The sequence below is a fragment of the Pseudomonas frederiksbergensis genome (assembly GCF_900105495.1).
GTDB classification, from domain to species: Bacteria; Pseudomonadota; Gammaproteobacteria; order Pseudomonadales; family Pseudomonadaceae; genus Aquipseudomonas; species Aquipseudomonas frederiksbergensis.
In genome coordinates this window covers 5,720,001-6,181,373 of sequence record NZ_FNTF01000002.1, presented here as the reverse complement: position 1 = coordinate 6,181,373, position 461,373 = coordinate 5,720,001, and the positions used below count along the sequence as shown (strand labels likewise).

Here is a 461,373-nt window from a genome sequence, read left to right as displayed (position 1 = left end):
GTCGTTCCTATGGATTGGTCAGTTCCTGATCAACATCGGGGTGAACGTCGGTCTGCTGCCAACCAAGGGTCTGACCCTGCCGTTTCTCAGTTACGGCGGTAGCTCGTTGGTGATCTGCTGTGCCTGTCTCGGCTTGTTGCTGCGCATCGAGTGGGAAAGTCGAACCCACTTGGGCAGCGAAGAGATGGAGTTCCATGAGAGTGACTTCGCCGAGGAGCCGACCCATGGGCGCTAACGTATTGATCATGGCGGGCGGCACCGGTGGCCACGTGTTCCCGGCGCTGGCGTGTGCTCGCGAATTCCAGGCCCGTGGTTACACCGTGCATTGGCTGGGGACACCGCGTGGCATCGAGAACGAACTGGTCCCGATGGCCGGCATCGAACTGCATCGGATCAATGCCAGCGGATTGCGTGGCAAGGGCAAATTGTCCCTGCTCAAGGCCCCATTCATGTTGCTCAAGTCGATCTGGCAGGCACGGGCGATCATTCGTCAGCTGCGGCCGGTGTGTGTCGTCGGCTTTGGCGGTTATGTGACCGGTCCCGGTGGCGTTGCCGCCAAACTGGCTGGTGTGCCGGTGATCGTTCACGAGCAGAACGCCGTGGCCGGTACCGCCAATCGGTTGCTGGTGCCGTTGGCCGCCCGAGTCTGTGAAGCGTTCCCCGACACCTTTACTCTGTCGGGCAGCCGTCGGACCACCGGTAACCCGGTGCGCACCGAGCTGTTCCTCGAAACACCGCGACAGGCTCTGGCCGGTCGCAAGGCGCGTTTGCTGATCCTGGGTGGAAGCCTGGGCGCAGAACCGTTGAACAAGTTGCTGCCTGAAGCCCTGTCGCAAGTCGCCCCCGACCTGCGCCCGGAAGTGTTTCATCAGGCCGGCAAAAACCACGATGAAGTGACTGCAGAGCGCTATCGCGCGGCTGGCGTCGAGGCGCAAGTGCAGCCTTTCATCAAAGACATGGCCCAAGCCTATGGCTGGGCCGACCTGGTGGTGTGCCGCGCAGGCGCGTTGACCATCAGTGAACTGGCCGCCGCCGGTCTGCCCTCGATGCTGGTGCCTTTGCCCCACGCGATCGACGATCACCAGACCCGCAACGCCGATTATTTGGCCCGTGAAGGCGCTGCCTTCCTGATGCCGCAAAGAACGACTGGCGCAGCGGATCTTGCCGCACGCCTGACAGAGGTCCTGATGCAACCACAACGACTCACCGACATGGCTACCGCGGCACGCCGCCTGGCCAAACCCGATGCAACCCGTAACGTGGTCGATACCTGCCTGGAGGTGGCCCATGGTTGAGAATCAGAAAGCCATGCCGCAACCGGAAATGCGCCGCATCCGTCGCATCCATTTCGTCGGGATCGGCGGCGTGGGCATGTGCGGCATTGCCGAAGTGTTGTTGAACCTGGGCTATGAAGTGTCCGGTTCCGACCTGAAAGCTTCACCGGTGACCGAGCGTCTCGAGTCCTTCGGCGCCCAGATCTTTATCGGCCACCGCGCCGAGAACGCCGCGAACGCGGACGTACTGGTCACCTCCAGTGCCGTGAACACCTCCAACCCGGAAGTCGCCACTGCCCTGGAACGCCGCATCCCGGTGGTGCCTCGCGCTGAAATGCTGGCTGAGCTGATGCGCTACCGCCACGGCATCGCCGTCGCCGGTACCCATGGCAAAACCACCACCACCAGCCTGATCGCTTCGGTGTTCGCCGCCGGTGGCCTGGACCCGACATTCGTGATCGGTGGCCGTCTGAATGCCGCGGGCACCAATGCCCAGCTGGGCACCAGTCGTTACCTGATCGCGGAAGCTGACGAAAGCGACGCCAGCTTCCTGCACTTGCAACCGCTGGTGGCCGTGGTCACCAATATCGACGCCGACCACATGGCGACCTACGACGGTGACTTCAACAAACTGAAAAAAACCTTCGTCGAGTTCCTCCACAACCTGCCGTTCTACGGTCTGGCGGTGGTGTGCCTGGACGATCCGGTGGTGCGTGAAATCTTGCCGTTGGTAAAACGTCCGACCGTGACTTATGGCTTCGGCGACGACTGCGATGTGCGTGCGATCAATGTGCGTCAGCAGGGCATGCAGACCTTCTTCACCGTGCTGCGTCCTGATCGCGATCCGCTGGATGTCTCGGTGAACATGCCGGGCAACCACAACGTGTTGAATGCACTGGCAACCATCTGCATCGCCACCGATGAAGGCGTCAGCGATGAAGCCATCGTCCAGGGCCTGTCCGGGTTCCAGGGTGTCGGTCGACGCTTCCAGGTCTACGGCGAACTGCCGGTAGACGGTGGCAGCGTGATGCTGGTCGACGACTACGGTCACCACCCGACCGAAGTTGCCGCGGTCATCAAAGCCGTGCGCGGTGGCTGGCCGGAACGCCGTCTGGTGATGGTCTACCAGCCGCACCGTTACAGCCGCACCCGTGACCTGTACGACGATTTCGTCAATGTATTGGCCGACGCCAACGTCCTGTTGCTGATGGAAGTCTACCCGGCCGGTGAAGAACCGATCCCGGGCGCCGACAGCCGCAAGTTGTGCAACAGCATCCGTCAGCGCGGTCAGCTCGACCCGATCTACATCGAGCGCGGTGTCGATCTCGCGCCGGTGGTCAAGCCGCTGCTGCGTGCTGGCGACATCCTGCTGTGCCAGGGCGCCGGTGACATCGGTGGTCTTGCTCCAAAACTGTTGAAAAGTCCGTTGTTCGCTGGCGCCGTTGCTGCGCCGAGTGTGGGGAAGTTGAAATGACTGCTGCTTACGCCAACCTCGTCTCCACTGTCGCGCCGAAAGATTTCGGCCGCGTCGCCGTGCTCTTCGGCGGCAAGAGTGCCGAGCGTGAGGTTTCCCTCAAGTCGGGTAACGCGGTTCTCGACGCGCTGCTAAGCGCCGGTGTGGACGCGTTCGGTCTCGACGTGGGCGATGATCTGTTGCAGCGCCTGCTGAACGAAAAAATCGATCGCGCCTTCATCATTCTCCACGGTCGTGGCGGTGAAGACGGCAGCATGCAGGGCCTGCTGGAATGCCTGGGTATTCCGTACACCGGCAGCGGCATTCTTGCTTCGGCGCTGGCCATGGACAAGCTGCGGACCAAACAGGTCTGGCACAGCCTCGGTATTCCGACGCCACGCCATGCCGTACTGAGCTGCGAGGCCGATTGTATTTCGGCGGCGACGGAACTGGGCTTCCCTTTGATCGTCAAACCGGCCCATGAAGGTTCAAGTATCGGGATGGCCAAAGTGACCTCCGCGTCGGAGTTGATCGACGCGTGGAAAGCGGCCAGTACCTACGATTCGCAAGTGTTGGTCGAGCAATGGATTCAAGGTCCGGAGTTCACCATCGCCACCCTGCGTGACCAGGTGTTGCCACCGATTGCCCTGGGCACGACGCACAGCTTCTACGACTACGACGCCAAGTACGTGGCTTGCGATACCCAGTATCGGATTCCGTGTGGCCTGGACAGCAACAAAGAAAAAGAACTGATGGACCTCACGGCGAAAGCCTGTGAGGCGCTGGGTATCGCCGGTTGGGGCAGGGCTGACGTGATGCAGGACGCCGACGGGCAGTTCTGGTTTCTGGAAGTCAATACCGCACCGGGCATGACCGATCACAGTCTGGTGCCGATGGCGGCTCGTGCTGCCGGTCTGGATTTCCAGCAACTGGTTCTGGCGATTCTGGCCGCAAGCATTGAGCCGCGAGGTTAAGACCATGCAAGGCGCACAGCTGAGACATCAGCCCTCCGCACCGACCGGCCGCAAGCCGGTACCGCGAGGTGCCAGCCGAATGGTGGCCAAAGAGCCGATGTCTGCGCGCCTGCCGAAAGCCAATTTCGGTTTTCTGAAAAGCCTGTTCTGGCCGGTGCTGCTGGTCGCACTGGGTTTCGGTACTTACGAAGGCGCGCAGCGTTTGTTGCCGTACGCCGACCGGCCGATCACCAGGATCAACGTGCAGGGCGACCTGAGTTACATCAGCCAGCAAGCAATACAGCAACGGATCGCCCCGTACGTGGCGTCGAGCTTCTTCACCATCGACCTGGCGAGCATGCGTACCGAGCTGGAAACGATGCCATGGATTGCCCACGCCGAAGTGCGTCGGGTGTGGCCGGATCAAGTGGTGATCCGCCTGGAAGAACAACTGCCGGTGGCCCGTTGGGGCGATGAATCGCTGTTGAACAACCAGGGCCAGGCGTTCACCCCGCGCGAGCTGGCGAACTACGAACATTTGCCACAGCTGTTCGGCCCACAACGGGCCCAACAGCAAGTGATGCAGCAATACCAGGTGCTGAGCCAGATGCTCAGGCCGTTGGGCTTCTCGATTGCGCGCCTGGAATTGCGCGATCGAGGTAGCTGGTTCCTGACCACCGGCGCCGGCAGCGCGGGCCCGGGAATCGAACTGTTGCTGGGACGCGGCAACCTGCTGGAAAAGATGCGCCGTTTCATTGCCATCTATGACAAGACGCTTAAAGAACAGATTACGAACATTGCGCGCATCGATCTGCGCTACGCCAACGGCCTCGCTGTTGGCTGGCGGGAACCTGTAGCGCCCACGACAGCCCAACCCGCTGTCGCGAAGAATTAAGAAGAGGCAGGACCATGGCAAACGTGCAAAGCGGCAAAATGATCGTCGGTCTCGATATCGGCACCTCCAAGGTGGTGGCGCTGGTCGGCGAGGTCTCGGACGACGGCACGCTGGAAATCGTCGGGATCGGTACCCATCCGTCCCGTGGCCTGAAGAAAGGCGTGGTGGTGAACATCGAGTCCACCGTGCAATCGATCCAGCGCGCGATCGAAGAGGCGCAGCTGATGGCTGGTTGCCGCATTCACTCGGCGTTCGTCGGCGTGGCCGGCAATCACATCCGCAGCCTGAACTCCCACGGCATCGTGGCGATTCGTGATCGCGAAGTCAGCTCCGCCGACCTCGAGCGCGTGCTCGACGCCGCCCAGGCTGTAGCGATCCCGGCAGACCAGCGCGTGCTGCACACCCTGCCGCAGGATTACGTGATCGATAACCAGGAAGGCGTTCGTGAGCCTCTGGGCATGTCGGGCGTACGTCTGGAAGCCAAGGTTCACGTGGTCACCTGCGCCGTCAACGCCGCACAGAACATTGAAAAATGCGTGCGTCGGTGCGGCCTGGAAATCGACGACATCATTCTCGAGCAGCTGGCTTCGGCCTACTCGGTCCTGACCGACGACGAGAAAGAGCTGGGCGTGTGCCTGGTGGACATCGGTGGCGGCACCACCGACATCGCGATCTTCACTGAAGGCGCGATCCGTCACACCGCAGTGATCCCGATTGCGGGCGACCAGGTGACCAACGACATCGCCATGGCGTTGCGCACTCCGACCCAGTACGCCGAAGAAATCAAGATTCGCTACGCCTGCGCCCTGGCCAAACTGGCCGGTGCCGGTGAAACCATCAAGGTCCCAAGTGTCGGCGACCGTCCACCGCGCGAGCTGTCCCGTCAGGCCCTGGCCGAAGTGGTCGAGCCGCGTTACGACGAGCTGTTCACGCTGATCCAGGCCGAACTGCGTCGCAGTGGCTACGAAGACCTGATCCCGGCCGGCATCGTGCTGACCGGTGGTACGTCGAAGATGGAAGGCGCAGTCGAACTGGCCGAAGAAATCTTCCACATGCCGGTGCGCCTGGGCGTGCCGCATGGCGTCAAGGGCCTGGACGACGTGGTCCGCAACCCGATTTATTCCACTGGCGTTGGCCTGTTGATGTACGGCCTGCAGAAGCAGTCCGACGGGATTTCCTTCTCGGGCATCAGCAGCCGCGACAGCTACAGCAATGAAGAACCGAAAGCCGCCTTGCTCGATCGCATCAAGAGCTGGGTACAAGGCAACTTCTAACGAAGCAGATTCAAGCGACAAGGTTCAAGCGGCAAGCGGTAAAAGCAGCAAAACGCAGTAGGCGAAAAAACTAGAGAAATGAAAGGAGAGGGAAAATGTTCGAACTCGTAGACAACATCCCCGCAAGCCCGGTTATTAAAGTTATCGGTGTTGGCGGAGGCGGCGGCAACGCCGTCAACCACATGGTCAAGAGCAACATTGAAGGCGTTGAATTCATCTGCGCCAACACTGATGCCCAAGCGCTGAAAAGCATCGGCGCGCGGACCATCCTGCAACTGGGCACCGGCGTGACCAAAGGTCTCGGCGCTGGCGCCAACCCTGAAGTAGGTCGTCAGGCCGCTCTCGAAGATCGCGAGCGCATTGCCGAAGTCCTGCAGGGCACCAATATGGTGTTCATCACCACTGGCATGGGCGGTGGTACCGGTACCGGTGCTGCGCCGATCATTGCTGAAGTGGCCAAGGAAATGGGGATTCTCACCGTTGCGGTGGTGACTCGTCCTTTCCCGTTCGAAGGTCGCAAGCGCATGCAGATCGCCGATGAAGGCATCCGTCTGCTGTCTGAAAGCGTCGACTCGTTGATCACCATTCCCAACGAGAAGCTGCTGACCATCCTTGGCAAGGACGCAAGCCTGCTGTCCGCATTCGCCAAGGCCGACGATGTACTGGCCGGTGCCGTTCGCGGTATCTCCGACATCATCAAGCGTCCGGGCATGATCAACGTCGACTTTGCCGACGTGCGTACCGTGATGAGCGAAATGGGCATGGCGATGATGGGCACTGGCTGCGCCAGCGGTCCGAACCGTGCACGTGAGGCCACCGAAGCGGCCATTCGCAACCCATTGCTGGAAGACGTGAACCTGCAAGGTGCACGCGGCATCCTGGTGAACATCACCGCCGGTCCTGACCTGTCCCTGGGTGAGTACTCCGACGTGGGTAGCATCATCGAAGCTTTCGCTTCCGAGCACGCGATGGTCAAGGTCGGTACCGTTATCGATCCGGACATGCGCGACGAGCTGCACGTAACAGTAGTAGCCACTGGTTTGGGCGCAAAAATCGAGAAGCCTGTGAAGGTCATCGACAACACCATGCACACGTCCGTGGCTTCGCAGCCGCAGCAACAAGCGTCTTCGCGTCAGGAAGCGCCTGCTGTGAACTACCGTGATCTGGATCGTCCGACCGTCATGCGCAACCAGGCTCAGGCCGGTGCTGCGACTGCCGCGAAGATGAATCCGCAAGATGATCTGGACTACCTGGACATCCCGGCTTTCCTGCGTCGTCAGGCCGATTGATGGAATGTATCAGGGCTATGAAGGTGATTGGTGTTCAGCAAAGGTCTGGTCTGCTATCATCGCCAGCCTTTGTTGATACCAGTTCGCAATTTGCGCTGAAGCGGCCCAAGCCATGATTAAACAACGCACACTGAAAAATATTATCCGTGCTACAGGTGTAGGCCTGCACTCCGGGGAAAAGGTATACCTGACCCTCAAGCCCGCACCTATCGACACCGGCATTGTGTTTGTTCGTGCCGATCTCGACCCTGTGGTGCAGATTCCTGCCCGCGCGGAAAACGTTGGTGAAACCACGATGTCGACCACATTGGTCAGTGGTGACACCAAAGTGGATACGGTGGAGCACTTGCTCTCGGCCATGGCTGGCCTGGGCATCGATAACGCCTACGTCGAGCTCTCCGCGTCTGAAGTTCCGATCATGGATGGTAGCGCTGGACCTTTCGTATTCCTGATTCAATCGGCCGGCCTGGAAGAACAGGACGCACCGAAGAAGTTCATCCGGATCCTGCGGGAAGTGACAGTGGAAGACGGCGACAAGCGCGCCACTTTCGTCCCTTTCGAAGGCTTCAAGGTGAGTTTCGAGATCGATTTCGATCACCCGGTTTTCCGTAACCGCACACAAAGTGCAAGCGTGGATTTTTCCAGCACTTCGTTTGTAAAAGAAGTCAGCCGCGCCCGTACCTTTGGTTTCATGAGTGATATCGAGTACCTGCGCAAGCACAACCTCGCACTCGGCGGCAGCGTTGAAAACGCTATTGTGGTCGACGCGGATGGCGTACTGAACGAAGACGGCCTTCGCTATGAAGACGAATTCGTGAAGCACAAGATCCTCGATGCAATTGGTGACCTCTACCTGCTGGGCAATAGCCTGATTGGTGAGTTCAAGGGCTTCAAGTCCGGACATGCATTGAACAACCAGCTGCTGCGCAAGTTGATTGAGCAGACAGATGCTTGGGAAGTCGTGACTTTCGAAGACGCCAGCACTGCACCGATCTCTTACATGCGTCCAGTTGCGGCCGTGTAAGTAAAAACCTCTCTAGTTTTTAAAGGCTACCTTCGGGTGGCCTTTTTTTATGCCTGGAAAGTCGATCGTTCCCACGCATTGCGATGATCGTTCCCACGCTCCGCGTGGGAATGCCTCAAGGGACGCTCCGCGTTCCAGCTCTCGAAAGGGACGCGGAGCGTCCCGGGCTGCATTCCCACGCGGAGCGTGGGAACGATCATCCTGCGACTACCCGATTACGCCCACTTTCCTTGGCCTGATACAGCGCCTTGTCCGCTGCAAACAATAGCTGTTCGAGGCTGATGTCGGTGGAGGTGGTCCAGGTGCTGATACCGATACTGACAGTAATCGGCGACTCGGCACCTGCCACCCGCGGCAACTGCTCTACGGTCGCGCGGATGTGTTCGGCAATCTGTTGTGCACCCTGGCTGTCGGTTTCCGCGAGAATCACCGAAAACTCCTCACCGCCATAACGGGCGACCAGGTCAGCGGGTCGTCTCACATTGTCGGCGATCACCTTGGCCACCGAGCGCAACGCATCATCGCCAGCCTGATGCCCATGACGATCGTTGAACGCTTTGAAATGGTCGGCATCAATCATCAGCAGCGACAAAGGCTGGCCGGAACGTTGAGCGCGGAACCACTCATGCCGCAGCACCTGATCCAGCGTTCGGCGGTTGGCCAGGCCGGTCAAGGGATCGGTAGCCGCCAGTTGCGCCAGTTCCTGTTCGGCGTGGTGGCGCAGGCGCAGTTCGCGGCTGAGCAGCCAGGTCAGCCAGAGCAAGCCGATGCACAGCGCCATCGTCGCAACGCTAACCACCACCGCCGTACGCTTCCACGAGGCAAACACTTCATCACTGGACAGTGCAACGATGACGATCAACGGCAAGTTGCCCACCTTGGAGAACGTGTACAGGCGTTTGTCCTTATAGCGGCTTGAAACACCGGTGAAGCTGCCGTTGCCTTCTTTGACGATGCGCTGGAAGTTGGGACGGCTGCTGAAGTCCTTGCCAATCAGCTCCTCGGCCAAGCGGGGCTCCTGGGCCAGAAGAATCCCGTCCGAGCTGATCAGGTTGACCGAGCTGTCACGACCGATGCTCAAGCTGTTGAACAGTTGATCGAAATAACTCAAGCGCATGGCGGCTTCGGCCACGCCAAGAAATTCGCCCTGTGAGCCGCTGATTCGGCGACTGAAGCTGATTCGCCATTCATGTTCAGGTTGTCTGGAGCGGAAAGGACGGCTGATGAGCATGCTTGGGTCGCGATTGTTCACGTGCGACTGAAAGTATTCGCGGTCAGCAAAATTGCCCTTTCTGGGGTCTACCGAGGCCGAGTCGGCGATCACGTCGCCCTTGTTGTCCAGCAACAAAATGTCGCCCTTGTACGGCGCGGCAGTGGCGCGGTCAAACAAGGCCAGGTGTCGGATGGTAGGGGAAACGTTCTTGAGGTCTTCACGCTGGGAGGCGGCGATCAAGCCGAGCAAGGACAGGTCATAGAGTTCGACATTGCGCAGCACGTCGGCGTCGATCAGTTGCACGATGTTGGTTGCTGCACGAGTGGCCGACTGTTCAGCATTGGCGCGTTCGCGAATGAGCAGGAACGCGACGATGCTCAATATCGCAATCACCAACAGCAAACTGCCGAGAACCAGGAGCCGCTCCGATCGCGTCGACCGGACCGGGTGGTGAGATGTCGCACTGCTCACACTCATGGTTCTACTTCTGCTAATGAGGCGTTATTAAAGTGTTTTGCAAGACTCAGGCAGAATCCCGGAAACCATTTGCGTTCGGTGCGCCTGTATAAATCCCGAGTAAAAAAAAGGCCAGCAAAACATGCTGGCCTTTTGCTTATTGAAGCTTAGAAGACATTGAGCGGGTAGTCGACGATCACCCGGTATTCATCGGTGTCCTGATCCAGCGCGCCATAGCCGTTGCCTCCACGGTTGGTCGCCCATTGCAGGCGCAGCGCCAGGTTTTTGGCCTTGCCGCCCTGAACCACGTAGTTGAGGTCGATGTCACGTTCCCAGTGCCTGGCGTTTTTGCCGTCAGCGCTGTACCACGAGGCATAACCGGGACTGTCCGGATCGACCTTGGTCAGGTCCAGTTCACCTCGGGAGTAAGAGATCGCCGAGGTCAGGCCGGGGAGGCCGAGCCCGACAAAGTCGTAGGCGTACTTGAGTTTCCAAGAGCGTTCGTTCGGGCCGTTGAAGTCCGAATACTGCTGGGAGTTGTCGAGGTAGACGCTGTCGCCCTGGCTGATGTAGTCGAACGGCGTGTTGCCGTTGACCCGCTGATAGGCCGCGGTAACGCTGTGATCGCCAACCCCCACGGTGAAATGCAGGCTGTAGGTGTTGTTGTCGATGTGGCCCAGCAGCGCATCGCCGGTGTCTTGCGTGTGATAGGCATGCAGGCCGGGGTTGAGGCTGACCCGATCGTTCAAGGCGTAGGTGTAATCCAGGTCGTAGTAATACTGGTTCCAAATGTCCTTGAGTTCGGAAGCATAGACGCTGCTGGTCAACCCCGGCAGGCCGCTCCAGGCCACGCCGGCCCAATTCAGGTGCTTACTTTCGTCACCGTCGGCCAGGCTGCCGTAGGACGTGCCGATTCGGGTGTGTCCACTCTGGTTGTAAGGCTTGGTGAAACTCGCCTGGCCACCTTCAATCATCCAGCCGTCAAAACGGTGGTTGGTCAGGCTGACGCCGCGAAAGGTCTGGGGCAGCATGCGGGTTTCGCCGCCGGCGATCACCGGGTTGGCGAGAAACAAGTCACCGGCCTTCAGTTCGGTATCGTAGGCACGCATTTTCAGCGTGCCACCCGCCGTCGAGAACGAGCCCGGCGCTTTGCCGTTGCCATCGCTGACCGGCAGGATGCTCGACCCATCGGTACCGCCACCGCCGTCGAGCTTGAGCCCGAGCATCGCGTGGGCGTCAACGCCGAAACCGATGGCGCCTTGGGTGTAGCCTGATTCGAAGAGACCAAGGAAACCCTGGCCCCATTCAATGTTGTCGTCCGCCTGCTGCAGGCGGTTGCGGTTCATGTAGTAGTTACGGGCGTTGAGGTTGAGGCTCGATCCTTCAACGAAACCTTCGGCGTTTGAGTCGTCTGCGGCGTGAGCAGCAGGCGTCACCGTTGCAGCGATTGCAATGAATAACAGGCTGAATCTGAGAGGGAAACGCACTAGCGGTAAAGCTCCTTGGGTCAACTTAGAGCCTCATTGTCTTGAGACTCAGGATGTTTCTTGTTAGGGGAGACGAACTAAAACTGATTAAAACCACAACGAAAAAAAGCCGCTGATAGCAGCGGCTTGAAGACAACTTTTCAAAGGAAAGAGCCGATGAAAAGTGTCGAGGGAAACAGAGCGATATTGAACAATCAGCTTTCTTTCTCAATCGGTGGTCGGGCCTGAGTGCTCGACGCTTGAGGGGTTTGCGCAGCTTCCTGAGCCTTGGCCGTCATTTCGTTGTGAGTCTGTTCGAATGCAGCCGCGCGTGCGGAGTTTTGCGCGACGAACGTCTGCGACTCTTCAGCGATGGCGAACGGAGACAGAAACAAAGAGGACAAAACGAAAGCGCTGGCAATACCCATAGTGTTGGACATCTTTAAAACCTTCTTGCTTGGCAAGTGCTGTTTGGTGCGGCAAAGATAAGGGGGTTTGGCGAGGGGAAAAAGAGCGGATTCATGAAAGGACTGTTGCGCTTAAGGCAACAGTTGACCACCGATCGTTCCCACGCTCTGCGTGGGAATGCCTCAACGGACGCTCCGCGTTCGGCTTGGAATGGGACGCGGAGCGTCCCTGGCTGCATTCCCACGCGGAGCGTGGGAACGATCATTTGGCGGGGTCAGACCGGGAGATGGATACCGAAGGTATTCATGCCGTGATCACTGCGCACAAAAACATCCCCGCCGTGCATCAGCGCAATGGCCTTGACGTCTTCGATAATCAGAACGCTCATGACCCGCCTCAGTCTGTGGTCGCCAGCGCCGGTTGAGGTGCTGATGCTGGTGGGAGAGGGTGCCGATGGAATAGCCGCTCGAGCCACAAGTATATGACCGGCGTGGTGAACAGCGTCAGCGCCTGGCTCACCAGCAAACCGCCGACCACCGCAATCCCCAGCGGCTGGCGCAGTTCGGCGCCGGTGCCATAGCCGAGCATCAGCGGCAGGGCGCCGAGCAGGGCGGCGAGGGTGGTCATGATGATCGGTCGGAACCGCGTCATACACGCTTCATGGATTGCTTCTTCGGGAGGCAAGCCACGGTTGCGTTGCGCTTCCAGCGCGAAGTCGATCATCAGGATGCCGTTCTTCTTGACGATGCCGATCAGCAGCACCAGCCCGATCAGCGCCATGATCGAAAAGTCCTGGCCGCAGATCCACAGCATGATCACCGCCCCCAGCCCCGCCGAGGGCAGCGTCGAAATGATCGTCAGCGGGTGCACGAAGCTTTCATACAGAACGCCCAGAATGATGTACACCGCGACCAGCGCCGCCAGAATCAGCCAAGGCTGACTGGCCAGCGAACTCTGGAACGCCTGGGCGGCGCCCTGGAAATTGCCACTGATGGCCACCGGCATGCCGATGTCGGTCTTGGCCTGGTCGAGCATGATCACCGCATCGCCCAACGCGACGCCGGGCGCCAGGTTGAACGACAGGTTGGCCGCCGGGAACATCCCGTCATGAGCGATAGATAACGGGCCGATGGTCGGCGCTTCGAATTTCGCCAGGGCCGACAGCGGCACCATTTCCCCGCTCAGGGGCGAGCGCAGGTAGAAATAGTTGAGGCTTTCGGCCTTGCCGCGCTGCTTGGTGTCGAGTTCCAGAATCACGTTGTACTGGTTGGTCTGGGTCTGGAACTCGTTGATCTGCCGTTGGCCGAAGGCGTCGTACAGCGCTTCATCGACATCGCTGGCGGTCAGGCCGAAACGCGCTGCGGCGCTGCGGTCAATGCTGATGTGGGTGATGCTGCCGCCCAGTTGCAGGTCGTTGGAAATGTCACGGAACGCCGGGTTGGCGCGCAGCTTTTCCGTCAGGCGCTGGGTCCAGGTGCTCAGGAGTGCCCCGTCGTTGCTCTTGAGCACGTATTGGTACTGCGCGCGACTCGGACCGGAACTGAGGTTGATGTCTTGCCCGGCGCGCAGGTACAGCACGATGCCCGGGACTTTCATCAGTTGCGGGCGAATCCGGTCGATGAATTGGCTGGCGGACACGTCTCGATCGCCGCGCTTTTTCAGCGAAATCCAGAAGCGGCCGTTAGCGATGGTCTGGTTGCTGCCCGCAACGCCGACCGAGTGTGAGAACGTCTCGACGGCGGGATCGGCGGCGACGATTTCGGCCATTGCCAAGTGTTTTTTCACCATGTCGCCGTAGGAGATGTCCGCCGCTGCTTCGGTGGTGCCGAGGACGAAACCAGTGTCCTGCACGGGGAAGAAACCCTTCGGAATGAAAATGTACCCGGCGACCGCCAAGCCGAGGGACAGGCCGAACACTCCGATCATCAACTTCTGATGGGCGAGGGCCCGGCGCAGGCCTTTTTCATACAGCGCCAGTAACCGCTCGGCGAAGCCCGATTGGCGGTGTTGCGGCGCACGCATGAATAGCGCGGCCAACGTCGGTGCCAGCGTCAGGGACACCACCACCGAAATCATGATGGTCGAAGTGGCGGTCAGGGCGAACTCCTTGAACAGTCGCCCGACCACGCCGCTCATGAACAACAGCGGAATGAACGCCGCCACCAGCGAGAAACTGATCGAGACCACGGTAAAACCGATCTCGCCGGCACCCTTGATCGCCGCCTCGCGCCTGCCGTCGCCGGCTTCCAGGTGACGGTGAATGTTTTCCACCACCACAATCGCATCGTCCACCACAAACCCGACGGACACCACGATCGCCACCAGCGTCAGGTTATTCAGGCTGAAACCCATGAGGTACATCAGGGCAAAACTGGCGATCAGCGACACACCGAGCACCGACGCCACGATCAGGGTTGCCGACAACTGCCGCAGGAACAGCGCCATCACCGCCACCACCAGCAGGATCGCGATCAGCAGGGTGATTTCCACTTCATGCAACGACGCGCGGATGGTCTGGGTGCGGTCGACCAGCACGTTGACCTGCACCGAGGCCGGCAGCATGGCCTCCAGCGCCGGCAGGGCTGCTTGAATTCGGTCGACGGTCGCGACGATGTTGGCTCCCGGTTGCCGGAAAATCACCAGGTTCACCCCCGGCTTACCATCAGCCCACGCCTGGATGTAGGCGTCTTCCGAACCGTTGACGACTTTGGCCACATCCTTGAGATGAACCGGTGCGCCGTCCTTGTAGGAAACAATCAGCTGACCGTATTCCTCGGGATGGAACAACTGGTCGTTGGTGGACAAGGTCGAAATGCTCGACTCGCCGTACAACGCCCCTTTGGCCAGATTGAGGCTGGTCTGCTGGATTGCCAGGCGAATGTCCGCCAGGGTCAGGCCGATGGCAGCGAGTTTGTCTGCTGACGCCTGCACCCGGATCGCCGGACGTTGCTGACCGGTGATGTTGATATTGCCTACACCGTCGATCTGGCTGATCTGACGGGCGAGCAGGGTTTCCACCAGGTCACTGACTTCGGTGCCGGGCATTTGCGGCGAGTGGATGCTGAGGATCAGCACCGGGCTATCGGCCGGGTTGACCTTCCTCCAGTTCGGCAGGTTCGGCATGTCCTTGGGCAGTTTGCCGGCGGCGGTGTTGATCGCGGCCTGGACTTCCTGCGCGGCGGTGTCGATGCTTTTGTCGAGGGTGAATTGCAGGGTCAGGATGGTCGAGCCCAGGGCGCTGCTCGAGGTCATCTGGGTCACGCCGGGGATGGCGCTGAATTGCACTTCAAGCGGCGTGGCCACCGACGAGGCCATGGTTTCGGGGTTGGCGCCAGGCAGTTGCGCGGCCACCTGAATGGTCGGGAATTCCGCTTCCGGCAGTGGCGCAATCGGCAGTCGTGGGAAGGCGATGACACCGAGCAGCACCAAGGCAAAGGTCAGCAGGACCGTCGCCACCGGATGATCGATGCACCACGCGGAAATCGAGCCATGACCCTTCATGGTTTCGGCTCCGATTGCACCACTTGCGGCGGGTCGGTCACTACCTGCACGGTCGAACCCGGTTTGAGCCGCGACTGCCCGTCACTGACCAGTACGTCGCCCGGATTCACGCCTTTGATGAGGTCCTGGCCGCTGCCTTGATGAATGATCTGCACCTGAACGGCTTCGACCTTGTCACCCTTGACCCGGTAGACGAAATGTTGATCGAGGCCACGTTGTACGACGGTGGGCGGCACTACCAGCGCATTTTTATCCAGTGCTGTCTGAATCTTTACCGTTACCAGCAGGCCCGGCCAGAGTTTCTGTGCGGGGTTGGCGAACTCGGCCTTGGCACGGATGGTCCCGGTGTTGGCGTTGATCTGGTTGTCGATCAGGGTCAGGCGACCTTCGCCCAGCAGGTTGCCGGTTTCCCCATCGGTGTCGGCACCGATGTAAGCCTTGACCGGCGTGTGCTGTGGATCGTTGATCAGGCCTTGCAGGGTCGGCAACATGTGTTGCGGCAGGGAAAACTCCACGGCGATCGGGTCGATCTGGGTCACCGTGAACAGGCCTTGAGCGTCGGTCATGCGCAGGAAGTTGCCTTCATCCACCGTGCGAATACCGACGCGACCTGTTACCGGGGAGCGAATCTGTGTGTAGGAAAGCTGCACTTGAGCGGCGTCGATCGAGGCCTGGTTGCCTTGGGCGGTGGCTTTGAGTTGGTTGACCAGGGCTTGTTGCTGGTCGTAGGTCTGCTTGGAAACCCCGTCGTCCACGCTCAACAGTTTGTAGCGCTTGAGGTTGACCTGAGCCACTTGCAGTTGCGCCAGGCTTTCGCCAAGTTGCGCTCGGGCCTGCTCGAGGCTGGCGCGGATCGAGCGGTCGTCGATGGTGGCGAGCAGGTCGCCTTTGTTCACCCGTTGGCCTTCCTTGACCAGGATTCTGGTGAGGATGCCGTCGATTTGCGGACGCACCACAACGCTATGCAGGGACAGCACCGAGCCGATGCCGCTGACGTAGCGTGGGACGTCTTTTTCGATGACGTTCACTACCCGGACGGGGATCGCAGAGGGTGCGGTCAGTTTGGTGGCCGCGGGTTTGTTGGCGTACCACAGGCCCAGCGCTGCCAGGACGATCAGAAGGGCTGCGAGCAAGGCGGGTTTTTTCTGAATTCGCATGCGAGTGGGGCGCCGGGGCTGTGGGTCGGTTTTTTTCAGGTTTGTATCTTCCTTTATAAACCTGTTCTCCGGTCAGGGAGGTAAATGCTAACTGACGGCGCTGTCAGTTTTGACCTCTGCGGGGCGATGCCGATCCTTCCTGATGAACACCTACACTCAGCCTTCCGAAGGGGCGGGTGGATCAAGATCAAGAGCTGCAGGCGAGCTAACGCTCGGCCTGATGAGTGGTGAGGAGCGAAAGGCGAACACCGATCCCTTGTGGGAGTGAGCCTGCTCGCGATGGCGGCCTGACAGCCGACCAATGTCGCGCAGATGGATACTGTTCAATTGGGTCCGGGCGGGGTTCCGACGAAGGCGTCAGGTCAGTCAACGCAAAACCCGACGGACTCGCTTGCTGCTTGAAGCTTGCAACTCCCGAGACAGGTATACTGCCGCCTTTCGCGGCTCGCTGATCGGGCCCGACTCTATTGCATCACCCGGAGCTTTCATGACTTCCCCGACACAACCGCCGGTTGCCGACGCTTTGAGCGACGACCAGGCAGACCTGCCAGACAGCGTCGACTCCAGCGCAGACAGCGAAACCAAAGCCGCGATCCCGGCGTTCAAGTTCCCGTTCAAGCCGGGCGACCTGGCCGCCGCGAAGAATGCCAGCCAGCCCTGGTACAAGAACGGCGCCAAGAACGGCCATACCAAGACCCCGGGCGCAGCGCCTCCTGGCACTCGTCGCTCGATGGGCAAGCGCTGACGGTCAGGCATTTTGTTGCGCGGTAATTGTTCTGTCTGTCATTGAGATAGTTCCCACAAGGATGAGCGATTCGTCCTCTGGGAAAGTCGGTGGCCTCTCGTCGAAGATTCATGCCCGTGAATTTTCGATGCAGGCCACCAAAAATGTCTCTGGTAAAAACCCTCTCTTTCCTGTCGCTGGTGGCCCTGACCACTGGCTGCATGTCGACTGTGCCCGATCCACAAATCCGTTTCGGTGTCGAAGCGCTGGTTCCGCCGTTCGAGAGCCGTAACGACAAGGGTGAGCTGGTCGGATTGAATATCGAGTTGGGCAACGCGCTGTGTGCCGAACTCAAATCCCGCTGTGTCTGGGTTGATCAGGATTACGCGACCAACCTTCATGCCCTTGAAGCCAACCGTTTCGACGTGATCATGCCGATGACCGCCACCCCTGCGCGTCGTGAGCGGGTTGATTTCACCGAAGACCTGTATCCCTTGAGTAACCGTCTGGTGGCTCGCGTGGGCTCGAATCTGCAGCCGGATGCGCGATCACTCAAGGGCAAGCGTATCGGCGTGCTTGCGGGCACAAGTCGCGAGGCTTTCGCCAAGGCTCGCTGGGCGGCGGCCGGGGTGACGGTGCGCAGTTTCAATTTCAACAACCAATTGGTCGACAGCCTGCTCGCGGGTGATATCGATGCCACCCTGCAAGACTCCGTTGAAATTACCCACGCGTTATTAAGCCTGCCCCAAGGGCAGGCTTTCGAGTTTGCCGGAGCCCCTGTCAGGGACCCGATGCTGGGCAGTGGCGTGGCCATGGCCGTGCGAAAAACCGACACTCTGCTGCGCGATAACCTGAATGCGGCGCTGGAGCGTCTTAAGCAAAATGGCCAGTATCAGGCAATTACCCAGCGTTATTTGCCGCCCGCAGTGCCAGACTCACCACGCTACTTTGCGAATGAGGAAGGTCTGGCATTTTCCGATGCGGTGCAGGTCGGCGAGACCCTTTACCTTTCCGGGCTGCTCGGCCTCGGGGCTGATGGCGAACTGGTGAAGGGCGGCATCGGCCCGCAGACGACCCAGGTCATGGAGAACTTGCGTACCGCGCTGCAACGCAACGGTTCGTCCCTGGCTCAAGTGGCCAAATGCACGGTCATCCTTGCCGACATAAGGGACTTTTCCGCCATGAATGCTGTGTATCGCAGTTTCTTTGCGGCAGATCGTTTGCCCGCACGTACGACGTTTGCCGGCAAGTTGGTCGAGAACGCGCGGGTAGAAGTGGAATGTCTGGCAGTGACGGCCAGCTAATCTTCTTGGCGACGAATCACTGCGCAACGGTATTGCGCAGTGATTCCGAGACTGGCGCCTCAGGCCACCCGCAACGAAATAAACGCATAGTTCGCTGGCGTATCTGTCGCCACTTGCGCACCCGTCGCCTGCACTTGCCCGGCGATGTCTTCGCCCGATACATGAAACAACCAGTCAGCGCCTGACCCGACCAATGGCTGCGCCGCAACCTGATCGATGCCCCTCGCGAACGCCGTCATGTCCGGCAGGTAAGCGGTAAACCCATCACCCTTCAACGCTGTAGTCCGAATCCCCAGCAACGCGCAAATCGCTTCCTTGGTCCGAATGTCATCGCGATCGGCCTGACGGGAGCGCTGGATTAATCCAGCCAGTTCCTGATCGACCAATTCACTTCCCACAATCAGTTTCGGTCCCTTTTCCCACGACTCGGGCGGACATTCTTTCGCCGCAGTGTTCAGGGGAATATGCGGATTGATTTCCATCGGGTAGATGCGGCACACCAGCGGCCGGCGTTCATAGATGCGGCAGAGGTTGTCTTCGTCAAGATTCCGGCAAGGACCGACGTTGTAAGCGGCAAAAGTGATGGCTATGTACGCCTCGGAAACGCCGCTTCGAACCTTCACTGAGCGGCGTTCGGCATGTTCACGCTGCTGCTCTGGCAAGCCCAGGCCATTGCCCAGGAAACCTTCCACCAGCACGATCACTTGACCGCCATCGGCCGCCCACATCCGCGCTTCGGGCAGGGTCAGGGGCACGTGATGGTCGTTGCAGCATTTGCCACAGCCTACGCAGGAAAACGTCGTATTCATTGAACGGCCAGTTGCATTGAAGAACATGAAAACGGCGACAGAATGTCGCCGCAAAGGCCGCTATCGAAGCAAGTTATGCGCCAGTCACTGCGCCTTGGCGGTTGGGCGGATGGAGTCCCATTCGGTGACGTAGGCGGTTTTGCTTTTCTTGTTATAGAGACACAGTTCGGTGCCTTGCTGGCCTTTCATGTGTTTTTGCGGGTATTGGCCTTGCAACAGCAGTGCGGTGTAGCCAACCCGGTCATCGAACTGCGCGGCATTGCCCACGGGTTTGGCATTTTTCAAGCCGCTGGCCTTAATGCAACTGGCGAGTACGGTTTTGTCGTAGGCGGCCCAGGCGTCGGGGCTGGATGCGTGAGCCTGAAAGGCGAGAGCGGTGAGGCAGAGGAAGGTCAGGCTTGCGGCTTTCATGGGGCGGGCATCCTTGGGGTGTTTTGGCCAAGGTTGGAGTATGCCTGATGGTTTCAGGTTGAATGTGTCGGCCCCCTCGCCACAGTCAGGCCGGAACCGGTTCCCGGCGGACCACGCGCATCCCGGCACTTTCATACAGCCGCTGCGCCCGAAGGTTGTCTTCCAGCACCTTCAAGTCGACGAAACCCTCGCGCCGTTGCTGAAAAATGTTGAAAGCATGTAGCAGCAATGCGCGTCCCAAACCTTGGCCCTGAGCCCGTGGATGGACGACCAGGTTCTTGATGTAGGCGCTGGTCCAGCACTGGCACACCCCAACGATGCCTTCGGCATCCAGAGCGAGGAAACACAGGCTCGGATCATATTCAGGATCGGTTTCAAAACGCTGTTGCCACACGTCCAGCGCCGGCACGCGACCGCCACCTTCCTGATAGCCCAATTCCATCAAACGATGAATGGCTTCAGCCAGATCGGGGCGGTATTCGCTGAGGACGATTCCCTCAGGCCAAGCGATTGCGGGCACAACTTCAGCGAGGTTACGCCGCATCAGAAAACAGAAGTCCTTGCTCAAACCTCAATGACCTTGTTCAGCGACCGCCTTGGCCGCTTCGATCAGGCACTTGGTCAGTTCTGGCGAGGAGAACTTGGTCAGCACTGCGTTCGCGCCGGCAAGACGGGCCTTTTCGCTGTTCATCGCGCTGTCCAAAGAGGTGTGCAGCAGCACATAGAGGTGCGAGAAGTCGGGGGTTTCGCGCAGGGTTCGGGTAAATGCGTAACCGTCCATCTCCGACATTTCGATGTCCGAGACGATCAGGTTGATTTGCTGGGCCGTGCCTTGCAGGTCCAGCAGGCAGTCGATGGCTTCCTTGGCACTGCGGGCGGTGTGGCATTGCAGGCCGAGATTGCGCAGGGTGTGCACAGATTGTTGCAACGCCACCTGGCTGTCGTCGACCACCAGAATCCGCGCGTTGCCGAGTACTTCGGCATCTTCCATGCTCAGTTCGGTCGGCGCCGTTTCGATCTGCGCCGGGGCGATGCCATGGATCACTTTTTCGATGTCCAGCACCTGTACCAACGTGCCGTCGACCGAGGTCACGCCAGTGATGTACGAACGCACGCCGCCAGAGCCAAACGGCGGCGGGCGGATGTCGGTGGTCAGGCAGTGGACGATCTTGCTCACGGCTTGAACGTGCAAACCCTGCTTGGAGCGGCTGACATCGGTGACGATCAGGCAGCCACCGTTCGGATCTTCCAGCGGTCGTTCGCCGATGGCACGGCTGAGGTCGATCACTGATAACGACGCGCCGCGCAAGGTGGCGATGCCTTTGACATGAGGATGCGCCTCCGGCAGCTTGGTCAGCGGCGGGCAGGGAATGATTTCGCTGACTTTCAGCAGGTTGATCGCCATCAGCTTGCCGCTGCGCAAGGTAAACAGCAGAAGCGAAAGTGAATCTGCGCGGGCTTTGTTTGAAGACATAAAAACCTTCTGTGGAAAAAGGTGATGGGCAGTCGCGAGGATCGTCAACAGCTATCGATGCCGGGTTATCGACTTGTGACGGGCAGGCTTTAGGGTTATTCCGTCGCCAGCCCGGTCAGTGCGATTCCTGTAGCAGCTGCCGAAGGCTGCGTCCGGGTGCGAAGCAGTCGTAAATCCTGTCCCCCCGGTGCATCAGATACAACACGGTGAATGGTTTGGCGAGGACTTCGTCCTCGAACGCAGCCTTCGGCAGCTGCTACACGGGATCGGGTTACTTCATACCCAGGCGTTTAGCCATCCTTCCAAGATTTGCCCGATCCAAGCCTAGCTCACGCGCTGCGCTCGCCCAATTGTTATGGTGCCGTTCCAGGCAGGCGTTGATCAGTCGACGCTGATAATCCTCGGTCGCCGCCCGCAAGTCTCCCGAGACCAAAGCCGCAGGGCTGGCAGGGACTGGCTCGGTTGCAAGCTCAACGCTGCCATTGGGCAAATCCAGATCCGCCGCGCTCAAACTCAGAATCTTCGGCCGCTCCTTGCAGTTACCCAACGCCTTCAAGGCACTGCGGCCAATCAAGTGTTCCAGCTCCCGCACATTGCCCGGCCATGTATATGCCAGCAATGCCGCCTGCGCATCGCTGGTCAGGCGCAGGCTGTTGAGGCCCATGCGCGAGCGGTTTTGCTCCAGAAAGTAGCCGCTGAGCAGCAGCACATCCCGCCCACGGTCACGCAATGCTGGCACCAGCAGCGGATAAACGCTCAGGCGGTGATAGAAGTCGGCGCGGTAGCGGCCGCTGCGCACTTCCTCGGCCAGGTCGCGGTTGGTCGCGGCGATCAGTCGTACGTCGACCAGATGCTCTTTATCCGACCCCAATCGCTGCAGCTGACCGCTTTGCAGGACGCGCAGCAATTTGGCCTGGACGGTCAGGGACAGCTCACCGACTTCATCGAGAAACAGTGTGCCGCCATTGGCCAGTTCGAACTTGCCGCGCCGATCGTTCATCGCGCCGGTAAAGGCGCCGCGGACGTGGCCGAACAATTCGCTCTCCACCAGTGTGTCCGGCAGCGCGGCGCAGTTGAGGCTGATGATCGGCTTGTCAGCCCGGGGCGATGCGGCGTGGATGGCTTGGGCGACCAGTTCCTTGCCGACTCCGGTTTCGCCGGTGATCAGCACGGTAAGGTCGCTGCCGCCCACCAGGTTGATTTCTTCCACCAACCGTTTGTGCGCCTTGCTCTGGCCAATCATCTCGCGGTTCTGCTGGCCGCTGGCCTGTCGGTAAACCTCGGCACGCTGATGTTCGTCTTCGACACGATTGGCCAGGCGTTCGATGCGCTCGGCGGCGTTGACGGTGGCGGCGGCGAGGCTGGCGAAAGCTTCCAGGGCGTCCAGTTCGATCGGTTCGAAGCGCTCCGGATCGAGGGCGTCGAGGGTCAGCAAACCCCAGGGACGCTCATCGATAAACAGCGGGCAACCCATGCAATCGTGGACTTCCAGATGTTCATCGAGGCCATCGACCAATCCGTCGTAAGGGTCGGGCAGGTCGCTGTCGGCGGCAAAACGGGTCGGGCCGTGGCTGCTGAGCAGCGCTTCGAAACGCGGGTGTTCGCTGACTTTGAAGCGTCGGCCGAGGGTGTCGGTGCTCAACCCGTCGACGGCCAGTGGCACCAGCCATTCGCCATCAAGGCGCAGCAGGGCAGCAGCGTCGCACGGTAGCAAGGCGCGCATGGCTTCGAGCAAGCGTCGATAGCGCTCGCCTTCAGGGAGTTCGCGGGACAGGTCAGCGACCAGTGGCAGCAGGGTGGTGAGCAAGGCTTTTGCAGTCATAGTGACTCCGTGTAGTCGGTATGACTATAAGTCAGGGTGTGTCGATATGACTATCAAGAATTTAACTTATTGATTTATAAGGTTTTAATTTCTGGCACGAAAACTGATAACTACAAGACAAACAGTTAGCAATCCAAGTAGTTCAGGAGTCGCCTTATGCTTAGCGTTCAAGACCGTGCAATCGTCAAATCCACTGTGCCCTTGCTGGAAAGCGGTGGCGAAGCATTGATCACGCATTTCTACCGCATGATGCTGTCCGAGTACCCGGAAGTTCGCCCGTTGTTCAACCAGGCCCATCAGGCCAGCGGTGATCAGCCGCGCGCCCTGGCCAACGGTGTCTTGATGTATGCGCGGCACATCGACCAGCTCGACCAGTTGGGCGACCTGGTGGCCAAGATCATCAACAAGCACGTGGCGCTGCAAATCCTTCCGGAACATTACCCGATTGTCGGTTCATGCCTGCTGCGAGCCATTTCTGAAGTGCTGGGTGAAGAGATTGCCACACCTGAAGTGATGGCTGCCTGGGGGGCTGCTTACGGTCAACTGGCCGACATCCTGATCGGCGCCGAAACCAGCATCTATGACCAGAAGGAACAGGCACCGGGCGGCTGGCGCGGGGCACGGGAATTCATCGTGGTGGCCAAGGTCGACGAAAGCGAGGAAATCACCTCGTTCTACTTTGAACCGGCCGACAAAGGCCCGATTCTGGCGGCAGAGCCAGGCCAGTACATCGGCATGAAACTGATCCTCGATGGCGAAGAAATTCGTCGTAACTACTCGCTGTCGGCCTTGGCCAACAAGGGCCAGTACCGGATCAGCGTCAAACGTGAAACCGGTGGCCGCGCCTCCAACCACCTGCACGATCATTTGCAGGTAGGCTCCAGCATCCAGCTGTTCCCGCCAGCGGGCGAATTCACGCTGACCGACAGCGACAAACCGCTGGTGCTGATCAGCGGCGGCGTCGGCATCACTCCGACCCTGGCAATGCTGGAAGCGGCGCTGGCGACCGAGCGGCCGGTGCATTTTATCCACTGCGCACGTAACGGTAGCGTTCACGCCTTCCGCGACTGGATCGATGGCTTGGCCGAGCGTCATCCGCAACTCAAACGCTTTTATTGCTACGACGAAGATGACGGCGTGAGCCCGGCGGCGGACAAGGTTGGGTTGTTGAGTCAGGAGCAACTGGGCGAGTGGTTGCCGCAGCAGCGCGATCTGGACGCGTACTTCCTCGGTCCTAAAGGCTTCATGGCGGCGGTCAAGCGCCACCTCAAAGCGCTGGGTGTGCCGGAGAAGCAAAGCCGTTACGAGTTCTTCGGGCCGGCGTCGGTTCTGGAGTAACCACTAAAGCGAGAAACCTGTGGCGAGGGAGCTTGCTCCCGCTGGGCCGGGAACCGGCCCCGCTCTACCTGAAAAGAAGGGACTGCTGCGCAGTCCAGCGGGAGCAAGCTCCCTCGCCACAATTAGCCCTTCAGTTCTTTCAAATGTTTGTACACCGTTGCCCGCCCCATGTTCAGCACGTTCGCCACATAGTTGGAGGCGCTTTTGCCTTTGAAGGCGCCTTCGGCGTGCAGTGCCAGCACCAGTTCGCGCTTATGGTCACGGGTCAACAGGTTCAGGCTCAGCTGACGCTCGCGCAGCCAGACGTGCAGGAACGTATTGATCCGCTCCTGCCAGTCATCGCGAAACAGCGAATCGGGCTGCGGAATCAACTTGCTTGGCGACAGGAACAGATCCAGCGCTGCCTTGGCATTCTCGAACAACGAAATATTCAGGTTTATGCACAGCACCGCCAGCGGACGACCTTCGCTGTCGCGCAGGACACTGCTCAGGCTGCGAATCTTCTGACCATCCCAATTGAGCTTTTCGTACGGCCCGATGTTTCGTTCGCTGATCTCCTCGCTGAGCATGTCCTCTAGCGACGAGTCATCACCGATTTCCCGTTTGGACAGGTTGTTGGCGATGTAATCGACCTTCTGCGTGCGCAGGTCGTGCAGCACCACCTCGGCGTGCGGAAAGAACAATGTGGCGATGGCATCGGCGATCGCGCGGAAATTGTCCAGCGGCGAACTCTTCAATGCAGAGTCGTTACCGACTGGTTCTTGTTCTTGGGCGTTCATAAAGTGGAGCTCCGGACAGCATCGGCGCCCCGTCAAAAAAGGGCGCTGGAAGTTTGCCGCAATCGTGTCAGCACGTCACCTGCGTCCGAACGTCAGCCCAGTCGAGCGGGGGCGAGCATCTGGGTGTTCAGACCGAAACGAGTCAGTTGTTCGGGCAAGGCTTCACCGCGGACCAGTGCAGCGCTGGCCTGGCCCATGGCCGGCGAGGTCTGGATGCCATAACCGCCTTGTGCTGCTACCCAGAATAACCCCGGTACCTGCGGATCGAAACCGCACAGCAAATCACCGTCACTGACGAAACTGCGCAAGCCGGCCCAGGTGCGGGTCGGACGCCGGATGGTCAGGGTGGTGGCTTCTTCGATCTGGTAGATGCCCAACGCGATGTCCAGCTCTTCGGGCTGCACATCGTGCGGTTCCACCGGGTCGGCGTTGGCGGGCGAGCCGAGGAACATTCCGGCGTCGGGCTTCATGTAGAAGGATTCGTCGAGGCTGACCAGCATTGGCCAATCGTGGATGTCCACGCCCTCGGGGCCGGCGAAGATGAACGCGGCACGGCGCTTGGGTTGCAGGCCCAGTGGACTGGCACCGGCGAGCTCAGCGATTTTGTCGGCCCAGGCGCCTGCCGCGTTGATGATGATCGGGGCGCTGAAGGTCTGACCGTTGGTTTGCACGTGCCACACACCTTCGGCGTCGCGGGTGAGACTCATGACTTCGCTGTCGGTATGAACTTCACCTTTGTTGCGTCGGATACCGCGCAGATAGCCTTGGTGCAAGGCATCGGTGTCGATGTCGCTGGCGGTCGGGTCGTAAATCGCACCATGGACTTTTTCCCGGCGCAGGATCGGCAGGCGTACGCAGGCCTCGTCGGCGCTGAGCAACTGCATCTGCGGCACCGTGGCTTTGGCGCTCAGGTATTGATTATTCAGTTCGGCCGGGTCACCGGTGAAGTCCACGGTCATCTCGCCACGCGGGGTCAGCAGCGGGTGCTCGCAGAAACCGGCCGGCGGCGCGTCGAAGAAATCACGGCTGGCCTGAGTCAGCGCTCGAACCTGCGGGGTGCCGTAGGCGGCGGTGAACAGTGCGGCGGAACGTCCGGTGGAGTGGTAAGCCGGATGGGATTCGCGTTCGAGCACAATCACCCGGGCGTGCTGCGACAACCAGAAACCGGTGGAAGCACCGGCAATCCCGCCGCCGATGATGATGAAATCTGCCTGGCTCATGAACGTCTCCTGATGGGGCGTAAATGCCGAATGTGTCGATTTGTGGTGTTAGTGCTGTAGGCGGTAGATGGCATTGGCCAGTGCGATGTCTTCCAGGCCCAGGCCAATGGAGCGGAAGAACACATGGCGGTCGTAGCCAGGGCGCTGGACTTTTTCGCTGAGCAGGTCGGGCAAGTCGCCGATGATCGCGTTTTTGTCCCAGCCATATTGTTCACCGGCAATCAGCATCTCGCCGGCCGAGCCCGGGGTGGTCAGGCGATAGTCGCAGAACACTTGCATGTCATTGAGGCTCTGCGGCGGCACCTCGTGGGCACGTGGTGCGTTGGTGCTGATGGAGGTGATCAGCGCCGGTTTGCTCAAGCTTGTCGGGTCGATCACCGGGCCTGCGGACGAGGTGCAGAGCATGATCACGTCGGCGTCTTGAACTGCTGCTTCAAGACTGTCGAGGATGCTCAGGCGCGGATCGAGGCTTTTGAGCTGCGCCAATACCTCGGGATTTTTGTCGCTCAGGCTCGGCGAGTAGAGGCTGATGCTCTGCCAGTCGCGCAGGCCTTTGACGTAGTGCACGTGCGCCTGGGCGACCTTGCCGCTGCCGATAATCGCCAGGCGCTGCGCCTTCAGCGGGGCGAGGGCGTCGACCGCCACGGCGGTGGTTGCGGCGGTGCGTGCCGTGGTCAGTTCACCGGCATCGCAGAGCAACAGCGGCTGGCCGGTCTGCATCGACATCAACAGCGTCCAGGCGGTCACCAGCGGGCCTTGTTCACGCACGATGTACGGCGAGGTCTTGACCCCGTAAACGCCGTCTTCGGCCAGCACGCCCAGGTAGTTGATGAAGTCGCCAGCGCCCTGTGGAAACTCCACCAGCTGCTGCGCCGGTTGTACGGCTTGGCCGGCGGCCAGGTCGCGGAACAGCTTGCGCAGGATCTGCGGCACGTCGACCTGCGCCAGCAGCTCACGAGCTTGAGGTTGGGTGATCACGTAAGGCGTACTGGGCATGGTCGGCTCCGGGAGCTGAAAGTAAACTAATTTGTCTATTATGGACATTTAGTTGTCTCGAGCAAGCCTGTTGAAAAAACTGGACGAAAAAAAAGCGCAGTCCGTTTCCGGCTGCGCCTCTTTTAGTGCGACCCGCGTTACGGGCGCTTGCGCTCAACCGCCCGCAGCAGATGCGTCGGTGGCGTTTCGCAGCTGATCTTGCGACCCAGCAGCGCCTCGATGGACGGTAGCTGGTAGGAGTCATCTTCACCGGCAAAACTGATGGACACGCCATCGGCGCCGGCACGACCGGTACGGCCGATGCGGTGCACGTAGTCGTCCGGGACTTCCGGCAGGGTGAAGTTGATCACGTGGCTGATACCGTCGATGTGAATGCCGCGACCGGCCACATCGGTGGCGACCAGGACGCGGATCTTGCCTTCGCGGAAACCTTCCAGGGTCTTGATGCGCTTGTGCTGCGGCACGTCGCCGGACAGTTGCGCGGCGTTGACGCCATCGCGCACCAGGCGTTCTTCGATGCGCCGCACTTCATCCTTGCGGTTGGCGAACACCATCACCCGCTCCCAACCGTTGTCGTTGACCAGGTTGTAGAGCAGTTTGTATTTGTCGGCACCGGCGACCGCGTAGATGTGCTGCTCGACGTTTTCGCTGGCCACGTTCTGCGACTCGATCTCGACGATCGACGGCTCGGTGGTCCATTGCTTGGCCAGGTTCATCACGTCTTCGGTGAAGGTCGCGGAGAACAGCAGCGTCTGACGCTCGTTCTTCGGCGGAGTCTGGCGAATGATCTGACGCACTTGTGGGATGAAACCCATATCGAGCATCCGGTCGGCTTCGTCCAGGACCATGACTTCGACCATGTCCAGGTGCACGTCGCCGCGCTGGTTGAAGTCCAGCAGACGGCCCGGTGTGGCGACGAGGATGTCGCAGTGACGGGCTTCGAGGTGCTTGAGCTGCTTGTCGAAGTCCATGCCGCCGACGAACGTCATGACGTTGAGGCCGGTGTACTTGGTCAGGTCGGCCGCGTCCTTGGCGATCTGCACCACCAGTTCCCGGGTCGGCGCGATGATCAGTGCCCGCGGCTCACCCATGTAACGCTCTTTCGGCGGTGGGGTTTGCAGCAGCTGGGTGATGATCGAAATCAGGAAGGCAGCGGTTTTGCCGGTGCCGGTCTGGGCGCGACCGATGGCATCTTTGCCGGCCAGGGTGAAGCCGAGGACTTGTGCCTGGATCGGCGTGCAATACGGGAAGCCCAGGTCCTGGATGGCATGCATCAGTTCGGGGGCGAGTTTGAAATCGTGGAAACGGGTTTTGCCTTCCTGGGGTTCGACGGCGAAGTCTTCGAGTTTCCAGGGGATGACCGGTGCTTTGGGCTTGGGTTCGCGACGCGGTCGGGCAGGTTTCGCAGCTTCGTTGCCCGGTTCTTCAGAGGCCTGGGCCTCAACGGGTTGGACGGCCGGTGTGGTGATCGGCTCGTGCTTCGGTACCGCTACGGTGGCGGTCCGGCCAGACTGACTACCGTCGGTGCGGTGGCTGGGGTGGTGAGACGGAGCGCTGGAGACTGGCGCGAGCTGCTCAGTCTCGCTTTTACCGAACATTTTCTTGAGTGCTTTGAGCACGGTCATCTCATCGATTGGTTAAGGAATATACGCCGGCCAGTGTAATGCAAGAATCGGGCGCGGCGTAGGGGGATGGATCAATGGGTTGCTTTTCACATAAACAGTTAACGCAAGCGCTCGGCGAGCCAGACACTAATGTCGCGAATTTCCTCGGGTAACACTTCATGACCCATTGGGTATTCCTGCCATGTCACGGTGACACCATGCTGCTTTAGATACTCATAAGCGGTGCGGCCCATGGAGTTTTGAACGACGTCATCGTACTGGCCGTGCAAAGACAGCACGGGAATGCGCTGCTGGCTGGCGGAAAGCTCCAGTTCATCGCTGAAGGTCGGCGCATAAGTCGAGAGGGCAAGTACGCCACCCAGCGGCCCCTGCCATTTCAGGAAAGCGGTGTGCAGCACCACCGCGCCACCCTGGGAAAAACCTGCCAGAAAGATTCGCGAGGCGTCTATTCCGCTGGCGCGCTGCTCCTCGATCAAATCAAAGACTCTTTGCGCGGACGCTTCCAGCTGCTCGCGGTTGATCGCGCGCGCCGGGCTCATGGCCAATATGTCGTACCAGCTCGGCATCTCGTAGCCACCATTGATGGTCACGGCGCGGGTCGGTGCCTGGGGGAGAACGAAGCGGGTGGTCAGCAGGGTTTCCTGTAACGCCTCTGCCACCGGCAGGAAGTCGTAGCGATCGGCGCCCAGGCCGTGCAGCCAGATAACGCAGGCGTCTGCGGGCTTGACGGGCTGAAGAATCAAGGGCTCGGTCATGGTTGCTCCAATATTGTGCAGGCGCGCTCATTGAGTGCGAGGTCTGAGTGCGTGCCTGGTTGATCAGTTAAGAAGATGTCGCAAGGCTACAAGTTTTGCTATTGACCTGTCGCGTAATCGCTTCAGCGAGCGGTCTGGTACGGGCTTTGCTATGGGGAAACGGTGCAACCCATCTCGCGCCTTGCGGTAACACTATCAGTGTACTGCTGGCGGTGGGATAGCAAAGAATCCGGTGATGGATGTTCGCCAGTGGCCGCTACGGGCTTCGCGAACGTGAAAGGGCTACAGCCCGTTCGGCCGATTGGTGAGAAGTGAGTTGTCCATGATGTGGATTTTCTCCTACTAGACTCATAGCGCAGGTCTTACGTCGGTTGACCCCAAAAAAAGCCAACACGGGTCAACAACGCCTCATAAGGGTGCGACTGGACTCAAGCTCCGACACAACAAGAGCAAAACTGGAGGTTTGAATGAAGATGTTGAAATCCACCCTGGCTATCGTGACTGCAGCCGCAGTACTCGGTGTCAGTGGGTTCGCTCAGGCGGGTGCAACCCTGGATGCAGTGCAGAAGAAAGGTTTCGTACAGTGCGGCGTAAGTGATGGTCTGCCGGGCTTCTCGGTTCCAGACTCGACTGGCAAGATCATCGGCATCGATGCCGACGTCTGCCGCGCTGTGGCCGCTGCCGTATTCGGCGACGCGACCAAGGTCAAATTCAGCCAGTTGAACGCCAAAGAGCGCTTCACCGCGCTGCAGTCCGGCGAAATCGACGTGCTGTCGCGTAACACCACCTGGACCAGCTCCCGCGATTCGGGCATGGGCCTGGTGTTTGCCGGCGTGACGTACTACGACGGCATCGGCTTCCTGGTGAACAACAAGCTGGGCGTGAAGAGCGCTAAAGAGCTCGACGGCGCCACCATCTGCATTCAAGCCGGTACCACGACCGAGCTGAACGTTTCCGATTACTTCCGCGGTAACGGTCTGAAATACACCCCGATCACCTTCGACACCTCCGATGAAAGCGCCAAGTCGCTGGAATCCGGTCGTTGCGACGTGCTGACCTCCGACAAATCCCAGCTCTACGCACAACGCAGCAAGCTGGCGACCCCGACCGACTACGTCGTTCTGCCGGAAACCATCTCCAAGGAGCCTCTGGGCCCGGTCGTGCGTAAAGGCGACGAAGAGTGGTTCAGCATCGTCAAGTGGACCCTGTTCGCGATGCTCAACGCTGAAGAAATGGGCATCACCCAGAAAAACGTTGAAGCTGAAGCCAAAGCCACCAAGAACCCGGACGTTGCTCGTCTGCTGGGCGCTGACGGTGAATACGGCAAAGACCTGAAAGTGAAGAAAGACTGGGTCGTGCAGATCGTCAAGCAAGTGGGTAACTACGGTGAAGTGTTCGAGAAAAACCTCGGCAAGAGCACTCCACTGGCCATCGACCGCGGGCTGAACGCTCTGTGGAACAACGGCGGCATTCAATACGCACCACCAGTGCGCTGATGGTTCTATCACCCGGTGGGCCAACCACCGGGTGATGTTCTGTTCCATTCTTTGCGGGGCACTTCATGCAAAATTCAATCGGCGCACCAAAGCAGAGGCTCAGCCTCAGCGATCCAAAAGTGCGTGCGTGGCTATTTCAGATCATCACCATCGTGGCGGTGGTCTCGATGGGCTGGTATCTGTTCGACAACACACAGACCAACCTTGAGCACCGGGGCATTACCTCCGGTTTCAGCTTTCTGGAGCGCAGTGCCGGTTTCGGCATCGCTCAACACCTGATCGACTACACCGAATCGGACAGCTATGCCCGGGTGTTTGTCATCGGCTTGCTCAACACGCTGCTGGTGACCTTCATCGGCGTGATCCTGGCGACGATCCTCGGGTTCATCGTTGGTGTGTCACGGCTGTCGAAGAACTGGATCATTGCCAAGCTGGCGACGGTGTATGTAGAGGTTTTTCGTAACATTCCGCCACTGCTGCAAATCCTGTTCTGGTACTTCGCGGTGTTCCTGACCATGCCGGGGCCACGCAACAGCCATAACTTCGGCGACACCTTCTTTGTCAGCAGTCGCGGCCTGAACATGCCGGCCGCGTTGGCTGCGGATGGTTTCTGGCCGTTTGTGGTCAGCATCGTCGTGGCCATTGTCGCCATCGTGCTGATGAGCCGCTGGGCGACCAAACGCTTCGAAGCGACCGGCGTACCGTTCCACAAGTTCTGGGTTGGGCTGGCACTGTTCCTGGTGATCCCTGCGCTGTGCGCATTGATCTTCGGCGCGCCAGTGCACTGGGAAATGCCGAAGCTGCAAGGCTTCAACTTCGTCGGTGGCTGGGTGCTGATCCCGGAACTGCTGGCGCTGACCCTGGCCCTGACCGTATACACCGCGGCGTTTATCGCCGAGATCGTGCGTTCGGGCATCAAGTCGGTCAGCCACGGCCAGACGGAAGCGGCGCACTCGTTGGGGTTGCGCAACGGTCCGACCCTGCGCAAGGTGATCATCCCGCAAGCCCTGCGCGTGATCATCCCACCGCTGACCAGCCAATACCTGAACCTGGCGAAGAACTCCTCGCTGGCGGCCGGTATCGGTTACCCGGAAATGGTCTCGTTGTTTGCCGGTACGGTGCTGAACCAGACCGGGCAGGCGATCGAGGTGATTGCCATCACCATGAGCGTATACCTGGCGATCAGTATCAGCATTTCCCTGCTGATGAACTGGTACAACAAGCGCATTGCGCTGATCGAGCGGTAAGGAAAAGCGCATGACGACTCATACTTTCAAACCTGACATGCCGCCCCCGAACCGCAGCATCGGTGTCGTGGCGTGGATGCGCGCCAACATGTTCTCCAGCTGGCTCAACACCCTGCTGACCCTGTTCGCGTTCTACCTGATCTACCTGGTGGTGCCGCCGATCCTGAGCTGGGCGATCCTCGATGCCAACTGGGTCGGCACCAGCCAGGCCGACTGCACCAAGGAGGGGGCCTGCTGGGTGTTCATCCAACAGCGCTTCGGCCAGTTCATGTACGGCTACTACCCGGTGGACTTGCGCTGGCGCGTTGACCTGACCGTATGGTTGGCGGTCATCGGCGTGGCACCGTTGTTCATCTCGCGTTTTCACCATAAAGCGGTGTACGGGCTGAGCTTTCTGGTGGTGTATCCGATTGTTGCCTGGTGCCTGCTGCACGGCGGCGTCTTCGGCCTGACCCAGGTGGCGACCAGCCAGTGGGGCGGCTTGATGCTGACCCTGGTGATCGCCACTGTCGGTATTGCCGGTGCATTGCCGCTGGGTATCGTCCTGGCGCTGGGCCGTCGTTCGAACATGCCGGCGATTCGTGTGGTCTGCGTGACCTTCATCGAATTCTGGCGCGGCGTGCCGTTGATCACGGTGCTGTTCATGTCCTCGGTGATGTTGCCGTTGTTCCTGCCTGAAGGCATGAACTTCGACAAACTGTTGCGGGCACTGATCGGTGTGATCCTGTTCCAGTCGGCCTACGTTGCCGAAGTGGTGCGTGGCGGTCTGCAAGCGATTCCCAAAGGTCAGTATGAAGCGGCTGCAGCGATGGGCCTCGGCTACTGGCGCAGCATGGGCCTGGTGATTCTGCCGCAAGCCCTGAAGCTGGTGATCCCCGGCATCGTCAACACCTTCATTGCGCTGTTCAAGGACACGAGCCTGGTGATCATCATCGGCCTGTTCGACTTGCTCAACAGCGTCAAACAAGCCGCCGCCGACCCGAAATGGTTGGGCATGGCCACCGAAGGCTATGTGTTCGCGGCCCTGGTGTTCTGGATTTTCTGTTTTGGTATGTCGCGCTATTCCATGCATCTGGAACGCAAGCTCGACACTGGCCACAAGCGTTAGGAGTTCTGAAATGAGCGAAGCAATCAAAAAGCCTGTGAGCCCTGAAGGCATTATTCAGATGCAGGGCGTGAACAAATGGTACGGCCAGTTCCACGTGTTGAAAGACATCAACCTGAACGTTAAACAGGGCGAGCGTATCGTCCTGTGTGGCCCGTCGGGTTCCGGCAAGTCCACCACCATTCGTTGCCTCAACCGTCTGGAAGAACACCAGCAGGGCCGCATCGTGGTCGACGGCGTGGAGCTGACCAACGACCTCAAGCAGATCGAATCGGTGCGCCGTGAAGTCGGCATGGTGTTCCAGCACTTCAACCTGTTCCCGCACCTGACCATCCTGCAGAACTGCACGCTGGCGCCGATGTGGGTACGCAAGATGCCCAAGCGCAAGGCCGAGGAAATCGCCATGCATTATCTGGAACGCGTACGCATTCCGGAGCAGGCGCATAAATTCCCGGGGCAACTGTCCGGCGGTCAGCAACAGCGTGTGGCGATTGCCCGTGCCTTGTGCATGAAGCCGAAAATCATGCTGTTCGACGAACCGACTTCGGCACTCGATCCAGAGATGGTGAAAGAGGTTCTGGACACCATGATCGGCCTGGCCGAAGACGGCATGACCATGCTCTGCGTGACCCACGAAATGGGCTTCGCCCGCACCGTGGCCAACCGCGTGATCTTCATGGACAAGGGTGAAATCGTCGAGCAGGCTGCGCCGAACGACTTCTTCGATAACCCGCAGAATGATCGGACCAAGCTGTTCTTGAGCCAGATTTTGCATTGATGCCAGCTGACTCGTAGAAACAAACCCGGCCTCGCGCCGGGTTTGTTTTTTGCGCTCAGGAAACAGTGAGGGTTTCGTGCTCTTTGTGCGCTGTATGCTTGAAACCCCTCAAATCCGCCCCTTCACCCAGTGATTTCACATCGGCGAGCAAATGCGGATAGCGGTCAAGCAGGCGCATCAGCAGCACCAATGTTTTCGGAGGAAGTATTTCGCCGCGCTCGTAACGGGAAAACGCGTTGTGTCCGCCACCGGACAGTAGTTGCACAGTTTCTTTTTGCGTCAGATGCAGTTTGCGACGGATTCGCTTCATCTCGTCGCCGATCATCTGCCTTGCTGCGATAACCAGTTCGTCGCCCGCATCTGAATGACGCTCTGAACAACTGTCGTCTAACTCGATCTCGCCACACATCTGGCATTCCCAGCCAGATAAATCATTTACGCGGCGCTCCATACCTTTGACGCTCATGGTTTCGCCGCGACCCTCGAAATGTCGCATTCCTTCCTGGGCTCCACAGCTAAAACACTGCCGGGTTTTCATTGGGATTTCTCCTTGAAGGAGATTACGGGTGGACCACCGCCGGGGCGATACGTCACCTTGATATAAATCTCCAGACCGTATGAGTTGATGTGATAAACGTCTTGCCAGACGCGATGATCGTCATAGGTGGTCATCGACTTGTACAGCATCTTTCCCTGGAGCTCGAAAATGACCTCCTGCATCTCCACGAGGTTTAAGCCAAGAACCCTGCCGCCGTTTTTAGCACTGCTGGTGAATGCTTTGCCTCCAAGTCGCCTGACATCCGCTTTGATCACCGCCAAGTCGTAATGGGGTGTGTTCTTTTCCATAAGAGGCCGCTTGCCCTGTCCCTAAAATTACCCTTAAAGGGTAATTTTGACTAATCGAAAATCCCGCTCTTTCTCCTGCCCTTTGAACGTAGGCGGTTGCCGTCCTACATGAAGCTGACTAACATGTCAGAAAATTCATCCTATGATTGGATGAAAGGGCGAATCCTATGTCAGAAATTTCTCCATTAATTAAGCGATCCCTGGTCGATCAGGCCCTGGATCAGTTGCGTTTGCGCATCAACGAAGGCGTGTGGAGGGTCGGCCAGCGATTACCCACAGAACCCGAGCTGTCCGCCGAGCTGGGGATCAGCCGCAACACCGTGCGGGAAGCCATGCGCGTACTGGCGTTTTCCGGATTGATCGAAATCCGTCAGGGCGACGGCAGCTATCTGCGGGCAGTGGTCGATCCGCTCGACACCATGAAGGCGTTGTCCCGTTGCTCCCACGAGCAAGCCCGGGAGACTCGGCACATTCTGGAAGTCGAGGCCATCGGCCTGGCCGCGTTGCGTCGTACCGACGAAGACCTGGTGGCATTGCGCGAGGCGTTGGGCGTCAGTGGCAGCCATTACCACGGCGATCTCGACACGTATATCGCTTGCGATCTGGTGTTCCACCGCCGCTTGGTTGACGCCGCACACAACCCGACCCTCAGCGAGCTGTATCGCTATTTTTCCAGTGTCATCGGTGCGCAATTGCGCGAGACCCTGAACATTTTCCCCCGACGCCAAGAAGTGTTCGACCTCCATATCGAACTGCTTGATGCCGTCGAGCAACGCGACCCGGAACGGGCCAAAGCCCTGTCGAGGCAGTTGATCAATGAACCTTGAAACCGAGAACCCCATGTCCAGCCAGCAGGTCAACCAAAGCAGCCTCCCCCAAGCCAAGCGGACGGCGGAGCTTGAAGCGCTGCTGATCGACGCCGAAGCGGATGATGAACAGGTCCAGCAAAGTCACCCGGTCCTGCGGCGGCCATGGCTGCTGTTGCTGGGCCTGATTCTGGTGGCGCTGAACCTGCGTCCGGCGCTGTCGAGCATGGCACCGATGCTCAGCGAGGTGTCGAAGACCCTTGGTTTGTCGGCCGCCCACGCCGGATTGCTGACGACGTTGCCGGTGTTGTGCCTCGGCTTGTTTGCACCGCTGGCGCCCGTGCTGGCTCGACGTTTCGGCGCTGAGCGAGTGGTGCTGGGCATTCTCTTGATGCTGGCCGGCGGGATCATCCTGCGCAGTTCTTTCGGCGAGATCGGCCTGTTTGCCGGCAGCGTGCTGGCCGGCGCGAGCATCGGCGTGATCGGCGTATTGCTGCCCGGCATCGTCAAACGTGACTTCGCGAAACACGCGGGCACCATGACCGGCGTCTACACCATGGCCTTGTGCCTGGGGGCGGCGATGGCCGCGGGCGCGACCGTGCCGTTGAGCGAGCATTTCGACAAGAGTTGGGCCTTGGGCCTCGGCTTCTGGGTGGTTCCGGCATTGGTCGCGGCGATTTTCTGGTTGCCACAAGTCGGGCAGAAACACGGCGCGCACAACGTCGCGTATCGGGTTCGCGGTCTGTTGCGTGATCCTCTGGCCTGGCAAGTGACGTTCTACATGGGCCTGCAATCCTCTTTGGCCTACATCGTGTTCGGCTGGTTGCCGTCGATCCTGATCGGTCGCGGCCTGACGCCGACGCAGGCGGGTCTGGTGCTGTCAGGCTCGGTCATCGTTCAGTTGGCGAGTTCACTGGCGGCGCCATGGCTGGCGACGCGTGGCAAGGATCAGCGTCTGGCGATCGTCATCGTCATGCTGCTGACCCTTGGCGGCTTGTTCGGTTGTCTTTACGCACCGATCGAAGGCTTGTGGGGCTGGGCGATCCTGCTGGGTCTGGGGCAGGGCGGTGCGTTCAGTCTGGCGTTGACCCTGATCGTGCTGCGTTCGCGGGACTCCCATGTCGCGGCGAACCTGTCGAGCATGGCCCAGGGCTTCGGCTACACCCTGGCGTCCATGGGCCCGTTCGCGGTCGGCATCGTGCATGACTGGACCGGCGGCTGGAGTGCTGTGGGATGGATCTTCGGCGTCATCGGCCTCGGCGCGATCATCGCCGGCCTCGGTGCCGGGCGTTCGTTGTACGTTCAGGTTCAAAGCGAGAAAGTCTGACGTTCTGCGCACTGTCGGTATTCGGCCCGCGAATGCCGATAGTGTTCCGCGCATTTGTTGACTATCGTTGCAGGCTATCTTTCGAAGCTACTTTGCAATTCCAGAGAGCCTGTCCATGAGTGATACCCACAACGCCTTGATCGCCCGGTTCTACCAAGCCTTCCAGCGGCTGGATGCCGAGGCCATGAGCGCCTGTTACACCGACGACGTGGTGTTCAGTGATCCGGCGTTCGGCGAATTGCACGGCCGCGATGCAGGCGACATGTGGCGGATGCTCACCACTCGGGCCAAGGATTTTTCCCTGACGTTCGATAACGTGCGCAGCGATGAGCGCACGGGCGGTGCCCATTGGGTGGCGACGTACCTGTTCAGCCAGACCGGCAACACCGTGGTCAACGACATCCAGGCGCGTTTCGTGTTTCGCGACGGCAAGATTTGCGAGCATCACGACAGCTTCGATCTGTGGGCCTGGTCCCGACAGGCGCTGGGTTTCAAAGGGCTATTGTTGGGCTGGACGCCAGTGGTGAGAAACGCCGTGCGCGCTCAAGCCTTGAAGGGGCTGAAGGCATTCCAGGCCAGTCGCTGATAAGATCGCGGCTTGTTTCCTACAAGCCTTGATCGTCACGTGGACACCGCCAGCGAATCTTCCGTCAATGCCGCCGAACCCTCACTGCCTGTCAGCAAACCCTGGTTCGTCTACCTCGTTCGCGCGGCCAATGGTTCGCTCTACTGCGGGATCAGCGACGATCCCGTGCGCCGCTTCGCCACTCACCAGAGTGGCAAGGGCGCGCGCTTCTTCCTGTCTAGCCCGGCCGTCGCACTGGTCTACACCGAAGCCTGCCGCGACAAAAGCGAAGCGCTGCGTCAGGAGCGACTGATCAAAAAGCTCAAGAAAAGCGCCAAGGAATGTTTGGTCGCGAGTGCTGCTGCGGGCTTATCAATCTGACTGATAAGCGCCCATCAGGCGGATGGGTAGGCCGCGTGCGGATTGCGCGCTAAGCTGCGGTTTCCTTATCCGAGCGACGGAACCGAGCATGTCCGAGTTGATTCTGCATCATTACCCGACGTCCCCTTTCGCCGAAAAGGCTCGCTTGTTGCTGGGCTTCAAGGGACTGTCCTGGCGTTCGGTGAACATCTCGCCAGTGATGCCGAAACCCGATCTGACGGCGCTGACCGGCGGCTACCGCAAGACGCCGGTGTTGCAGATTGGCGCTGATGTTTATTGCGACACGGCGCTAATGGCACGTTGTCTGGAGCAGGAAAAAGCCTTGCCGGCGTTCTTTCCGGAAGGTCAGGAAATGATCACCGCGACCTTCGCCGCGTGGGCCGATTCGGTGGTGTTCCAGCATGCGGTCAGCCTGGTGTTCCAGCCGGCGTCGGTGGCGGTGCGCTTCGGTAAATTGTCACCTGAAGCGATCAAGGCCTTCCTGGCCGATCGCGCCGGCCTGTTCAGCGGTGGCAGCGCCACACGGTTGTCGGCTGAACAGGCCCGGCATCAGTGGCCGACCATCATGGCGCGTCTGGAGCAACAGCTTCAGCGCGAACAGGGCGACTTCCTGTTCGGCGAGCCGTCGATTGCCGACTTCGCCCTGGCCCATCCGTTGTGGTTCCTTAAGGCCACGCCCGTCACGTCACCGTTGGTCGATGCTTATCCAGCGGTTTCGGCATGGCTGGGGCGCGTGTTGGGCTTCGGTCATGGCGCGTTCAGCGAGATGACTTCTGAGGAGGCGCTTCAAGTTGCACGCAATGCCACGCCGGCTGCATTGCCGGATGAGCAGTTCGATGAGCCGAACGGGTTCGAGGTAGGCCAGCAAGTGGTGATCGCTGCGACCGATTACGGCGTTGATCCGGTGGCGGGAGAGTTGCTGTTTGCGGGTAGCGAAGAATTGATTCTGCGTCGCGAAGACGAGCGGGCGGGTGTGGTGCATGTGCACTTTCCGCGGTTCGGGTTTCGTATCGAAGCGCAATAACCTGGCATCACGATGATTGTGCTGGCTCTAACCTGTGGCGAGGGAGCTTGCTCCCGCTGGACTGCGTAGCAGGCCTAACTGTTTTGTGAGCGCTGCGCACTCAAGCGGGAGCAAGCTCCCTCGCCACAGAGATTGAGTGAGCCAATAGGTTACTTCAGGGCGGCGAGAATGGCGTCCGGGTCATACCCGCGAAGCAACGTCCCGTTCACCGCGATGATCGGAATTCCGCCGCCACCCAGCGCTTCGTAGGCTTTGCGCGCCTCGGCATCCTTCTCGATATCGAACTCCTTGTAGGGGATTCCCTTCTGATCGAGAAAGCGCCGGGTCAGTTTGCAGTAACCGCACCATTCGGTGGCATAGAGCACGACGTTGGCCTTGGCCTGAGTCTGCTCGGACACCCCTTGCGCCGGATGCAACACCCGCTCGATCTTGCCCCAGTTCTGGTAGACCACGACCACCAGCAGGATCAGCAGGAATTTCTTCAGTACGCTGCCGAGCATCAGTTACGTCGCTTGAGCTGATCGGTGAGCTGGGTCGGCAGACCTTTGATGATCAGCGTGCCGGCTTCTTCGTCGTATTCGATCTTCGAGCCCAGCAGGTGCGCTTCGAAACTGATGGACAGGCCTTCGGCGCGACCGGTGAAGCGGCGGAACTGGTTGAGGGTACGTTTATCGGCCGGAATCTCCGGCGACAAACCGTAGTCCTTGTTGCGGATGTGATCGTAAAAGGCTTTCGGGCGCTCTTCGTCGATCAGCTCCGAGAGTTCTTCCAGGCCCATGGGTTCGCCCAGTTTTGCCTGACTGCTGGCGTAATCCACCAGGGTCTTGGTCTTCTCGCGAGCGGATTCTTCTGGCAGGTCTTCGCTTTCGACGAAGTCACTGAAAGCCTTGAGCAGGGTGCGGGTTTCGCCGGGACCGTCGACGCCTTCCTGACAGCCAATGAAGTCGCGGAAATACTCCGAAACCTTTTTGCCGTTCTTGCCTTTGATGAACGAAATGTACTGCTTGGACTGCTTGTTGTTCTGCCACTCGGAGACGTTGATCCGCGCCGCCAGGTGCAGTTGGCCCAGGTCCAGGTGCCGGGACGGGGTCACGTCCAGCTGATCGGTCACTGCAACGCCTTCACTGTGGTGTAGCAGGGCGATCGCCAGGTAGTCGGTCATGCCTTGCTGATAATGCGCAAACAGCACGTGGCCGCCCACTGAGAGGTTCGATTCCTCCATCAGCTTTTGCAGATGTTCCACCGCCACCCGGCTGAACGCTGTGAAATCCTTGCCGCCATCGAGGTATTCCTTCAGCCAGCCGCTGAACGGATGCGCCCCGGACTCGGCGTGGAAGAAACCCCAGGCCTTGCCTTGTTTGGCGTTGTAGCTCTCGTTGAGGTCGGCAAGCATGTACTCGATGGCGCTCGACTCGGCCAGTTCGGAATCGCGAGCGTGGAGAACTGCGGGCGTGCCGTCGGGTTTTTTGTCGATCAGGTGGACGATGCAATGGCGGATCGGCATGGGCTTCTCGGCTGATGGAAGAGAGGAGGGCGTGCTCCCCCAAAAAGTGCCAAGTGTACCGCAACCACTGGTTTTGGCGCGGCACGAAGGGCAATTCGCAGGTGTCCGATGGCCCTTATGCAGTTTTTTGCCGATTTAGAGCAATAAAGCTGACCAAATGGGTAGCTAGAGGCGGATATTTCCCCGTCTCTGTGCTAGTTTTGCCCGGTCTTACGCGAAGTCACTGCGTTAAGCGTGCATTCAGCATTTGTCAGGTCGAACCAAACCCTGATTTCGGTATCTATAACCCCGACTCGTCGCGGTTGTGGCCGAGGGTGCCAGATCCAGAAGATCGGGCTCGATGGCTGACACTGCACTCTGCAATCCATATGAATTTGATAGGGAAGGAACACTACATGGCTCTTACTAAAGACCAACTGATCGCCGACATCGCTGAAGCTATCGACGCGCCAAAAACCACCGCGCGTAACGCTCTGGACCAACTGGGCCAAATCGTTGCCGATCAGCTGGAAAACGGCGGCGAAATCACTCTGCCAGGTATCGGCAAACTGAAAGTGACTGAGCGTCCTGCCCGTACCGGCCGTAACCCTTCGACTGGCGCTGCCATCGAAATCGCTGCCAAGAAAGTTATCAAGCTGGTTGTGGCCAAAGGCCTGACCGACGCTGTTAACAAGTAAGACTTGTTATAAAAAAACCGTGCTTCGGAGCAATCCGGGCACGGTTTTTTTGTGCCATAAATTCTTCAAACACCGCCGATCCTTGTGGGAGCGGGCTTGCCCGCGATGGCGGCGAGTCAGTCGCCTTCTTTGACGCCTGGCACACTGCTTTCGCGGGCAAGCCCGCTCCCACAGGGATTTCAGCACTCAGTAATTTGGCTTGTCAGCAATTACTCAGCTTTTACGCGCCCAACGTTCGCGCCAGACCTGCTGCTCGCTTTTAGTCTGGAACGTCCAGGCGACGAAGCGGCTTTGCTTCTGCCCTTGCGACATTTCCACGACCTGGCTTTCCAGCACGCCAGCCTTTTTCAGCGCCGTCTGGATCGCAGGCAGGTTTGAGGCTTTCGAGACCAGGGTGCTGAACCAAAGCACTTTGTGTTGAAAATGCGCGCTCTCGGCGATCAGTTGCGTCACAAAACGTGCTTCGCCACCTTCACACCACAATTCCGCCGACTGACCGCCAAAGTTCAGCACCGGCAGTTTGCGTTTTGGATCGGCACGGCCCAGGGCGCGCCATTTACGCTCGCTGCCCTTGGTCGCTTCGTCCATCGAGGCATGGAACGGCGGGTTGCACATGGTCAGGTCAAAACGTTCGCCGGGTTCAAGCAGGCCCAGCAGAATGTGCTTGGGGTTGCTTTGCTGACGCAACTGGATGGCCTTGTTCAGCCCGTTGGACTGGACGATGGCTTTGGCGGCGGCCACGGCTGTCGGGTCGATTTCCGAGCCGAGGAAGTGCCAGCGATAGTCGCTGTAGCCGATCAACGGATAGACGCAGTTGGCGCCCATGCCGATATCGAGCACCTTGACCGGCGCGCCGCGCGGGATCTCACCGTCGTTGACGCTGGCCAGCAGGTCGGCCAGGAAGTGCACGTAATCGGCACGGCCCGGAACCGGCGGGCAGAGGTAGTCGGCCGGGATGTCCCAGTGGGCGACACCGTAGAACGACTTGAGCAACGCCCGGTTGAACACCCGCACTGCGTCCGGGCTGGCAAAGTCGATGCTTTCCTTGCCGTACGGGTTGATGATCACGAACTTCGCCAGTTCCGGCGTGGTTTTGATCAGCGCCGGGAAGTCGTAACGACCCTGATGGCGATTGCGCGGATGCAGGCTGGCCTTTTCACGCGGTTCCACGGTTTTGGCCGGGGTGGCGGAATCAGGCTTTTTGCGCGCAGGGCGGGGTGTGCGGGGGGCGTTCATGGGTGTGGTCGATTCGGGTATGGCTGAAAGTGGCGGGTATTGTCCCACATCTAAACTGCGCCCGGCCAAAGTAGTGCGGTTGGTGCACCAGGGAGCACTTTTTATGCCGAAAAGATCTTGAGGAACTGTTATTTATGACAGTGGGCGAGAGATATTTTTTTCGATTTACTCAATGGTGAGCGCTGCCTAAAGCAGGCCACTTATTTCGGGAGTGATCGTAATGGATGATTTGTTTGCCGCAACATTTCCAAGCACCAATAATTTCGGATTTATTAACTGCTCAAGCAAGCGCAGCCCCGTGCAAGGGATTATTGCTAAGGTTCCGTCGATAAAGGGTGTTGAGCCAGGCGATGTGCTGACGTTGTTTTCCCAGGGATACACCAGTTTCGATGATAAAACCCCTATTCCAGGAACAGCGACTCAATTTGAGCGAGTGATAGGCCCTGCGGATGTGGGGCAGCCTGTTGATTTCATCATCGGGCCGTACGCCACCGCGATCAAACCTATTCGTTCGGGGTCGTTGGGTGTTTGTTATTCGGTAACGCGTGGGGGGAATACTGTTAGTTCGCCGAAGTCATGGGTGAAAATCAGTGTCGAGTTACCCGGTGGTGGCACTTGCCCTGAGTAAAAAGGCACAAAAAAGGGAGGCCGTTTCGGGCCTCCCTTTTTCATTGCGATTTGCCGTTACAAACTGGCAATCCGCGCATGCTGCTCGGCCAACTTGCCCAAAGCCTGTTCGGCTTCAGCCAGTTTGGCGCGTTCCTTCTCGATGACTTCGGCCGGGGCCTTGTCGACGAAACCGGCGTTGGACAGCTTGCCGCCCACGCGCTGAACTTCGCCCTGCAATCGCAGGATTTCCTTGTCCAGTCGTGCCAGTTCGGCGTCTTTGTCGATCAGGCCGGCCATCGGCACCAGCACTTCCATCTCGCCGACCAGTGCGGTGGCGGACAGCGGTGCTTCTTCGCCAGCTGCCAACACGGTGATCGATTCGAGGCGAGCCAGCTTCTTCAGCAGGGCTTCGTTCTCGGTGAGGCGACGCTGATCTTCGGCGCTGACGTTTTTCAGGAACAGGTTCAACGGCTTGCCTGGACCGATGTTCATTTCGCCGCGGATGTTGCGCGTGCCGAGCATCAGTTCCTTGAGCCATTCGATGTCGTTTTCGGCGCCCTGATCGATGCGTGCTTCATTGGCCACAGGCCACGGTTGCAGCATGATCGTCTTGCCTTCGATACCGGCCAGCGGCGCGATGCGCTGCCAGATTTCTTCGGTGATGAACGGCATGAACGGGTGCGCCAGACGCAGCGCGACTTCCAGCACTCGAACCAGTGTGCGGCGGGTGCCACGCTGGCGTTCGACCGGTGCGTTTTCGTCCCACAGCACAGGCTTGGAGAGTTCCAGGTACCAGTCGCAATACTGGTTCCAGATGAACTCGTACAAGGCTTGTGCAGCCAGGTCGAAGCGGAACTGATCGAGTTGGCGGGTCACTTCGGCTTCGGTGCGTTGCAGCTGCGAAATGATCCAGCGATCCGCCAGCGACAGCTCATAAGCTTCGCCGTTCTGCCCGCAGTCTTCGCCCTTGTCCAGCACGTAGCGCGCGGCGTTCCAGATCTTGTTGCAGAAGTTGCGATAGCCCTCGACGCGGCCCATGTCGAACTTGATGTCGCGACCGGTCGATGCCAGCGAACAGAACGTGAAGCGCAGGGCGTCGGTGCCATAGCTGGCGATGCCGTCGGCGAACTCGTCGCGGGTCTGCTTCTCGATCTTCTTCGCCAGTTTTGGCTGCATCATGCCGGAGGTGCGTTTCTGCACCAGGTCTTCGAGCTCGATGCCGTCGATGATGTCCAGCGGGTCCAGGACGTTGCCCTTGGACTTGGACATTTTCTGTCCCTGGCCATCACGCACCAGACCGTGCACATAAACAGTCTTGAACGGAACCTGCGGCGTGCCGTCTTCGTTCTTCACCAAGTGCATGGTGAGCATGATCATCCGGGCAACCCAGAAGAAAATGATGTCAAAACCGGTGACCAGCACGTCGGTGGAGTGGAATTTCTTCAGGAATTCGGTCTGCTCAGGCCAGCCGAGCGTCGAGAACGTCCACAGGCCCGAACTGAACCAGGTGTCGAGAACGTCATTGTCCTGTTGCAGCGCAACGTCCGGGCCAAGGTTGTGCTTGGCGCGGACTTCGGCTTCGTCGCGACCGACATAGACTTTGCCCGACTCGTCGTACCAGGCCGGAATCCGGTGGCCCCACCACAGCTGACGGCTGATGCACCAGTCCTGGATGTCGCGCATCCACGAGAAGTACATGTTTTCGTATTGTTTCGGCACGAACTGAATGCGGCCGTCTTCAACCGCAGCGATGGCCGGCTCGGCCAATGGCTTGGTCGACACGTACCACTGGTCGGTCAGCCACGGCTCGATGATGGTGCCGGAGCGGTCGCCTTTCGGTACTTTCAACGCGTGATCGTTGACACTGACCAAGAGGCCGGCGGCATCAAACGCTGCAACGATCTGCTTGCGCGCTTCGAAGCGATCCAGTCCGGCGTATTCGGCCGGGATCTTGCCGTCGATGCTTTCGTTCAGCGTGCCGTCGAGGTTGAACACCTGACAGGCCGGCAATACAGCGGCGTTCTTGTCGAAGATGTTCAGCAGCGGCAGGTTGTGGCGCTTGCCGACTTCGTAGTCGTTGAAATCGTGCGCCGGGGTGATTTTCACGCAGCCGGTGCCGAACTCAGGGTCGCAGTAATCGTCGGCGATGATCGGGATGCGACGGCCGACCAGCGGCAGCTCGACAAATTTGCCGATCAAGGCTTTGTAGCGTTCGTCGTTCGGGTTAACCGCGACGGCGGCGTCGCCGAGCATGGTTTCCGGGCGAGTGGTCGCGACGATCAGGTAATCGTTGCCTTCAGCGGTCTTCACGCCGTCGGCGAGCGGGTATTTCAGGTTCCACAGGAAACCTTTCTCGTCGTGGTTTTCCACTTCGAGGTCGGAAATCGCCGTGTGCAACTTGGTGTCCCAGTTGACCAGGCGCTTGCCGCGGTAGATCAGACCGTCTTCGTGCAGGCGCACAAAGGCTTCTTTCACGGCTTCCGAGAGGCCGTCGTCCATGGTGAAGCGCTCGCGGCCCCAGTCCACGGAAGAGCCGAGACGGCGGATCTGACGGCTGATGTTGCCGCCGGACTGATCCTTCCACTCCCAGACTTTCTCGAGGAATTTCTCACGGCCCAGATCATGACGACTCTGGCCCTGGGCTTCGAGTTGGCGCTCCACCAGCATTTGCGTGGCGATACCGGCATGGTCGGTACCCGGCTGCCACAGGGTATTACGACCCTGCATGCGGCGGAAACGGATCAGGGCGTCCATGATCGCGTTGTTGAAGCCGTGACCCATGTGCAGGCTGCCGGTGACGTTCGGCGGCGGGATCATGATGGTGTAGGACTCGCCCGCGCCTTGCGGGGCGAAGTAATTCTCTGACTCCCAGGTGTTGTACCAGGAAGTTTCAATGGCGTGCGGCTGGTAGGTCTTATCCATGCGCGGCGGGACCCTATTGGCATTTATTCAGGAAAAGCCGGCAAGTATAGCGGGGCATGGGGCGGAGGGCGAGCCGGGGTAGACCGGGCGCAGATCAAACTGTGGAATGAACCTGTGGCGAGGGAGCTTGCTCCCGCTGGGGCGCGAAGCGGCCCCGACATCAGCAAGTTAGGTATGCCAGGTACACGGCTTTGCGGCTGCTGCGCAACCGAGCGGGAGCAAGCTCCCTCGCCACAGAAACCCGCCGGGCTTGGGGTTATTCGTATTGGCTCAACAACCGTTCCATCCGCGCGCTGAGGCGGCGTTTGATTTCGGTTTCGATGTGCGGGGCGAAGTCGTCGATCACGTCTTGCATGATCAATTGCGCGGCGGCGCGCAGTTCGTCTTCCAGGTGCAGCAGCTCGTCGGCGCTCTTGCTGGCGGCGGGTGCCGGTTGGGCGGCAGGGGCTGCTGGGGCGGGTGGCGCGGGTTCGAGTATGGGCGGGTTGGCGCCAACGGTATCGAACAGCATCGGAATCTGCTCCTGGTCACCGTCCTCGACCGTTTCGGTGAGCAAGGGCGGTTGCAGGTTGTCGTCGCCGAGCAATTGACGGATCGACTCAAGGTCGTCCAGCAGGTGCGCGGACTTTTGCAGCGGTTTTGGAGTGTCCATCGGAATGCTCAGAGTCGCTGTAAACGGTGATCTTGCAAAGGATAGCCCTGTTCGCGGTAGAAACGGAAACTCTCCCGCGCAGCCGTACGAATCGTCGGATCTTCCACCACCACTTCCGCCACTCGGGCGAACTTGTTGGCGAATGCCGGGACTTTCAGGGCGAGATTGACCAACAGGTCCTGATGCGGACCGCAGTCATCGCCAAAGCCCAGCACAATCAAGCTGTCCGGCTCATTTTCAGCGGGGCCGTGGGGCACGAAGCTTTCGCCCTTGAAGGTCCACAAACGCGCATCAAGATCGTCACGCTGGGCGGCATCGCTGCAATGCAGGTAGATGCGGTGGCCCATGCGCCAGGCTTTTTCGGTGAGTTTGCAGGCAAAATCCAGCCGCGCCGAAGGATCGGCGCTAGGCAGGATATAGAAGTCGACTTTGGTCATTGCGGTTCCTGAGCTTCAAGTGGCATCACCCGAGAGTGATGCCATCGGAAGTCATCGGTTTCAGGCTTTGGCGCGGTCCAGCAGGTATTGGGTCAGCAATGGAACCGGACGGCCAGTGGCGCCCTTGTCCTTGCCGCCGCTGGTCCAGGCCGTGCCGGCGATGTCCAGGTGTGCCCAGTTGAGGTTCTTGGTGAAGCGCGACAGGAAGCAGGCCGCGGTGATGGTGCCGGCTTTCGGACCGCCGATGTTGGCGATGTCGGCGAACGGGCTGTCCAGCTGTTCCTGGTACTCATCGAACAACGGCAGTTGCCAGGCGCGATCGTCAGCCGATTGGCCAGCGCTCAGCAGTTGGCCGATCAGTTCGTCGTTGTTGCCCAGCAGGCCCGACGTGTGGGAACCCAGCGCAACGACGCAAGCGCCGGTCAGGGTCGCGATGTCGATCACCGCTTGCGGCTTGAAGCGCTCGGAGTAGGTCAGGGCGTCGCACAGCACCAGACGGCCTTCGGCGTCGGTGTTGAGGATTTCCACGGTCTGGCCGCTCATGGTGGTGACGATGTCGCCTGGACGCGAAGCGTTGCCGCTCGGCATGTTCTCGGCGCAAGCCAGGATGCACACCAGGTTGATCGGCAGTTTCAGCTCGAGCACCGCACGCAGCGTACCGAATACGCTGGCAGCGCCGCCCATGTCGTACTTCATTTCATCCATGCCGGCGCCCGGTTTCAGGCTGATGCCGCCAGTGTCAAAAGTGATGCCTTTGCCGACCAGTGCATACGGCTTCTCGGATTTCTTGCCGCCGTTGTATTGCATGACGATCAGGCGTGGTGGCTGGGCGCTGCCCTGGCCGACGGCGTAGAACGAACCCATGCCCAGGTCCTTGATCTTCTTCTCATCAAGGACTTCGACTTTCAGGCTCTTGAATTCTTTGCCCAGGTTCTTCGCTTGCTCACCGAGGAACGTCGGGTGGCAGATGTTTGGCGGCAGGTTGCCCAGGTTACGGGTGAACGCCATGCCGTTGGCGATGGCGGTGGCGTGGGCCACGGCGCGCTCGACTTCAGCTTGTGCAGCCTTGATGGTCACCAGGGTGATCTTTTTCAGGCTGCGAGGCTCGGCTTTCTGGCTCTTGAACTGATCGAACGTGTATTCGCCGTCCACCAGGGTTTCGGCCAGCAGGCGGGTCTTGCCGTAGCTGTCACGGCCTTTGACCACGACTTCGTCCAGGGCCAGCACGGCGTCGCTGCCGCCCAGGCCTTTAAGGGTGTTGAGGATGCCGGCGATGATTTTGCGGAACGGGCGGTCGCCCAGCTCTTCGTCTTTGCCCACGCCTACCAGCAGCACGCGTTCAGCCTTGAGGTTCGGCAGGCTGTGCAACAACAGGCTTTGACCGACTTTGCCCGCCAGGTCGCCGCGCTTGAGCACAGCACTGATGGCGCCGCCGCTCAGTTCGTCGAGTTGTTTGGCAACAGCGCCGAGCTTGCGGCCTTCGCCGACGGCGACTACCAGAGTGGCGGTTTTCAACGTTTCTGGGCTAACGCTTTTTACAACCAGTTCCATGTCCGGGTCCCTGAATTAATGGTCAACACGCAAGAGCTCGACAGCATGCATTCGAGCTTGCTTATAAATAGAAAGACGCAGGTCACGGCCCGCGACAAAGGCCGCAGTTTGAACCTCGTGCCCCGAGCCTGACAACCCTCGGTCGTACGATCTTCAGCGCTTTACCCGCCTGCTTGAGCATGCGCAGTGACAGGCGCACCCAATCACAGGATAATGCGCCAACTTTTTCGGCGGCTCTGCCCTGCGGGCCGTCTGATACGTTTGCTTGTTTGGCCGCCTTAGCCTGACAACCCTGGAGTGTCTGGTTTGATTGTCTTCCGTTACCTGTCCCGCGAAGTCCTGTTGACCTTGAGCGCCGTCAGCGCTGTGCTGCTGGTCATCATCATGAGCGGTCGCTTCATCAAGTACCTCGCCCAGGCGGCCTCTGGCCTCCTGGATCCGGGCTCGCTATTTCTGATCATGGGCTTTCGCCTGCCGGGTTTCCTGCAGTTGATTTTGCCTTTGGGCCTGTTTCTCGGAATCCTGCTGGCCTACGGTCGCCTGTACCTTGAAAGCGAAATGACGGTGCTGTCTGCCACCGGCATGAGCCAGCAGCGTCTGTTTGCCATGACCCTTTTCCCAGCCACCCTGGTCGCACTGGTGGTGGCATGGCTGAGCCTGAGCCTGGCGCCACAAGGTGCCAATCAATTCCAGTTGCTGCTGAACAAGCAGGATGCCCTGACTGAGTTCGACACCCTCGAGCCGGGTCGCTTCCAGGCGCTGCGTGACGGGACGCGGGTGACCTACACCGAAACGCTGTCGGATGATCGCATCAACCTCGGCGGCGTGTTCATTTCGCAGAAAAACGTCAATTCGGAGAAGAAGGATCGCGGGATTTCCGTGCTGGTGGCCGAGAGTGGCCGTCAGGAAATTCGCCCCGACGGTAACCGTTACCTGATTCTCGACAACGGTTATCGCTATGACGGCAATCCGGGGCAGGCCGACTACCGGGCGATCAAGTACGAGGAGTACGGCGTACTGCTGCCCAAACCGGACGTCAGCGACGAAGTGACCGACCGTGATGCAATGACCACCGGTTCCCTGATCGGCAGTGATGACATTCGCTCCCGCACCGAGCTTCAGTGGCGTCTATCCCTGCCATTGCTGGTCTTCATCGTGACCCTCATGGCGGTGCCGCTGTCGCGGGTCAATCCGCGTCAGGGCCGTTTCCTCAAGCTGTTGCCGGCGATTCTTCTATATATGGCTTACCTGTCCATCCTGATTGCCGCTCGCGGCGCCCTTGAAAAGGGCAAGATCCCGCCAGCTCTGGGGTTGTGGTGGGTGCATGCAATCTTCCTGGCCATCGGCCTGGGCTTGCTCTATTGGGAACCCCTGCAGTTGAAGCGGGCGAGTCGCCGCAGCGCGCTGGAGGTGGCTCGTGGATAAGCTCGATCGCTACATTGGCAGCAGCGTGTTCGTGGCAATTCTGGCGGTGCTGGGGATCATTCTCGGTCTGGCGACACTGTTCGCGTTTATCGATGAGATGGGGGATGTCAGCGATACCTACACCTTGGTCGATGTGTTGAGCTATGTCCTGCTGACCGCGCCGCGTCGTCTTTACGACATGTTGCCGATGGCTGCACTGATCGGTTGCCTGATCGGCCTCGGCAGCCTGGCCAGTCACAGCGAACTGACCATCATGCGCGCTGCGGGCGTGTCGATCGGTCGCATCGTCTGGGCGGTCATGAAGCCCATGCTGGTCCTGATGGTGGTGGGTGTACTGATCGGCGAATACGTAGCGCCGGCCACCGAAGTCACCGCTCAGGCCAATCGCTCCCTGGCTCAGGGCGGCGGCGATGCGCAGAGCGCCAAGCACGGTTTGTGGCATCGCCAGGGAGATGAGTTCATTCACGTCAACTCTGTGCAACCCAACGGCCTGCTGTACGGCGTCACCCGTTATCGTTTCGACGATGAGCGGCATATGGTCTCTTCCAGCTTCGCCAAGCGGGCGGAGTTCGATCAGGATCATTGGCAGTTGAGCGACGTCACCACCACGCTGTTCCATGAAAAGAGCACTGAAGTGGTTACTACCCCGGTCGAGCGCTGGAATGTCGCCTTGAGTCCGCAGCTGCTGAGCACCGTGGTCATGTCGCCTGACACGCTGTCGATCAGTGGTCTGTGGGGGTACATCCACTACCTGGCGGACCAGGGCTTGAGCAATGGTCGTTACTGGCTGGCATTTTGGGTCAAGGTGTTGCAACCGCTGGTCACCGCCGCGCTGGTGCTGATGGCGATTTCCTTCATCTTCGGTCCGTTGCGCTCGGTGACCCTCGGTCAGCGAGTGTTCACTGGCGTGCTGGTGGGCTTCACCTTCCGCATCGTTCAGGATTTGCTCGGTCCTTCGAGCCTGGTCTTCGGTTTCTCGCCACTGTTTGCGGTGCTTGTTCCGGCAGGTGTTTGTGCCTTGGCCGGGCTCTGGTTGTTGCGCCGGGCCGGTTGATCAAGGGTTTCCCTTGTCCTTGATGGTCACTCGAAACGCCCCTGTCACAAGACCGGGGCGTTTTTGTATCCGCCGTCTGACCTGCGAACGTGACGCTTGCGCCGTGGATCAGGTACAATTCCCGGCTATTTTTCGGCGGGCTATGCCTGCAGCCTTTTTGAGTGTTGATCCGTGAGTGATTTGAGTCATATCCGCAATTTCTCCATCATCGCCCACATTGACCATGGCAAGTCGACGCTGGCCGATCGCTTCATCCAGATGTGTGGCGGCCTTGCCGAGCGCGAAATGGAAGCCCAGGTTCTGGACTCCATGGACCTGGAACGTGAACGCGGGATCACCATCAAGGCCCACAGCGTCACCCTGTATTACACCGCTCGCGATGGCATCAAGTACCAGTTGAACTTCATTGACACCCCGGGCCACGTCGACTTCACCTATGAAGTCAGCCGGTCGCTGGCGGCCTGTGAAGGTGCGTTGCTGGTGGTCGATGCCGGTCAGGGCGTTGAAGCGCAATCGGTAGCCAACTGCTACACCGCGATCGAGCAAGGCCTGGAAGTGATGCCGGTCCTGAACAAGATCGACCTGCCTCAGGCCGATCCGGACCGCGTGAAAGAAGAAATCGAAAAAATCATCGGCATCGATGCCACCGACGCAGTCGAGTGCAGTGCCAAGACCGGTCTGGGCGTCGACGAAGTACTGGAGCGTCTGGTCAAGACCATTCCTGCGCCGACCGGCAACTACGAAGATCCGCTGCAAGCGTTGATCATCGACTCCTGGTTCGACAACTACCTGGGCGTTGTTTCCCTGGTTCGCGTGCGCCACGGTCGTGTGAAGAAGGGCGACAAGATCCTGGTCAAGTCCACCGGCAAGATCCACCTCGTGGACAGCGTCGGTGTCTTCAACCCGAAACACACCGCCACCGTTGACCTGAAGGCCGGCGAAGTAGGCTTCATCATCGCCGGCATCAAGGACATTCACGGGGCACCGGTCGGTGACACCCTGACCTTGAGCTCCACGCCGGACGTCGACGTGCTGCCAGGCTTCAAACGCATTCAGCCGCAGGTGTACGCCGGTCTGTTTCCGGTCAGCTCCGACGACTTCGAAGACTTCCGTGAAGCGCTGCAAAAGCTCACGCTCAACGACTCGTCCCTGCAATACACCCCGGAAAGCTCCGACGCACTGGGCTTCGGCTTCCGTTGCGGGTTCCTCGGCATGCTGCACATGGAAATCATCCAGGAGCGCCTGGAGCGCGAGTACGACCTGGACCTGATCACCACGGCGCCGACGGTAATTTTCGAGCTGCTGCTGAAAACCGGAGAAACGATTTACGTCGACAACCCGTCGAAGCTGCCTGACCTGTCCTCGATCGAAGACATGCGCGAGCCGATCGTGCGGGCCAATATTCTTGTGCCGCAAGAGCACCTGGGCAACGTCATTACCCTGTGCATCGAGAAGCGTGGCGTCCAGCACGACATGCTGTTCCTCGGTACCCAGGTTCAAGTGACCTACGATTTGCCGATGAACGAAGTGGTCCTGGACTTCTTCGACCGTCTGAAATCCACCAGCCGTGGCTATGCTTCGCTGGATTACCATTTCGATCGTTATCAATCGGCTAATCTGGTGAAACTGGATGTGCTGATCAACGGTGACAAGGTCGACGCCCTGGCGCTGATCGTGCACAAGGATAACGCGCACTACAAAGGTCGCCAGCTGACCGAGAAGATGAAAGAACTGATTCCACGCCAGATGTTCGACGTCGCGATCCAAGCTGCCATTGGCGGGCAGATCATTGCGCGGACCTCCGTCAAGGCACTCAGAAAGAACGTATTGGCCAAATGCTACGGCGGTGACGTTAGCCGTAAGAAAAAACTGCTGGAAAAGCAAAAGGCCGGTAAGAAACGCATGAAGCAAGTCGGTAACGTGGAAATTCCACAAGAAGCCTTCCTTGCAGTGCTCAGGTTGGATAGTTAGGTCCTATGTCACTAAATTTCCCGCTGTTGCTGGTCATCGCCGTGTTCGTCTGCGGCCTGTTGGCGTTGCTCGATCTGCTGTTCCTGGCGCCACGGCGCCGGGCTGCCATTAACTCTTACCAGGGTAGCGTCAGCCAGGCTGACATGGTGGTGGTCGAGAAACTGAACAAAGAGCCGCTGCTGGTCGAATACGGCAAGTCGTTCTTCCCGGTGTTGTTCATCGTGCTGGTGCTGCGTTCGTTCCTGGTGGAACCGTTCCAGATTCCTTCCGGCTCGATGAAACCGACCCTGGACGTCGGCGACTTCATTCTGGTGAACAAGTTTTCTTACGGGATCCGCTTGCCGGTGATCGACAAGAAAGTCATCGAAGTCGGTGATCCACAGCGTGGCGATGTGATGGTGTTCCGCTACCCGAGCGATCCGAACGTCAACTACATTAAACGTGTGGTGGGCCTGCCGGGTGACCAGATTCGTTACACCGCCGACAAGCGTCTGTTCGTCAACGGTGAGTCGGTTGCCGAACAACTGGTCGGCTCCGAGCCGGGCACGTTGGGCAGCGCCGAGCTCTACAAGGAAAAACTCGGCGTCGCCGAGCACCAGATCCGCAAGGAAATGAGCCGCTATCGTGCATCGCCGGACCGTACATGGACCGTGCCTGCCGGGCACTACTTCATGATGGGCGACAACCGCGACAACTCGAACGACAGTCGCTACTGGGATGACCCGAGCATTCCCAAGGATCTGCTGGGCATGGTTCCCGACAAGAATATCGTCGGCAAGGCCTTCGCAGTCTGGATGAGCTGGCCAGAACCTAAACTCAGTCACCTGCCGAATTTCTCGCGGGTTGGCCTGATCAAGTAATCACACACGGCGCTGTTGAACACAGCGCCGAATGCATTTCTGGAACCGGCACAATCGGCGCCAGAAGCATGAAAACAATGATATTCAGGACGTAATTTTTGAACACAGCGTTAATTGTCCCAAGCCTGCGCAGACTCTCGGCGATGGCGGTGGAATCCAGCCACGAACTCAGCGTGGGTAAACCGTGAGCGTCTCCTTAAGCCGTCTCGAGCGTCAGCTCGGTTACACCTTCAAGGATCAGGAACTGATGGTCCTGGCCCTGACTCACCGCAGCTTTGCCGGGCGTAACAACGAACGCCTGGAATTCCTCGGTGATGCCATCCTTAACTTTGTCGCTGGCGAGGCGCTGTTCGATCGCTTCCCGCTGGCCCGCGAAGGTCAGTTGTCGCGCTTGCGCGCACGCCTGGTGAAAGGCGAGACCCTGGCCGTACTGGCTCGCGGTTTCGATCTGGGCGAATACCTGCGCCTGGGTTCCGGTGAATTGAAAAGCGGCGGTTTCCGTCGCGAGTCGATTCTGGCCGATGCCCTTGAAGCGCTGATCGGTGCGATCTACCTGGATGCCGGCATGGACATGGCGCGCGAACGCGTGCTGGCCTGGCTGGCCGGGGAGTTCGAAGGCCTGACGCTGGTCGACACCAACAAAGATCCAAAAACCCGCCTGCAAGAGTTCCTGCAGTCGCGCGGTTGCGAACTGCCACGTTACGAAGTGGTGGATATCCAGGGTGAGCCGCATTGCCGGACGTTCTTCGTCGAATGTGAAATCACCTTACTGAATGAAAAAAGCCGAGGTCAGGGTGTGAGCCGTCGTATTGCCGAACAGGTAGCGGCCGCTGCAGCACTGATTGCCCTGGGCGTGGAGAATGGCCATGACTGATTCAACTGCAACTCGCTGTGGCTATGTCGCCATCGTTGGCCGTCCCAACGTGGGCAAGTCCACGCTGCTGAACCACATCCTCGGTCAGAAGCTGGCGATCACCTCGCGCAAGCCTCAGACCACTCGCCACAACATGCTCGGCATCAAGACCGAAGGCGCCGTGCAGGCGATCTACGTCGACACCCCCGGCATGCACAAAGGTGGCGAGAAAGCCCTGAACCGCTACATGAACAAGACCGCTTCGGCGGCGTTGAAAGACGTCGACGTGGTGATCTTCGTGGTTGATCGCACCAAGTGGACCGACGAAGACCAGATGGTCCTCGAGCGCGTCCAATACGTGACCGGCCCGCTGATCGTGGCGCTGAACAAGACTGACCGCATTGAAGACAAAGCCGAGCTGATGCCGCACCTGACCTGGTTGCAGGAACAGTTGCCGAACGCGCAGATCATGCCGATCTCGGCCCAGCACGGGCATAACCTCGAAACGCTGGAGCGCGTGATTGCCGGTTACCTACCGGAAAACGATCACTTCTTCCCGGAAGACCAGATCACCGACCGCAGCAGCCGCTTCCTCGCCGCTGAACTGGTACGCGAGAAAATCATGCGCCAGATGGGCGCCGAACTGCCGTACCAGATCACCGTCGAAATCGAAGAGTTCAAGCAGCAGGGCAAAACCCTGCACATCCATGCCTTGATCCTCGTCGAGCGCGACGGCCAGAAGAAAATCATCATTGGCGACAAGGGCGAGCGGATCAAGCGCATCGGCACCGAGGCACGCAAGGACATGGAGTTGCTGTTCGACTCCAAGATCATGCTCAACCTCTGGGTCAAGGTGAAAGGTGGCTGGTCCGACGATGAGCGCGCCTTGCGTTCGCTGGGTTACGGCGACCTGTAACACCGGTTCCTGAGACACCGAAGTACCCTGTGGGAGCGAGCCTGCTCGCGATAGCGGTCTGCCAGTCAACATCAATGTTGAATGTCAGGTCCTCATCGCGAGCAGGCTCGCTCCCACATTGGTTTTGGGTGGTTTATAAATCTGTGCTGACTCATTGAGAACCCTGACTTCCATGTCTCAAACCCCCATCGGCCAACCCGCCTACGTCCTCCACTCCCGCGCTTACCGCGAGAACAGCGCGTTGGTGGATTTCCTCACGCCGCAAGGTCGGCTGCGGGCGGTGTTGCGCAGTGCCCGAGGCAAGGCCGGGACGTTGGCGCGGCCGTTCGTGCCGCTGGAAGTCGAGTTCCGTGGCCGTGGTGAACTGAAGAACGTCGGTCGCATGGAAAGCGCTGGCGTCTCCACTTGGCTCAACGGTGAAGCGCTGTTCAGCGGTCTCTACCTCAATGAGCTGTTGATTCGGCTGCTGCCGTCCGAAGACCCGCATCCCGCTGTCTTCGATCACTACGCCGCGACCCTGCTTGCGCTGGCCGAAGGTCGTCCGCTGGAACCGTTATTGCGTTCCTTCGAATGGCGGCTGCTGGATGACTTGGGTTACGGCTTCGCCTTGACCACCGACGTCCATGGCGAGCCCATCGCGCCGGACGGTCTTTACCGTCTGCAAGTGGATGCGGGGCTTGAACGGGTCTACCTGCTGCAACCCGGTCTGTTCAATGGTACCGAACTGCTGGCGATGGCCGATGCAGATTGGTCTGCCCCCGGCGCGCTATCGGCAGCCAAGCGATTGATGCGCCAGGCACTGGCCGTTCATCTGGGCGGTCGTCCCTTGGTGAGTCGCGAGTTGTTTCGCAAGCCCTGATCACCCCGTATGCTGTGCACCGAACTTTCCCTTCTTCAGGAGCGCTTCCGTGACCACCAGCAATCGCATTCTTCTTGGCGTGAACATCGACCACGTTGCCACTCTGCGTCAGGCCCGGGGCACGCGCTATCCAGATCCGGTCAAGGCTGCGCTGGACGCGGAAGAGGCGGGCGCTGACGGCATCACCGTGCACCTGCGCGAGGATCGTCGACACATTCAAGAGCGCGACGTGTTGCTGCTCAAGGATGTGCTGCAAACCCGCATGAACTTCGAAATGGGCGTCACCGAAGAGATGATGGCGTTCGCCGAGCGCATTCGTCCGGCGCACATTTGCCTGGTGCCGGAAACCCGTCAGGAGCTGACGACCGAAGGTGGTCTGGACGTGGCGGGGCAGGAGGCGCGGATCAAGGCGGCGGTGGATCGCCTGTCAAAGATCGGCTGTGAAGTGTCGCTGTTCATTGATGCTGACGAGCAGCAGATCGCAGCGTCCCGTCGGGTGGGTGCGCCGGCTATCGAGCTGCATACCGGTCGTTACGCCGATGCCGAGACGCCGACCGAGGTGGCTGAAGAGCTCAAGCGTGTGGCGGATGGCGTGGCGTTTGGCCTGGCCCAAGGTTTGATCGTCAACGCGGGTCACGGTCTGCACTACCACAACGTTGAAGCTGTAGCGGCGATCAAGGGCATCAACGAGCTGAACATCGGCCACGCGCTGGTGGCTCATGCGTTGTTCGTCGGGTTCAAGTCGGCGGTGTCTGAAATGAAAGCACTGATCCTGGCCGCCGCAAAAGCCTAAAGCCAAAAGCCAAACACAAAACACTGTGGGAGCAGGCTCACTCCCACATTTTGATTGGGGTCAGGCTTTAAAGCTGTGGGGTTTCCTGAGTCGGCTTGGTCTTGTCGACCCCCGGCACATGCAGGTTGCCCTCGGCGACCTGATTGCCTTCCAGCTGCGGCTGCGTCACCCACGTCAGGATGTCGTAGTAGCGGCGGATGTTCGCCACGAAGTGAACGGGTTCGCCGCCACGGGCATAGCCGTAACGGGTTTTGCTGTACCACTTCTTCTCGGACAAACGCGGCAAGATCTTTTTCACGTCCAGCCACTTGTCCGGATTCAGACCTTCCTTGGCCGCCAGTTTGCGCGCGTCATCCAGATGACCGCTGCCAACGTTGTAGGCCGCCAGTGCAAACCAGGTGCGATCCGGCTCCTGGATCGACTCGTCCAGCTGTTCCTTCATGTAGGCCAGGTACTTGGCGCCACCCATGATGCTTTGTTTGGGGTCCAGGCGATTGGACACACCCATGGCCTGCGCAGTGTTCTGGGTCAGCATCATCAGGCCGCGCACGCCGGTCTTCGACGTGACGGCCGCTTGCCACAGCGATTCCTGATAGCCGACCGCGGCCAGCAAGCGCCAATCGACTTTCTCTTTCTTGGCGTACGTCTTGAAGTGCTGTTCGTATTTGGGCAGGCGTTGCTGCAAGTGTTGGGCGAAGGTGGTGGCGCCCATGTAACCCAGCACATCGACGTGCCCGTAATAGCGGTCTTTCAGCCGTTGCAGGGTGCCGTTTTTCTTCACCTTGTCGAGGTAGTCGTTGATCTCGTTGAGCAGGCTGTTGTCGTCACCAGCGGCCACCGCCCAGCTCTGGTTGCTGGCGTCACCGAGGTCGAAGGCTACCCGCACCTTAGGGAAGTAGACCTGGTTCATCGCGACTTCGTTTGAGTCCACCAGGGTCAGGTCAATCTGATCTTCATCGACCATGCGCAGTAAGTCGACGACTTCAACAGCGTCGGACTCTTCGTATTCGATGCCGGGATATTTCTTTTTCAGCTCCGCCAATTGCTCGGCGTGGGTGCTGCCCTTGAGCACCATGATCTTCTTGCCCACCAGGTCCTTCGCGTCGGTCGGCCGCGATTGGCCGTTGCGATAGATGACCTGTGGGGTAACTTCGAGATAGGAGTGGGAAAACCGCACCTGCTTTTTACGTGCTTCGCTGCTGACCAGGCCGGCAGCAGCGATCACCGGACCGTTGGGCTTGCCTACCTGATTGAACAGGTCGTCGAGGTTGTCGGCGGTTTCGATTTTGAGTTCCACCCCCAGATCGTCGGCGAAGCGCTTCACCAGCTCGTATTCGAAGCCGGTTTCACCGTTGCGATCCTGAAAGTAGGTGGCGGGGCTGTTTCGGGTAACCACCCGCAGCACGCCATCCTCCTTTACGCGCTCCAGCGTGTTGGGTTTATCAACACAGCCACTGAGCACCAGGAAGAGTCCGGTTGCGATCAGCCATTTGGCGAACCGCGGACGCAAAGCCGTTGGGGAAAACATCTGCGCAGTATACGCAAAGGACCACGAGCGCCATATCTCGACAGCGATGGGCTTGTCTGCTAGGCAACTGAAAACCGCTCATGAGCCCGCAGGAATGGGCCCGGACAGCATTTTGTGACAGAAAAAATAACGCTCGGCATGTGCCTGTTTTATGTCCGAACCCCCGGCCCGACGCCCGGGTGCAGCCGCCCGTACCGTTTCGGGTGATGTCGCGGCCTGTTTAGGCTAGAATGCACGGCCTCAAAGCACACCCCTTCCCGAGGCTGTCCCGAAGATGTTGATCCTGCGCGGCGCTCCTGCCCTTTCTGCCTTTCGCCACAGCAAACTCCTTGAGCAACTGAGCCAGAAAGTTCCGGCTGTCAGTGGCTTGTATGCTGAATTCGCTCACTTCGCCGAAGTCACCGGCGTCCTGACCGGCGACGAACAGCAGGTGCTCGCGCGCCTTCTGAAGTACGGCCCAAGTGTTCCGGTACAAGAGCCGACCGGTCGTCTGTTCCTGGTGTTGCCGCGGTTCGGCACCATCTCGCCATGGTCCAGTAAAGCCAGCGACATCGCTCGCAACTGCGGCCTGACGAAAATCCAGCGCCTGGAGCGCGGCATCGCGTTCTACGTCGCCGGCCAGTTCAGCGACGCTGAAGCGCAGCTTATTGCCGATGGTCTGCACGACCGCATGACCCAGATCGTCCTCGGCAACCTTGAACAAGCCGCCGGCCTGTTCAGCCACGCCGAACCGAAACCGCTGACTGCCATCGACGTACTGGGTGGCGGCCGCGCCGCGCTGGAAAAAGCCAACACCGAGCTGGGCCTGGCCTTGGCCGAAGACGAGATCGACTACCTGGTCAACGCTTTCGTCGGCTTGAAGCGCAACCCCCACGACATCGAACTGATGATGTTCGCCCAGGCGAACTCCGAGCACTGCCGTCACAAGATCTTCAACGCCAGTTGGGACATCGACGGCCAGAGCCAGGAAAAAAGCCTGTTCGGCATGATCAAGAACACCTACGTGATGCACAGCGAAGGCGTTCTGTCGGCTTATAAGGACAACGCTTCGGTGATTGTCGGCAACGTCGCCGGCCGTTTCTTCCCGGACCCTGAAACCCGCCAGTACGGCGCGGTGCAGGAACCGGTGCACATCCTGATGAAAGTCGAGACTCACAACCACCCGACCGCGATTGCCCCGTTCCCGGGCGCATCCACCGGTTCCGGTGGCGAAATTCGCGACGAAGGCGCTACCGGTCGCGGCGCCAAGCCAAAGGCTGGCCTGACCGGTTTCACCGTGTCCAACCTGCAAATCCCGGGCTTCGAACAGCCGTGGGAAGTGCCGTATGGCAAGCCTGAACGCATCGTGACCGCGCTGGACATCATGATCGAAGGCCCACTGGGTGGTGCCGCGTTCAACAACGAATTCGGTCGTCCTGCCCTGACCGGTTACTTCCGTACCTTCGAACAGTCGATCACCACCCCGCGTGGCGACGAAGTTCGCGGTTACCACAAGCCGATCATGCTGGCCGGCGGTATGGGTAACATCCGTGCCGAACACGTGCAGAAAGGCGAGATCACCGTTGGCTCCAAGCTGATCGTCCTCGGCGGCCCGGCGATGCTGATTGGCCTGGGCGGCGGCGCGGCTTCCTCCATGGCCACCGGCACCAGCTCGGCAGACCTGGACTTCGCATCCGTACAGCGCGAAAACCCGGAAATGGAACGTCGCTGCCAGGAAGTCATCGACCGTTGCTGGCAGTTGGGTGAACACAACCCGATCAGCTTCATCCACGACGTCGGCGCGGGCGGTCTGTCCAACGCCTTCCCGGAACTGGTCAACGATGGCAACCGTGGCGGTCGCTTCGAACTGCGCAACATTCCAAACGACGAGCCGGGCATGGCCCCGCACGAAATCTGGAGCAACGAATCCCAGGAACGCTACGTTCTGGCGGTCGGCCCGGCTGACTTCGAACGCTTCCAGGCGATCTGCGAACGTGAGCGTTGCCCGTTTGCCGTCGTCGGCGAAGCCACTGCCGAACCGCAACTGACGGTCACTGACAGCCACTTCGGCAACAGCCCGGTGGACATGCCGCTGGAAGTGCTGCTGGGCAAAGCCCCGCGCATGCACCGTTCGGCTGTTCGCGAAAACGAACTGGGCGATGATTTCGATCCTTCGACCCTGGAGATCGCAGACTGCGTCGAACGCGTTCTGCATCACCCGGCCGTGGCGAGCAAAAGCTTCCTGATCACCATCGGCGACCGCACCATCACCGGCCTCGTGGCCCGTGATCAGATGGTCGGCCCGTGGCAGGTTCCGGTGGCCGACGTTGCCGTCACCGCTACCAGCTTCGACGTGTACACCGGTGAAGCCATGGCCATGGGCGAGCGTACTCCGCTGGCACTGCTGGACGCTCCGGCGTCGGGCCGCATGGCCATCGGCGAAACCCTGACCAACATCGCGGCTTCGCGCATCAACAAGATCTCCGACATCAAACTGTCGGCCAACTGGATGTCCGCTGCCGGTCACCCGGGCGAAGATGCGCGTCTGTACGACACCGTGAAAGCAGTCGGCATGGAGCTGTGCCCGGACCTGGGCATTACCATTCCGGTAGGCAAGGACTCCATGTCCATGGCCACGCGCTGGAACGACGAAGGTGTCGACAAGACCGTGACCTCGCCGATGTCCCTGATCGTGACCGGTTTTGCGCCTGTGGCTGACATCCGTCAGACCCTGACGCCGGAACTGCGCATGGACAAGGGCACCACCGACCTGATCCTGATCGATCTGGGCCGTGGCCAGAACCGCATGGGCGCCTCGATCCTGGCCCAGGTTCACGGCAAGCTCGGTTCGCAAGCGCCGGACGTCGACGACGCCGAAGACCTCAAAGCCTTCTTCGCCGTGATCCAGGGCCTCAACGCCGACGGTCATTTGCTGGCTTACCACGACCGTTCCGACGGTGGTCTGCTGACCAGCGTCGTGGAAATGGCCTTCGCCGGTCATTGCGGCCTGAGCCTGAACCTCGATGGTCTGGCCGAGACTTCCGCCGACATCGCCGCGATCCTGTTCAACGAAGAACTGGGCGCCGTGATCCAGGTTCGCCAGGACGCTACTCCGGACATCCTCGCGCAGTTCAGCGCTGCCGGTCTGGGTGAGTGCGTGTCGGTGATCGGTCAGCCGATGAACAACGGCGAGATCAGCATCACCTTCAACGGCGAAACCGTGTTCGAAGGTCAGCGTCGTCTGCTACAACGTCAGTGGGCGGAGACTAGCTACCAGATCCAGCGCCTGCGTGATAACGCCGATTGCGCCGAACAAGAGTTCGACGTGCTGCTGGAAGAAGACAACCCGGGCCTGAGCGTCAAGCTGAGCTACGACGTCAACCAGGACGTCGCCGCGCCTTACATCAAGAAAGGCATCCGCCCACAGGTTGCCGTGCTGCGTGAGCAGGGCGTCAATGGTCAGGTGGAAATGGCGGCCGCGTTCGACCGCGCCGGCTTCAACGCGATCGACGTGCACATGAGCGACATTCTGGCCGGCCGTGTCGACCTGAACGAGTTCAAAGGCCTGGTGGCTTGCGGCGGTTTCTCCTACGGCGACGTATTGGGCGCCGGCGAAGGCTGGGCCAAGTCCGCACTGTTCAACAGCCGCGCTCGCGATGCGTTCCAGGGTTTCTTCGAACGTACCGACAGCTTCACCCTCGGCGTGTGCAACGGTTGCCAGATGATGTCCAACCTGCACGAGCTGATCCCGGGCAGCGAGTTCTGGCCGCACTTCGTGCGTAACCGTTCCGAGCAGTTCGAAGCCCGTGTGGCGATGGTTCAGGTCCAGGAATCGAACTCGATCTTCCTGCAAGGCATGGCCGGTTCGCGTATGCCGATCGCTATTGCTCACGGTGAAGGTCATGCCGAGTTCGCCAGCGAAGAAGCGTTGCTGGAAGCCGATCTGTCCGGTTGCGTGGCGATGCGTTTCGTCGACAACCACGGCAAGGTCACCGAAAACTACCCGGCCAACCCGAACGGCTCGCCGCGCGGGATCACCGGTTTGACCAGCCGCGACGGTCGCGTGACGATCATGATGCCGCACCCGGAACGTGTGTTCCGTGCCGTGCAGAACTCGTGGCGTTCGGAAGACTGGAACGAAGACGCACCTTGGATGCGTATGTTCCGTAATGCTCGTGTGTGGGTTAACTAAGCGTCGTGTATAAGCTCAGCTTTTTTGTTCCGGCCAGTCATGTGGAGCAGGTCAAGAGTGCCGTATTCGCCGCCGGTGGCGGACGGATCGGCGCGTACGACCATTGCGCCTGGCAAGTGCTCGGCCTCGGTCAGTTTCGCCCACTGGATGGCAGTCAGCCGTTCATTGGGAAGGCGGGGCAGGTCGAGCAGGTTGAGGAATGGAAGGTTGAGCTTGTGGTCAGCGACGAGTTGATCCGGGCGGTGGTGGAGGCTCTGAAGCAGAGTCATCCCTACGAGACGCCAGCTTATGAGGTGTGGCGGTTGGAGGATTTTTGATCCGCCTGCCGCTGAAATGAGAAACCCGTTGAAGTGATTTCAGCGGGTTTTTTTTGTCTGCGATTTGGGGGCGAGGCGGCCTGGAAGCCGGCCTGGCTGTTGTTGACTGAGTGCATATCCATTTCTGCGGTAACGGCGACTTAGGGTTTCGCCCTTACGGCGAGTCCCTTTTGGCAAACGCCCCAAAAGGAACCAAAAGGTCTCGCCCCGAGCGTCCGGCCCCTCGCTTAGGCTCGGCGTTCCTTCGTTCCGGTATTCATCTGGGGGCATCGCCTCCGGTCGGCTTCGCTTCGACCTCCTCTCGATGTGTTCGACTGCGTCGAACGGCGCTGCGCGCCTGCCCCCCAGATGAACACCTCCACTCAGCCTCCCGAAGGGGCGGGTGGATCAAGATCAAGAGCTGCAGGCGAGCTAACGCTCGGCCTGTTGAGTGGTGAGGAGCGAAAGGCGAACACCGATCCCTTGTGGGAGTGAGCGTGCTCGCGATGGCGGCCTGACAGTCGACTAATCTCTTCCTGCCAAACATCCAATCCCTGTGGGAGCTGGCTGCCTGCGATGACTGACTATCAGGTACCCACAATTTAAACCTTGGCACTCACCTCACTGCGATTCACCAATACCTCCAGTGCATCATTCAAACTCGATGCCTTGTCGCCAATCAGCAGATGCCAAATCCCTCCCTCCAACTGACTGACGCCCTGGCAACCCAACGCCTTCAGACCACATTCCGACAGTGCTTTGCCGTCCGCCAGTTGCAATCGAATCCGGGTCATGGCGATGCAGTCCATCTGCAACACGTTCTCGCCGCCGCCCAACGCATTCAGCCATTGCTGTGCTTCTGTACTTGCCACCGCAGCAGGTTTCGGCGCATCGATCACCGCAGCGGGGGAGGAAATGATCGCGCGCCCCAACGCAGGCATCGCCAAGCGAATCTCATCGGCAATGCTGTCTGCCATCGGCCCGACCACGACCTGCAAACTCCCACCCTTGCCCGGACGCACCACCGCCATCGCCCCCAGCGCTTTCAATTGCGCATCGTTCGCCTTGTTGCGATCCACCATGTCCAGCCGCAACCGAGTAGTACATGCACCCACGGTGATCAAATTCTGCGCACCGCCCAGTGCCTTGATGTAAGCGCCGGCCCGTTCGTTGTCGGCGATGACGACTTTGTCGCCATTGAGAACATCTTCACGCCCCGGCGTCTTCAAGTTGAACCGACGAATGCAGAAATCAAACACCCCGTAGTAGATCACCGCATACGCCAGGCCGACCGGTACCATCCGCCAGCCGTTGGTAGATTTTCCCCAGCCGAGAATCATGTCGATCAAACCACCGGAAAACGTAAACCCGAGGTGAATGTTCAGCAGGTTGGTGATGGCCATCGACAGCCCGGTCAGCAACGCATGCACTAGAAAAAGCAGCGGCGCGAGGAACATGAAGGCGAATTCGATCGGCTCAGTCACACCGGTCAAAAACGACGTCAGCGCCATCGACAGAAAGATCCCGCCCATGACCTTGCGGCGCTCCGGCAAAGCATTGCGGTACATCGCAAGGCACGCGGCCGGCAGACCGAAGATCATCACCGGGAACATACCGGTCATGAACTGGCCGCCCTTCGGGTCGCCGGCGAAGTAGCGCGACAAGTCACCAGTGACGATGGCGCCCGTGGTCGGATCAGTGAAGTTGCCGAAGACGAACCACGCCATGTTGTTGAGGATGTGGTGCAGACCGGTGACGATCAGCAGACGGTTGAATACGCCAAAGACGAACGCGCCGAAGCTGCCGCTCTCCATCATCAAGGTGCCGAAGCTGTTGATGCCGTGTTGGATGGGCGGCCAGATCAAGCCGAAAATGACGCCCAGGCCGACGGCGGCGAACCCGGTGACAATCGGCACGAAGCGCCGGCCGCCAAAGAACGCCAGGTACTCCGGCAGTTTGATGTCCTTGAAACGGTTGTACAGCGCGCCCGCCATCAAGCCGCTGACGATCCCGGCGAGCATGCCCATGTTGATGCTCGCGTCGAGCACCTTGAGGGTGGAGATCATCACCAGATAACCAATGACGCCGGCCAGGCCTGCAGTGCCGTTGTTGTCCTTGGCGAAACCGACGGCGATGCCGATGGCGAAGATCATTGCCAGGTTGGCGAAGATGACCTGGCCGGCGTCGTGGATGATCGCGATGTTCAGCAGGTCGGTGTCGCCCAGGCGCAGCAACAGGCCGGCGATCGGCAGGATCGCGATCGGCAGCATCAGCGCGCGGCCGAGGCGTTGCAGGCCTTCGATGAAGTATTGATACATGGCGAATCTCCCTGGGTTCTTGTTGTTTTGTTGTTGAGAGCTCAGCTCAGAGGCCATTGCTGGTGACAGGCGTGACGCACCGCAGTGGCGCTGCTCAACTTGAGCAAACCCTGGCTGATGCGTCGGCATTCGCTCGCGTCCAGGTGGCGGACGCGATCCTTGATTTCACCGATCTGCACCGGGCTGACCGACAACTCGCTGACGCCCAGGCCAATCAGTACCGGGGTGGCCAGCGGATCGGAGGCGAGCGCGCCGCAGACACCGACCCAACGGTTATGCAGCGCAGCACCGGCACAGGTCTGGGCGATCAGCCGCAGCAATGCCGGGTGCATGGCGTCGACCCGCGAAGCGAGGCCGGCGTGGTCGCGGTCCATGGCCAGGGTGTATTGCGACAAGTCGTTGGTGCCGATCGACAGGAAGTCCGCATGCTCTGCAAGTTGCTCGGCCAGCAGCGCGGCGGCGGGGACTTCGATCATCACGCCCAGCTCCGGGCGTTCAAGCACACCGAGTTCAGTGCACAACGCATCGAGACGCTGGCGGATGTGCAGCAACTCATCGACTTCGGTCACCATCGGCAGCAGGATCCGGCAGCGCGACAGCGGGCTGACGTGCAGCAAGGCGCGCAATTGCTGATCGAGGATTTCCGGACGGACCTGAGCCAGGCGAATGCCGCGCAGGCCAAGCACCGGGTTGGCCTCCGCCGGCAGTGGCAAATAGTCGAGTTGTTTGTCGCCGCCGACGTCGATGGTGCGGATGATCACCGACTTGTCGCCCATGGCGTCGAGCACGGCTTGATAGGCGGCGCGCTGTTCCTCTTCGTCCGGTGCGGTGTTGCGATCCACAAACAGAAACTCGGTACGCAGCAAGCCGACGCCGTCGGCGCCATTGGCCAAGGCATCAGCCGCTTCGGCGCTGGAGGCCACATTGGCGGCGACTTCAATCTGCAAGCCGTCGAGCGTCAGTGCCGGGCTGTGAGCCTTGGCCTGTTGCTCGGCGCGGCGCTGTTGATGATCGAGTTGCGCCTGATGCACCTGGGCCAAACGTTCGGCATTCGGCATCAGTTCGAGACGACCGTTATTGGCATCCAGCACAACCGCCTGGCCTTGCTGCTGATCCAGCAGCGTAGAACCCAGCGCGACCAGGCACGGCAAGCCTTTGCCGCGCGCGAGAATCGCCACGTGGGAGGTCGCGCCGCCTTCGGCCATGCACAACCCGGCAACACCTTGCTGGCTCAATTGCAGCAGATCGGACGGCGTCAGTTCATGGGCGGCGACGATGGCGCCGGCCGGCACGTCGTAGTGCCAGCTTTCGCCGAGCAGGGCGCGCAGCACGCGTTGTTTGAGGTCGCGCAGATCATTGGCGCGTTCGGCCAACAACGGGCTGCCAAGTTGCTGGAGCACTTCGCACTGGACGTCGATCGATCGGCTCCAGGCGTGGGTTGCGGCCATGCCTTGGTCGATGGAGGTGTTGGCTGCGTTCAGCAGCGCCGGGTCTTCGAGCAGGGCCAGGTGTGCGGCGAAGATCGCTTCTTCGTCGGTGTTTTTATGTTTCCTGGCTTGGGTCAGCGTGTGCTCGATTTCACTGCGCACAACCGTCAGCGCGGAGTCGAGAACGAGCCGCTGTTGCTCGGGATCATGGTTGCCGGCATCCACCGGCAGGCTGATGGCGTTCAAGCGGAACAACGGCCCGCCCAGCAGGCCGGGAGCGGCGCAAACACCGTGCAGCACGCCCGCTTCGGCCGCTCGAGTACGTCGGGCCATCGGTGTCGGCGCGGCGGCGTGGTTGTCTTCGGCCAGCGCTGTGGATAAGGCGATCAGCAATGCTTGCAACGCGGCTTCGGCGTCCGGGCCCTGGCAGCTGACCTGAACCTCGTCCTGCTCGCCGACGGCCAAACCCATCATCCCGATCAAGCTGTCGCAGGTCGCCGATTTGCCAGCGAAGTGCAGCTGCGATTGGCTCTTGAAACCTTGCGCCGTCTGGCGAATCAGCGCTGCCGGACGGGCATGCAAACCGCCGCGATGGGCGATGCGAATGTGGCCATGAATCGCTTCCCCGCAGAGCTCCGCTTCGGTCTGCGCGCCCGACGCGTGCCGACGAATGATGTGCAGCAATGGCTCGCCCACTTTCACTGACTTCAGCGTGATCGGTCGCGCCTGAAAGTCCTGGCTGTTGGTCAGGATCATCAGGCTGACCAGGCTTTTGCACTGCTGCGCGACCTTGTCCAGGTCGTAGCGCAACAGCGGCTGGCCGTTGCTGACCCGCGCACCTTCCTTGACCAGCATCGAGAAGCCTTCGCCCTGCAACGCGACCGTGTCGAGGCCCAGGTGTAGCAGCAATTCGGCGCCGTTGTCGGCACGCAAGGTAACGGCGTGGCCGGTGCGCGCGACGTGTACCACGACACCGGCGCACGGGGCGTGGAGGGTGTCGTTCAGCGGATCGATGGCGATCCCATCGCCCATGGCGCCGCTGGCGAACACCGGGTCCGGGACTTTGGCGAGCGTGAGCACCGGGCCGCTGAGCGGGGCGCTGAGGGTCAGCTCTTTATTATTGTTGTGCATGGCTCGGTCTCATCAGTAAAAACTACGGTTCGGATCAACTTGCCCTTTCGGATCAACTCGCCCTGTAGCAGCTGTCGAGTGAAACGAGGCTGCGTTTTTTTTGATCCTGCGTTGAAAAGATCGCAGCCTCGTTTCACTCGACAGCTGCTACAGGGTTTCCCGCTCAATGGGTGCGGGTCACTTTGCTCAAGTGCCGTGGCTGGTCCGGGTCCATGCCTCGGGCGACGGCCAGACCGGCGGCCATGACGTAGAAACTCTGGATGGCCAGAATCGGGTCGAGGGCCGGGTGTTCGGCGCGGGTCAGGGTGAGGTCGCGTTCGGCAATGTCATCGGGTGCGGCCAGCAATACGCGGGCACCGCGCTGACGCATGTCGGTGGCGAGGCTCAGCAAACCGGCTTGCTCGGCGCCGCGCGGGGCGAAGATCAGCAGTGGATAATGTTCGTCGATCAACGCCATCGGGCCGTGGCGGACCTCGGCGCTGCTGAAGGCTTCGGCCTGGATCGCCGAGGTTTCCTTGAATTTCAACGCGGCTTCCTGGGCGATGGCGAAACCGGCGCCACGGCCAATCACCATCAGGCGCTGGCAATCACGCAAGGCATCGATGGCCAGGCTCCAGTCCTGTTTCGCCGCTTCGCGCAAACCTTCCGGCAGGGCGAGGCCGGCCTCCAGCAATTCCACGTCCTCTTTCCAGTGGCCGATCAGACGGGCGCTGGCGCTGAGAGTGGCGATAAAACTCTTGGTTGCCGCAACGCTACTTTCGGTGCCGGCACACAGCGGCAGGCTGAACTCACACGCGGCCTCCAGCGGCGAACTCTCGGCATTGACCATCGAGATGCTCAGGGCGCCGCGCTTGCGCAGCAGGCGCATGCTGTTCACCAGATCGGGACTTTGCCCGGACTGCGAAAAGGCGAACGCCACTTGGCCGCTGACCTTCAATGGCGCTTGCAGCATGGTCACCACCGACATCGGCAACGACGCCACCGGGAAGCCCAATTGCTGCATGGTCAGGTAGGCGAAGTAACTGGCGGCATGATCGGAGCTGCCACGAGCGACGGTCATCACCACTTGCGGCGGCTGACGGCGCAGGCGCCCGGCGATCTCGATCATCTGCGGGTCGAGCTCTTGCAATTGGGCTTGCACGGCCTCGAACGAGGACAGCGCCTCTTCAAGCATTTTTGAAGTCAATGTCTTCTCCTTCGACCATGACGGCGGTCAGTGTGAGTGAGCGATCGAGCCGCACGCAGTCGGCCCAGGCGCCGGGTTGCAGGCGCCCGCGTTCGTTGAGGCCGAGGTAGTCGGCGGGGAATTGCGAAAGACGTTGCGAGGCCTCGGCAATGGGCAAACCGATCTTCACCAGATTGCGCAGGGCCTGATCCATGGTCAGCGTGCTGCCGGCCAAAGTGCCGTCGGGCAAGCGCACACCTCCCAGGCATTTGGTCACGGTGTGGCTGCCGAGCTTGTATTCACCGTCGGGCATGCCGGCGGCGGCGGTGGAATCGGTGACGCAATACAGGCACGGGATCGAACGCAAGGCCACACGGATGGCGCCGGGGTGTACGTGCAGCAAATCCGGAATCAGTTCGGCGTATTTGGCGTGAGCCAGTGCCGCGCCGACGATGCCCGGCTCGCGGTGATGCAGCGGGCTCATGGCGTTGTAGAGGTGGGTGAAACTGCTGGCGCCGGCTTCAAGCGCGGCAACGCCTTCCTCGTAACTGCCCAGGGTATGGCCGATTTGCATGCGCACGCCGCGAGCGCTGAGGTCACGGATCAAGGCGTCGTGGCCGGCGATTTCCGGGGCGATGGTGATCACTCGGATTGGCGCCAGTGCCAGGTATTCTTCGACTTCGGCCATCAACGCGGTGTGGGCGAAATTCGGTTGCGCGCCAAGTTTGCCGGGGTTGATGTACGGGCCTTCGAGGTGCACGCCGAGGACTCGGGCGCTGCCTTTCGGACGCCGCTCGCAGTACTCGCCAACGGCTTTGAGCACGCTGGAAATTTCTGCAGGCGGCGCGGTCATGGTGGTCGCCAGCAGCGAGGTCGTGCCGAAACGCACGTGGGTTTTGGTGATGGTCTCGAAGGCTGGCGCACCTTCCATGATGTCTTTGCCGCCGCCGCCATGAACGTGCAGGTCGATGAAACCCGGAAGCAGGTAAGGCAGGTCGTTGTCGGCCGGATCGCACGGTTGGCCTTCGATCGAGACGACCTTGCCGTGTTCGTGAATCAGCCGGCCGCGAACCCAGCCGTGGGCGGTGAGGATATTGTCTTCGGACATGATCGGTTCTCGTTGCTCGATTGGCGGCAATCTTTTAGCGGCGAAGCTCTGCGACAAAGTCGTAGTAGTCGTTGCGGCAATAGGTGTCGGTGACTTCGATCGGCGTGTTGTCTTCCAGGTAGCCGACCCGGGTCATCAGCAACATGGCGGTGCCGGGGGCGATGCCCACGAGGGTGGCGAATTCGTCCGAGGCGTTGATCGCCTGAATGTGCTGCAGGGCACGGACGATCGGCTTGCCGATGCCGTCGAGGTATTCGTACAGGGAGTCGCCCACCGCTTGCGGCTTGGGAATGATCGAGGCGGGCAGGGTGCTCATCTCGATCGCCATCACCGTGTCGTCGGCTTTGCGCAGACGCTTTAGCCGCGCAACCTTGTCGTTCGGCGAGAGGCCCAGGCGGATCAGTTCTTCGTGGGTCGGCGGAGTGATTTCCCGTTCCAGCCATTGCGAGCCGGGGACGAAGCCTTTCAGCCGCAGCATCTCGCTGAAACCCGAGAGGCGCGACAGCGGTTGTTCCAGGCGTGGGGTGATGAAGGTGCCGGAACCCTGGTTGCGGCGAATCAGGCCTTGTTCGAACAGAACTTCCAGTGCCTTGCGGGCGGTGACGCGGGAGATGCCCAGCATTTCGCTGAGGTTGCGCTCCGACGGCATGGCCTGTTCGGCTTTCCACTGGCCGGCATGGATCGCCGCTTCCAGATTGCGCGCCAGTTGCAGGTACAACGGCGTGGGCTGGGTGTCGTCAGGGCGTAGGGCCTGGAGGTCATTCATGTAGGTTTGGTCCGATGCGGATATAGGATTGTTGTCGCCCGGTGGTGAGGCGAAACCTAATACCACTTAAATACCATGTCAATGAGACCACTTTGCGGTTGGCGCTGGAAAGCCTGCCCGGATTGATGGGCAATAGGGTTGATGGTTTGAAGTGGTATTAGCGGTGGGAGTTTTGAGCGCAAAGATCGCAGCTTGCGGCAGCTCTTACACGGTGAATTGGTATCTACCCGGTAGGCGCTGCCGCAGGCTGCGATCTTTTGAATTTATTTTTTGATGAGCGACCAAAGGTAGCCCAATTGATCGTTCCCACGCAGAGCGTGGGAACGATCATAGAAGGGGGATTACGGGCGGATTTCGATCATCGTGCCGTCCGGCACCAAACCCCAAACCTCGCGCATGTCCATGTTGCGCATGGCAATGCAGCCGTCGGTCCAGTCCAGCGTGTGGAACAGGTCCTCGGGGTTTTCTTCCGTGTCCGGGGTGCCATGGATCATGATCATGCCGCCGGGGTCCACGCCTTCACGCCGGGAACGCGCGGAATCGCTGATGTTCGGGTAGGAGATGTGCATCGCCAGGTTGAATTTATCGCTGACCTTGCGCCAGTCCAGCCAATAGAAACCTTCAGGCGTGCGTTTGTCGCCTTCCATCAGCTTCGGCCCCTTGGGGCGTTTGCCCAGGGAAATGCGATAGGTCTTGATTGGCTTGCCGTCATTGATCAATTGCAATTGATGGGCGGACTTGAGCACCAGGACTTTTTCGATGACTTTGCCGTCCAGCGTTTCCGCAACGGAAGCCTGGGAAACAGCGACGAACGCCAAGCAAAACAGGGCAAGCAACCAGCGCATTGAAACGATATCCCTAAAAGGTGTCGCGACTATATAAGTTATAGGTGATTTTAGAGCCAGGAGCTTATGTGTTGGCAGGCTGAGCGAGCGGCGGGATTGACTCGGACCGCACGGGGTAGACCTCGGTCCGCCGGTCAGCGAAGAAGCATTCTAAGGTACGGCCCACTGTGCGGAAAGCCAACTCGGACCACGGGATGTCGGCTTCGTCGAAAAGCTGCACTTCCAGGCTTTCGGGGCCGGCGGCAAAGTCCAGGTCCACCAGTTCGGCACGGAAGAACACATGCACCTGGCTGATGTGCGGCACGTCGATCAACGTATAGAGGGTCAGGTTGCGCACCCGCGCACAGGCTTCTTCGGCCGTCTCGCGAATGGCCGCCTGCTCGATGGTTTCACCGTTTTCCATGAAGCCGGCGGGCAGGGTCCAGTAACCGAGCCGAGGCTCGATGGCGCGTCGGCACAGCAAGACCTTGGAACCCCAGGTCGCGACGCAACCGGCGACGATATTGGGATTCTGGTAGTGAATCGCCTGACAGCTGTCACAGACAAAACGCAGGCGCGAATCGCCCTCTGGAATACGCTGGGTCACCGGGTTGCCGCACTGACTGCAAAATTTCATGCTTGGGTTCCTGAATGCTGCGCCTATCTTGGCGTGCGGCGGTGTCTGTCGGCAAGTTGTCGTTTAGCGACATGCAGTGTTTATGGGGTTGGGCGGCCGGTTCGATTGGTGCATGATGCGAGATAGAGAACAAATCGAGAAGACTCATGCTGGACGAGCTACTTCACCGAGTTAGCAATCACACCCCAAGCACACTGGAAACCGATAAACGTTTCCCTGAAGCCGCCGTGCTGGTGCCCATCACCCGCAGCGACGAGCCGGAACTGGTTCTGACCCTGCGCGCCAGCGGGCTCTCGACCCATGGCGGCGAAGTTGCCTTTCCCGGCGGGCGACGCGACCCTGAAGACCCGGACCTTGTTTTCACCGCCCTGCGCGAAGCTGAAGAAGAAATCGGCCTGCCGCCGGGGCTGGTCGAAGTGATCGGCCCGCTGAGCCCGTTGATCTCCCTGCACGGCATCAAGGTCACACCCTATGTCGGTGTGATTCCGGACTTTGTCGAGTACCGGGCCAACGATGCCGAGATTGCCGCCGTTTTCAGCGTACCGCTGGAGTTCTTCCGCAAGGACCCACGCGAGCACACCCATCGAATCGATTACCAGGGCCGCAGTTGGTACGTGCCGAGCTATCGTTATGGCGAGTACAAAATCTGGGGCCTCACGGCGATTATGATCGTCGAGTTGATCAACCTGCTCTATGACGCCAAAATCAGCCTGCACCAGCCACCCAAGACATTTATCAATACCTGACGCCATCGCCCGTATGGCGTGAAGCCGATTTTTGCAAGTGAGCCAGCCTGGCCTTGAGGACAACAAGATGAAATATCGCCTGGGCGACGCCCGTGTCGAAACCCATCCGCAGAGCTGGGTCGCACCCAATGCCGTGCTGGTGGGCAAGGTCAAGCTGGAAGAGGGCGCCAACGTCTGGTTCAACGCGGTGCTGCGTGGCGACAACGAACTGATCCTGATCGGCAAGAACAGCAACGTCCAGGATGGCACGGTGATGCACACCGACATGGGTTATCCCCTGACCATCGGCACCGGCGTGACCATCGGCCATAACGCCATGCTTCATGGCTGCACGGTGGGCGATTACAGCTTGATCGGGATTAACGCGGTGATCCTCAACGGCGCGAAAATCGGCAAGAACTGCATCATCGGCGCCAACTCATTGATCGGTGAGGGCAAGGAGATTCCTGACGGTTCGCTGGTCATGGGTTCCCCCGGCAAAGTGGTGCGCGAGCTGACCGAACCGCAGAAAAAAATGCTGGAAGCCAGCGCTGCTCACTATGTGCATAACTCACAACGTTATGCCCGCGATCTGGTTGAGCAGGAACAATGAGCACGCCCGAACGCCCGGTTCGATCGCCTTGCGTGAATATCTGCGCGCTGGACGAGGACGATATTTGCACCGGGTGTCAGCGCACCGTGGAAGAGATCACCCGCTGGAGTCGGATGGACAACGAAGAGCGGCGCACGGTGTTGGGGTTGTGTCATGAGCGGGCCAAATCCAGCGGGATTCTCTGGATGATCGGCAAAACTCCTAACTTGTAGCAGCTGGCGGAGCCTGCGTTCGGCTCGGTCCGCGTTCGGGCGAAGCGGTCGCAAAATCAGGCACCTCGGTCTTCCAGGCAGCGTGCACAGGATTTACGACTGCTTCGCAGCCGAACGCAGCCGAACGCAGCCTCGCAGGCTCGACAGCTGCTACAGGATTCGCGTTTGGGTTTGGTGCAAAGTACCCTGTCCGCCAAATTGACAGGTATCCCGCCGTCCCATGCTCTTCCTGATCACCTACATCAGCAGCGTCGTGCTGACCAACTACGCCTTTTCCACCGCCCCGCAGCTGGACATCATCTGGTCGGCCTGGGGTGGTTTGATCTTCGTTTTGCGCGACATGGTGCAAACCCGTTTCGGCCATGGCGCGATCGCGGCGATGTTGGCGGCGCTGGTGTTGTCCTACGTGACATCCGATCCCTCCATCGCGCTGGCCAGCGCCACGGCGTTCGCCGTCTCGGAGTGCATCGACTGGCTGGTGTTCAGCATCACCAAGCGTCCCTTGCACGACCGCCTGTGGATAAGTTCGGCGCTGAGCATTCCCCTCGATACCTTCATTTTCTTCGGCATGATCGATGCTTTTACTCCAGGCGTGATCCTCACGGCCATGGGCTCGAAGTTCGCGGGTGTGACCGTGGTGTGGATCGTGATGGCCTGGCGCTTGCGCAAGCAGGCAGTCGTCAGCTGAAGCCAAACCCGCCGGTTCATGTAAAATGCCGCGCTTTCTCCCCATGGGAAGCGCGCCAGGCGTCGCGTCCCTCGATGATCCGCTCCTTTGAGGACCTGAGATGACCCGTATCGGAACTCCATTGTCGCCAACCGCGACCCGCGTACTGCTGTGTGGCTGTGGTGAGTTGGGCAAGGAAGTGGTGATCGAGCTGCAACGCCTGGGCGTTGAAGTGATTGCCGTGGATCGCTACGCCAACGCGCCGGCCATGCAGGTCGCGCATCGCAGCCATGTGATCAACATGCTCGACGGCGCCGCCCTGCGTGCGGTGATCGAAGCCGAAAAGCCGCATTTCATCGTGCCGGAAATCGAAGCCATTGCCACCGCGACCCTCGTGGAGCTGGAAGCCGAAGGCTTCACGGTGATTCCGACTGCTCGCGCCGCGCAATTGACCATGAACCGCGAAGGCATCCGTCGTCTGGCCGCTGAAGAACTGGACCTGCCGACCTCGCCGTACCACTTTGCCGACACCTTCGAGGATTACAGCAAGGCTGTCGAAGACCTCGGTTTCCCCTGTGTGGTCAAACCGGTGATGAGCTCGTCAGGTAAAGGCCAGAGCCTGCTGCGCAGTGCCGATGACGTGAAAACCGCTTGGGATTACGCGCAAGAAGGCGGTCGTGCCGGTAAAGGCCGCGTGATCGTCGAAGGCTTTATCGACTTTGACTACGAAATCACCCTGTTGACCGTGCGCCACGTTGGCGGCACGACGTTTTGCGCGCCAGTCGGCCACCGTCAGGAGAAGGGCGACTATCAGGAATCCTGGCAGCCACAAGCCATGAGCCCGATTGCCCTGGCCGAATCCGAGCGCGTTGCCAAAGCCGTCACTGAAGCCTTGGGTGGCCGTGGTCTGTTTGGTGTCGAGCTGTTCATCAAAGGCGATCAAGTCTGGTTCAGCGAAGTCTCGCCGCGTCCACATGACACCGGTCTGGTGACGTTGATTTCCCAGGACCTGTCGCAATTCGCACTGCACGCACGGGCGATTCTGGGCCTGCCGATTCCATTGATCCGTCAGTTCGGGCCATCGGCTTCGGCGGTGATTCTGGTGGAAGGGCAGTCGACTCAGACGGCTTTCGCCAATCTCGGTGCTGCGTTGAGCGAGCCGGATACGGCGTTGCGTCTGTTTGGCAAGCCTGAGGTCAATGGTCAGCGCCGGATGGGTGTGGCGTTGGCGCGGGATGAGTCGATCGAGGCTGCACGGGCTAAAGCGACCCGCGCGTCCCAAGCTGTTGTTGTAGAGTTGTAACCGAGTCGCGCCCATCGCGAGCAGGCTCACTCCCACAGGGGGGGCGCGTTCTTTTGACAGAACGCGGTCCCCCTGTGGGAGTGAGCCTGCTCGCGATGCTCTGGCTTTTTAAGCCACCCGATTCAGATCGTTATCGCGCGTTTCCTTCAGGCACAGCACAGCAATCAAGCTGAGCACCGCCGCCCCCGACACATACCCGCCGACATAACTCAAACCACCCATCGCCACCAACTTCTGTGCGAAGAACGGTGCCGCCGACGCTCCGACAATGCCGCCCAGGTTGTAGGCCGCCGATGCACCGGTATAACGCACGTGGGTTGGAAACAGCTCCGGCAGCAACGCGCCCATCGGCGCAAACGTCACGCCCATCAGAAACAGTTCGATGCACAGGAACAGCGCCACGCCCCAGGTCGAACCTTGGGTCAACAGGGGCTCCATCAGGAAGCCGGACAGAATCGCCAGCACACCGCCGATGATCAGCACCGGTTTGCGCCCGTATCGATCACTGGCCAAGGCCGACAGCGGCGTGGCGGCGGCCATGAACAGCACGGCGAAGCACAGCAGCGCGAGGAAGGTCTCGCGGGTGTAGCCGAGCGTCGACACGCCATAGCTCAGCGAAAACACCGTCGAGATATAGAACAGCGCGTAGCACACCACCATCGATCCGGCACCCAGCAGCATCGGTGCCCAATATTGGCTGAACAGCTCGACCAATGGGATTTTCACCCGTTCCTGGCGCGCCATTGCGTTGGCAAACACTGGGGTTTCGTGAAGCTTGAGGCGCACGTACAGGCCAACCATCACCAGCGCGGCACTGAGCAGGAACGGAATCCGCCAGCCCCACGAGCGGAACTGCTCGTCGTCCAGGGTCATGGCCAGCGTCAGAAACAGGCCGTTGGCCGCGAGGAAACCAATCGAGGGGCCGAGTTGCGGGAACATGCCAAACCAGGCGCGTTTGCCCTTTGGTGCATTCTCCGTCGCCAGCAACGCCGCGCCGCCCCATTCGCCGCCGAGCCCCAGGCCTTGGCCGAAGCGCAGCACGCAAAGCAGGATCGGCGCCCAGGCGCCGATGCTGTCGTAACCCGGTAGCACGCCGATCAGCGTGGTGCATACGCCCATCAGCAGCAGCGAGGCAACCAGTGTCGATTTGCGCCCGATACGGTCGCCGAAGTGACCGAAAAGCGCCGATCCCAGCGGTCGAGCCAGGAAGGCGATGCCGAAGGTGAGGAACGCCGACAGCATCTGGGCTGTGCCGGAGGTCTGCGGAAAAAACACCGGACCGATCACCAGCGCAGCGGCAGTGGCATAGACGTAGAAGTCGTAGAACTCGATGGCGGTGCCGATGAAACTCGCGGTCGCCACGCGGGTGGCGGAGTTCGTCGGTTGTGCAGGCGCGGTGTCGTTATAAGTCGTGCTGGTCGTCATGCGGTTATCCCTGACAGTCATGTGCCCCAGTGGAGCGAATTATTATGGTCGAACACCCAGGGATGTGGGTTTGATGCGGGGTGCGGGTAGCACGGGGGTATGGCGGGGCTTGGGTAAGCTGGGGGGATTATAGGAAGGAGGCTAACGATCGAACAAGGGGCCAGGGTTGCCGATGGCTTCTGTGGCGAGGGAGCTTGCTCCCGCTCGGGCGCGCAGCGGCCGCAAAAAGGCTGGATGGGTGCTGTCAGGATAAATGCAGCGTCTGTGATTGGCCTGCTTCGCAGGCCGGCGGGAGCAAGCTCCCTCGCCACAGGTTGGGGGCAGGGTTCAAATAACTGCTGGAACTGAGCTGGTATGCCAGATCAAAACCCGCGTGACCCGATTGTCTTCCGTCTCCAGAATCTCCAGCCGATAACGCCCGATCTTCAGGCATACCGCACTGTCCGGAATCGTCTCCAGGGCCTCGGTCACCAACCCGTTGAGGGTTTTCGGGCCGTCGCTCGGCAAGTGCCAGCCCAGGCTCTTGTTCAGTTCGCGAATCGACGCTGCACCTTCGATCACCAGGCGGCCATCGGCCTGTGGGTGGATATGCGGGTTATCCAGGCTGTGCTGGCTTTCGAACTCGCCGACGATTTCTTCGAGAATGTCTTCCAGGGTCACGATGCCAAGCACTTCACCGTACTCGTCGACCACCATGCCCAGGCGTCGCTGTTGTTTGTGGAAATTCAGCAGCTGCAATTGCAACGGTGTGCTTTCCGGCACGAAGTAGGGGTCGTGACACGCTGCCAGCAGTGCTTCACGGGTCAGGCTGGCGTCGGGCAGCAGATGACGTATCTGCCGGGTATTGAGTACCGCCTCGACCTGATTGATGTCGCTGTGGAAAACCGGCAGGCGCGTGCGTTTATTGGCGCGAAGCTGCTCGATGATCTCCTCGAGGGAGTCATCCAGATTGACCCCGTCGACGTCACTGCGTGGCACCAGAATGTCGTTGACCGTGATGTTGTCCAGCGCATGGATGCCTGACAGCGGATGCGGGCGGCAGGCGGCGTGTTCGTGATCGTCGTGCCGATCATTCGGGGTCTCGTCTTCGCTCTGCTGCACCACTTTGACTTTGCGGGCGAACGGTCGCATCAGCAGCTGGCTGATGCCATTGAGCAGCCAGGCGGCGGGATAGATGATTTTCAGTGGCGCGCCAAGCAAGGTGTTGCCCAGGGCCAGGACGGCGTCCGGATAACGGGCGGCGAGGGTGCGCGGCAGGTAGTCGGCGAACACCAGAAGCACAGTGCCAGCCCCCAGGCAGGCGACCCATGGACCGTTTTCCGCCCAAGTGAAAATCGCCAGCAAGGTGCTGATGACTACCACCAGTGCGCGGCACAAGGTGTTGCAGAGGATCAGGCTATTGAGCGAAAAGCTCAGCTTTGCCACCGGTTTGTCGCTCGAACGCGAAGCGGTTCGCTGGGCGAGCAAGTGCTGTTGCGCCGCTTCGATGGCGGTAAACAGCCCCGACCATAAAATCAGCAGGGCCATTACCGCGAGCATCGGCCCTATGGGCAAGTCGTCCATTAATGCCGCCCGTCAGATATGCAGGATGTATTCACGGACCAGTTTACTGCCGAAATAGGCCAGCATCAGCAGGCAGAAACCGGCGAGGGTCCAGCGAATGGCCTTGTGTCCGCGCCAGCCGAGGCGATTGCGCCCCCATAGCAACACGCTGAAAACGATCCAGGCCAGGCAGGCCAGCAAGGTTTTGTGCACCAGGTGCTGGGCGAAAAGATTGTCCACGAACAGCCAGCCGGAAATCAGCGACAGCGACAGCAGGGTCCAGCCGGCCCAGAGGAAACCGAACAGCAGGCTTTCCATGGTTTGCAGCGGCGGGAAGTTCTTGATCAGGCCGGACGGGTGTTTGTGCTTGAGCTGATGGTCTTGAACCAGTAGCAGCAACGCCTGGAACACCGCAATGGTGAACATGCCGTAGGCGAGGATCGACAGCAGGATATGGGCGAGGATGCCCGGCTCTTCGTCGATGATCTGCACGGTGCCGGCGGGGGCGAGCTGTGCGAGCAGTACGGTGGCGGCGCCGAGCGGGAACAGCAATATAAGCAGGTTTTCCACCGGGATCCGTGAGCAGGCCAACAGCGTCAGGGCAATCACCGCGGCGGCAATCAGGCTGGCGGCGCTGAAAAAATCCAGGCCCAGGCCAATCGGTGTCAGCAGGTGGGTGAACAGGCTGGCGCTATGAGCCAGCACGGCGAGCACGCCGAGCGTGACCAGCAGGCGTTTGTTCGCCTTGGCACCGGTGGCCAGGCGAGTGCCCTGATAGAGGGTCGCAGCGGCGTATAAGCAGGCGGCGGCGAGGGTAACTAGCAAACTGGGTGACAAGGGGAGCATAAATCCTGTTAGGCAAGCCCGAAAGGCGCTGAGTTTGGCATAGAACCCCTACAGCACGAAAGACCATGCAAGCTGACGACGAGGTGTCCGCCAGACGCAGTCTTCGCTATAATCCGCGACCTGCCCACGCCGCAGGCTCGCCGAGCACATGTTTATTCCGGTCTGGGCCGCCATTATCCCGGTCTACACAGGGCCTGAAAGGATCGCGCAATGTTTGAAAACTTAACCGACCGTCTCTCGCAGACGCTGCGCCATGTCACCGGCAAGGCCAAGCTGACCGAAGACAACATCAAAGACACCCTGCGCGAAGTGCGCATGGCGTTGCTCGAAGCTGACGTCGCCCTGCCGGTCGTCAAGGACTTCGTCAATTCGGTCAAGGAACGCGCCGTCGGCACCGAGGTGTCGCGCAGCCTGACGCCGGGCCAGGCCTTCGTGAAGATCGTCCAGGCCGAACTCGAAAGCCTGATGGGCGCGGCCAACGAAGACTTGAACCTGAGCGCCGTTCCTCCGGCCGTCGTGCTGATGGCCGGTTTGCAGGGCGCGGGTAAAACCACCACCGCCGGCAAACTCGCGCGCTTCCTCAAAGAGCGCAAGAAGAAGTCGGTCATGGTCGTGTCGGCGGACGTTTACCGTCCGGCGGCGATCAAGCAGCTGGAAATGCTCGCGGGTGAAGTCGGCGTAACCTTCTTCCCGTCCGACCTGAGCCAGAAGCCGGTCGACATCGCGCAAGCGGCTATTAAAGAAGCAAAACTGAAATTCATCGACGTGGTCATCGTCGATACCGCCGGTCGCCTGCACATCGATGAAGAGATGATGGGCGAGATCAAGGCGTTGCATGCCGCGATCAACCCGGTCGAAACGCTGTTCGTGGTCGACGCCATGACCGGCCAGGACGCCGCCAACACGGCCAAGGCCTTTGGCGACGCGCTGCCGCTGACCGGTGTGATCCTGACCAAGGTCGACGGTGATGCCCGTGGCGGTGCTGCACTGTCGGTGCGCGCAATCACCGGCAAGCCGATCAAGTTCATCGGTATGGGCGAGAAGAGCGACGCGCTCGAGCCGTTCCACCCGGAGCGTATCGCTTCGCGCATCCTCGGGATGGGCGATGTGCTCAGCCTGATCGAGCAGGCCGAACAGACCCTCGACAAGGACAAGGCCGACAAACTGGCCAAGAAGCTGAAGAAGGGCAAGGGCTTCGACCTCGAAGACTTCCGCGATCAGCTGCAACAGATGAAAAACATGGGCGGCCTCGGCGGCCTCATGGACAAACTGCCAAACATGGGCGGTATGAACCTGGCGCAGATGGGTAACGCCCAGGGTGCGGCAGAGAAACAATTCAAGCAGATGGAAGCCATCATCAATTCCATGACCCCGGCCGAGCGCCGCGACCCTGAGATGATCAGCGGTTCGCGCAAACGCCGGATCGCCATGGGTTCCGGCACTCAGGTGCAGGACATCGGTCGCTTGATCAAGCAGCACAAGCAGATGCAGAAGATGATGAAGAAGTTCTCCGCAAAAGGCGGAATGGCCAAAATGATGCGCGGCATGGGCGGTATGTTGCCCGGCGGCGGCATGCCAAGAATGTAAATAATTTACGCAAGGGCTTGCCCTTGCACCTCCCACACGGAAGTGGGATCTCCAGCAAACCCGCACTTGGCGGGAGCTGACTGGCCGTTTTCAACGACGGCTCTATAGCAAATCTTGATGGCGGCCGAAAGACCGCCGGAAAAAGACATTTGCAAAAGTCCGGATATTCCTTAGAATATGCGGCCTTTCGGGCACCTATGCCCGCTGTGCCTTTAGATTTGCAGCACCGACTACAGGAACGATGTTCACATGCTAACAATCCGTCTTGCCCTTGGCGGCTCCAAAAAGCGCCCGTTTTACCACTTGACCGTAACCGACAGCCGCAACCCGCGCGACGGTTCGCACAAGGAACAGGTTGGTTTCTTCAACCCTGTTGCTCGTGGTCAAGAAGTCCGTCTGTCCGTGAACCAAGAGCGCGTAGCCTACTGGCTGAGCGTTGGTGCACAGCCTTCCGAGCGTGTTGCTCAGTTGCTGAAAGACGCGGCTAAGGCTGCGGCCTGAGCAATATGAACGCGACGCCAGCTGTTGCTGATGATTTGATCGTTATCGGCAAAATTTACTCGGTTCATGGCGTTCGCGGCGAAGTGAAGGTGTATTCCTTTACTGATCCGACTGAAAACCTGTTGCAGTACAAAACCTGGACGCTCAAGCGCGAAGGCAATGTGAAACAGGTCGAGCTGGTCAGCGGACGCGGGAACGACAAGTTCCTGGTCGCAAAGCTCAAGGGTCTCGATGATCGTGAAGAAGCGCGTCTTCTGGCCGGTTATGAGATCTGCGTGCCGCGCAACCTGTTCCCTGAATTGACCGACGGCGAGTACTACTGGTACCAGCTGGAAGGTCTGAAGGTCATTGATCAACTCGGGCAATTGCTCGGGAAAATCGATCATCTTCTGGAAACCGGCGCCAATGATGTAATGGTGGTCAAGCCTTGCGCTGGCAGCCTGGATGATCGCGAACGCCTGTTGCCCTATACGGAGCAATGCGTGTTGGCTGTCGACCTTGCCGCAGGCGAGATGAAGGTGGAATGGGATGCGGACTTCTAAGCGTGGCTAACTTGCGCGTAGAAGTGATCAGTTTGTTTCCCGAGATGTTTTCCGCCATCAGCGAGTACGGCATCACCAGTCGTGCGGTGAAACAGGGGCTCTTGCAGCTCACCTGTTGGAATCCGCGAGACTACACGACGGATCGACATCACACTGTGGACGATCGCCCATTTGGCGGTGGTCCGGGCATGGTGATGAAGATCAAGCCCCTGGAAGATGCGTTGGTTCAGGCCAAGGCAGCAGCCGGGGAGGCGGCGAAGGTGATTTACCTGTCCCCCCAAGGCCGTCAACTGACTCAGTCGGCGGTACGCGAGTTGGCGAATCTGGATGCATTGATCCTGATTGCCGGCCGCTATGAAGGCATTGACGAGCGTTTTATTGATGCTCATGTCGATGAAGAGTGGTCGATTGGCGACTATGTACTGTCTGGCGGCGAGCTGCCGGCGATGGTCCTGATCGATGCGGTTACACGACTGCTGCCTGGAGCTTTAGGGCATGCGGACTCCGCCGAGGAAGATTCCTTTACGGATGGTTTGCTGGATTGCCCGCACTACACCCGACCGGAGGTGTATGCGGATCAGCGTGTTCCCGACGTATTGCTAAGTGGCAATCACGCGCATATCCGGCGTTGGCGTTTACAGCAGTCCCTTGGTAGGACCTTTGAACGACGCGCCGATCTTCTGGAAAGCCGCTCGCTTTCTGGAGAAGAGAAGAAGCTGCTCGAGGAATACATCCGCGAGCGGGACGATAGTTAACAACGTATCGATGGTAGATCCGACGATTTACCTTAGGAGCACAGCATGACTAACAAAATCATCCTTGCACTCGAAGCAGAGCAGATGACCAAAGAGATCCCTACCTTTGCCCCGGGCGACACCATTGTCGTTCAGGTGAAAGTGAAGGAAGGCGACCGTTCGCGTCTGCAAGCGTTCGAAGGTGTTGTTATCGCCAAGCGTAACCGCGGCGTAAACAGTGCTTTCACCGTTCGTAAAATCTCCAACGGTGTTGGCGTAGAGCGTACTTTCCAGACCTACAGCCCGCAAATCGACAGCATGGCCGTTAAACGTCGCGGTGACGTACGTAAAGCCAAGCTGTACTACCTGCGTGACCTGTCCGGTAAAGCAGCTCGCATCAAGGAAAAACTGGCTTAAGTCCAGCTTCCGATGCAGAAAAAAGCAGCCTACGGGCTGCTTTTTTGTTGCCTGCGATTTATCTTCCCTGACCGTACTGTCGGTCTTGCCTGAGCCTTTATGCCCGCCATCGATCATCCTTTGATAGACCAGTTTCTCGACGCGCTGTGGCTGGAGAAAGGTCTTTCCGATAACACCCGCGATGCCTATCGCAGCGACCTTGCTCTGTTCAACGGCTGGCTGCAGGAAAAAAACCTGGAGCTGATCAACGCCGGACGCGAGTTGATCCTCGATCACCTGGCCTGGCGTCTGGAGCAAAATTACAAGCCCCGTTCCACCGCGAGGTTTCTCTCGGGTGTGCGCGGCTTTTATCGTTATCTGCTGCGGGAAAAGTTGATCGCGGTCGACCCCACGTTGCGGGTCGATATGCCTCAACTCGGTAGGCCATTGCCCAAATCCCTGTCGGAAGCAGACGTAGAAGCGCTGTTGAAGGCTCCGGATTTGAGCGAAGCCATCGGCCAACGCGACCGCGCCATGCTCGAAGTGCTTTATGCCTGCGGCTTGCGCGTGACGGAACTGATCAGCCTGACGCTGGAGCAGGTCAACCTGCGCCAAGGCGTGCTGCGAGTGATGGGCAAGGGCAGCAAGGAGCGGCTGGTGCCGATGGGCGAAGAGGCGATTGTCTGGGTCGAGCGTTACCTGCGCGATGGCCGCCAGGAGCTGCTTGGCGGGCGTCCCAGCGATGTCATGTTCCCCAGCCAGCGCGGCGAGCAGATGACGCGGCAAACCTTCTGGCATCGCATCAAGCACCAGGCCAAGGTTGCCGGGATCGGCAAGTCGCTGTCGCCGCATACCCTGCGTCATGCCTTTGCCACCCACTTGCTCAACCACGGCGCCGACCTGCGGGTGGTGCAAATGCTGCTCGGCCACAGCGATCTGTCGACCACGCAGATCTACACCCACGTCGCCCGCGCCCGCTTGCAGGACCTGCACGCCAAACACCACCCGCGCGGATGAACACAACCCTTGTAGCAGCTGGCGGAGCCTGCGTTCGGCTGCGCAGCAGTCGTGAAATCAAACACCGCAGTGTTTCAGTTAAACCGCGAGCTTCAGGGTTTACGACTGCTTCGCAGCCGAACGCAGGCTTCGCCAGCTGCTACATAAAGGCGTCGTGCACCGTGAGCGAGATGTCCTGCATCAGGCGCATTCGGCCACAGGGGCCTTATGTGGTAGGCTTTGCCGGTTTGCACGATGGGCGTTTATGACCCGGTGTTTCGGCACGGGCGTTCTGATCGTCCCATTTGTCCGCCTTCAGGAGTTCTCATGCGTCTGACCCAGATTTTCGCCGCCGCAGCCATTGCGTTGGTCAGCACCTTTGCCGTCGCCGATGACGCGGCCGACAAAGCCATTCGTAAAAGCCTGGAAAACCTCCAGCTCGAAGTGCCGGTAGAAAGCATCTCCGCCAGCCCGCTGCCGGGCCTGTACGAAGTCAAGCTCAAGGGCAGCCGCGTACTCTATGCCAGCGCCGATGGCCAGTACGTCGTTCAGGGTTATATGTTCCAGCTCAAGGACGGCAAACCGGTCAACCTGACCGAGAAGACCGAACGCCTGGGCGTGTCCAAACTGGTCAACGCCATTCCAGTCGCGGAAACCGTGGTCTACCCCGCGATCGGCGAAACCAAATCGCACATCACCGTGTTCACCGACACCACCTGCCCGTACTGCCACAAGTTGCACGCTGAAGTGCCTGAGCTGAACAAGCGCGGCATCGAAGTGCGTTATGTTGCGTTCCCACGCCAGGGCCTGGGCTCGCCGGGTGATGAGCAGCTGCAAGCGGTCTGGTGCTCCAAAGACAAGAAAGCGGCGATGGACAAGATGGTCGACGGCAAGGAAATCAAGGCCGCCAAGTGCGATAACCCGGTTTCCAAGCAGTTCGCCCTCGGCCAGTCGATTGGCGTGAACGGTACACCGGCCATCGTTTTGGCCGACGGCCAGGTCATTCCGGGCTACCAGCCAGCGCCACAAGTCGCCAAACTGGCGCTGGACGCGAAATAAATTCGCATCGTCACGGTCAGCCATTGACGATCATGGTTCGACGGCAGCGTTCGCCGAGCCATTAATAGAGAGCCGCGAGTATGCGGTTGTTTTCACGGCCGGCCTTGAGTCGGCCGTTTTATGGGGAGTTCACAGTGAAACCGGTCAAAGTAGGCATCTGTGGGTTAGGGACCGTCGGTGGCGGTACCTTCAACGTACTTCAGCGTAACGCCGAGGAAATTTCTCGTCGTGCCGGGCGTGGAATCGAAGTGGCACAAATTGCCATGCGCACGCCAAAGCCTCAGTTCCAGACGACCGGTATTGCGATTACCAACGATGTCTTCGAAGTGGCCACGAACCCTGAGATCGACATCGTCATAGAGCTGATGGGCGGCTACACCGTTGCCCGCGAGCTGGTACTCAAAGCGATCGAGAACGGAAAACATGTGGTGACCGCGAACAAGGCGTTGATCGCCGTTCACGGTAATGAAATTTTCGCCAAGGCCCGCGAGAAGGGCGTGATTGTGGCGTTCGAAGCCGCCGTGGCCGGTGGCATCCCGGTGATCAAAGCGATCCGTGAAGGCCTGTCGGCCAACCGCATCAACTGGGTCGCCGGCATCATCAACGGCACCGGTAACTTCATCCTCACTGAAATGCGTGAGAAGGGCCGCACCTTCGAAGACGTACTCGCCGAGGCACAGGCCCTGGGTTACGCCGAGGCCGATCCGACCTTCGACGTTGAAGGCATCGACGCGGCCCACAAGCTGACGATCCTGGCGTCCATTGCGTTCGGTATTCCGCTGCAATTCGACAAGGCCTACACCGAAGGCATCACCAAGCTGACCACCGCTGACGTGAACTACGCCGAAGCGCTGGGCTATCGCATCAAGCACCTGGGCGTGGCGCGCAGCACCGCGGCCGGCATCGAACTGCGTGTGCATCCGACGCTGATCCCGGCCGACCGCCTGATCGCCAATGTCAACGGCGTGATGAACGCAGTGATGGTCAACGGTGATGCTGCCGGTTCGACCCTGTTCTACGGCGCTGGCGCTGGCATGGAACCGACCGCTTCGTCGGTGATCGCCGACCTGGTGGACGTGGTTCGCGCCATGACGTCCGACCCGGAAAACCGCGTACCGCACCTGGCGTTCCAGCCGGATTCGCTGTCGGCCCACCCGATCCTGCCGATCGAGGCCTGCGAAAGCTCCTATTACCTGCGCATCCAGGCCAAGGATCATCCGGGCGTGTTGGCGCAGGTGGCGAGCATCCTGTCGGAACGCGGCATCAACATCGAATCGATCATGCAGAAGGAAGTCGAAGAACACGACGGCCTGGTGCCGATGATCCTGCTGACTCACCGCGTGCTGGAACAGCACATGAACGACGCGATCGCCGCCCTGGAAGCCTTGGCGGGCGTAGTCGGTCCGGTCGTACGGATCCGCGTCGAGCACCTGAACTAAGCCGTTATCGTTCACCGGGCTCGCCTGCGGGCCCGGGTTTGCGAACACTGTCTATTGGAGCCAGTCATGCGTTATATCAGTACCCGCGGCCAGGCACCGGCCCTGAATTTCGAAGACGTCCTGCTGGCCGGTCTGGCCACGGACGGTGGTCTGTACGTCCCGGAAAACCTGCCACGTTTCACCCAGGAAGAAATCGCTTCGTGGGCCGGCCTGCCGTATCACGAGCTGGCTTTCCGGGTGATGCGCCCGTTCGTCACCGGCAGCATCCCGGATGCCGATTTCAAAAAGATCCTCGAAGAAACCTACGGCGTGTTTTCCCACAACGCCGTGGCACCATTGCGTCAGCTGAACGGTAACGAATGGGTGCTGGAGCTGTTCCACGGCCCGACCCTCGCGTTCAAAGACTTCGCCTTGCAGCTGCTGGGTCGTCTGCTCGACTACGTGCTGGAAAAACGGGGTGAGCGCGTAGTGATTGTCGGCGCCACCTCCGGCGACACCGGTTCGGCCGCCATCGAAGGCTGCAAGCATTGCGAAAACGTCGACATCTTCATCCTGCACCCGCACAACCGTGTGTCCGAAGTGCAGCGTCGCCAGATGACCACCATCTTCGGCGAGAACATCCATAACATCGCCATCGAAGGCAACTTCGATGACTGCCAGGAAATGGTCAAGGCCAGCTTCGCCGACCAGAGTTTCCTCAAAGGCACGCGTCTGGTGGCCGTGAACTCGATCAACTGGGCGCGAATCATGGCCCAGATCGTTTACTACTTCCATGCAGCCCTGCAGTTGGGCGGCCCGGCACGTTCGGTATCGTTCTCGGTGCCGACCGGCAACTTCGGCGACATTTTCGCCGGTTACCTGGCGCGCAACATGGGCCTGCCGATCAACCAGTTGATCGTCGCTACCAATCGCAACGACATCCTGCACCGCTTCATGAGCGGCAATCAGTACGTCAAGGACACCCTGCACGCCACGCTGTCGCCGTCGATGGACATCATGGTGTCGTCCAACTTCGAACGTCTGCTGTTCGACCTGCACGGTCGCAATGGCGCAGCGATCGCCGGGTTGATGGACACCTTCAAGCAAGGTGGCGGTTTCAGTGTCGAACAGGAACGCTGGACCGAGGCTCGCAAACTGTTCGATTCGCTGGCCGTGGACGACGCTCAAACTTGCGAAACCATTGCCGAGGTTTTCGAGCAAACCGGTGAACTGCTGGATCCGCACACTGCCATCGGCGTGAAGGCAGCGCGCGAGTGCCGTCGCAACCTGGATATCCCGATGGTGATCCTCGGTACGGCGCATCCGGTCAAATTCCCCGACGCAGTGGAAAAAGCAGGTGTAGGAAAAGCACTCGAACTACCTGCACATCTTTCTGATTTGTTTGAGCGAGATGAGCGCTGCACCGTGCTGCCAAATGACTTGAAAGCCGTGCAGGCCTTTGTCAGCAAGCATGGCAACCGCGGCAAGCCTCTGTAACCAATTAAATCTGTCACATTTTGAAGCCCGTCTCCTGACGGGCTTTCTCATTTCTGCATGTCACACTTGCTGGGTTTTCGCCCTATGAAGGACGGGCGAGTTGATCACGAAGGAAGTGGCAATGCTGTTTTTCAGAGGGTTAAAACCAGCCGCGTGCTGGATGTTTTTTTTACTTGGCACCCTGGGCTTTGCTCAATCGGGGAGCGCGTCGCAATTGGCGGCAACTGATACTAAAGGATTGGTTGCTGGCCCAAGGATCGAGCTGGATGCTCAGGAGTTGAAATGGATTGCCGAGCATTCAAATGTCGTCGTCGCCTCGGTGCAATATCCGTTGTACCTGTTCAAGGATAAGCACGGCCAATGGAATGGCTTGAACAATGATCTGCTCAACCGCATCAGCGCGATGACGGGGTTGCGGTTTGTTCACGAAGAATCGTTTTCCACCGATCAGTTGCTCGGGCGCCTGGAAAGTGGTGCGGCGGACATGAGTACGACGCTGGCGATGAATGACGAACGCAAGATGTTTCTGGATTTCAGTCATGCGTTCGGTGGTGCTGGCTGGGTGTTCGTCGGGCGGGCCGGAGCGCCAGAGGTGCAATCCCTGAAGCAGCTGTCGGGAAGGGTTCTGGTGTTGCCGACCCGGCATGCGCTGGAGGCTACGATTCGCCGCGACTATTCGGACATCGAGCTGCGCTCGGTCAAAACCTACGCGGAGGCCCGGGCGCTGGTCGAGAGCGGCGAGGCCTATGCCACCATCGAAAACGAAACCGGAGCCCACCTCTATCCGTCCGGGCAACTCAAGGTCGGGTATACGGTGGAGGGCAAATGGGAGGCGGACCACCTGGCCGTTCGCAAAGGTCAACCTCAGCTGTCGAGCATCCTCAACAAGGCGCTTGAGGCGCTTGATCCTGCCGAACTGCGCGCCATGCGCCTGAAATGGCTCAATGGGATTGTCCCCGTCAAGGTGCCCGGCACCTGGCATCGACTCGCCGAGTGGGGCTGCTGGGGAATGTTTATTGTCAGTCTGTTCGGCTTGTTGTCCCTGCTCTGGAACCGACGGCTCACGATATTGATCCAGCAGCGCCTGGATGCCGAAAAAAGTCTGAGCGATCAACTCGCCTTCCAGCACGCGTTGATGGACGCCATGCCCGATCCGATGTTTGTTCGTGATCTGGAAGGGCGATTGATCATGTGCAACAAAAGTTATGAGGAGGGCTTGTCGACTCGTTTCGACCAGGTTCAGGGACGACAGTTGATTGAACTGGACGTCTTGCCCAAAGAGACCGCTGAACTGCTGCACGCAGAGTTCATGGCCCAGCTCGGTACGCGCAAGACGCGCTTCAGTGAGCGTCAATTGAAGTTCAACAACGGCGTCAGGCATATCTATCAGTGGACGGTGCCTTTTTACGGTGCCGACGGACAATTGCGAGGCCTGCTGGGTGGATGGACCGATATCGGCAAGCGAAAGCAGCAGGCATGACGCGGCTGTTTTTTATCTGTCATCTTGGCCGTGCATGCTCTATTGACCCGCAGCGCAGGGTTCACCAGCAGTCGGTATCCAGAACTTTCTTCTCGAGCCCGTGGTCATCTACTGTAGGAACGCCTCTGGCACTTTGTTTTCGGACTATTGAGTGGTGATCGAGATGGAAAGTATCAGTCTATTGCTCGGTGAAGCTCTGAGCCCGTATCAGGTAACGTTGACCCCGTCGGGAACCCATGGCGAATGCCTGGTGACACTGAAAAATGCGACCGGCGCGATCGTGGTCGAACGGGCGTTCAATCAGGCCCAGCTGACCAGCAAGCGTCTGCTGACGGATGTCGTCGACGGATTGCATCGCGACGTGCTGATCGCCGAAGGCAGGCTGGAGCCCTGTGTCATCGCGGCGTTGCGCAATGCTGCCCAGGACAAGATCCTGGCCAACCGAAATTGAATTGTTTTTTGTGGGAACCTTCCTTCGCTCAGGTCAGTCAGACCTTGTAACAGCAGGATCGAGCATTGTGCTCCGGTGCTTGTAGCTTGCTGCCACTGGTCTTTATGTAGGCCACGTTTAACCCCGAGTCGTCTCCCCACTTCTCGGGGTTTCTTTTTGTCTGCGATTTGTCATTGCTCGGCCTGCTGCAGGAAAAATACCCGGCTGGCTTCCAGGTAGTCGCTGCGGCTTTCGGGGTCCAGCCAGGCGGCATATGCCTCGCTCAAGTGATCGTGGGGCAGGGTGCGCAACAGCTGGTTGATTTCGATGATCGCCTGCCGGCCCTGAGGGGTGTCAGTACAGCCGATGTAACCGGACAGGTATTTGCCCGTGCCGCGAATCGGGTAGAACTGCAATTCATCTTCCGCGATCCCTTGCTGCTGGGCCTGGTAGCGGATCTCCGAGCGGTATCCCAATAGCATCCGCAAGCGCCCCAGGCGTTGCATTTGCAACAGGCTGCCCAACGCATCGTTTCCGTAATGGAGAGTCAGTGAATTGGCTGGCGCTTGTTTGAGCAGTGCGTCGAGATATTCGCCGTAATTGCGCTCGGCAATAATGCCCAGTTTCTCTCGGCCACTGGCCAACAGGGCCGCCAGGTCCACTTCGCCGTCCTTGATAAAGGGCGTCAGCACCTCCCGATCGATGCGCCGCACTGCCAGGCCGTTACTCATGGCGCGAAAGACCGGAATGGAAAACGCGATCCAGCCAGCGCGCTCCTTGCTCCAGTTCAGCGCCGCATCGCACGTGAGGGAGGGCTCGTGGAGCATTTGCAAGCCGCGAGCGCGATTGACTCGCATCAGGGTGTGTTCGTATTGCGGCATGCGGGCGATCAGCATGGGTAATAGCTGATCGATGACTCCCTGGCCCTTTTTCGAACCCTCGAAAATCATCAGCGGTGGAAGGTCGCGCAGTAACCAGACCAGGGTTTCTTTCGGTTGCGCCAACGTTGGCTGAGCCTGGCCAGCGAGCAGCAAGAAAAACGCAAACGCGCACAATGCTCGCCCGCCGCGCAACAGGCAGTGGTTGATGGGGCGCGCCAGCAGGCAGCCCAGCTTAGATGGCCCCGTCTTCACGCAGCTTTGCGATCTGTTCCTTGTCATAACCAAGATCGTTGAGTACCTGCGCATTGTGTTCGCCCAACTGCGGCCCGACCCATTCCGATGTTCCGGGTGTCTCTGAGAGTTTCGGCACGATTCCCGGCATCTTGAAATCTTTGCCGTCCGGCAACTTGGCCTTGAGGAACATTTCCCTGGCCAGGTACTGCGGATCACTGAACATGTCCTCGGCACTGAAGATCCGGCTGGCCGGTACGTCGGCCTGATTCAACTGCTCGATGAGGGTGTCCAGCGGCAGCGAGTTGGCCCAGCGATCAATCACCCCATAAATCTCGTCGCGACGGTTATCGCGTCCGTCGTTGCTGGCCAGCGCAGGGTCGTTGGCCAGATCCTCGCGTCCAATGACCAGCATGAAACGCTTGAAAATCGCGTCGCCATTGGCGCCGATCTGCACATGTTTGCCGTCGGCACTGGTGTGGATCGACGAGGGCGTGATGCCCGGCATGATGTTGCCGGTGCGTTCGCGGATGAAACCGAACACGTCGAATTCCGGGACCATGCTTTCCATCATGGCGAATATCGCTTCATACAGCGCCACATCCACCACTTGGCCAAGGCCACCGTTGACCTCGCGATGACGCAGGGCCATCAATGCGCCGATCACACCCCAGAGCGCGGCAATAGAGTCGCCGATGGAAATCCCGGTGCGCACCGGTGGTCGGTCTTCGAACCCGGTGATGTAGCGCAAGCCGCCCATGGATTCACCGACGGCGCCAAAGCCTGGCTGATCCTTCATCGGCCCGGTCTGACCGAAACCCGAGAGACGCACCATCACCAGTTTCGGGTTCAGTGCGTGCAAGACTTCCCAGCCCAGGCCGAGCTTTTCCAGCACGCCAGGGCGAAAGTTCTCGATCAGGATGTCCGCTTCGCTGAGCAGTTTTTTCAGAATCGCCAGCCCGTCGGGGTGTTTGAGGTTCAGGGTCAGGGATTTCTTGTTGCGCGCCTGGACGAACCACCACAGCGAGGTGCCTTCATACAGTTTTCGCCATTTGCGCAACGGATCGCCGCCATCGGGGGACTCGATTTTGATCACCTCGGCACCGAACTCGCCGCAAATGCGCGAGGCAAACGGCCCGGCGATCAACGTACCCAATTCAATGACTTTCAGCCCTGAGAGCGGTTTTCCGGTGAGCGGCATGCTGGATCCTGTAGGACAAAGGTTGAGCGAAGACAGGGTTTTAACATAGCCGAACGTCAGACGACCAAGGTTGATCGCCTTCAATTCGTGGATTGCCTACCGCATCGGTTAGACTTGCCGCCTTTCCCCGTATCAAGAAGCCCGTTCATGGCCCAGCCGTCCACGACCTACAAGTTTGAACTGAACCTTACCGACCTCGACCGCAGCGTGTACGAGAGCGTGAAGCAGACCATCGCCCGTCACCCTTCGGAGACCGAAGAGCGTATGACCGTGCGGCTGCTGGCCTACGCCTTTTGGTACAACGAGCAGTTGTCGTTCGGTCGCGGTCTGTCAGACGTGGACGAACCTGCCCTGTGGGAAAAGAGCCTGGACGACCGCGTCCTGCACTGGATCGAAGTCGGCCAGCCAGACGCCGATCGCCTGACCTGGTGCTCGCGTCGCACCGAGCGCACCAGCCTGCTGGCCTACGGCAGCCTGCGCGTCTGGGAGACCAAAGTGATCCCGGCGATCAAAAACCTGAAAAACGTGCACATCGCTGCAGTTCCGCAGGAAGTGCTGGAAACCCTGGCCAAAGACATGCCCCGGGTTATCAAGTGGGACGTGATGATCAGCGAAGGAACGATTTTCGTCACCGACGACCGTGGTCAGCACGAAGTCCAGTTGCAGTGGCTGAGCGGCGAACGCGGCTGATTATTCGCTGCTGGTCCGCGTTATCCGGTTTTGTCCTACGTCTCCAAGAGAAGCACCTGTCACCCCATGCGCATCGAACCTCGCCTGTTGCCCGATACCCTGCCATTCCTCGGTGATCTGCCGCCACTGCTGACCCGTCTGTACGCGGCGCGGGGCGTGCTGTCCGAGGCTGAACTGGACAAGAGCCTGGCGCGGCTGATTCCGTTCCAGCAACTCAAAGGCATCGATGCCGCGGTGGATTTGCTGGTGACGGCGCTCGAGCAGCGTCAGCGGATTCTGATCGTCGGTGACTTCGACGCCGATGGCGCGACGGCCAGCACCGTGGGCATGTTGGGCTTGCGCCTGCTGGGCGCGGCGCACGTCGACTATTTGGTGCCGAACCGGTTTGAGTATGGCTACGGCCTGACGCCGGAAATCGTCGAAGTGGCGCTGACCCGTACACCCCAGTTGCTGATCACTGTGGACAACGGGATCTCCAGCGTTGAAGGCGTGGCGGCGGCGAAAAAGGCCGGGCTCCAAGTGCTGGTCACCGACCACCACTTGCCCGGTGACGCGTTGCCGCTGGCCGATGCCATCGTCAATCCGAATCAGCCGGGTTGCGGGTTTGCGAGCAAGGCGCTGGCCGGCGTCGGAGTGATCTTCTATGTACTGATGGCCCTGCGCGCGCGTTTGCGTAGCCTCGGCTGGTACGAGAGCAAGCCGCAGCCGAACATCGGCGAGTTGCTGGACCTTGTGGCTCTTGGCAGCGTCGCCGACGTGGTACCGCTGGATGCCAACAACCGGATTCTGGTGCACCAAGGCCTGGAGCGGATTCGCGCCGGGCGTGCGCGGCCGGGGATCAAGGCGATCCTCGAGGTCGCCAAACGTGATCACACGCGCATCACCTCTACCGACCTGGGTTTCATTGTTGGTCCGCGTCTGAACGCGGCGGGGCGGCTGGATGACATGAGCCTGGGCATCGAATGCCTGCTCACCGAAGACGCTGGTCTGGCACGTGAAATGGCCGCACAACTCGACGGCATGAACCAGGACCGCAAATCCATTGAGCAGGGCATGCAGCGTGAAGCGCTGGCTCAACTCAAGGATTTGCCGGTCGAGTCGATGCCGTTCGGCCTGTGCCTGTTCGATCCCGAGTGGCACCAAGGTGTCATCGGAATCCTTGCATCGCGTATGAAAGATCGCTATTTCCGTCCGACCATTGCCTTTGCCGATGCCGGCGATGGTTTGCTCAAGGGCTCGGGACGTTCGGTTCAGGGTTTTCATATTCGCGACGCATTGAGCGTGGTGGCGGCGCAGCATCCGAATTTGATCAGCAAATATGGTGGCCATGCGATGGCCGCCGGCCTGACGCTGCCGGAAGCGAATTTTCCGTTGTTCGCCGAAGCCTTTGACGCGGAAGTGCGTAGGCAATTGCGCGAAGAAGACCTGACCGGGCGATTGTTGTCGGACGGCACGCTGGCGGTCGAGGAATTCCACCTGGAACTGGCCCGCGCCCTGCGCCATGCCGGACCTTGGGGGCAGCACTTCCCGGAGCCGTTGTTCCACGGCGTGTTCCAGCTGGTCGAGCAGCGAGTGGTCGGCGAGCGGCACCTCAAAGTGGTACTGAAGAGTGAATGCGGTTCGGTAAAACTGGATGGCATTGCCTTCGGAATCGACCGCGACATCTGGCCGAATCCGACCATCAAGTGGGTGGAATTGGCCTACAAACTCGACCTCAACGAGTTTCGTGGCAACGAAACGGTGCAGTTGATGATTGCCCACATCGAACCGCGTTAAGCCCTTCGCGGGCAGGCTCACTCCCACAGGATTTGCGCAAACCCTGTGGGAGTGAGCCTGCTCGCGATAGCGATCTTTCTGACACCGAATCCCTCGGAACCCTCCCTCATCCCCCGATGTCGACTAGTCTCTAAGCACTGCTTGATTCTCCTTGTGACGTCTTGTCGAATTTTTTGCCCGCGGGGGCGGGTGCTGCACCTTTTTCCTGTCACTCGTCGACTTTCAAACAGAACCCTGGAGCCTGCCCACTGATTCGAGAGGTGCCCCATGAGTCTGCTGCTTGAACCCTATACCCTTCGTCAATTGACCCTGCTCAACCGCATTGCGGTATCGCCGATGTGCCAGTACTCCAGCGTCGATGGACTGGCCAATGACTGGCACCTCGTCCACCTCGGCAGCCGTGCTGTCGGCGGCGCCGGCCTGGTGTTTACCGAAGCCACGGCGGTCACGGCCGACGGGCGCATCACCGCCGAGGACCTCGGCCTGTGGAACGATGAACAGATCGAACCGTTGCAACGCATCACGCGCTTCATTGCGGCGCAAGGCGCTGTGGCCGGCATTCAGTTGGCTCACGCCGGGCGCAAGGCCAGCACCCATCGGCCGTGGATCGGAAAACATGGCAGCGTCAAACCCGAAGACGGTGGCTGGATGCCGGTGGGGCCGTCGCCGATAGCTTTTGACCCGCAGCACACCCATCCCAAGCAGCTCGATGAAAGCGAGATTGCCGAGGTCATTCAGGCCTTTGTCGCTTCGGCCAAGCGAGCGCTGACCGCCGGTTTCAAAGTGGTGGAAATACACGCTGCCCACGGCTACCTGTTGCATCAGTTTCTTTCGCCCCTGAGCAATCAGCGGCGCGATCAATATGGTGGCTCGTTCGAGAATCGCATCCGGCTGGTGCTGCAAGTCACCGAAGCGGTGCGTGCGGTATGGCCTGAAGAGCTACCGCTGTTCGTGCGGGTGTCGGCCACCGATTGGGTGGAAGACGGCTGGAACCCGGATGAAACCGTAGAGCTGGCGCGACGCCTCCACGCGTTGGGCGTAGATCTGATTGACGTCTCGTCGGGCGGTACGGCGGTCAACGCCGAGATTCCTACAGGTCCCGGTTATCAGACCCGCTTCGCTGAACGTGTACGCAAAGAGTCAGGCATTGCCACCGGCACGGTAGGAATGATTACCGAGCCGGCGCAGGCCGAGCACATTCTGCGCACCTGTCAGGCTGACATCATCTTTCTGGCCCGCGAGCTGCTGCGTGATCCGTACTGGCCGCTGCATGCCGATGATGACCTGGGTGGACGCAAGGCCATCTGGCCGGCGCAGTATCATCGGGCTACCCATCGTGAGCAGCCGATTCATGAGTCGGATTTGCGCGACTGATTGAGGCGGTAAAACCAAAAAGCCCCGGTCGTTGTGATCGGGGCTTTTGCGTTTCTGTGCAGGAGTGTTTGTTGCCTGTTCGGCCGTCTTCGCGGGCAAGCCCGCTCCCACAGGGGTGTAGTGGAGTTCACTCATTTTGTGCGACACCGCCGATCCTTGTGGGAGCGGGCTTGCCCGCGAAGAGGCCCGCCCAGACAACCAATTACCCTCAGGTGTACTTACGCTTCTCAGGCGCCGGCGGGAAATACTGGTACAACCAGGTTTCACTCAACGTCCGGTCATTGGTGCGAATGAACAGCCGCAGCTCCACCGGCTCCACGCTGTCATTGGTCGGGTACCAGTCAAAGGTAATCCGGTAGCCCTTGATGTCATCGAGCACCAGCACGTTGAAATCCTTGACCTGCCCGTTCGAGCACGTGACCACCGGCTCGATCCCCGTGCCTTCAGGCAAGCGATCCAGGCCGCCTCCGGTGAAGTCCACGGCAAACCGTCGAGCCCAGACTTCCGGGTAATGCTCGCCAGGTGCCCAGCCTTCGATGAAACCGCCCATGCCCGAACGAGTGGCGTTGACCCGCGCCAACGGTGTGCTGACCGGTGGCAGTGCGCTCCAGTACAGCTTGTAGCCATAGTTCAGTGAGTCGCCGGCCGCGACCGGTTTCTTCGGGGTCCAGAACGCGACGATGTTATCCAGGGTTTCGCCCGTCGTAGGAATTTCCAACAGATCGATAGAGCCTTCGCCCCACGCGGTCGTAGGTTCTACCCACAGGCTCGGACGCTTGCTGTACCAGTCGACGGTGTCTTGATAGCTGTCGAACTCATGATCGGTCTGCACCAGACCGAAACCTTTCGGGTCGGTGTCGGCGAAAGCGTTGAATTGCAGGGTGGCCGGGTTGTTCAGCGGGCGGCAGATCCACTCGCCGTTGCCGCGCCACATGGCCAGGCGATCAGAGTCGTGGATTTGCGGGTGAATCGTGTCGCACATGCGCCGTTCATGGGTGCCGCAGCTGAACATGCTGGTCATCGGCGCGATGCCCAGTTGTTCGATGGCAGTGCGGGCATTGATGTGGGCATCGATGGCCATGACAACCTGGCTGGCCTGGCAGTCGATGTCGAAACGGTAGGCACCGGTGGCGCTCGGCGAATCCAGCAGGGCATAGACCACGAAGCGGGTGCTGTTTTTGTCCGGGGTCTCGAACCAGAACTTGGTGAAGTCCGGGAACTCTTCACGCTTCTTGGCATAGGTATCGATCGCCAGCCCGCGTGCCGACAGACCGTACTGGCCTGAGGCATCGACCGCGCGGAAATAGCTGGCGCCGAGGAAGGACAGTACGTCGTGCCGGTCCAGCTCCGGTGCCTTGAACAGCTTGAATCCGGAAAACCCCAGGTCGCCCGTGAGCTGTTTGGTGTCGACCGTGGTTTTTTCATAATTGAACAGGGAAGGGCGGAAATGCACTTCCCGCGCCTGACGCGTCTTGGGGTCGACGCTGTACATGCGCACCGGCTGCTTGAACCCCATGCCCACATGGAAGAACTGCACATCCAGCTGACCCTTGAGGTCATGCCAGAGCGAGTGGTTGCCGTCGTAGCGGATCGCGTTGAAGTTCTGCGGCGTCATGGTCGCCAGGGTCGGCGGCAACACCTGCTTGGTGTCCTGATAGCGATTGCCGGCGAGCTGCTTGGCCTGGATCTTCAGCGCTTCGAAATCGAATGCCTGAGCCTCGCCATCTGCCGCGCCGGTACCGGCCCAGGCCCGCGAAGCCAGCAGGCCGGTGGCTGATAAACCGGTGTAGGCGGCGATGGCCATGGATGCTTTGAGCAAATTCCTGCGGTGCATAAGTTCAACCTGTCGTGAACAATCCCGCGCCGTTCCTGGCACGTGCTGGATCAAAAATAAAGGTTCGGACATGCCTTCGGCCAAACGCAACGGACATTAAACAGATAACAAATAGCTTAAACCGTTCGGTTGTGTAGAAAAAATGATTGGTAGCACTTTGGCTTCGCGGCAATGAAACAAGAAATGTCGGTTAAGTTTTCTGACAGTGCTTTCTGATTTATAGGGCATTTCTGCTTTTTTCGACTAATTACTCTAAAAATCGCTTTTCACCGCCGTGATAGTTCCTATTCTGTGTTCATGACCGACCCTGCCCTTCAGGCCGGCGACTACAAAAAGGAGAGGGCGATGCGGTTTTTGAAGTTTTCTCGGGCTTATAGAAGGACATCGTCCATGACGAAAGTACAAGGCATCACTCAGTTGCTGGGAATCCTACCTTGCCTGAGCACTGCGCGCCGAAGGCGTCGGGTCAGCTCGGACGAGATGAAGTTGTTGGAGCGCTATCGGGAGCTGTCGGAAAGCGACCAGATTGCGATGCGGTATCTGGTGGAGGCGATGAGGAGTGTTTCGCGGTTTTAAGGGGGTACGACATTCAGCCGCGGCGATAGTGTTGCGGCTGAATGTCGCCGATTACCAATTTTGCGATCGCTCTGCCCGCTGGTGCAGAACACGCAGTACCTGTATCTGGCCATGCATCAATCGATAGGGAGCGATAAATGGATAACGGCCAAATACCAGCTCACGTACATCCGGTACTACTGAAGGCCTTCCTGACCCTGGAAACTGCTCCAGTTGATGGAAGGATTGCAGAAAAATCGCTATGACCTCCAGTGCGGCATCAGCACCAAGGATGCCTTGGTAATACTCATGAATAGAATCGAGGTCACTTTCAGCTTTTTCAGTCAGTACTACGCTCGGCACGTTTTGCCCACTTAGCCTTTACGGCATCCAGATCGGTGAGATTTCCTGCGTCGGCGTCTTTTATGCCGTCGCTTATGGCTTGCAGATGCCATGACTCGGCTTCTACATATCGAACCAATGCACGCTTGAGATGGTACTGACGGTCTCGATCGGTGGCCGCTGCCAGATTATCCAGCTGTTGGGCCAGCGATTCTTCAACTCGAAAGGACAAAACGGGTGAGGCCATGGTGGCTCTCCTAGAGGTGTATACGCTGTAAACGACGTAAACACCCTAGGTCTTACCGGCTTGTTCGTCAACCGATTGCCTTGCATTGGTTTGAAGAAACCTTAGCGGGCGAAAGAAGAATGGGAGGAGGGGATGTATTTCGAAATGCTCTGAGTGCCCCGCTGCCATTGGTGGCACAGGTTTCGGTTTTCCGGGACGAAGTGGTGCACCAGAAGCCATCGCGGGCAAGCCTTGCTCCTACAGGTTTTGTGGTCGTGCACCAGTCTTGCGAACGACATCAATCCTGTAGGAGCAAAGCCTGCTCACGATGCTTTTAGTGCTTGAACATCACATGCCGAACGACGGTGTAGTCCTCCAGCCCGTACATGGACATGTCCTTGCCATAACCGGACAGTTTCTGACCGCCGTGGGGCATTTCGCTGACCAGCATGAAGTGCGTATTCACCCAGGTGCAGCCGTACTGCAAACGCGCAGACAGGCGATGCGCACGACCGACGTCCGAGGTCCAGACCGACGACGCCAGGCCGTAGTTCGAATCGTTGGCCCAGCCCAGCACCTGCGCTTCATCGGCGAATTTGGTCACCGACACCACCGGCCCGAACACTTCACGACGGACGATTTCGTCGTCCTGTTGCGCGTCGGCCAACACGGTGGGTTCGAAGAAGAAACCATTGCCTTCCACAGCCTTGCCGCCGGTGATCAATCGGATATGCGGCTGCGCCACTGCACGCTCGACGAACCCGGCCACGCGGTCGCGATGTTGCGCGGTGATCAACGGGCCCAACTCGGTCGACGGATCATCCTGCACACCGTACTTGATGCTGCTGACCGCTTCGCCGAGCTTCTCGACGAACGTGTCGTAGATGCCTTCCTGCGCGTAGATGCGGCAGGCGGCGGTGCAGTCCTGGCCGGCGTTGTAGAAACCGAAGGTGCGAATGCCTTCCACGGCGGCGTCGATGTCGGCGTCGTCGAAGATGATCACCGGGGCCTTGCCGCCCAGTTCCATGTGCATGCGTTTGACGCTGTCGGCGGTGCTGGAAATGATGTTGGAACCGGTGGCGATCGAACCGGTCAACGAGACCATGCGCACTTTCGGGTGTGTGACCAGGGGATTGCCAACCGTAGGACCACGACCGAACACCAGGTTAAGCACGCCGGCCGGGAAAATATCCGACGCCAGTTCCGCCAGGCGCAACGCGGTCAACGGGGTTTGTTCCGACGGCTTGAGCACCACGGTATTACCCGCGGCGAGGGCCGGGGCGATTTTCCAGGCGACCATCATCAGCGGGTAGTTCCATGGTGCGATGGACGCGATCACACCGACCGGGTCGCGACGGATCATCGAGGTGTGACCGGGGAGGTATTCACCGCCCGCCGAACCGCTCATGCAACGGCTGGCGCCAGCGAAGAAACGGAACACGTCGGCAATCGCCGGGATTTCGTCGTTCAATGCGGCGCTGTAGGGTTTGCCGCAGTTGTCCGATTCCAGTTTGGCCAGCTCTTCGCCATGGGCTTCGATAGCGTCGGCAAGTTTGAGCAGCAGCAGCGAACGTTCTTTCGGCGTGGTTTGCGACCAGCCTTCGAAGGCACTGTCGGCGGCACGCACGGCGGCATCGACCTGCGCTTCGCTGGCTTCGTGGATTTCCACCAACACACGACCGATAGCCGGGTTGAACACCGGTTGGGCGGGGCCTTCGCCGTCGATCAGTTGGCCATTGATCAAGAGTTTGGTTTGCATGGCGTTGTCCTCTTCGCAACTGTTGTTTTTTCTCTGTAGGAGCCCGATCAAATTGTGGGAGTAAGCCTGCTCGCGATAGCGGTGTATCAGCTGACATCAATGTTGAATGTGATGTCCTCATCGCGAGCAGGCTCACTCCTACAGAGATTCGATTCCTTCAGTGGTCATTCGGTTATTTCCCGCCACTGCCCGCAACGCTTTCGCCGCCACGGGTCAGGTAATAGGCGCCGAGGATCGGCAGCATGGTCACCATCATCACCAGCATCGCGACGACGTTGGTCACCGGCACGTCCCGTGGGCGGCTGAGTTGGTTGAGCAGCCACAGCGGCAGGGTGCGTTCATGGCCGGCGGTGAAGGTGGTAACGATGATTTCGTCGAACGACAGGGCAAACGCCAACATGCCGCCGGCCAGCAACGCCGAGCCGAGGTTCGGCAGGACGATGTAGCGGAAGGTCTGCCAGCCGTCGGCACCGAGGTCCATCGAAGCCTCGATCAAACTGTGAGACGTGCGACGCAAGCGGGCGATGACGTTGTTGTAGACGATCACCACACAGAAGGTCGCGTGGCCGACAATGATGGTGAACATTCCCGGCTCGATCCCCAGCGTCTTGAAGGTCGCCAGCAAGGCGATGCCGGTGATGATCCCCGGCAAGGCAATCGGCAGGATCAGCATCAGCGAAATGCCTTGCTTGCCGAAGAAATCCCGCCGGTACAAGGCCGCCGACGCTAGCGTGCCGAGGATCAGCGCAATCAACGTCGCGACGGAAGCGATTTGCAGTGACAGCTTGATCGCTTCCAGTACATCCGGCCGGGAGAACGCCACGCCGATCCACTTCAACGTGAAGCCTTTAGGCGGAAAACTGAACGCCGCGTCTTCGGTGTTGAAGGCGTACAGGAAGATGATCAGGATCGGAAAGTGCAGAAACAGCAACCCGCCCCAGGCGGCGATGCGCAGGCCAAGCGAGGCTTTCTCCCCGTGGGTTTGCGGCACTGGTTTTTTTGCATCAGAGCGCATCGAAGGCCCCCAGTCGTTTCACGATAGTCAGGTAAATGGCGATCAAAACAATCGGCACCAGCGTGAAGGCCGCGGCCATCGGCATGTTGCCGATCGCGCCTTGCTGGGCGTACACCATGCTGCCGACGAAGTAGCCCGGCGGGCCCACCAGTTGCGGCACGATGAAGTCGCCCAGGGTCAGCGAAAAAGTGAAGATCGAACCGGCCGCGATGCCCGGGATCGACAACGGCAGAATCACTTGCATGAACGTCTGGCGTGGCTTGGCGCCGAGGTCGGCCGAGGCTTGCAGCAACGAGGGCGGCAGACGTTCCAGCGAGGCCTGGATCGGCAGGATCATGAACGGCAGCCAGATGTAGACGAACACCATGAACCGGCCCAGGTGCGAGGTCGACAAGGTGCTGCCGCCGACGCCCGGAATGCCCAAAACGAATTGCAACACCGGCTCAAGCCCCAGGTGTTGAACGAACCATTGCGCCACGCCACCCTTGGCCAGCAGCAAGGTCCAGGCATACGCCTTGACGATGTAACTGGCCCACATCGGCATCATCACCGCGATGTAGAAAAACGCCTTGGTTTTGCCGGTGGTGTAGCGCGCCATGTAGTAGGCGATCGGGAACGCGACGATGGCGCTGGCGATCGACACGACGACGGCCATGCTCAAGGTGCGCAGGATGATGTCGAAGTTCGACGGTTGGAACAGCGCAGCGAAGTTCGCCAGGGTCAGGTCGGGCGTGACCGCCATGGTGAAGTCATCGAAGGTGTAGAAGCCTTGCCACAGCAGAACCAGCAGCGATCCGAGGTAGATCGCGCCGAACCACAGCAGCGGCGGCACCAGCAGCAGCGACAGGTAAAAATTAGGCCGGCGATACAGCAGGTTGGAAAACCTGCGCAACGGCGAGCCGCCGGCCGGGGTTTGAGGGAGAGTCACGCTGTTCATCTCACACCCCGCCGACAGCGTTGTCGTGCAGCGGGATCATCGCTTCCCGTGCCCAGCGTGCGCTGATGCGTTGTCCGGTCTGATGCTGCGCGCTGACGTCGAGCCACTGGACGTTGGCCTGGCTGATGTTCAGGGTCTGGCCGTTTTCCAGTTTCACTTCATAGCGCGTGGCGCTGCCCTGGTACTGAATGTCGTGGAGCAAGCCGCTGACTTCGATTTCATGACTGGCCAACGGTCCTTCGGCGAAACGCACGTGTTCCGGGCGAATCGAAAACGGCTGTGGATTGCCACTCAATTGTTTCGCCAGGTCGCCGCGGATCACGTTGGAGGTGCCGACGAATTCGGCGACAAAGGTTGTGGCCGGTTTCATATAGAGGTTGCGCGGGGTATCGACCTGCTCGATGCGCCCCTTGTTGAACACCGCCACGCGATCCGACATGGACAGCGCTTCGGTCTGGTCGTGGGTGACGAAGATGAAGGTGATGCCGAGCTGGCGTTGCAGCTTCTTCAATTCACTCTGCATTTGCTCGCGCAGTTTTAAATCGAGCGCGCCCAACGGTTCATCGAGCAGCAGCACGCGCGGACGATTGACCAGGGCGCGGGCCAGGGCCACACGCTGGCGCTGACCGCCGGACAGTTGCACCGGTTTACGCGCGCCGTAGCCGCCGAGGGCGACCATGTCGAGGGCTTCTTCGGCGCGTTTCTGGCGTTCGGTTTTGCCGACGCCTTTGACCTTCAAACCGTAGGCGACGTTGTCGAGTACGTTCATGTGCGGGAACAGTGCGTAATCCTGGAACACGGTGTTCACGTCACGCTGATACGGCGGCAGCCCGGCGGCCTCGAAGCCGTGAATCCGGATAGAACCTGCACTCGGTTGTTCGAAACCGGCGATCAGGCGCAGACAGGTGGTTTTGCCCGAGCCGGAAGGGCCCAGCATGGAAAAGAACTCGCCGTCCTGAATGTCGATGGAAACCCGGTCAACGGCCTTCACGTCGCCGAACTGACGGGAAACGTTGGTGAACTGGACTGCAAGCGTCATGGTGCGGTGCTCCAAAAAATCGAGGGCTGGTGATGATCGTTCCCACGCTCTGCGTGGGAATGCAGCCCGTGACGCTCTGCGTCACTTTTGCGCGAATGGACGCGGAGCGTCCGGTGATGCATTCCCACGCAGAGCGTGGGAACGATCGGTACGGGGTGTGTCAGCGACCACCCATGATCGAGATGTAGTCCTGGGTCCAGCGGCTGTATGGCACGAATTTGCCGCCCTCAGCCTGTGGGGTTTTCCAGAAGGCGATCTTCTCGAACTGGTCGAAGCCGTTGGTTTTACAGCCCTCGGCGCCGAGCAATTCGCTTTCTTTGCAGCCCGCAGGAACCGCCGGCAACGAACCGAACCAGGCCGCCAGGTCACCCTGGACTTTCGGTTGCAGCGACCAGTCCATCCACTTGTAGGCGCAGTTCGGGTGCTTGGCTTCGGCGTGCAACATGGTGGTGTCGGCCCAACCCGTTGCACCTTCTTTTGGAATGACCGAGGCCACCGGCTGCTTGTCCGCCACCAGGCCGTTGACCATGTAGCCCCAAGTGCTGGACGCCGCCACGCCTTCGTTCTTGACGTCACTCATCTGGACCGTTGCGTCGTGCCAGTAGCGGTGGACCAAGGGCTGTTGCTTGCGAAGCAGGTCCAGCGCCGCTTTGTATTGCGCTTCATTGAGCTGGTACGGGTCCTTGATGCCCAGCTCCGGCTGTTTCGATTTGAGGTAAAGCGCCGCATCGGCGATATAGATCGGGCCGTCGTAGGCCTGGACCCGGCCCTTGTTGGACTTGCCGTCCGGCAGGGTTTGCTCTTCGAACACCACACTCCAGCTGTCCGGCGCCGTTTTGAAGATATTGGTGTTGTACATCAGCACGTTCGGCCCCCATTGGTACGGGGTGCCGTAGGTTTGCTGGTTAACGACATACCACGGGCCATCCTTGAGCCGAGGGTCAATGGTCTTCCAGTTCGGGATCAACGCCGTATTGATCGGCTGCACACGCTTGCCGGCGATCAACCGCAGGGAGGCGTCGCCGGATGCCGTCACCAGGTCGTAACCACCCTTGGACATCAGGCTGACCATCTCATCGGAGGTTGCAGCAGTCTTGACGTTGATCTTGCAACCGGTTTCCTTTTCGAAACCGGTGACCCAGTCGTAGGCCTTGTCGCTTTCGCCACGTTCGATGTAGCCAGGCCAGGCCACAATATCCAGCTGACCTTCGCCGGCACCGACGGCTTTCAGCGGTTCGGCGGCCTGGATACTGGCACTGGCCAGCAGCGCGGTGGTAATAGCACTGAGCAGTGCGGTCTTGTGCACGAACATGGGGTTTCCCTCTTCTTTAATTATGGTCGGGGCAGTTTTGAACGTGGTGAAGCAGGCCGTTAGCGGCTTGTTATAAGCGTAGTCAGAGATGCTGGCCGTGGCGGGCCATGATGTGCCGCACCACGCTGTAGTCCTGGAGCGAATCGCTGGATAAGTCTTTGCCGTAGCCCGAACGCTTCAGGCCGCCGTGGGGCATTTCGCTGACCAACATGAAATGGCTGTTGATCCAGGTGCAGCCGTACTGCAAGCGCGCCGCGACCTGCATCGCCTTGTCGAGGTTCTGGGTCCAGACCGAGGAGGCGAGGCCGTATTCCGAGTCGTTGGCCCAGTCCACGGCTTGTTCGAGCTGATCGAAGCGGGTCACGGTGACCACTGGCCCGAACACTTCGCGCTGGACGATCTCATCAGTCTGTTTGCAACCGGCCAGCAAGGTTGGCTGGTAATAGAAGCCGGCACCGGAATGCACCGCCGCGCCGGTCACTCGTTCGATGTGCGGCTGACCGAGGGCGCGCTCGACGAAACTGGCCACGCGGTCACGCTGGCGGGTGCTGATCAGCGGGCCGATCTCGTTGTCGGCGTCGCGCTTGCCGGCGAAGCGCAAACTGCTGACCGCCGCCCCGAGTTCGGCCACCAAGCGATCATGAATCCCGGCCTGTGCATAAATCCGGCAGGCCGCGGTGCAGTCCTGGCCGGCGTTGTAATAGCCATAAGTGCGCACGCCTTCGACCACGGCTTGTATGTCCGCATCGTTGCAAACGATCACCGGGGCCTTGCCACCGAGTTCGAGGTGAGTGCGTTTCAGGGTTTTCGCCGCGGCCTGGAGGATTTTTTGCCCGGTGACGATATCGCCGGTCAGCGACACCATGCGCACTTTAGGGTGACTGACCAAGTGGCTGCCGACGCCTTCACCGCCGCCGCAAATGATGTTGATCACACCGCGCGGCAGAATCTCGGCCAGCGCGGGCGCCAGGGCCAGAATCGACAGCGGCGTGTGTTCGGAGGGCTTGAACACCAGCGTATTGCCGGCGGCCAGGGCCGGGGCGATTTTCCACGCGGCCATCATGATCGGGTAGTTCCACGGCGCAATCGACGCCACCACACCAATCGGATCGCGGCGAACCATGCTGGTGTAGCCCGGCAGGTATTCGCCGCTGAGCTGGCCAGTCTGGCAACGCACGGCGCCAGCGAAGAAGCGGAACACATCGACCGTGGCGCTCAAGTCATCTTGACGCGCCAGGTGCAACGGCTTGCCACAGTTCAGGGATTCGAGGCGGGCGAGGAGGTCGGCTTGTTTTTCGATGGCGTTGGCGATGTCCAGCAACAGGTTCGAGCGTTGTTGCGGCGTGGTTCGCGACCATCCGGCGAAGGCACGGTGGGCAGCGAGAATGGCGGCTTCGACTTGCTCGGTGCTCGCTTCGGCGATGTGCGTCAGCACTTCCCCGGTGGCCGGGTTGAGGATCGGTTCGACAAAGCCCTGGCCCGCGACCAATTCGCCATCGATCAACAACGCGGTGAACAACGGGGTCTGCGCGCCAGCCATTTTTCGGGTTCTCTTTTCTTGTGTGGCCATGCTGCTCCCTGTGACCGGGGCGCGACCGTCTTCTAGATGTACCAAGACTAGGCGCCGCACCTGAGGTCGACAAATTCTAAATACTGAAGGTGGCGTTCGATTAAATAGATGGCTTGCGCCCGCCGGGAGGTTGCTCGCGGGCGACGGTCAGGAACGGGTCCACCAGCGCCGGGCGCGCGGTGCCGCGACGCCAGGCCAGACCGACGTCGAGGGTCTGGCTCAAGTCGGCAATCGGCCGCGCTTCGATGATGTCGCCCTCCAGTGACCATGGGCGATAAGTCATGTCGGGCTGGATCGACACGCCCAATCCGGCTGCCACCAGGCTTCGCACCGCTTCCGTCGATGCCGTTCGCAAGGTGATGCGCGGTTGCAGGGAGGCCGCGGCCCACATGCGCTGGGCGTTGCGATCCATTTCATCGACGTTCAGCTGAATCAACGGCTCACGGGCCACATCGGCGAGGTTGATGCTGTCGTGTTCCAGCAGCGGATGCTGGGCCGGCAACCACAGCCGATGGGGCGAGTGAGTCAGCACTTCGGTCTGCAAGGCGTGGCGGTCTTCGAGGTTGGAGAGGATCAGCACGCCGACATCGATCTCACCGCTGACCAGCAAATGCTCGATGTAAGGGCGCTCGTCCTCCATCACCCGGATCTCGACATTGGGATAGGCGCGCTGGAAACGAGTGAGTAGATCCGCGAGGTAATAACCGGCCACCAGGCTGGTCACGCCGATGATCAACTGCCCGGCGACCTGATCGGTGCTCTGTTGCAGGCTGCGTTTGGCGTTGTCGACCGTTGCCAGAATCAGGTGCGCCTGGCGTAGGAATTGGTGACCCTGGTGGGTCAGCGTCATGCCCTTGGCGTGGCGGTTGAACAGGCCGACGCCGATTTCCTGCTCCAGTTGCTGGATCGCCAGGGTCAGTGTCGATTGGGAAATGAACGCGGTTTGCGCGGCGGCGGAGATCGAGCCGGTCTCGGCCACGGCGATGAAGTGGCGGATCTGACGCAAGGTCATCATGTGGAATTATCCGGTGGGCGGTTTTTATAGATTTGCTTGAGTGTATATCCATTTTTCTGAAGGGCCCGTGATCAGCGCAAAGGCGCTACGCAACATCTCGAAGCACTCTCGCTCCCGAATGCCGGGCACTTTCGATCTAGGCTGGTGGCCTTATTGATCCGGTTAACCCCTTTTTTGGAGGCGGAAAATGAACACGCGTGGATTGCTCGATCAGCTACTCAAGTCCGGTCAGGACATGTTGCAGAACAAGGCCGGCGGCTCACAGAACAAATCCTCCGGCGGTGGTTTGGGCGGATTGCTCGGCGGCAGCAGCGGTTCGGGCGGCCTCGGCGGCTTGCTCTCGGGCGCAGGCGGCGGTGCGTTGGCAGCCGGAGCCATGGGCCTGTTGCTCGGCAGCAAGAAGGCACGCAACGTCGGCGGCAAAGTCGCCATCTACGGCGGCCTCGCGGCGCTCGGCGTCATTGCCTACAAAGCCTACGGTAATTGGCAGGCCCAGCAGGGCACCGTGTCAAAGACTGAACCGCAGACCCTCGACCGCCTGCCTCCAGCGCAAGTCGAATTGCACAGCCAGGCGATCCTCAAGGCGCTGGTTGCAGCGGCCAAAGCCGATGGCCACGTTGATGAGCGCGAGCGTGCATTGATCGAAGGCGAATTCAGCAAGCTTGATAACGATCAGGAACTGCAGCAGTGGCTGCATGCCGAACTCAGCAAGCCGCTCGACCCGACAGAAGTCGCCCGCGCCGCCAGCACGCCGGAAATGGCTGCCGAGATGTACATCGCCAGTGTGATGTTGGTGGATGAGGAGAGCTTCATGGAGAAATCCTACCTCGATGAGCTTGCACGTCAGCTGAAGCTTGAGCCGGGGTTGAAGGCAGAGCTGGAGAAGCAGGTTCGCCAGGCTTCTATCTAAGCCCTCATATAGGTTTACAGCTGTTTACCCCAACGCCCGATGCCCCGCATCGGGCGTTTTGTATTTAAGGACCGCTCGGTCGAGTGTGGGAGCGAGCCTGCTCGCGATGGCATTTTCAGCGGCACCACAGATTCTTTTGTCATCCACGACCCGTTTCTTGCGATTCAACCCAGACAACAGTCTTATAAATGAAACACAGCCCTCAGCTATACTCCGCAACATTTGAACCGCACCCGAGGACTGACTGTGAAGAACTGGACGTTGCGCCAACGCATCTTGGCGAGCTTTGCGGTGATTATCACCATCATGTTGCTGATGGTCGTGGTGTCGTATTCCCGTTTGCTGTCGATTGAGTCCAGCGAGAACGTTGTGCGCTCGGACAGTGTTCCCGGGATTCACTACAGCTCCCTGATTCGCGGTGCCTGGGTCGATGATTACGTGCTGACCCAGCAACTGATCGGGCTGGGTGGCGGTCGAGACATGACCCAGGCTGACAAGGATATGTACCAGCGTATTGAGGAACGGCTGGAACGCGCGATGGCCAGCTACCAGGGCACCATTTTCGAGAAAGATGATCAGGCAAGGTTCGACGAGTTTGAAAAGCTGCACGACCAATATGACGAGCAGCTCGAAGCGGTACTCGATGTCTACCAGAAAAAGGACTTCGAACAGGCCCGTCGCCTACTCGCCGAACAGTTGACCCCAGCCTGGACTGCCGGCCGCAAACAGCTGGATGAACTCATTGAATTCAACAGGCTGGCGGCTGAAGCGGCCACTGACTCGATCATTTCATCGGTCGCGGTGGCGAAGCTGATCATGGGCATTTCGTTGCTGGTCGCAGTCCTGTGTGCCGGGTTGTGTGGTCTTTTGTTGATGCGCGCGATCATGGCGCCGATGAATCGCATTGTGCAGATCCTCGAAATAATGCGTACCGGCGATCTCAGCGGTCGCCTCAACCTGGCGCGCAAGGACGAATTCGGCGCTGTGGAAACCGGCTTCAACGACATGATGGCCGAGCTGACGTCCCTGGTGTCCCAGGCCCAGCGTTCCTCGGTACAGGTCACCACCTCGGTGACCGAGATCGCCGCCACCTCCAAGCAACAGCAAGCGACCGCCACCGAAACCGCCGCCACCACCACCGAAATCGGCGCGACGTCCCGTGAGATTGCGGCCACTTCGCGGGATCTGGTGCGCACGATGATCGAAGTCTCCACCGCCGCCGATCAGGCCTCGGTGCTCGCCGGTTCCGGGCAGCAAGGCCTGGCGCGGATGGAAGAGACCATGCACTCGGTGATGGGCGCGGCCGATCTGGTCAACGCCAAACTGGCGATCCTCAATGAGAAGGCCGGCAACATCAATCAGGTGGTGGTGACCATCGTCAAGGTCGCCGACCAGACCAATCTGCTGTCGCTCAACGCGGCGATCGAGGCCGAAAAGGCCGGTGAATATGGCCGCGGTTTTGCCGTGGTCGCCACCGAAGTGCGGCGTCTGGCAGACCAGACCGCCGTCGCCACGTACGACATCGAGCAGATGGTGCGCGAGATCCAGTCGGCGGTGTCGGCCGGGGTGATGGGCATGGACAAGTTCTCTGAAGAAGTGCGGCGCGGCATGTCCGAAGTGCAGCAAATCGGCGAGCAGTTGTCGCAGATCATTCATCAGGTTCAGGCATTGGCGCCGCGGGTGTTGATGGTCAACGAAGGCATGCAGGCCCAGGCCACGGGCGCCGAACAGATCAACCACGCGCTGGTGCAGTTGGGCGATGCCAGCAGCCAAACCGTCGAGTCCTTGCGTCAGGCCAGTTTCGCCATCGATGAGCTGAGCCAGGTGGCCGTAGGGCTGCGCAGCGGCGTTTCGCGATTCAAAGTCTGATGAGCGAGCCCTCGGCCAAACGCACCGCCGTGAAGCCGGCGCTGCAATCATTGTTTCTGGTGTTCCGCATCGGCAGCGAGCGTTATGCCCTGCAGGCGATCGAGGTGGCGGAAGTGCTGCCGCGTCTGCCGTTGAAACCGATTCCCCGCGCGCCGGAATGGGTGGCCGGGGTGTTCGCCTACCGCGGCGCGGTGGTGCCGGTGATCGACCTCAGTGCGCTGACGTTCGGCCAACCGGCCCAGGCCCGCACCAGCACCCGCCTGGTGCTGGTCAACTACTGCCCGGATGAGTTCGCTGAGGCGCAATTGCTCGGGCTGATTCTGGAGCAGGCCACCGATACCTTGCGCTGCAACCCGGCGGATTTTCAGCCCTATGGCCTGGACAATCGTCAGGCGCCGTACCTCGGGCCAGTGCGTGAAGATGACCAGGGTTTGCTGCAATGGGTGCGGGTCGCCGACTTGCTTGACGATCAGGTTCGCGCGCTGCTGTTTCCAGCGCAGCCGTTGGACCTGGCGCTGCTTGAGGAGCGGCCATGAGCAACGATCAACGGTTTTTCGATTTTCTCAAAGAGCGCATCGGTCTCGATGTGACCTCGGTGGGCCCGGCGATCATCGAGCGTGCGGTGCGCCAGCGCAGCACGGCATCCAAAGCGCTGACGGCCGATGAGTACTGGCACACCTTGCAGGGTTCGCAGGACGAGCAGCAGGCGCTGATCGAAGCGGTGATTGTCCCCGAGACCTGGTTTTTCCGTTACCCGGAATCCTTCGCCACGTTGGCGAAACTGGCCAGCAAACGCCTGAGCGACATCAACAACATGCGCGCGCTGCGGGTTCTCAGCCTGCCGTGTTCCACCGGTGAAGAACCGTATTCCATCGCCATGGCGTTGCTCGATGCCGGGTTACAGCCGCACCAGTTCAAGGTCGAAGGCATGGACGTCAGCCCGTTGTCGGTGGAAAAAGCCCGGCGCGCGCTGTATGGCAAGAATTCGTTTCGGGGCCAGGACATCGCCTTTCGTGACCGGCATTTCACCGCCGAAGGCGAGGAGGGCTATCGCCTCAGCGGGCGAGTGCTCGAACAGGTGCGTTTGCAGGTCGGCAATCTGCTGGATCCGACGTTGCTGGCCAACGAACCGCCGTATGACTTTGTGTTTTGCCGCAACCTGCTGATCTATTTCGATCAGCCGACCCAGCAGCAAGTGTTCGAAGTGCTCAAGCGTCTGACTCATGTGGATGGCGTGCTGTTTATCGGCCCGGCCGAGGGCAGCTTGCTCGGCCGTTTCGGCATGCGTTCGATCGGCATCCCGCAGTCCTTTGCGTTCAGTCGTCAAAGCGCACCGGAGCCTTTGCCCATTGCGACGTTCGTGCCGACGCCACTGCCCGTGCGCCAACCGGTGCCCAGCGTGGCACCACCGCCCATTCGCAACCGCCCCTTCGCAACGTTGGTGCCGCTACCTGCCGTGACGAAAGTCGCCAACCCGGACACCGCCACACTGCTGGCAAACATCGCCGCGCTGGCCAACGAAGGCAAAAGTGCCGAGGCCCGCGCCGCGTGCGATAGCTATTTGCGCAGTCATGAACCCGTGGCCCAGGTCTTCTACTGGCTGGGCTTGCTCAGCGATGTCGCCGGCAGAGTCCTTGAAGCCCAGGGGTTTTATCGCAAGGCGTTGTACCTCGACCCGCAACATCCCGACGCGTTGATGCACCTCGCGGCATTACTGCAGTCCTTGGGCGACACCGCGGGAGCCAGACGATTGCAGGACCGCGCCGCCCGCAGCGAGCGCGCCGCTGACAGTGAGCGTAAACGATGAACGCCGCCGACACCTTTAGCCTCACCCATGAAGATGCCCAGGCCATCGACGACTGCTGGAACCGCATCGGTATCCACGGCGACAAGTCCTGCCCGCTTCTGAGCGATCACATTCACTGCCGCAATTGCGCGGTGTATTCGGCCGCGGCGACGCGCTTACTCGACCGCTACGCGTTGCAGCAGGAAGACCGTGGGCAAGCCTCCAGCACGCTCGAGAGCGAGGTGAAAACCCGTTCACTGCTGATGTTCCGCCTGGGTGAAGAATGGCTGGCCCTGGCCACTCGCAGTCTGGTGGAAGTGGCGCCGCTGCAAGCGATTCATTCCCTGCCGCACCAACGCTCCCGGGCTTTGCTCGGCGTGGCGAATGTGCGCGGCGCGTTGGTGGCGTGCCTGTCGCTGGTGGAATTGCTCGGGCTCGATGGCGCCAGCAGCACGGCGTCCGGTGCGCGGGTCATGCCGCGCATGCTGATCATCGCCGCACACGGCGGGCCGGTGGTGGTGCCGGTGGATGAAGTGGACGGGATTCACGCCATCGACGAGCGCGTCCTCGAGGCGGCGTCCCGCTCTGGTACGCAGGCCAGCGCCAAATACACCCGTGGCGTGTTGCAATTCAAAAGTCGCAGCCTGCGTTGGCTGGATGAAGAACAGCTGTTGTCCGCCGTGACCCGGAGCCTTACATGACCCCCGAGCAAATGCGCGACGCCTCTTTGCTGGAACTGTTCAGTATGGAAGCCGAGGCCCAGACGCTGGTGCTGAGCGCAGGTCTTCTGGCGCTGGAGCGCGACCCGACCCAGGCCGATCATCTCGAATCGTGCATGCGCGCGGCGCACTCGCTCAAGGGGGCGGCGCGGATTGTCGGCGTCGATGCCGGGGTCAGCGTCGCGCATGTGATGGAGGATTGCCTGGTCAGTGCCCAGGAAGGGCGCCTGTACCTGCGGCCCGAGCACATCGATGCCTTGTTGCAAGGCACCGATTTGCTGATGCGCATTGCGACGCCGGACAACAACCCTGAACCGGCGGAAATCGAGGCCTATGGGGTGTTGATGGCGCTGTTGCTGGATCCGATGGCGGCGCCCGCTCCGGTCACTGCGCCAGTCGCGCCGGTGATGGCGGAACTTCAGCTCGAAGCACCTGCGCCCAAGGCCGAAGCGCCAATTCCGGTCGCCGAACCGCAACCCGCAGAACCGCCACGCAAGGCCAAGCGCACTACCGAAAATGGCGAGCGGGTGCTGCGAGTCACGGCCGAACGCCTGAACAGCCTGCTTGATCTGTCGAGCAAATCATTGGTGGAAACCCTGCGGCTCAAACCGCACCTGGCCACCATGCAACGCCTCAAGCGCATGCAGAACAATGGCCTGCGAGCCCTGGAAAATCTCAACGTCCACCTCAAGGAACATGCCTTGAGCCTGGAAGCACAGGAAGCCCTCGAAGTCGCTCGTCGGCTATTGGCTGAGTCTCAGCAATTGCTGGCGGAAAAGAACGCCGAACTGGATGAGTTCGCCTGGCAGGCCAGTCAACGGGCGCAAGTGTTGTACGACACCGCGTTGGCTTGCCGCATGCGGCCGTTTGCCGATGTGTTGACCGGGCAGGAGCGCATGGTCCGCGACCTCGGTCGCAGCCTCGGCAAGCATGTGCGGCTGGAGATCGAGGGCGAGAAAACCCAGGTCGACCGTGACGTCTTGGAAAAGCTGGAAGCGCCGCTGACGCACCTGCTGCGCAATGCCGTGGATCACGGCATCGAATCCCCGGAACAACGGCTATTGGCGGGCAAACCCGCTGAAGGCCTGATCCGTTTGCGCGCTTCCCATCAGGCCGGTTTGCTGGTGCTGGAGTTGAGCGATGACGGCAATGGCGTCGACCTGGAAAAGGTCCGCCGCAGCATCATCGAACGCCAATTGTCCCCGGCCGAAACCGCCGCGCAATTGAGTGAGGAAGAGCTGCTGACCTTCCTGTTCTTGCCGGGTTTCAGCCTGCGCGACACGGTCACCGAAGTCTCCGGGCGCGGCGTCGGGCTGGATGCGGTCCAGCACATGGTCCGCCAGGTGCGCGGCGCGGTCGTGCTGGAGCAGGTGGCGGGCGAGGGCAGTCGTTTTCACCTCGAAGTGCCGCTGACCCTGTCGGTGGTGCGCAGCCTGGTGGTGGAAGTCGGTGATGAGGCGTATGCCTTCCCGCTGGCCCATATCGAACGGATGTGCGATCTGGAGCCGGCGGACATTGTCCAGGTCGAAGGTCGTCAGCATTTCTGGCACGAAGGCCGGCATGTCGGGCTGGTCGCCGCCAGTCAGCTGTTGCAGCGCCCAGCGGGCCAGAACAGTCAGCAAACCCTAAAAGTGGTGGTGATTCGCGAACGCGAGGCGATTTACGGCGTGGCGGTCGAGCGGTTTATCGGCGAACGAACGTTGGTCGTGTTGCCGCTGGACGAGCGTCTGGGCAAGGTGCAGGACATTTCCGCCGGGGCCTTGCTCGACGATGGTTCCGTGGTGCTGATCGTCGATGTCGAAGACATGCTGCGTTCGGTGGACAAACTGCTCAATACCGGGCGTCTTGAGCGCATCGCCCGACAGGGCAACCAGGCGGTTGAAGCGGCTCGAAAACGGATTCTGGTGGTCGACGATTCGCTGACGGTGCGTGAGCTGCAACGCAAGTTGCTACTCAATCGCGGCTACGACGTGGCGGTGGCGGTGGACGGAATGGATGGCTGGAACGCATTGCGATCGGAGGATTTCGATCTGCTGATCACCGATATCGATATGCCGCGCATGGATGGCATCGAGCTGGTGTCTTTGCTGCGTCGGGACAATCGCCTGCAATCCCTGCCGGTGATGGTGGTGTCTTACAAGGATCGTGAAGAGGACCGTCGCCGTGGACTGGACGCTGGAGCCGACTATTATCTAGCCAAGGCCAGTTTTCATGACGACGCCCTGCTTGACGCGGTGGTTGAGCTCATTGGAGGAGCGCGTGCATGAAAATAGCGATCGTCAACGACATGCCCATGGCGGTGGAGGCTCTACGCCGCGCCTTGGCTTTCGATCCGGCGCACGAAGTGGTCTGGGTCGCCAGCAATGGGGCCGAGGCGGTGCAGCGGTGCGCTGAAAATACGCCGGATCTGATTCTGATGGACCTGATCATGCCCGTGATGGACGGCGTGGAGGCGACCCGGCGGATCATGGCCGAGACGCCGTGCGCGATTGTCATCGTTACGGTCGACCGCGAGCAGAACGTGCATCGGGTGTTCGAGGCCATGGGCCACGGAGCGCTGGATGTGGTCGATACGCCGGCCATCGGTGCCGGCAATGCCCAGGAGGCAGCAGCCCCGTTACTGCGCAAGATCATGAACATCGGTTGGCTGATCGGTGACCGGGGCAATCGCGAGCGAGCCGCCCCGAGCCCGCACCGCAGTTCAGGTTCGCGCCAGCGCCTGGTCGCCATTGGCTCATCGGCAGGTGGGCCGGCGGCGCTGGAAGTCTTGCTCAAGGGGCTGCCGCAAAATTTTTCGGCGGCCATCGTGCTGGTGCAGCATGTCGACCAGGTGTTCGCCGCCGGCATGGCCGAATGGCTCAGCAGCGCCAGCGGCCTGGATGTGCGCCTGGCCCAGGAAGGTGAGCCTCCGCAGGCCGGCTCGGTGTTGCTGGCGGGCACCAACCACCATATTCGCTTGTTGAAAAACGGCACGCTGGCCTACACCGCCGAACCGGTCAACGAGATCTACCGGCCCTCGATCGATGTGTTTTTCGAGAGTGTGGCCAGTTACTGGAACGGCGATGCCGTGGGTGTTTTGCTCACCGGCATGGGACGCGATGGCGCACAGGGGCTTAAACTCATGCGCCAACAGGGCTACCTGACCATCGCTCAGGATCAGAACAGCAGTGCGGTGTACGGAATGCCGAAGGCGGCAGCGGCCATCGATGCCGCGATGGAAATCCGTCCACTGGACAAGATAGCGCCACGATTGCTGGAGATATTCCCCAAATGAAGAACTTTCACAGCAATCCTGGACCAAGTAGTACTCAGGTGACTGCCTATGAATGACTTACAGCTCGACGGCTTCAAAACCGACGAAAACGCCGCCATGGTGTTGTTGGTGGACGATCAGGCAATGATCGGCGAGGCGGTGCGCCGCGGGTTGTCGAACGAAGAAAACATCGACTTCCACTTCTGCTCCGACCCGCACCAGGCCATCGCCCAGGCGATCCGAATAAAACCGACGGTGATTCTCCAGGATCTGGTGATGCCCGGTCTTGACGGCTTGAGCCTGGTGCGCGAATACCGCAACCATCCGGCGACCAAGGACATCCCGATCATTGTCCTGTCGACCAAGGAAGACCCGCTGATCAAGAGCGCGGCGTTTGCGGCCGGGGCCAATGATTACCTGGTCAAGTTGCCGGACAACATCGAACTGGTGGCGCGCATCCGCTATCACTCGCGCTCCTACATGACGTTGCTGCAGCGTGACGCCGCGTATCGCGCGCTGCGGGTCAGCCAGCAGCAGTTGCTGGACACCAACCTGGTGCTGCAACGCTTGATGAACTCGGATGGCCTGACCGGGCTGTCGAACCGTCGGCATTTCGACGAATACCTGGAGCTTGAGTGGCGCCGTTCGCTGCGCGACCAGAGTCAACTGTCCCTGCTGATGATCGATGTGGATTACTTCAAGTCCTACAACGACAGTTTCGGTCACCTTGAAGGCGATGAAGCCTTGCGCAAAGTGGCCACGGCGATCCGTGATGCCAGCGCCCGACCTTCGGACCTGCCGGCCCGTTACGGCGGCGAAGAATTCGCCCTGGTGCTGCCCAATACGTCGCAGGGCGGTGCCCGGATGGTGGCGGAAAAACTGCGCCAGACCGTAGCGTCGCTAAAAATTCCGCATATTTCCCCGATTGAAGGATCGAGCCTGACCATCAGCATCGGCCTGTCGACCATGACCCCGCAACCGGGGGGCGATTGCCGTCAACTGATCTCGGCGGCGGACAAGGGGCTGTATCTGGCGAAGAACAATGGGCGCAATCAGGTTGGGATCGAATAACCCACAAACCACCTCACGCCGTAGCACCGTAGCTGCTGTCGAGCCCCGCGAGGCTGCGTTCGGTGCGGGCCGCGTTCGGACGCAGCCGTCGTAAAACCAGGCAACGCGATCTTCCAGACAAACCGCGTGCGCAGGACTGGCGAGGACTTCGTCCTCGAACGCGGCCTCGCGGGGCTCGACCGCTGCTACAAGTGTTCGCCGTTTAGCCAAAACCATTCGCCCCTAAAGCCGCCAGGCGGGCTGCCGTGACAGCCTGATTACGTTATACTCGCCGGCTTTCAAAAGTTCGCCAACGAGTGCTGCCCGCCATGGAAATCAACCCGATCCTTAACAGTATCAAGGACCTGTCCGAGCGCTCCGAAACTATTCGGGGGTATCTTTGACTACGATCAAAAGCATGAGCGTCTGACTGAAGTCAATCGCGAGCTTGAAGATCCGTCTGTCTGGAACAACCCGACGTACGCTCAGGAGCTGGGCCGCGAGCGGTCGCTGCTGGCTCAGATCGTCGAAACCCTCGACGAAATGCACACAGGCCTGGCCGATGCCAAAGACCTGCTGCTGATGTCCGCCGAAGAAGAAGACCAGGCCGCCGTCGATGACGTCGCTGCCGAAGTCGAGCGTTTGCGCGAATCCCTGGAAAAACTCGAATTCCGTCGCATGTTCAGCGGTGAGATGGACGCCAACAACGCTTACCTGGACATCCAGGCCGGCTCTGGCGGTACCGAGGCTCAGGACTGGGCCAACATCCTGCTGCGCATGTACCTGCGCTGGGCCGACAAACGCGGTTTCGACGCGACCATCATGGAACTGTCGGCCGGTGAAGTCGCCGGTATCAAAGGCGCTACCGTGCACATCAAGGGCGAATACGCCTTTGGCTGGTTGCGTACCGAAATCGGCGTGCACCGCCTGGTGCGCAAGAGCCCGTACGATTCCGGCAACCGTCGCCACACCTCGTTCTCGGCCGTGTTCGTGTCGCCGGAAATCGATGACAACATCGAAATCGACATCAACCCGTCGGACCTGCGCATCGATACCTATCGCTCCTCCGGTGCCGGTGGTCAGCACGTAAACACCACCGACTCGGCCGTGCGTATTACGCACGTACCGTCCAACACCGTGGTCAGCTGCCAGAACGAACGCTCCCAGCACGCCAACAAAGACACCGCGATGAAAATGTTGCGGGCGCGCTTGTACGAGCAGGAAGTACAGAAACGCAATGCCGCCTCCCAGGCCCTGGAAGACACCAAGTCGGACATCGGCTGGGGTCACCAGATCCGCTCGTATGTACTCGATGCGTCGCGAATCAAGGATTTGCGCACTAACATCGAACGCAGCGACTGCGACAAGGTGCTCGACGGCGATATCGACGAATACCTGGTGGCCAGCCTGAAACAAGGCTTGTAAACCGCCAGTCAAGACCTTAAGTCCCCTGCCACCCGCGGGGGCAACGAACCTGTGATGGAATTTTTAAAGACATGAGCGACCTAGAACTCGACCCGCAAGCCCTGCAACAGGAAGAAAACTCCCTGATCGCCCTGCGCAAGGAAAAGCTGGCTGCCGAGCGCGCCAAGGGCAATGCCTTCCCGAACGACTTCCGCCGCGACAACTACTGCGAAGACTTGCAGAAACAGTACGCGGACAAGACCAAGGAAGAGCTGGCAGAGGCTGCGATCCCGGTCAAGGTTGCCGGTCGCATCATGCTCAACCGTGGCTCGTTCATGGTGATCCAGGACATGACCGGTCGCATTCAGGTCTACGTCAACCGTAAAACCCTGTCCGAAGAAACCCTGGCCTCGGTGAAAACCTGGGACATGGGCGACATCATCGCAGCTGTTGGCACCCTGGCGCGTTCCGGCAAGGGCGACCTGTACGTCGAAATGACTGAAGTGCGCCTGCTGACCAAATCCCTGCGCCCGCTGCCGGACAAGCACCACGGCCTGACCGACACCGAGCAGCGCTATCGCCAGCGTTACGTTGACCTGATCGTCAACGAAGAAGTGCGCCAGACCTTCCGCGTACGTTCGCAGGTGATTGCGCACATCCGCAGTTTCCTGATGCAGCGCGACTTCCTGGAAGTGGAAACGCCGATGCTGCAAACCATTCCGGGTGGCGCGGCAGCCAAGCCGTTCGAGACTCACCACAACGCGCTGGACCTGGAAATGTTCCTGCGTATCGCGCCTGAGCTGTACCTCAAGCGTCTGGTGGTCGGTGGTTTTGAAAAGGTCTTCGAGATCAACCGCAACTTCCGTAACGAAGGCGTTTCCACTCGTCACAACCCTGAATTCACCATGTTGGAGTTCTACCAGGCTTACGCCGACTACGAAGACAACATGGACCTGACCGAAGAACTGTTCCGCGAACTGGCGCAGCTGGTTCTGGGCAGCACCGACGTGCCGTACGGCGACAAGGTGTTCCACTTCGGCGAACCGTTCGTGCGTCTGTCGGTGTTCGACTCGATCCTCAAGTACAACCCTGAGCTGACTGCTGACGACCTGACTGATATCGAGAAGGCCCGCGCCATCGCCAAGAAGGCCGGCGCCAAGGTGCTGGGCTTCGAAGGTCTGGGCAAATTGCAGGTGATGATTTTCGAAGAGCTGGTCGAGCACAAGCTGGAGCAGCCGCACTTCATCACTCAGTACCCGTTCGAAGTGTCGCCGCTGGCCCGTCGTAACGACGACAACCCGAACGTCACCGACCGTTTCGAACTGTTCATCGGTGGCCGTGAAATCGCCAACGCCTACTCCGAGTTGAACGACGCGGAAGACCAGGCCGAGCGCTTCATGGCGCAGGTGGCTGACAAGGACGCTGGCGACGACGAGGCCATGCACTACGACGCCGACTTCGTTCGCGCGCTGGAGTACGGCATGCCGCCAACGGCCGGTGAAGGTATCGGCATCGACCGTCTGGTGATGCTGCTGACCAACTCCCCGTCGATCCGCGACGTGATCCTGTTCCCGCACATGCGGCCACAAGCGTAAGTGTTTCGATAAAAAAGCCGCCTAAAACAGGCGGCTTTTTATTGCCTGTCTGGTACAAACGTATCAATTGGTTACTTTTCAAGTAAGAGAGGAATACCTGTCGTGAACCGTGCAATTGCTCAAGAGGGTGCAGCGGACGTCGCCACTGCGGTCGCTGAAAGTGTTCAGTACCAGGGTCGCAAGGCCAGCCGACAGGGCAGTGAACAGCGTCGACAGGACATTCTCGATGCGGCGATGCGCATTGTCGTGCGCGATGGCGTACGGGCCGTGCGTCACCGCGCGGTGGCCGCCGAGGCCGGTGTGCCGCTGTCGGCCACCACTTACTATTTCAAGGACATCGATGACCTGCTCACCGATACCTTTGCCCAATACGTGGAACGCAGCGCGGCGTTCATGGCCAAGTTGTGGACCAGCAACGAAGGCCTGCTGCGCGAGATGGTTGCTTATGGCGATGGCAGCCCCGAGTCGCGTTCGCAGCTGGCCGACGATATCGCGCGACTGACCGCCGATTATGTGCAGCGTCAGTTGCACACCCGTCGCGAACACTTGATGGCCGAACAGGCGTTCCGTCAGGAAGCCCTGTTGAACCCGCGTCTGGCGGAGTTGGTGCGCTCGCATCAGCAAATTCTTCTGCAAGGCACCTGCCATTTTTTCGAGGTGTTGGGTTCCCGCGAACCACAACAGGATGCCAAAGTGTTGACGGCGATTATCGGACGGATGGAATATCAGGGCCTGCTCAACGACGCCGAGCCTGTCGCCGAAGCCGAAATGCTCGGCATCCTGACCCGCTACATGCATTTGGTATTGGCGTCGGTGTAACCCCAGTGGGCGCCACACCTCCTGTGGGAGTGAGCCTGCTCGCGATAGCGGTTTAACATTCAACATTGATGTTGGCTGACACACCGCTATCGCGAGCAGGCTCGCTCCCACAGGGGGAGGTGGTGTTCACTTGAGGTCCGCGTGTATTCAAAGGGAGTGTTGAATGAAAGCCTGGCGTGTCGTTGTGATCGCCTTGTCGTTCCTGCTGCTCAGCGGCTGTCTGGTGACCTTCAAGGAGCCGCTGCCCTCGAGCGAGCCCGCGCCTGAAGGGTTGCTCGGCAAATGGACCAGCACCAACGCCTGGGGCGAGCCGATGAATCTGGAACTGACACGCCTGGGCGACAATCACTATCAGGCCGTCAGCTACTTCAAGACCAAACCCAAGGAGCGCGAAGCCTATCCCTTCACGGTGACCCGCCATGGCAGTCGCTGGTACTTGTCGGCCAAAGTACCGGCGCAGTTCGGTGGGCATTTCACTATCGCCGGTTTTGAACTCACCGATAAGCATGAGCTGGTGGTCTATAACCTCGACCTCGAGCAGATCAACCAGGCCCTGAGGCAAAAAATCCTCAACGGCGAAGGCTTCCAGACCGACGACGGCGACGGCGTATTGATCAACAACACGCTGGACCAGGTCTTCGCCTACCTCGACGACCCGGCCAATTCCGATGTGTTCGTCGAGGCCGTGCGCTATCAGCGCCTGGCCAAAGCCAAATAAACCCAGCACGTAAACGGTTTTTCTACAGGAGTTTCGGGTGGACGATTACCAGCAGTCGATACGCATTTTGTCCGATCGCATTGTGCTGGCGCAGACGCCGATTCGCGTCCTGGATGCGGTGAAGTGGGACGACAACATCCGCAAGGGTTTCCTCAAGGCCAAGGGCAAGGAAATGCCGGCGGTGGACCGCGATTACTACCTGAACCGGCCGCTGGCATTCGACTCCAGCAAGGTGAAGCTGGAATTCCAGAACATCGAACGCGACATCACCCGACAGCTTGGTCAGTTCAACCCGGTCGGCCAGATCATGCGCCGCATGTGCAAGGAATACCGCATGGTGGTGCGCATGCTCGAAGCGCGCGGCACCGAGGATTTCGGGCTGATTTCACAGGAGCTTTACGGTGCCGCTTCCGACGCGTTCCACGCCGGTGATCCGACCCTTTCCGACCTGGGCCTGATGCTCTCGGATTACCTGAACAATATCGATGGCCGTGGCGACCTGAAGGACGAACCGAAACTCCTCACCGCCAAGGAAGCTGTCCACCTGCTGCAAACCCGCTTGAACAAGGTGTTCGGCGAGGCCGAGGAAACCATTCGCGTATTCGAGTCCGACGGAATCGTCGCCGATGCGGCGGCTGGCGCCGACTACATCAAGATCCGCGCCGACGCGATGTTCAACGACCGTGACGTGCGCGCCCTGGAAGTCCACGAAGGGCTGGTGCATGTGGGAACCACGCTCAATGGTCTGAACCAGCCGATCTGCACCTTCCTCTCCAAAGGTCCGCCGTCGTCGACGGTGACTCAGGAAGGCCTGGCGATCCTGATGGAAATCATCACCTTCGCCTCGTACCCGAGTCGCCTGCGCAAACTGACCAACCGCACCCGCGCCATTCACATGGTGGAAGAGGGCGCGGACTTCCTGCAGATCTTCGAGTTCTTCCGTGAGCAAGGCTTTGAGATGGCTGAAAGCTACGGCAATGCCAGTCGGGTGTTCCGTGGCTCGGTGCCGACAGGTCTGCCATTTACCAAAGACTTGTCCTACCTCAAGGGCTTCATCATGGTTTACAACTACATTCAGTTGGCCGTGCGTAAAGGCAAGCTTGAGCAGATACCGCTGCTGTTTTGCGGCAAGACCACGCTGGAAGACATGCGGACCTTGCGCCAGTTGGTGGATGAAGGGCTGGTGGTGCCACCCAAATATTTGCCGGATCAGTTCCGTGACCTGAACGCGTTGTCGGCGTGGATGTGCTTCTCCAACTTCCTCAATCACCTGAGCCTAGACCGGATCGAAGCGGATTACTCCAACATTTTGTGAACAATGAGATCCCTGTGGGAGCCGAGCTTGCTCGCGATAGCGGTCTAACATTCAACACTTCTGTTGTCTGACACGCCGCCATCGCGAGCAAGCTCGGCTCCCACAGGTACTGTGTTCAGTCTCCAATTTTTGCGAGGTTTCATCGGATGAGAATCCTCGGTTTCTTCTGCCTTCTCCTGACCTTGAGCGGCTGCAGTTCGCTGTTGTTCTACCCTGAGCCCGGCCAGCTGTTTACCCCGGAAAAAGCCAAACTCGAATACCGCGACGTCACCCTGACCACCGCCGATGGCCTCAAGCTGCACGGCTGGTGGTTGCCGGCCAAACAAGGTGTCGAGGTCAAAGGCACGGTGCTGCATTTGCACGGTAACGGTGGCAACCTGCCCATGCACCTTGGGGGCAGTTGGTGGTTGCCGGCGGAAGGTTATCAAGTGCTGCTGGTGGACTATCGCGGTTACGGGCTGTCTGAAGGCGAACCGAGTTTGCCGGCGATCTATCAGGACATCGACGCCGCGTTCAAATGGCTCGACCATGCGCCGGAGGTCAAAGACAAGCCGCTGATCCTTCTGGGCCAGAGCCTGGGTGGTTCGATGGCCGTTCACTATCTCGTTCAACACCCCGAGCGACAGAAGCAACTCAAGGCCTTCGTGCTTGACGGCGTGCCCGCCAGTTATCGCAGTGTCGGTCGCTTTGCGTTGAGCAATTCATGGGTTTTCTGGACGTTCCAGGTCCCGCTGTCCTGGCTGGTGCCGGACGGCGACAGCGCGATCAACTCCATGGCGCAGCTCAATGGCGTGCCGAAACTGATCTACCACAGCATCGACGATCCGATCGTGCCCCTTTCCAACGGCATCCGTCTGTATCAAGCTGCGCCGCCGCCGCGAGTGCTGCAACTGACCCGTGGCGGTCATGTGCAGACGTTCGCCGACCCGGTCTGGCGCAAAGTCATGCTGCGTTATCTCGACGACCCGCAGCATTTCAACGGTCTGCGCCGCCTGGGCGAAGTGCCGAATTACCCGGCGCCGAACAATTCTGAAGATGAACCACCAGAGAGTCCGCAATGAGTGAAGAACGTAATGCCATCCCGCTGATCATCACCGGTATCTGCAGCATCCTCGGCACCGTCGGAGCCCTGTGGTTCTACGGCTACTTGCACTTCGCCAAACCCGAAGATGCACTGCTGCTCAGCGATTTCACCATGCTCAAGACGGTGCCGGGCGAAGACTACAAAGTCTCCCTGGAACCGGCCGCGCAAGTCGCGCAGTGCATCGACGGCGTGCTGGTGATGTTCGACACCGAACAGAAAGGCCTGAGCGGTGTGTTGATCAACAACAAGAAAAAAGCGGTGCGCTGCATGGGCGAGGAAACCCCGCAGAAGCTGCAACCGTAACGCTCCTTTTGATCTTAAAAACAAAAGCCCCGCCTGATCAGATCAGGCGGGGCTTTTGTGTTTCAGCAGGCGAAGCTTAGTTCGAGCTGACCGCCGAACGCGGGATCACTGGCTGGTTGTCGTTGGAAATGGTCACTTCCACCCGACGGTTCATCGCACGGCCCGAGACGCTGCTGTTCTCGGCCACCGGGTATTCCTTGCCGTAACCCTGCGCCACGATACGCGCCGGATCAACGCCCATTTTCACCAGCGCCATGCGCACGGAACCGGCACGACGCTCGGACAGCGACTGGTTGTGGTTGGCGGCGCCCGTGCTGTCGGTGTAGCCCTCAACGATCACTTTGCGATCAGGGTTTTCCGAAAGGAACTGCGCCAGTTTGTTGATATTCACCAGACCGCTGGACTTCAGGTCAGCCCTGTCAGTGGCAAACAACACATCACCGAACGTTACCAAGGTGCCGCGATCGGTCTGCTTGGCGTTCAGGCTGTCCTGCAATTGCTTGATTTGCGCATCGCGGGCATCTAGACGAGCCTGGGCACGTTGCGCGGAAGCATTTTTCAGATTGGCTTCGGCGGTGCGCAGGGCGATGGTCTGCTTCGCCACTTCCACACGTTGATTGGTCAGGTAAGCCAGTTGATCGACCTTGGCCTGGTCTTGTTTGTCCTGGTAAGCCTTGTCGGCCTTGTCCAGGTAATCGCTGGCTTCTTTGGTTTCCAGTGCCGCCACTTTGCTGGCTTGCGGGTTGGTCTGCAGGCCGGTGTAGTTGCTGCGGGCCTGTTCCAGGTTCGCGTTCGGCGGCGTGGAGCAGGCGGCCAGTGCAACACTTGCAGCCAGCAGGGCAGGGATCATCAATTGTGTACGCATGGTGGTTTCGTCCTTTTAATCGAGTAAGAAGTGCGTCGTGCCGGCCGTTTATTGAACGGTGCGCTGGCTTTCCTGACGCAGTTCTTGAACACCTTTCTGAGAGTCCTTCACAGCCTGTTCAGCTTTGATCGCCTGGGCTTTGCGCTCAGCCACGCGAGCGTCCCACTCGGCCTGTTCGGCCAGGACTTTGGCTTCGTCATACTTTTTGTCGTGCATGGCGATTTCGGCTTGTTTGAGCTTGTCCTGTGCGGACTTCATTTCCACTGCCGCGAATTCTGTACCGCCGGCACTGACGGCGCTGTTGACTGCCGATTCCGTCACGGCGAATTGCTCGCTTGGCGGGTTACCGGCACAACCGGCCAGAACGAGGCTGCTGCCGATGGCCAGTGCTGCCAGTTTCAGGCTGCGCAGAGGGGGGAACGAGGATTTGGCAATTCGGGTTTTCATAGTCTTCAACTCCATTGGAATAACTCCTGAGAAACTTAAAAATCCATCCTGGGTATGGAGCCGCAACCTTCAATTTCCGGGGGTGTTTTGAAACGGCCGTCCCAGGCGTGGTTAATGGGTGTGACCCGAGGGGTTTTTCGAAAGTTCAGAGAATATGGCTCATTGCCCAAAAAAATTGACCGGGTGGACAAGGCTCTAAACCGGGAGTTCTTGCCGCAAGTAGCCGTATTCCGGGCCCTGTAGGGGTCAGGAATACGCATTTTGGAGGGGGAAAGAAGTGCGGTAATCAGTGTTTTTGTTTGTCGTCGACGTCCGATAAATCATGCAAATGACGACGGGACAATGCGAGAAAGCGCGGAGTCGGGCCAATGTCTTCGTACAGCGGGTCACCTTCTTCGTCGGTGGCCACGACGGTTGAGCCCTTCACGTACGGGAAGCTTTTTTCGAGTTCTTCCAGGGCGGCGCCGATCAGTTCGCCGAGCAGTTCTTCGGGCTGCCGTTTGGGATACATCTCGATAATGGCCGCCAACCGAGCGGCGGCCTCCACATCCAGATGAATCGAGTATCCGGTGTCGGTCAGGCGACCTTTGGCGTTTTCTTCCCAATGTTGGGCAAGCTCGCGGATTTTCATAGTGACCTCAATGCGCACCTGCTCGTGGCAGGCAGTGTCAGTGTCCGGCCATTGCCGGTGGCAGCCGTTGTACGGCTTATTCTTCAGACTAGCTTTAACGCTCAGGGTTTAAAGTCCCTTCGTCGTCTTATGGCGTTGGGAGGCATGGGGGGCATGGGGTTCATTGGGGAATTGGGTGTATATCCGTTTTTGGGGTGATGGCTGATTACGGTTTCGCTTTTACAGCGAGTCACTTGGAAGAGCCCCAAGTAACCAAGGGCTCTTGCCCCTGTCGTTCGGTGCCTCGCTAAGGCTCGCCATGCCCTCGCTCCGGTCCTGCTCCGTGGGCCCGCCGCCATCGGCCATCCATGGCCGGGGGCGGCTAACCCGGCATCCATGCCGGGTTGCCCACTGCGCAGAACCTCCACTCGGCCTCCCGAGGGGGCGTGCACCGCAAAAGCAAAGCAAGGCGGCCTACCGGCCGGCCTGTTTCCTCAACGCTTGCACGTATTGATCGTTCCCATGCTCCGCGTGGGAATGCCGCCGGGGACGCTCCGCGTTCCGCTGTCGACGCAAGGCTCGAGTCTTGCGCAGGGGTGACGCGGAGCGTCACGGGATGCATTCCCACGCAGAGCGTGGGAACGATCAGTTGGGTGTCGGGAGCTGTTGATCTGGCTCTGGCTCTGGCTCTGGCTCTGGCTCTGGCTTTTGATCTTGATCTGCCTGCCCCTTTCCCAGAGGCCGAACGCAGGCGTTGCGCAGGGGGCACCGCGGCAAGGATGCCGCGGTAGCCGCCCCCGGCCATGGATGGCCGATGGCGGCGGGCCCCCGGAGCAATGCCGGAGTGAGGGCATGCCGAGCCTAGGCGAGGCACCGAATGGCGGGGCAGGAGCCCTTGGTTACTTGGGGCTTTTCCAAGTGACTCGCTGTAAAAGCGAAACCGCCAGCAGCCGTTACCGCAGAAACGGATATGCCCCCAGCAATCCCAATCCCCACCCACAACCCCAAACTTTCTCAGGCGAACAGCATTCCCATTCTCGTCCGCTTGTAAGAACCGCTTTACAGCGGCACTCTCTAACCCAAGAGCATGGACCTCAAGTCACCCGGATTTTCGCTGGAGAACTGCTGATGACCGATATTGATGCACGCTTGCGCGAGGATGTTCACCTGTTGGGTGAGCTGTTGGGCAACACCATTCGTGAACAGTACGGGGACGGTTTTCTCGACAAGATCGAGCAGATCCGCAAAGGCGCCAAGGCCGACCGTCGCGGTTCGATGGACGCTGAACTGAGCGCCAGCCTCAACCAATTGAGCGAAGCAGAGTTGCTGCCGGTGGCGCGGGCGTTCAACCAGTTTCTCAACCTGGCCAATATCGCCGAGCAATATCAGCTGATTCACCGTCGCGAAGAGTCACAACCTGCGCCGTTCGAAGCGCGGGTACTGCCAGAACTGCTCGCCCGCCTGAGTGCTGAAGGTCATGGCGCCGACTCCCTGGCCCGGCAACTGGGACGGCTGGAGATCGAGTTGGTCCTCACCGCGCACCCGACCGAAGTCGCGCGCCGCACGCTGATCCAGAAGTACGACGCGATTGCCGCGCAACTGGCCGCCCAGGACCATCGCGACCTGACCACTGCCGAACGCGAGCAGATCCATACGAAGTTGCAGCGCCTGATCGCCGAAGCCTGGCACACCGAAGAAATCCGCCGCACTCGCCCAACCCCAGTGGATGAAGCCAAGTGGGGCTTCGCGGTGATCGAGCATTCGCTGTGGCAGGCGATCCCCAATTATTTGCGCAAGGCCGATAAAGCCCTGCATGACGCCACGGGCCTGCACCTCCCACTGGAGGCAGCGCCGATTCGCTTTGCCTCGTGGATGGGCGGCGACCGCGATGGCAACCCCAACGTGACCGCCGCCGTGACCCGTGAAGTCTTGCTGCTGGCGCGCTGGATGGCCGCCGACTTGTACCTGCGCGATGTCGATCATCTGGCGGCCGAGTTGTCGATGCAGCAGGCCAGCGACGACTTGAAGGCCAAGGCCGGGGACAGCGCCGAACCTTACCGTGCGGTGCTTAAACAGCTGCGTGAACGCCTGCGCGCGACGCGTAACTGGGCTCACGCCTCCTTGACTAAGACCACGCCGGCACCTGCCGATGTGTTGCAAAACAACCGCGAGCTGCTTGATCCGCTGGAGTTGTGCTACCACTCGCTGCATGAGTGCGGCATGAGCGTGATCGCTGATGGGCCGTTGCTCGATTGCCTGCGCCGGGCGGTGACGTTCGGGTTGTTCCTGGTGCGGCTCGATGTGCGTCAGGACTCGACGCGACATACCGCGGCGATGACCGAGATCACCGACTACTTGGGCCTGGGACGCTACGAGGACTGGAGCGAGGAAGAGCGCATCGCTTTCTTGATGCGCGAGCTGAATAACCGCCGACCGTTACTGCCGGCGTACTTCAAGCCATCGGCCGACACCGCCGAAGTGTTGGCGACCTGCCGGGAAATCGCTGCTGCACCGAGTGCTTCGCTCGGTTCGTATGTGATTTCCATGGCCGGCGCCGCTTCCGACGTGCTGGCCGTGCAACTGCTGCTCAAAGAGTCTGGCGTATTGCGGCCGATGCGCGTGGTGCCGTTGTTCGAGACCCTTGCCGACCTCGACAACGCCGGCCCGGTGATCGAACAGCTGTTGCTGCTGCCCGGTTATCGCTCGCGCCTGCAAGGGCCGCAGGAAGTGATGATTGGCTACTCGGACTCGGCCAAGGACGCCGGCACGACGGCGGCGGCCTGGGCGCAGTATCGGGCGCAGGAGCGCTTGGTCGACATCTGCCGCGAGCAGCAAGTGGAACTGCTGTTGTTCCACGGTCGCGGTGGCACCGTGGGGCGCGGCGGCGGTCCGGCACACGCGGCGATTCTGTCGCAGCCGCCGGGTTCGGTGGCGGGGCGTTTCCGCACCACCGAGCAGGGGGAAATGATTCGTTTCAAATTTGGCCTGCCGGACATCGCCGAGCAGAACCTCAATCTGTACCTGGCAGCGGTACTGGAAGCGACCTTGCTGCCGCCACCACCACCGGAGCCTGCCTGGCGCAATCTGATGGACGAATTGGCCGCTGACGGTGTCAGCGCTTATCGTGCCGTGGTGCGGGAAAATCCGCAGTTCGTCGAGTATTTCCGCCAGTCCACTCCAGAGCAGGAACTGGGACGCTTGCCGCTGGGCAGTCGCCCGGCCAAGCGCCGCGCCGGCGGGATTGAAAGCCTGCGGGCGATCCCGTGGATCTTCGGCTGGACCCAGACGCGCCTGATGTTACCGGCCTGGCTCGGCTGGGAAGCAGCGCTGAGCAAGGCGCTGGAGCGTGGCGAAGGCGAGCTGCTGGGGCAGATGCGCGAGCAGTGGCCGTTCTTCCGTACGCGCATCGATATGCTGGAAATGGTGTTGGCCAAGGCCGATGCCGATATCGCCCGGTCTTACGATGAGCGTTTGGTCGAGCCGGATCTGCTCCCTTTGGGTGCGCATTTACGCGACCTATTGTCGCAGGCCTGCTCGGTGGTCCTGGGGCTGACCGGTCAGTCGCAGCTACTGGCACATAGCCCAGCCACACTTGAATTCATCCGCTTGCGCAACACTTACCTCGACCCGCTTCATCTATTGCAGGCTGAGTTGTTGGCGCGTTCGCGACAACAGGAAGTGGCGCAGGGCAGCCCTGTAGAACAGGCGCTGCTGGTGTCTGTGGCGGGGATTGCCGCCGGTTTGCGTAATACCGGCTAAGGTTTTTGTCGTCGGCAAGGCACTCGGCGCGAGCGTCGGGTTGCCGGTGGGCGAGGGGTTGAAAAGTGCTGCCAGGCGACAGTTAGTGATGGGGTTGCGACTAGGGTTACCCCGACGAAAGGCCACATCAGACGCGGGTTTCTCCGACTTTCGGCGGCTTGTGTGGTCCGGGCCTGCTGTGTATCTTGATCAGCCTTTGGCCGTTTGGGCGGTCACGACCCTTTTTTTGAGATTGGCCCCACGAGGCGAATCTGACGTTATCCATATAAAAAATTGAGGAGCACATCGATGCGCGTCATTCTGCTGGGAGCTCCCGGGGCCGGTAAAGGTACTCAGGCTAAGTTCATCACCGAAAAATTCGGCATTCCGCAAATCTCCACCGGCGACATGCTGCGTGCCGCGGTCAAGGCCGGCACCGAGCTGGGCCTGATCGCCAAGAGCGTCATGGACAGCGGTGGTCTGGTTTCCGATGACCTGATCATCAACCTGGTCAAGGAACGCATCAGCCAGGCCGATTGCGCCAACGGTTTCCTGTTCGACGGTTTCCCGCGCACCATTCCTCAGGCTGAAGCCCTGGTGAAAGCCGGCGTCGAGCTGGATCACGTGTTGGAAATCGACGTTAAAGACGAAGACATCGTTCAGCGTATCGCTGGCCGTCGTGTTCACGAGGCCAGCGGCCGCGTGTACCACATCGTCTACAACCCGCCAAAAATTGCCGGTAAAGACGACATCACCGGCGACGAGCTGGTGCAGCGCAAAGACGACACTGAAGAAACCGTGCGTCATCGCCTGTCGGTCTACCACGCCCAGACCGAGCCTCTGGTGAAGTTTTACCAGGAGCTGTCCGTCGCTCAAGGCAAACCGAAGTACAGCCACGTCGAAGGTGTTGGCTCGGTTGAAGCGATCACCGGCAAAGTGCTTGAAGCACTGAGCTAAAAAAACGCTTCATCTTCTACGGCCCGCTTGCGGGCCGTAGTTGTTTATACTGGCGCACTTTTTCTGACCTCTCTTACGGAAACATCGATGAGCACCTTGCTGGCCCTGGACACCGCGACTGAAGCTTGCTCCGTTGCCTTGCTGCATGACGGCAAAGTCACGAGCCATTACGAGGTGATCCCGCGCCTGCATGCGCAGAAGCTGCTGCCGATGATTCAGCAGTTGCTGGCGGATGCCGGGACCACCCTGCAAGCGGTCGATGCCATCGCTTTCGGCCGTGGTCCGGGGGCGTTCACCGGCGTGCGGATCGCCATCGGCGTGGTGCAGGGGCTGGCGTTTGCGCTGGATCGCCCGGTATTGCCGGTGTCGAACCTGGCCGTGTTGGCGCAGCGGGCCTATCGCGAACATGGCGTGAGCCAGGTCGCGGCCGCCATCGATGCGCGCATGGACGAAGTGTATTGGGGTTGCTATCGCGAAACGGCGGGGGAGATGCGCCTGGTCGGCAATGAGGCAGTGCTGTCGCCGGAAGTGGCCGCGTTGCCGGCTGACGCCAGCGGTGAGTGGTTTGGCGCCGGCACTGGCTGGGGTTATGCCGAGCGAATCGCCGTCAGCCTGACCGGGCAGGATGCGGGCATGTTGCCTCACGCTGAGGACCTGCTGACCCTGGCACGTTTTGCCTGGGCGCGGGGTGAGGCGATCGTGGCTGATGAGGCTCAGCCGGTGTACTTGCGCGATAAAGTCGCGACGCCCAAAGCACGATAATCCGCATTGCTTTTGTGGCGAGGGAGCTTGCTCCCGCTGGGCTGCGAAGCGGCCCCAATCGTAGGCAAGTACACCCCCGCCGTCTGATTTTACGACTGCTTCGCAGCCGAGCGGGAGCAAGCTCCCTCGCCACAATGTGTACCAACGCAGCCAATCGTCGTTTTATATCCCCCAGCTTTTAAACCTTTTCCATTTTCTGTGTTCTAGTTATCACTCGGCGGTTTGCGAAGCGGGCTATGCGCCACTAAACTGCCATCATTGATACCGGACATGTACTCATGCGTATAGACGGCGTTCCCTCTCAGTCCTACCCCATCAAGCGCAAGCCTCGCAAAGGCCCCGTGGCGGATGACGACTACGTCGATATCGACGGCGAGCTGGAAATTCCATCCGAAGAGCAAATGGCCGCCCGCGCCGCCAAGGCCTCTGCGCAACGCTTGAGTAATCTCCCCGCCCGTCAACAAGACATGCTTTATCACCGTGCCATGAGCAGCAGTGTCGCCAAGGCCCTGGCCAGCTACCTGAGCACCGCCGGTTTTGTCGATTGGGATTCGGATGTGCTGGGCCTCGACCTGTACATCTGATGCGGTTGCCTTACTACCTGGGCTGTCCGTCCTGGAGTGAAAACGCCTGGCGCGACTACTTGTATCCGCAAGACGCAAAACCCACCGAATTTCTGAATCTCTATTCCCAGGTTTTCAACGCCGTGGAAGGCAACACGACCTTCTACGCGAGCCCGGCTGCGACCACCGTGCAGCGTTGGGCCGAGACCATGCCCGAACACTTTCGCTTCACTGCCAAGTTCCCCGGTGACATCAGCCACAGCGGTGACCTGCGCGAACAATTGGCCGCTGCCGAAACCTTCCTGCAATTGCTCAGCCCCCTCGGCGAACGGGTTTCACCGCTGTGGCTGCAACTGTCGAAAAGCTTCACGCCGCAGCGACTGTCGGAACTTGCCGGTTTTATTGATGCGGTGGACCGGCCTCTGGCGGTTGAAGTGCGGCATGACGAGTTCTTCGCCAAGGGCGATGCCGAGAGAATGCTCAATCGCCTGCTATTGGATCGCGGTGTCGAGCGTATCTGCCTCGATCCCCGCGCGCTGTTCAGTTGCACATCGACCGACCCCTCGGTTCTTCACGCCCAATCGAAAAAGCCCCGGGTGCCACCCCGTCCGGCCGCCTTCACGCAATGTCCGCAGGTGCGTTTTATCGGCCATCCGCAGCTCGAGGCCAACGATCCGTTCCTGATGCCGTGGGTCGAGAAAATCGCCGTGTGGATCGAAGAGGGGCGTACGCCCTATATCTTCCTGCACACCGCCGACAATTTGCTGGCCGCCAAACTGGCGCAACGTTTTCACGCAAAACTGATGCTGCGTTTACCTGGCCTGCCGCCGCTGCCTGAGCTATACAGAGAGCCCGCTGCCGAGCAACTTGGCCTGCTCTGAAGCGGATTCCTTGTCTTTTTCAGGAGCCTGCCAATGGATGCGCAAACCCTTCGAGCCCAAGCGTTCAAAGCACTGCACGAACGCGCGGGGCTTTTGTCATTCCCAACCCGTGGGATGCCGGCTCGGCGAAGATGCTCGCCAGCCTTGGTTTCGAAGCGCTGGCGACTACCAGCGCCGGATACGCTTTTTCCAACGCCCGCCCCGATGGCGGGCTGACGCTGGACGACACCCTGGCAAACGTTCGGGCGATTGTGGCGGCAACTGATCTGCCCGTCGCCGTCGACCTGGAAAACGGCTTCGCTGACGATCCCGCCGAATGCGCACAGAGCATTTTGCGTGCGGCAGAGGCCGGGGCGGTCGGCGGCTCTATCGAAGATGCCACCGGCCGTGAAGAAGCGCCGATCTACTGTTTTGAGCACGCCGTCGCGCGCATTGAGGCTGCCGTGGCCGCCGCTCGCAGCTTGCCGTTCCCGTTCATGCTCACAGCCCGAGCGGAAAACTTTTTGCACGGCAATCCTGATCTCGCCGATACCATTCGCCGCTTGCAGGCATTTGCCGAGGCGGGCGCCGACGTGCTTTATGCGCCGGGGCTGCGCAGCGCTGAAGAGGTGTTGGCGGTGGTCCGTGCCGTGGCGCCGAAACCGGTCAATGTGTTGATGTCTGGCGGACTGAAATTGACGGTCGAGCAGTTGAGCGAAATGGGCGTCAAACGCATCAGCGTCGGTTCGGCACTGGCCTTGGCCGCCTACGGCGAGTTTTTCCGCGCGGCCGAAGAGATCAAGACGTCGGGCACCTTCGGCTTCACGTCGCGTTCCATGCCGTACGCCCAGGCCAATAAATTGTTCAAAGGCTGACGATGCGGTTTCGGTGGTGGCTGCTGTTGATGCTGTTGATCATCGGCATGGCGGCCGTGAGCGTCTGGCGTGGCTGGGTCTCAGTGCCGGCGCAGTGGAATCCCTGGGCACCGCTGGACGTGAAGGCCGCGCCCAATTTTCTGACCCGCTACAAACTGATGCGCCTGCGCAATGATCAGCAGTTGTGCGATCAAGCCCTGAGCAGCTCCGGATTACGCGTAACCCATCAGGCCGACAGCCCCGATGCGACGTGCCCGTTGCTCAACACCTTGCGTGTGCAGGGCGGCGAGGTGGCGCTGAGCAGCAGTTTCCTCGCCAGTTGCCGCCTGGCGGTGTCGTTCGCCCTGTTCGAACACCACGCCCTGCAACCCGCCGCACAAGCGGTCTACGGCCAAGCGGTCACGCGAGTCGACCATCTCGGCAGCTTTGCCTGTCGCAACGTCTACAGCCGCGAGAACGGCAGGCGCAGCCAGCATGCCAGTGCCGATGCGCTGGATATCGCCGGTTTTCGCTTGGCCGATGGCCGCACCATCAACGTGCTCAAGGATTGGTCGAAGGATAATCAGGACGCGCGGTTTTTACGTCAGGTCCGCGATGGCGCCTGCGACATGTTCAGTGTGGTCTTGAGTCCGGATTACAACGCCGCCCACCGCAATCACTTTCATGTGGATGTCGGGCCGTGGTGGGTGTGTCGCTGAGGGCTTGTTATTGAAAGTCAGGCGGCGATGCGCAGGTTTTGCAGGACGATCGGGCGAGCCCAGCCGTTATCGAAGTCGAATTGTTTCTGTTGTTCCATCAGCTCTTCGGGCGAGAACGGCGGGAAGGGCTTGTCCAGCAGATCGAGTTCGAATTCGGCGATTGGCAGGTGCAGCGCACGCGGTTGTGGCGCCGGACCTGCTTGCGGCACAGGCTGACCTGCGGTGAGCACGATCGGGCGAACCCAGCGGCTTTCGAAGTCCTGTTGTTTCTGCTGAGCGACGATTTCTTGCGGCGGGAACGGTGGGAAAGGTTTGTCGGCCAGCTCCATTTCGAACTCGGCAATCGGCAGGAACAGTGGCTCGGGCGGGCGGACCTCGGTTTCTTTCACATCGCATTCGCGTTGGGAAATGATGTGCGCCAGCAGTTCGCTGCCAACGGTGGGTTCGACCGGGCTGTCGAGATCGACCGGTGGAAAGTTGAGAGAAGCCGGTACGACATCGCCCGACTGATCGGCCAGGGCCTGGGCAAAGAAATCCTGCCACAGGTGACTGACGCCGCTCAGTGCTTGGGAGTTTCGCAGGCCAAAATCGCCGTGGGGCGAGATGTAGCCTATCGATGTGCGTTGAATGTCTGACATTTCTCTCGGTCGACGCTCAGCTCTGGCAAAATGCTCGATAGTTTTGTTATCGGCCGTTTTTGCCGATCATTAATTTTTTGAGCGTGTTTTCTCATGATTGAGCAACCTGCGGCCTGCCGCATCCATGTCGAGGCCCTGGCCGCGACTTTTCAGCCACAGGCCGAACAATGGGCCGAGCGCCTGGGTTTGCCGATGCAGGTGGATGACGGTGAGTTCGCCTTGCAGGTCGGCGACCAGGGGTTGCAGCTGCAGCAACTGGGCCCGGACGCGCCGGGGCCGGTGCGGGTGGACTTTGTCGAGGGCGGTGCGGCCCATCGCCGCTTGTACGGCGGCGGCAGCGGTCAGATGATCGCCAAGGCTGTCGGGGTTGCCCAAGGCGTGCGTCCGCGCGTGCTGGATGCCACGGCGGGGCTGGGCAAAGATGCGTTCGTGCTGGCGAGCCTGGGCTGCGAGATGAGCCTGATCGAGCGTCAGCCGCTGATTGGCGCGTTGCTTGAAGATGGCCTGGCGCGCGGCGCGGAAGACTTTGAGGTAGCGCCGATCGTGGCGCGGATGCGCTTGCTCAAGGGCAATTCGATCGAGGTGATGCGCAATTGGGAAGGCGAGCCGCCACAGGTGATCTACCTCGACCCGATGTTTCCCCATCGTGAGAAAACCGCCTTGGTGAAGAAGGAAATGCGCCTGTTCCGGCCGCTGGTAGGTGATGATCCGGATGCGCCTGCGCTGCTCGAAGCGGCGTTGGCGTTGGCCAGCCATCGGGTGGTGGTCAAGCGCCCGCGCAAGGCGCCCTGCATCGAAGGGCCGAAGCCGAGTCATGCGCTGGACGGTAAATCCAGCCGGTATGACATTTATCCGAAGAAAGCGCTCAAGCCCTGACTCAACACTGATCGTTCCCACGCTCTGCGTGGGAATGCCTCAACGGACGCTCCGCGTTCGGCTTTGGATGGGACGCAGAGCGTCCCGGCTGCATTCCCACGCAGAGCGTGGGAACGATCATTGCTCAGGCCGATACGCCCGCATAAACAATTCCACCACTTCCTGCACATGGCTCTCGGCCGCATCCCCGATCAACGGTTCGCCACAACCATAAAGCAGCCTGAAATTCCCTGCCCCCTTGAGCAGGCAGAAGAAATGCTCGGCCGCATTGCGCGGTTTGTCGATGCTCAGCGCGCCGCTGTGATCAACCTTGCTCAGCAACCGCTCCATGCCTTGCAGCATGCGCTCAGGTCCGGCCTCGAAGAAGATCAGCGATAGTTTCGGGTCCTGGCTGCCCAGCGTCATCATCAGCCGATGCAGGTTGACCGATTCGTCGCTGTTGATCAGCTGATGAAAGCCGCGCGCGATGTTCAACAGCACCGTTTCTACGGCAACGCCGTCCGGCAATTCGAAAAACAGCGTCGGCAATTGCTCTTCGCACTTGGCCATCACGGCGGCGGAGAACAGCGTCTCCTTGTCGTTGAAATGGCTGTAGACCGTTAGCTTCGACACACCGGCCTCGGCCGCGACGGCGTCCATGCTGGTATTCGCATAACCCTTGCTCAGAAACAGAATTTTCGCCGCATCGAGGATTGCCTGGCGCTTGGCCAGATCCTTGGGACGGCCCGGACCGTTGGGTACTGAGAGATTGTTCGACATTCTTCGCTTTTAATACTGGACTGGTGAGTTTGCTATTAATAACATACCGCCCAGTATAATTATTCCAAGCACCATTAGCGAAAGGTCCTTCACCATGTTCCGCTATGCCTTGCCCCTCGCGTTGCCAGTCAGCCTGGCGTTTTTATTGTCTGCGTGTGGTCACGAAGAGGCGCCTCAAGTCACCGTTCGTCCGGCCATGGTCGTGCAGCCAGAGCCGTCATCCCAGGCGATGGAGAGTTTCCCCGGTGAAGTCCGAGCACGGTATGAGCCGGAGCTGGCGTTTCGCATTGGCGGTAAGGTCAGTCGACGACTGGTCGAAGAGGGGCAGCGGGTCAAGGCCGACCAGCCTCTGGCGGAACTCGATCCTCAGGACGTGCGCCTGCAACTGGAAGCCACTCGCGCCCAGGTCGCCGCTGCCGAGGCCAACCTGAGCCTGGTGCGCGCCGAACGTGACCGCTACAAGACCCTGATGGAACGTCAGATGGTCAGCCGTTCGCAGTACGACAATGCCGAAAACCTTTACCGATCCGGTGAAGCACGCCTCAAGCAAATCAAAGCCGAATTCAACGTCTCGACCAACCAGGCCAGTTACGCGGTGCTGCGTGCGCCGCAGGATGGTGTGGTGGCGAAACGCTCGGTTGAAGTCGGGCAAGTCGTGGCGGCGGGGCAAACCGTATTTACCCTCGCCACCGATGGCGAGCGCGAAGTGTTGATCAGCTTGCCGGAGCAAAGCTTTGGCCGCTTCAAGGTCGGTCAGCCAGTGTCGGTGGAACTCTGGACCCAACCCGACCAACGTTTCGCCGGGCGCATCCGTGAGCTGTCGCCCGCTGCCGACCCAAAATCGCGCACCTTTGCCGCCCGCATCGCCTTCACTGCCGGCAAGGTGCCTGCCGAACTCGGCCAGAGTGCCCGGGTGTTCGTTCAGACCTCCGATGTGGTGCCGCTGTCGGTGCCGCTTTCCGCGCTGACTGCGGAAAACGGCGCGACCTACGTCTGGGTCGTCAATGCCAACAACACCCTGAAGAAAACCCCGGTACGGGTCGGTGCCTTCGGCGAGAAAACCGTCCCGGTACTCGAAGGACTGAGCGCCAGCGACTGGGTGGTGGCCGCTGGCGTCCATGTGCTGCTGGAAGGGCAGCAGGTGCGTCCGGTGGATCGCTCCAACCGCGTGGTCAATCTGGCGGACAAGGAGTAATCCCCGATGGGTTTCAATCTTTCCGAATGGGCGCTGCGCAATCGCCAGATCGTACTGTTCCTGATGCTCTTGCTGGCCATTGTCGGCGCACTGTCCTACACCAAGCTCGGCCAAAGTGAAGACCCGCCGTTCACCTTCAAGGCCATGGTGATTCGGACCATCTGGCCAGGGGCCACGGCGCAGGAAGTGTCGCGCCAGGTCACCGAGCGCATTGAAAAGAAACTGATGGAAACCGGCGAGTACGAACGCATCGTTTCGTTCTCCCGTCCGGGCGAATCCCAAGTGACGTTCGTTGCCCGTGATTCCATGCACTCGGTGGAAATCCCGGAGCTCTGGTACCAGGCTCGCAAGAAGATCAACGACATTCGTCATACTCTGCCACCGGGCATCCAGGGGCCGTTCTTCAATGATGAGTTCGGCACGACGTTTGGCAATATCTACGCCCTGACCGGCGAAGGTTTTGATTACGCGGTGCTCAAGGACTACGCCGATCGCGTGCAGATTCAGCTGCAACGGGTCAAGGATGTGGGCAAGGTCGATCTGCTCGGGTTGCAGGACGAGAAAGTCTGGATCGAACTCTCCAACGTCAAACTCGCCACCCTTGGCCTGCCTTTGTCGGCGGTGCAGCAGGCCCTTGAAGAGCAGAATGCGGTGTCCACCGCCGGGTTCTTCGAGACCTCCAGCGAGCGATTGCAGCTACGTGTCTCGGGGAATTTTCAGACGGTCGAAGAGATCAAGAACTTCCCGATCCGCGTCGGTGATCGTACGTTCCGTATCGCCGATGTGGCCGATGTGCGTCGCGGTTTCAACGATCCGCCAGCGCCGAGCATGCGCTTCATGGCGGAAAACGCCATTGGCCTGGCCGTTGCCATGAAGGACGGTGGCGACATTCTGGTGCTGGGCAAGGCACTGGAAATCGAGTTCGACCGAATCCAGAAAAACCTTCCTGCCGGTATGCAGCTGCGCAAGGTCTCCGACCAGCCCGCCGCCGTGAAAAGCAGTGTCGGCGAATTTGTTCAGGTGCTGGTGGAAGCGCTGGCAATCGTCCTGCTGGTGAGTTTCTTCTCCCTCGGCGTGCGCACCGGCATGGTGGTTGCGCTGGCGATTCCTTTGGTATTGGCGATGACGTTCGCCTGCATGTATTACCTGGGAATCGGCCTGCACAAGATTTCCCTCGGGGCGTTGGTACTGGCGCTGGGTTTGTTGGTGGACGACGCGATCATCGCCGTGGAAATGATGGCGATCAAAATGGAGCAGGGCTTCGACCGCATCAAGGCAGCCAGCTACGCCTGGACCAGCACCGCATTCCCGATGCTCACCGGTACGCTGATCACCGCTGCCGGCTTCCTGCCGATTGCCACTGCGCAATCGGGCACGGGTGAATACACCCGTTCGATCTTCCAGGTGGTGACCATCGCGTTGCTGGCCTCGTGGGTGGCCGCGGTTGTGTTTGTGCCTTATCTGGGGGAAAAACTCCTGCCGGATCTGGCGAAGATTCATGCCGCCAAACATGGCACCGGCAATGGCCAGCCCGACCCTTATGGCACGCCGTTCTATCAGCGCGTCAGGCGCCTGGTGGAGTGGTGCGTACGGCGGCGCAAGACGGTCATTGTCCTGACGGCGGTGTTGTTTATCGGTTCTGTCATCCTGTTTCGCTTCGTGCCGCAACAGTTCTTCCCTGCGTCGGGTCGTCTGGAATTGATGGTCGATCTGAAGCTGGCGGAAGGCGCTTCGTTGAGCAACACCCGCGATGAGGTCAAACGACTCGAAGCCCTGCTCAAGGATCACGCCGGTATCGACAACTATGTCGCGTACGTCGGTACCGGTTCGCCACGTTTTTACCTGCCCCTGGATCAACAACTTCCTGCCGCGAGCTTTGCGCAGTTTGTTGTCCTGGCCAAAACCATCGAAGAGCGCGAAGTCCTGCGCACCTGGCTGATCGAAGCCCTCAAGGAACAATTCCCGGCCCTGCGCGCGCGGGTGACACGTCTGGAGAACGGGCCTCCGGTTGGCTATCCGGTGCAGTTCCGGGTCACCGGTGAGCACATCGAGGAAGTTCGCGCGCTGGCCCGTAAAGTCGCGGCCAAGGTTCGCGAGAACCCGCACGTGGTCAACGTCCATCTGGATTGGGAAGAGCCAAGCAAAGTCGTTTATCTGAACGTCGATCAGGACCGCGCCCGGGCGCTTGGCGTGAGCACTGCGAACCTGTCGAGGTTCCTGCAAAGCTCTCTGACCGGTTCCAGCGTCAGCCAGTACCGTGAAGACAACGAGTTGATCGAGATTCTGTTGCGCGGCACGTTGCACGAACGCACCGAACTGTCGCTGCTGCCAAGCCTGGCGGTGCCGACCGACAATGGTCGCAGTGTTGCACTGTCGCAAGTCGCGACCCTGGAATACGGTTTCGAAGAAGGCATCATCTGGCACCGCAACCGCTTGCCGAACGTGACGGTCCGCGCTGACATCTACGGCAAGGAACAACCGGCGACGCTGGTGAAGCAGATCATGCCGACCCTCGATCCGATTCGCGCCGAACTGCCGGACGGGTATTTGCTGGATGTCGGCGGTACGGTGGAAGACTCGGCTCGCGGGCAGAATTCGGTGAAGGCCGGTGTGCCGCTTTTCATCGTGGTGGTGCTGACGTTACTGATGCTGCAACTGCGCAGTTTCTCACGCACGGTGATGGTGTTTCTGACGGCGCCGTTGGGGTTGATCGGTGTGACCATGTTCCTGATGGTGTTCCGTCAGCCGTTCGGTTTCGTTGCCATGCTCGGCACCATCGCGCTGTCCGGGATGATCATGCGTAACTCGGTGATTCTGGTTGACCAGATCGAGCAGGATATCGCTTCCGGGCTCAAGCCCTGGCAGGCGATTATTGAAGCCACGGTGCGGCGTTTCCGGCCGATTGTGTTGACTGCTCTCGCGGCGGTGCTGGCGATGATTCCGCTGTCGCGCAGCGTGTTCTTCGGTCCGATGGCGGTGGCGATCATGGGCGGGTTGATTGTCGCGACGGCGCTGACGTTGCTGTTTCTGCCAGCGCTGTATGCGGCGTGGTTCCGAATCAAAAAGGACCCTGCCTGACCTCTGTAGGAGCAAAGCTTGCTCGCGATGCAGGCGCCTCGGTTCAAATGGCCGACCGAGGTGCAGCCATCGCGAGCAAGCTTTGCTCCTACAGTTGTTTCAGAATCTTCCGATATTGAGTCAAAGGGATCGGAATGCTGTACTCAAAACTCGGTTTTACGAGTGTTTGAGACAACAATAATGAAAAAGCCGCCCATTTTTAGGGGAAGGACCGACCCGGTATTCGACCTGTTGGGGAAGTCGCCCCACAAGGAACGCCTCTCGGATTACCTCGGCTTGCTCAAGCCGATGGACGACCAGGGGCGTTATCTGCCGTTCGATGAATTGCGCTACCGCTGGGCGCCGGGGCTGGATTCGAATCTGTGCTGGGCGTTGGTGAAGAAAGCACGGACTGCGCAGTACTCAAGTCTTTTGCCTTTGGGCGAGCCGCTTCAATGGGGCAACTTCGTGCTCACTCCGCTCGCGCAGAAAGCTATTTCCGCTGTCGATCGAAAAGCCACGACGGCCGCGCTGGAGTACATGACCAGTCAGATCGGTGAGCATGCGCATTTCAGCTACCTGTTGAATGACTTGATCGAAGACGAAGCCATCAGCAGCAGTCAGCTCGAAGGCGCAGCGACCACCACGCGGGTGGCCAAGGACATGCTCAAGCGCAATCGCCTGCCGCGCACACCGGATGAGCGAATGGTGATCGGCAACTACAAGATGATGAATTTCGCCTGGGAAAAGCGTTATGACGCCCTGAGTGCCGAACTGATTTCAGCCATGCACCGGGTGGGTGTCGAGGGCATTGATGACACGCAATATTCGCCGGGGGCGTTCAGGGGCAACGATGATGTGGTGGTGCAGGACGGTGAGGGAAACACCGTGCATACACCGCCGCCCGCCGTAGGGCTGGCGTCACGATTGCGGGTGCTGTCGACGTGGATCAATCAGCCCCACAACGATCCCGATCAAGAGGATTACCTTCATCCACTGATCAAAGGCATCGCACTGCATTTTGCTCTGGGTTATGAGCATCCTTTTCGTGATGGCAACGGCCGGGTGGCGCGGGCGCTGTTTTATTGGTTCATGTTCAAGAATGACTTCTCTGCCTTTCGCTACATTGCGATCAGCATTTTGCTGCGTAGTGCGCCGGTGAAATACGGACGGTCGTATCTGAATACTGAGGCTGATGACCTCGATCTGACTTATTTCATCGACTTCCAGTGTTCGGTCATCCTGCGGGCTGTCAGCGGTTTTACCGATGCTTATCGGAAAAGGCTGGCGTATGCCGAAAGCTTTGATCGTTGGTTGTTGGAATCCGGTTTGTTAGACCGATTGACCGAGAAGCAACGAGCCGTATTCCAGGTGGCCAAGAGTGGAATGGCCAAGGAGTTTACGGCGGTCAATTTGAAGGAGAACCTGGGCTGTTCCTACAACACCGCGTCGGCCACATTGAATGGCCTGGTCGAGCTGGAGGTGTTTGAGAAAAGGAAGATGGGACGCGAGTGGGTGTTCTTTCTGCGGGTTCAAAACACAACCCCGTTCTGATCATTCCCACGCAGAGCGTGTGAATGATCAGCGGGAGAGAGTACTAGAGGGTGCCAAACACCTTCTTCGCCAAACTGGTCGCTGCCGCCGCAGGATTCTGGCGAATGGTTTCTTCCTGTTTACCAATCATTTCGAACAAACCGTTCAACGCCTGCTCGGTCACGTAGCTTTCGATGTTGGCGTTCTTCGCATCCACCACACCCAGCGTCGCGGCTTGCCCGGCGAACGAGTTGTACTGCTTGGCCAGGCCCACCTGGTCGGTGGCTTGCTTGACGATCGGCAGGAACTTGACGCGGATCTGTTCGCGGCTGGTTTTGCTCAGGTACTGCGTGGCCGAGTCCTTGCCGCCGCTGAGAATGCCCTTGGCGTCCTCCACGCTCATCTTCTTCACCGCGTCCACCAGGATCGGCTGGGCTTGCGTCACCGCGGTTTCAGCCGCTTTGTTCATGCTGGTTTCCAGCTGATCGACCTGGGCGCCCATGCCGAACTGTTTCATCTTGCTGGCGACTTTGCCCAGTTTGCCCGGCAATTCGATTTTCACGTCCGGGTTGTTGCTGAAGCCGCCCGGCGTGCCGAGTTGTTTCACGGCCAGTTGCGCACCTTGGGTCAGGGCATCCTTGAGGCCGCCGGTGGCGTCTTGTTGGGACAGGTCGTTGAGCGACAGTGCCAGGGCGCTGGCGGAGATCATCAAGCCTGCGCACAGGCCGGCGAAGCGAAGGGTAGGACGGAACATGGCAGCTTCCTTGTTCAAAATAGAAAGTTAGCGGGCGGCGTCGACGCGGATTTTCAGTGGCTGCGGATCGCTGCCATCCAGCTGAACGGCGTGATGTTCGGTGGTGATGAACATCAGTTCGCCATTCACTTCGATCCGTGCGCTGACCGAATAACGATGGCCCGGTTTGACCTGCGTTGGATCGTAACTCAGATGAAACGGCAGCGGCACCTGGCCTTTGACCGGGCCTTTGTGTTCGTCGAGGACCACGGCGGGCGCGTCGGCCAGGGAAACGTCCTGCAAGCTGACGCTTAAGGTCGCACTCGGCGGCAGGGCGATGCGTTGCAGGTAGAACACTTCGCCATTGAGGCTGGTTTTCGCAGCAGGTTGTATTGATTGGCAGGCAGCGAGTAGAGCCGTAAGCCCTAGAAGCGAGCGTTTTTTCATGAGTTGAATCCCTGTCGTTGGCGCCCGAAGTAGACGAGCGCCAACAGCAATTTAACGGATTTTCCCGGTGATTTCTCCCCATGAATCTTTTGATAAACGCTTTTTTCAGGTTCTACTAAAGGGTTTCAATACAACGGATCCTGGATAGACCGTAATTGAATTGTGGTACTCATTTTCAGTGGCTGCCAGCGTATAGCGCTTGCCGGGTACGACAGTGTCCGGATCGTATTCCAGATAAAACGCCTCCGCCATTTTTTCGCTGATATGTATTTGCGTCAGTTGTGCAGCCGTATCGTCGTGTTCGTGGGCGACAACAGTCACTGCGTGTTCAGGTTGTACTGCCCGAGGTTCCTGTGCCTGGAGATAGAGGCGGCCGATGGGGCTAAGGTGAAGGGTTTGTCGGTGCGGCGCACGGTGGACGATCACGAAGTAGTCCAGGTCAATCAGCAGTGGAGCGCCGTTGTGGGTCATGTTGACGGTGACAAGGTATTTAACGCTGACATCGGAATAGTTGTGTGCAAAGTAAAAGTTCCAGCGCCCACTGCGCAGTACGGGTTCACGAGATTGCGCCACTTTGATGGGGGTGGAAGAGTTTGCGGTATGAACGCTTATATAAGTTTCGCCTTCGCCCCCCCGCTGGGCGGCAGATAGTCTTCAGGCAAACTAAAGGTGAGGGTTACATGTGGGGTGGTGTTTTCTAATGGGTTCATCGCGATATCCGTATCGGGATTAGTTGTAGAGGGTCTTTATTAATTCATAACTGGGTGATTATAAAAACATCCTTGTTCTTATAATCATTGTCAGAAAGTTACAGCTAATCTCAACTAAACTTGATCCGCCGCATCTTCACTGCGATGCAACGCAACTTGACGAATCGACAAGCGAATCTCCGCTGGCAGCACTCGCTTGGCCGCACCTTCGGCCAGTTCGCCGAGCAGTTCGTGATAGCTCAGCTTGCCGGCTTCGTCGCGCTTGAGCACGTCGAGGTCGAGCAGAGTCTGGATGAAGTGGCGGAACAGGCTCTTGTCGAAAAACTCCGGGGCGTTGAGGCCATGGAGGATCGACAGGCGCTGGGCCATGACCGTGCACAAGTCTTCCAGCTCTTCGGCGCTGATGCTGTTCTGACCGCTGTTGAGCAGCAGCGAGACCGTCATGTAGAAGCGTTGCAGGGTCTGGGCGATGCTTTTCGACAGCAGGGTCAGCAGCACGAAATGCCGCGAGCTCGGCGCCGGCCGCAGGTAGACGTCGTTCTCGAAGCGAAGCAGACCTTGCTCGACGAAGGCTTCGAGCCATTGATCGATCACCGCATCCAGTTCGTCCAGCGACCAGCGAATGAACAGCTCCGATTGCAGGTACGGATACAGCGCGCGGGTGTAGCGCAGGATCTGTTCGCGGCTCATGCGCGAGGCACTCTGGAAGAAGCTCGCCAGCAGCGCCGGCAAGGCGAAGATGTGCAAAACATTGTTGCGGTAGTAGGTCATCAGGACGGCGTTTTGTTCGTCCAGATACAAAATCTTGCCCAGGGCATCGCTCTGCTCGGACAGCAAATCCATGTCCTTCACATGCTCGATCAACGCGCGGCCGTTACCTTCGGGCAACGTGGTGTGCGGCGAATACGGGACCTTGCGCAGCAGTGCCAGGTACAGATCGAGGACGCGCGCCATCGCACGATCATCCAGCGCGAGACGGCTGGTGGACAGTAGCGCCAGGGCCACCAGGTTGACCGGGTTGATTGCCGCCGCCTCGTTCAGGTGTTGCGCGACTTTCTCGCCGAGGCGGTTGGTGGTTTCGTTGAGCCAGGCCGGTTTGAATTGCGGACCGAGTTCCTGTTGACGCCAGTCCGGCTGCTCGCTGTCGAGGAATTCCGCCAGTTTGATCGGCTCGCCGAAGTTCACCGCGACCTGGCCGAAGCGCTGCTTGAGCGCGCCGATGACTTTGAAGATGTCGAAAATCGATTCTTTCTTCTTGGTCGCGCCACGCAGTTCGCCAAGGTAGGTCCGGCCTTCCAGCACACGCTCGTAACCGATGTAGACCGGGATGAAAACGATCGGCATCCGTGACGAACGCAGGAAGCTGCGCAGGGTGATCGCCAGCATGCCGGTTTTCGGTTGCAGCATGCGCCCGGTGCGCGAACGGCCACCCTCGACGAAGTACTCCACCGGGAAGCCTTTGGTAAACAGGGTGTGCAGGTATTCGTTGAACACTGAGGTGTAGAGCGGGTTGCCCTTGAAGGTGCGGCGCATGAAGAACGCACCGCCACGGCGCAGCAGGCTGCCGATCACTGGCATGTTGAGGTTGATCCCGGCGGCAATGTGCGGCGGGGTCAGGCCATTGCGGAACAGCAGATAGGACAGCAGCAGGTAGTCGATGTGACTGCGATGGCACGGCACATAGATCACTTCGTGACCCTGGGCGACCTTCTGCACGCCTTCGATGTGGTTGACCTTGATCCCGTCGTAGATCTTGTTCCAGAACCAGCTCAGCACCACTTCCAGAAAGCGGATCGCGGTGTAGGTGTAGTCGGAGGCGATCTCGTTGCCGTAGCGCAGGGCCTGGGCCTTGGCTTTCTCCGGGGAGATGTTTTCACGCTCGGCTTCGTCGAGGATCGCTTGCTTGACCAAGGGCTGATTGAGCAGGCCTTTGACCAGGTTGCGGCGGTGGGAAATGTCCGGGCCGATCACCGCGGCTTTCAGGTTGCGGAAGTGCACCCGCAGAATTCGCTGGGCCATGCGCACGGTGCGCTCGTGGCCCTTGTTGTGGTCGATCAGCTCGCGCAAATGGATCGGCGCGGAGAACTGAACGCGGGTCTTGCGCCCCAGCACAATGATGCTCAGCAACCGACGCAGGCGTCCGGTGACCGCCCAGCTGTCGGCGAAGAGCAGCTTCCACGGGCTCGATTCGCTGTCCGGCGACTGGCCCCAGAACACGCTGACCGGAATGATCTGCGCATCTTCGGCGGCGTTCTGGCTGAGGGCGCTGACCAGGCGGGTGAGGGTCGGCGGCGCGCCGCGTTTGTCCTGGCGGCCGATCCAGTCTGGCTCCGGCGTCAGGTAAAAGAACGCGGCGGGTTCTTCCAGCGTACCTACTGAAACCGGCAACACCGGGCGCGGCAGGCCGGCCTTGCTGCATTCGGTGTCGACCACGGCGAGGTCGGTCAGTGAAGGATTTTGCAGGACGTAGAACACCGGGCGGCTGCGGTCGAGGTTGAGGGTGAACGACGACTGATTGATCGTCTCCGAGCGAACCCAGAGGTAGAGCAGTCGGCGCAGGGTGCCAAACACAAGACGGCGGAACGGGGAACGGGTCATACGGCTTCTGCGTGAGTGAACAAAACCAAGCAATCGCTTGGGCGGCCGATAGTGTGCCGTATTCGCCGAAAATCGGCAAAAAAGCAGCTAAGTAAAGTTGAGTTGAGAGTTTTCACGACTGTCATATACTCGGCCGTTCAAAATAAAAACAAGGGGGTACTGACATGGCTACGCGCGAAACCGGCAATGTGAAGTGGTTCAACGATGCCAAGGGCTACGGCTTCATTCAGCGCGAGGACGGGGTGGACGTGTTCGTGCATTACCGCGCAATCCGCGGCGAGGGGCATCGCTCGTTGGCCGAAGGTCAGCAGGTGGAATATGGCGTGGTGACCGGCGAGAAGGGCTTGCAGGCTGAAGACGTTGTAGGCTTGTAAACACAACCCTTCAAAATCACACAACACCCTGTGGGAGCGTGGCTTGCCCGCGATGACGGCGGCACATCCAACAATGATGTGACTGACAAACCGCAATCGCGGGCAAGCCCGCTCCCACAGGTCCGTTGTACGGATTTAAGCGGTTTTCCAGGTGATTTCTTCTTCACCGTCCGCGCTGATGCGCATCCAGCGATCCGCTGTCTCTTCACCTTCTTCCTCGACCCAGCTACCCGGTGCGCAACGCACTTCGACGTTCAGCGCGGCAAACGCGGCGCGGGCGCAGGCGATGTCGTCTTCCCACGGGGTCTGGTCGCTGTCCAGGAACAGGCTGTTCCATTTGCCCACGGCTTTCGGCAACCAGGTGACCGACACGTTGCCGGCCTTGCACTTGTAGGTCTGGCCTTTCTGGACCCAGTCGGTGCATGGGCCCAAAGCAGTGCCGAGCCAGGCCGCGACGGCCTTGTAGTCGACGTCGGCGTCTTTCAGGTAAATCTCGATATCGGGTTGGCGCATGGATGTCCTCACTGCGGGTCTGAAAAATCCATTCGCGGATTTAGCCGGCCTAGGGCAAATGCCGAAGACCAAAAAATTAAAAATTATTGAAGTACGAAGTAATCGTAGCGCATCGAAACAGTGACCTCGAACGGCTCGACCTGTTCGATGACCGCCGCCCGGCGTTCAGCACTGGCGCGCCAGCCGTGGGGCGTCATGGCCAACAGGTTTGCACGGTCCTGACCCTTTTCCAGCGTCAGTTTGAACTCCAGGGTTTCACTGTGTTGCAGCGTCATGCCTTCAGGCACCAAAGCCAGATGCTTGTCGTCGGTGTATTCACGCACTTCGTCGTACAGACGTTCGCGCAATTCCATCAGATGGCCGCTGGTCGGCCCGACTTTCATCAAGCCGCCGCCGGGGCTGAGCAGGCGCTTGGCTTCCTCCCAGTCCAGAGGGCTGAACACGCTGGCGAGAAACTGGCAGCTGCCGGAGGCCAACGGTATCCGCGCCATGCTGGCGATCAACCAGGTCAGCTGCGGGTTGCGTTTGCAGGCGCGTTTGACCGCTTCCCGGGAGATGTCCAGCGCGTAGCCGTCGGCGTTCGGCAAAGCCTCGGCGATTTGCGCGGTGTAGTAACCCTCGCCACAACCGATGTCCAGCCAGCGCTGCGGTGCGTATTGCGCTGCCAGTTCAGCCAGACGCTTGGCCACCGGCGCGTAATGGCCGGCGTTCAAAAAATCGCGTCGGGCTTCGACCATCGCCAGGTTATCCCCAGGGTCGCGGCTGTTCTTGTGCTGCACCGGCAACAGGTTCAGGTAACCCTGGCGCGCACGGTCGAAACGATGCCCGGCGGGGCAGGCCACGCCGTTGTCCACCGCGTTCAGCGGTTCACTGCAGATCGGGCAGGCGAGCATCAGGCGAGCAACTTGATCAGGGTCTGGTAGTAGATTTCGGTCAGCACATCGAGGTCGGCAGCCAGCACGCGCTCGTTGACCTGATGGATCGTCGCGTTGACCGGGCCCAGTTCAACCACCTGCGTACCCATGGTCGCGATGAAGCGCCCGTCGGAGGTGCCGCCACTGGTGGAAGCTTTGGTTTCGCGCCCGGTGATGTCCTTGATGCTCGACGCGACGGCATCCAGCAATGCCCCCGGTTCGGTGAGGAACGGCAGGCCGGACAGCGCCCAGTCGATGTGCCAGTCCAGGCCATGCTTGTCGAGGATGTCGGCGACGCGTTTTTGCAGGCCTTCAACCGTGGATTCGGTGGAGAAGCGGAAGTTGAACACCGCCACCAGGTCGCCCGGGATCACGTTGGTCGCGCCAGTGCCGGAATTCACGTTGGAGATCTGGAAGCTGGTCGGCGGGAAGAAATCGTTGCCGTGGTCCCAGTGCTCGGCGGCCAGTTCGGCCAACGCCGGGGCCGCGAGGTGGATCGGGTTCTTCGCCAGATGCGGATACGCCACGTGGCCCTGCACGCCGCGCACGGTCAATTTGGCGCCGAGGGAGCCGCGACGGCCGTTCTTGACCACGTCACCCACCAGGGTGGTGCTCGACGGTTCGCCGACGATGCACCAGTCCAGACGCTCCTTGCGGGCGGCAAGGCGTTCGATCACCGCTTTGGTGCCGTGGTGCGCCGGGCCTTCTTCGTCGCTGGTGATCAGGAAAGCGACCTTGCCTTTGTGATCCGGGTAGTCGGTGACGAAGCGCTCGGCCGCCACGGTCATGGAAGCGAGGCTGCCTTTCATGTCCGCCGCGCCGCGACCGCAGAGCATGCCGTGTTCGTCGATCACCGCGTTGAACGGATCGATCTGCCAGGCGGTCACCGGGCCGGTCGGTACCACGTCGGTGTGACCGGCGAAGCACAGTACCGGACCGTCGTGTTTACCGTGGGTCGCCCAGAAGTTATCCACATCTTCGATGCGCATGGGTTCCAGCATAAAACCGGCATCGCCCAGGCGCTGCATCATCTGCTTCTGGCAATCGGCATCGATCGGCGTCACGGAGGGACGGCGGATCAGGTCGATGGCGAGTTGAAGGGTCGGCGAAAGGTCGGCGTGGGCCGTCATGGAAAACTCCGGAAGCTTGAAATTGGGCATGGGCTATGTGGGAGCGAGCAAGCCCGCTCCCACAGGTTTTGAGTACGGTCAGAAAGACCGTATATCACGCCAAGCCCTGCAAAATGGCGGTTATCTTAAAGCAAAACGGCGGCCATTGGCCGCCGTTTAGTGCATCTGGAACGATTTAGACCGCCGGTGCCGTCTCGCCCTCGACCGCCGGTTTCGGCAGCGAAGACAAGAACGCCATGATCAGCGCCGCCAGGTACGGCAGCGACTGCACCAGCAACATGGTCACCCAGAAGCGCATGTCGTTGCTCGGCAGGCCGTTCACCACGAAAATCCCCAGCGCCGCGCTCCACAGCAGCAGCATGATGAACATTTCTTCGCGAGCCTCCGAAATCGCCACCCAGAAGCCGTGGTTATCGGCGTTTTTCGGGGTGCGGAAGAACGGAATGCTGCTGGTGAAGAAGCCGTACAGCACCGCTTTGGCGATGGTGTGCGACAACGCCAGCCCTGCCAGCGCCGCGCAGAACGCATCCTTCAGGTTCACGCCAACGGCGCGACGGTAAAGGAAGATGATCTTGCCCACCTTGAACACGAACAGCGCCAATGGCGGGATCGCGAAAATCAGCAACGGTGGATCGACCCGCTGCGGCACGATGATCATCGCCGCCGACCACAACAGGGCGCCGACGGTGAAGAAGATGTTCATGCCATCCGCGACCCACGGCAACCAGCCCGCGAGGAAGTGGTAACGCTGGCCACGGGTCAGCTCGGTGTCCTTGCCGCGCAGCAGGCTGGCGGTGTGACGCTTGATGATCTGAATCGCACCGTAAGCCCAGCGGAAACGCTGTTTCTTGAAGTCGATAAAGGTATCGGGCATCAGGCCTTTGCCGTAGCTGGTGTGGTAATACGCCGCTGACAAGCCTTTTTCGAACACGCGCAGACCCAACTCGGCGTCTTCACAGATGCACCAGTCGGCCCAGCCCAGTTCCTCGAGCACCGAGCGTCGGGTCATGGTCATGGTGCCGTGCTGAATGATCGCGTCACGGTCGTTACGGGTGACCATGCCGATGTGGAAGAAGCCTTTGTATTCCGCGTAGCAGAGCTTCTTGAAGGTGCTTTCGTTCTGGTCGCGGTAATCCTGTGGCGACTGCACCACAGCAATTTTCGGGTCGGCGAAGTGCGGCACCATGTGCTTGAGCCAGTTCGGGTCGACGCAGTAGTCCGAGTCGATCACCGCAATGACTTCGGCATCCTTGGCAGTGTGCGGAATCAGGTAATTCAGCGCGCCACCCTTGAAGCCGGCCAATGGCGCGACGTGGAAGAACTTGAAGCGCGGGCCGAGGGTTTCGCAATAGTCGCGCACCGGTTCCCAGACCGCCGGGTCCTTGGTGTTGTTGTCGATGATCAGGACTTCGAAGTCCGGATAGTCGAGGTTGGCCAGGGCGTTGAGGGTCTGTTTGACCATCTCCGGCGGCTCGTTGTAGCAAGGTACGTGAATCGATACTTTCGGTCGGTAGTCCGAATCGCCGACCACCGGCAGGAATTCGCGCCGGCGTTTGTGGGTCCAGACCGCTTCGGCCAGTTCATGGGCCTCGGTCAGCAGCACGATAAACACCCCGAGTGCGCCGAGGGCAAGCAAGAAGCCCACCGTCAGGCTGAACCAAGTGCTGTATTGCTGGCTGTAGTCGTAACCGATCCACACCAGCACCGAACCACAGAGGAACGCGATGAAGGTCAGGAAGGTGCGGCCACGCTGACGCAAGGCCGAGCCGTCGATCATCAGCAGGGTCAGGGACAGCAATGCCAACACTACCGAACCGATGGCCAGCACGCGCCATTGCGGGATCGCAACGACCGGGCCTTCAAAGTTGAATTTCTGCTGGCGTGCGGCGTTGAACACGCCCCAGTAAGCGCCCACGGAGCCTTCGTCACTGGCCTTCCACGGTTGGTCAAAGGCTTCGATCACGAAGTAGTTGAAACCCTGGCGATTGAGCTTGTTGACCAAGGTCCGCAGATAAATCGCCTGGTCTGCCGGCGACGCGTCGGCGCCACCGCGCATACGGCCGTTGCTCGGCCAGCCGACTTCCGACAGCAGCAGCGGTTTTTTCGGGAACATCTTTTTCAGGTCGCGGGCGCGGTCGAGGACGAACTGTCCGGACTGCTCCATCGGCACATGTTCCCAGTACGGCAGGACGTGGGCGGCGATCAGGTCGACGTGCTTGGCCAGGCTCGGGTTATCTTTCCAGATGTGCCATTGCTCGGAGGTCGTCACCGGTACTTTCACGGCCGCGCGGACGCGATCAAGGATCACGCTCAGTTCGGCGGCGGTAATTTCCTTACGAAAAATCGCCTCGTTACCGACCACTACACGAACCACGCTACGGGAGGTCTTGGCCAGGTCGATGGCGCGCAGGATTTCACGCTCGTTGCGTTCAAGGTCCGGGCTGATCCAGATACCCAGCGTCACGCGCAAACCGAACTCTTCGGCGAGCCTGGGAATATCACCCAGGCTGCCATCGACCGAGTAAGTACGGATGTTGTCCGTCAGCTTGCTCATGATCTCCAGATCGCGACGCATTTCATCGTCGGTCGGGTATTGCTCTTTTTGCGGGTACTGCCCTTGCTGGAACGGCGAGTACGAAAAGCCGGAGATCTGTTCAGGCCAGTTGGGGGCGGTGACCGGGCGATTGATCAGCGCCCAGAAGCCGGTAAACAAGGCGGCGATGGCGAGCACCACGACCAGGTTGAGTCCAAATTTACGCGATGACATAGCTATTTCAGGTTCCAGGAGCTGCTGAACGAAGGAACGGTCGGCGGCCGATTGCCAAGAGGCTGGGGGCGCGCATCCTACACCGGGCGTTCACTGACCGTACAGCGGACAGGGAAAGTCCGGACGTTGGGCAATCCAAGTCGACTTAAGTTCTTTGACCTGGGCGCTGCAGCTCAATTCCAATAAATTTGTCGTCAATTGAAGCCCTCAAGACTGCCGTCCATAGCCCAAAGGTGCTCTTGCCCGCTGACGGCCCTATAATGCGCGCCGGTTTTTGGGGTAATGGTCATGAGTACAGAAGATCCGCGGTTTGCAGGCATCGCCCGTTTGTATGGCATCGAAGGCCTGGAGCGTTTGCGCGCGGCCCATGTGGCGATCGTCGGCGTCGGTGGCGTCGGTTCCTGGGCGGCGGAAGCTATTGCCCGGTGTGGCGTGGGCGAGATTTCGCTGTTTGACCTGGACGACGTTTGCGTCAGCAACGCCAACCGTCAGTTGCATGCGCTGGACAGCACCGTCGGCAAACCCAAGGTTGACGTGATGGCCGAGCGCCTGCGCGGGATCAACCCGGACTGCACCGTGCATGCGGTGGCGGACTTCGTCACCCGGGAAACCATGGCCGAGTACATCACGCCGAACATCGACTGCGTGATCGATTGCATCGACAGCGTGAATGCCAAGGCGGCGCTGATCGCCTGGTGCAAGCGCCGCAAGATCCAGATCATCACCACTGGTGGTGCGGGCGGGCAGATTGATCCGACATTGATTCAGGTGTGCGATTTGAACCGGACCTTCAATGATCCGTTGGCTTCGAAAGTGCGCTCGACCTTGCGCCGGGACTACAACTTCTCACGCACCGTGACCCGCCATTACAGCGTGCCCTGCGTGTTTTCCACTGAACAACTGCGCTACCCGAAACCGGATGGCAGCATTTGCTTGCAGAAGAGTTTTGTCGGTGACGGTGTGAAGCTCGACTGCGCCGGCGGGTTCGGTGCGGTGATGATGGTGACGGCGACGTTTGGCATGGTCGCGGCGACCAAGGCTGTGGATAAGATTGTTGCCGGGGTACGTCGCCCCGCCGATCGCATCAAACCGGCCTAACCTGATCGTTCCCACGCTCTGCGTGGGAATGCAGCCCGGGGCGCTCCGCGTCCCTTTCAGGAGCTGGAACGCGGAGCGTCCCTTGAGGCATTCCCACGCAGAGCGTGGGAACGATCGGTCAGGCGGCCAGTTCACGCATCCGCTGTAGCACGGCATTCAGGCCATTACTGCGCGACGGCGACAGCTGTCTGCTCAGCCCCAACTGATTGAACCAATCCGGCAGATCCACCTGCTGCAACTCAACCGCTGACAACCCGTTAACCCGGGCCAGCAGCAACGCCACCAACCCACGAATCAACCGCGCATCGCTGCTCGCGGCAAATTGCCAGTGACCGTCATCCAGCGCGCCCATCAGCCACACCTGACTTTCACAGCCATGCACGCGGTTGGCCTCGACTTTATCCACATCGCTCAAGGCGGGCAGACGGTCGCCCCACTGCATCAACAGCCGCGCCCGTTGTTCCCAACCGGCAGCATTCTGAAAAACCTCCAGCGCCGCAACCGCATCGGCAGGCAAGCTCATCGCAACAACTCCAGCGCCTGATCCAGCGCTTCAAAGAACCGTTCCAGATCTTCGGAATCGTTGTACAACGCCAACGACACCCGAATCGCCCCGGCCAATTCAAAGCTTTTCAGCAACGGCATGGCGCAGTGATGACCGGCGCGCACCGCGATCCCCTGTTCGGTCAACAAATGCGCAAGATCAGAGTTATGCACACCCTCGACGACAAAACTGGCCAGCGCCAGTTGCGGCTTGCCCAGCAACCGAATGCCGTTGCGCGCTTCAAGGCCTTTGAGCAAATAGTCATGCAGCGCTGCTTCATGGGCGCAAACCGCGTCCTGATCAAGCCCCGCAAGATAATCCAGCGTCGCCCCCAAACCAATCACCCCGGCAATCGGCGGCGTACCTGCCTCAAAACCCAGTGGCGCCGGGCGGAACCGTGCGCTGTGGTAATCGGCATCCAGCACCATTTCACCGCCGAACTGCCAATGGCGCAGCTGCTCAAGCGATTCATTGCGACCGAACAGCACGCCCAGTCCATCGGGGCCGTAGAGCTTGTGGCTGGAAAACACATAGAAGTCGCAACCCAACGCCTGCACGTCATGCCGGCCATGCACCACGCCTTGGGCGCCATCGACCACGGTCAGCGCGTTATGCGCCTTGGCCATCGTCAAGAGGGCGGGCAACGGCTGCCAGGCGCCGAGCACGTTCGACAACTGACTGACCGCCAGCAAGCGGGTTCGCGGACCGATCAACTGCGCGGCGGCTTCAAGGTCGATCAAACCGTCGGCGTCCAGAGGCAGGATCACCAGCTTCAGGTCGCGACGCTGGGCCAGTTGCTGCCATGGCAACAGGTTGGCGTGATGCTCCAGGGCGGTGATGACAACTTCATCGCCTGGATTGAAAAGATGTTCCAGGCCATAAGCCAGGAGGTTCAGCGCCGACGTTGCGCCGTGGGTAAAGATGATCTGCCCGCAATCGCCGGCATTGAGCCAATGGGCGACTTTGCTGCGGCTGGCCTCGAACGCCTGGGTGGCGTGGGCGCCGGGCAGGTGTTGCGCCCGATGCACATTAGCCGCGCCGTTGGCGTAGTAATGCGCCAGGGCATCCAGCAGGGCTTGAGGTTTTTGCGTGGTGGCGGCGTTGTCCAGATAGGTCTGGTCTTGCCGTTGCAATGCGGCGATTGCCGGAAAATCGGCGCGCCAGGGAGAGGCAATCATCATGCTATCGAGCCCTGTTAAACATGGGCGGGTGTACGCCTGAACCTTGTAGGAGCAAAGCTTGCTCGCGATGCTTTTGGCGGCCTCAAGGGCCCCATCGCGAACAAGCCTCGCTCCTACAGGTCAGGTGATCGTTTGACGCTCTGCTTAGTTGTGAGCGTGCAGCGCTTCGTTCAGTTCGATGGCCGATTTGTGGGTTTTGCATTCCACGGCACCGGTCTCCGAATTGCGACGGAACAGCAGGTCAGGCTGACCGGCCAGTTCTCGGGCCTTCACGACCTTGACCAGTTTGTTGTTTTCGTCCAGCAGCGCCACTTTGGTACCAGCGGTCACGTACAGGCCCGACTCAACGGTGTTGCGATCGCCCAACGGAATGCCGATACCGGCGTTCGCGCCGATCAGGCAGCCTTCGCCAACCTTGATCACGATGTTGCCGCCGCCCGACAGGGTGCCCATGGTCGAGCAACCGCCGCCCAGGTCCGAACCCTTGCCGACGAATACGCCAGCGGAAACGCGGCCTTCGATCATGCCCGGGCCTTCGGTGCCGGCGTTGAAGTTGACGAAACCTTCGTGCATCACGGTGGTGCCTTCGCCGACGTAGGCGCCCAGACGAATACGTGCCGCGTCAGCGATACGCACGCCGGCCGGAACCACGTAGTCGGTCATTTTCGGGAACTTGTCCACCGAGAACACTTCCAGCAGCTCGCCACGCAGACGGGCTTCCAGTTGATGCTCGGCCAGTTCGGCCAGGTCGATTGCGCCCTGGCTGGTCCATGCCACGTTCGGCAGCAACGGGAACACACCCGCCAGGTTCAGGCCGTGCGGCTTGACCAGGCGATGGGACAGCAGGTGCAGCTTGAGGTAGGCCTCAGGGGTGGAGGTCAACTGAGCGTCTTCGGCCAGAATGGTCGCGACCAGCGGCTTGTGGCTCTCGGCCAGACGGGTCAGCAAGGCAGCCTGGGCAGCGTCGACGCTTTTCAGGGCCTCAGCCAGTTGCGAGGCCTGGGCGGTGCTGAAAGCGATGGCCTGATTGCCGTCGGTGTAGCCCAGGATTGGCGCAATGGCAGCGACCAAATCGGCCGACGGGTTGAGCAGTGGCTGCGCGTAAAACACTTCCAGCCATGCGCCTTGACGGTTTTGAGTGCCGACACCAAAGGCCAGGCTGAACAGGGTAGTGGACATGTTGATACCTCTAACAAAATGGAACGGGCTGCCTTACTTGAGTGCTGCCGCGTAGATATCTGGCTTGAAGCCAATCAGGGTTCGGTCACCGAGATCAAGCACCGGGCGCTTGATCATCGAGGGTTGTGCGAGCATCAGTTCGATGGCTTTCGGCTGGTCGAGATCGGCTTTGCGTTCGTCGTCGAGCTTGCGAAAGGTCGTGCCTGCACGGTTCAACACCACTTGCCAGCCGTGCTCGTCGCACCATTGGGTCAGGTGTTCACGGTCGATTCCGACCGCTTTGTAATCATGAAAGTCATAGCTGACAGCGTGTTCATCGAGCCAGGTGCGCGCCTTTTTCATGGTGTCGCAGGCTTTGATGCCGAAAAGGTGCAACGTTTTGCTTGAAACGGTCAAGGAATTGCCCCCTTTGCAGGTGCTGAAAATAAAAGGTGACGGATTATGCCATGACCGGACGGTTTCGCGTCGGCGATGGTCGGGTTTGTCTGTAGGTCATGGCGATCAGCTATTGCGTGCGACATGGGTGTAACGGTACGCACGCAGTCTAGACGGCGAATATGGCACTTCAGTGCTATCGATTGGCTTGGAGAATGCGCTCAGGACATTGCCGGAGTGACGGTGCAGCATTTGGAAGGGACAAGCGCAGACGTCATCACCCGCTGGTGATGACGTCTGCGAGAGGTGTCTCGGAAGAACCGGATTTAGATGAGGACAATCTTGGGGTGAGGCTCACTCGACTTGATGGACCGCTTGACTGTTAACGTTTGGGATAAAGCAACTTCATGAGTTTTTTATCTTTTTTACTGATCTTTCGGTTGATAGGTAACTCCCAATCGCCCTCTGTCAGTGTGTTAGCGACTGGGTGGTGCATGATCGACTTTCTGTCGTAAGGCGTATAAATCGCTTCGATTGTATTGAAGGGTTGAAAGAGGTTTCTATCGACTTGCTCTTTGGTCAGTGGATTCATTTCCCGATTCTGGTAGAACTCATACACCTTCGGTTTATCCCAGGGAATGTTGGCCTCCGGGTGTTGGTGTTCATGCATCGCGCCTAAAGCATGCCCAAACTCATGAGTCACGATTACTTCAAAATCTTCATGTTCAGGTTCGACCCCCAGGTTCATGGTGGGCCAGTCTGGATGGATCAATAACGCGTCAGTGCCCAGCATTGAGCTGTTGTCGTTGTTTTTGGTTGCGATCCGGATATCACCGTCGAGCCCTTCAACGAAATCGAAGCTCAGATTGATATGGGGCAGCCATTGGCGTGCTGCTTTGATGATCTTCTGTTTGTGTTCATCATCGGGGCCGTCGATAAACGCGATCTTGAGCGTGCGTCCGTTTGCCCACAGCTTTGAGTAATTGATTAGAGAGCGCTTGCGACGAGTACCGCCGCCGGTACCGGCATTCTCTGGGTTCTCGTTGATGGCGGCTTCATAGGCTTGTTGATCGTCGGGCCATTGGATAAGGGTGCAGTCTTCAATACTGTTCATTGGCTACTTCTTCCTTGAAGTGAGTGGGGTGAATACGCGCTAATGCGCTGCTTGAGAGTAAGGGGGCTCTGCAGTTCGGTGAGTTTTAATTTCGGGGGAAGTGTTACCGGTTATAAATGTGTGCCCGCACTGCGTTGCACAGTGCGGGCGGGAGATTACTTGTTACGGGTAATGAACGCGCGAATTCGTTCTGCGGCTTCTATGCATTCGGCCAACGGCGCGACTAACGCCATGCGTACACGACCAGCGCCCGGATTTGCACCGTCGACGTCACGGGACAGATAAGACCCTGGCACGACGGTCACATGCTCTTCGACAAACAGGTCGCGGCAAAACGCTTCGTCATCACCGTCAACACTTGGCCACAAGTAAAAGCCGCCGTCCGGGCGCTGCACATCCATGACCGGGCTGAGAATTTCCAGCACCGCGTCATACTTTTCGCGATACAACGCACGGTTGGCGCGCACGTGCACTTCGTCATTCCATGCGGCAACGCTGGCCAGTTGGGTCTGAACCGGCATCGCGCAACCGTGGTAGGTGCGGTACAGCAGGAAGCCTTTGAGAATGTCGGCATCACCGGCCACAAAACCCGAGCGCAGGCCTGGAAGGTTGGAACGCTTGGACAGGCTGTGGAACACCACGCAACGCTTGAAGTCCTGGCGGCCCAGTTCCACGCAAGCGCTGAGCAATCCGGCCGGCGGGGTTTGTTCATCGAAGTAAAGTTCGCTGTAGCACTCGTCGGCGGCGATCACGAAGTCGTATTCGTCGGCCAGGGCGATCAGCTTTTTCAGGGTTGCAACCGGGATCAATGCGCCGGTCGGGTTGCCCGGTGAGCACAGGAACAGGATCTGGCAGCGTTTCCAGATGTCCGGTGAAACCGCATCGAAATCCGGATTGAAGCCGTTTTCGTCCAGGCACGGCAGGTAATGCGGCTTGGCCCCGGCCAGGAACGCGGCGCCCTCGTAGATTTGATAGAACGGGTTCGGGCTGACCACCAGCGCATCGTCGCCACGGTTGACCACGGTCTGGGTGAACGCGAACAACGCTTCACGAGTGCCATTGACCGGCAGCACATTGCGCGCCGGGTCGAGCCAGCCGAGCGGAACGCTGAAACGACGTTCGCACCACGCGGCGATGGCTTCGCGCAGGGCCGGAATGCCGAGGGTGGTCGGGTACACGGCCATCTTGTCCAGATTGCTTGCCAGGGCTTCGGCGACAAAGCTTGGCGAGCTGTGTTTCGGCTCACCAATGGACAGCGCAATGGCACGCTTGTCCGGGTTTGGCGTGACGCTGCCGAGCAGGGCGCGGAGCTTCTCGAACGGGTAAGGCTGCAACTGGTTCAAAGCGTTGTTCATGGGGGCCTCGTTCAATGTGGGAGGGCTAGTCTGGTGTTGGGGGCTTGTGTGGTGAGGGGGCTTGCCCCCGTTCGGCTGCGCAGCAGTCGTAAAACCTTTGTATGCGGTGTGTCTGATACATCGCGATGCAGGTTTTGGGGCCGCTTCGCAGCCCAACGGGGGCGAGCCCCCTCGCCACAACAAGCCCCTCTCCACTGGAAGTCCATTCCCACAGGGGGAAATTTTGTTAATTCAGATACTGAGACGCGACAGTTTGATTTCTGATTCCTGATTGACAGTCAGCTGTTCCACGATCGCGTCTTGCAAGCGGCTGCACAGCAATGGATCGGACAACGGCTGGTTGTTCGCATCGGTGATGAAGAACACGTCTTCCACGCGCTCGCCCAAGGTGGCGATCTTGGCGTTCTGCAGCGACAAATCGAACTCCAGAAAGATCGTGCCGATGCGTGCGAGCAGGCCCGGGCGATCGGGCGCGCTGAGCTCCAGCACGGTCACCGGACGCTGGGCGTCGTTGTGGATCGTCACCTGTGGCGCAAACGCGAAATGCTTGAGCTGGCGCGGTACCCGACGCTGAATGATGGTCGGGTAGTCGTCCGGGTTGCGCAGGGCTTCGGTCAGGCCGTCGCGAATCTGTTTGACCCGCGCCGGGTTATCACCGATCGAGTCGCCGTCGGTGTCGAGCACGATGTAGGTGTCGAGGGTGAACTGGCTGCTGGAGGTGATGACCCGGGCGTCGTGAATGTTCAGGTTGAGCTGGTCCATCGCGGCCACGGTCACGGCGAAGAAGTCGTGCTGATCCGGCGCATAGATGAAGATCTGCGTGCCGCCTTCGAACTCGCGCTGGGTGGTTTCCTTGATCAGCACCAGCGGACCGCCGTCGGCTGGCTGCTGGAGGATCGCGTCGCTGTGCCAGGCCACGTCGCCAGCGGTGTGACGCAGGAAGTAGTCATCGCCCAATTGCGCCCACAGTTGCTCGACGTCGTCCGGATCGGTGCCGCCGCGTACCAGAATGTCCAGCGCTGCGCTTTGGGTCTGGCGAATCTGCTCTTCGCGGTCCACCGGGTTTTCCAGGCCGCGACGCAAGGCGCGCTTGGTCTCGGTGTAGAGCTGGCGCAACAGGCTGGCGCGCCAGGAATTCCACAGCGTCGGATTGGTGGCGTTGATGTCGGCGACCGTCAGCACGTACAGATAATCGAGGTGGGTTTCGTCGCCGACGATCTGCGCAAAATCGTGGATGACCTGCGGGTCGGACAGGTCCTTGCGCTGGGCGGTGGTCGACATCAGCAAATGGTTCTGCACCAGCCAGACGATCAGGCGGCTGTCCCACACGGGCAATTGGTGGCGCTGGCAAAAGGCTTCGGCATCCACGGCGCCGATTTCCGAGTGATCACCATGCCGGCCCTTGCCGATGTCGTGGTACAGGCCGGCCAGGTAGATCAGCTCGGGTTTGGGCAATTTGCCCATGAGCTTGCTGGCCAGCGGGAATTTTTCCGACACCTGGGTGTACTGCAACTTACGCAGATGTTTGATCAGGTTCAGGGTGTGAGCATCGACCGTATAGATGTGAAACAGGTCGTGCTGCATCTGCCCGACGATAAAACCGAATTCCGGCAAGTAGCGCCCGAGGATGCCGTAACGGTTCATCCGGCGCAGGTTGCGATGGATGCCGATCTTGCACTTGAACAGCTCGATGAACAGGCTGGTATTGCGGATGTCGTTGCGGAAATCATCGTCGATCAGGTGACGGTTTTCTCGCAGCAAACGAATGGTGTCGGCGCGCACGCCTTTGATTTCCGGCTGCTGGGCCATCAGTACGAAGATTTCCAGCATGGCGAACGGTGTACGACGGAACACGTTGTCGTTGCGCGCCTCGATGTATCCGTCGTGCAGCTGGAATCGCGAGTTGATCGGCTGCGGCGGCGCTTCATCTTCCGGCGCGAGGATGACTTCCTCGAAGTGCTGGATGATCAGGTCGCTGAGCTGGGCAATGCTCATGACCACCCGGTAATACTGCTGCATGAAGTTTTCGATGGCTTGCTTGGCGTCATCACCTTTGAATCCCAGCAGCCCGGCAATGGTGCGCTGGTGATCAAACAGCAAGCGGTCTTCGGAACGGCCGGCGAGCATGTGCAGGGCGTAACGAACCTTCCACAGGAATTCCTGGGAGGAGGCCAGCAGCGCGTTTTCGCTCTCGACCAGGAACCCTTCGCCGGCCAGGGCCCGCAGGTTCAGGGTGCCGTATTCACGACGGGCCACCCACAGAATCGTCTGAATATCCCGTAGGCCGCCGGGCGAGCCTTTGACGTTGGGTTCCAGGTTGTATTCGGTGTCGTTGTACTTGTGGTGACGGGCCTTTTGCTCGGCGCGTTTGGCCAGGAAGAATTCCTTGCTCGGCCACATGTGCGCGGTGCTGGTCACGTCCAGCATGCGTTGGCGCAAGCGCTCGGGGCCGCAGATGGTGCGGCTTTCCATCAGGTTGGTGACGACCGTCAGGTCGGCGCGGGCCTCTTGGACGCATTCGTCAACGGAGCGAACGCTCTGGCCCACTTCAAGGCCGATGTCCCACAACAGCGTCAGAAAACGCTCGATGGAATCTCGGAAAACTTCGTGATCTGCGCTGTCCAGCAGGATCAGCAGATCGATGTCGGAATAAGGGTGCAACTCCCCGCGACCGTAGCCGCCGACCGCGACCAGCGCGATGTCGGCGTCTTCGCTCCAATCGAACTGCTCCCAGGCCTTTTGCAGGATGTTATCGACGAACCAGGCGCGATCCTCGATCAACCGGCGAATGTCGCGGCCGCTGCGAAAACGCTCGTCGAGCACCTCGCGGGCCTGGCGAATCGCTTTCTTGAAGGCTGCGATCGGGCTTGCCTTCAGGGCCAGTTCAGCCTGGAACTGGCCACGGTCGAAGAGTTCTGGATCCACCTGCGGCATCGATTGGCTTTCCTGTCTATAAGGCTGTGGAACTGCGCGCCCGGATCAGGCCGAAACGCGCGGGATGGTGTCGTCGGCGCGCAGGGTGAAGATCTCATAACCGGTTTCGGTTACCAGCAGGGTGTGTTCCCACTGTGCCGACAGCTTGCGGTCCTTGGTGATCGCGGTCCAGCCGTCGCCCAAAACCTTGGTGTCGGCCTTGCCCTGGTTGATCATCGGCTCGATGGTGAACGTCATGCCCGCTTTCAGCTCCATGCCGGTGCCCGCGCGGCCGTAGTGCAGGATCTGCGGCTCTTCGTGGAATACCTTGCCGATGCCGTGACCGCAGAATTCGCGAACCACGGAAAAACCGTTCTTTTCCGCGTGCTTCTGGATCACTTCACCGATGTCGCCCAGGCGGCAGCCGGGTTTGACGATTTCGATGGCCTTGTACATGCATTCCTGGGTCACTTGCGACAGGCGTTCGGCCCAGACCGGTACGGTACCGACATGGAACATGCGGCTGGTGTCGCCGTGGTAGCCGTCCTTGATGACGGTGACGTCGATGTTCAGCGTGTCGCCATCCTTCAGCGGCTTCTCGTTCGGGATGCCGTGGCAGACCACATGGTTGATCGAGGTGCAGATCGACTTCGGGAAGCCTTTGTAGTTGAGCGGGGCAGGGATGGCTTTCTGCTCATTGACGATATAGTCGTGGCAGATGCGGTCCAGTTCTTCAGTTGTAACGCCCGGCTTGACATGTTCGGCAATCATTTCCAGCACATCGGCGGCCAGTTTGCCGGCGATGCGCATTTTTGCGATGTCCTCTGGGGTTTTGAGGGTGACGGTCATACAGGCTCTCTCTGCGCTCGATGGCGCCTTCTAAAACGAAATGGGCGTTGCGCGATCGATCTTCGCGGCCCTGAAAAACGCGATTCTAACAGACGAGCAGCGCAAATCTGAGCCTCTGTGCATCGCTTCTCCTTATAGAATGGCGCATTCTTTGAGGATTCCAAGGGCCAGAACCAAAGCACGCGCCGGGATTTAACAATCCGGGTTCCGTTTTTTTCTGCCTTGTGATATAAAATGCGCCGCTTTCCGGGGATCCCCTGAAAAGCCTAAATCCACACACGTGTCGACACGATGACCTGGGTGCCTTCAGCTGATGCTGCTGGTTGGTCATTGGGATACGTGGAGGCCAAACCCGACTTATTAAGGAACTATCATGTCCCAAGTCAACATGCGCGATATGCTGAAGGCCGGTGTGCACTTCGGTCACCAGACCCGTTACTGGAACCCGAAAATGGGTAAGTACATTTTCGGCGCGCGTAACAAGATCCACATCATCAACCTTGAAAAAACCCTGCCAATGTTCAACGAAGCTCTGACTTTCGTAGAACGCCTGGCCCAGGGCAAAAACAAGATTCTGTTCGTCGGCACCAAGCGTTCCGCTGGCAAGATCGTTGCTGAAGAAGCAGCACGTTGCGGTTCGCCGTACGTCGATCACCGCTGGTTGGGCGGCATGCTGACCAACTTCAAAACCATCCGTGCTTCCATCAAGCGTCTGCGTGACCTTGAAGTGCAAGCCGAAGACGGTACTTTCGCCAAGCTGACCAAGAAAGAAGCGCTGATGCGCACTCGCGATCTTGAGAAGCTCGATCGTTCCCTGGGTGGTATCAAGGACATGGGCGGTCTGCCAGACGCACTGTTCGTTATCGACGTTGATCACGAGCGCATCGCGATCACCGAAGCCAACAAGCTGGGCATCCCGGTTATCGGCGTAGTCGATACCAACAGCAGCCCGGAAGGCGTTGACTACATCATCCCAGGCAACGATGACGCAATCCGCGCTATCCAGCTGTACATGGGTTCGATGGCTGACGCTGTAATCCGCGGTCGCAACCACGTTGCTGGCGGCACCGAGCAGTTCGTTGAAGAAGCTCCGGTAGCAGCAGCTGAGTAATTGACGCCCAGGCGTTGACTCAGTAAGCAAAAAGGGGGCTTGGCCCCCTTTTTGCCACCTCGAAAACCGTTTGTCGGCAGCGCAGTTACAGCCTTTGTAAGCTGCAGCAGTCAGCAAGGGTGGTTCGGGAAGAATTGATCGCCCGTTCGATCGGGTGGAATGGTTGAAAACCTATCCAAGAGGAATTTTGAAATGGCAGAGATTACTGCAGCGTTGGTCAAAGAACTGCGCGAGCGTACTGGCGAAGGCATGATGGACTGCAAAAAGGCCTTGACCAAGGCTGGCGGCGACATCGAAAAAGCCATTGATGACATGCGTGCTTCGGGCGCCATCAAGGCTGCCAAGAAAGCTGGCAACGTTGCCGCTGAAGGCGCGATCGCTCTGAAAGAAGACGGTAAAACCGCCGTTCTGCTGGAAGTGAACTCGCAGACCGACTTCCTGGCCCTGCAGGACGACTTCAAGGCATTTGTTGCCAGCAGCGTTGAAAAAGCGTTCGCTGACAAACTGACTGACGTCGCTCCGCTGATCGAAGCTCAAGAAGCTGATCGCCTGGTTCTGGTCGGCAAGGTTGGCGAAAACGTCAACATCCGTCGCCTGGCTCGCGTTGAAGGTGATGTTGTTGGTGGTTACCTGCACGGCAACAAGATCGGTGTTGCGGTTGTTCTTAAAGGCGGCACCGTTGAGCTGGCCAAAGACATCGCTATGCACGTAGCGGCCACCAACCCTGAATTCCTGCTGCCATCGGAAGTTTCCGCTGAAGCGGTCGAGCGCGAGAAAGGCGTGTTCCTGACCCTCAACGCTGACAAGATCGCTGGCAAGCCAGAAAACATCGTTGAAAACATGGTCAAAGGCCGTATCAGCAAGTTCCTGGCTGAAGCGAGCCTGGTTGAGCAGGCGTTCGTCAAGAACCCTGAAATCAAGGTTGGCGAACTGGCCAAGAAAGCCGGTGCTGAAATCGTTTCTTTCACCTACTTCAAAGTAGGCGAAGGCATCGAGAAGCCGGTCGACAACTTCGCTGAAGAAGTTGCTGCCCAGCTGGCTGCCGCCAAGCAATAAGACGGTTTTTTAACTGTCGCCCTGAAGAGGCTGCCCGCTCACGCGCGCAGCCTCTTTTCAGATGGGGCACCAATTTTTAATTGGTTTCCCTTTGGAACTGGCTTACAAAGCCATGTTCCGATGGCGCTGAAGCAGCGCCAAGTTAGAGTGAACGCCAGCTGTAAACAGCTCGCAAAGAATTTTTAAAATACGCCGCAGGAGAGATTCGCAATGGCTCAGCAGGGCAGTGGTTATCAGGCTCGCTATAAACGCATTCTACTCAAGCTTAGCGGCGAGGCCCTGATGGGCTCGGAAGAGTTCGGGATCGATCCGAAAGTTCTGGATCGCATGGCGCTGGAAGTCGGCCAACTGGTCGGCATCGGCGTTCAGGTCGGTCTGGTGATCGGCGGCGGTAACCTGTTCCGCGGTGCAGCGCTGAGCGCGGCCGGCATGGATCGGGTCACCGGTGACCACATGGGCATGCTGGCCACTGTGATGAACGCCCTGGCCATGCGCGATGCGCTGGAACGTGCCAATATCTCGGCCATCGTGATGTCGGCCATTTCCATGGTTGGCGTAACCGATCACTATGATCGCCGCAAAGCCATGCGCCACTTGAACGCCAAGGAAGTCGTGATTTTCGCGGCCGGTACCGGCAATCCGTTCTTCACCACGGATTCGGCAGCGTGCTTGCGTGCGATCGAAATCGATGCCGATGTCGTGCTCAAGGCGACCAAGGTCGATGGCGTCTATACCGCTGACCCATTCAAAGACCCGCATGCCGAGAAGTTCGATCATCTGACTTACGATGAAGTGCTGGATCGCAAGCTGGGGGTGATGGATCTGACCGCCATTTGCCTGTGCCGCGACCACAAGATGCCGTTGCGCGTATTTAACATGAACAAGCCCGGCGCCCTGCTGAATATCGTGCATGGCGGCGCTGAAGGGACCCTGATCGAGGAAGGCCAACAATGATCAATGAAATCAAGAAAGACGCTCAAGAGCGCATGAAAAAATCCGTCGAGTCGCTGATGCACAACTTCGGCCGTATTCGTACTGGCCAGGCGCACCCAAGCATTCTGGAAGGCGTGATGGTGCCGTATTACGGCTCCGACACCCCGATCAAGCAGGTCGCGAACATCACCGTCAAAGATGCGCGTACCCTGCAAGTCGTTGCCTTTGAGCGCAATATGCTAGGTGCCGTCGACAAAGCCATCGGCAGCGCGGGTCTGAACCTCAACCCAACCAACCTGGGTGAATTGCTGCTGATCTCCATGCCGGCCCTGACCGAAGAAACCCGCAAGGGCTTCACCAAGCAGGCTCGCGATGTCGCTGAAGATGCTCGTGTTGCGGTGCGCAACATCCGTCGTGATGCGAACAGCCAGCTCAAGGATCTGGTCAAGGAAAAGGAAATCAGCGAAGACGAAGAGCGTCGCGCCACTGGCGAGATCGATGATCTGACCAAAAAATACGTGGCTGAAATCGACGCGAATCTGGCGCAGAAAGAAAAAGACCTGATGGCCGTATAAGGGTCACGTTTTAATGGATAAGACAAAGCAGACTGCGCCGTCCGCGGTGCCGCGCCATGTCGCGATCATCATGGATGGTAATAATCGCTGGGCGAAAAAACGCTTTATGCCGGGTGTCGCCGGTCATAAAGCGGGCGTGGATGCGGTTCGTGCGGTAATCGAGGTGTGCGCCGAGGCCGGGGTCGAAGTATTGACCCTGTTCGCCTTCTCCAGCGAGAACTGGCAGCGCCCGGCCGACGAGGTCAGCGCCTTGATGGATCTGTTCTTCAAGGCATTGCGTCGCGAGGCCAAGCGCCTGAACGAGAACAACATCAGTTTGCGCATCATTGGCGATCGTTCGCGCTTTCACCCAGAGCTTCAGGCAGCCATGCGTGAAGCCGAGGCAATGACGGCGGGCGCCAATCGCTTCGTCCTGCAGATCGCTGCCAACTATGGTGGGCAGTGGGATATCGCGCAGGCCGCACAACGTCTGGCTCGGGAAGTTCAGGCCGGGCACCTGCGTCCGGAAGACATTACCCCGGAACTGTTGCAAACCTGTCTGGCTACCGGCGATTTACCGTTGCCGGACTTGTGCATCCGTACCGGTGGCGAGCACCGCATCAGTAACTTCCTGCTGTGGCAACTGGCATACGCCGAGTTGTACTTCTCCGACCTGTTCTGGCCGGACTTCAAACACGATGCCATGCGTACCGCGCTGGCCGATTTTGCTTCTCGGCAGCGCCGCTTCGGTAAAACGAGCGAGCAGGTCGAGGCTGGAGCCCGGGTTTAATGCTTAAACAACGAATCATCACCGCGCTGATCCTGCTGCCGATTGCCTTGGGTGGGTTTTTCCTGCTCGAAGGCACCGGTTTTGCGCTGTTCATCGGGCTGGTCGTGACCCTCGGTGCATGGGAGTGGGCTCGCCTGGCGGGTTTCACTGAACAGCCGGCCCGCGTTGCCTATGCGGCTGTGGTCGCGTTGATGCTGTTTGTCATGCATGTCGTGCCTGGGCTCGCGCCTTGGGTATTAGGTGCTTCGGTGCTGTGGTGGGGCGTTGCAACCTATCTGGTGCTGACGTATCCGCGCTCCAGCGAACTTTGGTCCAGTGCTGCCTGCAAACTGATGATCGGTCTGCTGATCCTGCTGCCGGCCTGGCAAGGCCTGGTCCAGATCAAGCAGGAGCCTTTGGGCAACTGGTTGATCATGGCGGTGATGGTGCTGGTCTGGGGTGCTGATATCGGTGCCTATTTCTCTGGCCGGGCTTTTGGCAAGCGCAAGCTGGCGCCACAGGTCAGTCCCGGCAAAAGCTGGGAGGGCGTCTACGGCGGCCTCGCGGTGAGTCTGGTCATTACTGTCATTGTCGGACTGGTTCGGGACTGGACGGTGGCGCAGCTGTTCAAAGGTCTGATCGGTGCAGCCATCATCGTGTTTATCTCTGTAGTAGGTGACCTCACCGAAAGCATGTTCAAGCGTCAGTCCGGGATCAAGGACAGCAGTAATCTGCTTCCCGGGCACGGCGGCGTGCTGGACCGTATCGACAGCCTGACGGCAGCGATTCCAGTGTTCGCCGTGCTGCTGTGGATGGCGGCACCGTGAGCCGCCCGCAGCAGATTACCGTCCTGGGGGCGACCGGTTCGATTGGTCTGAGCACGCTTGACGTCATCGCTCGTCATCCCGAGCGTTATCAGGTTTTCGCCTTGAGCGGCTTCACCCGGCTGAACGAGCTGTTGGCGCTGTGCGTTCGTCATGCGCCGCGGTTCGCCGTGGTGCCTGAGGCGGGTGCTGCCCGAGGCTTGCAGGACGAATTGCGTGCCGCAGGTCTGTCGACTCGCGTGCTGGTGGGTGAAGAGGGCCTGTGTCAGGTTGCTTCCGACCCTGAGGTCGATGCGGTCATGGCGGCCATCGTTGGCGCTGCGGGCTTGCGACCGACTCTGGCGGCGGTCGAAGCCGGCAAGAAAATCCTCCTGGCCAACAAAGAAGCGCTTGTGATGTCCGGTGCGCTGTTCATGCAGGCGGTGCGCAAGAGTGGTTCGGTGTTGCTGCCGATCGATAGCGAGCACAACGCGATTTTCCAGTGCATGCCTCAGGATTTCGCTCGTGGGCTGGGTGCCGTCGGGGTGCGTCGGATTTTACTCACGGCCTCTGGCGGTCCGTTCCGACAGACACCTATGGCTGAACTGGTGCATGTTTCCCCTGAGCAGGCGTGTGCTCATCCGAACTGGTCCATGGGGCGCAAGATTTCGGTGGATTCGGCCAGCATGATGAACAAGGGGCTGGAGTTGATCGAAGCCTGCTGGCTGTTTGATGCCAAGCCGTCCCAGGTCGAAGTGGTGATTCATCCTCAGAGCGTGATTCATTCGCTGGTCGATTACATCGACGGTTCGGTATTGGCCCAGTTAGGTAACCCTGACATGCGCACGCCGATTGCCAACGCGCTGGCCTGGCCGGAGCGAATCGATTCGGGTGTTGCGCCGCTGGACCTGTTTGCAATTGCGCGGCTGGACTTCCAGGCGCCTGACGAAGAGCGATTCCCGTGTCTGCGCCTCGCACGTCAGGCGGCCGAAGCCGGCAACAGCGCGCCGGCCATGCTGAACGCGGCGAATGAAGTGGCGGTCGCGGCCTTTCTCGACGGGCGGGTTCGCTACCCGGAAATCGCGAGTATCATCGAAGAGGTGTTGAACATCGAGCCCGTGGTTGCGGTTGGCGATCTCGAGGCAGTGTTCACGGCCGACGCGAAAGCGCGAGTACTGGCCGAACAATGGTTGAGTCGTCACGGGCGGTAAATGCTGCAATACGTTGACCCATGCGGCACTGGACAGGATTGCGGAGAAAGTAGATGAGCGCGCTCTATATGATTGTCGGCACCCTGGTGGCTTTGGGTGTGCTGGTCACCTTCCACGAATTCGGCCACTTCTGGGTCGCACGTCGCTGTGGGGTCAAAGTGCTGCGTTTCTCCGTGGGCTTCGGTATGCCGTTGCTGCGCTGGCACGACAAGAAAGGCACTGAGTTCGTTGTCGCCGCGATCCCGCTGGGCGGTTACGTGAAAATGCTCGACGAGCGCGAAGGTGAAGTGCCCGCCGATCAGCTTGATCAATCTTTCAATCGCAAATCCGTCCGCCAGCGTATCGCTATTGTGTCGGCGGGGCCGATTGCCAACTTTTTACTGGCGATGTTTTTTTTCTGGGTGCTGGCCATGCTCGGCAGCGAGCAAGTGCGCCCGATCATTGGGGCAGTCGAATCCGGCAGTATCGCCGCCAGGGCTGGTTTGAGCGCGGGTCAGGAAATCATTGCCATCGATGGCGAGCCAACTTCCGGCTGGGCTGCGGTGAACCTGCAGTTGGTCCGTCGTCTTGGGGAGAGCGGTTCCCTGCAATTGCTGGTCCGTGACCAGGGTTCCACGGTGGATTCGCCCCGTGAGCTGATGCTGGATAAATGGCTCAAGGGTGCCGATGAGCCTGATCCGATTCGTTCGCTGGGATTGCGCCCTTGGCGTCCGGCACTGCCGCCGGTCCTGGCCGAACTTGACCCGAAAGGCCCGGCGCAGGCTGCTGGCCTAAAGACCGGTGACCGACTGTTGGCCCTGGACGGCAAGCCACTAGATGACTGGCAACAGGTGGTGGACATAGTCCGTATGCACCCTGATACCAAAATCATGCTGCGCGTCGAGCGCGATGGTGCTCAAATCGACGCCCCAGTGACGCTGGCCGCTCGCGGCGAGAAGAAGGCACCCAGTGGTTATCTAGGGGCTGGGGTGAAGGCTGTTGATTGGCCGCCAGAGATGATTCGCGAAGTTAGTTATGGTCCTGTGGCCGCGATTGGGGAGGGTGCTCGACGCACCTGGACCATGAGCGTACTGACCCTCGATTCGCTCAAGAAAATGTTGTTCGGTGAGCTCTCGGTAAAAAACTTGAGTGGACCGATAACCATTGCTAAAGTGGCGGGCGCTTCTGCCCAGTCGGGTGTCGCTGATTTCCTGAATTTCCTTGCTTATCTGAGTATTAGCTTGGGAGTTCTGAATTTGTTGCCCATTCCTGTACTGGATGGGGGGCATTTGTTGTTTTATCTGATCGAGTGGGCGCGTGGTCGCCCCTTGTCGGATCGGGTGCAGGGTTGGGGATACAGATCGGTATCAGTTTGGTGATCGGGGTGATGTTGCTTGCTCTTGTCAATGATCTGGGCCGACTGTAACGCTTCGCTGAATTGCGAATCTGCCGCATTTTGCGGCAGTTTGTTTATTGCCAGTTGGAATAAGAAAGGACTTCATGAAACGTCTGCTGCTAACTGCGGTTCTCACCGTATTGATGATCGCCGAAGTTCACGCCGAGTCCTTCACTATCTCTGATATTCGCGTCAATGGCCTCCAGCGGGTCTCCGCGGGTAGCGTCTTTGGTGCTTTGCCGTTGAACGTCGGTGAACAGGCGGATGATCGTCGCCTGGTGGAATCCACTCGTGCGTTGTTCAAAACCGGTTTCTTTCAAGATATCCAGCTGGGCCGCGATGGCAACGTCCTGGTCATTACTGTAGTCGAGCGCCCGTCGGTCGCCAGTATCGAGATCGAGGGTAACAAGGCGATCTCCACTGAAGACCTGATGAAAGGGCTCAAGCAATCCGGTCTGGCCGAAGGCGAGATCTTCCAGCGCGCCACCCTCGAAGGTGTGCGTAACGAGCTGCAGCGTCAATACGTCGCTCAAGGCCGCTACTCGGCCACCGTTGACACCGAAGTGGTGCCGCAGCCGCGTAACCGCGTTGCGTTGAAGGTCAATATCAACGAAGGCACCGTTGCTGCCATCCAGCACATCAACGTGGTGGGTAACACCGTCTTCCCTGAAGAAGACCTGATCGACCTGTTTGAACTCAAGACCACCAACTGGCTGTCGTTCTTCAAGAACGATGACAAGTACGCTCGTGAAAAACTTTCCGGTGACCTGGAGCGTCTGCGTTCCTACTACCTGGACCGTGGCTATATCAACATGGATATCGCTTCGACCCAGGTGTCCATCACCCCGGACAAGAAGCACGTCTATATCACCGTCAACGTCAATGAAGGCGAGAAGTACACCGTCCGTGACGTCAAGCTGAGCGGCGACCTGAAAGTTCCTGAAGACCAGGTCAAGTCCCTGCTGCTGGTGCAGAAAGGCCAGGTGTTCTCGCGCAAGTTGATGACCACCACATCCGAACTGATTACCCGCCGCCTGGGTAATGAGGGTTACACCTTCGCCAACGTCAATGGCGTGCCTCAGCCGCACGATGAAGACAACACTGTCGACATCACATTTGCCGTCGATCCGGGCAAGCGTGCTTACGTGAACCGCATCAACTTCCGTGGCAACACCAAGTCCGAGGACGAAGTGCTGCGCCGCGAAATGCGTCAGATGGAAGGCGGCTGGGCTTCGACCTACCTGATCGACCAATCCAAGACCCGTCTTGAACGTCTGGGCTTCTTCAAGGAAGTCAACGTCGAAACACCGGCCGTGCCGGGCGTCGACGACCAGGTAGACGTGAACTACAGCGTTGAAGAACAGGCCTCCGGTTCGATTACCGCCAGCGTCGGTTTTGCCCAGAGCGCCGGTTTGATCCTCGGCGGTTCGATCACCCAGAACAACTTCCTGGGTACGGGTAACAAGGTCAGCGTCGGCTTGACCCGCAGTGAATACCAGAGCCGTTATAACTTCGGTTATGTCGACCCGTACTGGACTGCTGATGGCGTCAGCCTGGGTTACAACGCGTTCTATCGCACCACTGACTACGACGACCTCGACGTCGATGTTGCCAGCTATGCCGTAGACAGCCTGGGTGCTGGCGTGAGCGTCGGTTACCCGATCAGCGAGACTTCGCGTCTGACCTTCGGCCTGACTGCGCAACAAGACAAGATCAAGACCGGTCAATACACCGTTGACGAGATCTTCGACTTCGTTAACAAGGAAGGCGACAACTACCTGAACTTCAAGGCTTCGGCCGGTTGGTCCGAGTCCACCCTGAACAAAGGCGTACTGGCGACCCGTGGTCGTTCCCAGAGCCTGACTCTGGAAACCACCACCCCTGGCAGCGACTTGTCGTTCTTCAAGCTCGATTACCGTGGCCAGTTGTTCCAGCCATTGTCCGAAAACTACACCATGCGCCTGCACACCGAGCTGGGCTATGGCGATGGTTATGGTTCTACCGATGGCTTGCCGTTCTATGAAAACTACTATGCTGGTGGTTTCAACTCGGTTCGTGGCTTCAAGGACAGCACTCTGGGGCCTCGCAGTACACCAAGTACCGGTAAAAACCCGGGTACGTCGTTTGACCCGGATCAGGATCCGCTGCCGTTCGGTGGTAATGTCCTGATCCAGGGCGGTGTTGAGGTTCTGTTCCCGCTGCCGTTCGTCAAGGATCAGCGTTCCCTGCGTACTTCGGTATTCTGGGACGTGGGTAACGTGTTCGATTCGACGTGCAAAGAGACCAGGAACGCTGACGGTTCGAAGTCCAATACGCAGTGCAACGACATCAGCCTGAGCAACATGGCCAGCTCCGTCGGTATCGGCGTGACCTGGGTTACCGCGCTGGGTCCTTTGAGCTTCGCGTTGGCCATGCCGGTCAAGAAACCGGATGACGCTGAGACTCAAGTGTTCCAATTCTCCCTCGGCCAGACGTTCTAAGCGTCTGACCCAAGATAACGACAATGGATTTTGTAGGAGTGCATCGTGCGTAAGTTGACTCAATTGGTTCTCCTGGCGACCGTACTGGTCGCAGGTCCGGCTTTTGCCGACATGAAAATCGCCGTTCTGAACTATCAGATGGCTCTGCTGGAATCCGATGCGGCCAAGAAGTATGCCGTTGATGCCGAGAAGAAGTTCGGCCCACAGCTGACCAAGCTCAAGACACTGGAAAGCAGCGCCAAGGGTATCCAGGACCGTCTGATGGCTGGCGGCGACAAGATGCAGCAAGGTGAGCGTGAACGCCTGGAACTCGAGTTCAAGCAAAAGGCCCGTGACTTCCAGTTCCAGTCCAAGGAACTGAACGAAGCCAAAGCCGTTGCCGACCGTGAAATGCTGAAACAGCTCAAGCCGAAACTGGACAGCGCTGTGGAAGAAGTCATCAAGAAAGGTGCTTTTGACCTGGTCTTCGAGCGTGGCGCAGTGATTGATGTCAAGCCTCAGTACGACATCACTCGCCAGGTTATCGAGCGCATGAATCAGCTGAAGTAACCATGACAGCGACTATAAAGCTCGGCCAATTGGCCGAGTTCCTCGGCGCCACACTGCGTGGCGACCCGGAGAAAGAAATTTCTGGGCTAGCCACTTTGCAAGAGGCTGGCCCAGCTCAGTTGAGCTTTCTCGCAAACCCCCAATACCGTAAATACCTGGCTGACAGCCGGGCCGCAGCCCTGTTGCTGAAGGCCGCTGACGCTGAAGGTTTTGCAGGTAATGCGCTGGTCGTGCCTGATCCGTACCTGGCCTACGCGCGGATTTCCCATCTGTTCGATCCCAAGCCAAAGGCCGCTGCCGGTGTTCATCCGACAGCTGTTGTAGCGCCGGATGCAGTGGTCGATCCAGCAGCGAGCATTGGCGCGTTCGTGGTGATCGAAAGCTGCGCACGTATTGCAGCGGGTGTGACCGTTGGCGCGCACTGCTTCATCGGTGCCCGCTGCGAGATTGGCGAGGGCGGTTGGTTGGCCCCGCGAGTCACGCTGTATCACGACGTACGCATCGGTAAGCGGGTAGTGATTCAATCCGGTGCCGTACTGGGTGGCGAAGGTTTCGGTTTTGCCAACGAGAAAGGTGTCTGGCAGAAGATCGCCCAGATCGGTGGTGTGCTGGTCGGTGACGACGTTGAGATTGGCGTGAATACCGCTATTGATCGCGGTGCGCTGGCCGATACCGTTCTGGGTAACGGGGTGAAACTCGACAACCAGATTCAGATCGCCCACAACGTCCAGGTCGGTGATCACACCGCCATGGCTGCGTGCGTGGGGATCTCCGGCAGCACCAAAATCGGCAAGCATTGCATGCTCGCCGGTGGCGTAGGGCTGGTGGGGCATATTGAAATTTGCGACAACGTTTTTATCACCGGGATGACCATGGTGACCCACTCGATTACCGAAAAGGGTTCCTATTCTTCCGGTACGGCCATGCAACCGGCGGCCGAATGGCGCAAAAGCGCGGCCCGTATCCGTCAGCTCGATGACATCGCGCGGCGTCTGCGACAGCTGGAAAAGCGTGTAGGGGACGTGACCCCTGACGGTAATGCTTCATCTGATGGCTGATACCATTTCCATATCAAGTGTGCACAGCCGCTAGACTGCCTCCTTGATTTGCTAGAGGGGTGCGCGTCAGTCGCGCCTCCCAATCTTTACATAGGCTTCCCCCCGAAATGATGGACATCAACGAGATTCGCGAATACCTGCCTCACCGTTACCCGTTCCTGCTGGTGGACCGGGTCGTGGATCTGGATGTGGAAGGCAAGCGCATTCGCGCCTACAAGAATGTCAGCATCAACGAACCTTTCTTCAATGGTCACTTCCCTGCGCATCCAATCATGCCGGGCGTATTGATCATCGAAGCGATGGCTCAGGCTGCTGGCATCCTTGGCTTCAAAATGCTCGATGTGAAGCCTGCCGACGGTACGCTCTACTACTTCGTCGGCTCCGACAAGCTGCGCTTTCGCCAGCCCGTCACCCCAGGCGATCAGTTGATCCTCGAAGCCCGCTTCATCAGCTGCAAGCGCCAGATCTGGAAGTTCGAGTGCCAGGCTTCGGTCGATGGCAAGCCAGTCTGCTCTGCTGAAATCATCTGTGCGGAACGCAAACTATGAGTTTGATTGACCCTCGCGCAATCATCGATCCGGCGGCTATCCTGGCCGACGGCGTCGAGGTCGGCCCTTGGTCGATCATCGGTGCAGGTGTGGAAATCGGCGAGGGGACAGTGATCGGGCCGCATGTGATTCTCAAAGGCCCGACCCGAATCGGAAAGCACAACCGCATCTACCAGTTTTCTTCGGTAGGCGAGGACACGCCCGATCTGAAATACAAGGGTGAAGAAACTCGCTTAGTCATTGGTGACCACAACGTCATCCGTGAAGGCGTGACGATTCACCGTGGGACCATCCAGGATCGTGCTGAAACGACCTTGGGCGATCACAATCTGATCATGGCCTATGCCCACATCGGCCACGACAGCGTCATCGGCAACCACTGCATCCTGGTCAACAACACCGCGTTGGCGGGCCATGTGCACGTTGAAGACTGGGCGATCCTGTCCGGTTTTACCCTGGTTCACCAGTATTGCCATATCGGCGCCCACAGTTTTTCCGGTATGGGCACCGCAATTGGCAAGGATGTCCCGGCGTACGTCACGGTGTTCGGCAACCCGGCCGAAGCCCGCAGCATGAACTTCGAAGGCATGCGTCGTCGCGGTTTCAGCGAAGATGCGATCCACGCTCTGCGTCGTGCCTACAAAGTGGTTTATCGCCAGGGCCTGACGGTTGAACAGGCACTCGCCGAGCTGGCCGAACCTTCGGATCAGTTCCCGGAAGTCGCGGTGTTTCGTGATTCCATCCAGTCTTCGACCCGCGGCATCACTCGTTAATCATGGCTAATCTGCGTATAGCGCTGGTGGCGGGTGAGGCTTCCGGCGACATTCTCGGCGCGGGTCTCATGCGCGCACTCAAGGCACAGCACCCGGCAGTCGAGTTCATCGGTGTCGGCGGTCCGCTGATGCAGGCCGAAGGCCTGACTTCGTATTTCCCGATGGAGCGTCTTTCGGTCATGGGCCTGGTGGAAGTGCTGGGCCGGTTGCGCGAGTTGCTGGCACGCCGCAAAAAGCTGGTTGCCGACCTGATCGCCGAGAAGCCGGACGTGTTCATCGGTATCGATGCCCCGGACTTCAACCTCAATATCGAACTCAAGCTGCGTCAGGCCGGCATCAAGACCGTACATTACGTGAGTCCGTCGGTTTGGGCCTGGCGGCAGAAACGGGTGCTGAAGATTCGCGAAGGTTGCGATCTGATGCTGACGCTGTTCCCGTTCGAAGCGAAATTCTATGAAGAGAAGGGCGTGCCGGTGCGGTTTGTCGGGCATTCACTGGCTGACGCTATCCCGCTGGAGGCCGATCGTTCCGCCGCTCGGGCCGAACTTGGCTTGCCGGAAGGGCCGCTGGTCGCCCTGATGCCGGGCAGCCGTGGCGGTGAGGTTGGGCGCCTTGGTGCGCTGTTCCTCGATACCGCCCAGCGCTTGCGGGCCCTGCGTCCGGGCGTACGCTTCGTCATGCCATGCGCGAGCCCGCAGCGCCGGGCCCAGCTTGAAGAGCTGCTGGCCGGTCGCGATCTGCCGCTGACCTTGCTCGACGGTAAATCCCACCTGGCCCTGGCTGCTTGCGACGCCGTGTTGATTGCTTCGGGCACCGCTACGCTGGAAGCATTGTTATACAAGCGGCCGATGGTGGTCGCTTATCGCTTGGCACCGCTGACGTTCTGGATTCTCAAGCGGATGGTGAAGAGTCCCTACATCTCGTTGCCGAATTTGCTGGCCCAGCGCCTGCTGGTGCCGGAGTTGTTGCAGGACGATGCGACGGTAGAGGCTTTGGCCCAAACCCTGTCGCCACTGATTGAAGGTGGCCAGGAACAGACCCGAGGCTTTGACGAAATCCACCGAACCCTGCGCTTGGACGCCTCCAATCAGGCAGCAGACGCGGTACTGAACCTGATTGGCAGAGCATAATGAGCAAAGCAAGCAAGCAGATGGGCCTGGATTTTATGCTAGTCGATGAGCTTGAAGATCTGGTGGCGGGTGTCGATGAAGTCGGTCGCGGCCCGCTGTGTGGTGCGGTGGTGACGGCGGCAGTGATCCTCGATCCGAGCCGCCCCATCCTGGGCCTCAACGACTCGAAGAAGCTCACCGAGGCTCGCCGTGAAGCGCTTTACGACGAAATCTGCGAAAAGGCCTTGAGTTGGTATATCGCCCGCGCTGAAGTAGAAGAAATCGACGACCTGAACATACTTCACGCCACCATGCTGGCCATGCAGCGTGCCGTCGAAGGGCTGCACATTCAGCCGAAACTGGCGATGATTGACGGCAACCGTTGCCCGAAACTGTCCATGCGTGCCGAATCGGTGGTGCAGGGCGACGGCAAGGTACCGGCCATCGCTGCAGCGTCGATTCTGGCCAAGGTCAGCCGCGACCGCGAGATGGCAGCGTTCGAATTGATTTACCCGGGTTACGGTATCGGTGGCCACAAAGGCTACCCGACGCCCGTTCACCTGGAGGCGCTGGCCCGCCTGGGGCCGACGCCGATTCACCGCCGCTCGTTCGCCCCGGTACGCCTGGCTTACGAGGCGCGGGAAAACCTGATCGAGAGTTAGTCGCAAGGCTGATGTTTTTGCCAAGGCCCGGTACAATCCGGGCCTTGTTGTCTTCACGTTTCTAGTTTCTAGACAGGATCACTATGCCGGCTTCATTCGTTCATCTACGCCTGCACACTGAGTACTCCCTGGTCGACGGTCTGGTGCGGATCAAACCGCTGGTCAAGACCCTGGTCGGCATGAACATGCCTGCCGTAGCGGTCACCGACCAGAACAACATGTGTTCCCTGGTCAAATTCTATAAAGCCGCCATGGGCGCCGGGATCAAGCCGATCTGTGGCGCCGACCTGTGGCTGTCGAACAAGGATCCGGATAACGCCCTGAGCCGGATCAGCCTGCTGGCGATGAACGCCGTGGGTTATCGCAACCTCACCGAACTGATTTCCCGCGGCTTCATCGACGGCCAGCGCAATGGCTCGGTCATCATCGAGCGCGAGTGGGTGGCCGAAGCCAGCGAAGGCTTGATCATGCTGTCGGCGGCAAAAGAAGGCGAGATCGGTCTGGCGATGCTCAGCGGCAACCCGGCCGAAGCGGAAAACCTGGCGCGCGAATGGATGGCCGTGTTCCCGGATCGTTTCTATCTGGAAATCCAGCGCACCAACCGCCCCAACGACGAAGAACAGTTACACGGCGCCGTGGCCCTGGCTGAAAAAATCGGTGCGCCGCTGGTCGCGACCAACGACGTGCGCTTCATCAAGCAGGAAGACTTCGCCGCCCACGAAACCCGCGTTTGCATCGGTGAGGGCCGCGCCCTCGACGATCCGCGGCGTTCGAAGAATTACAGCGATCAGCAATACCTCAAAAGCGCCGAGGAAATGGCCGAGCTGTTCAGCGACATTCCCGAAGCGCTGGAAAACACCGTCGAGATTGCCAAGCGCTGCAACATCGAAGTGAAGCTGGGCACTCACTTCCTGCCCAACTTCCCGATCCCCGATGGCATGACCATCGACGAGTATTTCCGCAAGGTTTCCTTCGATGGCCTGGAGGATCGCCTCAGCGTTCTGCTGCCCAAGGACACTACCGAAGATTACGAAGCCAAGCGTCAGGTCTACGTCGACCGGTTGAACTTCGAGCTGGATATCATCATCCAGATGGGGTTCCCGGGTTACTTCCTGATCGTTATGGACTTTATCCAGTGGGCAAAGAGCAACGGCGTGCCGGTAGGTCCGGGCCGTGGATCGGGTGCCGGGTCGCTGGTGGCCTACGTGCAGAAGATCACCGACCTTGACCCGCTGGAATATGACCTGCTGTTCGAACGTTTCCTTAACCCGGAACGGGTATCGATGCCCGACTTCGACGTCGACTTCTGCATGGACGGTCGTGACCGTGTAATCGACTATGTGGCCGAGAAGTACGGCCGCAACGCGGTAAGCCAGATCATCACCTTCGGTTCCATGGCGGCGAAAGCGGTGGTCCGTGACGTGGCGCGGGTGCAGGGCAAGTCTTACGGCCTGGCGGATCGTCTGTCGAAGATGATTCCGTTCGAAGTCGGCATGACCCTGGAAAAAGCCTACGAACAGGAAGAAATCCTCCGTGACTTCATCAAGGTCGATGAAGAAGCCGCCGAAATCTGGGAAATGGCCCGCAAACTGGAAGGCGTTGTGCGTAACGTCGGCAAGCACGCCGGTGGTGTGGTTATTGCTCCGACCAAGCTGACTGACTTCTCGCCGATTTATTGCGATGAAGCCGGTGACGGCCTGGTGACCCAGTTCGACAAGGATGACGTTGAGGCTGCTGGCCTGGTGAAGTTCGACTTCCTCGGTCTGCGGACCCTGACGGTCATCGACTGGGCGCTGAAAACCATCAACCGCGATCGCGCCAAGGTTGATGAGCCGCCGCTGGATATCGCGTTCATCCCGCTGGATGACAAGCCGACCTACCAGTTGCTGCAAAAAGCCGAAACCACCGCGGTGTTCCAGCTCGAGTCGCGCGGCATGAAAGAGCTGATCAAAAAGCTCAAGCCCGACTGCCTGGAAGACTTGATCGCACTGGTGGCCCTGTTCCGTCCGGGCCCGTTGCAATCGGGCATGGTGGACGACTTTATCAACCGTAAGCACGGTCGCGCCGAACTCGCGTACCCGCACTCGGACTACCAGTACGAAGGCCTCAAACCGGTTCTGGCACCGACTTACGGCATCATCCTGTATCAGGAACAGGTGATGCAGATTGCCCAGGTCATGGCCGGTTACACCCTCGGCGGCGCGGACATGCTGCGTCGAGCCATGGGTAAGAAAAAACCCGAAGAAATGGCCAAGCAGCGCGGCGGTTTCATTGACGGTTGCAAGACCAACAATATCGACGCCGACCTGGCCGGCAACATTTTCGACCTGGTAGAAAAGTTCGCCGGTTACGGCTTCAACAAATCCCACTCCGCCGCTTATGGCCTGGTGTCCTACCAGACCGCCTGGCTGAAAACGCACTACCCGGCGCCGTTCATGGCCGCGGTACTGTCAGCGGATATGCACAACACCGACAAGGTCGTGACCTTGATCGAAGAAATTCGCACCATGAAGCTGCGTCTCGACGCGCCGGATGTGAATACTTCGGAGTTCAAGTTCACGGTGAATGACGAAGGCCGGATTATCTACGGCCTCGGCGCGATCAAAGGGGTGGGCGAAGGTCCGGTGGAAGCCATCACCGAGGCGCGTCAGGACGGTCCGTTCAAGGATCTGTTCGATTTCTGCGCCCGCGTCGATCTCAAGCGTATCAACAAGCGCACCTTGGATGGTTTGATCCGCAGCGGTGCGCTGGATCGCCTGGGCCCTTACTTCCATGACGAGCAGAAAGCCTATCAGGCCAATATCGACCGCAACCGGGCGGTTTTGCTGAATGCCATGGAAGGGGCGATCAAGGCGGCCGAACAAACCGCTCGTACTCATGACAGCGGTCATGTCGACCTGTTTGGCGGTCTGTTCGTAGAAGAAGACGCCGATGTCTACGCCAATCACCGCAAAGCCAAGGAGCTGACCCTCAAGGAGCGCCTGAAAGGGGAGAAAGACACCCTCGGCCTGTACCTGACCGGTCACCCGATCGATGAATACGAAGGTGAGATCCGCCGTTTCGCCCGTCAGCGCATCATCGACCTGAAACCGGCCCGTGATACCCAGACCGTCGCGGGCATGATCATCGCCCTGCGAGTCATGAAGAACAAAAAGGGCGACAAGATGGGTTTCATCACCCTCGACGACCGTTCGGGCCGGATCGAAGCGTCGCTGTTCGCCGAAGCATTCCATTCGGCGCAGTCGCTGTTGCAGACCGACGCGATGGTGGTGGTCGAAGGCGAAGTCAGCAACGATGATTTCTCCGGTGGGCTGCGGCTGCGCGTCAAGCGGGTGATGAGCATGGAAGATGCGCGCACCAATTTGGCCGAAAGCCTGCGCTTGAAGCTGCAGACCCAGGATTTGAAAGGCGATCAGCTACGCTGGCTCGGTGAGTTGTTCAAGCGTCACCGTGGCGCGTGCCCGATCACCATGGAATACACCAGTCCCGATGCGAAGGCCTTGCTGCAGTTCGGCGAGACCTGGCGGATCGACCCGGCGGATGCCTTGATTCAAGCCCTGCGTGACCAGTTCGGGCGAGACAACGTCTTCCTCCAATACCGTTGACGGTCAGGTGCAATAGACGCGCCTGATCTCGACCTGAATTTTTAATCTCGACCTGAACGCGCCTCTCCCTTAAGGTAGGGCGCGAATAGACAACCGGCCGGCCCAAGCTCTCTTGGATGTCGACCCAAGACGGACGCCTATGAACCCGAATTTTCTAGATTTCGAACAGCCGATCGCCGACCTGCAAGCCAAGATCGAAGAGTTGCGCTTGGTCGGTAATGACAATTCGCTGAATATCGGCGATGAGATCTCCCGCCTGCAGGACAAAAGCAGCACGCTGACCGAAGACATCTTCGGCAAGCTGACCAGCTGGCAGATCGCGCGTCTGGCGCGTCACCCGAAACGTCCATACACCCTGGACTACATCGAACATATCTTCACCGAGTTCGACGAACTGCACGGCGACCGTCACTTCTCCGACGACGCTGCGATCGTGGGCGGCATTGCCCGTCTGGACGACCAGCCGGTGATGATCATCGGTCACCAGAAAGGCCGTGAAGTTCGCGAGAAAGTTCGCCGCAACTTCGGCATGCCGCGTCCGGAAGGCTACCGCAAGGCGTGCCGCCTGATGGAAATGGCCGAACGCTTCAAGATGCCAATCCTGACCTTCATCGACACCCCAGGCGCTTACCCAGGTATCGACGCTGAAGAGCGCAACCAGAGCGAAGCGATTGCCTGGAACCTGCGCGTCATGGCTCGCCTGAAAACCCCAATCATCGCCACCGTGATCGGTGAGGGTGGTTCTGGCGGTGCTCTGGCGATCGGTGTTTGCGATCAACTGAACATGCTGCAGTACTCGACCTACGCGGTGATTTCGCCGGAAGGTTGCGCCTCGATTCTGTGGAAGACCGCCGAGAAAGCGCCGGACGCAGCCGAGGCCATGGGCATCACCGCCGAGCGCCTGAAAGGCCTGGGTATTGTGGATAAAGTGATCAGCGAGCCTTTGGGCGGCGCGCACCGTAATCCGGCGGCTGCGGCTGCATCGATCCGTGCAGAACTGAGTTCGCAACTGGCGATGCTGAAGAAGTTCGATAACGAAGCGCTGTTGGCTCGCCGTTACGAGCGCCTGATGAGCTACGGTCTCTGATCTGACCTCGCTATACCCATGTGGGAGCGAGCCTGCTCGCGATGGCGGCTTAACATTCAACTAATCTGTTGGTTGTTATGCCCCTATCGCGAGCAGGCTCGCTCCCACATTTGTTTTGTGTAAAGGGAACGCTATGAGTCGGCCAATGATTGATTTGCCTGCCAAGCTGTTGCTGAATCTGAAACCGTGGCGCAATGCTACAACCTGGCGCATCGCGTTCTCCGGTGGTCTCGACTCCACCGTCCTGCTGCACCTTCTTGTACACCTCGCGAAAACCGACTCCTTGCCGGCGCTAAGTGCCATCCATGTTCATCACGGCCTTCAAGCGGCGGCTGATGCGTGGCCGGATCATTGTCAGTCGGTCTGTGATGCGCTGGGGGTGCCGCTGCAGGTTGTTCGTGTGCAGGTTCAACCCGGCGCCAGTATCGAGCGTGCAGCCCGGGATGCGCGATATGCCGCGTTCATCGAGGCGACTCAAGCCAATGAGGTGTTGATGACCGCCCAGCACCGTGACGATCAGGCGGAAACCTTGTTGTTTCGACTGTTGCGTGGGGCAGGGGTGAGGGGGTTGTCGGGGATGCCAAGTGAGCGTCCATTGGGGCGGGGGCATCTGTTGCGACCGTTGCTCAATGTCACTCGCGCCGAGCTAGAAGCCTACGCGACTGAACATCAGTTGAGCTGGATCGAGGATCCGTCGAACCAGGACCACCAGTTCTCACGCAATTATCTGCGTCATCAAGTGTTCCCCGTACTGACCGCGCGCTGGCCGCAAGCGGTGGCGACCATGGCGCGCAGCGCTGCGCATCTGAGCGAAGCGCAGGGATTGCTCGACGAATTGGCGCAAATCGATCTGGCCCACGCCAGCACCGCCAGTGATTTCGATTGGTTGGGTTTGCCGTCGCTGGAGTTGGCACTGCTGGAGAAACTGTCTGATGCACGTCAGCGCAATGCGCTGAGTCATTGGCTCAAACCGCTGACGACCTTGCCGGACAGTGACCATTGGTCGGGTTGGGAGAATGTGCGCGATGCGACCGGCGATGCGCGTCCGCTCTGGCGGCTGGCGGCGGGTGAGTTGCATCGCGCGGGTGGGCGTCTCTGGTGGCTGTCAGGTGGCTGGCTGCGCACTCCGCCATCCCCGGTGTCTTGGGCTGAGCCCTCGGTATCACTGGTGTTGCCGGATAACGGCGTGCTCACACTCACCGGTCAAATCCCCGATGGCCTGCTGCATATCCGCTATCGTGAGGGAGGTGAGGTGATGAATTTACCCGGTCGCGGCCATCGCGATCTGAAGCGATTGCTCAATGAAAGCGGCGTGCCGGGATTTGTCCGTGGCAGATTGCCGCTGCTCTATCGAGGCGAGCAATTGCTGGCGGTGGCCAACCTGCGGGGCTTGGATGGCAATGCAAAGGACCGTTGGAATTTGCATTGGCAGCCACCGCACGAAGATCTAGGTTTGAGCTGAAAGGGGCTTTCCGGTAGACTACGCTCCCTTCTTGATACAACTTCTGTGGATTCGCCTGAATTGCAGGAGTTGCCGATTACCAAGCAGTCTTTGCTGGGCGATTCCAAAAAATGTGTAGCGAGCAACCTACCGGTGTTTCATCTTCCGGTCTGTCCCAACGCGGCGGTTTTTTTGAAAGGTGCACTGTGATTAATGCAGGTGATCGGGGGCTTCGGCCTTCCTTCGCTTTCCCCGGCGGCTCGGACCGCTTTAACGCAGACTTCTAGGGTTTTTCATGACGCGCTACATATTCGTCACGGGCGGTGTTGTTTCTTCATTGGGGAAAGGCATCGCATCGGCTTCATTGGCGGCCATCCTGGAGGCGCGGGGACTTAAGGTCACCATGCTGAAGCTGGACCCGTACATCAACGTTGACCCGGGCACCATGAGCCCGTTCCAGCACGGTGAAGTGTTCGTCACCCACGACGGCGCCGAGACCGACCTGGACCTGGGCCACTACGAGCGGTTCATCCGCACGACCATGACCCAGAACAACAACTTCACCACCGGCCGTGTCTACGAACACGTCCTGCGCAAAGAGCGCCGTGGTGATTACCTGGGCGCCACCATTCAGGTGATCCCGCACATCACCGACGAAATCAAGCGCCGGATCATCAAGGGCGCCGGCGATGCCGACGTGGCCATGGTCGAGATCGGTGGCACCGTGGGTGACATCGAATCGCAACCGTTCCTCGAAGCGATCCGTCAATTGCGTTTCGAAGTCGGCGCCAAGCGCGCGATGCTGATGCACCTGACACTGGTGCCGTACATCGCCACTGCCGGTGAAACCAAAACCAAGCCTACCCAGCACTCGGTCAAGGAACTGCGTTCCATCGGCCTGCAGCCTGACGTGCTGGTTTGCCGTTCCGATCACCCGATCGACATCTCCTCGCGTCGCAAGATCGCTCAGTTCACCAACGTTGAAGAGCGTGCGGTGATTGCGCTGGAAGACGCCGACACCATCTACAAGATCCCGGGCATCCTGCACTCCCAGGGCCTGGATGATTTCGTTGTCGAGCGTTTCGGCCTGCAATGTGGCGGCGCCGATCTGTCCGAGTGGGAAGCCGTGGTCGATGCCAAGCTCAACCCTGAGCATGAAGTCACCATCGCGATGGTCGGCAAGTACATGGAACTGCTGGACGCCTACAAGTCGCTGATCGAAGCGATGAGTCACGCCGGCATCAGCAACCGCACCAAGGTCAACCTGCGCTACATCGACTCCGAAGACATCGAAAACCAGGGCACTGCGCTGCTGGAAGGTGTCGACGCGATTCTGGTACCGGGTGGCTTTGGTCTGCGTGGCGTGGAAGGCAAGATCACTGCCGTTCAATTCGCTCGCGAAAACAAGGTTCCGTACCTGGGTATCTGCCTGGGCATGCAAGTGGCCGTGATCGAGTTCGCTCGTAACGTGCTGGGCTGGAAAGACGCCAACTCCACCGAGTTCGATCGCGCCAGCGGCCATCCGGTCGTGGGGCTGATCACCGAGTGGGAAGATGCCACCGGCGCCGTCGAAACCCGTACCGAAACGTCCGATCTGGGCGGCACCATGCGCCTCGGCGCTCAGGATTGCCTGCTGGAGCAGGGTTCCCTGGTGCACGATTGCTACGCCAAGGACGTGATCGTCGAGCGTCACCGTCACCGCTACGAAGTGAACAACAACCTGCTGCCGCAAATCATGGAGGCTGGCCTGAAAGTCACTGGCCGTTCCGGTGATGGCGCGCTGGTTGAAGTGGTTGAAGCTCCGGATCATCCATGGTTCGTCGCTTGCCAGTTCCACCCTGAGTTCACCTCGACACCACGCGACGGTCACCCGTTGTTCAGCGGTTTCGTTAAAGCAGCTTTGGTTCAACACCAGAAGAAGGCGTAAATCCGATGGCCCAGAAGATCATCCGCGTAGGCGATATCGAGATTGCCAACGACAAGCCAATGGTGCTTTTCGGTGGCATGAACGTGCTGGAAAGCCGCGACATGGCGATGCAGGTCTGTGAAGAATACGTAAAGGTCACCGAGAAACTCGGTATCCCTTACGTGTTCAAGGCCAGCTTCGACAAGGCCAACCGTTCCTCCGTGACCTCTTACCGTGGCCCTGGCCTGGAAGAGGGCATGCGGATTTTCCAGGACATCAAGCAAGCGTTCGGCGTGCCGATCATCACCGACGTCCACGAGCCTGATCAGGCCGCGGTCGTCGCTGAAGTCTGCGATATCATCCAGCTGCCAGCCTTCTTGTCGCGCCAGACCGACCTGGTGGTCGCGATGGCCAAGACCGGTGCGGTGATCAACATCAAGAAAGCCCAGTTCCTTGCGCCTCAGGAAATGAAACACATCCTGAACAAGTGCGTGGAAGCCGGTAACGATCAGTTGATCCTCTGCGAGCGCGGTTCGAGCTTCGGCTACAACAACCTGGTCGTCGACATGCTTGGCTTCGGCATCATGAAGCAGTTCGAATACCCGGTGTTCTTCGATGTGACCCACGCGCTGCAAATGCCTGGTGGTCGTTCCGATTCCGCCGGCGGTCGTCGCGCTCAGGTCCTCGATCTGGCCAAGGCTGGCATGAGCCAGTCGCTGGCCGGTCTGTTCCTCGAAGCGCATCCGGACCCGGACAACGCCAAATGCGATGGCCCTTGCGCCTTGCGTCTGGACAAACTGGAGCCATTCCTGGCCCAGCTCAAAGCTTTGGACGAACTGGTGAAGAGTTTTCCGACGGTAGAAACCGCGTAATCCTCATTTCTCCGGTAAAGTACCGCACGAATTAATGCTCAGGCCCTCGGGTCTGGGCCTTCTCGTCCGCAAGTCTGCCCGCTGCACATTGCTTGCCGGCGATACAAGATTTCCTTCAGCTGCGTCGTTTTCGTCAACTTTGGAGTGTTTACAACAATGGCAAAAATCGTCGACATCAAAGGTCGTGAAGTTCTCGACTCCCGTGGCAACCCCACTGTGGAAGCAGACGTGCTTCTCGATAACGGCATCATCGGCAGTGCTTGCGCGCCGTCCGGTGCTTCCACTGGCTCGCGTGAAGCACTCGAGCTGCGTGATGGCGACAAGAGCCGTTACCTGGGCAAAGGCGTTCTGAAAGCCGTCGCCAACATCAACGGTCCGATCCGTGACCTGTTGCTGGGTACAGACCCAAGCGACCAGAAAGCGCTGGATCACGCGATGATCAAGCTCGACGGTACTGAAAACAAAGGCTCCCTGGGCGCCAACGCGATCCTCGCCGTTTCCCTGGCCGCCGCCAAGGCAGCCGCACAGGACCAGGACCTGCCGCTGTACGCTCACATCGCCAACCTGAACGGCACCCCGGGTGTTTACTCGATGCCGGTTCCGATGATGAACATCATCAACGGTGGCGAGCACGCCGATAACAACGTCGACATCCAGGAGTTCATGGTTCAGCCAGTAGGCGCCAAGTCTTTCTCGGAAGGTCTGCGCATGGGCACCGAGATTTTCCATCACCTCAAAGCTGTTCTGAAGGCCCGTGGCCTGAGCACTGCTGTGGGTGACGAAGGTGGTTTCGCACCGAACCTGGCTTCCAACGAAGACGCTTTGAAAGTGATCTCCGAAGCCGTGGCGAATGCCGGTTACAAGCTGGGCACCGACGTGACCCTGGCGCTGGACTGCGCTGCCAGCGAGTTTTACGAAGACGGTAAATACAACCTGTCCGGCGAAGGCCAGGTGTTCACCGCCGAAGGTTTCGCTGACTACCTGAAAGGCCTGACCGAGCGTTATCCGATCATCTCGATCGAAGACGGTCTGGACGAGTCCGACTGGGCTGGCTGGAAAATCCTCACCGACAAGATCGGCGAGAAAACCCAGTTGGTGGGCGACGACCTGTTCGTGACCAACACCAAGATCCTGAAAGAAGGCATCGATAAAAAGATCGCCAACTCGATCCTGATCAAGTTCAACCAGATCGGCACCCTGACCGAAACCCTGGAAGCCATCCAGATGGCCAAGGCCGCTGGTTACACTGCCGTGATCTCGCACCGCTCCGGCGAAACCGAAGATTCGACCATTGCCGACCTGGCTGTGGGCACCGCGGCTGGCCAGATCAAGACCGGTTCCCTGTGCCGTTCGGACCGTGTTTCCAAGTACAACCAACTGCTGCGTATCGAAGAGCAGTTGAATGGCAAAGCCAAGTACAACGGTCGCAGCGAATTCCGCGGTTAATCGTTAATTGGTAAAAAAGACACCGGATTGTGTCGGAAAAATCGCAGCAGCGATGGATTTGCCACTAATCTGATGCCTTATAAGCACAAGCCTGGATCTTCCAGGCTTCGTGCTATCAGAAGCTTCAAAGTTTTGGCATGGCTGTCTTTTTTCACTGGATACCTGATATTCGATGCGCAGTCCCAATTGGTTGTTCCTCGTCTTGCTCCTGCTGCTGGCTGGCCTGCAATACCGCCTGTGGGTGGGTAATGGCAGTCTGGCGCAAGTGGCCGAACTGACTCAGCAGATCGCAGATCAACACGCTGAGAATGAGGGGCTGCTTGAGCGCAATCGGGTGATGGACGCTGAAGTCAGTGAATTGAAAAAGGGCATGGAGACCGTTGAAGAGCGGGCTCGTCATGAGTTGGGCATGGTCAAGGACGGTGAAACCCTTTACCAGCTGGCTCAATGAACCTTTCGTTACCGGCCTTCTGGGCTGTAATTCCTGCCGCGGGCGTCGGTGCCCGTATGGCCGCGGACCGTCCCAAGCAATATTTGCAATTGGACGGGCGCACTATTCTCGAACACAGCCTCGGCTGTTTCCTTGATCATCCTTCCCTGAAAGGGTTGGTGGTCAGTCTTGCTGTTGATGATCCTTATTGGCCGAACCTGGCATGCGCTGGCGATCCACGAATTCAGCGGGTTGAAGGTGGTTCCGAACGTTCCGGGTCGGTACTCAATGCGTTGCTGCATTTGCATGCGCAAGGCGCTGACGATGACGATTGGGTGCTGGTTCACGATGCGGCGCGGCCGAATCTGAGTCGTGATGATCTGGACAAATTGCTGGGTGAGCTCGCTGATGATCCGGTTGGCGGACTGCTGGCGGTTCCGGCACGCGATACCCTCAAACGGGTCGACAAGCACGGTCGTGTGGTCGAAACCGTGGACCGCAGTGTGATCTGGCAAGCCTATACGCCGCAGATGTTTCGCCTGGGTGCATTGCATCGGGCTTTGGCGGACAGCCTGGTGGCCGATGCCGTGATTACTGACGAAGCTTCGGCGATGGAGTGGGCGGGGCTGGCGCCGCGACTGATTGAAGGCCGGTCCGACAATCTCAAGGTCACGCGCCCTGAAGATCTCGAATGGTTGCGCCAGCGTTGGGCTAACCGCCGCTGAATGACTTGTTGACTGTTCTGCCGCCATCGCGAGCAGGCTCGCTTGTATGGTAGGACTTGAAGGGAGGAGGAGGGACAAGGCTCGATTCTGACTGTTGACGCAGTACAGACCGTGGGAGATTTCGCCCCTCCTCCTTTCACCCAAGCGCCGATAAAGAATGCATCTGGCTAGACCGACGATAGGAACAAGCCTGCGCCTCTGGGTGAGCCCTTCAAGTGCTTAAAACCATATCCCGGAGGAAATCCAATGGCAATGCCGGTTTCTGTCACAAAGCCGATCGTAGGTGTGGATGTCGCCAAGAATGAACTGGTGATTTATCAGTCTGATGGGGATTTGCTTGAAGAGATTCCCAACACCAAAACATCCATCAAACAGTGGCTGAAGGCGTTGTCGGGGACGGTGGCTATTGCCATTGAGGCGACCAACATTTACCACCTGGACTTCGCTGATCTGGCCTATGAGGCCGGTTGCACGATTTACATGGTGGGAGGCTATGAGCTCAAACATTATCGCGAAGGCGTGAAGATCCGCGCCAAAACCGACGCACTGGATGCCAAGCTACTGGCTCGTTACCTGAAGAACGAAGCCGAGGAGTTGCGTCCTTGGACCCCGCCCTCACCGCTGTACCGCCAGCTCCTGAGCCTTTTCCGCCGCCGCGCAGCCTTGGTCCAGGCCAGGGTCGGCCTGGTGCAGAGCTGGTCGAATGAGCCGCTGCTTAAGGCGGCTTTTGCCGAGCAAGTGAAGTCCATGCAGCAGCTTGAGACGCTGATCGAAAAGACGATCAACGATCAGCTCAAAGAAGCCGGTTTGCTCGGTCAATTGAAGCGCTGCCTGAAAGTTGAGGGTATTGGATTTTTGACTGGGGCCCGCTTGATAACTGCATTTCAGCGAGGAGATTTTAGAAACGCGGATGCCTTTATCGCCTTCCTGGGCATGGATTTACGGGTGGCGAAATCAGGACAGAAGGACGCTCGCCGCAGTTTGACCAAGCGCGGCGACCCCGAGGCCCGCCGACTTCTGCACAATGCAGCGATGTCGGCTAGCCGTACGAAAGCCTGGAAAGGGTATTACGAAGAACAAAGAACGCGGGGTTTCAGCACCACTCAGGCGCTGGTGATGCTGGCTCGCAAGCTTGCTCGGGTGGTATTCGCCTTGCTGAAAGGGCAAAGCGAATATCAGCCAAAAGCCAGTTGAGGGCTTTCCCTCAACCATAGAATCTCCCACAGTGTTTTGCGTTGACCGGCTTTTCGGTGTTTGCCAGCGACCCCTGTGGGAGATTCTATGTTGCAGGCAACCTAGGACTTAACTCCGATACTCCGGCCGCTCAGCCAACCCTTCCTTCAAGTAATCCACCAACTTGCGCACCTTTGGCGACAGATGCCGCTGCTGCGGATAAAGCGCCCACACGGCAGTGTTCGGCGGTTGGTGGGCTTCCAGCAGCGAAATCAACTCGCCGCTTTTAAGGTGCTCCAGCACGTAGTAGTCCGGCAACTGACACAAACCCACTCCCTGTAACGCCGCATCCAGCACCGCTTGCCCACTGTTGCAGCGCCAGTTTCCCTGCACTCGCTGGGAAAATTCCCGCCCGTTCTGTTCCAGTTGCCAGATGTCCGAGCTACCGATGAGGCAGTTGTGGCGGCTCAGTTCCGACAAACTGTGCGGCCGGCCGTAGCGTTCCAGATAGGACGGCGATGCACACAGGTACATGCGTCGTGGCGCCAGGCGTGTCGCTACCAGCCGCGAGTCCTGCAGGCGACCGAGACGGATCGCCAGGTCCAGCCCTTCGTGCACGAGGTCGAGTTGACGATTGCTCAGTTCGATGTCGATGCGCAGTTGCGGATAGAGCCCCATGAAACGGGTTACCAGCGGCACGATAAATCGTTCGCCGTACGCTACGGCGCAAGTCATGCGCAGCATGCCTTTGGGTTCGCTGGTCAGGTCGCCCACCGCACGCAGTGCTTCTTCGCGACCATCCTGCAGGCGCTGGCAATGTTGCAGGAAGGTTTGCCCGGCTTCGGTCAGCGTGACCCGGCGGGTGCTGCGATACAGCAGTCGCGTCTGAAGGCGCTCTTCGAGACGTACTATTTGTCGACTGATGTGGGAGGACGAAACCCCGAGGCGTTCTGCGGCAGCCGTGAACTGACTGCACTCGGCCACGGCGACAAACTCGTCGATACCTTCCCAGCGGTTTTCGGACATCAAGGATTATCCCTGTATGGCAATAATGTTTTGCTTTTGCCTGGATTATTCATCGTAAGGCGCTGTATTACACTCCTTGTCTTGTTTTAATTCACTGGAGAATCCACATGATCAAGTCGCGCGCTGCCGTTGCCTTCGAGGCCAAGAAACCCCTCGAGATCGTTGAAGTCGATGTCGCCATGCCCAAGGCCGGTGAAGTCCTGCTGCGTGTGGTTGCCTCCGGTGTCTGCCATACCGACGCCTACACACTGTCGGGCGCTGACCCGGAAGGTATCTTCCCGTCGATCCTCGGTCACGAAGGTGGCGCGGTGGTCGAGGCGATCGGTGAAGGCGTTACCTCCGTGGCCGTCGGTGATCACGTGATCCCGCTGTACACCCCGGAATGCCGCCAGTGCAAATTCTGTCTGTCGGGTAAAACCAACCTGTGCCAGGCGATTCGCGCGACTCAGGGTAAAGGCCTGATGCCGGATGGCACTTCGCGCTTTTCCTACAAAGGCCAACCCATTTTTCACTACATGGGGACCTCGACGTTCTCCGAGTACACCGTGCTGCCGGAAATTTCCGTCGCCAAAATTCAAAAAGAAGCGCCACTGGAGAAAGTCTGCCTGCTGGGCTGCGGTGTCACCACCGGCATCGGTGCCGTTCTTAATACCGCCAAGGTAAAACCAGGTGATACCGTCGCTATTTTCGGTCTCGGCGGCATCGGTCTGTCGGCAGTCATCGGTGCTGTCAAAGCCAAGGCTGCGCGGATCATCGCCATCGACATCAACCCGGCCAAGTTCGAGATCGCCAAGCAGTTGGGTGCAACCGATTGTGTGAACCCGAAAGATTTCGATCGTCCGATCCAGGAAGTCATCGTCGACATGACCGACGGCGGCGTCGACTTTTCCTTCGAATGCATCGGCAATGTCCAATTGATGCGTGCTGCACTCGAGTGCTGCCACAAGGGGTGGGGCGAGTCGGTAATCATCGGCGTCGCCGGTGCTGGCCAGGAAATCTCCACCCGTCCATTCCAGCTGGTGACCGGTCGCGTCTGGCGCGGTTCGGCGTTCGGCGGCGTGCGTGGCCGTACCGAGTTGCCAAGCTATGTCGAGATGGCTGAAACCGGCGAAATCCCGCTGGATACGTTCATCACCCACACCATGGGCCTGGAAGATATCAACAAGGCGTTCGACCTGATGCATGAAGGCAAGAGCATCCGTTCCGTCATTCATTTCTGAGGTCGGTCATGAGCCTGGAAAATATCTCCTGCCAGAAAAGCTTCGGCGGCTGGCACAAACGCTATCGGCATCGCTCCGATGTGCTCGGCTGCGACATGGTGTTTGCCGTGTACCTGCCGCCGCAAGCGGAGCAGGGCGGCAAGTTGCCTGTGCTGTACTGGTTGTCCGGCCTGACCTGCACCGACGAAAACTTCATGCAAAAGGCTGGCGCCATGCGCATGGCCGCCGAGCTGGGACTGATCATCGTTGCCCCGGACACCAGCCCTCGCGGTCCTGATGTGCCGGGTGATCCGGATGGCGCCTGGGACTTCGGTCTCGGTGCCGGGTTTTATCTGAATGCCACGCAGGAACCCTGGTCGCGGCACTATCGGATGCATGACTATGTCGTGCAGGAATTGCCCGCATTGGTCGAAGCCCATTTCCCGGCGTCGGACAAGCGCGGCATCAGCGGTCATTCCATGGGCGGCCACGGCGCACTGGTCTGCGCATTGCGTAATCCGGGACGCTATCAGTCGGTGTCGGCGTTCTCGCCGATCAACAATCCGATGGACTGTCCTTGGGGGCAGAAAGCCTTTTCCCGCTACTTGGGTGAAGACCGTTCGAAATGGCGCGAATGGGATGCCTGCGTCCTGATTGCCGAAGCGAACGAGAAGTTGCCGCTGTTGGTCGATCAAGGTGATCGCGACGATTTCCTCGCCACCCAGCTTAAGCCTGAAGCCTTGCAACAGGCCGCCAAACTGGCCGGTCATCCGCTGACGTTGCGCCTGCAACCCGGCTACGACCACAGCTATTTCTTCATCGCCAGCTTCATTGATGACCACTTGCAGCATCACGCACGCGCCCTAGGCGCCTAATGCAGGTAGAATCACGCCCTGACAAAAATCGGGGCGTTTTTTTATGCGTATTGGCCACGGCTATGATGTGCACCGTTTCGCTGAAGGCGATTTCATTACACTGGGCGGCGTGCGCATTGCACACGGCTTCGGGCTGCTCGCTCATTCCGACGGTGACGTCCTGCTGCACGCCTTGAGCGATGCCTTGCTCGGCGCCGCTGCGCTGGGTGATATCGGCAAACATTTCCCGGACACCGACCCGACATACAAAGGCGCCGACAGCCGAGTGCTGTTGCGCCACGTCATCGCACTGATCCACGCCAAGGGCTGGAAAGTCGGCAACGTCGATAACACCATCGTCGCCCAGGCGCCGAAAATGGCCCCGCATATCGAATCGATGCGCGCGCTGATTGCCGCGGATCTTCAAGTTGAGTTGGATCAAGTGAACGTGAAAGCTACCACCACCGAAAAGCTCGGCTTTGTCGGTCGCGAAGAAGGCATTGCCGTGCACTCCATTGCCTTGTTGCTGCGCGCATGAACGAACTGCAATTGCTCGGCCCGCGGGCCTATGGCGAAGCCCTCGGCACTGCAGTGCTGAAAGCCACGGCGGAAGATTTCCAGGTCGATGAAGTCCTCAACATTCCCCTCAGTGGCGACGGCGAGCACTTGTGGATCTGGGTGGAAAAACGCGGTCTGAATACCGAAGAAGCGGCACGACGGATCGCCAAGGCGGCGGGCGTGCCATTGCGCACCGTCAGTTACGCGGGCCTCAAGGATCGTCAGGCGCTGACTCGCCAATGGTTCAGCGTGCAACTACCGGGCAAGGCTGATCCTGATCTGTCGGCGGCAGAAAACGATACGCTGAAGATCCTCAAGACCGGCCGGCACAAACGCAAGCTGCAACGCGGTGCTCACTCGGCCAATGGTTTCACGTTGCGACTGACGCAATTCGCTGGCGACAAAGCGGCGATCGACGAGCGTCTGCAACTGATCGCCAAGCAAGGTATTCCCAATTATTTCGGCGCCCAGCGTTTTGGGTTTGACGGCGGTAACGTGGTCGATGCCCGTGCCTGGGCGGCGCGTAAAGCGTTGCCGGAGCAGCGCAACGTGCGTTCGCGTCTGCTCTCTACGGCGCGCAGCTTTCTGTTTAATCAGGTGTTGGCGGCGCGTGTCGCCGATGGCACCTGGCAGCGTGCCCTGGTTGGCGATCTGCTGGCCTTCACCGACAGTCGCAGCTTCTTTCCGGCCGGTGAAGCCGAGTGCAGCGACCCGCGCCTGGCGATTCTCGATCTGCACCCGACCGGTCCGCAGTGGGGCGAAGGTGACTCGCCGGCCACTGGCGCTGTCCATGAACTGGAGCAGGCAATCGCCACGCGCGAAGCGGACTTGCGTGATTGGTTGATTAACGCCGGTATGAGCCACGAACGTCGCATCCTGCGACTGCCCATTGGTGGGTTGACGTGGCATTATCCCGAGCCTGACATTCTGCAACTGGAATTCGTCCTTCCGGCCGGATGCTTTGCCACCGTATTGGTGCGCGAGCTTGTTGATCTGGTGCCGGTGGGGCAGACGGACAGCCCATGCGTATTCTGATTTCTAACGACGATGGGGTAACCGCACCCGGTCTCGCCGCGCTTTATGCTGCGCTGGCGGATTACACCGAATGCGTGGTTATCGCCCCGGACCAAGACAAAAGCGGCGCCAGCAGCTCGCTGACGCTCGACCGTCCGTTACACCCGCAAACCCTGGCCAACGGCTTTATCAGCCTCAATGGCACACCGACCGATTGCGTGCACCTGGGCCTTAATGGCTTGCTGGAGTGCGAGGCGGACATGGTGGTTTCAGGTATCAACCTGGGCGCCAACCTGGGTGATGACGTGTTGTATTCCGGCACCGTGGCGGCAGCCCTTGAGGGACGTTTCCTGGCGCGCCCTTCGTTTGCCTTTTCGTTGGTCTCACGGCAAGTGGAGAACCTTCCCACAGCCGCGTACTTCGCGCGCAAACTGGTAGAGGCTCACGCGGACCTTGAACTGCCACCGCGTACGGTACTGAACGTGAACATTCCGAATTTGCCGCTGGACCATATTCGCGGTGTTCAACTGACCCGCCTCGGTCATCGCGCACGTGCTGCGGCGCCGATCAAAGTGGTCGATCCGCGCGGCAAATCCGGTTACTGGATTGCGGCGGCGGGGGATGCCGAAGATGGCGGCCCGGGCACCGATTTTCATGCGGTGATGCAAGGCTATGTTTCAATCACCCCACTGCAACTGGATCGCACCTTTAATGATGCCTTCAGAAGTCTCGATGGCTGGCTGGAGGGGCTGAACTAATGGCTCGTGAACAAGACGATATTCTGCGTCGTGGTATCGGGATGACCTCGCAACGGACTCGTGAGCGCCTCATTCAACGCCTGTATGAAGAAGGAATTTCCAACGCCAAGGTGCTGGAAGTCATTCGCCGTACACCGCGTCACCTGTTTGTCGACGAGGCGCTGGCTCATCGTGCCTACGAAGACACGGCACTGCCGATCGGCAATAACCAGACCATCTCGCAGCCTTATATGGTGGCTCGCATGAGCGAGCTGCTGCTGGAGGCAGGTCCTCTCGACAAGGTGATGGAAATCGGCACCGGCTCGGGCTATCAGACGGCGGTACTGTCGCAACTGGTCGAACGGGTATTTTCAGTCGAGCGCATCAAGGTTCTGCAGGACCGGGCCAAGGAACGCCTGGTGGAACTGAACCTGCGCAACGTAGTGTTCCGCTGGGGCGATGGTTGGGAAGGCTGGCCGGCGCTGGCGCCTTACAACGGCATTATCGTGACGGCGGTGGCGACCGATGTACCTCAGGCGCTGCTCGATCAGTTGGCACCGGGAGGGCGGCTGGTGATTCCGGTCGGCTCGGGCGAGGTTCAACAATTGATGCTGATCATCCGGGAAGAGCAGGGCTTTTCCCGGCGTGTGCTGGGGGCTGTTCGCTTCGTCCCGTTGCTCAATGGGCCACTGGCCTGAGCATTTGTTTCAGGGCGCTGAATTCTCTTCGATTGCTTGTGTCTTACACCGGCATCGATCAGTTAAACGGATTTCATCGTCAGGCAGCAAACGTGTGCGCGAAGCCATTTCGCTTCATTAAAGGTAAAGCCTGCACGGCTCGTTATACTTGCGACATTTCATGCCGGAACACGGCAATCCACATTTTCAGCCACCACAAAGGGAGCGGCGGGTGAGTCTCACAGTCATTGCGCAGCGAATGGGTAAAACGAGCTTTCAGCGCCTGGTGACTGGCCTTGTCTTGAGCACCTTGCTGGTAGGTTGCTCCAGCAACAAGTCGAGTGATGTTCGCGTCGTCGATCGCAACAAAGCCGTCGCCCAGCGTCCGGCAGTGACCACGGGTCAATACGTCGTCCGGCCTAAAGACACCTTGTTCTCCATTGCCTTTCGCTACGGTTGGGACTACAAAGCCCTCGCGGCACGCAACAACATTCCTACGCCTTACACGATCCATCCGGGTCAGACGATTCGCTTTGACGGTCGCACCGGTTCAACGCCGACGCCGATGGCCAGCACCGCCGATTCAACGCCTTCTTCGTCGCTGAAAACCACGGTAATCCGGCGCCAGGCGAATGGCGCAACCACCAGTACAGCGGTGGTTACACCGTCCGTCGGCAGCAAGCCGACCCCTGCTCCGATGCCTCCTGCCGGTCCGGCCCCGACCGGCTGGGGGTGGCCATCTAATGGCATTCTTATTGGAAAATTCTCTTCAAACGGGAGTTTGAATAAAGGAATTGATATCGCCGGGGATTTGGGACAGCCTGTTTTAGCTGCGTCTGATGGGACGGTGGTATACGCCGGGAGTGGCTTAAGGGGCTACGGCGAATTAGTCATCATCAAACACAGCGACACCTACGTCAGTGCCTACGGACATAACCGCAGGCTGTTGGTTCGGGAGGGGCAGCAGGTCAAGGTCGGACAGACAATTGCCGAAATGGGGTCAACGGGTACAGACCGGGTGAAGCTGCATTTTGAGATTCGCCGACAAGGTAAACCAGTAGATCCGCTGCAATTCCTGCCACGTCGTTGATCGCTTTCCAGCCTGTTCCGTCGCGTAGAGGGAACAGGTTCCAGCGTTGCCAGGGATAAAGGCGCCGCTTGAGCCTGAGGTCGAACTCACCAAAGGACTATAACAATGGCTCTCAGTAAAGAAGTGCCGGAGTTTGACATCGACGATGAGGTTCTCCTGATGGAGACCGGCATCGGTACGGATTCGATGTCGAATGATGAAGGGGCTGCTCCACCTTCCGTTCGTGCCAAATCCAAACACTCCGCCTCGTTAAAGCAACACAAGTACATTGACTACACGCGTGCGCTCGATGCCACGCAGCTGTACCTCAATGAGATTGGTTTTTCCCCCCTGCTATCCCCCGAAGAAGAAGTTCATTTTGCGCGCTTGTCGCAAAGTGGAGATCCGGCCGGGCGCAAACGCATGATTGAAAGTAACCTGCGGCTGGTGGTGAAAATCGCCCGGCGTTACGTCAATCGGGGTCTGTCGCTGCTTGACCTGATCGAAGAGGGCAACCTCGGTCTTATCCGGGCGGTAGAGAAGTTCGACCCCGAACGCGGCTTCCGCTTTTCGACCTACGCGACCTGGTGGATTCGTCAGACCATCGAGCGCGCGATCATGAACCAGACCCGGACCATCCGGTTGCCGATTCATGTGGTCAAAGAGCTCAACGTGTACCTGCGGGCTGCACGGGAGCTGACGCAAAAACTCGATCACGAACCCTCACCCGAAGAAATTGCCAACCTGCTGGAAAAACCGGTGGGCGAGGTCAAGCGCATGCTCGGCCTGAACGAACGGGTTTCTTCGGTCGACGTCTCACTGGGTCCGGATTCGGATAAAACCCTGCTGGACACCCTTACCGATGACCGTCCAACCGATCCATGTGAACTGTTGCAGGATGACGACCTGTCCCAGAGCATTGATCAATGGCTCTCGGAGTTGACCGACAAGCAACGCGAAGTGGTGATACGCCGCTTCGGCCTGCGCGGTCACGAGAGCAGCACGCTTGAAGATGTAGGCCTGGAAATTGGCCTGACCCGGGAGCGGGTCAGACAGATTCAGGTTGAAGGCCTGAAGCGTCTTCGGGAGATTCTCGAGAAGAACGGCCTGTCGAGCGAGTCGCTGTTTCAATAAGTAATTTTCTGGCTGGCATTAAAAAGCCCCGACTGTTCGGGGTTTTTTATTGCCTGGAAGACAGGCTGGGAGTTCCGTCCGTAGTTCCTCTGGTTTGTAGTCTCCCGCTGTAAGAGTTTGCTTACTCTTTCGTAAGTGTTCGCTAATTTCAATGCGTAGCAGTCGTACATATTCCTACAAGAGCGAAGATTAACTTATTGATTTGTATGCTTATTTTTTTATGTGAATAGCGTGTGACAGAAAACTTCAGCTATTGGAGGCGATTGCTCTTGGTAGGGAATTCTCTAGTATCTGAACTGTGTCGACGGACAGACACACCCTTCAAGGATGAGGGGAAGGACATCGCAGGAAGCGATTCATCAGGACGATGAAAAGGAACACAGGGAATAGGGAAAAAATGTGGGCGGGTCAAACCGCCCCTTTTTTTGCCTGCAGAAAAGCAAAAAGGCCCACAAGGGGCCTTTTCGGGAACGCGGGGGCAATCAGCGTTCGAGATCTTTGATCTTGCCTTTGACACCATCCCACTCTTCGGCATCGGGCAAAGATTCTTTCTTCTCGGTGATGTTGGGCCAGATTTCCGCCAGCTCAACGTTCAGCTGAATGAATTGCTGCATGTCTTCCGGGACTTCATCTTCGGAGAAGATGGCCACGGCAGGGCATTCTGGTTCGCACAGTGCGCAGTCGATGCACTCATCCGGGTGAATCACCAGGAAATTCGGGCCTTCGTAAAAGCAGTCCACCGGACACACTTCTACGCAGTCGGTGTACTTGCACTTGATGCAGTTGTCGGTGACGACGAAGGTCATTTCTAATTTTCTCCTCAGGCGGCGGCAGCGGAGCCCCTTCACGTTGGGGTCGCCAGGTTTGGGAGCGATAGTCTGCTGGTCAGGCTATAAGCCAGCAGCATCCCAAACCGCGCGAGATTCTAACAGCTTGCAGGCAAGTGCGTTAGATCCGTGTCTTTAGTGTATAGAGCATTTCGAGCGCACGACGCGGCGTCATGTCGTCCAGATCAAGTTTGGCCAGATCATCCAGCACCGGATGCGGCAGGCTGGCGAACATGTCGCTCTGTTGCGGCGTGGCTGGTTTGCCTTTGGCGGTCTTGGGAGCTTCATGAGGCAGTGCGGTCGCTTCCAGCCGGCCCAAGTGTTCGCGAGCGCGCACGATCACTTCGCTCGGCACACCGGCCAACTGCGCTACCGCAAGGCCGTAGCTTTGGCTGGCAGGCCCTGGCAGCACGTGGTGCAGGAACACGATGCGTTCGTTGTGCTCGGTGGCGTTAAGGTGGACGTTAGCCACCAATGGCTGGGCTTCCGGCAACACGGTCAGCTCGAAGTAGTGGGTGGCAAACAGCGTATAAGCCCGCAGATGCGCCAGGCGTTCGGCCGCCGCCCACGCCAGGGACAGACCGTCGAAGGTGCTGGTGCCGCGACCGACTTCGTCCATCAGCACCAGGCTGCGCTCGGTGGCGTTGTGCAGAATGTTCGCGGTTTCGCTCATTTCAACCATGAAGGTCGAACGTCCGCCGGCCAGGTCATCACTGGAACCGATCCGGGTAAAGATCCTATCCACCAGAGACAACTCGCAACTGGCCGCCGGCACGAAGCTGCCGATGTGTGCCAGCAGCACGATCAGTGCGGTCTGGCGCATGTAGGTGGATTTACCGCCCATGTTCGGACCGGTAATCACCAACATGCGGGTGTTGTCATCGAGGCTCAGGTCGTTGGCCACGAACGGCGTGGTCAGCACTTGCTCGACCACCGGGTGACGACCCTGGCTGATGCGCATGCACGGCTCGCTGACGAAGCGCGGACAGTTCAGATCGAGGTTCAGCGCGCGCTCGGCAAGGTTGCTCAGCACGTCCAGTTCGGCCAGTGCCGCCGCGGTGTCCTGCAACGGCGGCAACTGGGCGATCAAATCTTCGAGCAGTGCTTCATAGAGCATCTTCTCGCGCGCCAGGGCGCGGCTCTTCGCCGACAGGGCCTTGTCCTCGAATGCCTTCAGTTCCGGCGTAATGAAGCGCTCGGCACCTTTCAACGTCTGGCGACGGATATAGTCTGCCGGCGCCGATTCAGCCTGCTTGCTTGGTAACTCGATGAAGTAGCCATGAATGCGGTTGTAACCGACTTTCAGGTGCGACAGACCGGTACGGGCCTTCTCGCGGGCTTCGAGGTCGATCAGGAATTGCCCGGCGTTTTCGCTGAGCGATTGCAAATCGTCCAGTTCGGCGTCGTATCCGGTTTTTAACACGCCGCCGTCACGGATAACGGCCGGTGGGTTGTCGATGATGGCTTTTGCCAGCAGCGCCGCCAGTTCCGGGTAGATGCTGGTGGTCTTCGCCAGTTGAATGATGTGCGGAGCTTCCAGCTCCGTCATCGCCACTTGCAACTCAGGCAATGCACCAAGCGCATCGCGCAGGCGAGCCAGGTCGCGAGGACGGGCATTACGCAGGCCGATCCGCGCCAGGATCCGCTCGATGTCGCCGATTTCCTTGAGCTGCGGTTGCAGTTTCTCGAAACGGTAACCGTCGAGCAGGCAGGTGATCGAGGTCTGGCGCGCCAGCAATACGGTCAAATCCCGCAGCGGGCGGTTCAGCCAGCGGGTCAGCAGACGGCTGCCCATGGCGGTCTGGCAGCGATCGACCACCGATTGCAACGTGTTGTCGCGACCGCCGGCCAGGTTGGTGTCCAGTTCCAGGTTGCGACGGCTCGCGCCGTCCAGCACCACGGTGTCGTCCAGGCGTTCATGGCGCAGGCTGCGCAAATGGGGCAGGGCGGTGCGCTGGGTTTCCTTGGCGTAGCTGAGCAGGCAACCGGCGGCGCCGATGGCCAGGGTCAGGTTCTCGCAGCCGAAACCTTTCAGGTCCTGGGTGGAAAACTGCTGGCAAAGACTTTTCAGTGCCGAGTCACGCTCGAAATCCCACGGCGCGCGGCGACGAACCCCACGACGTTTCTCCGCCGGCAGGTCTTTCGGCCAATCGTCCGGGATCATCAGTTCTACCGGATTGACCCGCTCCAGTTCCGCCAGCAGGTTTTCCCAGCCCTTGATCTCCAGCACGGTGAAGTTGCCGCTGGTGATATCCAGCACCGCCAGGCCGAACAGACGCTCGTCACCCAGCACCGCTGCGATCAGGTTGTCCCGACGCTCATCCAGCAGCGCTTCATCGCTGACCGTACCCGGCGTGATGATCCGCACCACCTGACGATCCACCGGTCCCTTGCTGGTCGCCGGGTCGCCGACCTGCTCACAGATCACCACCGACTCGCCGAGCTTGACCAGTTTCGCCAGGTAACCTTCCGCGGCGTGGTAAGGAATCCCACACATCGGAATCGCCTGGCCCGCCGACTGCCCACGGGCGGTCAAGGTGATGTCCAGCAACTTGGCGGCCTTCTTCGCGTCTTCATAGAAGATCTCGTAGAAGTCGCCCATGCGGTAGAACATCAACTGGTCAGGGTGCTGGTTTTTCAGGCGCCAGTACTGCTGCATCATTGGCGTGTGGGAGGACAGATCAGAAAGGGCTTTATTCATCGGATAATCAGGCAAATTCGTTGAAAGGTGTAGGGCAAAGGAGGGGCATCGGCCCGGCTTTTCCGCGATGGGCGCAAGGTTAACATGGGCGGTCCACCCGACGCAGGCATGAAAGCCCCGCGATACATTTCTTCGGTGTATGCACCGCATATGCGCAATTTATGCAATTTGGCATTTGTCTTCCGCGAAAAGAACAAGCACTATGCGTTTTATGCAAAAACGCAATGTTTCTACCGTCTTAAGAGCGCTGCTCGATCAGGCCGGGATCTCCCCCACGGAGCTTCACCGTCGTACCGGCGTGCCTCAATCCACTCTCTCGCGGATCCTCAGCGGGAAGATCGTCGATCCCTCGGACAAACACATCTCGAAGATCGCCGAGTACTTCGGCGTGAGCACCGACCAGTTGCGGGGGCGAGCGGATGTCGTGCCGGCAGCCAGCGCCGGGCGCGATCAATTGCATTCGGAACTCAAGGACATAAGTCTGTGGGACGACGATACGCCCGTCGATGATGACGAGGTCTCGGTCCCCTTTCTTCGCGAGGTTGAATTGGCTGCAGGATCAGGAAGATTCGTCATCGAAGAAAGCGAGCGCTCTAGCCTGCGTTTCGGCAAGCGGAGTCTGCGCCACAACGGCGTGCAGTTCGACCAGGCCAAATGCGTGACCGTGCGCGGCAACAGTATGTTGCCGGTGCTGCGCGACGGCGCCACGGTAGGCGTCAACGCCGGCAAGTGCGGGATTGGTGACATCGTCGACGGTGACCTCTACGCCATCAACCACAACGGCCAGTTGCGAGTGAAACAGCTTTATCGCCTGCCGACAGGGATACGCCTGCGCAGCTTCAATCGCGATGAGCATCCAGACGAGGACTACACCTTCCAGGAAATCCAGGAAGAGCAGATTGTCATCCTCGGTCACGTCTTCTGGTGGGGCATGTACGCCCGTTAGCCTCACCGCTGTCAGATAAAACCCACCACTGAGTGGGTTTTTTTTCGCCTGCAAAAAACCACCAGCGCCTTTGTCTGCAGGGCGTTAATGCGTTTGTGCATTTCTATCGCACAAATAAATGCGTTGGCGCATTGACTGTGTATGCATCAATGCATATTCTTTGTCTCAAGCCGCTCAACAAAGCAGCTCGAAACGAAGATCTCTAGTTCCACCACCAAGGCAGCGATGAACCGGCCTCAACGGTTCAGAGGGTTGGCAACTGACCCGGGTGTGCAGCGTAAAGCACCGCAAGCAGTTATCCGGCGGGCAGGGACCGCGGTCGGAAAAATAATATGAATGGGCCCGTACCGCGCCAGTAGCGCCGAAAGGTCGACGCGAAGGATCGCATTCTGAAAAGTCCGGTTAGCGCCGGGCATTTTTGGAATGCCCACCTGATGTAGGCAGATATTGAAATTAATAGGGATATGAACATGAAAAAATACGCACGCGTTGTTGAAGGCAAAGTCGACAACATCTTCGAAACAATTAACCCCATTACCGATGAGTTTCCATCCGATCAGCTCTGGGTGGAGGTCACTGGGTTGTCCACTAACCAGGTCGACTATTCCTACAACGCAGTGAACACCGACGGAGTATGGAGCTTCAACTCGGGTTTCCCTTGGCCACAATCGCCGCTGGGTGAGCAGCTGCGCAATGAGAAAGCCCAGCGACTCGACAAGATTACGGCCAGCGTTGAATCCACGGCGTTGCAATTCAAAGTAGATCTTGGGCACGCCACTGCCGCTGAAGAAGCTTACCTGCTTGCCTACAAGCAGTTTTGCGTCGCCTTCCAACAAGTCAATAAACAGCCGGATTTTCCGCTGACCATCGTATGGCCTGAGTTGGCATAAGAGCGCCACGGTTTGTTCAACCGCCGCTGTAGGCGAAGGACCGCATTACTGAAAAGCCCGGCCAGCACCGGGCTTTTTGGAATGCCTATCTACCGTCAGGCATCTCAAGAGACACCGTTTGAAAGACGCACACACACACACACACACACACACACACATCACTCATCAATCACCCCCCCCCAGGAGGCGTGACATGACAAACGAGCAACAAGCGTTGCTGGAGATGCCGATCTGGCTCGTCATCGTCCTCGCCCTGGTGGGTGGGGTGTCCGGCGAAATGTGGCGCGCCGACAAGGAGGGCGCCCGCGGCTGGTCATTGCTGCGGCGTCTGGCCTTGCGATCCGGGGCCTGCATGGTCTGCGGGGTCTCGGCCATCATGCTGCTGTATGCCGCCGGCGTGTCGATCTGGACGGCTTGCGCATTCGGTTGCCTGACGGCGATGGCTGGGGCAGACGTTGCCATTGGCCTTTATGAGCGCTGGGCGGCCAAGCGGATTGGCGTTTGCGAAGTGCCGCCGCGAGATACCCGCCAGGATCGCTGAACACAAAGCCCAATGGACTGGCGAGCAGCGGTGCCGACCGGCATCCGACCCGCAAGGATGCGGGTTTCCCAAGGCCAAGTACCTTTCACTCAAACCCGCACTTAAGCGGGTTTTTATTACCCGATGAAACCCCCATGAAGATCACTCCGCTGATCGACCCTCTGCATGATCATTGCCCAAGTCTTGTACATCGAGTCGCCGACGGCATTTTGGAGGCTATATGACTGTTACGCAGCAACAACTACAAATCGTTATGCCCAACGCCTGCTCCCAAGCGGGCGTTTTCATTTCCGCACTCAACACAGCCATGACCCGCCACAACATCAACACCCCGAAACGCATCGCTGCGTTTCTTGCGCAAGTCGGCCACGAGTCGGGGCAGTTGCAGCACGTGCGTGAGTTGGGCAGCGTTCAATATATGAAAAAGTACGACACAGGCGCACTGTCTGTACGCCTGGGTAATACGCCAGAGGCCGACGGCGACGGGCAAAAATACCGTGGCCGAGGCCTGATTCAGATCACGGGTCGCGACAATTACCGTCAGTGCAGTCTCGGACTCTTCGGTGATGATCGTTTGCTGTTTTTACCAGCACTTCTGGAAAAACCCCGGTGGGCCGCTGAATCGGCTGCCTGGTTCTGGGAGCGCAATGGCTTCAACGAACTGGCCGACCGTGACCAGTTCAACAGCATCACCCGTCGCATCAACGGCGGCCTGAACGGTTTACAGGACCGCTTGCAACTCTGGGCGCGGGCGAGGGCGGTGTTATGTCAGCCGTCGGTTTGATGCCGATGTCTTACCGCATCATTGGCGTTGTTGTGTTTCTGGCTGTGTTGTCTGGTGGCTCGGCGGCGCTGAGGTGGCGCTTTCAGGGTTGGCGTTATGGCCGGCAACTGGCGGAACAGGCAGCGTGCAACGAATTATCGCCATCACCGATGCCCGGAACCGCGGACTGATTGCCTTACAAGCCTGTCAGGCTTATATCAGAGCCCTCGCTCGCTAACATTTTGATCGATCCTGCGCCTTGCAAGCGTTATCCGCTCGTGTACGGTAGTTCTCATTCCGCTTGCTCAGGAGATGACCGTGAAAGAAATCACCCAACTGGCCGCTGAACTTGGCCGGCGCTTGCGGGTTCTCAATGCCCATGTCACCGCTGCAGAGTCCTGCACCGGCGGCGGGATCAGCGAGGCGATCACCCGCATTCCCGGGAGTTCGGCGTGGTTCGAGGCCGGGTATGTCACTTATTCCAACCGTCAGAAAACCTTGCAACTGAATGTACCCGAGGTGTTGTTCGAGACAGCGGGGGCGGTCAGTCGTGAGGTGGTCGAGGCCATGGTCCGGGGCGCGCAGGAGAAAAGCCAGGCGCGATTTGCCGTAGCGGTGAGTGGTGTGGCGGGACCGGATGGTGGTTCGCCGAGGAAACCGGTGGGTACCGTGTGGCTGGCCTGGGGCGTTGGAGAACAGGTGTTCAGCGAGGTGCAGTACTTTCGAGGCAGCCGTGACGAGGTCCGCCGACAAACGGTGAAGGCCGCGCTAGAGGGGCTGCTGCGCCATGTCGCTGGAGAAATCTCAAATCAGGGGTAGGCGATCCTGAAACGCTGTGGAATAATACTGGCTACTTATACAGGTGTTGGCCGTCAGGCCTTATTGATTACGTGAGGACTTTAATGGACGACAACAAGAAGAAAGCCTTGGCTGCGGCCCTGGGTCAGATCGAACGTCAATTCGGCAAGGGTGCCGTAATGCGTATGGGCGATCAGGACCGTCAGGCGATCCCGGCTATTTCCACTGGCTCTCTGGGTCTGGACATCGCGCTCGGCATTGGCGGTCTGCCAAAAGGCCGTATCGTTGAAATCTACGGTCCTGAATCCTCCGGTAAAACCACGCTGACCCTGTCGGTCATCGCCCAGGCTCAAAAAGCTGGCGCGACCTGTGCGTTTGTCGATGCTGAACACGCCCTCGATCCTGAATACGCCGGCAAATTGGGCGTCAATGTCGACGACCTGCTGGTTTCGCAGCCGGACACCGGCGAGCAAGCCCTGGAAATCACCGACATGCTGGTGCGTTCCAACGCGGTTGACGTGATCATCGTCGACTCCGTGGCGGCCCTGGTTCCAAAGGCTGAAATCGAAGGCGAAATGGGCGACATGCACGTGGGCCTGCAAGCCCGTCTGATGTCCCAGGCGCTGCGTAAAATCACCGGTAACATCAAGAATGCCAACTGCTTGGTTATCTTCATCAACCAGATCCGTATGAAAATCGGTGTGATGTTCGGCAGCCCGGAAACCACCACCGGTGGTAACGCGCTGAAGTTCTACGCTTCGGTTCGTCTGGACATCCGCCGTACTGGCGCGGTGAAAGAAGGTGACGAGGTTGTCGGTAGCGAAACCCGCGTCAAGGTTGTGAAGAACAAGGTGGCTTCGCCATTCCGTCAGGCCGAGTTCCAGATTCTTTACGGCAAGGGCATCTACCTTAACGGTGAGATGATCGACTTGGGCGTGCTGCACGGTTTCGTCGAGAAGTCCGGCGCCTGGTATGCCTATGAAGGCACCAAGATCGGTCAGGGCAAGGCTAACTCGGCCAAGTTCCTGGCAGACAATCCGGAAATCGCCGCCAAGCTCGAGAAGCAACTGCGCGACAAGTTGCTGACTCCAGCGCCGGACGTTAAAGCATCGCCAGTCAAAGAGACTGCTGATGACCTGGCTGACGCTGATATCTGATTGATCCGATGACCGCCGTACTCGATACACTCGTCGCGGTGCGGCGAACCGCAATGGACCTGCTCGCTCGACGCGAGCACGGTCGAGTCGAGTTGACGCGTAAACTGCGTCAACGCGGCGCCCTCCCTGAAATGATCGACACGGCACTCGACCGCTTGACGGAAGAAGGCTTGCTGTCCGAATCACGTTATCTAGAAAGCTTTGTTTCCTACCGTGCCCGTTCCGGTTATGGCCCTTTGCGTATTCGTGAAGAGTTGAGCCAGCGCGGCCTGCAGCGTACCGACATCGAACTTGCTTTGCGCGAGAGTGGTATCAACTGGCAGGAACAACTGGAAGACACCTGGCGGCGAAAGTTTTCCGGGCATTTGCCGATAGACGCCGGGGAACGTGCCAAACAGGGCAGGTTCCTGAGTTATCGGGGATATTCCATGGAAATGATCAGCCGCTTGTTCAGTGGCCGAGGGATGGACGATTGACTGAAACGGCTCGCTATTTCGATAGCGGGCCGTTTTTTTTGCTTACGTAACCTTGGACGGTTCCCGCGAGCGCTGTTGCGCCTGGGGTTGGGATTGTGCCCAGTTTTCCGGCAGGTTGATGTAGTCCACCAGTTCCCGCAGGCGTCCATGATCACGGGCGTTGAAGGTGAAAGCGAGTCGTGCCAGGTGGCTGAACTGCGCTTCGTCGTGTTCCTCTCCGCTGTAGGCATGTTGATGGAAGTGATCGCTCAGACAGAGGTCGGCAAAGGCCTCTTGCATGTGTTCGAGCGCCTGGTCGTTGAGCTTGTGATTCATGCGGATCACGAATTGATGCTTGAGCCAGCGACTGGAGTGAAAGTTACTGTAGAACTGGTTGATCTGCTCAACAGCGTCTTCCGCGCTGTAGACCAGACTGACAAGTTTCATATCGGTCGGCAGGATGTAGCGATTTTCCTCCAGTTGATGGTGGATGAAGTCCAGCGCACCTTGCCAGAACTTGCCGCCGGGCGCGTCCAGCAATATCACGGGCACCAGCGGACTTTTGCCTGTCTGGATCAGTGTCAGCACTTCCAGCGCTTCATCCAGGGTGCCGAAACCGCCAGGGCACAGGACCAGCGCATCGGCTTCCTTGACGAAAAACAACTTGCGGGTAAAGAAGAAGTGGAAGGGCAGCAGGTTGGTGGTGCCATTGACGGTGGGATTGGCATGTTGCTCGAAGGGCAGGGTGATATTGAATCCCAGGCTGTGTTCCAGGCCAGCACCTTCGTGGGCCGCCGCCATGATGCCGCCACCGGCACCGGTAATGACCATCAGGTCCGAGCGCGCCAGCTCGGCGCCAAGTTCCCGGGCCAGACCGTATAAGGGATGTTCTATAGGTGTTCGGGCCGAGCCAAAGACAGTGACCTTTCGGCGCCCCCTGAATTGCTCCAGAACACGGAAAGCGTGTTCCAGTTCACGCAGGGCTTGAAGGGTGATCTTGGCATTCCAGCGGTTGTGATCTTCCTGGGCCATGCGTAGCACGGTCAGGATCATGTCGCGGTAAATCGGGATGTTGGGGCTGTTGGGTGAAACCAGGTTGAGTTGCTCTTCGACCTTTCTGATGAGGTCGTGGCCGCTTTCTTCAAAATGACGGCTCAGTAGGTCATTCGGTTGGTAAGGCATCAACTTCTCCTTCCATACAGGCTCTGTTTTTCCCTTGGATGAAGGAAACATTGGCACAACAAGTCACATATTGGGCAGCCCCTTTCCTGCCCTGAAAAGTAAACGTGAACACTATGAATTTAGACCCTCATAGTGTTTTTCGCTGACTGATCATTGCGCCGCAAAGTCTTTCCTGGCAACCGCTTATTGGGGATTTGCAAGGTGCTTTCACCGCTCGTCCGAACACAAGGCGAGTGTCCGACAGTCTGATTTACTGAATTACAGGCACCACACGACAACTTTGCGTCAAAGGCAGGACGCTCGTTACAAGCTGTTGAAGGATTTTTATCGCTCAAGCAAGGGCGAGAAGCATGGAGGCGGGAAGGTATGACCAGAGTTATTCTGGAGATCGATACGCAACTGTATCGATTACTGAAATCATCGGCCGAGACCAATCATTTGAGTCTTGAAGAGGAGTGTTGCCGACGTCTAGAGGGCGCCGACCGACGCTCGCGTTACTTGCAAGCGCTGTTGGCAGAACTGCGCGCCGAGGATGAACAGCGGCGCGCCAATTCCCAATGATTACTTCTTCTTGGTCGGAGCCGCTTTCGGGCAGTCCGATTCCTGATAGCTGGCGGAGCCGACTGAGCGGTTGGTCTTCACTTCAGTGAAGTCGTAACGCATGACCGCACCCTTGGCCATCAGTTTGCGGAACGATGGGTTGTTGCATACAGAGGCGCCAAGCTGGAAATACACAGCTTTCGGGTCGGCACGCATCTTGTTGGCGTGGCTGCTTTGTACGCTCAGATGATTGATCAGCGTGTTGCCTTCGACGGTGTAGCCCTGATCAAGAATGTCTTCGTTGATCGCCCGTGGAGTACCAACACTGCTTTGTGTGGCGACGTTTCGCAGCTCTCTGTTGAGATTCTGCTCACTCAAGGAAGCAGCCTGAGCGCTGAAGGACGACGCCAGCAAAATGGCAGCGGTGGGAACGATAAGGCGCAGCATGAAACTCTCCTGGTTCAGTGACTGGTGGTTCGACCCGTCACATGACTGTGCGTTCAGTGGCGGCGAATTATAGGGGACGAGGCCTGGACGGTACAGGCTTGCGCCGGCTGCTCTGATAAACTGCCGCCACTTTCTGCCCTGCCGAGTGTTTTTCGTGTCGATTTTCTTCCCCTGCCGGCGTTGCCTTCGATGATCCCAGCAACCCCACGCTTTGCTGCAAACGCAGTAGCCCGCTTGCGCGATGAGCGAGAGGAAGAGGGCATCAAGCCGATTCAGGCCCGAGGCTGGAGGGCGCCGCGTTGCCGAGCCTGCCGCGTGATCGAGAGCCACTGCCTGTGCGCCTGGCGCCCACAGGTCGAGGCCCGTTCTGGCGTGTGCCTGATTATGACGGGCAAGGAAGTGTTCAAACCGAGCAACACCGGTTGGCTGATCGCCGATGTGGTGCGCGATAACCATGCGTTCATCTGGTCGCGTACAGAAGTTGACGAGCAACTGCTGGCGCTGCTGGCCGATCCGCAATGGCAGCCTTATCTGGTGTTTCCGGGAGAGTACGTCGAACCCGAACGTGTCACAAACAGCGTCGATGCCGATAGTTCGAAGCGTCCGCTGTTCATTCTGCTGGATGCCACCTGGACAGAAGCCCGGAAGATTTTCCGCAAAAGCCCCTACTTTGACCGGCTGCCGATCCTGAGCCTGTTGCCCGAGAAGTTATCGCGGTACCGGTTGCGCCGATCGACCCGTAGCGAGCATTTATGCACAGCCGAAGTGGCGGCGTTGTGTCTCGATCTGGCGGGTGATACCGCGGCGGCGTCGGCACTGGACGCTTATTTCGATGTGTTCAGCCAGCATTACCTTGATGCCAAGCATCAGCTTGAAATGAATGTTTCAACACCGGCACACGCCGAACTGATGCCTTTTGTGTAAAACGGCGCCCTGTCCCGCGCCGATTGTCGCCCATACTGCAAAGAACTGTACTGGCCAAGCACCTTGACCACCCCGACTTCGCTGGGCATGCTTGGCGCCGATTAGGGCGCGGCCAAAGTTTGATACGCCGTATTCTTTACGTGGGATAACCATGTGATTGGCGTTGAACGTGCCCTGTTGGTACAGCTCCGTGGCTGTACCTCGAGTTGTTTGAAAAACAGGATCATTTGAAAAATGGCCACATACGAAATCCTGATTGCCGATGACCACCCTCTTTTCCGTAGCGCCCTGCATCAAGCGTTGACCCTGGGCCTGGGCCCGCAAGTCCGTCTGGTGGAAGTGGCAAGCATTGCCGAACTGGAAACCCGTCTGGACGAGAAGTCCGACTGGGATCTAGTGCTGCTGGACCTGAACATGCCGGGGGCCTACGGTTTTTCAGGGCTGGTGTTGTTGCGCGGTCAGTATCCGCAGATTCCGGTGGTCATGGTGTCGGCTCAGGAAGAAGCCTCGATCATGGTCAAGTCCCGTGAGTTTGGCGCCAGCGGCTTCATCCCCAAGTCCAGTGATCTGAGTGTCATCCAGAAAGCCGTGCGCGCGGTGCTCGATGGTGATGTGTTCTGGCCGCCCCAGGCGTTCGAGGCGGTCAGCGTTTCCGCCGAAGCCAAGGCCGCCAGCGAAGGCCTTGCGAGCCTGACGCCGCAGCAGTTTCGTGTGCTGACCATGGTCTGTGAAGGCTTGTTGAACAAGCAGATTGCCTACGAGCTGAGCGTTTCCGAAGCGACGATCAAGGCCCACGTGACGGCGATTTTTCGCAAGCTGAATGTGCGGACCCGGACCCAGGCGGCGTTGCTTCTGCAACAACTTGAGTCAATTTCGAGCTAAGCAGGCGCGGCGCGTTCACGCTTTTTTGACTTGGCTTACTCTAGCTTTCCCACTTCCTTTTTGGTCAGTTGCCTAATTTATGTCACCTTTCAAAGGCCAAACCGGCCTGAAACGCATCCTCAACGCCTCCGGTTATTCGCTGGACGGTCTGCGTGCAGCCTTCACTGGCGAAGCGGCCTTTCGGCAACTGGTATTGCTTAACGTCATATTGATCCCGCTGTCGTTCTTCCTGAACGTCAGTCGCGTCGAGCAGGCGTTGCTGATTGCAGTCTGTCTGTTGGCGTTGATTGTCGAATTGCTCAATTCGGCCGTGGAAGCGGCCATCGACCGCATTTCCCTTGAGTTGCACCCGTTGTCCAAGAACGCCAAGGACATGGGCAGCGCTGCTCAGTTAGTGGCGTTAACCATGATCGGGCTGGTGTGGGCGGTCATCCTGCTTTAAGCGATGGTAGGCAGGACGATCTCGTCGCTGCGCTGAACCCCGGCGGTGAAAGCGCGGCACAGGTCGAGGAATTCACGCATCGCCGACGTCTGATATTTCTGTTTGTGCCAGATGAAATAGAACTGCCGCGCCAGATCCAGATCCGGCGTCTCCACCGCCACGAGACTGCCGCGACGGAATGCGTCGCGCAGTGCCAGGCGAGAAATGCAGCCAATCCCCAACCCGGACTCCACCGCACGCTTGATCGCTTCGGTGTGTTCCAGTTCCAGCCGGATATTCAGCGAGCTGCGATGGTGACGCATGGCCTGGTCAAAGGTCAGTCGCGTGCCGGAGCCCTGTTCCCGCAGAATCCAGGCCTCGTGGGTCAGCTCTTCCATGGTCGCCGTGCCGCGCTTGGCCAGTGGGTGCTGGGGCGCGCAGAACACCACCAGTTCATCCTCGACCCAGCTCTGCACTTCGATGTCTGGATGACTGCAGTCACCTTCGATTAGACCCAGATCAATTTCATAGTGGGCGACCTGCTGCACAATGTTGGCAGTGTTCTGCACGTGCAGCTTCACCTGGCTTTCCGGATGGCGCTGCATGAAGCTGCCAATCAGCAAGGTGGCCAGGTAATTGCCGATGGTCAGGGTCGCGCCGACCGCCAGAGAGCCGAATCCGGACTTGCCATTGAGCAAGTCTTCGATTTCCTTGGACTGGTCGAGCAGCGCCACCGCTTGCGGCAGCAGCTGTTTGCCGAGGGCATTGAGACTCAGCCGTTTGCCGGCGCGGTCGAACAGCTGGCAGCTGGACTGGCGCTCTAGCTCGGTGATCGAGGTGCTCGCCGCCGATTGCGAGAGGTTGAGCAGACCCGCAGCACGGGATACGCTTTCCTGCTGGGCGACGGCGACGAATACTTGAAGTTGACGGAGAGTAAATCGCATATCGATATAACCGATAACCCTTATCTTAATAATCCAGTTAACAGATATTGTGGCTGCCATTAGAATGCGATGCAATTGCGCACAGCAGCTCATTTTTTTGCAGAGCCGGCGCAGAGCTCGCGCAGACCAATCTCCAGGAGTCCCACGTACATGAGCAACATGAACCACGAGCGTGTCCTCAGTGTTCATCACTGGAACGACACTCTGTTCAGCTTCAAGTGCACCCGCGATCCGGGCCTGCGCTTCGAGAACGGTCAGTTCGTGATGATCGGCCTGCAACAGCCCAACGGCCGGCCGCTCATGCGCGCTTACTCGATTGCCAGCCCGAACTGGGAAGAGCATCTCGAGTTCTTCAGCATCAAGGTGCCTGACGGCCCGCTGACTTCCCAGCTGCAGCATCTGAAGGAAGGCGACGAGATCATCATCAGCAAGAAGCCTACCGGCACGCTGGTGCTGGACGACTTGAAGCCTGGCAAACATTTGTACCTGCTGAGCACCGGTACCGGTCTGGCGCCTTTCATGAGCGTCATCCAGGACCCGGAAACCTACGAGCGTTTCGAAAAAGTGATCCTGTGTCACGGCGTACGTTACGTCAACGAAGTCGCTTACCGCGAATTCATCACCGAGCACTTGCCGCAGAACGAGTTCTTCGGCGAGGCCCTGCGTGACAAGTTGATCTACTACCCGACCGTGACCCGCGAGCCGTTCGAGAACGAAGGTCGCCTGACCGACCTGATGCGCAGCGGCAAGCTGTTCAGCGACATCGGTTTGCCACCGATCAACCCGCAGGACGACCGCGCCATGCTGTGCGGCAGCCCGAGCATGCTCGACGAGACCAGCGAAGTGTTGAACAGCTTCGGTCTGAAAGTGTCGCCGCGGATGCGCGAGCCGGGTGATTACCTGATCGAGCGAGCGTTCGTCGAGAAGTAAGCAGCGCTGCAATCCATGTGGGAGCGAGCTTGCTCGCGATAGCGGACCGTCAGTCAACGTCATCGTTGAATGTTTCGCCGCCATCGCGAGCAGGCTCGCTCCCACATTGGTTTGGTGGCGACCATAAAAAGCCCGCGTTGCCTGTAATGGCAGCGCGGGCTTTTTCGTTTTTGGCGTTCAGACGTTCGCGGGAATGACTTCCAGAACGCGGATCAGGTCAGGCGTCGGGTAATGCCAGCGCACATCCACATCCCAGAACTGCGCACCGTATTCCCGTTCGGGTGTAGGAATCTGGTACGCCGGACGTGGGTCTTGTGCCAGGCATTGCTCGATCAACTCCACCAGCGGTTCTTCAAGGCGCTGAGCATGGCCGTGAGCCTGTTGCAGTGCTGAATCCGTCCACTGCACGGGAATCAACTGCGGCGCGGCGCTGGCGATGCGGTTGGAGGCCGTGTCGATGATGTCGGCGTAAGGCACGTAGGGCTTGATGTCGAGAATTGGCGTGCCGTCCAGCAGGTCAATGCCGGATATCCACAGGCGATTGGCTTCAACCTTGTCCAGCTTCACCACGGATTGGCCGATGCCATTGGGCCGATGCGTCGCGCGGGTGGCGAACACACCCATGGATTTGTTACCGCCGAGACGAGGAGGGCGGACTTTCAGTCGTGGCTTTTCTTCCAGGGCCTGGTGAAACAGGAACAGCAGCCACACGTGGCTGACCTGTTCCAGACCTTGCACCGCATCGCCCTGATCGAACGGCGCCACCAGTTCCAGCACGCCGCGAGCGGCCGGAGCCAGTTGTGGCTGGCGCGGGATGGCGAACTTCTCCTTGAAACAGGAGCGCACAAAGCCGATGGGGGAAACGCTGTAGGTCATGGTCTGGGGTCGAGGCGGGGTGAGGGTGGGCATGATAACCCACACAATGATCGTTCCCACGCTGCGTGGGAATTGCCTCAACAGACGCTCCGCGTTCGCTTTGGAAGGAACGCGGAGCGTCCCGGGCTGCATTCCCCCGCGGAGCGTGGGAACGATCATCAATCACCGCGATTGAGCCTGTTCCACCAACCACCCCATCAAGTCGCGCAATTTCGGCGAGGGTCCGGGTTTTTCGGGGAAAACCAGGTAATACGCGAGCCCGGTCTTTACCTTCAATTCAAATGGCATGACCAGCCTCCCGGCACTCAAATCATCGCCGATCAACGACCAATCCCCGATCGCCACGCCGGTCCCTTGGGACGCCATCGACATCGCCAGGTCCAGCGTTTCGAAATGCTGACCCTTGCCGACATTGCTCAAGCGAATATCCGCCGTGGCCAGCCAGGCTTTCCAGTCCCGTTCATCCCGGGTCGGGTGCAGCAACATGTGCTGCTCCAGATCCTGCGGCGTCATCAGCGGCACTGGACCTTCCAGCAGAGGTTTGGAGCAGACCGGTGTCAGTTGCTCATCGAACAAATGAAAAGAGGCCAGCGCGCTGTCCGGCGGTGCGCCGTACATCACCGCGGCATCGAACTGCTCGCGATGAAAATCCACGCCGTGCTTGACCGTGGTGGTCAATTCCACTGGCACATCCGGGCGTTCCCGTTGCCACTGCAACAGCCGTGGCAACAACCAGCGCATGACACACGTCGGGGCCTTGAGTTGCAGGGTTTCGCGCTTCTCGCCGATCTGCTCCACGGCCTCGTCGATCAGGCCGAAAACCTGCTGCACCCGTGGCAGCCATTCCCGTCCTTCGGCGGTCAGGCTCAAGCCCCGCGCCTGGCGAATGAACAGCTCATAACCGAGGTGATCTTCCAGCCCGGCGATCTGCCGGCTCACCGCGCCTTGGGTGATGTGCAGCTGTTCGGCGGCCCGGGTGAAGTTGCAGCACTGCGCGGTGATCAGAAAAGTGTGCAGCGCCGGCAGGGGAGGCAGTCGTTTCATTGGGATCCAAGGTATGACGTGAGGACATGGCTAGTATGACTTTTTATCCATTGTTGCGGCTACGTGTCGCCCGTTCCAATGAGGCCATCCCTGGACTTGCCGACCCATCATAAACACTGCGCAGGTCCGGCGTCTCAAACGAACAAGAAGGGCAAAGACATGGCGACGTGCGGCGAAGTATTGGTCAAGTTACTCGAAGATTACGGGGTCGAGCAGGTGTTCGGCATTCCCGGGGTTCACACCGTGGAGCTGTATCGCGGGCTGGCCCGTTCGAGCATCAACCACGTCACTCCGCGGCACGAACAGGGCGCCGGTTTCATGGCCGACGGTTACGCTCGCACCAGCGGCAAACCGGGCGTGTGCTTCATCATCACCGGCCCAGGCATGACCAACATCACCACCGCCATGGGCCAGGCCTATGCCGACTCGATCCCGATGCTGGTGATCTCCAGCGTGCAATCGCGCAGCCAGTTGGGCGGCGGTCGCGGCAAGCTGCACGAGCTGCCGAACCAGAGCTCATTGGTCGGCGGCGTGGCGGCGTTCTCCCACACCTTGATGTCGGCGGCTGAATTGCCGGGTGTCCTGGCGCGCGCTTTTGCGCTGTTCCAGGCCGGCCGTCCGCGCCCGGTGCATATCGAAATTCCGTTGGACGTGCTGGTCGAAGAGGCCGATGACCTGCTCAACAGCGTACCGGTGAACATCGACCGCGCCGGTGCCTCGCCGAGCGCCATCAGCCGCATGACCGCGCTGCTGGCCGGTGCCAAGCGCCCACTGATTCTCGCCGGTGGCGGCGCCATCGATGCCGCCGCCGAGTTGACTGAACTGGCCGAACGGCTGGACGCCCCGGTGGCCCTGACCATCAACGCCAAAGGCATGCTCGAATCCAATCACCCGTTGCTGATCGGCTCGACCCAAAGCCTGGTCGCGACACGTGCTTTGGTGGCTGAAGCTGACGTGGTACTGGCAATCGGCACCGAACTGGCCGAAACCGATTACGACATCACCTTCGCCGGCGGTTTCGAAATTCCTGGCGTGCTGCTGCGTGTGGACATCGACCCCGACCAGACCGTACGCAACTACCCGCCGAAAGTTGCGTTGGTAGCCGACTCGCGCAACGCCGCCCAAGCCTTGCTGAGCGAACTGTCCCACCACTCGCTGGCCGAGCGCCGCAACGATTGGGGCCAGGTGCGAGCTGCGCGTTTGCGCGATGAATTGGCCGCATCCTGGGATGCCCCGACGTTGGCCCAGACCCGTTTCCTGGAAACCGTCTTGCACGAACTGCCAAACGCAGTCTTCGTCGGCGATTCGACCCAACCGGTGTATACCGGCAACCTGACCTTCAACCCGGAACGCCCGCGTCGCTGGTTCAATTCGTCCACCGGTTACGGCACCCTCGGTTACGCCTTGCCGGCCGCGATTGGCGCCTGGCTCGGCGGCAATGTTGAAAACGGCGCACGTCCTCCAGTGGTGTGCCTGATCGGCGACGGCGGCCTGCAATTTACCCTGCCGGAACTTGCCAGCGCCGTTGAAGCTCGCACCCCGGTGATCGTCCTGCTGTGGAATAACCAGGGCTACGAAGAGATCAAGAAATACATGGTCAACCGCGCCATCGAGCCGGTCGGCGTGGACATCTACACCCCGGACTTCATCGGCGTGGCCAAGGCGCTGGGTTGTGCAGCCGAAGCCGTCTGCGGTGTCGAGCAACTGCGCAGCGCACTGCGCGCCGCCACCGATCGCCAGGGTCCGACCCTGATTGAAATCGATCAGACCCAGTGGATGAAGGTGGTGTCGAAATGAGTTTTCCAATCACTTTGGATGGCCTGTACATCAACGGCCAATGGTCCGCCGGCAACGAGCATTTGCGCGTGATCAACCCGGCGACCGAAGCGCTGTTGACCACCGTGAATGGCGGCGATGAACGCGCAGTCGAGCAAGCCGTTACTGCTGCGACCAACGCCTTCAAGCAATGGTCGACAACCACTGGCGCCGAGCGCGGGGCGATCCTGCGCAGAATCGCCGCGGGTGTGCAGGCCGGTCGTGAGCAATTGATGAAATTGCAGTCGAGCAACAACGGCAAACCACTGTTTGAAGCGGCCATCGACGTCGATGACGTGATCGCCACCTTCGAGTACTACGCAGGTTTAGCCGAAGGGCTCGATGCCAAACAAGACAGTAACGTCGAGCTGCCAACCGACGACTTCAGCGCTCGTGTGCGCCGCGAGCCGTGCGGTGTGGTCGGCCTGATCGTGCCGTGGAATTTCCCCATGGTCACCACCGCCTGGAAACTCGCCCCGGCCCTGGCCGCCGGTTGCTGCGTGGTACTCAAGCCGTCCGAAGTGACGCCGCTGCCGGAGCTGGAACTGGCGACGATCATCGCCGAGGCCGGTCTGCCAAACGGTGTGTTCAATCTGGTTTGCGGCACCGGCCTGGCCGTCGGCGCGCCGCTGTCGGCGGATCCGCGCATCGCCAAGATTTCCTTCACTGGTAGTAACGCGGTGGGCGTGCAGGTGATGCAGCGGGCGGCAGAAACCGTGAAGGGCGTGAGCCTTGAACTGGGCGGCAAATCCTCGCTGCTGGTGCTCAAGGACGCGGACATCGAGCTGGCCGTGGAAGTGGCCTGTGGTGGTGGTTTCTTCAACGCCGGGCAGATGTGTTCGGCCACCAGTCGCGTGCTGGTGGCCGATGAACTGGCGGACGAATTCCTCATCCGTTTGAAGGCCCGCGCCGAAGCCATTCGCGTGGCCGACCCGTTCGACCCGAACGTGGAAATGGGCGCACTGGTCAACCAGGCGCAATACCAGCGCGTGCTCGGTCACATCGATCGCGGTTTGAGTGCCGGCGCCAAACTGGTGTGCGGCGGCAATCGTCCGGCAGACCTGCCTCGCGGTTATTTTTTACAGCCGACGATTTTCACCGATGTGCCCTCAGGCAGTGCGCTGTGGTGCGAAGAGATCTTCGGGCCGGTGATCTGCGTGCGCAGTTTTGCCAGCGAAGCCGAGGCGATTGCCCTGGCCAACGACAGCCAGTTCGGCCTGGTGGCCAGTGTGGTCACGCGCGATGCCGAAGCGGCCGATCGGGTCGCCAACGCTTTGCAGGCGGGGCTTGTGTGGATCAACGCCCCGCAAGTGATCTTCCCGCAGACCGCCTGGGGTGGCTACAAACAGAGCAGCATCGGTCGCGAATTGGGGCCGTGGGGCTTGCAGGCTTTCCAGGAAATCAAACACGTGATTCGGGCTGTCTGACGGCACGAAAAAGGTGAGCGCATGCCTCGTGATGAGGCATGCACTGGCGTCATGGCTTCGATGAGTTTTTATCGATAGTCAGGTGTTTTACACGACCTCAGGATGAACTCGCTGGCTCAGCCAAACCCCCGAAAATACGGGGGCTAATGCTGAATCGGTCGCGCGGATGCAACAGTTTCGACCTGCCTTATACCTACAAAAACAAAGGGAGTCCGTAATGGGCGAACATGATCTGAACAGACGTCAATTCATCAAGACCGTAGGCGTAGCCTCGGTGGCAGCGGCCGCCATGAGCATGCCGTTCATCAAGGCCAATGCCAGCGACACACGCTTCCAGGGCAAAACCCTGCGCTTGCTGACTTGGTCCGATGACACCGGTTTGGCAGCCCTGCGCAATATCGCCGCGACCTTCGAAGCCAAGTACGGCTGCAAAGTCATCGCCGACCGCACCGGCAGCACCTCGGAAATGGTCGCCAAACTCAAGGCCGGCGGTGATCGTCCGCAGTACGACATCATCACCCTGGCAGGCGTCGGCGCCGAAGGTCTGGCCGCCGCCAACCTGCTGGAAAAACCCGACCTCAACCGCATTCCCAACCTGATCGACGTACCGGAGAAATACCGCACCGGCGCCAACGGTCACGGCATCGGTTACCTGCTGTGGTGCAACAGCCTCGTCTACAGCACCCGCACCATCAAGGAAGCGCCGGACAGCTACGCAGCCCTGTGGGACGCGGAGCTGTCGCCGAACATCTTCCTGCCGCCGCCGAACTGGACCGAAGCGATGGACCTGATCATCATCGCCGCCAAACTGGCCGGTGGTGACGAACACAACATCGAGCCGGGCTTCAAGAAGCTCGCCGAGCTGAAAGATCGCGTAGTGACCCTGGGTGAAAACCCGAACCAGATCGCCGAACTGTTCCGCACCGGTTCGCTGGACATGGGTGGCCTGTACGCGCCGGCGTTTTTCCCGAAACAAATCCGCGATCCGGCTTACGGCCTGGGTGCCACCTTCGGCATGAAGGAAGGTTTCTACACCGACCTGATGCTCTCGGTCATGCCGAAAAGCCGTCCGGGCGATATCGACCTGGCCTATGCCTTTATCAACCACTCCCTGGACCCACTGGTGCAGGGCAAGATGGCTGAGGACATCTACAACGGTCCGGTCAACGCCAAGGCGATCATCTCCGCCGAAGCGCGCAAGAGCCCGTACATCCTCACGCCGGAGCAGATTGCCGAGAAAGCGATCATGCACGACAACGCCTTCCTGGCCTCCGTGCATGACCAATGGATTCGTCGTTACACGGAAATCTTTTCTTCCTGATCGAGTGACGACCACAGGATCTTCAGCCACTGAAGATCCCCTGTGGGAGCGAGCCTTTGTGGCGAGGGGGCTTGCCCCCGTTGGGACGCGAAGCGCCCCTAAATCCTGTCATCGCGGTGCATCAGGTGCACCGCGATGACAGGATAACGACTGCTTCGCAGCCGAACGGGGGCAAGCCCCCTCGCCACAAAGGCTCGCACCCACAAGGGGCCAATGTGATTTCGAGACCTGTGCTTGCTCAGCTGCTTTCCATTGACGAGACCCTTGCTATGGAACACCAACCTCTGACTCATCCTGTTGCCGCCGCTGCAGTGCGCGCCAATCGGGGTGTTTCGCCGACGACGCGTGCCTGGTTTTTCCTTTCGCCGTCGATGCTGTTTCTGGGCGTATTGATCGCCGCCAGCCTGCTGGTACTGCGCATGAGTGTGGGCACCAAAGGCGCGGAATGGACCGGGTTCAGCCTGGCCAGTTACGCCCAATTGCTGGAACCGTATTACCTCAAATCCTTGCTGCTGACCCTGCGTCTGGCGCTGATCAGCGCAGTGATCGCCGTGGTGCTGGCGATCCCGGTGGCCTACACCATGTCGCGGCTGACCTCGCCCTTCGTGCGGCGGATCTTCCTCGCCGCGGTGCTGCTGCCATTGCTGGTCAACCTGTTGCTGCAAAGCTACGGCTGGCTGGTGATTCTCGGTCCCGGCGGGATGCTCAATCAGGCGCTGATGGGCCTGGGCCTGATCAAGCGCCCGATCATGCTGCTCTACAACCAGAACGGCGTGTTGATGGGCCTGGTGCAAACCGCGTTCCCGTTGGCTGTGCTGCCGATTGCCAGCGCCATGCGCGGCGTCGCCCGGACCTATGAAGAAGCCGCCGCCACCCTGGGCGCCAGTCGTTTTCAGGTGTTCCGCCAAGTGGTACTGCCGATGAGCATGCCGGGGATCATCACGGGTGCGACATTGGTATTTGCCTACAACGCCAGCAGCTTCGTGGTGCCCTTGCTGCTCGGTGGTCGACGCGTGCCGATGCTGGCCGTGATGGTCCATGACCAGATCGCCCCGCTGATGAACTGGCCCGCCGCCTCCGCTGCCGGTGTGGTGCTGATTGTCACCACGCTCGCGATCATGACTTTGTCCGAATACATCACTGGCCGTCGTCGGCGCATGCTGGAGGCTTCCCAATGAGCACCCTGATCAAAAAGCGTTATGGGCTGTTGCCCGGCGAGACCGGCAAGTTCGCCGGCATTCTCTCGGGCTTCATCCTGCTGCTGGCGGTGCTGCCGATCCTGACCATGATCGTCATGTCGTTCAGCGGTGCATCGAACCTCGATTTCCCGCCGAGCAGCTACAGCCTGCAATGGTACGAGGCCGCCTGGAACACCTTCGTGTCGCCGGATTCCAGCGATGTGCTGAGCCTGGGCAAAGCCATGACCACCAGCCTGATGGTGGCGTGCCTGACCATGATCTTCGCGACGATTATTGCGGTGCCGGCAGCCTATGCCCTGACCCGTTGTGAGTTCCGTGGCAAGGCGGTGGCGCTGCAATTGATGTCGCTGCCACTGGTGTTCCCGATGGTGGTGTTGGGGCTGGCGTTATTGCTGGTGTTCGACAGCTTGCCGTTCCACATCACGACCTCGCGGTTGGTGATTGCCCACGTGATCCTGGCGCTGCCGTTCGTGGTGAAAAACTGCACCGCCGCGATGCTCTCCATTGGCAGCGAAGTCGAAGAAGCCGCGCAGATGCTGGGCGCTTCACCGACCCGGGCGATTATCGATGTGGTGGTGCCGTTGATGAAGTCGGGGATTCTGGCGGGGATGCTGCTGGCGTTCATCGTCTCGTTCAACGAATTCACCGTGACCTATTTCCTCTACACCATCGACGTCATGACCGTGCCGATCTGGATGTACAGCCGCACCGTGTCTTCGCTCGACCCAACCGTATTCTCGTTTGCCGTGCTGATCGTGCTGATCGACTTCGTGCTCATCTGGGCGCTGGAAAAGTTGGTTGGCGAAGGCGGCGTTTCGTTCTGATTTCTTGAGGTGATTCAAATGACTGGTCTGATTCTGGAAAACGTCGAGAAACATTACGGCTCGGCCTGCGCGGTAAAGGATGTAAACCTGCATTTGCCCGAGGGCAAGCTGGTGTGTTTTCTCGGCCCGTCGGGCTGCGGCAAAACCACCTTGCTGCGGATGATCGCAGGGCTTGAAACCCTGAGCGGCGGAGAGATTCGCCTGGACGGTGAAGACATCGGCCACACCCCGGCGCATCAACGTAATTTCGGCATGGTGTTTCAATCCCTGGCGCTGTTCCCGCACATGACAGTGGGGGAGAACATCGCCTATCCGCTGAAACTGCGTGGCGTCAGCAAGGCTGATCAGCAGGCGCGGGTGGCGGAGTTGCTGCAACTGATTCAGTTGCAGGAAATGATCGACCGTCCGGTGTCGAAACTCTCTGGCGGTCAACGCCAGCGCGTGGCGATTGCCCGGGCGATTGCCAGCCGCCCGAAAATCCTCCTGCTCGACGAGCCACTGTCGGCGCTGGACGCCAAGCTGCGTGAATCGATGCAGGTGGAAATCCGTCAGCTGCAACAACGCTTGAACATCACCACCATCATGGTGACCCACGACCAGCGTGAAGCCATGACCATGGCCGATATCGTCGTGGTATTGGGGGAACATCGGGTGCAGCAAGTGGGCTCGCCGATTGAGATCTACCGGCATCCGGCCAATGAATTCGTCGCGGATTTTATTGGTTCAGGAAACATTTTCCCGGCCACGGCGCTGGGCAACGGCAAGGTCAGCTTGCCCGGTGGCGATGCGCTGCAAGTGCCGATCTGCAGCAGCATTGTGGTCGGTGAGAAAGTGAAGATGCTGATTCGCCCTGAGGACCTGCAACTGTCGCATCCGCAGGCGACGGCGGGTAATCGGCTGCTCGGCAAGGTGACGTTCGTGCGTGATATTGGCGCGACGATTGAAACGACCGTGGAGTGTTCCGGGGTGTCGTTTACGGCGTTGAGTACGCCGTGTCAGGGGTTTGGGTTGAGCATTGGCAATCCGGTGTCGGTGACCTTGCCGGCTGAGGCGTGCCGAGTGTTGAGCGCCTGACTTTAGAGGTGGATTGACTGTACTGGCCTCTTCGCGAGCAAGCCCGCTCCCACAGTTGACCGCGTTCTCATGAACAACTCGGTCTAATGTGGGAGCGGGCTTGCTCGCGAAGGCGTAAGTCGCAGCACCACAAAAACTGAATCAAACCGACAACCGCAACCGCGCCAAATCCCGGAGCGGCGGAGCCCCGAACAATCGGCTGTACTCCCGGCTGAATTGCGAAGGGCTTTCATACCCCACCCGATACCCCGCCGCCGAAGCCTCCAAGCCTTCGGCCAGCATCAACCGCCGCGCTTCTTGCAGGCGCAATTGCTTCTGATACTGCAGCGGACTCATCGCCGTCATCGCCTTGAACCGGTGATGCAAGGTCGACACGCTCAGGTTCACTTCCTTCGCCAGATCATCGATGCGCAACGGCTGTTCATAGTTGCCGTTGAGCCATTTGATCGCCTGGCTGATGCGATGGCTCTGGCTGTTGGCGATAGCGATTTCGTACAGCCGATGGCCCTGTTGACTGCGCAACAACCGATAAAGAATTTCCCGGCGAATCAACGGCGCGAGCATGGCGATGTCTTTCGGCGCATCCAGCAAACGAGCCAGACGCAGCACGGCGTCGAGCATCGCAGTGTCGATCCGTTCGACATACAAGCCGCGCCCAGTCGGTCGGGTGGGCACACCGAGAGGACCGGCATCGGCAATCAGCGCGGAGATTTCCGCCGGGTCGATATCCAGCCGCACCGCGAGGATCGGTTCTTCAGACGTGACGTTCACCACGCGTCCGCTCAATGGCATCGAGACGGAGACCACCAGGTAGTTCAGCGGATCGTAATTGAAGTATTCATCGGCCAGCCTGACCTCTTTACGGCCCTGCGCCATGATGCACAACGCGGGTTGCGCCAGTACCGGGGCAAACTCATGGGACTGGCTATGGCGAGACATGAAGAGCGAGCCGACGGCAGTCGCATAAGTGCCATCGTCCGTCGTGTTGCGGCGAATGATAGCGGCCAGTTCTGCGCGCTGTTTCTCCATGTCGGTGTCCAGCGGGGCTTGAAAATGATCGAGCGACGACATGCAAGGCATCCTCGGTGGGGCGTTGGTAATGAGGTGAGCTTAAGTTTGTGCAAGACGAAGCGGTAGACACATCCTGCCTCAACCTTGCCTGATTCTGCACGGAGTGAATTGACGTCACCTCTATGACAGGGCAACCCCAGGAAAACTTGCTTGAAAGCCGTGTTTCAGCCCTGTGACAGGATTTACACGTTGTTACAGGTGCGGGGGTGCAGCTTCGCAGGATTGTGCAACAAGCCGGCAGGAATCGACTAACCGCGCTTCCACCGGCGCGCTTAACCTTGGATCCTGTCGCAGCCCGTCCCACGGCTGCCACTCGAGTACCTGGGAGGGTTGAACATGTCTACGCAGATCCCCGTCAGTCATATGGCCTTTGTCCGCGCCCGCGCCGGGCGTTCGGCGGAACTCGGTGCACGCCTGAGTGCCTTGATCGAGCCGTCCCGCAGCGCGCCGGGTTGCCTGAGTTTTGCCCTGCAACAATCGCAGTGCGATCCGGAATTGTGGCTGGTGTCCGGTTTCTGGATGAACCAGCAGGCCATGACCGCTTATTTCAGCACCCCGGCCATGCAGGTTTTTGCCGGGTTGGTGCAAGACCTGGTGGTCAACAGCCTGGATTTTCATACCTTCAAGGATGTGTCGGCCGCCCAGGCGCTGGGGCAGTCCCAGTCATGGGTACACAAAATGGCGGGTTGAGGGTTTAATGGCTCAATTCTCCATTCAGCAGGATCCGCGAAATGGCACGCAAAGCCTTTGAAACCTTCGAAGCCGTATCGGCCGTAGTACCCCGTGAAGGCGGTTATAACGCCGCGATTGCCACCAAGGCCATCGGTGGTTCGGGTGCACCGCGCTTTCACAAGCTGCTCGAAGAGCAGACCTTCAAAACTGCCCGCGAGGCCGATGAAGCCGCCGCGCTGCAATTGACCCACCTCAAAGATGTCAGCGAAGACGGCGACCTGATCTGGTAACTACTTGACCGCCCCCGGGCGATACATCTTGAACAATGCCTCAGGCCCCAGCTGGAAATAATCCGCTGGCCCGCCGCCGCGCAGAATCGGTTCTGCCGCGGCGGTGTCGTACACCCCATCCTTCAACAGCCACTTGGCGATATGCACGGCGACCACTTCGCCGAGAATCAGCCAGCTCGGCACCACGTTGCCATCGGCCCGCTGCAACTGAATGATCTGCGTGACCTTGCATTCGAAGGACACCGGGCTTTCGGCGACGCGCGGCACCTGGATGATTTTCGACGCTGCCGGGGTCAGTCCGGACAGCTCGAACTCGTTGACCTCAGGCCCGACCATGGCGCAGCTCTGGTTCATCTGCTCGGCCAGCGGACGGGTCGCCAGGTTCCAGGCGAACTCACCGGTGCGCTCGATGTTGTTCAGGCTGTCTTTGCGCCCGACACTGGAAAAACCAATGATCGGCGGAATGTAGTTGAAGGCGTTGAAGAAACTGTAAGGCGCCAGGTTCAAGCGGCCATCGGTATCCTGGGAGGAAATCCAGCCAATGGGGCGCGGGCCGACGATGGCATTGAACGGGTCATGCGGCAGGCCGTGGCCGTTGGCGGGTTCGTAGAAGTGGATGTCGTCGGGCATGGGCGTGGGTTCCAGAAGCTGTATTCGTGGGCGCTCATAGTGCTGGGACGAACAGATAATTTCCAGCGATGAGATCCGAATAATGTGGGAGTGAGCCTGCTCCGGGCGGCGTTCCGACGATAGCGGCGTCACAGACAACAAATTGGTTGCCTGACACACCGCAATCGTCGGAACGCCGCCCGGAGCAGGCTCACTCCCACAGGGTTAGGGTTGAGGCAAATAAAAAGGGGCAGACCCGTTAAGGTCTGCCCCTGTTTTTTATTGCGCGGGCGGGATCAGTCCGTCTCGATCCGCGAGTGTTTGCGGGTGTCTTTCATGGTGATGTACACCAGCAACGACACCGCGATGCACGCCGTGACATACCAGTAGTAACCGGTTTCCATGCCAATGCTCTTGAACCACAGTGCGATGTATTCAGCGGTGCCGCCGAAGATCGACACGGTCAGCGCGTACGGCAGGCCGACGCCCAGCGCGCGGATTTCGGTCGGGAACAGTTCAGCTTTGACCACCGCGTTGATCGAGGTGTAGCCGCTGACGATGATCAGCGCCGCCATGATCAGGAAGAACGCGCCCCACCAGGTTTGCACGGTGTGCAGGGTGGTCAGGATCGGCACGGTGAACAGCGTCCCGAGGATACCGAAGGCAATCAGGATTGGCCGGCGACCGACTTTATCCGAGAGTCCGCCAACGAGTGGTTGCAGGCACATGAACAGGAACAGCGTGGCAGCCGAAATAGTGGTGGAGTCGGAGATGCTCATGCCGACGGTGTTCACCAGGTATTTCTGCATGTACGTGGTGTAGGTGTAGAACGCCAGGGTGCCGCCCATGGTCAGGCCGACCACGGTCATCAGTTCCTTCGGATGGCGCATCAAGGTGCGCATCGCGCTTTCCTTGGCCTTCTCTTTCTTGGTGAACGACTCGGTTTCTTCCATGCCACGACGCAGGTACAGCGCGACCACGGCACACAGCGCGCCGATGGCGAACGGGATGCGCCAGCCCCAGGCGTACAGTTCTTCAGTGGTCAGGGTCTGTTGCAGCACGATCAGCACTGCCAACGCGATGAGCTGGCCGGAGATCAGGGTCACGTACTGGAAGCTGGAGTAGAAGCCGCGACGATCCTTGGTGGCCATCTCGCTGAGGTACGTTGCCGAGGTGCCGTACTCGCCACCGACCGACAGGCCTTGCAGCAGGCGAGCGAAAATCAGCAGGATCGGTGCGCCAATGCCAATGGTTTCATACCCAGGGCTCAGGGCGATCAGCAGCGAGCCGAAACACATCAGATACACCGAAGCCATCAGTGCTTTCTTGCGACCGGCCTTGTCGGCGTAGAGGCCCATCAACCAGCCACCGATCGGGCGCATCAGGAAGCCCACGGCGAAGATCGCGGCGGTGTTCAGCAGTTGCGCGGTGGTGTCGCCTTTGGGGAAAAAAGCCTTGGCAAAGTACAGGGAGAAGGCGGCGTAGACATACCAGTCGTACCACTCGACCATGTTGCCGACAGAGCCGCTGAAGATCGATTTGATGCGACTGGCAGTGGTTCTTTCTTTGGCCGGCAGGGCAGCCGAACCAAGGGGCAGGGTGTTGGAGTTATCCATTGAAGGATCCTCGTTTAATTGTTTTTGTGGAGCGCGTTGAAACGCAGCCTGCTGGGGCTATAGCAGGAGATGTGCCAAGGGGAGGAGGGCCGGTTTAGAGGGGGTTTGCAGCTTGAGTGAGCGGAAATCCGCTTATGGAGCGTTGGGTGACAAGCGGATTTACGCCGAATCTGATCGTTCCCACGCTCTGCGTGGGAATGCCTCAACGGACGCTCCGCGTTCGGCTCTAGATGGGACGCGGAGCGTCCCGGGCTGCATTCCCACGCGGAGCGTGGGAACGATCAGTCGTGCAGGAACATCTCCCGGGTCAGGCCATGGCGCTGCATCTTTTCATTGAACGTCCGGCGCGGCAGTTGCAGTTCTTCAAGCACCGCTTTCACATCCCCCTTGTGCCGGGTCAACGCCGCGCGCAAGCAATGTGCTTCAAACGCTTCCTGCTGCGCCGCCAGTGACTGGCCGGGGTCGATCCCCGCCGGTTCCGGCTCGCCCAGGCCCAACACTTGTCGCTCAGCGACGTTCGCCAATTCGCGCACATTGCCCGGCCAGTCGTGGCTCAGCAGGTGGCTCAACTGCGGGCCGCTCAGCGGTGGAAACGTGCGTCCCAACCGTTCGGCGGCATTTTGCGCGAACGACTCGAACAACAACGGAATGTCTTCACGCCGCTCGCGCAACGGTGGCAGCCGCAACTCGGCCACGTTCAACCGATAGGCCAGGTCCTCACGAAAACGTCCGGCCCGGGCTTCGTCGAGCAAGTCGGGTTTGGTTGCGGCGATGATCCGCAAATCCACGCGGATGCTCTGGTTCGAGCCCAACCGCTCCAGCTTCTGCTCCTGCAACACCCGCAGCAATTTCACCTGCTGGGCCAGCGGCATGCTTTCGATTTCATCGAGAAACAGCGTGCCGCCATCGGCGTATTCGAGCTTGCCGATGCGTTTGCCCGAGGCACCGGTGAACGCGCCGCTCTCGTGACCGAACAGCTCGGCCTCGAACAACTGCTCGGGAATTGCTGCGCAATTCAGCGCCACAAACGGTTTGTCGGCACGCGGACCGAAGTCGTGCAGGCACCGGGCAACCAATTCCTTGCCGCTGCCGGTTTCACCGCGAATCAACACATTGACCGGCAGCGACGCCAGGTCCAGCACTTGCCGACGCAGCGTCTGCAAACCACGGGACACGCCCAGCAACGTCGCATCGAGTTTGGCGCGGTTGTCCGCCTGCTCGTGCAGGGCGCGGTTTTCCAGCACCAGCCGCCGCTTGTCCAGTGCGCGGCGCAGACTGCCGAGCAGCGTTTCGGGGCTGAAGGGTTTTTCCAGGAAGTCGTAGGCGCCATCGCGCATCGCTTCGACCGCCATCGGCACATCGCCGTGACCGGTCAGCAAAATCACCGGCAAGTCGGCATCGCGGCGCTGAACTTCGGCCAGCAGTTCCAGGCCGGTCATGCCAGGCATGCGCACATCGCTGAGGATCACACCGGGGAAATGCTTGGGCAGCTGCGCCAGGCACTCATCGGCGCGGCTGAACAACTGCACCTCGAACCCCGACAGGCTCAGCCATTGTTCGACGGCACTGCGAATGCTGCTTTCGTCGTCGACCACCATCACGGAATTCAGCATGAGCCAGGGGCCTCCAGGTCGATGGGCAAGGTCACGGTGAACACCGCGCCGTTGGCATGATTGTCGGCGCTCAGGCGTCCGCCCGATTCGTGAACGATGGCAAAGGATACGGCCAGCCCGAGGCCCAGGCCATCACCCACCGGTTTGGTGGTGAAGAACGGATCGAACACGTTGGCCAAGTGCTCTTCGGCAATGCCACCACCATTGTCAGAAACTGTCAGGCGCCAGAGTTGTTCGTCGGCTTCGAGACGGATTTCCAGGCGTTTGCAGGGTTTGTCCTGCATGGCGTCCAGGGCGTTGCGCAGCAAATTGATCAGCACTTGTTCCAGGCGAATCGCATCGCCACGCACCCAGGCCGGGCGCGTCAGATGCAGCACGGTGCTGATGTGCTCGTCACGCAGGCGCGCATCCAGCAACTGCAAGGATTGATCGACCACCGCCGCCAAATCCAGGCGCTCACGCAGGCCGCTGGGGCTTTTGCGGGCGAAGGTTTTCAGGTGGCCGGTGAGGGCGGCCATGCGCGTCAGCATGTCATCCACCGGTTTGAGCGCCTTGTAAGCGTCGTCGACCCGACCGTGATCGAGCAGCAGCCTCAGCGTGGCAAGCTGCATGCGCTGGGCAGTCAGCGGCTGGTTGATTTCATGAGCCAGCGCGGCAGACATCTGGCCGAGAGCGGCGAGTTTGGCCGACTGCACCAGACCGTCTTGGGCGGTGCGCAGGTCGCGGGTGCGTTCTTCCACCAATTGTTCCAGCTCTTCACGACTGCGCTGGCGCAGTTTGGCCAGACGCCAGCGCTGATTGAGAAACAGCAACAGAAACACCACGGCCAACCACAACCCGGCGGCGGCGAGCCCGGCGTTGCGCCTGTCTTCGAACGCGATTTGCGGGCGACGCAGCAGGTGCAAGGTCCAGCCTTCGGTGCTCAGCGGCAGCGATTCCCACAGGTAATTCGCCGTCCCGCCAGGCCCCACGACCTGCGTCAGGTCACTGTTGTCATCGAAGCGCCGCACCGATTGATATTCGAGCGGTGTCAGCGGTTGTTTGTCGTATTGACGGGTGGCCTTGAGTTCGGCGTGATCGCTGTCATTCAGCGGTTTCAACAGGCGATAGCGCCAGCCCGGCTGGTTGGCGATAAAAACAATCCCGCGTGCATCGCTGACCAGCAGCGTGTCGCTGCCCTGACGCCACTCGCGCTCCAGTTCCGGAAATTCGAGTTTCACCACCATTGCACCGAGGAACTGGCCGTCGTCACCGGTGACCGCGCTGGATAGGAAGTAACCGGGAATCCCGCTGGTCACGCCCACCGCGTAAAAGCGCCCGGTGCCCTGGGTGCGTGTTTGGCTGAAATAGGGGCGAAAGCCATAGTTGTGACCGACGTAACTGCTGGGCAAACGCCAATTACTCGCGGCCACCGCCAGACCGGTGCGGTCCAGCAATTCCAGGGTCGAGGATTGCGCCGCGCCGTTGATCTTTTCCAGTTTGCGGTTCAGTGCGTCCTGCTGTTCAGCGGACACCGAACCCTTGAGCGCGGCGCGTAACTCCGGGTCCAGCGCGAGCACGGCCGGCAGGGCGCGGTAGCGGTCGATCAGGGTGTGCAGGGAATTGGCGTAGAGCGCCAATTGCTGATTGGCGCGGGCGGCGTCTTCGACCAGCGCCTGGCGTTCGGTGTGGCGGATGGCAAAACCGGCGGCGAGAATCGCGCCAGCGGCTATGACCAGGGTGTAGAGCACCAAACGCAAGAAACGTGAAGTCGGCTGCATGCTGTAGAAAACAGATAGGAGAACGGGCGGGCACCATAACATGGGCCCGTGGATCGTTCTGCCCCGAGATGCAGTCGCCTACACGGCGGTAAATTTACTGGATCTGGAGCGCAGCATGGTTTGGGTATCCTTCAGCACACCTATTACGTCTCTCGTCTCTTGCCAGAGGCTCTGAACCGAGTCCCCTGCCGATTCTCCAAAAAGGCTGAAGGTGTTCATGGCGCTAACGTCCATCGAATTGAAAAACGCTTCAATACCGGCCATTCGGGTGTCCAGCGCGTCAATCAGGTCGGTCAGATTAGTGTCTGCCTTGGCGGTTTTTTCTGCCGACAGCTCGTTTCCGGCGCCGTTGACCTCATGAATAATCTCAACCCCGCCAAGCACCATGCCCAGTCCTGCACTGGCCTCGCTGGCAACCTGCGGGGCGAATATTTTCAGGGCCACGCTGGCGCCAACACTGGCACCTTCTTTGCCGGCCTTGAGCCGGCCTTTTGTATTGCTCTTGATCATTTGTTCATATTTTTTCTCGATATAGGGGGTGAACGCCATCGTCTTGTATTCGGCTTTATTGATGATTTTCTCCGGGGAGAGCTTGCTGCCCTTGAGATTTACAGAAGCACTGGCACCTGTTCGTTCGGCGATGTAGTCCACCGCAAAACTGACGCCCTTTTTCACCGCAAATCCAAGGGCTACGGCTGCCACATTACCGACACCGGGTGCGACAGACGCCAGGGGTTGTAAGGCAGCCCCGATCGCGATCCCTGCGCCATAACTCAAAATTTGCCCACCAAGGTGGACGCCTGTTCTGCGAGTGGTGGAGACTGCGTGCTCCGAAGGTGAGCGATGGTTGAGGATCTGCTGCTGAGCATCCAGTCCACGTCGTTTCGACAGGCCCAATACTTTCAGGTGCGTTTCAATATTTTTTTGCAGCGCCTGTCTTGCCCGGACAGGCGCACTGGCTTGGCGCATGCTGGCGTACTCGATGTTTTCCCGCGCTTGAAATCTTCTCGTTGCCTCGCTAAAAGAATTGCTTCTGGTTTCGCCATTGACGTCGACGTACAACATCGGGTTGTTCCCCACAAACCCATACAAGTTCAGCCCATCCACATCCCCCGCCGGGTCAGCACTCACCCAACGCTGCAACCACGGCGCGTAATAGCGCGCACCGTAGTAATACAGCCCGCTGTCATCCATTTCCTTGCCCGAATAGCGGATGGTTTTGTAGTCGACGTCCACCTCACTTCCCCGCGCGAACCAGGCCGTGGCGCCGAACGGGTAATAACCTTCCTCGCTGATCACCTGTGCATTTTGATCGAGCTCCAGCGTGGAGGAACCCAGATGGTCATCGACGCTGTAGCGCACTTGATCGGCGGCGATGTTCGCGGGTTGGCCGCTGACCCAGTGCAGGCAACGCACGCTGCCGTGCCCACCGGGCAGGGTGATCACGTGCAGTTCTTCGCCGTTGTCACGGGTGCGGATTTCCAGGCCCGGCAGGTAGATCACTTCCTGGAAGTGAGTCAGCGAAGGTGTGTGGGTTTCATGGCGTTTGAACACGCGCACGCCCTGGCTGTAGCGGTAGAACTCCTGGTCATTGGTGCCGTTGTCGCGTTTGACCAGCGTCACCGATGCCAGTTGGTCCAGGGTGTTCCACGTCAAGGTCTTGCCCGGCTGCAAGTGCTGGAGGTTGCCATGAACATCGAACAACGCGGGGAAAACCGGGACAGGATCTCCCTCTTTCCAGCGCACACCACGGTTGCTGCCAGGGTCGATGAACATCGCGCGGGTGTGTGAGGTCCCCGCCCGCACGTGACGCAGTTCGATCAGGTTGTTACCGGCGTCGTACTCGTAGTGTTGGGTGTAATTGAGCCGATTGTTCGGATCCCCGGGCAGGGGCCGACCCGGAGCATCCGACGGCGGCGCATCGTCGTAACCGCTGGCGCGGGTCAGGCGGTACAGCGAGTCATAGGTGAAGTCGCGGTGGCCGTCGACCAGCTGGTTGGCGAAATGGATCGGCTGGAAGGTGTGGTCTTCGAGGCGGGTGATGTTGCCGACACGATCATAGAAATATTCCAGATCCTGCAGCGCCTGCTCGGCTTTTTTTTGTGCCCGTTGTGTCGCCAGGCGCCCATCGGCCGGGTCGTAGGTCCAGGTGCTGAGCACCTCGTTGCCGGCGCGTTGTTCGATGATCTGGCCGGCGGCGTTGTACTGCGCGTCTTGCAGAACCGGCTGCCAGTTCGGGCTGTCTTTGATCCGCAGTTCAACCTGCTTGAGCTGCCCGGCGATGTCGTAGCGCGACTGTTGCTGGTGCTCACCGGCATCGGTCTGGCTCAGCACTGTTCCGATTGGGCTATACATTCGGCTGCTGCGGTAGGGGGGGCCCTCGACCAGGGTTCGGGTTTCGCGCAAGGGTTGTCCGAGCAGGCTGTAGCTGTCGAAACTCAAGGTGCCGGAGCGGTCGAGTTGCCCGGTCAATTGGCCGCGCAGGTTAAATGCGGGATCGGCGGAGTCATCGGCATAGGAGAAGGTTTCGACGTTCGGCGTATCAATTTCCTCGACGGCAATCGGCCGCAACTGACGGTCGTAGGTGGTGCGCCAATGACTGCCGCGTTGGTCCCAGCGCTGCAATGCTTCCCCGGCCAGCCCCGGCAGGCTTAAACGCCAGCCTGCATCGACGGAGTCGACTTTGAGCGATTCACCGGACAGGCTATAGATGGTGGCGAGGTTGGGTTTGGAAGCGGTGCCGAACAGGCGCGGATCCCATTGCTCTATCAGTCGCCCGGTGGCGTTGTAATGCTGGCGGTTGATCAGGGTTGCGAGTGGCCCGTTGACGACCTTGCACAGGTAAGCCACTTGCCTGATCGGTAAGCCTCGACTGTCATAGGCAATCAGCTTCGGCGCGCAACGCGAGGTCGATATACTCATTGCTGAATCTCAGGCGGCATTTTTTTTCATCAAGTACTGAGACATCCGATCAGTTAGGTCGAGTACCCGTATGATTCTGCCGCTGGTGACGAGCTCCGCTTCACGCAATACCTTGAGCGTCCCCGCGGCTTCACCCTCGTGTCCGCTATTTTCAAGTTCTGTCAGGGCCACATTGGCTAGGTCTTCTTGCTCGTCAAGGTGGCTGAGCAGGGCAGTGAGTTCATCACGGATTACATCCAGGTCTCTTTGGCCGAAACTGTCATTTAAGGCTTCTGTCACCTGGATACCTAGTCGCAAAAAGCCGAGTGCCTTTTCCAGATGCGAAGCGTATTTGAACCCTTTGTCGGCTAACCCGACGCCCGCCACGATCGCCGTCTCTTTGATTCCTTCTGCGGTCCTCGGGTCGTACTTGCTGACTAATTCTTGCACTTCTTCCAACGCACTGAAGGGCGTGATGTTGGCTGTCTTGTTCAGGCTTTCCAGGCTGAAGTCACCGGATCCGGGCAGCAATGGATACCCGAAACGGGTATTTTTGGCAGCTTCGTCCAGAGCGTTGCTCGTGATATCCGCAGCTGCGGCACCCGCAACAACGGCGGCGACGGCTGCAACCGGTCCGAGGGGGGCCGTCGCCGTTGCAGCCAGCATACCGGCCGTCGTGGCCGTTACGGCCTGTGCGGAAAGACTGACTGCTGTAAAGCCGAGTTTTAATCCAGATCTTTTATAGATATCTCGTGTTCGGGTCATGTTGTAGAGCTGATAAATCGCCCTGTCCGCCCTCTGACTGACCACTGACAAGAGACTGACATATTCATTGAGGGACGCTCTTAGTTCGGCGGGAGAGCGTTCGGCACCATTCTCATCGAAGTAATTCAGGGGATTGTTCCCCACAAACCCAAACAAATTCAGCCCATCCACATCCCCCGCCGGATCGGCACTCACCCAACGCTGCAACCACGGCGCGTAGTAACGCGCACCGTAGTAATACAACCCGCTGTCATCCATTTCCTTGCCCGAATAGCGGATGGTTTTGTAGTCGACGTCCAGCTCGCTGCCCCGCGCATACCAGGCCGTGGCGCCGAACGGGTAATAACCTTCCTGGCTGATCACCTGTGCCTGTTGATCGAGTTCCAGCGTGGAGGAGCCCAAGTGGTCATCGAGGCTGTAGCGCACTTGATCGTTGGCGACGTTGGCCGGTTGGCCGCTGACCCAGTGCAGGCAACGGACGCTGCCGTGCCCGCCGGGCAAGATGATCACGTGCAGTTCTTCGCCGTTGTCGCGGGTGCGGATTTCCAGGCCCGGGAGGTAGATCACTTCCTGGAAATGAGTCAGCGAGGAGGTGTGGGTTTCGTGGCGTTTGTACACGCGCACGCCCTGGCTGTAGCGGTAGTACTCCTGGTCATTGGGGCCGTTGTCGCGGTTGACCAGCGTCACCGCTTCCAGCTGATCCAGGCTGTTCCACGTCAAGGTCTTGCCCGGCTGCAAGGCCTGGAGGTTGCCATGAACGTCGAACAACGCGGGGAAAACCGGGGCAGGATCTCCCTCTTTCCAGCGCACACCACGGTTGCTGCCAGGGTCGATGAACATTGCGCGGGTGTGTGAGGCTCCCGCCCGCACGTGCCGCAGTTCGATCAGGTTGTTACCGGCGTCGTACTCGTAGTGTTGCGTGTAGTTGAGCCGATTGTTCGGATCCCCGGGCAGGGGCCGGCCCGGAATGTCCGACGGCGGCGCATCGTCGCAACCGCTGGCGCGGGTCAGGCGGTATAGCGAGTCATAGGTGAAGTCACGGTGGCCGTCGACCAGCTGGTTGGCGAAATAGATCGGCTGGAAGGTGTGGTCTTCGAGACGGGTGATGTTGCCGACGCGATCGTAGAAATATTCCAGGTCCTGCAGCGCCGGCTCGGCGTTTTTTTGTGCCTGTTGCGTAGCCAGGCGCCCATCGGCCGGGTCGTAGGTCCAGGTGCTGAGCACGTCGTTGCCAGCGCGTTGTTCGATGATCTGGCCGGCGGCGTTGTACTGCGCGTCTTTGAGCACCAGCTGCCAGTTCGGGCTGCCTTTGATCCGCAGTTCAACCTGCTTGAGTTGTCCGGCGATGTCGTAGCGCGACTGTTGCTGGTGCTCACCGGCATCGGTCTGGCTCAACACTGTTCCGATTGGGCTATACATTCGGCTGCTGCGGTAGGGGGGGCCCTCAACCAGGGTTCGGGTTTCGCGCAAGGGTTGTCCGAGCAGGCTGTAGCTGTCGAAACTCAAGGTGCCGGAGCGGTCGAGTTGCCCGGTCAGTTGGCCGCGCCGGTTAAACGCGGGATCGGCGGAGTCATCGGCATAGGAGAAGGTTTCGACGTTCGGCGTATCAATTTCCTCGACGACTATCGGACGCAACTGACGGTCGTAGGTGGTGCGCCAATGACTGCCGCGTTGGTCCCAGCGCTGGAGCTCTTCCCCCGACAGCCCAGGCAGGCTCAAACGCCAACCGGCGTCGACGGAATCGACTTTCAACGGCTCACCGGACAGGCGATAAACCGTGGCCATGTTGGGGACGACACCGAACAGTCGCGGATCCCATTGCTCGAGCAGTCGCCCGGCAACGTCGTAGCGCTGGCGGCCGATCAGAGTTTCCACGGGGTCGGCAGCGACCTTGCGCAAGTACGCGACCTGGCGAATCGACAAGCCCCGACTATCGATGACCGTCAGGTTCGGGGTGCGCCAATGAACCGAGGTCGTCATGGCTTGCCTGCTTTCAGCTCACCTTCAGGCGGTACAACGTAGGTGTCGTTGAAATCCAGGCTGGTGGTGTACCAGGGATGGATGATCTCGAGCGCGACATCTCCTTTGGCGTTGATGACTTTGTACAGACGACCCAGCACGTCGTAAAAGTTCTGATCGTGATGGCCGAACTCCCGGAAGGAATGGTCATTGATATAGCAATGTCTATCGGCGAAATAAGGGCGAAATACCCGAACGGCCGACCCCTTGTTGTTGTATTCCACACGTTCGCTGACGCGCCAGCGCGGATCGGCGTGCGCGACCTTGGGTTTGCCGTCTTCAATCACCAGCTCACCGTTGACCACCACAAACGCCAGCCCCGGTTCGACCAACTGTTTGGTCTGCAGTGTCCGGCCGAAACCGTCCACAAAGACTTTGACGATCTGGATTTGTTGCAGCTCATCATCCCAATAGCGGTCGGCGGTGAGGACGACGCTGTGCACCGGTTCGCGGGGCACCGTGCGGATCAGGTCGAGCAGCGCTTGTTCAGGCGCGGTCAGGGACTTGAGCCGGGACAGGCGACGGCGGGCGCTGGCACAAATGTGCAGGCTGGGTAGCACGTAACCCTGGGCGATCCAGGCGGCCAGCCAGTCAGGTGTCTGGCTGACGGACGGGGGGAGTTCGCCCATCCAGCTGAACAGGTCCTTGCGCAATACGCTGGCTGCTTTTTGCAGGGCGCCTTTGGGATCTTCGATGGCCGGGTCTGGACGATGGTCAATGGGACGTTCGTGTTCGTCGAGGGGGCGAAAACCAACTTTTTCGCCGCCTTCAGTGCCAAAAAAACTGATGGCAAGGGGTTGCCCGGACGGCTCATAAAGGGCTTCCTCGACATTGTCATTGGCATCGAAGCGGCGCATGAGTTGCAGCGCGTGGTAGTCATATTCGAAACGGGCTTCGCACAAGTCCGGCTGGGTGATGCTTTTCGGCAGCAGACAGTAGGCGTCGTATTGGGCTTTCGTGATGCCGTAGCTGGGGGTTTCGTTGTACGCCATCACTTTGTAAAAACTATCGAGCTCGCCGTACTTGGCAAAACCGTACCGGGACGACCATAGGTTTCTCTCCTTGTTCTCTTCCTCGTCTGCCTCTGGGTCTATCCCCAGCACCAGAGGCATGGCCGAATAACCGATTTTTTCCAGTTCGTCCCGAATATCCAGCAACGGCACCGTGTCGTAGGCTTGCAGTGCGGTCTTGTCCAGTTGGGCAATTTCCAGCGGTGCCCGCAGTGCCTCGAAATCAGCCTCGCCGTCGGCAAGCAGTGTTCGGTTGTCGGTCTTGAAGTAGCGATAGACCGACTGCGTGGTCAGTAGCCGCTGAGCCACCCATTCGGGCGAGGCGTACAGTTCGAGAAGCCCTTCATAAGAAATGTCTGCGGGGGCGAGTCCCCCGGCGGCTGGCTTCTTGGGCAGTACCAACGCATTGCCCCGTTGCAGATAGGGCAGACCCAGTCGCCAGCCTTGCCAGCCTTGCCAGTCCTCCAACTTCTGCAAATGAATGAACTCGGCGCGGGTTTCATTCAGGTAATAGGACTGTTGCGCCGGGTCATGGGCATCAAGCCACCATTTCTGTTCATCGACATCGTCAAAGGGCGGTTCATCCTGCTCGGTCCTGCGCCGTGCATAGCTAACCGTGATGGCATGCACAGGCAGCCCGAACTCGTCGTGGCTCAAGGTGATTTCATGTCGGCACAGCGGGTCATTCACGAAGCGTTCGTACTGGTAACTGATCGTTTCCAGTTGCAAGGGCAGCATGACCGGGTGCGCGTCATGGTCTGCCTTTTTGCGCTGTTCGCGAACCTTGTAACGGCTTTCCTCCACCGCGAACGGCACCGCCGTGGCCAGGTCATCGTCGGCGGCGTAGGTCTCCACGCGCAACACCGAACCGGCGAGGGCGTTGGCGATTTCGTGGGCGGTGGCTTCGTCGGGCGGCGGGATCGGCTCATCGAAAGCGTCGTTGTGGTGGTACTGGCAGAACAGCGTGGGTTTCAAATCACAGGCTTCGGAGTCACGGTTGAAATAGCCATCGCGTGGCAGGTCGATTTGCCGTCCGGTGTGGAACCAGGTGCAGACCAGCGCCGGGGCGGTAAAACCGGTGTCATCTGCCCGTGTGGCCGTTTCGCTGTCGGTCTGGCGCAGCAGGCCAAAGCCACGAAACTCGCGGTTCCGGCCATCGTAGTAACCCTGCAAATACTGGAAAAACTGGTTCAGGCAGTTGCCGGTGATTTCATCGAGCTGGCTTTGTTGCTTGACCACGGGCACCGGGAACGGCAAGTAGGAAATCGGCAGACGTTTGAGCTTGAGTATCCGATTTTTTTCATCCAGCCATTCCTGCGCCGAACTGCGATACACCACCTGGGTGCTGCAGCCCATGTTGTTGTTGCTGGCGACCAGCATGTACGGTTTGGCGCTGACGAAATCGTAGCGCCAGTGCCGTGGTTTCATGTGCGGCACGGTCAAGATCAGGCTCGCGCACCCCAGGCCTTGCAGGTCGGCAAGAGTGACCTGGCACAGGTTGTCGTAGCGGATTCCTTCGGGCCACGGCACCGTTACGGGGATTTGCTCCAGACCATTGCCGCCATGATTGAAATAGATCTCGAAACAGTCGGACTGCAGATAAATCAGTGCCGGTGCACCAGAGCCGTCCAGATCGGCAATCCGCACCCGCGCCGCGTCGAATGTCGCGTAGTCGAAGGGCAGGGCACTCATGACGAAGCCTTTGCCGAACCGACCGTGACCAAGGTTCGGCCAGCATTTGATTTCGTCGTGGCGGATGCGGCACAGCTCGGTCATGTCGCTGCCCAGTAAATTGCCGAGCAACACCAGTTCGCTGCGAGCGTTGCTGAACAGCGGCAGGCGGTCGGTGTCCGGTGTGTGCTCGACGTCCTGGCCCGGCGCGAAACCTTCCTCACGCCGATTGGCGTACAGGCGCACGCTGCGCGGGCCGATCAGCGCCATCGAGCTGAGCCCGTCGCCCATCAAATCGCCAGACTGTGTAAGCGTTTGGAAAAACTCCACCGGGAATGCTGTAAAGGGAATGAACCCTGACCAGCTGCGATCGGGGTTGAGGGTGTGGAAGCCGCTCATGCCGGGGGACGCGAGGATCCAGTCCAGCCGGCCGTCGCCGGTCAGGTCGGTCAACGCCTGATAGGTCGGTTGATTGCGATCGGCTACGGGAATTCGCGACAGTTCTGTCCAGGGACCGTAGTGGATGTCATCGGCCCCTGTCAGCGCGCGCAAGGGTTCGCGGTAATACCAGCTCTGGTCGTAACGGCAGAGAAACCCCGGCACACCTTCACCGAACAGATCAACGCATTGATGAAGCGCGCCGTCCTCGATGCCGGGCATGTTTTCGAACGGGAACGGACTCGACTGCTTGTTGAGTTCGAACTCTGAATAGTCGAAAACCACTGGCGGCATGTTTTCCACGGCGCCGCTGGCGTCGTATGACTGATAGTGCGCTTTTTTCAGTTGGTTATATGTCCGGTGAGTCGTAGGGTATTCCAGCAACAATCGCCGAACCAGCACAGGTTTCGGACCTAAGTGCTCGGGGAAATGGTGAAACATCAAGACCTGATGGCACAGGCGGCGGGTCCCTAGTTCAAATCCGTAGGTGTAGCTGTGGAAGGGATCGCTGCGCAATTGCCACTCACCATGACCATTGCCGGGAGCATCGAACGGCGGGCCGTAGATCGGCTTCTTTTCCAGGTCGAGGGTGCGTTCGCCGTAGTCGAACAGCAGGTGGAAATGCCAATCCAGGCTCGCCGGGTTTTCCACTGTCCAGGCATACAGGTCTTGGCTGGCCTTGGCATTGCCGTAATACACCCGGTGCAGGTAACGCTGGGCACGATAGTCGTGTTTGTCCTCCGGGGTGTTAGCCTGATCCTCGGGCTTATAGTCGAAACAGATGTGTTCGCCATGAGGGTTCATGCTTTCTAGCAGCAACCACACACCGATACGCAGCGCCGCGACAGGGTTGGTTGTGTCTATAGGTTCGGCGCGCCGCGAAGCGTCGGTCTTACCGTAGACATGCAGGCTGCCATCGGCCCCGTGCACCAGCCAGAAGGGCGGCTTTTCCTCCGGTTGCCACAGCTCGATCAGCTCGAACGAACTCTCGACCCGCGGCCAGTAGCGCACAACGTCGTGCTTGCCAATGGAGAGGCCGCGATATTCGGTTACTTCTCTGGACGTTGGCTTGCCCTCGGCATCCAGCTCGGGCATCAACTCCTCGCCGCCAGGGCCGACCATGATGTCGGTGGCGAGGTAATCGGGCACACCCTTGCTGGTCTGGCGAGTGATGGCACTGGTCCCCAAACGCCAGCCAATGCCGAACGGACCGTTACCGCCCTGGCTGTCATAGCCCAGCGCCATGGCGGGGTCGAAACCGCGCCCTGCTGAAAGGGGCAGCGGCAATTCGAATGAAGCACTGCCCGTTACGCCGACCGATCCCCAGCTTTTGCCGATCGTGGCAATGGAAGCGCTCTTGGCGATCGAGGGTTCAGTGATGCTCAGGGACGCTTGCTCTTCCATGGGGCTGATCCTGTATCGGCTTTGCGCTCTTCCATAGCAACGGAGTCGCGTGATGGAGCGACGCTAACAAAATCAGGGGAAGGTGTGACCTGTCACATCTGACAGGTGGGGCGGGGTTTTCTAGACCGAATATGTTGAAAAACGCTGTGCGTTATAGCGAATGGTAAAAATGGGGCGCAAAAAAAACGGCCGGGACATCTGAAAGACGACCCGGCCGTATGGGCAAGCTCAAGCGTTTACTGCACTTCTACCGCCAGGCTTTCACTGATCTTTTTCTGCCAGATGGCAGGACCGGTGATGTGTACCGACTCGCCCTTGCTGTCGACCGCAACAGTCACAGGCATGTCCTTGACGTCGAACTCGTAGATCGCTTCCATGCCCAGTTCGGCGAAAGCCACCACGCGGGATTTCTTGATGGCTTGCGCCACCAGGTAAGCCGCGCCGCCGACTGCCATCAGGTAAACGGCTTTGTGGTCCTTGATCGCTTCGATCGCAGTGGGGCCGCGCTCGGATTTGCCGATCATGCCCAACAGGCCGGTTTGCTCGAGGATCTGACGGGTGAACTTGTCCATCCGCGTCGCGGTGGTCGGGCCGGCAGGGCCAACCACTTCTTCGCGCACCGGATCAACCGGGCCGACGTAGTAGATGAAGCGACCCTTGAGGTCCACCGGCAGGGTTTCACCCTTGTTCAGCATCTCGACCATGCGCTTGTGCGCCGCGTCGCGACCGGTGAGCATCTTGCCGTTGAGCAGGACGGTTTCGCCCGGCTTCCAGCTCTGCACGTCTTCCGGGGTCAGGGTGTCGAGGTTGACGCGACGGGCCGATGGGCCGGCTTCCCAGACGATTTCCGGGTAGGCGTCCAGCGGTGGCGCTTCCAGGGAGGCCGGGCCGGAACCGTCGAGCACGAAGTGCGCGTGACGGGTGGCGGCGCAGTTCGGGATCATGCACACCGGCAACGAAGCGGCGTGGGTCGGGTAATCCATGATCTTCACGTCGAGCACGGTGGTCAGGCCACCCAAGCCCTGGGCGCCGATGCCCAGTTGGTTGACCTTCTCGAACAGTTCCAGGCGCATCTCTTCGATACGGTTGGACGGGCCGCGCTTTTTCAGCTCGTGAATGTCGATGGATTCCATCAACACTTCCTTGGCCATCACCGCGGCTTTCTCGGCGGTGCCGCCGATGCCAATGCCGAGCATGCCCGGTGGGCACCAGCCGGCGCCCATTTCCGGAACGGTTTTCAGCACCCAGTCAACGATCGAGTCGGACGGGTTGAGCATGGCCATTTTCGACTTGTTCTCGGAACCGCCGCCCTTGGCTGCCACGTCCACTTCCACGGTGTTACCCGGAACGATGGAGTAGTGGATAACGGCCGGGGTGTTGTCCTTGGTGTTTTTACGAGCGCCCGCCGGGTCGGCGAGGATCGAGGCACGCAAGACGTTTTCCGGCAGGTTGTAAGCCCGGCGCACGCCTTCGTTGATCATGTCGTCCAGGCCCATGGTGGCGCCATCCCAGCGTACGTCCATGCCCACGCGAACGAAGACGGTAACGATGCCGGTGTCCTGGCAGATCGGGCGGTGGCCGGTGGCGCACATCCGCGAGTTGATCAGGATTTGCGCCATGGAGTCACGGGCCGCTGGCGATTCTTCGCGCAGGTAGGCTTCGTGCATCGCCTGGATGAAGTCAACGGGGTGGTAGTAGGAAATGAATTGCAGGGCGTCGGCAACGCTCTGAATCAGGTCGTCTTGCTTGATCACGGTCATGAGTCGCGCTCCTCTAAAAGACGGGAACATTCAATAAGGTGCTTGCAGCTTGGGTGCATCGGTCGGTTGCAAGCACCTTTCAAGGCACGCCGGGGCTGCTGGCGCGACGCTAAAAAGGCGCGGCAGTATAACGCGCCTCGGTTCCGGGCACACCCGCCGACAGTCAATCGTTGGTCGCATAAAGCGGTTAAGGCGATGGTTGTAGTTATTGTGGCGAGGGGGCTTGCCCCCGTTGGACTGCGCAGCAGTCCCCCAAAGTCCACATCAATGTGTCAGTCGAACCGCATGCATAGACTTTGCGACTGCTTCGCAGCCGAACGGGGGCAAGCCCCCTCGCCACAGCAGGGGCGCCTTTACTACAGGTATGGGTCAGATATTCAGCTATATGTGTATTTTAGGGTCATGCCTTTGACGCCAGTTTTTCGCCCTGAAAATTGAATGGTCATTTATCAGGCACGCAACTAAAGTGGCATTCGGTCTGTAGAGTAGGACACTCAGCAGCCTCCCTTCGCACGGTGAGTCAACGATTGACCCATAACGCCATCCAGCGCTTGTTGCTCAAACGCTTCGCCCTCGCAGCCGGCACTTACGCCCTGGCTTTGGTGCTGTTGTGGCTGGCGTTTTTCACCGGCCATTACGAGCAATCCCTGGCCAACGTGGCCATCGGCAGTGCGCTGGTCGTCATCAGCCAGGCCGCGTTGTTCGTGGTGTTTTACAGCGGCTGCAACCTGCGTTTTTCCGACCCCAGCCTGACCGAAGCGCAAGTGTTGCTGGGGCTGGGTTGGCAAACCTGGCTGATCGCCCATCTGGACGAGGCACGCGGCGCGTTCCTGGTGTTCTACGTGCTGATTCTGCTGTTCGGCTTGTTCCATCTTTCACGCTTTGCCTTCTTGCGGTGCGCGCTGTTGGTGTTCGTCAGTTTCAGTGCGATCACGCTATGGGAGGGTTACCACTTTCAGTTACCTGACCCGGCACTGGCCGCGTTGCAGGTGTGCGTGCTGCTCATCGTGCTGGTCTGGCTGGAGCTTTATGCCCGTCACGTCCAGGCCTCCCGTCAACGCATGCGTCAGCGCCGATTTGCCTTGCAGGCGCATCAGGACACCCTGCGCGGGATGATGCGCCAGCTCGAAGACCTGGTGGCCACCGACGAGCTGACCGGGCTGTTCAATCGCCGGCATTTCCTGCGCCTGGCCTCCCGTGAGCTGAAGGCCATGGACGCCGATGTCATGCATGGCCTGGCACTGATCGACCTCGACCATTTCAAGCGGATCAACGATGTGCACGGCCATGCCGCCGGTGATCAGGTGCTGCAAGCCTTTGCCGCCGTGGCCACCGCCTGCTTGCGCGATGGCGATGTCCTGGCCCGTTACGGTGGCGAAGAATTCGTCGTGCTGTTGTCCGATTGCAACGCCGAGCGCCTGACCTCCTGTTGCGAGCGGCTGCGCATTGCGTTCACCGATGTGCAATTGATCGGACTCGACGTCGCCCATCTCAGCTTGTCGGCGGGCATGACGTTGCTCGAACTGGGCGACGATCTCGATGAAGCCTTGCAGCGTGCCGATCAGGCGCTTTATCGCGCCAAGCGTGACGGCCGCAATCGTTGCGCGGCCGCGTGGGAGAACGTCGATGCCTGAGTTACGGGTCGGCGAACGCCAATGGTCGGTGGCGGCGGGCAGCAACCTGCTTGATGCGTTGAATCAGAACGGCGTGTCGGTGCCCTACAGTTGTCGCGCCGGCAGTTGCCATGCGTGTCTGGTGCAATGTGTCCAAGGGCTGCCGAGCGACAGCCGCCCCGACGCCCTCAGCGCAGACCAGCGACAGCAAGGCTGGCGCCTGGCGTGTCAGTGCCAGGTGGTCGAAGACTTGCAAGTCCACACGTTCGATCCGCTACAGGACGGCCGCCCGGCCGAGGTGGCGGCTGTCGATTGGCTAAGCGCCAGCGTGTTGCGTTTGCGCCTGGTCCCCGAGCGTCCGTTGCGCTACAGCGCCGGGCAGCATCTGGTGTTGTGGGCAGGCAATGTGGCGCGCCCGTATTCATTGGCCAGCCTGCCGGAAGAAGACCGTTTTCTGGAGTTCCACCTCGATTGTCGCCAGTCGGGGGAATTCAGCGATGCGGCCCGTCAGCTGAAAATCGGCGATGCGCTCCGCCTCGGCGAACTGCGCGGCGGAGCGCTGCATTACGACCCGGACTGGAACGCCCGACCACTTTGGCTGCTGGCCGCCGGCACGGGGTTGGGCCCGTTGTTCGGCATCTTGCGAGAAGCGTTACGGCAAGATCACCAAGGTGCCATTCGCGTCATTCACCTGGCCCATGATGCCGAGGCGCATTACCTGGCCAAACCCCTGCAAGCCATGGCCGCCAGCCGCGCGAACCTGAGCATTGAGCTGTGGACAGCGGCCGAGTTGCCCGAGGCTTTGGCGCAACTGCGGCTTGTTTCACGGCAAACCCTGGCCTTACTCTGCGGGGCCCCTGACAGCGTCGACGCCTTTGCCCGGCGCTTGTACCTGGCGGGATTGCCGCGTAATCAACTGCTGGCGGACGTTTTTGTTCTGCGCGGTTGAGCGCTGATTTTTCAGACGCGAGACCGACCATGAGCGATGCCATCCAGTTTGAACGCGAGCGCGGCCTGCTGACCCTGCGCTTCAACCGCCCAGACAAGAAAAACGCCCTGACCCGCGCCATGTACAGCCACTTGGCCGAAGCGCTGAAACTGGCGGATACCGACCCTGAAATCAATGCCGTGCTGATCACCGGGACTGCCGAGTGCTTTACCGCCGGCAACGACATCGCCGACTTCATCCAGCAACCGCCGGGCAACCTCGACAGCCCGGTGTTTCAATTCATGCTCAACCTGCTCGAATGCCGCAAACCGGTGATTGCCGCCGTGGCCGGTGCAGCCGTGGGCATTGGCACGACGATGTTGCTGCATTGCGATCTGGTGTATGTCAGCCGCGATGCGCGCCTGCGCATGCCGTTCGTGAATCTGGGGCTATGCCCGGAGTTTGGTTCCAGCCTGATCCTGCCGCGGTTGCTCGGGCAGGCCAAAGCGGCGCAATTGTTACTGTTGGGTGAGAGCTTCAGCGGTGAACAAGCCGCACAGTGGGGGATAGCGACCGAAGCCTTGGACAGTGGCGAAGCGGCGTTGGCCAAGGCGCGGGAGATGGCGTTGCGTTTCGAGTCGCTGCCGCCAGAAGCGGTGCGCATCAGCAAGCAATTGATGAAAGCCGCGGACCGCGAACAACTGCGCAAGGCCATAGAAGAAGAGAGCGCACAGTTCACCCAACGGCTGCGCTCGGCGGAAGCGATTGCGGCGTTGACCGGGTTCATCAAACGGCATTGATTCTGCGGTGACTGGGCGGGCCTCATCGCGAGCAGGCTCACTCCCACATTGATCTGTGGCGTACACAAAATCCGAGGCCAGTTCAACCAAACCCCTGTGGGAGCGAGCCTGCTCGCGATGAGGCCAGGTCAGGCAAATACACATCCCGGATCAGAAACCAAAAAGCCCCGCCATTCACAGGCCGGGGCTTTATGCGTATGTGCGCCCAAAAACTGAAAAAACACGGGCCGTCTACTGTCAAGTCTGACAGTAGACGGCCCCCACCTTCACTGTTCAGATGCTTTGACCCGGAACAGTCTTTAAAACACCCGGTGATCATTCATTGTTTGAAGGAGAACACAATGTCAGCACAAGACCTGCTCTCTGGCACGCTCGATCCTGCCTTTGGAGTAAACGGCAAGGTCCACCTTGACTTCGACGCAGCGATAAGCGCCACCATCAAGGGACTGACTGTGGCGGCCGATGGAAAAATCTATTTCACCGGGAGTTACATCGCTAACGAACATGCCGGGTACATGCTCGGACGCCTCAATGCCGATGGATCGCCTGACCCGACATTCGGCACCCAGGGTCTTGTCATTGATTCGTTCGCAGGTGAACCCGACTCCGCTGGCAGTACCATTACCCTTCTTGAAAACGGGAGCATTCTTCTTCAAGCCTCAACCCGTGTAGATCTGTACCTCGCGTACGTCCCGGCGTTGGCCCGCTACAACCACAACGGCAGCCTTGATCCAGATTTTGGCACTGGGGGTAAAGTGATCATCGACACCCCGCTTGCCACTGCCATTGACCCACCGGATCAAACGGCAATGACCCCGACACGCCAGGCATCAGACATTGCCCAGGTACTTCCCGACGGTAAAATCCTGGTATGCACCTATCGTCCCCGGGTAGGAGCGATTTTCAGACTCCAGAGCAACGGTTCACTCGATCTGAGTTTCAATGGTGTTGGCTACATTACCTTGAGCCACCCTGACGCACCTGATCAGCCGGTATTGATTGACAACGTATTGCTTCAAGCAGACGGCCAGTACCTGGCCTGTGGCAGTTTTAACCAATCAAAAAATGCTTTTGTCGCTCGTTACAACACGGACGGCAGCCTGGATCGCACCTTTGGTAAAGACGGCTTCGTTCTCGTTGCCTCTCCTTCTGACGACAAACGCCTGCGCTTCACACAGATGTCGATGCAACCTAATCAACGAATTCTCGCTATTGGCGAAGTTCTCTCCACTCCCTATGAAGGCGTGATGGTGAGTCTTGAGCCAGATGGAAGTCCAAACATCCAGTTCAATGGCGCGCGCCCGGTTTACACGCAACTGGACGATAAACCGACCAGCTGGGTAGGTGCTGCGATGCAAACCGACGGGAAGATCGTCGTGGCGGGAGCCATACAGGGTTCTGACGCCATTCACTTCGACGGCGTTGTCGCTCGTTTCCAGAGCAATGGCACCCTGGATCCTGTGTTCAACGGATCGGGTTGGGCCCGTACCGGTTTCGACAAAGGTGATGGTGTCACTGCGATGACGCTGCAGACCGACAATAAGACGCTGCTCGCGGCTGACGATCAATCGCAAAAATCAGCCATCCTGCGTTACCTGGCGTAGCCCTTCACCCAGGCCCGAAAGGGCTCGGGCACGATTGTCATCATCCTCAGTCGGGAGAGCAGGACCATGTCCAACGTACACAACCAGTCACCTTCAGCTTCTGGCGATCTAGATCCCGGCTTCGGCGATGGCGGCCGAATTTACCTGAGTGTTGAGGGCTATGGCGAAACGGTAAAAATACAACCCGACAATAAAATCGTCGTTGGATTTCGCACTGGCCCCGGCTTCGGGCTGGCTCGTCTCCAGCCAGATGGCTCGCCAGACATGACCTTTGGTATCGATGGATACGTCATTGGAGAGTTCGGCCAGGATAACGAGATCACCCCGGTGACTGATCTGCACCTGCTGCGCGATGGTCGAATTCTACTCGTCGCAGAGAAGACGACATCAATGCGCACGTACCCGGCACTGGCCATGTTCCATCGCGATGGCAGTGCAGATACGACCTTTGGCCAGAACGGACAACAAATCGTCCAGCTCAAACCTGGCGGACAAGACGAGCTGCAAACAGGATTCTGCCGCCATTCAACGGTGTTGGCCGGCGATAAAATACTCCTGACACTCACCCCTCAAAGGATAGTGAACGACCGATACGAAGGGCTGCTGATTCGACTTGAACCCAATGGTTCTCTGGACACCACATTTAATAGCGGAGGCTATGTCCCTGTCCCTTACAAAGACACTGGGCTGACGACGCTTGAAGGTGTTGCCGTGCAAGCCGATGGCCGTTACCTGGTCGCCGGTACGACGCGAATACGTACACACACGTTCAGTTTTATGACACGGGTTCATGAAAACGGGGGCATCGACGCGACATTCGGAGAGCTAGGTTATGCCACGGTCGAGATTCCAGGGGTAAACACTTATCTGGGACCGATAGCCCTCACCCAGGACGGCAAAACGGTCGGCGCAGGACATCTGGGCGGGGCGTGGTATACCGGCCGTGGGCTTCTATCGGTTATCGACACCGAAGGCCAACCGGATGCGCAGTTCAACAATGGAATGCCTGCCCTGCTGTCCATCCCGCAAATGGATGTGATCTGGCGCGATGTCATTGTCCAGAACCAACACCTCACACTGGTCGGCGGCGGCCAAACATCGGAAGGCATAACCCGGTATGCCATCGCCCGCTACCTGCCCTCCGGACAATTGGATAGTCGTTTTGGACAAGAGGGCGTTATCCGAGGGGAACCCAGGGTATCTATCGCTGCGGCAACGGTGCGACAGCACGACACGAATATCATCACCGTCGGTACCACTGAAGGTAACGGTGAACGTGTGACGGTCAGTTGTTATTCAGGATGAGCCGGTCAGCCCATTGATGAACGCCGCGGACCGCGAACAACTGCGCAAGGCTATAGAAGAAGAGAGCGCACAGTTCACTCAACGGCTGCGCTCGGCGGAAGCGATTGCGGCGTTGTCAGCGTTCATCAGTAAACACTAGCCGATCGTTCCCACGCTCCGCGTGGGAATGCCTCAACGGACGCTCCGCGTTCGGCTTTGGGACGCAGAGCGTCCCGGGCTGCATTCCCACGCGGAGCGTGGGAACGATCATAGGGAAACCAAAAAGCCCCGCCATTCACAGGGCGGGGCTTTTGTTTTTCAGCAACCGATCACTCAGACCATCTTGTCGCCAACGTGCAGGATTTTCATCCCGTTGGTGCCGCCGATGGTGTGGTAGCTGTCGCCCTTGGTCAGGATGACCCAGTCGCCTTTCTCGACGACACCGCGTTTGAGCAACTCGTCGATCGCGGCCTGGCTGACTTGCTCAGGCGGCAGCGATGCCGGGTCGAACGGCACGGTGTAGACGCCACGGAACATAGCAGCCCGAGCCTGGGTTTCGCGGTGCGGGGAGAACGCGTAGATCGGGATCGAGGAACGGATGCGCGACATGATCAACGGCGTGTAGCCACTTTCGGTCAGGGCGATGATCGCCTTCACGCCAGGGAAGTGGTTGGCGGTGTACATGGCCGCCAGCGCGATGCTCTGGTCGCAGCTTTCGAAGACCTTGCCGATGCGGTGGCTGGAGGTCTTGCTGGTCGGGTGCTTTTCAGCGCCGATACAGATGCGCGCCATGGCTTGCACCGCTTCCAGCGGGTACAGGCCGGCAGCACTTTCCGCCGAGAGCATCACGGCGTCGGTGTAGTCGAGTACGGCGTTGGCTACGTCGGACACTTCAGCGCGGGTCGGCATCGGGTTCTGGATCATCGACTCCATCATCTGGGTCGCCACGATCACAGCCTTGTTGTGGCGGCGTGCGTGCAGAATGATTTTCTTCTGAATGCCCACCAGCTCGGCGTCGCCGATTTCCACACCCAGGTCACCACGGGCAACCATCACGGCGTCGGAGGCGTTGATCAGGGCGTCGAGGGTTTCGTCGTCAGCCACGGCTTCGGCGCGTTCGATCTTCGCCACCAGCCAGGCAGTACCGCCGGCTTCGTCGCGCAGTTGACGGGCGTATTCCATGTCGGCGGCGTCACGTGGGAAGGACACGGCGAGGTAGTCGACCTGCATTTCCGCGGCGAGCTTGATATCGGCCTTGTCTTTTTCAGTCAGGGCCGGAGCGGTCAGGCCGCCACCGCGACGGTTGATGCCTTTATGGTCGGACAGCGGGCCGCCGATCAATACGGTGCAATTGAGTTCGGTGGCATTGGCGGTATCAACGCGCATCACCACGCGACCGTCGTCGAGCAGCAGCTCGTCGCCCACGCCGCAGTCTTTAACCAGGTCCGGGTAGTCGATACCGACGACGGTCTGGGTGCCTTCGGTCAGAGGATGGCTGGTGGAGAAGGTGAATTGATCACCGATCTTCAGCTCGATCTTCTTGTTGGCGAATTTGGCGATACGGATTTTCGGGCCTTGCAGGTCACCCAGCAGGGCGACGAAGCGGCCGTGCTTGGCTGCGAGGTCACGCACCAGCTTCGCGCGAGCCTTGTGCTCGTCGGGGGTGCCGTGGGAGAAGTTCAGGCGGGCGACGTCCAGGCCAGCCAGAATCAGCTGTTCGAGAACTTCCGGCGAGTTACTGGCCGGGCCAAGGGTAGCGACGATTTTGGTGCGACGGACGGACATGCATAGACTCCTGAGTTCAAGCGCTGGGTGAGGCTACTATGGTCCGATGTTGTAGTCATTGTTCGTTTGCACTACTTATTCGTTTGTTTCTTGAAACGAACAATCCCGAAAGTTTTCAGCCACACCGATTCAATAGACCTACCATTTGTCGGCACTGTTAGTTCTAACAGGTAGGCGGGCGCTTGAGCGCGGGGTTGAATGCGCTGGAGCTTCGTCAACAGGTGACGAGTCAGGGAGATGACAACATGACTACAAACTCTCAGCAACCGGCGGAGCCGGTAATCGTTGAACCGGGAACGGCCGCTACAGTGGAAAACCCAGTCAGATTAAAGGGAACCGGTGTTCCAGATGCCATCGTTGAGGTTAGAACGGAAGACAAGCTTTTGTTATTGAAAGTCCGCGTATGGTCGGACGGTACTTGGTCAGGTAATGCTTCTGAAAACCTGCCTGAGGGTCGGAATACTATTTCGGCAGTCCAGACCAATAATTATGGGCCTTCGCCTGCGTCGCGGAGTCGATCCTTCGTAGTCGAATGACCGGAACGTCTTCGTTCATTTGCAAGCCCACTGAGCCTTGGCGGCTCAGTGGGTTTTTTTTTCGCTCGGTCAGGACGTTGAGTGCCACCTTGCGCGAATACTCCGAAGCGGGTGATTCGTTACCGCTTGTCTTATGCTGCTACACGCTCATTCCCGCACCCGATCATTGAAGATTTTCGCCAACGGGTCGATACAGAGCTCAAGACAGGAGAACCCCCATGCGATTCGTGCTCATTGCCGCCCTTGCCATCAGTGCCCTCAGCGTCACGGGCTGCACCCGTTGGTCGATGAACCATCATTTGAATAACGCTTACAGCGCCTACGACCGCGGCAATTGCGAGCAGGTAATGCTCGAACTGTCCAAAGTCGAACGCGCCAGCCGAGCGCGGCCTTACGTGTGGCCGGAAGCATCGATGATGCGCGGCTTGTGCCTGGAACGGCAGAAACTGTTTGTCGATGCGGCGCAAACCTACCAGTTCATCATCGCCGCGTACCCGCAAAGCGAATACGCCTACCGCGCCCGCGCCCGCCTGGAAACCTTGCAGTCGCTGGGCCACTATCCGCTGCGCAGTGCGGCTGCGGTCGTGCGCCCGACGCAGTTCTGATGGTCCTGATCGTTCAAAGGCTGGCTCACCGGCGGTGGTGAGCTATAGTCGAATAGATCGATTCAGAGCCTTGCCTCTGATCGACGCAACACCTGTGATCGGCAGGAGTAAGCGGCAGCGGCGTTATGGACTGTCGCACCGGGATCGGGGAGAGCGCGCCCATGCTTCTATATAAGAGAAGCAGGCCCGTTCCGAAGCATTAGTGCGGCTCTGCTTAAGAGCCTTGCTGGGCCATTTGCGCATGTTTACTGACCGCCGGATCGAGCGGCATCAACTGCCGTATTTTCTAAGAGTGTTCAACAGCGTCACCGACAAACCCATCGGCTTTCTGGGCAACGTCTCCGAAGACGGGCTGATGCTGATCAGCCAGCTGCCGATGATGATCGGCGCCGATTTCGATTTGCGCCTGAAAATCCCCGACAGCGATGGCTGCATGCAGGTCATCGATCTTCAGGGGTGTTGTTTGTGGTGCCATGAAGACACGACCCCTCACCACTATGACGCCGGGTTCAGCCTGCAACGGGCACCGCCGGAGTATGGGCAACTGGTCAGCGCCTTGAAGCAATATTTCAGTTTTCAGCCGCTGCCTGCTTCTGCGTGATGCCCTGCGGTGCCTGTACTGGCGCCTTCGCGGGCAAGCCCGCTCCCACAGTGATCGCGTCGAACAAAATGTTGGCGTACACCACCGAACCTGTGGGGGCGGGCTTGCCCGCGAAGGCGTTAGCGCAGGCGCCTGATATTTAAGCTCAGGTCACCTTGATCGCCGCCTCGTTCGCCAGCGACCGCTCCACCAGCATCAACCCCAACTCACTCAACTGATAAATCGCCATCGCCAGATGCCGCGGCTTGTCCTCCAGGCTTTCGGCCAGGTCGAGCAGCAGAATGCTGACCGAGGAAAAGGTTTCGTAAGTCTGGATGGTCAGGGCTTCGGGGTTTGCATCGGGGACGACGGTGAACATTTCCATGGCACGGTCCTGGGATGAAGGGAGGCGGTTGATGTGGGGTTTGAGGTAATGGTCCAGCGCCTTGTTGGCGGCGGCGTTGAGCTTTTTTGAATGGAGGGTGGAATAGGGGGAAACCGGGTCGGCTTCGGGGGATTGGGTGTTGCCTTGAACATAGTCGATCTCCGTAAGGGAGCCACCACCGTCTCGCGACTAAACGAATTAGGGTGGCGGCTGGACGCAGGTTAGTCGACCGGCGGAGATACGAAATCCGGCGCGCCCGAGGGCGCCCTGCGTACAGCCACCATCAAGTGCGGGGATAGGGAATTCCCGACTGGATGACGCTTATGCACATCGTATCGAACCGCCGGGCGACTAAACCCGATCGCTGATTGGCAGCGACGCGGATCAAGTTACGGGGCAAGACCAAGGCGCACAAGCCGGCGGATTCTGGCGGATCTGTAGGCAAATGCGCAAGGCGCTGTAGCCGTGAACTGAAGGGTTGAAAACATTAGGAAAAGTGACGAGGTAGAGGGTTGCCGTTCGTCGGCACTGTCAGATTTGACAGGTGTATGGCATGCGAAAACAGCCTAAAACAATTTTCGAGAGCCCACCCCAAACGGTAATACGATCATGACCGACGAACTCAATGACCTGGCCCAAGAAGGTGATCAACTTCCTGTATTTAATAAGCCCCCGAGCCCGAAAATACTAAGTCCCGTCAGCATGAGTATTGTAAATGGAAACATACAAGGGACGGTCTTTGTTGATGTCAAGTATGATGGTTATAGGGTTGCGATAGCGCTCTATGTTTCGGATACGCTGATCCAAACAAGATATATACACAATGCGTATTGGGGAAATAACACGTTCTTTATAGAAACAGCTTTTCCAGGGCCCGCTTACCTCAAGGCTTGGGGTACTGCTAATGGAGTTGATTCAGACCCGGAAGAAGTCGAATTTTATGTAAGTTCTAGGCCGGTGATTAATACCCCGGAAGAACGCGAAATTGTATCTGCCAGGCGTCCTGTAATTGAGGGGGTGGGAGGTGGGAGTTGTTCCCTCAGGGTGATGAGAAGTGGAACGAATGAAGCGCTGAGTGATTATTTTTACAACTTTTTAAATACGTGGTCGATCAAGCTCAATAAGGACTTGTCTGATAATGCCGAGTATTCGATTACCATTGAGCAATCCAAGCCAGGGTATACCACGCGTTTTAGTTCAGATCGTACCTTCATCACCAGGCTGGTACCCGAACCACCGGTTATCACCTCTCCCGCCCCCCGATCGTTACAGGAAACGACATTTGTAATGGGGGGGCGTAATGGAATGGTGGGCGCTACTGTCCACGTGTTGCTTGAAGGTCCCTTGCCCCTTAAGGAAGTCGGTAAAAGCACTGAGTTGACAAGCGAAACCTGGACTGCCTCCGTCACGGTGAAGCCGGGGCCGGTCTCGCTCGTAGCCAAGCAAGTTAAAGGTACAAAGGAATCGGTTTTAAGCACCGCTGTCGGCTTCTATATTCGCCCACCCAAATTGATGAATATCCAAGTTGAAAACCTGGCGACGCCCGGAAGTGTGAAGTTTTCAGGAGCTGGTTATGATGGCGCCACCGTCGAGATCACCATTAAAGAACCTGAAGAAACGGCACCACCGCCCGTTGTACAGGTGAGAAACGGCCAATGGGAAACCACGGCGACGAACTGGACCTTTGGTACGTACAAGCTGACCGCGGTTCAGAAGGTGCCCGACAATGCCAATGGCTGGATACCTTCCCTGTCGCTCGATTTCGACGTTGTCAGGAAAGTACCGACGCCCACTGATGTGAAGTACACCGTGGATAACCGCACGCCGATGTTCAGCGGTAATGGCGTGAATGGGGCAACGATTGTCATCACGGACGCTACAGGCAGTTCTGTGAGCGTTCCGGATGCTTCCGTCGCCGCCGGAACCTGGTCAACCCGTGCCACGACACCTTGGGAGCCGGTGAACTCGCGAGCCATCAACGTGGTGCAGAAAATCGGAACGGAGACCTCTGATCCCGTTCAGATCAGGGTCACCATCGAAAATCTTGCGCCACCGACCGAGGTGGACTATAGCGTCTCGGACTACACGCCAACCTTTACCGGCAAAGGCATTGTCGGGGCGACGATTCACGTTCTGGACGCGGGCGGTAATGATGTCGTTCCCCCCCTTCTGCTGACCACCTCGAACTGGACAATCCGTGCGTCGAGTCTGTGGGGGCCGATCAAGTCGCTAAAAGTCACCGTTGTGCATAAACAGGGTGGGCTGTCTTCTACGCCTGTTGAACTGAATGTGACCAACCCGTTGCTGGCACCTGACATCTCCCGTGTCACCGTCGATGAGTTACAGGCAGAAGTAGCCGGCACGTGCTGGGCCGGGGCGGTGCTCACCCTAAAGTTCAGCGACAGCGCCGATTTGCATCAGCCTGTTGTCAGCAACGGCACCTGGGTCTTTGAACGCCCGACTCCGTTCACTCCGGGTGGAGATTACACGGTCACTGCATGGCAGGATTATGCCGAGCTGGAGCCGTCCCCCGTTGCCTCGAAAACCTTTACGATCAAATTGCCAACACCGCGGATTACCGATCCGGGTGATAAGGCAGAGGTGTGGCGCGACTTCACCGTAACGGGTGACAAGGGTTACAAGGGCGCGACAATGAAACTGCGCAACGCTCAATTCGGCAATGATCTGGGCCAGCCCAAGGTATTGACCGAGAACGGTGAATGGTCAATCGATCTCACTGGGCTGGACTTTCGTGGTTACACCATTGACGCGCAGCAATCGCTTGGTCAGCGGGAGTCCGAGCGCAGCGAACTCCGTGCATTCGAGGTGGTGCTGGTGCCCCCGATCATTGAAGTGCCGGTGGAAAACGGCAGCATGCCGCGAACCTCGACCCTGTCGGGATGGGGCGCGCCGGGGGGGAAGGTAGGGGTTTGGTTGAAGGATACTGCCGAGCCTTTGCTTGAAAATATTGAAGTGGATGATGACGGCTGCTGGAAAGCCGAGGTGACCTTGCCGGTCGGAGCCAAAACCATCTGGGCCAGGCAAACCTTTGGGGGGCGAACATCCAAGGACAGCCAGCCTCTGAATTACAACGTGGTGCCAGCGGCCCCGGTTATCGAAACCCCTGTTACGGGCGAGCGCATCGGTCGGCGGGTGGCGGTGTCAGGCTTCGGTGTTGCGGGGGACAGCGTGGCGGTGAGGCTCGGCGATGTCGCTCAGACGGTACTGGGGCGAAGCCCGGTGCTGGAGGATCGCACCTGGTCGGTAACGGTGGAATTCGATCAGCCCGACGGGCGCTACCCACTGTTGGCTGTAGCGTCGAGCGAGGGGTTCGACTCGGCAGATTCAGTCATACGCCAGGTGGTGTTGGGTACTTATCGGCCCTCTGTCGATGTGCCTGCGCAAGGACAGTGGGTCAGTCACCCGGTCGAGTTCAAAGGCCAGGGCAGGCCGGGCGTCGGGCAAGTGGTGAGCTGGTTCAATCCGGATCACGTATGGGCACCCGATCTTCCCGTCACGGGTGGAGGCTGGCAGGGGGACGCTCAGCAATCGCTGCCCCGGGGTGGCCAATGGTGCCGGTTCAGGCAAAGCCTCAGTGACAGTGCCGATGGCGCGACGGTTTCCGACTGGGTCGAAAGTAAACGCTTTGAAAGCGAGCCGCCGACAGCGGAGTCCTGACACTCGATTTCCGATGAGTGGTCACAAAGACTGTCATTTATGACAGTAGACGATGACCGCCTTCGGAGGCCAAATCTCTTCAGTCGAACGCACGGCCTGCGAATTTCGTCGGGCCGTTCAGGACGCTTATCCACTCAAGGAACCTGACCATGTCTGACCCTCGCCCTGCTTCACAACTGCTGAGCCAAGTATTCAGTGAAGAAAAACTCACAGAGTACCTCGACCTCGCGACCTACCTGGAAGAAGGCGGGTCTATCTTTCCTTTGGTGGAGAAGGGCGTTCAAGGGCTGGTGAGGGAATACAAGGTTAGCCCCGATGATGCGCGCCTGTTTTTGCGTCGGGCCAACAGCATGGCTGTCTACCTGCGGCGCCAGTTCATCGAGCACAGCCTGCACGGTAAAAATACCGAAAGCGCCGCACCGCGCAGCGGTTTGTTGTCGATGGTCGAGGGGCCCAGTTTCGAGCGTTTGTTCGATCCCCGTTTCGACAGTCTGTGCCCCCCGGATGCTATCGAGTCTCTTGCTTCGTCTGCGGCGTATTTGGTTGAAATGGTGAGGTGGGTCATAGACCGCATCGAGCATTTTTCAACCGGTCCGGTTCCTCTGCGACTGCGTGAGCGCCGCAAAGACCTGATGAATCTGTCCGTCGACTTCAATGCGATACATCGACCAGTGTCTGCGGTCGACATCATCGTACCGGTGCTTGAAACATTCATCAGGGAACACAAGGATCCAGATCAAGCGGATCCAACGGATCTTGAGTTGGCGATGATCAATGCGCGATATCCCAACGGGCTTCCGTACTACCAGCACTGGGTTACCCTGGATGCGGTCGCCCGTCACCATGGCCTGTCGGTGGGCAATTTTGCGCATATGGTGGATCTCTCCTTTCCCTACTTTTTGCAAGATCAGGCGTGGGACGAGGATGCGGGTCGAGCCCTGGCCCACGCGTCGCGGCTGGGACCTTATCAACGACAATTGCTGACCGAGGATCCGCCGGCATATGCAAACCGGGAAGAATTTTACGCACTGAATTTCGGTACCGATAACTCTTCGAAGTATCAGAACCTCAATCAAGTTCGATTCTTCGGCGAGCGAACCAAACTCGATACCCCAGGGCTCGAGGCGCTGCTGTCGGTTCGCAGCTTTGCCCCTCTGCGCTCGCCCAATGTGACGGAGACGGACACAAAGCCTGCGGGGCCAGAAAGCTGGCGCTCCGGTTCGGTTTATCTCAATGCCCACACCCCCCTGCCGTCAGCATTACGGGTGAAGAAGTGGAGGAAGTGTTTCTGCATCGGTTGTCAGCCCTCCCCGACAGTGCCGATGATTTTGAGCGATATGACCGAATGAACCGCAAGTTGCGCCTGGATCGGTGGCTGGAACTGCCCAGCGATCAGGTGGATGCGCTGTTAGCGGCAGCCATAAGGGCTGAAGTGCGCGGTGGTGCGCAGGCCAATGCGTGGGAAATCACGGAAAGAGTCGTGCACGCATTGGGCCTGTTTCAATCATTGCGTGAGCGCTATGGGTGCACGGCGCAAGACTTCGCAGTGTTTATCGATGAGTTGTCGATTTACGGTCGTGGTGAAGCGCGCTCGCAGTTCGATCAGGTTTTCAATGAGGAGGGCGAATATTCTCAAGCCTTGCAGCTCGATGGCGGCAAGTTTCCGGTGATTCCGGCACAGGGCGTGTCCGATTTGACGGTCGCCCGGATATGCAATGCTTTTACGATCGATTTGCAGACTTACAGTGTTCTGGCCCAGGCGATTGCCGAAGCACAGGATGTCGAGGACAACATGTTGCAGCGTAACGCGGCGACCTTGTCCAGTTTTTACCGTCTTGTGAAGCTGTCGGGCCTGTTGGGTATGTCGCCGGTCGATGGCATCAAGATGCTGACATTGTTGGGTGGAACATCTTGGGTCAATGGCCTGGCGGGTGCTCCCCGGATCAGTCTGACCCCACATAATACGGCCATAGTCAATACGCCGGATGTGTTGAACCTCATCTATGCGATGCACTCCTGCGCGGGGTGGTGTGCCGACCGCGGCATTGGGGTGCCCTGGATGCTGCAGCAGGTTTCACCGCCGAAGACGTTGGTCGTCTCTGAAAAGGAGCTCGAGTTATTCAAGCAGGTACGCAATCTGTTGCCTGGTGCACTGTTCACCGACGCGGCGTTGCTGATGGCCGGTGTGCCAGCGCTGCCGGGTGCCAACTGGCTGGACCTGTTGACGGTGCTGGTCGATCCCGACGGCTTGATCAAGGCCCCAGCGGGAACGGAGGCCGACTATCAGGACTTTGCACGCGAAAAGTTTGATCAAGCGGTGAGGGATGGCTTGGGTGAAAGCAATGCAAGCGTGCGTGCTGTTATCGTCGAAAAAATGCTCACCGTGCTCTTGCAGGTCAGAGAGGCTCAGGCATCGGTGGTCAAGGAGTGCCTGGTGGTACATACGGGCCTTAATGCCGAGCAGGCATTATTGGTTCTGGCCTGGGCCAATGCGACGGTGTATCGGTTGTTGCGTCAGGTGCTCGAGCATACGGGACTGGGGCTCGACGAGTCTGTAAGGGGGCGCAACGAACAACCTGACCCATTGCTCGCGCTGTTGGCCGACGTACGCCGCCGTAGCGCGGTGGTCCTGGAACTGGGGCTTGGCGCCGAGCTGTTGCGGGACTATCTCGATTATGGCCACAAGGCCTGGATGGACCTGGACGACAAGCACGCGTTTACGGTGAAGACGCTTTATTACTTGACGACACTTACCCGGGCGTTTGGGATGAGTGCGCAACCCCCGCAGAAGTTGCTCGATTATTTGCGCGAGGTCAACGCACTGCCTTCCTCGCTAGGCACGGATGCAACGCATTTGGCCCAACAAGCGGCATCGATCCGGCTGGCCGAGTTTTTCAACTGGAGCGTTCAGGAGGTGCGCGAGTGCCTCGGCCGCGTGTCTCCAGAACTCAGAATCCTCAAAAACCTGACCGAGTTGGATCTGTTCATGCGCGTTCGGGTTCTGGCGACGCACACCGGTATGGATGCCCTGACGATCTTCCTGATCGGCACGTTGCCGGAGGTTGTCGATAGGCAGAGGTACGAGGTTGCCGCAGAGCGTGCTTTGCTGAGTCTGTCCGAATCCCCTGAGCCTGCGCTTGCCTTTTCCGAGGATCTGAAACAGATCGTCACCTCGACCTGTACTGTCGACAACAGCACGGTCGTTGCCGGCAACCCACAAGGAAAAATCACCTTCACCGTGACCCTCAAGGACAGCGGCGGACAACCGTTGAGTGGTGTGAACGTTTATTGGAGCGCCACCTTGGGCAGCATTGCTACCGAGGAAACAGATGTCTATGGGGTGGTGCAAGCAGAGTTCATACCCGGCAAGGTCATGGGTACGGATACCCCGCAGTTCTGGCTGGATCTGTTCGAGCCGGAGTACGCGCCTACCATCAACGTCATCGCAGACCACGCTACCTTGAGATTTCCGCCACCGCTCATGGCGCAAGTGCCGTTGCGGACCGTGGCGTTTGGTGAAGAAATCGAACTCTACGCCACGCTGAAGGATAGATACGGAAATCTTGGGAAAAACAGCCTCGTACAGTGGTTTTTCAACTCATCGCAGTCCGGTATCGAGCAACCTGGGCTGGTCATTCGCCCGAGCCAGGCTTTCACGAACCAGGAAGGCCAGGCGCGCGTGTTCGTCTCCAGCCCTACCGGTGGAGAGTTCGAGATCAGCATCCTGGCACAAGGAAGTGAGACGACCGCCTATTTTGAGCCAATCACCTTCGCCGCCGAAGAGCCTGAACGATGAACTGCCTCGATGGCTGGTCGTGTGTTCCCGGTTCAAACCCTCTGGAGGAAAGATCATGGCACTGAACAATATGGCTGGATTGCTCGAAAAACGACGTAATGCGTTGGTCGAGTACTGCATCGGGCAAGTCGGCAAAAAAGGTGAGGCCCCGTACTACTTCTTGCGAACCCCGGCAGACCTGTTCGAATTGCTGCGCATGGACCCGCTGGACAGCTACCCGGTTCAGAGTTCCTGGGTCGCCGAAGCGACGAGCTGTGCCCAGCAGTTCATTCATGCCGCGTACCGCAAGCTCGAACCGGGCTATGAGACGATTGAATTCGACAAGCGGGATCTGGCCACCTGGGAGCTTTACAGCAATTACCCGGATTGGGCAGCGCTACAGCTGATAGCACTTTATCCGGAAAACTTCATTAACCCTTTTGTGCGGCAGCGCAAGACCAGCCTGTTCAAAACCCTTGAAAACAACCTGAACCAGACCCAGTTGAACAGCGACTCCGTTCAGCGCGCTTTGGGGGAGTACCTGCAAACGTTCGAGCAGACCTGCAACCTGGATGTGATCAGCAGCTACATGGATGGAGCTTCGCCCACGCGTGCCGATTATTACTTTGTCGGTCGCGAGCGTTCGTCTGCCCCACGGTACTTCTGGCGCAAGGCCGAGGTGGAACTCTCGACAGCCGATATCGCCATCAATCCGGCGGCATGGGGGGAGTGGCAGCTGGCGGATGTTCCCGTGGGGGCGAAGGTGCTGGACATGCGTCCGGTGTTCTGGAACGGGCGCTTGTGCCTGGTGTGGGCCGAGTGGCGCGACAAGGTGGCGGGGCAGGAACCTGACAAGTTTTTGCCGCATCAACTGGACATCAACGTGGCTTTCATGGCGCAGAATGGCCAATGGTTGGCGCCGTTGAGCCTGCACAGTTCCAACCCTCTCGATGACTTCTCTGCAGGCGCTCGGCTGATTGCCACCGTTTGGGCTGATTATCAAAACCCCAAAGGCAAGCTTGGCGTCTTGTTGACTAATGGCACTACCCTCAACGAGTACGTAGTGCGTGATGTGCTGTTACGACCATTGACCGGCGATGATGGCCGCTGGCTGAATTACGCGGCACAGCATCGCTTTATCGCTGCCGAGACGGTTCAGCATCCGCTGATGAATCAGCCGAGCGTTGTGCCCACTGTCGTGACAGCGGGCACCTTGACGCCTTACCTGGATCTGCAGGCCCTGGCGTTTCGCCAAGGTGACAAAGATGTTCTTTTCGTCCGGGGCATTTGCAGGCCTACAGGGCTGCCCGGCGGCAACGTCGAGCTGGATCTGACGTTAGAAGGTCGTGACGGTTCAGATCCGGCGCCAATTAAAAAACCCTTCCCGATAGCTGGCGGTTGGAGCACTGATTGGCAGACCTTCAGTCGCGATAAAGGTACATGGCCGCAGCCGTCCACTTTTTTCTTTGGCGGGGCAGCAGGCACTTCCCCAGGACGCATGAAGTTTGAGTTGACGATCATCAACGTGACGGACTTCATTGCACCAAAGTTGCACAAGAACAGCCGCGATGCGGCACAGTTTCTAGATCTGAGAGCGTCAAACCTGACGCTAAAATTCACCCGTCTGAACTCACTGTTCGGCCCGGAACTGGTGCAGCGTTCGAACATTTCCGTCGATGCCGTACTGGATTGGGACACACAGTTTCTGCAAGAACCACCTCCGGCTTCAGCGTCTTTCAACGAGCCGAACGGTGCGTTCAACGGCGCCAACGGATTGTTTTTCTGGGAGCTGTTTTTCCATTTGCCTCATCTGATCGCGACGCGTCTACGGGCAGAGGATCGTTACCTGGAGGCGCAAAAATGGCTGCATTACCTGTTTGATCCGCAGGCGCCAGCGGATCCGGAAACCCCCCTACGGCCGAATCCAAAACCCGCGTATTGGCGCTGCCGTCCATTGAACGCCGAAGGCAATGTGGGCTTTGAAACCCGAGCCCCGACCGATCCGGACGCCATTGGCTATTCCGCGCCTTATCACTTCAAGGTTCTGGTGTTCACGGAGTACGTCAAGAATCTGGTGGCCTGGGGGGACTGGTACTACCGACAACTCACCCGCGATAGCCTGGTGGCGGCAAAGCTGTGCTATGTCCAGGCTGAATTCCTGATGGGCCAACCGCCGTTGGTGCGAACGGCGAACCGTTGGCAAGCAGACACGCTGAGCAATCTGTTAAACAACAGTACTTCACGACCGGCGCTCGAGCGGTTCGAAAAAACCTTCGAGTACAGCCTGGCGGATTTTCCCGTCGCCACCGAGGCGCCGCTCGAACTCGGGCTACTGGCAAACGAACCGTTCACCTGTCCGATCAATGAGCAGTTGCTTGCACTGTATGACTTGCCGAATCAACGTTTGCATAACCTGCGCCACAATCTGACCCTGGATGGCAAACCGCTGGATATACCGCTCTTCAGCCCACCCACGGATCCGAATCAACTGTTGCGGGATCTCGCGTCTGGAGGCGTGGGCGGACCAAGACCGATGGGTGGGCGCCTGGTGGTCGGTGCATTCCGTTGGCGCGTGACGTTCGAGGTCGCGTTGCGTGCAGTGCAGGTCCTGCAGGAGTACGGCAATCAGGTGTTGCGCCTGCTTGAACAACGGGATCGCGCCGAACAGGAAGAAATGCAGCAAACCCATTTGGTAGAGCTTGGAAACTATGCCAAGACCGTACAGGAGCAAGCCATCGCCCAGATGCGAGCGAACGTAACAGCGCTGGAGCAAAGCCGGGCAGTCGCGCAGGAACGGGCTGATAACTATGCACAACGCTATGACGAGAATGTGTCGGCGGTTGAATACGAGGTCATGGAAAATCTGTATCTGTCAAAACAATTGTCGTTGGCCGCCGCAAGCATCAAACCCGCCGGCGCGGTGCTTGCCTCTTTGCCTAATGTTTTCGGTTTGGCGAATGGCGGGCATCGCCTCGATAAAATTGCTGATGCGGTTGTCTTCGGATTGGGCGTCGGCTCGTCGGTGGTGCAAATGGACGCAGACAAACAGGCCGCCACCGAAGGCTACCGTCGTCGCCGCGAGGATTGGCAGTTGCAACGCGATCAGGCGTCGGCGGAAGTCCGCGCAATTGATGCGCAAATCGTCGCCCAGAACTACGCCGTACAGGCTGCGCAAACCAGCCTGGAGCAAACCCTGAAGGCCAATAGTCAATCGTTGACGGTTTACAACTTCCTCAAGAAGCGTGCGACCAATGCTGAACTGTTCGGCTGGTTGCTCGGCCAGTTCAAGGCGTTGCACTACCAGGCGTACGATGCGGTTGTCAGCTTGTGCCTCAGCGCCCAGGCGTCGCTGAGCGCCGAAACAGGCGATTACGATTCTCAGATTTCATTGCCCCAAGTCTGGCTGGACAACCGCCACGGTCTGACCGCAGGCGACCACCTGCGCTCTTATTTGCTGCGCATGGAATGTGAGTATTCGAAACGGTATGAGCGGCGGCTGGAACTGGTCAAAACCGTTTCGCTTCGGCAATTGTTCGAGGACACGATCGAGCCGCAGCCGGGGGTACCACCTGGCAGGAGGCGTTGGATCGGTTGACGAGTAAAGGAACATTGGAGTTCAGGCTCACGCAATTGCTTTTTGATCGTGACTATCCAGGGCATTTCTGCCGGCAAATCAGCTCGGTCGAGGTCGATTTGCCGGTGCTGATCGGGCCTTACCAGGACGTGCGGGCCACCTTGTTGCAGATCAGCAGCATGACGGCAACCAAGGCATCGACAGCGTCGGTGAGGTATTTGCACAAGCCGGATGGCGCTGTGGCTCCATCCGACGTGCAAATCAATCTGCGCAGCGGTCAGCAAATAGCGTTGTCGATGGGCATTGCAGACAACGGCTTGTCGGCGATGAAACCCGATGAAGGTTTGCTCAACCCCTTCGAAAACACCGGGGTGGTCTCTCAGTGGAGGGTGCACTTCCCTTGGCCGAAAAAAGAACCGCAGTCCTCCCTGCTCGCTTCTTTGACAGACGTCATTGTGCGCGTCCGCTACACGGCCAAAGCCGGGGAGCCGACCTTCATTCGAACCGTGGAAGACTTGGTGACCAGAGCCGAGACGATTGCCAATACACCCAATACCAAAGGAGCTGGCAGCCATGAATGAACCGATTGTCCTGGCCAATGAGAACCTTGTGCTCAATGGTGATTTCGAGAAATACCTCAACCACTGGGAAGGGGGACCGGTCGGCTGGTGTACTACGGTGGGCGTAACCTATGAGGGTGTCCCGATTCGGTTACTGGAGGCCGGTAATCAGGGTTCAGTCAGCCAGGCGCTGAAGATTCCCCAAGACCCTGGCGCTCAAGCTCGGTATGTCATCAGTTTTCTGTGCGAGATGCTGCATACCGAAGCGGGCAGGCTGGTCATCGGTATCGAGGGGGGGGCAGATGAACTGGAGATCCTGTTGCGGCCGGGTAAACTCCGGGATCTGGAGGAGGATCAGGCGCGTCTGAAGAGTGGGCAGTCGCAGGAGTTCAATCCGATCGAGTACGAAGTCGACCTGGATCTGCCGTTCCACAGTCAAGACACCATCACCGTCAGCGTGTTCAGCCCGGCCAACGAGATTGGGGACGACTGGTCGCGGGTGTGTATTACCCGGATCAAGCTTCAATTGCATCTGGAGCCGGCGGTGATGCAACGGCTGACGCTTGATGAGGAGCAGGTGTCACCGTCGCAGACTTTGCACTTATGCCTGGGGGCATCTGAGAGCTTTGCTCACGGGCTGAAATTCGACCTCGCGCCGGGCAACGCCTGGCTGGGTACCAAAGCCGCGTTGACCAGCGACGATAACCCGATAGGTGCAATTGTCGCGAAGCCTGCCTGGGGCGTGGATCACCCGCTTGAGGATCAATGGCAACTTGATTGCCCGTGGATCGGGGATGAGGGGCCCTACTTCTTCTCGATGAAGCTGCATAACCAGTACACCGCCGAGCCTTACCCGGTAAACGTATCCCTCGGGCATCATCGGTTGGTGTTCAGAGAGGCGATCGAGGCGGCCTATTATCCGGTGCTTGAATACGGTCAGAGTGTTCGTCTGGGGGTCAAGGTGGCGTCTTATTACACCGCGCAGTCTCTCAGCGGGCGGACGGTGAACTGGACGCTTGCGGGACAAGGGGTGAGAGCGGCCGTCGTTACCAATGATGAAGGCTGGGCGTACTTTGACTATCAGCCGACGGAGCAAGGCGAATTCGACATAGAGGCATCGGTTGAGAGTCTGTATTACGTCGCGGGTGTCGTGACTCAAACATTTGCGGTCCGAGTGTTGGAGACGGACCCGTGGAAGGACGTAATGGCGGTCGCCGATGGGGTTGAGACGCGCTGGGAGGAAAAAACCGGTTACCCCAATCGGAGGTCGGATTATCCCGTCCACGTAAGACTGACTTCGGGCAGTCCATTGTTGGAGACGCAGTTGTCGTTGCATTGGAGCGGTGACTCCCATGTGCAACTGGGGGTTGCCGTCAGTCCGGCGCTAGAGCACCCGGTGCCGGTTACTGGCACTGATTCGGTATGGACCTTGACGAGCGAAGACCGACTGGACGGCCGGTTCGATCTGTCGCTGGCCTGCTCGAAACTGCTGCTGCCTTCGCCGAAAAAACGCATGTCGCTGGCGCGCAATCTGGTCAAGGTCGGTGAGGTGCGTGAAGCCAACAAGTCTCCAGTGGTGGATGAACAGGAAAGTGTGTTGTTGCGGGTGCAGGTGGTGCATGTCATTGCCAGCCGTGATGGTGGTGCGGTGGTCAATGCATTGGTCGACTGGAAGACTCCCCTTGGAACTGTTCCTACTGTTACCGGGGCTGGTGGCTGGGCCAGTTTGCTGTATACGCCCAATAGCGCCGGGGATCTGATTGTCACGGCCAGCATCAAGGCCCACGCGGAGGCCGTTGCGGTTGAGCCGCATGTTTTCGAGGTGAAGGCTATTGAGACCAGTCCCTGGAAAAGAGAGGTCAGGATCTTCCTGGACGGGATGGAAGTCGATCGGGCTACGCTCGGCGTGCTCTGCCGACGTGGTCAAACACATACCTTGAAGGTTGTGCCTGTCACCGGCAGTGGGTGGATTGGTAAAAGCATCAGTTTGCACTGGCGCGGTGCGGCACCGAATATCGGGCTGGTGCCCAGTGATTTAGGGACGCCCAAGCTTCTAAAGGCAACAGGTGCGGAATGGAAACTCGTCTCACAGGCGAATAACAGCATCAGCAGTCTGTTTGAGCTGGAGCTACGCCTGGACGGCATTACAACCGTTCGAGAACTGTCTGGGCGATTGGTATCGGTAGATCTGGCAGAAGAATTAAGCCTGATGCTCGATCAGATACCGGCAGCGCTGGACGGGGAAATGCTCCATCCCTGTCTGGAAGCCTGCCACCGCTTTAGCGTATTGCCCAATGCGCTGAGCCCGCTGGTGGGGTTGATGTCAACGTTGACATGGACGGGAGAAAAACTGGGGGCAACCGTCGAACCTGATTTGAACCTTCCTCAGGTCATCAGCGACGGAGGCGCGATCTGGAAGCTGGATTTTACTGAAAGTGTGCAACCGGGCGAGTTTGCCCTGACGTTGGCATTGCCTCAGCTGGACTTTGCCGCTACTGCAAAGCCGATGGCGCTGGCGCATAACAAAGTCAGGATTGGAGCGTGGCGCGAATCGCCGGTGAATCCGGTCGTGGGGCAGGATCCTGCGTGGATGTGGGTTCAGGTGTTCTCCCATTTCACCGGTCACGCCGTGGATGAGGTGCCGGTGACCTGGTCTGCATCGGACATTCCGAGCGTGGTGAAAACCGATGCTTATGGCTGGTCCGGCTTTGCCTTTGCACCCGCTGATGCTCATTCTGAACATGAGGTGGAGGCGTTGGTGGAGAGTCCTTACGACGGTTATTCAGAGAAACGCACCATGACGGCCACCGCGCTGGCGAGCGATCCGTGGGAAGGGGTGATGGTCAGTTTTGACAAGCAACCGTTCCAGCCATGGGGCCAAAAAACCTACTTTCCGCGCCGTAAGGGAGAGCACACGGTCGATCTGATGGCACCAAGCAAGAGCCCACTGTTTGATCATGAATTGACGCTCGGAATGACCGGAACCGGACCTTCCGAACTGGGTATCAGCTTTTTGTCGGACGGGCTTGGGGTGCCACGAACGTTCTACGAAGGAGTGGGGTTGCAATACTTATTCAAGGTGGGCGATCTGAAGGACGGCAGTTTTGCGTTGCGCCTGTCATCGCAGCGGCTGGCAAGCTTGTCTCCGGCAAACGCGATGTCCTTGGGCGAAGGCTCTCAGGTGCTGAAAATTACCGCGAGCAACAGTGTTAAACAGACACTGGACTGGGGGCAGGAACTTGTCGAAAAGGTAAGTGTGGTATCGACCATCAGTGGCAAGCCAATGGTAGGGGTGACGGTGACCTGGCGCAGTCCCGACCTCGGGATTGCGACCTCTGTGACAGACTTTTACGGTGTGGCGAAAGTGCGCTTTGTTCCAATCATGCCCGGTGTGGCTGAGCTGACCGCGACGGTGGGGAGTGAGCTGAATTCGGATTCCGTTTCCTTGAGCTTTACGCTGAACGAACCTCGCAAAGTAAAAGAACTAATTAGCGTAGGGCCTCCGGGTTATCCAGAACAAGAGTTCTCTGCGCTAGCCACCATCGTTTCCGCCAGGACAGGCGAGCCATTGCCGGATGTATGGGTGAAGTGGGATTTTCCGGGTGTATCGATAGCCCCGAGCAAGACAAACTCGAATGGTATCGCCGGTGCAACGTTCAAACTTCCCTTCGTAAAACAAGGCTTGCTGGAGGCTGTTGTAGAGGGCGGAATCGGTGGTTGGGATGCGAAGTTATTGGTCGTTACATTGGATAGTCTTCAGGTGCGGCGACTGGTGTCAAACGGTGGTGACGTTGTGACGGTTGGGGGAACGGTGTACGCATATGCCATTATCGTTTCTTCAGCAACTGACAAACCTGTTGATGGCGTAGAGGTATTTTGGTTTAAAGGTGGTATTGAGCAAGGCTTACCGACGAAAACCAACACAGACGGTTTGACTTATAAAAATCTTTCCGCCGACGTCGTTGGCGACATGAGAATCGAGGCGCAGGTCCGCGACCTGCATGGCACGCCAATTGACACCAAGTTATTGATAGTCTCGGTTATTCCCCGTTAACGTTTAAATATGTAAGAAGACACTACAGCATCCCGGCTCTTTTCCAGCTCAAATACCGCGTCACCAACTCAGCCCCCAACTCCCCGGGCCGAGCGTCCAGCATCTGAACCCCATGAGCACTCAACCGCTCATGGAGTTCCGCCCGTTCATTCAAATAATCCACCGTCCCGCAGTAGGCCAGCGCCTCCTGCAAGGTCTGCACCGGTGTGTGTCGCAGCGTGTCGAGCAAGTCTTCGCGCAGGCTCGCCACCAACACTCGATGCTGCTTGCCCAGACGTTTGACGGCGTTGAGCAGTTCTTCATCATCTTCATCCCGCAAGTTAGTCACCAGCACCACCAGCGCCCGGCGTTTTTGTCGGGCCAGCAGTTGGTTGGCGGCGGCCTGATAATCGGCTGGGCGCTGGATGCTGTTGAGGTCATAGACAGCGTTGAGCAAGACCTTGAGTTGCTCGGTGCCTTTGACCGGCGCGAGGTAATGCGGTCGGTCACTGGCGAAGGTGCTCAGGCCTACCGCATCGCCTTGGCGCAGGGCGACGTAGCTGAGCAGCAGGCAGGCATTGAGCGCATGGTCGAAGTGCGACAGTTCATCATCCTGGCTGCGCATGCGGCGGCCGCAATCGAGCATGAAGATGATCTGCTGGTCGCGTTCGTCCTGATACTCGCGGGCAATTGGAGTGCGCTGGCGGGCGGTGGCTTTCCAGTCGATCTGGCGCAGGCTGTCGCCCTCGCGAAATTCACGCAGTTGATGAAATTCCAGGCCCAGACCGCGACGCTGGCGTTGGCGTACGCCGAGTTGGCTGAGCCAGTTGTCCACCGCCAATAATTGGCCGCCGTAGAGGCGGGCGAAGTCGGGGTAGACGCGGGCGTTATCGGTCACGTTGAGCAGGCGTTTGTCAGACCACAGGCCCAATGGGCTCGGCAGGTTGATTTCGCAGTGTTCGAAGGTGAAATGACCGCGTTTTAGCGGGCGTAGCCGATAGCCGATCTGGCTGTGCTGGCTGGGTTGCAGTTCGACCGACAGGGGCAGGTTTTCGAAGCTCAGGCCGTGCGGCACATGGTCGAAAATCTGTATGTTCAGTGGTTGGGCAAAATCATGCTCGACCTCCAGTCGCACTTCACCCCATCGACCGAGTGCAAGGCTGCCGGGCATTTGTCGGTGGAGTCGGAGCGAGGGCAGTCGTTTGAGACGGACGGCGTCGAGTATCGCCAGGGCCAGCAGTGCCAATAACAATCCCCAGTGGATCGACAACAGGCTTGATGGAACCTCGATGTCCAATGCCCGCAATGTGCCCAGCACGATGCCGATGGCCAGCAACACTGTGAGCCAGATCAGCAGCAGGCGCGAGGGTTTCACAGGCGTGGCGCCGGCACTTGATCGAGCAGTTGCTTGAGCACTTGATCGACCTCCAGCCCTTCGATGTCCAGCTCCGGGGCAATGCGCACCCGGTGGCGCAGTACCGACAGCGCGCAGCCCTTGATGTCATCGGGAATCACAAATTCGCCGCCACGCAACAAGGCGCGGGCGCGGGCGCAACGTACCAGCGCGATGGACGCCCGAGGCCCGGCGCCGAGGGTCAACCCCGGCCACGTGCGCGTGGTGCGGGCCAGGCGCACGGCGTAATCGAGCACCTGATCGTCCAGCGGCAAGTCGCTGGCGATGCGCTGCAAAGCCAGCACATCCTTGGCTTGCAGGACGGTGCGCAACGGCTGCACATCGAGCATGTCGGCACGGGTCGAGCGGCTGACCTGGCGCACCATGTTCAGTTCCTGATCGGCGTCGGGGTAGTCCATGCGCACCTTGAGCATGAAGCGATCGAGCTCGGCTTCCGGCAACGGGTAAGTGCCTTCCTGTTCGATGGGGTTTTGCGTGGCGAGCACCATGAACGGTTGCGCAATCGGCAGGGCGCGGCCTTCGAGGGTGACTTGGCGTTCCTGCATGGCTTCGAGCAGTGCGGCCTGGGTTTTCGCCGGGGCGCGATTGATCTCGTCGGCCAGCAACAGGTTGGTGAACAACGGCCCTTTGCGCAGTTTGAATTGCTCGGTTTGCATGTCGTACACCGCATGCCCGGTGACATCGCTGGGCATCAGGTCCGGGGTGAACTGGATACGTGCGAACTCGCCGCCGAAGCAGCGGGCGAGGGCGCGTACCAGCAACGTCTTGCCCAACCCCGGCACCCCTTCGAGCAGCACATGGCCGCCAGCGATCAGGGCGGTGAGCACATCGTCGATCACGCTGTTCTGGCCGATCACGGCTTTTTGCAGTTCAGTTCTTACCGCCTGGGCCAACTGGCTGGCGCGCTGGCGTTGCTGCGCAGCGTGGTTCAGTGTGCCGGGCTCGATCTCACTCATAAGGCATTCCTCAAGGTTTGCAGGTGGGCGACCTGACGGCTGAATTCAGCGCTGGACAGCCGCTGTTTCGGTCGCGGGCTCATGGCCTGGCTGATAGCGCGTGTGGGTTGGCCGGTCAGGCGTGCGAGCACCAGCCATTGTTCGGCAACGCCGAGTTGTTCGAAACCGGGATGACGGCGCCGCACACGACGCAAGATGTCGTGCTGCAAGGCGTGCAACAGGTGCTGCTGACCGTTGCGGCGCAACATGAAATCGGCGCTGGCGCGTAGGTGTTCCTGAAGTTGACGGCGGGCTCTCGGGGCTGGTTCCAGCAGCGGACCCTGGCGCACGCCGACGTGCCAGAAGCCAAGGCCGATAAGGGCAAAAAGGGCGACCAATGCTTGAGGGAAATAGCGCAGGAGCAAGGTCGGCAGACTGTCGTGATCGGTGTTGAACAGCAGGGTCACGTTCGTGTCCGCGGTCAGGTACCAGAGCAGCCAGGCGTTGTCGTACTGGTCGATGGCCGGGGTTTTCCACAGGTCGGCGTCGGTGACCACGATGATCGAACCAAGCCCGTGATTGAGCTGCATCATGTGCGTGGCCTTGCCGCTGTTGGCCCAGGCTTGCGCGAGGTTTTTCGGGTCTTCGAGATGGAATGCGGTATCGAAACCGGCGTAGGCCGGCGCGTTTTCGTCTTCCAGATACAACTTGGTCAGCTTGGGATAAGGATCGTCATCGATAGTGTGCGGCGGGTCCTTGAGGTCTTTGCTCAGCGACTGGTGCAGTTGCACCCGGTCGAGCAACAGGTCGTTGCTTTGGCCGGTTTTTTCATCCCACAGGGACTGGGCAACAAACAAAAGACGCCCGCCGGCCCGGGTCCAGTTCAGCAGCTGATCGACCTGGCGCGGTGTCATGTTGTCGCGCTCCCCGAGCAATAACAGGCTGTGCTGATGTGGCTCCAGGGTGGGCAGGATATCGAGGCCGTTGGCGTGGTTCACCGTCAGGCCCTGTTTGCGCAGGAAATATTCGGCAGCGAGATAGGGATTGGCCTGGGCTTCGGGCGAGGGGCCGTGATCGATGTCTGCCTGATAGGGCGTCGCCTTGACGTACAGATAAACACTCAGCGCGCCCAATAGCACGGCGATGAACACGCCGACCGCCAGCCAGTGTCGCCGGTTCAATGCAACGCTCCCGGGCCGAACAACGCCCGCCAGCCGTCACAGAGTTCCTGTTGCAAATGTGCGGGAGGCAGGCGATGCCCGTAGGCCATGTTCTGCCAGTGCCCGGTCAGGCTTTTACTGAAGGCCAGCAAGGCAGGTTGGTGCAGGTGTTCGATGCGCTGAAGAACTTCGCCTTCGGTGTCGGCGGGTTTGAGCAACAGGTCGAAGTCGTGCAGCAAATGGCTGAGCAGACCGCGATAGAGCAATCCGAGAGCCTCGCGAGGTTGGGTTTGCCAGAGACGTTCGGCGCTGGCGGCGATGTCGGCGGGCAGGGTTTCGCGGTTGAGGTCCAGGCCGAAAGCCTGTTGCGGTAACGGCCGCGTGACCTTGCTGTTCAAGGCCGGTCGACGCCTGACGAAAGCTTGCATCCAGTCACGGTAATGCCAGATCAATAAACCGATGGCACCGATCACGACCGCCCACAACACCACTTCGATCAGCGTGGCCGTTGCGCCGAAGCGTTGGTTGTCCAGAAGCTTGAGCAGCGCCTCCAGCCATTCGGTTGTTGGGTCATCGTCCGCCGTATCGGCGGCGGGTTGGTCCTCGCCAAACCGATAGCGCGTGACGGACTCCTTGTTCTTGAACGGAGGCTGATCGAGGATCGCCTTGATGCTGTTGCGGGATGCCTGACTGGTCAGTGGCTGGTCCAGCAGGCGTGGGCTGTCGGGTGAAATGACTGGCTCGGCGGCCCACACGGTTTGTGCTGTCGGCATCAACAGGAATGCTGCCAGCAGCAGGGGGACGGCGGCGCTGCTCAAGCGTTGGCGCATGCGGCGGAACACCAGCTCGATATCCCAGGCCTCCAGCACCGTGCGCCGGTTCAGATAAAGGCTGAAGCCGCAGGCGACATACACCGGTTCCCAGACAATCAGCACCAGTGCGTAAAAGGCGTTGGTCAGGTGTTCCAGCCATCGCCAGTCCTGTGTGGCGGCGGTGATCAAGGTCTGCCAGCTCCAGTCGAGTTCGACCTGTTGCGGCAAGAACATGTAGAACAGCACCATCAGACCGATCCACAGCGCGGTTTCCAGGTGTACGCCGATGATGGTCAGCCAACGCGCGGCACCGGCGTCGCGCTGCAACAGCACCTGCAAACGTTGTTGGCGTGGCTCACCACTGAGCCCTTCAAGTTGCACCACCGGCATCAGGAAACTGCGACTCAGGCTCAGGCGCCGCCAGGTCAGGCTCACCAGCAGCTGCGGTTGCAGCAGCCGCGGAAATTGGCGCAACGTCTGTTTCAGGGTGGGCGTTTCGCCAAACATGGCTTTGGACAGGATGTACAGCGGCAGGCGGTCGAACGCCGGTTTCAGCCACCAGAAAATAAACACGGCGAGGGAGGGCGAATCCCATAGCACCCAACTGAGCAGGGCGAAAACCGGCAAGGTCACGAGGGCCCAACTGGTCATCAGCAGACGCCGGTGTCGTTGGCTCAGCAGGACGCCCAGGTCCATGGCTTCCCAGGTGGTGCGCGGGCGGATGACAGCTGTGGCGTCACTCAGGCGCATGGCGGGTCCGTCCGGCAAACAGCAGGTAAGTCGCCACCAACAACCAGAGCGCTGCACCGACCAGGTATTTGGTCATGGGCGCGACCCCGATCGTGGACGACCAGTAAGCCTCGATAAACGCCGCAATCAGCAGAAACAGCATGACCCCGCAAATCAGCAGCACGCTTTTGCGGGCCGCCAATCGCAGGGCTTCGGAGCGAGGCAGGCGCCCCGGTGCGATCAACGCCCAACCCAGTTGCAGGCCGGCGGCACCGGCCAGGGCGATGGCACTCAGTTCGAAGGCGCCGTGGCCAACCACGAATGGCCAGAACGTTTGCCCGTAGCCGATGTGCGTCAGGTGCCCGGCCACCGCACCAATCATCAAACCGTTGAAGAACAGGAAAAACGCGCTGCCCAGGCCAAACAGCAAGCCGCTGGCGAAGGTCTGAAAGGCGATGCCGATGTTGTGCATGATGTAGTAACCGAACATCACCCAGTCTTCACTGGCCGCCCGTTCTGCCGAACGCCCCAGGTGACCGGCCTCGGGGTCGTACATGCCTTGCATCTCACTGACCTGCTCGGCCGGGATCAGGTTGTAGACCAGGTCGGGGAACAGATACACCAGCAACGCGAAGCCAATCAGGCTGCCAAAAAACATCAGGCTGGCGGCGAGCACGAAACGCCACTGTTCGCGCACCAATCGCGGGAAGTCAGCCAGGAGGAAGCCCAGCACGTTGGCACCCAGTCGACTGCGGTGGCGATAAAGCTGTTGATGCCCGCGCAACACTTGTTGCTGTAATGAATCGATCAGGAAGCTGCTGTAACCCCGTTCCTGGGCCAGCGCCAGATGCTGGCAGAGACGACGATAATCACTGGGGAAATTGGCGACTTGCTGTGCTTGCTTGCCTTGCTCCAGCTGTTCAAGCACGAGGGTAAATTGCGCCCATTCGGCCTTGTGGCGACTTTCAAAAAGGCTTTGCTTCATGTGGGGCCCAACAAGCCGCGGGCGATGCCATTGAGTTCGTCCACGGCCCCTGGTGCCGACACCTGCAACGGTTGCGCGAGTATCGCCGCCAGTTCTTTGACCCGTGCTTCAGAGAGTTCACCCTGGCGCTCGGCAAAACCGAGGATGGCGCGCTGTTCGGTCAGCGTCAGCGCAAAGGCCGGGCGCCGGGGCTGGACGGCGGGCAGTTGTGGTCGGGCGAGCGGTTGTTCGCGGTAGATCACCAGCGTGCCGGCGGCCAGATCGCCGAGGCGTTTGAAGGTGGGATGTTGCAGGCAACTGACGGCCCCGAGGAAATAGCCGAACGGCAGCATGTCGACAAATCGCAGCAGGTTGCGCAGCAGCGAAGCAGACCAGCCGATCGGCGTGCCATCGTCCTGCACCACCCGCAGGCCCATCCATTGCTTGCCTGGCGAACGACCCTGGTTGAGCACTTCGAACAGCACCATGTACCACCAGCTCACCACGAACAACAGAATCGAGCCGAGTCCTGCACCGAGTTTCCCGAGGAACGCCAGGACAATAAACAGCAGGCCGACGATCAACCCGCGCAGCCCGAGATCGATGGCGAACGCCAGCGCACGAACCATCAACCCGGCCGGGCGCAGTGGCAGGTCGATGCCTTCCGGCGTTTCGACTTGATACCGCGTATCCAGTGGCGGGGACAGCGTCGCGTTCCTTGGCAGTGCTGTGGTCTCGAGCATGGGCAACCTTGATGTGGCCTGTTCGGGATTCGATGTCCGTCCGATGCTAGCAGCCTCTCGAGGGAAAACGACATAACTATGTATTGCACGGCACGTGGCCAGAGGTGATTGAATGACAAGATTACTGGCCGGGGCGGGATGTGAACGCCTAGACTTCGCCGATCTTCAGTTCAGGAATAGCCCGTGACCTCTATCTTCTGGTACGACTATGAAACCACTGGCATCAACCCCCGTTGCGACCGCCCGCTCCAGATGGCGGGGATTCGCACTGACTTCGATCTCAATGAAATAGACGAGCCGGTCAACCTTTACTGCCAGCCCAGTGAAGACATCCTGCCCCATCCGGCGGCCTGTGCGATCACCGGTATCACCCCCGGCCGACTGGCCGAGCAAGGCTTGAGCGAAGCCGATTTCATGACCCGGGTGCATGCCCAACTCGCGGCGCCCGGCACGTGCGGGGCGGGGTACAACACGCTGCGTTTCGATGACGAGATGACCCGTTACAGTCTTTACCGAAATTTTTTCGACCCTTACGCGCGCGAATGGCAGGGCGGTAATAGTCGCTGGGACCTGATCGATGTGGTGCGTGCAGCCTATGCCTTGCGCCCTGACGGCATCGTTTGGCCGACGGACGACGAGGGGCGGATAACGCTCAAGCTCGAACGCCTGACTGCTGCCAATGGCATTGATCACGGAAATGCTCACGAAGCGCTGTCGGACGTTCGCGCCACTATCGCCCTGGCGCGTCTGATCCGGGAAAAACAGCCAAAGTTATATGACTGGTTATTTCAGTTGCGCGGTAAACAAAAGGTGATGGATCAGATTCGTCTGTTGCAGCCGATGGTGCACATCTCCGGACGCTTTTCGGCGGCGCGTAATTATGTCGGTGTGGTGTTGCCTTTGGCCTGGCACCCGCGCAACAAGAACGCCTTGATTGTCTGTGATCTGCACCTGGATCCTCAGGGCTTGCTCGATCTGGATGCCGACACTTTGCGTCAACGGCTGTATACCCGCCGCGATGACTTGGCCGAGGGCGAGTTGCCGGTGCCGCTCAAACTTATCCACATCAATAAATGTCCGGTGGTGGCGCCGTTGGCGGTACTTCGCTCTGAAGATCAGCAACGTTTGGAGCTGGATATGTCGCTCTACCAAGAGCGCGCGCTGCGGCTAAGTGACGCACAAACAATTTGGCGAGATAAAGTGCAGGCGATTTATGCCAGCGAAGCGTTCACCCCGAGCCAAGACCCGGAGCAACAGTTGTACGATGGTTTTATCGGTGATCGGGATCGGCGTCTTTGTGAGCAAGTCAGGTCTGCCGACCCTGCTCAATTAGCGCAACAACAATGGCCCTTCGATGATGAGCGATTGCCCGAATTATTGTTTCGATATCGCGCACGCAACTTCCCCGATACGTTGAATTTCGAAGAGCAAGAACGCTGGCGAATATTCTGTCAGCAACGTTTGTCAGCACCCGAGTGGGGGGCGCCAAATACGTTGGAAACTTTTGCAGAAGCCGCAGCCCAATGGAGTAATACGGCTACATCGTTTCAGCGAGAGGTGCTGAATGAATGGCAGAATTATGTCGAAGGATTACGCAAACGTTTGAATCTTTGAAATCGAAAATGTTCGGAGCTGAATACCGGGCATAAAAAAACGCCAGCAGATGCTGGCGTTCTTTTTTGTCGCGGGTAAGTCCGCGACAAGCGCTACGGCTTAGCCCAGCAGGGTAGCCCAGCCTTCAACCACGTCACCGCCCCACTTGGCTTTCCACTCTTTCAGAGTCTTGTGGTTGCCACCTTTGGTTTCGATGACTTCGCCGTTGTGCGGGTTTTTGTATTGTTTAACTTTGCGAGCACGCTTGGTGCCAGTAGTTTTTACTGCGCCGCCACGTGGTGCTTTGGTTTTGGACTCAGGATCCAACAGCGCAATGATGTCACGCAGAGACTTGGAGTATTCGCCCATCAGGGTGCGCAGTTTGCCTTCGAATTCCAGCTCGGTTTGCAGTTTGTCGTCTTGGGACAGATTCTTCAAACGGGCTTGCAGCTCTTTGATAGCTTCTTCGGTGGCGCGATATTCGTTGATCAAGGACATGAGGACTACCTTATGTAGGGCGCTGGATGGCAGGTGACAGTGCGGCAATAATAGTCAGGGTGTTTCACCAAGTAAACATTTAACCGGGGTTTTATTTAAATTAGTTACGATGAATAGGCATAAATTGCCGGTGCAGTTAAAAGTGTGATGCAGTCATCACGAATATTCACAATTGTGCACTTGAAGAATGGCAACAGGGACACCATCGCGCGGGTTGCAGGTGCTGCGAGAACCTCTGCCGCTTGCCTTTGTGTCGGGCCACGCGTCATCAATACTGCAGTTTTGTTGCGCAATCGCTAGAATGGCCGCCTTTGCGAAGTTCTGGAGTTTTACCCTCATGCGCACTTTTCGGCTGGTGATTGCTTGCCCGGACCGCGTCGGTATCGTTGCTAAAGTCAGTAACTTTCTGGCGTCACATAACGGCTGGATCACTGAAGCGAGCCATCACTCGGATAATCTCAGTGGCTGGTTCTTCATGCGTCACGAAATTCGTGCCGATTCGCTGCCCTTCGGTATCGATGCCTTTCGCGAGGCGTTTGCACCGATTGCCGAAGAGTTCTCGATGAACTGGCGCATCACGGATACCGAGCAGAAAAAGCGCGTGGTTCTGATGGCCAGTCGCGAGTCTCACTGCCTCGCCGACTTGTTGCACCGCTGGCACAGTGATGAACTGGATTGCGAAATTTCCTGCGTGATTTCCAACCATGACGACTTGCGCAGCATGGTCGAGTGGCACGGGATTCCGTATTACCACGTACCGGTCAATCCGCAGGATAAAGAGCCGGCCTTCGCCGAAGTCTCGCGCCTGGTCAAACAGCACGATGCTGAAGTGGTCGTACTTGCCCGCTACATGCAAATCCTGCCGCCCGAGTTGTGCAGCGAATATGCCCACAAGGTCATCAACATTCACCACAGCTTCCTGCCATCGTTCGTCGGCGCCAAGCCGTATCACCAGGCATCGATGCGTGGTGTGAAGTTGATTGGCGCGACTTGCCACTACGTGACCGAAGAGCTGGATGCCGGTCCGATCATCGAACAGGACGTCGTTCGCGTCAGCCACAGTGACAGCATCGACGATATGGTGCGTTTCGGTCGGGACGTCGAAAAGATGGTACTGGCCCGTGGCCTGCGCTATCACCTGGAAGACCGGGTGCTGGTGCACGGCAACAAAACCGTGGTGTTCTGATAACTTGCTGCTGATCGTTCCCACGCAGAGCATGGGAACGATCTACAGAACGAGAACTGACCATGGCCGATCCACTGGACAAAGCCACATCCAAGGCTCCCGCCACATTGGGCGAGGGGTGTTTGAGCCGTTACGACCCGGATGACATGAACCCTGAAGACGGCACGGAGTTTCCCGGTGCCGCCGAGTTGTGGGAACAGTTGCAGAACGACCCCGACGACAACACTAAGCCTGCTTGAACTTCATCAACTTCTTCAGCAACGGCCGCCCGAGCATCAGCAAAAACACCGGGCCGCCCACCAGCAAATAGAAGTAATAAGTCACCGCCCGCCAGATCAGGATCGCCGCCGCCGCGGTGGATTTTCCTACCATTGGCGCCAGCAGCGCCGCCGACGTCAGTTCCGCCGCCCCGGCACCGCCCGGCAACAGGCTGAACTGCCCCGCGCTCAGCGAAAGCATCTGGATCAGAAAGCTCCAGGCCCACTGCAAATCCGCCCCAAGCCCACGTAACGCCAGATACAGCACGCTATAGCGCAAGCCCCAATGCAGGCATGTCAGGGCAAACACCGTGATTAATGTCTGAAAAGGCAGCTTCAAGGTGTCCGTGAACGCCGCGAGGAAATGCAGGAGTTTTCGCGCCCAGCGCACACGGGTGGTGGTTTTGACATTCAGGCGAGCGAGCAATCGGCCGCTCAAACGAATCAGCACGCGATGGTAGCGGGCGACCACCACGCAACTGAACAACCCGCCGAACATCGAAATGGCGCTGACGGTCAGCAGCCATTCCATGCGTTGGCTGAGGTGCTGGAACAACGCGTAAATCAGGATCCCGCTCAGCGCGCAGAGAAAAAACAGCAAATCGCTCAGTTGATCCATGGCAAACACAGCGCTGCCCCTGGCCGGACGCACGCCATTGCGCGCGAGCAGCGCCATGATGGTCAGCGGCCCGCCGCTGCCGCCCGGTGTGGCGCAGTAAGCGAACTCGGCGGCCATCACTACCCCGAGGCTTTTCAGCGGGCTCACCTTGTCGCGCTGATCGCCTAGCAACAGGCGCAAGCGCATCGTGTTCAGCACCCAACACAGCAGGATCATGCCGAACATGATCAGTAACCAGGTCAGCGGAAAGCTTCGCAGCCGATACCAGGTTTCGTTACCGCCCAGCAGCGATGGAATCAGCACCGCAGCGAGCAGTGCGACGAGCAGCAGAATCCCGCGACTCATGCGGCGCGCCCCATACGCTCGCTTTGCAGTGCCAGCCAGCGTGACTTGGTCAACGGCACACGCCCCTCGTCGAGCAAGCGCTTGAGGGTTTGCAGCCAGTACGTGCGCGAGAACTCATGACGCATATCCACCGGGTGCAGGCCAAGACGAATCACCGGTGCTTGTTGCCAGCGTTGTTCGCGTTGATCGCTGACGAACTTCGACAGCCCTCGGCGCCAGGCGCTGCGGGCGCTCCAGACCAGCCCCGGCGCGTCGAACGCGGTGAAATCCGGCAGGCGATAGAGATGCTGCGAGTCGCTGGTGTAACTCAGGGGTAACTGGCGCAAAGCCTGGCGCGTCCCTTCGCTCATCAACCAGGCCGGGGCGACGAAGCCTTCCAGCGGCCAGTGATAACGGTGGAACACTTCGATACCGGCGTGCAGGCGGGCGAGGGCGGTTTCTTGAGACAGGCTGTAAAACTCGCCTTCGTGGGTATAGATCCGGCGCATGAACCAGTCTCTTGGTGTAATGGGAGTAGGCGCGTCATCGCAATGAAAGTAACCGTGCAAGGCCAGTTCGTCACCTCGGGTGAGACGGCGGGTGAGCACACGTCGAAATCCTGGGTGCTCCTGCAGATCGTTGTGCTTGTGGAAATTGGGCACCACCAGCCAGGTCATCGGCACTTCGCCCAAGGCGTCGACGGCCTCGACAAAGGGTTGATAGTCGCCCCAGGTTTGCGGTGCGACATCATGCAGTATGAGTAACAGGCTGGGCGGGTTCATGGGATCAACCATTGGCCGTCAGCGGCCAGTGGCTACCGAGCACGGCGTGATAGTGGCCGAGCAAGCTGGTGACCACCGTGTCCCAAGAGTAATGCCGTTCGACATGGCTGCGGGCCTGTTTGCCCAAAACCACGCTGCCCGAACTGAACAGCTCGCGGACCGTGTTGGCCATCGCCAATGGATTGTTCGGCGGGCAGAGCAGGCCGCATTGATCGGTGATGATTTCCTGAAAGGCCCCGGCCGCCACGGCCACCACCGGAATGCCACTGGCCATGGCTTCTAGAACCACCAGGCCGAATGTTTCCTGATCGCCGGCATGCAACAGCGCATCGGCACTGGCCATCAACCGCGCCACTTGTGCGGCTGGGCAGAACTTGTCGACCACAGTGACGTTGTCGGGCACTGCGGCCGGCATCGACGAACCCACCAACAGCAGGTGATAGCGTCGGCCCAGGCGTTTCATGCAGTCGAGCAGCACCGGCAGGTTTTTTTCCTTGGAGCCGCGCCCGGCGAAAATCAGTAAATGAGTGTTCTCATCAATGCCCAGTTTGGCCCGTAGGCCCGGGTCTCGTGCAGCGGGATTGAAGGTTTGCAGGTCGACGCCCAACGGTTGCACGAAAACGTTCTTCACCCCTAGCCCGACCAGTTTGTCGGCCATGACCTGACTGGGTGCCAAAACCCGATCGAAATTGCCATAGAGCTTGCTGACATAGGCTTCAACGTTGGTGGTGACCCAATTGCCCATGCGATTGCTGACCAGCATCGGCAGGTCCGAATGGTAAAAGCCGATCACCGGGACATCCAGTTGCCGCCGGGCGTCAAGGGCCGCCCAGGCGGTGAGGTAGGGGTCGCCGACCTCGATCAGGTCGGGCTGTAAATCCTGCAGAACATTGCGCCATGGCGCGAGACGGAGGGGGAAACGATAACCTTTGCCGAAGGGCAGTGCAGGGGCCGGAACCGTATAAATGCCATCCTGTTCGCTCAAGTGAGCCCCAGGAATCAACAGACTGTGGCGAATGCCTGGCTTGATGCTCAGGCGACGGTGTTTTGCATCCAGATAAGTGCGCACGCCACCGCTGGCAGGGGCGTAGAACATGGTTATGTCAGCGATATGCACGATGAACATCCCTCCGGTCCGTTGTTCTCCCTTGGTTGACCTTTATGAAGGATAGATGTTCGGTTGGGGTTTTGTGGCGGGACGTCAGTGAGGGTTTTGCGGTGTGTTACAGACCGCTATCGCGAGCAGGCTCACTCCCACAGGGTCTGGCGCTGTACCTGTGGGAGCGAGCCTGCTCGCGAGGGGGCCCTGATCAGACACTAAATACGGAAACTGCCTACCAATTGTTTAAGCCGCGCCGCCTGCTGCTCAAGATCCGCGCACGCCCGCAACGTCGACTGCAGGTTTTCTACCCCTTCCTGATTCAGTGTGTTGATCTCGGTAATGTCCACATTGATCGACTCCACCACGGCAGTCTGCTCTTCGGTCGCCGTCGCCACCGACTGGTTCATCCCGTCAATTTCGCCGATACGCAAGGTCACGCTGTTCAACCGTTCGCCGGCCAGGTTGGCGATTTCGACGCTGTCCTGGCTGTGACGCTGGCTGTCGCTCATGGTGCTGACGGATTCGCGGGCGCCGACTTGCAGCTCCTCGATCATGGTCTGCACCTGTTGCGCCGATTCCTGAGTGCGGTGCGCGAGGTTGCGCACTTCATCGGCCACCACGGCAAAACCACGTCCGGCTTCACCGGCGCGCGCCGCTTCGATGGCCGCGTTCAGCGCCAGCAGGTTGGTTTGCTGGGAGATGCTGGTGATTACTTCGAGAATCTGCCCGATGTTCACGGTTTTGCTGTTCAGCGATTCGATGTTGGTGCTCGAGGCGCTGAGCATGCTGGACAGCTGATTCATCGCGACAATGCTGCGATCCACCACTTGCTGGCCATCTTCAGCCAGGCTGCGGGCATCGCTGGCCTGACTCGATGCTTGTGCTGCGTTGCGGGCGATTTCCTGAGCGGCGGCACCGAGCTGGTTGATCGCCGCGGCCACGCTGCTGGTGCGCGAAGCCTGTTGGTCGGAGTTGAACATCGACGAGTTCGAGGCGGCCACTACACGCAGCGCCACTTCGTTGACTTGCCCGGTGGCCGACGACACTTCGCGGATCGAACCGTGAATGCGTTCCACGAAGCGGTTGAACGCGGTGCCGAGGACACCGAATTCGTCGTTGTTCACGATGGTCAGGCGTTTGGTCAGGTCGCCTTCGCCGTCGGCAATGTCCGCCATGGCGCGGGTCATCACGTGCAGCGGCTGAATCAGGATGCGGATCAGCATGCCCAGCAGAGCGATGATGATGGCCACGGCAATGACCGTCGCAACGACCGCCGAGGCGCGAAACTCGCTGAGCATCGAGAAGGCTTTGTCCTTGTCCACCGACAGACCGATGTACCAGTTGACTGAGGACAGCCCTTTGATCGGGGTAAAAGTCACGATCCGAGTCTTGCCGTCGACGTCGACTTCACTGAAGTCGCTGCTGATGCGCGGGGTGTTTCTCGGGTACGCCTCGCTCAGGGACTTCATCACCAGCGCTTTGTCCGGGTGGACCAGGATTTTTCCGTCGGCGCTGACCAGAAAGGCATAGCCCATGCCGTCGAAGTCCAGTGCGTTGAGGCTGTCGGTGATCACCTGCAAACTCAAGTCCCCCCCCACCACGCCGATGTTTTGTCCGTCCTTGAGTACGCTGTCAACGATGGAGATCACCAGCTGGCCAGAGGCGAGGTCGATGTAGGGCTCGGTCAGGGCAGAACCGCTGGTGCTTTGCGCGCTCTTGTACCAAGGGCGAGCACGAGGGTCATAACCGTCGGGCATCTTGCTGTCCGGGCGGATGATGAAAGTGCCATCTTTATTGCCCAGGTAGGCGCCCATAAAGGTCGACGACACGGCCTTCTGTTCCAGCAGGTTGGAGACATTGGCTGTATCTGCGTTCAAGGCAACGGTTTACGACAGGTTTTCGATCAGCAGACTGCGACCGGCCAGCCAGGTTTGAATGTTTTTTGCAGTGACGCTGCCCATTTCCTGCAAGTAGTTGTCCAGATCGCGGCGTATCGCATTGCGCTGCAAATAGTCGTTGTACAGCGTGAACGAGGCGAAGGCGGCAATGACGATGAGGGCGGCGGCCAGCAGGATTTTATGGCTGAAGCGCAGATTTTTGTTCATGGCTCGGGGTGTCCGCTAAGGTCTTATTGTTCGGGGCGCGTTGCTGCTAATGCGCGCAAAATGAGTGCGCAATGGAGCGAGTCGGTAATTCCTGCTCTCCGTAGGGGAATCTCGGACCTTGCTTTCAATTGGGTCTCTCGCTTATTTCTATCGGCCGCGAAGGATCAAAGATTAACCATGGGTGACAAAATGCCTGACTCATTACAACTCGTTATCGGTGCCGACCTTGCCGGGGAGCCGATTGCCCAGGCCATGCGTCTGGCGAACCGTCATGGCTTGATCGCGGGCGCTACCGGGACGGGCAAAACGGTCACCTTGCAACGGATGGCCGAAGCATTCAGCGATGCCGGCGTGGCGGTGTTCGCCGCCGATATCAAGGGCGACCTGTGTGGCCTGGGCGCCGCCGGCAACCCTCAAGGCAAAATCGCCGAGCGGATCGCCGGGATGCCCTGGCTGAACCACACGCCACAAGCGTATCCGGTGACCCTGTGGGACATTCACGGTCAGTCCGGTCATCCATTGCGCACAACCTTGAGCGAAATGGGGCCGTTATTGATTGGCAGCCTGCTGGAGCTGACCGACAGTCAACAGTCGGCGCTGTACGCCGCGTTCAAGGTGGCGGACCGTGAAGGGCTGTTGTTGCTGGACCTCAAGGACCTGAAAGCGCTGCTCAATCACCTGCGTGACAACCCGGAATTACTGGGTGACGACGCCGCGCTGATGACCACCGGTTCCAGCCAGGCGCTGTTGCGGCGCCTGGCGACCCTGGAACAGCAGGGCGCCGAAGCGCTGTTCGGTGAGCCGGGGCTGCAACTCGAAGACATCCTGCAGCCGACCGCCGAGGGGCGCGGGCGCATTCACCTGCTCGATGCCAGCCGTCTGGTGCATGATGCGCCGAAGGTCTACGCGACATTCCTGTTATGGCTGCTGGCCGAATTGTTCGAGCAATTGCCAGAACGCGGCGATTCGGACAAACCGCTGCTGGCACTGTTTTTCGACGAGGCGCATTTGTTGTTCGCCGGTACGCCAAAGGCCTTGCAGGATCGTCTTGAGCAGGTGGTGCGGCTGATACGCTCGAAAGGCGTGGGCGTGTATTTCGTCACGCAATCGCCGGGCGACTTGCCGGATGAGGTGCTGGCCCAGCTCGGTCTGCGCGTTCAGCATGGCCTGCGCGCGTTCACCGCCAAGGAACAGAAATCCCTGCGAGCGGTGGCCGAAGGTTTCCGGCCGAACCCGGCGTTCGATGCCTTGTCGGTGCTGACCGAGCTTGGGATTGGCGAGGCGCTGGTCGGCACGTTGCAGGACAAGGGCACGCCGGAGATGGTTCAGCGGGTGTTGGTGGCACCGCCGCAATCGCGGATCGGGCCGCTGAGCGAGACTGAACGCACGGTGCTGATCGCCGGTTCGCCGTTTAAGGGGCGGTATGACAAACCCATCGATCGTGAATCGGCTTATGAAGTGTTGATGGGGCGCAAAGGGTTGGCGCCAGAACCTGACGCTGTTCCGGGCAAACCGGCAGCCGAAGAGCCAAGCTTCACCGACAGAGCCGGGGAATTCCTCGGCACCGCGGCGGGGCAGGCACTGAAATCAGCGATGCGCCAGGCGGCCAATCAATTGGGCCGACAGTTGGTGCGCGGTCTGATGGGCTCGTTGCTCGGCGGCAGCAAACGCCGCTGATTCATTGATCGTTCCCACGCTCTGCGTGGGAATGCAGCCAGGGACGCTCCGCGTCCCAAAGCGTGACGCAGAGCGTCACAAGAGGCATTCCCACGCAGAGCGTGGGAACGATCGGTAAGAAGGAGTCAGGTCTTGGGTTTGGCGTGCGCCGCCAGCCGTTCCAGCGCCGCCCGCAGATTCGGATCGCTGATCCCGTCGGCCGTGGCCTGAATGGTCGCGCCTGCATCGGTCGACAAACTGATGGTATGGCCAGCCGCCCCTTGCTGAACGGTTGGCGGCTGAACCTTGAACAGAATCCGCGTCAAACTGGCGAATTCGTCGAACATCTGTAATTGCCGTTGCAGGCGCTTTTGCTGATAACGCAGGCGAGTCGCCCAATGCCCGTCGGTCACGATCAGCAGCAAACTGCCCTCGCGCCACGACGCCACATGGCAATGCTCGCGGGCGGCGGGCTGCAATTGGCTTTCCAGCAGACGTTGTAAATGACCCAGGCGTTGAGCGTGGCCGAAGATGGCTTTCAGCGGTTTGGCTTCGCGAAGCAGGACGGCGGGTGCTCTGGCCGTAAGAGGGCGAAATGCCATGATCAGACACCTGAAGTAACAGAGCCGCCATGGTAGCAGAAAGCATCGGATGCACCCGAGCCATTGCTTTGCGAGCGCTTTACCCATTAAATCAACAAGTAACTTCTGTCGTGAATGGCTTGAAGTTGAGCAAAAAGCCCTTATTTTAAGTGAGCCCCGTCACAACGCTGTGCCGGCATCGTGGAACAACGCCACTTTCCTCACCACCGTTTCCGGGTAGAATGCTCGTTCGCATGCGGCCATGAGGGCTGCTCGGGCGACTCACGGGGCCGCCCTCCATCCCTTTAGTGTGGAAGATCCTGCCGATATGTTTGCGCCTTTGTTAAAGAAACTTTTTGGAAGCAAGAACGAGCGTGAAGTCAAACGCATGCTCAAGACGGTGCAACTCGTCAATGCCTTCGAAGAGCAAATGGTGGCCCTTTCGGACGATCAATTGCGTGCCAAGACAGATGAGTTCAAGGCCCGCATCGCCAAAGGGGAAACCCTCGACAAGCTGCTGCCAGAAGCCTTTGCGGTCGCCCGCGAAGCCGGTAAGCGCGTCATGGGTATGCGTCACTTCGATGTCCAGCTGATCGGCGGCATGACCTTGCATGAAGGCCAGATCGCGGAAATGCGCACTGGTGAAGGCAAGACCCTGGTGGCAACACTGGGCGTTTACCTCAACGCGCTGTCCGGCAAGGGCGTGCACGTTGTGACGGTGAACGACTACCTGGCCCGTCGTGACGCCAACTGGATGCGTCCGCTCTACGAATTCCTCGGCATGACGGTCGGCGTGGTCACACCATTCCAGCCGCCGGAAGAAAAGCGCGCTGCTTACGCCGCCGACATCACCTACGGCACCAACAACGAATTCGGTTTCGACTACCTGCGCGACAACATGGCGTTCAGCATGGAAGAAAAATTCCAGCGCGAACTCAATTTTGCCGTGATCGACGAAGTCGACTCCATCCTCATCGACGAAGCCCGTACCCCGCTGATCATTTCCGGTCAGGCCGAGGACAGCTCCAAGCTGTACATCGAGATCAACAAACTGATCCCGCAGCTTGAGTTGCACGTCGAGGAAGTTGAAGGCGAAGTCACCAAGGCCGGCCACTACACCGTCGACGAGAAGACCCGTCAGGTCGAGCTCAACGAAGCCGGTCACCAGTTCATCGAAGACATGCTGACCCGCGTTGGCTTGCTGGCTGAAGGCGAGAGCCTGTACTCGGCGCACAACCTCGGTCTGCTGACTCACGTCTATGCCGGTCTGCGTGCGCACAAACTGTTCAATCGCAACGTCGAATACATCGTGCAGGACGGTCAGGTCGTACTCGTCGACGAACACACCGGTCGTACCATGCCGGGTCGTCGTCTGTCCGAAGGCCTGCACCAGGCCATCGAAGCGAAGGAAGGGCTGAACATTCAGGCCGAAAGCCAGACGCTGGCTTCGACCACGTTCCAGAACTACTTCCGTCTGTACAACAAGCTGTCCGGCATGACCGGTACCGCTGACACCGAAGCGTTCGAATTCCACCAGATCTACGGTCTGTCGGTGATGGTTATCCCGCCGAACAAACCGCTGGCGCGTAAAGACTACAACGACCTGGTGTTCCTGACCGCCGAAGAGAAATACGCGGCGATCATCAACGACATCAAGGAATGCATGACCCAGGGCCGTCCGGTGCTGGTGGGTACTGCAACCATCGAAACTTCCGAGCACATGTCTGCGTTGCTGCAGAAGGAAGGCATCGAACACAAGGTTCTGAACGCCAAGTTCCACGAAAAAGAAGCCGAGATCATTGCCCAGGCCGGTCGCCCAGGCGCACTGACCATCGCCACCAACATGGCCGGTCGTGGTACCGACATCCTGTTGGGCGGTAACTGGGAAGTGGAAGTGGCAAGCCTGGAAAACCCGACCCCTGAGCAGATTGCCCAGATCAAGGCCGACTGGCAGAAACGTCACCAGCAAGTGCTCGAGTCGGGCGGTTTGCAGGTGATTGCTTCCGAACGTCACGAATCGCGCCGTATCGACAACCAGCTGCGTGGTCGTGCCGGTCGTCAGGGGGACGCCGGTTCCAGCCGTTTCTACCTGTCGCTGGAAGACAGCCTGATGCGCATCTTCGCCTCTGATCGGGTGAAGAACTTCATGAAGGCCCTGGGCATGCAGCCTGGCGAGGCGATCGAGCACCGCATGGTGACCAACGCCATCGAGAAGGCTCAGCGCAAGGTTGAAGGCCGCAACTTCGACATTCGCAAGCAACTGCTCGAGTTCGACGACGTCAACAACGAACAACGTAAAGTGATCTATCACATGCGTAACAGTTTGTTGGCCGCCGACAACATCGGTGAAACCATCGCCGACTTCCGTCAGGACGTGCTCAACGCCACTATCAGCGCACACATTCCACCACAATCGCTGCCTGAGCAGTGGGACGTGGCCGGTCTGGAAGCGGCGTTGCAGAGCGACTTCGGCGTGGCGCTGCCGATCCAGAAATGGCTCGACGAAGACGATCACCTGTACGAAGAAACCCTGCGCGAGAAGCTCATGACCGAGCTGATCGCCGCGTACAACGAGAAAGAAGACCAGGCCGGTGCCGAGGCACTGCGCACCTTCGAGAAGCAAATCGTTCTGCGCGTACTGGACGACCTGTGGAAAGACCACCTGTCGACTATGGATCACCTGCGTCACGGCATCCACTTGCGTGGTTATGCACAGAAGAACCCGAAGCAAGAGTACAAGCGCGAGTCCTTCACGCTGTTCTCCGAGCTGCTGGATTCGATCAAGCGCGACTCGATCCGTGTGCTGTCTCACGTTCAGGTTCGCCGCGAAGATCCGATCGAAGAAGAACAACGCCTGCGCCAGGAAGCCGAAGCGCTGGCTGCGCGCATGCAGTTCCAGCACGACGAAGCACCGGGGCTTGAGCAACCGGAGCTGCTGGGTGAAGAGGTCGATGTCGCCCTTGCCACCGCGCCGGTACGCAATGAACAGAAGCTGGGCCGTAACGAACTTTGCTACTGCGGCTCGGGCAAGAAGTTCAAGCATTGCCACGGGCAGATCCAGTAAAACCCGTTTCATACGCTGAAATACCCGCGCCGCGACCGGCTTATGCCGTCGCGGCGTTTTGCCATTTAAACCACCGTTCTTCCTGAAAGCGGTGCTGACATCATTTATTAAGGAGCGCATTCATGGCTGTTGGTCTTGGTCCGTTGCCAACGTTGCACCCGGTTGCCGGTTTTGAACTCGGTATCGCCTCGGCTGGCATCAAGCGCCCGGGGCGCAAGGATGTTGTGGTGATGCGCTGTGCCGAAGGCTCCACGGTCGCTGGCGTGTTCACCCTGAACGCCTTTTGCGCCGCTCCCGTGATCCTCGCCAAGCAGCGTGTGCAAGGTCCGGTGCGTTACCTGTTGACCAATACCGGCAATGCCAACGCCGGCACTGGCGAACCAGGCCTTGCCGCTGCCGAGCGCACCTGCGCCAAACTGGCTGAGCTGACCGGCGTCGACGCCAGCCTGGTGCTGCCGTACTCCACCGGTGTGATCGGCGAGCCGTTGCCGGTCGAGAAAATCGAAGGGGCCCTGCAAGCCGCCCTCGACGACCTGTCGGTCAATAACTGGGAAGCTGCCGCCACCGGCATCATGACCACCGACACCTTGCCAAAAGGTGCGAGCCGCCAGTTCCAGCATGACGGCGTGACCATCACCGTCACCGGTATCAGCAAAGGCGCGGGCATGATCCGCCCGAACATGGCGACCATGCTCGGTTACATCGCCACCGACGCCAAAGTCTCCCGCGACGTGCTGCAAAACCTGCTGCTGGACGGTGCCAACAAGTCGTTCAACCGCATCACCATCGACGGTGACACGTCGACCAACGACTGCTGCATGCTGATCGCCACCGGTCAGGCAGCACTGCCGGAAATCACTGAGGCCAGCGGTGATCTGTTCGCCAAGCTGAAACAGGCTGTATTTGAAGTGTGCATGGACGTGGCCCAGGCCATCGTTCGCGACGGCGAAGGCGCGACCAAGTTTGTCACCGTTGAAGTCAACGGAGGCGGCAATCATCAGGAATGCCTGGACGTCGGTTACACCGTGGCTCACTCGCCGCTGATCAAGACCGCACTGTTTGCCTCCGATCCGAACTGGGGCCGCATTCTGGCCGCCGTGGGTCGTGCCGGCGTACCGAACCTGGATGTGAGCAAGATCGACGTGTTCCTCGGTGAAGTGTGTATCGCCAGCCGTGGCGCTCGCGCATCGACCTACACCGAAGCCCAGGGCGCGGCCGTGATGCAGCAGGAAGAAATCACCATCCGTATCGAGCTGGGTCGCGGTGATTGCAGCGAAACCATCTGGACCACCGACCTGTCCCACGAATACGTGAAAATCAACGCCGAGTACCGCACCTAACCAACCGTTAGACCGAGTCGCTGCATTCGCGAGCAGGCTCGCTCCCACAGGGGATCTTCAGTGGACACAGGTTTTGTGCACAGCAGGATCAAATGTGGGAGCGAGCCTGCTCGCGAAAGCGGTCTGTCAGTCACTGCATAGACTGGCTTGTTCCCTCCACCAAAAGGTCCCGAACATGAGCTTGCACCTGATCATCGGCGACAAACTGCATTCCTCCTGGTCCCTGCGCGGCGCATTGGCCCTCGACCTGGCCGGCGCCCCCTACACCGAAGAACTGATCAAGCTGAACCAGCCGGATACGCGTGAGCGTCTGCTCAAGCACTCGCCGACTGCAAAAGTCCCATTGCTGAAAACCGAACACGGCACCATCGCCGACTCCCTGGCGATTGCCGAGTATCTGGCAGAGCAGTTCCCCGACGCCGGCCTCTGGCCCAAAGACACCGCCGCCCGCGCCCAGGCGCGATCGGCCTGCGCGCAGATGCACAGCGGTTTCTTCGCCATGCGCGGCAACATGCCATTCGACTTGAGTCACGACGCTGCGCTGTCGCCGGTACCGGCTGACGTCCAGGCTGACATCGAGCGCATGTTGGCGTTGTGGGCCGAGTGCCGGGCAGCCGCCACCGAAACCGGTCCGTTCCTGTTTGGCGGCGCGACCCTGGCGGATGCCTTCTTCGCACCGATCGCCGTACGCCTGCGCACCTATCAGGTGAGGCTGCCCGCAGCGGACGCGGCCTACGTCGAAACCATCTGCCAATGGCCAGCCTTCAAGGCTTGGCAGAAGGCAGGTCTGGAGGAGGTCGGGCAGTGAAGCGAGTACACGTAGCCGCCGCTGTCATTCGCGATGGCAGTGGCAAGATCCTCATTGCCCGCCGTGCCGACACCCAGCATCAGGGTGGTTTGTGGGAATTTCCCGGTGGCAAGGTCGAGGCCGACGAATCCGTTGAAACCGCCCTGGCTCGCGAGCTGCACGAAGAGTTGGGCATTGTGGTCAACGTGGCTCGCCCGCTGATCAAGGTGCGGCACGATTACCCGGACAAGCAAGTGTTACTGGACGTTTGGGAAGTGTCGGCCTTTACCGGCGAACCGCACGGCGCCGAAGGCCAACCGTTGGAATGGGTCGCGCCTCGGGATCTGCTGAGCTACGAGTTCCCGGCCGCCAACCAGCCGATTGTCGCGGCTGCACGGTTACCCGCGCAGTATTTGATTACCCCGGACGACCTGGAAACCCCAGCCTTGCTGCGCGGAATTCAAAAAGCCATTGCCGGCGGCATCAAGCTGATCCAGTTGCGGGCACCCAACGGCTACGATCCGAAGTACCGTGATCTGGCGGTGGACGCGGCGGGGCTGTGTGCGGGCAAGGCGCAGTTGATGATCAAGGGGCCGTTCGAGTGGCTGGGAGATTTCCCGTCGGCCGGTTGGCACATCACCTCCGCGCAGCTGCGCAAATACGCGGCGGCTGGCCGCCCGCTACCGGCGTCGCGCTGGCTGGCGGCGTCCTGCCATAACGCTGAAGAACTGGCGTTGGCCGAGGAGATGGGGGTAGATTTCGTGACCCTGTCACCGGTGCAACCGACCCTGACTCATCCGGGAGCTCAGCCGCTGGGTTGGGAACAGGCTCGCGCGTTGATCGAAGGTTTCAGCAAACCGGTGTTCTTGCTCGGAGGTGTTGGCCCGGCGGATCTTCAGAAAGCCTGGGAAGCGGGCGCACAAGGTGCGGCGGGGATCCGGGCGTTTTGGCCTGAGGCGTAGCACCCGATCGTTCCCACGCTCTGCGTGGGAATGCATCCCCGGACGCTCTGCGTCCGCTCTTGGGACGCGGAGCGTCCCTTGCTGCATTCCCACGCAGAGCGTGGGAACGATCAGTTAGAGGGTTTCGCCGCAGGCTGCCACAAAATCTCGGCAATCCCCTGCCGCTTGGCAATCAACCGTGCCACCACAAACAACAAGTCCGACAATCGATTGATATACGCCAACCCAACCCCGGCCAACGGTTCGACTGCATTCAAATGCTGACACCGCCGCTCGGCACTGCGCGCCAGACATCTGCACACATGAGCCTGGGCAATCAGCGCCGAGCCACCTGGCAAAATGAAATTCTCCAGCGGTCCCAGCTCTTCATTCCACACATCGATCGCGGCTTCCAGCCGTTCGACTTCTGCCGTGTTCAGTGCTTGATACACCGGCATCGCCAACTCACCGCCCAAGTCGAACAACCGATGCTGGCAAGGCGCCAAAACCTCGATGACTTCGTTCAAGCCCGGATACTCGCCACTTTCCGCCGCCAACCCGGCCAATAGCACACCCACCTGACTGTTCAGCGTATCGACCTCGCCAATGGCTTCGATCCGCGGATGGTCCTTTGGCACCCGGCGGCCATCGCCGAGCCCGGTTTCGCCTTTGTCGCCAGTGCGGGTGTAAATCTTCGACAAACGAAAACCCATGGTTACCTCGACAGCTGATTGAGTTCTTGAGAGACCACCGGCGTGCCCGACAACGGCAGGCGCAAGGTGAAACAGGTGCCTTGGCCCGGCGTCGATTGCACTTCCATCTGGCCTTTGTGGTTGTTGGTGATGATGAAATACGAGACCGACAGGCCAAGGCCTGTGCCCTGACCGATTTCCTTGGTGGTGAAGAACGGTTCGAAAGTGCGTTTGCGCACGCTCTCGCTCATGCCGATGCCGTTGTCCTCCACCTGGATTTCCGCCCAGGGTGGATTCAGTTTGGTACGCAGAATGATCCGTCCCGGCTCGCGGTCGTCTTCACGCTGGTGAATCGCCTGAGCGGCGTTTTTCAACAGGTTGAGCAGTACTTGCTCCAATTCGTTGGCGGTCCCGGGTACCGGGCCCAACGCTGGATCGAACTGACGAATGATCGCCTGGCCCTTGAAGTCGAAACCGATCGCCAGGTCGAAGTCGTTGCTGGCGATTTCCACTGCCTGATCGATCAACGCCGGCAGGTCGCAGGGGGCCATTTGCCGGGTACTGCGACGGCTGAAACTGAGCATGTGCGTGACAATTTTTGCCGCCCGGGCGCCCGCCTGTTGAATGCCGTCGAGCAACTGCGGCACTTCCCGCGCTTGCAGGTATTTGTTGACCGTTTCCAGCGTGACCCCGATTTGCTCGGCTTGCTCGAGATTCTTCGGCAGCTCAGGCGAAAGGCGTCGGCGAATGTTTTGCACGTTGTGCAGGATCGCGCCTAACGGGTTGTTGATCTCATGAGCCATGCCCGCGGCGAGGCCGCCGACCGAGAGCATTTTTTCCGACTGCACCATCATTTCTTCCAGCGACAGACGTTGAGTGATGTCGTCGATCCGGATCACCACACCGCGCCCGGCGCCACCCATCAGCGGGTAGAACGTCAGGGCGTAATGCCTGGGTTCTTCGTCCTTGAACCAGGTGACACGTTCGATCTTGGCCACCGTATGCTGCTCGACGGTTTGCTTGAGTTGCGGCAGAAACGGCTTGAGTGGTTCGAAGGCCAGGAAGATCGGCTGGTTCAAGGCCTCGTCGAGGCGCGTGCCGGAGAGGGCGCTGGCCTCCTGATTCCACTGCGTCACATAGAGCTGTTCATCAAGGGCGATCAGCGCCGAGGGCATGGAGTCGATGATGCTGTTGAGGTAGTTCTGGAAACCGGTGAGCTTCTTCTCGATCTTGCTGCGCACCTGAACTTCGAGTTCCAGCTTGCGATTGGTATGACGGGTTTCTTCGGCCAGGCCCTGAGCCTGATCATAGGCCGCCTGGGAATCGTCCCGGGCGCGCTTGAGTTGCTGCTCCCGGGCTTCGATCCGCGAGAGCATGGTGTTGAACGCTTCGGCGAGGCTGCCGATTTCATCATGGTTGCCGCGGGAGGCGCGCAGGGCGTAGTTCTCTTCCCGGGTTACTTGCCGGGACAACTCTTCGAGTTGGTGAATCGGCTGGGTGATCAGGCGCTTGATTTGTCGGGCAATCACCAGCCACAACAGCACACTGAAGATCAGAATCCCGAGACTCGCGGTCAGGGTCCCGGTGTAGAACGCCATCGGCAGTTCGCTGCTGGCGACCAGTAACAGGTGGCCAGGCGCGGTGCCAGGGCGGGGCAGGGTGATGATTTGATTGCTGCGAAACTCCGTGGCTTGCCAGGCTTCAATGTGCCGAAAACGCGTTGGCAGGTTCAGCTTCTCGCCATGCTGCAACTGCGCCAGGCGCTCGCCCTTGCCGTCGTAAAGAGCCGCCGCACGCAGCGGTGAATAGCTGTTGAGTTCATTGAGCAGGCGTTCGGCGCTTTGCGGTGACTGCAAGGCTTCGGACACCAGGCTGGGGTTGGACACCAGGCGGCCGATGGTCTGCAAGGCCTGAGGTGCCATGCTTTCCTGGGAGATGTAGTACGCAGCGCTGATAAAGGTCAGGTTGGCGACCAGCAGGACGGTGGTCAACAGCACCAGCAGGGCGGCCAGCAATTTCTGGCCGACCGGAAGGTTTTCAAGGCGCTGGCGCAATGGCATCTGGTTCATCGCTGAAAAGGAACAAGTGGCCAGCGTAGCCGCTGCTCAGTCGCTGGGCAATCCAAGGCTGTGCAGATGGGTGATCAATCTTTGTTCAAGTTGATTGAGGTGCGGCAGGTTCAACTGATGTCTCGCGGCGACTTTGCAGGCATGACCCAATAGATAGCTGATCTCGGTGCGGCGCTGGTTCGCGACGTCCTGGTACATCGAAGAGTAATTGGCGGCGGTCGCTTGAATCACCCGCTCGACTTCCTGTTGAAGGTCTTCGGCGGCGGCTGGCTGGCCGCACCGCTCAAGCAACTCGGTCAATTCGACGCAAAGGGTGGCGACTTCGCAGTGGTGTTCCTGCAAACCGCCATTACGGCAATCGTGCAGCACGGTCAGCGGATTGATCGCACAGTTGAGCGCCAGTTTTCGCCACAGCCGGGTCAGAATATCGGTGCTCCATTCGTGGGGAATGCCGGCGATGCTCAGGTCATCCAGCCAGATCGGCGCCACGGGATGCCCTGCATCCCCTAGCCAGGTGTAACCGTGGCCGGCGAAGATCACGCGCCAGTCGCCATCGCGAAAGGCACCCTCGGTGCTCGACGCGTAAATGCAGCGGGCTTGCGGTACCTGCGTGGCGACAGCGTCCTGGCTGCCAAGACCATTCTGCAACAGGATCAGCTCGGCGTCGGGGGCCAGGCGGGGTGCCAGTTGGGCCACGGCTGCCTCGGCATCGTAGGCTTTACAGGCCACCAGCAAGCGGTGGATCGGTTCAGGGTGGTCGGGTGTCTCGGCGGGCACCGGATAGCACTTCGCTTCACCATGTTCGACCAGCGTCAGCCCACCCGCCGCCTGATACGCCGCTAAGCGGGCAGCGTCCCGCAGGATCAGCTTGACCGGCACGTCGGCCCGCGCCAGTCGAGTCGCCCATAAGGTGCCAAGGCTGCCGGCGCCAAGAACATGCCAGGTGGTGGACATCAGCTTTTTGCTCTGTTTATCGCGCGCATGGGTGGCTCGCAGTGAATGATGGGAAAGACCCGTTATAATCAGCGCGGATTTTAACCGCAAGCCAGGCGTGCTCCATCGTGATCGAGCATGCCCTTTTATTGGAGAGATTACATGCCGTCGTTCGACGTGGTATCCGAACTGGACAAACACGAAGTCACCAACGCGGTCGAGAACGCCGTCAAGGAACTCGATCGTCGTTATGACCTGAAAGGCAAAGGCACCTTCGAGTTCAAGGAAAAGGACCTGACCGTCAACCTGACCGCTGAAGCCGATTTCCAGCTCGAAGCGATGATTGAGATCCTCAAGCTGGCCCTGGTCAAGCGCAAAATCGACGTGCAGTGCCTTGAAGTCAAGGATGCCTATGCGTCGGGCAAGCTGATGAAGCAGGAAGCAGTCCTCAAGGAAGGCATCGACAAAGAGCTGGCGAAGAAAATCGTCGCTCATGTCAAAGACGCCAAACTCAAGGTTCAGGCTGCCATTCAAGGCGAGCAAGTGCGCATTACCGGCAAGAAACGTGACGATTTGCAGGAAGCCATCGCGGCCCTGCGCGCCAAGACGTTCGATATGCCGCTGCAGTTCAACAACTTCCGCGACTGACCTTTCAGGCGGAAACCCTGTGGGAGCGAGCTTGCTCGCGAAGAAGGGCGTATCAGTCGACATCACTGTTGAATGACACCCCGCTTTCGCGAGCAGGCTCGCTCCCACCGGGATTGTGCTTAACCCAGGAGAATATAGATGGATTTGAATACTGAAGTGGACAACCTGGTCAAGGCGTCTCAAGCCTGGATTCCAATGATCATGGAATACGGCAGCCGCGTGCTGCTGGCGGTGCTTACCTTGGCCATCGGTTGGTGGCTGATCAACAAGGTCACGCAAAAGCTCGGTGGCCTGTTGGCGCTGCGTAACGCCGACCTCGCCCTGCAAGGCTTCATCAGCAGCCTGGCGAACATTATTCTCAAGGTTCTGCTGATCGTCAGCGTCGCCTCGATGATCGGCGTGGAAACCACTTCGTTCGTCGCCGCCATCGGTGCGGCCGGTCTGGCCATCGGTTTGGCCTTGCAGGGCAGCCTGGCGAACTTCGCCGGTGGTGTGCTGATTCTGTTGTTCCGCCCGTTCCGCATTGGTGATTGGATCGAAGCCCAAGGTGTTGCCGGCACTGTCGACAGCATCCAGATCTTCCACACTGTGTTGCGTACCGGCGATAACAAAACCATCATCATGCCGAACGGCAACCTGTCGAACGGCATCATCACCAATACCAACCGTCAACCGACCCGTAAAATTGTGTTTGATGTGGGCGTTGATTACCAAGCGGACTTGCAGCAAGCCCGTCAGGTCTTGCTGGACCTGGCCAACGATGAGCGTGTTTTGGCTGACCCGGAACCTCAGGCAGTGATTTCTACCCTGGGCGACAGTTCGATTACTGTTTCCCTGCGAGTGTGGGTGAAGACTGCGGATTATTGGGATGTGCTGTTCATGTTCAACGAACACTCCCGTGATCGTTTGAAAGCAGCTGGTATCGATATCCCGTTTCCACAGCGGGTGATTCGGGTGGTTCAGGAATCAGCGGTGCAGTGATTGATCCTTCGAACAATGCCTGACTGTTGGGTCAGGCATGTTCTGGAAAAAGTCGATCATTTAAATGCTGAGTTGTAGCCAATAAAAAAGGCCCATCCGAAGATGGGCCTTTTGTTTGTTACCGCAAATTAACTGCTTGCGATTACAAGATCGACAGCGGGTAGTCAACGATCAGACGGAACTCTTTGATATCGCCTTCACCTTGGTCGCTGTTAGCGAAGTGCCATGCCTGACGGATACGGAAGGACAGGTCTTTCGCTGGGCCGTTCTGTACAACGTACTTGGCTTCGAAGTTGGTTTCGTTGTGCTTGCCGTCTGCACCGTACATACCAGCGTAAGCGCTGTTTGTTGGAGTGTTGGTGCCGTCGATGTCCCAACCTTTTACGTAACGGGTCATGAAGCTCAGACCAGGAACGCCGTATTCAGCCATTTTCAGGTCGTAACGGATTTGTGCCGATTTCTCGTTAGGACCGTTGAAGTCGGAGTACTGGATGGAGTTGGCGAGGAAAATCGAGTCGCCACCACGGTTGTTTTTGCCCACCCCGATGTAGTCGAACGGAGTATCACCGTTGACCTTCTGGAAGCCCAGGGTGATGGTGTGCGCCTTCAGGAACGAGTAAGCCGCGGCCAGCGAGTAGGTGGTGTTGCTGATATCGCCTACTTTAGCGTCACCGGTGTCTTGGGTGTTGTAGATGTTACCGTCGAAGTTGATCGACTGACTGTCAGTCAGCGGAAGGGTGTAGTTCAAATTCGCGTAGTACTGGTTCCAGATGTCTTCGAGCTTGGCACCATAAAGCGAGGCGCTCAGGTTGTCAGTGAAACCATACTTGCCGCCGAAATAGTCGATCTTGTTGGCTTCTTCACCATCGCTGAAGTTCGCATAGGTTGCGTACAGGCCGCCATCGCTGGCGTTCTTGTCCTGGCTGGAAGCCGAGTAGAAGTGACCAGCTTCGAGGTCGAGGTCTTTGATTTCGCTGCTTTGCAGTTGGATACCGCTGGCAGTTTGAGGAAGGATGCGGGAGCCACCAACAGCGAACACTGGAGCAGTGCTTGGCTGCATCTCACCGACTTTCAGCTCGGTTTTGGATACGCGGAATTTAACGGCGCCGCCGGCTTTGCCCTGGCTGTCGTTGACTTCGCGATAACCGCTGGCATTTCGGGTGTCGCTACGGCTCATGTTGCCGGTGCCGCCGGTGCCATCGCCACCGTCCAGCTTGATTGCCAGGTAACCGAACGCATCGACGCCGACGCCGATCAGGCCCTGAGTGTAACCGGAGCTGTAGTTGCCCCAAAGACCTTGGGTCCAGTCTTTCTGGTCGTTGGCGCCATCTTTGTTATCACGGTTGAAGTAGTAGTTGCGAACCAGCAAGTTCAACGAGCTGTCTTCAACAAAACCTTTGGCTTCAGCCTGGTCACTTACAAAAGGTGCGGCCGTAGCCATTTGAGTACTGGCTGCTGCTGCAACTGCCAGTGCGATCATGCTCCACTTCATCACGCGCATCGTGATTTGCTCCTTTGGTTTTAGAAGAGTACTGCCGTCCCACCTGATTTATTATCTGGGCGGCTCTTTCTTTTTGTGTCGGCGCAAACTTATATCACGCCGACCATGTTGGCGATACTTGCGCATCTAACCTTTCAGCTTCTTTACGACCCTGTCGCAAACAGCTTGGTAGATGTCGCAAATTTACAGCCCCGACGCAAGCGGACTGACAACTTTTAGCGTTGTTTTCCAGGACCTGAGCATCGGTAAAAAGAGTCCCTGGGTGAAACGCTTGAATCTCCATCGGGCAACCCTGCCGCTGTTTTTATTTGCCTTAAGGCGTCCACTTCCAGCGGACGCTTTAAAGGCGATGTGGGTGTGAATGCAACAAACGTGCACAAATCAGAATCCTGACGGTTTTTTTTCTGAAAGCCTGCCTGTCGCTGTAAAAACCTCATAAAACCGGGGTGTTCATCCATATTTTGTTTGGGCTTGACGCCATGGTTTGCGTCGTGTTGCACCCTTGTGGCCGACTGCATGACAACCCAAAACGTTACCGGTTCACCCCACCAGTGAGTAAATGGCGGATGCCTGACCGACTCAGCGTAGACGCGCTGTGCGGTTTTGGTGCAAAAAATTTTAATCACTGTACCGAATTCATACAGTGCGGTCGTTTGGCAACATTGAACGGGTCGTTGTTTATCAGTCAGTTCGGCGTTTTTTGTGTGGTTGCTGGTTCTGTAATGGTGCGTCCTGATCGAAAACGATTCATGTCGGGGCGCGTGGCTGGTCGTTTGTGCTTTCTCGGGTTGGCTTCGGCCATGGTTCGTCGTGAAGCCGGCGGCGTTCGCAGGTATGCTGCCGTCCTGTCGCTTGGTGCGCCGTCTCTCGGAATGGACGCTAAGCTGAAATTGATGACCAGGCGGGAGTGCGCGCAGTGTTCGTTCTAGATCCACGGCTTCAACAAGACACGTTACCGATCGGGGATTTCCCACTCTGCCGGTTGCTGCTGTCCAATGATTCGAACTACCCCTGGTTCATTCTGGTGCCGCGACGCGAGGATATCAGTGAGATATTTCAGTTGGATGTCGCAGATCAACAGCAGCTGTGGCAGGAAACGACCGCACTGGCGGAAATGCTCAAGGACTCGTTCGACGCGGACAAATTGAATGTCGCGGCCCTGGGTAACGTCGTCAGTCAGTTGCACATGCATGTGATAGTGCGCAAGCGTGAAGACGCCGCCTGGCCGGCACCGGTCTGGGGTAAACACCCGGCCAAACCTTATGGTTCGGAGCAGATCGCGTTGATACGCGAACGGTTGCGCCTGGTATTGACCGATGATTTTACGTTTCTGGAGGGTTGAATCATGAGCCTGGAAGAACGCGTTACCGATCTGGAGAGCCAACTGGCGTTTCAGGATGACACCATCCAGGCACTGAGCGATGTGCTGGCGACGCAGCAGCGTGCAGTGGAGCGCTTGCAGCTGCAAATGGCCGCATTGCTCAAGCGGCAAGAAGAAATGGCCGGTCAGTTCGAGACGTTCGAAGAAGAGGCGCCACCACCGCATTACTAGACGGCACGCAATAAAAAACCGCGAACAGCCTGGCTGTTCGCGGTTTTTTTTTAGCCTTGGATCAGCGACGCGGCAGTGCGGCGATCACATCTTCGGCTTGCAGGCCCTTGTCGCGGTTCATGACGGAGAACTCCACACGCTGGCCTTCGACCAGGACGCGGTGACCTTCGCCACGAATGGCCCGGAAATGCACGAAAATATCATCGCCGGAATCACGGGAAATAAAGCCGAAGCCTTTGGATGTGTTGAACCACTTTACGGTACCGGTATCGCGGTTGCTCATGTCATAGCTTGGCGAGGCGGCGGCCGGTGAAGATTTGTAGAAGCTGATGGCCAGGTGCAGAAGAACGGCAATCAGGGCAGCGACCAGGCTGAACAGAACGGCAGGTTGACCGGCAATGACAGGCATTGGCGCGAGCAGCGTCAGGGTTTGCAGGACGACGGCCAGAACCAGCAGGGCGCTGACCAGGTTTTGCAATTGATGACGCGGGCCTTTGTTCCAGTAAGGGATAACAGGAGCGAGGGTGAGGTTGAGCAGGCCGAAAAAGGCCAGGTACAGCGCATCAGGTTGTTGCAGGTAAGGTACGGCTTCGGATCGCAGGCTAGGGATGAAGGACAGCAGCAAGGCTGCTGCGCCCATTAGCAGGTGGACAATTTTCAACATTTTGAGTAACTCACGTTAAGACGGATCACAAGGAAGAGCTGATTGAGCACGGTTCGCTTCAGAACAATAGGAGGCGTTGGACACGTACCCGGTATCAGCCTATGCGCAGCCCCCGGAAAATAGGCGGTAGCGACACACTACCTATTTAACAGCAAAGCCTGCGGCTACTCAAATCAGGCAGTCCAGCGGTGCTCTGAGAGTCGATTTGTCGCAGGTGACCGTCGCGCATGCCCGTCCATAAGAAAACTATGTAGGTGCTGCGGTCTGCTGTCTCTTTAAATCCCTTATGCGCTAGTCAAATGGCGTCTGACTATGTAGGAAAACGTCCGGCCTAGGACGGTCTCCATGATCGCCCTTCAATTGTTGGCTTCTCCTACGTTGATGGTCATAAAGTCATCTGGATATACCTATGCGCCTGCGCTTCTATAGGGCAACAGATATTGCTCTTAAAGAAGGCAAGGATGGCTAAGGAGTGTCAACGAAATGGATGACGAAGACAGGAGAAGCGAGGGGCAGGTCGGTCCGGTCAAGGAGATAAGGATCGATCCATTTGTCAGCGAATTTGATATGGGCCTGGCCCAGCCTTTATCCCGATCAGTGCGGTTGAATGGTTTCGCCACCTGCTTGCGACTTGAACAGGTGTACTGGGATATTTTGAATGATATGGCCAAGGTCAACTGCTGTTCCGTCAGTGCGCTGTTGTCCCATGTGGACCGCGAGGTGCATTTGCGTCACGGCGGGGTCAAGAATTTCACCGGGCTGGTGCGGGTTGTGTGCGTCGTGCACAGCCTGAAGGAAGGTGGCTGCATCGCCATGCCTTGACCACAGGGGTGAATGAATAGAGTGTCGGTCTGTGCAGTCTTACGGCTGCACAGGCTGCATTTAATGGATATAATCCCGCTCTTTGCCGCAAAACCCAGCGTGTGCGGTAGCAATCTGATCGCCGAGACAACCCCCATGCCGATGTACGACTATCAATGTGCTTCCTGTGGTCATCAGTTGGAAGCCATTCAAAAGATCAGCGCAGCACCGCTGGTCGACTGCCCTGCCTGCCAGGCGCCAGAGCTTAAGAAGATGCTGTCCATGCCGGGCTTCCGCCTTAGCGGCACCGGCTGGTACGAAACCGATTTCAAGACCGGTTCCAAGAAGAATCTGGCCGGCGGCGACAAAGCTGACTAGGGTCTTGAGCCTGAGTTGAACGACACGAGCGAGCTCTTGCATCATCTGGCGCCTTTCACCAGGGCCGGATATGAGCAAGGCCTCCAACCGAATTTCGAATTACGAGAAGCGAAACCACTACCATGATGCGCAGCCATTATTGCGGCCAACTGAACGAAAGCCTGGAAGGCCAGGAAATTACCCTTTGCGGATGGGTTCACCGTCGCCGTGACCACGGTGGGGTGATTTTCCTCGATATCCGTGATCGGGACGGTCTGGCCCAGGTGGTGTTCGACCCGGACCGCGCTGAAACTTTCGCCGCCGCCGATCGCGTGCGCAGCGAGTACGTGGTCAAGGTCACCGGCAAGGTTCGCCTGCGTCCGGCCGGTGCCGGCAACGCCAACATGGCGTCGGGCATGATCGAAGTGCTGGGCTACGAGCTGGAAGTATTGAACGAAGCGGAAACCCCGCCGTTCCCGCTCAACGAGTTCTCCGACGTCGGCGAAGAAACCCGCCTGCGTTATCGCTTCATCGACCTGCGTCGTCCGGAAATGCTCGAGAAGCTGCGCCTGCGTTCGCGCATGACCACCAGCATCCGTCGTTACCTGGACGAGAACGGCTTCCTCGATGTCGAGACGCCGATCCTGACCCGCGCTACCCCGGAAGGTGCTCGCGATTACCTGGTGCCGAGCCGTACTCACGCCGGTTCCTTCTTCGCCTTGCCGCAATCGCCGCAGCTGTTCAAGCAACTGCTGATGGTGGCTGGCTTCGATCGCTACTACCAGATCGCCAAATGCTTCCGCGACGAAGACCTGCGTGCCGACCGTCAGCCTGAGTTCACTCAGATCGACATCGAAACCAGCTTCCTCGATGAAAAAGACATCATTGGCATTACCGAAGGCATGATCCGCAACCTGTTCAAGGAAGTGCTGGATGTGGAATTCGGCGACTTCCCGCACATGACCTGGGAAGAGGCCATGCGTCGTTACGGCTCCGACAAGCCGGACCTGCGTAACCCGCTGGAACTGGTTGACGTTGCCGATCAGCTGAAAGAAGTCGACTTCAAAGTCTTCAGCGGCCCGGCCAACGACCCGAAATGCCGCGTTGCCGCCTTGCGCGTTCCTGGCGCAGCGAGCATGCCGCGCAAGCAGATCGACGACTACACCAAGTTCGTCGGCATCTACGGTGCCAAGGGCCTGGCGTACATCAAGGTCAACGAGCGCGCCAAAGGCGTTGAAGGCCTGCAATCGCCGATCGTCAAGAACATCCCTGAAGCCAACCTCAATGTGATCCTTGATCGCGTTGGCGCGGTTGACGGCGACATCGTGTTCTTCGGTGCCGACAAGGCCAAGATCGTCAGCGAAGCCCTGGGCGCGCTGCGGATCAAGGTCGGTAACGACCTGAACCTGCTGACTTGTCAGTGGGCGCCAATGTGGGTAGTCGACTTCCCGATGTTCGAAGAGAACGACGACGGCAGCTTCGCGGCCTTGCATCACCCGTTCACCGCGCCGAAGTGCACCCCGGAAGAACTGGAAGCCAACCCGGCGACCGCTCTGTCCCGTGCCTACGACATGGTCCTGAACGGCACCGAGCTGGGTGGCGGTTCGATCCGTATCCACCGCAAGGAAATGCAACAGTCGGTGTTCCGCCTGCTGGGTATCAGTGAAGCGGAACAGGAAGAAAAATTCGGCTTCCTGCTCGACGCCCTGAAATACGGCGCACCGCCGCACGGTGGCCTGGCCTTCGGTCTGGACCGTCTGGTGATGCTGATGACCGGCGCCCAGTCGATCCGTGAAGTGATCGCCTTCCCGAAAACCCAGAGCGCTGCTTGCGTCATGACTCAGGCTCCGGGTGTGGTAGATGCCAAGGCATTGCGCGAACTGCACATTCGTCTGCGCGAAACGCCTAAGGCTGAGTAAGGCTGACCAGAAGGGCGCATCTACGGATGCGCCCTTTCTTTATAGAATGGTCGAGATTTTTATTTGCTGGCTGGCGCATCATGGCGCGGCGGGCAATGTTTCAAAGAGAATTCGGAGCGAGATATGGCGGGTCATTCCAAGTGGGCGAACATCAAGCACCGCAAAGAACGTCAGGATGCCAAGAAGGGCAAGATTTTCACCAAGTGGATTCGTGAACTGACCGTTGCGGCCCGTCAGGGCGGTGGCGATCCGGGTTCCAACCCGCGTTTGCGTCTGGCGCTGGACAAGGCCCTCGGCGCGAACATGAGCCGGGACATCATCGACCGTGCGGTCGCCCGCGGTGCCGGTGCTGCCGACACCGACGACATGGTCGAGCTGACCTACGAAGGCTACGGCCCGGGTGGCGTGGCGGTGATGGTCGAGTGCATGACCGACAACCGCAACCGCACCGCCGCCGCTGTTCGTCATGCGTTCAGCAAATGCGGCGGCAACCTCGGTACGGACGGTTCGGTGGCCTATCTGTTCGAGCGCAAGGGGCAGATTTCCTTCGCTCCTGGCGTTGATGAAGATGCGCTGATGGAAGCGGCGATGGACGCCGATGCCGATGACGTGGTGACCCACGAAGACGGCTCCATCGACGTGTTCACCTCGTTCGCCGGTTTCTATTCCGTGCGCAACGCTTTGGAGGCCGCAGGCTTCAAGGGTGATGATGCGGAAATCGTGATGCTGCCGACCACCAGTGCCGAACTCGACCTGGAAGGCGCCGAGAAGGTTCTCAAGCTGATCGACATGCTTGAAGACCTGGATGACGTGCAGAACGTCTACTCCAATGCGGACATTCCAGAGTCGGTAGCCGCGCAGCTCGGTTGATGCATTGATAAAGATCGCAGCCTTCACCTGACCCCTGTAGGAGCTGGCGAAGCCTGCGATCTTTTGACTTTAAGATCGAAAATCAAAAGATCGCAGCCTTTGGCAGCTCCTACACAGTTATCCTCAAGCCACCGCGATCTCTTTCTGCAGGCGTTATGACTTTAATTCTTGGTATCGACCCCGGTTCGCGCATCACCGGTTATGGCGTGGTACGCGATACCGGGCGTGGATGCGTTTACGTGGCGTCGGGCTGCATTCGCACAGGGTCCGGCGAGCTGCATGAACGCCTGCAAATCGTCTATCGCGGCGTGCGCGAAATCATCCAGACCTACGGGCCGGTGACCATGGGCATCGAAAAGGTCTTCATGGCGCGCAATGCCGATTCTGCGCTGAAACTTGGCCAGGCCCGCGGCGCGGCCATCGTTGCCGGGGCGGAAGAAAGCCTGGAAATCGCTGAGTACACGGCGACCCAAGTCAAACAGGCTGTGACCGGGACTGGCGCGGCGAATAAAGAGCAGGTGCAAATGATGGTCATGCACATGCTGAAACTGACCAGCAAGCCGCAAATCGATGCCTCGGACGCCCTGGCCATTGCTATTTGCCATGCTCACACCCGCTCCAGCCTGTTGCCCCATGGCCTGGGTACGGCACGCAGTCGTGGCGGACGCCTGCGTCTCTGATAGCATCAGCAATCATTTTTTATGGAGCGAGGGTTTTGCGCCTGTGTCGTCGGCGCAAAACCCTCGTTCTGTCAGTCGCCAGCACTGATCTGGCCAACGCTCAAGGATCTGAAACGTGATTGGACGCTTGCGCGGCACACTGGCTGAGAAACAGCCGCCGCACCTGATTCTGGATGTAAACGGTCTGGGGTATGAGCTGGAAGTGCCCATGACCACGCTTTATCGCTTGCCGTCGGTCGGTGAACCGCTGACCTTGCACACCCATTTGGTCGTACGCGAAGACGCGCAATTACTCTATGGCTTCTTCGGCAAGCGTGAGCGAGACTTTTTTCGCGAGTTGATCCGTCTCAATGGTGTGGGGCCGAAATTGGCCCTGGCCCTGATGTCGAGCCTGGAAGTCGATGAACTGGTCCGCTGCGTACAATCCCAGGACACCTCGGCGCTGACCAAGGTGCCGGGCGTGGGCAAGAAGACTGCAGAGCGTTTGCTGGTGGAACTCAAGGATCGCTTCAAGGCCTGGGAAACCGTGCCGGCCATGTTTGCCCTGGTGCCAAACCAGCCGGGTGGGCCTGATACGACGCCGGTCGCCACCGCCGAAAATGACGCGGTCAGCGCGCTGATCTCCCTGGGCTACAAGCCGCAGGAAGCCAGCAAGGCGATTTCTGCGATCAAGGAGAAAGGTTTGAGCAGTGAAGACATGATTCGTCGTGCCCTGAAGGGAATGATCTAAGTGATTGAAGCTGATCGTCTGATTGCCGCCACACCGGGGCCTCGTGATCGCGAGGAAGTCCAGGACCGGGCGATTCGTCCTGTCAGCCTGGCCGAATACATTGGCCAGCCGACCGTTCGCGAGCAAATGGAGTTGTTCATCCAGGCCGCCCGTGGGCGCAATGAATCCCTGGACCACACGCTGATTTTCGGCCCGCCGGGCCTGGGTAAGACGACCCTGGCCAACATCATCGCCCAGGAAATGGGCGTGTCGATCAAGAGCACCTCGGGCCCCGTGCTTGAACGTCCGGGTGACCTGGCGGCGCTGTTGACCAATCTCGAGCCACACGACGTTCTGTTCATCGACGAAATCCATCGGCTTTCACCAATCGTCGAAGAAGTGCTGTACCCGGCCATGGAAGATTTCCAGCTCGACATCATGATCGGCGAAGGGCCGGCCGCGCGTTCGATCAAGCTTGATCTGCCGCCGTTCACCCTGGTCGGTGCGACGACGCGGGCGGGGATGCTGACCAATCCGCTGCGCGACCGTTTCGGTATCGTCCAGCGCCTGGAGTTCTATAACACCGCCGACCTGGCAACGATTGTCAGTCGTTCGGCGAATATCCTCGGCTTGCCACTGGACCCGGAAGGCGCCTTCGAAATCGCCCGTCGTGCCCGTGGTACGCCACGGATCGCCAACCGCTTGCTGCGCCGGGTTCGCGATTTCGCCGAAGTTCGCGCCAAGGGCCACATCACCAAGCCGATTGCCGACCTGGCTTTGAACCTGCTGGATGTCGACGAGCGAGGCTTCGATCACCAGGATCGACGTCTGTTGTTGACCATGATCGAGAAGTTCGACGGTGGGCCGGTCGGGGTCGATAGCCTTGCCGCCGCCATCAGTGAAGAGCGCCACACCATTGAAGACGTGCTGGAGCCGTACCTGATCCAGCAGGGCTACATCATGCGTACGCCACGGGGGCGGGTGGTGACCCGGCATGCGTATCTGCACTTCGGTTTAAACATCCCGTCACGATTGGGCGAGATGCCCGTGGTAGACGAGTTCCTCGATGCCGTGGACGATTAATAACCTTTGCGCGCTGATATATTCGGGGTTTGTGTGGTCCCAGGACCGTACTTTCGCCAGAAAGCCGTGAATCAATGAAAAACAGTTGCCTGGCCGGATTGGCAACCTGAGGAGTAAGCACTAGAGTATGCGCGCGCAAAACGGGCTTGAGCCTTTCGCACTTCGTTGTCGCGTTTATTACGAGGACACCGATGCGGGCGGCATCGTGTATTACGTCAATTACCTCAAGTTTATGGAACGGGCTCGAACCGAGCGGCTCCGGGAGCTGGGCTTTGCCCAATCCCAGCTTGCAGGTGAGGACCTGTTGTTCGTCGTGCATTCCAGCGAAGCGCGTTACCACGCGCCGGCGCGACTGGACGACGAGTTGCTGGTAAGCGCTGAAGTAATCGAATTGAACCGTGTCAGCCTGCGCTTCAAACAGCAGGTCAGGCGGGCTACGGATAATGCGCTGCTCTGCGAAGGGCAGTTTCTGGTGGCCTGTGTGCGCACTAACAGTTTAAAACCCCGGGCCATTCCCGAAGCTCTACGTGCGGCCTTTGCCGACGTGAGCGGCGCGGGTACACACTCAAAGCAGGAGATAAAGCGTGGAAGCTAACGTCGTCGACCATTCCTCCATGTGGAGCCTGGTCAGCAATGCCAGTATCGTGGTGCAACTGGTAATGCTGATCCTGGTAGCCGCATCGGTGACCTCATGGATCATGATCTTTCAGCGCAGCAATCTGCTGCGCGCCGGTCGACGTGCCCTGGAGAGCTTTGAAGAGCGCTTCTGGTCCGGTATCGACCTGTCCAAACTCTACCGTCAGGCTGGCAGTAACCCTGATCCGGATTCAGGCGTAGAGCAGATCTTCCGTGCCGGTTTCAAGGAATTCTCCCGTCTGCGCCAGCAGCCAGGCGTTGACCCGGAAGCGGTCATGGAAGGCGTGGCCCGTGCCATGCGCGTCGCCATTTCCCGCGAAGAAGAAAAGCTCGAGCAGAGCCTGCCGTTCCTCGCGACCGTCGGTTCCGTCAGCCCGTATATCGGTCTGTTCGGTACCGTCTGGGGGATCATGAACTCCTTCCGTGGCCTGGCCACTGCCCAGCAAGCGACCCTGGCCACTGTGGCCCCGGGTATTGCCGAAGCACTGATTGCTACCGCGATTGGCTTGTTCGCCGCCATCCCGGCCGTTATCGCTTACAACCGTTTTGCTGCGCGCAGTGAAACCCTGCTGGGCCGTTACTACACCTTCGCCGATGAATTCCAGGCGATCCTGCACCGCAAAGTGCACACCAGCGAAGAATAAGCAGGTAATTTCCAATGGCTTTAATCGCTCGAGCTCGCAAAAAGCGCAAGCCGGTTGCCGAGATGAACGTGGTGCCTTACATCGACGTGATGTTGGTGCTGCTGGTCATCTTCATGGTGACCGCGCCGATGCTCAATCAGGGCGTGAAAGTTGATCTGCCCAAGGTTTCCAGCGAAGCCTTGCCGCAGGACAACAACACCCAGGTCCTGACCATTTCGATCAAGGCTGACAAGACCTACTACTGGAACCTTGGCAGCGAAGTCGACACTGAAAAGCAACAGGACAAGGCCATGACCTTGCCGCAGATGACTGACGCCGTGACCAAGATCATTCGCGCCGGCACTGAAGGTGGCAAGCGTACCCAGGTGTTCATCCGCGGCGACAAGACCGTCGACTACGGTTCTGTCATGGGCGCCATGGGCGGATTGCAGAAAGCCGGGGTCGGTAATGTTGGCTTGATTACCGAGGCACCCTGATGCAGCAAATGCGAGAGCCGTCCGCCTCGGAAAGCTATTTCTGGCCTAGCGTCTGGGCGCTTGTCTTGCACGTGCTGGTTTTTGGCATGCTGTTCGTCAGCTTCGCCTTCACGCCCGAACTGCCGCCGGCCAAGCCGATTGTCCAGGCGACCCTGTACCAACTGAAATCGAAAAGTCAGGCGACCACCCAGACCAATCAGAAGATTGCGGGTGAGGCGAAGAAATCCGCCGCACGCCAGACCGAAGTCGAACAGATGGAACAGAAAAAGATCGAGCAGGAAGCGATCAAGGCCGCGGAACAAAAGAAGGAAGACGCGGCTCAAAAAGCCGAAGAATCCAAAAAGGCCGACGAGACGAAGAAAGCGGAAGAGGCAAAAAAGGCTGATGAAGCCAAGAAAGCCGATGAAGCCAAGAAGACCGCCGAAGCTAAAAAGGCCGAAGAGAAACAATTGGCTGATATAGCCAAGAAGAAGTCTGAAGAAGAAGCCAAGAAAGCAGCTGAAGAAGAGGCCAAGAAAGCGGCCGCTGAAGAAGCGAAGAAAAAGATCGTCGAAGACGCGAAGAAGAAAGCCGCCGAAGACGCCAAGAAGAAATCTGAAGCTGAAGAGGCGAAGAAGAAAGTCGCCGAAGACGCGAAGAAGAAAGCTGCTGCCGATGCTGCGAAGAAAAAATCGCAGGAAGCAGCACGTAAATCCGCCGAAGACAAAAAGGCTCAGGCCTTGGCAGATCTGCTTTCTGACACGCCGCAGCGTCAGCAGGCCTTGGCGGATGAGCAGGGTGACGAAGTCGCCGGTAGTTTCGATGATCTGATTCGTGCTCGTGCAGCGGAAGGCTGGGCTCGTCCACCTTCGGCCCGCAAAGGCATGACAGTCGTGTTGCAAATCGGCATGTTGCCGGACGGTACGTTGACTTCGGTGAGCGTGGCCAAGTCCAGTGGCGATGGTCCGTTTGACGCTTCCGCTGTAGCGGCGGTCAAGAACATTGGACGTTTGACAGAAATGCAGGGAATGAAGCCGAGTGATTTCGCTCCGTATCGTTCATTCAAGATGACATTCACACCTGAGGATCTAGCCTTGTGAGAAACCTTCTTCGAGGAATGCTTGTCGTTATCTGCTGCCTGGCAGGGATAGCGGCAGCTGATGAAAAAAACATTCTGGTCACCAGCGGCAGTGATCGGGCCACCCCGATCGCAGTCGTTCCGTTTGGCAACCAGGGCGGCAGCGTTCTGCCGGACGACATGGCCGAAATCATCGGTAACGACCTGCGCAACTCGGGTTATTACTCGCCGATTCCAAAACAGAACATGATCAGCCAGCCAAGCCAGGCCAGCGAAATCATCTTCCGTGACTTCAAGGCGCTGGGCGCCCAGTACGTCATGGTCGGCAGCATTGCTCCTGCGGGCGGTCGCCTGCAGGTTCAATACGCACTGTTCAACGTCGCCACCGAGCAGCAAGTGCTGACCGGCAGCGTGTCGGGCAGCGTCGATCAACTGCGCGACATGTCGCACTACATTGCGGACCAGTCGTTCGAAAAACTCACCGGTATCAAAGGTGCGTTCTCAACTCGTCTGCTGTACGTGACGGCTGAGCGTTTCTCTGAAAAGAACACTCGCTACACGCTGCAACGTTCTGACTATGACGGTGCCCGTGCCGTGACCCTGCTGCAATCGCGCGAGCCGATCCTGTCGCCGCGTTTCGCACCGGACGGCAAGCGCATCGCTTATGTGTCGTTCGAGCAGAAGCGTCCGCGTATCTTCATGCAGAACATCGACACCGGTCGCCGTGAGCAGATCACCAACTTCGAAGGCCTGAACGGCGCGCCAGCATGGTCGCCGGATGGCAATCGCCTGGCATTCGTCTTGTCGAAAGATGGCAACCCGGACATCTATGTGATGAACCTGGGTTCGCGTCAGATCACCCGTGTCACCAACGGTCCTGGCATCAACACCGAACCGTTCTGGGGCAAGGATGGTTCGACCATCTACTTCACCTCGGACCGTGGCGGCAAGCCGCAGATCTATAAAACCAGTGCAGGTGGTGGCGGTGCGGAACGTGTGACCTTTATCGGTAACTACAACGCCAACCCTAAGCTTTCGGCTGATGAAAAGACCCTGGTGATGATCCATCGTCAGGAAGGTTTCACTAATTTCAAGGTGGCGGCCCAGGATTTGCAGCGCGGAAGCGTAAAAATCCTTACTGATAGCACTCTGGACGAGTCGCCTACTGTTGCGCCCAACGGCACCATGGTAATCTACGCCACCCGCCAGCAGGGCCGGGGAGTCTTGATGCTCGTGTCCATTAATGGACGCGTAAGGCTCCCGCTTCCTACCGCACAAGGCGAAGTCAGAGAACCTTCCTGGTCCCCTTACCTGAACTGACGCGGCGCTACACGTTGTACTTAACACATTGGGGTTCATTAGGAGTTTCACGATGGAAATGCTGAAGTTTGGTAAATTTGCTGCGCTGGCTCTGGCCATGGCTGTAGCTGTAGGTTGCTCGTCCAAAGGCGGCGACAATGCCGGTGAAGGCGCTGTAGATCCAAACGCTGGTTACGGCGCAAACACTGGTGCAGTTGACGGCTCCCTGAGCGAAGAAGCTGCTCTGCGCGCAATCACCACTTTCTACTTCGAATACGACAGTTCGGACCTGAAGCCAGAAGCCATGCGCGCTCTGGACGTTCACGCCAAGGACCTGAAAGCAAACGGCGCTCGCGTTGTTCTGGAAGGCAACACCGACGAACGTGGTACTCGTGAGTACAACATGGCACTGGGCGAGCGTCGTGCGAAAGCCGTTCAGCGTTACCTGGTACTGCAAGGTGTTTCCCCAGCTCAGCTGGAACTGGTTTCCTACGGCGAAGAGCGTCCAGTTGCTACCGGCAACGACGAGCAGTCCTGGGCTCAAAACCGTCGCGTCGAACTGCGTAAGTAATTCGTCATGCGAACGTGCCGTCGTGCTGTAACTGTTTTGGCTCTCAGCCTCGCACCGCTTGCGGTGTGGGCTGCGGTTCCTGTGGTCGATAATGACTCCGGCTATACCAATAGCGGGACTAATAATCCGCCTGCAGGTTACGGTACGAACGGCGCCTATGCCGGGGGAGGGGTTTCGGCCCCTGTCTCGGCACAGGGCGAGCTGTTCAACCAACTGCAATCGATGCAGGAGCAGATCTCGCGCCAACAAGGCATCATCGAAGTTCTGCAAAATGATGTAGCGCGCATGAAGCAAGAGAGCCTGGAGCGATATCAGGACCTTGATCGGCGCATAGGAACCGGCGTTGCACCAGCCGCGACTCCTGATAATTCTTCCACCGGTGGCAGTTTGAATGCCCCCGGTGCAGCAGCGGGAGCGGCAGCCGCTGCCACTTCCACACAAGCGCCTGCCGCGGGTGGCGAGCCGGCTGATCCGGCGAAGGAAAAACTGTATTACGATGCAGCCTTCGACCTGATCAAAGCCAAGGACTTCGACAAGGCCAGTCAGGCTTTTGCCGCATTCCTGCGCAAGTACCCGAACAGTCAGTACGCGGGTAATGCCCAGTACTGGTTGGGGGAAGTGAACCTGGCCAAAGGCGATCTGCAAGGTGCAGGTCAGGCTTTTGCCAAGGTTTCCCAGCTGTACCCCAAGCATCCAAAAGTGCCTGATTCGCTGTACAAGCTGGCTGATGTAGAGCGCCGTCTTGGTCATCCCGACAAGGTCAAAGGTATTTTGCAACAGGTTGTGTCCCAATATCCGGGCACTTCCGCCGCTCAGTTGGCCCAGCGTGATCTGCAAAAAATGTAAGGGCGGCTTTACCCGTCTTGAAGAAACCCGCGCTTGTCGCGGGTTTTTTCGTTAGAATTCACGCCCTTTTTATGAAACACGCTTTTTGGGATCTGCGCGATGGCGGGGTTCCTTGAAGTGCCTGACGGAGGCGGACAGCCTGTTTAGCTGTCATGCCCGTGGCGACTATGCAAGACACATTGAGAATCACCGAAGTTTTCTACTCGTTGCAGGGTGAAACGCGGACTGCCGGGCTGCCCACTGTTTTTGTGCGCTTGACCGGTTGCCCATTGCGTTGCCAATACTGTGACAGCGCTTATGCATTCACTGGCGGCACCCTTCGCACGCTCGACGACATCCTCGAGCAAGTGGCCGGTTTTCGTCCGCGTTACGTCTGTGTCACCGGCGGCGAGCCGCTGGCACAGCCCAATGCCATCCCATTGCTCAAGCAGTTGTGTGACGCCGGTTACGAGGTCTCGCTGGAAACCAGCGGTGCCCTGGATATCTCGGCGGTCGATCCACGGGTCAGTCGCGTCGTCGACCTGAAAACCCCGGGTTCGAAAGAAGCCCACCGCAACCGCTACGAGAACATCGAACTGCTCACGCGCAACGATCAGGTGAAGTTTGTCATCTGCTCGCGGGAAGACTATGACTGGGCTGTGTCCAAGCTGATCCAGTACGGTCTGGATCAGCGTGCCGGCGAAGTCCTGTTCTCGCCGAGTCACCATGACCTCAATGCTAGGGACCTGGCTGACTGGGTGGTGGCGGACAACCTGCCTGTGCGTCTGCAATTGCAGTTGCATAAATATCTTTGGAATGACGAGCCGGGGCGCTGAAATGACTGAACAACTGAACACTGCTGAAAAACGTGCGGTCATCCTGCTGTCCGGCGGTCTGGACTCCGCGACCGTGGTGGCCATGGCTCGCGCTGAAGGCTACAGCTGCTACACCATGAGCTTCGACTACGGTCAGCGCTCTCACGCAGAATTGCACGCCGCCGAACGTGTCGCTCGCGACCTGGGTGTGGTCGAGCACAAGGTGATCGGCCTGAACCTGAACGGGATCGGCGGTTCAGCATTGACCGACACCAGCATCGATGTGCCGGAAGAAGCGGGCGAAGGTATTCCGGTGACTTACGTGCCGGCGCGCAACACCGTTTTCTTGTCCCTGGCGTTGGGATGGGCTGAAGTGCTCGGCGCCCGCGACATCTTTATTGGTGTGAACGCTGTGGATTACTCCGGTTACCCGGATTGCCGTCCTGAGTTCATTGAATCCTTCGAGCGCATGGCCAATCTGGCGACCAAGGCCGGCGTCGAGGGGAATGGTTTTCGTATCCAGGCGCCACTGCAGAACCTCAGCAAGGCGCAGATCGTCCGGGCGGGCGTGAAGCTCGGTGTTGATTACGGCCTGACTGTTTCCTGCTATCAGGCCGACGATAACGGTCGTGCATGCGGCAAGTGCGACAGCTGCCGCCTGCGTGCAGAAGGCTTTGCGGCAGCCGGAATCAGTGACCCAACACCTTATTTTTGATTTATTTCAAATTAGGTGTTGAATAGTCCTTAAAAATCAGTATTATACGCGCCACCACACAGCGGGTCGTTAGCTCAGTTGGTAGAGCAGTTGGCTTTTAACCAATTGGTCGTAGGTTCGAATCCCACACGACCCACCATTTTTGTAGCAGTTTTAAAAGTCTGGAAGGCCCACGCAAGTGAGGATTTCCGGATTTTTTTTTGCCTGCGATTTAAGGTTGCCCGGGTTCTGGGCTGAGCCGCGTGACGCAGGTCAGAATCATCTTTTGCATCTACGGGATATTCTGTAGCCTTGCGCAGCTTCAACGTTGTCCGTGCCTGATGATACTCACTTTCCCGGCGGTACCCTGAAGGGGCCGGAGCCGGGTGTATACTCGACTTTCGCGCGAACGCGCCTGCAGGTCTTGCGAACATGACGCAGATTTCCGAACGCCTTCTGGTTCAAGCCCACCTCGACGCCAAGCAGCCCAAGCCGCTGACTGCCGAGGAGGAGGCCTATTACCGTGCTGCCATCGCTGCCGAGCTCAAGGCTCAGGACGCGGTGCTGGTTGCTCACTTCTATTGCGATCCGGTCATTCAGGCCCTGGCCGAAGAAACCGGCGGCTGTGTCTCCGACTCATTGGAGATGGCCCGCTTCGGCAATGCTCACCCGGCCAAGACCGTGGTGGTCGCCGGTGTGAAGTTCATGGGCGAGACTGCCAAAATCCTCAACCCGGAAAAGCGCATCCTTATGCCAACCCTGGAAGCGACCTGCTCGCTGGACCTGGGTTGCCCGGTGGACGAGTTCTCGGCGTTCTGCGATCAGCACCCGGAACGTACGGTGGTGGTGTATGCCAACACGTCGGCGGCGGTCAAAGCCCGGGCGGATTGGGTGGTGACTTCAAGCTGCGCGCTGGAGATCGTCGAAAGCCTGATGGATAACGGCGAAACCATCATCTGGGGCCCGGACAAGCATTTGGGCACCTACATCCAGCGCCAGACTGGCGCGGACATGCTGCTGTGGGACGGTGCCTGCATCGTTCACGAAGAGTTCAAGTCCAAGCAGCTCGAAGATATGAAGGCGCTGTACCCGGACGCAGCGATTCTGGTGCACCCGGAGTCGCCGACGTCGGTGATCGAGCTGGCGGATGCCGTCGGCTCCACCAGTCAGTTGATTGCAGCAGCGCAGAGCCTGCCAAACAAGACCTTTATCGTTGCCACTGATCGCGGCATCTTCTACAAGATGCAGCAGCTGTGCCCGGACAAGGTCTTCATCGAAGCGCCAACGGCCGGTAACGGCGCAGCGTGCCGTAGTTGCGCACATTGCCCGTGGATGGCGATGAATACCCTTGAGCGCACGCTCAAGAGCTTGAAGGAAGGGACAAACGAGATATTTGTCGATCCAGCGTTGATTCCGCAAGCGATTCGGCCGTTGAAGCGGATGCTCGACTTCACACAGGCCGCGCGGATGAAATTGGCCGGCAACGCCTGAGATCTGTCAGTTAAGCCGCAAAAACTGTGGGAGCGAGCCTGCTCGCGATAGCGTTCTGTCAGTCACAACCATGTTGACTGATACGCCTCTATCGCGAGCAGGCTCGCTCCCACATTGGTTTTTGTATGGCTGAACTACTTGGCTTTCTTTGGAATCCGCACGAGCTGGGTGTCGGAGTAGATGTCATGCCAGCTGCGTTTCTGTTTGTCGAACAGCGACCAGAAGAACCCCAGCCCGACGCACAGCAAGGACGCGATCGACACCACAAAGCGCAGCAATGCCTGCCACAGGCTGATGGATGAGCCGTCGGCGTTTTGTACGCGGATGCACCAGACCTGCATGCCCAGGGTCTGGCCGGACCAGGTCCAGAACTTGGCGAAGAAGCCGAACAGCACAAACAGCAGCACCGTCGACAGCAATGGATCGCCGTCCAGCGCGCCGGCTTCGGTCAAGGTGCGCATTTTGTCTTCGCCGATGATCGCCATCTGAATCATCTTGTAAATGCCGCTGGTGACGATCAGCAGGGCGGTACACAACAAGAAGTCATAGAACATCGCTGCCAGGCGACGACCCAAGGGGGCGGCAGGAAAGTCGCCCTGAGGTTTGAGAAGATGTTTCGACATGGCAGCCTCTGGACGGAAAAAAGAAGCCATTTTACGTATTTACGCGCACAAAAAAGCCCCTGATGTCAGCATCAGGGGCTTTTTCGTTACAGAAGATCAGGCTTCTGCTTGTACTTCGTCAGCCTGCATGCCTTTCTGGCCTTGCACAGCAACGAAAGTCACTTTCTGGCCTTCTTTCAGGCTCTTGAAGCCGTTGCCCTGAATAGCGCGGAAATGCACGAACAGATCCGGACCGCTTTCTGGAGTGATAAAACCAAACCCTTTCTCGTCGTTAAACCACTTGACGGTACCGCTCTGACGTTGGGACATTTCTTATTTCCTTTGACGCAAAAATTAATGACAGCCTCTTTCTTGTGAAAGAGTACTGGGGCTGGTTGCAGGAGAGTAAGAAGACGTCGAACGGGATGTAGCTAACTTGTAGGCTACTGCCCAGGTCACGATTCCAAGCGACCCATGCAAACACAGTGAACAAACTCTACGCCAACTACGGGAGAAAAAACAAGCCCTGTGGAGGGCCCGGAATTGCTCGCGTTGATGCCGTTCAGCGGCAACTAGCGTTAGCTTATGTGATAGAGGTGTTCAATTGTTTTCGATCGTTATAAGCCAAGTTCGTTATCGAAGGTGTGCACTGTTTTATGGCGGTTGCGTTACACATTAGTGCACTATTAACGCAACCGCGTTACTTATAGAAACAGTCAATCAGCCGCGGTAGTAGCGTTGTGGAACAAATGGCATTTTGCTTACAAGCAAAGGCACCTTTTTCCCACGAACAATCGCCCATACCGGCGTATCGAGAGCAGTGTAAGCACTGTCGACGTAACCCATCGCCAAAGGGCCGCCCAAGGTCGGACCGAAGCCGCCACTGCAAACCGCGCCAATGATGTCGCCTGCTTCATTGACGATCTCCGCTCCTTCGCGCACCGGCGTGCGTTCCTGGGGCAACAGGCCAACGCGTTTGCGGCTGACACCGGCTTGTTGCTGTGCGAACACGGTTTCTGCGCCAGGGAAGCCGCCGGCACGTGCGCCATCAGCGCGACGAGGCTTGGAGATCGCCCACAGCAGGCTTGCTTCGATCGGGGTGGTCTCGGTGTTCATGTCGTGGCCGTAGAGGCACAGGCCGGCTTCCAGGCGCAGGGAGTCGCGAGCGCCGAGGCCGATGGCCGCCACTTCCGGTTCGGCCAGCAGGGCGCGAGCCAGGGCTTCGGCGTTGGCAGCCGGCACGGAGATTTCGTAACCGTCTTCACCGGTGTAGCCCGAACGGCTGACAAAGCAGTCCACGCCCAGCAGTTTCACGCGGGTGAACTGCATGAAGGTCATCTTCGTCACTTCAGGCGCCAGGCGTGCGAGCACGGTGACGGCAGCCGGACCTTGCAGCGCCAGCAGGGCGCGTTCTTCGAACAGCGGCTCGATGGTGCACTGATCGCCGATGTGCTTGCGCAGGTGCGCCAGGTCTTGATCCTTGCAGGCGGCGTTGACCACCAGGAACAGTTCGTCGTTACCCAGGTTGGCGACCATCAGGTCGTCGAGGATGCCGCCAGTCTCGTTGGTGAACATCGCGTAACGCTGCATGCCCACCGGCAGGTCGATGATGTCCACCGGCACCAGGCTTTCCAGCGCCTTGGCGGCATTCGCGCCGGTCAGGCGGATCTGGCCCATGTGCGAGACATCGAACAGCCCGGCCTGATCACGGGTGTGCTGGTGTTCTTTCATCACGCCGAGCGGGTATTGCACCGGCATGTCGTAGCCGGCAAACGGCACCATGCGGGCGCCGAGTTCGATGTGCAGTGCGTGCAGCGGGGTTTTCGACAGTTGTTCGGTGGACATATCCAGCTCCTGAAAAAGTGTGCAGATGCGCGTGAGCATCAGCACTCGATAATGTTGACCGCCAAACCGCCACGGGCGGTTTCCTTGTATTTGCTTTTCATGTCGGCGCCGGTCTGGCGCATGGTGCGGATGACCTTGTCGAGGGAGACGAAGTGCTGACCGTCGCCGCGCAGGGCCATGCGCACCGCATTGATGGCTTTCACCGAGCCCATGGCGTTGCGCTCGATGCAAGGCACTTGCACCAATCCGCCAATCGGGTCGCAGGTCAGGCCGAGGTTGTGTTCCATGCCGATTTCCGCGGCGTTTTCCACTTGTTGCACGGTGCCGCCGAGGACTTCACACAGGGCGCCAGCGGCCATGGAACAGGCCACGCCGACTTCGCCCTGGCAGCCGACTTCGGCGCCGGAGATCGAGGCGTTTTCTTTATAGAGAATGCCGATCGCGGCCGCGGTCAGCAGAAAACGCACGACGCCGTCTTCGTTGGCTCCGGGGATGAAGCGCATGTAGTAGTGCAAAACAGCCGGGACGATCCCAGCCGCGCCGTTAGTCGGCGCCGTCACCACGCGTCCGCCGTTGGCGTTTTCTTCGTTGACCGCCAGTGCGTAGAGGTTGACCCAGTCCAGCACCGACAGCGGATCGCGCAGGGACGATTCCGGGTTCTTGCACAGTTGCCGATGCAGGGCTGCCGCTCGACGTTTGACCTTCAAGCCACCCGGCAGGATGCCTTCGTTGCGGCAACCGGCGTCGACGCAATCCTGCATCACTTGCCAGATTTTCAGCAGGCCGGCGCGGGTTTCCGCTTCCGGGCGCCAGGCGCTTTCGTTGGTCAGCATCACCTGGCTGATCGACAGACCATAGGTGGTGCAGTGACCGAGCAGGTCCTTGGCGCTTTTAAACGGGAAGGTCAGTGGCGTGGCGTCTTCGACGATACGGTCGGCGCCCGCGGCGTCTTCATCGACCACAAAACCGCCGCCGACCGAGTAGTACTCGCGGCTACGGATTTGTATCCCCGCGGCATCGAAAGCGCGAAAAATCATGCCGTTGGGGTGATAGGCCAACGGTTTGCGGATCATCGCCAGGTGTTCTTTCTCATTGAACGCAATGCTGTGTTCGCCGAGCAGGTTCAAACGACCATTGCCGCGAATCTCTTGCAGACGGGCGGCGACGGTTTCGGTGTTCACGGTGTCCGGGTGTTCGCCTTCCAGGCCCAGCAACACAGCCTTGTCGCTGCCGTGGCCTTTGCCGGTGGCGCCGAGTGATCCGTAGAGCTCGACTTTGACGCAAGTAGTCGCGGCCAGCAGCCCTTCACGGCGCAAACCTTCGGCGAAGCGCGCAGCAGCACGCATCGGGCCGACGGTGTGAGAGCTGGAGGGGCCGATGCCAATCTTGAACAGGTCGAACACGCTTAAAGACATGAGTTGTTCTCCGGTTTCTTGTTATAGGAATTGGCTAAAATCTTTTGGCTGGATTCGGTCCTGTGGGAGCTGGCTTGCCTGCGATAGCGGTGTGTCAGGCAAGCGGGATGCTGACTGATCCACCGCTATCGCAGGCAAGCCAGCTCCCACAGGGTTTTGTGGTGTTCTTGAATGTGGGGGGGCGAGTAGACCCGCCCCCTTATCCGTTTAAGCGTAGCTTTCGATCGACGGGCAGGCGCAGATCAGGTTGCGGTCGCCGAACACGTTGTCGACGCGACCGACCGGTGGCCAGTACTTGCCTTCGATCAGCGACGCAACCGGATACACCGCTTGCTCACGGCTGTACGGATGCGTCCACTCGCCGACGATTTCCGCCGCGGTGTGCGGGGCGTTTTTCAGTGGGTTGTCGTCCTTGTCCAGGGTGCCGTTTTCCACTGCGCGGATTTCTTCGCGGATGCGGATCATGGCGTCGCAGAAGCGGTCCAGTTCTTCCTTGGATTCGCTTTCGGTCGGCTCGATCATCAGCGTGCCGGCGACCGGGAACGACATGGTCGGGGCGTGGAAACCGAAGTCGATCAGGCGCTTGGCGACGTCATCGACGCTGATGCCGCTGCTGTCTTTCAGCGGACGCAGGTCGAGGATGCATTCGTGCGCCACCAGGCCGTTGCTGCCGGTGTAGAGCACCGGGTAGTGCTCTTCGAGGCGACGGGAAATGTAGTTGGCATTGAGGATCGCCAGTTGCGATGCACGCTTGAGCCCGGCACCGCCCATCATCCGAATGTACATCCAGGTGATCGGCAAAATGCTCGCGCTGCCGAACGGTGCGGCGCAGACCGCGCCTTCCTTGCGCTCCATCTGCGCATGCCCCGGCAGGAACGGCGTCAGGTGCGACTTGACGCCAATCGGACCAACGCCCGGGCCGCCACCGCCGTGCGGAATACAGAAGGTTTTGTGCAGGTTCAGGTGCGACACGTCGCCGCCGAACTTGCCCGGCGCGCAGAGGCCGACCATCGCGTTCATGTTGGCGCCGTCGATGTACACCTGGCCGCCGTGGTCGTGAATGATGCCGCAGATTTCGCGGATGCCTTCTTCGAACACGCCGTGGGTCGACGGGTAGGTGATCATCAGCGCGGCGAGGTGTTCGCGGTGCTCGATGGCCTTGGCGCGCAGGTCTTCGATGTCGACGTTGCCGCGGGCATCGCAGGCAGTGACGACCACGCGCATGCCGGCCATGTTGGCGGTGGCCGGGTTGGTGCCGTGTGCCGAGGACGGGATCAGGCAGATGTCGCGGCGGTCTTCGCCACGGCTCTGGTGATAGGCGCGGATCGCCAACAGGCCGGCGTATTCACCCTGGGAACCGGCGTTCGGTTGCAGCGAAATCGCGTCGTAACCGGTGGCGGCGCAGAGCATCGCTTCCAGTTCGTCGGTCAGTTGCTGGTAACCGGCGCTTTGCGCGGCCGGGGCGAACGGGTGCAGGGCGCCGAATTCGGCCCAGGTCACCGGGATCATTTCGCTGGCGGCGTTGAGTTTCATGGTGCAAGAACCCAGCGGGATCATGGTGCGATCCAGTGCCAGGTCCTTGTCGGCGAGCTTGCGCAGGTAGCGCATCAGCTCGGTTTCCGAGTGGTAGCGGTTGAATACCGGGTGGCTGAGGATTGGCGACTGGCGAACCAGTGTGGCCGGGAGAGTGCTGACCACCGAGGCGGCGAGGGCGGCGAAGTCTGGCAGCGCCTTACCGTCGGCGAACAGGGCCCATAGGGTTTCCACGTCAGCTTGCGACGTGGTTTCGTCGAGGGACAGGCCCAGACGCTCGGCATCGACCACGCGCAGGTTGATCTGCTGGGCACGCGCCTTTTCATGCAACGTGGCGGTGTGCGCGCCGGTGTTGAGGGTCAGGGTGTCGAAGAAGCTTTCCTGCTCGACCTTCAGGCCCAATGCGCTCAAGCCTTTAGCCAGAATCGCGGTCAGGTGATGTACGCGGTTGGCAATCTGCGTCAGGCCTTTCGGGCCGTGGTACACGGCATACATGCTGGCGATGTTGGCCAACAGCACCTGCGCGGTGCAGATGTTCGACGTGGCCTTCTCGCGGCGGATGTGTTGCTCGCGAGTCTGCATCGCCAGGCGCAGGGCCGGCTTGCCGAAACGGTCCACGGACACACCGACCAGACGACCCGGCATGTCGCGCTTGAACGCATCCTTGGTGGAGAAATACGCCGCGTGCGGGCCACCGAAGCCCAGTGGCACGCCGAAGCGTTGCGCACTGCCTATGGACACGTCGGCGCCGAATTCGCCCGGCGGGGTCAATACGGTCAGCGCCAGCAGGTCGGCGGCCACGGCCACCAAGGCGTTGGCGGCGTGGAAGCGTTCGGTCAATTCGCGGTAATCGAACACGTCACCGTTGCTCGCCGGGTATTGCAACAGGGCACCGAAGAACGGCGTCACGTCAGTCAGTTCAAGTTCATCACCGACCACTACGTCGATGCCCAGCGGCTCGGCGCGGGTGCGCAGCACGTCGAGGGTTTGCGGGTGGCAATGCACGGAGGCGAAGAAGGCGTGGCTGCCCTTGTTCTTGCTCAGGCGTTTGCAGAAGGTCATCGCTTCGGCGGCGGCGGTGGCTTCATCCAGCAGCGAGGCGTTGGCGATCGGCAGGCCTGTGAGGTCGCTGATCAGGGTCTGGAAGTTCAGCAGCGCTTCGAGACGACCCTGGGAAATTTCCGGTTGGTACGGGGTGTAGGCGGTGTACCAGGCCGGGTTTTCCAGCAGGTTGCGCAGGATTGGCGACGGCGTGTGGGTGCCGTAGTAGCCCTGGCCGATGAAAGTCTTGAACAGCTGGTTTTTGCCGGCGATGGACTTGATCAAGGCCAGGGCGTCGGCTTCGCTCAGGCCGTCTTCGAGGCCAAGGACGCTGGTGCCCTTGATGCTGTCCGGGATGACGCTGGCGCTCAGGGCTTCCAGGGAGTCGAAGCCGAGGCTGTTGAGCATGGCTTGCTCGTCGCCGGCGCGCGGGCCGATGTGACGGGCGATGAATTCGTTGGCGGTGGTCAGGCTTACTTGAGTCATGTCAGCGCTCCTCAGGCTTCGGCGTTGGCTTTGATCAGACGGTCGTAAGCATCTTGATCCAGCAGTTTGGCGACAGCCGATGCATCGGTAGGCTGGAAGCGGAAGAACCAGCCTTCGCCCAGCGGATCTTCGTTGACCAGTTCAGGACTGCTGTCCAGCGCCGGGTTCACTTCCAGCACTTCACCGTCCAGCGGCATGTACACGCCGCTGGCGGCTTTTACCGATTCCACGGTGGCGGCTTCAGCGCCTTTGTCGTAGGACTGCAGCTCCGGCAGTTGTACGAAAACCACGTCGCCCAGGGCGTTCTGTGCGAAAGCGGTGATGCCGACTGTGACGGTGCCGTCAGCTTCGGTACGCAGCCATTCGTGATCTTCAGTAAAACGCAACTCGCTCATGGAAACTCCTAAGGGGGCCAGACTCGTCTGGTGGACGCGATTGAATACTCGGCAATGCCGTACTTTATGGATGGTTACTAAGCAAAATCGCGGCCAATGTTTTTTTATTGTTATAAATCAATAGGTTATGTGTTTGTTCGAGATGCAGCGATTGGCTGGCTGTAGCGAAATCGCTACAGCTCGGGGCGAAGAAAAAAGCCTAAGTGGATCAAAGCCTTGCACGGCGGTGATCGGGAGAGGGTGTAGCGATATCGTTCCGCTGTAGCGCTTTCAGTACAGATGTAGGTCGCTTTTGGGTTGAGTAAATGATCGTTCCCACGCTCCGCGTGGGAATGCAGCCCGTGACGCTCCGCGTCACTGGACGCGGAGCGTCCCTAGAGGCATTCCCACGCGGAGCGTGGGAACGATCAATTGGTTCTGTGGTGTTTGGGGGATTTCAGGGCTTGTTGGGAATGCCGTACTTGCGCAATCGATGGGCGATGGCGGTGTGGGAGGTTTGCAAGCGACTGGCCAGTTGGCGGGTCGAGGGGTAGCTGACGTAGAGTTTTTCCAGCAGGGTCTTCTCGAACTCTTCCATCGCCTGTTCGAGGCTGTCGACGTCGCTGTCGCTCTGACGCGCCACGGAGGTGCCGGCGATATCGAGGTCGCCAATGTCGACCAGGCTGCTTTCGCAAATCGCAGCAGCGCGGAAGATCACGTTCTGCAATTGCCGCACGTTGCCCGGCCAGCGATTGCCCAGCAGTGCCGGATAGGTGCCGGGCGCCAGGCGACAGACCGGGCGCTGGATCTGCGCGCAGGCCTGCTGCATGAAGTAGCGGGCCAGCAGCAGGATGTCCTGGCCGCGTTCGCGCAGGGGCGGGACTTCGACGTTCAGGACATTGAGGCGATAGAACAGGTCTTCACGGAACGAACCTTCACTGACCATTTTTTCCAGGTTGCGGTGCGTGGCGCTGAGGATCCGCACATTGACCTTGACCTCACGATCCCCGCCCACCCGGCGGAAGCTGCCGTCGTTCAAGAAGCGCAGCAACTTGGCCTGCAAGTACGGCGACATCTCGCCGATCTCATCGAGAAACACCGTGCCCTGGTTGGCCAGTTCCATCAGCCCCGGTTTGCCGCCCCTTTGTGCGCCCGTGAAGGCGCCGGGGGCGTAGCCGAACAGTTCGCTTTCGGCGAGGTTCTCCGGCAAAGCCGCGCAGTTCAGCGCCAAAAATGGTGAACCGTACCGAGCACTGATGGCGTGGCAGGCACGGGCCACCAGTTCTTTGCCGGTGCCGGTTTCGCCCTGGATCAGCAACGGCGCATCGAGCGCCGCAACGCGCTGGGCGCGGGCCTTGAGGGTGCGAATGGCCGGAGATTCTCCGAGCAGTGCATCGAACCCTTCGGCGTGGTCGTGGTGCAGCGCCGAGAGGCGTTCGCCGATACGGTTGGGTTGATAGAGGGTCAGCAGGGCACCGGCGTCGGTAATCGGTGTGGCGTCCAGCAGTAACGTCTGGCCGTTGACGGTGACTTCCCGCAGCGGCAGGCGGAAACCGTTTTCCAGCAGGGCTTCGAGCAGTGCCGGGTCGGCGAACAGCTCGGCGATGCTTTCGCCGTCAGGCTCGCGACCGTACAACGCAATCAGCGCCGGGTTGGCCAGCAGCACCTTGCCGGCACTGTCCAGCGCCAGGACCGGGTCGGTCATGGCCGCGAGCAGCGCATCAAGTTGCAGGTGCCGACGCTGACCGGGAAGAATGTCGACCACCGTCACCGCTTGCACGCCGCGCACGCTGAACAACGCATCGCGCAGTTCTTCGAGAACTTCCGGGCTCAGGGTCGGGGCGTCGATGTAGACGTTGGGCGGGACCATTTCCACCGCATCCAGATTGAGATTGCGCCCACCCAGCAGGGCCAGGACTTCCTGGGTAATGCCGACGCGGTCGATGAAGCTGACGTGGATACGCATGGGGCGTTTTTGGGTTCTGGAGTGCGGAGGGTGGCAAGTATGCCTTGGGGCGGGCCAATGGTGAAATCCTGCGCGGGAGTTCTAACTGATCGTTCCCACGCAGGAGCGTGAGAACGATCAGTCGGTTACCACTGCGCGCGATGGGAGCCCAACTCCGAAGCCGCCAGTGTCCACTGCAACGGCGTCCCCGTAATCTTCAGCGGTACATGAAGTCGATGCGCCGGGCCCCAAGGCGTCTGCTCAATCACCAGCCCTTGATCGTTGTCATCCTCCGCCCGCAGCGGCTCATCTGTTCCCGCGCCGTTTTCAATCAGCAACTTCGCGGTACGCGCCAACGATAAGCGCGCCGAGCCACTGCGCCCCAATAATCGAATCGCAGCGGCCGCCATCAAATAGCCGGTGGCGTGATCGAGCGCTTGCAAGGGCAATGGCGTCGGCTTGTCTGCGCGTTTCCACTGCATGCCGGCGTCGGCGATTCCGCTGCTCATTTGTACCAGGCTGTCGAAGCCACGACGGTTCTGCCACGGGCCGCTCCAGCCGTAGGCATTGAGGCTGACGTCGATCAGGCCGGGCGTCAGTTTCTGGCGTTCGGCGGCGCCGTAACCCAGGCGTTCCAGTGCGTCGGCGCGGTAGCCGTGGAGCAGAATGTCGGCGTTTTTGAGCAGGCTTTCGAACACCGCGCGATCAGTCTTGTCGTGCAGGTCCAGACGCGCGCAGCGTTTGCCCAGGGTGACTTCCGGCACCACGCCCGGTTCGTTCCAGGTCGGTGGGTCGATGCGCAAAACGTCGGCGCCGAGGCCTGCCAGGAAACGGCTGGCAACCGGTCCGGCGAGCACTCGGGTCAAATCCAGCACCTTGATCCCGGCCAGCGGTTGCGCCACCGAGCCTTGCCATGGTTTCGCGTTCTGGCGGCTGTTGTCAGCCAACTGAATCAGCGGCTCGGCGTTCACCGCCTGACCTTGGGGATGCGCTTGCCATTGCGCCCAGCTACGCATCTCGGCGGCGCAGCCACCGGCATCGACTACGGCCTGCTCCAGATCGCTTTTGGCCCATTGAGCAACCTTGCTCGCCATCGCTGTACGGTCGGCACAGGCACCGAGCACTTTTTCGGCTGCGGCGCGGTGATGAGGCGCGTTGGTGTGCAGGCGGATCCAGCCGTCTTTGGCTGCGTAGTCACCGGCGACGGGGTCCCAGAGTGGCGGGACGCTCCAGCCTATCGGGCGGATCGAGGTGGCGAACCAGAAAGAGGCGAGGCGGCGGTCGACCTCAAGGGTGGGTAGGCGGCCGGTTTGTTGCTGCAGCCATTCGCTGACAGCCTGGCCGGCAGCGGCAATGCTGGCGCACGCCAGGTCGGTGACGGCAAACGCCGAGGGCAGGGCGCCGCTCGAGGTGAACTTGACCTGGGTGTGAGGCAAGCCGAGTGCGGCTTGAATGGACGTGAGTAAACCAGTCATCGAAGGCCCTCCGGGAGAGGGCTTCATGATAGATCGTTCCCACGCTCTGCGTGGGAATGCCTCAATGGACGCTCTGCGTCCGCTTGGGACGCGGAGCGTCCCGGGCTGCATTCCCACGCGGAGCGTGGGAACGATCATTAGGGGGTTACACCCGAAACTGATCCATCAATTTCATCTGGTGCGAGGTCAGCGAGTTGAGGTGGCTGCTGATCTGCGCCGATTCGGTGGCCTGGCCGGTCAGGGTTTCGGTGACGGTGCGGATTGCCGACACGTTGCGGTTGACCTCTTCGGCCACCGCGCTTTGTTGTTCGGCGGCGCTGGCGATTTGCAGGTTCATGTCGCTGATGACCGTCACTGCGTCGCTGATTTTGCTCAAGGCCTGCACCGCTTGCTGGATCTGCCCGGCGTTGCTGTGGGCCTGGGTCTGGCTCGAATGCATCGTGGCCACCACGCCGCGAGTGCCGGTCTGGATGCGCTCGATCACGATGCGGATTTCTTCCACCGAATCCTGGGTGCGTTTGGCCAGGTTGCGCACTTCATCGGCGACCACCGCAAACCCGCGACCGCTTTCGCCGGCACGCGCCGCTTCAATCGCCGCGTTGAGCGCCAGCAGGTTGGTTTGTTCGGCGATGCTGCGGATCACTTCCAGCACCGAGCCGATCTGCTCGCTGTTGACCGCCAATGCTTCGACTTCGGTCACGGCCTTGCTGACTTCGTCGGCCAATTGATTGATGTCGCGGGTGCTGCGTTCGATGATCTGCATGCCGTCGCGGGCCGACTGGTCGGCACCCTTGGCCGCGTTAGCCGCGTTCGAGGCACTGTTGGCGACGTCGTGGGCGGTGGCGCTCATTTCGTTGGACGCGGTGGCGACCTGGTCGATTTCGCGGAACTGCACTTGCATGCCTTCGCTGGTCTGACGGGCGATTTCCGAAGACTGGTCGGCGGTGCCGCGCGCATCGGTGATGCTTTGTTTGATCTGCGCGATGGTCGGTTGCAGCTTGTCGAGGAAGCGGTTGAACCAGCTCACCAGTTCGCCGAGTTCGTCCTTCTTGCCGTAGTGCAGACGCTGCGTCAGGTCGCCGTCGCCGCTGGCAATCGCCTTGAGCATTTCGGCCACGCTGTTGATCGGCCGGGTCACGCCGGACGCCGTGAGCCAGATCAGCAACAGTCCGACCAGGCCGGCAATCACTGCCACCAAAACGGCTTTGATCGTGCCGCTTTGCTGGGCGTCATCGAGAACGGTTTGTAACTTGACCGAGTCGGCCAGCAGCACCTGTTTTGGCAGGTCGATCACCACGCCCCAGGCTTTGGAATCGGCAATCGGACTGACCGGGTACACCGCGCGGATCAGGTCGCCCTGTTCGAGAATCTTCGGTGTGCCGGCGCTGAGCAGTTGCAGGACGTCCTTGCCGTCTGCGCCCAGAGTGTCGCCGATGCTTTTGCCGACCTTGCTCGCGTCCACGCTGTAACCGGCGAGTACGCCGCTGCCGGAGACGATCAGCATGTGTCCGGCGCTGTTGAACAGATCGCGTTGGGAGTCGACAGCCGCCGCTTGCAGCGCGTCGAGGGCGATGTCTACACCGACCACGCCGATGGACTTGCCATCCACCAGCAGCGGTACGGAAATGGTGGTCATCAGCATTTCCTTGCCGGCGACAGTGTCGGCATACGGGTCGAGCAGGCAGGTGCGCTTGCTGTCGCGAGGGCAGGTGTACCAGCTGTTATAGGGCGTGCCGCTGAGGCTCAAGGTGGTTTTGGTCATGTCGTCTTCGACCATGATCGTGTTGATCCCGACACCGCCGGCACGGCTCCAGTAGCTGGCAAAACGACCGGCTTCGTTGGACTGGCGAGCGGCATCGTTGGCGAACTCGCTGTCCTTGCCGTCGAGGCCATTGGGTTCGAATGCCAGCCAGATGCCGAGCACTTTGCTGTTGCGTTCGAAGGCGGTTTTCAGGCTCTGATTCAACTCTTCACGCAGGGCACCGGCGTCAAGGGAGCGCGTGCTCGCCATGTTGCGCAGGTCCTTGATCTGATCGGCCAGGGCGGTCACCACCAGCAGGCTTTCACCGAAGGTCTTCTGCACCCGCACCGCTTGCTCGGCGGCCTTGGCCTGGAGCAGGTTCTGCACGCTGGCGGTGAGCATCTTGCTGCTGGAGGCGCTGACCAGTTCATCATTTTGATCGGTCTGGTAGATGTTCATGCCGACGATCAGGACGACCACGCCCAGCAGGCACAGACCGGACAGCAAGACGATTTTCAGGCGGATGGACAGAGAGTCGAACATAGGACGAGCTCGCGAATGGATGAGGTGTTGGCTGTGAGTCGGGGTCGACCCAATTCGCCAAGTCCATTCAGCGCCATTTAATGCTCATCGGCGTGGGCAGAGGTTGCATGAACGCTAAGCCGACGAACGGTAGCAGGTGAACGTTTGCGCAGGAAAAAGCCCTGAAAAGCGCAGGAATTCAGGAAATTGTCGGCAATGATTCCGGCCGCGACCAGATCCACAGATTGCCCAGGCTCATGCCGGCAATCGCCAGAAAGATCGGCCAGCCAGGTTCGAGCATCACCAGCATCAACCCGGCGCACAGCAGCATGCTCACGGTGGCACTGACCTTGGCGCGGCGGGCGATGATTTTGCCGTTGCGCCAGTTGCGCAGGATGGAACCGAACAGCCGATGGTTTTCCAGCCAGGCACTCAGGCGCGGCGAGCTTTTGGTCGCGGCCCAGGCGGCCAGCAGGATGAACTCGGTGGTCGGCAGGCCGGGTATGACAATGGCGATCAGGCCGATGGCCAGGCTGATGTAGGCGAGCAGGCCAAAGAGGATTCGGGCGAGTTTTGAGGAGGAAAGGTGAGGCATTGGACTCAAGTTGCGCGACTAAAGCTTGATCGGGATCGTGCAGGCACACTCGGTCCCTTGTAGGAGTGAGCCTGCTCGCGATAGCGGTGGGTCAGGCGGCAATGATGTCGACTGACACTCCGTCATCGCGAGCAGACTCACTCCTACAGGGGGGATGTGTTTCTTCAGGCGAGTTCTGGGGTGTAGGCCTGCTCGAGCAACACCGTGAAGCGGTTGAACGCGTCGATTGCGCCTTTATCCAGCTCGGCTTCCTCTTGTGCGCTGAGTTCCAGCCCGTCGAGGGTTTTAACGAAACTCTTCCAGCCTTCAGCACGACCACCGGCCGGTTCACCGAGATGGCGGGCGCCAAAGGTTTCGCTCAAGCCAAGACCCACCGCACGCTTGATCAGGAACGCCGCACCAAGCTTCGAACCTTCCGACACGAACAGCCAACCCAGCGCCTCGGCTTTGGCTGGATTCTTCACCGCCCCGGCGACGGGGGCCGGCACTTCGGTTTCCAGATCCGTCAGGTCAGCCTTGGCCGCTTCAGCACGGCAGCGAGCAGGCAGGTCCGGGACGATGGCGGTCAATTCGGCATTGTTGTACAGCGACACCAGTTCCGACTGAAACAAATACTGAGCCACCACGAAACGGGCGAAGTTGGCCTGGGTTTCAAACGGTGCGTGGGCTTTGACCAAGGCATCGAGCCTGGTGTGAGGCTCGTGGGTGATCTGGTTCAAACGTTGCGAACGCTGAGCAGGGCGTTGAGCAGTGTCCTGAGTGGTCATGAGAAGTCCTTGAGAAAAGAGGCGCTTGGTAACGAGACGAACAACAAGGTGCGTGACAGTAAAAAAACTCACTGCGCCACTTCTGTGAAAGCGGCGAAGTGAGGTGGCAGGGTCAGATATCCCAGACCAGATTGACCGCGAAGTTGCGACCCGGTTGGGTCAGGCGATCGAGGTTGGCCGGGCTCAGCACTGCCGCTTCGCCGACGCTGTCGTAACCGCGCACGTCATCCCACAGCCAGTACTTTTTGTCGGTCAGGTTGTAGACGCCAGCGCTGACGGTGACATCGTCGGTGACCTTGTAGAAACCGGTCAGATCGAGCACGCCGAAGCCCGGCGACTTGAACTGGCTGCTCACACCGTCCGGCGATTTGAAGTTGCTGTCGTCGACGCGATCCTTTTTCTTCACCAGTGTCCAGCTGAGCAAACCACCATAGTTGTCCTGGTCGTAACCGAGACCGAACACACCGGTCAGCGGGTTGACGCTGTTGATCGGCTCGCCGGTGTCGTTGTTGCGGCCGTAGGCGTAGGCCACCGAGCCCTGGGTGTAGAGACCTTGCGGTGCGCCGAGCGCGTCGAGGTTCAGGCGGCCCTTGATCTCTGCGCCCTTGATGGTCGCGTGTTTGATGTTGTTGCTCTGGAAGGTCAGCTCGCTGTAACCGGGCGTGACAGCGTCTTCGTTAATGAAGTCGCGGTACTTGTTGTAGAACACCGCGACATCGAACGAGCCGGACTCGAAGTTGCCGCGCAGACCGGTTTCGTAGCTTTTGCTTTTTTCCGGTTCCAGGTCCGGGTTCGGCGCCACGCTATAGCCGGTGGTGGTGTTCTCGAAGCGCCCGTACAACGCCTTGGCGGTTGGCGTGCGGAAACCTTCAGCGTACTGGCCATACCAGGTGTACTGATCGGTCAGGGCGTAAGTCAGGCCGAACTTGGGTGAAACCTTGTTCCAGGTTTTGTTCTCATCGCTGACGGTTCCGCGACCGTCGGCGGCCACGGTATTGAGGAATTCCTGGGTGATGTGCGGCTTGAGCTGGGTGTAGTCGTAGCGCAGGCCTAGCAGGAAGGTCCACTTGTTCCAGCTGATCTCGTCCTGGGCGAACAGGCTGTAGGTATTGATGGTCGGGTCGGGGAAGTCGCTGGATTTCTTCAGCACATCGGCCGCGCTGGTCGCGCCGACGGCCGTACAGCCGCGACCGACCGCCAGGCACTTGCCGTCGCCGCTGCGCGAGCCGGTGACTTTCTGTTGCTTGATCGTGGTGCCGTAAGTCAGCAAGTGCCCGGTGTCAGCGATGTTGAAGGCTTTATCCAGTTGGGCATCGAAGACCCACTGTTTCTCTTCGTAAAGCGTGTTGCGGGTGCGCAGCACTCGACGGGTGATCGGGTAATAGAATTCTTCGGTGCTTTGATCGGTTTTGGCGATCTGGTGGTTCAGGCTCCACTTGACGTTGTCTGCCAGCAGGCTGTCGAGTGCGAAGCTGTGTTCCAGGCCGAAGCGCTCACGGGTAATGGTGTCGTTGCCGGTGCGCCACTGGTACATGCCGCCGGGCAGCATGCTGTTCGGGATCGTCGGCTGGCCGTTGAAGTACGGGCCGCCATAAGCGCTTTTCTGATCGGAGTCGCGATCGTCCTTGTACTTCTCGTAGGTCAGTCCAAGGCGTGAATCTTCGTTGTAGTTCCAGCCGATCTTGGCCAATACGTTGGTGGCTCGTACGTCTTCCGGGTTGGCCGCGGTACGGTCCAGACCGGTGCCGTTGTTGCTGCCAAAGGAATCGGTTTCGTGACCGTCGCGCTGGCTGTAGTGCAGCAAGCCATCGAACTGATCGGCGCGGCCGGCGACGGTGGCGGACTTCAGCCAGCTCTCGTCGGCGGAGCTGTACCCGGTCTTCAGGCGAGCACCGACGTCCTGGCCGGGCTTGATGATGTCGTCCGCGTCGAGGGTGAAATAGCTGACGGCGCCGCCGATGGCGTTGCTGCCGTAGAGCACCGAGGCCGGGCCGCGCAGAATTTCGACGCGCTTGATGATTTCCGGGTCGACATAGTTACGCTGGGTTTTGGCATACGGGCCGTTGAAGAAGCCGTTTGGAATCTCGACGCCGTCGATCTGGGTCAGGATCCGGTCGCCGTCGATGCCGCGAATGTTGTAGCCGCTGATTCCGCCGCGGGTCCCGGCACCGCCCACCGAGACGCCCGGTTCGTAGCGCACCAGATCCTTGATGGTATTGACGTTGTTGCGGTCCAGCTCTTCACGGGTGTGAACGGTGACGGTGCTCGGCACGCTGGCGATGCTTTGTTCCTGGCGCGTGGCGCTGATGGTCACCTGGTCCAGGTTGAGCGCGCTACCGTTGCTGCGCTTCTCCAGCACGATGTTATTGGTGCCCAGTTTGCGATAGCTCAGGTTGGTCCCCACCAACAGGCGATCGAGGGCTTTCTCTGGTGGTAGCGAACCCCGTACGCCCGGCGAGGCCACGCCCTCAGCCAGTTCTGCCGGCAAGCCGACCTGCCAACCGGTCACGGCGGTAAAGGCATTGAGTGCCGAGACCAGCGACTGCTGAGGGATGGCGAACGCGTAATCGCCCATGTTGCGGGTCGGTTGCTCTGCCGCGGTGGCGGCGTAGAGCTGCGCGCTGCCGGCCATCAGGATGGCGGCAGTCAGCAGCGACAGCACGCGAGAAGGTGACGAAGGTTGGCGGGTGAGGCGAGAGGACATCGATAGCGCTCCGTGTCGCACGAATCTTTATAGGTGCTGATCGGCATCTGAAGATGCGAATCAATTGCATTGGCTATAACGAGACGTACGGAAGTTGGCTATCGAGTAAAAATAATTCTCATTTAGTTCAAAATCACCAGCGCCGGAAATTCCTGGAGCCGCGCCGAGGTGATCTGGGCCAGCGAACGGACCACGTCCAACGGCTGGTCGAGGCGGTAATTGCCGGTGACGGCGATGTCGGCCAACTGCTCGTTGTTGTTGATGATCCAGCCGGGATAGTAACGACGCAGCTCCGCCAGCACCTGGCTCAGCGGGCAGTTTTCGAACACCAGTCGGCCCTGGACCCATGCCAGGTCGGTCGCGGCATCGAGTCTGGCGGGGCGATCGAAACCGTTGGGACCGATGCGGATGCTTTGTCCGGCGGACAATCGAATTCGCGCGTCGTCGCGGGTCGCTCGCAAGTCGACATCCCCACGCTGCACCCGAACCTGTGCCACGCCGTCCAGATAGCGCACCGCAAACGCGGTGTCCCGTACGCTGGCCTTGACCGGCCCGGCGTCGATTTCCAGCGGCTGGCCGCGGTCGGCCGCGACCTCGAAAAACGCCTCGCCCTGATACAAACGGGCAACGCGCTGTTGATCGTTGATGGTGCTGGAGAAGGCTGAGTTGGTATTGAGCAGGACCTTCGAGCCATCCTCCAGTTGCAGCCGCTGGCGTTCACCGACCACGGTCAGGTGATCGGCCTGCAGGCGAATCGGCAGATTGCTGAAGCTGAACAAACCGAGGATCAGCACGGCGGCGGTGGCCAAGGGTTTCCAGTGCGGTCGCAGGCGCGACAGGGCGGTCACTTTCGGCGGCCGGGCGGCCAGGCTTTGCGCGCATTGCCCGACCTGCGGGCCTTCCCAGATCGCCTGAGCCTTGGCGAACGCCTCGGCATTCAACGGATCGGCGGCCAGCCAATCGTGGAACTGTCGGGTTTGTTCCTCGCTCGGACTGTCCAGCACGATCAGCCAGTCCAGGGCCTGGTCCATCGCGCTTGCGGGGGCCCGCGCCGGAGGGGCGGGGGGAGGCACTGGAAGCGTGTCCGTCACGGTGTTTCCTCGGCAGTGTCTTGGCACCGCTGTTTTTTTAATGAAGCTTGAAAGTGGGGCAAGGGTAGCAAAGCCCGATAACCAGTGCAGGTCATCCTCACACATAGAGAATCAACCTACAGATTCAGTCGCCGTTTAACCGCTCGGCCACGCCGATGCAGATCGCCATGATCAATTTCAGCTCCTTTTGCACCGTGCTCAACGACACGCCGAGCTTCTCGGCGATTTCCAGATAGCTGTGCCCGTGCAGACGGCTGAGGATGAAAATCTGCTGCTGACGGGCGCTGAGTTCATTGAGGCTCACGTTCAAGCGCTCAAGCAATTGTTCGGCATGGGCGGCGTCCTCGGCACTGCTGGCGGGGGCGGCGACGCTTTCCACAACGTCCAGCGGCACGTCTTCGAGCATCGTGCGGGACTGAATACGCCGCGCACGCAAATGGTCCAGCGCCAGGTTGCGGGCGGTCTGGAAAACGAAGGGTTCAAGGTGATCGATGGCCCGCTCGCTGAGCGCCCGGGTCACTCGCAGGTAGGTCTCCTGCAGGAGGTCTTCGGCGGTGCTGTGATTGTTGACCATCCGCTCCAATGTGCGCAGCAGAGAGACTCGCTGAGCGATGAAGACGTGATTGAAGCGAGATTGACTCACGGGAGGACCTGATCCATTTCGAGCGAATGATAATGCTTATCATCTGTATCAGTGGTCAAGCACTGGTTTCCAAGCCGTCATTCGTTCAGAGCGCAAAAGCTGATAGTGAGCTGCCCGCTTTGTGGAAAATTGCGCAGCTCCCAGCCATTGCTTGGCTGCAAATGTCAGATATTTCAGAGACTGGCGTAGGCACGATCCCAAACGTTTCCTGGCCCCTCAGACAGTTCTGGATGACTGCTATACCCCTGTTGATACTTCGTTTTTTTAGCGTGGTTTTTGACAGGGACATCAAGTGACGGCACTCCAGGAATGGGAAACGCCAATTCTCGACAACGCTCCTTCGTTGTGTTTCGCGAGCCGGCATTTTGCCCGCGCACTGGCAATCATTGCATTGGCGCTTGCCGCTGGCGGTTGTGTTTTTGCGCCGGCAGAAAGCTTCACGTTGCAGGCAGACGTGCCGGCGGATTTCAGGGTCAAGGTCGACGCCTATTACGAGCCGGCCACCGGAGAAACCTGTGAAGCCCCGCCGCGCCAGCGCGGTGAAGTGGCGCCGAATCGCAAGTTTTTCACCAGCGAATACCAAAGCATTGCGCGCACGGCGGAGTTTCAGGTTCCGCTGACGACTCGCCCAGGTGGTTGCCCGTTGGTGTTGAGTAGCTTGAGATTGAATCTCGACGCGAAGTGGGGAGCGCGTTGGTCTGACATAGGGGGCGACTTTGCCAGCCTGTCCTTTTACGACGAACTTGCAGATGACCGTCCAGATTTTCCAGCCACTGGCGTTCAGGCGTTTCAAGGGCAATGCCAGTGGTTGTTTCGCACGGTGGGACCCGAGCGGGCGATCATAAAAATCCTGCACTGCCGGGCCGTCGATGCGAACGGACAGATGATGAAACGCATGGCGGGCGGGGTGTTGCAGCGTGATCAGTTGCCGGGCCGGACCGTGAGGATGGTGTTCGGGATGGCGGCTGAGGAACGGCCTTTTGGACGAGATGCCTGGATCCGTTTTCCGCAGGGTTGGAAACGTTGCCTGGGCGAAAGTCTTGAGGATCAAGACGCTTTTTGCCGCGGTAACACCACTGATTTCAAGTCTTTCAAAATGTCCGATGGTCGCGAATGTACCGTCTACCCCAACTGTACTGAATAAGGAAAATCAGGCATGGCACTTCAGGAGCGTGACAACCTTTGCTTCAGCAACAAGTTACTGGCCTGCCCGTTGCGTGGGCATTGGACGAGTTTTCGATTAGTGGACGAGCAGGGTGATGGCAAATCTTATGGCGGTCTGCATTACACCGTGATGGACAGCGTCGGTCAGGAATACACAGGGCGTTTGGATGGTGAAGGGTTTGCCAAAGTGCAGAACCATTACCGTGGGCCTGTCGTACTCAGGATGGATAAGCAATACAACGGACTCGAAAAACCATATCAACGCTTGATAAACCGCGAGTACTACCCTCTCCCCATCACCGAGCTCCAGTTCCGCGCCGAACAAACCCGCTTCTTCCACGAAGACGGATTTCGTCGCGAATATAACCCGGCGATTAAGGAGGCCGATATCTTCGTCCAGGTCGAGGTGCGGGACCTGGTCCGCGATGGGGCGCATTTGCCACCGGAGGTCGGGCGCTCCTACGAACCGCAAAGCGTATTGCTGCGGGGCATGGGCGAGTTGGGTTTCGGCCCCGAGCATTCATTTGGAATTGTCCTGAGCCCCAACAAACACAACGTGCTGGAAGTGCGGCCCATGCGCGCCTTGCGGCCCATGCTCTCCACCGACGACAAATTCTGTGCCTTGAACCTCTATCAACTGGCGTTGATGGCGACCTTGAGTTACACCGATTTCGCTCAATACCCGCGCGAAAAGCCGCTGGACAAGGTGCACTTTATGCTGGACCCGAGCATTGGCAATTGGTTTGGCGAGGCGTTGGCCGGTTACCAGGAGAATTGGCGAGTCGATAGGACCCAGTCGCAAAGGTTTTACCCGCTGTACGAGGATGTGCCGTATTCAAAGCGGCTGGAGATTCTGCCATTCGATCCGACGCTCTATGAGCAAAACCATCCGGACAAAGGTAAAGACCAGGAACACCCCGAGAACCAGCATTTTTTTGATGATCAGGTGAATGGCGGCGATACCCAGGCGTTTATCTGTCATCACGACGAAGTCGTGCTGATTTCGGTGCGTGGAACGGCCAGTCTGAAAGACGCGTTGCGTGATGTGGACGCGCTGCAAGTTCCGTTCGAAGAAGGTGTCGGGAGCGTCCATCAAGGCTTTTACAACGCGTTTCGAGCGATGAAAGCGTTCGTCTTGCGTTATCTGGATAAATTTCACTCGGGGCAAAAAATCATTATCTGCGGCCACAGCCTGGGCGGCGCCATCGCCTTGTTGTTGGCAGAAGCGCTCCGTCGACGTGCAGGCGTTAAATACAACATCCTCCTCTACACCTACGGCGCCCCACGTGCCGGCGACTCAACCTTCGTCGAAGGCGCCACCGACCTCGTCCATCACCGCATGGTCAACAATAACGATCCGGTGCCCGGCGTACCGGCGCCGTGGATGGACGCCAACTGGAAGGTCTGGGTCCCGGGCCTGGCGACGATCGTCCTTTCCGGACCTTATGGCATGTTGGTGTTCGGTGCCGGTCTGGTGCGCATCGGCGGTGATCCCTATCAGCATCACGGGCAACAGCAGCACTTCATGCCCGTGCGCTTTGATGAACGCGAGTGGTCGGCGATTTTGTGGGATCCGGATTGTGAATCCATCGAAGGCGCCGCCTGTACCGTCATGCTGGAAAAGATCCGGCGGGGTGATATGCCCGCCCGCGATGGCCTGCTCGCGCAACTGATCAACTACACCGACCATATGATGATCGCCAGCTACATCCCTTGCGCCTGGGCGACTTTGCGGCGCTGGCAGCAAACCCTGGAGAACGCCTCGTCCGTGGTCACCGAACGCGAGTTCCGCGTCGTCGAAGATGCCTTGGCAACACTCAATGAAAAACTTTACGAGTATGCCCGCAAGGTGCGCCATAACGAGGGGCCGCGTGGTGCGACGAAGAATGAAAGTGCTGCGATGAGTGCCCTCCACAGGGAGCAGGATCGCTTGCTGAGAACCCGCGAACGCCTGCAAACCGTGCGCTATCGCCGCCTGACCCTGGTGGATGTGTACGGCAGTGCCGCCCAGTTGCCAGAGTTCACCGGTAGCGTGGAGCGTTGGGCAAAACACGCTGAAAACCGCAGCTCGGTGCAGTACGCAATGATTCCAAGGCAACCGGACGATGGATTTCGGCTGGCTCGCGAGCCGCTGGATATCGATTCGATCTGCTGAGCGTGGCCAACCTGCATTTAAAGGACTATCCGATGCATGACTCAATCTCCAAACCGCGCTTCTACTTTGATATCAGCGGCATGCAGCATCACTTTCAGGTCTTGGCCTTCAAGGCCAGTGAATCGATCAGCCAGCCCTATGAGGTGACGCTGGAGCTGGTCAGTGAGCGGTCAAACCTCGACCTCGAGACGCCACTGCACAAGCCTGCATTCCTTGGCTTTGGTCCTCCCGGCGAGGGCTTGCACGGGCTGATTCATAATTTTGCGCAGCGCGAGACCGGTAAACGACTGACGCGCTATGAACTGACGTTAGTGCCTCAACTGGCGTATCTCGCGCTGTGCAGCGACCAGCGAATTTTTCAGCAACGCAGCGTCGAACAGATCATTACCGAAGTCCTAAACAAGCACGGCATGCTCGGCGATGCGTTCACGTTTCAGTTGGGTCCAAGCGTCTATCTGCCCCGTGAATACTGTGTTCAGTTCAATGAATCCGACCTGGGTTTTATCCAGCGGCTCTGTGAAGAGTCGGGCATTCACTACCATTTTCAGCACAGCCCACACGGGCACCTATTAGTGTTTGGGGATGATCAGACCTGCTTTCGGCGGTTGGCCCCGTCCATTTTTCGACAAAAAAATGGTCAGGTCGCCGATCACCCGGTGATCGATACGTTCGGCGTGCGTTTCGCCACGCGTCCCAGCCAAGTGGCGATTCGTGACTATGACTTCGAAAAGCCGAACCGGCTTCTCGAACAGAAGAGCGAAAGCCCGGTCGTTCCGCCGCTGGAGGATTACCGGGCGCCGGGGCGTTTCAAAACCGGTGATGAGGGCAAGCGACTGGCTGCGCGCCAATTGGAGCAACATCGCAGCGATTACCGCCTGGCGGAAGGCGCCAGCGACCTCGGCAACTTGCACAGCGGCCATTACCTCGACATGACGGATCATCATCGTGCGCAATGGAATGACCTCTGGCTCCTGACCGAGGTGACGCATGAAGGCCTGCAATTGCAAGTGCTGGAAGAGGCAATGCCCAGCCAGATCCATACCGCGGATTTTCAAGGCTATCGCAACACCTTCGCCGCGACACCTTGGGATTCACCGTATCGACCGCCGAAAAAACACCCCAAGCCGACCATTTCCGGCAGTCAGACCGCCAAAGTCACCGGGCCGGCAGGAGAGGAGATTCACTGTGATGAATACGGTCGGGTCAAAGTTTGTTTTTACTGGGACCGTACCGACCCGCAAACCGACAAAAGCAGTTGCTGGTTAAGAGTCTCGACGGCTTTGGCTGGCGACGGCTACGGCGTGGTCAGTATTCCCCGTGTCGGCATGGAAGTGTTGGTCACCTTTATGGATGGCGACCCAGATCGGCCAGTAATTTCCGGTTGTTTGCCTCACCGTACCAACCCGGTGCCCTATCCACTGCCGCAGAACAAGACCCGAAGCGTCTTTCGTAGCCGCAGTTCGAGCAAGAGCACGGGGTTCAATGAATTGCATGTCGAAGATCGCGCGGGGCAAGAGTTGATCTACCTTCGGGCGCAACGTGATATGGAGCAAAAAATTGAAAACGACAGTCGGCTGGAAGTCGGTCGCGAGCGCCGGGAAACCATCAAGGGCACCAGCACCAGTGTGTTCGAGACCGAGGAACATCGCACGACGACAGGCGACCGTAAAACCCGACTGATGGCCAATGATCATCTGCACGTCGGACAAAGCAGCCATACCTATGTAGGCGAGGTGCTGGTTGCAGAGGCGGGTCAGGAAATTCATTTCAAGGCCGGTGTGAAGCTGGTGCTCGACGCAGGCCATAACATGACCTTGTGTGCTGGCGATCAGCATCTTGTGATCGATTCAAGTGGCATTTTCAGCAGTTGTGCAATCGAGGTGGGGGGCAGCCCCGCACGGGGGACGCTGGTGGCGCCGCTGGTACCGGGGGCAACGCAGGCTTTGACGACCCCGATCGAGCGAGCCCCGGTCATCGCCTTTGTCCAAAGGGTGCTGATGACATTGGCTGGCGAGCAATCGGCAGACTTCTGCCCGATCTGCGAGGCCTGTCGAGAGGGCGTTTGTTCAACCGAAGGAATCAGCGCATGAACAACCTGCCTGTTCAGTGGATGGCCGAGCAATCACAACGTGGCCGTCATCTGTGTTTGATTCTTGACTCCACGGCGGTGCCGGGGATCCATCAAGCTTTGTTGCACCAGCTGACACATGAACACTATCGCAGCGTCTACAGGGAAACCGCCGTTGCCGCGCTGTCCGTGGGCGGCCCGTTTATTTTTTCCATCGATAGTCTGAATCCGTCATCGCTCAATGAGTTGCTCGAAGGTCAGACGCGGGATTGGGGATGGCTGGCGAGCATCGAAAATCACTCGATCGCCATACTGGTGAAACATTGGCGCGAACGCCTGTTGATCGGGAAACGACCGCAGCAGGCGTTGTACCGTTTTCACGATAATCGGGTGTTGGCGCGAGCGTTGGCCCATCTTCCCGAGTCGGCGTATCCCGAATACCTGGGGCCGGTCATCAGTGCCTGTTTCTGGCAGGGCGAGCAATGGGCGACCGTAGACAATCCGGCGTCGGGCGAATACCCGGTCCCCGACGCTGCGCAATGGCTGGCGACCCCGGCACCGGTCAACCAGGAACGGGCGATTCTGTTGGTTAATGTGGGTCAGTACCTGTTGGCCGAGCACAGTGAGGACCTTGCCCGATTGCCGGAAGCGCTGTCGCCGAGAGCCTGGCTGATAGCACAACTCGACCTGGCACAGCGGTGGGGATGGCAGACGCCGGAGCAGCTGCATTTTTTGGTTGTCGAGCGCCTGAGGGAGACACACACGCCCGGCATCAAAAACTGGGAGCCGAGGCCTGAAGAGCACGCGCAGGCTCATTTTGAACGCCTGCGCGGCGAGCGATTCCCCGAGGTTAAAACCTGGCGATAGACCGCCGGCCTGTCTTAGCTCCGTCCCGACAGGTAGGTCGCGTAATCCGGGATGCGGTGTGGGTGAGCCTGCTCCATCAAGGGACTGCTGAGCAGGTAGTCGGCGCTGCATTCATTACACGCCACCGGAATGTTCCACACCGCCGCGACTCGCAGCAATGCCTTGATATCCGGGTCGTGCGGTTGTGGTTCGAACGGGTCCCAGAAGAACACCAGCATGTCGACCCGCTGCTCGGCGATTCGCGCACCGAGTTGCTGGTCGCCGCCCAATGGGCCGCTGATCATGCTCTCCACAGGCAAATCCAGGCGTTGTTGCAACAACAACCCGGTGGTGCCGGTGGCGACCAGTTCATGCTGTGCGAGCCGGTCTTTCTGTCGCTCGGCCCAGTCCAGCAAAAACACCTTGCAGTGGTCATGGGCGACCAAGGCAATACGCTTGCGCGCTGCCATGGTCTTTTGCGTAAAGCTGATACCGATCATCGGTGCTGCTCCTGCTCGTAGCTTCGCTTACTCGGCGTTGCACAGCGCCAGGCAGTTATCGAGCATGCGGTTGGAGAAGCCCCATTCGTTGTCATACCAGGCCAGCACCTTGAGCAGCTTGCCGCTGGACTTGGTGTGGTTGGCGTCAAAGATCGACGACAGCGGGTTGTGGTTGAAGTCGCTGGAGACCAGCGGCAGGGTGTTGTAACCGAGAATCTTCGAGTGCTGGCTGGCTTCTTTCAGCAGCGCGTTCACTTCATCGGCCGACGCTTCGCGCTTGAGTTGCACGGTCAGGTCCACCAGTGACACGTTGATTACCGGCACGCGTACCGACATGCCGGTCAGTTTGCCCGCCAGTTCCGGCAGCACCAGACCGACGGCTTCAGCCGCGCCGGTTTTGCTCGGGATCATGTTCTGGGTGGCCGAACGCGCACGATACGGGTCGACATGATAGACGTCGGTCAGGTGCTGATCGTTGGTGTAGGCGTGAATAGTGGTCATCAGGCCGCTTTCGATACCCAGCTCGCGGTGCAACACTTGGGCCACCGGGGCCAGGCAGTTGGTGGTGCACGAAGCATTGGAAATGATCTGGTGCGATTGGCGCAGAATGTCGTGGTTAACGCCATACACCACCGTGGCGTCGGCACCTTTGGCCGGGGCGGAGATGATCACTTTGCGTGCACCGGCCGTAATATGCGCGGCGGCTTTGGCGCGATCGGTGAACAAACCGGTGCATTCGAATACAACGTCGATCTGCTCGGCAGCCCACGGCAGCTCGGCCGGGTTGCGAATGGCGCTGACAGAGATACGGTCACCGTTGACGGTCAGGCTTTCCCGATCATGCTGGACATCGGCATCGAACGTGCCGTGAACAGTGTCGTACTTGAGCAGATGAGCGTTCATCTCGCTGTCGCCCAGGTCATTGATGGCAACAATCTGCAGATCCTGGCGATACCCTTGGGTATACAGTGCGCGCAGGACGTTACGGCCAATTCGGCCAAAACCATTGATTGCGATTCGAAGAGTCATTTAACAGGGCCGCCGTCGTTTTGTTGTTGGAATTACAAGATTATTCGCATAAAAATAGAAAACAAGCCTTTTTAATGGCAATATTTTGTTCAATCTACAACGAGTGACCTGAATCAACTGGTCCGACCGATCAAGAAAACCGCCTGTCATCCCATCGACAACGGCTCTTGCTCAGCATAGACAATCAGGTCGCCACATCCGTTAGCCTGGAGTTCTAAACATGCATCCCCGCGTCCTTGAGGTCACCGAACGGCTTATCGCCCGTAGCCGCGCCACGCGTGAGGCTTACCTTGCACTGATTCGTGGTGCTGCCAGCGACGGTCCCATGCGCGGCAAGCTGCAATGCGCCAACTTCGCCCATGGCGTGGCCGGTTGCGGCACCGACGACAAGAACAGTCTGCGGATGATGAACTCCGCGAACATTGCGATTGTTTCGTCCTACAACGACATGCTCTCGGCGCACCAGCCGTACGAAGTCTTTCCTGAACAGATCAAAAAGGCCCTGCGCGAAATCGGCTCCGTCGGCCAGTTCGCCGGCGGCACCCCTGCGATGTGCGATGGCGTGACCCAAGGCGAGCCGGGCATGGAACTGAGCCTGCCGAGCCGTGAAGTGATTGCGCTGTCGACCGCCGTGGCGCTGTCCCACAACATGTTCGACGGCGCGCTGATGCTCGGCATCTGCGACAAGATCGTCCCGGGTTTGATGATGGGCGCGCTGCGTTTCGGTCATCTGCCAACGATTTTCGTGCCGGGCGGGCCGATGGTCTCGGGCATTTCCAACAAGCAGAAAGCCGATGTGCGCCAGCGTTATGCCGAAGGCAAGGCCAGCCGCGAGGAGCTGCTGGAATCGGAGATGAAGTCCTACCACAGCCCCGGTACCTGCACCTTTTACGGCACCGCCAACACCAATCAATTGCTGATGGAAGTCATGGGCCTGCACTTGCCGGGCGCCTCTTTCGTCAACCCGAACACCCCGTTGCGCGATGCCCTGACCCGTGAAGCGGCGCATCAAGTCACGCGCCTGACCAAGCAGAACGGCGACTTCATGCCGATCGGCGAAATCGTCGACGAACGTTCACTGGTCAACTCCATCGTGGCCCTGCACGCCACTGGCGGCTCGACCAACCACACGCTGCACATGCCGGCGATCGCCATGGCGGCGGGCATTCAACTGACCTGGCAGGACATGGCCGACCTCTCCGAGGTGGTGCCGACCCTGAGCCACGTCTACCCGAACGGCAAAGCCGACATCAACCACTTCCAGGCGGCGGGCGGCATGTCGTTCCTGATCCGCGAACTGCTGGAAGCCGGCCTGCTCCACGAAAATGTCAACACCGTGCTCGGCCACGGCCTGAGCCGCTACACCGTGGAACCGTTCCTCGATAACGGCGAACTGGTCTGGCGCGAAGGCCCGATCGAAAGCCTCGACGAAACCATCCTGCGTCCGGTCGCTCGCGCGTTCTCGCCAGAGGGCGGCTTGCGGGTGATGGAAGGCAACCTCGGCCGCGGTGTCATGAAAGTGTCCGCCGTCGCGTTGGAAAACCAGGTCGTCGAAGCACCGGCCATGGTGTTCCAGGATCAGCAGGATCTGGCCGATGCGTTCAAGGCTGGTTTGCTGGAGAAGGATTTCGTCGCGGTAATGCGCTTCCAGGGCCCACGCTCCAACGGCATGCCGGAGCTGCACAAGATGACGCCGTTCCTCGGCGTGCTGCAGGATCGCGGCTTCAAAGTGGCGCTGGTCACCGACGGACGCATGTCCGGTGCGTCGGGGAAAATCCCGGCGGCGATTCACGTCAGTCCCGAAGCATATGTGGGCGGCGCTTTGGCGCGGGTGCAGGAGGGCGATATCATTCGCGTCGATGGCGTCAAAGGCACTCTGGAGCTTAAGGTGGACGCCGAAGAATTCGCAGCGCGCGAACCTGCCAAAGGCCTATTGGGCAACAACATCGGCAGCGGTCGCGAACTGTTTGGTTTCATGCGCATGGCCTTCAGCTCCGCAGAGCAGGGCGCCAGCGCCTTTACTTCTGCCCTGGAGACGCTTAATTGAAACTGGCTTTGGTCGGTGACATCGGTGGCACCAACGCACGTTTCGCGTTGTGGAAAAACCAGCAGCTGGAATCGGTCCAGGTGCTGGCAACGGCCGACCATGCCAGCCCGGAAGAGGCGATTGCCCTCTACCTGAGCGGGCTTGGCCTGGCGCCGGGTTCGATCGGTTCGGTGTGCCTGTCGGTCGCCGGCCCGGTGAGCGGTGATGAATTCAAGTTCACCAACAATCACTGGCGACTTAGCCGCAAGGGGTTTTGCAAGGCCTTGCAGGTGGATCAACTGTTGCTGGTCAACGACTTCTCGGCGATGGCGCTGGGCATGACCCGTTTGCAGCCCGGCGAATTTCGCGTGGTCTGTGAAGGCACGCCGGAACCGCTGCGGCCGGCGGTGGTGATCGGTCCGGGGACCGGCCTCGGTGTTGGCACGTTGCTGGATCTGGGTGAAGGACGGTTTGCCGCGTTGCCGGGGGAGGGAGGTCACGTCGATTTGCCGCTGAGCAGCCCGCGGGAAACACAGTTGTGGCAGCACATCTTCAATGAGATCGGCCATGTCAGCGCTGAAACGGCCTTGAGCGGCAGCGGTTTGCCGCGGGTTTACCGGGCGATTTGTGCGGTGGACGGACATGAACCGGTGCTCGATACCCCGGAGTCGATCACGGCGGCCGGCCTGGCCGGTGACCCGATTGCCCTGGAAGTGCTTGAGCAGTTCTGCTGCTGGCTGGGCCGTGTGGCCGGCAACAACGTGCTGACCACAGGCGCGCGCGGCGGTGTGTACATCGTCGGCGGGGTGATTCCACGGTTCGCCGATTTCTTCATCGAAAGCGGCTTTGCCCGGTGCTTTGCCGACAAGGGCTGCATGAGCGATTACTTCAAAGGCATCCCGGTGTGGCTGGTGACGGCGCCGTATTCCGGCCTTGTTGGCGCGGGTGTGGCGCTGGAGCAAGCACAGTAATGATCGTTCCCACGCTCCTGCGTGGGAATGCAGCCCGTGACGCTCCGCGTCACTGGACGCGGAGCGTCCCTTGAGGCATTCCCACGCAGAGCGTGGGAACGATCGAATTTACGCACGATCAGGCATAATCCGCCCAATTCAAACAACAAGGACGCCGCCCCGTGAGCTCAGTCAACAAGTCGATTTTGTTGGTCGATGACGATCAAGAGATACGCGAGTTGCTGGACACCTACCTGACCCGCGCCGGTTTCCAGGTTCGTACCACGCCCGACGGCGCAGGCTTTCGTCAGGCGATGAACGAGGCGCCGAGCGATCTGGTGATCCTCGATGTGATGCTGCCGGACGAAGACGGCTTCAGCCTCTGCCGCTGGATCCGCCAGCACCCGCGTCAGGCGCAGGTGCCGATCATCATGCTTACCGCCAGCTCCGACGAAGCCGACCGCGTCATCGGTCTGGAACTGGGCGCCGACGATTACCTCGGCAAACCCTTCAGCCCGCGTGAATTGCAGGCGCGCATCAAAGCCCTGTTGCGTCGTGCGCAGTTCGGGCAGGAGCGTTCCGGTGGTGAAGTGCTGGCCTTCGATGACTGGCGGCTGGACATGGTCAGCCATCGCCTGTTCCACATCGACGGCGAAGAAGTGATTCTCTCCGGTGCGGATTTCGCGCTGCTGAAACTGTTCCTCGATCACCCTCAGGAAATCCTCGACCGCGACACCATCGGCAACGCCACCCGTGGTCGTGACTTGATGCCGCTCGACCGCATCGTCGATATGGCCGTCAGCCGTTTGCGCCAGCGTCTGCGCGACACCGAAAAACCGCCGCGGCTGATCCGTACCGTGCGCGGCAGCGGCTACCAACTGGCCGCCAATGTGGTTGCCAGCAATGGCCACTGAATTTTTCCGCAAACTCGCCGCACGGATTCCCGTGCCGCGTTCGTTGCTCGGGCGGATGTTGCTGCTGACGCTGTTGGCAGTGTTGTTCGCCCAGACGTTGTCGAGCGTGATCTGGGTCTCGCAATTGCGCGCCACCCAACTTGAAGGCCTGGTCACCAGCGCCCGTAGCCTCGCTCATTCGATGACCGCCAGCGTCAGTTACTTCCGCTCGCTGCCGGTAGCGTTTCGGCCATTGGTACTCGACCAGTTGCGCAGCATGGGCGGCACCCGTTTTGTGGTGACGCTCAACGACAAACCCTTGGGCATGGAAGTGCTGCCGATCACCCCGCGCAAGGAAGCCGTGCTCAAAGCGGTGGATGAAGTGCTGCGCCAGTCCCTGGGCCAGGACACGGATATCTCGGTGACGTTCGTCAGTCCTGAAGACCTGCGGATCTTCAACGGCGGCCTGAAACTCGATGAATTGCCGCGCTCCTGGGCGCACTACGCGCTGACCCTGGAACCGGTGAACCCGCCAGTATTGGTCACGCAAATCCAGATGGCGCCGGGCGAGTGGCTGTACATCGCCTCGCTGTTGCCCGAGCCCTACACCAGTCTTGAAGAGCAAGGCCTGCCGGCGCAGCAAGTCTGGTTCATCGTACTCACGAGCGGCTTCTTGCTGTTGTTTATTGGCCTGCTGGTGCACTGGCAGAGCCGGCCGCTCAAGCGTTTGGCGCGGGCTGCACGGGACATGTCCCTCGGCGCCGAAGTCGAGCCAGTGGCGGAGGGTGGCGGCAGTGAAGTGGTCGAAGTCGGCCGCGCCTTCAATGCGATGCGCGAACGCATCAGCCGTTACCTGACCGAGCGCAGTCAGTTGTTCAGCGCGATTTCCCATGACTTGCGCACGCCGATTACCCGCTTGCGGTTACGCGTTGAACTGCTCGAAGACGAAACGCTGCAAGCCAAGTTCGGCCGTGATCTGGATGAGCTGGAGCTGCTGGTCAAAGGCGCGCTGCAATGCGTGAAAGACACCGACATCCACGAAAACATCGAGCCGGTGGACCTCAACCATGTCCTTGATTGTCTGGTGGAGCCGTACCTGGCGCCCAACGGCAATGGTCGCGTTACTCAGCAAGGGCGTGCGCTGGCGGCGTATCCGGGGAAGCCGCTGGCGCTCAAGCGTTGCATCGGCAACCTGATCGACAATGCCTTGAAGTATGGGCAGAAAGCGCATTTGCACATTGATGACGACCAGAGTGCGTTCATCCTGCATGTGGACGATGAAGGGCCTGGCGTGCCGGAACAGCGGATGGAGCAGGTGTTCGAGCCGCACTTTCGTCTGGCCGGACAGCAGCAGGGGTATGGGTTAGGGTTGGGGATTGCGCGAAATATTGCGCATAGCCATGGCGGTGAGGTCAGCCTGCAGAATTTGCGCGAAGGCGGGTTGCGGGTGACGTTGCAGTTACCGCGTAGTGTTGATTAGCCTGTGGCGAGGGGGCTTGCCCCCGGCCGGGGCGAAGCAGTCGCAAATCTGCCAATACATTTCTTCCAGGTAAACCGTGGTGACTGTTTGGGACCGCTTCGCGGTCCAACGGGGGCAAGCCCCCTCGCCACAAGTAATCGCTCACCCCAATATCTCGGTCAATGTCACAACCCGGTGACATAACTCGCCCCCTTCGTTACAAGCCCGCCACCGCCCGTTGTTTAGACTGCTCCCAGTCATAACAACAAAAAAAGGCAGCCCCATGGACATCTTCCAACCCGCTTTCAGCAGTTGGCTGAACGCCCCCGCGCATCAGCAATGGCTCGCCGCCGAAGGCCTGCGGCTGCTGGCGTTTGCCAAGGCTTCGAAGCTTGCCGAAGGTTTCGGCAATCTTGATGAAAAGGGCTGCCTTGCGGCCAACGCCCACGCCGAAACCATGAACACCGCGCGTATGACCCACAGCTTCGCCATGGCCCACATCCAGGGCTTGCCGGGTTTCGCCGAGCTGGTGGATCACGGTGTCAACGCCCTCTGCGGCCCATTGCGTGACGCCGAACACGGCGGCTGGTTCGCTGCTCCCGAGCATCGCGACGACAACACCGATAAAGCCGCTTACCTGCACGCCTTCGTCGCGCTGGCCGCCAGTTCTGCGGTGGTCGCTCAGCGTCCCGGCGCGCAGGCTTTGCTCGACGATGCGATCGACATCATCGACACGCATTTCTGGAGTGAGGAGGAGGGCGCGATGCGCGAATCCTTCAACCGCGACTGGAGTGAAGAGGAAAGCTATCGCGGCGCCAACAGCAACATGCACGCCACCGAAGCCTTTCTCGCGCTGGCCGATGTCACCGACGATAACCGCTGGCTGGTCCGCGCCCAGCGCATCGTCGAGCGGGTGATCCACGGTCACGCCGCTGCCAACGATTACCTGGTGGTCGAGCATTTCGACCGCGACTGGCAACCCTTGCGCGAATACAACCACGACAACCCGGCCGATGGTTTTCGCCCCTACGGCACCACGCCAGGCCACGGTTTCGAATGGGCGCGGTTGATGCTGCATCTCGAAGCGGCGCGGGTTAAGGCCGGGATGCTCACGCCAGGCTGGCTCGCCGGCGACGCGCAAAAACTCTTCGACCACAACTGCCGTCACGGCTGGGATGTCGACGGGGCGCCCGGGATTGTCTACACCCTCGACTGGGATAATCGCGCCGTGGTTCGCCATCGCCTGCACTGGACCCATTGCGAAGCCAGCGCTGCCGCCAGCGCGCTGCTTAAACGCACAGGCGATGCGCAATACGAACGCTGGTACCGACTTTTCTGGGAATTCTGCGACAGCCATTTCATCGACCGCGAAAGCGGCAGCTGGTACCACGAACTCGATCCGCAGAACCGCCCGAGCGCCGATATCTGGGCGGGTAAACCTGATCTTTATCACGCCTGGCAAGCCGTGTTGATCCCGCGATTGCCTCTGGCGCCAAGCATGGCGACTGCCCTGGCACAGTTATCCCAGAGCGCTCCTGTGTAACCATGTGGTGACATTCGAACGTCCCTTCGTTACCTGCGAAGGGGCATCCCCTGTTTAGAATCCTATGCAGCGCAAGCACCAGACTTGCATGCATAACAACAAGAAAGGTACTACTAGATGAATGCGATTTCTCGCCTCGCTACTGTCATTTCTCTCGCCTCACTGCTTCCCCTGTCTGCATTCCCGCTGAGTGCGCTTGCCGCCGATTCCAAAGGTTCGGTGGAAGTCGTTCACTGGTGGACCTCTGGTGGTGAAAAGGCCGCGGTCGATGTCCTGAAGGCTCAAGTCGAAAAAGACGGCTTTACCTGGAAGGACGGCGCAGTCGCCGGTGGCGGCGGTTCCACTGCCATGACCGTACTCAAAAGCCGCGCCGTCGCGGGTAACCCGCCGGGCGTTGCCCAGATCAAAGGTCCGGACATCCAGGAGTGGGGCAGCACTGGCCTGCTCAGCACCGACACCCTCAAAGACGTTGCCAAGTCCGAAGGCTGGGATGGCCTGCTGTCGAAGAAAGTCTCCGACACCGTCAAGTACGAAGGTGACTACGTCGCTGTGCCGGTGAACATTCACCGCGTCAACTGGCTGTGGATCAACCCGGAAGTCTTCAAGAAAGCCGGGATCGAAAAAGCCCCGACCACCCTCGAAGAATTCTATGCCGCTGGCGACAAGCTCAAAGCCGCCGGCTTCATCGCGCTTGCCCACGGTGGCCAGCCTTGGCAGGACAGCACCGTGTTTGAAGACGTGGTGCTCTCGGTCATGGGCGCCGACGGTTACAAGAAAGCCCTGGTAGACCTGGATCAGAAAACCCTCTCGGGCGCCGAGATGACCAAGTCGTTCACCGAGCTGAAAAAACTCACCGGCTACATGGACCCGAACCGCGCCGGTCGTGACTGGAACATCGCTGCTGCCGACGTCATCAACGGCAAGGCCGGCATGCAGATGATGGGCGACTGGGCGAAGAGCGAATGGACCGCTGCCAATAAAGTAGCCGGCAAGGACTATCAGTGCGTGCCATTCCCGGGCACCGAAAAAGCCTTCACCTACAACATCGACTCGATGGCTGTGTTCAAGCTCAAGGCCGATCGCAAAGGCGACATCGCCGCTCAACAAGACCTGGCCAAGGTCGCGCTGGGTAAAGACTTCCAGAAAGTCTTCAGCATCAACAAAGGCTCGATCCCGGTGCGCACCGACATGCTTAACGACATGAGCGCGCTGGGCTTCGATTCTTGCGCTCAAGCGTCCGCCAAGGATTTCCTGGCTGACGAGAAGACGGGCGGCCTGCAACCGAGCATGGCGCACAACATGGCCACGTCCCTGGCTGTGCAGGGCGCGATCTTCGATGTGGTCACCAACTTCATGAACGACAAGAACGCTGACCCGGCCAAGGCCAGCGCGCAACTGGCATCGGCTGTCAAAGCTGCCCAGTAATCCCTGACGCCGCGTGACCCCTGTGTGGGAGCGGGCTTGCTCGCGAATGCGGTCTGACATTCAACACGAATGTCGACTGATACACCGCCTTCGCGAGCAAGCCCGCTCCCACAAGGGATCGCCGTGCCGATTTCATTCCTCTTCACCTGGATTATCCCGATGAGCTCTGTGGCGGTTTTCAGCAAAGCCTCACCGTTCGACGCATTGCAGCGCTGGCTTCCCAAGCTGGTTTTGGCGCCAAGCATGCTGATCGTCCTGGTTGGTTTTTACGGTTACATCATCTGGACATTCGTTCTGTCCTTCACCAATTCGAGCTTCATGCCGAGCTACAAATGGGTCGGCCTGCAGCAATACATCCGCCTGATGGACAACGATCGCTGGTGGGTCGCGAGCAAGAACCTCGCGGTGTTCGGCGGCATGTTCATCGGCATCAGCCTGGTGCTGGGGGTGTTCCTCGCGGTGCTGCTGGATCAGCGCATTCGCAAGGAAGGCTTCATCCGCACCGTTTACCTGTACCCGATGGCGCTCTCGATGATCGTCACCGGTACCGCGTGGAAATGGCTGCTCAACCCAGGCCTGGGCCTGGACAAGATGCTGCGTGACTGGGGCTGGGAAGGCTTTCGTCTCGACTGGCTGGTGGATCAGGATCGCGTGGTGTATTGCCTGGTGATCGCCGCCGTTTGGCAAGCCTCCGGGTTTGTGATGGCGATGTTCCTGGCCGGCCTGCGGGGTGTCGATCAATCGATCATCCGAGCTGCGCAAGTCGACGGAGCGAGCCTGCCGACCATCTACCTGAAGATCGTATTGCCGAGCCTGCGCCCGGTGTTCTTCAGCGCCTTCATGATCCTCGCGCACATCGCGATCAAGAGCTTCGACCTGGTGGCGGCAATGACCGCGGGTGGCCCGGGCTACTCGTCCGACCTGCCCGCGATGTTCATGTATTCCTTCACCTTCAGCCGTGGCCAGATGGGCATTGGTTCGGCGAGCGCCATGATGATGCTCGGCGCGATCCTGGCGATTCTGGTGCCGTACCTGTACTCCGAATTGCGAGGCAAACGCCATGAGTAATCAACTCGGAAAACCGGCGATCAGCTTCAGCCGCATCGCGATCTACGCAACTCTGTTGCTGGCCGCGGCGATCTATCTGGTCCCGCTGGTGGTGATGCTGCTGACCAGTTTCAAATCCCCGGAAGACATCCGCACCGGCAACCTGCTGAGCTGGCCGCAAGTGATTGACGGCATCGGCTGGATCAAGGCCTGGGACAGTGTCGGCAGCTACTTCTGGAACTCGGTGAAAATCACTGTGCCGGCGGTTCTGATCTCCACGTTCATCGGTGCCATGAACGGTTATGTGCTGTCGATGTGGCGCTTCCGCGGTTCGCAACTGTTTTTCGGCCTGTTGTTGTTCGGCTGCTTCCTGCCGTTCCAGACCGTGCTGCTGCCAGCCTCGTTCACCCTCGGCAAGATCGGCCTGGCCAACACCACCACCGGCCTGGTGCTGGTGCATGTGGTTTACGGCCTGGCGTTCACCACGCTGTTCTTCCGCAACTACTACGTGAGCATTCCGGATGCGCTGGTCAAGGCGGCGCGGCTGGATGGCGCGGGCTTCTTCACGATTTTCTGGAAGATCCTGCTGCCGATGTCGATCCCGATCGTGATGGTCTGCCTGATCTGGCAGTTCACCCAGATCTGGAATGACTTCCTGTTCGGCGTGGTCTTCGCCAGTGGCGATGCACAGCCGATTACCGTGGCCCTGAACAACCTGGTCAACACCAGCACTGGGGCCAAGGAATACAACGTTGATATGGCTGCCGCGATGATCGCTGGGCTGCCGACACTGCTGGTCTACATATTCGCTGGCAAGTATTTCCTGCGTGGGCTGACGTCCGGCGCGGTCAAGGGGTAGAACATGGCAACTCTCGAATTACGCAACGTCAACAAGACCTACGGTGCCGGTTTGCCGGACACCCTGAAAAACATCGAACTGAAGATCAATGACGGTGAGTTCCTGATCCTCGTCGGTCCATCGGGCTGTGGTAAGTCCACGCTGATGAACTGCATCGCCGGTCTGGAAAACATCAGCGGCGGCGCGATCCTGGTGGACGACGCCGACATCAGCGGCATGAGCCCCAAAGATCGTGACATCGCCATGGTGTTCCAGTCCTACGCGCTGTACCCGACGATGAGCGTGCGCGACAACATCGCGTTCGGCCTGAAGATTCGCAAAATGCCCGCCGCCGAAATCGACGAAGAAGTCGCTCGTGTGGCCAAGCTGTTGCAGATCGAACATTTGCTCGCCCGCAAACCCGGCCAGCTCTCTGGTGGTCAGCAACAGCGCGTGGCAATGGGCCGGGCGCTGGCGCGGCGGCCGAAGATTTACCTGTTCGACGAACCGCTGTCCAACCTCGACGCCAAGCTGCGCGTCGAGATGCGCACCGAAATGAAACTGATGCACCAGCGCCTGAAAACCACCACGGTCTACGTGACCCACGACCAGATCGAAGCCATGACCCTGGGCGACAAAGTGGCGGTGATGAAGGACGGGATCATCCAGCAGTTCGGCACGCCCAAAGACATCTACAACAACCCGGCCAACCTGTTCGTGGCGAGCTTCATCGGTTCGCCGCCGATGAACTTCATCCCCCTGCGCTTGCAGCGCAAGGAAGGTCGTCTGGTGGCGCTGCTCGACAGCGGTCAGGCGCGCTGCGAATTGCCGCTGGGCATGCAGGACGCCGGTCTCGAAGACCGCGAAGTGATCCTCGGCATGCGCCCGGAGCAGATCGTTTTGGCCGGCAGTGAGCCCAATGGTTTGCCGACCATTCGTGCCGAAGTCCAGGTCACCGAGCCAACCGGTCCCGACACCCTGGTGTTCGTCAATCTCAACGACACCAAAGTCTGCTGCCGTCTGGCGCCGGACGTTGCACCGGCCGTGGGCGAGACCCTGACCCTGCAATTCGATCCATCGAAAGTGCTGTTGTTCGATGCCAAGACCGGTGAACGCCTGGGGGTGGCCGGCCTGCCAAAAACCGAAGCTCACAGCGCCAACGTCGCCCAGTTCAAAGGCAGATAAAGATCAAAAAATGTGGGAGTGAGCCTGCTCGCGATGACGGACTGACATTCAGCATCGATGTCGACTGATACACCGCTATCGCGAGCAGGCTCGCTCCCACAGGGGGGAAATCCATGGCGGGTGGTCTGTAGTCCGTCGTAACCGATGTCACCGCGTTAGATAAAAACAGTTAATAACAATAAAACGAGGATGTAGGGATGAAGAAGAACAACAACGCTCAGCTTATCTGCCAGTTGTCAGCCGTTGCGGCAATGATGTTGGCCGGCAGCGTACATGCGGCTGACGCGTTCAGCGCCGATTCCGAATGGATGACCGGTGATTGGGGTGGCGAGCGGACCAGGCTGATCGAGCAGGGTATCGACATCAAGATGGACTACGTCGGTGAAGTGGGCGCCAACCTCCACGGCGGCTACAACGACGACAAGACGGCGCGTTACGCCGACCAGTTTGGTCTGGGCGTGGCGCTGGACCTGCAAAAACTGTGGGGCTGGGATAACACCCAGGCCAAGATCCAGCTCACCAACCGTAACGGTGAGAACATTTCCAATGACCGCGTCGGCGACCCGCGTGCCGGCACCTTGAGTTCGTCCCAGGAAGTCTACGGCCGCGGCCATATGGTCCGCCTGACCCAACTGTGGATCAAACACCAGTTCCTCGACGGCAAACTGGACGTCAAGGCCGGTTACTTCGGCGAAGGCGAAGACTTCAACACCTTCCCGTGCGAGTTCCAGAACCTGGCGTTCTGCGGTTCCCAGGCGGGTAACTGGGCAACCAACATCTGGTACAACTGGCCGGTCATGCAGGCTGCAGTCCGCGTGAAGTACAACATTTCGCCTGAGTTCTATGCGCAGATCGGCGCGTACAACCAGAACCCGTCGCAACTGGAGCATGGTAACGGCTTCAAGCTGAGCGGCAGTGGTACCAAGGGCACCGTCTTGCCGGTCGAACTGGTCTGGTTGCCGAACCCTGGCAACCTGCCGGGCGAATACCGTGTCGGTTACTACAAAAGCACGGCCAACGCCGATGACGTCCGCAAGGATGCCGACGGCAATGATGCAGCCACCAGCGGTAACGCCTATCGCAGCCACGATAGCAAACACGGCTACTGGTTCGTGGCGCAGCAACAACTCACCAGCCACAACGGTGACGCGTCCCGCGGTCTGAACATCGCAGCCAACGCCACTTTCCACGACAAGGACACCAACTTCGTCGACAACTATCAGTCGCTGATGTTTGTGTACAAAGGCCCGTTCGATGCACGTCCGAAAGATGACATGGGTATCGGTTTCGCCCGTATCCATGTCAACGATGACGTGAAGAAAAACGCCGAGCTGGTCAACGCCGCCAATGGCGTCACCGACTACCAAGATCCGCTGTTCTCGCCGCTGCGTAGCACCGAGTACAACTACGAGATCAACTACGGCTTCCACGTTACCAACTGGCTGACCGTGCGTCCTAACCTGCAATACATCACTCACCCGGGTGGTGTTGATGAAGTCGACAACGCGCTGGTCGCCGGCCTGAAAATTCAGTCGGTGTTCTAACGCTGTTGCGATAAGCTCCTCTCTATGTGCGCATTTTTGCGGACAGCCATGGCTGTCCGCTTTTTTTTGGGGCTGATCCGCCAGGCGGCTGGCGAAAGCATCGTGGCGAGGGAGCTTGCTCCCGCTCGGCTGCGAAGCAGTCGTAAACGCGGCGAATGCGGTTTGCCTGAAGCACCGCAGTGAATGGTTTTAGGGCAGCTTCGCAGCCCAGCGGGAGCAAGCTCCCTCGCCACAGAGACATTCACTGGCTACAAAAGCGCTGTTGTTTTCAGAGATGGTGAGTACACCCATGATTTTCAGGACCGTGGCACATGCATGAGCATCCGCTACAACGCTTCTTCAAATCCTTGCGCGAATGTCCGGTGTTTGCGTGGGAGCGCTATCAGAAGCGCGACGTGCTGGTGATCGACCATCCGCTGTGTCAGGCGGTGTTCAGTCGCCAGGGTGCGCAGTTGCTGCACTTCCAGCCAAAGGGCCAGAAACCCTGGCTCTGGTGCGCGGCGAAGTGGCCGCAGGTCGGTGCGATTCGTGGTGGCGTTCCGGTGTGCTGGCCGTGGTATGGCCGTCATCCGAGCGAAAACGCCTGGCCTTCCCATGGCTGGGCACGGCTGATCGACTGGAAGCTGCTGGACAGCAGCACTGATGACGACGGCGTGCGCTTGCACTGGCAACTTCAGTTGTGCGACTGGCAAGTAGACCTGCACGCGCATTTGGGCGAACGCATGGATTTGCGCCTGAGCACCGAGCATCAGGACAGCCTGCCGTGCCAATTGAGTCAGGCGTTGCATGCGTATTGGCGTATTGGCGATGTCGGCGAGGTAGCGCTGTCTGGCCTGGACGGGGCCCAGGGTTACGACCAGTTGAATCGGCAGATTTGTCATCAGGAAGGCGAATTGCGGGTAGAGGGTGGCTGTCAGCGGGTGTTCCAGCATGACGGTGAATTACAGCTCAAGGACCACGCCTGGCAGCGCGAGTTGTGCATCGATACGGGAGACAGGGCGGACACGGTGGTCTGGCATCCGGGCTCGCGACCGTTGCTGGGCGTGAGCTGGAATGAGATTTCCGAGTTTGTGTGCGTTGAAGCGGCGAGTGGCGGGACCGATAGCTTGAGCCTGGCACCGGGGGAGAGGGCGCATTTGAGTTTGCAGGCGCGGGTTGGGGCGTGATGATCGTTCCCACGCTCTGCGTGGGAATGCAGCCCGTGACGCTCCGCGTCACTGGACGCGGAGCGTCCCTAGAGGCATTCCCACGCAGAGCGTGGGAACGATCAGTGAGCTAGTTGAATTCATCCCCAATCGGATACCGACTGGCATTCAGGCTTTCCTTGATCTTGCGCAAATGCGGCTGGAAATCCACGCCTCGGCGCAAGGTCATGCCGGTGGCGAGCACATCCAGCACGGTCAGCTGAATGATCCGCGACGTCATCGGCATATAGATGTCGGTGTCTTCCGGCAGCGGAATGTTCAGGCTCAACGTGCTGGCCTTGGCCAGTGGCGAACCCTCGGCCGTCAGGCCCAATACCGAAGCACCGTTTTCCCGGGCAATACGCGCCACTTCCACCAGTTCGCGGGTGCGGCCGGTGTAGGAAATGATCACGAACAACTCGCCGGTGTGCGCCACCGACGCAATCATGCGCTGCATCAGCACGTCTGCGTGGGCGGTGACCGCCAGGTTGAAGCGGAAGAACTTGTGCTGCGCATCCAGCGCCACCGGGGCCGAGGCGCCGAGGCCGAAGAAGTGGATCTGCCGGGCCTGGATCAACAGGTCGACGGCGCGGCTGATCAGGTTCGGGTCAAGCGCCTGCAACGCACTGTCCAGCGAGGCGATGGCGCTGCCGAAAATCTTTTTGGTATAGGCCTCGGGATTGTCGTCGGCCTCCACCGCACGGCTGACATACGCGGCACCACTGGCCAGGCTCTGGGCCAATTGCAGCTTGAGTTCCGGGTAGCCGCTGACGCCAAACGAACGGCAGAAACGGTTGACCGTCGGCTCGCTGACCTTTGAGGCCTGGGCGAGGGCGGCGATGCTGAACCGGGTGGCCTGCTCTGGGTTGAGCAGGATGACTTCGGCGACTTTGCGTTCTGCCTTGTTCAGGTCTTCAAGGCGATTCTGGATCTGTTCCAGTAAATTTCGCACGCGGTCCATATATGTTCCTTAGCTCCGCAAACATGAGAGCAATGCAAATAAGGGCCCCGGCTATGCAAATTGGGACTTTGATCGGGCCCGTAACGGTGGCTTATCCTACTGATGGCTCCGACCGACCACCACTCGGAATCTGTATTTTGCGAAAATGTTGTGGTTATTACTACATTTTCCCTTGAGTGATGCCTTGAAAAAAGGTATTTGTAGCTTAACTTGATAAAAGAACAAACATCATGCCTTCGATTACGGTTGAACCGTGCACCTTTGCCTTGTTCGGCGCCCTCGGCGATCTGGCCTTGCGCAAGCTGTTTCCTGCCCTTTATCAGCTCGATGGCGCAGGCCTCTTGCACGAGGACACGCGAATTATCGCGCTGGCCCGTGAGCCGGGCAGCGAGCAGCAGCATTTGGCGTTCATCGCCTCCGAACTGCGCCGCTACGTCGGCGCCAAAGAGCTCGACGAGGCCGTGGTCGAACGCTTCCTGGCCCGCCTGAGTTACTTGCACGTCGACTTCCTCAAGGCTGACGATTATGTCGCCCTGGCCGAGATGGCTGGCAGCGCCCAGCGGGTGATTGCCTACTTCGCCACACCGGCCGCCGTTTATGGCGCGATCTGCGAGAACCTGTCGAAGGTCGGCCTGACCGAAAACACCCGCGTGGTGCTGGAAAAACCCATCGGTTCGGACCTGGAATCCTCGCGCAAGGTCAACGACGCCGTGGCGCAGTTCTTCCCGGAGAACCGCACCTACCGCATCGACCACTACCTGGGCAAAGAAACCGTCCAGAACCTGATCGCCCTGCGTTTCGCCAACAGTCTGTTCGAAACCCAGTGGAACCAGAATTACATCTCCCACGTGGAAATCACCGTGGCGGAGAAGGTCGGGATCGAAGGTCGCTGGGGTTACTTCGACAAGGCCGGCCAGCTGCGGGACATGATCCAGAATCACCTGCTGCAACTGCTCTGCCTGATCGCCATGGACCCGCCGGCCGACCTGTCCGCCGACAGCATCCGCGACGAGAAAGTCAAAGTGCTCAAGGCGCTGGCGCCGATCAGCCCGGAAGGCCTGACCACTCAGGTCGTGCGCGGTCAGTACATCGCCGGTCACAGCGAAGGCAAATCGGTTCCCGGTTACCTGGAAGAGCCGAACTCCAATACCCAGAGCGACACCGAAACCTTCGTTGCGCTGCGTGCCGATATCCGCAACTGGCGTTGGGCCGGCGTGCCGTTTTACCTGCGTACCGGCAAGCGCATGCCGCAGAAGCTGTCGCAGATCGTCATCCACTTCAAGGAACCGTCGCACTACATTTTTGCCCCCGAGCAGCGCCTGCAAATCAGCAACAAGCTGATTATCCGCCTGCAACCGGACGAAGGCATTTCCTTGCGCGTGATGACCAAAGAACAAGGCCTGGACAAGGGCATGCAGCTGCGCAGCGGTCCGTTGCAGCTGAATTTTTCCGACACTTATCGTAGCGCACGGATTCCCGATGCCTACGAGCGGTTGTTGCTGGAAGTGATGCGCGGCAATCAGAACCTGTTTGTCCGTAAAGATGAAATCGAAGCCGCGTGGAAGTGGTGCGACCAGTTGATCGCCGGGTGGAAAAAATCCGGTGATGCGCCCAAGCCGTACGCGGCCGGGTCCTGGGGACCGATGAGCTCCATTGCTCTGATCACGCGGGATGGGAGGTCGTGGTATGGCGATATCTGAATTGAAACTGCCTCAGGGCGTCAGCGCGCATAAGTTCAAAAGCCCGGTGTTGCTGGCCGAAGGCCTGGCGCTGAATGTGGCCAAGCAACTGAGTGACGCGATTGACGCGCGCGGCACCGCGACCCTGGTGGTTTCCGGTGGACGCAGTCCGGTGGCGTTTTTCCAGCACTTGGCCAAGCAGACGCTGGACTGGTCCAAGGTTGTCGTCACCCTGGCCGACGAGCGCTGGGTACCGGTTGAACACGCCGACAGCAATGCCGGTCTGCTCAAGCGTTATCTGTTGCAAGGCCCGGCGGCCAAGGCTCAGTTCCTGAGTCTGTACAGCGCCACGGCCAACCTTGAACAGGCGGCCGAGCAGGCGGATCGTTTGCTCGCGGAATTGCCGCCGATCGACGTGCTGATACTCGGCATGGGCGACGACGGTCACACCGCCTCGCTGTTCCCGAACAGCCCGAACCTGGCCGACGCCTTGAAAGCCGACGGCACACGTCGTTGCTACCCGATGCTGGCGCCGACCGTGCCGCATCAGCGCTTGACCATGAGCCGTGCGCTGCTGGCGTCGGCCAAGCACACCGTTCTATCGATTTCCGGTCAGTCCAAGCTGACCACCCTGAGTGCCGCATTGGCCGGTGACGATGTCGCCGCCATGCCGATTCGCGCGTTTCTGCAACCTACGTTAGAGATTTACTGGTGCCCATGAGCCAAGGAACAGCCGCTATGACAACCCCATCCCCGACCGTTTCCATGGCGGACAAAGTTGCCCTGATCGACAGTCTTTGCGCCAAGGCGCGGATCCTGCCGGTGATTACCATCGCTCGCGAGCAAGACATCCTGCCGCTGGCCGACGCCCTCGCGGCCGGTGGCCTGACAGCCCTGGAAGTGACCTTGCGCTCACAGTTCGGCCTCAAGGCTATCCAGATTCTGCGTGAGCAGCGTCCGGAACTGGTGACCGGTGCCGGCACTGTGCTCGATCGCAACATGCTGGCGGCTGCCGAAGCGGCCGGTTCGCAGTTCATCGTCACGCCGGGCATCACCCGTGACCTGCTCGAAGCCAGCGTCAACAGCCCGATTCCGCTGTTGCCGGGCATCAGCAACGCCTCCGGCATCATGGAAGGCTACGGCCTGGGTTATCGCCGCTTCAAGTTGTTCCCGGCGGAAGTCAGCGGCGGCGTCGCGGCTATCAAGGCCCTCGGCGGCCCGTTTGGCGAAGTGAAATTCTGCCCGACTGGCGGCGTCAGCCCGGCCAACATCAAGAGCTACATGGCGTTGAAAAACGTGATGTGCGTGGGCGGTAGCTGGATGCTTGATCCGGAGTGGATCAAGAACGGCGACTGGGCCCGCATTCAGGAATGCACCGCCGAGGCACTGGCGCTGCTGGACTGATCGGCTTTTACCAAACACTTCGTTGTGTGTTCTACGGCTTTACGGTGCGCTTGGTCGGTGCACCGTTTTTTTTTGCCCAATGAAAACCCTCTTGGCTGTCGACTCGCTCTTTGTAGCAGCTGTCGAGCCCCTTCGGCAGCTGCTACAGATCGACATCATGCGATACATAGTTACCGCACCTCGCTGCTCGGCCAGCGTTAACCTGCGTTCTTCTTATGGAAGAGAGAACGTCATGGAAGACAACACTCCGATTTCACCCGCACCCGCGGTTTACCTGCTTTCACCCGAACAGATCGCCGGTCCTTATTTCCGCAATGCGAAACTGATCAGACGAAACATCAGCGAAGGGATGGATGGCATTCCCTTGGTGCTGAGGCTGACGATCGTCGATGCCATGACCGGTCAACCGGTGACTGACGCGCTGGTGGATATCTGGCATTGCAACGCACGCGGGGCGTATTCGGGCTGGAGCAAGGTCAATCCAGACACGGAAATCGACGTCGACGACATAGGCTCGATCCCGCGAACCGACGACGACACTTACCTGCGAGGCGGGCAATTTACCGACAAGAACGGCATCGTGCGGTTTACCACGATCTATCCGGGGTTCTACGCCGGCCGAGCGCTGCACATCCACGTCGTGGTACGCATTATGGAAGGCAACAACTACCTGGAAGAGCGGCATGTTGCCTGGGTCGGTCAGCTCTACTTTCCCGAAGTCGCCTCGCGCTCGGTACTCAACGCCAAGGAGTACCGTGGTCGAGCCGTTTCGCCGCTGACCAACGATCAAGACTTTTTCTATGAAAACATGGGCGGCGAAGCGTCGACCTTGAACGTTCACACCCTGAGTCGAGACTCGAATATAGACGGCTACTTCGGGCACACGACCATCGGCATCGACACCTTCGCGGTGTCGACGCAGATCAAGCCCGAGGACTTCGACAAACACACCGTGTGACGTCAGCGCAGTTCGGTCAGCGCCCGGGCCAGCAAATCCATGTCTGCAGCCGTGGTGGTAAGCCCCGGGGTTATGCGAATGCACGGACCGCTCGCGGCACCACTGCGCGCCACGGTAAACAGGTTGTAGTCCTTGAGCAGCCGCTCGACCATTACCTGTTGATCGGCATGCCGGGTAAAGCGCATTGAAGTGATGCCGCAATACAGTCGCGGGTCGTCCGGGGTCATGACTTCGATCCCCGGCAACTCGCGCACAGCGCTCACCCATCGGTTGCGCAGGTAATTGAGCCGAGCGCCTTTGGCGGCGGAACCGCCCATGGCCTGATGCTCCTCGAACACCAGCGGCAGGGTCAGCAGCGCCGGGATGTTGGGCGTGCTGTACGGCGTGCGGGCGCGAATGTCGGTGACCGGGAAATGCATCTCGCCCATGTCCGGGTCGATGTCGGCCAGGCGTTCCGGGGCGATGTAAATGAAGCCCAGGGTCAGCGGCGCACCGATCCATTTGTGTAGGTTGAAACCGGCGAACGCGATGCCGAGATCGTCAAGATTGAACTGGAGCTGGCCGAGCGCATGGGCACCGTCAAGGATCACGTCGATGCCGTGTTCTTTGGCGGCGGCGGCAATGGCCTGCACCGGCATCACCAGCCCGGTACGGTGAGTGACGTGAGTCAGGGCCATCAGTTTGAGTCGCGGATAACGCATGAAAGCTTCGCGGTAAGTGGCCAGCAAACTGTCGAAACTGGCGGGGTGCGAGTGTTCGATTTCGATCACTTCGACACCGCGATGACGAGCCAGCCAGCGCATGGCCCCTTTGACCGTGTCGTATTCCAGATCGCCTATCAGCACCTGATCGCCCGGGCTCAGACGGTTGTAGTTGCGGATCAGCGATTGCAGACCGTCCGAAGCGTTGCGGGTGAGGGCGACGGTGTCGGCGGGTACGCCCACCAGATCGGCGAGCTGTGCTCGGATCTCAAGGCTTTCGCCCTGTTCGAAGCGTTGTCGCACATACACCGAGTTGCTGCGATTGATCAGTTCGATGTTGCGCTGGTATTCCTCGACCACCGTGCGCGACATGCGCCCGAAGTACCCGTTTTCGAGGTTGACCGGGCCGGGTTCAACCGCGTATCGGTCGGCAAAGGTTCGCCAGAAGGCTTCATCACGGGCGCGGCGAGTGTTATCGGGCATGGGCTACTCAATCAGGGGCCAGGTCTGGGTGTCGGGTCAATGGCGAGGGGCGGGTTTGCCATGTTTGGCGCGCAGCGGCTCGAGCAACTCCGACAGACCGTTATGATCGATTTCTTGCATCAAGGCCAGCAAACCGCCGAGTTCACCATGGGGGAAACCTTCGCGAGCGAACCAGTTCAGGTATTGGCCCGGGAGGTCGGCAATGATCCGGCCCTTGTATTTGCCGAAGGGCATTTCACGGGTAATCAACAGTTCGAGTTTTTCAGGATTCATCAAAAAGTCGTCTTGATTAAAACAGTCTGGAAAATACAGGCATTCTGCATGCAGGCCAAATGACAGATCATGCAAAAAAAGCGGATAACGATCTGGCATAAAAAGATAAGTGTTTGAAATATAAGTAATAAGTGATCAATTCAAAGCTGGCATGCAGGGTGCAACAGCTATTGCATCTCTCATCAACCCGCGAGGAACTGAAAATGACCGACATGAATAAAGAAGCCATATCTGTACTCAACGACCTGATTGAAACCTGCAAAGACGGTCAGGAAGGGTTCAAGACTTGCGCTGAAGACATCAAACACCCAGAGCTGAAAACCCTGTTCATGCAGCGTTCCGCCGACTGCGCCACTGCGGCTTCCGAACTGCAAGCCCAGGTACGTTCGCTAGGCGGCGATCCGGAAACGTCCACCAGCGTCAGTGGTGATATGCACCGTCGCTGGGTCGACGTGAAAGCGATGTTCACCGGCAAGGATGAAGAAGCCGTGCTGAACGAAGCCGAACGGGGTGAAGACCATGCACTGAAGGCTTACAAAGAAGCCATCGAAAAAATCAACAAATACAACCTGGTGGGCATTCGTGACCTGGTTGAACGTCAGTACCACGGCGTGCAACGCAATCACGATCAGGTAAAAGCCTTGCGTAACCAGGCGCGCGCACGCTCGTAAGCGATCGTTGCCTGTCAAAAACGCCAGCCAGTCTGGCGTTTTTTTTGTGTCCGGGAATTAGCACTGGACGCGTGTTAGTTAGCTAGCTAATAATTTGTTTATCAAGTGACTGAACCCGATCCCGACTATCGTTAAATCGCCTTTTTCCAAGAGTTCTTTACGTGCCTATCACCTTGCAGGCTCTGTTCGCGCCTGACCGCCGCGCCTTACAGTTCGCGATCAAAACCTTGATTGGCGGCGGCCTGGCGCTGTGGCTGGCATTACGCTGGGGTCTGGAGCAACCGGCCTGGGCATTGATGACAGCATTCATCGTCGCCCAGCCCTTGTCCGGGATGGTGGTGCAGAAGGGCCTGGCGCGGTTGTTGGGGACCCTGGTCGGGACGATCATGTCCGTGGTGTTCATGGGGTTGTTTGCCCAGACGCCTTGGCTGTTTTTGTTGGCCTTGGCGTTATGGCTGGGGCTGTGTACGGCCAGTTCGACCTTGCTGCGCAGCGCCTGGTCCTATTCGTTCGTGCTGGCCGGTTACACGGTGGCGATCATCGCGCTGCCGGCCATTACTCATCCGCTGACGGTGTTCGATCAAGCCGTGGCTCGCTGTACGGAAATCTGCCTGGGCATTCTTTGCGCCACCGCCGCCAGTGCGCTGCTCTGGCCGATGCGGGTCGAACGGCAACTGGCGGATCAGGCGCGGGCAGCGTGGCAAAGCGGTATGAACGCCGCGCGTGCAACCCTGGCCGGTGATGGTCAGGCGCGTAAAGGCCTGCTGGAAATCCTCGGCAGGATCGTCGCCGTCGACGCCCAGCGCGAGCATGCATGGTTTGAAGGAAGCCTGGGTCGCCAACGAGCGCGGGCGATCAGCGGCTTGAGCCAAAAACTGTTGATGCTGCTGCGTATCGCCCGTTCGGTGCGCCGTCAGTGGAAGCAATTGGAGCCTCAAGAGGCCGAGCAACTGTTGCCCTGGATGACCGAGGTTCAAGAGGCGCTCGACAGCGCGGATACCGCGACCCTGCAAGCGCTGCGTCCGAGGTTGCTCGACGCTTCCCACGACCCGCACATCAGTTCTGCGCAGAGTTACTGCCTGGCTCGTTTCACCTTGTTGCTCGATACCGCGATGGCGGCCAGCGCTGCGTTGAACGCCGTCGAGGAGGGCAAGGAAGCGGTCGATCCACCGAGAACCCTGGCACCGCACCGCGATCTGTCATTGGCGTTGATGTTCGGTGCCCGAAGTGCCTTGGCGTTTCTGGTGGTCTCGTGCTTCTGGTTGGCGACCGCCTGGCCCGCGGCCTCCGGCGCGCTGCTGTTGACGTGCGTGGTGTGTAGCCTGTTCGCCAGCCGCGAGAATGGCGCACAGATCGGCATGAGTTTTATGCGCGGGATCTTCCTGGCGATTCCGGCCGCGTTTATCGTCGGGCAGATTCTGTTGCCGCAATGGAGTGGTTTTGCCTTGCTGTGCATGGGCATGGGCGTGCCGTTGTTCCTCGGCGCGCTGGGCATGGCCAAACCGCAGATCGGTGCGACGGCCACCTCATTTTGTTTGCACTTCATCGTGCTGGTCTCACCGCTCAATGCGATGAACTACGATGTCGCGACGTTCTTCAACAGCGCTCAATCCATCGTGGTCGGCGTGGGTGCCGCCGTGCTGGCATTCCATCTGTTGATCCTGCGCGATCCGACATGGCATGGCCGGCGTTTGCTGGCGGCGACTCTTGCCGATCTGGTGCGCCTGACCCGGCGCAATCTGCGCGGTGCCGAAAGCTGGTTTGGCGGGCGCATGGCCGACCGTTTGCTGCAATTGGCGCGGCACTATCCCGAGCTGCCGGAACCGGCGCGCAGTCGCTGGGACGATGGCTTGCTCGGCCTGGACATCGGCGACGAATTGCTGCATTTGCGTTTGAGCCTGGCGGTGGCGCAGGCACCGGTCAGCGCGCCTCAGCGGCGTTATCTCGAACAGCTGGAAAAAATCCTCGAGCAAGGCCCGGCCGGCAGTCGCGCCGAAGCGTTGGCGCAACCGAGCGAAGAATTCTTGAAGACCTTGTACGCGTTGCCCCCCAGCGATGCGGTGAAACTGGCCCAAGGCGCGGTGCTGCAGTTGCAAAGCAGCTGGCGCGCCTGGTGCCGTCAACAGGAGCAAAGCCATGGGCTTGCGTGAGTGGTCGGTGGGTGGCGTGCTGCTCAGTCCGTTTCTGATTTATGTGCTGCTGGCGCTGCTCGTCACCGGAGCCTTGCGCATGCTCTTGCGCCTGACGCCGGTGGGCCGCTGGATCTGGCACGAAGCATTATTTGATTGCGCCTTGTACGTCTGTGTATTGACCTTGATCACTGTCGTCCTCGGACCTTTATAAGGAGTTGAAAATGCGCACACCGATACGTGTCGCGGTGACCTTGTGCCTGGTGGCGGCGGCGATTTTTGCCGGCTTCCATTTGTGGCAGTACTACATGCTCACGCCTTGGACCCGGGATGCGCGGATCCGCGCCGACGTGGTGGTGATCGCGCCGGATGTCTCGGGTTGGGTGCGTGAGCTCAAGGCTTTTGATAACCAGCAGGTCAAGGCCGGCGATTTGTTGCTGAGCATCGACCGCGATCGTTTCGAAGCGGCGCTGGAGAAAGCCCAGGCGGTGGTGCAGACCCGCCAGCAGCAACTCAATCTGCGCGAACACGAAGCCAGCCGCCGAGCGGCCCTCGGTCCGCAGGCGATCAGTGCAGAGCTGCGCGAGAACGCGCAAATCAATGCCGGCATTGCCCGTGGCGAACTGCGTGAAGCCCAGGCCGAAGCCAAGGTTGCGCAACTCAACCTCACGCGCAGTCAGGTCCATGCGCCCCGCAATGGCCACATCACCAACCTGCGCCTGGCTGAAGGTAACTACGTGAATGCCGGGCAATCGGTGATGGCGTTGATCGACGATTCGACGTTCTATGTGCAAGCGTATTTCGAGGAAACCAAACTGCCGCGGATTCGTGTGGGCGATCCGGTGAAGATCTGGTTGATGAGCGCGGGGGAGGGGTTGCAAGGGCATGTGGAAAGCATCAGTCGCGGGATTACCGATCGCAACACCACACCGGACGGGCAGTTGCTGGCCGAGGTCGAACCGACGTTTAACTGGGTCAGGCTGGCGCAGCGGATTCCGGTGCGGATCAAGATTGATAAGTTACCGGAAGGGATGAATCTGAGTTCGGGGATGACGGCGAGCGTGCAGGTGCAGGAGGGTAACCGCTGATCGTTCCCGCGCTCTGCGTGGGAATGCCTCAACGGACGCTCTGCGTTCGGCTGTTGATGGGACGCGGAGCGTCCCGGGCTGCATTCCCACGCGGAGCGTGGGAACGATCAACGATCAGGTCCCCCAATCAGCCAATGCTGATCGCCGGCAAGACAGGCAACGTCACGGTCTGCTGCTTGCGCGGCGCCAGAATCTCCGCCTCGCCATCCACTACCAACTCATCGCGCTGGTTAAACACGCGAGTGGCAATCCGCACACGAAACTTGGGCAACTTCTCGAGGATCTCCAGGCGCACGGTCAGCGTGTCGCCAATCTTCACCGGCTTCTGAAAGCTCATTTGCTGACCGATATAAATAGTCCCCGGCCCAGGCAACTCGCAGGCAACGGCAGCGCTGATCAGCGCGCCGCTGAACATCCCGTGAGCGATGCGCTCCTTGAACATGGTGCCAGCGGCGAATTCAGCGTCCAGGTGCACCGGGTTGTGATCGCCGGACATCGCGGCGAACAACTGAATGTCGCGCTCTTCGACCGTCTTGCTGTAGCTGGCGGTCTGGCCGACTTCAAGGGCCTCGTAAGGGGTGTTGGTAACCTGGGTCATCTGTTTCGATTCCTGTCACGAATAAATAAATTCAAAAAAAACTATTCCGATCTGGGTGGCCGGCGGTGGCTCAGCGCCTGGGCGATCCAGTTCAACACGTCATTGATCACTTCATCGCGATTGCTCTCGTTGAACAGTTCATGCCGTGCCTGCGGGTAAATAGTCAGTTGCAGGCTCTGGCTGCCGGCAGCGCGCAGCGCATGGGCCAGATCCTTCAGACGCTTGCCATCGCTGACCGGATCACATTCACCGCCGATGACCAGCAACGGCAGGCCCGGATCAATCTGAGCGAGATTGGACGCTTTGCTGATTTGCTGCAACCCACCGAGCAAATCGATCCACAGCTGATTGGTGCAGCGAAAGCCGCAGAGTGGGTCATTGGCGTACAGGTCGACCTCTGCCGGGTCGCGGCTGAGCCAGTCGAACCGCGTGCGCACCGGTTTGAATTTTTTGTTGAACGAACCGAACGACAACCATTCGATCAGCGCACTGCGACCCTTCGGGCCCTGACGCAAACGTTCCAACCGCGCAATCTGCCGCGCCGCGCGATAGAGCGCCACCGGTTGGAAGTTCGACCCGCTGAGAACGGCGCCGTGCAGGCTGGCGCTGTGGTGCAGCAGATAGGCCTGGGCGATGTAGCTGCCCATGCTGTGACCGAGCAGCACAATCGGCACCCCAGGGTGTTGTTGGCCGATGTGCTGGTTGAGGCTCGCCAGGTCGCCGACCACCTTGCACCAACCGTCATCGTCGGCGAAATGGCCGAGCGTCCCGTTTTCGGCAGTTTTGCCATGTCCACGCAAGTCCGGCGCATACACGCCGTATCCCTGCTCACAGAACTTTTCTGCCAGACGCGCATAGCGGCCGCTGTGTTCCGCCATGCCGTGGGCCAGCAGGATCACGGCTTTTAAAGGTGCGGCGGGCAGCCACTGGTTGACGAAGAGGCGGCTGCGGTCACTCGCGGTCAGCCAGAAAGTGTCGTGGATCATGGCGATTCCTTTGCTCAGGGTCGAAACAGTGTATAGCGCATCCCGTCGCTGGCGTCTGATCAGGCCACGCCACGGCAGCAAGATTCACACGATCAATGTCGACCGTGCGCATATTTGCCTGATTCGCCATAGCTGCTAGTGTCCGTGGAGTCCCGCTTTTTCGCTCCTTGTTTTTAAGAAGGGCAGAAAAGCGGCCCCGGATAGGTTCAGGTAAAGAGGACAAGAACAATGCAACCTGATTTCTGGAATGACAAACGCCCGGCCGGCGTGCCCCTGGACATCGATCAAGGGGCCTACAAGTCGGTGATCGAGGTGTTCGAGCGTTCCTGCAAGAAATTTGCTGACCGCCCGGCATTCAGCAACATGGGCGTAACCCTGACCTACGCCGAACTGGAACGCTACAGCGCAGCGTTCGCCGGTTACCTGCAAGCCCACACCGACCTGGTGCCGGGGGATCGCATTGCGGTGCAGATGCCCAATGTCCTGCATTACCCGATTGCCGTGTTCGGAGCCCTGCGAGCCGGGCTGATCGTGGTCAATACCAACCCGCTGTACACCGCGCGGGAGATGCGTCATCAGTTCAAGGACTCCGGTGCCCGGGCGCTGGTTTACCTGAACATGTTCGGGCAGAAAGTCCAGGAAGTGCTGCCCGACACCGACATCCAGTACCTGATCGAAGCGAAGATGGGCGACCTGATGCCCACCGCCAAGGGCTGGCTGGTCAATACACTGGTGAGCAAGGTCAAGAAGATGGTGCCGGCGTACTCCTTGCCGCAGGCCACTTCCTTCAAGAGCGCGCTGCACCTGGGCCGGGGCTTGGGTATCAAGCCACTGAAGATCGGGCTCGACGACATCGCCGTGCTGCAATACACCGGCGGCACTACCGGCCTGGCCAAGGGCGCGATGCTGACCCACGGCAACCTGGTGGCCAACATGCAGCAAGTGCGGGCGTGCCTGGAGCAGTTCGGCAATGACGGCCAGCCGTTGTTGCGCGAAGGGCAAGAGGTGATGGTCGCGCCGCTGCCGCTGTACCACATCTATGCCTTCACCGCGAATTGCATGTGCATGATGGTTTCGGGCAACCACAACGTGCTGATCACCAATCCGCGCGACATCAAGGGCTTCATCAAGGAGCTGAAGAACTGGCGATTCTCGGCTTTGCTGGGGCTCAACACCCTGTTCGTCGCGCTGATGGATCACCCGGATTTCAAGACCCTGGATTTCTCCAGCCTCAAACTCACCAACTCCGGCGGCACCGCATTGGTCAAGGCCACGGCCGAGCGCTGGGAACAGCTCACCGGTTGCCGCATCACCGAAGGTTACGGCCTGACCGAAACCTCGCCGGTGGCTTGCACCAACCCGTACGGCGACAAGTCGCGCCTCGGCACGGTCGGCCTGCCAGTGCCGGGCACCACGCTGAAAGTCATCAACGATGAAGGCGTCGAGCAGGCGCTGGGCGAGCGCGGCGAACTGTGCATCAAGGGCCCGCAGATCATGAAGGGCTACTGGCAGAAACCCGAAGCCACCGCCGAAGTGCTGGATGCCGAGGGCTGGTTCAAGTCCGGCGACATCGCGGTAATCGACCCGGACGGTTTTGTGCGCATCGTCGATCGCAAGAAAGACATGATCATCGTCTCGGGTTTCAACGTGTACCCGAATGAGATCGAAGACGTGGTGATGGCTCACCCGAAAGTCGCCAACTGTGCGGTGATCGGGGTGCCGGACGAGCGCTCGGGGGAGGCGGTGAAACTGTTTGTGGTAGCCCGTGAAACGGGGGTCAGCCTTGAAGAGCTGAAGGCTTACTGCAAGGAAAACTTCACGGCGTACAAAGTGCCCAAGCACATCGTCTTGCGTGAGTCGTTACCGATGACGCCGGTGGGCAAGATCTTGCGGCGGGAGTTGCGTGATATCGCCTGAGTGGTGAATGGCCGCGCTTTGCGCGGATCGCGGGCAAGCCACGCTCCCACAAGGTTCTCGGTGATCCTGTGGGAGCGGGCTTGCCCGCGATGCTTTTAGAGGGCGAAAAGCCCGGTTTACAAGGCTTTCAAGGCTGTATAGGATTTTTGCTCTAAAATGACCGCCTGCTATTCTTGAGTCATTAAAGTGACTGTAGAGGCGGTTTTTGGCTCTAGTCGGCCCTTGGCAAAGCTGCTACTCTCGGCGCGCTTTTGTGACTTCTCGGCCTATATAAAAGCCAGATTCACCAATAAAAAACACACACCAATAATAATCGCATCAAATGCGGTGATGAATTCGCGTTGCTGAGGAGTGGGCTTCCATGATCGAAGACTTTTGGAAGGATAAGTACCCTGCCGGGATTGCTGCCGAGATCAATCCAGACGAGTATCCGAATATTCAGGCGGTGTTGAAGCAGTCCTGCCAACGCTTTGCCAACAAACCGGCGTTCAGCAACCTGGGCAAGACAATCACCTACGGTGAACTGTACGAATTGTCCGGTGCCTTTGCCGCTTACCTGCAACAGCATACCGACTTGCAGCCGGGCGATCGAATCGCCGTGCAGCTGCCCAACGTGTTGCAGTACCCGGTCGCCGTCTTCGGTGCCATCCGCGCCGGGCTGATCGTGGTCAACACCAACCCGCTGTACACCGCGCGGGAAATGGAACACCAATTCAACGACTCCGGTGCCAAAGCCCTGGTCTGCCTGGCCAACATGGCGCACCTGGCCCAGCTCGTCGTGCCGAAAACCGGCGTCAAGCACGTGATCGTCACCGAAGTGGCCGACCTGCTGCCGCCGCTCAAGCGCCTGCTGGTCAACAGTGTCATCAAATACGTGAAGAAGATGGTCCCGGCGTATCACTTGCCCAAGGCCATCAAGTTCAACGACGTATTGAGCAAGGGCCACGGCCAGCCAGTCGCCGAAGCCAACCCGGCCAGCAGCGACGTTGCCGTGCTGCAATACACCGGCGGCACCACTGGCGTGGCCAAGGGCGCGATGCTGACCCATCGCAACCTGGTGGCGAACATGCTGCAGTGCAAGGCGCTGATGGGTTCCAACCTCCATGAAGGTTGCGAGATCCTGATCACGCCGCTGCCGCTGTACCACATCTATGCCTTCACCTTTCATTGCATGGCGATGATGCTGATCGGCAACCACAACATCCTGATCAGCAACCCGCGCGATTTGACGGCGATGGTCAAGGAACTGTCGAAGTGGAAGTTCAGCGGTTTCGTCGGGCTCAATACGCTGTTTGTCGCGTTGTGCAACAACGAAGCCTTCCGCAAGCTGGATTTCTCTGCACTGAAAGTCACCCTGTCCGGTGGCATGGCCTTGCAACTGGCCGCCGCCGAGCGCTGGAAAGCGGTCACCGGTTGCGCCATCTGCGAAGGTTACGGCATGACCGAAACCAGCCCGGTGGCCACCGTCAACCCAATCCAGAACATCCAGATCGGCACCATCGGCATTCCGGTGCCCTCGACCCTGTGCAAAGTCATCGACGATGCCGGCGTTGAACAGCCGTTAGGCGAAATCGGCGAGTTGTGTGTGAAAGGTCCGCAAGTGATGAAGGGTTACTGGCAGCGTCAGGACGCCACCGATGAAATCCTCGACAGCGAAGGCTGGTTGAAGACCGGTGATATCGCGCTGATCCAGCCTGACGGTTACATGCGCATCGTCGATCGCAAGAAAGACATGATTCTGGTCTCCGGTTTCAACGTGTACCCGAACGAACTGGAAGACGTGCTGGCGACCCTGCCGGGGGTGCTGCAATGCGCAGCCATCGGCGTGCCGGACGAGAAGTCGGGCGAGGCGATCAAGATCTTCATCGTCGCCAAACCGGGTGTGACGCTGACCAAGGAACAGGTGATGGAGCACATGCGCGCCAACGTCACCGGCTACAAAGTGCCGAAAGCCGTGGAATTCCGCGATGCGCTGCCGACCACCAACGTCGGCAAGATCCTGCGCCGCGAGTTGCGCGACGAAGAGCTGAAGAAGCTCGGCGTCAAGAAGGTCAGCGCGTAACCAACAAAAGCCCCGCAGATGCGGGGCTTTTTGTTGGCTCTCTTGTGGCGAGGGAGATGTGTGAAGTTACAGGCGGAACGGCGCGAAATTGACGTTGGTACCCGCAGGGCGCATGTCCTGGAGGTACGAGTCCTTGTCGGCGCTCAGTTCCAGGCTCAGGGCCGCTTTGCGTTTACCTTCGTTGCGCACCACCAGGCCTTCGAGCTTCTCGCGCAGGAATACCGTCGGCACTTTCAGGTGCAGCAGTTCGTCGGTTTCCGGGGTGTGCATCAGCAGGTGAACCCACTCGTACTGACCAACGGCGAGGCGCGCGACCGGAATATCGAACCACCAGATGTTGCGGTTGCGGTTCAATTCGGTGAAATGGCAGTTGTTGACGCCAAGCACAGCACCGCCAAGTTCCTGGTTTCTGCGGGCAATGGCCTGCTTTTTATCGAGTTTCATAACATTCCTACGGGATTGGATCTTCAGCGCCATGGCCTGAATACGTTGCGCATTCTCGGGGGTTGGCCGGCAAACATAAAGCCCAACCTGCATTGAACGATGAAATGTCGCCGTGAAAATAAATGAAACTCCGCGCAAACGCTTCCGGTCAATCCTTGTGTAACGACTTTTCCGTTGAATTGTTCAGAGGAGAAACACCATGAGCAGCACTGGCGATAAAGTAAAAGGCATGGCCAACGAAGCCGCCGGCAACGTCAAGCAAGGCGTCGGCAAGGCCACCGGTAACGAAAAAATGCGCTCTGAAGGCGTCGCTCAGGAAAGGAAAGGCGAAGCCCAGCAAGCGGTCGGCAAAGCCAAGGATGCTCTTAAAAAAGGCATCGACAAGGCCTGATCAGGCCTTTGATGAGCAACAGAAACGGCCATCCGCGGATGGCCGTTTTTGTGTCGGCCTGAACTTGCACAAGGAAATTGTTTCAAACTCGCCAAGTACGCTACTTTGATGTAGAAAACGGCCCCTGAGTCGCCACGACTTCAACCAAATTTGCGGCGAAAGGAGACGCTAATGTTTTTCCCACACATGAAAGGCCAGCGCCTGCACCGTGTCATGGTGCGCACGATCACCGAATTCGTCGACGACGAGATGTCCACCTATGCCTCGGCATTGGCCTATCAGATGCTGTTCTCGCTGTTCCCCTTCATTCTGTTCCTGATCGCCTTGATCGGTTTCCTGCACCTGCCTGATTTTTTCTCCTGGCTGCGCCTGCAATCGGAACTGGTCCTGCCGCCCCAGGCGCTGGAGCAAGTGAACCCGGTCATCGACCAGCTCCAGCAATCCAAGGGTGGCTTGCTGTCGGTCGGTATCGTGATCGCCCTGTGGACTGCGTCCGCCGGTGTGCGGCTGATGATGAGCGCGATGAACGCCGCCTACGACGTGGTCGAAGGGCGGCCGGCGTGGAAGCGTTTCCCGCTGTCGATCATCTACACCATCGGCATCGCCGGCATGCTCTTGATCGCTGCTGCGCTGATGGTGCTCGGGCCGCAGGTGATGGGCTGGATCGCCGCGCAAGTCGGCCTCGAAGATTTCATCGTGACCCTCTGGACCATCGTGCGCTGGCCGGTGGTCGTGATTCTGATGATGATGGCGGTGGCGCTGATCTACTACGTCATGCCCGACGTCAAACAGGAGTTTCGCTTTATCACCCCGGGCTCGGTGCTGGCGGTGGTGGTGTGGATCCTTGCATCGGTAGGCTTCGGTCTGTACGTCAAAACATTCGCCGACTACAACGCCATGTATGGCAGTATCGGCGCGATCATCGTGCTGTTGCTGTACTTCTATATTTCCGCCGCGGTGCTGTTGCTCGGCGCGGAGATGAATGCCGTGATCGAACACATGTCGACCGAGGGCAAGGATGATGGCGAAAAATTCCCCGGCGAGCACAGCCACGAACCCAAACAACATGTGTCGGGACTGGGTCGGGACCACTCGATCAAGCCGACCAATGACGAAGTCATCAAATGATCCGTGAAATCCTCAAAATGGGCGATGAACGCCTGCTGCGCATTGCCCCGCCGGTGCCTGCCGAAATGTTCGACAGCCCGCAGCTGTGGCAATTGATCGACGACATGTTCCAGACCATGGAAAGCGTCGGGGGCGTTGGCCTGGCTGCGCCGCAGATCGGCGTCGACCTGCAACTGGTGGTCTTCGGTTTCGAGCACAGCGACCGCTACCCGGACGCCGAAGCGGTGCCGCAGACAATCCTGATCAACCCGCTGATCACGCCGTTGAGCCCGACGCTGGAAGAGGGTTTTGAAGGTTGCCTGTCGGTGCCCGGCCTGCGCGGCGCGGTAGATCGCTATCAGCACATTCGATACGAAGGTTTCGACCCCAAAGGGCAGCCAATTGTGCGCATCGCTTCAGGTTTCCACGCGCGGGTGGTGCAGCATGAATGCGATCACCTGATCGGCCGGTTATACCCCTCGCGAATTACCGACTTCAGCAAGTTCGGGTTTACCGAAGTGATGTTCCCGGATCTCGATCCGAACGCAGACGATTGATTCGAAAATACCTCAAGTCGAACTCTCCAACGGATTCAGGCCCATGGCGATCATCGGTTTGCTGCGTGCGTAACGGCTCAAGCGTTCGACCATGGAGTAGGGCAGCGGCGGATCGAAGGTAAAGCCGCGACGTTCATAAAACCCGCGCAAGTCCGGATGACAAAACAGCCACACAGGGCCTTCAAGCTCCTTGAGCGCCTCGGCGATCAACGCCGCAGCGATGCCCTGTTCACGACAAGCCGGATCGACGAACAAACCCGTCAGCCAGTGCCCGTCCGCCACCGGTCGCAAACACAGTGCGCCGATGATCTCCTCGCGCCTGGCCACCCAGAGTCGAGCGTCGCGGACGGCTTTCATCGACGATTGGTGAGCGCGATAAAACTTGTTCATCAAGGGCCACAAAGGCTCGGCGAGCAAGGTGTACTGGGTGTTGGGCATGGTCTTCGACTGTCGGTGCGCAAAGCGGGCGATTATAAAAGAACGTGCGCGCAGCGATAGGTGTATACCTGATCTCACATCCCGTATGAGTGGAGTAAGTATCATGGCCAAAGGCATGGATTCAAAAAAAGCGGCAAAGAAGAAACCGGCAAAAACCGCCGACGAAAAACGCGCGGACAAGAAGGCCAAGAAGGTGGATGTGTTCGGTCATTGATCCCGCATTGATTGATCGCTTGATCGTTCCCACGCAGAGCGTGGGAACGATCGTCATACGATCCTTGAAATAATCTGCAAGAAAACCCTGCGTCATTGCACAGAAGGGGACTGGTCCCCGATCTGAGCAACGCCATGCCCCATTACTTCGATAACGCCCACCGTGAAGAAATCGAAACCCTGCGCCAACGCCTGACCGCTCGCACCGAGTGGCCGACCTGGATGCTGCTGATCGGCGTGTACGTCGGCTGGTTCAGCATTGTGCTCGCCAGTGGCTGGTTGGGCCTGTGGTGGAGCACCGTGCTGTTGGTTCCGTTGGTGGTGCTCTGGTTGTCGGTGCAGCACGAATTACTTCACGGTCACCCCACCCGCTGGACATCCCTGAACAAGATCCTCGGCTACGCGCCGTTCGCCGTCTGGTATCCCTACACCTTGTATCGCGACAGCCATTTGCTGCATCACTGCGACGAAGACCTGACCCTTCCGGGTCGCGATCCCGAAAGCCGTTACCTGAGCGCCGAGCAATGGCAGGACAGTTCACTGTTTGAACAGCGTCTGCACTGGCTGAACAAAACCGTGCTCGGACGCTTCGCCCTCGGTGCACCGCTGGCCTTGCTGGCGCTGGCCAGGGAAGAACTGCAACGTCTAAAAGCAGGTGAGCGACAGGCCTGGCTGATGTGGTTGAGCCACGGCACGTTGACCCTGCTGATATTGCTGTTTATCGCCCGTTACAGCGTGCTGCCGGTGTGGCATTACCTGTTGCTGATCAGCGTGCCGGCGCTATCGATTGCGATGATTCGCTCCTACTATGAACACCGTCCCCACGCCGAGCCCGAGCAAAGGACGGTCATCAATGAAGCTGCCTGGCCGTGGCGCTGGCTGTTCCTCAACCTCAATCTGCATTTGGTGCATCACGACTTGCCGGGCCTGTCCTGGTACGACTTGCCCCGCGCCTACCGCGCGCGTCGGGAGCAATGGCTGGCGCGCAGCGGCGGGTTTCTGGTGCAGGGTTATGGGCAGTTGTGGCGGGAGAATGGGGTGAAAGCGATCGATAGCCCGCGACATCCATTCCACTGAGGCATGACCACCACATAACCCTGTGGGAGCGGGCTTGCCCGCGAATGCAATCGGCCTGACAACAATGATGTTGGATGTGCCGGCCCCTTCGCGAGCAAGCCCGCTCTCACAGGGAATTTCGTTGCCGGGAAATTTTTGATGACACAACACATCGCTGAGTTACTGATGTACGTCGCCCCCGAACCCATCCGCGAGGCCAACGAGCGCTGGCTAACGCGAATGCTCGAGCGACTGGGTGCCACCCGCCGCAACGCCGAGGGCCTTTCGCTGATGGACCTCTGGCTGTCCCCGCACCTTCTGCTGACCCAAACCTGCGGCTATCCGCTAATGACCGCGTTGCGCGGTCGTGTCCGGGTCATCGGTCGTCCTCGCTATGAGCTGCCGGACGCTAACGGCGGTAACCATTGCAGCCTGTTGCTGAGTCGCGCCGATGATCCACGGCGCAGCCTGCCGGCCTTTCGCGACAGTCGTGGGGTGATCAACGGCGAAGACTCCAACAGCGGCATGAACCTGCTGCGTCATCGACTGGCGCCGCTGCATCAAGAAGGGCAGTTCTTCGCCAGTGTCGGTACCAGCGGCAGCCACCGCGAAAGCCTGCGCGGGTTGCGTGAAGGGACAGCGGACCTGGCGGCCATCGACAGCGTCACCTTCGCCTATCTGGCGCGGCACGCCGAAGACGAAGTGGCCGGCCTGCGAGTCATTGCGCGAAGTGCGTTCAGTCCGACCTTGCCGTATATCACCGCCGCGACGGTCACTGATGAGCAGGCCGAGGCGCTGCTGCAGGTGATGAACACGACGTTGCAGGCATTGCCCGAAGTCCGGGAAATTCTCGGTCTGCAAGAGGTGTTGCCGGCCAGCGAAAGCGACTACCAGATTGTGCTCGACTATCAGCAAGAGGCTGAGGCACTGGGGTATGGGCGATTGCGCTAGGCGGGAAGAAAGAAATCGGTGTGCATCTGTAGCAGCTGTCGAGTGAAACGAGGCTGCGTTTTTTTGATGTTTAATTCCAAAATTGAATATAAAAATGCATTTTAAATATTATTAATGAATAAGGCTCCTTGCTAGGATCGCGTCACCGGATCACCGGACATTCAGCGACCCCTAACCCTTGGAGCCTCTATGTCCGGCACCGACCTTTCCCATCGTAACGACGTGGGCGGATTGTTCCGCGCGCATTACCCCTGGCTATGCGCACGGTTGCGCCGGCATCTGGGCGCCAGTTCCAGCGTCGAAGACATTGCTGCCGAAACCTTTCTACAGTTGCTCGAATCACCGGGGCTTGCCCCGATCCGCGAGCCTCGTGCCTTGCTCACCACCATTGCCCAGCGGTTGATCTATCAGCTCTGGCGCCGCCGTGAGCTGGAACGCCAACACCTCGATCAGTTGCAACACCTCGATCAGCAGCAAGCGATTTCACCCGAAGTTCGGGTGCAACTGACCCAGGCCTTGCATGGCCTCGACCGTACGCTGGAGCGCTTGCCGGGCAAGGTTCGCGCAACGTTTCTGTTGTCGCGAATCGACGGTCTGACCTACCCGCAAATCGCCGCCGAACTGGGCATTTCCCAGCGCTCGGTCAGCGTTTACATGACTCGCACTCAAGCCCTGTGTGCCCGGCACCGCGCCAACCAATCCTTGAATTCCCTGACCCGGAGGTCCGCATGAGATCGATAAAAACCCTGCTCGGCAGTTCGCTGCTGGCCCTGAGCCTTGTGGCAACCCACGTTCCCGCCGCGGAGAAAACCGCGCCGATCCATTTCGGTGACATCACCTGGGAAAGCGGCAGCCTGATCACCGAAATCCTGCGATTGATTGTCGAGAAAGGTTACGGCTACCCGACCGATACCCTTCCGGGCAGCACTGTCAGCCTCGAAGCGGCGTTGGCCAGGAACGATATTCAAGTGATCGGCGAAGAGTGGGCCGGGCGCAGTCCGGCGTGGGTCAAAGCCGCCTCGGAAGGCAAAGTGTTTGGCCTGGGCGACACGGTCAAAGGCGCCACCGAAGGCTGGTGGGTGCCGGAATACGTGATCAAGGGCGACCCCGAACGCGGCATCAAACCCCTGGCCCCGGAGCTGAAATCCGTGGCCGACCTGGCGCGCTACAAGGACGTGTTCCGCGACCCGGAAGACCCTGGCCGAGGCCGCTTCCTCAACAGCCCGACGGGCTGGACCTCGGAGATCGTCAACAGTCAAAAACTCAAGGCCTATGACCTGACTGACAGCTTCGTCAACTTCCGCACGGGTTCTGGCGCCGCATTGGATGCCGAGGTGGCTTCGTCGATCCGCCGTGGCAAACCGGTGCTGTTCTACTACTGGTCGCCGACGCCGCTGTTGGGGCGTTTCAAACTGGTGAAACTTGACGAGCCGGCTTTCGACGCCGAAGCCTGGAAGACCCTGGCCGATGCTAAAAACCCGAATCCCAAAGGCACGCGGTCGATGCCGGCGAACCTGGCGATTGGTGTGTCCGCGCCGTTCAAGGCGCAGTACCCGGACCTGGTGGCGTTCTTCGAAAAGGTCGACCTGCCGATCGATCTGCTGAACCAGACGCTCGGCCAGATGAGCGAAAAGCGCCTGCAACCGCGTCAGGTGGCCGAAGCGTTTTTGCGTGATCAGCCGCAGATCTGGAAGGGCTGGGTGCCAGGGGAGGTGGCGACCAAGGTGAGTGCGAGTTTGTAGTTTTTTCTGATGCTTCAGCGGTGTTTGTCAGATAGCTTTCGCGAGCGGGCTTGCTCGCGAAGGGTCTGCCGCCTTACTCCGACTCAGCGGCCAATGCAGCCTTCACGCCAGGCCGCTATCGCACAAACGCCGGCCACTGCTTCAAATCAATCCCAAGCACCGACGTCCATCGCAACACCGTAACAAATACGCATCGGCAACACGCAGCCTCGCGGAGGATGCCGGACTGCAGCTGCGCGACGTTCGGGTCGAGGTCCGTGAATGGAGCAGTGCGTTCACCCTGGTGCGGGAAAACATCGGCGTGACGCTGGTGCCGGAGATGACACTGCCGAGCCAACTTCAGGGGCTGCGCGTGGTGCCGGTCAAACCGCGTATCGATCGCGAATTCGCCTTGGTGGCCGCTACGAACAAACCACCCTCGGCGGCGGTGCAGGCGTTGATTGGCATGCTCGCTAAGAAATGACATATGCCGATGCTGAACCGTTTTTGTCCTCGATACTGGCCGACTAGTGGCCTTGATTACCTTCCTTGCCTGTCTATGCTGACTCGTAACTAACTATGTCGACCGCCAGTGAAGGTCGTCATACACGTTAAAAGTGTGCGCAACCCAAGGCGCCGACTCTGAACAACACGGAGCTGTCCGGTCAATGGAATGTCTTATCAGAACGTTAGGGCTGGTCCGATTCCGGGCTATCAAGAGAAGGATGTCTTGATAAGAGTGTTGCTGCATGGACTCTCCGATTAAACATCATTGATCACCTGACCCAGTCCTTCCTGTGGAGGGATGCGTGTGCCTGTTCCTTGGAACGTAGTGCTGGAGCTGTTGAAAGACCAACGAACTTTCATCAAACAAAAGACCGCGCTGAAGGTGATACGACTATGTTTAACCGACATCACAAGACCGACCTGCAGGAAATCGAACGATTCAGTTGCGCGCTGGCCGAGGCTAACGCGAAGTTGGCGGCGGTCAGTCGTTCGATGGCAATGATTGAGTTCACCCCCGAAGGCATCGTGCTCGATGCCAACGATAACTTTTGCAGTGTCATGGGTTACAGCGCCGAAGAAGTGCGCGGCAAGCATCACCGGATCTTTTGCGAAGAAGCGTTTTATCGCAGCGAAGCCTACGCCAAGTTGTGGCGTGACCTGGCCCGTGGCGAACCGGTGAGCGGGACCTTTCTACGCTTGGACAGGAACGGCAAGGAGATCTGGCTTGAAGCCAGCTATATGCCAGTGTTCGGCGCTGATCGTCAGGTTCGCAGTGTGATCAAAGTCGCCACTGACATCTCGGCCAGGATCTACAAGGAGCACGAAAACGAGAGCATGCTCGCGGCGATCGGTCGCTCCATGGCGGTGATCGAATTCACTCCGGATGGCAAGGTCATCACCGCTAACGACAACTTCTTGAAGACGATGCATTACTCGCTCAACGAAGTGGTTGGCCAGCATCACAGCCTGTTTTGTCATCGTGCCGAAGCCGAATCCCAGGCCTATAAAGCGTTTTGGGCCTCGCTCAATCGCGGCGAATATCACTCGCACCGTTTCGAGCGCAAAGACAAGCACGGTCATACGGTTTTCCTGGAGGCTTCCTACAACCCGCTGTTCGACACCAAGGGGCGGTTGTACAAAGTGGTCAAGTTCGCCAGAGACATCACCGATCAGGTGACCACCCTGCAAACCGCCGCGGAGTCGGCCCACAGCACCTCGGTTCAAAACGATGCTTGTGCGCAGAAGGGGTCGCAGGTGGTGCAGCAAACGGTGCAGACCATCCAGGACATTTCCAAAGACTTGAACGAAGCGGCGCTGAGCATTGATGCCGTCAGTAAACAGTCCGACATCATCGGCACCATCGTCCAGACCATTCGCGGCATTGCCGATCAGACCAACCTGCTGGCGCTCAACGCCGCGATCGAAGCGGCCCGGGCCGGGGAGCACGGGCGCGGGTTTGCGGTCGTGGCCGATGAAGTTCGCAGCCTGGCGGCACGAACGAGCCAGGCAACGGTGGAGATCGTTGAAGTGGTGCGCAAGAACCACGATTTGTCATTGAGCGCGGTGTCGAGCATGCAGTCCAGTTTGAGCCGAACCGGGCTTGGGGTGGAACTGGCGAACGAGGCGGGAGCGGTGATTATGGAGATTCAGCAAGGGTCGCGGCATGTGGTGGATGCGATCAGTCAGTTCAATTCGACGTTGCAAATAAGTTAGCGGTGGTCTGAACGAATTGCCCCTTAATACTTTAAAGGGGCAATTTTTATCACTCGAAACGTTCATGTGTCGCGAGGGGCGCCTGACCTATTCGGTGAGTGAGAAACTGCCTTCTATCTCCGCACTTTTCTGTGGGTCATGACTGCTTACAGCGATGAATTGATACGTGCCCCTCACGAATTTTTTTTCAAGGTCCACTTCGATCAACGTGATATTTCCCGACTGTTCTTGCCCGATCCAGGAACTATCAGGGTCTCGAGGGTTGTAAAAACCTCCGACTCTTCTACCGTTGTCGAACGCATATGAGCCAGGTTTGATTTCGCCATCATATATACCTAGCTGGACTCCCCAGCCTACAGGGAAGTCATCTCGGGCGAACCCGCCAACTATGAGTTCATATTCTTTAACGCTGAAAACGATTTGCTTGGCTGGAAGGCTCAGCGGTTCGCCGCCATTTTCCCTGATTGTTGCACTGAACAGCCCGACGGCTTTTTTATTACTCATGGGTCATCTCCTTTGCCACATTACAAACAGAGCCGCGGTGATCTATCGACGCGGAGGAGACACATGATTTTCCACCCGGCTAATGCTGTCTACTGACAGAAGTGACAGTCAGGTTCTTTGTGGAAGAAGAATTGGACCAACGGTCATACTGTTGAAAACTGCAGCCGAGAAAACGCGGGGCCGCTCAAGGCAGGCCATTGCAGCCATGCTTAAGAAATCCCGGACGTTGTGCCAACCGTTGGAAATACTCGTCGATGGCCGGGTAGTCGGGGCGCTCCATCGGTGTCATCAGCCAGCGGTTGACCGACAGCCCGATGACGATGTCCGCCAGCGTGAAGTACGGCCCGGCGACATACGCTTTGGTGGCCGCGAGCTGATGCTCGAGGATGCCCATCTTCTGATTCCAGCCGCGTATGCCAGCGGCAATGTGATGCGGGTCCTGGAACTCTGGATCTTTGCGTACCAATGCCGTGAACGCGTAGCTCCAGGCGGCATTGAGTTCGGTGGCTTGCCAATCCATCCACTGCTCCACCCGAGCGCGCGCCGCCGGTTCGTGGGGCAGAAGATCGGTGTTGTGGTGTTTGCCGGCCAGATAGCGGCAAATGGTGTTGGACTCCCACAGCACGCCGGCCTCATCAATGATCACCGGCACCAGTGCGTTGGGATTGAGCCTGAGAAACTCCGGCGTGTGGGTCGACGCATATCCGCCGCCCCAGTCTTCACGTTCGTAGGCAACACCCAGTTCCTCACAGGTCCACAGGACTTTCCTGACGTTGATGGACGAGGCTTTACCCAGAATCTTCAGTGCATGTTCCATTGAGCTACTCCATTAGCGATTCGACGCTTCAGGAATCTAACAGACATTCAGCGTTTTCAAACCGGATCCGGCAACGCCGAAGTTGGCAAAGTTGGAACACTATCAAGATTAGTTGAAAACCCACGGCATGGGCGATGCGCCGTTCTGACGCTCTGCGTGGGAGCGATCAAAGCGTCAGGTACTTTCGCGCACCTTCAACTCAAACCCCATGTCCTGCACCGGTTTGGCCACCGTGTTGCCAGCCATCAACGTCAACATCTGCTCCGCCGCACGGCGACCGATGGCTTCTCGCGGGGTGCTGATACTGCTCAGGCGCGGGACCATATGGGCCGAGGCCGGCAGGTCGTTGAAACCGAGGATCGCCACTTGTTCGGGGATCTTGATTCCGCAGCGCATGGCTTCGAGCAGTGCGCCCTGGGCCAGGTCGTCGTTACCGAAGAAGATCGCGTCGACATCGGGATGACTGGCGAGCAGTTGCAGGAACAGTTCGCCCCCCAAGCCGACGGAGGAAGAGCGCGGGGTCAGGACTTCCAGGTCCGGGTCATACAAACCGGCTTTTTGCAGGGCTTTGCGGAAACCTTCGCCGCGCAGCAACGTGCGTTGATCCAGTTGCGCGCCGATGTAGGCCAGACGCTTGCGACCGCGTGATAGCAAATGCTCGGCCGCGGTCTCGCCGGCAGCAAGTTGCGAAAACCCCACGCAATTGAGGCCGGCGGCGCTGTCCAGTTCCATCATGTACACGCACGGAATGTTGCTCGCCTCGATCATCCTGCGCGAACTTTCGGTGCGGTCGAAACCGGTCAGCAGCAAACCGCGAGGCTGATACGCCATGTAGTTGCGCAGCAGGTTTTCTTCTTCATCACGTGAGTAATGGAAGTTGCCGATCAGCACTTCGAAGCCCTTTGGTCGCAAAACCTGATGAATGGCTTCCAGCGTGTCGATGAACAGCAGGTTGGATAACGAAGGCACCAAAACCACGACGGAATGGCTCTGGGCCGAGGCTAGCGCGCGGGCGGCAGGGTTGACCACGTAGTTGAGGTCGAGGGCGGCTTTCTGTACTTTTTCCACCAGTTCGGTGGCCACCGTACTGACTCCGCGCAGGGCGCGAGAGGCGGTAATCGGGCTGACACCGGCCAGGCGTGCGACTTCGTTCAAAGTGGGGCGGCCAGTGGTGCGCGTATTTTTATCGTTTTTAGGGGAGATCATCGGACGGCTTGCCAAACAAAATTCGAGGCACTAAGGTAGCGCTGTCTCGACGCAGCTGCAAATGCGTGAGCGGGGTTTGCCTGATCCCCGTTTTTTGGCGTTGGGAACGAACATGCTGCAACCCACAAAAATGACAAGAAGGCGTCGGCAACTTCTACTTTTTCTGGTGTCATAACTGGCAAAGGTAGCGCTGTCTGCGCGCTGAGGTGTTACATGAATCATCCCATCACCGCCCTGGTCATCATGGGCGTTGCCGGTTGCGGCAAGACTTGCGTCAGCGAGGCCTTGTGCCAACTCAGCGGCGCGACCGCCATTGAAGGCGACACTTTCCACCCTGCCGCCAATATCGAAAAGATGAGCGCGGGTATCCCCCTGAACGACGAAGACCGTGCCGGCTGGCTCGACAGCCTGTGCGATGAACTGCGCCGCATCGATGCCCAAGGCGAACGCCCGGTGCTGACCTGCTCGGCTCTCAAACACAGTTACCGCGAACGTCTGCGCAGCGCCTTGCCGGGCCTGGGCTTCGTGTTTCTTGAACTGACCCCTGAAGTCGCCGCCGATCGTGTCTCCCATCGGCCGGGCCATTTCATGCCATCGACATTGATCGACAGCCAGTTCGCCACCCTTGAATCGCCTGTTGGCGAGCCACTGACCCTGGCTCTGGACGCGTCGAAGCACAGCGTCGAGCAATTGGCGAAGCAAGCTCATGACTGGTGGCAGGCTCATGGCCTGAAACACGCCGTATGAGTTTTGCCAGAAAAGATAGCGCTGTCCTGATGGCCTGCGAATTCCCCGTTTTAATAACAACAACAACCAGGAGACACCCCTAATGTTTGGCATGTCCCACGAGACGTTCCTGCTGCTCGATGCAGTGGTCACGGTGATCGGGCTTATCGTCCTGATCACCAAGTTCAAGTTTCACCCATTCATTGCCCTGATCATCGCCGCAGCCTTTCTCGGGCTGACCTCCGGCATGCCGATCGGCACCATCATCAAGGCGTTCCAGGACGGCTTCGGCGGGGTGCTCGGTTTCGTCGGGATCATCCTCGCGCTGGGCACCATGCTCGGCAAAATGATGGCCGAGTCGGGCGGGGCGGATCAGATTGCCCAGACCCTGATTCGCGCGTTCGGCAAGGACAAGGTGCAGTGGGCGATGATGTTCGCCGCGTTCCTGGTCGGCATTCCGCTGTTTTTCGAAATCGGCTTCGTGCTGCTGATCCCGCTGGTGTTCATCGTGGCCCGGCGTACCGGCGTGTCGATCATCAAGATCGGTATCCCGCTGCTGGCCGGTCTGTCTGCGGTGCACGGCCTGGTTCCGCCGCACCCGGGGCCGTTGCTGGCCATCGGCGTGTTCGGTGCCGACATCGGTAAAACCATTCTCTACGGCCTGATCGTTGCGCTGCCGACGGCCATCATCGCCGGCCCGATCTACGGCACGTTCATTGCCAAGTACATCCCGGGTCATCCTAACCAGGAACTGGTCGATCAACTGGCGCGTGATGACGAGTCTGCCGATCTCCCGAGCTTCGCCATCACCTTGATCACCGTGCTGTCGCCGGTGTTCCTGATGCTGCTCAAGACCTTTGCCGATGTGGTGCTGCCGGACGGCAACTTCTTCCGCACGTTCATGGACCTGATCGGTCATCCGATCTCGGCACTGCTGCTGGCGTTGCTGCTGTCGCTGTACACCTTCGGTTACAAGCAGGGCATTGGCTCTAACCAGATGCTCAAATGGCTGGATGCCAGCCTTGCACCCACCGCCGCAATCATCCTGATCATCGGTGCCGGTGGTGGCTTCAAGCAGATGCTGGTGACCAGCGGCGTGGGTAATGTCATCGGCAACATGGCGGTGGAAGCGCAGATCTCGCCGATCCTGCTGGCGTGGCTGGTGGCGGCAGTGATCCGTATTGCGACCGGTTCGGCAACCGTGGCGACCATTACCGGTGCGGGCATCGTGGTGCCGGTGGTGGGGATGATTCCAGGTGTGAACCGTGAACTGCTGGTACTGGCGACCGGTGCCGGTTCGTTGATCCTGTCTCACGTCAACGACGCGGGTTTCTGGCTGGTGAAGCAATACTTCAACATGACCGTGGCGGAAACCTTCAAGACCTGGACCGCGATGGAAACCATCCTGTCCGTGGTGGGCCTGGGCTTCATCCTGCTGTTGTCGCTGTTCGTTTAAACACACTGCACTGATCGTTCCCACGCTCCGCGTGGGAATGCCGCCATGGACGCTCTGCGTCCACTGTGACGCGGAGCGTCACGGGATGCATTCCCACGCAGAGCGTGGGAACGATCAAGCACAAAAAAACCGCATCGCTGCGGTTTTTTTATGTCTGCTTGATAAATCAGGCGTTGGTTTTCTGAATCAACCCATCCGCCCGGAACATCCCGCGAATGCCGCGTATGGCCTGACGAATCCGGTCCTGGTTTTCGATCAGCGCGAAGCGCACATGATCATCCCCGTACTCACCAAACCCTACGCCCGGCGAGACGCAAACCTTGGCCTCGGCCAGCAGTTTTTTGGCGAACTCCAGCGAGCCCAAATGCGCATACGCTTCGGGAATCTTCGCCCAGACATACATCGACGCTTTCGGATTCTCGACCATCCAGCCCAGTTCATGCAGGCCTTTGACCAGCACGTTGCGACGCTGCCGATACTGCTCGGCGATGTCTTTGACGCACTGCTGATCACCTTCCAGCGCCGCAATCGCCGCGACTTGCAGCGGGGTGAACGTGCCGTAGTCGTGATAACTCTTGATCCGCGCCAGGGCGTTGACCAGTTCGGCGTTGCCGACCATGAAACCGATGCGCCAGCCCGCCATGTTGTAGCTCTTGGACAGGGTGAAAAACTCCACCGCGATGTCCTTGGCGCCAGGCACCTGCATGATCGACGGGGCTTTCCAGCCGTCGTAGACGATGTCGGCGTAAGCCAGGTCGTGCACCACCAAAACGTCGTACTGCTTGGCGAGGGCGATCACCCGCTCGAAGAAATCCAGTTCCACGCATTGAGCAGTGGGGTTGGACGGGAAGCCGAGGATCATCATTTTCGGTTTCGGAATCGAGCCGCGAATCGCGCTTTCCAGTTCGGCGAAGAAGTCCACGCCCGGAATCAACGGCACCGAACGCACCTGGGCGCCAGCAATCACCGCGCCGTAGATGTGAATCGGGTAACTCGGGTTCGGCACCAGGACGGTGTCGCCCTGGTCGAGGGTGGCCAGCATCAAATGCGCCAGGCCTTCCTTGGAACCGATGGTGACGATGGCCTCGCTTTCCGGGTCGATATCGACCTCGTAGCGATCCTTGTACCAATTGGAAATCGCCCGGCGCAGACGCGGAATGCCCTTGGACGTCGAATAACCGTGGGTGTCTTCGCGCTGGGCGACGGTCACCAGTTTTTCGACGATGTGCGGCGGAGTCGGGCCATCAGGGTTGCCCATGCTGAAGTCGATGATGTCTTCGCCACGACGACGGGCGGCCATCTTCAGCTCGGCAGTGATGTTGAATACGTAAGGGGGGAGTCGATCTATGCGCGCAAAGCGGCGCGGCGAACCTGGGTTAGCCATTGTTGCCTCGGATAACGTGAGCGCCCGGAACCGTCCGAGCGACGCTGGTCACTGCGGTGACCTGTGGCGGAATGTAAGGGCTGATGTGGCAAACTGTCCAGCGACTATGTAAACAAATTTGTCCGAAGGAAATCGGTTGATGGAATTTACCAGTGGCTTCTTGCTGAGCCTTTCGCTGTGCCTGGACATCGGCGTGGCCAACATTGCGATGATCACCTTGGCGATGCAGCGTGGCTATTTTCAAGGCTTTGCGCTGGGTTTGGGGACCTGTGTCGGCGACCTGATCTACGCCGTGCTGGCCTTGGCCGGGATGACCGTTTTGCTGCAATACGAAAGCGTGCGCTGGGTGCTGTGGATCGGCGGTTCGGCGCTGTTGTTGTACTTCGCGGCGAAGATGATCTATTCGGCGATTCATCATGAGGCGGTACTGGCGCAGGCCGAAGACGTGGGTCAGAACTCCCACCGGCGCGAGTTTTTCCGCGGGATTTTCCTCGCCATGTCGTCTCCCAGCGCCATTCTCTGGTTTGCGGCGGTGGGCGGCACTTTGATCGCTCGTTCCGGCGGCGGTGGCGTAATCAGCTCGGCGCTGTTTCTCGGCGGGTTTCTCTGCGCCGGATTGCTCTGGTGCGTGGCTTTGTGCTTCGCAGCGAGTCACGGCGGCAAGTTGCTCGGGGACAAATTGCTGCGTTACTCCTATATGGCATCGGCGGCGATCTTCTGCTATTTCGCGGTCTACGTGATCCTATCGGGGTATAACGAGTTCGTCGGCGCAGGTGCCGTCGAGCCGTTGCACGCACTGTAATTGGGCGAATCGGGTTTGGCTTCTATACTCCCAGCCGAACCCACTTTTTAGTTCCAGGAGTTGAGCCATGGATGAGCAAACAGGCGTCGAAACGGCCAAGCCACGCTTCGAGCACGGTCACTTCCTGCTCATTGCAGGGCTTGGCGGACGATTTACCCAGGAAACCTCCAAGAAAATCCCCGATCTCTGGGAGAAATTCATCCCCGAGATTGGCAAAATTCCCGGTCAAAAAAACGAAGTGACCTACGGCATCTGCTGCAATCCGGATGGCAAGGGCGGCTTCGAATACATTGCCGGCGTTGAAATCAGCAAGCTCGACGACTTGCCCGAGAAATACCGTTGGGTCGAGGTCCAGCCTCAGCACTATGCCGTGTTCGAGCACAAAGGCCCTCTCGATCAGTTGCCCCAGACCTTCCAGTACATCTGGAAAACCTGGCTGCCGCAGTCCGGTTATCAGGCGGCCGACGCGCCGGAATTCGAACGCTACAGCGAAGACTTCAACCCGAAACTCAACACTGGCGTGCTTGAAATCTGGCTGCCGCTCAAGCCTTGATGACCGCGGGAGGCGGACGAGTTCGTCCACCTCCCTCTGGTTACTTGCCTTGCTTCATCCGTCGCGCCCGCAACAGGTCAATCGTCAACGTGATAAAGCCAAACGAGCTGATGCCCAACAACATAAGAAGTCCGATCTGAACGCTGCTCATGGTGTGTTCCCCTTATTGATGGCCAGAGACAGGACACATCAATAATCCGCACCGACAAGCAATGACAGCGCCTATACGCAGGCTTTACGGCGCCTGCGGTGATCGATATGAACACCTTATTAATTTATGATCCCAGCCTTCCTCTCGCTGATTTCGAGCTGCCATGAACACCGTCATCCGCCACGTCACACCTGCTGATCTGGACCGCTGCTACGCCATCGAAACTGTTGCCTACGAAGGCGACGAAGCCGCCACCCGCGAAAAAATCGCCACGCGCATTGCCACCTGGCCCGAAGGATTCATCGTGGCCGAAGTCGACGGCGTCGTAGCCGGTTTCATCAATTCCGGTGCGGCGTTTCAGGTGGAAATGTCGGACGAGGCGTTCAAGGAACTGATCGGCCACGACCCGGCCGGCCCGCACGTGGTCATCATGTCGGTGGTGGTGCACCCGGATTTTCAGGGGCAGGGGCTGGCGAAACGGTTGATGGGCGAATTCATCGAGCGGATGCGCGCGCGGGGTAAGACCGACATCCATCTGATGTGCAAGGAGCGGCACATTCCGCTGTATGCCGGGTTCGGGTTTGCCTACATCAAGCCTTCAGCGTCTGACCATGGCGGGATGGCGTGGCATGAGATGGTGTTGGAGTTATTACATGATTAAGTTCTGCAAGGAACGTAAACGTCGAAACGAGGCCATGGCGCTGATCAAGCTTCTTTCTTTTTCCACACGCGACAAGGAGCAACGAAAGTTGATTTCTGGCGAGACGCTTCTGGGTAGACTGGCGCTGCAGCGCCGGTTGAACCAAGACGATAATGGTGTCTGAGCTGTGCTCTATGTCCCGCGGAGTATGTTGTGTACCGCGCTCACCGCTCTATCGAGTACAGCCGCCTCACTAAGGTCGGTCGTATCGATCCTCACCCAATTAGCCAAACCACATCGCTCATAACTGGATCGAACTCTATTCTGATAATCAATGAAACTTTTAAGGCGATTTTCATTGCCACCATCGTAGGCCCCGCTCTCGCTAAGACGAAAAGATCCTTTTCTCTGCGCCGCAAGAACCGGATCGACATCCAGGAAAATGACGGCATCAGGTTTTCTAATTGTTGAGAATATTGCTAACGCCTCTTCAGCCAAACCTGCGTCTTTGAGTAAAAAGCGTGCTAAGTATTTATAGTACCAACCATCTGCGATGCAGCTAAACCCGGAGTCCATTAATGGCCTGATGGCAGCATAATCTGTCGCTTGAAACCATGCTGCAATTAAACTTATCCAATGCCTATCGCCTAATTGATCCAAGGGGGCGTCATCTGGGTAATCCCAAAGGATTTCACGTATGCGGGACATATGAAATTCTGTATACCCCAATGATACCGGTGGACGATTTTTATCTACATATTTTAGTTTGGAATGGGATTCATAAATCTTGTCATATGTTGCCCTTGCAACAGTAGATTTCCCCGCTCCGTCAGTGCCTTCAAACGCGATAAATAAAGCTTGTTTAGCTAAATAACTCATGCGAATCCCCCTAAGTAAGCTTCAGTGTCCAACGAGTTTCTGCCGCTACCCTCAATTAATGGTTGAAACCCCTCTCTGCGATATATGTCCGACATTTTTTTTCCAAGTGACTTCAGGAAGTCCATTGAGGGGCGCCTCCTGTTAGAGTATTGTGAACCTGCGTCAGGGTGAAACACTGCAACAGCAGGCACTACTCCCATGTCGCCAAAGTATTCAATGCCCTCAATAATTGACTCTAATGGTTCCATTCCAGCAACAAACCCTGCATATACATTGCCACGACCTAAAACTTCCACAGCTGCCTCGAAAGCGGCAAGAAATCTTTCGCGAGTATAATCGCGAGCTTTGCCCGGGCAAACTTCCGAAAATAATCTAGGATTAAATACCTCCAGGCTCATTGACATATTATTGCCAATTTTTTTGAATCGATCAAAAAGACGAAAGTCCTTGGGAGGCATCGAAATTAAGTGGTAGTCCAAACGGCTTTGCAGGTTTTTATTCTTTACCTGTTCAAGTAAGTCCATATGTATTGAGTATCCTTTGTCGTAGTTTGGGATCGTGCCTCCATTCAATAATACCCTCTTATATCGGTCGCTCTCATTGTTAATAGCCATGCCTATTGCTTCGCCAGCCATGCTGCCTTTTATTCGCATCTTATGATCAGATAAGCTGTCTCTTGCTGATCCCAGAGAGCAAAATTTGCATTCATGACCATCGTTAAAATAATAACAGTGTCCGGGGGAGAAGATTCCGAGTGTAGAATTACCATAGACGGTTATATGCTGCTCAAATAGCTCGCCGTTACTCAGGTGCTTTCCATAAGATATAGGTCGCCTAGGGAATGTAATTTTTATGGTTTTTTTTCCATGTTTGAGAACTGGTGTTTCTTGCTCTAAGGCTATACGGTAATCTGAGTTTGGGTTGTGATTGGCAGCGGAAATAATCTGCCCTTCGAGAATTATTTCTTGTGGAGTGCGAATGCTTGAGCTAAGAATTATACTGTCACCTGTTCCGTAAGCTCGCCTTTTTTCAATATGATCCATTTGAGCTTGGTAATATTCTAAGAAGTCTCTAGTAAAGCTAACTCCGTTGCATAACAATTCAAGTTTCAGATTTACAGTGTTTGTTAACATGATATATCTCCAGTGAATTGGCCGGGCACTACAAGATAAGTCGTATCAGTTCTTCGGAAGACAAGGCAATTAACGTTCCATTGTCTAAAAGGGAAGCGGCCGATGGAGGCAGGGAGAATCTAGGATGTCCTGTCTTATCAAATAATGATCCACCCGCTTCCCTTAGAATCAATTCTGCTGCGGCAATATCGCAGCTACGTTCATGTCCCGGTGTATCTATATCAATAAAGGCATCAAGAGCCCCGGCAGCGATAAGGCAAATTTCCAATGATGAGCAAGAGTAGACGCGGATTTTATATGCGGACCATATGATATTTTCGATTATGGCTTTTTCTCTTTTATCTTTAGGGCGATGAAAAGAGATGTGCATGTCTTCTATTCTCTGAACTTTACGAGTCTGAAGTCGTTTCACAATAACGGGCGACTGAAGGTAAGCTCCCTCACTCAATGCGGCGGTATAGACTAAGTCTCTTGAAATATCATAGATCCAGCCAAACACATAGGCGCCTTCGTGGTAAAGTGCCACGCTAGATGTATAAGCAGGAAACCCTAAAGCTGCGTTGTGTGTGCCATCTAGAGGGTCTATAAGTAGATAGAACTCACCTTGATCACCAAATGTGACTGTTGAAACATTCTCTTCGGAATAGATCGTGATTCGCATGCTGATATTAGAAAGGCAGTTATACAATATGTCCTGACAATCTAAGTCATATTGAGTCTGGGAGTTATTCCAGTATTTGTTTCCCGTGTCGAAGTTTGGTAGGCCGGCCAGGGTTCCTGCCCAATAACGGCGTAATTGTTTTCTGGCCTCGTAGAGGCATTTTTCTAGTTCAGGAATGTGTTCCCGTTTAAATAATGGTCTCATATTATTGTTCCATTATTAATTGTATGTGCCATTGGTCTCGATCTAATCGAGGGGCGTAAGACCTGACTTCAAATAGCTTTCCAGCATAAACAGCATAATCTGCGCTCATGAAGGCACTAAGTGATTTTGGGAATAGTGCTACTGTTTTAACATCGATATCATATCCGAACCTTTTCCTGATCATATTTGCTGCTTGTCTAAGACTTCCTCCGGTATAGGCTTTATCTATAATTAACCAAGGCTCGTTCGACGGTAGGGGGGAAGGGAAAACATCTTGGAAAGCAAAATCTCTGCCCAGTAGACTAGAGTCGTTTTGTCGATGAACTTCTGAAAAGAAAATATTTTGATCTCCGGTTGTCGCTAAATAACCTAGTGCAATTGGCAAACCTGCTGACAATAAAAATAACTTGTTTTTTGATATTTTTTCTATCTGTCGCCAAACTGAATGGTCCTCGTAAATGTATCTCGTGTTTAAGGCGGAACTACTGTCCCAATGTTCGTGAGAAATATATTTACTATAAAAGGCGCAGAACCTGTTGTGGAATGCCATGGTCTCGTTGTTTGTATTTATAAGTAACCTATTCTTGGTTATGCCTCGAGCTGGAGCTTTCATGGCAATGGGATGTACGTCGCGACGACAATGCGCAAATGCTTCGCTAATAAGCGAATTCTTTAATTTAATAAGGTGCGATTTTGACGGGCCAGAAATAGCTATTTCTGGTGATAGTCCATCTCCTTTAATTCTACGCACCTCATCGAACTCAACTCTACTTGTACTTGAATTCAAGTAGTCCCATATTCGTACAATGTCATCACCGGACATGCCGTTATAAATTGGCTCAAGGTTGCTCAGATCACAAACCATTTCTTCAGGGTGTCGAAGATCGAAATAAGCCTTTTGAAGATGGCATCCATTGAGTATGGCGTTGCGGTAGGCGTAATAGTCGCTTGTTTGTATGCCACTCAACGTTCGCCAACCATGATGCTCGCTAATAATGGTTATAAAACTAGTAAGCTGGAGTGGCGAATGTTGTGGGTAAGGTGCGTGATTCATAGTTAAATCCTCACGATAGTGCGTAAGATTAAAAGTCAGTCGTAAGTATTGAATTTTATGCTCTGTCGTATGGAAGTTGACGCTCTACTAATTGGTGGTTGAGTTGTCTTAAAAGGCTGCCTAAACGCCAAAGTAAAAACGACATCAGAAAAAACGAACAGAGTACCAGAGCTACGAATATTGAGTGAACGCTATAGTTGTAAAAGGATAGAAGTCCGACGGAAAGTATCAGTCCGAGAATGTTGAGTAACGATATTGTGAATAATGTGGGAATCCAGAAATCGCCCATGCTTCTTAATGTCATTCGGGTCACAACATAAATATATTCAAATACTAAAAAAGGGATCGAGATCAGAAGATTGCCCTCAATTAATTTTCTTGTTGGTACGTCGGACGTATAAATTATAGATATATATTCATTAAAGAAAAAACAAACCAATAAAAACGGAGTCAATATGAGGGCTCCGAGCTTTATGCCTTGTATATAGGTTGTACTCAATGAGTAAAATTTCTTTAGTTTAAAATGTCTTGCGGCCACTATTCCTGTAGCATTTCCCACTCCGATTGAAATCATGTATACGAAACTTAAAAAATGGAGAGATGCCTGGTACGCTGATAGGCTAGCATCGCCCAAACTCTTTGAAATAAAAGAGAGCATAAGAAATAACAGGCTTTCACCACCAAAGCAAAGTGCCATGGGAAGGCCGTTAATAAAGTAATTAACATATGTTTTCGTCGGGATACTTTGTGAGTGCCGAAATTTTAAGATGTGCTGGTGGATTTTTCGATCAAAAAAACAGAATGCAAGCACAACAAAAAACACCGTAGGCCAACATATGTGGATATGAAATGAATAGCGTTTGTGTTTGTGTTCGTTGCAATCAAAATTGCGCAAGCTGAGGCAAGCGTGGCGTTGAATAGCCATGTATATATTAACTCGTATTTGGCTATTTTTATGGCGTTAAAAAAATTGAAGATGGTTATCTGCAAGTATAAGGCGGGAATAGAGAGTGAGAGTATCAATAGTAATTTCAATCCTTCTAAATTATTGTTATCCGTAAGCGATTTTGATTCGCTAACACTATATGCAAATATTGCGGAAACAATAATTGCTCCATAAAAAAATGCAAACCTGAAGGAGATAACTAAATCAAGTTCAACGCTTTTCGTATTTAGGTCAGTGGATCCAGCTATCTTCATCAACGATGTTGAAAAAAAGCCAATGCCAACGACTGTTAGAAAGGAAGTTAACGCCCATGCGAATGATGCATGGCTGAGAGAGCTAATTATAAAGTGCCCGATAAATGAAAAATAAAATAATGATACGGTCATCTCGCCAAATCTGGAGAGTATTAGGGGAATGGCTAGTCGGGTAACTTCCATGCGTGATCTCGTGTTTATATAAATATAATTATGAGCAGGAAGGTATTTGTATTCGTCACGCTAACAAGGACTTGATGTGCTATGTTCTGTTCTCAATCCCACTCTTTGAGTAGGCTGATTAGAGAGGGAGTTCCTTCCGCAGCAAAGTATTTTTTTCTGAAGTGATACTCGCACATGGATATTCTATGTTTCGTTTGTTTTCGTTTGTTGAATTCGTTGTCCAAAGCGGAAAGAGATTTTAGCGTAGATGGATAGAGATCTGATTTTTTTAACAATTTCTCAATTGCCAAAAATACCAGGTCTATATATTTCAGTGCTTCTTGAATGTATAAGCGACATTCAGCTTCTGTGGTCGCCCCCTTTCTGGCCAACGCAAAGAAACTATTTTTTATATCATCAAACCCACTGACTCGGAACATGTTTGAGTAAACCCACTTATAGTGTTTGTTTGTTGTGCCTGTTAAATAAGTGAAGCTCATGGTCGTCTTTAGCATCATGTCCCGTGCGATCTCACAACCCATCCAGAGGTTTCCCGATTGCCAGCAACCTTGAATATCCTGAAATGCATAAAATACGGGCAGCTTCTCACGGTGAGCTACATAAATATGCTTCTCCAAAGGAATCCTGGATTTCAATTGACTGAATCTTTCTTCGTTTTCTAACGCATGCCCAATTAATGATCTATGAATGACATTGTTCTCTGTGTTCGATAGTACTGGGTCATAGAGAAAACGTTGATCATCGGTGATTTCATCAAATGCTTTTTCAATTTTCGCAAAAATTTCTTCCAGTTCGGAAAATGTTATATAGTCTGCATCAATGTGGATGCTGGTGTTGCCGTAAAAATTTGTTGTATTATGAACCTCCTCATCTTCAGTGATGTAGTGGTAGTTTATATCTGTAACCAATGCATGTTCACAGTTTTCGATGTTGTTAGCTTTAGGTCGTTGTTCGCAAAGAATGATACAGTCGATGTCGGAATGAATGGTTCCAATCCCTTCGATTAGAGATCCTGAAACAATAAGAATGCTTGTGCTTTCTAAAAAAGCTCTTTCGCGTAGGTAGTTTTTCGGAATTAAGATTTTTCCATCTAGTATGGAAATTTCATTGTCCGAGATTTTTGACTGCGAGGTTTTTACGAGGGCGGTCATTTCATGTTGCTCCCAGGGTAATAGCGATAATATAAACTGAGGCACTTAAATCTGAACGACAACCTGAAGAAAGATGGGTAAGTATTTTACCTGGAGTTCCCCAGTGCAAAAGTAATAGCGTTCATGTGCTAAAACCCTAGTGTCGACATAGGCTGTTCGTCAATATTTATATATAAAATCAGAAACGCCTTACAAACATTGAAGTCCAAGTGTTTAATCTTTGAGTGAAGTTTCTTTTTTCTTTGAGAGAAGACTCCTACAGGTCACCGCCTGGGACTCTGTAGGAGTAAAGCGGAGGATTGTGTCAGTAAAGGCTATCCCGCACCCGAGCCGGCGCTTCGCGGTCATACGTCTCGGCATCGAACTGCCCATCGTTCAACCGCTTGTGAAACGCGCCCGCCGTCGGCAGGGCAGAGCGTTCGAGGTGTTTCTCAGGGTTCCATAAGTCCGAACGAACGATGGCCTTGGAGCAGTGGAAGTACGCCGCTTCCACCGTCACCAGCATCACCGTGCGCGCCGGTTTGCCATTGACCGCAAAGCTCTCCAGCAACCCCGGTTCGGCGCTGATCTGTGCCGTGCCGTTAACCCGCAACGTTTCGCCAATCCCGGGAATGATGAACAGTAGCGACACCCGCGAATCGAGCACAACGTTACGCAGCGTGTCGATGCGGTTGTTGCCCGGCCGATCCGGGATCGCCAGGGTGCGTTCATCAATGATCCGCACGAAACCCGGCGTGTCGCCCCGCGGTGAACCGTCCATCCCGTCAGGCCCCACCGAGCTGACGATCACCAGTGGCGAGGCGCGGACCATCGCCTGATAGTCCTCGTTCAGAAAGGCGATCTGCTTGCGTACGGCGCGGTCGTGGGGCTGGCCGTAGAGGGCTTCCAGTTCTTCAATGCTGTTGAGCATAACCACCTCAGAAAACCAGCCCCATGCGCCGTTCGTAACCGATCCGGCCCTTATAGGCTTCGCCGCTGTCGACCCAGCCGAATTTTGCATAAAGCGCGATGGCCGATGCGTTATCCGCATCCACCGACAACTCCAGCCCCTTTATTTCCGGAAAAGCCTGACGCGCCACGTCGGGCAAGGCTTGCAGACAGGCCTTGCCATAGCCTTTGCCCTGAGCCCGATGATCGACTTGCAGTGCGTGCAGGGTGGCGCTGTGTTCATTGGCCCACGCCGGCAATACGGGCGGGCGCTTGAGCAGCAGGAAGGCGACGGGAACATCCTCGACCAGTAGCGCAAATCCCTTCACGCCGGGGCCGGGTTTGGACAGCAAAGTGTGCAACGCACCGTGAATGTCGCCGGAGAACCTGATTTGTTCTTTGTGAACTTCAATGGCTTCGACCTGCTGGCGCTGGAGCGCATTCAGGCTGTCGTAAGGCACGAGTCGGGCTGTCACTGGAGTGTCCTTTTTCCAAGAAAATGTGTTTCGGATTCTAACGAGTTTGCGTCCATGGATTATTTTTATTTGGACTGTCGATTTGGTTTTTCGCCAGACGACTAAGGGTGTCTTCACAACAAAAACCACGGAGAACCACCATGAACGCTACCCACGAAATCCAGACCCTGATCGACACCTATCGCCAGGCGGTCATCGCCAAGGATGTCGAGAAACTCATGCCGCTGTATGCCGAGGACATCGTTTCCTATGACGCGGTCAAGGCCCTGCAGTTTCGGGGCAAGGCCGCCTACCGCGCGCATTGGCAGGAATGCATGGAAATGTGCCAGGGCGCGCATAAGTTCGACTTCGACCATATGAACATCGTGGCGGACGAGCACATCGCCTTCGCCCATTGGCTGGCCCATTGCGGCGGCACCAACGAGAAGGGCGAAACCCAGGCCTGCTGGATGCGCGTGACCGCCTGCTATCGCCGCGACGACGGGCAATGGCGCATCGTTCACGAACACTGGTCGGCCCCGTTCGACATGATGAGCGGCACCGCGCTGTTCAACCTGGAACCCTGAGCGTCAGGCCGATTCGTCGGGAATATCGCGAAAGCGTCACTCAGCAGCCATAGTTGATCCGTTCGATTCAGGAGAGCCCCATGAAGTATTTATGCCTGGTCTACAGCAACGAGCACGAGTTGCACTCGCTGCCCGAGAGCCCGAATGACGCGGAATGCATGGCTTACGCCGAGGCGATCCAGGGCAGCGGCCGAATGGTCGCCGCCGAGGCGCTGGAATCGGTACAGACCGCGACCACGGTGCGGATGCGCAACGGGAAGATGTCGATCACCGACGGCCCGTTCGCCGAAACCAAGGAGCAATTGGCCGGCTTCTACCTGATCGATGCCAAGGATCTCAATGAAGCCATCCAGGTCGCCGGCAACATCCCGGCGGCCCGGGTCGGCTGTGTTGAGGTGCGTCCCGTTCGTCAGTTGAACCCCGGCGCCTGATGTCGGCCGAGTCGGTACGAGCTCGGGTCGAGCAGGTTTACCGCGAAGATTCACGGCGGATTCTGGCGACCCTGATTCGTTTGCTCGGCGATTTCGATCTTGCCGAAGAAGCCTTGCACGAAGCGTTTTTCGTCGCGGTCGAGCGCTGGCAGCGTGACGGTGTGCCGGACAATCCGCGGACCTGGCTGGTGTCCACGGGGCGTTTCAAGGCCATTGATGTGTTGCGACGGCGTGCACGCTTCGTCGCTTCGCAACCGATGCTGATCGCTCAACTGGAGGCGCTGGAGCAGGCCGACTGGAGTGACGAAGACGTGGAAGACGATCGCCTGCGCCTGATTTTCACCTGTTGTCACCCGGCGCTCGCGGCGGACGCCCAGGTGCCGTTGACGCTGCGCGAAGTCTGCGACCTGACCACGGAGGAAATCGCCCGAGCCTTCCTGTCGGCACCAGCGACCATCGCCCAGCGCATCGTGCGGGCCAAGGCGAAAATCCGTGACGCAAAAATTCCTTATCAAGTGCCGGCCCTGGCGGAATTGCCCGAGCGCCTGGACAGCGTGCTGCGGGTGATTTATCTGGTGTTCAACGAAGGTTATTCCGCATCCATGGGCGCGGAACTGACCCGTGAGGATTTGACCCGTGAGGCGATTCGGCTCGGTCGTTTGTTGATGGAACTGCTGCCGGAACCTGAAGTGATGGGACTGCTGGCGCTGATGCTGTTGCACGAGTCCCGACGCACGGCCAGGACGTCGGCGAGCGGCGAGTTGATCGTGCTGGATGAGCAGGACCGTTCGTTGTGGGACGCCGAGATGATCGCTGAAGGTTGCGCCCTGGTGGAGCGTGCACTGACAACCCGGCGCTTCGGGCCTTATTGCCTGCAAGCGGCAATTGCGGCATCGCATGCTGAAGCGCCCACGGCGGCGGAAACGGACTGGCTGGAGATTGTGGGTCTGTATGACGTGCTGTTGCGGGCAGCGCCTTCGCCGGTGATCGAATTGAACCGTGCGGCGGCGATCTCCAAACGGGATGGGCCGTTGGCGGGACTGACGTTGATCGAGGGGATCCTGGCGCGGGGTGATTTGCTGGATTACCACTTGGCGCACGCGGCGCGGGCGGAGTTTTGTCGGCAGTTGGGAAGGGTAGAGGAGGCGCGGGCGGCTTATCAGCGGGCGTTGGAGTTGACGCAGCAAGTGCCGGAACGACGGTTTATCGAGGCCCGGTTGCGGGAGCTGAAGTGATGTGATCTTGCGGGCCTCTTCGCGAGCACCGCTATTCCAGCATCTTGCCGAGTAACCAACTCCCCGCCGGCCCCGGCGGATGCAGCCGCGACCACAGCGCATCGACGAACACCGGTTTCGGCCAGCCGCGCACGTCCAGTTCCTGCAACGTGCCTTGCCCAAACCGCTCCACCAGCCACCGCGGCAACGGCGCCCAGCCGAATCCACCCTGGGCCATTTCCAGCAGCATCAGATAACTCGGCGCCGACCAGACGCGCCCCTTCGCACGGCTTTCATACGGATTGACGATCGTCGCCAGACGCAGCTCCCGGTGTTGTTGCAACACGCCCTGATCGATGTGGCTCAGCGCCGCCAATGGATGTTCGCGGGATACGAACAGGGCAATCTCGGTTCGTTCTTCCATGGTCGAACTGACCAGGTCCGGCGGGTAACTGTCTTGTTTTTCGGCGAAGGCCACCTGCGCCCGACCCCGTTGCACCAAGGCCACCAGGTCATCGCACTCAGCGATCAGGCATTCAAGTTCCAGGTCGGGATAACGCAGCTCGAAGGCGCTGAGCGCCGCTTCGAATCGGTCGGATTGATACGTGTCGGAAATCGCCACGGTCAGCTTCGGCTCGACCCCTTGGGACAGTTGGCTGGCGGTCATTTCCAGCCGGCTGCTGGCGGCCAGAATGTCCTCGGCCCGTTGCAGCATCACGTGCCCGGCCGGGGTCAGGCTCGGTTTGCGGCTGCTGCGGTCGAACAGCGTCAGGTTCAAGTCGATTTCAAGGCTGGCCACGGCGGCGCTGATGGTCGACTGACTGCGGCCCAATTTGCGCGCCGCAGCGGAAAACGAGCCTTGAGTCGCGGCCTGAACGAAGGCCTGCAACACTTCTTGAGAAGCCATGAACTATCGCCTTGATCGATGGTTAATGGTTATGAAGTATCGGTGTGAAGAAAGATCATGGCAACCACAGTCACTCAGAGGAGTCTGGCCATGAGCGCCAACAAATCCATTACTGAACGTATTTTCCAGGCCATTGGTTTCGAATTGTTGGCCATCCTGATCTGCACCCCGCTGCTGGCGTGGATCATGGACAAACCGCTGCTCGACATGGGCGTCGTGACCATGGCAATCGCGGCACTTGCCCTGGCCTGGAACGTGATCTTCAACGGATTGTTCGACCGCGCGCTCAAACACTACAACCTGGTGCGCAACGCCTGGGTACGTGTAGTCCATGCGCTGTTGTTCGAAGGCGGTCTGGTTGCGGTGGGGGTGCCGTTGATTGCCTGGTGGTTGAAGGTCAGCCTGTGGCAAGCGTTCCTGCTGGATATCGGTGTGCTGCTGTTTTTCCTGCCATACACCTACGTTTATCACTGGGTGTACGACGTGGTACGCGAGCGAGTGCTGATGCGCCAGTCTTATGTGCTGCATGAATAACCTGTGGGAGCGAGCCTGCTCGCGATGGCGTCAGCACATTCGACATTGATGTCGACGTGTGCACCGCTATCGCGAGCAGGCTCACTCCCACATGGGAACTGCGGTGAATCAGAAGAGTTGGGTGAACAGCCAATACAAACTGCCCGACAACAGAATCGCCGCCGGCAAGGTTAGCACCCAGGCCATCAGCAGGTTGCGGATGGTCTTCATCTGCAATCCGCCGCCATTGGCGACCATGGTTCCGGCCACCCCCGAAGACAGTACGTGAGTCGTCGATACCGGCAGGCCGAACATGTCCGCCGCGCCGATGGTCAGCATCGCGACGGTTTCCGCCGAGGCGCCTTGAGCATACGTCAGGTGGGTTTTGCCGATCTTCTCGCCAACCGTCACCACGATACGTTTCCAGCCGACCATGGTGCCCAGCCCCAGAGCGATGGCCACCGCGATTTTTACCCACAGCGGAATGAACCGCGTGGCGTTGTCGATCTGCTGCTTGAACAGTTGCAGCTTGCCATTGGTATCGGCGTCGAAGTTGCCGACCTTGTTCTTGTCCATCAGGCGAATGGTTTCGCTGGTCAGGTACATGTCGTTACGCACGTTGCCCATGGCCTCGGCCGGGACCTTTGCGAGCGAGCCGTAGCCCTTCACTTCACTCCCGATAGTGCCGGTCAACGCGGCCAGGGCGGGGATCAGTTGCGGTGAGGCTTCCTTGCTGCGCATGTATTCGGACAGCACCGCGCGCGGGTCGGTCGGCGCTGGCAACGGCGCATTTTTGACCAGCGCTTGCTGGGTGACTTCGGCCACGGCGGCAAACTGCAGCGCCTGGTCGGCCGGCATGGTGCGGTTCAGCGCGTAAGCCATCGGCAGCGTGCCCACCAGAATCAGCATGATCAGGCCCATGCCTTTCTGGCCGTCGTTGGAGCCGTGGGCGAAGGACACGCCGGTGCACGTCAGGATCAACATGCCGCGAATCCACCACGGTGGCGGAGTGTCGCCCTTGGGTGCTTTGTACAGCGCACGATTCTTGACGAAAGCCCGCAAGGCCAACAGCAACAGCGCCGCAAACATGAAGCCGATCAGCGGCGACAGCAACAGTGCGTAACCGACTTTGGTTGCCTGCGCCCAGTCCACGCCGCTAGTGCCGTCGCGGCCGTGCATCAGGGCATTGGCCACGCCGACCCCGATGATCGAGCCAATGAGGGTGTGCGACGAAGACGCCGGCAACCCCAGCCACCAGGTGCCGAGGTTCCACAGGATCGCGGCGATCAACAGGGCGAAGATCATCGAGAAACCAGCGGAAGAACCGACTTGCAGAATCAGCTCCACCGGCAGCAGGGCGATGATGCCGAACGCCACCGCGCCGCTGGACAGCAGCACCCCGAGGAAGTTGAAGAATCCGGACCAGGCCACCGCGAAATTTGGCGGCAAGGAGTTGGTGTAAATCACCGTGGCCACGGCGTTGGCAGTGTCGTGGAAACCGTTGACGAATTCAAAGCCGAGGGCAATCAGCAGCGCCACGCCCAACAGCAGAAACGGCGTCCAGGTGGTCACCACGGTGCCGAGCTCGTTCATGTCGTGCATCAGGCTGTAGGCGGTAAACAACAACCCGCTGCCCAGCACCGCGAAGAAAATCACGAGGGTCAGCAGGCTGGGCTTTTTATCGAGTTGTGGTTTGGCGCTACTGGCGGGCGCCTGGGTGGCGGTGAAGGAAGGAGTCGCCATGACGGACAATCCTGAGGAGAGAAGGAATGTCGCCCATGATCGTTGCTGAATGTTACAGAGAGGCTGAGTTAAGTCAGTGTTTGGGTTTATTGCCGATCCGTTGATCAGAATGCAGTACCTGTGGCGAGGGAGCTTGCCCCCGTTGGGTCGCGAAGCGGCCCCCAGCATTCTTTCAGTTACATCGTTTTTGCAGGTTTACGACTGCTGCGCAGCCGAACGGGGCGGTGCGGCGTTCCGACAAGTCCCCTCGCCACAGTGAATCGAAGGCGCTCCGATATTAATAATCCTGGCGCTTACGGAATGCCCAACGCCCGGCGATCACGGTAAACGTCGCGACCAATGCCACCAGAATCCAGAACCCTTCCGGGTCGCCGGAAAGCGGCACCCCGCCGACGTTCATGCCAAAGAACCCGGCGATGATGTTGATCGGCAACGCCAGCACCGTCACCACGGTCAGGGTGAACAGCGTGCGGTTGCTCTGTTCGTTGAGGTTGGCGGCGATTTCCTCCTGCAACAGCTTGATCCGTTCGCCCAGCGCCGTGAGGTCGTTAATGATCAGCGCGAACTCCTCGGTGGACTTGCGCAGCTCCTTGACGTCTTCCTTTTGCAACCACTGCGGCGGGCGATTGAGCAGGCGCAGCAACGAGCCCGGCTCCAGCGCCAACAAGCGTTGCAAGCGCACCAGCACCCGTCGGTTGGCACCCAGCTCAGCGCGGTTGGTCGACAGCCGCGAAGACAGCAACTCATCTTCGATCTGATCGACACTGAGGCTGGTCTTGCGCACGATCTGGGTCAGCACTTCCCCCTGATCGCGCAGCAGATGCACCAGCAATTCCAGTGGCGAGCGAAAGCACTCACCGGCCTTCACCGACGAGCGCAGCTTGTCTACCGAGTGCAGCGGTTGCAGTCGTGCGCTGACGATCAGCCGACTGCGGGCGCAGACCCACAACGTCGAAACATCGGACGACACCATGCTGCTGAGGTTGAACACCACGTCGTTGACCACCGCCAGCAACGCCGAATCCACATGCTCGATACGCGTCGAACGCGAACCTTCGTGCAGTGCTTCGAAAAATTCATCGGGCAATTGCAGATGGCTTTTCATCCAGCGCTCGCATGCGGCGTGGGCCAGGTTCAGGTGCAGCCAGAGAAATTCGTCGTTGTCGCCGGGTTGTTGCAGGCACTGCAACGCCTTGGCCGAATCGAGCTCGCGGCCGCGCTCGCCGGGGCGAAAACTGAAACCGTACAGCAGACCGAACAGGTCGGTGTCGCGATGACGTTGGTCGATGCTGTGGTTCATGGGGTCTCGATGTGAGGAGGCGCCTGTTGCGGGTTTCACAGGTTCACTTGAACCGCATCATTGCAAGGAGTTTTGACCGTTTTGTGACAAGGCGGTGGAGGCGAAATGATGGCGCTACCGACGGTCGGAATTGGTTAAAGAACCGCTCTGGCCCGCCGATCTTGCCTACGTTAACTCGCACGGCTTTGACCGCTGGCCAAGGTCGCAGACAGGGATGTCCGGACTTCTTTCACGCCTCGCCCGGCGTGCCTCATTCCTGTCATGAGTACCTTCCGATGTTTTTGCAAAAGTCCTTGAGAGCGCAAATTCTCGCCCTGCTGAGCGGCAGCTTGTTCGCGATGCTGTTGATCGCGTTGGCCTGCTTTCACTTTCTGTCCAGCGGTGTTCAGAACTACGCGAATCTGATCGAAGGCCCGCTGCACACCTCGCAATTGATCGATGAAGCCAACCTGCAATTCAAGGTGCAGGTACAAGAGTGGAAAAACGTTCTGCTACGCGGCAAGCAGCCTGCGGATCTGGACAAATACTGGAAGCAATTCGAAGACCGTCAGCGCGATGTGCAGGGCATCCTCGGTGAACTGGCCGGGCAGAAGGGTATCGAGCCGTCACTCAAGACGCGCATCGAACGCCTGCGGGACGAACATCGTCTGTTGGGCGCGGCTTATCGGAAGGGCCGTGACGCCTACGTGGCGGCAGGCGCCGACCCAACGGCTGGTGATACGGCGGTCAAAGGTGTCGACCGCGCAACCAGCGATCAGATGAGTGAGTTGGTCAGTGAGTTACGCAAGCAAGGGGCCGAGCAATCGAAGCTGATCAGCGCCGACGCCGACCGCACCGTGTTGCTGGGGATCATAGTGATGCTCGCTTCGGGGCTGTTGATCGGGTTGTTGAGCCTGTGGCTGGTCAACCGCAACCTGGTCGAACCGATTCGCAAACTGATCGAGTACGTGGCGCAACTCAGCCAGGGGCGTTTCGCCGAACGCGTGGCCAGCACCCGTCAGGACGAACTGGGAAAACTGGCGATAGCCGCCAATACCCTGCGCGATTTTCTTGCCGAAACCTTCAACCGTTTGCAGCGCAGCGCCTCGGATCTGGACAGCGCCAGCGGTGAACTGAATTCCATCGCAACCCTGATGGCCAGCGGCACTAATGAGCAGTTCAACCGCACCGATCAGGTGGCCACGGCGATGAACGAAATGTCCGCTACCGCGCAAGAAGTCGCACGTCACGCCGCCGATGCGGCACGCGCCGCCGATGATGCCGACCAGTCCGCCCAGCAAGGCGAAAAAGTCATGCAGGGCACCATTCACACCATCACCCAAATGCGCGGCGAAATCGCCAATACCGCCACGGTCATCCGTCGTCTGGAAACCGACAGTGGGCGCATCGGCAAGGTACTGGAGGTGATTCGCGGCATCGCCGAGCAGACCAATCTGCTGGCGCTCAACGCCGCCATCGAAGCAGCCCGTGCCGGTGAAGCCGGGCGCGGTTTTGCGGTGGTGGCGGATGAAGTCCGCAGCCTGGCCCAGCGCACGGCGGCGTCGATCATCGAGATCAACCAGATCATTCAAACGGTGCAAACCGGCGCGGTGGACGCCGCTCTGGCGATTGAAAGCGGTCAGTCGCGTAGCGAGGAAAGTGTCGAGCAAGTGACTCAGGCCGGCGTCATGCTGGAGCGCATCACCCTTGCCGTGGAAGCCATCCGCGACATGAACCGCCAGATCGCCACTGCCGCGGAAGAGCAGACATCGGTGGCCGAAGACATCTCGCGCAACCTCACCGAAATCACCAGTATCGCCAGTACCAATCTGGACAACGTGCAGCGCACCGAAGCGGCCAGCCACAACCTTCACGGGTTGTCGGGGCAGTTGAATGAAGTGACAGCGCGTTTAAGCGCGTAACGGGAATGACCTGGCAGATCACACCGGCAAGCTGAAAGTAAACGTCGTGCCCTGTTGCTCGGTCGAGACCACGTCCAGTTTTCCGCCATGGGACCGAGCAATCTGACTGGCAATGTACAACCCCAACCCGAGGCCGGTCTGCGGTGCTCCGCTGGCCGGGCGCGCGTAGGGCCGGAACAGATAGGGCAGCGCATCCTCGGCAATCACGCCCTGGTTTTTCACGCTCAGCACGAACTGTCCTTCGTTGATCTGCGCGCTGATTTCGATCGGACTATCGTCCTCTCCGTGAGCAACTGCGTTCGCCACCAGATTGGAGAGTAATTGCGCGACCCGCTCGCGATCACAATGAATGCTGCGCAGGTCGCCGATAGACGAGGTTATGGTGCGGTCGGGATGGACGTTCTGAACCTCTGAAATCACATGCCGCAAGGCATCCTCAAGATCCGGGCACGGCTCGATGTTCACTGGAATGCCACGGCCCAAAGCGCCGCGAGCGAAATCCAGAACGTCATCCACCAGTTTGGTCGCACGAAGGGCGCTGGTGAGGATGTGCCGGGCCCGTTGCTGATTCGCCGGATCGGGTAGTTTGCGCAGGAGCATTTCGGCACCGGCGCTGATGGCGAACAAAGGGTTGCGCAGATCATGCCCGAGCACGGCAATAAACTGTTCGCGCAGTTCGGCGGTTTCCCGTTCCTGGTTCAGCGCTGCTTCGGTCTTTTGCAGGTTTTCTTCGGCCTCGATTTGCAGCGCCAGCATCCGGGCGAAGGATTCCATGGTGCTCTGGATCGTGCTGGATTTGAGCGGCGCAGGGTTGGGGTCAAGGGCGCAGATGGTGCCGAAAAAGCGTCCGTCGGTGCGGAAAACCGGCACGGCGATGTAGCTTTCGAACTGATAGAGACGAGGGGTGTGGTGATCGCGGTAAAGCGGGTCTTCGCTGGCCTTGTCGATGACCACCGAATGATGCGCCTGACGAATTTCGTGGCACAGGGTCGTGGCAAGATCCAGCTCCCCGCCAACCTGTAGACCGAAATTCAGCTGGTCGAGCACCGCACACGCGGTCCATGAATCTTCGGTGACCCGGGCCACGGCGACGAAGCGCAGGCCCGTCAGTTCACGGATCACTTGAAGAATCGCCGGCACCGCACTGATCCGGCCGATCGTGGCGATGTCTGCTGCCGCTGCTTGCCCCATTTCGACCCATCTCTGCAATGAACAGTTTGGTGTGATTCTAGCGGGCTGCCGCTGCGTTGGCGCGACTTGATTACCTGAATTTGAGATGCAAAAAAGCCGCACGATCCGAAGATCGTGCGGCTTGTTATTTGCGCATCAGTTGTCTTGCTTGTTGCTCAGTACTTTGCCAGTGGTGGCATCGAAGTCCACGTCAAATTCTTTGCCGTCGGCAGTGCGCAGTTCGACTTCGTACTCGTAGCCATTGAAGTGGTTATCCAGATCGGTGTCGGTGATGGTCGCGCCAGGATGCAGTTTCAGAGCCTCCTCGTTCATTGATTCCAATGACTTGATCTTGCCGCTTTTGACCAGCTCGGGGATCTGGTCGACGCGGACATCGGCCTGGGCCAGGCCAGCGGTGAGGGTCAGGGCAGCGGCAGTGAACAGGGCAGTCAGGGTTTTCATGAGGTTCTTTCCTTAGGTGATCTGTTTAAGTGGGATCAGGTTAACCGGCGCAACTTAATCCACCCTTAATTCTCCGAACGCGACTGGGTATGGATCGTTCCCACGTTCATCAGTAACCGTTGTTCTGCAGCAACTGCGCCACGCTGGCCGCCGCCGGACGTTTGTAGAACTTGAGCAACTCGCTGGCGCGGTTGGTGAAGATACCGTCGACGCCGGCGTCCATGACTTTCTGGTAATCCACGGCATCGTCGACGGTGTAAACGTGCACCAACAAGCCCTGATCGTGGGTGTACTGGTTCATCCAGGGTTGCACCAGGTCCGAGTAACTCTGATCGCCACCCTTGGTCAGCGCCGCAGATGGGCCGGTGCCGATCGCGCCCTGGGCTTTGGCGTACTCGACCCATTGCTGGAATTCGGCTTTGTCTTTCGGTTGCTGTTTGGCGTAGTAAGTGGCTTTGTCCTTGTCGCCGGACTCGGCAAACGTCACCTTGGATTTTGGCTCGATGCTGCCTTCGCCGACCCACAGCAGGAGGATTTTCGGCACTGTCGGCATTTCTTTCTGGAGCAGTTCGAGACTGCTCTTCTCGAAGGTTTGCAGCACGACTTTACCTTTGCCCTGGCCAACCGCCAGATCGCTCTTCGCCAGTTTCGAACCCGCCGGGCTCAACCAGCCGCGATCCTGGAGTTTTTCCTTGAGGTCGCGCTCGATCCCGGGAAACTGCTTCGGCTCTTTGGTTTCGATGTACAGACCGGGCTTGTGCAGCGGATTGCCTTGGGCAATGTCGATGATTTCATCGAGGGTCAGAATTTTCAGACCGACATACGCAGGACGCGCGCGATCCGGGTAGGCAGCGTTGAACCAGCTGCCGGCATCGAGGGTTTTCAGCTCGGCGATAGTGAAGTCGTTGGCAGGGCGGTCCTTGCGCTCAGGGAATTTACTGGCGACATCGGTGGTGCGTTGCAGGTTGTCGTCGTGCAGGGCGAACAGCACGCCGTCCTTGCTGCGTTGCACGTCCAGTTCCAGGTAGTCGGCACCCAGATCGCGGGCCAGTTTGTAGGCGGCGGCGGTGGATTCCGGGGCATCGAAGGACGCGCCACGGTGAGCGATCACGGCCGGATGCGGGATGCCCATGCGGGCGGCCAATGCGGTGGGGCTTGGCTCGCTGGCGGCCTGTGCCTGGCCGAGGCCCAGCATCAGACTCAGCAACAGGGCGCTCTTGGTGAAGGTAGCAGGCATGGTCGAGGTCCTTTCGCAGGTTTTCAAAGACGTCTCTTTTAACAACTGAGCGCCGCTTGCGCTATCGCCAGACCGACATAAACCTGTTTAAAGCAGATTTTTTCAGCGCTTTTGTGCGCTTCTTTGCAGTACTCTTGGCCGCGGCAGTTACCCCGGCAGAGGGAACGCCCATTCGCTTGCCCTGCGTGTAAACCATCGATCACCGGTCCTTTGCGACCTTCTGTGAGGTTTATCATGCGCATCACTTCCGAGCTCATCTGCCAGGCCGCCGACCAACTCAAAGGCTTCGTCGGCCTCAATCGCAAGACCGGCCAGTACATCGTTCGTTTCAGCGAAGACTCCTTCGGCATGGACGTGGCTGACGACGGCATTATTCCCACCAGCGAATTCGTCTGGGCCCCAGGTTCCGCGCAGGCCATGACGCTCAAGCGTGAGCTGATTCAGTTGTTGCTGGATCAGAACATCGATGACCGGATCAACATCACCGAGCCGTTGCGGGTGTACATGAATCGGCGGGAAGTGCCGGAGATTTCGGCGGTTCGCAGTCTCGTGCAGAGCTGTTGCGGTGGCTGTGGTGGCTCTGCTACATAAAATCTCCCACATGGGTCTTGTGATCGACACATAACCCATGTGGGAGTGAGCCTGCTCGCGATGACGGCCTTAAGAACACCACAACCATTCACTGGTTGAACGCATACGCCCGCTCAACCTTGCACACCCGCGTATGACAAGACGAATACCAGGTCGACCGCCCGCGCTCGCGAATCTCACGGTGCTCGGGATGATGTTTCCACGCCAGAATCGCCGCTTCGCTGGCCCAGTAGGACACCGTAATCCCGAGCCCGTCTTCACCCCGAGCCGATTCCACCCCCAGGAAACCGGGTTGCTCACGGGCCAGTTCGACCATGCGCGTGGCGGCCTGCTCGTAACCGTGATCACCGTCGGTGCGCAGGGAGGTAAAAATCACCGCGTAGTAAGGCGCTGGCGCAGTGTTGGCGATCATGACTTCTGCCCCTTGCAGGCGGCGATCAACGCACGGACCAGCGGCGGCAGCTTGCCCTTGAGCGCTGCGCGTTCAGGCTGGAACAGTGTTGCGACGAAGAACGGATGCCCTTTGAGTTCCACCGCCCGCAAGTCACCTGAAGCATCGTGGCCAACAGCGCACAACTGTTGGCTCAACAACTCACGTTCGAACGCTGGATTGACGCCGTAGCGACAGCGATAGCCTTCGACAATCTCAGCGTTTTCGTACGCATCGGCGATCAACGAACCTTCAACCAGATGAATGCTGTCGACGGCTTCCACCAGCGAACAGCTCAGAGGCGTGAGCAACGCTCGTTCCGCATCCGGCGATGTTTCACCGTGTTCGGCATCGTCCCAGCCCAGAACATTTCGGGCGTATTCGAGTACGGCGTGTTGAAAGCCGCCGCAGGTCCCCAGGAACGGCCGTTGCTGTTCACGGGCAAAACGAATCGCTCGCAACGCACCGTCCCTGTCGCGGTAAGGGCTGGCGGGCACGCACCAGAAACCGTCGAAATCAGCCGATGGCGCATCGGCGCTGATACGGTCGGTGGCCAACCACTGGAACTGCACGTCGATGTTCGCCTGTTCAGCGGCCATGCCGAGGGCGATGGGGATCGCCTGGTGAGCGGTGACTTGCGAGTCGTAATCGCCGATCAGGGCGATGCGAATTGGGCGGGTTTCCATGAGTGCGCTCCACGCTTGTTGATTCCTGGCAGCCACTATAGATTGGCGTGCACGCACTCAATATTGGCGTTATCCCAATTGATCAATGCACCGATGCACTATCGGCTGGATTACCCCGACCTGTCCCTGATCCTCGCGTTGGTGCGCGGCGGCTCTCTGGCCCGGGCGTCGACGCTGTTGAAGGTCGACGTCTCGACCGTGTTTCGCGGCGTGCGCCGACTGGAAGCTGCGCTGGGCCAGCAACTGTTCGAAAAAAGCCGCGCCGGCTACTTGCCCACCACCTTGGCGCAAACCCTGGCCGAGCAGGCTGAGCGGGCCGAACAGGCGTTGGAGGCGGCGCGCATTGGCGTGGAGCAGGGCGGTGAAGTCATCAGCGGCACGGTGCGCCTGACCTGCACCGATTCGGTCTTGCAAGGCTTGTTGCTGCCGGCGTTGGCGAAGTTCATGCCTGGTTACCCGGCGCTGACCATCGAGTTGAGTACTTCCAACGACTTCGCCAACCTCAGTCGCCGGGATGCCGATATCGCCTTGCGCTTGACTCGCATACCGCCCGAGCACTTGGTGGGCCGGCGATTGGCCCAGGTGTCCTATCGAGTCTGCGCCAGTGAGGCGTATCTGAAATCCGTCGATTCCGAAGACTTGGCGTCGCTGACCTGGATTGCCCCGGACGACTTCCTCCCCGATCACCCCACCGTTGTGTGGCGCCGTCAGCAGTTGCCGGGCGTCATACCGGGTTATCGCTGCAACAGCATGTTGTCGGTGACTGAGCTGGTGCGGGCCGGGCTCGGTGTCGCGGCATTGCCGGACTTCCTCATCGGTGACGGACTGCAGCCGTTGAGCGAGCCACTTCACGGGTACGACACGGCGCTCTGGTTGCTGACCCGCCCGGACTGCCGTGCCTTGCGCTCAGTGGTGACGTTATTCGATGAGTTGGGGCGAGCGCTTCGATTGCCTTGACCGAGCGCTAAACCTTCGGCTGATCCTTGCGCACGAAGTGCTGATGCATTTCCGAGGTCAGGCTTTCGATGCGTTCGGTGAGGGCCTTGGTCATTTCGGTGAGCCGAGTGTTTTGCTCGAGTAACTCCAGCAGTTGCGCGGTGTTCTGCGCCGCTTGTGCCTGGCGCTCACTGTTGGCGACGGCCAGTGCTTCGCGGTGCAGCGCATCGGCTTCAGATTGGGCTTTGTCGCGTGCTGCCTGGCGGGTCTGGGCCAGCAGGATCAGCGGCGCGGCATAAGCCGCTTGAAGGCTGAAGGCGAGGTTGAGCAGGATGAACGGGTAGAGATCGAAGTGGGCCACGCCGAACAGGTTGAGGCAAATCCATACCACAACGATCAGCGTCTGCGCCCCGAGAAAGGTCGGCGTGCCAAAGAACCGCGCGAAGGCCTCGGCGCGCAGTGCAAACTTGTCATTGCCAAAGGTAGGCGCCAGGTGGGCGTGGGGGCGATGAAAGCGCAGGTGGTCAACTGGGGCGGGGGCGGGTTTGGTGCCGGAAGTCGTGGTGGTCATGGTGCTCTCTGCATGGCGCTGGGACTGAGGCCCACTATAGCCCCAGCGCCAGTTTCATTCTGAAACACATTGCGGTGTTTTATTCAGAGCGACCAGTGATTGGAAAATCGACAGACATTGTCATTTATTGCAGCTCGGTTCAGAGCTGATAGCAGGCCAGAAACATGTCCAGCGCCGACTCCACAACAGTGGTCTGCATTTCCGCAGACAAGCCGGGCAGCCCCATGGAAATCTGTGGCCAGAACGCAAAGGATTTGAGCATCCCCTGAATCTGTTGTGCGGCGAATTCGGGGGCGACCGGTTTCAAACGGCCATCGGCCTGGGCAGCGCGGATCCACATGGTCAGGCCTTCTTCGCGCTCACCCATTCGGGCGACCATATTCTGCGCGCGCTCGGGGGAATGGATGGTGGCGGCGATGGCCACTCGCGCCAGGTCGAGAAAATTGTCATCGCCCAGCATCTGCATTTTTGCCATCAGCATCTGGCGCATCTGCTCGCGCAGCGGCACGTCAGGGCGGTAGGGCGTTTCCTGTTCTGCCGTCACCCGCGCCCACAATTGATTGAGGATTTCGGCGAACAATTCTTCCTTGCTGGGGAAATGGTTGTACACCGTGCGCTTCGACACGCCGGCGGTGGCGGCGATCTTGTCCATGCTGGTGATGTCGAAACCGTTGGCACGGAATTCGGCAATCGCCGCCTGAATGATGGCTTCGCGTTTTCGGTCAGTGAGACGCTGTGGAGCTGTCATAAGTACGCTTCGGCAGAAAGAGGTAAGAATTACACTTGGCAGTTTACTTGCGATCGGCTTTGATGCAACCTTGGAACTACACTGTGCAGTGTAATGTTTTGTTAACCCTGTGCAGCGAACAATAGATCTCCGGCTGATGCGTGCGTGCCTTGGCCATTTATCGTCCCCAAGCGGAAAACCACGAAGCAGGTGGTTTTCCTGGAGTCATTCAATCATGGCCACTTCAACTTCCCCCTCGGATAACGCTTCTACGCCGGAAGCTTCCCGTCAGGCAGAAGGGTTCTTTCGAAACCATGCGCTGGTAAAACGCGAAGGCTTTCGCAAAACCCTGCGCATCATGTGGAACATGATCTTCCACAAACCGCGTAACACCCGCCCGACAGCACCTGTCCCGGTGCAAACCCTGACTCAGGCAGCGTTGATCGCCGCCCCCAACCACAGCGTTTACCGCCTCGGTCATTCCACCGTACTGCTGAAACTGCGGGACAAGTTCTGGATCACCGACCCGGTCTTCGCCGACCGCGCCTCACCCGTGCAATGGGCCGGCCCCAAGCGCTTTCACCAACCGCCGATCAGCCTCGAAGAACTGCCACCGATTGAATCAGTGATCCTGTCCCACGATCACTACGACCACCTCGACTATCAAGCGGTGCTCAAACTGGCGGACAAGGCCAAGTACTTTCTCACACCACTGGGCGTCGGAGACACCTTGATCAAATGGGGCATCGACGCCAGCAAAATCCGGCAACTGGACTGGTGGCAGGGCACTGAGGTCGACGGTATTCAGTTCATCGCCACACCTTCGCAGCACTTTTCCGGTCGCGGTCTGTTCGATGGCAACAGCACGCTGTGGGCCTCGTGGGTAATGATCGATGGTGACACGCGAATCTTCTTCAGCGGCGACAGCGGTTATTTTGACGGCTTCAAACGCATCGGCGAACAGTACGGCCCGTTCGACCTGACACTCATGGAAACCGGAGCCTACAACGTTGAGTGGCCGCATGTGCACATGCAGCCAGAGCAAACCTTGCAAGCGCACATCGACCTTAAAGGTCGCTGGTTATTGCCGATCCACAACGGCACGTTCGATTTGTCGATGCACGCCTGGTACGAACCTTTCGACCGCATTCTGGCGTTGGCCTGGGAGCGGAATGTGTCGATTACTACGCCGCAGATGGGGCAGGCGTTTAATCTGATGTATCCGCAGCGGGGTTGCGCTTGGTGGTCGGAGATGGAAAACGTTGGCGATCAGGTGGAGCCTCAGAACGCATAGCGTGTGAAACCGGGCTGAGCGTCTTAAGCGAAAACCACCTCAATACGGCCCTCTTTTCGTGATCGGGGGGCTGACTTGATCACGATCTGCACGTCACGTCCGAGCAATGAAAGGCATTCCATCATCTTTGCTTCACTGATACCTCGAAACTTTCCGCGCAACATCTCGGAAAGCTTGGGTTGAGACAGGCCCAAGATTTCAGACGCTTGAACTTGGGTCAAATGGCGAGCCTTGATGATCTCGCCAATTTTGGCCGCCAATTGCGATTTGACTCGCATTTCATTGGCGTTGGGCGTCCCGAGGTCTTCATAGACGTTCCCGCTGCTCTCTTCGATTTCAATCATTTCCTGATCCTTTTGCGTGATCCTGCGCCGCTTGAAGTCTCTTTCTGATCAAATCGACGTCGCACTGCGTGGTTGTGATACCCGTAGTCGACTTCTTCTGAAAGCAGTGCAGAACATAAATGGCATTACCAAAACGAACGGTATAAACGGCGCGATAGGTGTTCGTATTGAAGTCATCCACCATCTCAAGCACACCTGCACCTCCAAAACCCTTTAGAGGCTTCGCGTCGGGATGTTTTGCACCGCTTTGTGCCAGATCTAGTGCATGACCAAAAACATCTTGTACATCTGCGGGCATTTGCTTGAGGTCTTTCTTGCTGCTGCTAACCCACAGGAGTGACTTCCTTGTACTCATGCGAAAATATACCTATTTGGGAATAATCGTCAATCGATGATTTCTCACTCAACCATCGCATAATCCGCCCGCCCCACCGGATCAGGCGTCGACCCTTTCACATTCATCCCTCTACCCGGCGCAAACCCCGGGAAGAACACCAACCCCTCCGATTCAAACCGATAAGCCAACGCCAGCCGCGTAACATCCAGCACATCGCGTTCATCCTCAAATCGCTGAATCGCGTCCACCGAAACCCCGGATTGCCGAGACAGTTCCTCCACACTCCACCCCAGCATTGCTCGGGCCTGAGCGCTATGCGCGGGGGTGAACTGGAAAAGGGCGATACGTTCCAGGGTGATTTTCATCGCAAGAGAGGCCATGGTGTTCTCCGGGCTCAAGAGTGCTGATTCAAAATGTACTGTGTTTTTGTACAGTTGTTTTGAGCGCGAAGCAAACTCATTTTTTGATCGGTTCTATCTCGTCCCGTCCAGCCAGTTCGTTGGCGCCTGTCCCAGCACGCGGCGGAACATCGTGGAAAACGCGGCCGGGCTGTCATAGCCAGAATCCAGGGCAATGCGCGTCACCGGTTCTCCCACCACCAGCCGCGCCAGCGCCAGTACCACGCAGGCTCGCTGGCGCCATTGGCTGAAGCTCAGGCCCGTCTGTTGGCGGAACAGGCGATTGAAAGTTCGCAGGCTGATATGCAAATGATCGGCCCATTGCTGTGGCGACTGATGAGCGTCGGGCTGCTGCACAAAGCCCTGGCACAACGCGAGCAGCCGCGCATCGACGGGCAGGGGAATGTGCAACGGCAGGTGAGTGCTGCGCGCCAGTTCATGCAGCAGCAAGCCGATCAGCGTACCGTCGCGCCCGCGCTCGTCATACGCCAGCGGGATCTCCACCGCCTCCATCAGCAAATGCCGCATCAACGGCGAAACGCTGATCACCTGACAACGATCCCCCAGATCCACCGCCCCCGGCTCGATGTACACACTGCGCGTGCTCACCCCCAGCATCAGCACTTCATGCGCCACTCCCGGCGGAATCCACACCGCCCGCTGCGGCGGCACCACCCAACTGCCGTCGTGCGTGCTCACCTGCATTACCCCCGTGGCGCCGTACAACAATTGCGCCCGCCGATGTGTATGACGAGGCAACAAATGGCCGTGGGAATAATCAGTACCGATGGCCACCACCGGCCGTGGCGTGTGGTCCAGCAGATCAATCGAAACATTGCGCATCGAGCAGTCCCAGTGGTTGGCGTAAACGCGAGCATTATTGGCTGACTTGCTGAAGCAGGCCAAGGCGCATCGCTCTATCGTCGACCGCTCTCAACCAACGGACGACCTCCATGTTCTATCTTCTGCTGGCACTCTTCGGCTGCATGACCGGCGTCACCGCAGTGCTGTTCGGCTTCGGCGGCGGTTTCGTCGTCGTGCCATTGCTGTACCGCATGCTCATGGCCAGCCACGGCACAGACGACCCCGTCAGCCAATCGGCGATGCACATTGCCGTGGCAACCTCGACCTGCGTGATGATCGTCAACGCAGCGATCGCCACCGGAAAACACTGCCGCGCCGGTAATCTCATTCGTCATTACCTGTGGCCGTTGGGCGGGTTTATCGGCGTGGGCGCGGTAGTGGGCGCCGTCGCGGCGATGTGGGCCAGTGGCGAGGTGATCCGCTATGCCTTCATCGCGTACCTGGGCGTGACCATCGCGGATTGCCTGTTGCGACGCGGCTTTCTTACAGCGCCAGACACCGCCATCCCACGGCGATTGGGAAGGGCAGAAGTGTCTGGCGGCGGTGTAGGAATCGGCACCATCGCCACGTTTCTCGGCGTAGGCGGCAGCGTCATGACCGTGCCGTTGTTGCGGCGTTGTGGGTTGAGCATGTCCCAGGCGACGTCCATGGCCAATCCGCTAAGTTTGCCCGTGGCGCTGGCCGGGACGCTGACTTACATGGCCATGGCTGGGTTTACCGAGTTTGATCTTGGGCCGTGGTTTGTTGGCTATGTGGATGTGATGGCGTTTGCGGTGTTGACGGTGGGGTCGCTGGTGGGGATTCGGTTGGCCACGCCGTGGATTGGGCGGATACCGGATCGAATGCATGCGCGGGTGTATGTTGGTTTACTGGTTTTGGTGATGCTGGGTATGTGGGTCAAGTGATCGGGATAAGGATATCGTCCGGACTTTCGACCCCTCCAGTCGTTCTAGTGCACTCATGGCTTTGCGATTGATGGTCAAGCACGACTTGCTGACCGATGCGGAGCTGTCGGTTCTCAGCGAAGCGGCAAGGGAGGAGATTGCTGACGTTATTCGCCAGCCCGATAAGCTTGAATGGGTTGAAGAGAACGTACGGTAGGACTGAAGATAGTTATCAACCAGCCCTTTATAAGAGAAAGATGGATGTGGATCTTCAATTGCACCGAAGCGGCAAGTAACTTCTTCAGCCGCGTGCACAAGGGTAAAAAAATCAGCCCGGTGGACAAACCGCCATCGTCCGTCATTGAAGATGATGTGCCTGATGAGTCAGCGGAACAGTGGCTGGTTCACGCCGTCACTGTTCAACGCAAGCATGTGTTGTACGTCATTCACGTAAAAACTCGTTATTGCATGATTTTTGCGGACGCGAAAAAAGCGGACATCGTAGGTTTCGTTCAACGTTTTTCCGAGCGTTGGATAAACGGCGTGATTCAGCATGCGGGGCAACACGACATACTTCATTGGTTCAACGATGAACTGATAGCGGAGCGATTCCAAGAGAGTTGTCGCGAGTACGTGTTTTACAAGCGCGGACATCGCGGTGCGCAGAAACACATCAATGACATCGCCTGGGTGTTTGAGGGATGTGCCGCCGAACAAGGTTCTTTACCCCCCGACGAGTTCTCGGCAGGCCGCTTCGATGCCGACATGAACAACTACCTGAGAGGTGGTAAAGAGCATAAGGATTACTTCTTCCCGGATGAGGAAATGATCGTTCACTGGTTAAGCCGTTACGGCGGCCTTGATGAGCTTGGCATACAAGCAGCCCGTGAGCGGCACAAGGAAGCGAAACGGGAGATTCGGGAGGCCGTAAGGCAGCTTAATCTCGAAGCGCAATGAGCCGTCGCAATGACGCCGTGCCCCGATCCTTTAACCTTTGAGCCCCGGCGCCTCACGAATAATAAAGTGATCCAGGTTCTCAATATTCGCACTGAACACCCCGAACGTCTGCTCGGGGTTTTTCTTGCTCGGTACCTGCTTCAACTCCGGTGTCACACCATAAAAGAAGCAATACAACTCTTTCCCGCTCTCACTGGCGTGCTTGATCTCTTCCAGAAACGCTTTGCGTTTGCGGTAGTTGTCGATCAGCTTTTTGCTCAGGTAAACGTTGACTGAATAAGGCTTCTTCTTCGCCTCGTCGGCTTGCTTGAACCAGACCTTCTGTTCGAAATCGATGCGAAAACTCTGCGTGTAATCCTTGATCTCCTTGATCTTGCCCCAGTAAATCAGCCCCTTGTTGTCCTGCAGATACTCGATCTTCTTGAAGAACGACCCATAAGGCGCCGTGTGCTCGCCAATCTTCAGCGGCATGCGCTTGAGCAACTCCTTGTCCTCGAAGTTCGACACAAAACACTCCACCGGGTGGGCGAAGACACTGGTCTTGTCCGGTGCTGATTGGCGACTCGGGTGTTCGACGTCACTGGCCGCTGAAGGCGGTTTCGGATCGTCCCGCATCACATCAGCCGCCACCGCCAGGTTCGACGGCTTACGCACATACTCACGCCGCGTCAGCAACAACTCCGACGGGAAATGCTCCTCGCGACTGTCATCCGTTTCCGCACCGTCCACACCTGACGCCGACGCCTTGAGACTGACATAAGGACAATCCGCCACATGCCGGGTGCTGGGCGTGTTCTTGAAGTGCGGGGTGCGAACGTAATTCACGTTTTTGGCGTTGAACGTCGTCAACACATTCGCCGCATCGAAGGTCAAACGGCAGGCATCGTTGGGGCACTGGAAGTGCTCTTTGGCGGAGTCGAAATCCATGGTCTCGTCGAAATTCAAATCGCGCACGTCATAGATCGACAGCTTGTCGTCGAGGCTGAGGCAGTAGGCGAGGTCGAATTTCATGGCGGGCTCGGGTCCTTGAGTGGGGAAGGGTATTAATAGCGGGAGGTGGGGCGGGTTGCACTGAATGTTTTTCAGATAAAGTTGGCGCTGCTGAGCATCGGTCTAAACTCTGAGCCTCAATTGTGCTCCGTAGCGAGGCTAACGTGCCATGCAGTCCACCATCAAACTGCTCGATCAGCCCACCCAATATATGTTCTTCACTGGCAAGGGCGGGGTTGGCAAAACGTCGGTTTCCACTGCGGTATCAATCGCCTTGGCTGATGCAGGCAAGAAGGTGCTGCTGGTTAGCACAGACGCGGCCTCTAACCTTGATGAGATGCTCGGTGTCGAGCTGAGCAATCAGCCTGTAGCGGTGCCGAACGTGCCTGGAATGTTCGTGCTCAACATCGACCCCGGGACCGCTGCCATCGACTACCGGGCCCGGGTGGTCGAGCAAATGGGCGCCCAGACCAGCGATCAAGATATTGCTCTGGTGCGAGAGCAACTCTCGGGAGCATGCACGACCGAAATCGCAACGTTCGATGAGTTCTCCCACCTCCTGTCACAGGGGGGCGCGGCCTATGATCATGTCGTGTTCGATACCGCGCCCACGGGGCACACGCTCAGGCTGTTGAGCCTGCCCAAAGCGTGGAGCGGATTTTTGGAAGGCAATGATCGTGGTGCGTCATGCCTGGGGCCGCACTCGGGGTTGAAAATGCAGGAGCAGCTTTTCAATCAGGCGTTGGCGGCGCTGAACAATCCAGCCCTGACCACCGTTGTGCTAGTGGCTCGCCCTGACAAAGGCGCACTGGGCGAGGCTGCGCGTTCCTCCGACGAGCTCCGTGAGTTGGGTCTGGAAAACCAGCGTTTAGTGGTGAACGCTGTGTTCAAACGCAGCGACTTGAATGACCCGATCGCAGCCGCCATCGAAGCGATCGGCCAGCAGGCGCTCGACGAGATGCCCACGTCGCTGCGCCAGCTTTCAGCCGACTACATTTCGCTCAAGGCTGTAGATTCCGTTGGCTTGCCCGCGCTCCGCAGTCTGCTTTCCCCGGAACTTGCCAGGCCAACAACGGCTGCAACACAAGCGCGCTCACCCCTGGAACATCACACCCTCTCGGAACTGGTTGCCGAGCTTGCAAATGACGAGCGCGGGTTGATCATGGTCATGGGCAAAGGGGGAGTAGGCAAAACCACCATTGCCGCCGCCATCGCCCTGGGCCTGGTACAGCACGGCAAGTCCGTGCACCTGAGCACCACGGACCCTGCGGCGCATCTGGCGGTGACCCTCAACGCCGATGTGCAAGGGCTCGACGTTGGCCGCATCGACCCCAAGGTCGAGACCCAAAAATACGTGGACAAGATCGTCGCCTCCCGCGCGCCGACCCTGACGGACGATGAAATAGCCTTGCTCATCGAGGATCTACGATCCCCCTGCACCGAAGAGGTCGCGGTCTTCCACGCGTTCTCCCGCGTGGTTGCTCAAGCCAGAACGTCGTTCGTGGTGCTGGACACCGCCCCCACGGGTCACTCACTGCTACTGATGGATGCCACAGGCGCCTATCACCGCCAGATGGTTCGGGAATTCAAAGGCGACTCGGACCACATCGTCACGCCTTTGATGCGCCTGCAAGATGCGCACTACACCAAAATCATCCTGGTGACGCTGCCCGAAGCCACACCGGTGTCTCAGGCGGCAGCACTGCAGGATGACTTGCGCAGGGCCAAAATCGAACCGTTTGCCTGGGTGGTCAATAAGTCTCTATTGGCCACAGACACCGATGACCCGCTGCTGCGAGCGCGCCTGGACAGTGAGCGCAAGCAGATGGCGCGGGTTGCAGGCCAAACCAGCCACGATGTCATCGTGGTGCCCTGGACGGCGGAGCCACCTGTTGGGGTCGCAGCGCTGAAGCGCCTGTTGGATTGACGCGCCAGCGTCGGCTCACCCCCTTCCAACATCGGAGAAAGACCGTGCTAAAAGCCGCCATCGCCTCAATCGTTCTCTCGGCGCTTGCTGCAAACCTTCACGCTCAGACCATGGATCATTCGAACGACGCGCAACGGCAAGCCGAGGTTGCAGGTCGCAGCAAGGATGTCATGCCGTTCAGCCTCGCAGCGACGACCCATGTCTTCACCAAGACCGCTGAAGGCGGCATTCAGCAAGTGGTCGTCAAAAAGCCTGCGGATGCTGCCCAAGTGCAGTGGGTTCGCCAGCACCTTCAAGACATCCGCGAGCGGTTTCTCAAGGGCGACTTCTCAGGTCCGGCGCACATCCATGGCCAAGACATGCCTGGCCTGGCAGACCTGAAAGCCGCCAAGCCTGGGCAAATGGCGATCACCTACAAAGACATCGAAGATGGCGCCGAATTGGCCTTCAAGACCTCGGATCCAGCCTTGATAGCGGCGCTTCACCAGTGGTTTGATGCCCAGCTTTCCGACCATGGCAAGGACGCGATGGAAGGAGACGCACATCATAGCGAGATGATGAACAAGTGAACGAGGGGCCATGGGCGGCGATCGGCTTAGGCTGGGTAAAAACGTTGTAGAGCAGGTTTGACAGTCAGAACCAGAACAAAAATCGCTCGCCGTCTTCGTGCGCATGTGCCGATGAAGTTCTACAGGCCCAATCACTCAAACTTCAACCGTTCCACCTTCTGAAACAGTGAGGCAGTGAACTCATCCCGGTCACCGGAATGGTGACAACGTCGATGACAGTTCGGACACAGCGCCACGGCATTGCTTGGCCGATCCGAACCGTCCTGTGCCAAATGCTTAACGTGATGGACCTCAAGAAACGGCCTGCCATCCTTTTCAAACGGAGCAGGCTCGCCACAGCCTTCGCATCTACCGTTAGCCTGTTGGCGAACCCAAGCTCTTACCTCAGGATCGCGAACATAAGATTTTCCGCTGGACTGAGTCTGTTCTGGTCTCTCAATCCCTTTCGGCACGTCTTTAATCGGTTGTTTTTCAAGTTTGGCAGATCGCCTTTCCAGCGTTGCCTCGTCCGCCGTCGGGGCAAAATCCTCAGGTGTCAAAGTACTTGGAGCGTTGAGCGCTTCTCGAATGCTTCGCGCTACATTGGCGCCGACATTCTTGGCGGGTTTGTAGCCCGCAATGCGAGCTCGACCCAACTCCTCCAGCACGGTAGAGATGTTCTGCATCCGAAACTCAACCGACCCTTTGGTCCGTCCGGCTAAGGCTCCCTCACGCAGGATGCGGTTCTCCTCAGTCTTAACGACTTTCTGACCACTCTGCTCGCGGGACAACATGCTGAGATAGGCATCAACCGCAGCCTGAATCTCCACGTCACTCCAATCGCTGTTGCTCTTTTCCGTGTCCATAAAATCGCCGAGGGCTGAATACCCTCGGACGATACTGAGTGGCCATTACGACTGTCTACGAAAATTCCTACGTAAAAGACCGACGAATCGCTCAATTGATCCTACAAAGACGCCGCCACTAACTACCGAATGCTTCGAAGACTGAAAATCAAGCACATAAGCAGTATGTAGGACGTATCCGAAAACTCCGTAAGCCTTTTTTGCTTTTCCTGTGGCAGGACCTACAACAGCACGAAATAAAGGACTATCCATGCCATTACTCAAATAAAGGACTTTTTCATGAAACTGGAACGAAGTCAGTATTTTGGTCGTCATGGAATTTCTTTCGTTATCGTGCACTTTACGGTTGAGCCGAGTGATCGAGGCCGACTTAGAGAGCTTTATCTATACGAGACGAAAACTGCACATTTTGAAGTTAATAATTTAGTAGTCGACCTCTACGAACGAATGCTCGCAAAGGACCGGCTTTGCGCCATGATGGTCGGGATATCCAGCCCGTTGACTCGGGCACACGCGGATACGCTCAATGAACAGCGGATGAGCATTGCCAATATGACCGCTGGTGTCTTCGGTGCTGCTGTGGCTCGAGTTCTGCCTTACGGTTTTATTTCTGGTCCTGTGTTAGGTAAAGCAGGTCATATGTTTGCGCTTGAGCAGTTGCCGACTTATCACGCGGGTGATGTGATTGTCAGTGTCGATGCAAGAGCCCAAGGCGGCATAGGCCCCCAGCATTCGACTTCATCGATGATTATCAAGGCAAAAGGTTGAGGCAAGCGATGAGTGAATATTTGGGCTACGGGCTATTGTTGGGTATTGCTCTCATTCTGGGGTTTTTCGTTAGACCGTACCGGTACAGGAAATGGTTGGGTATCAGCGCATTTGTCTTGGGTGGGGTGGCTGCTTTTATAGTGGTGCCAAAGATCGATGGGTTTGATCTTGACGCTTTGCCGATCATGCTTCTTTCTTTCGGTGCAGGTCTTTTTTTTGATAGGCATCGATACAGTAATGATGATTAGAACTGCATTTCTAATGGATAAAAAAAGACCGCCTTTCGGCGGTCTTTTCACGAGTGCTCGGTTCAGCCGGAATCAATCCCAGCTCAACGCCCCACCAGTCTGATACTCAATAACCCGAGTCTCAAAGAAGTTCTTCTCTTTCTTCAAGTCCATAATCTCGCTCATCCAAGGGAACGGGTTAGTCGTCCCTGGGTACTCTTCCTTCAACCCAATCTGCGACAGACGACGGTTAGCGATGAACTTCAGGTAGTCCTCCATCATCGCTGCGTTCATGCCCAACACCCCACGAGGCATGGTATCCCGTGCGTATTCGATTTCCAGCTGAGTGCCCTGCAGAATCATCTGCGAAGCTTCTTCCTTCATTTCAGCGTCCCACAAGTGTGGGTTTTCGATTTTGATCTGGTTGATCACGTCGATGCCGAAGTTCAGGTGCATGGATTCGTCGCGCAGGATGTATTGGAACTGCTCGGCGACGCCGGTCATTTTGTTGCGGCGGCCCATGGAGAGGATCTGGGTGAAGCCGCAGTAGAAGAAGATGCCTTCCAGAACGCAGTAGTAGGCGATCAGGTTGCGCAGCAACTCTTTGTCGGTTTCGACGGTGCCGGTTTCGAACTTCGGATCGGAGATCGAACGGGTGTATTTGAGGCCCCAGGTGGCTTTTTTCGCGACCGATGGGATCTCGTGGTACATGTTGAAGATCTCGCCTTCATCCATGGCCAACGATTCGATGCAGTACTGGTAGGCGTGGGTGTGGATCGCCTCTTCGAAGGCCTGGCGCAGGATGTACTGGCGGCATTCCGGGTTGGTGATCAGGCGGTACACGGCCAGCACCAGGTTGTTGGCAACCAGGGAGTCGGCGGTGGAGAAGAAGCCGAGGTTGCGCATGACGATGCGGCGCTCGTCGTCGGTCAGGCCTTCCGGGTCTTTCCAGAGGGCGATGTCGGCGGTCATGTTGACTTCTTGCGGCATCCAGTGGTTTGCGCAACCGTCCAGGTACTTCTGCCAGGCCCAGTCGTACTTGAAGGGTACGAGTTGGTTAAGGTCGGCGCGGCAGTTGATCATGCGCTTTTCGTCGACGGCCACACGGGCGGAGGCGCCTTCGAGTTCGGCGAGGCCTTCGGCGATGTCGAGGTTGTCCAGGGCAGCTTTTGCACGGGCGATTGCGGCGGAGTCGGACGCGGTTACAGCGCGGGCTTCTTGAGCCGCGACGCCACCGGCGGTGTCGAGGCGGTCCATGTTGGCTTCAGTTGCGTGGCCAGCGTTGGCGCCTTTTACAACGGTTTCGCCGCTGTCTTCTTTGTCGAATTCGTCCCAGCTCAGCATGACGTGTCGTCTCCTGCGTGAGGGCCAGATGCCCGTGTGAAAACTGATTGGTTGGTTTTTCACACGGCCGTACTGGCCGCGTTGGATAGCGTTTTTTGCAGCGGTACACGCAGGCAAATAAACATAAATTTGTACGGGGTTCCGAGAGCCTCTGACGGGCGCAGAAATCGGTGAAGACTTCGGCGTGGGCTTCAGACTGGCTGTTATCCCTGTAAGGGAATATTGCAGGCCCGTTTAAGGCGGCATTATAGGGAAATTTTCGCGGTCGTGGTGGGGCGAATCCGCGCATGCAGCGGTCGAGAAGGCGGGTTTTTCGGTCGGAGCGAGGGTTTATAGGGCTTTGGCTGGATGTCGGGCGTGAAGATTTTTTTTCATAAATTTTGGCCAACTATTTTTTTGTTCAAAAAACAGCCAGAAAACTGCGTTTTTCACTACATGTTGTGTTTTGAGTCAATTTTCGATGCTCCCAGACACAACTAAGCCCGACCGAAGCCGGGCTGTGAGTTCGCATTCAGGATCAGCTGAGGCGGGCAGCACCCACGTGGTCGGAACCATCCGCTGCGACCTTGGCTGCACCAGTGTGGTCGAAGCCGTCAGCAGCGACTTTGGCGGCGCCAGTGTGATCAAAACCGTCAGAAGCGAGTTTGCCTGCACCGACGTGATCGGCACCATCGGCAGCGAAAGACGCCGAGCCGGTATGGTCGTAACCATCAGAAGCGACAGCCGCTTCGGTAGTGAAAAATGCCGAGCCGGTACGGTCGTAGCCGCCAGCGGCGAAGGTGTTAGCGGCCAGGACAGAGAGGGTCAGGGCGAGGATCAATTTGGTTTTCATGGTAGTGGCTCCAGGTTCGTTGGCGTTTTGTGCCTTGGGTGTGTGGAATTCATACTACGCCAGCTAATTTGATTAAAAAGCGCAAATAAGCGCTTAAACCAATCGTATAATTCGATACATAAGGTTCGGCGCTTCATCTGCCTTAATAGCGGGCGGGTGGGTCGAACCTTGGGATGGTGAGAGCGGGTGATTAGCCGTTAGAGCAGCCGTTACCCATGACGCTGTAGCGAAGAATGTGGCGTTGGCCTTTGGAGTCGTCGTATTCCATTTTCGCCGGAACAACTTCGCAGACGTTCGGGATTTCGCTCATGGAGATAACTTTGGCGATGTCCAGGTGAGTGGAGTAAGTGTATTCCTCAACGGCGGGTTGCTGCTGTGCGACATCAGTCGGGGCCTCGTCTGCCATGGCGGTTGCGCACAGGCTGCTGAGGGCCAGAACTAATAAAGCTTTCATTTCAGATTTACCTTTTAGAGGTCGAATGGGGTCACGCAACCTTTTTGGGGTTGCGTGTAGAACTTAAGTACTGGTTTTGGATTAACTGCCTTCGTGGGGGCTGCAACTTGGTTAATCACGTTGCCTGGTTGGCGAGGCTGATTTTAGGCGTGGGGTTTACATTCATATAGCCGTGCTTTTGATAAACACTATTGGCGGATCCTGTAACAATCCTTGAAAAGCGACCTTTGGTTGGCTGATGAAGCCAATGTCATAAATGCCCAAAGCCCCTGAAATCACCGCTCTTGAGCGCATCGGTGAGGTATAGCCACATTTTGTAGGGGCTTGTTACTACCATCGTCGAATGGTTCTATAGGCCCGGCCCGGCTACAACTGGGGTCATACAAAAACAACTATTCCACCGAGGTAACAAAGATGAGTGCGGCTTCTCTGTATCCCGTTCGTCCCGAGGTTCTGGCCAACACGCTGACTGACGAGGCGACCTACAAGGCCATGTACCAGCAGTCCGTCGTTAACCCGGACGGCTTCTGGCGCGAGCAAGCCAAGCGCCTCGACTGGATCAAGCCTTTCACCACGGTGAAACAGACTTCCTTCGACGATCACCATGTCGACATCAAATGGTTCGCCGACGGCACCCTGAACGTTTCCTACAACTGCCTCGACCGTCATCTGGCCGAACGCGGCGATCAAGTGGCGATTATTTGGGAAGGGGATGACCCTGCCGAAAGCCGCAACATCACCTATCGCGAGCTGCACGAACAAGTCTGCAAGTTCGCCAACGCCTTGCGCGGCCAGGATGTGCACCGCGGCGACGTGGTGACTATCTATATGCCGATGATCCCCGAAGCCGTGGTCGCCATGCTGGCGTGTGCCCGGATCGGCGCGATTCACTCGGTGGTGTTCGGTGGTTTCTCGCCGGAAGCCCTGGCGGGTCGGATCATCGACTGCAAATCCAAAGTGGTGATCACCGCCGACGAAGGCATTCGTGCCGGTAAGAAGATTTCGCTCAAGACCAACGTCGACGATGCGCTGACCAACCCGGAAACCAGCAGCATCCAGAAAGTCATCGTGTGCAAGCGCACCGGTGGCGACATCAAGTGGAACCAGCATCGCGACATCTGGTACGAAGACCTGATGAAGGTGGCGGGCAGTGTCTGCGCGCCGAAAGAGATGGGCGCTGAAGAAGCGCTGTTCATCCTTTATACCTCCGGCTCGACCGGCAAGCCGAAGGGCGTGCAGCACACCACCGCCGGCTACCTGTTGTACGCGGCGATGACTCACGAACGCGTGTTCGACTACCGTCCGGGCGAAGTCTACTGGTGCACCGCCGACGTCGGTTGGGTCACCGGCCACAGTTACATCGTCTACGGCCCGCTGGCCAATGGCGCGACCACGCTGCTGTTCGAAGGTGTGCCGAACTACCCGGACATCACCCGGGTGGCGAAAATCGTCGACAAGCATAAGGTCAACATCCTCTACACGGCACCAACGGCGATCCGCGCGATGATGGCGTCGGGCAAGGCCGCCGTTGAAGGTGCCGATGGCAGCAGCTTGCGTCTGTTGGGTTCGGTCGGTGAGCCGATCAACCCGGAAGCGTGGGATTGGTACTACAAGAACGTCGGCCAGTCCCGTTGCCCGATCGTCGATACCTGGTGGCAGACCGAAACCGGCGGCAACATGATGAGTCCGTTGCCGGGTGCGCATGCGCTCAAGCCGGGTTCGGCGGCACGTCCATTCTTCGGTGTAGTGCCGGCGTTGGTGGACAACCTGGGCAACATCCTCGAAGGCGTGGCCGAGGGCAACCTGGTGATTCTGGATTCGTGGCCAGGCCAGGCGCGCACGCTGTATGGCGACCATGACCGCTTCGTCGACACCTACTTCAAGACGTTCAGCGGCATGTACTTCACCGGTGACGGTGCGCGTCGTGATGAAGACGGTTACTACTGGATTACCGGTCGCGTGGATGACGTGCTCAACGTGTCCGGCCACCGCATGGGCACCGCCGAGATCGAGAGCGCGATGGTCGCCCACCCGAAAGTCGCCGAAGCGGCCGTGGTCGGTGTGCCGCACGACATCAAGGGGCAGGGCATCTATGTCTATGTCACGTTGATCGGTGGCGAAGAGCCAAGCGAGCAACTGCGCCTGGAGCTGAAAAACTGGGTGCGCAAGGAGATCGGTCCGATTGCCTCGCCGGATGTCATCCAGTGGGCGCCGGGGCTGCCGAAAACCCGTTCGGGCAAGATCATGCGCCGCATTCTGCGCAAGATTGCCACGGCCGAATACGATGGGTTGGGGGATATTTCCACCCTGGCCGATCCGGGTGTGGTGCAGCACTTGATTGATACGCACAAGACCATGAACGTCGCTTAACCCGCCGTTCCTGAGTCACCAAAGCCCCGCCCGGCATTGCGCCTGGCGGGGCTTTTTATTGTCTGGGGTTTCGATCGTTCCCACGCTCCGCGTGGGAATGCTGCCATGGACGCTCCGCGTCCGCCGTTGAGCTGTGACGCAGAGCGTCACGGGATGCATTCCCACGCGGAGCGTGGGAACGATCGACGGAGGAGCCAATAATTATCGATTTCGCTTGTAGGGTGTTTCCCACTGTTACCCGTCACCGTTCAAGTAACTGAATGTGTAACCGTGCGTCCAATAACGAGGCATTGGGAAACGCAAAGCCCCGTTTCAAGGCCTCTGAACCTGCCATAAAAAATAAGACACAACGCTGCGCTTGCCGGATTAGAAGGGTTTGCCAATAATAGGCCCGCAATTTGCAGCATAGATCGGTTCACTGTCTTTTGCTCTTGCATGAATTTGCAAGGCTGTCAACGCGCCCAAGCGGCTTTCTCGGTGCTTCTGTAATTAGTTGTCGCATTGAAGAAATATCGGCTTCGGGCCTGTCGTTAGAATGCCGATCACTCGCTCGTTGTTGCTCGCGTTGAAAAAAGCGCGCAATTGCTCCGACGCAGCACCGCTTTGCGGTTCCACTCATTCGCATATTGGGCTATCGCTCACTCTGCCGTTTTAGCCCTTTACCGATGGAGTCCCAAGATGAAGAAACTCGTGCTGCTTGGCGCCCTGGCACTGTCCGTGCTGTCCCTGCCGACTTTCGCCGATGACAAGCCCGTAAAAATCGGTATCGAAGCAGCTTACCCTCCGTTCGCCTCCAAGGCGCCGGACGGCAGCATCGTTGGTTTCGACTACGACATCGGCAATGCGCTGTGCGAAGAGATGAAGGTCAAGTGCGTATGGGTCGAGCAAGAGTTCGACGGCCTGATCCCGGCACTCAAAGTGCGCAAGATCGACGCGATCCTGTCGTCCATGTCGATCACTGAAGACCGCAAGAAGTCCGTGGACTTCACCAACAAGTACTACAACACTCCGGCTCGCCTGGTCATGAAGGCCGGCACTCCAGTCAGCGACAGCCTGGCTGAGCTCAAGGGCAAGAACATCGGCGTGCAACGTGGTTCGATCCACGAGCGTTTCGCCCGTGAAGTCCTGGCTCCGCTGGGTGCGGAGATCAAGCCTTACGGCTCGCAGAACGAAATTTACCTCGACGTGGCTGCTGGCCGCCTCGACGGTACCGTGGCAGACGCTACGCTGCTGGATGACGGTTTCCTGAAAACCGACGCTGGCAAAGGTTTCGCCTTCGTTGGCCCGGCGTTCACCGACGTCAAATACTTCGGCGACGGCGTCGGTATTGCTGTTCGCAAGGGTGACGCGCTGAAAGACAAGATCAACACCGCGATCACTGCCATTCGTGAGAACGGCAAGTACAAGCAAATCCAGGACAAGTACTTCGCCTTCGATATCTACGGCAAGTAATACGCCCCGGCGACAAGACCGAAATGGCGCAAGCAACAGGATCTCTGAGGTTTGCGCCATTTTTTCATCCCCCTTTTCGAGGACCTGAATCATGTTGAAAGGCTACGGGGCTGTCATCCTCGATGGTGCATGGCTGACGCTTCAGCTCGCCTTGTCGTCCATGGTCCTGGCCATTGTTCTGGGTCTGATCGGCGTTGCGCTGCGTCTGTCCCCGATTCGCTGGCTGGCCTGGCTGGGCGACCTGTATTCCACGGTGATCCGCGGGATTCCCGACCTGGTGTTGATCCTGCTGATTTTCTACGGCGGTCAGGACCTGCTCAACCGCGTCGCGCCGATGCTCGGCTTTGACGACTACATCGACCTGAACCCGTTGGCCGCCGGTATCGGCACCCTGGGCTTCATCTTCGGTGCGTACCTGTCGGAAACCTTCCGCGGTGCCTTCATGGCAATCCCCAAAGGTCAGGCAGAAGCGGGCATGGCGTACGGCATGAGCAGTTTTCAGGTGTTCTTCCGGGTGTTGGTGCCACAGATGATTCGCTTGGCGATTCCGGGTTTCACCAACAACTGGCTGGTACTGACCAAGGCCACCGCGCTGATTTCGGTGGTGGGGCTGCAAGACATGATGTTCAAGGCCAAGCAGGCGGCAGATGCCACCCGCGAGCCTTTCACCTTCTTCCTCGCAGTAGCGGCAATGTACCTGGTGATCACCAGCGTCTCGTTGCTCGCATTGCGTCACCTTGAGAAGCGCTACTCGGTAGGCGTAAGGGCGGCTGATCTATGATCTTCGACTACAACGTCATTTGGGAGGCCCTGCCGCTGTACTTCGGCGGCCTGCTGACCACTCTCAAATTGCTCGCGCTGTCGCTGTTTTTCGGTTTGCTGTGCGCGTTGCCGCTGGGCTTGATGCGCGTGTCGAAAAACGCGGCCGTCAACATGAGCGCCTGGCTCTACACCTACGTGATCCGCGGCACGCCGATGCTGGTGCAGCTGTTTTTGATCTACTACGGTCTGGCGCAGTTCGAAGCGGTTCGTGAAAGCTTCCTTTGGCCATGGCTGTCCAGCGCGACGTTCTGTGCGTGCCTGGCCTTCGCGATCAACACCAGCGCCTACACAGCTGAAATCATCGCCGGCAGCCTGCGCGCTACGCCGAACGGTGAGATCGAAGCGGCCAAGGCGATGGGCATGTCGCGCTACAAAATGTACAAGCGCATCCTGCTGCCGTCGGCCCTGCGCCGGGCGCTGCCGCAGTACAGCAACGAAGTGATCATGATGTTGCAGACCACCAGTCTGGCGTCCATCGTGACCCTGATCGACATCACCGGTGCCGCGCGCACGGTCAACGCTCAGTACTACTTGCCGTTCGAAGCCTACATCACCGCCGGCGTGTTCTACCTGTGCCTGACGTTCATTCTGGTGCGGATGTTCAAACTGGCCGAGCGCCGCTGGCTGGGCTATCTGGCCCCGCGGAAGCACTGATATGGAACGCATCGATCATTCATTGCCGTGGAGCCACTTGGGCAGCGAACGCCAGATTTCGGTGTTCCGCTTCGGCAGTGGCGAGCGCAAGGCCTACATCCAGGCCAGCCTGCACGCCGATGAACTGCCGGGCATGCGCACGGCCTGGGAGCTGAAAAAGCGCCTGACCGAACTCGAAGCCCAAGGCTTGCTCAACGGTGTGATCGAACTGGTGCCGGTGGCCAACCCATTGGGCCTCGGCCAACTGCTTCAGGGCAATCATCAAGGGCGTTTCGAGGCGGGCAGCGGCAAGAACTTCAACCGGGATTTCGTCGAGCTGAGCGCGCCAGTGGCCGCCGAGCTGGACGGGCACCTGGGTGATGATCCGCACGCCAATATTCAGCTGATCCGTCAGGCCATGAGCGATGTGCTCGCCGCATTGCCGCCCGCCGCCAGTCAGTTGCAAGGCATGCAGCGCATTTTGCTCAGCCATGCCTGCACCGCTGACGTGGTGCTGGACCTGCATTGCGATGCCGAAGCGGCGCTGCACATGTACGCCTTGCCGCAACACTGGCCGCAATGGCGTTCGTTGGCCGCGCACCTGGACGTGAAGGTGGGCCTGCTGGCGGAAGATTCTGGCGGCAGTTCGTTTGACGAAGCCTGCTCGCTGCCGTGGTTGCGTTTGTCGCGTCTGTTTCCGGATGCACAGATTCCCCTGGCTTGCCTGGCGACTACCATTGAACTGGGTGGTCAGGCCGATACCGGTCGCGCTGAAGCCAGCGCATACGCCGAAGGCATTCTGGCATTCCTTGCCGAGCAAGGCTTGATCAGCGGCGAATGGCCAAAACCTGCGCAAGACGCTTGCGAAGGCATGCCGTTCGAAGGCACTGAATTGCTGTTCGCGCCGCATCCTGGCGTGATCAGTTACTTGCGTAAACCCGGTGAGTGGATTGACGCCGGCGATGAGATTTTCGAAGTGATCGATCCGTTATCGGATCGGGTCAGCACGGTGTGTGCTGGTACGTCCGGGGTGCTGTTTGCCATTGAACGGCTGCGTTATGCCCAACCCGGTTTCTGGCTGGCCAAGGTGGCGGGGCGCGAAGCGCTGCGTCACGGGCGCTTGCTCAACGACTGACTGACTGTTTTTGTGAGAACCGACCGCATGTACAAGCTTGAAGTCCAAGACCTGCATAAACGCTATGGCAGTCACGAAGTGCTCAAGGGCGTGTCCCTGAAAGCGGCGGCTGGCGATGTGATCAGCATCATCGGCTCCAGTGGCTCCGGCAAAAGTACTTTCCTGCGCTGCATCAACCTGCTCGAGCAACCGCATGCCGGCAAGATTCTGCTCAACAATGAAGAGCTGAAACTGGTCGCCAACAAGGAAGGCGCGCTGAAGGCGGCCGACCCGAAACAGCTGCAACGCATGCGTTCGCGCCTGTCGATGGTGTTCCAGCATTTCAATCTGTGGTCGCACATGACCGCGATGGAAAACATCATGGAAGCGCCGGTCCATGTGCTTGGCATGTCCAAGACCGAAGCCCGCGAGAAGGCCGAGCACTACCTGAACAAGGTCGGTGTGGCCCATCGCAAAGACGCTTACCCGGGCCACATGTCCGGCGGCGAGCAGCAGCGTGTGGCGATTGCCCGTGCGCTGGCGATGGAGCCTGAGGTGATGCTGTTCGACGAACCGACTTCGGCTCTCGACCCTGAGTTGGTCGGTGATGTGCTGAAAGTCATGCAGGCCCTGGCGCAGGAAGGCCGGACTATGGTGGTGGTGACGCACGAAATGGGCTTCGCCCGTGAAGTGTCGAACCAGCTGGTATTCCTGCACAAAGGTGTCGTCGAAGAAAGCGGCAACCCGCGTGAGGTGCTGGTCAATCCACAGTCCGAACGCCTGCAACAATTTTTATCCGGCAGCTTGAAATAATCAGGACTGCCGTTGTGCACCGCGATAGTGCATGCTTCGCGATTTAGAGGCCGGCCCCGATCCCTGTGGGAGCTGGCCTGCCAGCGATAGCGGTGGGTCAGTTTGCATCTGGCACAGACTCACCGCCATCGCTGGCAGGCCAGCTCCCACAATTTGATCTCCATCGGTTTCAAGATTTGTGTTCATTTACAGGCTAGCCTTGGCCCATGCCTTCATTCTGTTCTTTGTTTCGGATTGCCCGCCATGACTGCCCATCGAATTGGTTTCCTGATTTGGCCCAGCACTAAAGCACTGACGCTTGCGCTGGCTGAGGAGGCCTTGCGTGTTGCCCAGCGTGTGCATCCTGACGTTGTCTACGAACTGTCGTTTTTGCAGGCCGAACCGCCGACCGAAGGCGCCTGGCAATTGCCCGGTGAACCGTGGGCCGGCAAGCTCGAAAACTTCCAGAAACTGTTCCTGCTCGCCGACGAGCCGCCGACCTCGCTCGCGCCGGCGCTCAGCAGTGGGCTGAAACAACTGGTGCGCGCCGGGTGTGTAATCGGCGGGTTGTCTGCCGGTGTTTACCCATTGGCGCAACTGGGTTTGCTCGACGGTTATCGCGCCGCCGTGCATTGGCGTTGGCAAGACGATTTCACCGAACGTTTCCCGAAAGTCATTGCTACCAGCCATCTGTTCGACTGGGATCGCGATCGCCTGACCGCGTGCGGCGGCATGTCGGTACTCGATTTGCTGTTGGCTGTACTGGCCCGCGACCACGGCGCCGAACTGGCCGGTGCGGTATCCGAAGAGTTGGTGGTCGAACGCATCCGCGAGGGTGGCGAACGCCAGCGCATTCCGCTGCAGAACCGCCTCGGTTCCAGCCATCCGAAGCTCACGCAAGCCGTGCTGCTGATGGAAGCCAACATCGAAGAGCCGTTGACCACCGACGAAATCGCCCAGCATGTGTGCGTGTCCCGTCGGCAGCTCGAGCGAATCTTCAAGCAATACCTCAATCGTGTGCCGAGCCAGTACTACCTGGAACTGCGCCTGAACAAGGCCCGGCAGATGTTGATGCAAACCAGCAAATCGATCATCCAGATCGGCCTGTCGTGTGGCTTCTCCTCGGGGCCGCACTTCTCCAGCGCCTACCGCAATTTCTTCGGTGCCACACCGCGGGAAGATCGCAACCAGCGGCGCAGCAGCAGCCCGTTCGAATTGTCGTCGGTGCCCTCGGAGCGTGGGTGACCGGGCAACACGTCACCTGCCGAGGCTGGTTTACTCCTCTGTTTCCGAGCCTTCAGACGTCGAGACCTCCATTTCTCCTCGATTGATCACTTCTTCCACACCAAAGTCTATGCCCGTCCGTTCGAAGTAACCGATCAGCCGTACCAGGCTCTCTTCGGAGAATCGATTACCTCGAAAACTGATGTTTTCAGCGACTTCCGCCGGCAGTTCCATCACGTCGCTGGGGACTTCGGTAATGGCGTTGCCACTGAGGTCGGCCCAGTCCAGTTCTGCCATTTGCAGCAGGCCGGGCGGTATTTCGGTGATGCCGGTGTCATTCAGCAGTACGGTAGCGAGCTCCGTCATCTGGCTCAGGTCTGGCGTTTGCCCCAGGGGGTTGTGGGCCAGATCGAGATAATCGAGCTGTTCCATACCCGCCAGCGCACTGGCTGATTCCGCTGACAGTCTGACGCGGCACTCCGGAAGTGACAGCGACCGCAGTTGACCCATCTTGAACACCGCATCGGGAATGTTGCCCAGATTACAGTCGCGCAGTCGCAGGCTTTTGAGGTGGGTGAACGACTCCAGAAAATGCCCGATGCGGGTCACTCCGTCGACGCTGCGCAACTCCAGCGATGTCACATGACTGAAGTCGGCGTTCAGGGTCGGCAGCTCGCCGTTAATGTCGGACTCGAAAAAGAGTTCATAGGTGGGCTCCAACGCCTCATTGAAATCATCCACTTCGCTTTCATGCCGCCAGCACTGCTCCAGCGTCTGTTTGAACTGGTCGCGGTTCATATGTTCGACAAGCTGTTGTTGAGCGGTGAACGGTTCACCCGTCAACGGGTGTTGGGCCGGAAGGTCGGAAGTCCATGCCGCCAGGTCGTTGCTCAGTTGAGCCAACTCCGCTTCAAGGTGTGTCAGCTCGATCCGACCGTCAGCCAGAGTGCCGGCCAATTCATAGACAAACTCGCTCGCCTGTTCGACCTCCAGGTTCGGGTACAGCGCCCTGACTCGGTTGATGTCCGCCTCTGGGGCATAGATGCCCAAATCGTATGAGCTGCTGAAGTAGTGATGCTTGATCAGTTGTCGGGCGTTATCCGAAAGCGGATTGTGCGTCAGGTGTATTGCGCGCTTGGTGTACACCGGGCTTTCGAACAATTGCGCAGGCAGCTCACTGATCTTGTTGTGTAGCAGCTTGGCGGTATCAAGTTTGGGGTGGCGAACTACGCTGTCGGGAATGCCGGTCAGGCCGGTACGGCTCAGGTCCAGGTAAACAAGCTCAGGCATGGATTCGACACTGGGCACCATAGTGAACGGGTTCTGGTACAGGTCCAGCTTGACCAGTTTGTTCAATGAAGACAGTTTCGCCCAATTGTCTGCATCGAACCTGATTGCGCAGTCGCTTAACACCAATGCATCCAGGTTAGCCATCTGAGGAATGGCCTCTGGGAGGGTGGTCAGGGAAAAGCGTTTTAAATCGAGTCGGCGCAAATTGGTGAAACGCTGAAGAAACTCGGGGACACCCTGCACAGCACGACTGCCTTCAAGGGTTAGCGACGACACGTGGGAGAAATCGGCCGTCAGCGTGGGTAGATCACCAAGAATCGGCTCGGCAAATCTGAGCGCATAACGCGGCGTGTCATTCGGGCCATCGAGGTCCCGTTCTGATTGTCGACGCCAGCTGCGCTGGATTTCCTGAGCCAGCAGTCTGCGATTGTGTCGAGCGGCCTGTCGTTCCAGTTCGCTCAGCGGAGCTCGGGTTTGCGGGTGGACAGTGGGCGAGTCAGTTATCCAGGTGTTCAATTCCTGATGCAGTCGCGAGAGCTCGCGGGCCAGACGTGAGATCTCTATGCGAGCGCCATCTGGATGCGTTTGCAACTGCTGAACGACAGACCGGAGTTCCTCCTCGGTAAGGCTGGGGTAAACCTCGCGAACACGCTCGTTGAGCGATGACGTCGGGGAGGGCATGCGCCGGTATCCATCGGAGCCGCCAGGCAAGCGCATGGTCGTCGGATCATAGAACGGTTTTCGATTGGGATTTTTCGCGAACAGCTTGCGAAGTGCCGGTTGGTTTGATGCGTGTTCGGCGATGCGCAGTTTGAGTGCCAGGGCATTTGTGATCGATGGGCTCAACGCATTGCGCTGCGCCTGTGACAACGCCTGAAAAAGACCCTGATAAAAATCACCGGGCACCGATTCGCTGTCTTGATAAACCTGATAGGTGCCGTCTTCGGCGCGCACCAGCGTTTTCAGGATCGGCGCATCGGCCAGGCCAATGCTGTCGCGCACAAGTCCGTAATAGGTGTAATCCCTCACTTCAATCCGCAGTTCGGCGGGAAAACCGGGCAGTGAATTCAGGCTTTGCAAGGCCAGTCGGTGGGTGTCGGTGTTGTCCAGAACGTCGGAATAAAGGCCTTCGCAGGCTCGGGTTGCGCGTACGGCCTCCATGGCTTTCAGAGCTGCCTCCTTCAGCCGCGGGGGCGTGCGACCGTTGTGCAGTAGGCGTAACTCGGTCCCGGTTGCATTGCTCACCAACTCTTGCGCGACATCGGTCGGCAAACCCTTCACATCGTCGAGCAATCGCTGAACGTGCCGATCATCGGTTTTTTCCTGTGCGCGGTAGCGGGTCTCGAACAGCGATTGGTGGTGCTTTCGGGCGAGTTCGGCCGTTTGTTTTCTGAAGGCTTGCGTTTGGTTTTGCGGTGCAGGCATTGGCGTGTCGACGGGCCACGAGTCGTAGCTGCTCAGCAGTTGATGTTGCAGGGTTACATCGGCCTTGCGATAGCGCTCGGGTTGGTCGCTGCTGATCTGTTCGATAAAGGTTTCGATGTCCCGATTGATCCTGAAGCGCTTGATCGTGTCTGTCAGCAGCGAAGGCGGACGATAATGTTCGACATGCATTTCGCGCATGACGTCGTCGTGGTAACCGCTGACCCTCAGGATCCGTTCGCGCTCGGCATTGGTGAACGACTCGACGTTATGGCCGAGGCGGCGCATGACCTTTTCCCGGTCCCAATTCAGCGGTTGCTCCAGTTCTGTATGCCAGGCGCCGTGGTTGTTATGCCGCAGAGGTGGCTGATAAGCATCAGTTCGGTTCGGATGCTCAATCTGAAACGTGCCTGACACGCGGTCGGGCTTCACGGCATACAGTTTTCCCTCCAGTGGCAGCAGCGTCTTGCCTTCGTTTTGATAGAGGCCGAGATGATCGGGTTTTACGCCTTCCGGCAAAACGAGTGCTTGTTCGTAAGGCTTGAGATCCGGCTTCCAGTAACGGGTTTTTCCGTCGGGTGTTGTGACGGGTTTGAGTGGGTCGACAAGGGCAATGGCTTCACGAGAGAGCAGAGGGCTGAGGGTCCGGGTAGCGATGGCGCCGCCCACTGCAAATGTCCCCACCTGAACCACCGTTTCGACGAACGTCACCAGATGCCCGAGCGCTTCTTTTTTCAGCCCTTCAGCCAGGTCGACTATGCCTTCGAAGGTTTCGTCGAGTAACTGGTAGGCCATGTAGCCGAGCATCAATTCGCCGAGAAACGGGACGAAAGGCAAGGCAACGAACGTCGCGATTTCAAGGATCGTCGAGGCGACTTTGCTCAAGGTATTCCACAAGGCCCAGCGCGCGTCACTGTCTACAGAGGCGGTGGAGACGGCGATTGTGCTTGCATCGTTGAGGATCTTGTTGAGCTGTCGCTGATAGAGATGGTTCCACAGATCCGCTCTGAACGGGATCGCCGAAAATCGCAAATCAGACTTGTCGATGGGCGTTTCGCGCCAGCTCGGCAGTGGGTCGCCATATCGGTGTTGATGCCAGGTCACGCTCTGGAGGCGACGGTTAAGGTCCGCGAAAAAGTGTCCTCTTTCCTTGTGGTCGACGAAGCGACTGAAAAACGTTTGATAAGCGGGCGAGTGCAGTTTGCGGGTCAGTTCGGCCATGAACGCCAATGTGTCTGGATATTCCTTGAGAGGATGCTCTGGATCATCGGGAATGTAGGCGATGATCCGTGTTGCCGAGCGTGCGCGCTCCAGGCTCGCCGCGAAAATGACAATACCGGTCAGCGAGGAGGACATCATTGTCAGGTCGTGACCATACAGCGGCTGCCCACCCAGTCGAGCACCCGAACGCCCTTCCAGAATGCGCTGGATCGAGAGATAGGCATCCGCTGGGATGTCCTTTCGGATTTGCGCTATCTGCAGCGCAGTTTTGAGTGCTGTTTTGTGCGAGCCGATCACCTTTGATTTCATTACCGCGCCCGCTACAGGGTTGGACAGCCCCAGATTGTCCTTGAGGTAAGCGGTGTACCGGGCGCCGATATCCAGTTCCCGGCATAACCGGGTAAAGGCCGGGATAGTGAGCTTTTGCTTGATCGCCGGCAGCGTATCGAACTGCCCTGTGGGCGAAGGTTGGGTGATAAACGTCGAGGCCGGTTCGTAAGCCCCTGCCGCAGTTTCCGATTCCTGAAAGTTATGCAGGACGGCGTCGAGCATCGACACAGTCCAGGTGCGCGCCGCGCCAGTCTTGATTCCGAGAAGCGGCACGGTTTGAGGGATGTACAGGCGCAGGAAGGTGGTTTTGACGTCCAGATCCAAGTCAAACCGGGTTTTCAGGGCGTCGCTCAGCAGCGGTTCGGCAAAGGCTTGTGCGCTTTGCAGGTTCGACAGCATTGAGTCCAGACGATTTCGATGGGTCCAGTGTTCATGGCTGAGCTTTTTCAGCGACTGGTGCTGCAACGGTGTTGCGGTGCCAATCCAGTCCTGGCTCATAGACGTGGCGTTCTTGAGGGCGCTGTGTGTACTGGACGATGCTTCTAATACCCAGGCTGGCAGGTTGTTGAACAGGTGATGGTAGTGATCGTCCGGTTGCGTAGCGGATTCGCTGTTTCCCGTAGTGGAAAGACGATCGTTCTCGTATCGGCTCATGCGCTATTCCCTTAGCGTTTTGAATGAGCCGCCAGCAAAACAGACGATGATCGGTTCCGTGCGGTACATATTTACCGCACCGCTCGACAACCCTGCCTATAACCTGTGCCGGCAGTTTAAACTGCGCCTTTGCGACGCTATATGTCGCATTGCCGTAAACCCGGCTGAAACCGGGGTTTGCGCTATAAGAAGTTGTCGCTTGGCGGCAAGGCCGGGCTGAAAACTGTCCTTACAATCCCCCTCATCGCTCGCCAGTTTCAGGCGAGTGTTCCTCATCAGGAGACTCCGATGTCCGTTGAGCACGCTGCGGTACAACGCGCCGATTTCGACCAGGTAATGGTTCCCAACTACGCGCCTGCCGCATTCATCCCTGTGCGTGGTGCCGGTTCCCGCGTCTGGGACCAGTCTGGCCGCGAGCTGATCGACTTCGCCGGCGGGATTGCCGTTAACGTATTGGGCCATGCGCACCCGGTGCTGGTCGGTGCCTTGACCGAGCAGGCGAACAAGCTGTGGCACGTGTCCAACGTGTTCACCAATGAGCCGGCCTTGCGTCTGGCCCATAAGCTGATCAACGCCACATTTGCCGAGCGCGCGTTCTTCTGCAACTCCGGCGCCGAAGCCAACGAGGCCGCTTTCAAGCTGGCCCGTCGCGTCGGTTTCGATCGTTTCGGTAGCGAGAAGTACGAAATCATCGCTGCGCTCAACAGCTTCCACGGTCGTACCCTGTTCACCGTGAATGTCGGCGGTCAGTCGAAGTATTCCGACGGTTTCGGTCCGAAGATCACCGGTATCACCCACGTGCCGTACAACGATCTGGCCGCGCTTAAAGCTGCCATTTCCGACAAGACTTGTGCCGTGGTGCTCGAACCGATTCAAGGCGAGAGCGGCGTCATTCCAGCCGAACTCAAGTACCTGCAAGGTGCCCGTGATCTGTGCGACGCGCACAAAGCGCTGCTGGTATTCGATGAAGTGCAAACCGGTATGGGCCGCACGGGCAAGCTGTTCGCCTATCAGCAATACGGCGTGATTCCGGACATCCTGACCACCGCCAAGAGTCTGGGTGGCGGTTTCCCGATCGCGGCAATGCTGACCACCGAAGACCTGGCCAAACACCTGGTCGTCGGCACCCACGGCACCACCTACGGCGGCAACCCGCTGGCGTGCGCTGTCGCGGAAGCCGTGATCGACGTGGTTAACACTCCTGAAGTGCTGGCCGGCGTCAACGCCAAGCACGACAAGTTCAAGGCGCGCCTGGAACAGATCGGCGAGAAGTACGGCCTGTTCACCCAGGTCCGTGGCATGGGCCTATTGATCGGTTGCGTGCTGAACGATGCCTGGAAAGGCAAGGCCAAGGACATCTTCAACGCCGCTGAGAAAGAAGGCCTGATGATTCTGCAGGCCGGCCCGGACGTGGTTCGTTTCGCGCCAAGCCTGGTGGTTGAAGACGCTGATATCGATGACGGTCTGGACCGTTTCGAACGCGCCGCGGCGAAACTGACGCAAGCCTGATAGACCCTTTGACGCCTGACATTTTCAGGCGTCGATCCAGATTTTTGTTTCGGGCTGGATCAAATGTGTGGGAGCTAGCCTGCTAGCGATGAGGGCCTGATAGCCAACATCATTGTTGCCTGACAGGACGATATCGCTAGCAGGCTAGCTCCCACAGTTGACTCTGAGTTGTTTCAGGGATGGCCCGGGTTTTTTTCTTCTGTAAGTTCTGAGATTAAGGAGTGACACCATGCTGGTGATGCGCCCCGCGCAAATGGCTGATCTGGGCGAGGTACAGCGTCTGGCTGCGGACAGCCCGATTGGTGTCACTTCCTTGCCGGATGACGTTGAACGCCTGAGCGACAAGATCGCGGCAAGCGAAGCCTCGTTTGCCGCCGAAGTGAGTTTCAACGGTGAAGAGAGCTATTTCTTCGTCCTCGAAGACACCGCCACTGGCAAACTGGTGGGTTGCTCGGCCATCGTTGCGTCGGCCGGTTATTCCGAGCCGTTCTACAGCTTCCGTAATGAAACCTTTGTGCACGCCTCTCGCGAGCTGAAGATTCATAACAAGATCCACGTCCTCTCCCAGTGCCACGACCTGACCGGCAACAGCTTGCTGACCAGTTTCTACGTACTGCCGGAACTGGTGGGTTCGGCCTGGTCGGAACTCAACTCCCGGGGGCGCTTGCTGTTCGTTGCCAGCCATCCGGAGCGTTTTGCCGATTCCGTGGTGACCGAGATCGTCGGTTACAGCGATGAAAACGGCGATTCGCCGTTCTGGGATGCCATCGGTCGCAACTTCTTCGACCTCAACTACGCCGAAGCAGAGCGTCTGTGCGGTCTGAAGAGCCGGACGTTCCTGGCCGAATTGATGCCGCATTACCCGATCTACGTGCCGCTGCTGCCGGACTCTGCTCAAGAGGCGATGGGCCAGGTGCACCCACGGGCGCAGATCACCTTCGACATCCTGATGCGTGAAGGCTTCGAGACCGATCACTACATCGACATTTTCGACGGCGGGCCGACCTTGCACGCCCGTGTCTCGGGGATCCGTTCGATCGCCCAGAGCCGGGTAGTCCCGGTGAAAATCGGCGAACCGGTCAAAGGTGTCGGTCGTCAGTACCTGGTGGCCAACGCCCAGTTGCAGGATTATCGCGCCGTTTTGCTTGAGCTCGATTACGCGCCGGGCAAGCCCGTGACCCTGGACCTTGAAGCGGCCGAAGCCTTGGGCGTCGGTGAAGGTGCCAGCGTGCGCCTGGTGGCGGTTTAACGCCTGCTTTGAAGAATGCTTAGTAAAAGCAGCGAGTTTCACGGGTGGCGCAAGCGGCCCGTTTGAGGAGATAGCATGATCGTTCGTCCCGTACGCAGCAGCGATTTACCCGCTCTGATCGACCTGGCCCGCAGCACCGGCACCGGCTTGACCACCTTGCCGGCCAACGAAGAGCGTCTGGCCCATCGGGTCGGTTGGGCCGAGAAGACCTTTCGCGGCGAAGCCGGGCGGGGCGATGCGGATTACCTGTTCGTGCTCGAAGATGATGACGGGCGAGTGGTGGGTATTTCCGCCATCGCTGGCGCCGTCGGCCTGCGTGAGCCTTGGTACAACTTCCGGGTCGGCCTGACCGTCAGCGCTTCGCAAGAGCTGAACATCTACCGCGAAATCCCGACACTGTTCCTGGCCAACGACCTGACCGGTAACTCCGAGCTGTGCTCGCTGTTCCTGCACGCCGACTACCGCACGGGCCTCAACGGCCGCATGCTGGCCAAGGCGCGGATGTTGTTCATCGCCGAGTTCCCGCAATTGTTCGGCAACAAGATCATCGCCGAGATGCGCGGCATGTCCGACGAAGCGGGGCGTTCGCCGTTCTGGGAAAGCCTGGGTCGGCACTTCTTCAAGATGGAATTCAGCCAGGCTGACTACCTGACTGGCGTGGGCAACAAGGCGTTCATCGCCGAACTGATGCCGAAATTCCCCCTGTACACCTGCTTCCTCTCGGAAGATGCGCGCAACGTGATCGGGCAGGTCCATCCAGACACCGAGCCGGCGTTGGCCATGCTCAAAAGCGAAGGTTTCAGCTATCAAGGCTACGTCGACATCTTCGACGCCGGTCCTGCGGTGGAGTGCGAAACCGGCAAGATCCGCGCAGTTCGCGACAGCCAGGCGCTGGTGCTGGCCATCGGCACGCCGGGTGATGACGCCACGCCGTTCCTGATTCACAACCGCAAGCGCGAAGACTGCCGGATCACTGCTGCTCCTGCACGTTTCGCCGCCGGTACGCTGGTGGTCGATCCCCTGACCGCCAAACGTCTTCAACTCAACGCCGGCGATCAAGTGCGCGCCGTTCCGTTGTCCGCTGCCAGGGAGTCGAAATAATGAATTCGCTATACATCGCAGGTGAATGGCTGGCCGGCCAGGGTGAAGCCTTTCAGTCGCTGAACCCGGTAACCCAACAGGTGCTGTGGGCCGGCGAAGGCGCCACCACTGCTCAGGTTGAATCGGCCGTGCAAGCCGCGCGCCAGGCATTCCCGAGCTGGGCCCGACGTACCCTGGACGAACGCATCAGCGTGCTGGAGGCCTTTGCCGCCGCGCTGAAGAACAATGCTGACGAACTGGCTCGCACCATCGGTGAGGAAACCGGCAAACCGTTGTGGGAAGCGGCGACCGAAGTCACCAGCATGGTCAACAAGATTGCGATCTCGGTGCAGAGCTACCGCGAACGTACCGGCGAGAAGAGCGGCCCGCTGGGCGACGCCACCGCCGTGTTGCGCCACAAACCACACGGCGTGGTCGCGGTGTTCGGGCCTTACAACTTCCCAGGTCACCTGCCGAACGGTCACATCGTGCCTGCGCTGCTGGCCGGTAACAGCGTGCTGTTCAAACCCAGCGAGCTGACGCCGAAAGTCGCTGAGCTGACGGTCAAGTGCTGGATCGAAGCCGGTCTGCCGGCAGGCGTGTTGAACCTGCTGCAAGGCGCCCGTGAAACCGGTATCGCCCTGGCGGCGAACCCGGGCATCGACGGCTTGTTCTTCACCGGTTCGAGCCGCACGGGCAATCATCTGCACCAGCAGTTTGCCGGTCGCCCGGACAAGATCCTCGCGCTGGAAATGGGCGGTAACAACCCGCTGATCGTTGATCAGGTCGCAGACCTCGATGCCGCCGTTTACACCATCATTCAGTCGGCATTCATCTCCGCCGGTCAGCGTTGCACCTGTGCCCGTCGTTTGCTGGTGCCGCAAGGCGCTTGGGGCGATACGTTGCTGGCGCGTCTGGTGGCGGTCAGCTCGACGATTGAAGTCGGTGCGTTCGATCAGCAACCGGCGCCGTTCATGGGCTCGGTGATTTCCCTCGGCGCTGCGAAAGCGTTGATGGATGCGCAAGAACATCTTCTGGCCAACGGCGCCGTACCGCTGTTGGAAATGACTCAGCCCCAGGCCCAGGCAGCCTTGCTGACCCCGGGCATTCTGGACGTAACGGCGGTTGCCGATCGCCCGGACGAAGAGCTGTTCGGTCCGCTGCTGCAAGTGATCCGCTACGCTGATTTTGAAGCGGCGATCGTTGAAGCCAACGACACCGACTATGGCCTGGCGGCCGGTCTGCTATCGGACTCCGAAGCGCGTTATCAGCAGTTCTGGCTGGAAAGCCGTGCGGGCATCGTCAACTGGAACAAACAGCTGACCGGTGCTGCGAGCAGCGCGCCATTCGGCGGTGTCGGCGCCTCGGGCAACCACCGCGCCAGCGCCTACTACGCGGCAGATTACTGCGCGTACCCGGTCGCCTCGCTGGAAACCCCGAGCCTGGTAATGCCTGCGACCCTTACGCCTGGCGTGAAAATGGCGTGATGCGCCATCGCCAGCAAGCTGGCTCCCACAGTGATTGGGTCACACACAAAATGTGTGAACCCCACCGAACCTGTGGGAGCCAGCCTGCTGGCGATGGCCGCGCCGCGGTCTTACTGAATAGTTACTGAAGCCATAACAACAGATTCTCGTGGAGCCTCGCTGATGAAATCCTATGAAGTCAATTTTGACGGTCTAGTGGGGCCGACCCATAACTACGGCGGTTTGTCCTACGGCAACGTCGCGTCCCAGAGCAACAGCCAGCAGTCTTCGAACCCGAAGGAAGCCGCGCTGCAAGGCCTGGCGAAGATGAAATCGCTGATGGAAATGGGCTTTCAACAGGGCGTGCTGGCACCACAGGAGCGCCCGGATGTAGCAGCCCTGCGTCGTCTGGGTTTCAGCGGCACCGACGCTCAGGTGATCGAACAGGCGGCTAAAGATGCGATGCCGTTGCTGGTGGCCAGTTGCTCGGCGTCGAGCATGTGGGTGGCCAACGCCGCCACTGTCAGCCCGAGCGCCGACACCGCGGATGGCCGTGTGCATTTCACCGCGGCCAACCTGAACTGCAAATATCACCGCAGCATCGAACACCCGACCACCAGTCGCGTGCTGGCGGCGATGTTCGCTGACCAGAAACACTTCGCGCACCACGCTGCATTGCCAGCCGTGGCGCAGTTCGGGGACGAAGGGGCAGCCAACCACACCCGTTTCTGCCGTGAATACGGCGAGGCGGGCGTCGAGTTCTTCGTGTTCGGTCGTAGCGCGTTCGACACTCGTTACCCGGCACCGCAAAAATACCCGGCCCGCCAGACCCTCGAAGCCTCCCAGGCGGTTGCCCGCTTGCACGGCTTGAGCGATGACGGCGTGGTCTACGCTCAGCAGAACCCTTCGGTGATCGATCAGGGCGTATTCCACAACGATGTGATCGCGGTGGGTAATGGCGAGGTGCTGTTCTATCACGAGGACGCGTTCCTCGACACCGAGCAGATGCTGGCCGAATTGCAGAGCAAACTCGCCAAAGTCGGTGGGAAATTTCAATCGGTCTGCGTACCGCGCTCCGCGGTAACCGTGGAAGACGCCGTTCGTTCCTACCTGTTCAATAGCCAACTGCTGTCGCGTCCTGATGGCTCGATGCTGTTGATCGTGCCGGAAGAGTGCCGTGGCAACGAGCGTGTCTGGCAGTACCTGCAAGGTTTGACCAGCTCCGGTGGCCTGATCCGCGAAGTGAAAGTGTTCGATTTGAAGCAAAGCATGCAGAACGGCGGCGGCCCGGCTTGCCTGCGACTGCGCGTCGCGCTCAACGAAACCGAACTGGCGGCCGTCAACCCAGGGGTTATCATGACGGCACCGTTGTACGGCACGCTGACCGAGTGGGTCGACAAGCACTACCGCGACCGCATGACCGAAAACGATCTCGCGGACCCGCAGTTGCTGCTTGAGTGCCGGACGGCACTGGATGAACTGACGCAAATCCTTAAACTGGGCGCGGTTTATCCATTCCAGATCAATTGAACGTTGAGAGCGTAAAAAAACATGAGCGATACCCTGCAGCTGATCCTTGAAGACACCGACGGCACGCAACTGGAAACCTCCTGCACCCGCGTCGCGGTCATGTGGCAAGGCAAAGAGCTGTGGATTCAGCAAGACGGCCGCGGCCAACTGCTGATCGGCGTGGATGTGGAAGAAGGTGACGCCGAATACGCAAACCTGCTGCTACGCCCATTGGCGACTAATCTGGTAAGTCTGCAACTGGAAATGGAGCCGGCTGAAGTCGGTGACGAAGACCACGTGCACGGCCCGGATTGCCAGCACGACCACTAAGGAAACCGCTCTATGCTCGCCCTCGGCAAATTACTTGAACTGACCCTCGCCGGCCGCGAACCGGCGGAGAAGACTCAACTGACTGTCGAAGGCGTGCGTATGCGCTGGTTGAGCGAAGGTGCGCTGGAAGTCCGGCCACCTGAAGCCCGCGACAACGGCCTGGACCTGCTGCTGTCGGCCGGCATCCATGGCAATGAAACAGCGCCGATCGAGTTGCTCGATCGCCTGTTGCACGATATTGCCCGCGGCGATCTCAAGCCCCGCGCACGTATTCTGTTCCTGTTCGGCAACCCGGAAGCGATTCGCAAAGGCGAGCGTTTCGTCGAGCAGGACGTCAATCGGCTGTTCAACGGCCGTCACGAACAAAGCAGCGGCTCCGAAGCCCTGCGCGCGTGTGAACTGGAGCGGCTGGCGGCGAGTTTCTTCAGTCTGCCGGATCGCAACCGTTTGCACTACGACCTGCACACGGCCATTCGTGGCTCGAAAATCGAACAGTTCGCGCTGTACCCCTGGAAAGAAGGTCGTCAGCATTCGCGCCTGGAACTGGCGCGTCTGCGGGCTGCCGGCATGGAAGCGGTGCTGCTGCAAAACAAGCCATCCATCGTTTTCAGCTCCTACACTTACGACAAACTCGGTGCCGAGGCTTTTACCCTTGAACTGGGCAAGGCGCGGCCATTCGGGCAGAACGACGGGGTCAACGTCGACCTGCTGGAAACCCGCCTCAAACAGATTATCGAAGGCAACGAGCCGGCCCAGACCGAAGAGGCGCTGGACGGTTTGCAGCTGTTTAGCGTGGCGCGAGAAATCATCAAGCACAGCGATAGCTTCCGCTTGAACCTGCCAGCGGACATCGAGAACTTTTCAGAGTTGGAAGTGGGTTACCTGCTGGCCGAAGACATCGCCCAGACCCGGTGGGTCATTGAGGAGGAGGGGGCCCGCATCATCTTCCCTAACCCTAGGGTCAAGAACGGCCTGCGCGCCGGCATCTTGGTTGTGCCAACCACCGACGAAAACCTCGCCTGACCGCGATATCAGGCTCGACATAAAACCCATGTGGGAGTGAGCCTGCTCGCGATAGCGGTGTATCAGTCAACAAGGGCGTTGACTGATACACCGCTATCGCGAGCAGGCTCACTCCCACAGGTTTATCGGTGTTTACACTGCTACCGCACGCGGCTCGCTACGACGCAACGCGCGCATCTTGTGCAGCGTATCCGCGCATGTCTTGGCCGCTTCCTGGCCTTTGTGCACGAAATGCTCGAAGAAAAACTTCTGATGTTCTTCGCCGGCATGGAAGTGGTGCGGGGTCAAAACTACGGAGAACACCGGCACTTCGGTTTCCAGCTGAACTTGCATCAAGCCGCTGATCACCGACTGGGCGACGAATTCGTGGCGATAGATGCCGCCGTCAACGACCAGACCCGCGGCGACGATGCCGGCATAACGACCGGACTTGGCCAGCAGCTTGGCGTGCAGCGGAATTTCAAAGGCGCCGCCGACTTCGAAGAAATCGATCTCCGATTCCTGATAACCCTGAGCAATCATTTCGGCCACAAAGCCCTTACGGCTCTGATCGACGATTTCTTTGTGCCAGCAGGCCTGGATGAACGCAACGCGCTCGCCCTGATGGTTTTTGCTTTTGCTATCGATTGCGGTGGGTTGCATGTTCTGACTCCTGTTTATGTAAAAAACAGGGCATATGAATCGAATGGGATTTAATGGCACGCAGGCACAACTGCCTGCGGACGGCGCTTTGGTATAGAGCCTAGGCGGCGCCAATCCCGTTCTCTCTTCATCCGGACTATGACCGTCGGCCCCGGGATCACACCGGGTCTGCTGACCTTGCCGCCATCACAGCCATTGCCGTGCCTGTCGCCAAGCGCTCGCGGGCTATGCGCATTGCGCGCAATTACCGCCGGTGGGGAGTTGCACCCCGCCCTGAGAACGTTTTGCCGCCAGATTGTTTGGCGGCGAAGCGTTTTTAACACATATTTCTCACCTGTGCATTGCTGCTATCTGATGATTGCTATCGACTTTTCCGTCGGTTCAGGAAGCCTTTTCCTACCCAAGGGTTGATTATTCGTCGGCATGGCCGCAGTAATTCCTACTTGAAAGGGATTTTCCCTGCTTACCGAGGCCAGATTCATGAGTGTTATCGATCTTCGCAGCGACACCGTCACCCAACCGTCCGCCGGGATGCTCGACGCGATGGCCAGCGCGGCCACCGGTGACGACGTTTACGGTGAAGATCCGACGGTCAATCGACTGGAAGCCGAGCTTGCGAGCCAGTTGGGTTTTGCTGCGGCGCTGTTCGTTCCGACCGGCACCATGAGCAATCTGCTGGGCTTGATGGCCCACTGCGAACGCGGTGACGAGTACATCGTCGGTCAGCAGGCACACACCTATAAATACGAAGGTGGCGGCGCGGCCGTACTCGGTTCGATTCAGCCGCAACCGCTGGAAGTGCAGGCCGACGGCTCGCTGGACCTGGCCCAGGTAGCGGCCGCGATCAAACCGGACGACTTCCACTTCGCCCGCACCCGTTTGCTGGCGCTGGAAAACACCATGCAGGGCAAGGTTTTGCCGTTGGAGTTTCTGGCGCGGGCTCGAAGCTTTACTCACGAGCATGGGTTGCAACTGCACCTGGACGGCGCGCGGCTGTACAACGCGGCGGTCAAATTGGATGTCGATGCCCGGGAAATTACCCAGCACTTCGATTCGGTCTCGGTCTGCCTGTCCAAAGGCCTGGGCGCGCCGGTCGGTTCGGTGCTGTGCGGCTCGGTCGAATTGATCGCCAAGGCGCGACGCCTGCGCAAGATGGTCGGCGGCGGCATGCGTCAGGCCGGGATACTGGCGGCGGCAGGTTTGTACGCGCTGGATAACAATGTTCAGCGTCTGGCTGATGACCACGCCAATGCGCAGTTGCTGGCTGAAGGCTTACGAGCGGCGGGTTACGAGGTCGAGCCGGTGCAGACCAACATGGTTTACGTGCAGATGGGCAACAAGGCCGAGGCCATCAAGGCGTTTGCCGCCGAACGCGGGATCAGGCTGAGCGCTGCCGGACGTTTGCGCATGGTCACGCACATGGACGTCAGTAGCGCTCAAATCGAGCAGGTCGTCGCGACATTCGTCGAGTTTTCGCGCAACTGATAGCGTTAGCGGTCCAATTGACCATTTCTATCGTATAAACACGCTGTACCCCGCGCGCAGGGCCGATATAATGCGGCCCTTTGCCGTCGCTTCGTCTGTTGACGTTTCGCACAGGCCTTTGGCCGCAGCCTCCGTGGAAGAACCTAATGAAAAGCGCAGAAATCCGTGAAGCCTTCCTTCGCTTCTTCGAAGAGCAAGGCCACACCCGTGTAGCCTCCAGCTCTTTGATTCCGGGCAACGACCCAACCCTGCTGTTCACTAACGCGGGGATGAACCAGTTCAAGGACTGCTTCCTGGGCCAGGAAAAGCGCGCGTACACCCGCGCGGTCAGCAGCCAGAAATGCGTGCGCGCCGGCGGCAAGCACAACGACCTGGAAAACGTCGGTTATACCGCCCGTCACCACACCTTCTTCGAAATGCTGGGTAACTTCAGCTTCGGTGATTACTTCAAGCGCGACGCGATCACCTACGCCTGGAACTTCCTGACCTCCGAAAAATGGCTGAACCTGCCCAAAGAAAAGCTCTGGGTCACCGTCTATGCCAGCGATGACGAGGCCTACGACATCTGGACCAAGGAAATCGGCGTTCCGGCCGAGCGCATGGTTCGTATCGGCGACAACAAAGGCGCGCCTTACGCGTCCGACAACTTCTGGACCATGGGCGATACCGGCCCGTGCGGTCCTTGCACCGAGATTTTCTACGATCACGGCGCCGACATTTGGGGTGGCCCACCGGGCTCGCCGGAAGAAGATGGCGACCGTTACATCGAAATCTGGAACAACGTGTTCATGCAGTTCAACCGCACCGCCGATGGCGTGTTGCACCCGCTGCCAGCGCCGTCGGTCGACACCGGCATGGGCCTGGAGCGGATCAGTGCCGTGCTGCAGCACGTTCACTCGAACTATGAAATCGACCTGTTCCAGAGCTTGCTGATCGCATCGGCCAAGGCCATCGGTTGCACCAACGACAATCAGGCGTCCCTGAAAGTCGTCGCCGACCACATTCGCTCGTGCGGTTTCCTGATTGCCGATGGTGTGCTGCCGTCCAACGAAGGCCGCGGCTACGTGCTGCGCCGGATCATTCGTCGCGCCTGCCGTCACGGCAACAAACTGGGCGCCAAGGGCAGCTTCTTCTATCAGATCGTTGCGGCCCTGGTCGCCGAGATGGGCGAAGCGTTCCCAGAGCTGAAATCCCAACAGGCGCATATCGAGCGCGTCCTGAAAGCCGAAGAAGAGCAATTCGCCAAGACCCTGGAGCAGGGCCTGAAAATCCTCGAGCAGGATCTGGCTGATCTCAAAGGTGACGTGGTACCGGGCGACGTAGTGTTCAAACTCTACGACACCTACGGTTTCCCGATGGACCTGACCGGCGACATCGCTCGCGAACGCAACCTGACCATCGACGAAGAAGGCTTCGAGCGCGAAATGGAAGCCCAGCGCGTCCGTGCCCGTTCCGCCAGCTCCTTTGGCATGGACTACAACAGCCTGGTCAAGGTTGATGTGGCCACCGAGTTCACCGGTTACACCGCTCACAGCGGTTCTGCCAAAATCGTTGCTCTCTATAAAGACGGGCAATCGGTTGACGTGCTGAGCGAAGGCGAAGAGGGCGTGGTCGTTCTCAATCAGACCCCGTTCTATGCCGAATCTGGTGGTCAGATTGGTGATTGCGGCTTCCTCCAGGCTGGCGCTGCGCGTTTCGACGTGCGCGACACCACCAAGACCGGCGGTGCGTTCCTGCACCACGGTGTGCTGGATTCGGGCAGCCTGATCGTTGGCGCTCCGGTGGAAACTCATGTCGATGCCGACGTGCGTCACGCAACTTCGCTGAACCACTCCGCCACTCACTTGCTGCACGCCGCATTGCGTCAGGTGCTGGGCGATCACGTTCAGCAGAAAGGCTCGTTGGTCGACAGTCAGCGCCTGCGCTTTGACTTCAGCCACTTCGAAGCCATCAAGCCTGAGCAGTTGAAGGCGCTGGAAGACATCGTCAACGCCGAGATTCGCAAGAACTCCGAAGTTGAAACCGAAGAAACCGATATCGAAACCGCCAAGCAGAAGGGCGCCATGGCGCTGTTCGGCGAAAAATACGGCGACAGCGTGCGCGTACTGAGCATGGGCGGTGATTTCTCCGTCGAGCTGTGTGGCGGTATCCACGCCAACCGGACTGGCGACATCGGCCTGTTGAAGATTATCAGCGAAGGCGGTGTGGCCTCCGGCGTACGTCGTATCGAAGCAGTCACTGGCGCCGCGGCGCTGGCATACTTGAACGCTGCTGAAGAACAACTCAAGGAAGCGGCCAACCTGGTCAAGGGTAGCCGCGACAACCTGATCGACAAGCTGTCGGCTGTGCTGGAGCGCAACCGTCTGCTGGAGAAGCAACTCGAGCAGTTGCAGGCCAAGGCTGCCAGCGCGGCGGGCGACGATCTGTCGGCCTCTGCCCTGGATGTCAAAGGCGTGAAAGTGCTGGCCGTGCGTCTGGACGGTCAGGACGGCAAGGCGCTGCTGGCGCTGGTCGATCAACTGAAAAACAAACTCGGCCGCGCAGTGATCCTGCTCGGCAGTGTCCATGAGGAAAAGGTCGTTCTGGTTGCAGGCGTAACCAAAGACCTGACTGGCCAACTCAAAGCCGGTGATTTGATGAAGCAAGCCGCTGCGGCAGTGGGCGGGAAGGGCGGTGGTCGTCCAGACATGGCGCAAGGTGGTGGTACTGACGCTGGCGCACTGGATGCGGCATTGGCCCTGACTGTTCCATTTGTAGAGCAGGGTTTATAAGGCAGTATGTCCGGCCCGCAGTCTAGTGGCGGGCCGAAACGCTGTTTGAGTGATTATTTGGGCGCCCTTCATGGGCAGAGGCGGCTTTGAAATGGCTTTGATCGTACAGAAATTTGGAGGCACCTCGGTCGGCACTGTCGAGAGAATCGAGCAGGTCGCCGACAAGGTTAAGAAATTCCGCGAAGCCGGCGATGACCTGGTGATTGTGCTGTCTGCAATGAGCGGCGAAACCAACCGTCTGATCGATCTGGCCAAGCAAATCAGTGGCGATGGCCAGCCGGTTCCTCGTGAGCTGGATGTGATCGTCTCCACCGGTGAGCAGGTGACGATTGCACTGTTGGCCATGGCGCTGATCAAGCGCGGCGTGCCAGCGGTGTCCTACACCGGCAACCAGGTACGGATTCTGACGGACAGTGCGCACAACAAAGCGCGTATCTTGCAGATTGATGACCAGAAGATTCGTGGCGACCTGAAGGCTGGTCGTGTGGTCGTTGTCGCCGGTTTCCAGGGCGTCGACGAGCACGGCAACATCACCACTCTTGGTCGTGGCGGTTCCGACACCACCGGCGTGGCGCTGGCAGCAGCCCTGAAGGCTGATGAATGCCAGATCTACACCGATGTCGACGGCGTCTACACCACCGACCCGCGTGTGGTGTCCGTGGCTCAGCGCCTGGACAAGATTACCTTCGAAGAGATGCTGGAAATGGCCAGCCTCGGTTCCAAGGTGTTGCAGATCCGCGCGGTGGAATTCGCCGGCAAGTACAACGTTCCGCTGCGCGTACTGCACAGCTTCAAGGAGGGTCCGGGCACCCTCATTACTATTGATGAAGAGGAAACCATGGAACAGCCGATCATTTCCGGCATCGCTTTCAACCGCGATGAAGCCAAGCTGACCATCCGTGGCGTGCCAGACACCCCGGGCGTTGCATTCAAGATTCTCGGCCCGATCAGCGCCGCGAACATCGAAGTCGACATGATCGTGCAGAACGTTGCGCACGATAACACCACCGATTTCACCTTCACCGTGCATCGCAATGACTTCCAGGCGGCCCAAACCGTGCTGGAAAACACTGCTCGCGAGATCGGTGCCCGTGAAGTCGTCGGCGACATCAAGATTGCCAAGGTGTCGATCGTCGGTGTTGGCATGCGCTCCCACGCAGGCGTGGCCAGCCGCATGTTTGAATCCCTGGCCAAGGAAAGCATCAACATCCAGATGATCTCTACTTCGGAGATCAAAGTCTCCGTAGTGATCGAAGAGAAGTACCTGGAACTGGCTGTGCGCGCGCTGCACACGGCTTTCGAACTGGACGCACCGGCCCGACAGGGCGAGTGATGCGTTAACCGAAGGGCGCGGTCTGACCGCGCCCTTTGTTTTTTTGAATGGCGCGACCCGAGGCTGTTCTTTTGCTCGCGCTGGTCAATACTCAGGCATGTAGGGCTGCGATCGCTCCGGTTGTAGGTCGAGTGCCTTTTTTTTGCAGACTGTTGTCCCTGAAATGAAATGCGTGAGGAGAAAGGTATGCTGATTCTGACTCGTCGGTGCGCAGAAAGCCTGATTATTGGTGATGGCGAAATCACCGTGACCGTGCTCGGCGTCAAAGGAAATCAAGTGCGTATCGGTGTCAACGCCCCGAAAGAGGTTGCGGTCCACCGTGAGGAAATTTACCTGCGTATAAAGAAAGAGAAGGACGAAGAACCAAGCCATTAATTTTTATCGTTTTTTATGTTTGCAAACGGGGAAGAAGCTGGTTAATATACGCCCCGTGTTGCGGAGAGCTGGCCGAGTGGCCGAAGGCGCTCCCCTGCTAAGGGAGTACACCTCAAAAGGGTGTCGGGGGTTCGAATCCCCCGTTCTCCGCCATTATTTGCGTAGTACGTTGTAATCTGGCTTCTTCGGTAAGTGTTTGAAATTACTAGAAAAAGTGTTTGACATAGAGATTAGACGGCCTATAATGCGCGGCAACAAATGCACTCGTAGCTCAGCTGGATAGAGTACTCGGCTACGAACCGAGCGGTCACAGGTTCGAATCCTGTCGAGTGCACCATTTAAGAGTCATCTGCAGTAATGTGAATGACTTGGCTTCAACCAGTTGTGATCTGGTATAAAAACACAAATGCACTCGTAGCTCAGCTGGATAGAGTACTCGGCTACGAACCGAGCGGTCACAGGTTCGAATCCTGTCGAGTGCACCAAACACCAAAAAGCCCGCGTTTAACGCGGGCTTTTTGCCGTCTGGGATTTGGCTTTTCCTTTGGTGCATCCTCTCTCATCGAACTCGATGTGGGCGCTACGACCTCGCTGGGTGTCGTAACGGTAGCTCGTGGCTGAATTGCGAATACTGATCTTGTCTGGCTTGCCGAGGGCGCTCTCGACATCCTGCTGGCTCATGCCGGCGACAATCCGCTGATTGATGATCGCTTCGCGGCGTTCCTTGGCACTGATAAGGTTTCCACATTTGTCCTCGATCTTGCCGACGACGGTCGGATCTCTCCTTTTGATTTTCATACCTGATGTTTCGCGACTTCCGGCTTCCGGCATGAGAGCGGTTGTGCTGCCCGGTGTGAAGGGGCGCACGTCCTGAAGCGAAAGGCTGTCTCCGGACGTACAGCTCAGCGTGGTGAAGGTGATGCGCCCATCAGCAGCCTCGCAGCGGTGAACGGTCGTCGCAAGCGCCCAAGGTGAAGGGCAGAGCAGGGTGATCAATAAGAAGTAATGTGCATTCGATGGCATTAAACGTCCTCCATGACGGTCCAATCCCCAGAGTAGTCGTTACATTTTTCAGCTGTGGTGTGTTTTCTTTTCGGGATGAGTCGTCGCAGTTTCATGGATCAGGGCGGTGCTCAGGATTGTCTTGCAAGCGCTTGTTTCAGCCGCGATTTTTTAACGTTTAAAACCGTCGGGCGGTGTATCATTGCGCCCGTCAGCCCCGCCGGGGCTTGTGGAATACCTCCATGGACTTACCCAGTAGTTACTCAGTAACCCGTTTTTCCAATCATGAATTGACTGATTGATCCTTCCGGCGTGCCCCGCTGCTGGGAGTGGAGTTCGCCTATGTCTGAAGTTGAAGTAAAGAAAACGCAGGAAAGCTTGCAGGACCGCCTCGCTCAAGTTGTTGAGCTGCTGCAGCGTCAGCGGGTAGTCGAAGACCTGACTCACCGCCAGGAAGGTCCGCATCACGACCGGGTCGAGAACCTGGTTCACCGGCAAAACCTCGTCGAGTTGCAGCGCAAGCTCGATGATCTGCACTCCGCCGACGTCGCCTACATCCTTGAAGCCTTGCCGCTGGACGATCGTCTGACGCTCTGGCAATTGGTCAAGGCCGATCGCGACGGCGACATTCTGCTTGAAGTATCCGATTCGGTTCGTGAAACGCTGATCGCCGACATGGACGATCACGAGCTCCTGGCTGCGGCCAAGGACATGGACGCCGACGAACTTGCTGACCTGGCCTCCGAGCTGCCGCGAGACGTCGTCCACGAACTGATGGAAACCCTCGATGGTCAGCAGCGTGAGCGCGTCCGCTCTGCGTTGTCTTACGACGAGGAGCAGGTCGGTGCATTGATGGACTTCGAGATGGTGACGATCCGTGAGGATGTCAGCCTCGAAGTAGTTTTGCGTTACCTGCGGCGCCTCAAGGAGTTGCCTGGTCACACCGACAAACTGTTTGTGGTCGATTACGACGGCGTGCTCAAGGGCGTATTGCCGATCAAGCGCTTGCTGGTCAACGACCCGGAAAAGCAGGTCTCTGAAGTCATGGCCAGTGACCCGGTGAGTTTTCACCCGGACGAAGACGCCTATGACGCTGCTCAGGCGTTCGAGCGTTACGACTTGATCTCGGCGCCTGTAGTCGACAAGAACGGCAAGCTGATCGGCCGTCTGACCATCGATGAAATGGTCGACCTGATTCGTGAAGAGAGCGAAAACGAAGTTCTCAACATGGCGGGTCTGCGCGAAGAGGAAGATATTTTTGCGTCAGTCTGGAAATCCCTGCGTAACCGTTGGGCCTGGCTGGCAGTTAACCTGATCACCGCATTCATCGCATCCCGGGTGATCGGCCTTTTCGAAGGCTCCATCGAGAAGTTGGTGGCGTTGGCGGCACTGATGCCGATCGTGGCGGGTATCGGTGGCAACTCGGGTAACCAGACGATCACCATGATCGTTCGGGCGATGGCGCTGGATCAGGTCAGCACCGGTAATACTTCGCGTCTGATGCGCAAGGAATTGGCGGTAGGTCTGATCAATGGCCTGGTCTGGGGTGGTGTGATCGGTGTCGTCGCCTATCTGCTGTATGGCAGTTGGTCACTGGGGGTGGTGATGACAGCTGCCATGACGCTTAACCTGTTGCTTGCGGCGTTGATGGGAGTTTTGATTCCCATGACCCTGGCGCGGCTTGGGCGCGATCCTGCGATGGGTGCCAGTGTGATGATCACTGCCATGACGGACAGTGGCGGGTTCTTCATCTTTCTCGGGTTGGCGACGATCTTCCTGCTCTGATTTATCGAACATAAAAAACCTGCCAATCAATCGGCGGGTTTTTTTACGCTCGAATTTCAGGCAAAAAAAAGCCAGCGATTAAGCTGGCTTGAACTTTCGGGTGAGATCAGGAAGCGTCTGCGGCCATTTCGGCATCATGCGCAATCAGCGAAACAAGGGCGTTCTGCTGACGGTGGGAGAGTTGACGGAAGCGTTGCAGCAGTTCGCGTTCGTGCAGTGACAGCTCCGGGCTGTCCAGGCGCATGCTCAATTCTTCGCCCAGCGCGCCTTCCTGAATAAGGCTCTGTTCGAGGCGCGCGATGATTTCGGAGTTCATGCTGCGATGATGATTGCGAGCCACCTCGGCAATGCGTTCACGCATTCCGTCTGGCAGACGTACGACGAACTTGTCAGCCGTACGGCTGGAATAAATTGCCTGTTTCAATGGGCGCATATATTTAACCGGTTAGTTCAGGGGAGCGGTTCTCGGGATTGGCCGCAGGATGTCTCTTAGGACAAGCGCTCTGGCCAAATGTTCAACCTGAATTGATAGAGGCTCGCATCATGCCTCAAAGTAGCCAGTTCGTTGGCGTCAATTCTGTGACAAATATTGAACTGGATAAAGGCTTTATGCCAGCACCAATCATCAGAAATGCGGACTGGTTTGAAATGATTGCCGTGGTCCGTATTACTGACCGCCTCCTCTTGCCCGACAGGTGATGTTCTGAGATGCCTGAAGGTGCATGCTGTGCAGATTCGATCAGTGTTCCTTACTTGTACAGGATAGTGGCAATTGGCCGATTTACTAGGGGAAGACATGCAGTGGGAGGTGATTTCAAGATGGATGGCAGGCTGATTTACTTGATGGGACCGTCTGGGTCCGGCAAGGACAGCCTTATCGAAGCCGCTCGAAAGCCGTTGCAGATGCTCAGTTGTGAAGTGGTCCGTCGGGTCATCACGCGGTCGGCCGAATCAGTTGGCGAGGATGCAATTGGCGTTTCCCGGGAAGAGTTCGAGAAACGCCGGGTCGAGGGCGAATTCGCATTGTGCTGGAGCGCCAATGGCCTGGAGTACGGTGTTCCGATTGAAATAGATCAATGGCTCAATGGTGGTCGGAATGTCTTGGTCAACGGTTCGCGCGGCCATTTGATTGAGGCGCTGCATCGGTATCCAACGCTATTGCCGATTCTTTTGACGGTCAAGGATGAAGTCTTGCGAGAGCGTCTGCTGCGCCGTGGTCGCGAAAGTTTTGCTGAAATTGAAGCGAGGCTGCATCGCAATGGGTTATTTGCGGCAGAGGATTCAATCGGTTACACGCAGATCCATCGACTCGACAATTCAGGTAAGTTGTCCACTACTGTTGTTAATCTGCTGGACCTGTTGAGGGTCAACGCAGTACCGGATCGAACTTGATTTTGCGCCCGGCAATCAGCGCCAGTACAAACAGGGCGCCGAACACGCCGCAGGCGATCAGAGGCAGGGTGACGACTGTATCCTGGACCACTGACAGATGAAGAATGCCGCTCAGTAAGGCGAGGATGAAAAAACCTGCGGCTGATTTGGACATGCGATGCTCCCGATGGGGTGATTCAAAATACCAAACGTTCTGAAGATTTAGCCGGTAGCAGAATGTCTTCCTGGCGCACGTCTTGGCTAATAAAGCTGCGCTGATCGCTCATTGCCGCCAATTGAGGTGTTCTTTGCACCTGAAGGTAATGAGGTATGCGTTGAGCAACCGGCTCGCCACCGCTTTCGGGGGCAAAATGAAAGCCCAGCAGAATCGCCAGAGCGATTGCGTTCGAGAGTAAAAGGGTGCTGTTCATGAGGCGGGCCTCCATTGTTCTTCTAGGAACGGTTAAAGCAGCCCGCATGCCAACAGTCTAATGGTAATTAAATTCTTTAAAA

Annotated in this window: 409 protein-coding genes, 4 tRNA genes, 11 pseudogenes and 1 riboswitch (1 of these 425 cut by a window edge); of the genes and pseudogenes, 257 read left to right on the top strand and 167 right to left on the bottom strand. The window is 58.9% G+C overall.

Annotation, left to right across the window (positions count from 1 at the left end):
* The 8 genes from ftsW to lpxC all read left to right on the top strand — a co-directional run.
* Window positions 1–235, top strand: the end of a protein-coding gene (gene ftsW / locus BLW70_RS29025; protein WP_074880076.1) for a putative lipid II flippase FtsW. The gene continues 983 nt to the left of window position 1, outside the view; only the last 235 of its 1,218 coding nucleotides appear in the window; its start codon lies off the left edge, out of view; it ends in the stop codon at window positions 233–235.
* Complete coding sequence (murG, locus tag BLW70_RS29020; RefSeq protein ID WP_074880071.1) at window positions 225–1,295, top strand: undecaprenyldiphospho-muramoylpentapeptide beta-N-acetylglucosaminyltransferase; 1,071 nt, start codon at window positions 225–227, stop codon at window positions 1,293–1,295. Before ftsW ends, murG begins: the two co-directional genes overlap by 11 nt.
* Window positions 1,288–2,748, top strand: a complete 1,461-nt coding sequence (gene murC, locus BLW70_RS29015; RefSeq protein ID WP_074880068.1) for a UDP-N-acetylmuramate--L-alanine ligase — start codon at window positions 1,288–1,290, stop codon at window positions 2,746–2,748. Before murG ends, murC begins: the two co-directional genes overlap by 8 nt.
* The gene (locus tag BLW70_RS29010) at window positions 2,745–3,701 is read left to right on the top strand and encodes a D-alanine--D-alanine ligase (RefSeq protein WP_074880065.1); all 957 of its coding nucleotides are present in this window, start codon (window positions 2,745–2,747) and stop codon (window positions 3,699–3,701) included. Before murC ends, BLW70_RS29010 begins: the two co-directional genes overlap by 4 nt.
* Window positions 3,702–3,705: 4 nt before the next feature.
* The gene (locus BLW70_RS29005) at window positions 3,706–4,575 is read left to right on the top strand and encodes a cell division protein FtsQ/DivIB (protein ID WP_074880062.1); all 870 of its coding nucleotides are present in this window, start codon (window positions 3,706–3,708) and stop codon (window positions 4,573–4,575) included.
* Window positions 4,576–4,589: 14 nt separating this feature from the next.
* Window positions 4,590–5,849, top strand: a complete 1,260-nt coding sequence (gene ftsA, locus BLW70_RS29000) for a cell division protein FtsA (protein WP_008147519.1) — start codon at window positions 4,590–4,592, stop codon at window positions 5,847–5,849.
* Between the two features lie 95 nt (window positions 5,850–5,944).
* On the top strand, window positions 5,945–7,138 hold the full coding sequence (gene ftsZ, locus BLW70_RS28995; protein WP_074880059.1) for a cell division protein FtsZ: 1,194 nt from the start codon (window positions 5,945–5,947) through the stop codon (window positions 7,136–7,138).
* Between the two features lie 112 nt (window positions 7,139–7,250).
* Window positions 7,251–8,162, top strand: a complete 912-nt coding sequence (lpxC, locus tag BLW70_RS28990) for a UDP-3-O-acyl-N-acetylglucosamine deacetylase (RefSeq protein ID WP_008147525.1) — start codon at window positions 7,251–7,253, stop codon at window positions 8,160–8,162.
* Window positions 8,163–8,358: 196 nt separating this feature from the next.
* On the opposite strand, the gene BLW70_RS28985 is transcribed toward lpxC, so the two are convergent.
* The 5 genes from BLW70_RS28985 to BLW70_RS28965 form a co-directional block, all read right to left on the bottom strand.
* Entirely contained in the window at window positions 8,359–9,852 is a 1,494-nt protein-coding gene (locus BLW70_RS28985; protein ID WP_074880057.1) for a sensor domain-containing diguanylate cyclase, read from the bottom strand.
* Window positions 9,853–9,998: 146 nt separating this feature from the next.
* Window positions 9,999–11,318, bottom strand: coding sequence for an OprD family porin (locus BLW70_RS28980; protein WP_074880054.1), 1,320 nt, complete (start codon window positions 11,316–11,318; stop codon window positions 9,999–10,001).
* Window positions 11,319–11,512: 194 nt separating this feature from the next.
* On the bottom strand, window positions 11,513–11,737 hold the full coding sequence (locus BLW70_RS28975; RefSeq protein ID WP_074880051.1) for a hypothetical protein: 225 nt from the start codon (window positions 11,735–11,737) through the stop codon (window positions 11,513–11,515).
* A gap of 364 nt (window positions 11,738–12,101) precedes the next feature.
* Window positions 12,102–15,206: a multidrug efflux RND transporter permease subunit gene (locus BLW70_RS28970; RefSeq protein ID WP_074880048.1), complete on the bottom strand. Its 3,105-nt coding sequence runs from the start codon at window positions 15,204–15,206 to the stop codon at window positions 12,102–12,104.
* Entirely contained in the window at window positions 15,203–16,363 is a 1,161-nt protein-coding gene (locus BLW70_RS28965) for an efflux RND transporter periplasmic adaptor subunit (protein ID WP_074880045.1), read from the bottom strand. Before BLW70_RS28965 ends, BLW70_RS28970 begins: the two co-directional genes overlap by 4 nt.
* Before the next feature lie 487 nt (window positions 16,364–16,850).
* On the opposite strand from BLW70_RS28965, the gene BLW70_RS28960 reads away from it, so the two are divergent.
* Both BLW70_RS28960 and BLW70_RS28955 read left to right on the top strand, forming a co-directional pair.
* Complete coding sequence (locus tag BLW70_RS28960) at window positions 16,851–17,108, top strand: hypothetical protein (protein ID WP_007943495.1); 258 nt, start codon at window positions 16,851–16,853, stop codon at window positions 17,106–17,108.
* A 143-nt stretch (window positions 17,109–17,251) separates the two neighbouring features.
* Complete coding sequence (locus tag BLW70_RS28955; protein ID WP_074880042.1) at window positions 17,252–18,391, top strand: transporter substrate-binding domain-containing protein; 1,140 nt, start codon at window positions 17,252–17,254, stop codon at window positions 18,389–18,391.
* 59 nt (window positions 18,392–18,450) lie between these two features.
* Here BLW70_RS28955 and BLW70_RS28950 read toward each other — a convergent pair whose 3' ends face one another.
* The 5 genes from BLW70_RS28950 to norR form a co-directional block, all read right to left on the bottom strand.
* Complete coding sequence (locus tag BLW70_RS28950) at window positions 18,451–19,200, bottom strand: YkgJ family cysteine cluster protein (RefSeq protein WP_074880038.1); 750 nt, start codon at window positions 19,198–19,200, stop codon at window positions 18,451–18,453.
* Window positions 19,201–19,284: 84 nt separating this feature from the next.
* Window positions 19,285–19,611: a hypothetical protein gene (locus BLW70_RS28945; RefSeq protein ID WP_074880035.1), complete on the bottom strand. Its 327-nt coding sequence runs from the start codon at window positions 19,609–19,611 to the stop codon at window positions 19,285–19,287.
* 85 nt (window positions 19,612–19,696) lie between these two features.
* Entirely contained in the window at window positions 19,697–20,155 is a 459-nt protein-coding gene (locus BLW70_RS28940; protein WP_074880031.1) for a GNAT family N-acetyltransferase, read from the bottom strand.
* Window positions 20,156–20,182: 27 nt separating this feature from the next.
* Window positions 20,183–21,085 carry a chemotaxis protein CheV gene (locus BLW70_RS28935; protein WP_074880028.1) on the bottom strand — a complete coding sequence of 301 codons (903 nt, stop codon included), beginning with the start codon at window positions 21,083–21,085 and terminating at the stop codon, window positions 20,183–20,185.
* Window positions 21,086–21,356: 271 nt separating this feature from the next.
* Entirely contained in the window at window positions 21,357–22,907 is a 1,551-nt protein-coding gene (gene norR, locus BLW70_RS28930) for a nitric oxide reductase transcriptional regulator NorR (RefSeq protein WP_074880025.1), read from the bottom strand.
* 156 nt (window positions 22,908–23,063) lie between these two features.
* Between norR and hmpA the strand changes: the two genes are divergently transcribed.
* The gene (gene hmpA / locus BLW70_RS28925) at window positions 23,064–24,245 is read left to right on the top strand and encodes an NO-inducible flavohemoprotein (RefSeq protein WP_074880022.1); all 1,182 of its coding nucleotides are present in this window, start codon (window positions 23,064–23,066) and stop codon (window positions 24,243–24,245) included.
* A gap of 122 nt (window positions 24,246–24,367) precedes the next feature.
* Here hmpA and BLW70_RS28920 read toward each other — a convergent pair whose 3' ends face one another.
* From BLW70_RS28920 to BLW70_RS28900, 5 genes are all read right to left on the bottom strand, one after another.
* Window positions 24,368–25,024 carry a helix-turn-helix transcriptional regulator gene (locus BLW70_RS28920; protein WP_074880019.1) on the bottom strand — a complete coding sequence of 219 codons (657 nt, stop codon included), beginning with the start codon at window positions 25,022–25,024 and terminating at the stop codon, window positions 24,368–24,370.
* A 92-nt stretch (window positions 25,025–25,116) separates the two neighbouring features.
* On the bottom strand, window positions 25,117–26,244 hold the full coding sequence (locus BLW70_RS28915; RefSeq protein ID WP_074880016.1) for an NAD(P)/FAD-dependent oxidoreductase: 1,128 nt from the start codon (window positions 26,242–26,244) through the stop codon (window positions 25,117–25,119).
* A 48-nt stretch (window positions 26,245–26,292) separates the two neighbouring features.
* Window positions 26,293–27,240 carry an ornithine cyclodeaminase family protein gene (locus tag BLW70_RS28910; RefSeq protein ID WP_074880013.1) on the bottom strand — a complete coding sequence of 316 codons (948 nt, stop codon included), beginning with the start codon at window positions 27,238–27,240 and terminating at the stop codon, window positions 26,293–26,295.
* A 137-nt stretch (window positions 27,241–27,377) separates the two neighbouring features.
* The gene (rhlB, locus tag BLW70_RS28905; protein WP_074880011.1) at window positions 27,378–28,865 is read right to left on the bottom strand and encodes an ATP-dependent RNA helicase RhlB; all 1,488 of its coding nucleotides are present in this window, start codon (window positions 28,863–28,865) and stop codon (window positions 27,378–27,380) included.
* 98 nt (window positions 28,866–28,963) lie between these two features.
* Window positions 28,964–29,620: an alpha/beta hydrolase gene (locus BLW70_RS28900; protein ID WP_074880008.1), complete on the bottom strand. Its 657-nt coding sequence runs from the start codon at window positions 29,618–29,620 to the stop codon at window positions 28,964–28,966.
* 467 nt (window positions 29,621–30,087) lie between these two features.
* On the opposite strand from BLW70_RS28900, the gene BLW70_RS28895 reads away from it, so the two are divergent.
* The 4 genes from BLW70_RS28895 (at window position 30,088) to BLW70_RS28880 (ending at window position 34,246) form a co-directional block, all read left to right on the top strand.
* Window positions 30,088–31,116: an amino acid ABC transporter substrate-binding protein gene (locus BLW70_RS28895; protein WP_074880005.1), complete on the top strand. Its 1,029-nt coding sequence runs from the start codon at window positions 30,088–30,090 to the stop codon at window positions 31,114–31,116.
* A gap of 65 nt (window positions 31,117–31,181) precedes the next feature.
* Window positions 31,182–32,363: an amino acid ABC transporter permease gene (locus tag BLW70_RS28890; protein WP_074880001.1), complete on the top strand. Its 1,182-nt coding sequence runs from the start codon at window positions 31,182–31,184 to the stop codon at window positions 32,361–32,363.
* 10 nt (window positions 32,364–32,373) lie between these two features.
* Window positions 32,374–33,471 (top strand): amino acid ABC transporter permease, encoded by a 1,098-nt coding sequence (locus BLW70_RS28885; RefSeq protein WP_074879998.1) that lies wholly within the window; start codon window positions 32,374–32,376, stop codon window positions 33,469–33,471.
* A 10-nt stretch (window positions 33,472–33,481) separates the two neighbouring features.
* The gene (locus tag BLW70_RS28880) at window positions 33,482–34,246 is read left to right on the top strand and encodes an amino acid ABC transporter ATP-binding protein (RefSeq protein WP_074879996.1); all 765 of its coding nucleotides are present in this window, start codon (window positions 33,482–33,484) and stop codon (window positions 34,244–34,246) included.
* Between the two features lie 55 nt (window positions 34,247–34,301).
* On the opposite strand, the gene BLW70_RS28875 is transcribed toward BLW70_RS28880, so the two are convergent.
* Together BLW70_RS28875 and BLW70_RS28870 are read right to left on the bottom strand one after the other, a co-directional pair.
* Window positions 34,302–34,784 carry a type II toxin-antitoxin system MqsA family antitoxin gene (locus tag BLW70_RS28875; RefSeq protein ID WP_074879993.1) on the bottom strand — a complete coding sequence of 161 codons (483 nt, stop codon included), beginning with the start codon at window positions 34,782–34,784 and terminating at the stop codon, window positions 34,302–34,304.
* On the bottom strand, window positions 34,781–35,092 hold the full coding sequence (locus tag BLW70_RS28870) for a type II toxin-antitoxin system MqsR family toxin (protein ID WP_074879991.1): 312 nt from the start codon (window positions 35,090–35,092) through the stop codon (window positions 34,781–34,783). The genes BLW70_RS28875 and BLW70_RS28870 overlap by 4 nt, the downstream gene beginning before the upstream one ends.
* Window positions 35,093–35,259: 167 nt before the next feature.
* Between BLW70_RS28870 and BLW70_RS28865 the strand changes: the two genes are divergently transcribed.
* The 5 genes from BLW70_RS28865 (at window position 35,260) to BLW70_RS28845 (ending at window position 39,195) form a co-directional block, all read left to right on the top strand.
* Entirely contained in the window at window positions 35,260–35,919 is a 660-nt protein-coding gene (locus BLW70_RS28865) for a FadR/GntR family transcriptional regulator (protein WP_074879989.1), read from the top strand.
* Window positions 35,909–37,225: a CynX/NimT family MFS transporter gene (locus BLW70_RS28860; protein WP_074879986.1), complete on the top strand. Its 1,317-nt coding sequence runs from the start codon at window positions 35,909–35,911 to the stop codon at window positions 37,223–37,225. Before BLW70_RS28865 ends, BLW70_RS28860 begins: the two co-directional genes overlap by 11 nt.
* 115 nt (window positions 37,226–37,340) lie before the next feature.
* Window positions 37,341–37,811: a nuclear transport factor 2 family protein gene (locus tag BLW70_RS28855; protein ID WP_074879983.1), complete on the top strand. Its 471-nt coding sequence runs from the start codon at window positions 37,341–37,343 to the stop codon at window positions 37,809–37,811.
* 39 nt (window positions 37,812–37,850) lie between these two features.
* Window positions 37,851–38,171: a GIY-YIG nuclease family protein gene (locus BLW70_RS28850; protein ID WP_074879979.1), complete on the top strand. Its 321-nt coding sequence runs from the start codon at window positions 37,851–37,853 to the stop codon at window positions 38,169–38,171.
* Window positions 38,172–38,259: 88 nt separating this feature from the next.
* Window positions 38,260–39,195 carry a glutathione S-transferase family protein gene (locus tag BLW70_RS28845; protein WP_074879976.1) on the top strand — a complete coding sequence of 312 codons (936 nt, stop codon included), beginning with the start codon at window positions 38,260–38,262 and terminating at the stop codon, window positions 39,193–39,195.
* Window positions 39,196–39,344: 149 nt separating this feature from the next.
* Here BLW70_RS28845 and BLW70_RS28840 read toward each other — a convergent pair whose 3' ends face one another.
* Window positions 39,345–39,695: a glutaredoxin family protein gene (locus BLW70_RS28840; RefSeq protein ID WP_074879974.1), complete on the bottom strand. Its 351-nt coding sequence runs from the start codon at window positions 39,693–39,695 to the stop codon at window positions 39,345–39,347.
* The gene (yejK, locus tag BLW70_RS28835) at window positions 39,695–40,699 is read right to left on the bottom strand and encodes a nucleoid-associated protein YejK (RefSeq protein WP_008147593.1); all 1,005 of its coding nucleotides are present in this window, start codon (window positions 40,697–40,699) and stop codon (window positions 39,695–39,697) included. Before yejK ends, BLW70_RS28840 begins: the two co-directional genes overlap by 1 nt.
* 395 nt (window positions 40,700–41,094) lie before the next feature.
* Here yejK and BLW70_RS28830 point away from each other — a divergent pair, with 395 nt between their 5' ends.
* Window positions 41,095–41,376: an HU family DNA-binding protein gene (locus BLW70_RS28830; RefSeq protein ID WP_007905514.1), complete on the top strand. Its 282-nt coding sequence runs from the start codon at window positions 41,095–41,097 to the stop codon at window positions 41,374–41,376.
* 213 nt (window positions 41,377–41,589) lie between these two features.
* Here BLW70_RS28830 and rlmF read toward each other — a convergent pair whose 3' ends face one another.
* Window positions 41,590–42,612 (bottom strand): 23S rRNA (adenine(1618)-N(6))-methyltransferase RlmF, encoded by a 1,023-nt coding sequence (gene rlmF / locus BLW70_RS28825; RefSeq protein WP_074879971.1) that lies wholly within the window; start codon window positions 42,610–42,612, stop codon window positions 41,590–41,592.
* A gap of 220 nt (window positions 42,613–42,832) precedes the next feature.
* On the opposite strand from rlmF, the gene BLW70_RS30615 reads away from it, so the two are divergent.
* Window positions 42,833–43,240 carry a hypothetical protein gene (locus BLW70_RS30615; protein WP_139273430.1) on the top strand — a complete coding sequence of 136 codons (408 nt, stop codon included), beginning with the start codon at window positions 42,833–42,835 and terminating at the stop codon, window positions 43,238–43,240.
* Window positions 43,241–43,296: 56 nt separating this feature from the next.
* On the opposite strand, the gene BLW70_RS28815 is transcribed toward BLW70_RS30615, so the two are convergent.
* The 4 genes from BLW70_RS28815 to BLW70_RS28800 all read right to left on the bottom strand — a co-directional run bounded on the left by BLW70_RS28815 (window position 43,297) and on the right by BLW70_RS28800 (window position 48,783).
* Complete coding sequence (locus BLW70_RS28815; protein ID WP_074879966.1) at window positions 43,297–46,143, bottom strand: valine--tRNA ligase; 2,847 nt, start codon at window positions 46,141–46,143, stop codon at window positions 43,297–43,299.
* 256 nt (window positions 46,144–46,399) lie between these two features.
* A complete protein-coding gene (locus BLW70_RS28810; RefSeq protein ID WP_074879964.1) occupies window positions 46,400–46,795 on the bottom strand; it encodes a DNA polymerase III subunit chi in 396 nt (131 codons plus the stop codon).
* Window positions 46,796–46,803: 8 nt separating this feature from the next.
* Window positions 46,804–47,232: a DNA polymerase III subunit chi gene (locus BLW70_RS28805; protein WP_074879961.1), complete on the bottom strand. Its 429-nt coding sequence runs from the start codon at window positions 47,230–47,232 to the stop codon at window positions 46,804–46,806.
* 60 nt (window positions 47,233–47,292) lie between these two features.
* Window positions 47,293–48,783: a leucyl aminopeptidase gene (locus tag BLW70_RS28800; protein WP_074879959.1), complete on the bottom strand. Its 1,491-nt coding sequence runs from the start codon at window positions 48,781–48,783 to the stop codon at window positions 47,293–47,295.
* Window positions 48,784–49,089: 306 nt separating this feature from the next.
* Between BLW70_RS28800 and lptF the strand changes: the two genes are divergently transcribed.
* From lptF to pdxJ, 8 genes are all read left to right on the top strand, one after another.
* Window positions 49,090–50,208: an LPS export ABC transporter permease LptF gene (gene lptF / locus BLW70_RS28795; RefSeq protein ID WP_074879956.1), complete on the top strand. Its 1,119-nt coding sequence runs from the start codon at window positions 49,090–49,092 to the stop codon at window positions 50,206–50,208.
* Window positions 50,201–51,262: an LPS export ABC transporter permease LptG gene (gene lptG, locus BLW70_RS28790; protein WP_074879952.1), complete on the top strand. Its 1,062-nt coding sequence runs from the start codon at window positions 50,201–50,203 to the stop codon at window positions 51,260–51,262. Before lptF ends, lptG begins: the two co-directional genes overlap by 8 nt.
* Before the next feature lie 171 nt (window positions 51,263–51,433).
* Window positions 51,434–53,233, top strand: coding sequence for a translation elongation factor 4 (lepA, locus tag BLW70_RS28785; protein WP_008151572.1), 1,800 nt, complete (start codon window positions 51,434–51,436; stop codon window positions 53,231–53,233).
* 5 nt (window positions 53,234–53,238) lie between these two features.
* Window positions 53,239–54,093, top strand: coding sequence for a signal peptidase I (gene lepB / locus BLW70_RS28780; protein ID WP_074879949.1), 855 nt, complete (start codon window positions 53,239–53,241; stop codon window positions 54,091–54,093).
* Between the two features lie 184 nt (window positions 54,094–54,277).
* The gene (gene rnc / locus BLW70_RS28775) at window positions 54,278–54,967 is read left to right on the top strand and encodes a ribonuclease III (protein ID WP_033053426.1); all 690 of its coding nucleotides are present in this window, start codon (window positions 54,278–54,280) and stop codon (window positions 54,965–54,967) included.
* Entirely contained in the window at window positions 54,960–55,862 is a 903-nt protein-coding gene (gene era / locus BLW70_RS28770) for a GTPase Era (protein WP_008151577.1), read from the top strand. The genes rnc and era overlap by 8 nt, the downstream gene beginning before the upstream one ends.
* A gap of 172 nt (window positions 55,863–56,034) precedes the next feature.
* Entirely contained in the window at window positions 56,035–56,721 is a 687-nt protein-coding gene (recO, locus tag BLW70_RS28765; RefSeq protein WP_074879946.1) for a DNA repair protein RecO, read from the top strand.
* Window positions 56,722–56,770: 49 nt separating this feature from the next.
* Window positions 56,771–57,514: a pyridoxine 5'-phosphate synthase gene (pdxJ, locus tag BLW70_RS28760; RefSeq protein WP_074879942.1), complete on the top strand. Its 744-nt coding sequence runs from the start codon at window positions 56,771–56,773 to the stop codon at window positions 57,512–57,514.
* A 67-nt stretch (window positions 57,515–57,581) separates the two neighbouring features.
* On the opposite strand, the gene mltF is transcribed toward pdxJ, so the two are convergent.
* Window positions 57,582–59,042: a membrane-bound lytic murein transglycosylase MltF gene (mltF, locus tag BLW70_RS28755; RefSeq protein ID WP_074879938.1), complete on the bottom strand. Its 1,461-nt coding sequence runs from the start codon at window positions 59,040–59,042 to the stop codon at window positions 57,582–57,584.
* A 274-nt stretch (window positions 59,043–59,316) separates the two neighbouring features.
* Here mltF and purL point away from each other — a divergent pair, with 274 nt between their 5' ends.
* A complete protein-coding gene (gene purL, locus BLW70_RS28750) occupies window positions 59,317–63,213 on the top strand; it encodes a phosphoribosylformylglycinamidine synthase (RefSeq protein ID WP_074879935.1) in 3,897 nt (1,298 codons plus the stop codon).
* 5 nt (window positions 63,214–63,218) lie between these two features.
* Window positions 63,219–63,530, top strand: a complete 312-nt coding sequence (gene cutA / locus BLW70_RS28745) for a divalent cation tolerance protein CutA (RefSeq protein WP_074879932.1) — start codon at window positions 63,219–63,221, stop codon at window positions 63,528–63,530.
* Between the two features lie 581 nt (window positions 63,531–64,111).
* On the opposite strand, the gene nagE is transcribed toward cutA, so the two are convergent.
* The 7 genes from nagE to BLW70_RS28705 form a co-directional block, all read right to left on the bottom strand.
* Window positions 64,112–65,827, bottom strand: a complete 1,716-nt coding sequence (gene nagE, locus BLW70_RS28735; RefSeq protein ID WP_074879929.1) for an N-acetylglucosamine-specific PTS transporter subunit IIBC — start codon at window positions 65,825–65,827, stop codon at window positions 64,112–64,114.
* 41 nt (window positions 65,828–65,868) lie between these two features.
* A complete protein-coding gene (gene ptsP / locus BLW70_RS28730) occupies window positions 65,869–68,385 on the bottom strand; it encodes a phosphoenolpyruvate--protein phosphotransferase (RefSeq protein WP_074879927.1) in 2,517 nt (838 codons plus the stop codon).
* 163 nt (window positions 68,386–68,548) lie between these two features.
* Window positions 68,549–69,571 (bottom strand): SIS domain-containing protein, encoded by a 1,023-nt coding sequence (locus BLW70_RS28725; RefSeq protein WP_102616554.1) that lies wholly within the window; start codon window positions 69,569–69,571, stop codon window positions 68,549–68,551.
* Window positions 69,552–70,658, bottom strand: a complete 1,107-nt coding sequence (gene nagA / locus BLW70_RS28720; RefSeq protein ID WP_074879921.1) for an N-acetylglucosamine-6-phosphate deacetylase — start codon at window positions 70,656–70,658, stop codon at window positions 69,552–69,554. The genes BLW70_RS28725 and nagA overlap by 20 nt, the downstream gene beginning before the upstream one ends.
* Before the next feature lie 34 nt (window positions 70,659–70,692).
* Window positions 70,693–71,424 carry a GntR family transcriptional regulator gene (locus BLW70_RS28715; RefSeq protein ID WP_074879918.1) on the bottom strand — a complete coding sequence of 244 codons (732 nt, stop codon included), beginning with the start codon at window positions 71,422–71,424 and terminating at the stop codon, window positions 70,693–70,695.
* 341 nt (window positions 71,425–71,765) lie between these two features.
* The gene (locus BLW70_RS28710) at window positions 71,766–72,269 is read right to left on the bottom strand and encodes a L,D-transpeptidase family protein (RefSeq protein WP_074879915.1); all 504 of its coding nucleotides are present in this window, start codon (window positions 72,267–72,269) and stop codon (window positions 71,766–71,768) included.
* A 64-nt stretch (window positions 72,270–72,333) separates the two neighbouring features.
* Window positions 72,334–72,885: an NUDIX hydrolase gene (locus tag BLW70_RS28705; RefSeq protein ID WP_074879912.1), complete on the bottom strand. Its 552-nt coding sequence runs from the start codon at window positions 72,883–72,885 to the stop codon at window positions 72,334–72,336.
* Between the two features lie 146 nt (window positions 72,886–73,031).
* Here BLW70_RS28705 and BLW70_RS28700 point away from each other — a divergent pair, with 146 nt between their 5' ends.
* From BLW70_RS28700 to purT, 5 genes are all read left to right on the top strand, one after another.
* A complete protein-coding gene (locus tag BLW70_RS28700; RefSeq protein ID WP_074879909.1) occupies window positions 73,032–73,631 on the top strand; it encodes a CoA pyrophosphatase in 600 nt (199 codons plus the stop codon).
* Between the two features lie 67 nt (window positions 73,632–73,698).
* On the top strand, window positions 73,699–74,223 hold the full coding sequence (locus BLW70_RS28695) for a gamma carbonic anhydrase family protein (RefSeq protein ID WP_007936184.1): 525 nt from the start codon (window positions 73,699–73,701) through the stop codon (window positions 74,221–74,223).
* Window positions 74,220–74,435 carry a DUF1289 domain-containing protein gene (locus tag BLW70_RS28690; protein ID WP_074879906.1) on the top strand — a complete coding sequence of 72 codons (216 nt, stop codon included), beginning with the start codon at window positions 74,220–74,222 and terminating at the stop codon, window positions 74,433–74,435. The genes BLW70_RS28695 and BLW70_RS28690 overlap by 4 nt, the downstream gene beginning before the upstream one ends.
* A gap of 220 nt (window positions 74,436–74,655) precedes the next feature.
* Window positions 74,656–75,123 (top strand): 7-cyano-7-deazaguanine/7-aminomethyl-7-deazaguanine transporter, encoded by a 468-nt coding sequence (locus BLW70_RS28685; RefSeq protein WP_074879903.1) that lies wholly within the window; start codon window positions 74,656–74,658, stop codon window positions 75,121–75,123.
* A 100-nt stretch (window positions 75,124–75,223) separates the two neighbouring features.
* Complete coding sequence (gene purT, locus BLW70_RS28680; protein ID WP_074879900.1) at window positions 75,224–76,405, top strand: formate-dependent phosphoribosylglycinamide formyltransferase; 1,182 nt, start codon at window positions 75,224–75,226, stop codon at window positions 76,403–76,405.
* Between the two features lie 108 nt (window positions 76,406–76,513).
* Here the strand turns inward: purT and BLW70_RS28675 are convergent, their stop codons facing one another.
* The 3 genes from BLW70_RS28675 to BLW70_RS28665 all read right to left on the bottom strand — a co-directional run bounded on the left by BLW70_RS28675 (window position 76,514) and on the right by BLW70_RS28665 (window position 80,218).
* Window positions 76,514–77,830, bottom strand: coding sequence for an MFS transporter (locus BLW70_RS28675; RefSeq protein ID WP_074879896.1), 1,317 nt, complete (start codon window positions 77,828–77,830; stop codon window positions 76,514–76,516).
* A 327-nt stretch (window positions 77,831–78,157) separates the two neighbouring features.
* A complete protein-coding gene (locus BLW70_RS28670) occupies window positions 78,158–79,393 on the bottom strand; it encodes a transporter associated domain-containing protein (protein ID WP_074879893.1) in 1,236 nt (411 codons plus the stop codon).
* 12 nt (window positions 79,394–79,405) lie between these two features.
* Complete coding sequence (locus BLW70_RS28665; RefSeq protein ID WP_074879890.1) at window positions 79,406–80,218, bottom strand: cytochrome C assembly family protein; 813 nt, start codon at window positions 80,216–80,218, stop codon at window positions 79,406–79,408.
* A 210-nt stretch (window positions 80,219–80,428) separates the two neighbouring features.
* Here BLW70_RS28665 and ffh point away from each other — a divergent pair, with 210 nt between their 5' ends.
* The 11 genes from ffh to BLW70_RS28610 all read left to right on the top strand — a co-directional run bounded on the left by ffh (window position 80,429) and on the right by BLW70_RS28610 (window position 90,879).
* On the top strand, window positions 80,429–81,805 hold the full coding sequence (ffh, locus tag BLW70_RS28660; RefSeq protein ID WP_074879887.1) for a signal recognition particle protein: 1,377 nt from the start codon (window positions 80,429–80,431) through the stop codon (window positions 81,803–81,805).
* A gap of 249 nt (window positions 81,806–82,054) precedes the next feature.
* Complete coding sequence (gene rpsP, locus BLW70_RS28655; protein ID WP_007944872.1) at window positions 82,055–82,306, top strand: 30S ribosomal protein S16; 252 nt, start codon at window positions 82,055–82,057, stop codon at window positions 82,304–82,306.
* Window positions 82,307–82,311: 5 nt separating this feature from the next.
* Window positions 82,312–82,848 (top strand): ribosome maturation factor RimM, encoded by a 537-nt coding sequence (gene rimM / locus BLW70_RS28650; RefSeq protein ID WP_008014731.1) that lies wholly within the window; start codon window positions 82,312–82,314, stop codon window positions 82,846–82,848.
* Window positions 82,830–83,603, top strand: a complete 774-nt coding sequence (trmD, locus tag BLW70_RS28645; RefSeq protein WP_173860472.1) for a tRNA (guanosine(37)-N1)-methyltransferase TrmD — start codon at window positions 82,830–82,832, stop codon at window positions 83,601–83,603. The genes rimM and trmD overlap by 19 nt, the downstream gene beginning before the upstream one ends.
* 45 nt (window positions 83,604–83,648) lie before the next feature.
* Entirely contained in the window at window positions 83,649–83,999 is a 351-nt protein-coding gene (gene rplS / locus BLW70_RS28640) for a 50S ribosomal protein L19 (RefSeq protein ID WP_003175895.1), read from the top strand.
* Between the two features lie 99 nt (window positions 84,000–84,098).
* On the top strand, window positions 84,099–84,995 hold the full coding sequence (xerD, locus tag BLW70_RS28635; RefSeq protein WP_074879884.1) for a site-specific tyrosine recombinase XerD: 897 nt from the start codon (window positions 84,099–84,101) through the stop codon (window positions 84,993–84,995).
* A 306-nt stretch (window positions 84,996–85,301) separates the two neighbouring features.
* A complete protein-coding gene (gene dsbC / locus BLW70_RS28630) occupies window positions 85,302–86,033 on the top strand; it encodes a bifunctional protein-disulfide isomerase/oxidoreductase DsbC (RefSeq protein ID WP_074879881.1) in 732 nt (243 codons plus the stop codon).
* A gap of 134 nt (window positions 86,034–86,167) precedes the next feature.
* Entirely contained in the window at window positions 86,168–87,472 is a 1,305-nt protein-coding gene (locus BLW70_RS28625) for a homoserine dehydrogenase (RefSeq protein ID WP_074880855.1), read from the top strand.
* Window positions 87,473–87,538: 66 nt separating this feature from the next.
* On the top strand, window positions 87,539–88,948 hold the full coding sequence (gene thrC, locus BLW70_RS28620) for a threonine synthase (protein WP_074879878.1): 1,410 nt from the start codon (window positions 87,539–87,541) through the stop codon (window positions 88,946–88,948).
* Window positions 88,949–89,069: 121 nt separating this feature from the next.
* Window positions 89,070–90,428, top strand: coding sequence for a transporter substrate-binding domain-containing protein (locus BLW70_RS28615; protein ID WP_074879875.1), 1,359 nt, complete (start codon window positions 89,070–89,072; stop codon window positions 90,426–90,428).
* Between the two features lie 163 nt (window positions 90,429–90,591).
* Window positions 90,592–90,879 (top strand): DUF3509 domain-containing protein, encoded by a 288-nt coding sequence (locus BLW70_RS28610; RefSeq protein ID WP_033056390.1) that lies wholly within the window; start codon window positions 90,592–90,594, stop codon window positions 90,877–90,879.
* A gap of 170 nt (window positions 90,880–91,049) precedes the next feature.
* Here the strand turns inward: BLW70_RS28610 and BLW70_RS28605 are convergent, their stop codons facing one another.
* Both BLW70_RS28605 and BLW70_RS28600 read right to left on the bottom strand, forming a co-directional pair.
* Window positions 91,050–92,018 carry a TIGR02285 family protein gene (locus BLW70_RS28605; RefSeq protein WP_074879872.1) on the bottom strand — a complete coding sequence of 323 codons (969 nt, stop codon included), beginning with the start codon at window positions 92,016–92,018 and terminating at the stop codon, window positions 91,050–91,052.
* Window positions 91,972–93,171, bottom strand: coding sequence for a CaiB/BaiF CoA transferase family protein (locus tag BLW70_RS28600; protein WP_074879869.1), 1,200 nt, complete (start codon window positions 93,169–93,171; stop codon window positions 91,972–91,974). Before BLW70_RS28600 ends, BLW70_RS28605 begins: the two co-directional genes overlap by 47 nt.
* Before the next feature lie 147 nt (window positions 93,172–93,318).
* Here BLW70_RS28600 and BLW70_RS28595 point away from each other — a divergent pair, with 147 nt between their 5' ends.
* From BLW70_RS28595 to BLW70_RS28585, 3 genes are all read left to right on the top strand, one after another.
* Complete coding sequence (locus BLW70_RS28595) at window positions 93,319–93,861, top strand: YaeQ family protein (RefSeq protein WP_007897614.1); 543 nt, start codon at window positions 93,319–93,321, stop codon at window positions 93,859–93,861.
* Between the two features lie 66 nt (window positions 93,862–93,927).
* The gene (gene recJ / locus BLW70_RS28590) at window positions 93,928–95,637 is read left to right on the top strand and encodes a single-stranded-DNA-specific exonuclease RecJ (protein ID WP_074879866.1); all 1,710 of its coding nucleotides are present in this window, start codon (window positions 93,928–93,930) and stop codon (window positions 95,635–95,637) included.
* A 267-nt stretch (window positions 95,638–95,904) separates the two neighbouring features.
* On the top strand, window positions 95,905–97,011 hold the full coding sequence (locus BLW70_RS28585; RefSeq protein ID WP_074879864.1) for an NADH:flavin oxidoreductase/NADH oxidase: 1,107 nt from the start codon (window positions 95,905–95,907) through the stop codon (window positions 97,009–97,011).
* A 208-nt stretch (window positions 97,012–97,219) separates the two neighbouring features.
* On the opposite strand, the gene BLW70_RS28580 is transcribed toward BLW70_RS28585, so the two are convergent.
* Window positions 97,220–98,845 (bottom strand): glucan biosynthesis protein D, encoded by a 1,626-nt coding sequence (locus BLW70_RS28580; RefSeq protein WP_074879861.1) that lies wholly within the window; start codon window positions 98,843–98,845, stop codon window positions 97,220–97,222.
* Window positions 98,846–99,235: 390 nt separating this feature from the next.
* On the opposite strand from BLW70_RS28580, the gene BLW70_RS28575 reads away from it, so the two are divergent.
* Window positions 99,236–99,421 carry a hypothetical protein gene (locus tag BLW70_RS28575; protein ID WP_074880851.1) on the top strand — a complete coding sequence of 62 codons (186 nt, stop codon included), beginning with the start codon at window positions 99,236–99,238 and terminating at the stop codon, window positions 99,419–99,421.
* Between the two features lie 51 nt (window positions 99,422–99,472).
* On the opposite strand, the gene BLW70_RS28570 is transcribed toward BLW70_RS28575, so the two are convergent.
* From BLW70_RS28570 to BLW70_RS28530, 9 genes are all read right to left on the bottom strand, one after another.
* Entirely contained in the window at window positions 99,473–99,763 is a 291-nt protein-coding gene (locus BLW70_RS28570; RefSeq protein ID WP_074879858.1) for a type II toxin-antitoxin system RelE/ParE family toxin, read from the bottom strand.
* A complete protein-coding gene (locus BLW70_RS28565) occupies window positions 99,741–99,989 on the bottom strand; it encodes a CopG family ribbon-helix-helix protein (RefSeq protein ID WP_074879854.1) in 249 nt (82 codons plus the stop codon). Before BLW70_RS28565 ends, BLW70_RS28570 begins: the two co-directional genes overlap by 23 nt.
* A 313-nt stretch (window positions 99,990–100,302) precedes the next feature.
* Window positions 100,303–101,727 (bottom strand): gamma-aminobutyraldehyde dehydrogenase, encoded by a 1,425-nt coding sequence (locus BLW70_RS28560; RefSeq protein ID WP_074879848.1) that lies wholly within the window; start codon window positions 101,725–101,727, stop codon window positions 100,303–100,305.
* A gap of 172 nt (window positions 101,728–101,899) precedes the next feature.
* Window positions 101,900–102,742, bottom strand: coding sequence for an ABC transporter permease (locus BLW70_RS28555; protein WP_074879845.1), 843 nt, complete (start codon window positions 102,740–102,742; stop codon window positions 101,900–101,902).
* A complete protein-coding gene (locus BLW70_RS28550) occupies window positions 102,732–103,679 on the bottom strand; it encodes an ABC transporter permease (protein WP_074879842.1) in 948 nt (315 codons plus the stop codon). Before BLW70_RS28550 ends, BLW70_RS28555 begins: the two co-directional genes overlap by 11 nt.
* Window position 103,680: 1 nt before the next feature.
* Window positions 103,681–104,718 (bottom strand): ABC transporter ATP-binding protein, encoded by a 1,038-nt coding sequence (locus tag BLW70_RS28545; RefSeq protein WP_074879840.1) that lies wholly within the window; start codon window positions 104,716–104,718, stop codon window positions 103,681–103,683.
* 160 nt (window positions 104,719–104,878) lie between these two features.
* Window positions 104,879–106,030, bottom strand: a complete 1,152-nt coding sequence (ydcS, locus tag BLW70_RS28540) for a putative ABC transporter substrate-binding protein YdcS (protein WP_074879836.1) — start codon at window positions 106,028–106,030, stop codon at window positions 104,879–104,881.
* An 82-nt stretch (window positions 106,031–106,112) separates the two neighbouring features.
* Window positions 106,113–107,600, bottom strand: a complete 1,488-nt coding sequence (locus BLW70_RS28535) for a gamma-aminobutyraldehyde dehydrogenase (protein WP_074879833.1) — start codon at window positions 107,598–107,600, stop codon at window positions 106,113–106,115.
* Window positions 107,601–107,700: 100 nt separating this feature from the next.
* Complete coding sequence (locus BLW70_RS28530; protein WP_074879830.1) at window positions 107,701–108,615, bottom strand: LysR family transcriptional regulator; 915 nt, start codon at window positions 108,613–108,615, stop codon at window positions 107,701–107,703.
* A gap of 187 nt (window positions 108,616–108,802) precedes the next feature.
* Here BLW70_RS28530 and BLW70_RS28525 point away from each other — a divergent pair, with 187 nt between their 5' ends.
* The 16 genes and pseudogenes from BLW70_RS28525 (at window position 108,803) to BLW70_RS28455 (ending at window position 125,440) form a co-directional block, all read left to right on the top strand.
* Complete coding sequence (locus BLW70_RS28525; RefSeq protein ID WP_074879828.1) at window positions 108,803–109,525, top strand: tellurite resistance TerB family protein; 723 nt, start codon at window positions 108,803–108,805, stop codon at window positions 109,523–109,525.
* Between the two features lie 306 nt (window positions 109,526–109,831).
* Window positions 109,832–110,251: pseudogene (locus BLW70_RS31630) on the top strand (MCP four helix bundle domain-containing protein); the annotation flags it as partial.
* Window positions 110,252–110,320: 69 nt separating this feature from the next.
* Window positions 110,321–111,394 (top strand): annotated as a pseudogene (locus BLW70_RS28520) (methyl-accepting chemotaxis protein); the annotation flags it as partial.
* Window positions 111,394–111,930: a chemotaxis protein CheW gene (locus BLW70_RS28515; RefSeq protein ID WP_074879823.1), complete on the top strand. Its 537-nt coding sequence runs from the start codon at window positions 111,394–111,396 to the stop codon at window positions 111,928–111,930. The pseudogene BLW70_RS28520 and the gene BLW70_RS28515, both read left to right, overlap by 1 nt.
* Window positions 111,927–113,201 (top strand): CheR family methyltransferase, encoded by a 1,275-nt coding sequence (locus BLW70_RS28510; protein WP_074879820.1) that lies wholly within the window; start codon window positions 111,927–111,929, stop codon window positions 113,199–113,201. The genes BLW70_RS28515 and BLW70_RS28510 overlap by 4 nt, the downstream gene beginning before the upstream one ends.
* Entirely contained in the window at window positions 113,198–113,881 is a 684-nt protein-coding gene (locus tag BLW70_RS28505; RefSeq protein WP_074879817.1) for a chemotaxis protein CheW, read from the top strand. Before BLW70_RS28510 ends, BLW70_RS28505 begins: the two co-directional genes overlap by 4 nt.
* Entirely contained in the window at window positions 113,878–116,166 is a 2,289-nt protein-coding gene (locus BLW70_RS28500; RefSeq protein WP_074879814.1) for a hybrid sensor histidine kinase/response regulator, read from the top strand. The genes BLW70_RS28505 and BLW70_RS28500 overlap by 4 nt, the downstream gene beginning before the upstream one ends.
* Window positions 116,163–117,173 (top strand): chemotaxis response regulator protein-glutamate methylesterase, encoded by a 1,011-nt coding sequence (gene cheB / locus BLW70_RS28495; RefSeq protein WP_074879811.1) that lies wholly within the window; start codon window positions 116,163–116,165, stop codon window positions 117,171–117,173. The genes BLW70_RS28500 and cheB overlap by 4 nt, the downstream gene beginning before the upstream one ends.
* Before the next feature lie 48 nt (window positions 117,174–117,221).
* On the top strand, window positions 117,222–118,223 hold the full coding sequence (locus tag BLW70_RS28490) for a response regulator (protein ID WP_074879808.1): 1,002 nt from the start codon (window positions 117,222–117,224) through the stop codon (window positions 118,221–118,223).
* 308 nt (window positions 118,224–118,531) lie between these two features.
* Window positions 118,532–119,627, top strand: a protein-coding gene (prfB, locus tag BLW70_RS28485) for a peptide chain release factor 2 (protein ID WP_102615600.1) whose coding sequence is annotated in 2 segments (ribosomal slippage) — window positions 118,532–118,603 and window positions 118,605–119,627 — 1,095 coding nt in all. Because the reading frame shifts where the segments join, the coding sequence is not laid out codon by codon here.
* A 71-nt stretch (window positions 119,628–119,698) separates the two neighbouring features.
* Entirely contained in the window at window positions 119,699–121,201 is a 1,503-nt protein-coding gene (gene lysS, locus BLW70_RS28480) for a lysine--tRNA ligase (protein ID WP_074879805.1), read from the top strand.
* A 102-nt stretch (window positions 121,202–121,303) separates the two neighbouring features.
* Entirely contained in the window at window positions 121,304–122,020 is a 717-nt protein-coding gene (locus tag BLW70_RS28475; protein WP_074879802.1) for a TetR/AcrR family transcriptional regulator, read from the top strand.
* Between the two features lie 163 nt (window positions 122,021–122,183).
* Window positions 122,184–122,738 carry a hypothetical protein gene (locus tag BLW70_RS28470; protein ID WP_074879799.1) on the top strand — a complete coding sequence of 185 codons (555 nt, stop codon included), beginning with the start codon at window positions 122,184–122,186 and terminating at the stop codon, window positions 122,736–122,738.
* A gap of 37 nt (window positions 122,739–122,775) precedes the next feature.
* Window positions 122,776–124,053 carry a flavohemoglobin expression-modulating QEGLA motif protein gene (locus BLW70_RS28465; RefSeq protein WP_074879795.1) on the top strand — a complete coding sequence of 426 codons (1,278 nt, stop codon included), beginning with the start codon at window positions 122,776–122,778 and terminating at the stop codon, window positions 124,051–124,053.
* A 146-nt stretch (window positions 124,054–124,199) separates the two neighbouring features.
* Complete coding sequence (locus tag BLW70_RS28460; RefSeq protein ID WP_074879792.1) at window positions 124,200–125,114, top strand: alpha/beta hydrolase; 915 nt, start codon at window positions 124,200–124,202, stop codon at window positions 125,112–125,114.
* Complete coding sequence (locus BLW70_RS28455; protein WP_074879789.1) at window positions 125,111–125,440, top strand: PA3694 family proteiin; 330 nt, start codon at window positions 125,111–125,113, stop codon at window positions 125,438–125,440. Before BLW70_RS28460 ends, BLW70_RS28455 begins: the two co-directional genes overlap by 4 nt.
* A 76-nt stretch (window positions 125,441–125,516) precedes the next feature.
* On the opposite strand, the gene BLW70_RS28450 is transcribed toward BLW70_RS28455, so the two are convergent.
* From BLW70_RS28450 to BLW70_RS28440, 3 genes are all read right to left on the bottom strand, one after another.
* Complete coding sequence (locus BLW70_RS28450; RefSeq protein ID WP_074879786.1) at window positions 125,517–126,305, bottom strand: lipotoxin F family OmpA-related lipoprotein LptF; 789 nt, start codon at window positions 126,303–126,305, stop codon at window positions 125,517–125,519.
* A 48-nt stretch (window positions 126,306–126,353) separates the two neighbouring features.
* Window positions 126,354–126,767, bottom strand: a complete 414-nt coding sequence (locus tag BLW70_RS28445; RefSeq protein ID WP_074879783.1) for a DUF4398 domain-containing protein — start codon at window positions 126,765–126,767, stop codon at window positions 126,354–126,356.
* A gap of 271 nt (window positions 126,768–127,038) precedes the next feature.
* Window positions 127,039–127,383 carry a pilin assembly protein gene (locus tag BLW70_RS28440; protein ID WP_074879781.1) on the bottom strand — a complete coding sequence of 115 codons (345 nt, stop codon included), beginning with the start codon at window positions 127,381–127,383 and terminating at the stop codon, window positions 127,039–127,041.
* A gap of 1,107 nt (window positions 127,384–128,490) precedes the next feature.
* Here BLW70_RS28440 and ppc point away from each other — a divergent pair.
* The 7 genes and pseudogenes from ppc to BLW70_RS28400 all read left to right on the top strand — a co-directional run bounded on the left by ppc (window position 128,491) and on the right by BLW70_RS28400 (window position 135,815).
* A complete protein-coding gene (ppc, locus tag BLW70_RS28430) occupies window positions 128,491–131,121 on the top strand; it encodes a phosphoenolpyruvate carboxylase (RefSeq protein ID WP_074879778.1) in 2,631 nt (876 codons plus the stop codon).
* A gap of 288 nt (window positions 131,122–131,409) precedes the next feature.
* On the top strand, window positions 131,410–132,057 hold the full coding sequence (gene adk / locus BLW70_RS28425) for an adenylate kinase (RefSeq protein ID WP_074879776.1): 648 nt from the start codon (window positions 131,410–131,412) through the stop codon (window positions 132,055–132,057).
* Window positions 132,058–132,144: 87 nt separating this feature from the next.
* A complete protein-coding gene (gene tsaB / locus BLW70_RS28420; protein WP_074879772.1) occupies window positions 132,145–132,819 on the top strand; it encodes a tRNA (adenosine(37)-N6)-threonylcarbamoyltransferase complex dimerization subunit type 1 TsaB in 675 nt (224 codons plus the stop codon).
* A gap of 278 nt (window positions 132,820–133,097) precedes the next feature.
* A complete protein-coding gene (locus tag BLW70_RS28415) occupies window positions 133,098–133,403 on the top strand; it encodes a hypothetical protein (RefSeq protein WP_008156859.1) in 306 nt (101 codons plus the stop codon).
* A complete protein-coding gene (locus tag BLW70_RS28410; RefSeq protein ID WP_074879769.1) occupies window positions 133,403–134,263 on the top strand; it encodes a DUF72 domain-containing protein in 861 nt (286 codons plus the stop codon). The genes BLW70_RS28415 and BLW70_RS28410 overlap by 1 nt, the downstream gene beginning before the upstream one ends.
* Before the next feature lie 33 nt (window positions 134,264–134,296).
* A pseudogene (locus BLW70_RS28405) lies at window positions 134,297–135,117 on the top strand (isocitrate lyase/PEP mutase family protein).
* 2 nt (window positions 135,118–135,119) lie between these two features.
* Window positions 135,120–135,815 carry an extensin-like domain-containing protein gene (locus tag BLW70_RS28400; protein ID WP_074879767.1) on the top strand — a complete coding sequence of 232 codons (696 nt, stop codon included), beginning with the start codon at window positions 135,120–135,122 and terminating at the stop codon, window positions 135,813–135,815.
* A gap of 17 nt (window positions 135,816–135,832) precedes the next feature.
* Here the strand turns inward: BLW70_RS28400 and BLW70_RS28395 are convergent, their stop codons facing one another.
* Window positions 135,833–136,453 carry an energy transducer TonB gene (locus BLW70_RS28395; protein WP_074879764.1) on the bottom strand — a complete coding sequence of 207 codons (621 nt, stop codon included), beginning with the start codon at window positions 136,451–136,453 and terminating at the stop codon, window positions 135,833–135,835.
* A gap of 93 nt (window positions 136,454–136,546) precedes the next feature.
* On the opposite strand from BLW70_RS28395, the gene BLW70_RS28390 reads away from it, so the two are divergent.
* Window positions 136,547–137,329 carry a class I SAM-dependent methyltransferase gene (locus BLW70_RS28390; RefSeq protein ID WP_008146717.1) on the top strand — a complete coding sequence of 261 codons (783 nt, stop codon included), beginning with the start codon at window positions 136,547–136,549 and terminating at the stop codon, window positions 137,327–137,329.
* 117 nt (window positions 137,330–137,446) lie between these two features.
* Here BLW70_RS28390 and BLW70_RS28385 read toward each other — a convergent pair whose 3' ends face one another.
* The gene (locus BLW70_RS28385; RefSeq protein ID WP_074879761.1) at window positions 137,447–138,088 is read right to left on the bottom strand and encodes a TetR/AcrR family transcriptional regulator; all 642 of its coding nucleotides are present in this window, start codon (window positions 138,086–138,088) and stop codon (window positions 137,447–137,449) included.
* Window positions 138,089–138,182: 94 nt separating this feature from the next.
* Here BLW70_RS28385 and BLW70_RS28380 point away from each other — a divergent pair, with 94 nt between their 5' ends.
* The 3 genes from BLW70_RS28380 (at window position 138,183) to BLW70_RS28370 (ending at window position 143,894) form a co-directional block, all read left to right on the top strand.
* Complete coding sequence (locus BLW70_RS28380) at window positions 138,183–139,283, top strand: efflux RND transporter periplasmic adaptor subunit (protein ID WP_074879759.1); 1,101 nt, start codon at window positions 138,183–138,185, stop codon at window positions 139,281–139,283.
* 6 nt (window positions 139,284–139,289) lie between these two features.
* Complete coding sequence (locus tag BLW70_RS28375) at window positions 139,290–142,361, top strand: efflux RND transporter permease subunit (protein WP_074879757.1); 3,072 nt, start codon at window positions 139,290–139,292, stop codon at window positions 142,359–142,361.
* Between the two features lie 180 nt (window positions 142,362–142,541).
* Window positions 142,542–143,894: a Fic family protein gene (locus BLW70_RS28370; protein WP_074879754.1), complete on the top strand. Its 1,353-nt coding sequence runs from the start codon at window positions 142,542–142,544 to the stop codon at window positions 143,892–143,894.
* A gap of 43 nt (window positions 143,895–143,937) precedes the next feature.
* On the opposite strand, the gene BLW70_RS28365 is transcribed toward BLW70_RS28370, so the two are convergent.
* The 4 genes from BLW70_RS28365 to plsB all read right to left on the bottom strand — a co-directional run bounded on the left by BLW70_RS28365 (window position 143,938) and on the right by plsB (window position 148,361).
* Window positions 143,938–144,627 carry a DUF4197 domain-containing protein gene (locus BLW70_RS28365; protein ID WP_074879751.1) on the bottom strand — a complete coding sequence of 230 codons (690 nt, stop codon included), beginning with the start codon at window positions 144,625–144,627 and terminating at the stop codon, window positions 143,938–143,940.
* Between the two features lie 27 nt (window positions 144,628–144,654).
* A complete protein-coding gene (locus BLW70_RS28360) occupies window positions 144,655–145,053 on the bottom strand; it encodes a YbaY family lipoprotein (RefSeq protein WP_074879748.1) in 399 nt (132 codons plus the stop codon).
* Window positions 145,054–145,158: 105 nt separating this feature from the next.
* Entirely contained in the window at window positions 145,159–145,524 is a 366-nt protein-coding gene (locus tag BLW70_RS30590; protein WP_139273427.1) for a hypothetical protein, read from the bottom strand.
* Between the two features lie 353 nt (window positions 145,525–145,877).
* Window positions 145,878–148,361, bottom strand: coding sequence for a glycerol-3-phosphate 1-O-acyltransferase PlsB (gene plsB / locus BLW70_RS28350; RefSeq protein WP_074879742.1), 2,484 nt, complete (start codon window positions 148,359–148,361; stop codon window positions 145,878–145,880).
* A gap of 164 nt (window positions 148,362–148,525) precedes the next feature.
* Here plsB and BLW70_RS28345 point away from each other — a divergent pair, with 164 nt between their 5' ends.
* Window positions 148,526–148,735: a cold-shock protein gene (locus BLW70_RS28345; protein ID WP_008146705.1), complete on the top strand. Its 210-nt coding sequence runs from the start codon at window positions 148,526–148,528 to the stop codon at window positions 148,733–148,735.
* Window positions 148,736–148,870: 135 nt separating this feature from the next.
* Here BLW70_RS28345 and BLW70_RS28340 read toward each other — a convergent pair whose 3' ends face one another.
* The 4 genes from BLW70_RS28340 to BLW70_RS28325 all read right to left on the bottom strand — a co-directional run bounded on the left by BLW70_RS28340 (window position 148,871) and on the right by BLW70_RS28325 (window position 154,059).
* Window positions 148,871–149,248, bottom strand: a complete 378-nt coding sequence (locus tag BLW70_RS28340) for a hypothetical protein (RefSeq protein ID WP_074879738.1) — start codon at window positions 149,246–149,248, stop codon at window positions 148,871–148,873.
* An 83-nt stretch (window positions 149,249–149,331) separates the two neighbouring features.
* Window positions 149,332–150,141: a putative RNA methyltransferase gene (locus tag BLW70_RS28335; RefSeq protein ID WP_074879735.1), complete on the bottom strand. Its 810-nt coding sequence runs from the start codon at window positions 150,139–150,141 to the stop codon at window positions 149,332–149,334.
* Window positions 150,141–151,292, bottom strand: coding sequence for a succinyl-diaminopimelate desuccinylase (gene dapE / locus BLW70_RS28330; protein ID WP_074879732.1), 1,152 nt, complete (start codon window positions 151,290–151,292; stop codon window positions 150,141–150,143). Before dapE ends, BLW70_RS28335 begins: the two co-directional genes overlap by 1 nt.
* Window positions 151,293–151,467: 175 nt before the next feature.
* A complete protein-coding gene (locus BLW70_RS28325) occupies window positions 151,468–154,059 on the bottom strand; it encodes a glycosyltransferase (protein WP_074879729.1) in 2,592 nt (863 codons plus the stop codon).
* A 288-nt stretch (window positions 154,060–154,347) separates the two neighbouring features.
* On the opposite strand from BLW70_RS28325, the gene tcdA reads away from it, so the two are divergent.
* Entirely contained in the window at window positions 154,348–155,157 is an 810-nt protein-coding gene (gene tcdA, locus BLW70_RS28320) for a tRNA cyclic N6-threonylcarbamoyladenosine(37) synthase TcdA (protein ID WP_162493962.1), read from the top strand.
* Between the two features lie 118 nt (window positions 155,158–155,275).
* On the opposite strand, the gene BLW70_RS28315 is transcribed toward tcdA, so the two are convergent.
* The 8 genes from BLW70_RS28315 to map all read right to left on the bottom strand — a co-directional run bounded on the left by BLW70_RS28315 (window position 155,276) and on the right by map (window position 164,667).
* On the bottom strand, window positions 155,276–155,680 hold the full coding sequence (locus tag BLW70_RS28315; RefSeq protein ID WP_074879723.1) for a SufE family protein: 405 nt from the start codon (window positions 155,678–155,680) through the stop codon (window positions 155,276–155,278).
* Window positions 155,677–156,882: an aminotransferase class V-fold PLP-dependent enzyme gene (locus BLW70_RS28310; protein ID WP_074879720.1), complete on the bottom strand. Its 1,206-nt coding sequence runs from the start codon at window positions 156,880–156,882 to the stop codon at window positions 155,677–155,679. The genes BLW70_RS28315 and BLW70_RS28310 overlap by 4 nt, the downstream gene beginning before the upstream one ends.
* Window positions 156,883–157,026: 144 nt before the next feature.
* The gene (dapD, locus tag BLW70_RS28305) at window positions 157,027–158,061 is read right to left on the bottom strand and encodes a 2,3,4,5-tetrahydropyridine-2,6-dicarboxylate N-succinyltransferase (RefSeq protein ID WP_074879716.1); all 1,035 of its coding nucleotides are present in this window, start codon (window positions 158,059–158,061) and stop codon (window positions 157,027–157,029) included.
* Between the two features lie 33 nt (window positions 158,062–158,094).
* Window positions 158,095–158,457 (bottom strand): ArsC family reductase, encoded by a 363-nt coding sequence (locus BLW70_RS28300; protein WP_059407789.1) that lies wholly within the window; start codon window positions 158,455–158,457, stop codon window positions 158,095–158,097.
* A gap of 361 nt (window positions 158,458–158,818) precedes the next feature.
* Window positions 158,819–159,550, bottom strand: coding sequence for a M12 family metallopeptidase (locus tag BLW70_RS28295; RefSeq protein WP_074879710.1), 732 nt, complete (start codon window positions 159,548–159,550; stop codon window positions 158,819–158,821).
* A 155-nt stretch (window positions 159,551–159,705) separates the two neighbouring features.
* Window positions 159,706–160,905 (bottom strand): succinyldiaminopimelate transaminase, encoded by a 1,200-nt coding sequence (gene dapC / locus BLW70_RS28290; RefSeq protein WP_074879707.1) that lies wholly within the window; start codon window positions 160,903–160,905, stop codon window positions 159,706–159,708.
* 231 nt (window positions 160,906–161,136) lie between these two features.
* Window positions 161,137–163,839 (bottom strand): [protein-PII] uridylyltransferase, encoded by a 2,703-nt coding sequence (locus BLW70_RS28285; RefSeq protein ID WP_074879704.1) that lies wholly within the window; start codon window positions 163,837–163,839, stop codon window positions 161,137–161,139.
* Between the two features lie 45 nt (window positions 163,840–163,884).
* Window positions 163,885–164,667 (bottom strand): type I methionyl aminopeptidase, encoded by a 783-nt coding sequence (gene map / locus BLW70_RS28280; RefSeq protein WP_074879701.1) that lies wholly within the window; start codon window positions 164,665–164,667, stop codon window positions 163,885–163,887.
* 373 nt (window positions 164,668–165,040) lie between these two features.
* Between map and rpsB the strand changes: the two genes are divergently transcribed.
* The 24 genes and pseudogenes from rpsB (at window position 165,041) to BLW70_RS28160 (ending at window position 192,364) form a co-directional block, all read left to right on the top strand.
* A complete protein-coding gene (gene rpsB, locus BLW70_RS28275) occupies window positions 165,041–165,778 on the top strand; it encodes a 30S ribosomal protein S2 (RefSeq protein WP_003219330.1) in 738 nt (245 codons plus the stop codon).
* Between the two features lie 192 nt (window positions 165,779–165,970).
* Window positions 165,971–166,834 (top strand): translation elongation factor Ts, encoded by an 864-nt coding sequence (gene tsf / locus BLW70_RS28270; RefSeq protein WP_010462832.1) that lies wholly within the window; start codon window positions 165,971–165,973, stop codon window positions 166,832–166,834.
* 210 nt (window positions 166,835–167,044) lie between these two features.
* Window positions 167,045–167,788 carry a UMP kinase gene (gene pyrH / locus BLW70_RS28265; protein WP_003172271.1) on the top strand — a complete coding sequence of 248 codons (744 nt, stop codon included), beginning with the start codon at window positions 167,045–167,047 and terminating at the stop codon, window positions 167,786–167,788.
* A complete protein-coding gene (gene frr / locus BLW70_RS28260) occupies window positions 167,785–168,342 on the top strand; it encodes a ribosome recycling factor (protein ID WP_074879698.1) in 558 nt (185 codons plus the stop codon). The genes pyrH and frr overlap by 4 nt, the downstream gene beginning before the upstream one ends.
* 13 nt (window positions 168,343–168,355) lie before the next feature.
* The gene (uppS, locus tag BLW70_RS28255) at window positions 168,356–169,111 is read left to right on the top strand and encodes a polyprenyl diphosphate synthase (RefSeq protein WP_074879695.1); all 756 of its coding nucleotides are present in this window, start codon (window positions 168,356–168,358) and stop codon (window positions 169,109–169,111) included.
* A complete protein-coding gene (locus BLW70_RS28250; RefSeq protein WP_074879693.1) occupies window positions 169,111–169,917 on the top strand; it encodes a phosphatidate cytidylyltransferase in 807 nt (268 codons plus the stop codon). Before uppS ends, BLW70_RS28250 begins: the two co-directional genes overlap by 1 nt.
* Window positions 169,914–171,104: a 1-deoxy-D-xylulose-5-phosphate reductoisomerase gene (gene ispC, locus BLW70_RS28245; protein ID WP_074879690.1), complete on the top strand. Its 1,191-nt coding sequence runs from the start codon at window positions 169,914–169,916 to the stop codon at window positions 171,102–171,104. Before BLW70_RS28250 ends, ispC begins: the two co-directional genes overlap by 4 nt.
* Window positions 171,105–171,157: 53 nt before the next feature.
* Window positions 171,158–172,509, top strand: a pseudogene (gene rseP / locus BLW70_RS28240) (sigma E protease regulator RseP).
* 74 nt (window positions 172,510–172,583) lie between these two features.
* Complete coding sequence (gene bamA / locus BLW70_RS28235; protein WP_074879687.1) at window positions 172,584–174,959, top strand: outer membrane protein assembly factor BamA; 2,376 nt, start codon at window positions 172,584–172,586, stop codon at window positions 174,957–174,959.
* Window positions 174,960–175,004: 45 nt separating this feature from the next.
* The gene (locus BLW70_RS28230) at window positions 175,005–175,508 is read left to right on the top strand and encodes an OmpH/Skp family outer membrane protein (RefSeq protein WP_008028980.1); all 504 of its coding nucleotides are present in this window, start codon (window positions 175,005–175,007) and stop codon (window positions 175,506–175,508) included.
* Window positions 175,509–175,510: 2 nt separating this feature from the next.
* Complete coding sequence (gene lpxD / locus BLW70_RS28225; RefSeq protein WP_074879684.1) at window positions 175,511–176,566, top strand: UDP-3-O-(3-hydroxymyristoyl)glucosamine N-acyltransferase; 1,056 nt, start codon at window positions 175,511–175,513, stop codon at window positions 176,564–176,566.
* A gap of 107 nt (window positions 176,567–176,673) precedes the next feature.
* Window positions 176,674–177,114: a 3-hydroxyacyl-ACP dehydratase FabZ gene (fabZ, locus tag BLW70_RS28220; RefSeq protein ID WP_008154051.1), complete on the top strand. Its 441-nt coding sequence runs from the start codon at window positions 176,674–176,676 to the stop codon at window positions 177,112–177,114.
* Window positions 177,111–177,887, top strand: a complete 777-nt coding sequence (lpxA, locus tag BLW70_RS28215) for an acyl-ACP--UDP-N-acetylglucosamine O-acyltransferase (protein ID WP_074879681.1) — start codon at window positions 177,111–177,113, stop codon at window positions 177,885–177,887. Before fabZ ends, lpxA begins: the two co-directional genes overlap by 4 nt.
* A 2-nt stretch (window positions 177,888–177,889) precedes the next feature.
* Window positions 177,890–179,017 carry a lipid-A-disaccharide synthase gene (gene lpxB, locus BLW70_RS28210; RefSeq protein WP_074879677.1) on the top strand — a complete coding sequence of 376 codons (1,128 nt, stop codon included), beginning with the start codon at window positions 177,890–177,892 and terminating at the stop codon, window positions 179,015–179,017.
* Window positions 179,017–179,658 (top strand): ribonuclease HII, encoded by a 642-nt coding sequence (rnhB, locus tag BLW70_RS28205; RefSeq protein WP_074879676.1) that lies wholly within the window; start codon window positions 179,017–179,019, stop codon window positions 179,656–179,658. Before lpxB ends, rnhB begins: the two co-directional genes overlap by 1 nt.
* A gap of 83 nt (window positions 179,659–179,741) precedes the next feature.
* Window positions 179,742–183,263 (top strand): DNA polymerase III subunit alpha, encoded by a 3,522-nt coding sequence (dnaE, locus tag BLW70_RS28200; RefSeq protein WP_074879673.1) that lies wholly within the window; start codon window positions 179,742–179,744, stop codon window positions 183,261–183,263.
* A gap of 139 nt (window positions 183,264–183,402) precedes the next feature.
* A complete protein-coding gene (locus BLW70_RS28195; protein ID WP_008154040.1) occupies window positions 183,403–184,350 on the top strand; it encodes an acetyl-CoA carboxylase carboxyltransferase subunit alpha in 948 nt (315 codons plus the stop codon).
* Window positions 184,351–184,483: 133 nt separating this feature from the next.
* Window positions 184,484–185,812: a tRNA lysidine(34) synthetase TilS gene (tilS, locus tag BLW70_RS28190; RefSeq protein WP_074879670.1), complete on the top strand. Its 1,329-nt coding sequence runs from the start codon at window positions 184,484–184,486 to the stop codon at window positions 185,810–185,812.
* Window positions 185,813–186,086: 274 nt separating this feature from the next.
* Window positions 186,087–187,718 carry a CTP synthase gene (locus BLW70_RS28185; RefSeq protein WP_074879667.1) on the top strand — a complete coding sequence of 544 codons (1,632 nt, stop codon included), beginning with the start codon at window positions 186,087–186,089 and terminating at the stop codon, window positions 187,716–187,718.
* Window positions 187,719–187,723: 5 nt separating this feature from the next.
* Window positions 187,724–188,569, top strand: a complete 846-nt coding sequence (gene kdsA / locus BLW70_RS28180; protein WP_056720954.1) for a 3-deoxy-8-phosphooctulonate synthase — start codon at window positions 187,724–187,726, stop codon at window positions 188,567–188,569.
* Window positions 188,570–188,725: 156 nt separating this feature from the next.
* Window positions 188,726–190,015, top strand: a complete 1,290-nt coding sequence (eno, locus tag BLW70_RS28175) for a phosphopyruvate hydratase (protein ID WP_010462792.1) — start codon at window positions 188,726–188,728, stop codon at window positions 190,013–190,015.
* A 172-nt stretch (window positions 190,016–190,187) separates the two neighbouring features.
* Window positions 190,188–190,466 carry a cell division protein FtsB gene (gene ftsB / locus BLW70_RS28170; RefSeq protein WP_008028992.1) on the top strand — a complete coding sequence of 93 codons (279 nt, stop codon included), beginning with the start codon at window positions 190,188–190,190 and terminating at the stop codon, window positions 190,464–190,466.
* Window positions 190,463–191,170, top strand: a complete 708-nt coding sequence (gene ispD, locus BLW70_RS28165; protein WP_074879664.1) for a 2-C-methyl-D-erythritol 4-phosphate cytidylyltransferase — start codon at window positions 190,463–190,465, stop codon at window positions 191,168–191,170. Before ftsB ends, ispD begins: the two co-directional genes overlap by 4 nt.
* Window positions 191,171–191,416: 246 nt before the next feature.
* Complete coding sequence (locus tag BLW70_RS28160) at window positions 191,417–192,364, top strand: IS110 family RNA-guided transposase (protein WP_074871984.1); 948 nt, start codon at window positions 191,417–191,419, stop codon at window positions 192,362–192,364.
* A gap of 108 nt (window positions 192,365–192,472) precedes the next feature.
* Here BLW70_RS28160 and BLW70_RS28155 read toward each other — a convergent pair whose 3' ends face one another.
* Window positions 192,473–193,369 (bottom strand): LysR family transcriptional regulator, encoded by an 897-nt coding sequence (locus BLW70_RS28155; RefSeq protein ID WP_074879661.1) that lies wholly within the window; start codon window positions 193,367–193,369, stop codon window positions 192,473–192,475.
* A gap of 107 nt (window positions 193,370–193,476) precedes the next feature.
* On the opposite strand from BLW70_RS28155, the gene BLW70_RS28150 reads away from it, so the two are divergent.
* The 8 genes from BLW70_RS28150 to rpoS all read left to right on the top strand — a co-directional run bounded on the left by BLW70_RS28150 (window position 193,477) and on the right by rpoS (window position 200,611).
* Window positions 193,477–194,589, top strand: coding sequence for an S-(hydroxymethyl)glutathione dehydrogenase/class III alcohol dehydrogenase (locus tag BLW70_RS28150; protein WP_008154027.1), 1,113 nt, complete (start codon window positions 193,477–193,479; stop codon window positions 194,587–194,589).
* Between the two features lie 8 nt (window positions 194,590–194,597).
* Window positions 194,598–195,443, top strand: coding sequence for an S-formylglutathione hydrolase (gene fghA / locus BLW70_RS28145; protein WP_074879658.1), 846 nt, complete (start codon window positions 194,598–194,600; stop codon window positions 195,441–195,443).
* Between the two features lie 43 nt (window positions 195,444–195,486).
* Window positions 195,487–195,960 carry a 2-C-methyl-D-erythritol 2,4-cyclodiphosphate synthase gene (gene ispF, locus BLW70_RS28140; protein WP_074879655.1) on the top strand — a complete coding sequence of 158 codons (474 nt, stop codon included), beginning with the start codon at window positions 195,487–195,489 and terminating at the stop codon, window positions 195,958–195,960.
* Window positions 195,957–197,015 carry a tRNA pseudouridine(13) synthase TruD gene (truD, locus tag BLW70_RS28135; protein WP_074879652.1) on the top strand — a complete coding sequence of 353 codons (1,059 nt, stop codon included), beginning with the start codon at window positions 195,957–195,959 and terminating at the stop codon, window positions 197,013–197,015. The genes ispF and truD overlap by 4 nt, the downstream gene beginning before the upstream one ends.
* On the top strand, window positions 197,003–197,752 hold the full coding sequence (surE, locus tag BLW70_RS28130) for a 5'/3'-nucleotidase SurE (RefSeq protein ID WP_074879649.1): 750 nt from the start codon (window positions 197,003–197,005) through the stop codon (window positions 197,750–197,752). Before truD ends, surE begins: the two co-directional genes overlap by 13 nt.
* Before the next feature lie 41 nt (window positions 197,753–197,793).
* On the top strand, window positions 197,794–198,429 hold the full coding sequence (locus BLW70_RS28125) for a protein-L-isoaspartate(D-aspartate) O-methyltransferase (protein ID WP_173860469.1): 636 nt from the start codon (window positions 197,794–197,796) through the stop codon (window positions 198,427–198,429).
* Window positions 198,430–198,640: 211 nt separating this feature from the next.
* The gene (locus BLW70_RS28120) at window positions 198,641–199,498 is read left to right on the top strand and encodes a peptidoglycan DD-metalloendopeptidase family protein (RefSeq protein ID WP_074879645.1); all 858 of its coding nucleotides are present in this window, start codon (window positions 198,641–198,643) and stop codon (window positions 199,496–199,498) included.
* A 105-nt stretch (window positions 199,499–199,603) separates the two neighbouring features.
* On the top strand, window positions 199,604–200,611 hold the full coding sequence (rpoS, locus tag BLW70_RS28115) for an RNA polymerase sigma factor RpoS (RefSeq protein ID WP_008154012.1): 1,008 nt from the start codon (window positions 199,604–199,606) through the stop codon (window positions 200,609–200,611).
* 482 nt (window positions 200,612–201,093) lie between these two features.
* On the opposite strand, the gene fdxA is transcribed toward rpoS, so the two are convergent.
* Both fdxA and mutS read right to left on the bottom strand, forming a co-directional pair.
* The gene (gene fdxA, locus BLW70_RS28110) at window positions 201,094–201,417 is read right to left on the bottom strand and encodes a ferredoxin FdxA (protein WP_008154011.1); all 324 of its coding nucleotides are present in this window, start codon (window positions 201,415–201,417) and stop codon (window positions 201,094–201,096) included.
* 142 nt (window positions 201,418–201,559) lie between these two features.
* The gene (gene mutS, locus BLW70_RS28105) at window positions 201,560–204,139 is read right to left on the bottom strand and encodes a DNA mismatch repair protein MutS (RefSeq protein ID WP_074879643.1); all 2,580 of its coding nucleotides are present in this window, start codon (window positions 204,137–204,139) and stop codon (window positions 201,560–201,562) included.
* Between the two features lie 211 nt (window positions 204,140–204,350).
* Here mutS and BLW70_RS28100 point away from each other — a divergent pair, with 211 nt between their 5' ends.
* The 8 genes and pseudogenes from BLW70_RS28100 to recX all read left to right on the top strand — a co-directional run bounded on the left by BLW70_RS28100 (window position 204,351) and on the right by recX (window position 209,710).
* Window positions 204,351–205,085 carry a LexA family transcriptional regulator gene (locus tag BLW70_RS28100; protein WP_074880849.1) on the top strand — a complete coding sequence of 245 codons (735 nt, stop codon included), beginning with the start codon at window positions 204,351–204,353 and terminating at the stop codon, window positions 205,083–205,085.
* Window positions 205,086–205,555: 470 nt separating this feature from the next.
* Window positions 205,556–205,975 (top strand): tail fiber assembly protein, encoded by a 420-nt coding sequence (locus tag BLW70_RS28095; RefSeq protein WP_074880846.1) that lies wholly within the window; start codon window positions 205,556–205,558, stop codon window positions 205,973–205,975.
* Window positions 205,976–206,168: 193 nt separating this feature from the next.
* The gene (locus BLW70_RS28090) at window positions 206,169–206,516 is read left to right on the top strand and encodes a phage holin family protein (RefSeq protein WP_074879641.1); all 348 of its coding nucleotides are present in this window, start codon (window positions 206,169–206,171) and stop codon (window positions 206,514–206,516) included.
* Between the two features lie 220 nt (window positions 206,517–206,736).
* Window positions 206,737–207,300: a glycoside hydrolase family 19 protein gene (locus BLW70_RS28085; RefSeq protein ID WP_074879639.1), complete on the top strand. Its 564-nt coding sequence runs from the start codon at window positions 206,737–206,739 to the stop codon at window positions 207,298–207,300.
* A gap of 100 nt (window positions 207,301–207,400) precedes the next feature.
* A pseudogene (locus tag BLW70_RS31625) lies at window positions 207,401–207,517 on the top strand (lysis protein); the annotation flags it as partial.
* A gap of 80 nt (window positions 207,518–207,597) precedes the next feature.
* On the top strand, window positions 207,598–208,098 hold the full coding sequence (locus BLW70_RS28075; RefSeq protein ID WP_074880845.1) for a CinA family protein: 501 nt from the start codon (window positions 207,598–207,600) through the stop codon (window positions 208,096–208,098).
* 83 nt (window positions 208,099–208,181) lie between these two features.
* Window positions 208,182–209,234 (top strand): recombinase RecA, encoded by a 1,053-nt coding sequence (gene recA / locus BLW70_RS28070; protein WP_007907270.1) that lies wholly within the window; start codon window positions 208,182–208,184, stop codon window positions 209,232–209,234.
* 8 nt (window positions 209,235–209,242) lie between these two features.
* Window positions 209,243–209,710: a recombination regulator RecX gene (recX, locus tag BLW70_RS28065; protein ID WP_074879636.1), complete on the top strand. Its 468-nt coding sequence runs from the start codon at window positions 209,243–209,245 to the stop codon at window positions 209,708–209,710.
* A gap of 42 nt (window positions 209,711–209,752) precedes the next feature.
* Here the strand turns inward: recX and BLW70_RS28060 are convergent, their stop codons facing one another.
* A complete protein-coding gene (locus tag BLW70_RS28060) occupies window positions 209,753–210,871 on the bottom strand; it encodes an LOG family protein (protein WP_074879633.1) in 1,119 nt (372 codons plus the stop codon).
* Between the two features lie 366 nt (window positions 210,872–211,237).
* Here BLW70_RS28060 and BLW70_RS28055 point away from each other — a divergent pair, with 366 nt between their 5' ends.
* A complete protein-coding gene (locus tag BLW70_RS28055; RefSeq protein ID WP_074879630.1) occupies window positions 211,238–211,432 on the top strand; it encodes a hypothetical protein in 195 nt (64 codons plus the stop codon).
* Here the strand turns inward: BLW70_RS28055 and BLW70_RS28050 are convergent, their stop codons facing one another.
* The gene (locus BLW70_RS28050; protein WP_033053929.1) at window positions 211,433–211,858 is read right to left on the bottom strand and encodes a PA3611 family quorum-sensing-regulated virulence factor; all 426 of its coding nucleotides are present in this window, start codon (window positions 211,856–211,858) and stop codon (window positions 211,433–211,435) included.
* 189 nt (window positions 211,859–212,047) lie between these two features.
* Here BLW70_RS28050 and BLW70_RS28045 point away from each other — a divergent pair, with 189 nt between their 5' ends.
* The 3 genes from BLW70_RS28045 to BLW70_RS28035 all read left to right on the top strand — a co-directional run bounded on the left by BLW70_RS28045 (window position 212,048) and on the right by BLW70_RS28035 (window position 214,106).
* Complete coding sequence (locus BLW70_RS28045; RefSeq protein ID WP_074879627.1) at window positions 212,048–212,782, top strand: tRNA-uridine aminocarboxypropyltransferase; 735 nt, start codon at window positions 212,048–212,050, stop codon at window positions 212,780–212,782.
* A gap of 234 nt (window positions 212,783–213,016) precedes the next feature.
* Window positions 213,017–213,664: a response regulator transcription factor ErdR gene (gene erdR / locus BLW70_RS28040; protein ID WP_074879624.1), complete on the top strand. Its 648-nt coding sequence runs from the start codon at window positions 213,017–213,019 to the stop codon at window positions 213,662–213,664.
* Window positions 213,665–213,743: 79 nt separating this feature from the next.
* The gene (locus BLW70_RS28035) at window positions 213,744–214,106 is read left to right on the top strand and encodes a diacylglycerol kinase (RefSeq protein WP_074879622.1); all 363 of its coding nucleotides are present in this window, start codon (window positions 213,744–213,746) and stop codon (window positions 214,104–214,106) included.
* Here the strand turns inward: BLW70_RS28035 and BLW70_RS28030 are convergent.
* A complete protein-coding gene (locus BLW70_RS28030; RefSeq protein WP_074879619.1) occupies window positions 214,103–215,029 on the bottom strand; it encodes a LysR family transcriptional regulator in 927 nt (308 codons plus the stop codon). The two genes, BLW70_RS28035 and BLW70_RS28030, sit on opposite strands and share 4 nt — an antisense overlap.
* A 150-nt stretch (window positions 215,030–215,179) precedes the next feature.
* Here BLW70_RS28030 and fpr point away from each other — a divergent pair, with 150 nt between their 5' ends.
* The gene (gene fpr / locus BLW70_RS28025; RefSeq protein WP_003443014.1) at window positions 215,180–215,959 is read left to right on the top strand and encodes a ferredoxin-NADP reductase; all 780 of its coding nucleotides are present in this window, start codon (window positions 215,180–215,182) and stop codon (window positions 215,957–215,959) included.
* Window positions 215,960–216,136: 177 nt separating this feature from the next.
* On the opposite strand, the gene tsaA is transcribed toward fpr, so the two are convergent.
* Both tsaA and BLW70_RS28015 read right to left on the bottom strand, forming a co-directional pair.
* Window positions 216,137–216,835 (bottom strand): tRNA (N6-threonylcarbamoyladenosine(37)-N6)-methyltransferase TrmO, encoded by a 699-nt coding sequence (gene tsaA / locus BLW70_RS28020; RefSeq protein WP_074879616.1) that lies wholly within the window; start codon window positions 216,833–216,835, stop codon window positions 216,137–216,139.
* Window positions 216,836–216,997: 162 nt separating this feature from the next.
* Window positions 216,998–217,879 (bottom strand): LysR substrate-binding domain-containing protein, encoded by an 882-nt coding sequence (locus BLW70_RS28015; RefSeq protein WP_074879613.1) that lies wholly within the window; start codon window positions 217,877–217,879, stop codon window positions 216,998–217,000.
* A gap of 159 nt (window positions 217,880–218,038) precedes the next feature.
* On the opposite strand from BLW70_RS28015, the gene BLW70_RS28010 reads away from it, so the two are divergent.
* The 6 genes from BLW70_RS28010 (at window position 218,039) to BLW70_RS27985 (ending at window position 225,539) form a co-directional block, all read left to right on the top strand.
* The gene (locus BLW70_RS28010; protein WP_074879611.1) at window positions 218,039–219,676 is read left to right on the top strand and encodes a 5-guanidino-2-oxopentanoate decarboxylase; all 1,638 of its coding nucleotides are present in this window, start codon (window positions 218,039–218,041) and stop codon (window positions 219,674–219,676) included.
* Window positions 219,673–221,121: an aldehyde dehydrogenase family protein gene (locus tag BLW70_RS28005; RefSeq protein ID WP_074879609.1), complete on the top strand. Its 1,449-nt coding sequence runs from the start codon at window positions 219,673–219,675 to the stop codon at window positions 221,119–221,121. Before BLW70_RS28010 ends, BLW70_RS28005 begins: the two co-directional genes overlap by 4 nt.
* Window positions 221,122–221,338: 217 nt before the next feature.
* On the top strand, window positions 221,339–222,442 hold the full coding sequence (locus BLW70_RS28000; RefSeq protein WP_050682563.1) for an extracellular solute-binding protein: 1,104 nt from the start codon (window positions 221,339–221,341) through the stop codon (window positions 222,440–222,442).
* 269 nt (window positions 222,443–222,711) lie between these two features.
* The gene (locus BLW70_RS27995; protein ID WP_074879606.1) at window positions 222,712–223,620 is read left to right on the top strand and encodes an ABC transporter permease; all 909 of its coding nucleotides are present in this window, start codon (window positions 222,712–222,714) and stop codon (window positions 223,618–223,620) included.
* On the top strand, window positions 223,617–224,465 hold the full coding sequence (locus BLW70_RS27990) for an ABC transporter permease (RefSeq protein WP_074879603.1): 849 nt from the start codon (window positions 223,617–223,619) through the stop codon (window positions 224,463–224,465). The genes BLW70_RS27995 and BLW70_RS27990 overlap by 4 nt, the downstream gene beginning before the upstream one ends.
* Window positions 224,466–224,483: 18 nt before the next feature.
* A complete protein-coding gene (locus BLW70_RS27985; protein WP_074879601.1) occupies window positions 224,484–225,539 on the top strand; it encodes an ABC transporter ATP-binding protein in 1,056 nt (351 codons plus the stop codon).
* A 141-nt stretch (window positions 225,540–225,680) separates the two neighbouring features.
* Here the strand turns inward: BLW70_RS27985 and BLW70_RS27980 are convergent, their stop codons facing one another.
* On the bottom strand, window positions 225,681–226,610 hold the full coding sequence (locus BLW70_RS27980; protein WP_074879598.1) for an AraC family transcriptional regulator: 930 nt from the start codon (window positions 226,608–226,610) through the stop codon (window positions 225,681–225,683).
* A gap of 336 nt (window positions 226,611–226,946) precedes the next feature.
* On the opposite strand from BLW70_RS27980, the gene BLW70_RS27975 reads away from it, so the two are divergent.
* Together BLW70_RS27975 and BLW70_RS27970 are read left to right on the top strand one after the other, a co-directional pair.
* A complete protein-coding gene (locus BLW70_RS27975) occupies window positions 226,947–227,300 on the top strand; it encodes a putative quinol monooxygenase (RefSeq protein WP_074879597.1) in 354 nt (117 codons plus the stop codon).
* A 41-nt stretch (window positions 227,301–227,341) separates the two neighbouring features.
* The gene (locus BLW70_RS27970) at window positions 227,342–227,572 is read left to right on the top strand and encodes a hypothetical protein (RefSeq protein WP_033057544.1); all 231 of its coding nucleotides are present in this window, start codon (window positions 227,342–227,344) and stop codon (window positions 227,570–227,572) included.
* Here BLW70_RS27970 and BLW70_RS27965 read toward each other — a convergent pair whose 3' ends face one another.
* The 8 genes from BLW70_RS27965 to BLW70_RS27930 all read right to left on the bottom strand — a co-directional run bounded on the left by BLW70_RS27965 (window position 227,573) and on the right by BLW70_RS27930 (window position 245,138).
* Complete coding sequence (locus BLW70_RS27965) at window positions 227,573–228,202, bottom strand: flavin reductase family protein (protein ID WP_074879595.1); 630 nt, start codon at window positions 228,200–228,202, stop codon at window positions 227,573–227,575.
* 275 nt (window positions 228,203–228,477) lie between these two features.
* Window positions 228,478–229,797 (bottom strand): MFS transporter, encoded by a 1,320-nt coding sequence (locus tag BLW70_RS27960; protein ID WP_074879592.1) that lies wholly within the window; start codon window positions 229,795–229,797, stop codon window positions 228,478–228,480.
* A gap of 281 nt (window positions 229,798–230,078) precedes the next feature.
* Window positions 230,079–231,410, bottom strand: coding sequence for a sigma-54-dependent transcriptional regulator (locus BLW70_RS27955; RefSeq protein ID WP_074879590.1), 1,332 nt, complete (start codon window positions 231,408–231,410; stop codon window positions 230,079–230,081).
* Complete coding sequence (locus tag BLW70_RS27950; protein WP_174553777.1) at window positions 231,404–233,170, bottom strand: sensor histidine kinase; 1,767 nt, start codon at window positions 233,168–233,170, stop codon at window positions 231,404–231,406. The genes BLW70_RS27955 and BLW70_RS27950 overlap by 7 nt, the downstream gene beginning before the upstream one ends.
* A gap of 78 nt (window positions 233,171–233,248) precedes the next feature.
* Window positions 233,249–236,092 (bottom strand): RHS repeat domain-containing protein, encoded by a 2,844-nt coding sequence (locus tag BLW70_RS27945; protein ID WP_074879584.1) that lies wholly within the window; start codon window positions 236,090–236,092, stop codon window positions 233,249–233,251.
* Between the two features lie 9 nt (window positions 236,093–236,101).
* Complete coding sequence (locus BLW70_RS27940) at window positions 236,102–238,816, bottom strand: RHS repeat domain-containing protein (protein WP_074879582.1); 2,715 nt, start codon at window positions 238,814–238,816, stop codon at window positions 236,102–236,104.
* The gene (locus BLW70_RS27935) at window positions 238,813–243,378 is read right to left on the bottom strand and encodes a SpvB/TcaC N-terminal domain-containing protein (RefSeq protein WP_074879579.1); all 4,566 of its coding nucleotides are present in this window, start codon (window positions 243,376–243,378) and stop codon (window positions 238,813–238,815) included. Before BLW70_RS27935 ends, BLW70_RS27940 begins: the two co-directional genes overlap by 4 nt.
* A gap of 236 nt (window positions 243,379–243,614) precedes the next feature.
* Complete coding sequence (locus BLW70_RS27930) at window positions 243,615–245,138, bottom strand: fumarate hydratase (RefSeq protein WP_008156025.1); 1,524 nt, start codon at window positions 245,136–245,138, stop codon at window positions 243,615–243,617.
* A gap of 527 nt (window positions 245,139–245,665) precedes the next feature.
* On the opposite strand from BLW70_RS27930, the gene BLW70_RS27925 reads away from it, so the two are divergent.
* From BLW70_RS27925 to BLW70_RS30575, 6 genes and pseudogenes are all read left to right on the top strand, one after another.
* Entirely contained in the window at window positions 245,666–246,772 is a 1,107-nt protein-coding gene (locus tag BLW70_RS27925; protein ID WP_074879576.1) for a GGDEF domain-containing protein, read from the top strand.
* Window positions 246,765–247,700 carry an iron-sulfur-binding ferredoxin reductase gene (locus BLW70_RS27920; RefSeq protein ID WP_074879573.1) on the top strand — a complete coding sequence of 312 codons (936 nt, stop codon included), beginning with the start codon at window positions 246,765–246,767 and terminating at the stop codon, window positions 247,698–247,700. The genes BLW70_RS27925 and BLW70_RS27920 overlap by 8 nt, the downstream gene beginning before the upstream one ends.
* Window positions 247,701–247,729: 29 nt before the next feature.
* Window positions 247,730–248,479 carry an enoyl-CoA hydratase-related protein gene (locus BLW70_RS27915; RefSeq protein ID WP_074879570.1) on the top strand — a complete coding sequence of 250 codons (750 nt, stop codon included), beginning with the start codon at window positions 247,730–247,732 and terminating at the stop codon, window positions 248,477–248,479.
* A 341-nt stretch (window positions 248,480–248,820) separates the two neighbouring features.
* Window positions 248,821–250,083 carry a delta-60 repeat domain-containing protein gene (locus BLW70_RS27910; protein ID WP_074879567.1) on the top strand — a complete coding sequence of 421 codons (1,263 nt, stop codon included), beginning with the start codon at window positions 248,821–248,823 and terminating at the stop codon, window positions 250,081–250,083.
* A gap of 66 nt (window positions 250,084–250,149) precedes the next feature.
* On the top strand, window positions 250,150–251,388 hold the full coding sequence (locus BLW70_RS27905; protein WP_074879562.1) for a hypothetical protein: 1,239 nt from the start codon (window positions 250,150–250,152) through the stop codon (window positions 251,386–251,388).
* A 13-nt stretch (window positions 251,389–251,401) separates the two neighbouring features.
* Window positions 251,402–251,527 (top strand): annotated as a pseudogene (locus BLW70_RS30575) (enoyl-CoA hydratase); the annotation flags it as partial.
* A 173-nt stretch (window positions 251,528–251,700) separates the two neighbouring features.
* On the opposite strand, the gene pyk reads toward BLW70_RS30575, so the two are convergent.
* Window positions 251,701–253,152 carry a pyruvate kinase gene (gene pyk, locus BLW70_RS27900; protein ID WP_074879559.1) on the bottom strand — a complete coding sequence of 484 codons (1,452 nt, stop codon included), beginning with the start codon at window positions 253,150–253,152 and terminating at the stop codon, window positions 251,701–251,703.
* A gap of 754 nt (window positions 253,153–253,906) precedes the next feature.
* Between pyk and BLW70_RS27895 the strand changes: the two genes are divergently transcribed.
* Both BLW70_RS27895 and BLW70_RS27890 read left to right on the top strand, forming a co-directional pair.
* The gene (locus BLW70_RS27895) at window positions 253,907–254,293 is read left to right on the top strand and encodes a tetratricopeptide repeat protein (protein WP_074879557.1); all 387 of its coding nucleotides are present in this window, start codon (window positions 253,907–253,909) and stop codon (window positions 254,291–254,293) included.
* A 241-nt stretch (window positions 254,294–254,534) separates the two neighbouring features.
* Complete coding sequence (locus BLW70_RS27890) at window positions 254,535–254,894, top strand: PilZ domain-containing protein (protein ID WP_074879553.1); 360 nt, start codon at window positions 254,535–254,537, stop codon at window positions 254,892–254,894.
* Window positions 254,895–255,039: 145 nt separating this feature from the next.
* Here the strand turns inward: BLW70_RS27890 and BLW70_RS27885 are convergent.
* A pseudogene (locus BLW70_RS27885) lies at window positions 255,040–255,410 on the bottom strand (DUF6124 family protein).
* Window positions 255,411–255,867: 457 nt separating this feature from the next.
* On the opposite strand from BLW70_RS27885, the gene BLW70_RS27880 reads away from it, so the two are divergent.
* The 6 genes from BLW70_RS27880 to BLW70_RS27865 all read left to right on the top strand — a co-directional run bounded on the left by BLW70_RS27880 (window position 255,868) and on the right by BLW70_RS27865 (window position 270,899).
* Window positions 255,868–258,936, top strand: a complete 3,069-nt coding sequence (locus BLW70_RS27880; protein ID WP_074879550.1) for a hypothetical protein — start codon at window positions 255,868–255,870, stop codon at window positions 258,934–258,936.
* Between the two features lie 149 nt (window positions 258,937–259,085).
* A complete protein-coding gene (locus BLW70_RS31240; protein ID WP_235865029.1) occupies window positions 259,086–260,285 on the top strand; it encodes a Tc toxin subunit A in 1,200 nt (399 codons plus the stop codon).
* Window positions 260,282–262,732: an Ig-like domain-containing protein gene (locus BLW70_RS27875; RefSeq protein WP_235865028.1), complete on the top strand. Its 2,451-nt coding sequence runs from the start codon at window positions 260,282–260,284 to the stop codon at window positions 262,730–262,732. Before BLW70_RS31240 ends, BLW70_RS27875 begins: the two co-directional genes overlap by 4 nt.
* A 55-nt stretch (window positions 262,733–262,787) precedes the next feature.
* Complete coding sequence (locus tag BLW70_RS27870; protein WP_328586411.1) at window positions 262,788–266,306, top strand: Tc toxin subunit A-related protein; 3,519 nt, start codon at window positions 262,788–262,790, stop codon at window positions 266,304–266,306.
* Window positions 266,294–266,866, top strand: a complete 573-nt coding sequence (locus tag BLW70_RS31380) for a Tc toxin subunit A-related protein (protein WP_328586410.1) — start codon at window positions 266,294–266,296, stop codon at window positions 266,864–266,866. The genes BLW70_RS27870 and BLW70_RS31380 overlap by 13 nt, the downstream gene beginning before the upstream one ends.
* Window positions 266,859–270,899, top strand: coding sequence for an Ig-like domain-containing protein (locus tag BLW70_RS27865; RefSeq protein ID WP_074879547.1), 4,041 nt, complete (start codon window positions 266,859–266,861; stop codon window positions 270,897–270,899). Before BLW70_RS31380 ends, BLW70_RS27865 begins: the two co-directional genes overlap by 8 nt.
* A gap of 22 nt (window positions 270,900–270,921) precedes the next feature.
* On the opposite strand, the gene BLW70_RS27860 is transcribed toward BLW70_RS27865, so the two are convergent.
* From BLW70_RS27860 to BLW70_RS27835, 6 genes are read right to left on the bottom strand one after another with little or no spacing between them, the layout of a single operon-like run.
* Window positions 270,922–272,253, bottom strand: a complete 1,332-nt coding sequence (locus BLW70_RS27860) for a DUF58 domain-containing protein (protein WP_074879543.1) — start codon at window positions 272,251–272,253, stop codon at window positions 270,922–270,924.
* A complete protein-coding gene (locus BLW70_RS27855; protein WP_074879540.1) occupies window positions 272,250–273,248 on the bottom strand; it encodes an AAA family ATPase in 999 nt (332 codons plus the stop codon). The genes BLW70_RS27860 and BLW70_RS27855 overlap by 4 nt, the downstream gene beginning before the upstream one ends.
* On the bottom strand, window positions 273,245–274,408 hold the full coding sequence (locus BLW70_RS27850) for a DUF4350 domain-containing protein (RefSeq protein ID WP_074879537.1): 1,164 nt from the start codon (window positions 274,406–274,408) through the stop codon (window positions 273,245–273,247). The genes BLW70_RS27855 and BLW70_RS27850 overlap by 4 nt, the downstream gene beginning before the upstream one ends.
* A complete protein-coding gene (locus BLW70_RS27845; protein WP_074879534.1) occupies window positions 274,405–275,949 on the bottom strand; it encodes a DUF4129 domain-containing protein in 1,545 nt (514 codons plus the stop codon). The genes BLW70_RS27850 and BLW70_RS27845 overlap by 4 nt, the downstream gene beginning before the upstream one ends.
* Window positions 275,936–276,913 carry a stage II sporulation protein M gene (locus tag BLW70_RS27840; protein ID WP_074880843.1) on the bottom strand — a complete coding sequence of 326 codons (978 nt, stop codon included), beginning with the start codon at window positions 276,911–276,913 and terminating at the stop codon, window positions 275,936–275,938. Before BLW70_RS27840 ends, BLW70_RS27845 begins: the two co-directional genes overlap by 14 nt.
* Entirely contained in the window at window positions 276,910–277,635 is a 726-nt protein-coding gene (locus tag BLW70_RS27835) for an RDD family protein (RefSeq protein ID WP_074879531.1), read from the bottom strand. The genes BLW70_RS27840 and BLW70_RS27835 overlap by 4 nt, the downstream gene beginning before the upstream one ends.
* A gap of 183 nt (window positions 277,636–277,818) precedes the next feature.
* Between BLW70_RS27835 and sbcB the strand changes: the two genes are divergently transcribed.
* A complete protein-coding gene (gene sbcB / locus BLW70_RS27830) occupies window positions 277,819–279,249 on the top strand; it encodes an exodeoxyribonuclease I (RefSeq protein ID WP_074879526.1) in 1,431 nt (476 codons plus the stop codon).
* Between the two features lie 99 nt (window positions 279,250–279,348).
* Here sbcB and mvaT read toward each other — a convergent pair whose 3' ends face one another.
* A complete protein-coding gene (gene mvaT, locus BLW70_RS27825; protein WP_007933316.1) occupies window positions 279,349–279,726 on the bottom strand; it encodes a histone-like nucleoid-structuring protein MvaT in 378 nt (125 codons plus the stop codon).
* A 337-nt stretch (window positions 279,727–280,063) separates the two neighbouring features.
* Between mvaT and purU the strand changes: the two genes are divergently transcribed.
* Both purU and BLW70_RS30875 read left to right on the top strand, forming a co-directional pair.
* A complete protein-coding gene (gene purU, locus BLW70_RS27815; protein ID WP_074879520.1) occupies window positions 280,064–280,912 on the top strand; it encodes a formyltetrahydrofolate deformylase in 849 nt (282 codons plus the stop codon).
* Between the two features lie 62 nt (window positions 280,913–280,974).
* On the top strand, window positions 280,975–281,151 hold the full coding sequence (locus BLW70_RS30875) for a hypothetical protein (protein WP_162842866.1): 177 nt from the start codon (window positions 280,975–280,977) through the stop codon (window positions 281,149–281,151).
* Here the strand turns inward: BLW70_RS30875 and BLW70_RS27810 are convergent.
* From BLW70_RS27810 to BLW70_RS31620, 6 genes and pseudogenes are all read right to left on the bottom strand, one after another.
* Window positions 281,138–282,133, bottom strand: a complete 996-nt coding sequence (locus BLW70_RS27810; RefSeq protein WP_074879517.1) for a glucosaminyl phosphatidylglycerol flippase — start codon at window positions 282,131–282,133, stop codon at window positions 281,138–281,140. The genes BLW70_RS30875 and BLW70_RS27810 overlap by 14 nt on opposite strands.
* On the bottom strand, window positions 282,130–282,906 hold the full coding sequence (locus BLW70_RS27805) for an N-acetylglucosaminyl phosphatidylglycerol deacetylase (RefSeq protein WP_074879514.1): 777 nt from the start codon (window positions 282,904–282,906) through the stop codon (window positions 282,130–282,132). Before BLW70_RS27805 ends, BLW70_RS27810 begins: the two co-directional genes overlap by 4 nt.
* Window positions 282,899–284,020, bottom strand: a complete 1,122-nt coding sequence (locus BLW70_RS27800) for an N-acetylglucosaminyl phosphatidylglycerol synthase (RefSeq protein ID WP_074879511.1) — start codon at window positions 284,018–284,020, stop codon at window positions 282,899–282,901. The genes BLW70_RS27805 and BLW70_RS27800 overlap by 8 nt, the downstream gene beginning before the upstream one ends.
* 191 nt (window positions 284,021–284,211) lie before the next feature.
* On the bottom strand, window positions 284,212–284,976 hold the full coding sequence (locus tag BLW70_RS31680) for a methyl-accepting chemotaxis protein (RefSeq protein WP_409077343.1): 765 nt from the start codon (window positions 284,974–284,976) through the stop codon (window positions 284,212–284,214).
* A gap of 93 nt (window positions 284,977–285,069) precedes the next feature.
* Window positions 285,070–285,810, bottom strand: a pseudogene (locus BLW70_RS31675) (HAMP domain-containing protein); the annotation flags it as partial.
* Window positions 285,811–285,882: 72 nt separating this feature from the next.
* Entirely contained in the window at window positions 285,883–286,101 is a 219-nt protein-coding gene (locus BLW70_RS31620; RefSeq protein WP_413037957.1) for a hypothetical protein, read from the bottom strand.
* A gap of 189 nt (window positions 286,102–286,290) precedes the next feature.
* Between BLW70_RS31620 and BLW70_RS27790 the strand changes: the two genes are divergently transcribed.
* Window positions 286,291–287,778 carry a helicase HerA-like domain-containing protein gene (locus BLW70_RS27790; RefSeq protein ID WP_074880840.1) on the top strand — a complete coding sequence of 496 codons (1,488 nt, stop codon included), beginning with the start codon at window positions 286,291–286,293 and terminating at the stop codon, window positions 287,776–287,778.
* A gap of 125 nt (window positions 287,779–287,903) precedes the next feature.
* On the opposite strand, the gene BLW70_RS27780 is transcribed toward BLW70_RS27790, so the two are convergent.
* On the bottom strand, window positions 287,904–288,359 hold the full coding sequence (locus BLW70_RS27780) for a DUF721 domain-containing protein (RefSeq protein WP_008147416.1): 456 nt from the start codon (window positions 288,357–288,359) through the stop codon (window positions 287,904–287,906).
* A gap of 307 nt (window positions 288,360–288,666) precedes the next feature.
* Between BLW70_RS27780 and secA the strand changes: the two genes are divergently transcribed.
* From secA to BLW70_RS27760, 4 genes are all read left to right on the top strand, one after another.
* Window positions 288,667–291,402 (top strand): preprotein translocase subunit SecA, encoded by a 2,736-nt coding sequence (gene secA, locus BLW70_RS27775; protein WP_074879505.1) that lies wholly within the window; start codon window positions 288,667–288,669, stop codon window positions 291,400–291,402.
* Window positions 291,403–291,524: 122 nt separating this feature from the next.
* A complete protein-coding gene (gene argJ, locus BLW70_RS27770; protein WP_008147411.1) occupies window positions 291,525–292,742 on the top strand; it encodes a bifunctional glutamate N-acetyltransferase/amino-acid acetyltransferase ArgJ in 1,218 nt (405 codons plus the stop codon).
* 175 nt (window positions 292,743–292,917) lie between these two features.
* Window positions 292,918–293,550, top strand: coding sequence for a glutathione S-transferase family protein (locus BLW70_RS27765; RefSeq protein WP_074879502.1), 633 nt, complete (start codon window positions 292,918–292,920; stop codon window positions 293,548–293,550).
* Window positions 293,547–294,491, top strand: coding sequence for a Nudix family hydrolase (locus tag BLW70_RS27760; protein ID WP_074879499.1), 945 nt, complete (start codon window positions 293,547–293,549; stop codon window positions 294,489–294,491). Before BLW70_RS27765 ends, BLW70_RS27760 begins: the two co-directional genes overlap by 4 nt.
* Window positions 294,492–294,601: 110 nt before the next feature.
* On the opposite strand, the gene BLW70_RS27755 is transcribed toward BLW70_RS27760, so the two are convergent.
* Genes BLW70_RS27755 through BLW70_RS27745 form a run of 3 tightly spaced genes read right to left on the bottom strand, consistent with a single transcriptional unit; the run spans window position 294,602 to window position 298,185 of the window.
* Window positions 294,602–295,183, bottom strand: a complete 582-nt coding sequence (locus BLW70_RS27755) for a cob(I)yrinic acid a,c-diamide adenosyltransferase (protein WP_074879497.1) — start codon at window positions 295,181–295,183, stop codon at window positions 294,602–294,604.
* A 2-nt stretch (window positions 295,184–295,185) separates the two neighbouring features.
* Window positions 295,186–297,222 (bottom strand): sensor histidine kinase, encoded by a 2,037-nt coding sequence (locus BLW70_RS27750; RefSeq protein WP_074879494.1) that lies wholly within the window; start codon window positions 297,220–297,222, stop codon window positions 295,186–295,188.
* A 45-nt stretch (window positions 297,223–297,267) separates the two neighbouring features.
* Entirely contained in the window at window positions 297,268–298,185 is a 918-nt protein-coding gene (locus BLW70_RS27745; protein ID WP_074879490.1) for a putative 2-dehydropantoate 2-reductase, read from the bottom strand.
* Window positions 298,186–298,326: 141 nt separating this feature from the next.
* Between BLW70_RS27745 and BLW70_RS27740 the strand changes: the two genes are divergently transcribed.
* On the top strand, window positions 298,327–298,812 hold the full coding sequence (locus BLW70_RS27740; protein ID WP_007906601.1) for a YajQ family cyclic di-GMP-binding protein: 486 nt from the start codon (window positions 298,327–298,329) through the stop codon (window positions 298,810–298,812).
* Between the two features lie 138 nt (window positions 298,813–298,950).
* Window positions 298,951–299,793 carry a mechanosensitive ion channel family protein gene (locus BLW70_RS27735; RefSeq protein WP_074879487.1) on the top strand — a complete coding sequence of 281 codons (843 nt, stop codon included), beginning with the start codon at window positions 298,951–298,953 and terminating at the stop codon, window positions 299,791–299,793.
* 142 nt (window positions 299,794–299,935) lie between these two features.
* Here BLW70_RS27735 and BLW70_RS27730 read toward each other — a convergent pair whose 3' ends face one another.
* Window positions 299,936–301,294 (bottom strand): OprD family porin, encoded by a 1,359-nt coding sequence (locus BLW70_RS27730; protein WP_074879484.1) that lies wholly within the window; start codon window positions 301,292–301,294, stop codon window positions 299,936–299,938.
* Between the two features lie 916 nt (window positions 301,295–302,210).
* Here BLW70_RS27730 and BLW70_RS27725 point away from each other — a divergent pair.
* Both BLW70_RS27725 and BLW70_RS27720 read left to right on the top strand, forming a co-directional pair.
* Window positions 302,211–302,636 (top strand): HIT domain-containing protein, encoded by a 426-nt coding sequence (locus tag BLW70_RS27725; protein ID WP_074879481.1) that lies wholly within the window; start codon window positions 302,211–302,213, stop codon window positions 302,634–302,636.
* Window positions 302,637–302,639: 3 nt separating this feature from the next.
* Window positions 302,640–302,846: a SlyX family protein gene (locus tag BLW70_RS27720; RefSeq protein WP_008029236.1), complete on the top strand. Its 207-nt coding sequence runs from the start codon at window positions 302,640–302,642 to the stop codon at window positions 302,844–302,846.
* 61 nt (window positions 302,847–302,907) lie between these two features.
* On the opposite strand, the gene BLW70_RS31375 is transcribed toward BLW70_RS27720, so the two are convergent.
* Window positions 302,908–303,510 carry a cold-shock protein gene (locus BLW70_RS31375; RefSeq protein ID WP_074879478.1) on the bottom strand — a complete coding sequence of 201 codons (603 nt, stop codon included), beginning with the start codon at window positions 303,508–303,510 and terminating at the stop codon, window positions 302,908–302,910.
* 483 nt (window positions 303,511–303,993) lie between these two features.
* Between BLW70_RS31375 and BLW70_RS27710 the strand changes: the two genes are divergently transcribed.
* From BLW70_RS27710 to nadA, 18 genes are all read left to right on the top strand, one after another.
* On the top strand, window positions 303,994–304,332 hold the full coding sequence (locus BLW70_RS27710) for a ribbon-helix-helix domain-containing protein (protein ID WP_074879475.1): 339 nt from the start codon (window positions 303,994–303,996) through the stop codon (window positions 304,330–304,332).
* Between the two features lie 135 nt (window positions 304,333–304,467).
* Entirely contained in the window at window positions 304,468–304,689 is a 222-nt protein-coding gene (locus BLW70_RS27705; RefSeq protein ID WP_010457489.1) for an FmdB family zinc ribbon protein, read from the top strand.
* A 122-nt stretch (window positions 304,690–304,811) separates the two neighbouring features.
* Window positions 304,812–306,587, top strand: a complete 1,776-nt coding sequence (aspS, locus tag BLW70_RS27700; protein WP_074879473.1) for an aspartate--tRNA ligase — start codon at window positions 304,812–304,814, stop codon at window positions 306,585–306,587.
* A 123-nt stretch (window positions 306,588–306,710) separates the two neighbouring features.
* A complete protein-coding gene (locus BLW70_RS27695) occupies window positions 306,711–307,457 on the top strand; it encodes a YebC/PmpR family DNA-binding transcriptional regulator (RefSeq protein ID WP_074879469.1) in 747 nt (248 codons plus the stop codon).
* Window positions 307,458–307,612: 155 nt separating this feature from the next.
* Window positions 307,613–308,137 (top strand): crossover junction endodeoxyribonuclease RuvC, encoded by a 525-nt coding sequence (gene ruvC, locus BLW70_RS27690; RefSeq protein WP_007945844.1) that lies wholly within the window; start codon window positions 307,613–307,615, stop codon window positions 308,135–308,137.
* 115 nt (window positions 308,138–308,252) lie between these two features.
* Window positions 308,253–308,867 (top strand): Holliday junction branch migration protein RuvA, encoded by a 615-nt coding sequence (gene ruvA / locus BLW70_RS27685; RefSeq protein WP_046049661.1) that lies wholly within the window; start codon window positions 308,253–308,255, stop codon window positions 308,865–308,867.
* Window positions 308,868–309,929: a Holliday junction branch migration DNA helicase RuvB gene (ruvB, locus tag BLW70_RS27680; RefSeq protein ID WP_008147374.1), complete on the top strand. Its 1,062-nt coding sequence runs from the start codon at window positions 308,868–308,870 to the stop codon at window positions 309,927–309,929. It begins immediately after the preceding gene.
* A 127-nt stretch (window positions 309,930–310,056) separates the two neighbouring features.
* Entirely contained in the window at window positions 310,057–310,524 is a 468-nt protein-coding gene (gene ybgC, locus BLW70_RS27675) for a tol-pal system-associated acyl-CoA thioesterase (protein ID WP_008147372.1), read from the top strand.
* Window positions 310,514–311,209 carry a protein TolQ gene (gene tolQ, locus BLW70_RS27670; RefSeq protein WP_008147369.1) on the top strand — a complete coding sequence of 232 codons (696 nt, stop codon included), beginning with the start codon at window positions 310,514–310,516 and terminating at the stop codon, window positions 311,207–311,209. Before ybgC ends, tolQ begins: the two co-directional genes overlap by 11 nt.
* A 23-nt stretch (window positions 311,210–311,232) precedes the next feature.
* On the top strand, window positions 311,233–311,685 hold the full coding sequence (gene tolR / locus BLW70_RS27665; RefSeq protein WP_161807482.1) for a protein TolR: 453 nt from the start codon (window positions 311,233–311,235) through the stop codon (window positions 311,683–311,685).
* Complete coding sequence (gene tolA, locus BLW70_RS27660) at window positions 311,685–312,764, top strand: cell envelope integrity protein TolA (protein ID WP_074879466.1); 1,080 nt, start codon at window positions 311,685–311,687, stop codon at window positions 312,762–312,764. The genes tolR and tolA overlap by 1 nt, the downstream gene beginning before the upstream one ends.
* A complete protein-coding gene (gene tolB, locus BLW70_RS27655) occupies window positions 312,761–314,062 on the top strand; it encodes a Tol-Pal system beta propeller repeat protein TolB (RefSeq protein WP_074879460.1) in 1,302 nt (433 codons plus the stop codon). Before tolA ends, tolB begins: the two co-directional genes overlap by 4 nt.
* A 52-nt stretch (window positions 314,063–314,114) precedes the next feature.
* Window positions 314,115–314,612 carry a peptidoglycan-associated lipoprotein Pal gene (pal, locus tag BLW70_RS27650; protein WP_003178634.1) on the top strand — a complete coding sequence of 166 codons (498 nt, stop codon included), beginning with the start codon at window positions 314,115–314,117 and terminating at the stop codon, window positions 314,610–314,612.
* A 6-nt stretch (window positions 314,613–314,618) separates the two neighbouring features.
* Complete coding sequence (ybgF, locus tag BLW70_RS27645; RefSeq protein WP_074879457.1) at window positions 314,619–315,458, top strand: tol-pal system protein YbgF; 840 nt, start codon at window positions 314,619–314,621, stop codon at window positions 315,456–315,458.
* A gap of 167 nt (window positions 315,459–315,625) precedes the next feature.
* Window positions 315,626–316,273, top strand: a complete 648-nt coding sequence (gene queE / locus BLW70_RS27640; RefSeq protein WP_074880837.1) for a 7-carboxy-7-deazaguanine synthase QueE — start codon at window positions 315,626–315,628, stop codon at window positions 316,271–316,273.
* Between the two features lies 1 nt (window position 316,274).
* A complete protein-coding gene (gene queC, locus BLW70_RS27635) occupies window positions 316,275–316,967 on the top strand; it encodes a 7-cyano-7-deazaguanine synthase QueC (protein WP_074879454.1) in 693 nt (230 codons plus the stop codon).
* Between the two features lie 63 nt (window positions 316,968–317,030).
* Window positions 317,031–317,106 (top strand) — tRNA-Lys (locus tag BLW70_RS27630).
* A 272-nt stretch (window positions 317,107–317,378) separates the two neighbouring features.
* Window positions 317,379–318,437 carry a quinolinate synthase NadA gene (gene nadA / locus BLW70_RS27625; RefSeq protein ID WP_008146918.1) on the top strand — a complete coding sequence of 353 codons (1,059 nt, stop codon included), beginning with the start codon at window positions 317,379–317,381 and terminating at the stop codon, window positions 318,435–318,437.
* A 134-nt stretch (window positions 318,438–318,571) separates the two neighbouring features.
* On the opposite strand, the gene BLW70_RS27620 is transcribed toward nadA, so the two are convergent.
* From BLW70_RS27620 to BLW70_RS27555, 15 genes and pseudogenes are all read right to left on the bottom strand, one after another.
* Window positions 318,572–319,060, bottom strand: a complete 489-nt coding sequence (locus tag BLW70_RS27620; RefSeq protein ID WP_074879451.1) for an RDD family protein — start codon at window positions 319,058–319,060, stop codon at window positions 318,572–318,574.
* A 96-nt stretch (window positions 319,061–319,156) separates the two neighbouring features.
* A complete protein-coding gene (locus BLW70_RS27615; RefSeq protein ID WP_003175786.1) occupies window positions 319,157–319,369 on the bottom strand; it encodes a cold-shock protein in 213 nt (70 codons plus the stop codon).
* Between the two features lie 390 nt (window positions 319,370–319,759).
* Entirely contained in the window at window positions 319,760–320,884 is a 1,125-nt protein-coding gene (gene gcvT, locus BLW70_RS27610; protein ID WP_074879447.1) for a glycine cleavage system aminomethyltransferase GcvT, read from the bottom strand.
* 38 nt (window positions 320,885–320,922) lie between these two features.
* Complete coding sequence (locus tag BLW70_RS27605) at window positions 320,923–322,299, bottom strand: L-serine ammonia-lyase (RefSeq protein WP_008146925.1); 1,377 nt, start codon at window positions 322,297–322,299, stop codon at window positions 320,923–320,925.
* 207 nt (window positions 322,300–322,506) lie between these two features.
* Entirely contained in the window at window positions 322,507–325,359 is a 2,853-nt protein-coding gene (gcvP, locus tag BLW70_RS27600; protein ID WP_074879444.1) for an aminomethyl-transferring glycine dehydrogenase, read from the bottom strand.
* Between the two features lie 11 nt (window positions 325,360–325,370).
* Window positions 325,371–325,754, bottom strand: a complete 384-nt coding sequence (gcvH, locus tag BLW70_RS27595; RefSeq protein ID WP_007949423.1) for a glycine cleavage system protein GcvH — start codon at window positions 325,752–325,754, stop codon at window positions 325,371–325,373.
* Window positions 325,755–326,190: 436 nt separating this feature from the next.
* Window positions 326,191–327,699 (bottom strand): sigma-54-dependent transcriptional regulator, encoded by a 1,509-nt coding sequence (locus BLW70_RS27590; RefSeq protein WP_074879441.1) that lies wholly within the window; start codon window positions 327,697–327,699, stop codon window positions 326,191–326,193.
* A 125-nt stretch (window positions 327,700–327,824) separates the two neighbouring features.
* Window positions 327,825–329,153, bottom strand: a complete 1,329-nt coding sequence (locus tag BLW70_RS27585; protein WP_074879438.1) for a CoA transferase — start codon at window positions 329,151–329,153, stop codon at window positions 327,825–327,827.
* Between the two features lie 145 nt (window positions 329,154–329,298).
* Window positions 329,299–330,054 (bottom strand): methyl-accepting chemotaxis protein, encoded by a 756-nt coding sequence (locus tag BLW70_RS31615; protein ID WP_371917827.1) that lies wholly within the window; start codon window positions 330,052–330,054, stop codon window positions 329,299–329,301.
* Between the two features lie 102 nt (window positions 330,055–330,156).
* Window positions 330,157–331,164 (bottom strand): annotated as a pseudogene (locus BLW70_RS31610) (methyl-accepting chemotaxis protein); the annotation flags it as partial.
* 451 nt (window positions 331,165–331,615) lie between these two features.
* Window positions 331,616–332,011 (bottom strand): YbaN family protein, encoded by a 396-nt coding sequence (locus BLW70_RS27575; protein WP_074879432.1) that lies wholly within the window; start codon window positions 332,009–332,011, stop codon window positions 331,616–331,618.
* 164 nt (window positions 332,012–332,175) lie between these two features.
* Window positions 332,176–332,778 (bottom strand): biliverdin-producing heme oxygenase, encoded by a 603-nt coding sequence (locus tag BLW70_RS27570; protein ID WP_074879428.1) that lies wholly within the window; start codon window positions 332,776–332,778, stop codon window positions 332,176–332,178.
* Between the two features lie 112 nt (window positions 332,779–332,890).
* Entirely contained in the window at window positions 332,891–335,482 is a 2,592-nt protein-coding gene (locus BLW70_RS27565; protein WP_074879425.1) for a TonB-dependent receptor, read from the bottom strand.
* Between the two features lie 122 nt (window positions 335,483–335,604).
* A complete protein-coding gene (locus tag BLW70_RS27560; RefSeq protein WP_074879421.1) occupies window positions 335,605–336,573 on the bottom strand; it encodes a FecR family protein in 969 nt (322 codons plus the stop codon).
* A 124-nt stretch (window positions 336,574–336,697) separates the two neighbouring features.
* Window positions 336,698–337,216, bottom strand: a complete 519-nt coding sequence (locus BLW70_RS27555; RefSeq protein WP_074879418.1) for an RNA polymerase sigma factor — start codon at window positions 337,214–337,216, stop codon at window positions 336,698–336,700.
* Window positions 337,217–337,508: 292 nt separating this feature from the next.
* On the opposite strand from BLW70_RS27555, the gene BLW70_RS27545 reads away from it, so the two are divergent.
* From BLW70_RS27545 to BLW70_RS27530, 4 genes are read left to right on the top strand one after another with little or no spacing between them, the layout of a single operon-like run.
* Window positions 337,509–338,360, top strand: coding sequence for a hypothetical protein (locus BLW70_RS27545; RefSeq protein ID WP_235865027.1), 852 nt, complete (start codon window positions 337,509–337,511; stop codon window positions 338,358–338,360).
* Window positions 338,361–338,372: 12 nt separating this feature from the next.
* On the top strand, window positions 338,373–340,535 hold the full coding sequence (locus BLW70_RS27540; RefSeq protein ID WP_074879412.1) for a lipase family protein: 2,163 nt from the start codon (window positions 338,373–338,375) through the stop codon (window positions 340,533–340,535).
* Window positions 340,536–340,567: 32 nt separating this feature from the next.
* Window positions 340,568–342,625 carry a type VI secretion system tip protein TssI/VgrG gene (gene tssI, locus BLW70_RS27535; RefSeq protein ID WP_074879409.1) on the top strand — a complete coding sequence of 686 codons (2,058 nt, stop codon included), beginning with the start codon at window positions 340,568–340,570 and terminating at the stop codon, window positions 342,623–342,625.
* Window positions 342,622–343,470, top strand: coding sequence for a DUF4123 domain-containing protein (locus tag BLW70_RS27530; RefSeq protein ID WP_074879407.1), 849 nt, complete (start codon window positions 342,622–342,624; stop codon window positions 343,468–343,470). The genes tssI and BLW70_RS27530 overlap by 4 nt, the downstream gene beginning before the upstream one ends.
* Before the next feature lie 14 nt (window positions 343,471–343,484).
* On the opposite strand, the gene BLW70_RS27525 is transcribed toward BLW70_RS27530, so the two are convergent.
* On the bottom strand, window positions 343,485–343,949 hold the full coding sequence (locus tag BLW70_RS27525; protein WP_074879404.1) for a methylglyoxal synthase: 465 nt from the start codon (window positions 343,947–343,949) through the stop codon (window positions 343,485–343,487).
* Window positions 343,950–343,976: 27 nt separating this feature from the next.
* Entirely contained in the window at window positions 343,977–344,978 is a 1,002-nt protein-coding gene (gap, locus tag BLW70_RS27520; RefSeq protein ID WP_074879402.1) for a type I glyceraldehyde-3-phosphate dehydrogenase, read from the bottom strand.
* Window positions 344,979–345,198: 220 nt separating this feature from the next.
* On the opposite strand from gap, the gene edd reads away from it, so the two are divergent.
* The 11 genes from edd to BLW70_RS27465 all read left to right on the top strand — a co-directional run bounded on the left by edd (window position 345,199) and on the right by BLW70_RS27465 (window position 359,054).
* Window positions 345,199–347,025, top strand: coding sequence for a phosphogluconate dehydratase (gene edd / locus BLW70_RS27515; protein ID WP_074879399.1), 1,827 nt, complete (start codon window positions 345,199–345,201; stop codon window positions 347,023–347,025).
* Window positions 347,022–347,975: a glucokinase gene (locus tag BLW70_RS27510; RefSeq protein WP_074879396.1), complete on the top strand. Its 954-nt coding sequence runs from the start codon at window positions 347,022–347,024 to the stop codon at window positions 347,973–347,975. Before edd ends, BLW70_RS27510 begins: the two co-directional genes overlap by 4 nt.
* A 161-nt stretch (window positions 347,976–348,136) precedes the next feature.
* Window positions 348,137–348,868: a response regulator gene (locus BLW70_RS27505; RefSeq protein ID WP_010457397.1), complete on the top strand. Its 732-nt coding sequence runs from the start codon at window positions 348,137–348,139 to the stop codon at window positions 348,866–348,868.
* The gene (locus BLW70_RS27500) at window positions 348,858–350,327 is read left to right on the top strand and encodes an ATP-binding protein (protein WP_074879393.1); all 1,470 of its coding nucleotides are present in this window, start codon (window positions 348,858–348,860) and stop codon (window positions 350,325–350,327) included. The genes BLW70_RS27505 and BLW70_RS27500 overlap by 11 nt, the downstream gene beginning before the upstream one ends.
* A gap of 262 nt (window positions 350,328–350,589) precedes the next feature.
* Window positions 350,590–351,849 (top strand): D-mannose isomerase, encoded by a 1,260-nt coding sequence (locus tag BLW70_RS27495; protein WP_074879390.1) that lies wholly within the window; start codon window positions 350,590–350,592, stop codon window positions 351,847–351,849.
* A 117-nt stretch (window positions 351,850–351,966) separates the two neighbouring features.
* Window positions 351,967–353,274: an ABC transporter substrate-binding protein gene (locus BLW70_RS27490; RefSeq protein WP_074879388.1), complete on the top strand. Its 1,308-nt coding sequence runs from the start codon at window positions 351,967–351,969 to the stop codon at window positions 353,272–353,274.
* Window positions 353,275–353,433: 159 nt separating this feature from the next.
* Window positions 353,434–354,342: a carbohydrate ABC transporter permease gene (locus BLW70_RS27485; protein WP_007902369.1), complete on the top strand. Its 909-nt coding sequence runs from the start codon at window positions 353,434–353,436 to the stop codon at window positions 354,340–354,342.
* Window positions 354,335–355,180, top strand: coding sequence for a carbohydrate ABC transporter permease (locus BLW70_RS27480; RefSeq protein ID WP_030131859.1), 846 nt, complete (start codon window positions 354,335–354,337; stop codon window positions 355,178–355,180). The genes BLW70_RS27485 and BLW70_RS27480 overlap by 8 nt, the downstream gene beginning before the upstream one ends.
* A 3-nt stretch (window positions 355,181–355,183) precedes the next feature.
* Entirely contained in the window at window positions 355,184–356,344 is a 1,161-nt protein-coding gene (locus BLW70_RS27475; protein WP_074879386.1) for an ABC transporter ATP-binding protein, read from the top strand.
* Between the two features lie 197 nt (window positions 356,345–356,541).
* Window positions 356,542–357,888, top strand: coding sequence for a carbohydrate porin (locus BLW70_RS27470; RefSeq protein WP_074879383.1), 1,347 nt, complete (start codon window positions 356,542–356,544; stop codon window positions 357,886–357,888).
* A gap of 311 nt (window positions 357,889–358,199) precedes the next feature.
* Window positions 358,200–359,054, top strand: a complete 855-nt coding sequence (locus BLW70_RS27465; protein ID WP_074879380.1) for a D-hexose-6-phosphate mutarotase — start codon at window positions 358,200–358,202, stop codon at window positions 359,052–359,054.
* A 109-nt stretch (window positions 359,055–359,163) separates the two neighbouring features.
* On the opposite strand, the gene BLW70_RS27460 is transcribed toward BLW70_RS27465, so the two are convergent.
* Entirely contained in the window at window positions 359,164–360,024 is an 861-nt protein-coding gene (locus tag BLW70_RS27460; protein WP_173667542.1) for a MurR/RpiR family transcriptional regulator, read from the bottom strand.
* A gap of 239 nt (window positions 360,025–360,263) precedes the next feature.
* Here BLW70_RS27460 and zwf point away from each other — a divergent pair, with 239 nt between their 5' ends.
* The 4 genes from zwf to BLW70_RS27440 all read left to right on the top strand — a co-directional run bounded on the left by zwf (window position 360,264) and on the right by BLW70_RS27440 (window position 364,074).
* Window positions 360,264–361,733 (top strand): glucose-6-phosphate dehydrogenase, encoded by a 1,470-nt coding sequence (zwf, locus tag BLW70_RS27455; RefSeq protein ID WP_074879375.1) that lies wholly within the window; start codon window positions 360,264–360,266, stop codon window positions 361,731–361,733.
* On the top strand, window positions 361,720–362,433 hold the full coding sequence (gene pgl, locus BLW70_RS27450) for a 6-phosphogluconolactonase (RefSeq protein ID WP_074879372.1): 714 nt from the start codon (window positions 361,720–361,722) through the stop codon (window positions 362,431–362,433). The genes zwf and pgl overlap by 14 nt, the downstream gene beginning before the upstream one ends.
* 17 nt (window positions 362,434–362,450) lie before the next feature.
* The gene (locus BLW70_RS27445; RefSeq protein ID WP_008151112.1) at window positions 362,451–363,116 is read left to right on the top strand and encodes a bifunctional 4-hydroxy-2-oxoglutarate aldolase/2-dehydro-3-deoxy-phosphogluconate aldolase; all 666 of its coding nucleotides are present in this window, start codon (window positions 362,451–362,453) and stop codon (window positions 363,114–363,116) included.
* A 232-nt stretch (window positions 363,117–363,348) separates the two neighbouring features.
* Complete coding sequence (locus tag BLW70_RS27440) at window positions 363,349–364,074, top strand: intradiol ring-cleavage dioxygenase (protein WP_074879369.1); 726 nt, start codon at window positions 363,349–363,351, stop codon at window positions 364,072–364,074.
* A 2-nt stretch (window positions 364,075–364,076) separates the two neighbouring features.
* Here the strand turns inward: BLW70_RS27440 and BLW70_RS27435 are convergent, their stop codons facing one another.
* Together BLW70_RS27435 and BLW70_RS27430 are read right to left on the bottom strand one after the other, a co-directional pair.
* A complete protein-coding gene (locus tag BLW70_RS27435; protein WP_074879367.1) occupies window positions 364,077–365,258 on the bottom strand; it encodes an aminotransferase class V-fold PLP-dependent enzyme in 1,182 nt (393 codons plus the stop codon).
* Between the two features lie 36 nt (window positions 365,259–365,294).
* Window positions 365,295–365,531: a DUF3820 family protein gene (locus BLW70_RS27430; RefSeq protein WP_007949456.1), complete on the bottom strand. Its 237-nt coding sequence runs from the start codon at window positions 365,529–365,531 to the stop codon at window positions 365,295–365,297.
* A gap of 203 nt (window positions 365,532–365,734) precedes the next feature.
* On the opposite strand from BLW70_RS27430, the gene BLW70_RS27425 reads away from it, so the two are divergent.
* From BLW70_RS27425 to BLW70_RS27410, 4 genes are all read left to right on the top strand, one after another.
* Entirely contained in the window at window positions 365,735–366,202 is a 468-nt protein-coding gene (locus BLW70_RS27425; RefSeq protein WP_074879365.1) for a ferritin-like domain-containing protein, read from the top strand.
* A gap of 161 nt (window positions 366,203–366,363) precedes the next feature.
* The gene (locus BLW70_RS27420; protein ID WP_074879362.1) at window positions 366,364–368,352 is read left to right on the top strand and encodes an FUSC family protein; all 1,989 of its coding nucleotides are present in this window, start codon (window positions 366,364–366,366) and stop codon (window positions 368,350–368,352) included.
* Window positions 368,339–368,545: a DUF1656 domain-containing protein gene (locus BLW70_RS27415; protein ID WP_008151119.1), complete on the top strand. Its 207-nt coding sequence runs from the start codon at window positions 368,339–368,341 to the stop codon at window positions 368,543–368,545. The genes BLW70_RS27420 and BLW70_RS27415 overlap by 14 nt, the downstream gene beginning before the upstream one ends.
* A gap of 10 nt (window positions 368,546–368,555) precedes the next feature.
* Window positions 368,556–369,419, top strand: coding sequence for an efflux RND transporter periplasmic adaptor subunit (locus BLW70_RS27410; RefSeq protein ID WP_074879359.1), 864 nt, complete (start codon window positions 368,556–368,558; stop codon window positions 369,417–369,419).
* Between the two features lie 127 nt (window positions 369,420–369,546).
* Here the strand turns inward: BLW70_RS27410 and BLW70_RS27405 are convergent, their stop codons facing one another.
* Entirely contained in the window at window positions 369,547–370,017 is a 471-nt protein-coding gene (locus BLW70_RS27405) for a MaoC family dehydratase (protein WP_054044906.1), read from the bottom strand.
* A gap of 41 nt (window positions 370,018–370,058) precedes the next feature.
* Window positions 370,059–371,003, bottom strand: coding sequence for an alpha/beta hydrolase (locus BLW70_RS27400; protein ID WP_074879356.1), 945 nt, complete (start codon window positions 371,001–371,003; stop codon window positions 370,059–370,061).
* 228 nt (window positions 371,004–371,231) lie between these two features.
* On the opposite strand from BLW70_RS27400, the gene fadD2 reads away from it, so the two are divergent.
* Together fadD2 and fadD1 are read left to right on the top strand one after the other, a co-directional pair.
* Window positions 371,232–372,920, top strand: coding sequence for a long-chain-fatty-acid--CoA ligase FadD2 (fadD2, locus tag BLW70_RS27395; RefSeq protein WP_074879352.1), 1,689 nt, complete (start codon window positions 371,232–371,234; stop codon window positions 372,918–372,920).
* Window positions 372,921–373,281: 361 nt separating this feature from the next.
* Window positions 373,282–374,982, top strand: coding sequence for a long-chain-fatty-acid--CoA ligase FadD1 (gene fadD1, locus BLW70_RS27390; RefSeq protein WP_074879350.1), 1,701 nt, complete (start codon window positions 373,282–373,284; stop codon window positions 374,980–374,982).
* A gap of 66 nt (window positions 374,983–375,048) precedes the next feature.
* Here the strand turns inward: fadD1 and BLW70_RS27385 are convergent, their stop codons facing one another.
* Window positions 375,049–375,426, bottom strand: a complete 378-nt coding sequence (locus BLW70_RS27385) for a hypothetical protein (protein WP_074879347.1) — start codon at window positions 375,424–375,426, stop codon at window positions 375,049–375,051.
* A 199-nt stretch (window positions 375,427–375,625) separates the two neighbouring features.
* Here BLW70_RS27385 and BLW70_RS27380 point away from each other — a divergent pair, with 199 nt between their 5' ends.
* The 3 genes from BLW70_RS27380 (at window position 375,626) to def (ending at window position 377,481) form a co-directional block, all read left to right on the top strand.
* Window positions 375,626–375,817 carry a CsbD family protein gene (locus BLW70_RS27380; RefSeq protein ID WP_074879345.1) on the top strand — a complete coding sequence of 64 codons (192 nt, stop codon included), beginning with the start codon at window positions 375,626–375,628 and terminating at the stop codon, window positions 375,815–375,817.
* A 171-nt stretch (window positions 375,818–375,988) separates the two neighbouring features.
* Entirely contained in the window at window positions 375,989–376,945 is a 957-nt protein-coding gene (locus BLW70_RS27375; RefSeq protein ID WP_074879344.1) for a YihY/virulence factor BrkB family protein, read from the top strand.
* Complete coding sequence (gene def / locus BLW70_RS27370; protein ID WP_074879341.1) at window positions 376,942–377,481, top strand: peptide deformylase; 540 nt, start codon at window positions 376,942–376,944, stop codon at window positions 377,479–377,481. Before BLW70_RS27375 ends, def begins: the two co-directional genes overlap by 4 nt.
* 12 nt (window positions 377,482–377,493) lie before the next feature.
* On the opposite strand, the gene BLW70_RS27365 is transcribed toward def, so the two are convergent.
* Complete coding sequence (locus BLW70_RS27365) at window positions 377,494–377,919, bottom strand: GNAT family N-acetyltransferase (RefSeq protein WP_074879340.1); 426 nt, start codon at window positions 377,917–377,919, stop codon at window positions 377,494–377,496.
* Between the two features lie 348 nt (window positions 377,920–378,267).
* On the opposite strand from BLW70_RS27365, the gene BLW70_RS27360 reads away from it, so the two are divergent.
* The 7 genes and pseudogenes from BLW70_RS27360 (at window position 378,268) to BLW70_RS31600 (ending at window position 384,080) form a co-directional block, all read left to right on the top strand.
* Window positions 378,268–379,209 carry a fatty acid desaturase gene (locus BLW70_RS27360; protein WP_074879338.1) on the top strand — a complete coding sequence of 314 codons (942 nt, stop codon included), beginning with the start codon at window positions 378,268–378,270 and terminating at the stop codon, window positions 379,207–379,209.
* 138 nt (window positions 379,210–379,347) lie between these two features.
* Window positions 379,348–380,139, top strand: coding sequence for a phosphate/phosphite/phosphonate ABC transporter substrate-binding protein (locus BLW70_RS27355; protein ID WP_074879336.1), 792 nt, complete (start codon window positions 379,348–379,350; stop codon window positions 380,137–380,139).
* Between the two features lie 189 nt (window positions 380,140–380,328).
* A complete protein-coding gene (locus tag BLW70_RS27350) occupies window positions 380,329–380,871 on the top strand; it encodes a sigma-70 family RNA polymerase sigma factor (protein ID WP_074879334.1) in 543 nt (180 codons plus the stop codon).
* Window positions 380,868–381,881: an ABC transporter substrate-binding protein gene (locus BLW70_RS27345; RefSeq protein WP_074879332.1), complete on the top strand. Its 1,014-nt coding sequence runs from the start codon at window positions 380,868–380,870 to the stop codon at window positions 381,879–381,881. Before BLW70_RS27350 ends, BLW70_RS27345 begins: the two co-directional genes overlap by 4 nt.
* Before the next feature lie 202 nt (window positions 381,882–382,083).
* Window positions 382,084–382,344: pseudogene (locus tag BLW70_RS27340) on the top strand (LysR substrate-binding domain-containing protein); the annotation flags it as partial.
* Window positions 382,345–382,760: 416 nt separating this feature from the next.
* Window positions 382,761–383,537 (top strand): annotated as a pseudogene (locus BLW70_RS31605) (PAS domain-containing protein); the annotation flags it as partial.
* A gap of 3 nt (window positions 383,538–383,540) precedes the next feature.
* Complete coding sequence (locus BLW70_RS31600) at window positions 383,541–384,080, top strand: methyl-accepting chemotaxis protein (protein ID WP_413037966.1); 540 nt, start codon at window positions 383,541–383,543, stop codon at window positions 384,078–384,080.
* Between the two features lie 87 nt (window positions 384,081–384,167).
* Here the strand turns inward: BLW70_RS31600 and BLW70_RS27330 are convergent, their stop codons facing one another.
* The 3 genes from BLW70_RS27330 to gntR form a co-directional block, all read right to left on the bottom strand.
* Window positions 384,168–384,584 carry a hypothetical protein gene (locus tag BLW70_RS27330; RefSeq protein ID WP_074879328.1) on the bottom strand — a complete coding sequence of 139 codons (417 nt, stop codon included), beginning with the start codon at window positions 384,582–384,584 and terminating at the stop codon, window positions 384,168–384,170.
* A gap of 184 nt (window positions 384,585–384,768) precedes the next feature.
* Window positions 384,769–385,401 carry a glutathione S-transferase family protein gene (locus BLW70_RS27325; RefSeq protein WP_074879326.1) on the bottom strand — a complete coding sequence of 211 codons (633 nt, stop codon included), beginning with the start codon at window positions 385,399–385,401 and terminating at the stop codon, window positions 384,769–384,771.
* 174 nt (window positions 385,402–385,575) lie between these two features.
* Window positions 385,576–386,607, bottom strand: coding sequence for an HTH-type transcriptional regulator GntR (gntR, locus tag BLW70_RS27320; RefSeq protein ID WP_074879324.1), 1,032 nt, complete (start codon window positions 386,605–386,607; stop codon window positions 385,576–385,578).
* A 213-nt stretch (window positions 386,608–386,820) separates the two neighbouring features.
* Here gntR and BLW70_RS27315 point away from each other — a divergent pair, with 213 nt between their 5' ends.
* A complete protein-coding gene (locus tag BLW70_RS27315) occupies window positions 386,821–387,354 on the top strand; it encodes a gluconokinase (protein WP_074879323.1) in 534 nt (177 codons plus the stop codon).
* Window positions 387,355–387,436: 82 nt separating this feature from the next.
* Window positions 387,437–388,789, top strand: coding sequence for a GntP family permease (locus BLW70_RS27310; protein WP_074879321.1), 1,353 nt, complete (start codon window positions 387,437–387,439; stop codon window positions 388,787–388,789).
* 166 nt (window positions 388,790–388,955) lie between these two features.
* Here BLW70_RS27310 and alaC read toward each other — a convergent pair whose 3' ends face one another.
* Complete coding sequence (gene alaC / locus BLW70_RS27305) at window positions 388,956–390,173, bottom strand: alanine transaminase (protein WP_074879318.1); 1,218 nt, start codon at window positions 390,171–390,173, stop codon at window positions 388,956–388,958.
* Window positions 390,174–390,312: 139 nt separating this feature from the next.
* On the opposite strand from alaC, the gene BLW70_RS27300 reads away from it, so the two are divergent.
* From BLW70_RS27300 to BLW70_RS27285, 4 genes are all read left to right on the top strand, one after another.
* A complete protein-coding gene (locus BLW70_RS27300; RefSeq protein WP_074879316.1) occupies window positions 390,313–390,975 on the top strand; it encodes a LysE family translocator in 663 nt (220 codons plus the stop codon).
* Window positions 390,976–391,042: 67 nt separating this feature from the next.
* The gene (locus BLW70_RS27295) at window positions 391,043–391,528 is read left to right on the top strand and encodes a GyrI-like domain-containing protein (RefSeq protein WP_074879313.1); all 486 of its coding nucleotides are present in this window, start codon (window positions 391,043–391,045) and stop codon (window positions 391,526–391,528) included.
* Window positions 391,529–391,842: 314 nt separating this feature from the next.
* Window positions 391,843–392,340, top strand: coding sequence for a GNAT family N-acetyltransferase (locus tag BLW70_RS27290; RefSeq protein WP_074879310.1), 498 nt, complete (start codon window positions 391,843–391,845; stop codon window positions 392,338–392,340).
* The gene (locus BLW70_RS27285; protein ID WP_174553776.1) at window positions 392,333–392,503 is read left to right on the top strand and encodes a hypothetical protein; all 171 of its coding nucleotides are present in this window, start codon (window positions 392,333–392,335) and stop codon (window positions 392,501–392,503) included. Before BLW70_RS27290 ends, BLW70_RS27285 begins: the two co-directional genes overlap by 8 nt.
* Before the next feature lie 8 nt (window positions 392,504–392,511).
* Here the strand turns inward: BLW70_RS27285 and BLW70_RS27280 are convergent, their stop codons facing one another.
* The 8 genes from BLW70_RS27280 to BLW70_RS27245 all read right to left on the bottom strand — a co-directional run bounded on the left by BLW70_RS27280 (window position 392,512) and on the right by BLW70_RS27245 (window position 400,187).
* Complete coding sequence (locus BLW70_RS27280; RefSeq protein WP_074879306.1) at window positions 392,512–393,198, bottom strand: dTMP kinase; 687 nt, start codon at window positions 393,196–393,198, stop codon at window positions 392,512–392,514.
* Window positions 393,195–394,331, bottom strand: a complete 1,137-nt coding sequence (locus tag BLW70_RS27275; RefSeq protein WP_074879304.1) for a radical SAM protein — start codon at window positions 394,329–394,331, stop codon at window positions 393,195–393,197. Before BLW70_RS27275 ends, BLW70_RS27280 begins: the two co-directional genes overlap by 4 nt.
* A 28-nt stretch (window positions 394,332–394,359) precedes the next feature.
* Window positions 394,360–395,196 (bottom strand): inositol monophosphatase family protein, encoded by an 837-nt coding sequence (locus tag BLW70_RS27270; RefSeq protein WP_074879302.1) that lies wholly within the window; start codon window positions 395,194–395,196, stop codon window positions 394,360–394,362.
* 1 nt (window position 395,197) lies between these two features.
* Entirely contained in the window at window positions 395,198–396,250 is a 1,053-nt protein-coding gene (locus BLW70_RS27265; RefSeq protein ID WP_074879300.1) for a hypothetical protein, read from the bottom strand.
* A gap of 55 nt (window positions 396,251–396,305) precedes the next feature.
* Window positions 396,306–396,908: an MATE family efflux transporter gene (locus BLW70_RS31230; RefSeq protein WP_235865052.1), complete on the bottom strand. Its 603-nt coding sequence runs from the start codon at window positions 396,906–396,908 to the stop codon at window positions 396,306–396,308.
* 817 nt (window positions 396,909–397,725) lie between these two features.
* A complete protein-coding gene (locus BLW70_RS27255) occupies window positions 397,726–398,784 on the bottom strand; it encodes a hypothetical protein (RefSeq protein WP_074879298.1) in 1,059 nt (352 codons plus the stop codon).
* Window positions 398,785–399,088: 304 nt separating this feature from the next.
* On the bottom strand, window positions 399,089–399,694 hold the full coding sequence (locus BLW70_RS27250) for a pyridoxamine 5'-phosphate oxidase family protein (RefSeq protein WP_074879296.1): 606 nt from the start codon (window positions 399,692–399,694) through the stop codon (window positions 399,089–399,091).
* A gap of 7 nt (window positions 399,695–399,701) precedes the next feature.
* A complete protein-coding gene (locus BLW70_RS27245; protein WP_074879294.1) occupies window positions 399,702–400,187 on the bottom strand; it encodes a GNAT family N-acetyltransferase in 486 nt (161 codons plus the stop codon).
* Window positions 400,188–400,327: 140 nt separating this feature from the next.
* Between BLW70_RS27245 and BLW70_RS27240 the strand changes: the two genes are divergently transcribed.
* The 3 genes from BLW70_RS27240 to BLW70_RS27230 all read left to right on the top strand — a co-directional run bounded on the left by BLW70_RS27240 (window position 400,328) and on the right by BLW70_RS27230 (window position 402,419).
* Window positions 400,328–400,753, top strand: a complete 426-nt coding sequence (locus BLW70_RS27240; protein ID WP_074879292.1) for a YybH family protein — start codon at window positions 400,328–400,330, stop codon at window positions 400,751–400,753.
* An 80-nt stretch (window positions 400,754–400,833) separates the two neighbouring features.
* On the top strand, window positions 400,834–401,184 hold the full coding sequence (locus tag BLW70_RS27235; RefSeq protein ID WP_008151161.1) for a YciI family protein: 351 nt from the start codon (window positions 400,834–400,836) through the stop codon (window positions 401,182–401,184).
* Entirely contained in the window at window positions 401,184–402,419 is a 1,236-nt protein-coding gene (locus BLW70_RS27230) for an RNA polymerase sigma factor (protein ID WP_074879290.1), read from the top strand. The genes BLW70_RS27235 and BLW70_RS27230 overlap by 1 nt, the downstream gene beginning before the upstream one ends.
* A 31-nt stretch (window positions 402,420–402,450) precedes the next feature.
* Here the strand turns inward: BLW70_RS27230 and BLW70_RS27225 are convergent, their stop codons facing one another.
* A complete protein-coding gene (locus BLW70_RS27225; RefSeq protein WP_074879288.1) occupies window positions 402,451–403,305 on the bottom strand; it encodes a LysR family transcriptional regulator in 855 nt (284 codons plus the stop codon).
* 90 nt (window positions 403,306–403,395) lie between these two features.
* Here BLW70_RS27225 and BLW70_RS27220 point away from each other — a divergent pair, with 90 nt between their 5' ends.
* The gene (locus BLW70_RS27220; RefSeq protein ID WP_074879286.1) at window positions 403,396–403,839 is read left to right on the top strand and encodes a multidrug/biocide efflux PACE transporter; all 444 of its coding nucleotides are present in this window, start codon (window positions 403,396–403,398) and stop codon (window positions 403,837–403,839) included.
* Between the two features lie 108 nt (window positions 403,840–403,947).
* Here BLW70_RS27220 and BLW70_RS27215 read toward each other — a convergent pair whose 3' ends face one another.
* Both BLW70_RS27215 and BLW70_RS27210 read right to left on the bottom strand, forming a co-directional pair.
* Window positions 403,948–405,561 (bottom strand): inorganic phosphate transporter, encoded by a 1,614-nt coding sequence (locus BLW70_RS27215; protein ID WP_074879284.1) that lies wholly within the window; start codon window positions 405,559–405,561, stop codon window positions 403,948–403,950.
* Between the two features lie 277 nt (window positions 405,562–405,838).
* Window positions 405,839–406,861: a transporter gene (locus BLW70_RS27210; protein WP_074879282.1), complete on the bottom strand. Its 1,023-nt coding sequence runs from the start codon at window positions 406,859–406,861 to the stop codon at window positions 405,839–405,841.
* 275 nt (window positions 406,862–407,136) lie between these two features.
* Here BLW70_RS27210 and BLW70_RS27205 point away from each other — a divergent pair, with 275 nt between their 5' ends.
* On the top strand, window positions 407,137–408,762 hold the full coding sequence (locus BLW70_RS27205) for a methyl-accepting chemotaxis protein (protein WP_074879280.1): 1,626 nt from the start codon (window positions 407,137–407,139) through the stop codon (window positions 408,760–408,762).
* A gap of 18 nt (window positions 408,763–408,780) precedes the next feature.
* Here BLW70_RS27205 and BLW70_RS27200 read toward each other — a convergent pair whose 3' ends face one another.
* The 3 genes from BLW70_RS27200 to BLW70_RS27190 all read right to left on the bottom strand — a co-directional run bounded on the left by BLW70_RS27200 (window position 408,781) and on the right by BLW70_RS27190 (window position 411,631).
* Window positions 408,781–409,953, bottom strand: a complete 1,173-nt coding sequence (locus BLW70_RS27200; RefSeq protein WP_074879278.1) for a GAF domain-containing sensor histidine kinase — start codon at window positions 409,951–409,953, stop codon at window positions 408,781–408,783.
* A gap of 135 nt (window positions 409,954–410,088) precedes the next feature.
* Window positions 410,089–410,394, bottom strand: a complete 306-nt coding sequence (locus BLW70_RS27195; RefSeq protein ID WP_074879276.1) for a PepSY domain-containing protein — start codon at window positions 410,392–410,394, stop codon at window positions 410,089–410,091.
* A 109-nt stretch (window positions 410,395–410,503) separates the two neighbouring features.
* A complete protein-coding gene (locus BLW70_RS27190; RefSeq protein ID WP_074879273.1) occupies window positions 410,504–411,631 on the bottom strand; it encodes a glycerophosphodiester phosphodiesterase in 1,128 nt (375 codons plus the stop codon).
* Between the two features lie 234 nt (window positions 411,632–411,865).
* On the opposite strand from BLW70_RS27190, the gene BLW70_RS27185 reads away from it, so the two are divergent.
* Window positions 411,866–412,222 (top strand): DUF2025 family protein, encoded by a 357-nt coding sequence (locus BLW70_RS27185; RefSeq protein ID WP_074879271.1) that lies wholly within the window; start codon window positions 411,866–411,868, stop codon window positions 412,220–412,222.
* Window positions 412,223–412,310: 88 nt separating this feature from the next.
* Here the strand turns inward: BLW70_RS27185 and BLW70_RS27180 are convergent, their stop codons facing one another.
* A complete protein-coding gene (locus BLW70_RS27180; protein ID WP_074879269.1) occupies window positions 412,311–412,634 on the bottom strand; it encodes an antibiotic biosynthesis monooxygenase family protein in 324 nt (107 codons plus the stop codon).
* Window positions 412,631–413,338: a CTP synthase C-terminal region-related (seleno)protein gene (locus tag BLW70_RS27175; RefSeq protein ID WP_074879267.1), complete on the bottom strand. Its 708-nt coding sequence runs from the start codon at window positions 413,336–413,338 to the stop codon at window positions 412,631–412,633. The genes BLW70_RS27180 and BLW70_RS27175 overlap by 4 nt, the downstream gene beginning before the upstream one ends.
* Window positions 413,339–413,353: 15 nt before the next feature.
* Here BLW70_RS27175 and BLW70_RS27170 point away from each other — a divergent pair, with 15 nt between their 5' ends.
* On the top strand, window positions 413,354–414,295 hold the full coding sequence (locus BLW70_RS27170) for a LysR family transcriptional regulator (RefSeq protein ID WP_074879266.1): 942 nt from the start codon (window positions 413,354–413,356) through the stop codon (window positions 414,293–414,295).
* Between the two features lie 7 nt (window positions 414,296–414,302).
* Here the strand turns inward: BLW70_RS27170 and BLW70_RS27165 are convergent, their stop codons facing one another.
* Both BLW70_RS27165 and BLW70_RS27160 read right to left on the bottom strand, forming a co-directional pair.
* Window positions 414,303–414,845 (bottom strand): DUF1003 domain-containing protein, encoded by a 543-nt coding sequence (locus BLW70_RS27165; protein WP_074879264.1) that lies wholly within the window; start codon window positions 414,843–414,845, stop codon window positions 414,303–414,305.
* A gap of 139 nt (window positions 414,846–414,984) precedes the next feature.
* Window positions 414,985–415,593: a TetR/AcrR family transcriptional regulator gene (locus tag BLW70_RS27160; protein WP_074879263.1), complete on the bottom strand. Its 609-nt coding sequence runs from the start codon at window positions 415,591–415,593 to the stop codon at window positions 414,985–414,987.
* A gap of 214 nt (window positions 415,594–415,807) precedes the next feature.
* On the opposite strand from BLW70_RS27160, the gene BLW70_RS27155 reads away from it, so the two are divergent.
* Window positions 415,808–416,866: an MBL fold metallo-hydrolase gene (locus tag BLW70_RS27155; protein WP_074879261.1), complete on the top strand. Its 1,059-nt coding sequence runs from the start codon at window positions 415,808–415,810 to the stop codon at window positions 416,864–416,866.
* Between the two features lie 23 nt (window positions 416,867–416,889).
* On the opposite strand, the gene BLW70_RS27150 is transcribed toward BLW70_RS27155, so the two are convergent.
* The 4 genes from BLW70_RS27150 to BLW70_RS27135 form a co-directional block, all read right to left on the bottom strand.
* On the bottom strand, window positions 416,890–417,210 hold the full coding sequence (locus BLW70_RS27150; RefSeq protein ID WP_074879258.1) for a helix-turn-helix domain-containing protein: 321 nt from the start codon (window positions 417,208–417,210) through the stop codon (window positions 416,890–416,892).
* Window positions 417,203–417,565: a type II toxin-antitoxin system RelE/ParE family toxin gene (locus tag BLW70_RS27145; protein WP_074879256.1), complete on the bottom strand. Its 363-nt coding sequence runs from the start codon at window positions 417,563–417,565 to the stop codon at window positions 417,203–417,205. The genes BLW70_RS27150 and BLW70_RS27145 overlap by 8 nt, the downstream gene beginning before the upstream one ends.
* Window positions 417,566–417,609: 44 nt before the next feature.
* Window positions 417,610–417,927 (bottom strand): helix-turn-helix domain-containing protein, encoded by a 318-nt coding sequence (locus tag BLW70_RS27140; protein ID WP_074879254.1) that lies wholly within the window; start codon window positions 417,925–417,927, stop codon window positions 417,610–417,612.
* Window positions 417,928–418,020: 93 nt separating this feature from the next.
* Entirely contained in the window at window positions 418,021–418,788 is a 768-nt protein-coding gene (locus tag BLW70_RS27135) for an AraC family transcriptional regulator (RefSeq protein WP_074880831.1), read from the bottom strand.
* A gap of 110 nt (window positions 418,789–418,898) precedes the next feature.
* On the opposite strand from BLW70_RS27135, the gene BLW70_RS27130 reads away from it, so the two are divergent.
* From BLW70_RS27130 to BLW70_RS27120, 3 genes are read left to right on the top strand one after another with little or no spacing between them, the layout of a single operon-like run.
* Complete coding sequence (locus BLW70_RS27130) at window positions 418,899–419,714, top strand: sulfite exporter TauE/SafE family protein (protein WP_074879253.1); 816 nt, start codon at window positions 418,899–418,901, stop codon at window positions 419,712–419,714.
* Between the two features lie 55 nt (window positions 419,715–419,769).
* Window positions 419,770–419,910: a hypothetical protein gene (locus tag BLW70_RS27125; protein ID WP_235865026.1), complete on the top strand. Its 141-nt coding sequence runs from the start codon at window positions 419,770–419,772 to the stop codon at window positions 419,908–419,910.
* 44 nt (window positions 419,911–419,954) lie between these two features.
* Window positions 419,955–420,650, top strand: a complete 696-nt coding sequence (locus BLW70_RS27120; RefSeq protein ID WP_074879251.1) for a DUF6933 domain-containing protein — start codon at window positions 419,955–419,957, stop codon at window positions 420,648–420,650.
* A gap of 30 nt (window positions 420,651–420,680) precedes the next feature.
* Here BLW70_RS27120 and BLW70_RS27115 read toward each other — a convergent pair whose 3' ends face one another.
* Window positions 420,681–421,661, bottom strand: a complete 981-nt coding sequence (locus tag BLW70_RS27115; protein ID WP_074879249.1) for a hypothetical protein — start codon at window positions 421,659–421,661, stop codon at window positions 420,681–420,683.
* Between the two features lie 148 nt (window positions 421,662–421,809).
* Here BLW70_RS27115 and arsA point away from each other — a divergent pair, with 148 nt between their 5' ends.
* Together arsA and BLW70_RS27105 are read left to right on the top strand one after the other, a co-directional pair.
* Window positions 421,810–423,567, top strand: a complete 1,758-nt coding sequence (arsA, locus tag BLW70_RS27110) for an arsenical pump-driving ATPase (RefSeq protein WP_074879247.1) — start codon at window positions 421,810–421,812, stop codon at window positions 423,565–423,567.
* A 110-nt stretch (window positions 423,568–423,677) separates the two neighbouring features.
* Entirely contained in the window at window positions 423,678–424,136 is a 459-nt protein-coding gene (locus tag BLW70_RS27105) for an aspartate carbamoyltransferase (protein ID WP_218022569.1), read from the top strand.
* Between the two features lie 131 nt (window positions 424,137–424,267).
* Here the strand turns inward: BLW70_RS27105 and BLW70_RS27100 are convergent, their stop codons facing one another.
* Window positions 424,268–424,981 carry an HNH endonuclease gene (locus BLW70_RS27100; RefSeq protein ID WP_074879243.1) on the bottom strand — a complete coding sequence of 238 codons (714 nt, stop codon included), beginning with the start codon at window positions 424,979–424,981 and terminating at the stop codon, window positions 424,268–424,270.
* 279 nt (window positions 424,982–425,260) lie between these two features.
* Here BLW70_RS27100 and BLW70_RS27095 point away from each other — a divergent pair, with 279 nt between their 5' ends.
* On the top strand, window positions 425,261–425,749 hold the full coding sequence (locus BLW70_RS27095; protein ID WP_074879241.1) for a hypothetical protein: 489 nt from the start codon (window positions 425,261–425,263) through the stop codon (window positions 425,747–425,749).
* A gap of 320 nt (window positions 425,750–426,069) precedes the next feature.
* On the opposite strand, the gene BLW70_RS27085 is transcribed toward BLW70_RS27095, so the two are convergent.
* From BLW70_RS27085 to BLW70_RS27075, 3 genes are all read right to left on the bottom strand, one after another.
* Window positions 426,070–427,320, bottom strand: a complete 1,251-nt coding sequence (locus BLW70_RS27085) for a ribonucleotide-diphosphate reductase subunit beta (protein WP_008034875.1) — start codon at window positions 427,318–427,320, stop codon at window positions 426,070–426,072.
* A 517-nt stretch (window positions 427,321–427,837) separates the two neighbouring features.
* Window positions 427,838–428,152, bottom strand: a complete 315-nt coding sequence (locus BLW70_RS27080) for a hypothetical protein (protein ID WP_074879237.1) — start codon at window positions 428,150–428,152, stop codon at window positions 427,838–427,840.
* Window positions 428,153–428,342: 190 nt separating this feature from the next.
* Window positions 428,343–428,606: a DUF2790 domain-containing protein gene (locus tag BLW70_RS27075; RefSeq protein ID WP_059404905.1), complete on the bottom strand. Its 264-nt coding sequence runs from the start codon at window positions 428,604–428,606 to the stop codon at window positions 428,343–428,345.
* Window positions 428,607–429,020: 414 nt separating this feature from the next.
* Between BLW70_RS27075 and acs the strand changes: the two genes are divergently transcribed.
* From acs to argR, 7 genes are all read left to right on the top strand, one after another.
* Complete coding sequence (gene acs / locus BLW70_RS27070) at window positions 429,021–430,976, top strand: acetate--CoA ligase (protein WP_074879235.1); 1,956 nt, start codon at window positions 429,021–429,023, stop codon at window positions 430,974–430,976.
* Window positions 430,977–431,654: 678 nt separating this feature from the next.
* A complete protein-coding gene (locus BLW70_RS27065) occupies window positions 431,655–432,428 on the top strand; it encodes an ABC transporter substrate-binding protein (protein WP_007904821.1) in 774 nt (257 codons plus the stop codon).
* Window positions 432,429–432,519: 91 nt separating this feature from the next.
* Window positions 432,520–433,209, top strand: a complete 690-nt coding sequence (locus tag BLW70_RS27060; RefSeq protein ID WP_008154330.1) for an ABC transporter permease — start codon at window positions 432,520–432,522, stop codon at window positions 433,207–433,209.
* A complete protein-coding gene (locus tag BLW70_RS27055) occupies window positions 433,206–433,904 on the top strand; it encodes an ABC transporter permease (protein ID WP_074879233.1) in 699 nt (232 codons plus the stop codon). The genes BLW70_RS27060 and BLW70_RS27055 overlap by 4 nt, the downstream gene beginning before the upstream one ends.
* Before the next feature lies 1 nt (window position 433,905).
* Window positions 433,906–435,018 (top strand): succinylglutamate desuccinylase/aspartoacylase family protein, encoded by a 1,113-nt coding sequence (locus BLW70_RS27050; RefSeq protein ID WP_074879231.1) that lies wholly within the window; start codon window positions 433,906–433,908, stop codon window positions 435,016–435,018.
* Window positions 435,019–435,045: 27 nt separating this feature from the next.
* On the top strand, window positions 435,046–435,810 hold the full coding sequence (locus BLW70_RS27045) for an ABC transporter ATP-binding protein (RefSeq protein WP_074879228.1): 765 nt from the start codon (window positions 435,046–435,048) through the stop codon (window positions 435,808–435,810).
* Between the two features lie 243 nt (window positions 435,811–436,053).
* Window positions 436,054–437,034, top strand: coding sequence for a transcriptional regulator ArgR (gene argR, locus BLW70_RS27040; RefSeq protein WP_074879226.1), 981 nt, complete (start codon window positions 436,054–436,056; stop codon window positions 437,032–437,034).
* A 30-nt stretch (window positions 437,035–437,064) separates the two neighbouring features.
* On the opposite strand, the gene BLW70_RS27035 is transcribed toward argR, so the two are convergent.
* Entirely contained in the window at window positions 437,065–441,930 is a 4,866-nt protein-coding gene (locus BLW70_RS27035; RefSeq protein ID WP_074879224.1) for a dermonecrotic toxin domain-containing protein, read from the bottom strand.
* Window positions 441,931–442,218: 288 nt separating this feature from the next.
* Between BLW70_RS27035 and BLW70_RS27030 the strand changes: the two genes are divergently transcribed.
* The 7 genes from BLW70_RS27030 to astE all read left to right on the top strand — a co-directional run bounded on the left by BLW70_RS27030 (window position 442,219) and on the right by astE (window position 450,096).
* Window positions 442,219–443,439 carry an aspartate aminotransferase family protein gene (locus BLW70_RS27030; RefSeq protein WP_074879221.1) on the top strand — a complete coding sequence of 407 codons (1,221 nt, stop codon included), beginning with the start codon at window positions 442,219–442,221 and terminating at the stop codon, window positions 443,437–443,439.
* A 229-nt stretch (window positions 443,440–443,668) separates the two neighbouring features.
* Entirely contained in the window at window positions 443,669–444,688 is a 1,020-nt protein-coding gene (gene aruF / locus BLW70_RS27025; RefSeq protein WP_074879219.1) for an arginine/ornithine succinyltransferase subunit alpha, read from the top strand.
* Between the two features lie 75 nt (window positions 444,689–444,763).
* Entirely contained in the window at window positions 444,764–445,789 is a 1,026-nt protein-coding gene (gene astA, locus BLW70_RS27020; protein ID WP_008154313.1) for an arginine N-succinyltransferase, read from the top strand.
* Window positions 445,786–447,255 (top strand): succinylglutamate-semialdehyde dehydrogenase, encoded by a 1,470-nt coding sequence (gene astD, locus BLW70_RS27015; RefSeq protein WP_162842876.1) that lies wholly within the window; start codon window positions 445,786–445,788, stop codon window positions 447,253–447,255. The genes astA and astD overlap by 4 nt, the downstream gene beginning before the upstream one ends.
* Window positions 447,256–447,417: 162 nt before the next feature.
* Complete coding sequence (gene astB / locus BLW70_RS27010) at window positions 447,418–448,764, top strand: N-succinylarginine dihydrolase (protein ID WP_074879214.1); 1,347 nt, start codon at window positions 447,418–447,420, stop codon at window positions 448,762–448,764.
* A gap of 21 nt (window positions 448,765–448,785) precedes the next feature.
* Entirely contained in the window at window positions 448,786–449,073 is a 288-nt protein-coding gene (locus BLW70_RS27005; RefSeq protein ID WP_074879212.1) for a topoisomerase II, read from the top strand.
* Between the two features lie 12 nt (window positions 449,074–449,085).
* A complete protein-coding gene (astE, locus tag BLW70_RS27000) occupies window positions 449,086–450,096 on the top strand; it encodes a succinylglutamate desuccinylase (RefSeq protein WP_074879210.1) in 1,011 nt (336 codons plus the stop codon).
* 132 nt (window positions 450,097–450,228) lie between these two features.
* Here the strand turns inward: astE and BLW70_RS26995 are convergent, their stop codons facing one another.
* On the bottom strand, window positions 450,229–450,738 hold the full coding sequence (locus tag BLW70_RS26995; protein WP_007943897.1) for a 6,7-dimethyl-8-ribityllumazine synthase: 510 nt from the start codon (window positions 450,736–450,738) through the stop codon (window positions 450,229–450,231).
* Window positions 450,739–450,852: 114 nt separating this feature from the next.
* Window positions 450,853–451,023: riboswitch (FMN riboswitch) on the bottom strand.
* A 195-nt stretch (window positions 451,024–451,218) separates the two neighbouring features.
* Between BLW70_RS26995 and ltaE the strand changes: the two genes are divergently transcribed.
* The 7 genes from ltaE (at window position 451,219) to BLW70_RS26960 (ending at window position 457,187) form a co-directional block, all read left to right on the top strand.
* Window positions 451,219–452,223, top strand: coding sequence for a low-specificity L-threonine aldolase (gene ltaE, locus BLW70_RS26990; protein WP_074879208.1), 1,005 nt, complete (start codon window positions 451,219–451,221; stop codon window positions 452,221–452,223).
* Window positions 452,224–452,369: 146 nt separating this feature from the next.
* Window positions 452,370–454,994: an alanine--tRNA ligase gene (alaS, locus tag BLW70_RS26985; protein WP_074879207.1), complete on the top strand. Its 2,625-nt coding sequence runs from the start codon at window positions 452,370–452,372 to the stop codon at window positions 454,992–454,994.
* Between the two features lie 91 nt (window positions 454,995–455,085).
* Window positions 455,086–456,327, top strand: a complete 1,242-nt coding sequence (locus tag BLW70_RS26980; RefSeq protein WP_074879205.1) for an aspartate kinase — start codon at window positions 455,086–455,088, stop codon at window positions 456,325–456,327.
* Between the two features lie 186 nt (window positions 456,328–456,513).
* Window positions 456,514–456,702 (top strand): carbon storage regulator CsrA, encoded by a 189-nt coding sequence (csrA, locus tag BLW70_RS26975; RefSeq protein ID WP_002554426.1) that lies wholly within the window; start codon window positions 456,514–456,516, stop codon window positions 456,700–456,702.
* Between the two features lie 62 nt (window positions 456,703–456,764).
* Window positions 456,765–456,855, top strand: a tRNA-Ser gene (locus BLW70_RS26970).
* Window positions 456,856–456,962: 107 nt separating this feature from the next.
* Window positions 456,963–457,039, top strand: a tRNA-Arg gene (locus tag BLW70_RS26965).
* A 71-nt stretch (window positions 457,040–457,110) separates the two neighbouring features.
* Window positions 457,111–457,187, top strand: a tRNA-Arg gene (locus BLW70_RS26960).
* 19 nt (window positions 457,188–457,206) lie between these two features.
* On the opposite strand, the gene BLW70_RS26955 is transcribed toward BLW70_RS26960, so the two are convergent.
* Window positions 457,207–457,725: a cell envelope protein SmpA gene (locus tag BLW70_RS26955; protein ID WP_074879203.1), complete on the bottom strand. Its 519-nt coding sequence runs from the start codon at window positions 457,723–457,725 to the stop codon at window positions 457,207–457,209.
* Window positions 457,726–458,046: 321 nt separating this feature from the next.
* On the opposite strand from BLW70_RS26955, the gene mgtE reads away from it, so the two are divergent.
* On the top strand, window positions 458,047–459,489 hold the full coding sequence (mgtE, locus tag BLW70_RS26950) for a magnesium transporter (RefSeq protein ID WP_010457218.1): 1,443 nt from the start codon (window positions 458,047–458,049) through the stop codon (window positions 459,487–459,489).
* A gap of 106 nt (window positions 459,490–459,595) precedes the next feature.
* Here mgtE and BLW70_RS26945 read toward each other — a convergent pair whose 3' ends face one another.
* The gene (locus BLW70_RS26945; protein ID WP_003178899.1) at window positions 459,596–459,922 is read right to left on the bottom strand and encodes an Arc family DNA-binding protein; all 327 of its coding nucleotides are present in this window, start codon (window positions 459,920–459,922) and stop codon (window positions 459,596–459,598) included.
* Between the two features lie 110 nt (window positions 459,923–460,032).
* Here BLW70_RS26945 and BLW70_RS30870 point away from each other — a divergent pair, with 110 nt between their 5' ends.
* Entirely contained in the window at window positions 460,033–460,188 is a 156-nt protein-coding gene (locus tag BLW70_RS30870; RefSeq protein ID WP_162842865.1) for a hypothetical protein, read from the top strand.
* Window positions 460,189–460,308: 120 nt separating this feature from the next.
* Window positions 460,309–460,881 carry a phosphonate metabolism protein/1,5-bisphosphokinase (PRPP-forming) PhnN gene (gene phnN, locus BLW70_RS26940; RefSeq protein ID WP_074879201.1) on the top strand — a complete coding sequence of 191 codons (573 nt, stop codon included), beginning with the start codon at window positions 460,309–460,311 and terminating at the stop codon, window positions 460,879–460,881.
* Here the strand turns inward: phnN and BLW70_RS26935 are convergent.
* Both BLW70_RS26935 and BLW70_RS26930 read right to left on the bottom strand, forming a co-directional pair.
* Window positions 460,856–461,035: a PA3371 family protein gene (locus BLW70_RS26935; protein WP_074879199.1), complete on the bottom strand. Its 180-nt coding sequence runs from the start codon at window positions 461,033–461,035 to the stop codon at window positions 460,856–460,858. The genes phnN and BLW70_RS26935 overlap by 26 nt on opposite strands.
* Before the next feature lie 22 nt (window positions 461,036–461,057).
* The gene (locus tag BLW70_RS26930) at window positions 461,058–461,291 is read right to left on the bottom strand and encodes a hypothetical protein (RefSeq protein WP_074879198.1); all 234 of its coding nucleotides are present in this window, start codon (window positions 461,289–461,291) and stop codon (window positions 461,058–461,060) included.
* Between the last annotated feature and the right edge of the window lie 82 nt (window positions 461,292–461,373).

Bases quoted from the DNA above. Each gene is read 5' to 3' on its own strand.
- BLW70_RS27495 (WP_074879390.1), top strand. From the start codon at position 350,590: ATGGACATCTTCCAACCCGCTTTCAGCAGTTGGCTGAACGCCCCCGCG.
- BLW70_RS27435 (WP_074879367.1), bottom strand. From the start codon at position 365,258: ATGCCCGATAACACTCGCCGCGCCCGTGATGAAGCCTTCTGGCGAACC.
- csrA (WP_002554426.1), top strand. From the start codon at position 456,514: ATGCTGATTCTGACTCGTCGGTGCGCAGAAAGCCTGATTATTGGTGAT.
- BLW70_RS28385 (WP_074879761.1), bottom strand. From the start codon at position 138,088: ATGTCGAACAATCTCTCAGTACCCAACGGTCCGGGCCGTCCCAAGGAT.
- BLW70_RS27330 (WP_074879328.1), bottom strand. From the start codon at position 384,584: ATGAGTAATAAAAAAGCCGTCGGGCTGTTCAGTGCAACAATCAGGGAA.
- BLW70_RS27500 (WP_074879393.1), top strand. From the start codon at position 348,858: ATGGCCACTGAATTTTTCCGCAAACTCGCCGCACGGATTCCCGTGCCG.
- BLW70_RS28470 (WP_074879799.1), top strand. From the start codon at position 122,184: ATGAAAGCCTGGCGTGTCGTTGTGATCGCCTTGTCGTTCCTGCTGCTC.
- BLW70_RS28595 (WP_007897614.1), top strand. From the start codon at position 93,319: ATGGCCCAGCCGTCCACGACCTACAAGTTTGAACTGAACCTTACCGAC.
- BLW70_RS28400 (WP_074879767.1), top strand. From the start codon at position 135,120: ATGCGGTTTCGGTGGTGGCTGCTGTTGATGCTGTTGATCATCGGCATG.
- fadD1 (WP_074879350.1), top strand. From the start codon at position 373,282: ATGATCGAAGACTTTTGGAAGGATAAGTACCCTGCCGGGATTGCTGCC.
- BLW70_RS28250 (WP_074879693.1), top strand. From the start codon at position 169,111: ATGCTTAAACAACGAATCATCACCGCGCTGATCCTGCTGCCGATTGCC.
- BLW70_RS28900 (WP_074880008.1), bottom strand. From the start codon at position 29,620: ATGACCGAGCCCTTGATTCTTCAGCCCGTCAAGCCCGCAGACGCCTGC.
- BLW70_RS27195 (WP_074879276.1), bottom strand. From the start codon at position 410,394: ATGAAAACCCTGACTGCCCTGTTCACTGCCGCTGCCCTGACCCTCACC.
- cheB (WP_074879811.1), top strand. From the start codon at position 116,163: ATGAAAATAGCGATCGTCAACGACATGCCCATGGCGGTGGAGGCTCTA.
- BLW70_RS28345 (WP_008146705.1), top strand. From the start codon at position 148,526: ATGGCTACGCGCGAAACCGGCAATGTGAAGTGGTTCAACGATGCCAAG.
- BLW70_RS27985 (WP_074879601.1), top strand. From the start codon at position 224,484: ATGACTGGTCTGATTCTGGAAAACGTCGAGAAACATTACGGCTCGGCC.
- BLW70_RS27380 (WP_074879345.1), top strand. From the start codon at position 375,626: ATGAGCAGCACTGGCGATAAAGTAAAAGGCATGGCCAACGAAGCCGCC.
- BLW70_RS28100 (WP_074880849.1), top strand. From the start codon at position 204,351: ATGCAAAAACGCAATGTTTCTACCGTCTTAAGAGCGCTGCTCGATCAG.
- BLW70_RS27615 (WP_003175786.1), bottom strand. From the start codon at position 319,369: ATGTCCCAACGTCAGAGCGGTACCGTCAAGTGGTTTAACGACGAGAAA.
- BLW70_RS27810 (WP_074879517.1), bottom strand. From the start codon at position 282,133: ATGAGTCGCGGGATTCTGCTGCTCGTCGCACTGCTCGCTGCGGTGCTG.
- BLW70_RS29005 (WP_074880062.1), top strand. From the start codon at position 3,706: ATGCAAGGCGCACAGCTGAGACATCAGCCCTCCGCACCGACCGGCCGC.
- pyrH (WP_003172271.1), top strand. From the start codon at position 167,045: ATGGCTCAGCAGGGCAGTGGTTATCAGGCTCGCTATAAACGCATTCTA.
- BLW70_RS28340 (WP_074879738.1), bottom strand. From the start codon at position 149,248: ATGCGCCAACCCGATATCGAGATTTACCTGAAAGACGCCGACGTCGAC.
- BLW70_RS27200 (WP_074879278.1), bottom strand. From the start codon at position 409,953: ATGGGGCAAGCAGCGGCAGCAGACATCGCCACGATCGGCCGGATCAGT.
- BLW70_RS28840 (WP_074879974.1), bottom strand. From the start codon at position 39,695: ATGCTCGGCAGCGTACTGAAGAAATTCCTGCTGATCCTGCTGGTGGTC.
- mltF (WP_074879938.1), bottom strand. From the start codon at position 59,042: ATGTTTTCCCCAACGGCTTTGCGTCCGCGGTTCGCCAAATGGCTGATC.
- BLW70_RS27300 (WP_074879316.1), top strand. From the start codon at position 390,313: ATGGAATTTACCAGTGGCTTCTTGCTGAGCCTTTCGCTGTGCCTGGAC.
- purL (WP_074879935.1), top strand. From the start codon at position 59,317: ATGTTGATCCTGCGCGGCGCTCCTGCCCTTTCTGCCTTTCGCCACAGC.
- BLW70_RS28955 (WP_074880042.1), top strand. From the start codon at position 17,252: ATGTCTCTGGTAAAAACCCTCTCTTTCCTGTCGCTGGTGGCCCTGACC.
- BLW70_RS27075 (WP_059404905.1), bottom strand. From the start codon at position 428,606: ATGAAAGCTTTATTAGTTCTGGCCCTCAGCAGCCTGTGCGCAACCGCC.
- BLW70_RS27155 (WP_074879261.1), top strand. From the start codon at position 415,808: ATGGCCACTTCAACTTCCCCCTCGGATAACGCTTCTACGCCGGAAGCT.
- mutS (WP_074879643.1), bottom strand. From the start codon at position 204,139: ATGAATAAAGCCCTTTCTGATCTGTCCTCCCACACGCCAATGATGCAG.
- rpsP (WP_007944872.1), top strand. From the start codon at position 82,055: ATGCTAACAATCCGTCTTGCCCTTGGCGGCTCCAAAAAGCGCCCGTTT.
- BLW70_RS28715 (WP_074879918.1), bottom strand. From the start codon at position 71,424: ATGAATGACCTCCAGGCCCTACGCCCTGACGACACCCAGCCCACGCCG.
- BLW70_RS28860 (WP_074879986.1), top strand. From the start codon at position 35,909: ATGAACCTTGAAACCGAGAACCCCATGTCCAGCCAGCAGGTCAACCAA.
- BLW70_RS27835 (WP_074879531.1), bottom strand. From the start codon at position 277,635: ATGCTCGAGACCACAGCACTGCCAAGGAACGCGACGCTGTCCCCGCCA.
- argJ (WP_008147411.1), top strand. From the start codon at position 291,525: ATGGCTGTTGGTCTTGGTCCGTTGCCAACGTTGCACCCGGTTGCCGGT.
- BLW70_RS28865 (WP_074879989.1), top strand. From the start codon at position 35,260: ATGTCAGAAATTTCTCCATTAATTAAGCGATCCCTGGTCGATCAGGCC.
- BLW70_RS28690 (WP_074879906.1), top strand. From the start codon at position 74,220: ATGAGCACGCCCGAACGCCCGGTTCGATCGCCTTGCGTGAATATCTGC.
- BLW70_RS28440 (WP_074879781.1), bottom strand. From the start codon at position 127,383: ATGAAAATCCGCGAGCTTGCCCAACATTGGGAAGAAAACGCCAAAGGT.
- BLW70_RS27345 (WP_074879332.1), top strand. From the start codon at position 380,868: ATGAGATCGATAAAAACCCTGCTCGGCAGTTCGCTGCTGGCCCTGAGC.
- ybgC (WP_008147372.1), top strand. From the start codon at position 310,057: ATGCGCGCGCAAAACGGGCTTGAGCCTTTCGCACTTCGTTGTCGCGTT.
- BLW70_RS28910 (WP_074880013.1), bottom strand. From the start codon at position 27,240: ATGCCCAGTACGCCTTACGTGATCACCCAACCTCAAGCTCGTGAGCTG.
- rhlB (WP_074880011.1), bottom strand. From the start codon at position 28,865: ATGACCGTGCTCAAAGCACTCAAGAAAATGTTCGGTAAAAGCGAGACT.
- BLW70_RS28505 (WP_074879817.1), top strand. From the start codon at position 113,198: ATGAACGCCGCCGACACCTTTAGCCTCACCCATGAAGATGCCCAGGCC.
- BLW70_RS28360 (WP_074879748.1), bottom strand. From the start codon at position 145,053: ATGAAAAAACGCTCGCTTCTAGGGCTTACGGCTCTACTCGCTGCCTGC.
- BLW70_RS28525 (WP_074879828.1), top strand. From the start codon at position 108,803: ATGAACACGCGTGGATTGCTCGATCAGCTACTCAAGTCCGGTCAGGAC.
- BLW70_RS28395 (WP_074879764.1), bottom strand. From the start codon at position 136,453: ATGTCAGACATTCAACGCACATCGATAGGCTACATCTCGCCCCACGGC.
- BLW70_RS28510 (WP_074879820.1), top strand. From the start codon at position 111,927: ATGAGCAACGATCAACGGTTTTTCGATTTTCTCAAAGAGCGCATCGGT.
- BLW70_RS27740 (WP_007906601.1), top strand. From the start codon at position 298,327: ATGCCGTCGTTCGACGTGGTATCCGAACTGGACAAACACGAAGTCACC.
- BLW70_RS27745 (WP_074879490.1), bottom strand. From the start codon at position 298,185: ATGTCCACCACCTGGCATGTTCTTGGCGCCGGCAGCCTTGGCACCTTA.
- BLW70_RS27870 (WP_328586411.1), top strand. From the start codon at position 262,788: ATGGCACTGAACAATATGGCTGGATTGCTCGAAAAACGACGTAATGCG.
- BLW70_RS27475 (WP_074879386.1), top strand. From the start codon at position 355,184: ATGGCAACTCTCGAATTACGCAACGTCAACAAGACCTACGGTGCCGGT.
- nadA (WP_008146918.1), top strand. From the start codon at position 317,379: ATGACGCAGATTTCCGAACGCCTTCTGGTTCAAGCCCACCTCGACGCC.
- BLW70_RS27565 (WP_074879425.1), bottom strand. From the start codon at position 335,482: ATGTCCTCTCGCCTCACCCGCCAACCTTCGTCACCTTCTCGCGTGCTG.
- recO (WP_074879946.1), top strand. From the start codon at position 56,035: ATGTCTCAAACCCCCATCGGCCAACCCGCCTACGTCCTCCACTCCCGC.
- BLW70_RS28610 (WP_033056390.1), top strand. From the start codon at position 90,592: ATGGAAAGTATCAGTCTATTGCTCGGTGAAGCTCTGAGCCCGTATCAG.
- BLW70_RS28060 (WP_074879633.1), bottom strand. From the start codon at position 210,871: ATGCCTTACCAACCGAATGACCTACTGAGCCGTCATTTTGAAGAAAGC.
- purU (WP_074879520.1), top strand. From the start codon at position 280,064: ATGCGCACTTTTCGGCTGGTGATTGCTTGCCCGGACCGCGTCGGTATC.
- BLW70_RS28045 (WP_074879627.1), top strand. From the start codon at position 212,048: ATGATCCCAGCAACCCCACGCTTTGCTGCAAACGCAGTAGCCCGCTTG.
- purT (WP_074879900.1), top strand. From the start codon at position 75,224: ATGACCCGTATCGGAACTCCATTGTCGCCAACCGCGACCCGCGTACTG.
- BLW70_RS27710 (WP_074879475.1), top strand. From the start codon at position 303,994: ATGGATGACGAAGACAGGAGAAGCGAGGGGCAGGTCGGTCCGGTCAAG.
- BLW70_RS28455 (WP_074879789.1), top strand. From the start codon at position 125,111: ATGAGTGAAGAACGTAATGCCATCCCGCTGATCATCACCGGTATCTGC.
- mgtE (WP_010457218.1), top strand. From the start codon at position 458,047: ATGTCTGAAGTTGAAGTAAAGAAAACGCAGGAAAGCTTGCAGGACCGC.
- BLW70_RS31230 (WP_235865052.1), bottom strand. From the start codon at position 396,908: ATGCTCTCTTTTATTTCAAAGAGTTTGGGCGATGCTAGCCTATCAGCG.
- BLW70_RS26980 (WP_074879205.1), top strand. From the start codon at position 455,086: ATGGCTTTGATCGTACAGAAATTTGGAGGCACCTCGGTCGGCACTGTC.
- BLW70_RS27400 (WP_074879356.1), bottom strand. From the start codon at position 371,003: ATGATCCACGACACTTTCTGGCTGACCGCGAGTGACCGCAGCCGCCTC.
- dapC (WP_074879707.1), bottom strand. From the start codon at position 160,905: ATGAACAACGCTTTGAACCAGTTGCAGCCTTACCCGTTCGAGAAGCTC.
- BLW70_RS27410 (WP_074879359.1), top strand. From the start codon at position 368,556: ATGCGCACACCGATACGTGTCGCGGTGACCTTGTGCCTGGTGGCGGCG.
- gap (WP_074879402.1), bottom strand. From the start codon at position 344,978: ATGACTCTTCGAATCGCAATCAATGGTTTTGGCCGAATTGGCCGTAAC.
- BLW70_RS28095 (WP_074880846.1), top strand. From the start codon at position 205,556: ATGAAAAAATACGCACGCGTTGTTGAAGGCAAAGTCGACAACATCTTC.
- acs (WP_074879235.1), top strand. From the start codon at position 429,021: ATGAGTGCGGCTTCTCTGTATCCCGTTCGTCCCGAGGTTCTGGCCAAC.
- BLW70_RS28545 (WP_074879840.1), bottom strand. From the start codon at position 104,718: ATGACGCTTGCAGTCCAGTTCACCAACGTTTCCCGTCAGTTCGGCGAC.
- BLW70_RS27175 (WP_074879267.1), bottom strand. From the start codon at position 413,338: ATGGAAACCCGCCCAATTCGCATCGCCCTGATCGGCGATTACGACTCG.
- BLW70_RS28160 (WP_074871984.1), top strand. From the start codon at position 191,417: ATGGCAATGCCGGTTTCTGTCACAAAGCCGATCGTAGGTGTGGATGTC.
- BLW70_RS27750 (WP_074879494.1), bottom strand. From the start codon at position 297,222: ATGCCATTGCGCCAGCGCCTTGAAAACCTTCCGGTCGGCCAGAAATTG.
- BLW70_RS28450 (WP_074879786.1), bottom strand. From the start codon at position 126,305: ATGCGTACACAATTGATGATCCCTGCCCTGCTGGCTGCAAGTGTTGCA.
- BLW70_RS27465 (WP_074879380.1), top strand. From the start codon at position 358,200: ATGCATGAGCATCCGCTACAACGCTTCTTCAAATCCTTGCGCGAATGT.
- BLW70_RS28500 (WP_074879814.1), top strand. From the start codon at position 113,878: ATGACCCCCGAGCAAATGCGCGACGCCTCTTTGCTGGAACTGTTCAGT.
- BLW70_RS27030 (WP_074879221.1), top strand. From the start codon at position 442,219: ATGTCCGTTGAGCACGCTGCGGTACAACGCGCCGATTTCGACCAGGTA.
- gcvH (WP_007949423.1), bottom strand. From the start codon at position 325,754: ATGAGCGAGTTGCGTTTTACTGAAGATCACGAATGGCTGCGTACCGAA.
- BLW70_RS27205 (WP_074879280.1), top strand. From the start codon at position 407,137: ATGTTTTTGCAAAAGTCCTTGAGAGCGCAAATTCTCGCCCTGCTGAGC.
- BLW70_RS27705 (WP_010457489.1), top strand. From the start codon at position 304,468: ATGCCGATGTACGACTATCAATGTGCTTCCTGTGGTCATCAGTTGGAA.
- ispD (WP_074879664.1), top strand. From the start codon at position 190,463: ATGAACCTTTCGTTACCGGCCTTCTGGGCTGTAATTCCTGCCGCGGGC.
- BLW70_RS28125 (WP_173860469.1), top strand. From the start codon at position 197,794: ATGACCTCGCAACGGACTCGTGAGCGCCTCATTCAACGCCTGTATGAA.
- BLW70_RS27480 (WP_030131859.1), top strand. From the start codon at position 354,335: ATGAGTAATCAACTCGGAAAACCGGCGATCAGCTTCAGCCGCATCGCG.
- adk (WP_074879776.1), top strand. From the start codon at position 131,410: ATGCGCGTCATTCTGCTGGGAGCTCCCGGGGCCGGTAAAGGTACTCAG.
- BLW70_RS28885 (WP_074879998.1), top strand. From the start codon at position 32,374: ATGACGACTCATACTTTCAAACCTGACATGCCGCCCCCGAACCGCAGC.
- ftsZ (WP_074880059.1), top strand. From the start codon at position 5,945: ATGTTCGAACTCGTAGACAACATCCCCGCAAGCCCGGTTATTAAAGTT.
- BLW70_RS28005 (WP_074879609.1), top strand. From the start codon at position 219,673: ATGAGTTTTCCAATCACTTTGGATGGCCTGTACATCAACGGCCAATGG.
- BLW70_RS28565 (WP_074879854.1), bottom strand. From the start codon at position 99,989: ATGGCCTCACCCGTTTTGTCCTTTCGAGTTGAAGAATCGCTGGCCCAA.
- BLW70_RS27225 (WP_074879288.1), bottom strand. From the start codon at position 403,305: ATGGCTTCTCAAGAAGTGTTGCAGGCCTTCGTTCAGGCCGCGACTCAA.
- BLW70_RS27445 (WP_008151112.1), top strand. From the start codon at position 362,451: ATGACAACCCCATCCCCGACCGTTTCCATGGCGGACAAAGTTGCCCTG.
- tsf (WP_010462832.1), top strand. From the start codon at position 165,971: ATGGCAGAGATTACTGCAGCGTTGGTCAAAGAACTGCGCGAGCGTACT.
- BLW70_RS27970 (WP_033057544.1), top strand. From the start codon at position 227,342: ATGGCACGCAAAGCCTTTGAAACCTTCGAAGCCGTATCGGCCGTAGTA.
- BLW70_RS28915 (WP_074880016.1), bottom strand. From the start codon at position 26,244: ATGAGCCAGGCAGATTTCATCATCATCGGCGGCGGGATTGCCGGTGCT.
- BLW70_RS27185 (WP_074879271.1), top strand. From the start codon at position 411,866: ATGCGCATCACTTCCGAGCTCATCTGCCAGGCCGCCGACCAACTCAAA.
- BLW70_RS27430 (WP_007949456.1), bottom strand. From the start codon at position 365,531: ATGAATCCTGAAAAACTCGAACTGTTGATTACCCGTGAAATGCCCTTC.
- BLW70_RS28605 (WP_074879872.1), bottom strand. From the start codon at position 92,018: ATGACAAGGAACAGATCGCAAAGCTGCGTGAAGACGGGGCCATCTAAG.
- ftsA (WP_008147519.1), top strand. From the start codon at position 4,590: ATGGCAAACGTGCAAAGCGGCAAAATGATCGTCGGTCTCGATATCGGC.
- rlmF (WP_074879971.1), bottom strand. From the start codon at position 42,612: ATGAACGCCCCCCGCACACCCCGCCCTGCGCGCAAAAAGCCTGATTCC.
- recX (WP_074879636.1), top strand. From the start codon at position 209,243: ATGACCGCCGTACTCGATACACTCGTCGCGGTGCGGCGAACCGCAATG.
- BLW70_RS27730 (WP_074879484.1), bottom strand. From the start codon at position 301,294: ATGCGCGTGATGAAGTGGAGCATGATCGCACTGGCAGTTGCAGCAGCA.
- BLW70_RS26945 (WP_003178899.1), bottom strand. From the start codon at position 459,922: ATGCGCCCATTGAAACAGGCAATTTATTCCAGCCGTACGGCTGACAAG.
- pal (WP_003178634.1), top strand. From the start codon at position 314,115: ATGGAAATGCTGAAGTTTGGTAAATTTGCTGCGCTGGCTCTGGCCATG.
- dsbC (WP_074879881.1), top strand. From the start codon at position 85,302: ATGCGTCTGACCCAGATTTTCGCCGCCGCAGCCATTGCGTTGGTCAGC.
- edd (WP_074879399.1), top strand. From the start codon at position 345,199: ATGCATCCCCGCGTCCTTGAGGTCACCGAACGGCTTATCGCCCGTAGC.
- BLW70_RS27875 (WP_235865028.1), top strand. From the start codon at position 260,282: ATGAACCGCAAGTTGCGCCTGGATCGGTGGCTGGAACTGCCCAGCGAT.
- arsA (WP_074879247.1), top strand. From the start codon at position 421,810: ATGCAGTCCACCATCAAACTGCTCGATCAGCCCACCCAATATATGTTC.
- BLW70_RS27310 (WP_074879321.1), top strand. From the start codon at position 387,437: ATGTTTGGCATGTCCCACGAGACGTTCCTGCTGCTCGATGCAGTGGTC.
- BLW70_RS28575 (WP_074880851.1), top strand. From the start codon at position 99,236: ATGACGAAAGTACAAGGCATCACTCAGTTGCTGGGAATCCTACCTTGC.
- BLW70_RS27845 (WP_074879534.1), bottom strand. From the start codon at position 275,949: ATGCGCCTGAGTGACGCCACAGCTGTCATCCGCCCGCGCACCACCTGG.
- BLW70_RS27060 (WP_008154330.1), top strand. From the start codon at position 432,520: ATGTTGAAAGGCTACGGGGCTGTCATCCTCGATGGTGCATGGCTGACG.
- truD (WP_074879652.1), top strand. From the start codon at position 195,957: ATGAACGAACTGCAATTGCTCGGCCCGCGGGCCTATGGCGAAGCCCTC.
- alaC (WP_074879318.1), bottom strand. From the start codon at position 390,173: ATGGCTAACCCAGGTTCGCCGCGCCGCTTTGCGCGCATAGATCGACTC.
- tsaA (WP_074879616.1), bottom strand. From the start codon at position 216,835: ATGACCTACAGCGTTTCCCCCATCGGCTTTGTGCGCTCCTGTTTCAAG.
- BLW70_RS28010 (WP_074879611.1), top strand. From the start codon at position 218,039: ATGGCGACGTGCGGCGAAGTATTGGTCAAGTTACTCGAAGATTACGGG.
- BLW70_RS28985 (WP_074880057.1), bottom strand. From the start codon at position 9,852: ATGAGTGTGAGCAGTGCGACATCTCACCACCCGGTCCGGTCGACGCGA.
- BLW70_RS27930 (WP_008156025.1), bottom strand. From the start codon at position 245,138: ATGACCGTGATCAAGCAAGACGACCTGATTCAGAGCGTTGCCGACGCC.
- BLW70_RS27695 (WP_074879469.1), top strand. From the start codon at position 306,711: ATGGCGGGTCATTCCAAGTGGGCGAACATCAAGCACCGCAAAGAACGT.
- BLW70_RS28675 (WP_074879896.1), bottom strand. From the start codon at position 77,830: ATGACGACCAGCACGACTTATAACGACACCGCGCCTGCACAACCGACG.
- frr (WP_074879698.1), top strand. From the start codon at position 167,785: ATGATCAATGAAATCAAGAAAGACGCTCAAGAGCGCATGAAAAAATCC.
- BLW70_RS27165 (WP_074879264.1), bottom strand. From the start codon at position 414,845: ATGACCACCACGACTTCCGGCACCAAACCCGCCCCCGCCCCAGTTGAC.
- BLW70_RS28670 (WP_074879893.1), bottom strand. From the start codon at position 79,393: ATGGACGACTTGCCCATAGGGCCGATGCTCGCGGTAATGGCCCTGCTG.
- BLW70_RS28805 (WP_074879961.1), bottom strand. From the start codon at position 47,232: ATGACCAAAGTCGACTTCTATATCCTGCCTAGCGCCGATCCTTCGGCG.
- BLW70_RS27140 (WP_074879254.1), bottom strand. From the start codon at position 417,927: ATGGCCTCTCTTGCGATGAAAATCACCCTGGAACGTATCGCCCTTTTC.
- ppc (WP_074879778.1), top strand. From the start codon at position 128,491: ATGACCGATATTGATGCACGCTTGCGCGAGGATGTTCACCTGTTGGGT.
- BLW70_RS28585 (WP_074879864.1), top strand. From the start codon at position 95,905: ATGAGTCTGCTGCTTGAACCCTATACCCTTCGTCAATTGACCCTGCTC.
- BLW70_RS27265 (WP_074879300.1), bottom strand. From the start codon at position 396,250: ATGAATCACGCACCTTACCCACAACATTCGCCACTCCAGCTTACTAGT.
- BLW70_RS27240 (WP_074879292.1), top strand. From the start codon at position 400,328: ATGAACGCTACCCACGAAATCCAGACCCTGATCGACACCTATCGCCAG.
- secA (WP_074879505.1), top strand. From the start codon at position 288,667: ATGTTTGCGCCTTTGTTAAAGAAACTTTTTGGAAGCAAGAACGAGCGT.
- lpxB (WP_074879677.1), top strand. From the start codon at position 177,890: ATGGCTAATCTGCGTATAGCGCTGGTGGCGGGTGAGGCTTCCGGCGAC.
- BLW70_RS28035 (WP_074879622.1), top strand. From the start codon at position 213,744: ATGTCACCTTTCAAAGGCCAAACCGGCCTGAAACGCATCCTCAACGCC.
- BLW70_RS27180 (WP_074879269.1), bottom strand. From the start codon at position 412,634: ATGATCGCCAACACTGCGCCAGCGCCTTACTACGCGGTGATTTTTACC.
- BLW70_RS27375 (WP_074879344.1), top strand. From the start codon at position 375,989: ATGTTTTTCCCACACATGAAAGGCCAGCGCCTGCACCGTGTCATGGTG.
- BLW70_RS27220 (WP_074879286.1), top strand. From the start codon at position 403,396: ATGAGCGCCAACAAATCCATTACTGAACGTATTTTCCAGGCCATTGGT.
- BLW70_RS27235 (WP_008151161.1), top strand. From the start codon at position 400,834: ATGAAGTATTTATGCCTGGTCTACAGCAACGAGCACGAGTTGCACTCG.
- BLW70_RS28895 (WP_074880005.1), top strand. From the start codon at position 30,088: ATGAAGATGTTGAAATCCACCCTGGCTATCGTGACTGCAGCCGCAGTA.
- BLW70_RS31375 (WP_074879478.1), bottom strand. From the start codon at position 303,510: ATGTTGAAAATTGTCCACCTGCTAATGGGCGCAGCAGCCTTGCTGCTG.
- BLW70_RS28050 (WP_033053929.1), bottom strand. From the start codon at position 211,858: ATGCTGCGCCTTATCGTTCCCACCGCTGCCATTTTGCTGGCGTCGTCC.
- BLW70_RS27250 (WP_074879296.1), bottom strand. From the start codon at position 399,694: ATGCTCAACAGCATTGAAGAACTGGAAGCCCTCTACGGCCAGCCCCAC.
- BLW70_RS28515 (WP_074879823.1), top strand. From the start codon at position 111,394: ATGAGCGAGCCCTCGGCCAAACGCACCGCCGTGAAGCCGGCGCTGCAA.
- BLW70_RS27405 (WP_054044906.1), bottom strand. From the start codon at position 370,017: ATGACCCAGGTTACCAACACCCCTTACGAGGCCCTTGAAGTCGGCCAG.
- phnN (WP_074879201.1), top strand. From the start codon at position 460,309: ATGGATGGCAGGCTGATTTACTTGATGGGACCGTCTGGGTCCGGCAAG.
- BLW70_RS27325 (WP_074879326.1), bottom strand. From the start codon at position 385,401: ATGGAACATGCACTGAAGATTCTGGGTAAAGCCTCGTCCATCAACGTC.
- fabZ (WP_008154051.1), top strand. From the start codon at position 176,674: ATGATGGACATCAACGAGATTCGCGAATACCTGCCTCACCGTTACCCG.
- BLW70_RS27955 (WP_074879590.1), bottom strand. From the start codon at position 231,410: ATGCTGAATTCCGTGATGGTGGTCGACGACGAAAGCAGCATTCGCAGT.
- BLW70_RS28615 (WP_074879875.1), top strand. From the start codon at position 89,070: ATGCTGTTTTTCAGAGGGTTAAAACCAGCCGCGTGCTGGATGTTTTTT.
- BLW70_RS28965 (WP_074880045.1), bottom strand. From the start codon at position 16,363: ATGCGAATTCAGAAAAAACCCGCCTTGCTCGCAGCCCTTCTGATCGTC.
- BLW70_RS27125 (WP_235865026.1), top strand. From the start codon at position 419,770: ATGGCTTTGCGATTGATGGTCAAGCACGACTTGCTGACCGATGCGGAG.
- alaS (WP_074879207.1), top strand. From the start codon at position 452,370: ATGAAAAGCGCAGAAATCCGTGAAGCCTTCCTTCGCTTCTTCGAAGAG.
- BLW70_RS27980 (WP_074879598.1), bottom strand. From the start codon at position 226,610: ATGTCGTCGCTCGATCATTTTCAAGCCCCGCTGGACACCGACATGGAG.
- BLW70_RS28055 (WP_074879630.1), top strand. From the start codon at position 211,238: ATGACCAGAGTTATTCTGGAGATCGATACGCAACTGTATCGATTACTG.
- map (WP_074879701.1), bottom strand. From the start codon at position 164,667: ATGACCGTCACCCTCAAAACCCCAGAGGACATCGCAAAAATGCGCATC.
- BLW70_RS27290 (WP_074879310.1), top strand. From the start codon at position 391,843: ATGAACACCGTCATCCGCCACGTCACACCTGCTGATCTGGACCGCTGC.
- BLW70_RS28855 (WP_074879983.1), top strand. From the start codon at position 37,341: ATGAGTGATACCCACAACGCCTTGATCGCCCGGTTCTACCAAGCCTTC.
- lpxC (WP_008147525.1), top strand. From the start codon at position 7,251: ATGATTAAACAACGCACACTGAAAAATATTATCCGTGCTACAGGTGTA.
- BLW70_RS27525 (WP_074879404.1), bottom strand. From the start codon at position 343,949: ATGATCGGTATCAGCTTTACGCAAAAGACCATGGCAGCGCGCAAGCGT.
- BLW70_RS27470 (WP_074879383.1), top strand. From the start codon at position 356,542: ATGAAGAAGAACAACAACGCTCAGCTTATCTGCCAGTTGTCAGCCGTT.
- BLW70_RS28535 (WP_074879833.1), bottom strand. From the start codon at position 107,600: ATGGCCACACAAGAAAAGAGAACCCGAAAAATGGCTGGCGCGCAGACC.
- BLW70_RS27805 (WP_074879514.1), bottom strand. From the start codon at position 282,906: ATGGTTGATCCCATGAACCCGCCCAGCCTGTTACTCATACTGCATGAT.
- BLW70_RS28365 (WP_074879751.1), bottom strand. From the start codon at position 144,627: ATGTTCCGTCCTACCCTTCGCTTCGCCGGCCTGTGCGCAGGCTTGATG.
- tcdA (WP_162493962.1), top strand. From the start codon at position 154,348: ATGAGTACAGAAGATCCGCGGTTTGCAGGCATCGCCCGTTTGTATGGC.
- BLW70_RS28960 (WP_007943495.1), top strand. From the start codon at position 16,851: ATGACTTCCCCGACACAACCGCCGGTTGCCGACGCTTTGAGCGACGAC.
- BLW70_RS28285 (WP_074879704.1), bottom strand. From the start codon at position 163,839: ATGCCGCAGGTGGATCCAGAACTCTTCGACCGTGGCCAGTTCCAGGCT.
- BLW70_RS27765 (WP_074879502.1), top strand. From the start codon at position 292,918: ATGAGCTTGCACCTGATCATCGGCGACAAACTGCATTCCTCCTGGTCC.
- pgl (WP_074879372.1), top strand. From the start codon at position 361,720: ATGGCGATATCTGAATTGAAACTGCCTCAGGGCGTCAGCGCGCATAAG.
- BLW70_RS27145 (WP_074879256.1), bottom strand. From the start codon at position 417,565: ATGAGTACAAGGAAGTCACTCCTGTGGGTTAGCAGCAGCAAGAAAGAC.
- BLW70_RS27315 (WP_074879323.1), top strand. From the start codon at position 386,821: ATGAATCATCCCATCACCGCCCTGGTCATCATGGGCGTTGCCGGTTGC.
- BLW70_RS27230 (WP_074879290.1), top strand. From the start codon at position 401,184: ATGTCGGCCGAGTCGGTACGAGCTCGGGTCGAGCAGGTTTACCGCGAA.
- fghA (WP_074879658.1), top strand. From the start codon at position 194,598: ATGAGCCTGGAAAATATCTCCTGCCAGAAAAGCTTCGGCGGCTGGCAC.
- BLW70_RS28390 (WP_008146717.1), top strand. From the start codon at position 136,547: ATGATTGAGCAACCTGCGGCCTGCCGCATCCATGTCGAGGCCCTGGCC.
- bamA (WP_074879687.1), top strand. From the start codon at position 172,584: ATGAAACGTCTGCTGCTAACTGCGGTTCTCACCGTATTGATGATCGCC.
- BLW70_RS27440 (WP_074879369.1), top strand. From the start codon at position 363,349: ATGGAAGACAACACTCCGATTTCACCCGCACCCGCGGTTTACCTGCTT.
- BLW70_RS28380 (WP_074879759.1), top strand. From the start codon at position 138,183: ATGTTCCGCTATGCCTTGCCCCTCGCGTTGCCAGTCAGCCTGGCGTTT.
- BLW70_RS27780 (WP_008147416.1), bottom strand. From the start codon at position 288,359: ATGGCATTTCGCCCTCTTACGGCCAGAGCACCCGCCGTCCTGCTTCGC.
- BLW70_RS27425 (WP_074879365.1), top strand. From the start codon at position 365,735: ATGACCGACATGAATAAAGAAGCCATATCTGTACTCAACGACCTGATT.
- BLW70_RS28015 (WP_074879613.1), bottom strand. From the start codon at position 217,879: ATGAAACGACTGCCTCCCCTGCCGGCGCTGCACACTTTTCTGATCACC.
- BLW70_RS27055 (WP_074879233.1), top strand. From the start codon at position 433,206: ATGATCTTCGACTACAACGTCATTTGGGAGGCCCTGCCGCTGTACTTC.
- trmD (WP_173860472.1), top strand. From the start codon at position 82,830: ATGGGATGCGGACTTCTAAGCGTGGCTAACTTGCGCGTAGAAGTGATC.
- BLW70_RS29010 (WP_074880065.1), top strand. From the start codon at position 2,745: ATGACTGCTGCTTACGCCAACCTCGTCTCCACTGTCGCGCCGAAAGAT.
- BLW70_RS27255 (WP_074879298.1), bottom strand. From the start codon at position 398,784: ATGACCGCCCTCGTAAAAACCTCGCAGTCAAAAATCTCGGACAATGAA.
- BLW70_RS27790 (WP_074880840.1), top strand. From the start codon at position 286,291: ATGCCTGACTCATTACAACTCGTTATCGGTGCCGACCTTGCCGGGGAG.
- BLW70_RS31620 (WP_413037957.1), bottom strand. From the start codon at position 286,101: ATGAACAAAAATCTGCGCTTCAGCCATAAAATCCTGCTGGCCGCCGCC.
- BLW70_RS28085 (WP_074879639.1), top strand. From the start codon at position 206,737: ATGACTGTTACGCAGCAACAACTACAAATCGTTATGCCCAACGCCTGC.
- BLW70_RS28940 (WP_074880031.1), bottom strand. From the start codon at position 20,155: ATGCGGCGTAACCTCGCTGAAGTTGTGCCCGCAATCGCTTGGCCTGAG.
- BLW70_RS28445 (WP_074879783.1), bottom strand. From the start codon at position 126,767: ATGGAGTTGAAGACTATGAAAACCCGAATTGCCAAATCCTCGTTCCCC.
- BLW70_RS27530 (WP_074879407.1), top strand. From the start codon at position 342,622: ATGAACAACCTGCCTGTTCAGTGGATGGCCGAGCAATCACAACGTGGC.
- BLW70_RS28185 (WP_074879667.1), top strand. From the start codon at position 186,087: ATGACGCGCTACATATTCGTCACGGGCGGTGTTGTTTCTTCATTGGGG.
- tilS (WP_074879670.1), top strand. From the start codon at position 184,484: ATGAGTCGGCCAATGATTGATTTGCCTGCCAAGCTGTTGCTGAATCTG.
- BLW70_RS27045 (WP_074879228.1), top strand. From the start codon at position 435,046: ATGTACAAGCTTGAAGTCCAAGACCTGCATAAACGCTATGGCAGTCAC.
- BLW70_RS27270 (WP_074879302.1), bottom strand. From the start codon at position 395,196: ATGAGACCATTATTTAAACGGGAACACATTCCTGAACTAGAAAAATGC.
- BLW70_RS27285 (WP_174553776.1), top strand. From the start codon at position 392,333: ATGATTAAGTTCTGCAAGGAACGTAAACGTCGAAACGAGGCCATGGCG.
- gcvT (WP_074879447.1), bottom strand. From the start codon at position 320,884: ATGTCCACCGAACAACTGTCGAAAACCCCGCTGCACGCACTGCACATC.
- BLW70_RS27280 (WP_074879306.1), bottom strand. From the start codon at position 393,198: ATGAGTTATTTAGCTAAACAAGCTTTATTTATCGCGTTTGAAGGCACT.
- BLW70_RS27350 (WP_074879334.1), top strand. From the start codon at position 380,329: ATGTCCGGCACCGACCTTTCCCATCGTAACGACGTGGGCGGATTGTTC.
- BLW70_RS27415 (WP_008151119.1), top strand. From the start codon at position 368,339: ATGGGCTTGCGTGAGTGGTCGGTGGGTGGCGTGCTGCTCAGTCCGTTT.
- BLW70_RS27950 (WP_174553777.1), bottom strand. From the start codon at position 233,170: ATGCAGCCGACTTCACGTTTCTTGCGTTTGGTGCTCTACACCCTGGTC.
- BLW70_RS27920 (WP_074879573.1), top strand. From the start codon at position 246,765: ATGCCTGAGTTACGGGTCGGCGAACGCCAATGGTCGGTGGCGGCGGGC.
- BLW70_RS27965 (WP_074879595.1), bottom strand. From the start codon at position 228,202: ATGCCCGACGACATCCACTTCTACGAACCCGCCAACGGCCACGGCCTG.
- BLW70_RS28555 (WP_074879845.1), bottom strand. From the start codon at position 102,742: ATGCGCTCTGATGCAAAAAAACCAGTGCCGCAAACCCACGGGGAGAAA.
- rimM (WP_008014731.1), top strand. From the start codon at position 82,312: ATGAACGCGACGCCAGCTGTTGCTGATGATTTGATCGTTATCGGCAAA.
- def (WP_074879341.1), top strand. From the start codon at position 376,942: ATGATCCGTGAAATCCTCAAAATGGGCGATGAACGCCTGCTGCGCATT.
- BLW70_RS27130 (WP_074879253.1), top strand. From the start codon at position 418,899: ATGTTCTATCTTCTGCTGGCACTCTTCGGCTGCATGACCGGCGTCACC.
- aruF (WP_074879219.1), top strand. From the start codon at position 443,669: ATGCTGGTGATGCGCCCCGCGCAAATGGCTGATCTGGGCGAGGTACAG.
- BLW70_RS28700 (WP_074879909.1), top strand. From the start codon at position 73,032: ATGCTGGACGAGCTACTTCACCGAGTTAGCAATCACACCCCAAGCACA.
- BLW70_RS27355 (WP_074879336.1), top strand. From the start codon at position 379,348: ATGACACAACACATCGCTGAGTTACTGATGTACGTCGCCCCCGAACCC.
- BLW70_RS27975 (WP_074879597.1), top strand. From the start codon at position 226,947: ATGTCTACGCAGATCCCCGTCAGTCATATGGCCTTTGTCCGCGCCCGC.
- BLW70_RS27995 (WP_074879606.1), top strand. From the start codon at position 222,712: ATGGAACACCAACCTCTGACTCATCCTGTTGCCGCCGCTGCAGTGCGC.
- BLW70_RS27295 (WP_074879313.1), top strand. From the start codon at position 391,043: ATGGATGAGCAAACAGGCGTCGAAACGGCCAAGCCACGCTTCGAGCAC.
- BLW70_RS27575 (WP_074879432.1), bottom strand. From the start codon at position 332,011: ATGCCTCACCTTTCCTCCTCAAAACTCGCCCGAATCCTCTTTGGCCTG.
- gcvP (WP_074879444.1), bottom strand. From the start codon at position 325,359: ATGACTCAAGTAAGCCTGACCACCGCCAACGAATTCATCGCCCGTCAC.
- BLW70_RS27135 (WP_074880831.1), bottom strand. From the start codon at position 418,788: ATGCGCAATGTTTCGATTGATCTGCTGGACCACACGCCACGGCCGGTG.
- gntR (WP_074879324.1), bottom strand. From the start codon at position 386,607: ATGATCTCCCCTAAAAACGATAAAAATACGCGCACCACTGGCCGCCCC.
- BLW70_RS28870 (WP_074879991.1), bottom strand. From the start codon at position 35,092: ATGGAAAAGAACACACCCCATTACGACTTGGCGGTGATCAAAGCGGAT.
- recJ (WP_074879866.1), top strand. From the start codon at position 93,928: ATGCGCATCGAACCTCGCCTGTTGCCCGATACCCTGCCATTCCTCGGT.
- BLW70_RS30870 (WP_162842865.1), top strand. From the start codon at position 460,033: ATGCCTCAAAGTAGCCAGTTCGTTGGCGTCAATTCTGTGACAAATATT.
- astB (WP_074879214.1), top strand. From the start codon at position 447,418: ATGAAATCCTATGAAGTCAATTTTGACGGTCTAGTGGGGCCGACCCAT.
- surE (WP_074879649.1), top strand. From the start codon at position 197,003: ATGCGTATTCTGATTTCTAACGACGATGGGGTAACCGCACCCGGTCTC.
- BLW70_RS28560 (WP_074879848.1), bottom strand. From the start codon at position 101,727: ATGCAAACCAAACTCTTGATCAATGGCCAACTGATCGACGGCGAAGGC.
- BLW70_RS28945 (WP_074880035.1), bottom strand. From the start codon at position 19,611: ATGAAAGCCGCAAGCCTGACCTTCCTCTGCCTCACCGCTCTCGCCTTT.
- BLW70_RS28665 (WP_074879890.1), bottom strand. From the start codon at position 80,218: ATGCTCCCCTTGTCACCCAGTTTGCTAGTTACCCTCGCCGCCGCCTGC.
- BLW70_RS27960 (WP_074879592.1), bottom strand. From the start codon at position 229,797: ATGGATAACTCCAACACCCTGCCCCTTGGTTCGGCTGCCCTGCCGGCC.
- BLW70_RS27895 (WP_074879557.1), top strand. From the start codon at position 253,907: ATGCGATTCGTGCTCATTGCCGCCCTTGCCATCAGTGCCCTCAGCGTC.
- rpoS (WP_008154012.1), top strand. From the start codon at position 199,604: ATGGCTCTCAGTAAAGAAGTGCCGGAGTTTGACATCGACGATGAGGTT.
- ruvC (WP_007945844.1), top strand. From the start codon at position 307,613: ATGACTTTAATTCTTGGTATCGACCCCGGTTCGCGCATCACCGGTTAT.
- BLW70_RS27115 (WP_074879249.1), bottom strand. From the start codon at position 421,661: ATGAAATTCGACCTCGCCTACTGCCTCAGCCTCGACGACAAGCTGTCG.
- BLW70_RS28490 (WP_074879808.1), top strand. From the start codon at position 117,222: ATGAATGACTTACAGCTCGACGGCTTCAAAACCGACGAAAACGCCGCC.
- BLW70_RS28705 (WP_074879912.1), bottom strand. From the start codon at position 72,885: ATGAAATTTTGCAGTCAGTGCGGCAACCCGGTGACCCAGCGTATTCCA.
- BLW70_RS27365 (WP_074879340.1), bottom strand. From the start codon at position 377,919: ATGCCCAACACCCAGTACACCTTGCTCGCCGAGCCTTTGTGGCCCTTG.
- BLW70_RS28375 (WP_074879757.1), top strand. From the start codon at position 139,290: ATGGGTTTCAATCTTTCCGAATGGGCGCTGCGCAATCGCCAGATCGTA.
- BLW70_RS28685 (WP_074879903.1), top strand. From the start codon at position 74,656: ATGCTCTTCCTGATCACCTACATCAGCAGCGTCGTGCTGACCAACTAC.
- BLW70_RS27935 (WP_074879579.1), bottom strand. From the start codon at position 243,378: ATGGAAGAGCAAGCGTCCCTGAGCATCACTGAACCCTCGATCGCCAAG.
- BLW70_RS28335 (WP_074879735.1), bottom strand. From the start codon at position 150,141: ATGCTCGCCTGCCCGATCTGCAGTGAACCGCTGAACGCGGTGGACAAC.
- BLW70_RS27035 (WP_074879224.1), bottom strand. From the start codon at position 441,930: ATGAGCCGATACGAGAACGATCGTCTTTCCACTACGGGAAACAGCGAA.
- BLW70_RS27485 (WP_007902369.1), top strand. From the start codon at position 353,434: ATGAGCTCTGTGGCGGTTTTCAGCAAAGCCTCACCGTTCGACGCATTG.
- BLW70_RS28875 (WP_074879993.1), bottom strand. From the start codon at position 34,784: ATGAAAACCCGGCAGTGTTTTAGCTGTGGAGCCCAGGAAGGAATGCGA.
- BLW70_RS27275 (WP_074879304.1), bottom strand. From the start codon at position 394,331: ATGTTAACAAACACTGTAAATCTGAAACTTGAATTGTTATGCAACGGA.
- norR (WP_074880025.1), bottom strand. From the start codon at position 22,907: ATGACTGCAAAAGCCTTGCTCACCACCCTGCTGCCACTGGTCGCTGAC.
- BLW70_RS27105 (WP_218022569.1), top strand. From the start codon at position 423,678: ATGGATCATTCGAACGACGCGCAACGGCAAGCCGAGGTTGCAGGTCGC.
- BLW70_RS28810 (WP_074879964.1), bottom strand. From the start codon at position 46,795: ATGGACACTCCAAAACCGCTGCAAAAGTCCGCGCACCTGCTGGACGAC.
- BLW70_RS27910 (WP_074879567.1), top strand. From the start codon at position 248,821: ATGTCAGCACAAGACCTGCTCTCTGGCACGCTCGATCCTGCCTTTGGA.
- ydcS (WP_074879836.1), bottom strand. From the start codon at position 106,030: ATGTTCGTGCACAAGACCGCACTGCTCAGTGCTATTACCACCGCGCTG.
- murG (WP_074880071.1), top strand. From the start codon at position 225: ATGGGCGCTAACGTATTGATCATGGCGGGCGGCACCGGTGGCCACGTG.
- BLW70_RS28410 (WP_074879769.1), top strand. From the start codon at position 133,403: ATGCGGTTGCCTTACTACCTGGGCTGTCCGTCCTGGAGTGAAAACGCC.
- ybgF (WP_074879457.1), top strand. From the start codon at position 314,619: ATGCGAACGTGCCGTCGTGCTGTAACTGTTTTGGCTCTCAGCCTCGCA.
- BLW70_RS27990 (WP_074879603.1), top strand. From the start codon at position 223,617: ATGAGCACCCTGATCAAAAAGCGTTATGGGCTGTTGCCCGGCGAGACC.
- BLW70_RS26930 (WP_074879198.1), bottom strand. From the start codon at position 461,291: ATGAACAGCACCCTTTTACTCTCGAACGCAATCGCTCTGGCGATTCTG.
- BLW70_RS27605 (WP_008146925.1), bottom strand. From the start codon at position 322,299: ATGTCTTTAAGCGTGTTCGACCTGTTCAAGATTGGCATCGGCCCCTCC.
- mvaT (WP_007933316.1), bottom strand. From the start codon at position 279,726: ATGTCCTTGATCAACGAATATCGCGCCACCGAAGAAGCTATCAAAGAG.
- BLW70_RS28580 (WP_074879861.1), bottom strand. From the start codon at position 98,845: ATGCACCGCAGGAATTTGCTCAAAGCATCCATGGCCATCGCCGCCTAC.
- thrC (WP_074879878.1), top strand. From the start codon at position 87,539: ATGCGTTATATCAGTACCCGCGGCCAGGCACCGGCCCTGAATTTCGAA.
- BLW70_RS31240 (WP_235865029.1), top strand. From the start codon at position 259,086: ATGTCTGACCCTCGCCCTGCTTCACAACTGCTGAGCCAAGTATTCAGT.
- BLW70_RS28935 (WP_074880028.1), bottom strand. From the start codon at position 21,085: ATGTCTTCAAACAAAGCCCGCGCAGATTCACTTTCGCTTCTGCTGTTT.
- uppS (WP_074879695.1), top strand. From the start codon at position 168,356: ATGGATAAGACAAAGCAGACTGCGCCGTCCGCGGTGCCGCGCCATGTC.
- BLW70_RS28975 (WP_074880051.1), bottom strand. From the start codon at position 11,737: ATGTCCAACACTATGGGTATTGCCAGCGCTTTCGTTTTGTCCTCTTTG.
- BLW70_RS27865 (WP_074879547.1), top strand. From the start codon at position 266,859: ATGAATGAACCGATTGTCCTGGCCAATGAGAACCTTGTGCTCAATGGT.
- BLW70_RS27540 (WP_074879412.1), top strand. From the start codon at position 338,373: ATGGCACTTCAGGAGCGTGACAACCTTTGCTTCAGCAACAAGTTACTG.
- BLW70_RS28830 (WP_007905514.1), top strand. From the start codon at position 41,095: ATGGCTCTTACTAAAGACCAACTGATCGCCGACATCGCTGAAGCTATC.
- BLW70_RS28880 (WP_074879996.1), top strand. From the start codon at position 33,482: ATGAGCGAAGCAATCAAAAAGCCTGTGAGCCCTGAAGGCATTATTCAG.
- BLW70_RS27720 (WP_008029236.1), top strand. From the start codon at position 302,640: ATGAGCCTGGAAGAACGCGTTACCGATCTGGAGAGCCAACTGGCGTTT.
- BLW70_RS27855 (WP_074879540.1), bottom strand. From the start codon at position 273,248: ATGAGTGAGATCGAGCCCGGCACACTGAACCACGCTGCGCAGCAACGC.
- BLW70_RS26955 (WP_074879203.1), bottom strand. From the start codon at position 457,725: ATGCCATCGAATGCACATTACTTCTTATTGATCACCCTGCTCTGCCCT.
- dapD (WP_074879716.1), bottom strand. From the start codon at position 158,061: ATGTCCACTACCCTGTTCAGCCTGGCCTTTGGTGTCGGCACTCAAAAC.
- astE (WP_074879210.1), top strand. From the start codon at position 449,086: ATGCTCGCCCTCGGCAAATTACTTGAACTGACCCTCGCCGGCCGCGAA.
- BLW70_RS27150 (WP_074879258.1), bottom strand. From the start codon at position 417,210: ATGATTGAAATCGAAGAGAGCAGCGGGAACGTCTATGAAGACCTCGGG.
- era (WP_008151577.1), top strand. From the start codon at position 54,960: ATGACTGATTCAACTGCAACTCGCTGTGGCTATGTCGCCATCGTTGGC.
- BLW70_RS27890 (WP_074879553.1), top strand. From the start codon at position 254,535: ATGTTTACTGACCGCCGGATCGAGCGGCATCAACTGCCGTATTTTCTA.
- BLW70_RS28310 (WP_074879720.1), bottom strand. From the start codon at position 156,882: ATGATGATTGCCTCTCCCTGGCGCGCCGATTTTCCGGCAATCGCCGCA.
- BLW70_RS27210 (WP_074879282.1), bottom strand. From the start codon at position 406,861: ATGAACCACAGCATCGACCAACGTCATCGCGACACCGACCTGTTCGGT.
- ispF (WP_074879655.1), top strand. From the start codon at position 195,487: ATGCGTATTGGCCACGGCTATGATGTGCACCGTTTCGCTGAAGGCGAT.
- lepB (WP_074879949.1), top strand. From the start codon at position 53,239: ATGTCACTAAATTTCCCGCTGTTGCTGGTCATCGCCGTGTTCGTCTGC.
- BLW70_RS27160 (WP_074879263.1), bottom strand. From the start codon at position 415,593: ATGACAGCTCCACAGCGTCTCACTGACCGAAAACGCGAAGCCATCATT.
- recA (WP_007907270.1), top strand. From the start codon at position 208,182: ATGGACGACAACAAGAAGAAAGCCTTGGCTGCGGCCCTGGGTCAGATC.
- BLW70_RS27800 (WP_074879511.1), bottom strand. From the start codon at position 284,020: ATGTTCATCGTGCATATCGCTGACATAACCATGTTCTACGCCCCTGCC.
- BLW70_RS27755 (WP_074879497.1), bottom strand. From the start codon at position 295,183: ATGGGTTTTCGTTTGTCGAAGATTTACACCCGCACTGGCGACAAAGGC.
- fdxA (WP_008154011.1), bottom strand. From the start codon at position 201,417: ATGACCTTCGTCGTCACCGACAACTGCATCAAGTGCAAGTACACCGAC.
- BLW70_RS28370 (WP_074879754.1), top strand. From the start codon at position 142,542: ATGAAAAAGCCGCCCATTTTTAGGGGAAGGACCGACCCGGTATTCGAC.
- BLW70_RS28150 (WP_008154027.1), top strand. From the start codon at position 193,477: ATGATCAAGTCGCGCGCTGCCGTTGCCTTCGAGGCCAAGAAACCCCTC.
- BLW70_RS27840 (WP_074880843.1), bottom strand. From the start codon at position 276,913: ATGAAGCAAAGCCTTTTTGAAAGTCGCCACAAGGCCGAATGGGCGCAA.
- lpxD (WP_074879684.1), top strand. From the start codon at position 175,511: ATGACAGCGACTATAAAGCTCGGCCAATTGGCCGAGTTCCTCGGCGCC.
- zwf (WP_074879375.1), top strand. From the start codon at position 360,264: ATGCCTTCGATTACGGTTGAACCGTGCACCTTTGCCTTGTTCGGCGCC.
- BLW70_RS28950 (WP_074880038.1), bottom strand. From the start codon at position 19,200: ATGAATACGACGTTTTCCTGCGTAGGCTGTGGCAAATGCTGCAACGAC.
- dapE (WP_074879732.1), bottom strand. From the start codon at position 151,292: ATGACGGCCCACGCCGACCTTTCGCCGACCCTTCAACTCGCCATCGAC.
- fpr (WP_003443014.1), top strand. From the start codon at position 215,180: ATGAGCAACATGAACCACGAGCGTGTCCTCAGTGTTCATCACTGGAAC.
- lpxA (WP_074879681.1), top strand. From the start codon at position 177,111: ATGAGTTTGATTGACCCTCGCGCAATCATCGATCCGGCGGCTATCCTG.
- BLW70_RS27095 (WP_074879241.1), top strand. From the start codon at position 425,261: ATGAAACTGGAACGAAGTCAGTATTTTGGTCGTCATGGAATTTCTTTC.
- BLW70_RS27945 (WP_074879584.1), bottom strand. From the start codon at position 236,092: ATGAGTATATCGACCTCGCGTTGCGCGCCGAAGCTGATTGCCTATGAC.
- BLW70_RS28195 (WP_008154040.1), top strand. From the start codon at position 183,403: ATGAACCCGAATTTTCTAGATTTCGAACAGCCGATCGCCGACCTGCAA.
- BLW70_RS27050 (WP_074879231.1), top strand. From the start codon at position 433,906: ATGGAACGCATCGATCATTCATTGCCGTGGAGCCACTTGGGCAGCGAA.
- BLW70_RS27100 (WP_074879243.1), bottom strand. From the start codon at position 424,981: ATGGACACGGAAAAGAGCAACAGCGATTGGAGTGACGTGGAGATTCAG.
- BLW70_RS28315 (WP_074879723.1), bottom strand. From the start codon at position 155,680: ATGAGCTTGCCTGCCGATGCGGTTGCGGCGCTGGAGGTTTTTCAGAAT.
- BLW70_RS28460 (WP_074879792.1), top strand. From the start codon at position 124,200: ATGAGAATCCTCGGTTTCTTCTGCCTTCTCCTGACCTTGAGCGGCTGC.
- argR (WP_074879226.1), top strand. From the start codon at position 436,054: ATGACTGCCCATCGAATTGGTTTCCTGATTTGGCCCAGCACTAAAGCA.
- BLW70_RS27085 (WP_008034875.1), bottom strand. From the start codon at position 427,320: ATGCTGAGCTGGGACGAATTCGACAAAGAAGACAGCGGCGAAACCGTT.
- BLW70_RS27215 (WP_074879284.1), bottom strand. From the start codon at position 405,561: ATGGCGACTCCTTCCTTCACCGCCACCCAGGCGCCCGCCAGTAGCGCC.
- BLW70_RS27385 (WP_074879347.1), bottom strand. From the start codon at position 375,426: ATGAAACTCGATAAAAAGCAGGCCATTGCCCGCAGAAACCAGGAACTT.
- BLW70_RS28710 (WP_074879915.1), bottom strand. From the start codon at position 72,269: ATGCGCTGGTTGCTTGCCCTGTTTTGCTTGGCGTTCGTCGCTGTTTCC.
- nagA (WP_074879921.1), bottom strand. From the start codon at position 70,658: ATGTCCGAAGACAATATCCTCACCGCCCACGGCTGGGTTCGCGGCCGG.
- BLW70_RS27590 (WP_074879441.1), bottom strand. From the start codon at position 327,699: ATGCGTATCCACGTCAGCTTCATCGACCGCGTCGGCATTACCCAGGAA.
- BLW70_RS26935 (WP_074879199.1), bottom strand. From the start codon at position 461,035: ATGTCCAAATCAGCCGCAGGTTTTTTCATCCTCGCCTTACTGAGCGGC.
- ltaE (WP_074879208.1), top strand. From the start codon at position 451,219: ATGAGTGTTATCGATCTTCGCAGCGACACCGTCACCCAACCGTCCGCC.
- rpsB (WP_003219330.1), top strand. From the start codon at position 165,041: ATGTCCCAAGTCAACATGCGCGATATGCTGAAGGCCGGTGTGCACTTC.
- BLW70_RS27880 (WP_074879550.1), top strand. From the start codon at position 255,868: ATGACCGACGAACTCAATGACCTGGCCCAAGAAGGTGATCAACTTCCT.
- BLW70_RS28815 (WP_074879966.1), bottom strand. From the start codon at position 46,143: ATGGATAAGACCTACCAGCCGCACGCCATTGAAACTTCCTGGTACAAC.
- BLW70_RS30590 (WP_139273427.1), bottom strand. From the start codon at position 145,524: ATGACCCACAACGGCGCTCCACTGCTGATTGACCTGGACTACTTCGTG.
- BLW70_RS27490 (WP_074879388.1), top strand. From the start codon at position 351,967: ATGAATGCGATTTCTCGCCTCGCTACTGTCATTTCTCTCGCCTCACTG.
- BLW70_RS28920 (WP_074880019.1), bottom strand. From the start codon at position 25,024: ATGAACGCCCAAGAACAAGAACCAGTCGGTAACGACTCTGCATTGAAG.
- BLW70_RS28295 (WP_074879710.1), bottom strand. From the start codon at position 159,550: ATGAACAGTATTGAAGACTGCACCCTTATCCAATGGCCCGACGATCAA.
- eno (WP_010462792.1), top strand. From the start codon at position 188,726: ATGGCAAAAATCGTCGACATCAAAGGTCGTGAAGTTCTCGACTCCCGT.
- BLW70_RS27120 (WP_074879251.1), top strand. From the start codon at position 419,955: ATGTGGATCTTCAATTGCACCGAAGCGGCAAGTAACTTCTTCAGCCGC.
- BLW70_RS27735 (WP_074879487.1), top strand. From the start codon at position 298,951: ATGGATTTGAATACTGAAGTGGACAACCTGGTCAAGGCGTCTCAAGCC.
- dnaE (WP_074879673.1), top strand. From the start codon at position 179,742: ATGCCGGCTTCATTCGTTCATCTACGCCTGCACACTGAGTACTCCCTG.
- queE (WP_074880837.1), top strand. From the start codon at position 315,626: ATGCAAGACACATTGAGAATCACCGAAGTTTTCTACTCGTTGCAGGGT.
- rnhB (WP_074879676.1), top strand. From the start codon at position 179,017: ATGAGCAAAGCAAGCAAGCAGATGGGCCTGGATTTTATGCTAGTCGAT.
- BLW70_RS28325 (WP_074879729.1), bottom strand. From the start codon at position 154,059: ATGTCATCGCGTAAATTTGGACTCAACCTGGTCGTGGTGCTCGCCATC.
- BLW70_RS28155 (WP_074879661.1), bottom strand. From the start codon at position 193,369: ATGTCCGAAAACCGCTGGGAAGGTATCGACGAGTTTGTCGCCGTGGCC.
- BLW70_RS27065 (WP_007904821.1), top strand. From the start codon at position 431,655: ATGAAGAAACTCGTGCTGCTTGGCGCCCTGGCACTGTCCGTGCTGTCC.
- BLW70_RS28415 (WP_008156859.1), top strand. From the start codon at position 133,098: ATGCGTATAGACGGCGTTCCCTCTCAGTCCTACCCCATCAAGCGCAAG.
- fadD2 (WP_074879352.1), top strand. From the start codon at position 371,232: ATGCAACCTGATTTCTGGAATGACAAACGCCCGGCCGGCGTGCCCCTG.
- BLW70_RS30875 (WP_162842866.1), top strand. From the start codon at position 280,975: ATGGCCGATCCACTGGACAAAGCCACATCCAAGGCTCCCGCCACATTG.
- BLW70_RS28550 (WP_074879842.1), bottom strand. From the start codon at position 103,679: ATGAACAGCGTGACTCTCCCTCAAACCCCGGCCGGCGGCTCGCCGTTG.
- BLW70_RS28530 (WP_074879830.1), bottom strand. From the start codon at position 108,615: ATGATGACCTTGCGTCAGATCCGCCACTTCATCGCCGTGGCCGAGACC.
- lysS (WP_074879805.1), top strand. From the start codon at position 119,699: ATGAGCGACCTAGAACTCGACCCGCAAGCCCTGCAACAGGAAGAAAAC.
- tolA (WP_074879466.1), top strand. From the start codon at position 311,685: ATGCAGCAAATGCGAGAGCCGTCCGCCTCGGAAAGCTATTTCTGGCCT.
- BLW70_RS27005 (WP_074879212.1), top strand. From the start codon at position 448,786: ATGAGCGATACCCTGCAGCTGATCCTTGAAGACACCGACGGCACGCAA.
- BLW70_RS30615 (WP_139273430.1), top strand. From the start codon at position 42,833: ATGGATGATTTGTTTGCCGCAACATTTCCAAGCACCAATAATTTCGGA.
- yejK (WP_008147593.1), bottom strand. From the start codon at position 40,699: ATGCCGATCCGCCATTGCATCGTCCACCTGATCGACAAAAAACCCGAC.
- BLW70_RS28890 (WP_074880001.1), top strand. From the start codon at position 31,182: ATGCAAAATTCAATCGGCGCACCAAAGCAGAGGCTCAGCCTCAGCGAT.
- kdsA (WP_056720954.1), top strand. From the start codon at position 187,724: ATGGCCCAGAAGATCATCCGCGTAGGCGATATCGAGATTGCCAACGAC.
- queC (WP_074879454.1), top strand. From the start codon at position 316,275: ATGACTGAACAACTGAACACTGCTGAAAAACGTGCGGTCATCCTGCTG.
- ptsP (WP_074879927.1), bottom strand. From the start codon at position 68,385: ATGCACAACAATAATAAAGAGCTGACCCTCAGCGCCCCGCTCAGCGGC.
- BLW70_RS27570 (WP_074879428.1), bottom strand. From the start codon at position 332,778: ATGACCACTCAGGACACTGCTCAACGCCCTGCTCAGCGTTCGCAACGT.
- BLW70_RS27080 (WP_074879237.1), bottom strand. From the start codon at position 428,152: ATGAAAACCAAATTGATCCTCGCCCTGACCCTCTCTGTCCTGGCCGCT.
- nagE (WP_074879929.1), bottom strand. From the start codon at position 65,827: ATGTATCAATACTTCATCGAAGGCCTGCAACGCCTCGGCCGCGCGCTG.
- BLW70_RS31615 (WP_371917827.1), bottom strand. From the start codon at position 330,054: ATGCAAGTGCAGTTCCGCGAAATCGACCAGGTCGCCACCGCGTCCAAC.
- BLW70_RS28000 (WP_050682563.1), top strand. From the start codon at position 221,339: ATGGGCGAACATGATCTGAACAGACGTCAATTCATCAAGACCGTAGGC.
- ftsB (WP_008028992.1), top strand. From the start codon at position 190,188: ATGCGCAGTCCCAATTGGTTGTTCCTCGTCTTGCTCCTGCTGCTGGCT.
- erdR (WP_074879624.1), top strand. From the start codon at position 213,017: ATGGCCACATACGAAATCCTGATTGCCGATGACCACCCTCTTTTCCGT.
- BLW70_RS27915 (WP_074879570.1), top strand. From the start codon at position 247,730: ATGAGCGATGCCATCCAGTTTGAACGCGAGCGCGGCCTGCTGACCCTG.
- BLW70_RS28030 (WP_074879619.1), bottom strand. From the start codon at position 215,029: ATGCGATTTACTCTCCGTCAACTTCAAGTATTCGTCGCCGTCGCCCAG.
- plsB (WP_074879742.1), bottom strand. From the start codon at position 148,361: ATGACCCGTTCCCCGTTCCGCCGTCTTGTGTTTGGCACCCTGCGCCGA.
- astA (WP_008154313.1), top strand. From the start codon at position 444,764: ATGATCGTTCGTCCCGTACGCAGCAGCGATTTACCCGCTCTGATCGAC.
- BLW70_RS27620 (WP_074879451.1), bottom strand. From the start codon at position 319,060: ATGTCGAAACATCTTCTCAAACCTCAGGGCGACTTTCCTGCCGCCCCC.
- BLW70_RS28800 (WP_074879959.1), bottom strand. From the start codon at position 48,783: ATGGAACTGGTTGTAAAAAGCGTTAGCCCAGAAACGTTGAAAACCGCC.
- BLW70_RS28600 (WP_074879869.1), bottom strand. From the start codon at position 93,171: ATGCCGCTCACCGGAAAACCGCTCTCAGGGCTGAAAGTCATTGAATTG.
- BLW70_RS28970 (WP_074880048.1), bottom strand. From the start codon at position 15,206: ATGAAGGGTCATGGCTCGATTTCCGCGTGGTGCATCGATCATCCGGTG.
- rplS (WP_003175895.1), top strand. From the start codon at position 83,649: ATGACTAACAAAATCATCCTTGCACTCGAAGCAGAGCAGATGACCAAA.
- tsaB (WP_074879772.1), top strand. From the start codon at position 132,145: ATGAGCACCTTGCTGGCCCTGGACACCGCGACTGAAGCTTGCTCCGTT.
- BLW70_RS28090 (WP_074879641.1), top strand. From the start codon at position 206,169: ATGACAAACGAGCAACAAGCGTTGCTGGAGATGCCGATCTGGCTCGTC.
- BLW70_RS26995 (WP_007943897.1), bottom strand. From the start codon at position 450,738: ATGCAACCCACCGCAATCGATAGCAAAAGCAAAAACCATCAGGGCGAG.
- BLW70_RS27905 (WP_074879562.1), top strand. From the start codon at position 250,150: ATGTCCAACGTACACAACCAGTCACCTTCAGCTTCTGGCGATCTAGAT.
- BLW70_RS27585 (WP_074879438.1), bottom strand. From the start codon at position 329,153: ATGACTGGTTTACTCACGTCCATTCAAGCCGCACTCGGCTTGCCTCAC.
- BLW70_RS27190 (WP_074879273.1), bottom strand. From the start codon at position 411,631: ATGCCTGCTACCTTCACCAAGAGCGCCCTGTTGCTGAGTCTGATGCTG.
- BLW70_RS28845 (WP_074879976.1), top strand. From the start codon at position 38,260: ATGTCCGAGTTGATTCTGCATCATTACCCGACGTCCCCTTTCGCCGAA.
- BLW70_RS27360 (WP_074879338.1), top strand. From the start codon at position 378,268: ATGCCCCATTACTTCGATAACGCCCACCGTGAAGAAATCGAAACCCTG.
- xerD (WP_074879884.1), top strand. From the start codon at position 84,099: ATGCCCGCCATCGATCATCCTTTGATAGACCAGTTTCTCGACGCGCTG.
- tssI (WP_074879409.1), top strand. From the start codon at position 340,568: ATGCATGACTCAATCTCCAAACCGCGCTTCTACTTTGATATCAGCGGC.
- hmpA (WP_074880022.1), top strand. From the start codon at position 23,064: ATGCTTAGCGTTCAAGACCGTGCAATCGTCAAATCCACTGTGCCCTTG.
- BLW70_RS27940 (WP_074879582.1), bottom strand. From the start codon at position 238,816: ATGACGACCTCGGTTCATTGGCGCACCCCGAACCTGACGGTCATCGAT.
- pyk (WP_074879559.1), bottom strand. From the start codon at position 253,152: ATGTCCGTCCGTCGCACCAAAATCGTCGCTACCCTTGGCCCGGCCAGT.
- aspS (WP_074879473.1), top strand. From the start codon at position 304,812: ATGATGCGCAGCCATTATTGCGGCCAACTGAACGAAAGCCTGGAAGGC.
- BLW70_RS28695 (WP_007936184.1), top strand. From the start codon at position 73,699: ATGAAATATCGCCTGGGCGACGCCCGTGTCGAAACCCATCCGCAGAGC.
- murC (WP_074880068.1), top strand. From the start codon at position 1,288: ATGGTTGAGAATCAGAAAGCCATGCCGCAACCGGAAATGCGCCGCATC.
- ffh (WP_074879887.1), top strand. From the start codon at position 80,429: ATGTTTGAAAACTTAACCGACCGTCTCTCGCAGACGCTGCGCCATGTC.
- BLW70_RS31680 (WP_409077343.1), bottom strand. From the start codon at position 284,976: ATGTTCAACTCCGACCAACAGGCTTCGCGCACCAGCAGCGTGGCCGCG.